The sequence below is a fragment of the Sphaerotilus mobilis genome (genome assembly GCF_004216565.1).
Classification (GTDB): Bacteria; Pseudomonadota; Gammaproteobacteria; order Burkholderiales; family Burkholderiaceae_C; genus Sphaerotilus; species Sphaerotilus mobilis.
In genome coordinates this window covers 515412-898672 of the sequence record NZ_SGWV01000008.1, presented here as the reverse complement: position 1 = coordinate 898672, position 383261 = coordinate 515412, and the positions used below count along the sequence as shown (strand labels likewise).

Genomic DNA, 383261 nt, shown 5'->3' with positions numbered 1-383261 from the left:
GAGGGAGACGTAGTACTCCTTCTTGATGTCCGCGCCTTCTTCGATGTAGAGGCGACGCACCTTCTGGCCTTCCGGGCCGGTCTGGTGCGTGACCAACTGCATGCCCAGGATCTGGCCGGCCAGCGTCTGCAGGTCGTCCATCGAGCGGGCCAGCTTGACGCCGCCGCCCTTGCCACGGCCACCGGCGTGGATCTGGGCCTTGACCACCCACACCGGGCCGCCGAGCTTCTGCGCGGCCTCGGCCGCCTCCTGAACCGTGAACGCCGGATAGCCGCGCGGCACCGGCACGTCGAACTGGCGCAGGATTTCCTTGCCTTGGTACTCGTGGATCTTCACTGGGATCGCTCCTCTTGGGGGATGGGGAAGGCTGGCAGGACGGTCGGACCGCTTCGGTCCGGACGTCCGGTGCTGGCGTGGCGGGCGGAACTGTGCGGGGTCAAACTGACCTCAAGCTGAGAGCCGGCTGCATCGACAGCGTCGTGGGAACTCGTGGGGCGCGTCGCGCCGGGCTCAGGCCGCCGCAGCGGCCAGGCCGTTGTTGAAATGGGCCTGCATCAGGCGGCGCACCGCCTCGGCGTCGCGCGTTTCGAAGGCCCGCATGATGGCGCGGTGTTCGTCGAGCGACTCGCTCAGGCGGCCCTCCTTGAACAAGGAATGGTGGCGGTTGAGCTTCATGACCTTGCGAAGGTCGCTGATCATCTGCTGCTGCCAGCGGTTGCCCGCCAGCGCCAGGATCTGCATGTGGAAGGCCTCGTTGGTGGCGAAGAAGAACTCGCGCTGATGCACCTCGCGCTCGAGCTGCTCGTGCAGCGTGCGCAGGCTGCCCATCTGGGCCTCGGTGGCGTGGGCCGCGACCCAGGCCGCCGCGTCGCTCTCCAGCAGCGCGAGCAGGTGGTAGATCTGGCGCACGTCCTCGGTCGACATCTCGGTGACATAGGCACCGCGCCGCACCTTCATCGTCACCAGACCTTCGACGGCCAGCACCTTCAGGGCCTCGCGCAGGGGCGTGCGGCTGATGCCGTAGTCGGCCGCGAGCTTCTGCTCGTCGATCCAGCTGCCGGGCTCGAGTTCGCGGTTGAAGATCTGCTGGCGCAGCCGCTCGGCGACGTCCTGGTAGAGGGCGCGCGGGGACAGCTGGGACTCGGCGAGGGGTAGGGCCACGGGGTGGGGCGCTGACGACGTCAGGCGTGCTGAGAACTTGAATTCATAATTATGCATCATGTATCATGCTTGGCAACGCCGCCGGACCCCGGTCCGGACCGCACAGACCTTGCCAGGAAGCCCTCGCCCCATGTCCTCCTCCAACGAGTTCAAGCCCGCCACCCTTGACCAGTGGGCCAAGGCCGCCGCCAAGTCGGCGCCCGGCGGCGACCTGTCGTCGCTGGACTGGGTCACGCCCGAGGGCATCACCGTCAAGCCGCTCTACACGGCGGCCGACACCGCCGACCTGCCGCACACCGACACGCTGCCGGGCTTCGAGCCCTTCATCCGCGGCCCGCAGGCGACGATGTATGCGGTGCGGCCCTGGACCATCCGCCAGTACGCCGGTTTCTCGACCGCCGAGGAATCGAACGCCTTCTACCGCAAGGCGCTGGCCGCTGGCGGGCAGGGCGTGTCGGTTGCCTTCGACCTCGCCACGCATCGGGGCTATGACAGCGACCATCCGCGCGTGACCGGCGACGTCGGCAAGGCGGGCGTGGCCATCGACTCGGTCGAGGACATGAAGATCCTGTTCGATGCGATCCCGCTGGACAAGGTCTCGGTGTCGATGACGATGAACGGCGCGGTGCTGCCGGTGCTGGCCGGCTACGTCGTCGCGGCCGAGGAACAAGGCGTTGCCCAGGAACTGCTGAGCGGGACCATCCAGAACGACATCCTCAAGGAGTTCATGGTCCGCAACACCTACATCTATCCGCCCGAGCCGTCGATGAAGATCATCGGCGACATCATCGAGTACACGGCCCAGAAGATGCCGAAGTTCAACTCGATCTCGATCAGCGGCTATCACATGCAGGAAGCGGGCGCCAACCAGGCGCTGGAACTGGCCTTCACGCTGGCCGACGGCAAGGAGTACGTCAAGACCGCGCTGGCCAAGGGCCTCGATGTCGACGCCTTCGCCGGCCGGCTGAGCTTCTTCTGGGCCATCGGCATGAACTTCTATCTGGAGATCGCCAAGATGCGGGCCGCGCGCCTGCTGTGGTGCCGGATCATGAAGGGCTTCGACGCCAAGAACCCGAAGAGCCTGATGCTGCGCACGCACTGCCAGACCTCGGGCTGGTCGTTGACCGAGCAGGACCCGTACAACAACGTCGTGCGCACCACCGTCGAGGCCATGGCCGCTGTCTTCGGCGGCACCCAGAGCCTGCACACGAACAGCTTCGACGAGGCCATCGCGCTGCCCACCGAGTTCAGCGCCCGCATCGCCCGCAACACCCAGCTGATCATCCAGGAAGAGACCCACATCACGAACGTGGTGGACCCGTGGGCGGGCTCCTACATGATGGAGAAGCTCACGCAGGACATGGCCGACCAGGCCTGGGCCATCATCGAGGAGGTCGAGGCGATGGGCGGCATGACCCGCGCGGTCGACAGCGGCTGGGCCAAGCTCAAGATCGAGGCCAGCGCGGCCGAGAAGCAGGCCCGCATCGACTCCGGTCGCGACGTCATCGTCGGCGTCAACAAGTACAAGCTCAAGCAGCAGGACGCCATCGACATCCTCGAGGTCGACAACGTCAAGGTGCGCGAGGGCCAGATCGCCCGCCTGCAGCAGATCCGTGCCACGCGTGACGGCGCGGCGGTCCAGACCGCGTTGACGGCGCTGACGGATGCCGCCCGCAGCGGCCAGGGCAACCTGCTGGAGCTGGCCATCCAGGCGATGCGCCTGCGTGCCACGGTCGGCGAGATCAGCGATGCGCTGGAGGTGGTCTACGGCCGCCACCGCGCCGACATCCAGAAGGTCACCGGCGTCTATGCCGCCGCCTACGACTCGGCCGAAGGCTGGGCCCAGCTGCAGACCGAGATCGCCGCCTTCGCCGAGGACCAGGGCCGTCGGCCCCGCGTGATGATCGCCAAGCTCGGCCAGGACGGCCATGACCGCGGTGCCAAGGTGGTGGCCACGGCCTATGCCGACCTGGGCTTCGACGTCGACATGGGCCCGCTGTTCCAGACCCCCGAGGAATGCGCCCGCCAGGCGATCGAGAACGACGTGCATGCCGTCGGCGTGTCGACGCTGGCCGCCGGCCACAAGACGCTGGTGCCGGCCATCATCCAGGCGCTCAAGGACCAGGGCGCGGACGACATCATCGTCTTCGTCGGCGGCGTGATCCCGCAACAGGACTACGGCTACCTCTACGACGCCGGCGTCAAGGGCATCTTCGGCCCCGGCACGCCGATCCCGGCGTCGGCCAAGACGGTGCTGGAGCAGATCCGCGCCGCCGTCGGCCGCGCAGCCGCCTGAACACGCGGTGCAGCACGCCACGGCGTCAGCGCTGACGCACACTCGCCGGGTCGCGACTTCCGCCGTCCCTGCCATGTCCAGCGCACCGACCTACCCGACCGCCCGGCTGACCCTGATGCCTGCTGGCGAAGGAGACTTCGAAGGCCTGCTGGCGCTGCGCATGGCCGCCATGCGCGAGAGCCTGGACCGGGTCGGCCGCTTCGACCCGCAGCGTGCCCGCGAACGCCTGAGCCGCGGCTACAACCCCGCGCACACCCGCCACATCCTGCGCGACGGCGAACTGGTCGGCTTCGTGGTCGTGATCCCGCGCGAGCAGGACCTGCTGCTGGACCACCTCTACATCCACCCAAGCGCCCAGCGCGAGGGCATCGGTGCCTGGGTGATGCGACAGGTGCTGGCCGAGGCCGATGCTGCGTCCAGCCCGGTCAGCGTGACCGCCCTGAAGCACAGCGACGCGACCCGCTTCTACGAGCGCCACGGCTTCGTGCTGCAGGCCGAGGGCGAGTGGGACCTCTACTTCCGCCGACCGGCTCGTCCGGCCAGCGACGACCCGATCAACTGATGTCCGGTGACACCCACAGCGCGGCGAGCTCCAGCGCCGACCAGAGCCTGGCCGATGCCCTGCTGCACGGCGCCGAAGTGCCGCGCCGGCGTGCGCTGGCCAAGGCGATCACGCTGCTGGAATCGACTCGCCCGGACCATCGCGTCCGCGGCGACGCCTTGCTCAACACGCTGCTGCCGCACAGCGGGCGGTCGTTCCGGCTGGGCATCTCGGGCGTGCCGGGTGTCGGCAAGAGCACCTTCATCGAGGCGCTCGGCCTGCACCTGATCGGCCTGGGCCACCGCGTCGCGGTGCTGGCGGTGGACCCGTCGTCGACCGTCTCGGGCGGCTCCATCCTCGGCGACAAGACCCGCATGGAGCAGCTGTCGGTGCACCCGCAGGCCTACATCCGGCCCAGCCCGTCCAGCGGCACGCTGGGCGGCGTGGCCGAGAAGACGCGCGAGTCCATGCTGCTGGCCGAAGCGGCCGGCCACGACATCGTCATCGTCGAGACCGTCGGCGTCGGCCAGAGCGAGACCGCCGTGTCGGCCATGACCGACATGTTCGTGCTGCTGCAACTGCCCAATGCCGGCGACGACCTGCAGGCGATCAAGAAGGGCGTCATGGAGCTGGCCGATCTGGTGGTCATCAACAAGGCCGACATCGACGAACACGCCGCCACGCGGGCCCGCGCACAGATCACGTCGGCGCTGCGCTTGCTGGGGATGCATGGGCATCCGGACCATGCCCATCACGACCGACAGATCTGGCACCCGGAAGTCATTCAGTTGAGTGCGCTCAAACAGCAAGGCCTGGCGACCTTCTGGGACTGCGTCTCGCGTTTCCGCGCGCTGCAGACGGCCAACGGCCAGCTTGCGCAGCGCCGCCAGCAGCAGTCGCTGGCGTGGATGTGGGAGCGCATCGAGGCCGGTCTGCGTGCGCGCTTCAAGGCCCATGCCGCCGTGCAGGCGCAACTGCCCGACAGCATCGAGGCGGTCCGTGACGGCCGGCTTGCCGCCTCGGTCGCGGCACGCCGGCTGCTCGACCTGCTGGTCTGAGGGCCGGCACGTCGTCCTGCTTTTCCTTCCCCGTTCTCGAACGATTCAAACCACCTCCCGACGAGGAGCAAACCACATGCACGACATCCAGCAGATGCTCGAAGAAAAGCGCGCCAAGGCCCGTCTGGGCGGTGGCCAGAAGCGCATCGACGCCCAGCATGCCAAGGGCAAGCTGACCGCCCGCGAGCGCCTTGAACTGCTGCTCGACGAGGGCACGTTCGAGGAATGGGACATGTTCGTCGAGCACCGCTGCGTCGAGTTCGGCATGGCCGACCAGAAGATCCCCGGCGACGGCGTCGTGACCGGCTACGGGATGATCAATGGCCGCCTGGTCTTCGTCTACAGCCAAGACTTCACCGTCTTCGGCGGCGCGCTCAGCGAGTCGCATGCCGAGAAGATCTGCAAGGTGATGGACCAGGCCATGAAGGTCGGCGCGCCGGTGATCGGCCTGAACGACTCGGGCGGCGCGCGCATCCAGGAAGGCGTGGCTTCGCTGGGCGGTTATGCCGAGGTCTTCCAGCGCAACGCGATGGCTTCGGGCGTGATCCCGCAGATCAGCATGATCATGGGCCCGAGCGCGGGCGGCGCGGTGTACTCGCCGGCCATGACCGACTTCATCTTCATGGTGAAGGACTCGTCCTACATGTTCGTCACCGGCCCGGAGGTCGTGAAGACCGTGACGCACGAGGAGGTCAGCGCCGAGGAGCTGGGCGGTGCCTCGACCCACACCACCAAGAGCGGCGTGGCCGACCTGGCCTTCGAGAACGACGTCGAAGCGCTGCTGATGCTGCGCCGCTTCTTCAACTACCTGCCGCTGAACAACCGCGAGCGCGCGCCGCACCGCCCGAATGGCGATCCGGCCGCGCGGCTGGACCATTCGCTCGACACGCTGGTGCCGGACAACCCGAACAAGCCCTATGACATCAAGGAGCTGATCGGCAAGGTGGTCGACGATGGCGACTTCTTCGAGCTGCAGCCCGACTACGCCGCCAACATCGTCATCGGCATGGCGCGCATGGAAGGCCAGACGGTCGGCATCGTCGCCAACAACCCGCTGGTGCTGGCCGGCTGCCTGGACATCAAGAGCAGCATCAAGGCGGCGCGTTTCGTGCGCTTCTGCGATGCCTTCAACATCCCGGTCATCACCTTCGTCGACGTGCCCGGCTTCATGCCCGGCACCTCGCAGGAGTACGGCGGCATCATCAAACACGGCGCCAAGCTGCTCTATGCCTATGCCGAGTGCACGGTGCCCAAGGTCACGGTGATCACCCGCAAGGCCTATGGCGGTGCCTACGACGTGATGGCCTCCAAGCACCTGCGTGGCGACGTCAACTTCGCCTGGCCGAATGCCGAGATCGCGGTGATGGGCGCCAAGGGCGCGGTGGAGATCATCTTCCGCGAGGACAAGGGCGATCCGGCCAAGCTCGCGGCCAAGGAAGCCGAATACAAGGCCCGCTTCGCTAACCCCTTCGTGGCCGGCAGCCGCGGCTTCATCGACGACGTGATCCAGCCGCACGAGACGCGCAAGCGCATCTGCCGTTCGCTCACGATGCTCAAGGACAAGAAGGTGGAAAACCCGTGGCGCAAGCACGGGAACATCCCTCTGTGAGTCCCCACGCTCCCTGTCGGTCGCTGCCCCCCCGAGCGGGCTCATGCAGCGGCCCGGCGGAGCCGGATCCGCGCATGCGGCTTGAATGAACTCTCGGTTGTCGGCTTTGCCAACAACCTTTGATCCGAGAGAGAGACAGACATGTTTACCAAGATCCTGATCGCGAACCGGGGCGAGATCGCCTGCCGCGTCATCCAGACCGCCCGCAAGATGGGCATCGCCACCGTCGCCGTCTATTCCGAGGCCGACAAGGATGCCCGCCACGTCGAGCTGGCCGACGAGTCCGTGCTGCTGGGACCGGCGCCCTCGCGCGAGTCCTACCTCGTGGCCGACAAGATCATCGCGGCCTGCAAGCAGACCGGCGCGCAAGCGGTGCACCCGGGCTATGGCTTCCTGTCCGAGAACGAGGACTTCGCCCGTCGCTGCGAGGAAGAAGGCATCACCTTCATCGGCCCGAAGCACTACTCGATCGCGGCCATGGGCGACAAGATCGCCTCGAAGAAGCTCGCCAACGAGGCCCGCGTCAACACCATCCCCGGCTGGAACGATGCGATCGAATCGGCCGAGCGTGCGGTCGAGATCGCCCAGGGCATCGGCTACCCGGTGATGATCAAGGCCTCGGCCGGTGGCGGCGGCAAGGGCCTGCGCGTGGCCTACAACGACAAGGAAGCCTTCGAGGGCTTCTCGTCCTGCCGCAACGAGGCCCGCAACAGCTTCGGCGATGACCGCGTGTTCATCGAGAAATACGTGCTCGAGCCGCGCCACATCGAGATCCAGGTCCTTGGCGACAGCCACGGCAACGTGGTCTACCTGCACGAGCGCGAGTGCTCGATCCAGCGCCGTCACCAGAAGGTGATCGAAGAAGCGCCCAGCCCCTTCATCAGCGACGCCACCCGCCAGGCCATGGGCGAACAGGCCGTGGCGCTGGCCAAGGCGGTCAAGTACCAGAGCGCCGGCACGGTCGAGTTCGTGGTCGGCAAGGACCAGGACTTCTACTTCCTGGAGATGAACACCCGGCTGCAGGTCGAGCACCCGGTCACCGAGTGCATCACCGGGCTGGACCTGGTCGAGCAGATGATCCGCGTGGCAGCCGGCGAGAAGCTTGGCTTCGGTCAGGCCGACATCCCGCGCCAGGGCTGGGCCATCGAGTGCCGCATCAATGCCGAAGACCCGTTCCGCAACTTCCTGCCGTCGACCGGCCGGCTGGTGCGCTACCAGCCGCCGCAGGCCGATCTGGTGCAGGGCAGCGAGACGCTGCAAGGCCCTGCCTATGCAGGCGGCAAGTTCGGTGGCGTGCGCGTGGACACCGGTGTCTACGAGGGCGGCGAGATCCCGATGTTCTACGACTCGATGATCGCCAAGCTCATCGTGCACGGGCGTGACCGCAACGACGCGATCGCCAAGATGCGCGAGGCCCTCAATGGCTTCGTCATCCGCGGCATCAGCAGCAACATCCCCTTCCAGGCCGCGCTGCTGGCGCATCCGAAGTTCGTCACCGGCGAGTTCAACACCGGCTTCATCGCCGAGCACTACGCCCGCGGCTTCAAGGCCGAGGACGTGCCGCATGACGATCCGCTGTTCCTGGTCGCCCTCGCCGCCTTTGTGCGTCGCAAGGCCCGCCAGCGCGCTGCGGGCATCTCTGGCCAACTGCCCGGCCATGGCGTGACCATCGCGCCGGACTTCGTCGTCGCCGTCTTGGGCGCCGAAGGCCAGCATGTCTACCACCCGGTCAATGTCAGCGCCTACGACGCCGTGGCCTGCAGCGCCAACGTGGTGGTCGGCGAGGGCGAGTCGGCCCGCACCTACGCCATCCGCAGCCACACCAAGCTGGGCGACCTGTTGATGACCGGCGCGGTCAATGGCAAGCCGTTCTCCGCCCAGGTTGAACAAGGCTCATCCAAGCGCCCGCTGGCCATCCGCGTGGCCCACAACGGCACGCAGATCGACGCCCTGGTGCTGGCGCCCCGCGCGGCCGAGCTGATGAAGCTGATGCCCTACAAGGCACCGCCCGACACCAGCAAGTTCCTGCTCTCGCCGATGCCCGGCCTGCTTGCCGACGTCGCCGTCCAGGCCGGCCAGAAGGTCATTGCCGGCGAGAAGCTGGCGGTGATCGAGGCGATGAAGATGGAGAACATCCTCGTCGCCCAGCAGGACGGCGTGGTCAAGGCTGTGCTCGCCAACAAGGGCGAGAGCCTGACGGTGGACCAGCCGATCCTGGCGTTCGAGTGAGGCCCGAGATGAGCAACAGCAAGCCCTTCAAGATCCTCGGCATCCAGCAGATCGCCATCGGCGGCCCGAGCAAGGACAAGCTCAAGTCGCTGTGGGTCGACATGCTCGGCCTGACCGTCAAGAGCACCTTCGTCAGCGAGCGCGAGAACGTCGACGAGGACATCTGCGCGCTCGGCAGCGGCCCGACCGCGGTCGAGGTCGACCTGATGCAGCCGCTCGACGCCGAGCGGAAACCTGCGGTCCACGCCACACCGCTCAACCACGTCGGCCTGTGGGTCGATGACTTGCCCCAGGCGGTCGAATGGATGACGGCGAACGGCGTGCGCTTTGCACCGGGCGGCATCCGCAAGGGCGCGGCCGGTCACGACATCACCTTCATCCACCCCAAGGGCAACGACGAGTTCCCGCTCGGTGGCGAGGGCGTCCTGATCGAACTGGTGCAGGCCCCGCCGGACGTGATCGCGGCGCTGGGCTGAGGGCGGTCGCCTCAGCTGGCGGCGGGGCCGGCTGACGGTTCGATGCGGTCCTGCAAAAAGGCCCGGCTCAGGTCGAAATCAACCTCCTCATAGACCTGGTCCAGCGTGAGCGACAAGCCCACGCTCGCCATGTCGAGGACCGCGCCCGGCCCGGCCGGGTGCAGCACCCACAGCCCCTCAGCGTTGCGGCGAAACAGGTCCACATGGGGCCTGTCGGCTTCGACCAGCACGTATTCCTTCAGGCTCGGCAATTGCTGGTACAGCTCGAACTTGCGACCGCGGTCGTAAGCAGCAGTGGCGGGCGACAGGACCTCGACCACCAGCGTGGGCGATGTCTTGTGCGTGTCGCGTTCGGGGGTCAGGTCGACGGGATCGCAGGTCACGAAGACATACGGATAAAGCACGCTGTCGGCAGCCTGGATGTGCACCTTCACGCCCTCGATGTGCGTACGGCAGGGAGTCCCTCGCAAGCCTTGGCGCAACGCCATGTAGAGGTTGCCTGCGATCGTGTTGTGGGTCGACGTGGCCCCGCTCATCGCGTACACCTCACCGTCAACGAACTCATGCCGACCCGGCTGATGTTCCTCCCAGGCGAGGAAGGCGGTCGGGTCCATCCTGGACGAAGGCTGGAGGACGGCGGACATGGCGGCTCCCGGGTCTGGCTGTGGCCTGCATCGTAGCGCCCGGGGTCAGGCGCGATCAGCGGCGATCGATGCCCGCCCGACAGCACACTGTCAGCCGCAAGCCTTGTAATTATGAATTCTGGGACGTGCACACCGACCGTCCCCGCCGATCAGGAGACGACCCATGAGCGCTGCCCCCCAAGATTTCGCCGCCTTTCACCGCCGCTCGATCGAGGACCGTGACGGTTTCTGGGCCGAGCAGGCCGAGCTGATCGACTGGCACCGGCCCTATGACCAGGTTTGCGACTACACCAACCCGCCGTTCGCGCGCTGGTTCGCCGGTGGCCAGACCAATCTGTGCCACAACGCGGTCGACCGTCACCTGCAAGACCGCGCCGATCAGAACGCGCTGATCTTCGTGTCGACCGAGACCGATACCGAGACCGTCTACAGCTACCGCGAGCTGCATGCCGAGGTGCAGCGCATGGCCGCGATCTACCGCGCGATGGGTGTCAAGAAGGGCGACCGCGTGCTGATCTACATGCCGATGATTGCCGAGGCCGCCTTCGCGATGCTGGCGGCGGTGCGCATCGGCGCGATCCATTCGGTGGTGTTCGGTGGCTTTGCCAGCCACTCGCTGGCCAGCCGCATCGACGATGCCCAGCCGACCCTGATCGTCAGCGCCGACGCCGGCATGCGCGGCGGCAAGTCGGTGCCCTACAAGCACCTGCTGGATGAGGCCATCAACCTGTCGACCCACAAGCCGGCCAAGGTGGTGATGGTCGACCGCGGCCTGGCGCCCTACGCCCGGGTTGACGGCCGTGACGTCGACTATGCCGAGCAGCGTGCGCTGCAGATGGACACCGTCGTGCCCTGCGAGTGGGTCGAGTCGACCCACCCGAGCTACATCCTCTACACCTCGGGCACGACCGGCAAGCCCAAGGGCGTGCAACGCGACACCGCCGGCTACACCGTCGCGCTGGCCGCGTCGATGAAACACATCTACATGGGCAACCCGGGCGAGACCTACTTCAGCACCAGCGACATCGGCTGGGTGGTGGGTCACAGCTACATCATCTACGGCCCGCTGATCAACGGCATGGCGACCATCATGTACGAGGGCCTGCCGATCCGACCGGACGCTGGCATCTGGTGGAGCCTGGTCGAGAAGTACAAGGTCACGGTGATGTTCAGCGCCCCGACCGCCGCGCGCGTGCTCAAGAAGCAGGACCCGGCGTATCTGAAGAAGTACGACCTTTCCTCGCTGAAGGCGCTGTTCCTGGCCGGCGAGCCGCTGGACGAGCCGACCGCCACCTGGATCGGCGGCGAGCTGAACAAGCCCATCATCGACAACTACTGGCAGACCGAGACCGGCTGGCCGATCATGGCCATCTGCAACGGTGTCGAGCCGGCACCGACCAAGTTCGGCTCGCCCGGCAAGGCGGTCTACGGCTACGACGTCAAGCTGATCGACGAGGCCAGCGGCGAGGAGATCACCGAGCCGAACAAGAAGGGCGTCATCGCCGTCGAAGGCCCGCTGCCGCCGGGCTGCCTGCAGACCGTCTGGGGCGATGACAAGCGCTACGTCAGCACCTACTGGTCGAGCATCCACGGCAAGGTCATGTATTCGACCTTCGACTGGGGCGTGAAGGACGCCGACGGCTACTTCTTCATCCTGGGCCGCACCGATGACGTCATCAACGTGGCCGGTCACCGCCTGGGCACGCGTGAGATCGAGGAAAGCATCTCCAGCCACGCCAACGTCGCCGAGGTGGCCGTGGTCGGCGTCGCCGATCAGCTCAAGGGCCAGGTCGCGGTCGCCTTCGCGGTCCTGAAGGACGTCAGCAAGGCCGCGACCCCCGAGGGCGCCAAGGCGCTGGAGGCCGAGATCATGAAGGTGGTCGACGGCCAGCTCGGTGCGGTGGCACGTCCGGCGATGGTCAAGTTCGTCACCGTGCTGCCCAAGACCCGCTCGGGCAAGGTGCTGCGCCGCGCCATCCAGGCGGTCTGCGAAGGCCGCGATGCCGGTGACCTGACGACCATGGAAGACCCGGCCGCGCTGGCGCAGATCAAGGATCTGGTCCACCCGGGCTGAGCCGCCAGCAGCGCGCCTGCCCGGGCGTGCGGGCGCACCGGCGCCTGAACCGGTGATCCGTCACACGACACCCGGCGACCGGGCTCGGGTCGGGTGCGTTTTCAGCCGATCTTTCGCGATGCATGGCGGTCCCTTTGCGGGCCCGCCATTTCTGTCCCGAACGATGCACCGAGCTGACGATGCCACCCTCGATCCAGATGTCCCCGTTGCCCCTGTTGCGCCCGTTGCGCCCCTTGCCCCCGTTGCGCCAGTCCACAGCCGCCAGCCGCCTCTTGGCCCTCGTCGCCGCGATCGGCCTGGCTTGGGGGCTGGCAGGTGGGCTTGCGCTGCTGCCCGCATCGGCCCAGGCCGCCGACCGCTGGGTCTCGCAGGACAAGGCGACCGGGCAGGGCGTCTTCCTGTGGGACTCGGGCCAGCGCTACGAGGGCGGCGTGGAGCAGAACCGCCGGCAGGGCCGGGGCGTCATGACCTGGCCCGACGGCCGGCGCTTCGAGGGCATCTTCATCAACGACGAGATGTTCGAGGGCCGGCTGCAGTACGGCTCGGGTGACGTCTACACCGGAGGTTTCGTCAAGGGCCAGCGTTCGGGCAAGGGCGTCTACCTCTGGAAGGCCGGTCACCGGGTCGAGGGTGACTGGCTGCTCGACCAGTTGCACGGCCGCGCGGTGCATGTCGATGCCGATGGCGGCGGCTACGAGGGCGGCTACGTGGCCGGCAAGCGCGAGGGCGAGGGCGTGCAGCGCGCGGCCGGTGGCACCCGCTGGGAAGGCCGATTCGAGGCCGGCAGCTTCCGCCACGGCGTGATCCGCCATGCCGGCGGCCAGGTCTACGAGGGCGGGCTCGATGCCAACGGCAAGCGCGCCGGGCCGGGTGTGTTCCGCTTCCCGAGCGGCGCGGTCTACGAAGGCTCGTTCGCCAACAACGACTACGAAGGCCAGGGCCGCTACCGCTACGCCGACGGGCGGGTCTACGAAGGGCTCTACAAGGCCGACCAGGCCGTGCTGGGCACCTTGCGGCATCCGGATGGGCGTGTGGTCGCGGTCGACACGCTGTGCGCGGCCGAGAAGCGCACCGGGCGCTGTGTCATGACCCTGCTGGACGGCCACCGCTACGAGGGCGAGGTGGTCGACGGCAAGCGCCATGGCGAAGGCGTCCTGATGCTGGCCGACGGCGACCGCTACGAGGGCCGTTTCATCGACGACCGCCGCCTGACCGGCGTGCTCGTGATGACCAGCGGCCAGCGTCACGAGGGCGGCTACGACGAGAAGGGTCTGCGCAGCGGCCCGGGCGTTTACACCTGGCCCAGCGGCCAGCGCTACGAGGGCGACTTCGTGGCCGGCCAGTTCGCCGGCAAGGGCCGCCTGAAGCTGGCCAATGGCACGGTCTACGAGGGCGAGTTCTTCCGTGGCAAGTACAACGGCCGTGGCGTCATGAGCTATGTCGGCGGTGCGCGCTACGAGGGCGACTGGGTCGACGACCAGCGCAGCGGCCAGGGCGTGATGGTCGAGGCCGATGGCGCGCGCTACGAAGGCGGTTTTCTGGCCGACCAGCGCGCCGGCCTGGGCCGCGAGGTCTACGCCAGCGGCCAGCGCTACGAGGGTGGCTATGTCGCCGGCCAGCGCAACGGCTGGGGTGTGCACCAGTGGCCCGATGGCGTGCGCTACGAGGGCGAGCAGGTCAACGGCGTGCTGCATGGCCCGGGCACCATGACCTGGCCCGACGGTGACCGCTATGCCGGCACCTTCACCGACGGCAAGCGCGGCGGCCCGACCGAGATGGCGGCGGCCAGCAGCCGGCGCCAGCAGGCCGAAGCCTCCAGCGACAGCAGCGGCAGCAGCGGCAAATGGATCGCCGGCCTGATCGGCGCGGCGGTGATCGGCAGCGCGCCCGGCCTCAGCTCGGCTGAGAAGGCGCGCATGGTCAGCGGCTTCGTCTCGGACGTGGCCACCGATGGTGGCGGTCGCGGCATCCAGGCCGCCGCCGCCGACGTGCAGGCCGGCCGCAACCAGAGCGCGGCCGTGCAGCAGGCCATCGTCGAGCAGCAGCGCCGCGCTGCCGAGGCCCAGCAGGCACGGGCCAAGGCCGAGCAGGAACGCCGCGCCGCCGAGCAGGCGCAGCAACAGGCCGCACAGGCGCAGCAGAACCAGCGTGTGGCCCAGGCACAGGCGCAGCAGCTGGCCCAGTTGCACGTCCAGCAGCAGGCCCAGCAACAAGCGCAACAACAAGCGCAACAACAAGCCCAGCAGGCCCAGCTGAAGGCACAGCAGGAAGCGGCGGCACGCCAGGCCGAACGCGAGGCGCAGATCAAGGCCCAGCAAGAGGCCGCCGCGCGGCAGGCCGAGCGTGAGGCCGCCCAGCGCGAGCGTGAGCGTCAGAAGGCCGAGGCCGCAGCGGCGGCGGCCCAGGCCAAGGCCGACTTCCTCGGCCAGCTGCGCAGCGGCACGACGCTGGCCGCGCGCACCTGCCCGGACGGCGAGGGCAAGTACTACGTGGTCGGCAAGCGCCCGCGCATCAAGCCCGAGGTCGTCGCCTGCGTCGACGTGCATTACGAGGCACTGTGCCCCGGCCAGGTGCGCGGCAACGGCGTCAGCGGCGTGGGCCGCAACTTCATCGGCATCGCCACCGACTGCTTCATGGGCGACACCTACACGCTCGACCCCAAGCCGGCCTGTCCGGTCAAGGAGGTCCGGGTCGAGGTGCGCGACATCCGGCCCTGCAACGAGTGAGTCCCGGCGGGCAGACCGCCGGGAACGTCACCCGATCCGTCAGGTGCCGATGATGCCGCCGTCATCCTTGGTGATGACGACCACCGAGGAGCGCGGGCGCCCGGCCGGCAGCGGGGTCACGCCGTCCGAGCGCAGCGTGAACTGGTTCTGCGGCCAGTTCGAGAACTGCGTCGGGTTGGCCGAGGTGGCGTCCTCGCCCGGATGCTGGATGCCGACAAACAGCGTGCGGCCGTCCGGCGTCATCGTGATGCCGGTGACCTCGCAGCGGTTCGGCGCTGTCATGAAGCGGCGCGTCACCCCGGTGGCCGGATCGGCGCAGACCATCATGTTGCCGCCGATGTTGACGAAGTCGCCCGTGCCGTCGCCGACCTGGTCGGTCTGCACCCACAGGCGGCCGAACGGGTCGAACCACAGGCCGTCCGGCGCACCGTAGTCGGCGCTGCCATCGGGCGCGTCGACGATGTTGCCGGTGTACTGCGCGGCCGGCGTCTTCGTCGTCAGCGTGTCGCCGGCCTGGGCGAACAGGTCCCAGGTGAAGGTCGTGGCCGTGACCGAGCGGTCCGCTTCGCGCCAGCGGATGATGTGGCCGTAGAGGTTGTTGGCACGCGGGTTGGCGGCATCGACCGCCGGGCGGGCTGAGCCGGCCGCCGTGCTGCCATCGGCGGCATTGGCGCTGGCCACGGCGGCACTGCCACGGCGGTTGTTGTTGGTCAGCGTGCAGTAGACCTCGACCTCGTCGAAGCCATGCAGGCGCGGTCGCACGCCGGTCCATTCGGGCCGGTCCATCATCGTGGCGCCGACGGCATCGGCGGCCATGCGGGTCTTGACCAGGATGCGCGCCTGCACCTGCGCATCGTCACCGCCGGCAAAGTTCGGGTGGTCGCGCAGCGCCACGCCGTCCAGGCCCACGGTGGCCGGCGTCAGGGCGATCCAGCGGCCCGTCAGATCGGCGTCGAAGCGGGCCACGTACAGCGTGCCGTGGTCGAGCATGTCGCGGTTGCGGCGCGGCTCGTCGCGGTCGAGGCGGCGCGCGCAGACGAACTTGTAGATGTACTCGTTGCGCTCGTCGTCGCCCATGTAGAAGGCCACGCGCTGGTCCTTGTCGACGACGACCTGGGCGCTCTCGTGCTTGAAGCGGCCCATCGCGGTGCGCTTGACCGGCACGGACTTCGGGTCATAGGGATCGATCTCGACGACCCAGCCGAAGTGATGCGGCTCGTTCGGGTTGGTGCTGACGTCCCAGCGCGGATCGGTGGTGTGCCAGCGGTAGCCGAAGCCGCCGGCGGTGACGCCATAGCGGCGGTTGAGGCGGCCGATCTCGGTGGCGGTGCTGGTGTCGACCGCGCCGGTGCCGCCGAAGTTGCCGTTCCAGTTTTCCTCGCAGGTCAGGTAGGTGCCCCAGGGCGTGTAGCCGTGGGCGCAGTTGTTGACCGTGCCGTGGCCGCTGCGGCCGTCGGTGGTCGCGCCGGTGGCGATCGAGCCGCTGTCGGTGATCAGGAACTCGCGCGTCTGCATCAGGGCATGGCCTGCGGCCGGGCCGGCGATGCGCACCGGCGTGTTCGCGGTGATGCGGCGACCCAGGCGCGAATCGGCCTTGGCGGTCCATGCGCCGTGGCGACCGCCCTTGCGGCGGGCCTCGACGATCGACACGCCATGGGCGGCCTGCGACTTGCGGGTCTTCTCGATCGTGTAGCCGGCGCCGACCTGGCCGTCCGGGAACAGGATTTCCTCGTGTGTGTACTCGTTGTTGACACACAGCAGGCCGTGGCGGCTGGAGGCCTTGCGGCCGTCGTCGTCCGACTCGTGGCGCTCGTCGTCACCCTTGGCGTAGGGGAAGAAGTGCATGCCGTCGTTGTGCGCGCCGAACTGGCGGGCCTGGTCGGCGGCCGACTCGCCGGCGTTGCCGATGAAGGGGCGGCCACCGGACATGATCGGGTCGCCCCAGGCGACGAAGAGCTGGGCGGTGTAGCCCTTGGGCACGGTGACGGCATCGAGCACCGGGGCGCGGCTGGCGGGCACGCTCTCGAAGCTGATCGGCGCGGCCAGGCCGCTGCGTCCGGTGGAGGCCGAGACGGTCTGCGCCAGACCACCCAGCGTCAGGCCACCGGCGCTGGCCAGGGCGGCGGCGCTGACGCCGCCTTGCAGGAAGCGCCGCCGGCCGGGCGAGACCTCGGCGATGACGTCGTGGATCGAAGCGTTGCCGGACGGGTTCAGCGTCTCGTCATTGGTCGGATGGGAAAGGCCCTTCATGTGCACTCCTCGGTCGTTCGCGGGTGGGTCGAAGCGACAAATGTCCCGAGGGGCGATGACGGCAGCGTGAAATCGGACACCACCCCGGTGCCCGCGCGGGTTCCTGACCGCTCGGTCGCCGGTGTCAGCCGGCCAGACGCAGCCAGGACAGCAGCCAGCCCGCCAGTCCCGAGGCCAGCACGACCGCGATCACGCCGACCTTGAAGCGGATCAGCGCCACGCCCGCGACCACGCCGATGACGGCGGCCTGCCAGGCAAAGGGGCCGTCCAGCCCGCGCGGCCACAGCACGTGCAGCGCAAAGAACAGCGCCAGGTTGACGATCACCCCGACGACGGCGGCGGTGATGCCGCTCAGCGGCGCGGTGTAGCCGAGCTTGCCGTGGGTGGTCTCGATGAAGGGGCCGCCCGCGAAGATGAAGAAGAACGAGGGCAGGAAGGTGAAGAAGGTCACCAGCGCGGACGCCACCACGCCGGCCAGCAGCTGGGCCTCGGGGCCGAACAGCGCTTGGGTCCAGCCGCCGACGAAGCCGACGAAGGACACCACCATGATCAGCGGGCCGGGCGTGGTCTCGCCCAGCGCCAGGCCGTCGATCATCTGGGCCGGCGTGAGCCACTGGAAGTGCGCCACCGCCCCCTGGTAGACATAGGGCAGCACGGCATAGGCGCCGCCAAAGGTCAGCAAGGCGGCCTTGGTGAAGAACCACGCCATCTGGGTCAGCACCGCATCCATCCCCAGCAGCCCGATGAGCGCCGCCATCGCCGCGAGCCACAGGCCGATGCAGACGGCCGCGACCCGTGCCAGCCGGCCCCAGCTGAAGCGGGCATGGTCGGGCGTGGGCGTGTCGTCGTCGATGACGGCCGGACCGGCGCTGGCCACCGCCTTGCCGTGTCCGCCGCCGAGCGAGAACTGCTGCGGCCGCCAGCGCCCGCCGAGGTGCCCGGCCAGGCCCGCCAGCAGCACGATCAGGGGGAAGGGCAGCCCAAGCGCAAAGATCGCCACGAAGGCCGCCACGGCGATCGCCCACAGCCAGCGGTTCCTGAGCGCCCGACCGCCGATGCGCACGGCGGCAGCCACCACGATGGCCGTCACCGCTGGCTTGATGCCATCGAGCACGCCAGCCACCGCCGGCAGGTGACCCCAGCTCAGGTAGAGCCAGCTCAGGGCGATCAGGATCAGCCACGAGGGCAGCACGAACAGGGTGCCGGCGACGATGCCACCCCAGGTCCGGTGCATCAGCCAGCCGATGTAGGTCGCCAGTTGCTGGGCCTCCGGACCGGGCAGCACCATGCAGTAGTTCAAGGCGTGCAGGTAGCGCCGCTCGGAGATCCAGCGCCGCCGCTCGACCAGGTCCTCATGCATCAAGGCGATCTGCCCGGCCGGGCCGCCAAAGCTGATGCAGCCCAGACGCAGCCAGTAGGCGAAGGCCCGCCAGAAGGTGGGGGGTGCCGTCGGGGCCGTTGTGGCGGTCGGCGCGGTTGTGGCGGTTGTGGCGTTCGGGGTGGTCCGGGCAGGGTCGGCGTTCAAGGGGTGATTCCGGGCGGGCGGGGCAGGGATGATGCCGCCCCGGCGCGACCGGTTGGCGGCGCCGGGGCCGACACATGCCGACGTTCTTCAAACCCCGGACAATCGCGCACTCCGATGACACCCGACGCCTCGATGCCCACCGCCGATCCCCATGCCGCCGTTCCTGCCACCGACGCCACCGACGCCACCAGCGCCTGCGTGCGGGTCGGCCCGAGCGTGCGCATGCCGACCTCGCACGGCATCTTCCAGCTCGCGTCCTTCATCGAGAACCGCACCGGCGTCGAGCACCTCGCCATCCACGGCGGCGATCTGGCGGCGGCCGGTGATCGGGGCGTGCTGGTGCGGGTGCATTCCGAATGCTTCACCGGCGACATCCTCGGCTCGCTGCGCTGTGACTGCGGGCCGCAGCTGCACAAGGCGCTGGACCGCATCGCCGCCGAGGGCTGCGGCGTGGTCATCTACATGCGCGGACACGAGGGCCGGGGCATCGGCCTGATCGAGAAGCTGCGTGCCTATGCGCTGCAGGACCAGGGCCTGGACACGGTCGACGCCAACCTGGCGCTGGGCCACCCGGTCGATGCGCGCCGCTACGAGGCGGCGGCGGCCATCCTGCAGCACCTGGGCGTGTCGGCGGTCCGGCTGATGAGCAACAACCCGCTCAAGCTGCTGGCGCTGCAGGAACAGGGCCTGCGCGTCGTCTCGCGCGAGCCGCACGAGGCGGGCGAACACCCGGAGAACGCCGCCTACCTCGGCACCAAGCGCGACCGCCTGGGCCACCTGCTGGGCCATCCGACCTCGGGCTGATCCTTCAGCTCGACCCGTTCAAGGACAGCTGGTCTTCGCCGTAGCTGCTGGGCACCAGCGACGGCCGGCCGACGATCAGCGGGTCGACCGGGCCGATCGCGGCGAGGTCCTTGCGGGCATAGGGCAGGCGCTGCAGTACGTAGCGCATCGCGTTCAGGCGTGCGCGCTTCTTGCAATCGCTCTTGATCACCGTCCACGGCGCATCGGACGTGTCGCAGTGCAGGAACATGGCCTCCTTGGCGCGGGTGTAGTCGTCCCACTTGTCCAGCGAGGCCGTGTCGATCGGGCTGAGCTTCCACTGCTTGAGCGGGTGCAGCTTGCGTTCCTTGAAGCGGCGACGCTGCTCCGCCCGGCTGACCGAGAACCAGAACTTGAACAGGTGCACGCCCGAGCGCACCAGTTGGCGTTCGAACTCCGGTGCCTGGCGCAGGAACTCGTCGTATTCATGGCCGCTGCAAAAGCCCATGACCCGCTCGACGCCGGCGCGGTTGTACCAACTGCGGTCGAACAGCACGATCTCGCCGCGTGTGGGCAGGTGCGAGATGTAGCGCTGGAAATACCACTGGCCGCGTTCGACCTCGCTGGGCTTTTCCAGCGCGACGACGCGGGCGCCGCGCGGGTTGAGGTGCTCCATGAAGCGCTTGATCGCACCGCCCTTGCCGGCCGCATCGCGACCCTCGAACAGGATCACCACCCGCGCGCCGGTCTCCTTGACCCAGGCCTGCAGCTTGAGCAGCTCGACCTGCAGGCGGTACTTCTGGCGCTCGTAGGTCTTGCGCGAGAGCAGGTGGCGATAGGGGTAGGCGCCCTCGCGCCAGCCGGCCGACAGCAGCAGGTCCGGGTCCGGGCCGATGGCCTGCGGCTGGCGGGGCGCGGCCAGCGAGCGCCGCAGCGCGGCGATGTCGTCGGGCGCTGCGCCGTCCAGCAGCGCGCGCACCTGTCGCAGCAGGTCGGCCCGTGCGGCCGGCGGTGCGGCCGGGCGTGAGCCTTGATCGATCAGTCCTTGCACGACCTCGGCCTGCACGATCTGTGCGGCGTCGATGGCCGACTGGACGGCGTAGCGCTCGCGCCCGGCCGCTGCCGAGCGATCGCGCGGCGGCCTGGTGGGGGCGGCGGGAGGCGCTGCGGCCGGGGTTCGTCTGCGGGTCGCCATCGTCAGCTTCCTTGCGTCGTCATCGAACGGACATCTTAGGAGCGGCGCTCGGGTCGGTGTGGCCAGACGGCGGGCGGAACTTGCGTTGCATCAGGCCAGCGCGGGCCAGAGATGCGCCCGCTTTCCCCTTGAACTGCGGCGATCGACGCGTCGGCAGGCTCGAACAATCGGAGCTCGTGCCATGGTTATTCGGGCGCGGCCTTGATGCAGATCAGTGCAAGGCCGTCCCCGGTCCCGGCCCCCGGTTCCGTCATCTCGCAGCCGGCAACCTCAGGGAGTGTTCGATGAAATTGCGTACCCAGATCTTGTTGCTCGGCTGCGCCGGCGCACTGTCCGCCGCGCTGGCCGGTGGGATCGGCCTGTTCGGCACCCAGCGTGTCAGCGTCACGGTCGGTCACGCCATCGAGTCGGGCTCGGCGCTGCAGGCCAGCCAGCTCGCGGACATGATGCATGACGCCATTCGCGGCGACGGCCAGCTCGCGCTGATCGGTGCGCTGGAAAACGACCCGGCCCGCATCGACGCCGCCGCCAAGGGCCTGGACGAGCATCAGAAGGTACTGCAAGAGGCGCTGGCCAAGATCGACGAGATCCCCATTGGCGCCGAGTCGTCGGCCGCGCTGCAGGCGGCCCGCCCGGTCGTCGAGCGCTACATCGAATCGGCCAAGACCGTCATCGCCAGTGCGGGCAAGGACGTCGAGGCGGCCCGCCAGGCCAGCGTGTCGCTGCAGAAGTCCTTCGAGGAGCTTGAGATCGGTCTGGGCTCGCTCAGCGAACTGATCGAGACCGACGCATCCCGCGCTGCCGAGGAAGCCTCTGCCGCCACCGCCATGGCGGCTTGGGTGACGCTGGCCGGTCTGGTGGCTTCGGTGCTGGCCATCGTGGTCGGCGCCTTGCTGCTGGCCCGCCGCATGACCGAACCGATGGACCATGCCGTCGACGTCGCGGTGCAGATTGCCCAGGGCGACCTGGGCGTGACGGTTCGCTCGACCGGCAACGAAGAGACCCGCCGCTTGCTCGACGCGCTCGCGACGATGCAAAGCAGCTTTGGCGGCATCGTGCAGGAGGTCAAGCACAACGCCGAGGAAGTGGCCACCGCCAGCACCCAGATCGCCCAGGGCAACAACGACCTGAGCCAGCGCACGGAGCAGCAGGCCAGCGCGCTGCAGCAGACCGCCGCGACGATGGAGGAGCTGAGCGCCACCGTGCGCAACAACACAGACAACGCCCGTCAGGCCAACCAGCTCGCGCTGGGCGCCTCGCACGTGGCCACGCAGGGTGGCGAGGTGGTCGGTCAGGTGGTCTCGACGATGCGCGGCATCAACGACAGCAGCAAGAAGATCGCCGACATCATCTCGGTCATCGACGGCATCGCCTTCCAGACCAACATCCTGGCGCTCAATGCGGCCGTGGAGGCTGCGCGTGCCGGCGAACAGGGCCGCGGCTTCGCGGTCGTCGCCAGCGAGGTCCGCAACCTGGCCCAGCGCAGCGCCGAGGCGGCGCGCGAGATCAAGCGCCTGATCACCGCCAGCGTCGAACAGGTCGAACAGGGCACCCGCCTGGTCGACAGCGCCGGCCAGACCATGGACGAGATCGTCGCGGCCATCCGCCGCGTCAGCGACATCGTCGGCGAGATCACCGAGGCCAGCATCGAGCAGAGCGGCGGCATCACCCAGGTCGGCGAGGCGGTCACGCACATGGACCACGCCACCCAGCAGAACGCCGCCCTGGTCGAACAGAGCGCCGCCGCCGCCCAGACCCTGCAGCAGCAGGCCCAGCGGCTGGTGGAGACGGTGGCGGTGTTCCGGGTGGCCGCGTTCAGCTGAACGCCGCGCGGCCTCAGGCCGTTGCCGCCTCAGGTCTCAGGCCTCGGGCCTCGGGCAAGGCGTCAGCGGTCCTGCATCAGGGCGCGGCCGACGATCACCTGCTGGATCTGCGTCGTGCCTTCGTAGAGACGCAGCAGGCGCACGTCGCGGTAGAAGCGTTCGACCGGGTAGTCGTTGATGTAGCCCGCGCCACCATGCACCTGCACCCCGCGGTCGGCGACGCGGCCGGCCATCTCGGTGCAGAACAGCTTGGCGCAGGACACGCGCATCGACACGTTCGGGTCCGACGCGTCGGCAGGCTTGCGGTCGAAGTGCTGCGCCACCTCGCGCACAAGCGCCCAGCCCGCCATCAGCTCGGCCTGGCTGTCGGCCAACATGGCCTGCACCAGCTGGAACTCGCCGATGGGCTGGCCGAACTGGCGGCGCTCGCGGGCATAGCGGGTCGACTCGTCGAGCACCCGCTGCGCCATGCCGCAGGCCACCGCCGAGATGTTCAGGCGACCGCGGTCGAGCACCTTCATCGCCGTGCGGAAACCTCGACCGGGCACGCCGCCGATGATGTGGCTGGCCGGCACGCGCACGTTCTCGAGGACCACGTCGCAGGTCATCGTGCCGCGCTGGCCCATCTTGCGGTCCTTCCTGCCCAGCGTGATGCCCGGCAGGTCGGCCGGCACGATGAAGGCCGACACACCCGCCGCGCCCGGCCCGCCCGTGCGCGCCATCAAGGTGAAGGCGCCCGCGCGAGGCGCGTTGGTGATGTAGCGCTTGGTGCCGTTGAGCAGGTAGTGATCGCCGTCCGGCGCGTGGATCAGCTCGGCGCGGGTCTTCAGCGAGCCGGCATCCGAACCCGCGTCCGGCTCGGTCAGCGCGAAGGACATCACCAGCTCGCCGCTGGCCACGCGCGGCAGGTATTGGGCCTTCTGCTCGGGCGTGCCGTCCATCAGGATGCCCTGCGAGCCGATGCCGGTGTTGGTGCCGAAGACCGAACGGAAGGCCGGCGCCGTGCGGCCCAGCTCGAAGTTGACCTGCACCTCCTGGCTGACCGACAGGCCGATGCCGCCGTAGGCCTCGGGCACCGTCAGGCCGAACAGACCCATCTCCTTCATCGCCGCGACCAGCTCAGGCGGCACCTCGTCGTGTTCTTCCAGGTGGTTCTCGGCCGGGACCAGGCGCTCCTGCACGAAGCGCTGCACGGTGCTCAGCAGGAGGCCGAAGGATTCGTCGTCAAGGGCCATGGAGTCGCCTGGCGTGGGTCGGGGACGTTGTCGATGGTTCGGCGCTCAGCAGGGTTGCGCGCGCCTCAGGCCGGCTCGTAGCCGGCCTCCTTCAGGGCTTGCGCCAGCTGCGCCTGGCTGGCGCCGGTGTCGACCCGGACCTGATGGGTCGGCAGGTCGATCACGACCTGTGCCTGCTTGTCGACGGTCTGGATCGCGGCGGTGACGGCCTTGACGCAATGGCCGCAGGTCATGGTGGGGAGCTCGAAGGCGATCGTGGACATGGGCGTTTTCCTCAGGGGTGGTGAATGTCGATCAGCTTGAAGCTTGCCACGAGGGCAAGGTCAAGCGGGTGGGGCGCGACCCTTGCGGCTGCGCTGGATCAGGGCCGGACGGCTTGACCCTGACATGATGGCAAGGTTGAGACTGCGCCGCATCGGTCCTGGTCCTTCCTCGCTGCCGATCGCCTGTCTGGAGAGCTGTCATGAACACCACCGTTGTCCCTGTTCCCGCCTTGGCGCCCGATGACGCCCACTGGTCGATCGCCATCGAGGGCATGACCTGCGCGTCCTGCGTGGCGCGGGTGGAGAAGGCCTTGCGCCAGGTCGAGGGTGTGGCCGATGCCAGCGTCAACCTCGCCACCGAGACCGCCAGCATCGCCGCCGCGCCGGCGGTGACGCTGGCGTCGCTGACGGCCGCCGTCACCCGCGCCGGCTATGACGTGCCGGTGCGGACATGGCGCCTGCAGATCGAGGGCATGACCTGCGCGAGCTGCGTCGCCCGGGTCGAGCGGGCGCTGACACGCATCCCCGGCGTGCGTTCGGCCGAGGTCAACCTGGCCACCGAGGTGGCGACCGTCATGGCCTTGCCGGCCATGGTCGACAGCGCTGCCTTGCTGGCCGCCGTGCGCAAGGCCGGCTATGACGGGCAGGTGCCCGACGACGGCGCGGCGTCTGCCGGGCCAGCGGGCACACCGCAAGGGCCGCCGCTGTGGCCGGTGCTGACGGCCACCGCCTTGTCGCTGCCGCTGGCCTTGCCGATGGTGGCGATGCTGTGGGGCGAGCACTGGATGCTGCCCGGCTGGCTGCAGTGGCTGCTGGCCACCCCCGTGCAGTTCTGGCTGGGCGCACGCTTCTACCGCGCCGGCTGGTCGGCCCTGCGGGCGGGCAGCGGCAACATGGATCTGCTCGTGGCGATCGGCACCTCGGCCGGCTATGGCCTGAGCCTGTGGACGCTGTTGAGCCAGCCCGATGCGGCGATGCCCGAGCTGTACTTCGAGGGCTCGGCGGTGGTCATCACGCTGGTGCTGCTGGGCAAGTGGCTGGAGGCGCGGGCGCGGCGCCAGACCGGCGAGGCGATCCGGGCCCTGAACCGGCTGCGGCCCGAGGTCGCGCGGCTGCGTCTGGCCGATGGGACCGAGGTCGAGCGGCCGATCGCCGAGGTCCGGCCCGGCGACGTCGTGGTGGTCCGCCCGGGTGAACGCATCGCCGTCGACGGCCTCGTGAGCGAGGGCGCCAGCCATGTCGACGAGGCCATGCTGACCGGCGAGAGCCTGCCGGTGGCCAAGCAGGTGGGCGACGGCGTGATCGGCGGTTCGGTCAATGGCGAAGGCCTGCTGCTGCTGTGCACGACGAAGGTGGGCGCCGAATCGACGCTGGCGCGCATCGTCCGCCTGGTCGAGAGCGCGCAGGCCCGCAAGGCGCCGATCCAGAAGCTGGTCGACCGCATCAGCGCGGTCTTTGTGCCGGTGGTGATGGGCCTGGCGCTGCTGACGCTGCTGGGCTGGGGTTTCGGCACGGGGCAGTGGGAGCCGGCCATCCTGCATGCGGTGGCGGTCCTGGTGATCGCCTGTCCGTGTGCGCTGGGCCTGGCCACGCCGGCCGCGATCATGGCGGGCACCGGCGTCGCGGCGCGCCATGGCGTGCTGATCAAGGATGCCGAGGTGCTCGAACTCGCGCACCGCATCGACGTCGTCGCCTTCGACAAGACCGGCACGTTGACACAAGGTCGGCCGACGCTGCAGGCCTGCGTGGCTGTTGACGGCGATCACCGCGCCTTGCTGCAAGCCGCCGCCGCGTTGCAGGCCGGCAGCGAACACCCGCTGGCTCGCGCGGTGAGCCAGTCCGCCGTCGAGGCCGGCCTGGCGCTGGCGACCGCGCCAGCGGACCTGCAGGCCGTGGCCGGACGCGGCGTGGCCGGCACGGTCGACGGCGTGCGTCTGCAGCTCGGCAGCGGCCGCTGGGCCGAGGAACTGGGCGCGGACCTGGCGCCGCTGAAGGCGCAGGCCGAGGCCGAGCAGGCGCAGGGTCGCACGGTGTCGTGGCTGCTGGCAAGCACCGCCGTGGCCGGGCAGGGTGGCGTCACCGTGCGGGGTCTTCTGAGCTTCGGCGACAGCCTCAAGCCCGGCGCAGCCGGCGCCGTGCGCGAGCTGCAGGCGCTGGGCGTGCGCACCGTCATGCTCAGCGGTGACAACCGGGGGGCGGCTGCGGCGGTGGCGGCGCAGCTGGGCATCGTCGATGTGCGTGCCGAGGTGCTGCCCGAGGACAAGGCCCGCATCGTCGCTGAGCTGCGCGCCGCCGGCGCGACCGTGGCGATGGTTGGTGACGGCATCAACGACGCACCCGCGCTGGCCGCCGCGCAGGTCGGCATCGCCATGGGCACCGGCACGGACGTGGCCATGCACGCAGCGGGCATCACGCTGATGCATGGCGACCCGGCACTGGTGCCGGCGGCCATCGACATCGCCCGCCGCACGCAGGCCAAGATCCGCCAGAACCTGTTCTGGGCCTTTGCCTACAACGTGGTCGGCATCCCGTTGGCAGCGGCCGGCCTGCTCAACCCGGTGCTGGCCGGCGCGGCCATGGCCTTCAGCAGCCTGAGCGTTGTCAGCAACGCGCTGCTGCTGCGGCGCTGGCGGCGTGAGGCGACGCCACGTTCCCGCTGAAACCGGACAGGAGGCTTGCCATGTCCCACGCTCCCCACCTGACCATCGGCGAGGCCGCCGCCCGCGCGGGCGTGTCGGCCAAGATGGTCCGTCACTACGAGTCGCTCGGCCTGCTGCCGCCGGTGCCACGCACCGACGCGGGCTATCGCCTCTACGGCGATGCGGCGGTGCACACGCTGCGCTTCATCCGGCGCTCGCGCGACCTCGGTTTCTCGATGGCCGAGATCACCGAGCTGGTCGCCCTGTGGCAGGACCGCGACCGCGCCAGCGCCGAGGTCAAGCGCATCGCCCAGGCCCATGTCGCCGACCTGGACCGGCGCCTGGCCGACATGGCCGCGATGCGCGAAACGCTGGTCCACCTGGTGCAGGGCTGCCATGGCGACGAGCGGCCGGATTGCCCGATCTTGGACGGGCTGGCGAACGGGTTGGCGAACGGGAAAGGCGAAGGCATCGTGGCCAGCCGGGCCTGCTGCCATGAGCCGTTCAGCGGCGCTTCCTAGAATCCGCGTCGTCACCGGGGAGTAGCCGCCCTGCAACCCCGCAGGGGTCGTGCGTCAACACACTGGATCGCCCACCGATCCTGGCGCCGACAGCCCCCCGCCTGGCCAGACCGTTGACCTTGTCCACCTGTCGCGCGGGCCGCAGGTGTCCGAGGTCACATGCGTTCTTCGGCCCCGGAACCCACATCCCACATCCCACATGGAAGCCTTCCTGATCTCCACCGGTGTCGTCGCCCTGGGCGAAATGGGCGACAAGACGCAGCTGCTGGCCTTCATGCTCGCGGCACGTTTCAAGAAGCCCGTGCCCATCGTGCTGGGCATCCTGGTGGCCACGCTGGCCAACCACGCCATGGCCGGCGCGGTGGGCAACGCGGTCGCCGCCTTCCTGGGCCCGACCGTTCTGCGCTGGGGCCTGGGCCTGTCCTTCCTCGCGATGGCGGTCTGGATGCTGATCCCTGACCAGGCCGATGACGAGGCGCTCGACGGCAAGGTCTCGCGCCTGGGCGTGTTCGGCACCACCGTGGTCGCCTTCTTCCTGGCCGAGATGGGCGACAAGACGCAGATCGCCACCGTCGCGCTGGCGGCCCGCTATGACGCGCTGGTTGGCGTGGTCATGGGGACGACCCTGGGCATGATGCTGGCCAATGTGCCGGCGGTGTACCTGGGGGACCGGGTCACACGCGCGGTGCCCATGAAGCTGGTGCACGGCGTGTCGGCGGCGATCTTTGCGGTCCTGGGCGTGCTGGCCCTGCTCAACGTCGGGTCGCTGTTCTGAGCCGGTGATCGCGTGCGTCGCGATGGGACAATTTCCGCATGACGACCGACCTGCTCACCGATGCCGCCCCGCTGGCCGATGCCTCCCACCGCGAGGTGCAGCGCTGGCGTGCCGGCGAGGCCCGCACCGCCACCGACGTGCTGGCCGAGGAGGTGCCCGTGGCGCTGGTCTACAACGGCATCTCGCACGCGGTGATGCTGGCCAGCCCGGCCGATCTGGAGGACTTCGCGCTCGGCTTCTCGCTCAGCGAAGGGATCATCGACGACGTCGATGACCTGCTCGACTGCGAGGCCCATGTCAGCGACCTGTCTGGCGCGGCCGTGATGCAGGCCGAGGGCGAAGCCGCGCCCGGCGTGCTGGCCGACGGCACGATCACGGCGGCCCATGGCCTGACGCTGGAACTGCGCGTCACGCTGCGCTGCTTCATGCGCTTGAAGGAACGGCGTCGCACGCTGGCCGGCCGCACTGGCTGCGGCCTGTGTGGCACCGAAAGCCTGGCCGAGGCCGTGCGCCCGGTGCGCCGTGCGCCCGCCGAGGTCCGCATCCACCAGTCGGCCCTGGGCCGCGCGATGGCCGGACTGTCCGAGGGCCAGGGCCTGCAGCAACGCACCGGCGCGACCCATGCCGCGGCCTGGTGCAAGCTCGACGGCCAGGTGCTGCTGGTGCGCGAGGACGTGGGCCGCCACAACGCGCTCGACAAGCTGACCGGCCGGATGGCCCGCGAAGGCATCGACCCGTCACAGGGCTTCATCGCGGTGACCAGCCGGGCCAGCTACGAGATGGTCTACAAGACCGCCAGTGCCGGCGTGGGCCTGCTGGCCGCGATCTCCGCCCCGACCGCACTGGCCGCCCGCACGGCGCAGGCTGCGGGCCTCGTGCTCGCGGGCTTCACCCGGGGCGACCGGGCGTCGGTCTATGCCCACGCCGACCGGGTGCTGGCGGGCTGAAGGGCGGACTGGATGGCGGACTGAAGGGCGGACTCGTCGGCCGCCCTCAATCCGGCAAGGCCACCGCTACCTTGCCGAACTGCCGCGATGCATCGAGGTGGTCGAGCGCCGCGTGCAGCTCGGCCAGCGGGTAGGTCTGATCGATCACCGGTTGCAGCTTGTGCTGGGCGACAAAGGTCAGCAGGTCGCGGAACTCGTTGAGGCTGCCGGCGGTCGAGCCGATGACCTGCAACTGGCGGATGAACAGCCGGCGGATGTCGGCGCCGGGCTGATCGCCCGAGGTGGCGCCGCAGGTGACGAGGCGGCCGCCGCGCACCAGGGACTTCAACGCGGCGCTCCAGACCGCCGTGCCGATGTTCTCGATCACCACGTCGACGCCGCGTCCGCCGGTGAGCTTCAGGACCTGTTTCGCGATCTCGTCGCCAGCGCCCAGCACGACCTCGTCGGCGCCATGGGCCCGTGCGCGTTCGAGCTTGCCGGCGTCGCGCGAGGTCACGATGGCCTTGGCGCCGATCGCCTTGACCAGCTGCAGGGCCGCCAGGCTGACGCCGCCGCCGATGCCAAAGATCAACACGGTCTCCCAGGGCTGCACACGGGCCTTGGTGAACAGCATGCGCCAGGCCGTCAGGTGGTTGACGCCGAGGGCGGCGCCTTGTGCGAAGTCCAGGCCCTCGGGCAGGGCAAAGACGTTGCGCGCTGGCAGGCTCACGAACTGAGCCAGCGTGCCGTGGCGGTGCTCGCCGAGGTAGCTGGCGCTGGTGCACAGCGGCGTGTCGCCACGCTCGCAGAACTCGCAGCGCCCGCAGCTGACGATGGGCTGCAGGACGACCCGTTGGCCGACCTGCCAGCGGGTCTCTTCCGGGCCGACGTCCTCGACCACGCCGGCACCGTCCACGCCCATCACCAGCGGCAGCGGGTGGGTGATGCCCGCGCCGCTGTCGCGCATGTAGAGGTCGACCCGGTTGAGCGTCGCGGCCTTCATGCGCACGAGGACCTCGCCCGCTGCGCGTACCGGCCGCTCACGCGTGCCGATCTGCACCACCTCGTTGCCACCGTGGCCGGTGAGCCAGGCGGCCTGCATCGTTGTCGTCATGGTTGCTCCTCCAGTTGCTGACGTGCCAGCCATGATCCTGACATGAGCGGCGCGAACCTAGAATCGTCATCCCCTGAGAGAGGCCGACGATGAGCATCAAGAGCGACAAGTGGATCCGCCGCATGGCCGAGCAGCACGGCATGATCGAGCCGTTCGAGCCGGGCCAGGTGCGGCAGTCGGCCGATGGCCAGAAGATCGTCAGCTACGGCACCAGCAGCTACGGCTACGACATCCGCTGCGCACCCGAATTCAAGGTCTTCACCAACATCTACAGCACGGTGGTGGACCCGAAGAACTTCGATGAGCGCAGCTTCGTGGACATCGAGTCCGACGTCTGCATCATCCCGCCCAACAGCTTCGCGCTGGCCCGCACGGTCGAGTACTTCCGCATCCCGCGCAACGTCCTGACCATTTGCCTCGGCAAGAGCACGTACGCACGCTGCGGAATCATCGTCAACGTGACGCCGTTCGAGCCGGAATGGGAAGGCTATGTGACGCTGGAGTTCAGCAACACCACGCCGCTGCCGGCCAAGATCTATGCCGGCGAGGGCTGTGCCCAGGTGCTGTTCTTCGAGAGCGATGAGGTCTGCGAGACCAGCTATGCCGATCGGGGCGGCAAGTACCAGGGCCAGCGTGGCGTGACGCTGCCCAAGACCTGATCCACAGCTGATCAGCCGATCAGCTGACCGCCGCCGGCGCTGGCGCCGCTCCAGCCGCGGCTGCCGTAGAGATTGGCCGCATCGCGCGGCATCAGGGCATCCATCGCGCGGTCCAGCGCGACGGTGGCGCGCACCAGGGTCTCGCGCTGGGCGGCGACCTGGCCGCTGGCCCGCACCAGGCGGTGACGCAGCGGTGCCGGCAGACCACCTTGTCGGGCCGCACGCTGGCAGCCTTGCACGGCGCGTTCGAGCGACTGGTGCAGGCGCTGGGCATGGCCCTCGATCGCGTCCGCGTCGCGCAGCCTGAGTGCCTGCCCGAGGGCGGCCAGCGATGTCTCCAGCTGCTCGACCAGGCCTTCCAGTTCGGCTGGCGCCGGACCTGCCATGACGGCAGGGCGGCGGTTCAACTCGGGGGCGAGGGAGCGGGTCTGCGGATGCATGCGGTGGCCTGTGCCGTGGCGGCGGCGTGTGGAGCGGGACGGCGGGACGGGTCCGATGGGCTCAGTGCCCGGTCGGACCGACCTTGCCGAGCACTTCGCGGGCGTTGGCGATCAGCTTGTCGGCGATCGCGTCGGCGTTGATCTTGTAGGTGCCGTCGGAAATCGACTGGCGAACCTGTTCGACCTTGTGGGCGTCGAAACTCCCGTCGGCTGCTTCCATGAGGGCTCGTGCGGTGCTGGACAACTCGACCGTCGCACTGCCGTCGGCCTTGTTGGCCGATGCCGTGCCTTGAACGGCGCCGCCTTCACCGGCCGGGCGGCTCGAGGTCGTGGCCGCGCCCGTCGGGTTGATGCCTGCGGGCGCAGAGGTGTTGCCGATCTTCATGACGTTCTCCTGTGGCGCCGGCCGGGGTCCCGGATGGACCCTGCCAGCCTCGGTGCGTGACGCGTCATTGTGAGCCCGGTTGCGGTCATCCCGCAGCGGCGGGACGACAGGCCGGCCCCGCTGTCGCGAGACGTACCCAACGGTCGGCCGGACTTCCTTGTCCGGCCTGCCCCCGGTTTATCGGCGTCGCCCGTTCGGGCTTGAGGACCTTGTTCAGGTTCTGTCGAGGAGGGCGTGTTCCGTTCCCCGGGGCTGATGTGTGTTTCGGCAGCCGCCCATGCGGACTTGAGGGCGGCGAGGCGCGTGACGGCCGTCACGCCCCGTGAACGTGGGGGATGCAGGTCTGCCAGGCGCGCCGGAAGCGGCTCGGGGGCGGGTCCTGAGCGGTGTTCTTTCACAAGCGGATCTCCGCGCGTCGCTCGCCGACTGGCCAGGCCGACAGCAGCTTGCCGCTGGCCGCGCGCAGCCGCACGGGCTGGCCTTCGACGCCGGGGCTCAGCGCCTCGGCCTCGCCGCTGATGCGAAAACCGTTGCCGACCGAGTCGACCTGGACCAGATCGCCCGCGCCGAACCAGATCCGCGCGCGCAGGGTGTCGGCGCGCAGCGTCGCGCCGGCGGCCTGGGCGCGGCTCAGGCGGCGGCCGATCAGCTCGTCGCTGCGGCTGTACACGGGGCTGTTCGACTCGGCGATGTCGACCACCGCCAGCTGCAGGTGCTCGGCCGCCAGCGGCGTGTCGGCCGCCACCGGCACGGCGGTGACGATGGCCGGCGCCCAGACCTTGACGGTGACGGGCAGGAAGACGTTCCAGGCGACCGCACCGCGGGTGCAGCGCAGGCCGACGCGGGTCTTGCCCCAGGGGCGGGCACCGGGCGGCAGGTAGGGCTGGATCTGCTCGCAGGGCGCGAGGCGCAGGCGCGGATCGAGCTGGCCGGGGATGACGTCGACGCGGGCACCGAGCGGTGCGCCGGCACCGTCGCGGGCCAGGCCAAGGATCTGTTCCAGCGGGATCGGGCTGCCCGGCTGGGCGGGTGCCTGTGACGGGGCCTGTGAGACGGTTTGAGCACGGGCTTGCTGCGGCAGGCCCAGCAAGGTCAGCAGCAGCGCGGCGGCGAGCGTCGCGAGCAGGGTGCCCATGCAGTCGCCGACCACGCGCAGCGGCAACGCGGCGACACGGCCCGACAGGGGGCGGGCCGGTGCGGCGTGGGCGGTGGCTGGCGGGCGATCTGAGGACATGGTGAGCCGCACTTTAGGTCTGCGCTGTGGTCCGCCAGGCGCGGAGATGACGGCCAACTGCCCCGCTATTCCCGCTCATGTTTGGCGAGGTGCCGCCCAACAATCGGTTCAAGCGCCGGCCATCTGTCGGGGCGACGCAGGAGCGCACACCATGATCACCAACCGCCTCACCGACACGCTGGACTTCCAGTCCCAGGCGCTCGTGCTGCGTTCGGAGCGTCAGCGCCTGATCGCCAGCAACATCGCCAACGCCGAGACGCCCGGCTATGTGGCCCGCGACATCGACTTCGCCAGCGCCCTCAAGCAAGCCACCGGCGCCGCGCCGGCCCCAGGCAGCCCGGGCGGGCCGCTGCTGACGACCCACGGCGCCCACTTCCCCGTCGGCGCGGGCGGACGCGAGGCCAGCACCTTGCAGTTCGCCACCCAGGCCCAGAGCAACCTCGACAACAACACCGTCGACATGGACCGCGAGCGGGCCAGCTTCGCCGACAACGCCGTCAAGTACGAGGCCTCGCTGCGCTTCGTCAACGGCCAGGTGTCGACGCTGATGTCGGCCATCAAGGGCCAGTGACGTGGCCACCGTCCGCCTGACCTGAACCGACGCAAGGAGCGCACGCGCCATGTCCATGATGAAGATCTTCAACGTCGCTGGCAGCGCCGTCAGCGCGCAGAGCCAGCGGCTCAACACGGTGGCGACCAACCTCGCCAACGCCGACACGGTGGCCGGCCCGGACGGCCAGAGCTTCAAGGCCCGTCAGGTGATGTTCCAGACCGTCGCGATGGGCGAGCAGGGCGCCGCCGGCGTCAAGGTCTCGCAGGTCATCGAGGACCAGACCCCCGGGCGCAAGGTACACGACCCGAAGCACCCGCAGGCCGATGCCGACGGCTACGTCACCTACAGCAACGTCAATGCGGTCGAGGAGATGGTCAACATGATGGCCGCCTCGCGCTCCTACCAGAACAACGTCGAGGTCATGAACACGGCCAAGACCCTGCTGCTCAAGACGCTGCAGATGGGCTCGGGCTCCTGAGCCCGGCCGTCGTCGAACCCCTACCCCAAGGCTGAACGTCCATGACCACGATCACCGGCACCTCCTCATCGGCCAGCTCGTCGGCGCTCTACCAGCAGCTCAACGGCAGCGCGGGCAGCCAGACGGCGACCGAGGCCTCGGCCGACCGCTTCCTCAAGCTGCTGGTCGCGCAGATGCAGAACCAGGACCCGTTGAGCCCGATGGACAACGCGCAGGTCACCAGCCAGATGGCGCAGATCAACACCGTCTCGGGCATCGAGAAGGTCAACGAGAGCATCCAGTCGATGTCGACCCAGTTCACCCAGATGCAGGCCATGCAAGGCGCGCAGCTGGTCGGGCAGGGCGTGCTGGTCAACGGCAACAAGCTGGCCTTGGGCAGCGATGGCCGCGCGCGCGCCAGCTTCGACCTCGCCGGTGCGGCCGATTCGACCAAGGTCGAGGTGCTGTCGGCTTCCGGCCGGGTGGTCGACACCATCGACCTGGGCGCGGAGACCACCGGCCGCCACAGCGTCGACTGGACACCCCCGGTGCCGGCCGAGGGCCAGACCGCGATCGACACCAGCAACCTGACCTTCCGCGTCGTCGCCACCAGCGGCGCCGCCCAGGTCGGTGCGACGACCCTGATGCGCGACGAGATCGTCGCCGTCAGCACCGCCAACGGCAGCCTCAGCCTGGACCTGGCCAGCGGCAAGCGCCTGGCCTATGCCGACGTCAAGGCCTTTGCCCAGTGACGCCTGAGACGAACCCCGACACACCACCCCCCGCGAGGACACGACCATGAGCTTCCAGCAAGGCCTCTCCGGCTTGAACGCCACCAGCAAGAACCTCGAGGTGATCGGCAACAACGTTGCCAACGCCAACACCTATGGCGCCAAGGCCTCGCGGGCCGAGTTCGCCGACATGTACGCCAGCAACCTCGCCAGCACCGGCACCAGCAACATCGGCATCGGCGTGCGGCTGGCCACCGTGGCGCAGCAGTTCACACAGGGCAGCATCAGCGCGACCGAGAACCCGCTGGACGTGGCGATCAACGGCAACGGCTTCTTCCAGATGCACGACACGACCGGCGCGGTGGTCTACAGCCGCAACGGCCAGTTCAAGCTCGACAGCGAAGGCTACATCGTCAACAACGGCGGCCAGAAGCTGATGGGCTACCAGGCCGACGACCAGGGCGTGGTGATCCCGCGTGCGGCCAGCGACCTGCGCCTGCCGACCGCCGGCATCGACCCGCAGGCGACCGACGAGATCACGATGGAGATGAACCTCGACTCGCGCAACCAGCCGACCCTGCCGGCCGCCGGGGGCATCAACTTCGACGACCCGAGCACCTACAACAAGGCAACCTCGCTGACGGCCTACGACGTCAAGGGCCAGCCGGTGGCGATGACCTACTACTTCCAGAAGACCGGCGCGGACACCTGGGACGTCTACGCCACCGCCAACGGCACCTCGGTGGTCGATGACGGCGCGGGCAATGCCGCGCCGCTGACGACGCTGCAGTTCCCGACCACCGGCGCGGCGCCCGTGGCGCCCGCCGCGCCCTTCACCTTCGACATCCCGGCGACCACGCTGGCCGATGGCTCGACCACCGAGCCCATCACCGCCGTCAGCATGGACTTCACCCAGGCGACGCAGTACGGCGCGCTGTTCAGCGTCACCGACGTGGCCCAGACCGGCTATGCGCCGGGCCAGATCACCAGCCTGAACATCGAGAGCAACGGGATCATCACCGCGCGCTACTCGAACGGCCTGACCAAGGCGGCCGGCCAGCTGGAGCTGGCGAGCTTCCGCAACCCGCAGGGCCTGCAGGCCATGGGCGGCAACGCCTGGACCTCGACCTTCGCCTCGGGCGGCCCGATCGTGGGCACCGCCGGCAGCGGCAATATGGGCCAGCTGCAATCGGGCGCGCTGGAGGAGTCCAACGTCGACCTGACCTCCGAGCTGGTCAACATGATGACGGCGCAGCGGGTCTACCAGGCCAATGCGCAGACCATCAAGACCGAAGACTCGATCATGCAGACGCTGGTCAACCTGCGCTGATCCCGCGCCACCGATCACGACCTGAGCAGGAGCCGACATGGACCGTCGCATCTACCTCAGCATGGGCGGCGCCAAGGCCACCATGCAGCGCCAGGAGACGCTCGCCAACAACCTGGCGAACGTGTCCACCGTGGGCTTTCGCGCCGAGCTGCAGGCCTTCCGGGCCGTGCCGGTGCGCGGCGACGGCGCGACCACGCGGGCCTATGCGCTGGAGACCACCACCGGCTACAACCCCAACCAGGGTCCGATGACCACGACCGGGCGCAACCTCGACGTGGCCTTGCAGGGCAATGGCTGGCTGGCCGTGCAGGCGCTCGATGGCACCGAGGCCTACACGCGGGCCGGCTCGCTGCAGGTCAGCAACGAAGGCGTGCTGGTCGGCCACAACGGACTGCCGGTGCTCGGCGATGGTGGCCCGATCACGCTGCCGGCCAATGCCGAGGTGACGGTCGGCCAGGACGGCACGATCAGCGCCCGCTCGGCCACCGGCGGCAACACCCCCGTGGGCAAGCTCAAGCTCGTGACGCCGCAGGACAAGCTCCAGCGCGGCGATGACGGCTTGTTCCGCGCCACCGGCGGCGACCTGCCGGCCGACCCGAACGCGCGCCTGCAGTCGGGCGCGCTGGAAGGCTCGAACGTCAGCGCGATCGAGACCATGGTCTCGATGATCTCGGCGGCCCGCCAGTTCGAGGCCCAGATGAAGTCGATGCAGACCGCCGAGCAGGACGAACGCGCCGCCGCGCAGCTGCTGTCGCTGGGCTGATCGGCCCGGTCCTGAACCCCCCGTCCTACCCGAAGGAACACCGCCATGATGCGCGCCCTGTGGATCTCCAAGACCGGCATGGAAGCCCAGCAGACCCAGCTGGACGTGGTCTCCAACAACCTCGCCAACGTCGCCACCAACGGCTACAAGAAGTCGCATGCGGTGTTCGAGGACCTGATGTACCAGACGCTGCGCCAGCCCGGCGCCAGCAGCTCCGAGCAGACCCAGCTGCCCACCGGCCTGCAGGTCGGTCTGGGCGTGCGTTCGGTGGCGACCTCGCGCCAGTTCACGCAGGGCAACCTGCAGCAGACCGGCAACTCGCTGGATCTGGCGATCAAGGGCGGCGGCTTCTTCCAGATCCAGATGCCCGATGGCAGCACCGGCTACACCCGCGACGGTGCCTTCCAGGTCAGCGCCACCGGCCAGATCGTCACCAACGCCGGCTATGCCGTGCAGCCGGGCATCACCATCCCCGCGCAGGCCCAGACCGTGACCATCGCGCCGGACGGCACCGTCAGCGTGGCGCTGCCCGGCCAGGTGGCGCCGCAGACGCTGGGCCAGATCCCGGTGGCCAACTTCATCAACCCGGCCGGCCTCGAAGCGCTGGGCGGCAACCTGTTCGGCGAAACCGCCGCCTCGGGCGCGCCCAACAGCGGCGTGCCGGGCAGCGGGGGTCTGGGCCAGCTCAGCCAGGGCTTCGTCGAGACCTCCAACGTCAACGTGGTCGAGGAGCTGGTCACGATGATCCAGACCCAGCGTGCCTACGAGCTGAACTCCAAGGCCATCTCGACCTCGGACCAGATGCTGCAGAAGCTCGGCCAGCTCTGAGCAAGGCCGTGACCCGCGCCCCGACCCCACGCCGAAGGACCTCGTCCATGACCCGCCCGCTGCGCGCCTTCGCGCTCCTCGCCGTGACCGCCACGCTGGCGGCCTGCGGCACCGTCTCCCTGCCCAGTTCGCCCAAGGTCGACGTGGCCGAGCCGACCCAGGCCCGGCCCGCGCCGGTGATCGTGCCGGTGGTTGCCAACGGCTCGATCTTCCAGGCCGCGCAATACCGCCCGCTGTTCGAGGACCACCGCGCCCGCCTGGTCGGCGACACGCTGACGGTGCAGATCGTCGAGAAGGTCAGCGCGACCGCCTCGTCGACCAGCACGATCGAGAAGAAGGGCTCGGTCGAATCCGCCATCACCGCCTTGCCCTACCAGGGCGTGGCCGCGCTGGGCAAGCTCGGCGTCGGTGGCAGCAGCGCCAACACCTTCTCGGGCAAGGGCGGCACCGAGAACACCAACGAGTTCGCCGGCACCATCACCGCCACCGTCATCGACGTACTGCCCAATGGTCACCTGCTGATCGCCGGCGAGAAGCAGATCGGCGTGAACGACAACGCCGACGTGCTGCGCTTCTCCGGCCAGGTCGACCCGCGCTCGATCCAGCCGGGCAATTCGGTCGCCTCGGCCCAGATCGCCAACGTGCGGGTCGAGCAGCGCGGCCGTGGCGGCCAGGCCGATGCGCAGAAGATAGGCTGGCTCAGCCGCTTCTTTTTGAACCTTCTGCCCATCTAGGTCCGCCACAGAATGGGTTCGACCACCAAAAGGATCGGACCCGCGGATGAACGCGCTGCCTGCCTGGCTTGATGCCACCCAAGACCCCCAACTGATCGATCGCCACGAGGCGGCCATCGAGGCCGTACACGATGCGATCGAGACCGCGCAAGCCTCGGGCTGGCCCGATCGGCTGGAACGCCTGGCCGTCGCGCTGGCCGAACGGCTGGTGCGTGCGGCGATGCTGCTGGCCGCACTGGCGGCCAGTGCCGCCCTCTGGTGGCCCGGGCCGGCCGAGGCGGGACAGCGCATCAAGGAAGTCGCCAGCATCCAGGGCGTGCGCAGCAACCAGCTGGTCGGCTACGGCCTGATCGTCGGCCTGGACGGCACCGGCGACCAGACCACCCAAACCCCCTTCACCGCGCAGAGCCTGCAGGCGATGCTGCAGCAGCTCGGCGTGACCGTGCCGGCCGGCGTCAGCATGCAGCTGCGCAACGTCGCGGCGGTGATGGTGACCGCGACCCTGCCGCCGTTTGCACAGCCCGGTCAGGCCATCGACATCACCGTGTCCTCGCTGGGCAACTCCAAGAGCCTGCGCGGCGGCACGCTGGTGGCCACGCCGCTGCGCGGTGCCGACGGCAACATCTATGCGCTGGCGCAGGGCAATGTGATCGTCGGCGGTGCCGGCGCCTCGGCCGGTGGCAGCAAGGTCCAGGTCAACCACCTGTCGGCCGGCCGCATCCCCGAGGGCGCCACCGTCGAACGGGCCGTGCCCACGCCGCTCAACCAGGGCGACTCGCTGCAGCTGGACCTGCGTTCGTCGGACTTCAGCATGGCCCGCGAGGTCAGCCGCGTCATCAACGCCAAGTACGGCAGCGGCACCGCGCAGGCGCTCGATGCCCGCGCGGTCAAGGTGCGCATGCCGGCCTCTCCGGACGAACGGGTCGGCTTCCTGGCCGATCTCGAAGAACTGCCGCTGACGCTGGCCGCGCCGGCCGCCAAGGTCATCGTGAACGCCCGCACCGGCTCGATCGTGATGAACCAGACCGTCACCCTCAAGCCTTGCGCGGTGGCACACGGCAACCTGTCGGTGACCATCACCTCGACCCCGCAGGTCAGCCAGCCCGCGCCCTTCTCGAACGGCCAGACAACCGTCACCGAGAAGACCGACATCAAGATCAACCAGGAGCCCGGCTCGCTGATCCAGCTGCCGGCCGGCACCCAGCTGACCGATGTGGTCAAGGCCCTCAACTCGCTGGGCGCGACGCCGGGCGACCTCCTGGCGATCCTGCAGGCCATCAAGGCCGCCGGTGCCCTTGAGGCCGAGTTGGAAGTCATCTGATGCCCGCACGCGCACGTCGTTCGTGGCTCCCCGAGGGGGCTCAGGCCGCCCTGGGGTCGACCCGGCCGGAGTCCTGACATGACCACGCCCTCCATGCCGGCCAAGACCCAGCCCGACTGGCGCGCCAGCCGCTCGACCACCTCGGTGGCGAGCCAGCGCCTGGCGGCCGGCGGCGGCCAGCTCGACGGCCTGCGCGCCGCCGCCAAGAGCGATCCGAAGGGCGCGATCCAGGAAGTGGCCAAGCAGTTCGAGGCCCTGTTCATGCAGGAGATCATGAAGAGCATGCGCGCGGCCACCCAGTCCAGCGGCATGCTCGACAACAACGGCACCGAGATGGCCACCGGCCTGCTCGACCAGCAGTACGCAACCGAGATGACCGGCCGTCCCGGCGGCTTGGCCGAGGCGATCGCACGCCAGCTCGAACGGCAGACCGGCTTGTCCAACGGCGCGAGCGGCGCCAACCCGGCCGGCGGCTTCCAACTGCCTGTGCGTCCGGCCGCGATCCAGAACCTGCAGAGCCTGCAGAACGTTCAGAACGGCCAGAACGGGCTGAGCGGCCAGAACGTGCAGGGCCTGAAGTCGGCGGCGCGCTATGCGCAGCTCGACCCGGCCGCACGCGTGGACACGCCGGCCGAGTTTGTGCAGGTCCACAGCGACGCGGCCGCAGCGGTTGCGGCCGACAGCGGCATCCCCGCCCAGTTCATGCTCGCCCAGGCCGCCCACGAGACCGGCTGGGGCCGCAAGCAGATCGTCGGCCAGGACGGCACGGTCTCGAACAACCTGTTCGGCATCAAGGCCGGCCCGGGCTGGAACGGCCCGAGCGTGGTCGCCACCACCACCGAGGTCATCAACGGCCAGCCGCAGAAGGTGCAGGCGCGTTTCCGGGCCTATGCCTCGGCCGAGGAGAGCTTCCGCGACTACGCCCGGCTGATCGGCAACAGCCCGCGCTACCGGGACGTGATGCAGGGCGTCGTCAACAGCGCCAAGGCCGGCGATGGCGCATCGCCGCAGACGGCGGCCGCCTTCGCGCAGGGCCTGCAGCGCGCCGGCTATGCCACCGACCCCCAGTACGCCGCCAAGCTTGGCCGCGTCATCGAGACCACCGCGCGGGTGCAACGCCAGCTCGACGCCAGCCCGCAGGCCCGCGTCGACACGTTGGCACCGCGCGTGAACACGTCGGCCTGACCAGGAACAGCACATGAGCACGACCAGCTTGATGAACGTCGGCACGCGGGCCATGTTCGCGGCCCAGGCGCAGCTGCAGACCACCGGCCACAACATCTCCAACGCCAACGTCGCGGGCTACTCGCGCCAGGACACGGTGCTGACCACGGCGCCGGGCTCCTACACCGGCGCGGGCTACTTCGGCCGTGGCGTGACGGTGCAGACCGTGACCCGCGCGGTCGACGGTTTCCTGACCGACCAGGTCGCGCAGACCCGCGCCCAGGCCAGTGCCGACAGCACCCGGCTGGACCTGCTCAATCGCCTTGAAGGCAGCTTCGGCAATGGCGAGTCCGGGCTGGGCTATGCCGCCACACAGGTCTTCAACGCCTTCAGCGACGTCGCCAATTCGCCCGCCGATCCGAGCGCCCGTCAGGTCGTGCTGGCGCGCTCGGAGGAACTCGCGTCGCGCTTCCGCTCCAGCGCCGAGCAGATCGAGTCGCTGCAGGCGGCCACCGTGCTGGACGTGCGCAACACCGTCGACACCGTCAACAGCCTGGCCACCCAGATCGCCGCGCTGAACGACCAGATCGCCGGCATGCGCGGCAACGGCCAGGCGCCCAACGACCTGCTCGACCAGCGCGACCAGTTCATCAGCGAGCTCAGCTCGCACGTCCAGGTCACGCGGCTGGAACAGGACGACGGCACGCTCAACCTCTTCATCGGCGGGGGTCAGAGCCTGGTCCTGGGCAATGGCGCCTACCAGCTGATCGCGCAGGCCGATGAATACGACCCGTCGCGCGTGCGGGTCGGCATCCAGATCGGCGGCATCGAACGCCAGCTCGACGAGGACCTGCTCGGCGGCGGCAGCCTCGCCGGCCTGATCCGTTTCCAGAACGACGACCTGAGCCATGCCCGCGACCAGCTGGGCCTGCTGGCCGGCACGCTGGCGCGCGAGGTGAACCGCCAGCAGTCCTTCGGCCTGGGTCTGGACGGCCAGCCCGGCAACGCGCTGTTCCAGATGGGCGAGGCCAACGCCATCCCGGCACGCAGCAACGCGGTCGATGGCGCTGGCAACCACGTCGGCGCGATCACGCTGGCCGTCACCGACAGCCGCGCGCTGCAAGCGAGCGAGTACGAGCTCAAGGTCAACGACGACGGCAGCTTCAACGTGCTGCGTCGTTCGGACGGCGCGACCTTCGCCAACCTGGCCGATGGGGCCACGCTCGACGGCTTCACCATCACCGGCGGCGGGGTGCCCGGTGACCGCTTCTTGCTGCAACCCGTCAGCACGGCCGCCCAAGGCATGGGCGTGGCGCTGGCCGATCCGCGCGGCATCGCGGCGGCCAACCCGGTCAACGCGGTGGCGACATCGGGCAACACCGGCACCGGCACCATCAGCGCGTTGACCATCGAGAGCAGCCCGCCCGGCGCCTACGGCACCTTCCAGATCACCTTCGGTGCCCAGAACGCCCAGGGCGGCCGCGACTACGTGCTCGACGACGGCAGCGGCAACTTCATCACCAGCGGCAGCTGGAGCGCGGGCACCCCCATCCGCCACGACGGCATCGCCATCAAACTTGACGGCGTGCCGGCGTCAGGCGATGCCTTCCGGATCAGCCCGACCCTGCAGGCCTCGTCCAGCAACGGCAACGCGCTGGCGCTGGAGGGCCTGGCCAACGTCGCCATGTCGATGGGCCTGAGCTTCACCAACCAGTACGCCCAGGCCCTGTCGGGCATCGGCGTGCGGGTGCAGGGCGCGCAGGCCGCATCCGACGTCTCCTCGGCCGCCGCCGACGAGGCCGCCAACCAGCTCGGCGCGCGCACCGGCGTCAACCTCGACGAGGAAGCCGCCCGCCTGATGCAGTACCAGCAGAGCTACCAGGCGGCGGCCAAGGTGCTGCAGGTGGCGCAGAAGGTGTTCGACACCATCCTGTCCATCAACGCCTGAGCGCGGCACGACCTTCGGAGCACCCCATGAGAATCTCGACCGCCCAGACCTACGAGAACTCGGTCAACACGATGCAGCGGCGCCAGCAGGAGCTGTCGCGCGCGCAGTCGCAGATGACCAGCGGCAAGCGCATCGACCGCGCCAGCGACGACCCGACCGCCGCCGCGCGGGCCGAACGTGCGCTGATCGAGCAGGCCCGCGGCGAGACCACGCTGCGTGTGGCCGATGCCAGCCGCAACGCGATGCTGCTGTCGGAATCGGCCCTCGGCGACGCGACCAACCTGCTGCAGTCGGCCCGCGAGACCCTCGTGGCCGCCGGCAACGCGACCTACCAGCCGGCCGAACGGCGCGCACTGGCCCAGCAGCTGCGCGAGGTCCGCTCGCAGTTGCTCAACGTCGCCAACCAGCAGGACGGCAACGGCGGCTTCCTGTTCGGCGGCCAGGGCGTGCAGGCGCCGCCCTTCATCGACGCGGTCGGCGGCGTGGCCTTTGCCTCGACCGGTGGCCAGATCGAGGGCTCGACCAGCGAACGCCTGCCCCTGTCGATGGACGGCGAACAGGTCTGGCTGCATGCCCGCAGCGGCAACGGCGTGTTCGAGACCGCCGCGACCGCCGGCAACACCGGCAACGCCTGGATCAACGCCGGCCAGGTCACCAGCCCGGCCGACCTGCCGGGCGGCAATGTCGCGCTGCAGTTCGGCACCGACGCGACCGGCGCGACCACCTACAGCGTGGTCGACCCCGACAGCGGCGCGGTGCTCAACGATGCCGCCGGCACGCCCATGGCCGGTCTGCCCTACAACAGCGGGCGCGCGATCTCGGCCTTCGGCATGAGCGTGACCGTGACCGGCCAGCCGGCTGCGGGCGACCAGTTCACGATCACCCCGTCGAACGCCAACCTGAGCGTGTTCGACGCGCTCGACCGCGCCTTGGCGGTGCTGGAGAACCCGCTGGCCAACAACGGCTCGGTCACCCAGGCGGTCAACAGCGGGCTGCGCGATGTCGACCAGGCGCTCGGCAATTTCCAGTCGGCCCGCTCGTCGGCGGGCGAGACGCTCAACCGCATCGACGGGCTGTCGGATCGCACGGATGCCCGCATTCTTTCGGCTCAGACCACCCGCTCGGACGCCGAAGATCTCGACATGGTCCAGGCGGTCTCGGACTTCACCAACAAGCAGACCAGCTACCAGGCTGCGCTGCAGTCCTACTCGATGGTGCAGAAGCTCTCGCTGTTCAACTACATCGGCAACTGAACGCTCGAAACCCGAACCTCACAGACGTCCTCCATGAACCTCTCCATCCTGGGCCAGGTGGCCCTGAGCTACTGCCCGATCATCGACCGGCAGCGCAACGTGATGGCCACCCGCCTGACCGTCACACCGCTGCGTCCGGGCAGCACGCCGCCGGTGGCCGAACTGCTCGACGCGGTGGGGCAGGTCTGGCCGGCGGACGGGCCCAGCGTGGCGTTGTCGGTGCGCAGCGAGACCTTGCTGGCCGACCTGTTGGCGGTCCAGCCGACCACCAACGTGATGGTCGAAATCCCCAAGTTCATGGCCGGGGACCCGCTGCACCGCGAGGCCATCCAGACGCTGGCGGCCAACGGCAATGTGCTGCTGCTGTCGGGCCGGCCCGACCAGCCCCTGCCGCGCGAGCTGCTGGGCTGCTTCAAGTACGCCATCGTCGACACGGCCGATGAGCGCCGCCTCGACGGCCAGCCGGTGCCAGCCGGCATCAGCCGCAACATCGGCTTTTTCCAGGACGGCGTGCGCACGCTGGCCGAGATGGACTCGGCCTTCCAGCGCAATGCCATCGCGGTGCTCGGCTGGCCGATCGACGACGTCGCCAAGCCCAAGCCCGGCCGCTCGCCGGCCAACACGCGGCCGGACCTGCAGGCCATCGTCGAGCTGATCAACCAGGTCGACGCCGAACTGCCGCTGGCGCAGCTGGAGACCACCCTCAAGCGCGACCCGACGCTGGCCTACAAGCTGATGCGCTACATCAACTCGCCGGTGTTCGGGCTGAGCGTGGAGATCTCGTCCTTCAGCCACGCCATCATGCTGCTGGGCTACCAGCGCCTGAAGCGCTGGCTGGCGCTGCTGCTGGTGACCGCCAGCAGCGACGTCAACCTGCGACCGGTGATGTTCGCGGCCGTGCGCCGCGGCCTGCTGATGGAGGCCCTTGCACCCGAAGGCACGGCGGCCGACACCCGCAGCGAGATGTTCATCTGCGGCGTCTTCTCGCTGCTCGACCGCATGTTCCAGCTGCCCTTCGCCGAACTGCTCAAGACCATCCCGGTGCCCGATCAGGTCTATCAGGCGCTGGTCGACGGCAAGGGCCCCTACGAATACGCCATCGGTCTGGTGCGCTGTCTCGAAGGCGGCACCGCCCACGACATCACCGACATGGCCGACAAGGCCATGCTCGACATGCGCGAGGTCAACCGCGCCTTGCTGAAGGCGCTGGCGGGGGCGATCCAGCTGGTGTGAGGGTTCTCACACCGAGCCGGTTCTCTTGCTCTCAAGGGTCACGCCGCAGGCCCAGGGTGCTTGGCATTCGGGGCTCGCGCTGTGTCACGCGTCGGGTGCGTGCCTACACTGCCACCACGATGATCCCAAGCCAGCTGCATCCCCCGGTTCCTGAGATCTCCCCACGACGGCCGACCGGGTGCACCGGGCCGGCCGTCGTGACGTGTGCGGGGTCACGCTGATGCTGCCCGAGGCCTTGTTCGACGCGCTGGTCGAGCCGGTTCTGGTGTTCGACGACGCGACCTCGCTGCGCTATGCCAACCCGGCCGCGCTGCGGGCCCTGCCGGTCGAGGCCGGCATGCGGCTGGCAGACCTGCGTGAGGTGCTGGACGGGCCGGTCTGGCATGCGGTCAGCCTGGCCATCAGCGGCGGGCGCAATGTCGTGCTGCCGACCCCGCCGACCCCGCCGACCCCAACAACCACCGGCGCGGCGACATCCTCGCCCGCGCCGGGCCCGATGCCGACGCGGGCCCGTGCGGTGGTCAACCGGATCGCCGACCGGCTCTGGGCCCTGTGCCTGCCGGCCGACACGGCCCGGCCGCGCGAGCCGCAGCGTGATGCCACGCCGGTGCCGGTGCTGGAGATCGCCGACGGCCCGCTGCGCCACGTCCACACCATGCTGTGGGGCTCGCCCTTCCCGGCGATGCTGCAGGACGAGGCCTTCCGCATCCTCGATGTCAACCCGGCCTTCGTGGCGCTGACCGGGGCCAGCCGCGATCAGCTGCTGGGCCGCGACCCGATCGAGCTGCAGCCCGAGGCCGAGCGGGCCCAGGTGCTGACCGATCGCGAACGCCTGATGCAGGACCCCTTCCACGTCGACGTCCCCGCGCTGGTCGAACAGCGGCTGCTCGACACCCACGGCAGCTCGCGCTGGTTCCGGGCGGCACGCTATGTCACGCTGACGCAGGACCGGCGGCGGCTGCTGCTGACGCTGATGCAGGAGTCGACCGCCGAACACGTCGCCCGTGACCAGGCCGAGCGCTACTCGCGCGAGCTGGACCAGTGGTTCGACCGCTCGCCACTCGGCATGGCGCTGTTCGACCCGAGCGGGCTGGTGCTGCGTGCCAACCCGGTGTTCGAGCAGTTGGTCGGTGGCTCGCTGGTCGACCTGCGCGAGGCCAGCGCCGAGGTCCAGTCGTTGCTGGGCTGGACCGACCGCTGGGAACGCAGCTGGCCGCCGTCACCGACTCCCGAAGGCGCCGATGACGGCGCCGGCTGGCGTGCCCGCGATGGCAGCGTCACGCTGGCCGACGGCCGCTCGCGCTGGGTCCGGGCGCTGCTGCGCGGCTTCGAAACCCACGAGCTTCGTGGCGCAGCCGCAGCGCGCGAAGGCGGCGCGGCGCCGCGTCCGCCAGCCCGCATCATGTGCATGCTGGAGGACCGCACCGCCGAGGAAGAACGCGATCTGGCGCGGCTGCAGCTCGGCACGCTGGTGCACACCGCTGGCGCGGGCCTCACCACCTTGGGGGTCACCGGGTCGGCGGGGCAGGTCGCTGGACCGGTTGCAGGGCCGGTTGCAGGACCGGTTGCAGGGCCGATGACGGCCGCCAACGACGCCGCGCCGACGCGCCGCGCGCTCAACGTCACGCCGGCCCTGGCGGCCACCGCTGCGCCCGCTACTCCCGTTGCGCCCGTTGCGCCCGTTGCGGCAAGCGCCGCCCATGCCGGCCTGTTCGTGCAGGGCGTGCGGCGTGACTGGGTGCTGCCGGCGTCGCTGCCCGAGTTCGAGCGCCTGCAGCAGGCGCTGCTGCGGGGCGAGCGCATCGAGGCACGCTACGCCATCGAGCACCCCGAACTGGGCCTGCGCTGGCTGGTGACGCGGGTGGAGCCGGGGCGCACGGCCTCCGGCCGGGTCAGCACGCCGGTGGTCACGCTCGACATCACCGAACAGCAAAGCGCACGCGAGCGGGCCGGGCAGCTGCTGGCCGAGCTGACCAACATCCTGGAAAGTTCGCCGGCCGGCATCGCGTCGATGCGCGGCTACACGCTGGTGCACTGCAATCGCCGGTTCGAGCGCATGTTGCGCCTGCCGCAGGGCTCGGCGGTCGGCTCGGACATCCGCGCGCTGCTGGCCAGCCATGCGCAGACGCCCTTGCCCGATCAGCTCGACCCGGGTCTGCTCTACGAGGCCGAGCTGGAGGTGCAGGCCGACGACGGCAGCAGCCACTGGTATGCGCTGAGCATCCGCCGCACCGGCCCGGCCGCGCCGGGCGACGTGCCGCAGGTCACGCAGGCCATTGCGGTGGTCTCCGAGATCACCCGCCTGAAAGCCCAGCAGGTCGAGCTGGAGCGGCTGGCCGTCGAACGGGCCCAGCTGGCTCATGTGCTGGGCCAGCAGGCCGACCGCACGCGGGCGGTGCTGGACTCGGTGCTGGTGGGCATCGTCACGGTCAATGAGCAGGGGGCCATCTCGTGGCTCAACCGTTCGGCCCGTCGCATGTTCGGGGGCGACCTGGGCGACTTCCTCGGCCAGTCCATCGGGTCGGTCGCGGCCGATGACACGATGCACCCGTTTCGCCGCACGCTGGAGATGGTCGGCTCGCTGCGCGACGGCGAGGCGGTGATGTTCGAGTGCCGCGTGCATGGCCGCGATGGCCGCACCTTCTGGGTCGTTGGCAATGCCGTCAACACGCTGGGCCAGCAGGGCCAGCGCGAGCTGACCTTCGCGCTGATGGACATCGAGCAGCGCCGCCAGGCCGAAGCGCGCATCGCCGAGGCCCGCGCCTCGCTGCAGCAGATCATCGAGGCCGCGCCGATGGCGATCACGCTGTGTGACGCCGGCACGCTGGCGGTGCGCCAGCTCAACCGGGTCGCTGCCCAGCTTTGCCGCGTCGGTGCCGAGGACGCGGTGGGCTTGCAGCCCGAGCAGCTGTTCTCGCCCGAGACCGCCGCCAGCCTGCGCGCGGACATGCGCACCGCGCTGGCCGATCCGACCTCGGTGACGCAGCGTGAATACCGCTGGCTGCGGCGTGGCGAGGGCATGCAGGCCGAGCAGGTCTGGGATGCCCGGTTCCTGCCGCTGGCACGGCCCGGTGGCCAGCCCGGCGAGGCCGGCCAGGTCGACCAGATCCTGATGGTCGCCAGCGACGTCAGTGCCCAGCGGGCGGCGCAGAAGGCGGAGCTGGAAGCCGCCATCGCGCAGCGTGAGATGCTGGTGCAGGAGGTCCACCACCGCATCAAGAACAACCTGCAGGGCGTTGCCGGCCTGATGCAGCAGATCGCGGTGCGGCGGCCCGAGATGCAGCCCTTCATCGCCGAGGTGGTTGGCCAGGTGCAGGCCATTGCACACGTCTACGGTCTGCAGGTCGGCAACCTGGGCGCGCTGCGCTTGCGACATGTCATGCAAGCCATTGCGCAGTCGGTGCAGCGCACTTTCGGCCGCGAGATCGAGCTCAAGGTCGAGGAGGACGACACCAACGCGGGCGCCGACTGGGCGCTGCCGGAGTCGGAGTCCATCCCGATCGCGCTGACGGTCAACGAGCTGCTGACCAACGCCATCAAGCACAGCCCCGCCGGGAGCACGGTGCAGTGCCGCTTGGTGTGCGAGCGCGCCGGTGTGCGCATCGAGATCGGCAACGTCGGCCGCCTGCCCGAGGGGCTGCGCATCGACCACCGGCCGTCGACCGTGTCCGGGCTGGGCCTGGTGCGCTCGCTGCTGCCGCGCCGCAACGCCTCGTTTGCGCTGGAACAGCGCGCCGACCGGGTCGTGGCCACCGTCGCGCTGGCCGGTCCGGTGCTGCGACGCATCGATGCCGACACCGGCGCCGTCATCCTCGCCGCCCCGCCGGTGGGCGCGACCTAAACTCCGGCGGCCGCCCGCCCAGCGCCCACGCCCTTTGCCCATCAAGGCCACCGTGACATCGACCGAGACCCTCGCAGCGCCCAGCGCCCACCCGCCCGCCAAGGGCCGCATCCTGGTCGTCGACGACGACCGGCTGGTCCTGGCCACGCTGGTGCATGGTCTGGCGCAGGCCGGCTTCGACGTCGTCGATGCCGACAACGGCGACGACGCCATCTTGCTGGCGCGTCAGCACAAGCCCGATCTCGCCTTGCTCGACATCCGCATGGACGGCATGAGCGGCTTCGACGTCGCCGCCTACCTGCGCGAGCACCTGCGCATCCCCTTCATGTTCCTGTCGGCCTTCTCCGACGAGGCGACCGTCAACCAGATCAAGGCACTCGGCGCGCTGGCCTATCTGGTCAAGCCGCTGGACGTGGCGCAGATCGTGCCCGCCGTCGAGGCCGCCTTTGCCCAGGCGCGAGAGCGGGCCGGGCTGGTGGCGCCGTCACCGGCCGCCGCGCCTGCACCGGTCGCGCCGCTCAACCCGCTTGAACAGCATGTGCCCATGGCCGTGGGCATCCTGATGCACCGCTACTCGCTCAGTCCCGACGCCGCGCTGCAGCGCCTGCGCAAGCTGGCCGAGCGGGAAGGGCGGGCGATCGAGGCGAGCGCGAAGGCGATGGTGCAGGCGCTCGAGCAGCTGGCCGCACCGGGCGATCTTTGAACGCGTAGCCAGCCGGCCGCCGGCTCAGTTCAGGGTGAAGAAGAAACACGCCCCCTGATCGACCGCAGCCTGGGCCCAGATCTCGCCGCCGTGGCGCAGCACGATGCGGCGCACCGAGGCGAGGCCAACGCCACTGCCGGCGAACTCGCTGGCGCTGTGCAGGCGCTGGAAGGGCTTGAACAGGCGTTCGGCGAAACGCAGGTCGAAGCCGGCGCCGTTGTCGCGCACGTAGTAGACCGGCCGGTCCTGTGCATCGCTCAGTTCGGGCCGCAAGGCCTTCAGCCGGGTGCTGCCGAACTCGATGCTCGCCACCGCACGCTTGCCGCTGTACTTCCAGGCATTGCCCAGCAGGTTGTCGAGCACGGTGCGCAGCAGGTTGGCGTCGCCCTGGGCGACCAGACCGGCGCCGATGTCGAGGCGAACCTCGCGCTGCGGGTCCTGGGCCCGCAGTTCCTCGAAGATGGTCGCGGCCATCGCCGACAGATCGACCGGCGCACGCACCAGCGGCGCGCTGCTCAGCCGTGACAGGGCCAGCAGCGCCTCGATCATGCCCTTCATGCGGTCGACGGCACCGAGCACGCGGTCGAGGTGGTCGTTGCCGATGCGGTCGAGCAGGTGGCCGTAGTCCTCGCGCACGATGCGGGTGAAGCCCTCGATGACGCGGATCGGCGCCTTCAGGTCATGCGTGACGGTGTAGACCAGCGACTCGCGGTCGCGGTCCTGCGTCGACGGGTTCGTGTCGTCGACCCCCACGCTGGCCGCCGGCGCGCTCGGGGGTGTCGGCCGCAGCCACAGCACGTGGCGGTCGATGCCCAGCGGCAGGGCCGACCAGGCCGTGTCCATCGCCAGGCTCTCGTCATCGGCGCCCTGAAGGGTGGCGACCACATCGGCAGGCCGGACCTCCGGGTGGCGTGCCAGCCAGTGGCTGAGCAGCTCGGGCCGAGGCGCGGCTGGCTCGGTCGATGAGCCTGGGCTGCCTTCGTCGTGCATGGCCAGCACCAGCCAGTCGGTGAGCGGTCCGTCGACCACCCGCTGCAGCAGCAGCGACCGTCCGGGCAGACGCCGCAGCAGCTGGCGTTCATGAGGGGCCGATGACGTGGCTGTCAACGCCGCGACCGTGGGCGAGGCAGGGGTGGTGCCGGGGGTGGGGCCGGGGGGGTGGCCGGGGGTGGGTCCAGGTGTGGTTTGGACCGGCAACCGCGGGGCGACAAACGTATCGCCCTGTAACCCGTTCCAGGACCTCACGGCCACGGCCAGGGCGATCACACCGGCCAGCGCGCTGAGCGCGGCGACGGGCCAGGACGGGCCGACAGCCAGGCCGATCAGCACGGCGGCGAGGGTGATCAGCAGCAGGCCCAGCATGCCGGCCAGTGCGGTGCGCCAGGCGCTACCAGATCGGTTCGTGGCGCTCAAACTCGAAGTCCCTTCGTGACGGCCGGTTGTGACCGTCTTGCGCGGTGTCGCTCTTGGTGTCGGGACAATTGTAGGGAGCGACCGGCGGACGCGGATGGCCCCTGCGGGTCGACCGAATCAGCCGTGGCCGCGGATGTGGAATTTGCGCGTTTGGGCGGTTCTCGGCCGTGTCGGGGCGCGGCCCTGCGCCTATGCTCGGGTGCAGGCCGCGAGACGTGCGCGGCAGGACGAGGCCGTCGATGCCGGCCACGGTGGCGGGGCGGTCGTTCGTGAGGAAGCAGGGAAGTTGGCGGGTTGATACGGGATGATGGTCTTGAACAGCCGGGTGCGCAGCGGCAGGGCGCTGCGGGAGGAACTCGCGTGCGATTGATCCGTCGGGTCGAGGAGACGCTCGACAGCCTCGATGCCGATCTGCTGCTGCGGCTGGGTCAGGCCATCGCGGGCAGCGATCGGCTGATCGATGCGCTGGCGATCGCCGTGCCGCGTCTGGCCCGCGCGCTGGGCGCGCAAGGCATCGGCGTGCTGCAGGTGCTGCAGTGGCAGCCGTCGTCGATCGTGGTCCAGCCCTGGGCCACACCGGACCTGCGCGACGACGTGATCGACCTGGACCAGCTCAGCGTGATCGGCGCCGATGGCGGGCCGCTGGGCCGGGCCTTGCGCGGCGGTGCGGTCGAGCAAGGCGCGGCCGAGCCGGCCGACCTGAGCCGCAGCTGGGGCTGGCGCGCCGACGGCGTGCGACAGGTGCTGGTGCTGCCGGTGCCGGGCTGGATCGCCGGGGCGGCCGAGCTGACCTTGCCGATGGGCGCCCAAGGGTCCGGCGACACGCCGGTGCCTACGTTGGCGGCGATCGAGTTCCATGACGCCGTGCCGCTCGATGCCACGCGCCGCAGCCTGCTGGGCCTGGTCGGCCTGCAGCTGTCGGCCATCGCCACGCGGGAGCGCGAACACACGCTGGCACGCCAGCGCGACGCCCAGCTGGCCCAGGTCGCCACGCTGGCGGTACGGGCCGGCCGGGCCACCGTGATCACCGATGCGCTGGGCGTGGTCGAGTGGGTCCACCCCGGCTTTGCCGAGGTCACCGGCCATGGCGTGGACAGCGTGCTCGGCCAGCCGCTGTGGGCGGTGCTGACACGCGAGCTCGCGCCCGGCGACGAGGCCCTGCAGCTGCAGCAGCGCTTTGGCGCGCAGGGCAGCTTCCGCCATGAACTCTCGGCCCGGCTCGGGCCCGAATCGGCCACGCCGGGGCAGGGCTACTGGCTGGAGATCGACGTGGTCCAGGTGCTCGACGAAAGCACGGGCCGCCTGCAGCGGGTCTGCCAGTGCAGCGACGTCTCGGCCCGCAAGGCGCGTGAATCCGATGTCGACGAACAGCGCGAGCTGCTCGGCGCCCTGACCGAGAACCTGCCGATCAGCCTGCTGGTGGTCGATGTGGCGACGATGGAGCTGCTGTCCTTCAACCGCCATGCGCAGCTGGAGTTCGGCATCTCGCCGGCCTCGGGCCGACCGACGCTGGGTGAGGCGATGGGGCGCGGCCTGAGCGCGCTGATGCTGCCGCAACTGCGCGAGGTGATGAAGCGGCCCAGCGCGGTCGAACATGAGTTCGTCTGGGAGACCGCCGACGGCCAGCGCCTGATCCGGGCCCGCCACGTCGCCGTGCGTGGCCGCCACGGGCCGCGCCGGCTGGTCATCTCGCAACTGCGCGACGTGACCCGACAACGGCGCGACGAACAGCGCCTGCGCGAGTCCGAGACGCGCTACCGCGAGCTGGTCGAGACCATCGACGAGGGCGTGTTCATCAGCAACCCGACACGCGATGCCTGGTATTACATCGGGCCGCGCATCTACGAGATGCTGGGCCTGAACCCGGCCGACCGGCGCGACCATCCGGACATCCTGCGTGCGCTGGTCCTGCCCGAGGACGCCCCGCTGCTGGACCGCCAGCGTGAACACGAGGAAGCGCTCGAAGCCACCGACGTGACCTTGCGCATCCAGCATCCGACACGCGGGCTGCGCTGGTTGCGCCAGCGCACCCGCACCCGCGCACTGCCAGCCGGCGAGGCCCGTGTCTACGGCCTGCTCGATGACGTCTCCAACGAGCGCGAGCGGGCCCTGCAGCTGCAGTCGGCACGCGACGTGGCCGAGGCCGCCAGCCAGGCCAAGAGCCAGTTCATGGCCAGCATGAGCCACGAGATCCGCACGCCGATGAACGGCATCCTGGGCATGACCGAGCTGCTGCTGGGCACGCCACTGGACGAGCGCCAGCGGCGCTTCGCGCAGGCGGTCTACCGCTCGGGCGAGAACCTGCTGGAGATCATCAACGACGTGCTCGACTTCTCGAAGATCGAGGCCGGTCGGCTGGAACTGGCGCCGACCGACTTCCACCTGCGCACCTTGATCGAGGACACGCTGGACCTGCTGGCGCCCAGGGCCCACGAGAAGGGCCTGGAGCTGAGCCTGCGCGAGACCGGTCCGACCCCCACCAGCATCGTGGCCGACCCGCTGCGGCTGCGTCAGGTGCTGACCAATCTGGTGGCCAACGCGATCAAGTTCACCGAACACGGCGAGGTCACGGTCGACGTCAAGGCCAGGGCCGGCGGTCCGGGCGAGGCGCCGCTGATGCTGGAGTTCCGGGTCCGCGACACGGGCATCGGCATCGAGCCGGCGCTGCAGCCCAAGCTCTTCCAGGCCTTCACGCAGGCCCACGGCGGCATGGCGCGGCGCTATGGCGGCACGGGCCTGGGGCTGGCGATCTCGCGCCAGCTGGTCGAGCTGATGGGCGGGCGCATCGACGTCACCAGCCAGGCCGGCGTGGGCTCGGAGTTCCGCTTCACGCTGGCGGTCGAGGCCGGCAGTGCCAGCGAACACCAGGCCGGCGATCTGGCCGCCCTGCCGCAGCTGCGTGTGCTGGTGGTCGACGACAGCGCCACCAACCGCACGGTGCTGGAGAACCTGCTGGGCGCCTGGGGCATGACGGTGGTGACCAGCGACGACGGCGAGCACGCGCTGGCCCTGTTGCGCGACCTGCCGGCCGATGCGCCGGGCTTCGACGTGGCGCTGGTCGACTGGCGCATGCCGGTGCTCGATGGCATCGGCTTCGCGCGGGCCTTGCGCGAGCAGGGCCTCGCCCCGCGCATGAAGCTGATCATGCTGTCGTCGGCCAGTGCGCCCGACGACGTCAAGGTGGCACAGGTGGCCGGCTTCGACCGCTTTGTGCACAAGCCGGTGCGCAAGGCCGAGCTGCGCCAGGCGCTGCTGGGCGTGAGCCAGAGCGGCGTCGGCGAGGTGAGTTCGGCACCGCTGGGCGCGCAGGTCCTCGTGGTCGAGGACAACCCCGTCAACCAGGAGGTCATGGCGCAGATGCTGACCCGGCTGGGCTGCGGCGTGCGCGTGGCGGCCAATGCGCTGGACGGGCTGCGCTCGCTGTGCGACCAGTCGGTCGACATCGTGCTGATGGACATCCAGATGCCGGGCATGGACGGCATCGAGGCGCTGACCTGGATCCGGCGCGGCCGCACGCCACGCTTTGCGCTGCTGACGCCGGCCGACGTGCCGGTGGTGGCCGTGACGGCCAATGCGCTGGATGGCGACGAGGAGCGGTTCCTCTACCTCGGCTTCGATGCCTACCTGCCCAAGCCTTACCGGCAGGCCCAGTTGCTGGCGACCTTGCAACGGCTGCTGCCGGCGCTGGTCGGCCAGACCACCGAGGTCGACACCTCCCTGGACGCGGTCGGCTTCGAGGCCTTGCTGCCGGCCTCGGTGGTCGGCAAGAAGGCCCCGTGGGTGGGCGAGCCGCGCTTCGTGCGCACCCGACCCGATGGCGGCACCGACCTCGTGCCCGCCGATCGCCGCGACAGCGTGTTCGCCCCGATCGCCGCCGCTGGCGAGGGCGGCCCGCGCGGCGTGGCGTCCACGCTCGATCCGCAGGCCCTGTCGCGCTTGCGCGAGCTTGATCCGGGTGGCCAGAACCGGCTGGTCGAGCGGGTGCTCAAGGCCTTCGACCAGTCGATCGGCCGGATGCTCACGCAACTGGCCGAAGGCCAGACGGCGCACGACCTCGCGCAGGTGCGGCAGGTCTTGCACACCCTCAAGTCCTCGTCGCACAGCGTGGGTGCCCTGGTGCTGGCGCAGATGTGCGTCGACTGCGAGTTGCAGCTGCGCCAAGGCGCTGACCTTGGCCAGATCGGCACCCGCCTGAACCAGCTGCAGCTGGAGATGTTGCGGGTCCAGCAGGGCCTGATCCCCTATCTGGAGCCGAGCCCGGCTGCGATGAGCTGAACGCACATGTTCTTCAACAACCATTTCTCGTCGTCTGCCATTGCTGAGGTCCGTCAGCCGCGCATCCTGCTGGTCGACGACGACGAGGTCAGCCTGATGCTGACCGCAGCGGCGTTGCGGGAACGCGGCTTCGCGGTCACCGAGGCCAACCACGGTGACCGGGCCTTGCGGCTGCTGGGCGACTGGACGCCGGACCTGATCGTGCTGGACGCGCTGATGCCCGGCCGCGACGGCTTCGACACCTGCATCGAGCTGCGCGGCCTGCCCGGGTTCGAGCTGATGCCGGTGCTGATGTTGACCGGCTTGGACGACGACGCCTCGATCGAACGTGCCTACGAGGCCGGCGCGACCGACTTCTTCGTCAAGAGCACGCAATGGAGCCTGCTGGCCGGGCGCTTGCGCTACCTGCTGCGCACCTCGCGCATCCATCTGGAACTGTTGCGCAGCCGGGCCAAGCTGGCGCGCGCCCAGGACCTCGCTCGCATGGGCAGCTTCGAGTGGCATGGCAACGCCACCGGTCTGGTGCTGGAGGCCGAGGCCCTGCGCGTGTTCGGCCGCGGCCCTCAAGAAACGCTGAGCCTGGGCCAGCTGCTGCGAGCCCTGGTCGGCGAGGAACGCGCCGGCTTCTGCGCCCTGCTGCGCGAGGTGGTGCGCCACAGCACCGTGATCGACACCGACGTGCGCATCGTCATGCCCGACCATCGCCAGCGGGTGGTTCACATCGAGGCCGAGCCCGAGTTCGACGAGCAGGGCAATCTGGTGGGCTACACCGGCGTGGTCCAGGACGTGACCGACCGCCGCATGATCGAGGACCGGATCCGTCACCTCGCCAACTTCGATCCGCTGACCGGCATGCCCAACCGCCGCCAGCTGATCCTGCGGGCTGAACGCATGCTCGAACATGCCCGCCGGCAAGGCCATGACAGCGCCCTGCTGCTGATCGACCTGGACCGTTTCAAGAACATCAACGACACGCTCGGCCACGGCAGTGGCGACGAGCTGCTGGTGGCGATGTCGCGCCGCCTGCGTCGCTGCGTCGACTACCACGACAAGCTCAGCGACACCGACGTGGATGCGGGCATGCAGCGCTCCCACCTCGGCCTGGAGACGGTCGGCCGGCACGGTGGCGACGAGTTCGTCGTGCTGCTGCCCGAGGTGCCCCACGAGGCGGCCGCACTGGCGGTCGGTCAGAAGGTGCTGGACGCCCTGCGCCAGCCGGTGCTGCTGGGCGGACGCGAGTACTTCGTCACCGGCAGCGTGGGGCTGGCGATGTTCCCGCGTGACGGCATCAGCGTGGTCGACCTGATGCGCCATGCCGACCTGGCGATGTATTCGGTCAAGGGCAGCGGACGCAACGCCATGGCCGTCTACCAGGCCCAGATGGGCGGACGCAACCGCGAGAAGCTCGAACTCGAAAGCGCCCTGCACAAGGCGCTGGAGCGTGGCGAGCTGGTGCTGCACTACCAGCCCAAGGTGGAAGTTGGCCGCGACGCCGAGGGCCGCAGCGTCGTCATCCGCGTGATCGGCGTGGAGGCCCTGATGCGTTGGCAACGCGCCGGTGTGCTGGTGCCGCCGGCCGAGTTCATCCCGCTGGCCGAGGAAACCGGCCTGATCGTGCCGATGAGCGACTGGGCGCTGCGCGAGGCGGCGCGCCAGATCCGCCGCTGGCGCGACCACGACGGCCTGGCGCTCACCGTGGCCGTCAACCTGCCCAGCCGCAGCTTCGAGCGCGGCGACGTGCTGGACCTGATCCACAGCGCGGCGGCGGCGCATGACGTGCCGCTCAGCTCGCTGGTGCTGGAGATCACCGAGACCGGTCTGATGAAGGGCATCGACGAGGTCACGCCGATGCTGCACCGCCTCAACCAGCACGGCGTCGGGCTGTCGATCGATGACTTCGGCACCGGCTACTCGTCGCTGAGCTACCTGACCCAGTTGCCGATCAGCGAGCTCAAGATCGACCGCTCCTTTGTGCATCGGCTGGACCAATCCGGTGGAAATTCCGCAGTTGTCACGGCCATCGTCGCGCTCGCCGGTGGCCTGGGCCTCAAGTTGGTCGCCGAGGGGGTCGAAAACGAAGCACAGCGCGATGTGTTGTTGCGCCTGGGCTGTCACACCATGCAGGGCTTTCTGTATGCCCTGCCGATGCCGGCCGATGAAGTGGTCAACTGGGTCCGCCAGCAGCGGCTCTGAGCAAGGCCTGGCATCGGCGACCTGGTGGGCAGCCCACAACTGTCAGGTGAGCGATGCAGCAGACGACGACCTCCAGGGATGTGAACGAACCTGCCCAGCTGGCCAAGGCCGCCTTGCGGCGTCTGGCGCTGTCCAAGCGCGAGCCCACGCCGGGCAACTACGCCCGCGCCTGGCGCGAGGAGGGCGGGCCGATCGAGGCCGAGGCGCCGGCCGCCGAATCCGGCCCGGCCATCCAGGCCATCGTCAAGCGCCTGCTGCCGGCGGGCGACGGCCGTGACGCGCTGGTCAAGGCGCTGGTCGCCGGCCGCTGGGAAGAGGCCGGCCGGCTGGTCGAGGCCGATGTGCCCGCCCCCGATGAGCAGGCCCGCAGCTGGGCCGGCCTGATCGACCGCAGCGTGCGCGGCGTCGGCCGGGCCAGCAAGGGCTGGCCGATCGGCCGGCGGCGCGACAGCCTGGCCCACGTGCTGGAGTCCAGCCGCAGCGACCCCTTCCGGCTGCAGCAGCGGCTGGGCAACCTGCTGGCGAGCTGGGATGGCGAGGCCGGCGAGGGGGTCGACGAGGGCGACGCTGCGGCTGTGGCTCCACTGACTGCCGCGGTCACTGCCGCGGTCACTGCCCCGGTCGTGGCCCCAGCCCTGGACCGTCCGACCGAGCCGGTGCCGCTGGAGATGCTGCCCAACTCCGCCACCGTGACCGAGGGCGCGCGGCTGCATGCGATGGTGCTGCAAGCCACGCCGTCCGAGGCCGATGCAGCGAGCGAGTCCCATACGCACTGGCCGCGCGCCGTGCAGCTGCTGGAGGCGACGCTGCAATCGGCCCTGCCGCCGGGCGAACCGCGGGCCGGCGAGGTGGGTGGCCGGCTGGCAGAGGTGGCCGGCGCGCTGCGCGCCGAGGTCCGTGCCGACGCGCAGCTGGTCGATGCCCTGCACCTGGCCTGCGACGAGGTCCGCCTGGTGCTGCAGCACCGGCATCACCTGGTCGACCAGATCGGCGGCCTGGTGCGCGAGCTGACCGACGGCCTGGGCGACCTGGCCGAGGACGATTCCTGGGTCGAGGGCCAGTGTCTGGCCATGCGCGAACACATCGGCATGGGCCTGAGCAGCCGTGGCGTCAGCGCCGTCAGCCAGTTGCTGGCGGGCACCCGGGCGCGCCAGACCCAGCTGCGGCTGGAGCGCCGCCAGGCCCGCGATGCGCTCAAGGAAATGATCCACCGCATGCTGCAGGACATCGGCGAGCTGGGCGTGCAGACCGGCCGCTTCAACGACAACGTGGGCCGCTATGCCAGCGTGATCGGACAGGCTGAGTCGCTCGAAAGCCTGGCCGGCATCGTGCGCGAGATGGTCGACGAGACCCGCACCGTGCACCAGGTCGTCAGCCAGACCACCCAGCGCCTGCACGACGAACATGCCCGCGCTGCCGAGATGGCCGAACGCGTGCGCCAGCTCGAGGACGAGCTGCGCCAGCTCTCGCAGGAAGTCGGCACCGACCAGCTCACCCAGATCGCCAACCGGCGCGGCTTGCTGCGCCAGTTCGAGGTCGAACAGTCCCGCATCGACCGCGACGGCATCGTGCTGGCGGTGGGCCTGCTCGACATCGACAACTTCAAGCGCCTCAACGACACGCTGGGTCACCAAACCGGTGACGAGGCGCTGAAGTTCCTGGCCCGCCGGGTCGGCGAGATGCTGCGCCCGACCGACACCCTGGCGCGCTACGGCGGCGAGGAATTTGTCGTGCTGCTGCCCGCCACCGAAGTGGCCGAAGCGCAGACCGTGCTGACGCGGGTCCAGCGCCTGATGTCGGCCGAGCTGTTCATGCACGAGAACAAGCAGACCTTCGTGACCTTCTCGGCCGGCGTGACGCTGTTCCGGCGCGGCGAGTCGCTCGAAGCCGCGCTGCAGCGTGCCGACGAGGCGCTCTACGAGGCCAAGCGCACCGGCAAGAACAGGACCTGCGCCGCCTGAGTCCGAGCGGCCTGACACGGCTGCGCGCTTCGCGCCTTGTCGGAGCGTGAATACCTGCAACTGCGGGGCGCGACAACCTTCACGCGCGGGGGGAGGACATGCCGTCGGTCTGAGGCTGTCGCGCGGAGAATGCGGCCAGAGCCGGTGAGAACGTTTCCGTTTGCAAATGCGTGTGCAAGTCGTGTGGGTCGCGACCGCCACGTGGTGGCAAGGCGAGGATGGATGACGCGAACCGGCGACAAGACCGATCCCCGTCTGGAGAGCCCTGCATGAGCCCGTTGCGTCACCTGTTCCCGATGAACGTTCTGGCCCGTGCGGCCGCCATGGGCGCGGCCGGCGTCTTGCTGGTCCTGCCCGCGACGCCTGTGCTGGCACAGGCCTCGCCCTATTACCTGGGCGCCTCGCTGGGTGTGACACACGACAGCAACCTCGACCGCGCCAAGGCCGGCGTGTCCGGCCAGCCGGTGCTGAGCGACACCTACATCTCCACCGGTGTGCGCCTGGGCCTGGACCAGCCGATCGGCCGTCAGCGCCTGCAGGGCCGCTTCGACGCCAACCACAACCGCTACAACAGCCACGGCCAGTACGACCACAACGACTACCTGTTGAATGGCCGGCTGGACTGGAGCAGCGCCGACCTGCTGTCGGGCAATGTGCTGGTCGAGACCCGTCAGGCGCTGGACCGCGCCGATGTCACGACCACCAGCACCTTCGCCGGCCGCAACCTGGTCAAGACCGACGTGCTTGGCGCCGGTGTGCGCCTGGGCGGCCCGACCCGCTACACCTTCGATGCCGGCCTGACCGGCACGCGGGTCAGCTACGACAACCTGACGTCGCGCAATGTCCGCCAGCTGACCGGCAACGGCGGCGTGACCATGCGCCCGGGCAGCGGCCTGCAGGTCCGCCTGGGAGCCCGTCACACCCGCGCCGACTACCCGAACTTCAATGCCGGCGCCGGTGACGACGTGCGCCGCAATGACCTGGACCTCAGCAGCACCATCGAGCTGAGCGGGGCCAGCACCGTCAACGCCCGCATCAGCCGCACGCGCGAGACCCACAGCGCCCAGCAGGCCCGCACCTACTCCGCCTGGACCGGCAGCACCGGCTGGACCTGGAAGCCCAGCCCGAAGCTGTCCTTCGAGACCTCGCTGACCCGCGACAGCAACATCGGCAACACCGCCTTCGACAGCACGCTGTTCTCCTTCGACACCAGCGACACCCGCCTGCGCACCAGCCTGGCCATGCGTGCGAGCTGGGAGCTGACGGGCAAGATCCTGCTGGGTGGTGGCGCATCCCTGAGCCGTCGCACGCTGGACAACGCGCTGGTCACCAGCACCACGGCTTCCAGCACCTCGGCCTCGGACCGCACCGTGGCCTGGGACCTGAGCGTGCGCTACCTGCCGCTGCGCAACGTCGAAGTCGGCTGCGGCCTGCGCCGCGAGGACCGCAGCGTCAGCGACCCGAACGTCACCATCACCTACGCCTACGACGTCACCATCGTGACCTGCAGCGGGCAGGTCTACTGGCGCTGATCCGTCGCCGAAGGGCGTCCCGCCGGTCCTGCGCATCCCCCTCACGGGCGGGGCGCCTGGCCGGCCCATCGGGCAAGATGCGCGCCCATGAACCGCACCGCAGCCGACGTCGCCCCGACCTTCTTCTGGCACGACTACGAGACCTTCGGCAAGTCCCCGCGCCGTGACCGTCCGGCCCAGTTCGCCGGCATCCGCACCGACCTTGACCTGCACGAGGTCGACGAGCCGGTGATGCTGCATTGCCAGCCCGCGCCGGACTACCTGCCCGATCCCGAAGCCTGTCTGCTGACCGGCATCCTGCCGCAGCACTGCCTGGCCCAAGGCGTGCCCGAGCACGACTTCGCCCGTGCCATCGAGGCCCAGCTCGCCCGGCCCGGCACCATCGGCGTGGGCTACAACAGCATCCGCTTCGACGACGAGGTCACGCGCTTCCTGTTCTGGCGTAACCTGATCGAGCCCTATGCCCGCGAATACAAGGACCAGTGCGGGCGCTGGGACCTGCTCGACGTGCTGCGCTGCTGCCACGCCCTGCGGCCCGACGGCATCACCTGGCCGACCCACCGGGAAGGGCCCATGGCCGGTCGGCCGTCGTTCAAGCTCGAACACCTGACCGCCGCCAACGGCCTGAGCCACGAGGCGGCGCACGATGCCTTGTCCGACGTGCGCGCCACGCTGGCACTGGCCCGGCTGGTGCGTTCGGCCCAGCCCCGGCTGTGGGACTTCTGCCTGAAGCTGCGCAAGAAGGACGCGGTGCTGCAGGAGATCGGCATCGGACGGCCCTTCCTGCACATCAGTGGCATGTACGGCACCGAGCGTGGTGGCATCGCCATCGTCTGGCCGCTGGCGCCACACCCAACCAACAAGAACGAGCTGATCGTCTGGGACCTCTCGCACGACCCGAGCGAGCTGTTCACGCTCGACGCAGCGACCATCCGCCTGCGCCTCTACACCAAGGCCGACGACTTGCCCGAGGGCGTCACCCGGCTGCCGCTCAAGACCATCCACCTCAACAAGTCGCCCGTGGTGATCGGCAACCTCAAGGTCCTGAGCCCGGACATGGCGCAGCGCTGGGGCATCGATGTGGCGCGATGCTTGATCCATGCCGAGATCGCCGCGAAGCAGGGTGTGACCATGGCCGGCATCTGGCCGGACGTCTACGCCCGACCCGCCGCGCAGGCCGGCCAGGTCACCGACGTCGACGAAGACCTCTATGGTGGCTTTCTATCCAACGACGACCGCCGCACGCTGGAACGGCTGCGGCTCCTGAGCCCGGACCAGCTCGCCGGTAAGCGCCCGGCCTTTCAGGACGAGCGGCTTGACGAACTGGTCTTCCGCTGGCGTGCGCGCAACTTCCCGGCCACGCTGGACGGCGACGACGAGGCCCGCTGGCAGGCCCTGCGCCAGACCCGTCTGATCGAAGGCGCGGGCGGCGTGCTGACCATCGAACAGTTCCACGAACGCATCGACACCCTGGGCGAGTCGCTGGCCGACGACGACGAGCGTGGCCAGGACATCCTCGGCGCGCTCTACGACTACGCCGAACAGATCGCGCCCTGAGCCGCGCATCCCTCTTCGGCGGGAGACGTCCCTCGCCAGAGGGAGACGCTGGCGTCCGATGACTGGCTACCTTGGCGGCTTCCCCCGCCTGCCGAGGACACCATGACCCGACCCGCCTTCCCTGCACGCACCACGCCCACCGGCGCCGCCCAGCCTGAACGCCGTCGCTGGCTCATCCGCCATGTCTTGCTGGCGCTGGGCGGCTGGTCATCCGCCGGCCCGACCGGGGCCGGCACGCCCGAGAGCCGCGTGGCGCCCATCCCGATCGAACTGGCGGGCGACCTGTCCCCGGACCTGCTGGCGACCGTGGACCTGTCCCGTCACCTCGTCAGCGAGAAGCTCGACGGCGTGCGCGCCCTCTGGACCGGAACACGCTGGCTGACCCGCAGCGGTCGCCCGATCGCCGCACCGGCGCACTGGCTGGCGGCGCTGCCGGCGGGTGTCGCGCTGGACGGTGAACTGTGGCTCGGCCGGGGCCGCTTCGAGGCCCTGTCGGGCCTGCTGCACCGCGCCGACGCGCCCGCCGACCCGCTGTGGTCGTCCGTTCGCTATGCCATCTTCGACCTACCCGGTGCCCCAGGTTCCTTCCTGCAACGCCAATTGCGCCTGCGGGCCATCCTGGCCGGGCTGCACAGCGGTGGCGCGGCGGTCCACATCGACGCCGTCGAACAACGCCGCGTGGCCGATGCCGACACCCTGCAGCGCTGGCTGGACGAGGTCGTCTCCCAGGGCGGCGAAGGACTCATGCTTCACGCGGCGGACGCCGACTTCCGGCCCGGCCGCAGCAACGGCCACCTGCTCAAGCTCAAGCCCTTGTCCGACGCCGAAGCGGTGGTGATCGCCCACCTACCCGGCAAAGGCCGCCACGCCGGCCGCCTGGGCGCCCTGCAGGTCCGCGACGACAGCGGCCGCCGCTTCGCCATCGGCAGCGGCCTGAGCGACGCCCAGCGCGACTCGCCACCCGCGATCGGCCAGCGCATCAGCTACCGCCACCGCGGCCTGACGCGCACCGGTCGGCCGAGGTTCGCGACGTTCTGGCGGGTGGTGGTGGGCGATGGCGTCTGACGCGCCGGTGTCGGCTCACCCATGAAAAAGGCCCGCCGAAGCGGGCCCCCGTCATCTCACCCGCAGGTGGGATATCAGACCGTCACGCCCTTGGCGGTGTCGGCGTATTCCTCGATCTGGTCGAAGTTCAGGTACTTGTAGATCGACGCGCCGTCCTTGTTCACCACGCCCATTGCGGCGTGGTATTCCTCGACGGTCGGGATCTTGCCGAGCTTGGAGGCGATCGCGGCGAGTTCGGCCGAGCCCAGGAACACGTTGGTGTTCTTGCCCAGGCGGTTCGGGAAGTTGCGGGTCGAGGTCGAGATCACCGTCGCGCCTTCACGCACCTGCGCCTGGTTGCCCATGCACAGCGAGCAGCCCGGCATCTCGGTGCGCGCACCGGCGGTGCCGAAGGCGGCGTAGTGGCCTTCCTTGATCAGCTCGCTCTGGTCCATCTTGGTCGGCGGGGCGACCCACAGCTTGACGGGGATGTCGCGCTGGCCGCCCAGCAGCTTGGCGGCGGCACGGAAGTGACCGATGTTGGTCATGCACGAGCCGATGAAGGCTTCGTCGATCTTGGTGCCGGCCACTTCGGACATGAACTTGGCGTCGTCCGGATCGTTCGGGCAGCAGACGATCGGCTCCTTGATGTCGGCCAGATCGATCTCGATGACGGCGGCGTATTCGGCGTCCCGGTCGGCTTCGAGCAGTTGCGGGTTGGCCAGCCATTCCTCGACCTTGCGGATGCGGCGCTCCAGCGTGCGAGCGTCGGCATAGCCGTCGGCGATCATGTTCTTCATCAGCACGATGTTGCTGGTGAGGTACTCCTTGATCGGCGCCGGGTTCAGCTTGATCGTGCAACCAGCGGCCGAGCGTTCGGCCGAGGCGTCCGACAGCTCGAAGGCCTGTTCGACCTTGAGGTCCGGCAGACCTTCGATCTCGAGGATGCGGCCCGAGAAGATGTTCTTCTTGCCAGCCTTGGCGACGGTCAGCAGACCGGCCTTGATCGCGTACAGCGGGATGGCGTGCACGAGGTCGCGCAGCGTCACGCCGGGCTGCATCTGGCCCTTGTAGCGCACCAGCACCGACTCGGGCATGTCCAGCGGCATCACGCCAGTGGCGGCACCGAAGGCGACCAGGCCGGAGCCGGCCGGGAAGCTGATGCCGATCGGGAAGCGGGTGTGGCTGTCGCCGCCGGTGCCGACGGTGTCGGGCAGAAGCAGGCGGTTGAGCCAGCTGTGGATCACGCCGTCACCCGGGCGCAGGGCCACGCCGCCACGGCTGCTGATGAAGGCGGGCAGTTCGCGGTGGGTCTTGACGTCAACCGGCTTCGGGTAGGCGGCGGTGTGGCAGAAGGACTGCATCACCAGGTCGGCCGAGAAGCCCAGGCAGGCCAGATCCTTGAGCTCGTCGCGGGTCATCGGGCCGGTGGTGTCCTGGCTGCCGACCGTCGTCATCTTCGGTTCGCAGTAGGTTCCCGGGCGCACGCCCTGGCCTTCGGGCAGGCCGACGGCGCGGCCAACCATCTTCTGCGCCAGCGTGAAGCCGGCCTTCGATGCGGCCGGCGGCTGCGGCAGGCGGAACAGGGTGGAAGCGCCCAGGCCCAGGAACTCGCGCGCCTTGGCGGTCAGCGAGCGGCCGATGATCAGGTTGATGCGGCCGCCGGCACGCACCTCGTCGAACAGCACGTCGCTCTTGAGCTTGAACTCGGCCACGGTCTGGCCGTTCTTGACCAGCTTGCCGTCATAGGGCTGGACCTCGATGACGTCGCCCATCTCCAGCGCGCCGACCTCGACCTCGATCGGCAGCGAGCCGGAGTCTTCTTGCGTGTTGAAGAAGATCGGGGCGATCTTGCCGCCCAGCGTGACGCCGCCGAAGCGCTTGTTCGGCACGAAGGGGATGTCCTGGCCGGTGGCCCAGATCACGCTGTTGGTGGCCGACTTGCGGCTCGAACCGGTGCCGACCACGTCACCGACGTAGGCGACCAGGTGGCCCTTCTTCTTCAGGTCCTCGATGAACTGCATCGGGCCGCGCTTGCCGTCTTCCTCGGGCTTGAACGCCGCGCCGTCGCGGGTGTTCTTGAGCATCGCGAGGTAGTGCAGCGGGATGTCCGGGCGGCTCCAGGCGTCCGGGGCCGGCGACAGGTCATCGGTGTTGGTCTCGCCGGGCACCTTGAAGACGGTCACGGTGATGCTGCGCGGCACTTCCGGGCGGCTGGTGAACCACTCGGCATCGGCCCAGCTCTGCATCACGTCCTTGGCCTGCGTGTTGCCCGCCTTCGCCTTCTCGGCCACGTCGTGGAAGAAGTCGAACATCAGCAGGGTCTTCTTCAGACCGGCGGCGGCGACGCTGGCGACCTCGGCGTCGTCAAGCAGGTCGATCAGCGGCTTGACGTTGTAGCCACCGACCATGGTGCCCAGCAGTTCGGTCGCCTTGGCGCGCGAGACCAGACCCACGGCGAAGTCACCATGCGCCACAGCGGCCAGGAAGCTGGCCTTGACCTTGGCGGCATCGTCCACGCCCGGGGGCACGCGGTGCGTCAGCAGGTCCAGCAGGGAGGCCTCTTCGCCAGCCGGCGGGTTCTTGATCAGCTCGATCAGCTCGGCCACCTGCTTGGCGTCGAGCGGCAGCGGCGGGATGCCGAGCGCGGCGCGCTCTGCAACGTGTTGGCGATAGGCTTGCAGCATGAAGGGAACTCCGTGCGGGGTGACGAGAGAGAGTGGGGCGGGACGAGAACCTTGTCACAGCGTCGGGACACTGCTCCTGGGGTTTGCCCGACATTTTATGTCTTATATAAGACTTGCCAAGCCTTCCCTGATGCGCGAAGGGGCTGACGTGCCTCAAAAAGACAGACGGCCGCCCGGTGGGCGGCCGTGTCGGCGGGGTCGAGCACGTTCCGGGCCCGACGCAGGTCGGGCGTGACCGGGGTGCCGGCCGCGCTCAGGTCTTCTGGGTCGGATGCACGCAGTTGTCGACCATGCGGCGACCGATCTTGGCGTTCATCAGCATCGACTTGTTGGCGATCTGCAGCCAGACCAGGCCGTTCTTCTTGTCCTCCAGGCGGACCGCGCCGGTGGTGGTCGGCTCCGGCGCCATCACCCAGGACTTGCCCTTGTAGCCAACCTTGAAATAGCCGGCCTTGTCCTTGACCGCGTCGACGCTGACCGACTGATCGAACTCGCAGGCGCTGGCGCCGGTCAGCACGCGCTCGGCGTTGGCGAGCTGTTCGGGGCTCAGGTCGGGCAGGGCCGGTGCCTTGGCAGCCTTCTTCTTGACCGGCGCGGCGGCGGGCGCATCGGCAGCGGCGGCCGGCAGGCTGGTCAACACGGCGGCGCCGATGAGGGCCATGGACAGGGCGGCCGACAGGGCCAGGGCGGGGAACGAGCGCGAGGTATTCATTGTGGTGACTCCGGATCTCGGGGTGCGACGGGATGCAACAACCGAGGATTCTTGGCTAAGCCAAGCGAGCCAACGTCACCAAATGCAGCGGGGAAAAGTATCAGTTCCGGCGATCCCGCCGGCGCGCAGGATGCGTCTGGTCACACAACTGAGCGCAGCCAGCCGGCGTTCAGGCCGCGAAGAAGGCCTGCCGGACCTCGCCGGGCAGTTGTTCGCCACCGGCCACCGAGGTGCGGTGGGCCCGTTCGAGCACATGCCAGAAGTAGCGGTAGCTGGCCCGGTCGTGCAGCGTGTCCTGGCCGGCGTGCAGGTGGCGGATCGGGGCCCAGTCCGCAGCCTGGGCGGCCAGCAGGATCTCGATGGCGTGATCGACCTCGGCGACGGTTGGCGAGAAGGCCTCGACGATCGGCCGGATCTGGTCCGGGTGGATGCTCCACATGCGCGTGTAACCCAACTCGCGGCAGGCCCGGGTGGCGGCGGCTTCCAGCGCCGAGCGGTGCTTGAACTCCGTCACGACGCAGTGCGACGGCGTCTTGCCAAAACCGTGACAGGCCGCCGCGATCTCGAGCTTGGCGCGCACCACCAGCGGGTGTTCGAACTGGCCCTTGACGCCCATGGCGCCCTGCGGAATCGCGCCGCGGTGTTCAGAGACGAAATCCATCAGCCCGAAGGACAGTGACTCGATGCGCGGGTGTGCAGCCAGCGCCTGCACCTCGCGCAGCGCGCCGTGCGTCTCGACCAGCGCATGCACAGGGATCGTGCGGCCGATGCCATGTCGCAGGGCGGCCGCGTCGATCGCCTCGATGCCGCGCTGCAGGTCCGCCAGGCCGCGCGGCTTGGGCAGCATCACGTAGGCCACGCGCTGGCCGGCGTCGCGCACCAGTGCGTCGACCATGGCGTCGAACATCGGATGGTCGACCGCCTGGACCCGTGCGCCGACACGGCCGTGGCGGTTTTCGGCCGAGTTGAGAAGCTCGGCCATCAGCGCGATGTGGTCGAGCTCGCCGCCGACGGGCGCGCCGTCCTCGGCATCCAGCGTGATGTCAAAGCAGGGGCCCAGCTCGCCCTGCAGGGCCAGGCTCTTGCGCATGCGCGCCTCGACACCGCAGTAGTGGTCACACGCCGGCAGGCTGGGGGCGACCTCGCCGGCGCCGAACAGGGCGTCGCGCGGGTGCACGCGATTCGTGGAAGCGGGGCGGGTCACAGCGGTCATGGGGCGTCTCGGCGAAAGTGAAAAAGCCGGTCACAAGGACCGGCTTTCATTGTGAGCGTCTGCCTGACGCCGTGGGGCGTTGGGCGGCTCAGGCAGTCGTGTCGACTGGTGTCACAGCAGGTGCTTGACGCCGTCCTGCTCGCCCTGCAGCTCGGCCAGGGTCTTGTTGATGCATTCCTGCGAGAAGGCGTCGATGGGCAGGCCCTCGACCAGCTTGTACTCGCCGCCCTCGCAGGTCACCGGGTAGCCAAACATGACGTCCTTCGGAATGCCGTATTCGCCGTTGGACGGCACGCCCATCGTGACCCACTTGCCGTTGGTGCCCAGGGCCCAATCGCGCATGTGGTCGATGGCGGCGTTGGCGGCCGAGGCGGCCGACGACAGACCGCGTGCGGCGATGATGGCCGCACCGCGCTTGCCGACGGTCGGCAAGAAGGTGTTGGCGTTCCAGTCGTGGTCGTTGATGCTGTCCTTGACCGACTGGCCGTTGACGGTGGCGAAGCGGTAGTCGGCGTACATGGTGGGCGAGTGGTTGCCCCAGACGGCCAGCTTCTCGATGTCACCCACGGCCACGCCCATCTTGGCGGCGATCTGGCTGGCGGCGCGGTTGTGGTCCAGGCGCAGCATGGCGGTGAAGTTCTTGCGCGGCAGGTCCGGCGCGCTCTTCATCGCGATGTAGGCGTTGGTGTTGGCGGGGTTGCCGACCACCAGGACACGCACATTGCGCGAGGCGACCGCGTTCAGGGCCTTGCCCTGGGCGGTGAAGATCTGGGCGTTGGCGGCCAGCAGGTCGGCGCGCTCCATGCCGGGGCCACGCGGACGGGCGCCGACCAGCAGGGCGTAGTCGGTGTCCTTGAAGGCGGTCATCGGGTCGCTGTGGGCCTCGACGCCGGCCAGCAGCGGGAAGGCGCAGTCTTCCAGTTCCATGATCACGCCCTTGAGCGCGTTCTGGGCCTTCTCGTCGGGGATCTCGAGCAGTTGCAGGATGACCGGCTGGTCCTTGCCGAGCATCTCGCCGGAGGCGATGCGGAACAGCAGGGCATAACCGATCTGGCCGGCTGCACCGGTGACGGCGACACGGACGGGACTCTTGCTCATGGCGGGGCTCCTGGGACTGAGGCTGGGGATGGAACGGGAATCCGGAGGCAGGCCGGGGGGCGTCGTGCGCGGCTTCGGGGGCTGCGGCTGGGAGGTTGACGGGTCCGGCGGGCGTGGAGTATCTCGCAGTCTAGGGGTAGACCCTGGGCACGTCAACGATCTTATGTCTTATATAAGACATCTGTTGACATTTGGTTGCGCGGGCCTTGTGGCTTGTGCTGGAATCTCGACCATGTCGCAGACCGCGTCCTTGCCCGTGCCTCCTTCCGCACCCAACGGTGGGGAGGTGGCGCCGGCGTTCAGCCCCCTCTATCAGCAGATCAAGGCGCTCATCATGCGCGGCCTGCAGGGCGGCGAATGGAAGCCCGGCGAGGCCATCCCCAGCGAGCTGGAGCTGGCGGCGCGCTTCAAGGTCAGCCAGGGCACCGTGCGCAAGGCCATCGACGAGCTGGCGGCCGAGAACCTGCTGGTGCGCCGGCAGGGCAAGGGCACCTACGTCGCGACCCACAACGAAGAGAAGATCCAGTACCGCTTCCTGCGCCTGCAGCCCGAAGAGGGCGCGCCGCAGCCGATGCAGCGCGAGTTCCTCGACTGCCGACGCCTGCGCGCGCCGGCCGACATCGTGCGTTCGCTCGACCTGCGCAGCGGCGACATGGTGGTGCAACTGCGGCGCACGCTGTCGCAGGCTGGCCGGCCGGTGGTGCTCGATGACATCTGGCTCCCGGGCAGCCTGTTCAAGGGATTGACCGCCGAGCGCCTGACCGAGTACCGCGGCCCGCTCTACAGCCTGTTCGAGTCCGAGTTCGGCGTGCGCATGATCCGCGCCGAGGAAAAGATCCGCGCCATCTGCGCCGACCGCAGCGTCGCCGCGCTGCTCGGTGTGGACGAGGGCGCACCGCTGCTGAGCGTCGAGCGCCTGTCGCTGACCTATGGCGATCGGCCGGTCGAACTGCGGCGCGGCTTGTACAACACCACGCAACATCATTACCGCAATGAATTGAGTTGAAGCTGACAGCACAGTGCATTGCCGGAGTAAGGCAGGCTCGTGCTGCATTGCAATAAACTTCATCGGTTTCTTTGTCATTACAAACAGGCTCACCATGGCTGACACCTCCAAGAAGCGCCCGGTCCACCGCAACATCCATGTGTCCGACATCGTCAGCTACCGGCTCCCGCCGGCGGGCATCGTGTCCATCCTGCACCGCATCAGTGGCGCGGTGATGTTCCTGCTGATGCCGCTGTTCGTCTGGCTGTTCGACACCAGCGTCAGCTCCGAGGTGTCCTACGAATCCTTCACGGCCGCGTTCACCGGCGGCATCGGCTTCGTCCCGGGCCTGCTGGTCAAGGTCGTGGTGCTGGGCCTGATCTGGGCCTATCTGGTTCACTTCATCGCCGGCGTGCGCCACCTCTGGATGGACGCCACCCACAGCGTCACAAAGGAACAGGGCAAGAGCTCGGCGGTGCTGACGCTCGGACTGAGCTCCTTGCTGACCGTGTTGCTGGGCGCCAAGCTGTTCGGTCTGTTCTGAGTTTTCCCGCGCCCTGAGGGCGGCGGCTCGCGCTCGCCAGCCCCCTGGACGCTCCGCCTGTCCCCCCCCGTCCCCGCAGAACATCAACAAGGACACTGCCCCCATGTCCCAGAACTTTGGATCCAAGCGCATCGTCGTCGGTGCGCACTACGGCTTGCGCGACTGGCTTTCGCAGCGCGTGACCGCCGTGCTGATGGCGCTCTTCACCGTGGTCCTGCTGCTGCAGGTGCTGTTCGGCGGCCCGCTGGGCTACGAACGCTGGGCTGGCATCTTTGCCCAGCAGTGGATGAAGTTCCTGACCTTCACCGTGATCGTCGCCCTGCTCGTGCACGCCTGGGTCGGCGTGCGCGACATCTGGATGGACTACATCAAGCCGGTTGGGCTGCGTCTGGCCCTGCAGGTGTTCTCGATCGTGTGGCTCGTCGGCTGTGCCGGCTGGGCGATCCAAGTTCTCTGGAGACTCTGATGGCATCGGTCAACAACCTGCCGCGTCGCAAGTTCGACGTGGTCATCGTCGGCGCGGGCGGCTCGGGCATGCGCGCTTCCCTGCAACTGGCCCGCGCAGGCCTCAACGTGGCCGTGCTGTCCAAGGTCTTCCCGACCCGCTCGCACACCGTCGCGGCGCAAGGCGGCATCGGTGCCTCGCTCGGCAACATGAGCGAGGACAACTGGCACTACCACTTCTACGACACCGTCAAGGGCTCCGACTGGCTCGGCGACCAGGACGCGATCGAGTTCATGTGCCGCGAGGCGCCCAAGGTCGTCTACGAGCTCGAACATTTCGGCATGCCGTTCGACCGCAACCCCGACGGCACGATCTACCAGCGTCCGTTCGGCGGCCACACCGCCAACTACGGCGAGAAGCCGGTCCAGCGCGCCTGCGCCGCTGCCGACCGCACCGGCCACGCGATGCTGCACACGCTCTACCAGCAGAACGTGAAGTCGCGCACCCAGTTCTTCGTCGAATGGATGGCGCTGGACATCATCCGTGACGCCGAGGGCGACGTGCTCGGCGTGACCGCGCTGGAGATGGAGACCGGCGACGTCTACATCCTCGAAGGCAAGTGCACGCTGTTTGCGACCGGCGGTGCCGGGCGCATCTACGCCGCCTCGACCAACGCCTTCATCAACACCGGCGACGGCCTGGGCATGGCCGCCCGCGCCAACATTCCCCTGCAGGACATGGAGTTCTGGCAGTTCCACCCGACCGGCGTGGCCGGCGCGGGCGTGCTGCTGACCGAAGGCTGCCGCGGCGAGGGCGCGATCCTGCGCAACAGCAATGGCGAGCGCTTCATGGAGCGCTACGCCCCGACGCTGAAGGACCTCGCACCGCGCGACTTCGTCTCGCGCTGCATGGACCAGGAGATCAAGGAAGGTCGCGGCTGCGGTCCCAACAAGGATCACGTCGTACTCGACATGACCCACCTGGGCGGCGAGACCATCCTCAAGCGCCTGCCCTCGGTCTACGAGATCGGCCACAACTTCGCCAACGTCGACATCACCAAGGAGCCGATCCCGGTGGTGCCGACCATCCACTACCAGATGGGTGGCATCCCCACCAACATCAACGGCCAGGTCGTGGTGCCCAAGGGCGACGACCACAAGAGCGTGGTCAATGGCCTGTACGCGGTCGGTGAATGCTCCTGCGTGTCGGTGCACGGCGCCAACCGCCTGGGCACCAACTCGCTGCTGGACCTGCTGGTGTTCGGCCGTGCGGCCGGCAACCACATCGTCGACGCGATCAAGGGCTCGCCCAAGTCGCACAAGGAACTGCCCAAGGACGCGGCGGACTTCTCGCTGGCCCGGTTGGCTCGCCTGGACGGCAGCGACCAGGGCGAATACGCGCAGGACGTCGCCAACGACATCCGTGCGGCCATGCAGCAGCATGCCGGCGTGTTCCGCACCCAGGCCACGATGGACGAGGGCGTCGCCAAGATCAACGCGATCCGCGAGCGGGTCAAGGCGATCACGCTCAAGGACAAGTCCAAGGTCTTCAACACCGCGCGCATCGAGGCGCTGGAAGTCGACAACCTGATCGAGGCTGCACAGGCCACGATGACGTCGGCGGCGGCCCGCCAGGAATGCCGTGGCGCGCACACCGTCAAGGACTACGAGCGTGGTGCCGACGATGCCGAGTTCCCGCTCGGTCGCAACGACAAGGTCTGGATGAAGCACACCCTGTGGGACAGCGCCACCAATGGCCTGTCGTACAAGCCGGTCAACCTGACGCCGCTGACGGTCGAGTCGGTGCCCCCGAAGGTTCGCACCTTCTAAGCGTCACGCAGGAGAAACAACATGGCAGCACAGAAGCGCACCTTCCAGATCTACCGCTACGACCCTGACAAGGACGCCAAGCCCTACATGCAGTCCATCGAGGTCGAACTCGACGGCAACGAACGCATGCTGCTGGACGCCCTGATCAAGCTCAAGGCGGTCGACCCAACGCTCAGCTTCCGCCGCTCCTGCCGCGAAGGCGTGTGCGGTTCGGACGCGATGAACATCAACGGCAAGAACGGTCTGGCCTGCCTGACGAACATGCGCGACCTGCCCGGCGTGGTGGTCCTCAAGCCGCTGCCCGGCCTGCCGGTCATCCGCGACCTGATCGTGGACATGACGCAGTTCTTCAAGCAGTACAACTCGATCAAGCCCTATCTCGTCAACGACACCATCGCGCCCGACAAGGAACGCCTGCAGTCGCCCGAGGAGCGCGACGAGCTCAACGGCCTGTACGAGTGCATCCTGTGCGCGAGCTGCTCGACCAGCTGCCCGAGCTTCTGGTGGAACCCGGACAAGTTCGTCGGCCCGGCCGGCCTGCTGCAGGCCTATCGCTTCATCGCCGACAGCCGCGACCAGGACACCGCCGGCCGCCTCGACAACCTCGAGGACCCGTACCGCCTGTTCCGCTGCCACACCATCATGAACTGCGTCGACGTCTGCCCCAAGGGCCTGAACCCGACGAAGGCCATCGGCAAGATCAAGGAGCTGATGGTCCGCCGTGCCGTCTGAGGCTGGTCAGACCGCAGCAAGTCGCCCGATGGACACTCTTGCCAACGACCTGCTGGACGAACGGTCCCTGAGCAAGCTGCGCTGGCGTTGCCGACGTGGACTGCTCGAGAACGACCTGTTCATCGAGCGCTTCTTCGGGCGTCACGAGGCCACCCTGACCGTGCGGCAAGCCGCCGGTCTGGAGGCCCTGATGGATCTGGCGGACAACGATCTGCTGGACCTGCTGCTGCGCCGTCGCGACCCCGACGGCGACCTGGCGAGGCCTGAGGTGAACGAGGTCCTGGCCCAGCTGCGCGAGCCACCCGCCCCGAGGTGAGCCGAGCGGTGATGCCGAACGTGTGTGTCCGTCCCGACAAGATTGCCCCCTCGAGCTTGAGCTTTTGAAACCCTGAGGATTTAGCCATGATGACTCCCTCCGACGTGAAGGCGACGCTATCGTTCTCCGACGGCAGCGCCGCGATGGACCTGCCGATCTACAAAGGCACGATCGGCCCGGATGTCATCGACATCCGCAAGCTCTACGCGCAGACCGGCAAGTTCACCTACGACCCCGGCTTCCTGAGCACGGCCTCGTGCAACTCGACGATCACCTACATCGACGGTGACAAGGGCGAGCTGCTCTACCGCGGCTACCCGATCGAGCAGCTGGCCGAGAACTGCGACTTCCTCGAAACCTGCCACCTGCTGCTCTACGGCGATCTGCCCAACGTGGCGCAGAAGGCCGACTTCGTCAGCCGTGTGACCAACCACACGATGGTCAACGAGCAGATGCAGTTCTTCCTGCGTGGCTTCCGTCGTGACGCGCACCCGATGGCGGTGATGACCGGCCTGGTGGGCGCCCTGTCGGCCTTCTATCACGACAGCACGGACATCAATAACCCGCAGCACCGCGAGATCGCGGCGATCCGCCTGATCGCCAAGATGCCCACGCTGGTGGCGATGGCCTACAAGTATTCGGCTGGCCAGCCCTACATGTACCCGAAGAACAAGCTGAGCTACACCGCGAACTTCATGCACATGATGTTCGCGACGCCCTGCGAGGACTACGAGCCCAACGATGTGCTGGTGCGTGCGCTGGACCGCATCTTCATCCTGCACGCCGACCACGAGCAGAACGCGTCGACCTCGACCGTGCGCCTGTGCGGCTCGTCGGGTACCAACCCGTTCGCAGCCATCGCGGCTGGCGTGGCCTGCCTGTGGGGCCCCGCCCACGGCGGTGCCAACGAGGCCTGCTTGAACATGCTTGGCGAGATCCAGCAGATGGGCGGCGTCGAGAAGATCGGCGAGTTCATCCGCCAGGTGAAGGACAAGAACAGCGGCGTCAAGCTGATGGGCTTCGGACACCGCGTCTACAAGAACTACGACCCGCGTGCCAAGCTGATGCGCGAGACCTGCCATGAAGTCCTCGGTGCCCTGGGCCTCGAGAACGACCCGCTGTTCAAGCTGGCCATGGCGCTCGAGAAGATCGCGCTGGAAGACGAGTATTTCGTCGCCCGCAAGCTCTACCCGAACGTCGATTTCTACTCGGGCATCGTGCAGCGCGCCATCGGCATCCCCGTGAGCCTGTTCACCGCGATCTTCGCGTTGGCCCGCACGGTCGGCTGGATCGCCCAGCTCAACGAGATGATCGGCGACCCCGAGTACAAGATCGGCCGTCCGCGCCAGCTCTTCGCCGGCTCGGCCCGTCGCGACGTGACGCCGCTCGCTGCGCGCTGATCGCTGATCGCTGATCGCTGATCGCTGATCGCTGATCAACACACGCTGTTCGCACCTCCGGCGGGCCGCATGCCCACCCCCCTCGAAGGGCCGCCTTGTGCGGCCCTTCTGCATGGTGGTCCGCCTTGGCATGAAGTCTGGCCGTGCCAGCGGCTAACCTATCGACCTGGACACCCGAACCGATGACCGAGGAGCAGCCCCCCATGCATGACAGCGCCGACCGCGAAGACCTGGGCGAGTGGCCCAACCCGCTGGGCATGGAAGGCATCGAGTTCATCGAATACGCCACCACTCGACCGCAGGCGCTGGGTCAGGTGCTGGAGATGATGGGCTTCCGTCCGATCGCGCGGCACCGCTCGCGCGAGGTGCTGCTCTACCGCCAGGGCCGCATGAACGTCGTCATCAACGCCCACACCAGCAGCATGCCGCGTTCGGTCCAGCCGACCGAGACGCCGGTGATCGCCGCCGTCGCGCTGCGGGTGCGCGATGCCGCTGCGGCCTACCGCCGGGCGCTCGACCGTGGTGCCTGGGCCGTGCCCACGCATGTCGAGGTGATGGAGCTGAACATCCCGGCCATTCACGGTGTGGGCACCAGCCGGATCTACTTCGTCGACCGCTTCCGCGAGTTCTCGATCTGGGATGTCGACTTCGTGCCCATCCCGACCGTCGACAAGCAGCCGCCGGCCGTCGCCGGGTTGCACTGGTTCGGCCTGGTCCAGTACATCGGCATCGACCGCATGGCCGACTGGTGCGAGTTCTACCGCGAGCTGTTCGGCTTCGCCGAGCTGCCCGACGAGCAGCGCTTCGGCATCCTGCCCAAGGGCCGCATCCTGCGCAGCCCCTGCGGCACCTTCTACCTGCAGCTGATCGAGCCGGAGCCCGGCATCGTCGACATCGAGGGCAGTGAATCGCTGCAGCGCCTCGGCCTGGGCACGCCGGATGTGCCCGCCGCCGTCGCGGCTCTGGCCGCGCGGGGCGTCGAGTTCGTCGCCAGCCGCCAGGTCCATGCCGACGAGCGCGGCGCGCTCACACGCAGTTGGCTGGGCGACGTGATGTTCGAGCTGGTCCACCACGATGTGCCGGCCGATGCCGGCGCGTCGGCCTGAGCCGGCGGAGCGCGACGATGACCCAGCGCCACGGCTACATCGACGATTTCGGGATGGACACCATCTCGCTGGCCGGGCCGCTTGAGGCCAAGCTGCAGGCCATCCGCGCGGCCGGCTTCACCCAGGTCATGCTCAAGGCCAACGACATCGTGGGCCACCCACAGGGCATCGACGCCGCTGTGCAGCTGGTCAAGGACAGCGGCCTGCGCGTCACCGGCTTCCAGGTGCTGCGCGACTTTGAGGGCCTAGCCGGGCACCTGCACGACTACAAGGTCGACATCGCCAAGGCCATGCTGGAAATGGCGCATGCACTGGGCGCACCGGTGCTGCTGGCCTGCTCGTCGACCAGCCAGCACGCCAGCCAGGACATCGATGCGCTGGCCCGCGACCTGCGCAAGCTGGCCATGCTGGCGGTGCCGCTGGGCATCAAGGTGGCCTATGAAGGCCTGTCCTGGGGCCGCACCGTCAGCGAGTTCACGACCGCCTGGGAGGTGGTCTGCCGCGCCGACGCGCCCAACCTCGGTCTGGGCATCGACTCCTTCCACATCCTCGCCACCGACACCTCGCTCGACGAGATCGACCAGCTCGATGCCGACCGCATCTTCCTGGTCCAGCTGGCCGACTTCATGTGGCAGGAGATCCGCTCGGTGGAGGAGCGCATGTCGACCGCGCGCCACTTCCGCGTCTTCCCGGGCGAGGGCGTGCACAGCGCCCAGGTGGCCGACCTGGTCTCGCGCCTGGACGCCATCGGCTACCGCGGCGACTACAGCTTCGAGGTCTTCAACGACGACTACCAGCAGCTCCCGCTGCCCCTGGTCGCCCAGCGCGCCCACCGCTCGGCCCAGTGGCTGGGCGAGGAGGTGCTGCGTCGCTCGGTGCCGCTGCCCGGGCGGATGACGCTGCGCCGGCCGCGTTAGCCGTCCCGCAGGACGCGCGCCGGCCGAGCGGCTCAAACGACCGGCCGCAAGGCCTGCGCGCATTCCTGCAGCAAGGGCAGGATGCGCGCCACCATCGCCTCCCGACCCTCGTTCTGCATCGGCATGGTCGAGCCGATCGCGCCCCGGCAGATGCCCTTGCGGTCCTTGATCGCCACGGCGATGCCGCGCAGACCGGGTTCGAGCTGCTGCTCGGTGACCCAGAAGTTCAGCCGCCGCGCCGACAGCACCGCGTCGCGGAACAGCGCCGCGTCGGTCTGGGTCTGCGGGCCGAAGGCGGTGAATTCATGGGCCGCGATCCACTCGGCCAGCGCCTCGTCGGTGTAGGTCGCCAGGATGGGCATGGTCGGCGTCACCACATGGGCCGGCACCCGCGCGCCGGGCTGGAAGCCGATCGAGATCACCCGCGGGCTGTTGCTGCGCGCCAGGTAGACGATCTCGTGGCCGTCCAGCACGCTGAAGTTGAAGGTCTCGCCGGTGGCCTGCGACAGGCGCTGGATGAAGGGCTGGACCAGTCGGGGCAAACGTGCCGCGCCGAGGTAGCTCTGACCCAGCCGCAGCACCTTGGGCAGCAGCCAGAAGTGCTTGCCGTCGCCGTCGGCATAGCCAAAGTGCACGAGGCTCAACAGGTAGCGCCGGGCGGCCGTGCGGGTCAGGCCGGACAGCGCCGCCGCCTCGCTGGGCGTCAGGCGGGGGTGGTCATCGTCAAAGGCCTCGATGACCCGCAAGCCCTTGCCGAGGCCGTCGATGATGTCCTTGCGGTCGATGGGCGTGTCCATCCGGTGTCCTTCACAGGGGCTCGGGACTAACCCGAGAAGTGCACGATGATCGCGCCAGGTGCGCGATTGTCGCGCACACGAGGTGAAACCAGCTTGTGACCGACCGGCGCGCTGCCTATCGTTCGCGCACTTTGCAGCGACCGTCCATGCACATCTCCGGCACCACCCGCGTCTTCCTCATCCTGGGCGATCCCGTGGCCCAGGTGCGTGCGCCCGAGGTCTTCAACCCGCTGTTCGCCCAGGCCGGCGTCGACGCGGTGCTGGTGCCGATGCAGGTGCCGGCCGGTCAGCTCGACGCTTTTGTGCGGGGTGTCTTTCAAGCCCGCAACGTCGACGGTCTGTGGGTCACGATCCCCCACAAGACCGCGCTGCCCGGCCTGCTCGACCACTGCGACCTGAGCGGCAGCACGGCCGAAGCGGTCAACGCCGTGCGCCGCAACGTCGACGGCACGATCGAGGGGGCGCTGTTCGACGGCATCGGCTTCGTCAAGGCGCTCGACCACTTCGGCATCGCCTGCACCGGCGCGCGGGTGCTGGTCGTCGGTGCCGGTGGCGCCGGCATCGCGATCGGTTGTGCGCTGGTCCAGCGCGCGCTGGCCGAACTCTCCATCCACGACGTCGACGCGGGCCGCGCCGCTGCCGCCGCCGACCGCCTGCGCAGCATCAGCTCGGTCCAGGTCAGCACGCCGGCCAGCGCCGACCCGGCTGGTTACGACCTCGTCATCAATGCCACCCCGCTGGGCCTGCGCGACAGCGACCCGATGCCCTTCGACGTGCGCCGCCTCGACGGCAGCGCCGCCGTGGTCGACATCCTGATGAAGGACGCCAGCACGCCGCTGCTGCGGGCGTGCGCGGCGCGCGGCATCACCGCCCATCCGGGTCACGAGATGCTGATCCAGCAGGTGCCCGAGTACCTGCGCTTCTTCGGCTTCGAGGCCTTGGCCCGGGCCACCCAGGCCGATCTCGAACCGGTGCGTGCGCTGATGCGCAGCGAGCCGGCGAGCGCGGCGAGCGCGACGATTTCCGCGCTGCCGTGCGCCGCCTGACGCGCCGCCTGACGCGCTGCTTCCACCTTCTTGTTGCCATTCCCGTTCCCATTCCCATTCCAACCCGCCGGCGCTTGACGCCATTTCTTGTCCCCAGGAGACCACCCATGAGCTTCAACCGCCGCCACCTCATCGCCGCCGCCGCCCTGTCCGCCCTGTGCGCCAGCGGTCTGGCACAGGCCCAGAACACCATCAAGATCGCCGGCCTTTACGAGCTGTCGGGTGCGGGCGCCAGCGCTGGCACGATGTTCAAGAACGGCGTCGACCTGGCCGTCAAGGAAATCAACGCCGCCGGCGGCATCCTGGGCAAGAAGATCGAGCACAGCTCGGCCGACACCCAGAGCAACCCGGGCGTGGCCAAGGGCCTGGCGTCCAAGGCCGTCGATGACGACGTGTTCGCGGTCTTCGGCCCGGTCTTCTCCGGCTCGATCATGGTCAGCATGGCCGAGACCCAGCGCGCCGAGGTGATCAACTTCACCGGCGGCGAGGCTGCGGCGATCACCCAGAAGGGCAACCCCTACATCTTCCGCACCAGCTTCACCCAGTCGACCGCGATGCCCAAGGTGGCGCGCTACATCGCCAAGAACCTGAAGGCCAAGACGATCGCCGTCATGTTCGTGAACAACGACTTCGGCAAGGGTGGCCGTGACGCCATCACCAAGGCGCTGGAAGCCAATGGCGTGAAGGTTGTGGCCGACATCTCGACCGACAGCGGCCAGGTCGACTTCTCGGCACCGGTGCTCAAGGCCAAGCAATCCAACGCCGATGCGCTGTTCGTCTACACCAACGAAGAGGAATCGGCCCGTGCGCTGCGCGAACTGCGCAAGCAAGGCTATGACAAGCCCATCGTCGGCGAGACCACGCTGACCGGCCAGAAGGTGATCGAGCTGGCCGGCAATGCCGCCAACGGTGCGACCGCCCACGTCGGCCTGACGGTCGATGCGCCCAACCCGCAGATGATCAAGTTCAAGGGCAATTTCTTCGCCGCCACCAACACCATCTCGGACCACAACGGCATCAAGGGCTACACCGGCGTGTACATCCTGAAGGCCGCCATCGAGAAGGTCGGCAAGGTTGACCGCAAGGCCGTTGCCGCCGCGCTGCACGGCCTGAGCATCAAGGCCGCCAAGAACCCCGGCGTGCTCTATGACGTCTCGATCGACGCCAACGGCGACCTGGACCGCGAGAGCTTCCTGGTCGAGGTCAAGGACGGCCGCCAGGTCGTCAAGGAAATCCTGCCCGCCCTGGGCGCTGCCAAGTAAGGCACAGCCCTGGCCACGCCTGCGCCCGCAGGCGTGCCCGCCGGCATGAGGACGTTTGCCACCGACGGCCGACCGGCGTTTGCCAGCTCGGCGCGGGCTTGCCTCATGCCCGGCCGCACAGGCTCACGCGTTGAGCCTGTCCAACCTCCGGTGCTCGCATGACCGACTTCTTCCAGCTTTTCTTCTCCGGCCTCGCCACCGGCAGCGTCTACGCGCTGGCGGCGCTGGGCTTCACACTGCTCTGGCAGGCCAGCGGCACGATCAACTTCGCCCAGGGCGAGTTCGTCATGCTGCCCGCCTTCATGATGCTGGGCTTTCAGGCCGCTGGACTGTCGCTGCTGCCGGCCTTTGTCGCGACCTGCCTGCTGGCGGTGTTCGTGCTCGGCTGGGCCTTCAAGCGCGGCATCGCCGACCCGCTGCTGCGCTTCGGCATGATGCCCATCGTGGTGGCCACCATCGGCCTGTCGATCGCCATGCGCAACGGCGTGCGGGCCGGCTACAGCGCCGAGGCGCATCCCTTCCCCAGCCTGTTCGCCGACAAGCTGTTCAACATCGCTGGCGTGACGATCACGCTGGCCGACATCGGCACACTGGTCTTCGCGCTGGCGCTGGTGCTGGTCACGCAGGCCTTCCTGAGCAAGACGGTCACCGGCCGCGCGATGCAGGCCGTGGCGCAGAACACCGAGAGCGCGACCGTGCTGGGCATCAACGTGCCCCGCATGATCTTCTACACCTTCGCCATCAACGCGCTGCTGGCCTGTGCCGCCGCGCTGCTGGTTGCGCCGGTCTACCTTGCCAAGTTCGACATGGGCGAGGGCTTGGGCACCAAGGCCTTCTTCGCGGCCATCATCGGCGGCTTCAACAACAGCCGCGGTGCGTTGCTGGGCGGCGTGATCGTGGGCGTGGCCGAGAACCTGGCGGCGGCCTACATCTCGCCGTCCTACAAGGACGCGGTGGCGCTGGTGCTCTTCATGATCGTCATCTTGTTCAAGCCGCAAGGGCTGCTGGGCAAGAAGGAAATGCGCAAGGTTTGAGGAGCACACGACCATGAAACCGCTGCACAAGTTCGGCCTGCTGCTCATCATCCTGGTGATGCTCGCGGTGCCCCCGATGCTGAAGAACTACGGCATCTACCTGTTCACCTACTGGCTGGTCTTCATCGTCGCGACGATGGGCCTGAACCTGACCATCGGCTACGCCGGCCAGAAGTCGCTCGGCCATGCGGCGTTCTTCGGCATCGGCGCCTACACGGTGGCGATCCTGCTGCAGCACGGCATCAGCTTCTGGATCGGCCTGCCGCTGGCGATGCTGGGCTGCTTCGGCATCGGCCTGCTGGTCGGCTTCCCGGCCCTGCGGGTGCAGACCATCTATCTGGCCTTCGCCACGCTGGGCTTCAACACCGCCGTCTGGCTGGTGATGCGCAACGAGGAATGGCTGACCGGTGGCACCTTCGGCATCAACGGCATCACCCGGCCGGGCCTGTTCGGCATCAGCCTGGACAGCAACCTCAGCTACTACTACTTCGTGCTGGGCGTGACCCTGATCCTCGGTGCCCTGCTGTTCGCGCTGCTGCGTTCGCCCTGGGGCAAGGCCTTCACCGCCCTGCGCGACAACCCGATCCGGGCCGAGAGCCTGGGTGTCAGCGTGCAGGCCTACACCCTGCTGGCCTTCGCCATCGGCGCGGTCTATGCGGGCGTGGCCGGTGCGCTGTTTGCCAGCCTGGTCGGCTTCATCGAGCCGGCGCCGTTCACGGTGGGCTCGTCGATCATGATGTACCTGATGGTCGTGCTGGGAGGCTCGGGCTACTTCTTCGGCCCGGTGCTGGGTGCGGCGGTCGGCGTGCTGCTGCCGGAGTGGCTGCGCTTCGCACAGGCCTGGTACCTGTTCGTGTTCGGCACCGCCGTCATCTTGCTGATGCTGTGGCTGCCCGACGGCCTGCTGAGCATCCCGGACCGCCTGCGTGCCCGTCGCCTGTCGCGTGAGGCCTCGGCCGCACGTGCCGCGTCCGCCGCAGCGGCTGAATCGGCCGAAGCCGCCGAAGCTGTTCAAGGAGCGCAGTCATGAGTCCCGTACAAGGACCGGCCCTGCTGAAGGTCAGCGGCCTGAAGAAGTCGTATGGCGCGATCCGCGCGGTCAATGGCGTCGAGTTCGAGGTCCGCCCCGGCGAGATCTTCGGTGTCATCGGCCCGAACGGCTCGGGCAAGACGACCATGTTCAACAGCGTGCTCGGCCAGATCACGCCGGACGCCGGCCGCATCGAGCTCAAGGGCCAGGACATCACCAACCTGAGTCCGCTGGAACTCAATCGGCGCGGCGTCGGTCGCACCTTCCAGACCCTGCAGGTGTTCGGCAAGATGACCGTGCGCGACAACCTGATCGTGGCGGCGCAGGAACACCGTGGCAGCCTGTTCAGCCGCATGTTCGCGCCCACCGATTCGGGCCTGGGCGGCAAGGCCGATGAACTGATCGACCTGTTCCGCATCCGTCATGTTGCCGACAAGAAGGCTGGCGAGCTGAGCTACGGCCAGCAGAAGCTGGTCGACATCGCCATGGCCTTCATGAGCGAGCCGGACCTGGTGCTGCTCGACGAGCCCTGCGCCGGCGTCAACCCCAGCCTGGTGGGCGGCATCAGCACGCTGCTCAAGCAGCTCAACCAGAAGCAAAAGGGGAGCTTCGTGGTGATCGAGCACAACATGGACTTCGTGATGGACCTGTGCCACCGCATCATGGTGATGGTCGAAGGCGAGGTCATGGCCATCGGCACGCCCGCCGAGATCCGTGGCAACAAGCAAGTCCTCGACGCTTACCTGGGCAGCTGATCATGGTGCCCCCGCGCTCATTTCATACGCAGCCCCCGTTGGGGGCGCAGGCCTCCTCAGGGGCGGCCCGGCAGGAGTCCCGACATGTCTGATCACGCCATCGAGTTCGACAAGGTCGTCGCCGGCTACGGCGATTTCATGATCCTCAACAACCTGACGTTCAAGGCCCGACGCGGCGCGATCACGTTGCTGATCGGCCCGAACGGCGCGGGCAAGTCGACGGTGCTCAAGACGCTGTTCGGCCTGCTCAAGGTGCGCTCGGGTCACATCAAGCTGGACGGTCAGGACATCACCGGCGCCAATGCCAAGGACCTGCTGGTCCAGCACGGCATCGCCTTCGTGCCGCAGGGCCGCAACCTGTTCGGCCAGCTCAGCGTCTACGAGAACCTGGAGCTCGGCGGCATCACGCTGGGCATGAAGACCACGCGCGAGCGCATCCCCGAGGTGCTGGACCGCTTCCCGCGCGTCAAGGAGCGCATCAACAGCCCAGCGGCCGCGCTGTCCGGTGGCGAGCAAAAGCAGCTCGAAGTCGGACGTGCGCTGCTGCTGCGCCCCAAGGTGCTGCTGATCGACGAGCCGTCGATCGGCCTGAGCCCGCTGGTCGTGCAGGACGTCTTCAAGCTGCTGCGCCAACTGGCCGACCAGGGCACCACCGTGCTGATGGTCGAACAGAACGTCAAGAGCGCGCTGAAGATCTCCGACGAGGCGATCGCGCTGGAGTCCGGCCGCCGCGTGCTGCAAAAGCCCGCCGACGAGTTGTTGAACGACCCGCACATCGAGCGCCTGTTCCTGGGCGGCGCGCATGCCGCTGCGCCCGCACCGGCGGCGTCGAGCTGAGGCCCTGAACACCCTTCGGGCTTCACCGCTTCAGGCCGTCGTGTTCAGGCCTCCTCGTCCCCGCCGCCGTCTCCGCCACCGTCTCCGCCACCGTCTCCGCCACCGTTCTGCCGGTCGATCTGCTCCATGCGGTCGAGCATCTTGAGCAGGTAGTGCAGGGCGTGGCTCATGTCGTTGACCGAGAAGTCGCCCAGCACCTGCTCGTAGTAGGCGTGGATCTTGGGCAAGGCGTGCTGCTGCCAGACGATGCGGCCGGACTCGCTCATGCGCACCCGGCGCGCGCGGCGGTCGCGGTCATCGGGGGCGCTGACGAGGTGGCCGTCGCGTTCCATGCGGCCAATCAGGCCCGACAGGTTCTGGCGGCTGACCATCAGGTAGCGGGCCAGTTCACCGACCCCCATGCCGTCTTCGACCTGCGGCCGCGACAGCGCGCCGAGCACCGCCCATTGCTGCGTCGTCAGGCCCTCGGCCTCGACTGCGCGGGTGCCGGTCTTGTGCAACATGTTGGCGCATTGGTAGAGCCGGAAGAACAGCCGGTTGGCCAGGTCGATGCGGGTGATCTGGGTGGTATCCGTGGTGGGCATTGGGGCATCATGAGGAAAAGGCCGGTCTGCACCCGGCGGCGCATCGGGCTTGCCGCCGATGTTAGGCAACATCGTGACGAGCACCAGGCCCGGCGCGCCGCTTCGACAGTGCCGCGCGAGCTGCTGTTCCAGCCCCGCCAAAGGCGAAGGATCGTCCAATAGTGGAATATCATTCCATTATTGGAATTCATTCCGGTCTTGCCTCGACCGCCCGCCATGTCGCTGCTGCAAACGCTCCCGTCGCTGCCCTCGGACGCGGCCTACGACCTCGTCGTGATCGGTGCGGGCGGGGCCGGGCTGTCGGCGGCGCTGCATGCGGCCATCGACGGCGCGAAGGTGCTGGTGGTCGAACGCACCGCCCACGTGGGCGGCACGACCGCCTGGTCGGCCGGCACGACCTGGATCCCGTGCACCCGCCATGCAAAAGGGGTGGCGGATGAGGACAGCCTCGAACGGGCCGCCCGCTACCTCGACCGCGTCGTCGGTGACCACGCCGATGCGGCGTTGCGGCGGGCCTTCCTGGCCCATGGCGCCGAGGCGGTCGAACGTTTCGAGCAGCACAGCGACGTGCACTACCGGCCCTATGCGCTGCACCCGGACTACGAGTCCGATGTCGACGGTTCGACTCTGCGCGGCCGGGCGCTGGAGCCGCTGCCCTTTGACGGCCGCCAGCTCGGCGCGCTGTTCGGTCTGCTGCGCCCGCCCATCCCCGAGTTCACCGTGCTGGGCGGGATGATGGTCGACCGCACCGACATCAACCACCTGCTGTCCATGGGTCGCTCGTGGCCGTCGCTGCGCCATGCCGTGAAGATCGTCGCCCGACATGCCCACGATCGGCTCCGCCATCCGCGCGGCACCCGGCTGGTGATGGGCAACGCGCTGGTCGCCCGCCTGCTGCACTCGCTGGCACAGCGTCCCCGGGTGACCTTGCTGATGGACACGCAGATGCGCGAGATCCACGTGTCGGACGGGCATCCCGGCCCGGGGCGGTCGATCGAGGCCGTCACCCTCGAATCGGCCGGCACGTCGCGCCGCATCGCCGTGCGCGGCGGCCTGGCGCTCGCCAGCGGCGGCATCAACCGCGACCCAGTCTGGCGCGAACGCCACCTGCCCGGCATCCCGATGGACTGGTGCCCAGGCGCGCCCGGCCACACCGGTCAGGCGCAGGCGTTGGCCCTGCAGATCGGCGCCCGTCATGGGCAAGGGGCGGCCAGCCCGACCTTCTGGGCGCCGGTGTCGCGCCGCCAGCGGGCCGACGGCAGCACGGCGGTCTTTCCGCACTTTGTGATGGACCGCGCCAAGCCCGGCATGTTGACTGTCAACCAGGCCGGCCGGCGCTACCTCAACGAGAGCATGTCCTACCACCGCTACGGCCTGGCCATGCAGGCCGAACAGTGCCGCAGCGAGGCGGGCGAGCCGGGTGCGGCGGCGGCACTTCCGTCGTGGATCGTCTGCGACGCGGCAGCGCTGAAGCGCCACGGCCTCGGCATGGTCCGCCCGGGCGGCGGCGGCCTGGCGCCCTTCATCGCCGACGGCTACCTGCGCCACGGCGCGACCCTGGCCGATCTGGCCCATCAACTCGGCATGGACGCGGCCACGCTGGAGGCCACCGTCGCCACCCACAACCGCCACGCCGAGGCCGGCCACGATCCCGACTTCCAACGCGGTGTCACCGCCTACCAGCGCAACATCGGCGACGCCACCTGGCCGGGCCGCAACCCCAACCTGGGCGCGTTGACCGCCGGCCCGTACTACGCCGTCCAGGTCGTGCCCGGCGACATCGGCGCGGCGGTCGGCCTGCAGACCGACGACCAGGCCCGCGTGCTTGACGCCCAGGGCATGCCGATCGGCGGCCTCTACGCGGTCGGCAACGATGCCCAGTCCATCATGGGTGGCACCTATCCGGGACCCGGCATCACCATCGGACCGGGCATGGTCTTCGGTTTCCTGGCCGCAAGGGATGCCTGGCGCCGCTGCCGGTCGGCATGAGCGGGCCGGCGCTGTCCGGCCCGGCTGCCCGTCAATGCACCTGCTGGCCCGCAGCCGGCCCGTCCGGCAAGACGGTGACCTGAACGTCCTGTGCCGAGTCGATCCGCCAGCCAGCATGGAGCTGCAGCTTGTCCAGCAGCTCGACCCAGCCGCGCAGCACCGCCTCGCTGATCTGAAGCTGGACCTCGTGACCCGACTCGGTCGTCAGGCGCACCGTCACCTGTTCGCCGGACTGGGTGATCGTCACGCCAGTGACCAGTTGCGCCGCTTCGCCCAGTGGCAGGTTGTCCTGGTTCTCGAAGGCGCGCGTGAAGTCGGCCTGCAACACGGCGCTCTGCTGCCGAAACTCGTGCAAGGCCTGCGCCACCGCCGGCGGATGCTCCCGCGCCAGCACCTGCACCGCCACGCTGCGCGCCCCGGTCATCAGTCCCGCAACGATGTGACGGGTCAGCCAGAAGCGGAACTCCTGACCGTCACCGGCGTTGATGCGCAAGCGGATGCGGTCTTCGCGGGTGATCCATTCGGCGGTGTATTGGTGGAGGGGCATGGGCGGGTCGAGGGTCAGTCTCAAACGTGGAAGGAGGCCGATCAGCGCGTGTTCTGCACGAAGCGGATGTTCGCGTCGCAGCCTGTCTTCAGAACCTGCGTCATCGTGACCGGGCCTGTGTCATCGGTGGACAACTGTGCGGTGAAACGGTCCATGCGCACCGCCGTCGAGTTCGAGAAGGTCCAGTCGATCTGCGCGTCCAGCACGTGTGTCGAGGGTTCGTAGCTGCCATGCAGGTGGTAGGCGAGTGCCGAACCGCTGTAGTCGATGGCCTCGCCCGTGACATTGACCAGGCTGGCGCCATCAACGTCCAGATCGATGTTCCGGCTGATGTTGTGATCGCGTCCCACGCATCCGAGCTGCATGGTCCAGGCGGCCTGATCGGGGGGAAGGGTCGAGACGCACACCGGCTCGCTGGGGGGCGACACGTTGCCCATGGCGTCGAAGGCTTCGATCACCAAGCAATGGTTCGTCTCAGGTGTGAGCTTTCCGATGTCCATCGATGTGTCAGCCAGGCTGCGCAGACGCTTGCCGTTGGCGCTGACGACATAGCCGATCACGCCGACGTCATCCGAGTTTGCTTGCCAGCTCAAGTGGATCGCGGTTGTGGACGTCGCCGTCGCCGTGACCTGGGCTGGAACGGTGGGTGCAGTCCGGTCGGTCGCCGATGTGCGCGCACATGCGCGGGTGCTGGGCAGGGATTGATTGCCGGACAGGTCGACGGCAATGATTCGATAGCAGTGTTCGTGACCTGCTTGCAATGACGCATCCACGTGCTTCCCTTCCCTCGCGAGGGCCACGACGACCCCGTCGCGTTCGACCTGATGGCCTCGCAGGCCGCCTTCGTCGGTGGATGGCGTCCAGCTCAGTTCGATCGTGCGGGACCCGGTTGCCACGGCGTTCAATCCCTCAGGAGACAAGGGGGGCGTGGTGTCGTTGCAGCTTGACGATTGTGTGTCCACGAGGTTCTTCACGACCTTGTCGATCAGGCTCAGTTCGAGCTTCGATTCATACCAGCTCAAGACCTTGAAGCTGCCTCCGACCTTGGCGGCGATGCCGAGGTCAGCGCGGAACTTCTTGCACAGGCCCGTCTCGCTGGCGGTGTTCAATTCCCCAGTCGCTCGCAGATACGGACCGACCTGGATGAAGGGTCCGATGACGTTGTAGACCGCCATTGCCATGTAGACGCCAACACCCAGCTCGCCTTCGATCTTGACAGCACCCACCGGCGTGAAGTTGCCGTCAAGTTGCGTGCTGAACACCCCGTCCCATCCCGATCCTTTGCGGTAGTGAGCGCCATAGCTGCCCTGCAGGGAATAGCCACTTGCGAAGTTCACCTGAACGCCGCCCTTGGCCGACACCTTGGCATACCCCTTCACGGTTGGAACCACCACCACGGGGACGAAGCCGACCTGGATCGTGAACGGTGTCAACTCGAATACGCCGAGGTCGAACAGGACTTCCTTCTCGATGTCCTCTGGTCCCTTGACGAAGGACAGATCGGGTCGCACGGTCGGGTTGACCAGCAGCTCGGCCTCCTTCAGGCCACTTCCCAGCCGGAAGTCGACGGCGAACTCCGGATTCCACTCGACATTGATCTTCCCGGTGATCTTCGACGTCTCTTCGGCGTTGAGCGGAACGTCGACATTGAACTCGCTGGACGCGCCCAAGGGGCGAGCGCGATTGGCCAGCGTCACGCCCTGTCCCAGACTCAGGACTCGGGCGATGCCTTCGGTCCCTGAACCTGCTGTCGCATAGCCGCCGATCAGCGTTCCGTCCTCGATGATGTCGCTCAAGCTGACCGGGAGGGTGTCCAGCAGGAAGTTGCCTTGCGGCAGGACGATCTTCTTGAGGATCCTTCTGGCAAAGCCGGCTCCACGCCCGGAGATGATCACGGCGCCTTCGCGCAGGTCGTCCAGTTGTCTCGCACCTGCCTTGAAGGTGAGAACCTGTTGGGTGTCACTCACCAGCTCATCCAGCGTGGCGTCGGACAGCACGACGACATCGGCATGAATCTGCGGCGCAGCGGATCGTGCGAAGAATGGCTGGACCGTCCGTGCTTCGGCCACCGTGACCGACACGTGTCCGCGGAAACGCTGTCGCACCCCGTCCAGTGATCCAGCGTCCATCCCTCGTCCGGCATGGCCTTCAGGTCCACGCTGGTGCCGGCCTGGACAGCGGCACTGCACCGACCGTCGGAACAGCTCAGGTTGGCCGAAGTGCTGGTCACGGTGCCAGCTCCGAAGGTGCTGATGTTCAACGCGACCTCGACACTGGACGTGTCGGTTCCGGAAGGGTTGAGGTCGCTCGTTTCCTGGCCGGCGCTGCATCCAGCAAGGGCAAGGATGGCGCTGAGGATGATCGTGATGCAGGGGCGCATGTGCGGGCCTCCAGGGTGTCTGTTTCAACGGCGCCGCAGCCGTCCGCTGCGGCGCCCTGCGTGTCGTCAGAACCTGTACTGCGCCCCCACCGTCGTCGTGCTGCCATAGCCCAGCAGACCCAGGCGGGCTTCGACCTTCAGGCGAGGGATGACCTCGTACTGCACGCCCACGCCGCCGATCAGTTCGGTGGTGGAGGCCGAGCCCTTGGACGTGATGCCGCCGAAGGAGAACGAGACGTCGCTCTTGAGCATGCCCAGGCCGGCGTAGGCGATCGCGGAGAAGACCGGCGAGATGGGGTAGTTGGCGACGGCGACGCCTTCGAAGGACGTGGCCTTGAGGTCCAAGCCATAGGACGAATCGCTGGCCGATGCGTAGCGGCCTTCGACGCTCAGGTCGCCCGGAACGTTGAGCTTGAACAGGCTGCTGAGCGTGCCCAGCTTGGCGCCGCCGCCGAGGTAGAGGCCGCCGCTGAAGCCTTCGAAGCTGGCGTAGCCGGCGGTGACATAGGGCTGCGAGAGGGCGACTTGTGCGGATGCTTCGGTGCTGGTCAGGGCGGTCAGGCCGAGCAGCGCGGCGGCGATCAGGCGGATGTCGGCGCGGGACTTGCGGGAAGCGCTGGATGCGCGGGACTGGTGTTGCATGGCATTTCTCCGTGGAGGGTTGGGATCGAGACACGCCGGACATCGGCGTGACCGATCGATTGGAAGAAGGCCCGCTCCAGGATGTTTTTTCAGTCTTTACAGGGGATGCCCAGGCGATCCAGCCAGTCGCCGTAGCCCTCGCGGCGCAGGCGCTGGGGCAGGTCCGCTTCGGCCTTGACGGCTTTGATGAGCGCGAGCCGGATCGGCAGTTCGTCGTGCGGCGGCAGGTGCTGTCGGGCATGTCGCCAGCAGCACAACCAGGCGAGTGCGATCTGGCGCGCGTCGCCGCTGGCCTGGACCCGCTGGACCATGGCGACGTGGTAGGCCGCGTCGCGCGGGTGCAGGTTGCCGATGACCGGCATCCAGCCCTTGTGGGCCGGGTCATGGTCGAGCGCGCCCAGCTCGTCCTCGTGATCCAGCCAGAACTGGGCGAGGAAGATGGTTTCCCAGGCGTTGTCGCCACCCACCCCCAGCTTGTCCATGCAGACCAGCACCAGCTCATGCCAGGCCATGACCTGCCGAGCGGTCGACCAGCCGGCTGGCAGCACCGACGTCAGGTGCAGCGCCAGGTTGGCGGCGTAGGCGAGCAGGCCTTCGTTGTCGCGCTGCATCAGGGCGTGGTGAAAGGCGCTTTCGAGGTGACGCAGGGCGAGGATGTGCAGGACAGGGTCGGCGTGGCCGGCGGCCTCCGAGCGCCGCCGGCACAACAGCGCGCGCAGGTTGTGCCACTGGGCCAGCAGGTGGCGGTCTGGCAGTTGGACGCGTGTGGGCGCGGCGCAGGACGCCCACAGGCGGGTGTGCTGGCCGCCGGGATCGGCGTCGTAGTCGATGCGGTCGAACAGGAACTGCACCGAGGCCAGGGCGCTGCGGTCGCTCACGTCGGGCAGGTGGGCAAGCGCGCGCAGCAGCTGGCGGGCGTCCTCGAAGCGCCCGATGCGTTTGAGGCACAGCGCGTCGCGCAGGCCGATCAGCACGCGCCCGTTGGCGCTCAGCGGCAGCTCGCGGCAGGACTGCAGCACCTCGTGCGACGAGGCGTGATCGCCGATGGCGTGGAAGGCGTCGCTGGAGATCAGGCTCAGCAACAGGGCATGCAGCCGGTCGATCTGGCCGGGCGGGCCGTCGAACAGGGCGGTGAAGAGGTCGGCGGGCGGGTCGATCGAGTCGGCCTGGTCCGCACCCGGCTCACCGTCGATGACGATTGCCAGCGGCAGACGCCAGCGCAGCCGCCAGGGCCCGAGGCTGGCCTTGCGCGGCGGATGTTCGAGGATGAGCGGGCGTTCTGGCAGACCGTCGAGGAAGGTCTGCAAGGTCTCCAGCAGGCGCAGGATGCTGACCGCTGCCAGCCGGGCCGACTGACCGCGCCGGGCCAGGTGGGTGTCGAGCATGGCGTGGTCGACGGCCAGGTCGTGCCGGCCTTGCTGCACCAGCAGCGCCAGGAACTCGCCCGTCCAGCGGCGTTGCCAGACCACCCGCTGGCCGTCTGGCAGGACGGCCAGGTTGCGCGACGGGTCGATCCGCAAGGCTAGCGGGGGTGCCGCCGTCACCAGCCGGCCTCCACGGTCAGGCGCCACTGCCGCACCGGCCCCTGGTAGACCTCGTCCACGCTGGAGACCGAGGCGACGTGGTCGCGGTCGGCGACGTTGCGCACGACCAGCGTGCTCAGCCAGCGTCCCCATCTGCCTTGCCAGCCCAGGTCGGCGATCGCCGTGCCCTGGATGCGCCGCAGGTTGGCGCTGTCCGCGTACAGGCTGCTGCGAGCCTGCCAGAGCAGCCATACACGCGGGCCCTGCCAGGTCGGCCCGTCCTCGAAGCGGCGTTCGAGGCGCAGGCTCGCCGTGCGGGACGGTGTGTTGACCGCTCGTTCACCGACGCTGGCGCTGGTCGCTTGCAACCAGCGCGGGCGCAGGGCATGGAACTGGCTGGACACCGTCCAGCCGCCGTGCTGCCGGCGCGCGCTGAATGCCAGCCCGGTGACCTGACGTGCCGCATCGGCGATGGCGAAGTTGCGGTCGACCGGGTCGGCGCGGGTCAGACCATCAAGCCGGGTGCGGTAGAGCGCCAGTTGCCAGGTCGGCGAGGCCGCTGCTATCGGCCTGTGTCGCAAGCCCATCTCGACCGTTGCGCTGCGCTGGGGCGGCAACCAGTCGCCAAGGCGCGTCTGCCCGGTGTTGGGCTCGACGCCATCTGCCCAGGCCAGCGTGCCAAGCCAGTCGTCTGACCAAGGGCGTTCGAGGCTGACGTCGTGCACGCGGTGCTGCATCTCGTGCACGGTGGCCATGGCCGCGCCCGCCTTGGCTTGGCCTTCGCGGAAATCGACCTGCCGCAGACCGGTCGACACGGCCCAGGCGCCGGGCCAGTCGATGCGGTGGCGCAGGCTGCGACCGGACTCGTCGAATCGTTGATGCTTGTAGCGGGGTGTCAGTGCCAACTGACCGGGATCGATGGCCGCATGGTCCGGCGCGTCCGCATCGATCACGAAGCCGCGCAGGTTCTGCACGCCGGTGAACAGCCACTGCCGATGCAGCCGGTCCAGGCCGATGCGGGTGTCGTGGCGGCGCGTGTCGGTGTCGATCTGCCAGCGGGCTTCCAGGCGGGCCGAGGACTGGCGGTGCTCGTCCGCGAGGTGTGTGTAGTAGCCGTTGAGGTCGCCGTCGCTGCGCTGGTCCCATGAGCCGATCAAGGTCTCGTCGCGTCGGCCTTCGGCGCGGGCGACGTCGGCGCGCAGGCTCATGCGCTGATCCACGTCGGGCTGCCAGGCTTGCCAGCCGTGCAGGGCCAGCTGTGAGACGCCGCGCCATGAGCGTTGATGCGGAGAGGCGTAGAGCTGGTCGTAGCGGATCGAGCCGGTCGGCGTCAGCACCGTGCCGAAGGCATAGGGCCGGCGGTCGATCTGGCGCTCGGCGACCAGTCTCAGCCCGCCATCGGCCGGCGTCCGACGGGGCACCCAGCTCAGCGTGCCCAGCACATGGTCACGTTGCTGGGTGAGCCCGCCCGGGTCGCTGCGGCCGTCCTGGCTGGCGATGACCATGCGGCTGCGCCAGTCCTTGCCCAGTGGCTGGTCCAGGTCGACCACGCTGCGGCGCCAGTCCGTGCTGCCAGCCTGCAAGGTGATGCGGCGTGCAGCCGTGGCCGACGGCAGGGGTGTCGACAGCGCCAGCATCCCACCAGGGCTGCCGATGCCCTGATCCACGCCGGAGGCGCCATGCTGAACCTCGATCCGGCGCACGGTGGCGGGGTCGCGCACGTAGAGGCGCAGGACATCGGGCAGGCCGTCCAGCAGCGTGCGCGTCAGGCCGAAGCCACGCAGCGTGTAGCTGCTGGACAGGCCGCCGTCACCGACCCGCACGAACAGCCCAGGGACCTCGGCCGCCAGCCCTTGCCAGTCGTTCGCGCCGGCCCAGTCGGGCGAGGACAGGTCCGGTGTCGTGACGCTGCGACCGGGCGCGGGGGGCGCGTCCTGAGGCGCGGGGTGGATCTCGACCCGCGGCAGCGCGCTCGGGGTGTCGTCGCACTGTCCCGGCAACGCCGAGACGGCGAGGGCGGCCAGCGCGGCCGCCCTGCAGAACCGCCCGCTCACAACACCGAGGTCGTCACCGCCGTCGCGACCAGGACCTGGTAGGCCTGACCGTTCAGGTCGGACCCGTTCCAGACCCGCAACTCACCATAGGGCGAGCTGGTCACGCGGTCCGCCTCGACCCAGGTCTGGCCGACGTCCACGGGCACCAGCAGGTCCTCACCCACGCGCCGGACGATGACCGGATCCGCCGGGGCGTCGTCGGCCAGCGGGTCCTGCACGGCGCGCATCTTTCGGCCGGAGACCGGCCGTGCATCACCCTCGTCTCGCTCGACGCGGTGGTGCTGCCCGGCCTGCGCATCGAGCTTGAGCACCCGGGTGCCAGAGCGCGGCACGGTGAGGTGGACGGTGGCAGCGGACGTGACCGTGGCGGTCGAAGGCGAGGTGGACATGCGGGCTCCCTGTCGTTGAGGCGGTGCGGTTCGAAAACCGTCGCACAGACTAGGGGGCGTGTACCGACTCAGGGACTACCGAAATCTGTCAAAAAACGGGCAAGCCATTGCGTGAACTTGGGGGCGTTGACCTCACGCTCAGAGCCAGCCCGCCTTCTTGAACCGCCGGTACAGCACGCCGCAGACGACCACGATCAGGCCGATGGCGGCGGGGTAGCCGTATTGCCATTTCAGCTCAGGCATGTGTTCGAAGTTCATGCCCCAGACGCCGACGAAGGCGGTGGCGACGGCAAAGATGCCGGCCCAGGCGGCCAGGCGCTTGCTGACATCGGTGTCCTCGATGGTCACCATCGAGAGGTTGACCTGGATCGCCGTGCCGATGGTTTCGCGCAGCGCGTCCAGGGTCGAGTTGATGCGGGTGAGGTGGTCGTAGACGTCGCGGAAGTAGGCCTCGCTGGGCACGCAGACGCCCGGCACCCGGCCGCCGTGCAGCTTGGCGGTGGCGTCCATCAGCGGTGCGACGGCGTGGCGCACGACGGTCAGGCGGCGCTTGAGGCCGTAGAGCATCTGGATGTTCTCGCGCGCCGCGCCGCGTTCGAAGATCTGGTCCTCGATGTGTTCGAGCTCGCTCTCGAGCGCATCGACGATCGGGAAGTAGCGGTCGACCACCGCGTCCATCAGCGCGTACAGCACGAAGCCGGCGCCTTGGCGCAGGTGCTGCGGTTCGCGTTCGCAGCGGGCCCGCACGCCCAGGAAGCCCTGGGTGCTGCGGTTGCGCACCGAGACGATGAAGTCCTGCCCGACGAAGACGGCGACCTCGCCGACGTTGAGCTCGTCGGTCGGCGACATCTCGACCAGGTGCATGACGGCGAACAGCGTGTCGTCGTACTCCTCGATCTTGGGCCGCTGATGGCCGTGGCGGGCGTCTTCCACCGCCAGGTCGTGCAGCTGGAAGACCCGCTGCAGCTCGTGCAGCTCGTCGTCGCCGGCATCGCGCAGGGCCACCCAGACAAAGGTGCCGGGCTGGCCCAGGTAGCCGCCGATGCGGTCGAGCGGGATGTCGGCCAGCTTGTGGCCGTCGCGGTAGGCGACGCAGTTGATGAGCATGGTGCGGGGCGGTTGCGGGGGCGGCGGATCTTCCCATGCAGGGCCCGGCGGACGACCCGGGACCTGCACCGGCCTTGCCTATGATGAAGGCCATGAACATCATCATCCTCGGCGCCGGGCGTGTGGGCGAGAGCGTCGCCGAGAACCTGGTCTCCGAGCGCAACGACATCACCGTGATCGACACCGACCCGGTCAGGCTGCGCGATCTTCAGGATCGGCTGGACCTTCGCGGCGTGGCCGGCAACGGCATCCAGCCGTCCGTGCTCGAGGCGGCCGGTGCCCGCGATGCCGACATGCTGATCGCCTGCGCGCCTGCCGATGAGACCAATCTGGTGGCCTGCAAGGTGGCCCATGACGTCTTCAGCATCCCCACCCGCATCGCCCGGCTGCGATCGCCGGAGTTCGTCGACGGCGGGCCCTTGCTGGGCGATGCGGGCTTCGCGGTCAACGAGGTGATCTGCCCGGAGCAGACGGTGACCGCCACCATTCGCAAGCTCATCGAACATCCCGAGGCCCTGCAGGTGCTGGCGTTTGCTGGTGGCGTGGTCAGCCTCGTGGCGGTGCGGGCGGTCAGCGACGGTCCGCTGGTGCGCCACACGATCTCGGAATTGCCACGCCTGCTGCCCACGGTGCCGATGCGCTTTGTGTCGATCTACCGTCGCCATGAGGACCAGACCGACCAGCGCATCAGCTGTCAGGGCGACACCCGCATCGAGCCGGGCGACGAGGTCTTCGTGCTGGCCGCCACGCGCGACATTCCGGCCGTGCTGGGTGCCTTGCGCCGCCGCGAAGAGCCGGTGCGGCGGCTGATGATCGCCGGCGGCGGGCGGGTCGGGCTGCGGCTGGCGCGCGAGGTCCAGGGCAGTTGCCGGCTCAAGCTGATCGAGACGTCGCAGGAGCGTTGCGAGTACCTCAGCGGCGAGCTCGACGATGACGTGCTCGTGCTGCATGGCGACAGCACCGACGCCGACCTGCTGGAGCGCGAACAGGTCGACCAGACCGACCTGTTCGTGGCGCTGACCAGCGACGACGAGGACAACATCATGGCCTGCCTGCTGGCCAAGCGCATGGGCGCGCGGCGGGTGCTGGCGCTGATCAACCGGCGGGCCTATGCGGACCTGGTCCAGGGCACCCAGATCGACATCGCGCTGTCGCCGGCGCAGACCGTCATCGGCGAGCTGCTGGCGCATGTGCGGCGCGGCGATGTCGAGGCGGTGCACAGCCTGCGGCGCGGCGCGGCCGAGGCGATCGAGGCGGTGGCTCGGGGCGATCGGCGCACCTCGAAGGTGGTCGGTCGCCGCATCGATGAGCTCAAGCTGCCGCGCGGGGCCGAGATCGGCGCCATCGTGCGGGGCGACGCGGCCGAGCCCGAGCGGCGCGAACTGATCCTGCCGCACCACGACACGGTGATCGAACTGGACGACCACCTGATCGTCTTCCTGCCGCGCAAGCACATGGTGCGCGAGGTCGAGGAGCTGTTCCAGGTCGGCGCGACCTTCCTGTTCTGATGCCTCCTGCCGAACGAAGGACCTCGATGCGCAGCATCCGTGCGGTGATGCCGGTGGTGGGCCTGCTGCTCATGATCCTGGCCTTGATGATGGTCGTGCCGCTCGCCTTCGCGCGCATCCAGCGCGACGCGGGTGAACCGGCCTTCGTGGTCGGGCTGGTCGTGACCCTGCTCGCCGGACTGGGCCTGCGTCTGGCCAGCCGCGAACAGCGCCGCGAGCTGCAGCCGCGTGACGGCTTTGTGCTGGTCGGCCTGACCTGGTCGTTGTTGCCGGCCTTCGCGGCCTTGCCGCTGTGGCTGGGCATCCCGGGGATGAGCGTGACCGATGCCTACTTCGAGGCGGTCTCGGGCCTGACGGCCACGGGTGGCACCGTGCTGACGGGGCTGGATGCCCTGCCACTGAGCCTGAACGTCTGGCGCTGCTTCATGATGCTGATCGGCGGCCTGGGCATCATCGTGCTGGCGGTCGCGGTGCTGCCCTTGCTTGGCGTGGGTGGCGCGCAGCTGTTCAAGGCCGAAGCCGCAGGGCCGCTCAAGGACACCAAGCTGACGCCTCGCATGGCCGAGACTGCACGGGGTCTGTGGACGGTGTATGCGGTGTTCTCGGTCGCCTGCTTCCTCGCCTACCGCTGGGCCGGCATGAGCTGGTCGGATGCCTTCATGCACATGTGCTCGACCATGGGCCTGGGCGGCTTCTCCTCGCACGACCTGAGCTTTGGCTACTGGAATTCGCCGCTGATCGAGGCGGTGGCCATCGTCTTCATGATGCTGGCCGGCGTGAACTTCGCGCTCTACTTCGTGGCCTGGCGACAGCGCTCCTGGCGTGCCCTGCTGGGCCATGTCGAGCTGCAGGCCTTCTTCGTCGTGGTGCTCGCCACGATCGCGCTGATCACGCTCTTCCTGGCGGCCCACCGGGTCTACCCGACCGTGACCGAGGCCCTGCGGCACACCGCCTTCCACGTCGTCTCGCTGGCCACCACCACCGGTTATGCGGCCTACGACTACGCCACCTGGCCGATCTTTGCGCCGCTGCTGATGATCCTGCTGGGCTGCTTTGCGACCTGTGCCGGCTCGACCGGCGGTGGCATCAAGATGGTCCGCATGGTGCTGCTGATCAAGCAGAGCCAGCGCGAACTGGTGCGCATCGTGCATCCCGATGCCGTCAACCCGGTGCAGTTCGCCGGCCGGGTGGTCTCGCCGCGTGTCATGCAGAGCGTGATCGCCTACATGATGATCTACGGCGCCTCGCTGATGGTGCTGACCTTCTTGCTGCTGTTCACCGGCCTGGACGTGGTCACCGCCTTCACCGCCGTGATCGCCTGCGTCAACAACATCGGCCCCGGCCTTGGCGAGGTCGGCCCGGCCGTCAACTTCGGCGGCCTGAGCGACCTGCAGACCTGGATCTGCACCTTCGGCATGTTGCTCGGGCGGCTGGAACTGCTCAGCGTTCTGGTGCTGTTCACGCCCCAGTTCTGGCGCGACTGAACGCAGGGGCGCCTAGCGGATCGACAAGGCCCGTGCCGCGTCGCTCAGGTGCTGTCGGGTCAGGGTGATGTCGGCGCCGGGATGGCGGTCGATCCGGCGGATGAAGGGGCAGGTCAGCACCGCGATGGCGTGGCCATCGGGGCCGAGCACCGGCATCGACAGGTCGGTGATGCCGAAGGTCTGCTGGCTCTCTCCCTGCCAGCCGCCGTCGGCACGGACCTGGGCCAGGGCCGCCGCGAGGTCGGATTCGGACATCGGCACCTCGCCGTCCAGCGCCTCGTGCGCGGCGAGCATCTGGGCGCGTTGCTCGTCGCCCTGGTAGGCCAGCAGGACATGGCCGGAGCCGGTGTCGAGCAGGCTGATCCTCGCGCCCAGCCGCAGCGAGAAACCGAGCTTGTGGGGGCTGCTGACCTGTGCGACAACGGTCAGGTTGCCGCGGTCGTAGACGCCGAGGTGGCAGCTCTGCTCGACCGCCTGCGCGAAGGTCTCCATCACCGGCACCGCCCGCGCCGCCAGCCGGTTGACCGGTGGGTGGCGATGGGCCAGCACGAACAGCTTGAGGCTCAGCGCATAGCGGTCGCCCTCGGGGGAGCGGCTGACGTAGTCGCGCGCCACCAGGCGTTCGAGCATGCGGTAGATCTCGCTCGGGCTGCGCCCCATGGCCTTGACGATCTCGCCGCGTGTCAGGCCGGCGGGCTGCTCGCTGAGCAGTTCCAGGATGTCTAGGCCCTTGTCGAGGGCGGGCGCGCGGTAGCGGTCCGCTTCGGCAGGGTCCGGGGGGCGGGTAAGTCCTGAGGTGGTTGCGGGATTCATCGCATGGCAAATCGGTTCATTGATGGATATTCTGTTCGCAGATGAATTGATGGCGCCACGACTTCCGACTCCTGACTTACCCCGACATGACCGCCGCCACCCCCGCCACCGCAGCCACTGCCACCGCCGTCCTGCCCGCCCCGCCGGCCCGCATCGATGCGCACCAGCACCTCTGGCGGCTGGCCCGTGGCGACTACCGCTGGCTGCGTGCCGATGTGCCGGCGCTGGCGCGCATCCACCGCGATTTCGAGCCCGACGACCTGTTGCCGCTGCTGCAGGCTCACGGCGTGAGCCAGACCGTGCTGGTGCAAGCGGCCGACAGCGTGGCCGAGACCGACTACATGCTGCAACTGGCCACGCTCAACGACTGGATCGGTGGCGTGGTCGGCTGGGTCGACGTCAGCCTGCCGGCGTCGGTGTCGACGCTGAAGACCTGGGCCAGACATCCCAAGTTCAAGGCCGTGCGGCCGATGCTGCAGGACCTGCCCGAGGCCGACTGGATCGCGCGCCAGCCGCATCCCGAGGTGATGGCCTGCCTGCAGGACCTGGGCCTGCGCTTCGATGCGCTGGTGCAGCCCTGGCACCTCGAACACCTGCTGCGCTTCCTGGACCGTCACCCTGACCTGCCGGTCGTGGTCGACCATGCCGCCAAGCCACAGCTGGCAACGCTCGATGCGGCCGGTGGCTGGCAGGCCGATTGGGCCCAGCCCTGGCGCGACGGCATGACCGAGCTGGCGCAACGCCCGGGCGTGCACTGCAAGGTGTCCGGCCTGTTGACCGAATGTGGCGGTGCCGCCCGCGCAGGCGGTGATGCCGGCAGGGCCGCCTTGCAGCCGGTCTGGGACCAGCTGGTCTCGACCTTCGGTGCGCAGCGCCTGATCTGGGGCAGTGACTGGCCGGTGTTGAACCTCGCGGCCGACTACGCCGCCTGGATCGCGCTGAGCGACGCGCTGATGCAAGGCCTGTCCGCCGAAGACCAGCGAGCCATCCGGCACGACAACGCGGTGACCTTCTACGGGCTGACCCTGTAGGCGATTAAATCAAGGCATTGGATGATTTCCCGGACATGAGCACCGCCGCCCCCGCCACGCCGAACCAGCCCGCCATCTCAGCCACCTCCGCCATGCCCGCCACGTCCACTGCGCCCCTCGTCCAGATCACGGACCTGTGCAAGGCCTTTTCCGGCGTCAAGGCGCTGGACCGCGGCCAGTTCGAGCTGCTCAGCGGCGAGGTCCACGCGCTGATGGGCGAGAACGGCGCGGGCAAGTCCACGCTGATGAAGGTGCTGGCTGGCGTGTACCAGAAGGATTCCGGCGAGGTGAAGATCGACGGCCGGGCCGTTGAGATCGCCGACCCGCGCGCCGCCCAGGCACTCGGCATTGGCATCGTGCATCAGGAACTCAACCTGATGAACCACCTGAGCGCGGCCCACAACATCTTCGTCGGCCGCGAGCCGATGAAGCACTTCGGCCTGGTGCTCGACGAGGACGCGATCAACGCCCAGGCCGCCGCGATCTTCGCGCGCATGCACTTGCACCTGGACCCGCGCACCGTCGTCGGCGAGCTGACGGTGGCCAAGCAGCAGATGGTCGAGATCGCCAAGGCGCTGAGCTTCGACTCGCGCGTGCTGATCATGGACGAGCCGACGGCCGCGCTGAACGACGCCGAGATCGCCGAGCTGTTCCGCATCATCCGCGGCCTCAAGGCGCAGGGCGTGGGCATCGTCTACATCTCGCACAAGATGGACGAGCTCAAGCAGATCTCCGATCGCGTCACCGTCATGCGCGATGGCCAGTACATCGGCACGGTGCCCACCGCCAGCACGCCGATGGAGACCATCATCTCGATGATGGTGGGTCGCACGCTCGATGCCTCCGACCGGGTGGTGCCCGACACCTCGGCCAACGAGGTGCTGCTGGACGTGCGCGGCATCAGCCGCGGTCAGGCCATCAAGAACGCCAGCTTCACGCTGCGGCGCGGCGAGATCCTGGGCCTGGCCGGCCTGATGGGCGCTGGCCGCACCGAGCTGGCGCGTGCGGTGTTCGGCGCCGACCCGGTCGACGCCGGCGAGGTCCATGTGCGTGGCACGAAGGTGCAGATCCGTTCGCCGCAGGACGCCGTGGCGCACGGCATCGGCTACCTGTCTGAGGACCGCAAGCGCTTTGGCCTGGCCACCGGCCTGAACGTCGAGACCAATGTCGTGCTGGCCACGCTGGACCGCTTCAGCAGCGGCGGCTTCTGGCTCGACCAGAACGCCATCCACGCCACCGCTCGCGACTATGTGCAGCGTCTGGCGATCAAGACACCGTCGGTCGAACAGCAGGTGCGGCTGTTGTCGGGTGGCAACCAGCAGAAGATCGTCATCGCCAAGTGGCTGCTGCGCGACTGCGACATCCTGTTCTTCGATGAGCCCACGCGCGGCATCGATGTCGGCGCCAAGAGCGAGATCTACAAGCTGCTCGATGCGCTGGCCGCACAGGGCAAGGCGATCGTGATGATCAGCAGCGAACTGCCCGAGATCCTGCGCATGAGCCACCGCGTGCTGGTGATGTGCGAAGGCCGCATCACCGGCGAACTCAGCGCGGCCGAGGCCACGCAGGAATCGATCATGCACCTCGCCACCTTGCGGCCCTCTGCGGTCGATGTGGTCGATACGGTCGAGCCCGTGCTTGCCTGACGCTGCCCTTTTGCTGTCTGTAGTCGCCTGAGCCGCATGTAGCCGCTTGTAGCCGCCTGACGTTCCCGGAACCCCGACATGACCACGCCCCAGACGATGACCACTCCTGCCGCCACCGACGCCGCCCCGGGCCTGCGGGCGCGCCTGTTCAACCCGGCGGCGCGCCAGAAGCTGCTGGCCTTCGCCAGCCTGATCGCGCTGATCGCGGTGTTCTGCGTGCTCAGGCCCGAGTCCTTCATGACGACCGACAACTTCATCGGCATCCTGCAGGCGACCAATGTGATCGGCGTGCTGGCGGTCGCCTGCACCTTCGTCATCATCACCTCCGGCATCGACCTGTCGGTGGGCGTGCTGATGACCTTCACAGCCGTGATGGCCGGTGTGTTCATGACCAACTGGGGCTGGCCGATGTACATCGGTGTGCCCGCCACCATCGTGATGGGTGCGCTGGTCGGTGCCACCTCAGGCCTGATCATCACCAAGCTCAAGGTCACGCCCTTCATCGCCACGCTGGGCATGATGATGCTGCTCAAGGGCGCCTCGCTGCTGATCACCGAGGCCCGGCCGATCTACTTCAGCGACGTCGAAGGCTTCGACGCGATCTCGCTGGGCTCGGTCGTCGAGAAGGTGCTGCCCTTCCTGCCCATCCCCAACGGCGCGCTGATCTTCCTGGCCGTGTGCATCATCAGCGTGATCATCCTCAACAAGACCAAGCTCGGCCGCTACACCTTCGCGCTGGGCAGCAACGAGGAAGCGGTGCGCCTGTCGGGCGTCAACGCGGACCGTTGGAAGGTCATCATCTACACGCTCAGCGGCGCGATCTGCAGCATCTCCGGCCTGCTGGTTGCGTCGCGGCTGAACTCGGCCCAGCCCGCGCTGGGCCAGGGCTACGAGCTTGATGCGATCGCCGCCGTGGTGATCGGCGGCACCTCGCTGGCCGGTGGCACCGGCACCATCCTGGGCACCGTGATCGGGGCGTTCATCATGAGCGTGCTCATCAACGGCCTGCGCATCATGTCGGTGGCGCAAGAGTGGCAGATGGTGCTGACCGGTCTGATCATCATCGTCGCGGTCTACACCGACAACCTGCGCAACAAGCGCAAGTGAGCGATTGACTTCCAGGCGCATCGATCGTCCCGGCGCGCGTGCACCGGGACCACGGTCGCCACGTTCAAGTGTCCGGGGTTCTACACGCGGCTCGCCCCTTCCCACCCAAGCAGCCCGACCACAGGAGACATCCATGATCTGCAAGCGCAAACTTCTTGCCCTGACCGCCGCGCTGAGCCTCGCCGGCTTCGGCTCGGTCGCCCAGGCCCAGACCCAGGAGGTCTACATCCCCCTGATCTCCAAGGGCTTCCAGCACCAGTTCTGGCAAGCCGTGCGTGCCGGCGCCGAGCAGGCCGCCAAGGACTTCAAGGTGAAGATCACCTACGAAGGCCCGGAGACCGAGCAGATGGTCGACAAGCAGATGGACATGCTCTCGGCCGCCCTGGCCAAGAAGCCCGCTGCCATCGGCTTTGCCGCCACCGACTCCAAGGCCGCCATTCCGCTGATGAAGAAGGCCAAGGAGATGAAGATCCCCGTGGTCGCCTTTGACTCGGGCGTGGACAGCGACGTGCCGGTGACCACCGCCGCGACCGACTCCAAGGCCTCGGCCGCGCTGGCCGCCGACAAGGTCGCCGCCATGATCGGCAGCGACGGCGAAGTCGCCCTGATCGCCCACGACCAGGTCTCCAGCACCGGCAAGGATCGCCGTGACGGCTTCGTCAACCAGATCAAGGCCAAGTACCCGAAGATCAAGATCGTTGACATCCAGTACGGCGGCGACCAGCTCAAGGCCAACGACATCTTCAAGACCATGGTCAAGGCCCATCCGAAGGTCAAGGCCATCTTCGCGACCAACGAAGGTGCCGCCATCGGTGCCGGCACGGCCAAGAAGGAAATCAAGTCCAGCGTGATCCTGGTGGGCTATGACTCGGGCAAGGGCCAGAAGGACATGATCATGGACGGCACCATCGCCGGCTCGATCACCCAGAACCCCGTGGGCATCGGCTACAAGGTCGTCGAATACGGCCTGAAGGCCGCCAAGGGCGAGAAGGTGCCGGCCCGCATCGACACCGGCTTCTACTGGTACGACAAGTCCAACATCGCCGACCCGAAGATCGCTGCGGTCCTGTACGACTGATCGATCCTGACCGAGTGGGGTCCTGTCCTGCATGCAGTACCGCCGGCTGACCACCGCGTGGATGCAGGTTCGGGGACCGGGTGGGGGGCGGCGGGCTGAAGGGGCCTGCCGCCCAGCCTCCTTGGCCTTGTTGCGGGCGGTCGCCGCAGCCTTGAACCACCTGGCACAGACATGGACCTTCATCTCGCCGGCAAGCCGGTCATCGTGACCGGCGGCGGCGCCGGCATCGGCGCGGCTATTTCTCGGGCGCTGGCACAGGAAGGCGCCGTTCCGGTCATCTTCGGCCGCGCGCCGCTGGCCCCGGACTTCGACGCCGAGCTGCGCGCGCTGCAGCCAGACTTTTCCTTTCATCAGGTCGAGTTGACCGACGAGGCCGCTTGCACACGGGCCGTGGCCGATGCGGTGGCCCGCCATGGCGGCATCTCAGGCCTGGTCAACAACGCCGGGGTCAACGACCACGTCGGCCTCGAAGCCGGTCGTGAGGCCTTCCTGGGCTCGATCGACCGCAACCTGACCCATGTCTACGTGATGGCCCACCTGTGCCTGCCGCATCTGCGGGCCAGCCACGGCGCCATCGTCAACATCGGCTCCAAGACCTCGCTGACCGGCCAGGGCGACACCAGCGGCTACACCGCCTCCAAGGGCGCGATGCTGGGCCTGACGCGCGAATGGGCCGTGGCACTGCGCGGTGACGCCATCCGCGTCAACGCGGTGGTCGTCGCCGAGGTGCTCACGCCGATGTACGAGCGAGAACTCGCCAAGATGCCCGATCCGCAGGCCACGCGCCAGGCGATCGAGCGCCGCATCCCGCTGGGCCAGCGTTTCACGACCGCACAGGAGATCGCCGACACCGTCGTCTTCCTGCTGTCGGACCGCGCCTCGCACACCACCGGCCAGTGGCTGCTGGTCGACGGCGGCTACACCCACCTGGACCGGGCGCTCGACGGTCCGGCCCAACGCACCTGAGCCTTCAAGGCCCGATCCCTCTTTCCGACTTCCGCAGGAGTTTCGACATGACTGGACGACTGGCCGGCAAGACCGCGCTGCTCACCGCCGCCGGGCAAGGCATCGGCCGAGCCACCGCGCTGGCCTTTGCCCGCGAGGGCGCGCAGGTGATCGCCACCGACATCAACGCCGGCCTGCTGGAGCGGCTCGCCGCCGACGCCGCAGGCTTGGGCGCTCCGGTTCGCACGCAGGTGCTGGACGTGCGCAACGCCGATGCGATCAGCGCGCTGGCCGCGCAGGTCGGCGCCGTCGACGTGCTCTTCAACGCCGCCGGCTATGTGCACGCCGGGAGCATCCTCGATTGCGACGAGGCGGCCTTCGACTTCTCCTTCGACCTCAACGTGCGCGCCATGTACCGCATGATGCGGGCGCATGTGCCGGCCATGCTGGCGCAGGGCAGGGGCTCGATCATCAACGTGGCCTCGGTCGCATCAAGCATCAAGGGCGCGCCGGGCCGCTTCGTCTACGGCGCGACCAAGGCAGCGGTGATCGGCATGACCAAGGCCGTCGCGGCCGACTACGTGGGCAAGGGCGTGCGCTGCAACGCGATCTGCCCGGGCACGGTCGAGTCGCCGTCGCTGCGCGAGCGCATCCAGAGCCAGGCCGCGGCCAGCGGCAAGTCCGAGGCCGAGGTCGAGGCGATGTTCGTCTCGCGCCAGCCCATGGGCCGGCTCGGCACCGCCGAGGAGATCGCCCTGCTGGCGGTCTACCTCGCCAGCGACGAGGCCGCCTTCACCACTGGCACCGTGCACGTCATCGACGGCGGCTGGTCCAACTGATTCCTTCACTTTCCCGTTCCGAAAGAACCGCGCCATGAAGCTGTTGCGCCTGGGCCCCAAGGGCCATGAGAAGCCCGCCATCCTCGACGCCGCCGGCCGGCCGCGTGACCTGTCCGGCCTGCTGGGCGACATCACGGCCCGCACGCTGACGCCCGAAGGCCAGGCCGCCTTGCGGGCGGTCGACCCCGAGCGTTTGCCGCTGCTGGACGCGAACCAGCGCATCGGCCTGCCGTGGACCGGCTGCGGCAAGTTCCTGTGCGTCGGCCTGAACTACGCCGACCACGCCGCCGAATCCGGCGTTGCGGTGCCGGCCGAGCCGGTGCTGTTCACCAAGCACACCTGCACGATGGTCGGTGCGTACGACCCGGTCGTGCTGCCGCAGGGCTCGGTCAAGTCCGACTGGGAGGTCGAACTCGGCGTGGTGATCGGCAAGACCGCCCGCTACGTCAGCCAGGACGACGCGCTGTCCCATGTCGCCGGCTACTGCGTCGTCAACGACGTGTCCGAGCGCGAATACCAGCTCGAACGCAGCGGCACCTGGGACAAGGGCAAGGGCTGCGACACCTTCGGCCCGGTCGGCCCCTGGCTGGTCACGGCCGACGAGATCGCCGACCCGCAGCAGCTCGACATGTGGCTGGACGTCAGCGGCGTGCGGCGCCAGACCGGCAACACGCGGACCATGGTCTTCGGGGTGGCTCATCTGGTGAGCTACATCAGCCGCTTCATGACGCTTTACCCGGGCGACCTGATCACCACCGGCACACCGCCCGGCGTGGGCATGGGCATCAAGCCGAGCGCCGTGTACCTGCAGCCGGGCGACACCATGCGCCTGGGCATCGCAGGCCTGGGCGAGCAGCAGCAGACGGTGCATGCCTGGAACCCGGCGCTGATTGACGGTTGATCCACGATCCGGCGACAAGCAGACAGGAGCACGTTCCATGCGTCACGACCCGAGCCAGACCGATCCGGCCATCCGCATCCATCCCGCCGATGACGTCGCCATTGCGCGCCGCCAGCTGCTGTCCGGCACCCGGCTGGAGAGCCTGGGCGTGACCGTGGTCGGCCTGGTCCCGCCCGGCCACAAGATCGCATTGCGCGACCTGAGCGAGGGCACACCGGTGCGGCGCTACAACCAGGTCATCGGCCACACCAGCGCGGCCGTGGCGGCCGGCCAGCATGTGCACAGCCACAACCTGCGCTATGCCGAATTTGCTCGCAGCCACGAGGTCGGCGTCGATGCGCGTCACCCGGCCGCACCGGCCGAGCCGGCCACCTTCGAGGGCATCGTGCGGGCCGATGGCCGCGTGGCGACGCGCAACTACATCGGCATCCTGACGTCGGTGAACTGTTCAGCCACCGCCGCCCGCGCGATCGCCGACCACTTCCGGCGCGACGTGCATCCCGAGGCGCTGGCGCCCTATCCCAACGTCGACGGCGTGGTCGCCCTGACCCATGGCGCTGGCTGCGCCACGGCCAGTGAAGGCGAGCCCATCACGGTGCTGCGGCGCACGCTGGGCGGTTATGCGCGCCATGCCAACTTCGCGGCCGTGCTGATCGTCGGCCTGGGATGCGAGACCAACCAGATCCAGGGTCTGGTGGCGCAGGAGGCGCTGGAGGAGGGCACCCGGCTGGTCACCTTCACGATCCAGGACAGCGGCGGCACGGCCAAGACGGTGGCGCGCGGCATCGAGGCGGTGCAGCGCCTACTGGTCGAGGCCAACCGCGTGCAGCGCCAGACGGTGTCGGCCCGCCACCTCGTGGTCGGCTTGCAATGTGGCGGCTCGGACGGCTATTCCGGCATCAGCGCCAACCCGGCGCTGGGCGCGGCGGTCGACCGGCTGGTCGCGCACGGCGGCAGCGCCATCCTGTCGGAGACGCCCGAGATCTACGGTGGCGAGCACCTGCTGCTGCGCCGCGCGGTCTCGCAAGGCGTGGCCGACAAGCTGATCGCTCGCATCCGCTGGTGGGAGGACTACACCGCGCGCAACCAGATGCAGATGGACAACAACCCGTCGTCGGGCAACAAGGCTGGCGGGCTGACGACCATCCTGGAGAAGTCGCTCGGTGCCATCGCCAAGAGCGGCACGACCGCGCTGGTCGATGTGCTCGAGTACGCCGAGCCGGTGCCAGCCGGCACGCACGGCCTGCTCTACATGGACACGCCCGGCTACGACCCGGTCTCCGCGACCGGCCAGGTGGCGGGCGGCGCCAACCTGATCTGCTTCACCACCGGTCGTGGCTCGGCCTACGGCTGTGCGCCGTCACCGTCGCTGAAGCTGTCGACTAACACGGCGCTGTGGCAACGCCAGCAGGAAGACATCGACCTCGACTGCGGCCCGATCGTCGACGGCCTCGCCACCATCGACGAGATCGGCGAACAGATCTTCCGCCAGATGCTGCGCACCGCCTCGGGCGAGCGCACGGCCAGCGAGCGGCATGGCTACGGGCAGAACGAGTTCGTGCCGTGGCAGCTTGGGGCGGTCATGTGAGGTCGGTGCTCGCCGACAGGATGGCGGCGATGTCCTGCCGGTCCCCGAGCAGGCGCACGACGTCCAGATGGTCCGTGGCCTCGAAGTAGAACCACTGGACAGGGAAATCGCTCACGCGCCACGAACGCATGTCGGGGATGTCGCACAGCTGCCCGAGCCGGGGCGACCCCATGGCCGGCATGCGCTCGATCGCTTCGAGCGCGGCCACGGCGGCGTCGAACACGCGCTCCCCCAAGGCGATGCCGCCTTCTCGCGCGTAGTGCCTCGCCAGCTCCACCAGATCCTCCTCGGCGCGTGGCCGCAGCAAGGCTCGCTTCAACGCAGGTCGCCCAGGGCACGCTTTTTCAGGTCGGCGGCCCGTTCGGATGTGAGAGCGGCACCTGGGCCGGACTCGAGGCCTTCGGTGATCAGTTCGCGCAGCCGTTTCCGGGCCTGGTCCTCCTGATCGCGGCGGATCAGTTCGCGCAGGTATTCGCTGGTGTTGCCGTACTGCCCGGAGCGCACCCGCTGATCGACATAGCTGCGCATGGCCTCTGGGAGGGCAAAGCTCATGGTGTTGGTGCTCATGGCTGGATCTTCCTGCGGGCTATCAATGGTTGTCAATGAGTGTGCTGACTCGGCAGGCCTGGTTGGCTTCCTACAATCCCGCCCGTCCCTGACCCTCACCCGGCGCCGGCCAGCGCCCATCTCCACCATGCAACTCATCCCCTCCGCCTTCAAGGCCTACGACATTCGCGGCATCGTGGGCCAGGCCCTCGACGAGAACTTTGCCGAACACCTTGGGCGGGCCTTTGGCAGTGCAGCGGTGCTGGCGGGGGAGAAGGCCGTGGCCGTCGGGCGGGACGGGCGCGTGTCGGGGCCCGCGCTGTCGGCGGCGCTGATGCGCGGGCTGGCGTCGACCGGGCTGGACGTGGTGGACCTGGGCGCCGTCACCACGCCGATGCTGTATTACGTGGCCGCGACACGCGGGGCGCACGGCTGCCGCAGCGGCATCCAGGTCACCGGCAGCCACAACCCGAAGGACTGGAACGGCTTCAAGATGGTGCTGGCGGGCGTGGCGATCCACGGCGAGACCATCCAGGACCTGCGCCTGCGCATGGAGGCCGAGGACTATGTGCAGGCCCCGGGCGGCCGGATCGCCGCCATGGACATCGTGCCGGAGTACACCCACCGCATCACCGGCGACTGCCGGCTGGCGCGGCCGATGAAGATCGTCGTCGACTCGGGCAATGGCATCCCGGGGGCGACGTCGCCGGCCATCTTGCGGGCGCTCGGCTGCGAGGTGATCGATCTCTACAGCCGCGTCGACGGCAACTTTCCCAACCACCATCCGGACCCATCCAAGCTGGAGAACCTCGCCGATCTGGTCAAGGTTGTGCACGCGACCGAGGCCGAGCTGGGTCTGGCCTTCGACGGCGACGGCGACCGGCTCGGGCTGGTCACGCGGGACGGCGAGGTGATCTACCCGGATCGCCAGATGCTGCTGTTCGCCCGCGACATCCTGGCGCGCCAGCCGGGCGCCACCATCCTGTTCGACGTCAAGTGCTCGCAGCGCCTGCCGGCCGGCATCCTCGAAGCCGGCGGCGTGCCGATGATGTGGAAGACCGGCCATTCGCTGGTCAAGGCCAAGCTGCGCGAGACCGGTGCACCGCTGGCCGGCGAGATGAGTGGCCACATCTTCTTCGGCGAGCGCTGGTACGGCTTCGACGACGCGATGTACACCGCCGGCCGCCTGCTGGAGATCCTGTCACGCGTGGACGATCCCAGCGCCGTCCTCAAGGCCTTGCCGACCAGCTTCAGCACGCCGGAGCTGAACGTCGCGGTGCCGGGTGGCAACCAGCACGAGATCGTCGCCCAGCTGGTTGCGCAAGCCGATTTCCCGGGCGCGACGATCGGCACCATCGACGGCCTGCGCGGCGATTACCCGGACGGCTTTGGCCTGATCCGCGCGTCCAACACCACGCCGGTGCTGGTGCTGCGCTTCGAGGGCCACACCGAGGGGGCGCTGCACCGCATCCAGGCCGATTTCATGGCCGCGCTGCGCCGCGTCATGCCCGGCGCCGAGGTCCAGCAGGCGGCGCATTGACGGTGGCTCATTCCGTGAGCCCCCTGCGTGCCGCCCTGGCGCGCGGGGCCTACGCCACGCTGATGCGCCTGCTGACGCCGCTGCTGATCGGCCGGCTCTGGCTGCGTGCACGACGTGAACCGCTGTACGGCCATGCGGTGGCCGAACGCCTGGGCCTGGGTGCGGCGACGCCGCCCGGCGCGCTGTGGCTGCACGCCGTGTCGCTGGGCGAAACCCGCGCGGCCGAGCCCCTGATCCAGGCCCTGCGTGCCGCGCATCCGGGCCTGCGCCTGCTGCTGACCAGCGGCACGGCCACGGGCCGCGAGACGGCCACCGGCTTGCTGCGCGACGGCGATGCGCAGCGCTGGCTGCCCATCGACACACCGGGCGCCGTGCGGCGCTTCCTGCAGCGTCACCGGCCGGCCATCGGCGTGCTGATGGAGACCGAGGTCTGGCCGGTGCTGCAGCACGAGGCCGCACGAGCCGGCGTGCCGATGGTGATTGCCAATGCCCGTCTGTCCGAACGCAGCTTGCAGAAGGCCCATCGGCTGGATGCGCTGATGCGCCCGGCGGTCGCGACGCTTGCCGTCGCGCTGGCGCAGACCGAGGCCGACGCGCAGCGCCTGCGCGTGGCGGGCGCGCCGCAGGTGCAGGTCAGCGGCAACCTGAAGTTCGATCTGGTGCCGGAGCCGGCCTTGCTGGCCCGCGGCCACGGTTGGCGAGGGGCTTCGGCCGGTCGGCCAGTCGTGCTGGCCGCGAGCTGGCGCGAAGGCGAGGACGAGCCGCTGCTGTCGGCCTGGGTCGCGGCCATGGCACGTTGGCAGGGCGATGCGGCGCGCCGTCCGCGCCTGCTGCTGGTGCCGCGTCACCCGCAACGCTTCGACGAGGTCGCGGCGATGGTGCAGGCTCACGGGCTGAGCCTGTCACGCCGCAGCGGCTGGGGTGAAGAACTGGCATCGCCAGCGGATCCGGGTGCGGCAGGCGCCGACGTCTGGCTGGGCGACTCGATGCGCGAGATGCCGGCCTACTACGCGCTGGCCGACGTGGCCCTGCTGGGCGGCAGCTTTGCGCCGTTGGGCGGGCAGAACCTGATCGAGGCGGCGGCCTGCGGCTGTCCGGTGGTGATGGGGCCGCACACCTTCAACTTCGCCGAGGCCGCCGCGCTGGCCGAGCAGGCGCTGGCGGCGCAGCGGGTCACGGATCTTGTCGAGGCTGTGCAGGCGGCCGTCGCGCTGGTCGATGACAGCAGGCGCCGCACGGAGATGGTGACGGCGTCGAAGGCCTATGCGGCCCTGCATCAGGGCGCTGCCCGGCGCATGGCAGAGGCCGTGATGCAGGTGCTGGCATCGACCCGGTTGGGGTGACCGACGGACGCTGGTCCCGCCGCCTTACTTCTTGAGCAAGGCGTTGACGGCGTCGAGGTCAGGCACGGCCAGCACGCCAGCCGCCTGGCGCAGGCGAAGGCCGTTGACCAGCACGTCGTAGCGCGCCTTGGCGAGGTCACGCTGGGTGGAGAAGAGCTGCGTCTGCGCGTTCAGCACGTCGAGGTTGACGCGCACGCCGACGCGGTAGCCCGTCTGCGTCGCCTCCAGCGCCAGCTTGGACGAGGACTCCGCCGCTTCGAGCGCCTTGACCTGGGCCTGGCCGGACTGCACGCCGAAGTAGACCTGGCGGGTTGCCTGGGCCACGGCACGGCGGGCGTTGTCGAGGTCGTTGCGCGACTTCTCTTCGAGCGCCACGGCCTCCTTGACCTGGTTGTCGACCGCGCCGCCGGTGTAGAGCGGCATCTTGAAGGTCAGGCCGACCTTGGCGTTCTTGGTGAAGCCGGTGCCGCCCGACGAGGTCGCAGCGACGCCCGAGTTGTGCGACAGCCCTGCGCTGCCTTCGAGGTCCAGCGTGGGACGGTCGCCGGCATCCGTGCGCCGCGTCTCCAGCTTGGCGATCTCGTAGGCGGTGCGCGCCTTGCGCACGTTCGGTGCCTCGGCCGCCTTGCCGACCCAGGACTCGACCTCGTCGGCCGGCAAGCTGGGCAGGGCCACCGGCTGCTCCAGCGGGGCCGGCTCGGTGCCGGGCTTGCCGATCAGCTGATCGAGCGCGATCTTCTTGCTGCGCAGATCGTTGTCGGCGGCGATCTCCTGCGCGGTCGACAGGTCGAAGCGGGCCTGGGCCTCGCGGGTGTCGGTGATGGTGGCGTTGCCGACTTCGAAGTTGCGGCGAGCCGATGCCAGCTGCTCGCTGATTGCCTTCTTGCCGGCCTGTGCGGTCGCCAGCGCGTCCTGTGCGGCCAGCACATCGAAGTAGGCCTGGGTGACACGCACGATCAGGTCCTGTTCGGCGGTGGCCAGGTCGGCATCGATCAGCTCCAGCGACTTGCGGGCCTTGTCCACCGCCGCCGAGCTGGCGTGGTTCCACAGCGGCTGCACCGCGCTGACGCCGACGTTGGCATTGTTCAGGCCGCGCATGCCGCCCAGCGGCGTGTCGGTCTGCGTGCGCGAGACGCCGCTGACCAGGCCGACGGTGGGTCGCAGCAGCGCCTCGGCCTGCTCGGCCCGCGCCCGACTGGCCTCGGCCTGCGACAGGGCGGCCAAGTAGCCGGCGTCGTAGCCGCGCGCGATGTCGTAAAGCTCGCGCAGGCTCTGCGCGCTGGCCGGCGTGGCGATCAGGCCGAAGCCCAGCGCCTGCATGGCCACCAGGGCCAGCAGGGCGGGGCGGGGCAAACGCGGCAGACCGAACGGACGGGACAGGCGGGACTGGAGCAGGCGGCGGGGCATGACGGTCATCGGGGATCCTCGGATGTGCCGGAGGTGGGCCTCAAGCAGGGCGGACGGCAGGGCGGATGGCAGGACAAGGTGCAAGCCGTGTCGCGCTCAGTAGCGCGGCACGGATGGATCGACCAGGTGGGACCAGGCATCGATGCCACCCATGATGTTATACACATGGGGGTACCCTTGCCGGTCCAGGAACATCGCCACCTGCAGGCTGCGCATGCCGTGATGGCAGAGCGCCAGGATGGGCTCGTCGCGGGGCAGTTCGGCCAGGCGCGACGGGATCTCCTGCATGGGAATGGCCAGCGTCGCCAGGCTGGGCTCGTTCAGGCTGGCGGTGGCGCATTCCCAGGGTTCGCGCACGTCCAGCAGGACGGGCTGGCGGCCTTCGGCGCGCCATTGCGCCAGCTGGGGGCCGATCTGCGCGACGGTCAGTTGCTGCATCGAGGGTTCCGCTGCGGGTTCAGAAGCTGAAGCGGGTCGGCTCGCCGAAACCGTCCAGGCGCGGCGCGACCACGTCGAACAGCGTCTCGGTGCGCCAGGCGGCGTCTGCGCTGCGCACGATGCGCACGGCCCGCATCATCGGCAGCTGGCCGACGATGGCGATGAGCCGGCCGCCGACCTTGAGCTGCTGGAGCAGGGTCTGCGGCACCTCGGCGACCGAGCCCGACAGCAGGATCGCGTCCCAGGGGCCGGCCACGGCGGTGACGTCGCTGCCATCGGCGTGGCGAACCTCGACGTTCATGATCTTGGCGTTGCGCAGGTTCTCGCGGGCCATCGCCACCAGCTCGGGGCGGGTTTCCAGGCTGACGACCTGCTGGGCCTTGTGCGACAGCAGTGCGGCCATGAAGCCGCTGCCCGCGCCGACCTCGAGCACCTTCTCGTGGCGGTGCGGCGCGAGGTCCTGCAGCAGGCGGGCCTCGACGCGCGGGGCCAGCATCACCTGGCCGGCCGGCAGCGGCACTTCCAGGTCCATGAAGGCGACGCTGCGGTGGGCGGCGGGCAGGAAGTCCTCGCGCTTGACCACGGCCAGCAGCGACAGCACCGAGCTGTCCAGCACGTCCCAGGGACGGATCTGCTGCTCGATCATGTTGAAGCGGGCTTGTTCGACGTTCATGGTGTTCTGGCCTTCCGGTGGCGGACGCGGCGATCGATCAAGGATCGCGCGGTGGGGTTGAGGGTCAACCCGCGATTCTAGGTTTGGGCCTTCGACGCGGCTGACGTCACGGAGGCAACGTCGCCAGCCTGTTGCAGGCCGCGCAGCAACAACGCGAAGTGGGCCCGGATGAAGTCGATTGGCTGACCCATGTCGCTGACCGCCTCGCAGGCGCCGAGCGAGTGCCGGTGCACACACAGCATGATCATCGGCAGCAGCAGCGAGTGCACGGCAGCGGGCACGTCGACGGCACGGAACTCGCCAGAGGCGATGCCGCGCCGGATCACCTGGTCCATCAGCCGGTGACCAGGCTCGACCACCTCGCGGTTGTAGAACTGGGCGATGTCGGGGAAGTTGCGGACCTCGGTGATGATCAGCTTGAACACGCCCGAGGCATCGCTGCCGATGACCTGGGCCCACCAGGGCGCGATCACCTCCGTCAGCAGCTCGGACGTGTTGCCGCTGTGGGCGGCGACGGTCTCGAAGGCCTCGGCGATCGGCGTGGACAGGCGGCTGCGGATGACTTCCTTGAGCAGCTCTTCCTTGCTGGCGTAGTACAGGTAGAGCGTGCCCTTGGAGACCCCGGCGCGGCGCGCGACCTCGTCGATGCGGGTGGCGGCATAGCCCTTCTCGACGAACAGCGACAGCGCGGCATCGAGCAACTCGTCGGGCCGTTCGGCCTTGCGACGCTGGTGCGCGGGGGCCGCAGCGTCGGCGGGATCGGCCGGGTCGGCGGTGGCGTTCAGGGGTGGGGTCACGGGCGTGGCAGGCGAGACGGACCAAGAGCGGTCGCGTGAGTTAATGACTGACTGGTCAGTAATGTAGGAAAACAAACCGAAGCGGTCAAGCCGGGCGCCTTAGCGCACGCCGCGCCGACGGGCCATTTCTTCGCCCATGGCATGCAGCGCGGTGGCATCGAGCATCGGCTGGGTCAGCGGGTAGGCGTGTGCTTCTTCGGCGACGATGTGGGCGCGGTAGAGGGCGCAGTAGCCCTCGACATCCGGCAGGCCGGCCGCTGGCGCATGGCCCTCGGTCACGGCAACCAGCAGCGGACGCAGGTCACGCCACAGCTGGTCCATGCGCCGATGCTCGCCGCGCAGGCGTTCAGCCAGCGCGGCATGGCCGCTGGCGACCAGGCGGGGCAAGACGTGGCGTTCCTCGTCCTCGTGGTGATGCGGTGCGGCCAGGTCGAAGTAGCGCAGCAGGTCGCCTGCAGCGGAACGGGCGTTGGTGTCGGCGCCGTGGCGGGCGACATGCGCGCTCAGGCGTTCGAGCAGGCCGAGCATGCGCTCGACCCGCTCGTGGCAGCTGGTCAGCATCTCGAAGGGGCTGTCATAGCCAGCGGCGGGACTGGCATGCAGGCTGGCGGGCACGGTGCTCATCGGCGGTCTCCAAGCGGGCGAGCGGCCCGGGCGCGAGAGTCGCTGGGCGCTTCTGGGGTCCAGGCTCTCGGGGCCCGGATCAGGGTGCACGGTACCCCGTCTTCAGCCGGCGGCCCGCAGCCTGTTCAACGGTCGGGCGCCCACCGGGGTGGACGCGATCGGCGCGCTGAACGTGTCCGGTGCGTGACCGATGACACCGCGCAGCCAGCCCGCCGGGTCATGGCGTCGCGCGATGCTGAACATCGTCACCAGCACGGCCAGCGCCGCCAGCCCGCAGATCGCCTTGCCCAGCCAGCTGCGCGCGCGCCGGAGTGCGAAGGTGCCCAGCACGATGTAGGCGACCAGCAGCAAGAGCTTGACGCCGAGCCAGTGCTGCACCAGCGGGTTCAGGCCCAGGCCGACCCACAGCGTTGCGCCGGCCGTCAGCAACAGGGTGTCGATCACCATGCTGGTGTGGCGCCAGTGGTTGGCCATCGGCCAGCGCGCGCCAGCCAGGGTGGCCAGCCAGCGCACGCTGAACACGCCGACGCTGGCGTAGACCAGGCCGATGTGGGCCTGCCGGAGGCCGGGGTAGACGACGCCGAACAGGCTGTCGAGGCTCGCCATCGGGCTCACTCGATCGGCGTCAGCTTGGCGACCGACAGGGCCAGCCACTTGGCGCCGTGGCGGCCGAAGTTGACCTGCGCGCGGGCATCGGTGCCGCTGCCTTCAAGGGTCAGGATCACGCCCTCGCCGAACTTGTTGTGGAAAACGCTCTGGCCCTGACGCAGGCCGTGGCCGTTGTCCTTGGCTGCGGCTTGTCGCATCGCGGCTGGCACCGGCGCCGCCCACGAGGGTGGCGGGGCCGGTGGCGGGCTCCAGCCGGCGTGGCGGCCGGCGCCGACCATCGAGCCCATTCCGCTGCCGCGTTGCCAGGCTTGCTGGTAGCTGGTCTCGAAGCCCGAGCCGAAGCCCTGGTTCTTCGGGCTGATCCACTTCAGCGCGGTCTCGGGCAGTTCCTCGATGAAGCGGCTCTTGATGTGGTAGCGCGTCTGGCCATGCAGCATGCGGGTCTGGCTGAAGCTCAGGTAGAGGCGCTGGCGGGCCCGCGTGATGGCCACATACATCAGCCGACGTTCCTCCTCCAGCCCGTCGGCCCCTTGCGCGCTGACGCTGGTCAGCGAGTTCTCATGCGGGAACAGGCCTTCCTCCAGCCCGGTGATGAAGACGGCGTCGAACTCCAGGCCCTTGGCCGCGTGGACCGTCATCAGCTGGACCGCGTCCTGGCCGGCCTGGGCCTGGTTGTCGCCCGCCTCCAGCGCGGCATGGGTCAGGAAGGCGGCCAGTGGCGACAGGATCTCGCCGGTTTCGGCGTCCGGCAGCAGGTCGACCCGGGCGACGGCCTCGGGCTCGCCCGGCAATGGCGCGGCGATGGTGCCCGGCGCGGTCTCGTCGACCGGCAGGGCGATGACGTCCTTGCCGAAGCCTTCCTGGGTCACGAAGGCCTCGGCGGCCGTGACCAGTTCCTCCAGGTTCTCGATCCGGTCCTGGCCTTCCTTCTCGGTGCGGTAGAAGGTAACGAGGCCGCTGGCGTCGAGCATGCGTTCGATGATCTCGCGCAGCGTCGCGCCCCGGGTGCGCTCGCGCAGATCGTCGATCAGGCGCTGGAAGCTGGCCAGCTTGGCCCCTGCCGCGCCGCCGACCGCGCCGACGCTCTGGTTCAGGCTGCGGCCGCTGCTGCGCGCCGCGTCCTGCAGCTGTTCGACGCTGCGCGCGCCGATGCCACGGGCCGGGAAGTTGACGACGCGCAGGAAGCTGGTGTCGTCGTTGGGGTTCTCGATCAGGCGCAGGTAGGCCAGCGCATGCTTGATCTCGGCCCGTTCAAAAAAGCGCAAGCCGCCGTAGACGCGGTAGGGCACGCCGGCATTGAACAGCGCCGACTCGATCACCCGCGACTGCGCATTGCTGCGGTAGAGCACCGCGACCTCGCTGCGGGCGGTGCCGCTGCGGTGCAGCTGCTGTGCCTCGTCGAGCAGCCACTGCGCCTCGGCGTAGTCGCTGGTGGCCTCATAGACACGGATCGGCTCGCCGGGGCCTGCCTCGGTGTGCAGGTTCTTGCCCAGCCGGCGGCTGTTATGGGCGATCAGCGCATTGGCCGAATCGAGGATGTTGCCGAAGCTGCGGTAGTTGCGTTCGAGCTTGATCAGGTGGCGCACGCGGTACTCGCGCTCGAAGTCGCTCATGTTGCCGACCTGGGCGCCGCGGAAGGCGTAGATGCTCTGGTCGTCGTCGCCGACCGCGAACAGTGCCGCGCTGTGTGCGCCGTCGGGCGGGCCGGCCAGCATCTTCAGCCACAGGTACTGCAGCCGGTTGGTGTCCTGGAACTCGTCGACGAGGATGTGCTGGAAGCGGCGCTGGTAGTGCTCGCGAATCTCCGGGTGATCACGCAGCAGCTCGTAGCTGCGCAGCATCAGCTCGGCGAAATCGACCACGCCCTCGCGCTGGCACTGGTCCTCATAGGCCTGGTAGATCTCCACCAGCGTGCGGGCCTGGCCGTCGTGCTGGGGCAGGTCGTGCGGCCGTTTGCCCTCTTCCTTGGCGCCGGCGATCGCCCAGGTCATCTGCTTGGGAACGAAGCGTTCCTCGTCCAGCTTGAGGGCCTTGATGACGCGCTTGACGGCCGACAGCGTGTCGCCGCTGTCCAGGATCTGGAAGGTCTGCGGCAGGTTGGCGATCTTCCAGTGGGCCCGCAGGAAGCGGTTGCACAGGCCGTGGAAGGTCCCGATCCACATGCCGCGCACGTTGTAGGGCAGCATGGTCGACAGGCGCGTGACCATCTCCTTGGCGGCCTTGTTGGTGAAGGTCACCGCCATCAGCCCGCCCGGGCCGACCTGGCCGGTTTGAAGCAGCCACGCGATGCGGGTGGTCAGCACCCGGGTCTTGCCCGAGCCGGCACCGGCCAGGATCAGCGCCGGTTCGGGAGGCAGCGTCACCGCCGCCAGTTGCTCCGGGTTGAGGTTGGCGAGCAGGCTCGGAGGGACGGCGGGGTAGGACGGCTGACCATTCATCCGGGCATTCTATTTTTGTGGCCATACTGCACTGCAGCATCGCGCCCATCCTGGGCGCAGGAAGGTGCCGATGAACGGTTTCCGCAAGCCAGTCCGACTGAGCCTGGCCCTGCAGGGCGGCGGCGCCCACGGGGCCTACACCTGGGGCGTGCTGGATGCCCTGTTGGCCGATGGGCGCTGGGCCTTCGACGCCGTCAGCGGCAGCAGCGCGGGGGCGCTCAACGCCATCGTGCTCGCCGACGGGCTGGCGCGTGGCGGTGGCGACCCGGACGTTGCCCGCGCCGCGCTGGCCGCGTTCTGGGCCGAGGTCGGCACGGTCCTGCCCTTCGAGTGGTTTGCCGGTGGTGACCCGGACCAGCCGGGCCTCGCGCCGATGGCCCGCGTCGCCCTGCAGTGGACCCAGCTGCTGTCGCCCTACCAGCTCAACCCGCTGGGCCTGAACCCGCTGCGCGAGCTGCTGCTGCGCTGTGTCGACTTCGAGCGCCTGCGCGCGGCCAGCCCGCTGCGCCTGCACATCGCGGCGACCTCGGCACGCACCGGCGCCTTGCGGCTGTTCCGCGAACATGAGCTGACGGTCGACATGGCCATGGCCTCGGCCTGCCTGCCGACGCTGCACCACGCGGTCGAGGTCGACGGCGAGGCCTGGTGGGACGGCGGCTACAGCGCCAACCCGGCGTTGTCGCCACTGGTCGAGCCGTCGCCGGACGGCCGTCCGCAGGCCGATGACCTGTTGATCGTCATGCTCAGCCCGCTGGCCTATGCCGCACCAGGGGCCAAGGCGCCGACCAGCGTGGCCGAGATCCGCGCCCGCGCTGCCGAGATCGCTTTCAACGCAACCTTCCGTTGCGAGGCCGCCCAGCTGGGCGCGGCCTGCGATGCCGCCGCGGCCGAAAGCTGGCTGGCGGCCCGTCTGGCCGGGCCTCGCCAGCGTCGTCTGTGCCGGCTGCGCTGGCACCTGATCGATGCCCAGGACGCGCTCGCTCCGCTGGCCAGCGAAACCAAGTTGCTGGCGCACCGCCCGTTTCTGGAAAAACTTCACGGCCTTGGCCATGCGCGTGCTCAGCTGTGGCAAGAGGGCGACGCGGCCCGAGTCGGCAAATCATCGACGGTTCACCTGCCCACCTGGTTCGCCTGAATCGGGGATAGGTCGGCGACGGCCTGCTGGCTATTCTGGTTTCGCGTCCTTCTCGCCAGCTTCAGGGGACGCCAGCGCCCGCTGTCCGGCGCGACCCGACCCGTCCCAGCGCTCATGACGTCCACGACTTCCGCTCCCGTTGCCGCCACGCCCGACATCACCGCCACGGTGATTCAGCCCGATCAGGCGCTGCTGCTCAAGGCCTGGCAGGCGCTGCGCGCGCCGGGTCAACCGGTCGACCCTTCCGCCTTCGAAGGCCACCGCTGGTCGGCCATGGCCGGCCACTGGCTGCTGTTGCGCCGCGAAGGCTCGACCGACCTGCGCGTGCGCCGCCAGGGCCTTGTGCATCTGGCCCAGACCGAACAGGAACTGGCCGGCAAGCTGCTGTCGAGCTGGCAGGGCGCCGAGGCCTTGCTGACGGCCTCGCTGGAGGTGCTCGACAGCCGCCGGCCGCGTTGCCGCATCGAATGGGCCCAGCCCGGTCAGGCGGTCCTGAGCTGGCGCGAGCTGCTGCTGCCCTTGCGGGACGCGCAAGGCCGCGAATGGCTGCTGATCGACCGGCGGGTCCATGAGTGGCGTCACCAGCATGTCGATCATGTGCTGCAAGCCAGCCCGGTGGCGATGCTCGGTTTGCGGGCCCTGCTGGACGAACGCCAGGTCGTGCGCGACTGGCGCATCACGCTGGCCAACCCGGCCCTGGGCCGACTGCTCGACATCGACGTGTCGACGCTGCCGGGCCGCACCGTGGCCAGCGCCTTGCCGCAGTGGGCCAAGCTCGATCTGGCGGCCGAATGTGTCGCCACCCTGCACGGCGGCTCGACGCGTGAACTGCAACGCCTGCTGGGTGACGACCGTGCGGCGCTGCGCCCGCTGGCCATCCACGTCTCGCCCTTGTCCGACGGCGTGGTGCTGAGCCTGTCCGACCCGACCCTGGCACGCGCCCCCACCACCGGCGTGCAACGCCTGGGCGGCACCGATGCCACCACCGGCCTGTCCGACCGCCAGGGCTTCGACGAGCGCCTGCGCGCCGAGGCCCTGTGTGCCCGCCGCGCCGGGGACAACCTCAGCCTGGTGCTGGCCGAGATCGACCACTTCCCGGCCTATATGCAGGCCAAGGGCAGCCGCGCCAGCGAGACCGCTGTGCGGCGCATCGCCCGCCTGCTGGCCGGCGCCTGCGAGCGCGAGAACGACCTGGTCGCGCGCATCGGCATCCAGTCCTACGCGATGTTGCTGCCCTCGACCGACCTGCGCGGTGCCAGCGAGGTGCTGGCCCGGCTGCGCCGCGCGCTCCAGCGCGCCGCCGCGACGGCCGGTGACGAGGCCGGCGGCCTGACGCTCAGCCTGGGTCTGGCCGGCTTTCGGCGCAACTTCGACGAGATCGACCTGGTCGACCGTGCCGAGCAAGCGCTGATCGAGGCCCGCCTTTCCGGTGGCGACCAGTTGGTGGTCGACGTCAGCTCGCACCCCGGCGCGTCGCTCGACGCCGAAGGCCAGGAAGAGGCCGGCGAGTCGACCTCGCTGTCGGGCATGGAGACGCATCACATGGAATGGACCGACTCCACCATGAGCGATCTCGGCACGCTGGGCACCGAGGTGATGTCGCGTTTCGACATGTCCGACCTGATGGATGCCCATCCGGCCACGATTCCCGACGGCCTGCATGAGCTGCGTCATCCCGATCGCAACGAGCCATCGCCCGGGGCCCTCAAGGGACAGATCGCCGGCCCGCTGACCGGTCAGCGCCGCGACCTGCCGCTGGACCTGTCGATGGACCTGCCACGCAACAGCGGCTGGGCCGGCCTGCAGGCGCCGCGCTCACGCCCCCGCCATCACTGAGGTCGCCGCACCGGTCGTCGTCGAACCGTCGACCGGTGCGTAAAATCAATCACCGGGCCCAAATTCTGAGCCCGGTTCTTCTTGCCCCCCACCGCCCTTGCTGGCGGCCCTCGGAGGGCGAGGACCGGTCCCAGGTCAAGCGCTCGCAGCCTTGCGGCGGCACTGCAACAACGCCGCTGCGAATCCACGCTGCGCCCCATGCGCGATGACGACGCTCATCGCGCCATCCCGGTGCGGCGTGACCTGACGAGAGCCTTTTGCCATGGAAATCTTCGACTACGACAACGTCCTGCTGCTGCCACGCCAATGCCGCGTGGAAAGCCGCAGCGAGTGCGATCCCTCGATCGAGTTCGGCGGCCGCCGCTTCAAGCTGCCGGTCGTGCCGGCCAACATGAAGACCGTGCTGGACGAGCGCATCGCGCGCTGGCTGGCCGACAACGGCTACTTCTACGTGATGCACCGCTTCGACCTCGATGCCGTCGCCTTTGCCCGCGACATGCGCGAGGCTGGCCTGTTCGTCTCGATCAGCTCGGGCGTCAAGGAGGCTGACTACGCGGTGATCGACCGCCTGGCCACCAGCGGCGTCGGCGCCGACTACATCACCATCGACATCGCCCACGGCCATGCCGAGAGCGTGCGCCGCATGATCGGCCACATCAAGACGCGTCTGCCGGATGCCTTCGTGATCGCCGGCAACGTGGGCACGCCTGAGGCCGTCATCGACCTTGAGGCCTGGGGCGCCGACGCGACCAAGGTCGGTATCGGCCCGGGCAAGGTCTGCATCACCCGCCTCAAGACCGGCTTCGGGACCGGCGGCTGGCAGCTCAGCGCGCTGAAGTGGTGTGCCCGCGTGGCCACCAAGCCCATCATTGCCGACGGCGGCATCCGCCACCACGGCGACATCGCCAAGAGCGTGCGTTTTGGCGCCGCGATGGTGATGGTCGGCTCGCTGTTCGCCGGCCACGAGGAATCGCCCGGTGCCACCGTCGAGGTCGACGGCAAGCTCTACAAGGAGTACTACGGCTCGGCCAGCGACTTCAACAAGGGCGAGTACAAACACGTCGAAGGCAAGCGCATCCTCGAACCCGTCAAGGGCAAGCTCGCCGACACGCTGCGCGAGATGCAAGAAGACCTGCAAAGCTCGATCAGCTACGCCGGTGGCAAGGTGCTCGGCGACCTGCGCCGCGTCAACTACGTGATCCTCGGCGGCGAAAACGCCGGTGAGCATCTGCTGATGTGACCCCTTGCTGCGCCCGATAGAGCCGCTCAGCCTCGATCAGCGCATGCCAGCCGGCGCCGGGCCGCCCCAAGGCGGCTGGCACCCCCTCGGGGGGTGGTTCCGATCCGCCTGAGCCTGCCCCTTGCCGCGCCCGATTGAGTCGCGCGACCTCGATCAGCGCATGCCAGCCGGCGCCGGGCCGCCCCAAGGCGGCTGGCACCCCCCCGGGGGGTGGTTCCGGTACACCGGAACCGGGGGCTCACTCAATATGCGTTGCGGTCGAAGAAGGCCAGAAACGCCGTCCTCACGATGATCCGCAGGTCCAGCGCGAGGCTCCAGTTGCGCAGGTACTCCAGGTCCAGGCGAACCCGTTCGGCCATCTTGTCGGTCGTGTCGGTCTCGCCCCGGCTGCCGTTGACCTGGGCCCAGCCGGTGATGCCCGGGCGGACCTTGTGGCGGACCATGTAGGACTTGATCAGCTCGCGGTACTGCTGGTTGTGGGCCAGCGCATGCGGGCGCGGGCCGACGATGCTCATGCGGCCCTGCAGCACGTTGATGAACTGCGGCAACTCGTCCAGCGAGGTGCGACGCAGGAAGCGTCCGAAGGGCGTGATGCGCGCGTCGTTGCGGGTGGCCTGACGCACCACCGCGCCGTTGTCCATCGTCGTCATCGAGCGGAACTTGTAGATCACGATCTCGCGCCCATCCAGGCCGTGCCGGCGCTGCTTGAAGATCACCGGGCCGGGTGAACTGAGCTTGATGCCGAGCGCGACGCTCAGCATGATCGGCGCGATCAGCAGCAGGATCAGCGCCGACAGCACGATGTCGCTGGCGCGCTTGAGCAAGGCATTGGTGCCGATGAAGGGGCTCTCCAGCAGGCCCACCACCGGCACGCCGTCGATGTTGCGCACGCGCCCTTGGATGACCTGCACGCGCATCACGTCCGGCACGAAGTAGACCGTGCAGGCGGCGTCCTGCAGCGCGCTGACCAGCTGCGTGATGCGCGGCTGCGCGCCCAGAGGCAGCGTGATGTAGGCATCGCGCACGCCATGGCGGGTGATGACTTCGCGGATCTCCGCGAGCTTGCCCTTGATCTCGCTGGCGCGGGCGCCGGGCACCCGGTCCAAGTCGCGGTCCTCGATGAAGCCGACGAAGTCGTAGCCCACCGCCGCCCGTTCACGCAGCACCTCGGCCATGCGCTGGCCGATGTCGCCAGCGCCGATCACCAGCGCCGCGCGCCGCAGGGCGGGGTTGCGGGCCATGTGGCGCAACAGGGCATGGCCGGTCAAGGCCAGGCCGAAATGCAGCAGCGGCGCGGCGACCAGCCAGGCGGCCAGCACCTCGGGCGTGTAGAACTTGATCGAGTCGGTGGCGAAGCCCACCAGCGCGAGCACGCTGCAGACCACCAGCCAGGACGACACGATGCCGCTCAGCGCGACCCAGGGCGTGGCATGAAAGCGGTTGGTGCCGGGAAAGGTCAGCACCAGCACGCCCAGGCTGAGGAGTTGCGTGGCGCGGTCGATCGGCTCGTCGACCAGCGTGGTGATGAGCAACAGCGCCAGCACCGACAGCAGCGGTTCGGCGATGCCGGCGACGAAGCTGGTGATGGACTGCGGCGGCGTCGGCGCGAAGCCGTAGGGGCTGCGCGTGATCTGACCGGTTTGACGGGGCGGCGGCATCTGCACCACCTGCGCGCCGCCCGAGTCGCCGGCAGGCGTCGCCATCGCATCGGCGGTGTCGGCGGAAGCGGTCATGTCAGGGGAGTCCCTCATGGACAGGGCGGATGGAGAGGCGGTTTCGCCAGAAGGCATAAGCAGGATTCTGTCGGCTCGGTGGCCGCATTCGGTCGACGGGGGCGCAGTTTGCCGACCTTAAGGAGAAAACTGCACGAAGGACGCCGCTGGCTGACCACCCCTTTGCGGGACCGAATCAACGAAAAGTCGACGATCACCGCACAAACTGAACGTCGACTTGATGGAATTCGTCCTCGCCACCGCAGGCGCCCCGTGCCGCTGCGGCGTCAGATCACACGCCCGAACCAGGCCACGCTCAGGCCGCAGGCCAGCAGCACCAGCAGGCCGGCCAGACCGGCAACCAGGGCGGTCACCTCGGTCTCCTTGCGCTCAAAGACCAGCCGGCTGCTGAGCGTGTCGTAGACCTTCTTCAGGTCGGTGGCACTGCCGGCGTAGAAGTACTCGGCCTGGGTCAGGTTGGCGACGTTCTTGAGCGTGGCCTCGTCCAGCCGCACCCGCATGCTCCAGCCCTCGAAGCCGATGATCTCGCCGCTGGTGGTGCCGAATCCGACCGTGTAGACCTTGACGCCGCGGTCGGCCGCCAGCTTGGCCGCGTCCATCGGGTCCATGCCGGTGGTGCGCTGCCCGTCGGTCAGCAAGATGACCGCCGCCGAGCTGTAGCTGCCCGGGGCAACCGGCTTGAAGTCGTCCTGCTTCTCGCGTTCGGTGCCCAGCGGCTTGGGCATGCGGCGCTCGCCGGTGACGTCCGACAGGTCAATGCCGGCCTCGGGGAACAAGGTCGCCAGGCTCAGCACGATGCCGCTGCCGATGGCGGTGCCGCGCTGCAGCTGGAAGCGGTCGATCGCGGCGATCACGTCTTCGCGGCTGTGTGTTGGCGCCTGCACCACGGCGGCGGTGCCGGCGAAGCTGACGACGCCCACGCGGACATGGCGTGGCAGGTCCTGCACAAACGCCTTGGCCGCGTTCTGCGAGGCCACCAGCCGGTTCGGCTCAACATCGGTGGCGCGCATGCTGCCCGACACATCCATCGCCAGCAGCAGGGTCTGGTCGCGCAGCGGCAGCGTCAGCACCGCCACCGGCCGGGCCATGCCGATCAGCAAGAGCAGCAGTGCCAAGCCGATCAGGATCGGCGGCACGTGGCGCCGCCAGGCCCCGCCGTGGCCGACCGCCTGCCGGATCAGGCCCAGGCTGGCGACCCGCACGACCTGACGCTTGCGTCGGCGCAGCAGCCACACATAGGCCAGCGCGATCAGCGGCCACAGCAGCAGCAGCCACAACTGGCTGGGCCACAGGAAGCTCACCGGGGCTTGCTGGAACAGGGAGGCGAGGGTCTCGTTCATCGGGGCCTCGGTGCGGCAGGGGAGGGCGGTGTGCTGAGGGGCGACGGCCGTGTGCCGCCTGCCGCCAGCGAGGAGCCTGCCGCGCCCTGACGCTGGCGCACCCGGCGCAGGTCGAGGAAGCGGCGCAAGGTCTCCAGCAGCGGCTCGGCGGTGTCGAGTTCGAGGGTGTCAACGCCCGCCGCCGTCAGGCCCTGCCGCAGCCGGGCCTCGCGTTCGGCGGCCAGTGCGGCGTGGCGCGCGCGCAGGGCCGGGTCGTCGGTGTCGATCAGCAACTCGTCGCCGCTCTCCGCGTCGCGCAGCAGCACCAGGCCCATGGCCGGCAACGTGTGCTCGGACGGATCGCCCAGGCGCACCGCGACGACATCGTGGCGCAGCGCAAGGCGGCCCAACGGGGCCTGCCAGCCGGGCTGGCTGATGAAGTCGGACACGACCACGACGGTGGTGCGGCGGCGCAGCCGATGTTCGGCGGCGCTCAGCAGGTCGGCGAGGCGGGTGGATTCGGCATCGTCGGCCGGGCGGTTGGTCATTTGCGGCCGGGCACGACGGAACCAAGAAACGCCAGGCGCGGGCGTGGTGACGCGCGGGCCCGCCGACCCCGTCGCCCGCGCCATGCGCGAGATGAGTTGCAGCACCTGGGTGCGACCGCCGCGGGCGGGCAATTCCTCGGCGCGCTGGTCGGCCTGACGGTAGATCTGTGCGCCAACGCGATGGCCGGCGCGGGTGTAGAGCCGCGCCAGCAGGGCGACCAGCTCGGTGGCCATCTGCTGCTTGGTGCGGACCTCGCCGTCCTGCCCGGCCGCGCCGGCCCGCAGCACCGAACCCCAGTCGACCGAGGCGCTCAGGTCGAGCAGGAAGACCGCCGTCATGTCGCGGTCCTCCTGGAACTGGCGCACATGGGGTTGGTCGATGCGCGCGGTGACGTTCCAGTCGATGTGGCGCACGTCGTCGTGTGGCTGGTACTCGCGCAGGTCGGCGAGGTCCAGGCCGGCGCCGCGCATCAGCGTGCGGCAATCGCCTTGCAGCAGGCCGTCGAGGCGACGCAGCACCGTCCATTCCAGCCGCCGCAACAGGGCGTCGGCCGGGCCCAGGGCGATCGCGGTGGCGCTGCCGGGCAGGGGCGTGGACGCCGCAGGGGCCGGGGCGTCAGGTGTGTCGGCCGCCGCCTTGCGACGCGGCCAGACCAGGCTCAGCAGGCGTTGACGGATGGCGCCGCGCGTGGCCGTGTTCATGCGCCCTCGGCGTGGGCCATCGGCTTGGCGGGTGCCGGGATGTGGTCGAGCATGCGGCGGATCAGCGCATCTGCGTCCAGGCCTTCGGCCAGCGCCTCATAGCTCAGCACCAGGCGGTGGCGCAACACGTCGGGCACCAGGTCGATCAGGTCCTCGGGCAGCGCATAGCTGCGTCCGCGCAGCATGGCCATGGCGCGAGCGCCTTCAACCAGGCCGATGGTGGCGCGCGGGCTGGCCCCGAAGGCCAGCAGCGGCGCCAGCTCGGGCAGGCCGCCCCGGGCAGGATCGCGGCCGAGCGCGACCAGCTTGACGGCGTACTGCACCAGCGAGGGGTCGACGTAGACGGCCCGGCAAGCCTTCTGCAGCGCGGCCAGTTGGCGGGTGTCGGCCACGGCGGCCACCGCGATCGACGCGCCGGTGACCCGCTGGACGATCACGAACTCCTCTTCCTCGCTGGGGTAGCCGACCAGCACCTTCATCATGAAGCGGTCGACCTGGGCCTCGGGCAGCGGGTAGGTGCCTTCGGTCTCGATCGGGTTCTGCGTGGCCATCACCAGGAAGGGTTCCGGCACCTTGTGGCTGACGCCGGCGATCGTCACCTGGCGTTCCTGCATCACCTCCAGCAAGGCGCTCTGCACCTTGGCCGGCGCGCGGTTGATCTCGTCGGCCAGCAGCAGGTTGGTGAAGACCGGGCCCAGCGAGGTGCTGAACTCGCCGCTCTTCTGGCTGTAGATGCGCGTGCCGACCAGGTCGGCCGGCACCAGGTCGGGCGTGAACTGGATGCGCTTGAACTGGCCGTGCACCGCCTGCGCCAGCGTCTTGACCGTCAGCGTCTTGGCCAGCCCGGGCACGCCCTCGACCAGCAGATGACCCTGCGCCAGCATCGCCACCATCACACGTTCAAGGAACTTGTCCTGGCCGACGACGACCCGCTTGACCTCGTAGAGGATGCGCTCCATCAGCGCGGCAGGGTCGTCCGGCGGCGCGGCGGGCATGTCAGCGGGCGTGTCCTGCGGGCGATCGGTCATGGGCGTCCTCGTGTCCTGTCGGGTCTGGGATGGTTGGGCGTGGCTGCGTCAGAAGGGCGGGAAGCCGACCGCGCCGGCCGCGCTCTCGATCGGCACCGCGAAGCCGATGCCGATGAAGGTCCTTGCCGGCGTCGGGTTGAGGATGGCGGTGACGATGCCGACCACCTCCCCCTGCGCGTTGACCAGCGGCCCGCCCGAGTTGCCCGGGTTGGCGGCGGCATCGAACTGGATCAGCTTGGTGAGCGTCTGCCGGCCTTCGGGCGAGCGGAACTCGCGGTCCAGTCCGGAGACCACGCCCGAGGACACGCTCGGGCCGATGCCGAAGGGGTAGCCCACCGCCACCACCGTGTCGCCCAGGCCCAGGTCGCCGGTGCCGCGCAGCGTGGCGGGCTGCAGGTCGTCGGGCAGCTTGACCGCCTTGAGCACCGCCAGGTCCTGGTGCGGCTGCACGCTGACGATGCGGGCCTCGGACTCCATGCCGTTCCAGAAGGTCACGGTGACCCGATCGGCGCCTTCGATGACGTGGTAGTTCGTCAGGATGATGCCGCTCTCGACGATCACCACGCCGGTGCCGACGCCCCGGCGCGGGTGGTCGCTGTCGGCATCTTCCTCGTCGTCACCCGCGGTGGGCTTGGCGGCCTTGCCGGCCGGACGGGCCTTGCCACCCGCACCCGGCTTCTGGCGCGGCGCGCCAGAAGCCTGGCTCGACGGGGTGTCCTCGCGCGCGTCCGACTGGGCGACGACCCGCACGACCGAGGGCAGGATCTTGTCGGCCGCGCGGCGCGTGGCGGCGGTGATGGGCTGGGTCTCCAGCGTTTCCAGCACGGCGCGGTCGATGTCCTGCTGGGTGATGAGGGGCGGCGCATGGCGCAACTGCCACTGCCAGCCCGCCAGCATGATCAGCGCCAGCAGGGCCCAGGCGCTCCAGAGGGCTCGCGGGGACACCAGCCAGGCCTGCAGGCGCTGGCGCCGACCCGGCCGGGCGGCGACCGAGGGCTGTGGCCCGCCGTCGACAGATGCGACAGAGGCAGATGAGGCAGAAGCCGGCGGCAGCGCCGCCTTCTCGGCGGCCATCGATCCCGCCGTGCGGCTGTACCTGGGTTTGCGTGTCATCGGCACCCCTGCGCCCGCCGCCATGGCTGGCATGGCTGCAAGTTAGCACGCCTCGCTTGGGCTTGCCAGCCTCAGGCGTACCCCCGCTTCGGCGGCATCATGTTGGCATGTCGCTTGCCGTTCGCGGTCCGCTCTGGATCGACACCCACTGCCACCTCGATGCCGACGAGTTCAGCCCTGATCGCGACGCCGTCTCGGCCCGTGCGCGGGCGGCCGGCGTGGCCCGGCTGGTGATCCCGGCGGTGGCCTCGTCCAACCTGGACGCGGTGCGCGCACTGGCCCACCGCCACGGCGACGTCTATGCGCTGGGCCTGCATCCGCTGTATGTGGGCGACGAGGCGCATGACGCCCTGGATCGTCTGGCCATCGCCTTGCGTGCGGCCATCGACGACCCGCAGCTGGTGGCCGTGGGCGAGATCGGCATCGACGCCTTCGTGCCCGGCCTGGACATGGCCTTGCAGGCGCACTTCTATGCCGCCCAGCTCGATCTGGCGCTGGCCTTCGACCTGCCGGTGATCCTGCATGTGCGGCGTTCGGCGGACCTGTTGCTGCAGCAGCTGCGCCGCCGGCCCCGGCTGCGAGGCGGCATCGCCCATGCCTTCAATGGCAGCGAGCAGCAGGCGCAGGCCTTCGTCGACCGGGGCTTCAAGCTGGGTTTTGGCGGCGCCTTGACCTTCGAGCGGGCGCTGCAGATCCGCCGCCTGGCCGCCAGCCTGCCGGCCGAGGCGCTGGTGCTGGAGACCGATGCGCCCGACATCCCGCCCCACTGGCTCTACCGCACCGCCGCCGAACGGGCGGCCGGCGCGATCGCCCGCAACGAACCCGCCGAACTGCCACGCATCGGTGCCGAGCTGGCGGCGCTGCGTGACCTGACCCCCGAGGCCGTCGCCGCCCTGACGACCGCCAACGCCCGCGCCGCCCTGCCGCGTCTGGCAGCCTGGCTGGATCGCCATGGCTGACGCTCGCACGCCGACCGGGTCGCCGCGCCTGCTGGGCCTCGCGCCCGTGGTCGATGCCGACACCCGGCTGCTGGTGCTGGGCAGCTTCCCCGGCGCGGCGTCCTTGCGGGCCCAGCAGTACTACGCCCATCCACGCAACCAGTTCTGGCCCATCCTCGGTGCCGTCTGGGGCGTCGACATCGCCGGGCTGGACTACCCGCAGCGGCTGGCGCTGGCCCGCTCGCACGGCCTGGGCATCTGGGACGTGCATGCCGCCTGCCAGCGTGAAGGCAGCCTGGACAGCGCCATCGAGGCGGCCGAGCCCAATGACCTGATCGGTCTGGCGCGCCGCCTGCCCCGCCTCGAAGCGCTGGCGCACAACGGCGGCGAGTCGGCTCGCTCGATGCGCGTCACCCGCACGCTGGGCCTGCCGGTGCACCGCCTGCCGTCGACCAGTCCGGCGCACGCCAGCTGGTCCTTCGACCGCAAGCTGGTGGCCTGGGCCGAGGTGCTGGCCCGCCACGTCGCCCCTTACGATGTGCGCTGAACCACCGACAAGGCCCCTGTGAGCGAACCCCTCGAACCCCGTCCGCGGTCCCGCCGCGCCAGCAAGCCGCCCGAGGCCTCGGTCTCCGAGTTCGACGGTGTGCGCTACCTGCACCTGGGTCACACGCCCTGGGTCCAGGGCGCCCTGCGGGTGCGCAAGCCCAAGGTGATCGAGCTGGAGTACGTGCGCCGCATGATGGCCTGGCTGCTGCTGCATGACCCGCAGCGCTGGGACGCCGACACCGCCGAGCTGCACACCGCTCAGCTGGGCCTGGGCGCGGCCACCCTGACGCGCTACTGCCATGGCGAGCTGGGGCTGCGCACGACGGCGGTCGAGCTGAATCCGCAGGTCATCGCCGCGTGCCGCCAGTGGTTCCGCCTGCCGGCCAACGACGACCGCCTGACCGTCGTCTACGGCGATGCCGGCGACTGGGTGCGCGACCCCGCCAACGCTGGCACGGTCGATGCGCTGTGCGTCGACCTCTATGACCACCAGGCTGCCGCGCCGGTGCTCGACGACCTCGACTTCTACGCCGCCTGCCACGCCTGCCTCGCGCCGGGGGGCGTGCTCAGCGTCAACCTGTTCGGCCGCAGCTCGAAGTTCGCCCGCAGCGCGCGCCGCATCGAGGCCGTCTTCGCCGAAGCCGGCGGCAGCGCCCGCGTGGTCGCCGCGACCGAAGAGGGCAACACCATCGTGCTGGCGCTGCAGGGGGCCGAATGGCCCGATGCGGCCGTGCTGGCCGACCGCGCCCGCGTCATCGAGGCCCGCACCGGCCTGGACGCGCCGCTGTGGACGCGCCTGCTGCGGCGCGTGCCGGCCGAGCGAGCTGCGCGGGCCAAGGCGGCCGACACGCGGGTAGACGCCGACGCTGTTGCCGATGCTGGTGCCCGAGCTGGTGCCGATGCTGGTGCCCCCTGATCCTCGACCCGACCCGCCAGGAACACGCGATGCCCGATCCCCATGAAGGCCCTGCGGCCGCCCCGCCGGCCCCGCCGACGGCCGCCGCCGGCACCTTGACCTGGCGCCAGCTGGTCGCCTGGTTGCGCGACGATGGCTTGGTCAGCGCAGCCGAGGCCGGCACGCTGGCCCAGCGCCTGGTGGGCAACAGCAGCCTGCACCCGCTGGTGCGGCTGGCCGGTGCCGGCCTGCGCCATCCACGCGGCGGCGAGCCCCTCGACGTCGAAGCCCTGACCCGCTGGCTGGCTCATCGCATGAGCTTGCCCTACCTGCGCATCGACCCGCTCAAGGTCGATGTGGCCCGCGTCACCGAGGTCATGTCGGTGGGCTATGCCGAGAAGCGCCGCATCCTGCCGGTCCAGGTCGGGCCGCTGGAGGTGACGGTGGCGACCTGCGAGCCGCTGCAGCTCGACTGGGTCCCGGAGATCGCCGCGCACACCCGCAAGACGGTGCGTCTGGTGCTGGCCAACCCGGCCGACATCACCCGCTACACCAGCGACTTCTACAGCGTCGCGCGCTCGGTGCGCAATGCGCAGAAGAGCGGCGAGTCCAGCAACGTCACCAACTTCGAGCAGCTGGTCGACATGGGCTCGGCCAAGCCGCTCGATGCGAACGACCAGGGTGTCGTGCAACTGGTCGACTGGCTCTGGAACTACGCCTTCGAGCAGCGCGCCTCGGACATCCACGTCGAACCGCGGCGCGACCAGGGTGTCATCCGCCTGCGCATCGACGGCGTGCTGCACACCGTCTACCAGCTGCCACCCACCGTGATGTCGGCGGTGACCGCGCGCATCAAGCTGCTCGGCCGCATGGACGTGGTCGAACGCCGCCGCGCCCAGGACGGCCGCATCAAGACCCGCAGCCCGCGCGGCGAGGAAATCGAGATGCGCCTGTCGACCTTGCCGACGGCCTTCGGCGAGAAGCTGGTCATGCGCATCTTCGACCCGGAGACCGCCGTGCAGCCGGTCCAGCAACTGGGCTTCAGCGCGCAGGACGCGCAACGCTGGCAGCAACTGGTCGCTCAGCCGCACGGCATCATCCTCGTGACCGGCCCGACCGGCAGCGGCAAGACCACGACGCTCTATGCCACCCTCAAGGGCCTGGCCACGGAGGCGGTCAATGTCTGCACGGTGGAGGACCCGATCGAGATGATCGAGCCGTCCTTCAACCAGACCCAGGTGCAGCCGGCGCTGGACCTCGACTTCGCCGCCTGCGTGCGCACGCTGATGCGGCAGGACCCGGACATCATCATGGTTGGCGAGATCCGCGACCTCGAGACCGCCGAAATGGCGGTGCAGGCCGCCCTGACCGGCCACCTCGTTTTCAGCACCCTGCACACCAACGACGCGGCCAGTGCCATCACCCGGCTGCTCGACCTGGGCGTGCCGGCCTACCTGCTCAATGCCACTGTCATCGGCGTGCTGGCCCAGCGCCTGGTGCGCCAGCTCTGCATCGCCTGCCGGCAGAGCGACACGGCGGTCACTCCCTCGCTGCTGCAGGCCGCCATGCCCGGTCTGACGGTGGGCGAGGAGGGTGCGCCCTTCCGGCCGCAGAAGCCTGTGGGTTGCGAGGCTTGTCGCCAGACCGGTTTCCGCGGCCGACGCGGCCTGTTCGAGCTGATGCTGCTGTCGCCCGAGCTGCGTCAGGTGGTGCAGGAACAACCGGATCTGGCGCGCATCCGGCGCCAGTCGCTGCGCGAGGGCCTGCTGCCGCTGCGCCTGGCCGGGCTGCGCCAGGTGGCGGCCGGCCACACCACCGTCGACGAGGTGCTGCGCGCCACGCCGGGCTGGGACGCCTGAGCCGTCCTGCCCTGTTCCGGCCCGTCGCGGGCAACGATCTGCTAAGTGGAATCCACACCGAGGGCCGAGGGGGCGCTTCCTAGAATCGCGCCGCAGTCGGATACCACCGTGAGGAGACACGTTCATGCAGATCAAGAGCCAGAAAGACTTCTGGTCGGGGTTGATGTTCATTGTCGTGGGCGTCGCGTTCGCCTGGGGCTCCTTGAACTACAGCTTCGGCAGTTCGGCCCGACCCGGGCCCGCCTACTTCCCCTTCGGCCTGGGCGTGCTCATGGCCATCCTCGGCGCCTTCGTGCTGTTTGGCGCGATGACCGTCGAGACCGAGGACGGCGACCGCATCGGTGCCTGGTCCTGGCGTCCGCTGATCATCGTCATCGCCTCGCTGGTCGGCTTCGGCCTGGGCCTGCCGCGCCTGGGCCTGCTGATCACGCTGCCGCTGTTGGTCTTTGTCGTCTCGCTGGCCGGTGACGAGTTCCACTGGAAGGACGCGCTGCTCAACGCCGCGATCCTGACGGGCATGTCCTGGGCCATCTTCGTCAAGGGCCTGAGCCTGACGCTGCCGGTCTGGCCGACCATCTTTGCCGCCGCTGCCGCGACCGGCGCCTGAGGACGAACGCACCATGGAACTGCTCAACAACCTGGCGCTCGGCTTCGGCGTCGCCTTCACGTGGATCAACCTGGCCTACGCCTTCGGTGGCGCGATGCTGGGCACCCTGATCGGCGTGCTGCCCGGTCTTGGCCCCGTCGCGACGATCGCGATGCTGCTGCCGTCGATCTACTCGCTGGACGCGACGCCCGCGCTGATCATGCTGGCCGGCATCTACTACGGCGCCCAGTACGGTGGCTCGACCACCGCCATCCTGATCAACGTGCCGGGCGAGGCCTCCTCGGTCGTTACCGCGCTGGACGGCTACCAGATGGCCCGCAAGGGCCGCGCCGGTGCGGCGCTGGCCGCAGCGGGTCTGGGCTCCTTCTTCGCCGGCTGCGTTGGCACCGTCATCATCGCGGCCTTCGCGCCGCCGCTGACCGAGCTGGCCTTCAAGTTTGGCCCGGCCGAGTACTTCAGCCTGATGGTGCTGGGCCTGATCGGCGCCGTCGTGCTGGCCTCGGGCTCGCTGCTCAAGGCGATCTCGATGATCATCCTCGGCTTGCTGCTGGGCCAGATCAACACCGACGTGATCTCGGGCGTGCCGCGCTTCAGCTTCGATATTCCCGAGCTGACCGACGGCATCGGCTTCGTCACCATCGCGATGGGCGTGTTCGGCTTCGGCGAGATCATCGCCAACCTCGGCCGCCCGGCCGAGCACCGCGAGGTCTTCACCAAGCATGTGACGGGTCTGTGGCCGACCAAGCAGGACTTCAAGGACGCCGCGCCCGCCGTGCTGCGCGGCACCGCGCTGGGTTCGGTGCTGGGCGTGCTGCCCGGTGGTGGCGCGCTGCTGGCCGCCTTCGCCGCCTACACGCTGGAGAAGAAGTCCAAGGGTCGACCCGGCGAGGTGCCGTTTGGCCAGGGCAACATCCGCGGCGTGGCCGGTCCCGAGTCGGCCAACAACGCCGGTGCGCAGACCAGCTTCATCCCGATGCTGACCCTGGGCATCCCGCCCAATGCGGTGATGGCGCTGATGGTGGGTGCGATGACCATCAAGGGCATCCAGCCCGGCCCGCAGGTCATGACCAGCAACCCGGAACTGTTCTGGGGCCTGATCGCCTCGATGTGGGTCGGCAACGCGATGCTGGTGATCCTCAACCTGCCGCTGATCGGCATCTGGATCAAGCTGCTGACGGTGCCCTACCGCTTCCTGTTCCCGGCCATCGTCGTGTTCTGCTCGATCGGCCTCTACACGCTCAACAACAACAACTTCGACGTCTTCATGGGCGCGATGTTCGCGCTGGTCGGCTACACCTTCTACAAGCTGGGTTGCGAGCCGGCACCGCTGCTGCTGGGCTTCATCCTCGGCCCGATGATGGAAGAGAACCTGCGCCGTGCGCTGTTGCTGTCGCGGGGTGACTGGAGCACCTTCATGACCCGACCGCTGTCGGCCGGGCTGCTGCTGGCGGCGCTGCTGATGGTGGTCATCGTGATGCTGCCGTCGATCCGTGCCAAGCGCGAGGAAGCCTTCCACGACGAGGAATGAGGCGGACCGGCAGAATCGCCTGAACGCTCAGGGCCTCACCGCTGGTGAGGCCCTTGTTCATGGGACGCATCGACCACGGAAGCCCGTCTGATGACCGACACGACCGCCGCCCCGAGCTGGCTGGATCGCCTGCCGCCGACCTTGCAGGCCCTGCGTCTGCCGGTCTTCCGCATGTTGTGGCTGGCCTGGCTGGCCGCCAACCTGACGATGTGGATGAACGACGTCGCGGCCGCCTGGCTGATGACGCAGCTCACCGACAGCGCCGTGATGGTCGCCCTGGTCTCGGCCGCCTCGACCCTGCCGGTCTTCCTGCTGGGTCTGCCCAGTGGGGCGCTGGCCGACATCGTTGACCGGCGCCGCTGGTTTGCGGCCACCCAGCTGTGGGTGGCCAGCGTGGCGGTGCTGCTGGCCATCCTCAGCATGGCCGACGGGCTGGACGCCCACCTGCTGCTGGCGCTGACCTTCGCCAACGGCATCGGCCTGGCGATGCGCTGGCCGGTGTTCGCGGCCATCGTGCCGGAGATCGTGCCGCGCGATCGCCTGTCGCCGGCCCTGGCGCTGCAGGCGCTGGCGATGAACATCTCGCGCGTCATCGGACCGGTGTTCGCCGGTGCGCTGCTGGCGGCCTCGGGCAGCACCTCGGTGTTCGTGCTGAACGCGCTGTTGTCCCTGGCGGCCTTTGTGCAGGTCCTGCGCTGGCGCAGCCCGCCACGGGTCAGCACCTTGCCGGGCGAGCGCTTCGTCGGCGCCATGCGGGTCGGCCTGCAACACGTCCTGCAAAGCCCGCGCATGAAGGCGGTGCTGGTGCGTGTCTTCCTGTTCTTCCTGCAAAGCACGGCGCTGACAGCGCTGCTGCCGCTGGTTGCCAAGCAGCTGGGTGGCGATGCCGGTTCGTTCACGCTGCTGGTCTCGTCGATGGGCGTGGGCGCGGTGGTGGCCGCGTTGACGGTGCCGCAGCTGCGTGAACGCATCAGCCACGACACCATCGCGCAGGCCGGCACGCTGGTGGTCGTTGCCGCCACCGTGGTGGTGGCCTGGGCGCCGGTCCTGTGGGTGGCGGCGCTGGCGCTGGTGGTCGCCGGCATGGCCTGGATCAGCACGGCCAACACCATGACCATGTCGGCCCAGATGGCCTTGCCGAACTGGGTCCGGGCGCGCGGCATGGCGGTGTACCAGATGGGGCTGATGGGCGGCTCGGCCGCCGGCGCAGCGCTGTGGGGTCAGGTCGCTGGTCGATTCGACATCCGCACGGCGCTGATGACCGCTTCGGCGGCGGGCCTGATCGCCTTGCTGGCGACCCGGCGGCTGCGGCTGCAGCCTGACGGTGCCCACGGCGAGGACCTCAGCCCTGCGCCGGCTCGGCCGGTGCCCACACCGGCGATCGACTTCGAGCCCGAGCAGGGGCCTGTGATGGTGACGGTCGAGTACCTGGTCGACCCGGCCCGCGCGCAGGACTTCAATGCCGTCATGGACCTGACCCGGCTGGCCCGCTTGCGCCAGGGCGCGTTGTCCTGGGGGCTGTTCCGCGACACCGCGCAGCCGGGTCGCTACATCGAATACTTCGTCGACGAGAACTGGACCGAGCACCTGCGCCGCATGGAGCGCTTCACCGCCGCCGACATCGGCCTGCGCGAGCAGCGGCTGGCCTTCCACACCGGACCGGCGCAGCCTCGCGTGACGCGCTATCTGGCCGAGGACCTGGGCCGCGACGCCGCCGGACGAGGCTGACGTCGGGCGCGACGGCCGGCTCTGATAATCCGCGCCCAGGAGAGTCACCCATGCACACGATGCACCCGTGGCGCGAGGCGCTGCACAACGAAGTCCATGCACGGCCCCAGGAACGCCTGCATGCGCCGCTGGCCTTGACCCACATCGGCTGGGTCGGCCACGAGATCAGCCAGGCGCGTGAGCACCTCAACGAGCTGCTGCGCCGTCGCCACCTGCCGCAGGTCGGTGCCGATGCCAGCCACCTCAGCGCCGAGTTGGGTCCGCTGCGCTTGCGCTGGGAGCGCCACACCGAGTTCCACACCGCCACCTTCATCAAGCCGCTGAGCGAGATGCCGGCTGGCTTTGACCGCATTGCGCTGGCCGAGGTGCCGCACGACTGGCTGCATGCACTGCCGGGCCAATGGCTGATCGGCATGCATGTGCTGGTGCTGCCTCGGGCTGGCCTGGTCATCAACGACGACGGCGTGCCGGCTCTGGTGCGCGCCAGCCTGGCTGACGACACGCTGGTCGCCAGCCGGGTGATGGACGGGCAGGCCGAGATCTACACCGACTTCCACCTGCATGCCGACGGCTTTGCGCGCTGGCTGGTGGTGGTCGACAGCATGAACCCGCGCCGGCTTGGCCGGGCGGTGCAGCGCGCCATCGAGATCGAGACCTACCGGATGATGGCCTTGCTGGGTCTGCCGGCGGCGCGCGAGGTCGGTGCCACGCTGACCAGCGCCGAGCGAGAACTGGCCGAGATCGCCGAGGCCATCCGCACGGCCGATCGCACCGAGGAGCCCGAGCTGCTGCGCCGCCTGAGCGAACAGGCCGCCAAGGTCGAGGGCCTGTACGCGCGCACCCATTCGCGCTTCGCCGCGACGACCGCCTACTGGGACCTGGTCCAGCGACGGATCGGCGAATTGCGCGAGCAGCGCCTGTCGGGCCTGCAGACCCTGGGCGAGTTCATGGACCGGCGCCTGTTGCCAGCCATGCAGACCTGCGCGGCGGCGGCGCGCCGGCTGCAGGCGCTGTCCGAACGCATCTCGCGCGCCAGCAACCTGCTGCGCACCCGCGTCGAGGTCGAGCAGCAGCGCAGCAGCCAGGCCTTGCTGGACGCGATGAACCGCCGCCAGGAAGCGCAGCTGCTGTTGCAGAGTGCGGTCGAGGGCCTGTCGGTCGCGGCCATCACCTACTACGGCGCCGGCCTGGTCGGCTACCTCGCCAAGGGCGCCAAGGCCGCCGGCCTGGACGTGTCGCCCGACGTGCTGACCGCAGCGGCCGTGCCGGTGATCGCGCTGGCGGTCTGGTGGGGCGTGCGCCAGGTGCACCACCGGATCATGGCCTCGGTCGCAGCCCGGCGCGCCCATTGAAGGCCGCGATGAATCGTACAAACGAAGGCTCGGTCGACGGACGGCCGGACCCGGCGCCTCGCCTGTATGCCGTCGTCCCTTGTGCCGGAACCGGCAGCCGGGCAGGCCTGGACGGGCCCAAGCAATACCACCGGGTCGCCGGACGACCGGTCGTGGCGCACACCTTGGCGGCGCTCGCTGCGGTGAGGCGACTCGGCGGCGTGATGGTGGTGCTCTCGCCCGATGACACGCAGTTCGAGTCGTTCGTGCCTTCGCACCGGCCGGACTGGGTCGTGCGCACCGGTGGGGCGAGCCGCGCCGACAGCGTCGCCGCTGGCCTGCAGGCACTGGCCGCCCGAGGCGCCTCGCCCGAAGACTGGGTGCTGGTGCATGACGCGGCCCGTTGCCTGATCCAGCCCGCCTGGGTGGATGGCCTGATCGACGCCTGTCTGGCCGACCCGGTCGGTGGCCTGCTGGCCCTGCCGCTGGCCGACACGCTCAAGCAGGCCGAGGCGGGCCGGGCGGTTGCCACCGTCGACCGCCAAGGCAAGTGGGCGGCGCAGACGCCGCAGATGTTCCGGCTCGGTCGCCTCGCCGATGCCCTGCGCCATGCCGGGCCGGGTGTCACCGACGAGGCCAGTGCCATCGAGGCGAGGGGCCTCGCACCGCGATTGGTGGCCGGCCACTTCTGCAACTTCAAGGTGACCTGGCCGGGCGACTTCGCGCTGGCCGAGCAGTTGCTGCCGGGTCTTGTTGGCCCTGCTGGTGATGGGTCAACCCCCTGAATGCAGGTGGCGCAAGCGAGGGGTCGGCCTAAAGTAGGGGCTCCTGAACTGTCAGATTCGTCACGTTTGGCCGCGTCCTGAACCGCAGATTTTGGCTTGCCGATCATCCCTGCCGCCGGACGGGTGCCCGAGTGGGCTTCGAACTGGTTGAATTGCCCCACCGGCTCTGGCAGAAGTGACATCGAGACTTGCAATTGATGCCTTTTTTCGTTTTGTTTTTCACGATCAGTGCCCGTGCGTTGGGCGATGATCTTCCTTAAATGGGATCGTTCGCCATTTCCTGTTCAGGCCTGCGTGTCCATAATGCAGGCATGTCGAACCGGGTCCGCGTCGTCGTGCTGCCTGCTGGACGCACACCCAAGTCCCCGCCATCCATGTGCCGGGTCGATCGACACGTCAAGGGGTTTTCGTGAAGGTCCTGATCACTGGGGTAGCCGGCTTCATCGGCATGCACGTCGCCAGTGCCTTGCTGGCGCGTGGCGATGAAGTCGTCGGCGTCGACGCCCTCGATGACCCGTTCGACGTGGCCCTGACCTATGCCCGGCTGGCTCGCATCCAGTCGCATCCCCGCTTCCGCTTTTCCCGTCTGGACATCGCCGACCGCCCGGCCGTCGACAACTGTTTCCAGTCCGGTGGATTCGACGTCGTCGTCCACCTGGCGACGCAGCAGGGCGGTGCAGCGCGTGACGGCCGGGTGCCTGTGCGCGTGCACCTCTCGGGCTTCGTCAACGTGCTGGAGGGCTGCCGCCAGCATGGCGTGCCGCACCTGGTGTACGCCAGCAGCTCGGACGTCAACTGCGAGCGGCGCTCCCGCGCGTCGTCGGGAACCTGCCAGGATGACGATCGGGCCGACAAGCGACCGGGCGAGACCCTGGCCCGGGCCTACAGCCGCCTGCATGGGGTAGCGACCACCGGCTTGCGCTTCTTCACCGTCTATGGCCCCTGGGGCCGTCCGGACATCGGCTACCACGAACTGACCCGAGGGCTGATGACCGGCGATCCGCTGCCGGTCTACCCACGCGAGGGCGAGATCGGGCACGGCCTGACCTATGTCGACGACATCGTCGCGGGCATCGAGCGGGCACTGCGCCGGCCGGAGCCGCGCGATGCCGGCCTGTTGCCGGGGGAGGCGCCGGCACGGGTCCTCAACATCGGCAGCCACGACCCCGTGCGCCTGCTGGACTTCATCGCCGCGCTGGAACTGGCGCTGGGTCGTCCGGGCGACCTGAAGGTCATGCCCGTCGCTGGTGCGGAGACTGGCTCGGAAGGCAGCGAAGCCGGCAGCGACCTGAGCACGATCGACCCATCGGTGCAGGGCGGGAACTTCCTGGGTGAGCGCCGCATGACCATGCCGCTTGCCGAGGGCGTGCAGCGCTTCGTGCACTGGTATCTGGCCTATCACGGCATGGACCCGGCCCGCAGCACCTCGGCGCTGCGCCGCGCGGCGGTGTTCGAGGATCCGATGGCGGTCCAGTGGCTACCACCCCGACAGCCGCTGGCCCAGCCGGTCCGTTCGGTCGAGGCGTCCGGTCTGCGCGTGCTCTGAACCTGCACGGCGGGGCCGACAATCGCGGCCATGACGAACCTTCCGATGATCCGCGTGGGCGAGGGCTGGGACACCCATGCCCTGGTGCCCGGTCGTGCCCTCTGGCTGGGCGGTGTGCACATCCCGCACGATCGCGGCCTGCTGGGTCATTCCGACGCGGATGCGCTGCTCCACGCGATCACCGATGCCGTCTTGGGCGCTGCGGGCCTGGGTGACATCGGCAAGCACTTCCCCGACACGGACCCGCGGCTGGCGGGCGCCGATTCCCACCGGCTGCTGTCCGAGGCGATGGCGGCCGTGCGTTCGGCCGGCTGGGACCTTGTCAACGTCGACAGCACCATCGTCGCCCAGTCGCCCCGCATGGCGCCGCACATCGGCGCGATGCGCGAGCGCATCGCGCAGGCGCTGGGGATTGATGCGCAACGGGTCAACGTCAAGGCCAAGACCGCCGAGCGCATGGGCCCGGTCGGCCGTGGCGAGGCCATCGAGGCCCGTGCCGTCTGCCTGCTTTTGGGGCGGGCTCAGCCGCCGATGTAACTCATCTCGACCCGGCGGCGCGGCGTGTCGCCGGTTTGCGCGGGCAGCAGCGCGCGCAACTCCGAGTAGCGATCACGGCGACCTTGCCAGAGCGCACCGACCGAGTCGGCCAGCACATCATCGTCCAGCCCGGCCGGATCGCGCAGCAGGCTGCGCAGGTCGTGCCCCTGGCCGGCGAACAGGCACAGGTAGAGCTGGCCTTCGGTCGACAGTCGCAGCCTGTTGCAGTCGCCACAGAAGGCCTGGGTGACGCTGGAGATGAAGCCGATCTCGCCTCGCCCGTCTTGGTAGCCCCAGCGCTCGGCGGTTTCGCCGGGCTGGGCTGCCGACAAGGCGTGCAAGGGAAAGACCGCCGTAATCCGGTCCCGCAGTTCGGCCGACGACACCACCTCGTCCATGCGCCAGCCATTGGTGGCGCCGACGTCCATGAACTCGATGAAGCGCAGCACCACGCGGCCGCCGTGGTGCTCACGGAAATGACGCGCCATGGGCAGTGCCTCGTGGTCATTGGTGCCGCGCTTGACCACCATGTTGACCTTGATCGGCCCGAGCCCGACCGTCTCGGCCGCAGCGATGCCCTCCAGCACATCGGCCACCGGGAAGTCGACGTCGTTCATGCGGCGGAAGATGGCGTCATCCATCGCGTCCAGGCTGACCGTCACGCGCTGCAGGCCGGCGTCGCGCAGGCTGCGCGCCTTGCGAGCCAGCAGCGAGCCGTTGGTGGTCAGCGTCAGGTCGACCGGGCCGCCTTCGGGCGTGCGCAGCGCGGCCAGCATCTCCACGAGGCGCTCCAGGTTCTTGCGCAGCAGCGGCTCGCCGCCGGTCAGGCGGATCTTCTGCACGCCGTGCGCGACCAGGATGCGGGCCACCCGCGTCATCTCCTCGAAGCTCAGCAGTTGGCTGTGCGGCAGGAAGGCGTAGTTCTTGTCGAACACTTCCTTGGGCATGCAGTAGCTGCAGCGGAAATTGCAGCGGTCGGTCACCGAGATGCGCAGGTCACGCAGCGGTCGACCCAGGCCGTCCAACCAGGCGCCCTGCGATGTCGCCGGTCGCGCCGCGGGCCTTGGCATCCGCAACCCCGAGCTGGGCGTGGCGGCGATGGGTGTGATGGCGATGATGTTGCGCTCGGACATGCACGGATTGTGAGCTTGGAGCGCCGCCGTCCAGCAAGTCGGGGCAAGTGCGGAGCCGGGAGGGCACCGGCTTCGGCCGGTGTCGCCCGTTGATCCTTATTGGAGCTTGTCGCCCGGGATCTCGGCGCGCAGGGAGGGCGCCACGTTGCCGTCGGCCAGCGCAGCAGCGGCCGCGTTGCCCGAACCCGGCGCGCGGCGTGCGCCGTTGAAGCGCTTGGTCCAGTAGGCCTCGCGCATGTCTTCGACGCGGACCTTGCTGCCCGTGCGGGGCGCGTGGATGAACTTGCCGTCGCCGACGTAAATGCCAACGTGCGAGAAGGCACTGCGCATGGTGTTGAAGAACACCAGGTCGCCGGGCCGCAACTCGTCCTTTCGGATCGGCAGCAGGCTCGGACTCTGAGCCTGGTCGCGCGAGCGTCGCGGCAGGATCAGTCCCAGGCTGTTCTCGAACACATGGCGGGTGAAGCCGCTGCAGTCGAAGCCGTTGATGGTCGTGCCGCCACGCTTGTAGGGCACGCCCAGGAACTGCATGGCCGAGACGACCAGGTCGCTGGCCACGCCGCGCATCTGATCCATCAGCTGGCCGCCGCCTTCGCTGCCGGCCAGTACGCCGGAATCCTGCAGGAAGCGGGCGACCGAATCAGCCCCCTGGGTGGCGATCTGTCCGATCGGTCCGGTGATCGGCGAGGTCAGGGCGCCGATCGCCAGGCTGGACACGGGCGTCACCGGGACGGTGTTCGTTCCGCTGTCGGCGGGCGCCGACCACGCGACCACGGTGCAGCCGGCCAGAAGGCCAGTCACCAGGATGCGAGAGATGTTGCGGGTTTGAAACACTGGGTTGTTCGTGAAATAAGCAGTCTGAGCATAGGTACCGCGTGGTTCACTGTCAACCGTTTGGGGGGGATGGATGGGTACTTCCTTGACAGGGTGTGCCGTCCTGTGCTGGGTGTGTCTCGGCCTATTTGAAACCAACGCGGTCAAGGATCTGCTGCACCTTGGCGCTGTTCTGGCCGACCACCGAGATCGGGATCAGCTCCTGCTTGAAGCTGCCCAACGCGGTCAACGCCGGATTGGCGGTCTTGACGCCGCTCACTGCGGGGTACTCGTTGTTGCCGTCGGCGAAGTAGCGCTGGGCCTCGTCGCTGGCCAGGTACTCCAGGAACTTGACCGCCGCGTCGCGGTTGCGCGCGTGCCGGGCGACCGCGCCTCCAGCCACGTTGACGTGCGCGCCCCAGGTCTTCTGGTTCGGGAAGATGACGCCCACCTGCTCCATGACCTTGCGATCGTCCGGATTGTTCGAGCGCATCAGCCGTGCGACGTAGTAGGTGTTGGTCAGGGCCACACCACATTCGCCGCTGGCGACCGCCTTGATCTGGTCGGTGTCGCCCCCCTTCGGATCGCGCGCCTGGTTGGCAACGATGCCCTTGAGCCAGGCCTCGGCCTTCGCGTCACCCAGGTGTTCCAGATAGGCACCGAAGAGCGACAGGTTGTAGGGATGCGAGCCCGAGCGCGAGCAGAAGCGGCCCTTGTTGACCGGATCGGCGAGCTTCTCGTAGGTGTCGACGTTCTCGGCCTTCACGTCGGCCTTGCTGTAGACGATCACGCGCGCGCGGGTCGAGAAGCCGAACCACTGCGAGCCGTCACCGCTGTCCTTGCCACGCAGCTGGGCGGGGATGCGCTGGTCCAGCACGGCCGACTTGACCGGCGAGAACAGGCCATCGGCTTCGGCGCGCCACAGCCGTGCCGCGTCCACCAGCAGGATCATATCGGCCGGGCTGGCCGAGCCTTCGGTCTTCAGGCGCTGCAGCAGCGCCGCATCGTCGGTGTCGACCCGGTTGATGCGGATGCCGGTGGCCTTGGTGAAGTTGGCGTAGAGCGCCTCGTCGGTCTGGTAGTGACGCGCCGAGTACAGGTTCAGGACCTTCTCCTGTGCCTGCACGGCCGGAGCGGCCAGACCGAGGGCAGTCGTCGCGCTCAGCGCGGCAAGGACCTGTTTCGCAAGGGAAGTGACGTTCATGGCGGGATGCGGTTGGGTGGCACGGCGCCGGACGGGGCCGGCTCATGCAGCGCATCCTAACAGTGAACGAGAACGATTCGCAATTGCAAGTCGATCGTTCCGAAGGTCTCTTCAGGCCGACGGCGGCACGAAGCCGGCCGGCTGGTCAGCGCCTTCGCCGAAGAAATAGCGTTCCATCTGGCGCGCGAGGTACTGGCGGGCGCGTGCATCGGCCAGGTTCAGGCGGTTCTCGTTGACCAGCATGGTCTGGTGCTTGAGCCACTGTTGCCAGGCTTCTTTGCTGACGCTCTCCCAGATGCGCTTGCCCAGTTCGCCGGGGTAGGGCGCGAAGTCGAGGCCGTCGGCCTCCTTCTTCAGCAGGACACATTGAACGGTACGGGCCATGGTGTTTCCTTTCGGGATGCGGATGACGTGTTCGGTTTGGCCTCAGGCCAGCTTCTTGACCAGGACCTGCGAGCGCCGGTCCCAGTTGTACTTGCGCTTGCGGGCCTCGGGCAGCCAGTCGGGGTCGACCTGCACGAAGCCACGCTTGATGAACCAGTGCATCGTGCGGGTGGTCAGCACGAAGATGCTGTCCAGACCCTGGGTGCGGGCACGCTGCTCGACCCGCTTGAGGATGCGTTCGCCGTCGCCCTGACCCTGCACCTGCGGCGAGATGGTCAGCGCGGCCATCTCGGCGGTGCGTGCCTCGGGGTAGGGATAAAGCGCGGCGCAGCCGAAGATGATGCCGTCGTGTTCGATGACGGTGTAGAGCTGGATGTCGCGCTCGATCTCGGTGCGGCTGCGCTTGACCAGCGTGCCGTCGCGCTCGAAGGGTTCGATCAGCTGCAGCACGCCGCCGACGTCGTCGGACGTCGCCTCGCGCAGGCTTTCGAGCTTCTCGTCGACCACCATCGTGCCGATGCCGTCGTGCGTGAAGACCTCGCGCAGCAGCGCGCCATCGACCGCGAAGGGCAGGATGTGCGAGCGCTCGACGCCGCCTTCGCAGGCGCGGATGCAGTGCTGCAAATAGAAGGCGGTGTCGGTCGGCTGGGTCGGCGTGGGCAGGGCGGCCAGCATGCGCTTGGCGTCGGCCAGCGCGAGTTCGGTGTCGATCGGGCTTTCCGGGTCGTCGCGGTCCTCGTGGATGCCGGGAACCTCGGTGATGAACAGCAGCTTGTCGGCCTGCAGCGCGATCGCGGTCTGCGTGGCGACGTCTTCCATCGTCAGGTTGAAGGCCTCGCCGGTGGGTGAGAAGCCGAAGGGCGAGAGCAGCACCAGCGCACCGATGTCGATGGCGCGGCGAATGGTCGGACTGTCGACCTTGCGGACCACGCCGCTGTGCATGAAGTCCACGCCGTCGACGATGCCGACCGGCCGTGCGGTCAGGAAGTTGCCCGAGACCACCCGCACGGTCGCGTTGGCCATCGGCGTGTTGGGCAGGCCCTGCGAGAAGGCGGCCTCGATCTCGAAGCGCAGCTGGCCGGCGGCCTCCTGGGCGCAGTCCAGCGCGACCGGATCGGTGATGCGCTTGCCGTGGCTGAAGCGCGAGGGGTGGCCCTTGGCGTTGAGCTGCTCGGTCACCTGCGGCCGGAAGCCATGCACCAGCACCAGCTTGATGCCCATCGCATGCAGGATCGACAGGTCCTGGGCGAAGGCGCTGAGCTTGCCCGCGGCGATCAGCTCACCGGCCATGCCGATCACGAAGGTCTTGCCGTGGTAGGCGTGGATGTAGGGCGCGACCGAGCGGAACCACGGAACGAAGGTGTGCGGGAAGACGAGGCTCATGGTCGGCAGGGCAGGCGGCAGGGCAGGCGGAAAGGCTGGCGGTCAGGCTGGTCTTGAGAACTCGGGCAAGGCGTCGTCCACGACGGCGAACGATTGTGCCGCAGCCCCTCTGGCACAGGCTTGACGCCTGCAGGTGGCCCGCGCAGCATCGGCCCGAACCCGACTTGAGGAGAACCCGATGGACCCGATGAAGACCCACGGCGCATTCAGCTGGTGCGAGCTGATGACCCCGAACACCAAGGCCGCCGCCGACTTCTACCACCAGCTGTTTGGCTGGAACCTGCAGACCTTGGACATGCCCGGCGGGCCGTATCACGTTGTGAAGATCGGCGAGGCCGCCATCGCCGGCATCATGTCGATGCCGGCCGATGCGGCGCCGAAGATGCCGCCGCACTGGGGCTGCTACATCACCGTCGACAACGCCGACGAGAGCGCCGCCGAGGCCCAGGCGCTGGGCGCCAAGGTCATCGTCGCGCCCACCGACGTACCCGGCGTCGGTCGCTTCGCGGTGCTGCAGGACCCGCAGGGCGCCGTCTTCAGCATCATCGACTACCTGGATGACTGAGCCGGTCGGACCGGGGCGCACATGGATAATCCGCGCCCCGTGAACCGACCACCTCCCGATGGGGCCGCAGCCCCCGCACGCACGACCGACCGCCGCCCGCCCCGGGGCGAGCCGCGTGTCCCGCAACGCCGTCCTGCGACGCCCGTCCCGCCGATCACCTTCCCCGAGGCCTTGCCGGTCTCGGCCCGGCGCGAGGCCATCGAAGAGGCGCTGCGCGAGCACCAGGTCGTCATCGTCTGTGGCGAGACCGGCTCGGGCAAGACCACGCAGCTGCCCAAGATCGCGCTGGCGATGGGGCGCGGGCTGGGCGCCGGAGGCAACGGCCTGATCGGCCACACGCAGCCGCGCCGCATTGCCGCGAGTTCGGTGGCCAAGCGCATCGCCGACGAGTTGAAGAGCCCGCTGGGCGAGGTGGTCGGCTACAAGGTCCGCTTCCAGGACCGGCTGCAGCCCGGTGCCAGCGTCAAGCTGATGACCGACGGCATCTTGCTGGCCGAGACGCAGACCGATCCGCTGCTGCGGGCCTACGACACGCTCATCATCGACGAGGCCCACGAGCGCAGCCTCAACATCGACTTCCTGCTCGGCTACCTGCGCCAGATCCTGCCGCGCCGGCCCGACCTGAAGGTGATCGTGACCTCGGCGACCATCGACGCGGACCGCTTCGCCAACCACTTCGCCAGCAGCCGCAAGGCCGCCGACGGCACGCTGGAGACCTTGCCCGCGCCGGTGCTGCTGGTCAGCGGCCGGACCTTCCCGGTCGAGCAGCGCTGGCGGCCCTTCGAGGACAGCAAGGACTTCGACATCAACGACGCGATCGCCGATGGCGTCGATGAACTCTGGCGCGAGGGCTCGGGCGACATCCTCGTCTTCCTGCCCGGCGAACGCGAGATCCGCGAGGCCGCCGACCACCTGCGCAAGCACCTGAGCCACCAGCCGCTGCACCGCAACGCCGACATCCTGCCGCTGTTTGCGCGGCTGTCGCAGGCCGAGCAGGACCGTGTCTTCGAGACCGGCGGCGGACGTCGCATCGTGCTGGCCACCAACGTGGCCGAGACCTCGTTGACGGTGCCGGGCATCCGCTACGTCATCGACACCGGACACGCCCGCGTCAAGCGCTACAGCTACCGCAACAAGGTCGAGCAGCTGCAGGTCGAACCGATCAGCCAGGCGGCAGCCAACCAGCGCGCCGGCCGCTGCGGCCGGGTGGCCAACGGCATCTGCATCCGGCTCTACGACGAGAAGGAGTTCACCGGCCGGCCGCGCTTCACCGATCCGGAGATCCTGCGCAGCTCGCTGGCCGGGGTGATCCTGCGCATGAAGGCGCTGAACCTCGGTCTGGTCGAGGACTTCCCCTTCCTCGAAGCCCCGCCGCGCAAGGCCATCGCCGACGGCTATGCGCTGCTCGGTGAACTCGGTGCGGTCGACGACGCCAACGAGCTGACCGCCATCGGCCGCGAGTTGTCGCGCCTGCCGCTGGACCCGCGCGTGGGCCGCATGATCCTGGAGGCGCGTGACCGACAGGCCCTGCACGAGGTGCTGATCATCGCCAGCGCCCTGAGCGTGCAGGACGTGCGCGACCGGCCGATGGAGGCGCAGCAGGCGGCCGACGAGAAGCACAAGAAGTTCGATGACGAGAAGTCCGAATTCATGGGCTACCTCAAGCTCTGGCACTGGATCGAGGAAGGACGTGGCCAGCACGGCCACGCCGGCCAGGCGCAGGCCCAGGTCGACAGCCACAAGCTCAGCAACCGGCAGCAGGAACAGCGCCTGCGCGACAGCTTCGTCAGCCCGCGCCGGGTGCGCGAATGGCGCGACATCCACAGCCAGCTGCACACCGTGGTGGCCGAACACGGCTGGCGCCTCAACGGCACGGCGGCGACCTATGAGCAGGTCCACCTGTCGATGCTGGCCGGCCTGCTCGGCAACATCGGCCTGAAGGCGGAGGACGACGACTGGTACCTGGGCGCGCGCGGCATCAAGTTCTGGCGCCATCCCGGCGCCCACCTGAGCAAGAAGCCCGGCCGCTGGCTGGTGGCGGCCGAACTGGTCGACACGACGCGGCTGTTCGGACGCGGTCTGGCGGCCATCGAGCCGCAGTGGATACCCGGCATCGCCGGTCACCTGCTCAAGACCCAACTGCTCGAACCCCACTGGGAAAAGAAGGCCGCCGAGGTGATCGCGCTGGAGCGCGCCACGCTCTACGGCATCGTCGTCTACAGCAACCGGCGGGTGAACTACGGCAACGTGGACGCGCCGGCCGCGCGGCAGATCTTCATCCGCGAGGCCCTGGTCAATGGCGAGTGGGACTGCAACCTGCCCTTCCTCGCCCACAACCAGAAGATGATCCGGCAGGTCGAGGAGCTGGAACACAAGTCACGCCGCCAGGACGTGCTGGTCGACGACGAGCTGATCCACGCCTACTACGACGAACACCTGCCGGCGGAGGTCTGCAGCGGCGCCAGCTTCGAGCGCTGGTATCGGCAGGCGAGCAAGGCCAACCCCAAGCTGCTGCACCTCAGCCGTGACGAGCTGATGCGCCACGAGGCCGCCGGCATCACGACCGAGTCCTTCCCGCGTGCCGTGCGCCTGGGCGGCATCGACTGCGCCGCGAGCTACCTGCACCAGCCGGGTGACGCCAAGGACGGCATCACCGTGACGGTGCCGATCTACGCGCTCAACCAGGTCAGCGAGGACCGCTGCGACTGGCTGGTGCCCGGCATGCTGGAGGCCAAGGTGCTGGCGCTGGTCAAGAGCCTGCACCAACGCCCGCGCAGCCGGCTGATGCCGCTGCCGGAGTTCGTCGCCGAGTTCTGCGCCAGCCACACCTTTGGCGACGGCCGGCTGCTGGACCTGCTGCTGGCCGCCGTGCGCGAGCGCAGCCAGATCGCGGTGCAGCGCAACGATTTCAAGCTGGACATGGTGGCGCCCCACCTGTTCATGAACTTCCGCATCGTCGATGAACACGGCCGCCAGCTTGGTGCCGGCCGCCACCTGGCCACGCTCAAGGCCGAGCTTGGCACGCAGGCACGATCGGCCTTCCAGGCGCTGGCGACCCTGAAGCTGGCGTCGCAGACCGGCGCGGCGTCAACCCCCGCGCCGTCTACAAACGTCACGAACGCCACGACCAACGCGCCCGCCACCCGGGCTGCGGCCAGCCCGCAATCGCCGAGGCCGACGGGCGCGACCGCCGCCGCGTCGTCGCCCGCCGTGCAGGCCAGCGCCACCTACACCGCCTGGACCTTCGGCGAGTTGCCCGAGCTGATGGAGATCCGCAAGGCCGGCCAGACCCTGGTCGGCTTCCCGGCCCTGATCGACCGCGGCACACATGTCGAGATCGAGGTCTTCGACGAGCCCGATGCGGCCCTCGCGAAACACCGCGCCGGCCTGCGCCGGCTGATCGCGCTGGCGATCAAGGAGCCGCTGAAGTACCTGGAAAAGAACATCCCCGACCTGCAGAAGATGGCGGTGGCCTACATGCCGCTGGGCACGCAGGAGGATCTGCGCGCCCAGATCATCGACGTCGCGCTGGACCGCGCCTTTCTGGCCGACCCGCTGCCGACCGATGCGCAGGCCTTTGCCCGCCGCATCGAGGAAGGCCGCTCGCGCCTGAACCTGATCGCCCAGGAGGTGGCCCGCCAAGCCGCTGTCGTGCTGGTCGAATACGCCGCCGCGCTGCGCAAGCTGAAGGACGCGCGCGCGCCCAAGGACGTCGCCGATGACATCACCGCGCAGCTGCAGCGCCTGATGCCCAAGCGCTTCGTCGCCAGCACGCCCTGGGCCCAGCTGCAGCACCTGCCGCGCTACCTCAAGGCCATCACGCTGCGGCTGGACAAGCAGCGCGCCGACGCGGTCCGCGACGCCCAGCGCCTGGCCGAGCTGCGGCCGCTGGAGCTGCGCTACACCCGCCGCCTGGCCGAGCTCAAGGGCAGCACCGACACCCGCATGGACGAGTACCGCTGGCTGATCGAAGAGCTGCGCGTGAGCTTCTTCGCCCAGGAACTGCGCACGCCGCAGCCGGTCAGCGTCAAGCGGCTGGACAAGGTCTGGAGCCAGATCGCCGCTTGACGGTCAGAACCCCATGGCCGCCAGCAGGTCGTCGACATCGTCTTGCTGCATCGCCTTGTCGGGCACCTGCGGGCCGGCCAGTTCGGCGCTGCTGGCGTGGCCTTCTTGCGCCTGGGCACCTTGCACCAGCAGATCGACCAGCTGGCGCTCGGTGCGGCTGATGATCTCGATGACCTTGCCGATCACCTGGCCCGAGAGGTCCTGGAAGTCCTGCGTCAGCATGATGTCGGTCAGCGTCGATCGCTGGGTCTCGGCAAACGAGCTGGTGCGCTGCGTGAACGCGGCGCAGGCCTGCAGCACCGGCGCATGCGGATCGGCGCCGGCCCCGCCCAGCAGGCGGTCAAGCTGTTCGTTCAGGCCCCGGGCCTGTGCGGCGATCTCGTCGCAAGCCGGCGCGGCAGCGTCGACCAGGTTGAGCACCTTGTTGGCGGCGGCCTCGGTCATGCCGCCGACATAGGCCAGCCGGTCGCGGGCGTCGGGGATCTCGGTGGCGATCTGCCGGATCGTCTGGTCATAGCCCAGGGACTGCATCGCGTCGTGCAACTGGCGGACGATGGCGCCGAGTTGTCGCTGGGTGTCTGACGCACGTTCGGTGGCCGTGGGCATCGTGTCCTCCTGAGTCGGGTTCATGGTGTCGGGTTGCCGTCCGGCGTGTCGGCCGGGGCTGGCGATCCGCTGGCTGTGGGCGCTGTCGCGCCGGTGGGGTCGAGCGGCAGGAACAGGCTGAAGGTCGTGCCCACGCCCACGCGGCTGTCGACCTCGATGACGCCCGCGTGGCTGCTGACGATGCCGTGCACCGCCGACAGGCCCAGGCCGGTGCCTTCACCGACCGGCTTGGTGGTGAAGAAGGGCTCGAAGATCTTGTCCAGCAGGTCAGGCAGAATGCCCGAGCCGGTGTCGCTGATGCGCAGCCGCAGGTGGGTGGCGCCGGCATGCGCGCCCGTGGGGCGAGCGGCGCCACCGGGCTCGGCATGGTCGGCGGTGATGCGCACCTGGCCGGCCGCGTCGCCCATGGCCTGGGCGGCGTTGCGCACCAGGTTCAGAAGCACCTGCTCCATCTGCACCGGATCGATCTGGACCCTGCCGCCGGCCAGCACCTCGACCGTCAGACCTTGTTCACGCGGCATGGCCGCGCGCAGCAGCGGCTCGGCCTGGCCGAGCCAGTCGGCCAGCTCGATCGGCTGCAGCGCGGGCGGCGTCTGGCGCGAGAAATCGAGCATCTGCCGCACCAGGGCGGCGGCCTTGGCACCGGCCTGCTGGATGCGCCCGAGGTTGCGCGCCTGGCGCGAGCCCGGCACGGCTTCCAGTTCGCACAGTTCGGTCAGGCCGATGATCGAACCGAGCAGGTTGTTGAAGTCGTGCGCGATGCCGCCGGCCAGCGTGGCGACGGCGCGCAGCTTGTCGTTCTCGCGCAGGCTGTCCTCGATCTTCTGCTGGCGGTCGACGTCGCGGCCGATGCAGACGTGGCTCAGCAGCTCGCCGCGCCGGCCCAGGATCGGCGAGATCGACCAGTCCACCAGGAGGCTGCTGCCGTCGCGCCGCCGCTGCTCGGTGCGTCGACGCTGGGCCTGCGTGCCCTGCGGCGGCTCGGCCCAGGCGCCGGCACCTTCGACCGCCTCGCGCCGCGTCCAACCGGTCGAGCGGCAGAAGGCCGGGTTGACGTCGTCGCACTGGCCGTCGACATCGAGCACCGCGATCAGGTCGGCGGTCTGCTCGAACATCGTCACCAGCGTCTCATGTTCGCGGCGCCAGCGCCGTTCGTGGTGGGCCAACGTGGCCAGCTCGTGCGGCAGCTGCAGCGCCAGCATCAGGGGCAGCGCCTCGCCGCGCGCCAGCAGCTCGCGGCCCCGATGGGGCGCGCTGCCCTCGGGCGCGTCACGCCAGCGCTGCGCCAGCTCGGCCTGGGCGCGCCCGTGGACCTCGTGCATCTGGTCTATGGCCGGGCCATCCTCGAGCCCGCTCTTGCCCAGTTCGGTGGCCTCGATCAGCGCGCCCTCGCGCTCGAACGCATCGGGCGACATCGCATAGCGGCTCAGCAGCGCCGTGTAGGCCGGCAGCAGGCGTTCGACCCGGTCCATCAGGCAAGCGCTCCGATCTGCACCACCATCACGCCGGCGTCGTCGCGGCCAGCGCGGGCGTGCTGCATCAGGTGCTGGCACAGCGTGGCCGGGTCGCGCTGCCACTCGGGCAGGCGCAGCGGCAGGCGCACGCGCTCGTCCAGGCCATCGGTGAACAGCAGCAGCCAGTCGCCCGCCTGCAGCGGGTGCTCGGTCTCGACCACCGGGCTCGGCAGGCCGCCACCGACGATGCCGTTCTGCGAGACCAGCCGCACCAGGCCCTGGGCGCGCCAGTGCAGCAGCCGGGTGTTGCCCACGCCCGCGTGCAGCAGGCGCTGGCCGTCGATGCGCAACAGGCCGATGGCCGCACCACGGGTGGCGAACAAGGCCCGGTCAAGCCGGGCGAACAGCTCGGACAGCGGCCGTTCCGGCGCGGCCCCGAGGGTCTGCAGCGCGACCTGTGCTGCTTGCGCGGCCTCGGGGCCGTGGCCCAGGCCGTCGATCACGGCGAGCAGGCCGTCGGCGCCGTGCGACTCGTCAGCCAGCCAGCAGCCCACGGCGTCGCCGCACGGTTGATCCGCCTCGATGGCCTGCAGCAGGTGGGCGCGCCGGATGCTCAGACCCGGCGAGCCGGTGCTCAGCGTCGGCGCAGCCATTTGTGCGCGAGCACGTGGGTGCCGCTGCCGGGCTCGGAGCGGATGTCGAAGTCGTCCATCAGCCGTTCGACGCCGGGCAGGCCGCAGCCCATGCCGCCGCCGGTGCTGTAGCCCTCGGTCATCGCCAGCGCCAGGTCCGGGATGCCGGGGCCGCGGTCATCGGCGCGCAGCTCGACGCCACGGCGCTTGCCCGAGTCGAGCCAGTGCAGCCGGATCTCGCCGCCGTCGGGCGTGTGCATCCACAGGTTGTTGGCCAGCTCGGAAGCGGCTGTGGCGACGTGGGCGGCGAACACGCCGTCGTGGGCGTGCTCGTTGCAAAAGCGCATGACGCTGGCGATCACATGCGCCACGTCGCCTTCATGGCCGACCCGCAGCGTCAGCGCATCGAGCATCGTGTGCGTGGCCGTCATGCGACCCGGCCCGGGTTGCGCCTCGGTCGGACGATCTGCACGGTGACCACCGTGCCGGCCGGGCTGGACTCGATCTCGAAGATGTCGACCAGGCGTTGCGTGCCCGGCAGACCGGCGCCCATGCTGCCGCCGGTGGAGTAGCCGTCCTGCAGGGCCAGCGCGAGGTCGGAGATGCCCGGGCCGCTGTCGCGCACGCAGGCCTGCAGCCGCACCGCGCGGGCGTCGGACTGGTCGCTCAGCTCGCAGCGCCCCTGCACCGCATAGCGGACCGCGTTGCGGCCCAGTTCGGACACCGCCGTGGCGAAGCGGGTCTGGTCCATCACGCCCAGGCCGGCGGCGCGCGCCATGTCACGCGCCGCCAGGCGCGCTCGCACGATGTCGTCGCTGGCCTGGAGTTCAAGCATCGCGCGCCGCCTGGTCCATGCGCTGAGACAGGCGCCGCAGCGCGCCTTCCAGCGTGAACGAGGTGCTCACGTCGACCAGCTTGCTGCCCATCTCGACCAGGGTCATGGCGACCGCTGGCTGGACGCCGCAGACCACCACCTCGGCACCGAGCAGGCGCAGCATGCGCGCGATGTCGTTGAGCACGCGCGCCATGAAGGAATCGATCACATCGAGGGCCGAGACGTCGATCACCAGGCCACGCGCCTGCATCGCGGCAGCGCGTTCGCCGAGCTCGGTCTGGAAGTCCATCACGTCCTCGTCGCTGATGTCGGCGGCCAGCGCCACGATCAGGACCTCGGCATTGAGTCGAAGGATGGGCACGCGCATGTCAGCTCGATGCGACGGCGGTGATGCGCCGGCCCGTCATCGTCAGCGCCAGCGCCATGCCGGCTTTCAGCGAGCCACGGGTCGGCACGTTCGACAGGTCGATCGCGAGCTTGACCATGGTCTGCGCCGTGCTGGGGCTGATGCCGGTGAGGATCACGCGGGTGCCGAGCATTTCGGCCGCCGCGACGGTCTTGAGGATGTGCCGCGCCACGCTGGTGTCCATCACCGGCACGCCGGTCACGTCGATCAGCGTGACCTCGGCCTCGCTGGCGCCGATGGCCTCCAGCAGGCGCTCGGAGATCTGCTGCGCCCGCACCGAATCGACCACGCCGACCAGCGGCAGCAGCAGGATCGAGTCCCACAGCGTGATGACCGGCGTCGAGACCTCGCGCAGCGACTCGGTCTGGCGCTGGATGACGTCCTCGCGTGCGGCCATGAAGGCGTTGGCCAGCACCAGCACGCAGCGGTCCATCAGGCCTTCGAGGCGCAGCGTCGCGGCCAGCAGCGACTCGCGCAACGGCGCGTGGCCGTGCAGGGTGTCGATCAGCGCTTCCTTGCAGGTCTGCACGAACAGCAGCGATTCCTCGGGCGTGGAGCCGCGTGCGGCGCGCACCTGGCTGGCGGTGCGCAGGGCGGCGGCCAGCGGGTGGCCGGTGTCGCTGCCGAAGCGGTCGTCGGGGTTGTCGAGCGCGGCGTCCAGGCCGCTGAGCAAGGCCGCCATCTCGGCGTTCAGCTCGGTCTCGGGGGTCAGGCTGTGCAGATGCTTGCCTGTGGCCTTGCGCAGGCGATCGTGCCAGTTGCGGCTGATGTCGGCGGCGGCGCCGCGCAGCATCGCTGCGAGCTGGGCGTCGATCGTGGGCATGTTCATGTGGGCGCGCACTCCAGGGCCACCGCCACAGCCGCTTGCAGCGCCTGGCGGGTGAAGGGTTTGGCGAGCTGGCAGACAGCGCCCGCCAGCGCGGCGGTCTCGAGGTTGAACTGCGGCGACAGCACGCGGCGTCCGCCCGAGATGGCGATGATAGGCAGCCTCGGGTGGCTGCGGCGCAGTTCGACGATGACGCGCGTGCCGTCCATGCCGGGCATCAACACATCGGTGATCACCAGGTCAAAGCCACGCCCGCTGCGGCCGGCGACCAGTCGCAGCGCGGTCTGGCCGTCGGGCGCCTCGGTGACCTCGTGGCGGTCGAGTTGCAGCATCTGCAGCACGGTGTCGCGCAGCAGTTCGTCGTCATCGATGAGCAGGATGTGGGCCATGGCCAGCTTGTCTTTCGGCGCGGTCAGAAGAGCTCGATGCGCGGACCGGTTTCGGCGGCTCCGGCGTGAGCGGGGTCGTCGGGGTCGCGGTGGTCGGCCTCACCGGCCAGATAGTTGCTTGCCAGCTCGCGGGCACGGGCGTCGACCTCGGCGGTGTCGCGGGCACCGCTGCGCAGCCGGGTGATCAGGTCGGTCAGCACCTCGTGGCGGCTCTCCAGCGCAGGCTCGACGCGGTCGATGATCTGCTTGAACACGTCCTGGTACTGGCCGGCGTTGAGCATCAGGCCGATGCCCTCGTCCAGCTCGGTGTTGTGCTGCGTCACGGCGGTCACCAGCATCTCGTAGAACTGGCGCATGTCGACGTAGCTCTCATCGAGCTGGCGCGTCAGGTTGCCCAGGCGTTCAGCCTCGGCCTCGTTGTGGCGGGTGCGGGCGTTGAAGTCGCCGCTGAAGCCGATCTCGACCGTCTTCACCAGCCGCGTGATGTCGGTGTTGATGCGGGCGGCCGACTCGTTGGACTGGGTGGCGAGGCGGCGCACCTCGCCGGCCAGCACCGCGAAGCCGCGCCCGGCCTCGCCAGCGCGGGCCGCCTCGATCGCGGCATTGATCGCCAGGATCTCGGTCTGGCGTGCGATGGCGCGGATCGCGTCGGTCATGTCCGACAGGCCCTTGACCTCGATGACCAGCTGGTGGAAGTGCTTGCGCTCCTGCGCGATCTGCGCCGGCAGGGTCTGCACGAAGGACGCCAGCTCCTGGATGATGTGGCTGTTGCCTTCCATGCTGGCCTGCATCGCCTGGCTCTGCAGGTGGGCGGTCTCGAGGTACTGCACCAGCTTGTGCGAGAGGTTGTGCAGCTCGGCCAGACGGCCCACGAAGTCGACCGTGGCGGTTTCCGACAGCCCGACGGCACGGCCAAGCTGGGTCATCACCTGGCGATCGAGCTCGCGCATGCCGGCCACCGCCTCGCACGCGGCCGATACACGCGGCTGGGGCGAGATCCAGTCGGCCAGCCGCTTGCGGGCATCCCAGAGCCAACCCCGCAGGGATGCCTTCGCGGTCGGGCGCGTGGCCATCTCAGGCTCCCGGCAGCACTTGCTTGATCACCTTGAGCAGATCGGTCCCGCCGATCGGCTTGACCAACCAGCCCGAGGCGCCGAGCTTCTTGGCCTCGTCGCGCTTGGCCTGCTGGCTCTCGGTGGTCAGCGTCAGGATCGGCGTGAAACGCAGGATCTTGCGGGCATGGCGGATGAACTCGATGCCGTCCATCTTCGGCATGTTGATGTCGGTGATGATCAGGTCGGGCTTGAGGCCCTTGTTGATCTTGCCCATCGCCTGCTCGCCGTCGGCGGCGGTCTCGACCTTGAACCCCGAGATCTCGAGGGTGGTCTTGACGCTCATCACCATCGTGGCCGAATCGTCAATCAGAAAGATGGTCTTCATGCGGGTTCCAGTCGGCCAGCGGTGGGCCGGGTTGAGACAGGGTCGGTACCGGCACGGCTGCGCGCTGGCACCGGTCCTCTGTTCGTGTCATCGGTCGGATGCCGACAAACCTGAGGACGTCTTGCTGGCGGGTTTGCGCCGGGTCGTCGCCGGCCGGGCGGGCGCCAATTCCGATGCACCGCCCAACGCACCAGTCGGCACGCCAGTCAGCACGCCAGTCAGCACGCCGGCCAGCATTGCGTCCGCTGGCGGCTTCACCAGGCGCGGACGCAGGGCCAGCAGCACCTGCAGCACGGCGCCATGCACATGCTCGCAGCGGCCCAGGTGCACCGCGGGGCTGGGCTGCTTGAGCAGCCACTGCGCCAGCGCCTCGGCATCGTCGACCGCGATGTGGCCCTCCAGCGCGGCGTGTTTCTTCAGGTAGCGGATCGTCATGGCAGCAGCTCCTTCGGGTTCAGCACCATCAGCACGCCCCCATCGCCCATCAGCGCGGTGCCGGCAAAGCCGGTCAGCCCGGCCAGCACGCCCTCAAGCGGCTTGAGGATGATGTCGCTGGCGCCATGGAACTGGTCGACCAGCAAGCCGACCGTCTCGGTGCCCAGGCGCAGCACCAGCACCGTGTACTCGCCGTCGTCGTTGAGGCGGGCCGGGACGTCCAGCGCAAGCAACTCGTTGAGCGCGCGCAGCGGCACGATGCGCCCGCGCAGCACCGTGGTGCGGGCCTGTTTGAACGTGTGGATGTCGTCGCCGTGTACCCGCACGGTCTCGACGATCAGGTCCATCGGCACGCCAAAGCGGCGTCCGGCGCTCTCGATCACCATCACGTTGGTGACGGCCATCGACAGCGGCAGCGCCAGCCGGATCGTCGTGCCCTGGCCGAACACGCTGTGCAGCTCGACCGAGCCGTTGATGCGCTCGACCGCGTTGCGCACCACATCCATGCCCACGCCGCGGCCCGACAGGTCGGAGATCGCATCGGCGGTCGAAAAGCCGGGCAGGAAGATCAGCTGCACCGAGTCGGCATCGGACAAGGAGCCAGCCCGGTCGGCCGGGATCAGGCCGCGTTCGACCGCCTTGGCGCGCACGCGGGCCGGGTCGACACCGGCGCCGTCGTCGCTGATCTCGATCATCACGCGGTCGCCTTCCTGGTGGGCGCGGATGCGGATCGTGCCCACCACCGGCTTGCCGGCGGCGCGGCGCACCTCGGGACGCTCGATGCCGTGGTCCAGGCTGTTGCGCAGGATGTGGATCAGCGGGTCGGCCAGCGGCTCGATGACGTTCTTGTCGGCCTCGGTGTCCTCGCCCTCGATCACCAGGTTGACGTCCTTGCCGAGCTTCTTGGAGATGTCGCGGATCAGCCGGCCGAAGCGCTGGAACACCACGCCCACCGGCAGCATGCGCACCTGCATGATGGCGTGCTGCATGTCCTCGGCGATGCGGTTGATGACCGCGTACTGGGCCTTGATCTCGCGTGCCAGCTCGCGCTGGCCAAAGGCCTGTTCGGCGCGCTGGGCCAGGTAGGGCAGGCTGTTCTTGGCCACCACCATCTCGCCGATCAGGTCCATCAGCCGGTCGACCTTCTCCTGCGTGACCTTGAGCACGCGTGGCGCCGGGGCACCGTTCGGGTCCTCGCCGCGACGCAGCGGATCGACCGCTGGGGCATCGACCAGGCCGGCCTCGGCCAGGCCGTCGTCGTGGTCGCGCCATGCGGCGGAGGCGGAGGCGGCGGCGTTGGTTGCGGCGGTGGCGGCAGTGGTGGTGTTCTGGGCGGCCGGGGCATGGTCTGCCGCCAGGCCGAGCGGCTGCTGGCGGGCCCAGGCCTGCAGACCGGCGGCCGAGACCGCGCCGGGCAGGGCGGCCAGGTCGTCACGGGCGCGCCGGGCTTCGGGCTCATCGAGGCTGTCGAGCAGGTGGCTCAGCACCTGCCGCGCCGACGCCACGCTGCCCGCGCTCAGGCCGTTGCGGCCGAGCAGCGCGATCTGGTCGTCCCAGATCGCCCGGGCGCGGCGGCGCAGGGTCTGTTCGGCGCGCGGGCTTGGGGCCGCATCGACCGGTTCGGCCGCGGCCTCGGCGGCAGCGGCCGGCGCTGCGATCGTGACCATCGCGACCTGTTCGGGCACGCAGCGGAAGTGTTCTTCCAGGTAGGCCGGCGGCGCGCTGCTGAGCAGCACGATGTCGAGGTTGCACTGGTAGCAGTCCCAGCGCACCTGCTCGTCGCCGCTCGGCCAGGGCTGCTGGCCGGCCACGTCCACCGCCAGCAGGCCGGGGGCGGTGGCGGCCAGGCGCCACGGGTCCTCGCCCTTGAAGAAGCACTCGGGCTCGGGCCGGTAGCGCAGCGCGGTGGCGCCGGGGTGGGCCTGTCGCATGGCAGGGTCCAGGCGCGCCAGCCAGTCGGGCTCGGCGTGGGTGGGCGAGGTGGCACCGGTGGTGGCGCCAGTGGTGGCGCCGGTGGTTGGCCCGGTGGGGGACGTGACGGCCGCCCGGTCATCGGCCTTGACGGCCGGCGCTGGGGCCGCCGCTGCATCGGTCACGGCTGCGGATTCGAGCAGCGCACGCAGCGCGGCGGCATGGCGTTGCGAGCGGGCTTCGGCGCCATCGGCGATGTGGCCGGTGCGTTCGATCTCGTCGATCAGCTCGGCGCTGAAGTCCATCGCATCGAGCAGCGCATCGGCGATCGCGCTGCTGTGCGCCAGGCTGCGGTTGCGGATGCGGTCGAGCAGGTCTTCGCCGGCATGGACCACACGTTCGAGCGGCTTGAACTCGAACAGCCCACAGTTGCCCTTGAGCGTGTGGACGGAGCGGAACAGGTCGTTGAGCAGGTCGGTGTTGCCCGGGTCGCGCTCGACCTCCAGCAGGCGGTTGCCGATGGCTTCGAGGCAGTCGCGCGCCTCAAGCACGAACTGTTCGAGCAGGTCGGTCTGGTTCATGCGCTGGCTCCTTCGGCGGCGATCAGCGCGGCCGGGCGGTCGCCCAGCAACAGCGCGGCCGACAGCACCAGTTCGGCCGGGCGGGCGGGCTTGATCAGGTAGCAGTTGGCACCGGCGTCGAAGGCGCTGCTGGCGTCCTGGCTGCGTGCCTCGGTGGAGACCATCATCACCGGCGCCTGGTGGCGCGGTTCGAGCTTGCGCAGTTCGCGCACGAAGCTGTAGCCGTCCATGCGCGGCATGTTGATGTCGACGACGTAGAGGTCGAAGGCCTGGGTGACGTCCTGCAGGTGCACGCGCTCCAGCGCCTCGACGCCGTTGATGGCCTCGTCGGTGTGCCAGCCGGCGTCGCCGAGGATCTTGCGGTGGTACATGCGCACCGTCGCGGCGTCGTCGACCACCAGGATGCGACGCGGTTTCGGGGTCAGGCTCATGGTCAGGCCTCCAGCGGTTTTTGGTAGACCATCGCGTCGGCGAAGCGGCGCACGGTGTAGAGGGATGACATGCGGCTCATCGACTCGGAATGACCCAGGCAGATGAAGCCACCCGGACTCAGCGCGTCGTAGAGCGCCTCGGCGGCGACGCGCCGCGACAGGTCGTCGAAATAGATCAGCAGGTTGCGGCAGAAGACGACGTCGATGTCGCGGAAGCGCCGCGTGTCGGCGGGCTCGGACAGGTTGACGCGGCTGAACTCGACCGAGTCGACCAGGTCGCGCGTGATGCGCCACTCGTGCGGGCCGTGCGGGGTGAAGTACTTGCGCAGATAGGCCTGCGGCAGCTGTCCGACCGAGCGGGCCGAATAGCAGCCGCGCTGCGCCGAGGCGAGCACCTCGGTGTCGATGTCCGAGGACAGGATCTCGACCTCGTAGTCGTCGATCAGGGCCCAGCGTTCGAGCAGGTAGATCGCGATCGAGTAGGGCTCCTCGCCGGTCGACGAGGGGATGGACCAGATGCGGATGCGCGAGCCCGGCCGCTTGCGCCGGGCCACTTCGTTGAGGATGTCGTTGACCAGGCAGTCGAACTGGTAGGCCTCGCGGAAGAAGTAGGTCTCGTTGACCGTCATCGCGTTGATCAGGTGCTGCATCTCGGCCCCGTCGGCCTCGAAGCGCAGGCCGACGAAGTAGGCGCGGAAGTTCTCGGCGCCGGTGGCCTCGATGCGCTCGACCAGGCGCTTGTCCACGAAGTAGCGCTTGCCGTCGTCGAAGTGGATGCCGGTCTTGCGGTAGAAGAACTCGGCGAACTTCTGGAAGTCGGCGTCGGTGATGGTGTGCCGTGCGGCCAGGCCTGAGGCTCTCATGTCGACTCGATCCGTTCGATCGCGAGGTCGACCGAAAAGGTGATGTAGGCGTCGGCGGCAAAGCGCGTGCGCGCCGCGCGCAGCGCCGGCAGGGTCCGGGCCGTGCCGACCTCGGCGGCGACCTCGAGCGCGGCGCCGACGACGTTGACCGCCTCATCGTTGAGCAGCACCTGCGCCAGCCATTCCGGCACGTTCGGGTGGCGCAGGTCGCCCAGCAGGTTGACGCTGAAGATGCGCACATCGCTGTCGGGGTCATGCAGCAGCGCGTCGACCTGCGGCGCGACCGCGTCCGGCAAGCCGGCCAGCACCTCGATCGCGCCGTTGCGCAGGCCGGCGTCCTCGCTGCGCAGCAGCCTGACCATGCCCTGCACGATGGCCGCGCCGCCGATCTGGGTGGCGCTGTTGAACAGGGCCACCCGCACGCTGGCGTCGCTCTCTTCGGCCAGCCGGGCGCACATGGCGGCGGCGGCACGCGGCTGGCTGGCCAGGTCGCGCGCGGCCCAGCGGCGCACGCTGGGCTCGGGGTCACGCAGCTGGGCGAGCAGGCCGTCGACATCGCGCCCGTAGTCGCGGGTCTCGACCTGGTGCAGTTCGGTCGCGGCGCCAGATTTCTTCAAGGCCATCGGGGGATCCTCGGGGTGCGCGGTTGGAGGGAAGGCAAGCGATTCATGGCAGCCACAGGCGCAGCTGCGAGGCGATGCTGGTGCAGGGCAGCACGAGGGTGGCGGCACGGCGTTCGATCAGCTCCTGCGGCATGCCGAAGACCACGGCGGTGTCGGCCGATTCGGCGATCGTGCGACCGCCGCTGGCATGCAGCCGGGCCATCGCGCTGGCGCCGTCGTTGCCCATGCCGGTCAGCATCACGCCGATGAGCTTGTGTGCCGGCAGGTGCTGCATGGCGCTGTCCACCAGGATCTCGACCGAGGGGTGCCAGAGCACGCCCGGTGTCTCGGGGCGCGGCGCGGCGTGCAGCACGCCGACGCGGTCGGTGACCGTCAGGTCGGTGCCGCCTCGGCCGATGTAGACATGGCCGGGCGACAGCGCCATCGGCGTGTTGACCTCGACCACGTTCAGCGCGCAGAGGCTGTCCATGCGCCGGGCGAAGGTGTCGGTGAAGTTGGCCGGCATGTGCTGGGCCACCAGCACCGGCCACGGAAAGTTCGCCGGCAGACGGGGCAGGATGTCCTCCAGCGTGCGCGGCCCGCCGGTGGACACACCCACCAGCACCAGGCCGGGGACCTGACCCGCCCGGGGCGACGGCGGCGACGCGGCGCTGCCACGGGAGCGCGGGCTGGCCTCGACGGCCTTGCCCATCGCTGGCGCAGCGGCTGGCCGGCCGGCTGTGGTCGATGCGGCCGCCGGGTTTCCAACCGGACGTGCGACCGGGCGTGCGATCGAACTCGCCATCGGACGAGCAGCGGCACGCGGACCGAGCCGCGCGCGGGCGGCCGAGGCCACCTTGTCGAGCAGCATCGCGCGGATGTCGTCGACGTGCAGCGAGATCGTGCCGCCGGGCTTGGGGATGAAGTCGACTGCGCCGAGGGCCAGCGCCTCGAAGGTCGCGAGCGCGCCGCGCTCGGTCAGCGAGGACACCATCACCACCGGCGTGGGCCGGGCGGCCATGATCAGCGACAGCGCGGTCAGGCCGTCCATCTCGGGCATGTTGATGTCCAGCGTGATGACATCGGGCGTCCAGCGCACCACCTCCTCGACCGCCTCGGTGCCGTTGCGGGCGCTGCGCACCTCGTAGCCACCTTCGACGAGCACGCCGCTCAGCAGCTTGCGCATCAGCGCCGAGTCGTCGACGACCAGGACTTTCTTCATGTCGGTTCGCGCGGATCAGGCGGCTCGGGCGTAGGCGCGGGTGTCGTCGCTGCGGGCGGCGGACGACGCTGATGCCGACGCTGACGAGGACAGTGCTGCGGACGGCGCGGCCAGCTGCTGCGCCATCGCCTGCATCTCGTTGCCGTGCAGCAGGTGCGCGGGCTCGATCAGCATGACCAGGCGCTTGCTGCCTTCGAGGTTGGCCACGCGGCCGATCAGCTGGCTCTGTTCGGTCGACAGGGTCGGCGCCGGCACGATCTGGCCGCGCGGGATGCGCAGCACCTCGGCCACCGAGTCGACGATGAAGCCGGTGCGCATGCCGCCGATCAGGTAGACCATGATGCGTTGCTGGTCGTTGCGATCGATGGTCGGCAGACCGAGGCGGCTGCGCTGGTCGATCACCGGCAGCACGGTGCCGCGCAGGTTGATCACGCCTTCGACGAAGGCCGGTGTGCGGGGCACGCGGGTCAGGGCTTCGGGCACGCGCACGATCTCCTGCACGCTCATGATCGGCACGCCGAACTCCTCGGCACCGAGGCGGAAGATCACCACCTGGGTGTCGTCATCGGTGCTGTCGGCCCGGTCGTCGGCATCGTCTTGACGGTTGCGGTCTTGGCGCATGGCGCTGCTTTCTTCGCTCAGAAGTTGGTGGCTGGCATCGAGTGCCCGCTCGATCGCGGGCATGCGCAACAGGCGGTCGGTGGCGATGATCGACACCAGGCGCTTGCCGCCGTCGAGACGGCAGATCGACGAGAACTCGTCGAGGTCCTGCTGGGCCGACAACATGCCCGGCATCGGCTCGGCCTGGGCGCGCGGCACGCTCAGCACCTCCTTGACCGAATCGGTCACCAGACCGACGCTGAGGCCGCCGGGCAGCGAGGTCACCACGATGCGGTGCTGTTCGGCATGGTCCAGTGGCGGCAGGCCGAACAGCGTGCGCAAGCTGACCAGCGGCAGCAGCCGCTCACGCAGCGAGATCACGCCCAGCACGTGGTGCGGCGTGTTGGGCAGGGCGTTGATGCGCTCGGGCAGTTGCACGATCTCCTGCACCTCGGCGATGTCGAGCGCGTACTCCTGGTTGGCGACCGAGAACGAGACCAGGCGCAGCTCGTCGCTGGCGACATCGTCGTCCTGCAGGTCCGCCTCGGACTGGCCTGCCAGGGCGCTGTTGCCATGGCTGTTGCCATGGCTGTTGCCGTTCCCGTTGCTGTGGCTGTTGCTGTTGCCCGTGCCACCGCGCTCAGCCCCGCGCAGCGCGCCGATGCCGCTGAACTGGCCATCGATCAGGCGTTCGAAGTCGATCGACAGCAGCATGTCGTGGCCGCCATCGGACCGGGCGCGCTTGATCACGCCGGTCAGGTAGTCGGCGCTGACGATGCTCTGGATCGCGTCGGCCGACTCGATCTCGCCGGCCTCGATCGTGACGACGCTGGCGACCCGGTCGACCACGAAGCCCAGCGGCTGGCCCAGGTTGATGACCAGGGCGCGGGTGGCATCGTCGTTCGCGCGCTCGTCGCAGCCGAACAGGCGCCGCAGGTTGATGATGGGCAGCACCCGGCCACGCAGATTGGCCAGGCCGTCAAGCGTGCGCGGCGCCAGCGGCAGGTGGGCGACGGCGGGCACGCGGATGATTTCCTGCACCGGTGCCATCGGCACCGCGAACATCTCGCCGGCCACCGAGAAGGTCACGAACTGGCGGTTCTGGCTGGCGCCATCGTTGCTGTCGTCAAGGTCGTCGTGTTCGTCGCGGTTCTCGGCGATCGCGCGGGCCTGCGCCTCGAGGTCACCGGGGGCGAGGTTGCCGCGCAGGGCGGCATCGGCGTGATCGTCACGCAGGGCAAGGGCTGTGCTCATCGCACACCTCCTGGGTAGGCAGACAAGGGGGCGGAGACGGGCGGCGCTCAGGCGCTCTGCAGCTCGTCGGCGAGCGAGGCGATTTCCTCGATCGCGGCCGACAGTTCCTCGGCACCCTGCGACTGCTGCTTGGCGGCAGCAGCGGCCTGTTCGGCCGCCTTCTCGGCCTGGGCAGCGGCGGCCGAGACCTGCTCGACGCCGACCTTCACCTGGGTCACCGCCGTGGCGATTTCCTGGGCGGCGCTCACGGCCTCCTGGTTGCCCTTCTGGATCTCGGCCACGTCGCCCTCGATCTTGTTCAGGCTGATGGTGATGACCTTGGCCTTCTCAACCTCGGACAGCGCGGCGTTGACGATGCCGTTGAGGTCACGCCCGACCAGGCCGATCTGGTCCTGGATCGACTTGACCATGTCCTTGATGCGGTCAGCGTTCTCGGCCGAGTCGTGCGCGAGGTTGCGGATGTCGGTGGCGACCACGACGAAGCCCTTGCCGTACTCGCCCGCACGGGCCGCCTCGATGCTGCCGTTGACGGCCAGCATGTTGGTCTGGATCGAGACCTGGGTGATCGCGTCAACGATCTTGTCGATCTTGCGCGAGACCAGCTCCAGGTCCTTGACCTGGGCGATGCTGCTCTCGGTCGTGCCGACGTTGTTCGAGATGCCGCTGATCAGGCTGTCGATGTTCCGCTTGTTGTCGCCCAGCAGCGTGCGGATCGCGCCGGCCCGCTCGTTGGCCGTGCTGGCGCGCGTCTCGGCGATCTGCGCGCCCTTCTCGATCTGGGTCACCGCAGCGGCCGACTCGGCGCTGGCGGCGGCCTGGGTCTGCGCACCTTTGCGGATCTGGTCGAGCGCCACCATGATCTGCGCGGCCGAGCGGTTGATCTCCTGCACCGCGCTGGAGAGTTCCTCGGCGGCGCTGGCGACCTCTTCGGCGCTCTTGGCGATGTCGGTCGAGTTCTTCAGCTCGTCGGCGATCTCCGACAGGCCGGCGGCCGTCTGCTCGCACTGCGACAGCGCGGTGGTCTGCTCGGTCACGGTCTTGTTGGCTTCCTCGCAGGCCGAGGACTGCTCGTTGGCAGCCGAGGCGATCTGCTCGGCGCCCTTGAGCGCCTGCTGCGCGGCGACGTTGCTCTGGCTGGCGGCGGTGGCGATCTCGCCCGCACCGGCGGCGATCTCGGCGGCGTCCTGGCGGATCTGTTCGAGCTGCTTGAGGATGACCGAGCTTTTCTCGACCTCGCTGCGGACCGCCTCGGCGCCCAGGTTGATGCCTTCGGCGATGGTCTTGACCTCGCCCTGGATCTGGCCGACCAGGTCCTGGATCTGCTTGGCGCTCTTCTCGCTGGTCTCGGCCAGCGTGCGCACCTCGTCGGCGACCACGGCAAAGCCCTTGCCATGCTTGCCCGCGCGGGCCGCCTCGATGGCGGCATTCAGGGCCAGGAGGTTGGTCTGGTCGGCGATGCGTGCGACCGCCTTGACGATCTCGCCAATGTTGGCCGCCTGACGCTCCAGCTCGGCAACCATCTTGACCGACTCGGCCTGGCGCTGGGCGGCGGTGGCGACGTTGTTGACGGTCGACTCGACCTGGCCGTTGATCTCGGCGGCCAGCGTCTGCATGCCTTGGGCGGTGCGCTGCGCCTGGGTCACGGCGGCCATCTGGCGCGTGATCGAGGCCGACACCTGGGTGATGGCGGCCAGCGACTCCTGGGCCGCGCCGGAGGCCTCTTCGGCGCCGGTGGCGATCTGGGTGGCGGCGCGCTTGAGTTCCTCGGCCGCCGAAGCCGCCTCGTTGATGCCCGCGGCCAGCTGGCTCGATGCCGAGGCGACGCGCTCGGAGGCCTGCTGCTGCTTGGCCAGCGTGCGGGCGCGCTTGCGCTGGGCGTCCGCGTCACGGGCCACGGACTTGGGAATGCCAGCCGCGATCGCGTGCAGGGCGGAATCGGGTGCCTTGGACGCGAAGCTGGACTTGCGGACGAGGGACATGGGCGGGCTCCAGAAGGGCGGTGTGGGGTGTCGACGGCCGGCCACCACCGTGGCAACCGGTCCACCTCCGTGACCGAACCAGGCCCGGTCACCAGCCCGGTGACCCATCGCCCGTCCATGCACACACGGCCGCTGGCCTGCTGTCAGGCGTTGCGGTTCGTCTCAGAGAGTGGATGGATTCCACACCCCCATACCCCGCAGGGATATCTGGAATAAGCCGTGCCGAACTGCCCAATTCATCGCCCGTCGAACGTCGTCGGGCGACGTCCGTCCCGGTTCGGGTGCGATGCGCGCGGGCTTGATGTGCATCAGCCCGCGCGGCAGGCTCAGGTGCTGGCGCCGCTGGCGCGGGTCTTCAGGAAGACTTCCGGATCGGGCGCGAAGGCCGCGTACAGCGGCAGCAGGGCGCCGCCCATCGCGCGGGCGTCCGAGCCGATCGTGCCGGCGCGCACGCTGGGTCGGCTGATGCCTTCCCAGTTGTGCATGTCCAGCGCCTCTTCGAGGTGGGCGATCAGGCGCGACAGCAGCTCGCGGCCGAACACGCCGTCGACCACCACGTCGTCGAGGTCGAGCAGGCAGGTCGCGTTGACCGTCGCCAGCGCCATCGCCTGGGCCGCGTTGCGCAGCCAGACGCGGGTGTGGCTGGCCCAGGGCGGCTCCAGCGCGCGGCCGTCGATGGCGGCTTGCGGGTCCAGCCCGGCAGCCTCGTAGAGCTGCTGCAGGTTGAACAGCGAGGCGGCGCTCAGCACCTGCGGCGGCACGCCGGCAGGTCCGCCGGCTGCGTGCAGCGGCATCGAGCCCACCGCACCGGCATTGCCACGCGCGCCGTTGTAGAGGTGGCTGTCGATCACCAGCCCGCCGCCGACGAAGGTGTCGACGAAGAGGTAGAGAAAGCTGTGCATCGAGCGCCCGCGGCCCGAGACCAGCTCGGCCACACAGGCCGCCGAGGTGTCCTTGATGACTTGCACCGGCAGCGTCGTCATCTCGCCGACGCGCTGGGCCAGGTCGATCTCGTCCCAGCGGCTGGCCTGGGCATCGGCCACGCCCAGCAGGGCCTGCCAGCTGCCCAGCGACAGCGGCGTCGCGATGCCGATGCCGGCCAGCCGTTCGGCGCCCGCGCCCAGGCTGGTCACCGAGCGATCCAGCAGGCGCTGCAGGTCGTCGAACAAGGTCAGCGGGTTGGGGAAGTCGTAGCTGACGCTGGAGCGTTCGCGCACCGCGCCGGTGAAGTCGATGACCAGCACATCCATGCTGCGCCGGCCGATCTTCACGCCGATGGCATAGGCCCCGTCCGGGTTCAGCGCGATCGGCACCGAGGGCTGGCCGATGCGTCCGCGCAGCGGCTCGCGCTTGACCAGCAGACCGTCCGCCAGCAGCGCATTGACGATCAGCGAGACCGTCTGCGTGCTCAGGTGCGTCAGCCGCGCCAGGTCGGCCTTGGGCAGGTCGCCGTGCAGGCGGATGGCCTGCAGCACCACCCGTTCGTTGTACTGCCGCATGCCGGCGTGGTTCGAGCCACGCGGGCGCAGTTGCGAGGTCGGCTCAGCCCCGCGGGCATCGCTGCCGCGTGACGGGGGGACCGATCCGGTCGGGCCGGGGCTGGGGGCGATGGGTTCGTAGGCCACGGCGGCAGGGCAGGGGAGCGTGGTCCGTGAGGACGGTTGGAGGATCAGGGCGTCATGCCTCGAGCGCCTCGCCGATCACGCCCTTCTTCAGGATCACGTTGCCATAGGGCTGCAGGTCGCTGGTCAGCACGATCGCATAGGCGGTGCGCACGCGATCATAGAAAGCGAAACGTTCGATCGCCTGACATTGTCCCGGCCGGGTGTGACCGTTCTGCTCCAGCCACTGCACGACATCACGTTGCAGCCGGCTGCGGTAGCCCTCGGGCTGGCCGCTGACGTGCATGTAGGCGACCGGCTGCTCGACCGCCACATCCAGCGGCAGCAGGCCCATGACGGCCTGCACGGTGCGCAGGATGCCCGCGCCCGGCAGGTGCACCAGCGGCTTGCGCACGCCGTCCGGGCCGATCGCCAGGCTGGCGGCGGTGAAGTTGGCGTCGGCGATGACGATCTCGTCGCCATGGCCCATGTCGGCCAGGACCTTGAGCAGGTCGGGGCTGATCAGCGGATCGATGCCCTTGAGCATGTGGGACTCCTGTGGACGGGCAAGCCCCTGCCGTTGCGGGTCAGGGGCTTGCCGGGTGGTGGCGAGCGGGACGGCTCGACAGATGGGCGATCAGTGCGCCAGGCACTCGGCCGGGATCTGATCGGGCGGCATCGCACCCGTCATCACCGCGACCGTGTCGCTCATGCTGATTTTCTTCGGGTTCAGGACGGCGGCACGGCGACCCAGGCGGGCGACGTGGATGCGGTCGGCGATCTCGAAGACGTGCGGCATGTTGTGCGAGATCAGGATCACCGGCAGGCCCTTGTCGCGGACCCGGCGGATCAGCTCCAGCACCATGTTGCCTTCCTTGACGCCCAGCGCCGCGGTCGGCTCGTCGAGGATGACCACGTGCTCGGCGAAGGCCGCCGCACGCGCCACCGCGACACACTGCCGCTGGCCGCCGGACAAGGTCTCGACCGCCTGCGTCATCGAGCGGATGCCGACCTTCAGGTCGTTCATGCGGGCGATGCTCTGCTCCAGCATCTTCTTCTTGTCGATCATGCGCAGCACGCTGCCGGCAAAGCCGGCGCGGCGGATCTCGCGACCGAGGAAGAGGTTCTCGGCGATCGTCATGGCCGGGGCCACCGCGAGGTCCTGGTAGACCGTCTCGATGCCGACGCGGCGGGCGTCGATGGGGCTCTTGAAGTGGATGGTCTTGCCGTCCAGCTCGATCGAGCCTTCATCGGGAATCGTCGCGCCCGACAGGCACTTGATCAGCGAGGACTTGCCCGCGCCGTTGTCGCCGATGACCGCGAGGATCTCGCCGGCCCGCAGCTCGAAGTCGGCGCCGTCCAGGGCCGTGACCTGGCCGTAGCGCTTGATCAGGCCGGTGGCCTTCATGACGATCTGCGGCGTCGTCGTTTGCAGTTGTGCGCTCATCTCAGCGACCTCCCTTGCGAGACATCTGATCCGTGGCCACGGCCAGGATCACCAGGATGCCGGTCACCAGGATCTGGTAGACCGACGACACGCCCATCAGGGTCAGGCCGTTGCGGAACACGCCGACGATCAGCGCGCCGACCAGGGTGCCCAGCAGGATGCCGCGACCACCGAACAGGCTGGTGCCGCCCAGCACCACGGCGGTGATGGCGTCGAGGTTTTCGGTCTGGCCGGCGTTCGGGTCACCGGCGCCGGTGCGGGCCACCGCCAGCATCGAGGCGATGCCGTAGAACACGCCCGCCAGGGCATAGACGGTCAGCAACACACGTTCGGTCGGGATGCCGGTCAGGCGCGTGGCCTCGGGGTTGTTGCCCACGGCATAGACGTGGCGGCCGGGCGCGGTCTCGCGCAGCCACAGCCACATCACCAGGTAGAGCCCGAGCATCAGCACCGTGCCGTAGGCGACGCGGGCGCCGCCCAGGCCGAAGGTCTCGCCCAGCAGGTTCATGCCGTCGGGGATGTTGGTGACGGTCTGGGCACGCGAGTAGAGCTGCGTCACCGCGAAGGCGATGTTCAGCGTGCCCAGCGTGACGATGAAGGGTGGCAGCTTGATGCGGGTGACCAGCAGGCCGTTGATCAGGCCGAACAGCGTGGTCACGGCAATGCCGCAGAGGATGGCGACCGGTGCGCTCAGGCCGTAGTCGGCGGCGACCTTGGTCATCACGATGGAGCCCAGCGCCATGACCATGCCGCAGGACAGGTCGATGCCGGCGGTCAGGATGATCAGCGTCTGGCCGATGGCGATGGTGCCCACCACCATCACCTGCTGCAGGATCAGCGAGAAGTTCTGCAGCGTGAGGAAACGCTCGTGCTGGAACGAGAAGAAGGCACAGGCCAGGATCAGCGCGATGGCCGGGCCCAGTGTCCCGATCGGAGGGAGCTTGGCTTTGAGCGAATTCATGGAATGGGCTCGCTGGTGGTGTGCCTCGAACAAGCGGACGCGCCGTCGTCATGCACAGTGAGAAAGAAAAGCCCCGTGTTCACGGGGCTTTCAGGTCAGTCGCGCGTCACCGGCAAGCCGGCGACGCGCGCTGCATGGGCCGGATCCTGACGGGTCAGGACCGCAGGCTCATCAGTCGCCCCAGCACTGGCCGCGAGCGGTCTTGGTGTCGATGCTCTTGACGCCGGCGACAGCCTTGGCAGCGACCAGGTCCACACCGGTGTCGGTGTAGCCGGTCTGGCGCTTGCCGTCCTTGGCGTACTTGACGCCAGCGGCCACGCCCATCGTTGCCATCTTCAGCGGGTACTGCATCGACGTCGCGGCGATCACGCCCTTCTCGACGTTGCCCACACCGTTCGAGCACATGCCGTCCACGCCCAGGATCACGACGTCCTTTTCCTTGCCAGCGGCCTTCAGCGCCTTGTAGGCACCGGCGGCGGCGGGTTCGTTGATCGCGTAGACGACGTTGATGTTGCTGTTCTTCTGCAGGCAGTTTTCCATGCCGGTCTGGCCCTTGGCGGCGTCGCCGAAGGAGTCGGCCATGCAAGCCACATCAGCCGGCTGGGCCAGCTCGTTGCTCTCGGCGGGCAGGGTCTTCAGGCCCATGCCGGCCAGGAAGCCGTTGTGGCGCTGCGCGCCGACCGGGTGGCCGGGGAACAGGTCCAGCGTGGCGATGACGGGCTTCTTGCCGCCCAGCGTGGCCTTGGCGTAGGCGCCGATCAGCTCGCCGGCCTTGTAGTTGTTGGTGGCGAACAGGGCGTCCGCTTCCGGCACGGGGCTGTCCAGGGCGATGACTTGCACGCCTTGGGCCTTGATCTTCTTGATGGTCGGGACGATGGCGTCGCCCGACGACGTGATCAGGATGGTCTTGGCGCCAGCGGCAACCATGTTCTCCATCGCGGTGATCTGGCCGGCGGTGTCGCCGTCTTGCTTGCCGGCAGCCGACAGCAGCTTGGCGCCCAGCTTCTTGGCTTCGGCTTCAGCGCCTTCCTTCATCTTGACGAAGAAGGGGTTGGTCTCGGTCTTGGTGATCAGGCCGATGACCGGCTGGTTCTGGGCCGAAGCGGTGCCGGCGACGAGGACGGCGGCGGCAAGGATGGAAAGACGCTTCATGTTGTCTCCTGAGACGGGTTCGAAGGGGTAGGGACCGGGTGGGCATCTGGAGCGACCGTGCTCCAGAACGCAGAACGAATCTTAGTCGGCTCGTTTCTTAAATCAAGGCGTTTGATTTAGTGGTTTCCCTGAGTACGACAAGGCCCGCACAGTGCGACGATCGGCGGCCACTCGGGTTCTCCCCGGGTTCGGCTGGCGTGTTTCTTGTTTAGCGCCGCCCTAAATCATTCTTGTTGATCATTAGCAAAGAGGTTGCCCACCATGTCTGACCGTCTGCCCATCGTCGTCGTCGGCGAGTCGCTGCTGGATGTCTTCGACGACGGTGCCACGCCCACCGGCCTGCATCTGGACGCCGTCGTCGGGGGCTCGCCGCTGAACGTGGCCATGGGCGTGGCGCGCATGGCGCAGCCGGTGTCCTTCTTCGGCGCGATCTCCAGCGACTTCCTCGGCGCGCGCATCGAGCGCACGATCCGCGAGGAACAGATCGGCATGGACACCCTGATGCGCTGCGATGCCCCGACCACGCTGAGCCTGGTTGGCGTCGACAGCGAGGGCGTGCCGAGCTACCGCTTCTACGGCCATGGCGGCGCCGACCGGCAACTTTTGCCCGAACACTTCGACCGCCTGCCGGCGCAGGCGGCGGCCTACCACACCGGCTCCTACGGTTGCGCCGTCGAGCCCATCGGCAGCACCATCCGCGCTCTCTACGAGCAGCGCCGCCACGCCAGCGTCATGTCCTATGACCCCAACGTGCGCCTGAACGTGCAGCCCGATGTCGCCGCCTGGCAGGAACTGGTCGAGTGGATGTCGCGTCGCGTCCACCTGCTCAAGCTCAGCGACGAGGACTTCGAGCGCCTCTACCCGCACCAGGACCCGGCCGCGCTGGTCCGTGGCTGGCTGGCCGGCGGCGTCAGCCTGGTCATGATGACCCGTGGCGGCGAAGGCGCCCTGGCCTGGACCCGCGACGGCGAGGTCTCGGTGGCCGCGCCCAAGGTCAAGGTGCAGGACACCGTCGGCGCTGGCGACACCTTCCAGGCCGCCACGCTCGTGGCCCTGTCTGAGATCGGCCGCCTGACGCCCGCCGGCCTGGCCGCCATCACCCTCGACGAGGTCCGCCGCGTCGCCGATTTCGCCGCCCAGGCCGCCGCCATCACCTGCACCCGCCGCGGCCCCGACCTGCCCCGCCGCAACGAACTTCGCGCCGCCGTCTGACGCATACCCGAAAGCCCCTCGCCGCCGGGCTACACTAGCCGGCTTCGGGGCGTGGCGCAGCTTGGTAGCGCGGCTGGTTTGGGACCAGTAGGTCGCACGTTCGAATCGTGTCGCCCCGACCATCTAAGTAGGCCTCAGCACTGGAGTTCTCCGGGCTGGGGCCTTGTCGTTTGGGGAAGCGTTCCCCTAACGGAACGCGACGCACCTAACGGCGTCGCTACTTCGTCGCCCTGATCGTCCGCCCCTTGCGCTGCCGCACATAGTCGGCCGTCTGCGCTTCGGTGCTGTGTGCGCCCATCGTCCGGGCGGCCTGCATGCCGCTGGTGGCCTCGGTGTCGGTCAAGGCCTTGGCCCGCAGGTCGTGGAAGTGGGCGTCGACCAGGCCAGCGCGCTTGCAGGCGCGCTTCCACATCGACGCGGCGGCGCTGGTGGTGAGGCGGGAACCCCTGACCGTCATCGTTCGGATGGCCGCGACTGGTGTTGACGCCGACCCCATCCACCCGGCCCACGGCCACCGCGCCATCGCGGCGGCAGCCCTGCTGGCCACGGCAGGCCTGGGCCTGCTCACACCCCACGCCCAGGCGGAGAAGCGCCCCTACCGGCTGCAGCGCACCGACTGCGTGATCACGTCCGATTCCAGCTGCGTCGGGCCGAATGCGAAGGCGACGATGGTGTTGCCGAAGCAGCAGACGGGGCCGATTGCGAAGGTGGGTCCCGATGGGCAGCCTTCGGGCCTACCCGCCGGCTTGGCGGCGGCTCACCGGGCATGTGCACCGACAGCCGCACTTTCGATGTTGTTGTGACCCAGAAGTGCAATGGCGCGTTCCAGAACAAGGTCTACACCTGGAGCATTGTTGACATGGTGACGCCACCGGGCAGTGACACCGCTCAGCCTGTGGTCACTTCTGCTGGCCATTGGACCTGCGCACCTGAGAACTCCGAGTTCGCCTTCCTCTTGAGGGACAGCACTGCGGCATCGACGACAAACAGGGAGTTGTCTGCCGAGGAAGTGAGCGCCTATGCGGCGAGGACCGCTACTGATGCCGTGTCGGCGGACCAGGCGAGTGCCACCCAGCTGTGCAAGGAGTACGGAGCCTCGGGCGTCCACACCGCCAGCGCATGCACGGCACGCACGCCATCCAGAAACGGGATGAGGCCCCGGTGAGGCCTCATCGTGGCGGCGTGCGTGCCTATTGCTGGTTCGTCACGTCCTCAGAAGCTCACTGTGAAGATGTAGTCCTTCAGCCAGGCATGTCCGTCCACGGTGCCTGCCGCGACAACTCGGTAACTCTGACCGACGGTCAGCGCACTGGTCGGAACTGCGAAGAACTCGTGCTTGCCAAGCATCCTCGCCGGGTCAGTGGCTGCCGTCAGATTGCGCGTGGCAATCGTGGTCCCGTCGCTGACCTGGATGAGCGCGAGGCTGGTGACGGTCAATGTCGAGGTGTAGTCGACCTTGAAGTAGATCGGTGTTCCGTAGTTGATGGTGTTGCTTGTGATCTCAGGAAAAGGATTCGGGCGCTCCCACGCTGGTTGGAAGTTGCCTTGAACCTGTTGCGCAGCGGCGCAAGGGTAGGTCGCGACCACGTTGGTTCCAAGCCTTTGCAGGTCGGCACCATTGAGCGACATAACTTGAGTGCCGTAGCGGTAGACCTCGAAATCAGAAGCTGGCGACGTGATGTCGGTGTCTCGCAAGTGGCTGTAGCCGATGCCGGCCAGCTTGCCTTCAACCATTGCACCTTTGAGGTGATAGACGGTTGTCATGAGCTCGCGAATGTTCGATGCACCCCGGTTCGAGTCCAAGACTATTTGATCTGGAGCGCCCTTGGAGGGAGAGGCGTAGCTCCCAGTCAGGATCTCCATGCCCCACGCCAGTGCTGGCAAGCCGACGTGATGGATGCGATCTCCAACGTTGACACCTGTGAAGTAGGCAGAAGCTACGTCGCCTGCAGTCTCGTAGTAACCAGTCCAACTCTGCCCTGTCGCAAGACTCTTGTGCGTCAGGTACTCCTGATGGTTCGTGTTCGCCGCATCCAGCCGCACATCCTGCTTGATGGCCCCGAAGCCGCACGCCACGCGCTCGCCCTGCATGACATCCCACGCGCCGCGTTGAACGGTGCCTGCTGGGTAGTTGGCCGGGCCGACATCGGTCAAGGTCTGAAGGGCCGACTTGCTGGTGGCCTGACTGGTCGCCGGTGCGGGTGCGGGAGCCGCCGGTGGATCGGCGCTGGTGTCTTCTCCGCCACCACATGCTGCGAGGCTGCCCACCAAGGCAAAGCCGAGTGCCAGGTTCGCGAGTCGCTCGCGCTGTGCGCGCTTTGCGCAACGGTCCATTGATTCCACCGCCATATTGATCACCTCCTTGATGCCTCACGTCACGCGCGACGTTGTCGACGCGTCGACCATCGGTGAGCCTATCGGTGGGGGTGTCGCTCGTCGCCTCGGGTTGACGAGTGGCTTGTTTCAGTCGTTGGCTGCGTGTCGCAGAAGCGGGGGGCAAACATGAATGGAAATTATGTCGCGGGCGATCGAGTCAAGGTCGAGATTGGGGCAGTGATGACCTCGGCACGAACTGTCCGACTTCTTCAGCCAGTTGACGAGGCGGCAGGCCAACTTGCGTCTCGTGAGTCAACACCAGGCAACGCTTCCGACGAGCGTCTCGCCGTCGTGGTCGACCTCCCGGAAATGTCGCCGGCCGAGCTGGCCGAGTTGATGCGGCGGGAGGGCGTGTGAACGTCAACAGCCCGTCAGCCGATCAGGGTCTGCGTGTGGGGGAGGGCACGCGTCATGGCGGCGCGTCGCCTTCAGCCGCCCTTCGCCATCACCTGCCCCGCCGGCTGTGCCAGGAAGCCGCTGCGGGTGGCGCCGTGGGCATCGGCGTCGATCTGCTCGACCAGGTTGGCCGGCAGGTGGATCAAGTAGCTGGCGGCGCCATCGCCGCCAGCGCAGCGGCGGCCCGTGTCTGCCAGCCTTTGCCACTGGCTCGCCAGCGCGCCAGCGTCTGCGCGTCCAGGCGCAGCGTCACGGGTTCACGGGGATTCGCGGCTGGGGGCCGCCCCCGGCGGGCCTTCTTCAAGGCGGCCATCCCTTCCGGCTGCGTCAGCACACGCTCGCCGACGCGCCATTGGCCTTTGGACAAGTCGGCCTCGCTCAGGTCTGGTGCGTCATCAGGGTCAATCCAGGGGGCTGAAACGCGCTTGCTCTCGGTCATTGGCTTTCCTCATGCTGATGATGCGGCGCACCTCGCCGCGAGGGGTCCAGGCAACGACCACCATCCGGCCGTCAAGCAGCCCCACGGTGTTCAAGCGCGGCTCGCCATAGTCGATGCGCTCGTCGCTGAACGTCACATGCACCTCGGCGAACACCTCGCCAGCGCGAGCGAAGTCAAGGCCGCGTTCGGCCAGGGTCTTCTCGCGCTTGCTGCTGTCGAACTCGATGAGTATGAATTTATTGTACATCGATTAAATAAGGGTGTACGCATCGGGCATCACGTGGCAAACGTCACCCGTTCTTGCTCATCAGGGATCGGGATTTGCAGCGAGGGCGTCGGTTGTAGCAAACCGCACTCCTTTGAGGCCCGTCATGGCCGACTCTCTCGTTTCCGTCGCCTTCCACGGCGCGACGCTGCTGGCCGTTCTGGTCAATGGCATTCCCCACGTTTCGGTCCGATCGCTTTGTGAGGCTCTCGGCTTGGACGCCCAGGCGCAGACCCGGCGCCTGATGCGTCATCCGGTCTTGGCTTCGACCGTAGCCATTCCGGCTACCCCTTCCGCCGGCGGCGACCAGCAGACCCTCTGTCTCCCCCTCGACTACCTCAACGGCTGGCTGTTCGGCATCAGCGCCGCCCGCGTGCGGCCTGAACTGCGCGAGCACTTGATCGCGTACCAGCGCGAGTTTTTTGCCGCGCTGGCGGCCCACTTCAACGCGTCCGGTCCGAGCCATGTATCAAGCCAACTTGGCGCCAGCTTGCAGCAACGCGCACTGGCCACGGCCAAACGGGCGGAGATCGAGGCCAATGCGGCCCACCACCGACGCGAAGACACGGCGCGGGCGATGCACGACGTGTTCATGTGCACATCCATGATCGCCAAGGAGCTGATGGAGGAATACCTCGCCGACGGCATCTCACCGAAGGATGGGCGCAGCGCTTGGAAGTGGTACGTCAGCATGGACGACACGAACGGCTACACCGTGCGTCGCCTCAAGAACGACGTGGTGTGCGTGTCGCCGGCCGAGCTGGCCGAGTTGATGCGGCGGGAGGGCGTGTGAACGACCTCAGTCTGAACATGGGTCCAGGCAGGCCCGCGTGGCAGGCGGTCGCCTTGTGCTGGGTGCTTGCCCTGGTGATGCCGGCGGTGGCAGTCGCACGCGACCTGCCCGGAACGTCGCGGCCTGCAGGCACCACGGCATCGGACGTGGCCGTCGCCTTCAGCCCGAATGGCCAGGCCGATGCGCTGTTGAAGGCCCACAAGCGCGACGTCCGCGTGCGTCTGGTCGCGGACCGGCGCAACAACCTGGTCGACGACGGGTCCGGCAAGGCCCGTGCGGCCCTGCAGGCCGTGGCCCATGCGGGCGTGGATGTGCGGACGAGCGATGCCTACGCGATCGGCCACGACCAGGCGATCGTGGCCGATCGCCGCCACGTGCAGACCGGCAGCTTCCACGACTCGGCGGCCGCGCAGTCACGCAAGGCCGAGAACCTCCTGGTGCTGTTGGGTCGGCCGGATGCGGCCAAGCAGTACCTGTGGCACGTGGTGCGCAACCATCAGGGCGTGCAGGCGCTGGTAGGGAGGTACTGAGCGATGCGCAGATCGACGGTTGTGACCTGCGAGGTGTTGGGGTCAGTGTGCGGTCGGCCGGCGAGCCGCCTGCACGCGCACGAAGGTGCGAAGGGCTTCTCGAAAGAGCTCGGACTTGTCCATCGCCGGGTCTGCGAGGTCCAGAGCCTGCCGGTACAGGTCGACACCCAGGGTCGCATCGGCTTCATCGTTGGACTGAGCAGTGATGGCTCACCCCCCCATCGCCTGCCTCGCCGCCTGCGCCAGGAAGCCGCTGCGGGTGGCGCCGTGGGCGCGGGCGTAGGCGTCGAACTGCTCGACCAGGTTGGCCGGCAGGCTGATGTTCAGGCGCACCGGGCTGGTGTCGATGCGGCCCAGGTCCACATCGGCCAGCAGCCACGCGCCGCCCTGGTACTGCGCATCGGTGGGGAGCGTCTCCAGTGCCGACGGCGGCGGCACGGCCTGCGCGCCTTCGCCGTGGAAGTGCGCCTGAACCACCTCTTGAATCGCGGCCGGAAGGCCGGCCCAGTCGTCGGCCGCCGCGAAGCAGCCGGGGAAATCGGGGAAGGTGACGCCGTGGGCGTGCTGGTCGTCACCGGTGTGCACATACGGGGTAGAGCAGCGTCGTCACTCCTGGGGTGGTGATCGGCCCTCACAGGCCGGCTTGCATGAGGATGCTGCGCACCGTGGCCAGCAGCAGATCCTTCTTGGGGTGCGGAACCGTCACCTTGCCGGGCTTGGTCGGGTACTTGAACGGGTGGTGCGAGCCCACCGTGTGCACCAGGAACCTGACCGGGCGCTTTGGCAGCGAGTCCTATGCCCGCGAGGAACTCCGTGCCCAGATGGCCAGCCTGTTCATGTCGGCCGAGCTGGGTGTGCCGTTCAACCCGGATCGCCACGCGGCCTACCAGGCGTCCTGGGTCAAGGCCCTGCAGGACGACAAGCACGAGATCTTCCGCGCCGCTCGCGATGCGGAGGCGATGGCGAGCTACGTGATCGGCCTGGCGCAGTCGCCCACCAAGGACGCGGCCGCGCCCCAGGTCGAACCGCCACAGGACGCATCGGCGATGATCTCGGCACCCGTGGTCACGGCCGACGCCGCTGCTGCGCCCGCCGTATCCGGCGGCATCAGCAGCGAGCGCGCCGAGCAGCTGGTGGCGCAGTTCCTGGCTGAGTACAAGGGCTTCGGCGCCGACGGGCGCTTCCCGCTCAAGATCGCAGTTCTCCACACGGAAAGGGACTTCCATGAGCTCTACGGACCCCACGCAGACGCCGTCATCCAAGCCTTCGCAGACCCCGCTCGAAAAGCTTGCGTCCACCCTTCCCGGGGGCTACTTGTCCTTCACGCCGGGCACCATCGTGACGAAGAGGATTTCAATCGATCTCTCGCCCACGAAGGAAATGGACATTCCGGACTTCCTACTTTCACCCCAGAGCAAAAGCGGGCCGTCCTCGACGCGCTGATCGGCGCGCGAGGCAGCCGTGGACTGATCGGGGAGTGGTGGCGATCGGTCGACCAGAGCGAGGAATACGGGTCCAAGTCTCTGGAACAGCGAGCCTCGCTCGACGCCTTGCACACATGGCCGGGGGACGTTCTTCGAGGCTGCCGCACCATAATGGCCACAGATCAAACCGCGTTCAGCCGCTCGATCGGCTGACCAGAACGGTGCAGGGAGATGAACACCACGCGCAGCAACTTCGGGTTTCTGGCCGAGCATGGCGCCATGCTGGCCGACCTCGGCGCGACCGCTGAGCGGCTCTATCCCTTCGATCCTTCGAGCTGCGTGCTCAAGCTGCGCCTGCTGGCCGAAGCGCTGACGCAGGAGATCGCGGCGCGCACTGGCGTTGCGCTGCTGCGGCCGACGCAGGCAGAGTTGCTGCGGGCGGTCGACAGCCGGCTCAACCTCGACCCGCAGGTGCGGCAACTCTTCCACCTGCTGCGCCGCAGCGGCAACCAGGCTGCGCACGAGATCGAGCACGGCATCGGCTACCGCGAGGGCCTGCAGGCGCTCAAGGTGGCGCGTGAACTGGCGGTGTGGTTCCACCGCACCTTCGGTCATGAGCCGGATTTCAAGCCCGGTCCCTTCGTCTTGCCGGACGACCCCAGTCAGCGGCTCGCGGACCTGCAGCAGCAGTTGGCCAGCCTCAGCAGCCAATTGCAGGACGCCCAGGCCAGCCAGGTGCAGCAGGCTGAGATGGCGCGGTTGCATGCCGCGCAGGCCGATCAGGAACGTGAGCTTGCCCGCATCGCCGCCGAAGAGAAGGCCGTCTACGAACAACTGGCCGACGAGGCCGGCCAGCGCAGCGCCGAGTTGCAGCGTCAGTTCGAGGCCCAGCTCGAAGCCGCGCGCCAGGCCGCCGCCGCTGCGCCCGCCGTCGAACTGCAGCGCTTTGCGCAGCGCGCCAGTGCGGCCGCCGGCCAGGTGCTGCTCGATGAGGCTGCCACGCGCCAGATCATCGACCAGCAACTCGTCGAAGCTGGCTGGATGGCGGACACCGTCAAGCTCACCCATGCCCGCCAGGCGCGGCCTGTGCGCGGTCAGAACCTTGCGATCGCGGAGTGGCCGGTCCCCGGCAAGCAGGCCGCCGACTACGTGCTCTTCGCCGGCCTGGTGCCCATCGCCACCGTTGAGGCCAAGCGCCGCAATGTCAACGTGCCCGGCAAGATCGGCCAGGCCGAACGCTATGCAAGGGGCTATGCGCTCAGCGACGACCAGCAGCCCGCGTGGCCACTGGCCGGACGCGATGCGCCATGGCCGGACGGGCAGGGCGGCCATTTCACGGTGCCCTTCGTCTATTCCAGCAACGGTCGGGCCCAGGTCAAGCAATTGCCCGAGGCCAGCGGCACCTGGTTCCGCGACGTGCGTGACCCGTCCCACATCGCCCGGTCACTGGCCGGCTTCCACTCGCCGCAAGGCCTGCTCGATCTGCTGGGTCGAAGCCGCGCGGCGGCCGAGGCCAGCCTGGCGACCGAGCCCTATGGCTACCTGCGCCTGCACGACTACCAGCAGCGCGCCATCGCGGCGGTGGAATCCGCGCTGGCCGAGGGCCGGTCGACCTGCCTGTTGGCCATGGCCACCGGCACCGGCAAGACGCGCACCGCGCTCGGGCTGATCTACCGCTTCCTCAAGGCCGAACGCTTCCGCCGCATCCTCTTTCTGGTCGACCGCACCGCGCTGGGCGACCAGGCGCTCGGCGCCTTCAAGGAGGTGCGCATCGAGCAGAACCAGACCCTGGCTCAGCACTACGTCATCGCCGAACTGGGCGACATGACCGCGCAGGCCGAGACCCGCGTGCAGGTGGCGACCGTGCAGGCGATGGTCAAGCGCCTGTACGCCAGCGACGATCCGCCGCCGGTCGACGCCTACGACTGCATCGTGGTCGACGAGGCCCATCGTGGCTACACGCTCGACCAGGAGATGACCGAGGGCGAGCTGGCCGTACGCGACCCGGCGCAATACCTCTCCAGCTACCGCCGCGCGATCGAACACTTCGATGCCGTGTGCATCGGCCTGACCGCCACGCCGGCGCGGCACACCACCGACATCTTCGGCAAACCGGTCTTCACCTACACCTACCGCGAGGCCGTCGCCGAAGACCGCCTGATCGACCACGAGCCGCCCATCCGCTACGAGACCTTGCTCAGCAAGAAGGGCATCCACTTCGACAAGGGCGAGCGGGTCGAAGCCCTGAACCTGGCCACCGGCGAGATCGAGACCAGCGAGCTCGACGACGAGCTGCACTTCGAGATAGAGGGCTTCAACCGCCAGGTCATCAACGAGAACTTCAACCGCGTGATCTGCGAGCAGCTGGCGCAAGAGCTCGACCCCTTCGGCGAAGAGAAGACGCTGATCTTCTGCGCCACGGACGCCCATGCCGACACGGTCAAGCGCTTGCTCGACGAGGCCTTCGCGGCGCAATACGAAGAGCGCTACAACGAGGCGGCGGTGCGCAAGATCACCGGCGCGAGCGACAAGGTCGACGCCCTGATCCGGCAGTACAAGAACGAGCGACTGCCCAACATCGCCATCACCGTCGACCTGCTGACCACCGGCATCGACGTGCCGGCCATCTGCCACCTGGTGTTCCTGCGGCGGGTCAAGAGCCGCATCCTCTACGAGCAGATGATCGGCCGGGCCACGCGGCGCTGCGACGAGATCGGCAAGACCGTCTTCCGCATCCATGATCCGGTGGACCTGTACGCCTCGCTGCAGGCGGTCAACACCATGCAGCCGCTGGTCAAGGACCCCCAGGTCACGCTGGAACAGCTGATCGACGAACTGAACAACCCCGCCAGCGCCCAGGCACCCGGCAGCGGCGAGGGCCGCAGCCACGCGCACGACGTGCTGGACCAGCTCAACCAGAAGCTCATGCGGGTGCTGCGCAGTGCCGCCCACCAAGCCGAGAAGCCCGGCGGCACCGGCCCCAAGGTCAAGGCCCGGCTGGACGAGCTGGCGCAGCAGTGGGGCGTTCAGCCCAGCCAGTTGCACCAGCATCTGCATGCACTCGGGCCGCAGGGCGCGGCCGACTTCCTCAACCGGAACACCCGCCTGGTGCTGCAGCTGGCCGAGGTCCGGGAGCTGATGGGCACCGCTTACATGCCCATCCTGTCCGGGCACGCCGACGTGCTGCTGACCCGCGAACAGAGCTGGGGCCGCTATGCCCGGCCGGAGGACTACCTCGACAGCTTCGGCCACTTCGTGCGCGAGCAGCTCAACCAGTCGGCCGCGCTCGGCGTGGTCGTCAACCGGCCCCGCGACCTGACCCGCGAGCAGCTGCGCGAGGTCCGCCTGCTGCTCGACGCCCACGGCTACAGCGAGGCCAACCTGAAAGCCGCCTGGCGCCACCGCAGCAACCTCGAGATCGCCGCCAGCATCGTCGGCTACATCCGCCAGGCCGCCCTGGGCGAGGCCTTGATGTCCTTCGAGCAGCGCGTCGCGCAGGCCATGCAGGCGGTCTACGCCCAACGTGCCTGGACGCCGCTGCAGCGCAAGTGGCTGGACCGGCTGGCCAAGCAGCTCACGCACGAGGTCGTCATCGACGCCGGCTTCGTCAACCAGGCCTTCGCGAGCGATGGCGGCGTTCGCCAGCTCGACAAGCTGCTCGGCGGGCAGCTGGAGCCGGTGATGGGCGCGCTGGCCGTGAACCTCTGGCCGCAAGCGGCTTGATCCGCTGCACGAACTCGCAAGAACGAACCCCATGTCCCAGCAGAAACCACCCCTTCAGAACCGCGTCGACCCCTGGGGCGTCCTCCATGCCGTTCAGGCGCGCGGCACCCTCATGGGCAACCGCGGCATCCTGCACGACGACCAGAACCGCATCGTTCGCCATTGGGCTGGCAAGGCCTGGCTGAGCTGCGTGTTGAATCCGCCCTTCGAGCAGAAGCGCTCGCCGTTTTCTCAGGGCACCTACTCGGAGCTCTTCTTCCTCGACGAGGCGACAGCCTTCGCAGCGGGCCACCGGCCCTGCCGCAGTTGCCAGCGTGGGCGCTATGACGCCTTCAAGGCTGGCTGGGCGGCGGCCCATGCCGCATCCAACCCATCGGCCGATGCGCCGACCTGGCTGCCCATCGCGGCGATCGATGCCGTGCTGCATGCGGAACGGATCGGTCCTGACCGCCGCAAGCGGACCCATCCATCGGCGCTGGCCGGCCTGCCCGATGGCACCTTCTACGCCGCTGAGGGCGAGGCCTGGCTGGTGTGGCGTGGCCAGTCGCTGCGCTGGACCTTCGACGGCTACCAGCGGGCCGACGCACCGCCGGCCGGTGACGAGGTGGCGGTGCTCACCCCGCCGTCCATCGTCACGCTCTTGCGCAGCGGTTTCCGGCCCTCCGTGCACCCGACGGCCAACTTGTACAATTGAAACGTACAACTCCAGGAGCCCGTCGATGGACAGCATCCCCTACAGCGAGGTCCGCGCCCGCCTGGCCGAGACGCTCAAGCAGTTGGAGGTCCGCGACGAGCCGATCTTCATCAGTCGGCGCGGCCAGCCGGCGGGCGTGTTGATGTCGGTGGCGCAGTACCAGCGGCTGCAAGGTGGTCCGAGCGGCTTTGGCGAGGCCCTTCTGGCTTGGCGCGCGCGACATGCGGAAGAACTGGCGACCGAGGCGGACGACGGCAGCTGGGAAGACCCGTTTGCGGACGTCCGTGACCGCCGCATCGACGGCGGACGGCCGCCGATCGACTTCACCGAGCTGCTCGGTGACGAGCCTGAGGGCGCCGCGTCTTCCGAGCCGTCCGGTGGGCCGGCTCAGCCTGGTCGTCGCAAGCGTCCGTGACCATGGCCACCACGAACTGGCCGCTGCGCTGGCTGCTGGACACCAACATCATTTCCGAGCCCGTCCGCCCGCGTCCCGATGCTCGGGTCCAGCAGCTGTTGCTGGCTCATCGCGACGAGGTTGCATTGCCCGTCACTGTCCTGCAGGAGCTGCACCACGGCTGGCAGCTGATGCCCGAGGGGCGGCAGAAGCAGCATGTCGGCGACTACCTGCACAACATCGTGGCGTTCATCCCGATCGTGCCGCTCGACGCGATCGGCGCCCGGCTGCAGGCGGACCTGCGCTCGAAGGCTCACCGGGCCGGTCGCCCGATGTCCTATCCCGACAGCGAGATCGCGGCGATCGCGATGGCCCACGGACTGACCTTGGTGACCCGCAACACCCGTGACTTCGCCGATCGCCCTGGTCTTCAACTGGCCAACTGGTTCAGCGACTGAATGCGCTGGAAACCGACGCCCTTTCCACTCGGATCCCCATGACTCAGAACGACATCGTCCAGAAGCTCTGGAACCTCTGCGACGTGCTGCGCGACGACGGCATCAACTACAGCGACTACGTCACCGAGCTGGTGCTGCTGCTCTTCATCAAGATGGAGCACGAGAACACCGCCAGCGGCCTGCTCAGCGGCCACAGGCTGCCGGACCACGCCCGCTGGACGACGCTGTCGGCGCTCAGCGGCGTCAACCTGCTGAACCACTACCGCGAGACCCTGCTCAAGCTCAGCCGCAGCGACGACCCGTTGATCGCTGCCATCTACGCCGACGCGCAGACCCGCCTGACCGAGGCGCGCCACCTGGAGCAAGTGATCCGCAGCCTCGACGCCATCGACTGGTTCAGCGCGGCCAAGGACGGCCTGGGCGACCTCTACGAAGGCCTGCTGGAGAAGAACGCCAGCGAGACCAAGAGCGGCGCCGGCCAGTACTTCACCCCGCGCCCGCTGATCGACAGCATCGTCGCCCTGATCCAGCCGCAGCCCGGCGAGACCATCCAGGACCCGGCCGCCGGCACGGCCGGCTTCCTGATCGCGGCCGACGCCTTCATCCGCCAGCACACCGACGACCTCTACGACCTGAGCGAGGCGCAGCGCCGCTTCCAGCGCAACCGCGCCTTCATGGGCATGGAACTGGTCAGCGGCACCCGCCGCCTGGCGCTGATGAACTGCCTGCTGCACGGCATGGAAGGCGACGACGAGGGCGTCGTCCACCTCGGCAACACGCTGGGCAGCGCCGGCAGCACCCTGCCGCGCAGCGACATCATCCTGAGCAACCCGCCCTTCGGCACCGCCAAGGGGGGTGGCGGGCCGACCCGTGACGACCTGACCTACGCCACCAGCAACAAGCAGCTGGCCTTCCTGCAGCACATCGTCCGCCACCTGAAGGACGAGGGCCGAGCGGCGGTGGTCCTGCCCGACAACGTCCTGTTCGAGGCCGGCGTGGGCGCCGATGTGCGCCGCGACCTGATGGACAAGTGCCGCCTGCACACCATCCTGCGCCTGCCCACGGGCATCTTCTACGCCCAGGGCGTCAAGACCAATGTGCTGTTCTTCCAGAAGATCAGCCAGGCGGCGACCGGCAGCACCGACGAGGTCTGGATCTACGACCTGCGCGCCAACGCCCCCAAGTTCGGCAAGCGCACCCCGCTGACACGCGCCCACTTCGCCGACTTCGAAACCGCCTTCGGCGAGGACTGCAACGGCATGAGCCAGCGCACCGACCAGGGCGAAACCGGCCGCTGGCGTTGCTTCACCCGCGACGACATCCGCGCCCGAGCCGACAGCCTGGACATCAGCTGGCTGAAGGACGACAGCGCCGAAGACGCAGCGGACCTGCCAGAGCCGGCGGTGTTGGCGAGGGAGATTGCGGAGGAGTTGAATGGGGCGTTGGAGGAGTTGGAGGGGTTGTTGGGGGAGCTGGCTGAATGAATCAATTGCCAAACGGTTGGTGCTTTGCCGAGCTTGGGCAGTTAATTCGCGGAATCGAGGCCGGGCTCAACGTCAAATGCGAAGAACGGACTCCTCGTATCGGTGAGCGAGGTTTGGTGAAGATCAGTTCGGTCACGTGGGGCAAGTTCGACGAAATGCAAAGCAAGACTTTGCATTCGGATGAAAAGGTTGATGAACGAAACCGAATCAAGCCCGGCGACCTTCTATTTTCTAGGGCGAACACCATCGAATTGGTCGGTGCGGCTGTGATCGTGGATGACGTCAAGCGCGATCTCTACCTGAGTGACAAGGTCTTGAGATTGCTCGTGCTTGATGCATCAAAACGATGGGTGAACTATGCGCTTAAATCTGCAAGCGTGCGAAAGGCAATACAAGAGGCTTCATCTGGCAATCAACTGTCGATGCGCAACATCTCGCAAGACAAGCTTCGCCGTCTTGTCATTCCTCTTGCGCCAGCAAACGAACAAACCCGCGTTGCCGACAAAATCGACTCCACTCTCGCCCGCGTCGACACTTGCCGCGAACGGCTGGATCGCGTGGCGCCCTTGATCAAGCGCTTTCGGCAGGCGGTGTTGGCGGCGGCGACTTCGGGGAGGTTGACGGAGGGGTGGCGGGATGACATCGATGCTCTGACCGCATGGCGTGAATCAACCTTGGGTTCCGTGCTGCTTGAGATGCGAAATGGGCTTTCAGCCAAGCCGGATGAAAATGTTCTCGGCACGAAGATTCTTCGAATAAGTGCGGTCAGATCGGGTGCCGTCAACTTCGAGGATTATCGGTATCTCGAAGTTGATTTGCCAACGAGAGATCAGTACTCACTGCGAAAGGATGATTTACTTTTCACGCGTTACAACGGAAGCCTTGAGTTTGTGGGTGTTTGCGCAGTTGTTCGTTGCGATCAGCCGGGCATTGTGTATCCGGACAAGCTTATTCGGGCGCGGGTTGACTCGATAGTTGTGTTGCCTGGGTATGTTGAGATTGTTTTTGGCGCACCGCAAACACGACATCAGGTAGAAAACTTCGTCAAGTCAAGCGCTGGGCAAAAAGGCATCTCCGGGACTGACCTCAAGTCAACTAAATTCTTGCTGCCCTCCTTGAAAGAACAAACCGAAATCGTCCGCCGCGTCGAATCCCTGTTCGCCTACGCCGACCGCCTCGAAGCCCGCTTGAAGTCCGCCCAGGCCGCCGCCGAGCGTTTGACGCCGGCCTTGTTGGCGAAGGCGTTCCGGGGGGAACTGGTGCCGCAGGACCCGGCGGATGAGCCGGCGGGGGAGTTGTTGAAGAGGTTGGCGGCGGGGCGTGAGGGGCAAGGAAAGCCGAAGAAGCGGTCCACTTCCGCAGCGTGAGGTCCTCAAGACACCGACCTCGACATGAAACTCCCCGCGCCCACCTTGCAAGGCATCGCCGCATCCCTCGTGGTCGATGCCGCGACGCTGCTGGAGCAATCGCACGCTCTGACCGGTGAGGCATCCACCTGGCCGGCCGGCGGCGACCGTGCCTGGGGCCGATTGATCCACCAGGCCCTGAAGCTGGCGGCAACCGGCCAGATCGCCATCGGCGTGCCCTTGCCGGCGTCCCTCACGACGGACGAACAAGATGCAGCTGCGCGGCTGGTGCAGGCGCTGCAGACGCGCTTGCCGGAGGCGAAGCGGCGAGCGACGCATGTCCTGATCGACTACGAGAACGTCCAGCCCACCCTCGGCGAGATCCAGGCGACCGCGCCAGGCGCCGACCACGTCTGGGTCTTCCATGGACCACACCAGAAACAGGCGGTGCAGGCCTATCCGGCCTTCGGAGATCGGGCGACGGCCGTCCCGATCAGCCAGCCCGGCAAGAACGCGCTCGATTTCCATTTGAGCTACTACCTCGGCTACATCGCCAGCCGGAACGAACGCGCCGAGATCGTCGTGATCGCCAACGACACCGGCTACGACCCCATGCTGCGACATGCCCGCGAGATGGGGGTCGACGTGCGTCGGCAGCCGGTCGTTCGGCCGGCCAAGAAGGTGGCGGTGGCACCGATGGCGACCTCGACGCCAGCAGCGGCGGCACCAGCCTCGTCGACGGTGCCTGCGCCGGTCGCCAAGAAAGCTGCGGCGAAGAAGGTGCCGACCAAGAAGGCTGCGGCCAAAAAAGTGGTCACGAAGAAAGTGGTCGCGAAGAAGGTGGCAGCGAAGCAGGCTGCGGTGAAGAAGGCCGCGGTGCAGACGTCGCCCGCCAAGAAGGCGGCAGCCAAAAACGCGACAACCAAGAAGGTCGCCACGAAGAAGTCGCCCGCCAAGAAGTTGGCCGCCACGCCGGCAGTGTTGCCCAAACCGGCCGCATCGCCGGGTGTGGAGCCGTCGACGCCGCAGGTCATGCACGCGATCGAGAGCCTGAAGAAGATGGGCGACAAGCGTCCCGTCAGGATGTCTGGCCTGCGCGGCGCCCTGAAGTCGCTGCTGGCGGATGCCGGCCATCCCGCCGGGATCGATCAGGCCGTCCAGCGGCTGGTCGCACTGGGCATCGTTGATGTGTCGGCGTCGCCGGCGGTGCGGTTTCCGGGGTTTGCGGTGGCGGGCAAGAAGGGCTGAAGGCTGCCGATCGGCGGCTCAACACCGCAACTGAAACTGTCGATCCCGCACCTGCCGCTTGTGGGCGGTCAACCGGTCCTGCATGCCCGGTTGCAGCGGCTGCCGTTGCTGGGACTCAATCTGCGTGATGGTCGCGGCCAGCGCCTGGCATTCATGGGCGTAGCGTTTGCCGTTGACGGTGTAGCTGCTCGTGGACGTCGAATGACTCGATGTCGGTGGCGGCGCGCTCAGGCGGGCCGCCTCAGCTCGGGACTGTTCGCCGAGTTGCACCTGCTGGTCGAAGGGCAGCCCGTCCGGCACGCTGGCGATGCGCTCGATCAGGGCCTGGTGCTGGTTGCAGTGTTCCTGCGACCAGAACATGCCGCCGCTGTAGGCCTTGCAGAGGTAAATCGTGCCGGCCTGGGCGGCCAGGGGCGAGAGCAGGGTCAGCATCAACAGCTTGCGCAACACGGTTCGTGGTCCTGGTCCGGATGGGTCGAGCAGGCATCGTAGGGATCCGATCCCTCGTTCGAGCGGATCTGGGTGTCGCCACCCTGACGCAACCGGCGTTGTGGTGACGTTCTTGGCGAAGACGCTCGCTAGGTTCGGCGCGTCGGTCGCCATGCACGCGTCTGGAGGGCTGGCGCCCTGCGAACGTCCCGGACCCAGGCTCATCTCCTGAGCCCGCCTTCAGCCAGCATGGTTGCCTGGACTGTATGAATACACAGTCTCATCCCGAACTTGGAGAGGTGACCGATGGATCCGAACGTATGGCGGCTGCGCTGCTCAGCCAGGCTGCACGCCCAGTGGCCTAGCCTGACCCGCGAGCTGCGCGACGAGGTGGCGGGCGAGCTGTGGGAAGAACCGCGATGGCGGCAACTTGAACCCGAGACCGCCGTGGTCGAGTGGCTGCGCCCCGGCCTGCCCGATCGAGGCCGGCAGGCACATGCTGGCTGACGTCCGCCGCATGCGTCGCGACGGCCGGCCCCTGCCGCGCGACGAGATCATGGCCAGCAATCCGCAGCGCGGCGACCTGATGATCTTCCGCCGCCCAGGCGACCGAGAAGCCCTGCCAATCGCGGCCCTGCTGGGCGAGGACCTCATGACCTACCAACTGCCACCGCTCGACCAAGCGCGCGTGCTGCGCTGGCGCGGGCGGCAGCTGGTGCTGGTCGGGCTGGAAGAGGTGGGGAGCAGGAAGGCGCCGAGGGTGGTGGTGCAGGCGTGGTGGGTGCAGGTTGTGGATGTGATTGAGTTCCAGCCTCAATCGCTGGCACGCCCTGACTCGGTTCATCGACGCTGGTGACCTGCCCGCCGACAACAACCCGGCAGAGAACCGCAGCCGGCCGTTCACTGTCGGGCGGAAGCAATTCCCGTACGCCGGAAGCTGGCGCGAAGGCGAGCGGGCTGCGGCGTTGATGAGCCTGATCCACCCAGCGAAGCTCAAAGACCACGAACGTTGCGCCAAGCTGCGCGACTTCCTGGAGCGCTCGCCTGTCCAGCCTACAAGCCAAAGCGACCGGTTGTGTCCCCAACACTGGCGGCCGGTGATCCTCACGACCTGATCAACCCCGACATCGTCAAGATGCGTCCGCCGGATGCTTGCCGCAAGGCTCCGCTGCGAGCTGAAGCCGTAGCAAGGCTACGGCGCCGCTGCTGCGACTTGCATCGTGCATTCGAGCTGACTGCGCGCCTTGACCCGTCGCAATACCCACCGGACGTCCGACAGCATCCGGAGAACTTCGCCGACGAGCAGCTCATGTGCACCGCAGCTACCTCCCGATCGGATGGGATATGTCGTAGCTGCATGCCAGTTCAGTGCAAGAAGAGCCCCCACAAGTTATACAAGCTGGGGTGGAGGTCGCCAATCGGACCGCTCGCGCTTGGCAAGGTTGCGTACCGATTGCTTGTGACCAAAATGGCTTTCCCTGTGTTCGACACATCCATCACTGTCGGAAAGGATCCAGCAATTCGGGTTCTCGTGCCAAGAACGTAATCTTGCGGCTGAACACCGGCCAGGTTGGCTGGCATCGTGTGCGTCATGCTGTTGGTGGATTGGTTGTAGGAGACCCAGCCGCCATCGTATCCACTTGCATTCACGCCCACGTAGTCTCCCTTTTGATTAAAAACGAAGAGTGCGTTATCCGACAAGTGCAAGCCGCATAGGCTGGGCAGGTTCTTCTTGGGAATGACGGCTCCTGCTTTCCACTGAGTCAGTGTGCATCTGTCATATATCAAGACATGCCCGGCTGAATCGTCTGTGACACGCAATGCCCATTTGCTGGTACTGAACAACGACAAGCTATTGGCAGTGGTCAACGCGCCTGACGAGAGGTACTGCGTCAAGTCGATGGGAACTGCGGAAGGGGTCCATGATTGAGTCGTCGGTGAGAAGACCGACAACAACACGGATCCGGCAGTGGTTGCGGTATCTTGGAGCCACAAGGTTGCGATATACCCGCTGCTCCCAGTATGCACGGCAAAAAGAGACGCTGTTGCAGCACGACTCTCCAGTTCCGCGGCGACCTGAACTGAGCCGAATCCGGAAGCCACGCTGCCACGGTAGGAGACGATGTCTGTGCCGCGCTGGCCGGTCACATTCACGTGGCCTGTTTCGTCCAGCCCCAAGATGACCAGGCGGTGCAGTTCCGGCCCCGTTGCAAAACCGTAGGCGATGGGCCAGTCGTTCAGGACCTCGACGCGAAAGGCCGACTCTGTTGCGGTACGCAGCGCGACGCCGGGTCGGTCGATCCGGGCGGTCGTCTCTGTGGGCTCCGCATGAGCAAACAAGATTGCAACGTCTCCGCGGTCATTGATCTTGACGCGGTGTGGTCCCCATACCCCATAGGGTGAGTCCGATACCCTAATTGGCGCTTCCCAATTTGATTCGCCTGCCAGGCGTCGTGAGGCATAAACGAAGGAACATGGGTCTGCTGGATTCTTGAGGTAACTGCCTGTGCCGCAGTCGGTCAAGTGGGCCCATGCAACAACAGCATTTCCGTTGGGGGATACTGCAACGTCAGGTCTGGATACACTGCCGCTGAAAGGATAATCTCCAACGTCAATCGGGGCAGCAGCGTCGATCACTGTCGGTTCACTCCAGTTGGTATCTGAATTACCCCGGGTGACTTGTAGTGCACGACGTCCGGTAGCGTCTGCCTGTATGAATGCGACCGTTGCATCGCCACTGTCCGAGATGCCTAGCCAATAACGTGGCACATTTGAAAATAGCTCAACTTGGCTGTTGCTTGTTTCAAGCAGCAGCGGCGTGGTCCAGCGGGGTTGCTGTGTGGACGACACGCCAGGTCCGGTGGTCGGCGTCGTGCCGGGCGTGGTGATGGGGTTGCTGATTGGTGTTGTGCTGGACGAGGTACCGGTTTCTTCTCCGCCGCCGCAAGCCGTCAATAGCACGCTGATGAGCAGAGTTCCAGCACTTTTCAGGATGGATGGGATCTTGGCACTCATGATGTTAGTTTCTACATTAATGCGCCCAAGGACGCAGGTCGGCCAGTTGTGAGGGGAAACAGAGCCCCTGGGTACTGAATGATGGCTGTTCTTTTGCATCGAACTGGCGGTTCATTCAAGTTCCAGAACTGTTTAATGCGCTTCGGGGTGGAACAGCTCAACAAAGTAATCCTTGTTCTGGGCGCTGTGTTGTCTGATATATCTGAGATTTAGCGTTGATAGCAAAATCCACTTTCGATGCTGATCGATGATGTCTTCTTTGGAGAGTTTTTCATGACTTGTCTAAAGCCCTCTCCCGCGAGAATCTGAAGTCGTTTGTCGACATTGCAGGATGTGTCGGTGGTCGTGATTGAAACTGTCCTGACGACCTCGCCCTTGTGCGTGAAGTCCACGCGGAGCGTTGTGGATTGGTATTGACGCGGCACGTCTCGAGTGCCAACTCGAACCCGGTTCATGATGGGCGTGTTGGTGCAAGATGTGCCTAGAAACGTCTCAAAGCAATGACTCTGCCAGCTTCCAGTATCCCGTTCTTCGTAGATTGGCTCTTGGGCTGTAAAGAAGTTTGTGGTTGAATCGAATGTGGCATGAATCAGATAGTAAGGTTCGGCTCTCTGATTTGGCCCGATGTTTGAATAGCCCAGCCAATCCAGGCTGCGATTCAAGCCGGCATCAACATCAAGACGGCGTCGATCGTCTTTCGGGTCAGCGGCTGGGACAGTTAGTGACGACAGTAATGCGCCTGCATCTTTGTAGTCCACTCTGGTTGAATTGACCGCGACATTGGCGATCTTGAAGCTTTCACGGTCCTTTGGCTTGCTGTTTGTATGGTTTGTCACAATACCCTCGGCTCGGTAAGGTACCGACGAGCAGCCACTCACCAGTATCATGGCAATCATGATGATTACGTGGTGCATTTTGCTCTTCTTACCTTGCGAACTCATAGTAGATGCCGAAATGGCGACCGTTGATGGGTGGGATTCCGGGAGCGTTAAACTTCTCGATCGTGTATCGAGCCATGATCGAACTCGCTTGGCCGAAGCCGAATCGAATGCCGCCAAAATATCCTATATCGGAGCTGAGCTTCGGCTCGTATTGTTGCTCGCTTGCTGGCATTTTGACGGAAGGGCTCAGTGATTTGCGCACTCCGCCAATGATTCCGATGCCATCAAGCAGTTCAGTTGAAATCTGAAGTTCGACGGGGATTCGAGCGAATTCATAGCGGCGCTGCCCCTTGTTCTGCAGGACGCCGCCTTGAAACCCGATGGTTGCACTGATGCCATAACTCGAGCTGGGGAGATATTCGGCGCCAATGTAGGCGTGGACCAAGCCACTCACTCGGGCAGGTTGATATCTGTTTCCGCCGGGGACTGAAGGGCTGAATTGGTCGCCGCCGCCGTTGAGGCCGACTGCAGCGATGGGGCGAAGAATGGTTTGTGTATGGGCCGTGGAGCAGATCGTTGCGATGCTGATCAACGCAGCGAAATGAAAGAAGAAGGGCTTTTTCATGGAGTGTCCTTGTTTCATACTCTTTCTCTGCTGTTTAGATAATGATGAGGTTGCCCGAGCCGCCATATGCCATGACGGGCGTCTGCTGGGGGTGCATCGAGCAAGATCGAGATTTTTCGCAGATCGTCTTTGATTCCTTGATGACCGTGGGTCGAACATGTATCGAGAATAATTCGGACAAGGGCTTCATACCCTTGTTGTCCTTTAGGGCGTTCAACAAACGGGTCGTGAACAGTCCGCCTTCTCCGGTTTCCCAGGAAATCTCCCTGGCGCCAGCGGCTGTCAGGATCGCAAATGACTGTCCCTGTGCCGTTGCTCTGGCGACTGATAAGGCGTCAGGGCCTCGAACCTCCTTGACGGTTGAAATCTCCTGACCTCCGATGACCACGCTTGAGATGTTGGTTGCCGCACCACCTGAGTGACAGGTGTCGCTGATCCAAACCACTTGACCCTGTAGGTTTCGTGTCAGGCTCTGCAATTCCCAAAAGTCCAGCGAATTCGGGTCGTTGGGGCGGAAATCCGCCAAGATCGGCATACCGAAGCCGGATGCACTGAAATCCTTGTCTGCACCATGGGCTGAGATATAGACCATCACCAGATCGTCTGCCGCTACAAGGCCAGCCAAGCGCTTGAGTGCACTGCGGAGAGCCCCGCTGGTGGCATCTGCGTCCTTTAGGGTGGTCACGTCCCGCATGTCGAAGCCGAGTTCTGGAAGCGTGGCTCTGATTTGCTGGATGTCTTTGGAGACACCTGGCAGATCCTTGATGCCAGGAACTCCAGCGGTTCGAACAGACGAGTAGTTCGACATTCCGACCAAGATGGCCCACTTTCTCTTTGGTGTGGGCAATCTGGCGTTGCCGGAACCTTCAGTCGGTTGGACGGTTGTTGTCTCGGACAGCATGGACGTCGACGCTGGAGAAGTGTCGGGCAGTCCGACCAGTTCGGCATCTGTGCGCAGTCCCTCGTCAGGTCCCAGCAGGTCAGCCAAGCGCTCGGTGGTCATGGCTTTTAGGATCTGGAAAGTCTTGTCTGCGAGTTCGCTTGCCGCTTTCTCCGTTGCCAGTTCAAAGGCGCGTCTGGCACCGAACTCCTGTAGGCCAGCATCCGTGCGTGTGAACATTTGTCCGCGAGAAGATTCAGCTGACAGGACATGCCGACCAACGATGGTGCGGGACTCGAGTCGCACTTCGGCAATGGCGCCTTCTTGCTGAGGAACCGGACGAAGATTCCGGTAGATCGAGAAAACCAGCGAATAGCCAGCATCGGATGCGAAGGTCACCACGACGCCGTCGCCCTGAGCCATCAACCGATAGAGTTGCGCAGACGGCTGCTGTACTTTCAAACCTCTCGCGATGAACTCCCGTTCCAATTGCCGGACGGATGACTGCACGATTGGATCGTGTGGTGACGGCGCATCCTTGCCAAGCGGCCGGTACAGGATCGTCACTTGGTCAGTTCTCAGCGTGCGCCCTTCAACCGATGACGCCGCTGATGTCGGCAGGGCGGTCAGCAAGGGCGTCCAAACAGGCGTGCTCAGGAACGTCAGAAACGCGCGGCGTTGAAACTGTGGCCTTGAAACCCTTTTCGCGAGTTTCATGTCACATCCCCTGGCGCAAGGTCGATGCGGAATGGTCTGTCAGGATGACGAAGTCGCCCTCCTTGAAGTTGAACTGTGTGTTGCGTCGGACGACATCGCACTGACTGGTTTCCTGCCCGACAGCGCTGCAGCGCACGGCTGCGAGCGGTCGCATGTTGATGAAAGATTGCGCCTCTCCAATGGTGGTCAGGCCTGCACTGAAGATGACCATTTCGTCGCCGCTCTGCAGACCATTGCGCTGGCCACCGATGATCGAGATGCCATCTCCTTCGACGCCGACGACCTTGCCCATCGGGCGCAAGTCGGAATCGATGCGGGCCGCGAGACGATCGAAGGCCCTCTGCATGGCCCTTTCATAGTCGATGCCCAGGCGACGTTGCACATCTGCTTGCTCTAGGCTCTCGCCAGGTTGAACGACCATGCGATCGCTGCTGCTCAATCCAGTCACGCCGACGGCCTCGACGGGTGCTGCCCATACTGGACGACCGGAGTAGCGGTCGATCAGGTTGGCGTTGAGCTGCACCCGTGTGACAGCAACCCGCAAGCCGCCTTCGAGCGTCCGCAGTTCCTGAGACGACCCCACAAACTGCGCGTCGACAACAAAGTCAGATGCTTCAGCGGTGACTGACGTGCTGGTGTCGTAGACCTCATAACGTTTGGTCTTGCCGACCGTGTCCATGAAACGGCGTTGAATCTGGGTGGCCGTCACGCCGATGGCTGCGGCCACATCGGCGCGAAAGAGCAGTTTCTCGTTGGACGGATCACCCATGCCCCGCACCTGCGTATAGATGCGGGGCTTGATTCCCTTCTCCGCGAGTTGCACCAGGCGATAGCTTGCGCCAGCTGGCATGAGGATGGCGCCGCGTGTTTCCCGTATTTCGGGCTTGGCGTTCGGATCCACGATCGGCTTGTTCTGGCACCCGGCAAGTGCCAGCAGAACAGCGGGCACCATCAGAATGTTTGTCACACGTACCATGTCGATCTCCTCTATGGCATTCGATGGATTCAAGACTTGCGTGAATTCTGCGCCGGTTGTCGACGTTGAGGCTTTGGTGGCTGGTTCGGCTCACTTGGCGCGATGACAGGTACAGACTGCTGACGGCAGGCGTCGGCCAGCGACTCATAGGCGAACAGGGATTGCATCGACGGGACAGGGCGGACGGTCACGCCATTGAATTCCATCGCTGCGTACTTGGCCGCATTGGCATCGCGGTTCGCGAAGACAAGTCTGAGAACCTGCTCGTTGTTCCACTTGAGATAACCTGGCCCGGGTTCGGCCGTAGCGGCCGCAGCGGTCGTCGCGGGTAGGCCAGACGGGCCTGCAACGACCTGCTGGACGCGAGCCATCGCAGGATTTCGGTCGTTCAGGCGCGGACGATGGTCCTTGCCGAGCAGTTCAGGCACGATGTCTGCCTTGATGGTCTCAACATTGACGAAGGAGAACTGGGAAGGATTCTCCAGCGCCATTTCCTTCGCGAATTCAGCCTGCCCTTGAGACGGGACAGCCGCGTCCACCATTTGGATCGCTGCCTTGGCGTCGCAGAAATGGACGCGCTGCAACACACCAAAGCCGTCGTCGCGAAAGAGTGCGGACTGAAACTCGGGCGTTGCGCCGTTCAGCTTGATCAATTCAAAGACTTCGGACGCACCTGCGACTTCGACCGTCTTGTCGAGCGTTGTGACCTTGAAATGCTTGTGAGATTTCAGAAGGACACCTGCTCCCTCTGTGGCCACCTGATAGGCCGACTGAAAGACCGGCGGCACCTCCGAAATGAATGCAGCTGCCAGCGGGCCAAGCGCCAGAATTTCGGCCACCGACTTCTGCTTGCCAATCTTCACGAACTCGCTCGAGAAGTTCGTCAGCAGACCTCCGAAGGCGACAACGCCTGCCACCGTGCGCATGGCTGCTGCTTGGCGTTTGGTCAAGCCATCGGATTGAGCCTTGTAGTCCTCATATGTTTTTGGGTCTGTCGCCGCGACAAGCCGCAGAGCCATGGTCTGTGCGCCCATGTCCTTCACAAAACCGGCGACGCCTTCACTTGCAGACAGGCGGCGAAGATGATTGAGATCTGCCTCGACGAAGGCATGGGCCGCATTTGCTGGGATGCCCGTCGCCAGCGTCTGCTGCAGCAATGCTGCCGCGCGCTCGCGCCTGTCGATCAGGGTTTGATATTCTTGCTCCAGGCCCTTGAGATCCTTGGTTGCCTGATTCAGCATCCTGGCGCTCAGGCGGGTAGCGACGACGATGGCTGCCATCGTCACGGAGCGCTGCTTCTGTTCTGCTGTCAGGTTATCGCCGGACGGCAGGGTGATGGTTTCTGACTGAAGCGCCTTGGAATCCCCGATGAGAAAATCAAGGTGCCCCTGCAGTTCCGACACCGCTGTGCTCATGACCGTGGCTTTCAGGGTCGACTCGAGCTTTCCCACCGCCAACTGCATTGATGCCCCTGCAAGACCTGACTTTAGGTCCGAGGACATCAACTGCCCCAGAAAGCCACCCGATTCCGGGGCGCTTTCTGAGTTTCCCAAGAGGTCAGCGATGGGTATGGCCTTGCCATCGCCAGATAAACGCTTGAAGGCGCGCAACTCTGGCAACAGGTCGGCTCCGGTGACCGTACCTTTGGCAAAAAGTGCCTTGATGCTGGCGTCTTCTCGTGTGAGCAAGGGCACAGGTTTCTGGCGCGGCGTGCCTCGCGATTGGGCTTGCGGTGTCGCACGCAGTGGTGCGGATGCCTGATTCGACGAGCCGGGCGACGTGTTCATGACTTGGTTCGCGGCTTGTTGAATCTGGTTTGACATCGTGGCAGTACACCCACCTATCATCAGCATGGGCGGCAGCAGATAGCAGGCGAAGCGTGGACGAGGGGCAAAGCGATGCATGGGTCTCTTCCTTGGTCAATGAACGACACGTTGAATACGACACTGGTAGACGCGAACCGACGTGCTTCGTCGGAAATGAGTTGATGTAGACGCAGGCCAATACATTCCGTCGGAGGCACGCTGACGCGCTCCTCGGTACGGCGGGAGACATGAGGCGAAATCAGGGAAATGGCGCTGGCGGTCGACGACGTTTGTCGTGACCCACCTAATGTCCGGGTACTGCGCAGACTGCTGTCGTTGAAGACCCACACGCAGGAGCGATCAGGACACGTGGTCTGCTGCGACGGGAACGTCGCGTCTTGGAAGCCCGCGTCAACGCTGACCCATACCCAAGATGACACGAGCCATTGCCAGATCTCCTGGCAATGCGCAACGAGAGTCCAAGCTGGTCCACGAGCCTCACCCTTTCGCAGGCTTGTTGGCGGCCTGCGTCACCTGCGAAGGAAGACCGGTTCTGAAGATCCGTGTCAACTAAGCTTTGCTTAACCCAAGCGCAGAATGCCAGAATGTTGTTATCAGATCGAGATCTTCTTTGTGACAACGATGGACGTTGGCTGTTTGCGACATCGATGTCGCTGACGATGCATCCTTACCGGTCCAGTTCGCGGTTCTGCGGTCAGCTGGCGCGTCGCATGACAAATTCATGACAGGTTCGAACGACATTCTTGAAGGGTCGTCGGTCGATCTGTGGAACTGGCTTCCCTGACGTTCTCCGCCGTCATGCGTCTGCAAGGAAGGCTGGTGCAGTCAGGTCCTTGCGTTCACATGCGCGTGAGCCATGGCCTGCGCTTTTGGCCTTTGCCAGGCAGCCATCACGACGAACACTTCAACGACGGAGCGAGGTGACCAAGCGATGACACGAACGAAGATGCCCGCCAGCTTGTTGCTGGCACTGCTCTTGCTGCAAGCGAGTGCGGTGGCCAAGCCGGTCCACGAATCACCGGATCAGCCAGTCGAATCTGCCCAGGCCTCGAGAAGTGGCTCGGCCGATATGCAAGCAGCGGAGCCAGCTGCAGAGAAGCTGTCACCGTTGCTGGCCCTGATTCTTCAGCCGCTGGCTGAAATGGCCGCAGAACGGGCCCTTGATGCCGTCGGCACGCTGTTCCAGCAATGGCAGGGTCGCCGCAACCCGTCTTCCGGGCCGAACGGTGTCGCCGCAGCGGGCAACCGCCCCGCCGATGCGCGGATCGTGCCGGCGCTGGCCTACGAGGTACAGCATCTGGATCCGACGACGTTTGCGATGAAGAGATCGCTGCCGATGGACAAGATGCCTCAGCGCCTTCGCACGGACGAGGTCATTGCCCTGCGCTTTGCCACCAATCTGCCTGGTCAGATCCGCGTCGAGAGCGTGGATGGTGCGGGCTTGGTCAGTGAACTGGGTGTCTACACGGTCATGCCAGGCGAGGACAACCGAGTGCCGAGGACCAAGGGGATCCAACTGCACGGTACGCCTGGTGAAGAAACATTCAGGCTGTATTTCATGCCTTGTCTGCCGCCAGTCAACGCGGAGCAGCCGGCCTGGGCGGCCTTCAAGAACGGGTTGCCCCTCTGCACGCCAGCATCGCAGGCTGCATTGTTGGCTGCCCGAGGTGCGGGAGGGCGCAGCAAGTTGGCCATCGGACTGACCTCCTCGGGCAGCGACTCGAACATCACGCTCACTGCGCTCGACAGCTTTCAGCCCGACGACATGCTCTTCAGCCAGTTCGTTCTGGCGCACGAACGCTGAGGACCTGTGTTCCTCGGCGCTCATGCCGGTGGCGATCTACCGATCTCGGAGTCATTCCATGTCGCTCGACAACCATTCCGCCGCATGGCCCGTCGCGCGAGAGCCTGTGCGATGGCGGGCGACCCACGGTCTTTGGATCTTCACCTGGGTCCTTTTGCTGGGTCTGATGGTTCCACAGGCGGGGGCTCAGGCCATGGCCACTGGAAAGCGAGTCGCACTGGTGATCGGCAATGCTGCCTATCGCGAGGGGAGGCTGGCCAATCCGGTCAACGATGCCCGCTTGATGGAAGCAACACTCAAGACCTTGGGCTTTGATGTTGAACGTGTGGAGAACGCCGACTTTCGGCGTCTGCACCGTGCTGTGCGCGAGTTCGGTGATCGTGCCCAGGGCGCCGATGTGGCCCTGGTCTACTACGCTGGCCATGGCATGCAACTGGGCAATGAAAACTGGCTGGTGCCCGTGGACGCGGACATCGGTAAACAGGCCGATGTCGCCGGCGAAGCGATCGCTGCCAGCACGCTGCTCCAACAGATCGAGGCTGCAAGTCCGAGGATTGCACTTGTCGTGCTGGATGCCTGCCGCAACAACCCTTTCTTCAGCCGCTTGCGCAGTCTTTCTCGGGGCCTGGCTCGCATGGATGTGCCCACTGGCAGCATCGTGGCCTATTCAGCTCAGCCTGGCGCTGTGGCTGACGATGGCGAAGGCAACAACGGGCTTTACACCAAGCACCTTGCCCGATTCCTGGTTCAAAGACGGCTGGACATCCGGCAGGTCTTTGAGGAAACGGCCCTGGCGGTGGAGAAGGAGTCCGGCGGCAAGCAGCGTCCGCGTGAGGATATTGGCCTGCGTGGGGCTCACTACCTGGCAGGGCCACCTTCGCAGGTCGCGGTGCAGACGTCAGCACCGTCTGTCGCGACAGCGGTGCCGACGGCCAACTTGAACCTGGCCCCCGATGTGGCACTGCGGGTGGGCGTGTCGTTCGAGGATCGTATCGGTGGTCACGCGCTGCGCCTGGCGCAGGTGGTTCTCCAGACGCTAGAACAAAGAGGTCGGCTCGATGTCACTCGCGTGGATGACCAGCCGGGCGGCAGTGCTGCGAGGCCCGATTGGATCCGAGCCAGGGCCCAGGGCTACAGTCATCTCGTGTTGGGCGACGTGGCAGTTCTGGACGATGGCCGTCTTGAGGTGCGCATGCGCGTCTGGCAAGTGGCTTCCGCGCGGGAGGTCCTCGCCAAGGCGTCGAGCGCTGCCGTGGTGGACCTGCGCAGAGTCGCTTTTCAGGTTTCGGATCTCGTCTTTGAAGCCGTGACCCAGCGCCGCAGTGACTTCCAGCGCCGGGTCGCTCGGGTGTCTGTCTTTGACATGCGCCATGCCTTGTCGGTCAGTGACATCGACGGCGGTGGAAGCCGACTCGCGGTTGTCAGTGCCAAGCCGCTGATGTTGCCCACCTGGTCACGACCTGATGCCACCGATGAGCGCAACGCCATGCTGGCCTACGTGTCGTTCGAGACGGGCAGCCCCTTGGTCTACGTGCAAAGTCTCTCGACCGGACAACGACGCATCAGCAGCCGGTCTGCGCCCGTCACCTCGGCATGCGCCAGTGAGATCGAACGTGGTCAGCTTGGCGAGGATGAAATGCTCAATGACCAGTGGTCTCGCATGAGTTCAACGGCATGTCGACATGCGATTCAGTCCGTGTTTGACGGGGACTCGATGAACATGCCAGTCAACGGCGCAGGTCGATGAGTCGCGTGATCTGACTCTGAACGTGCAGAGCTTGTCGGATTTGCCGCACGCCTCACGGCTGCCTGACCACACGGAAGCCCACGATGGGAAAAGCCTCGGTCGAGACATACTTGTTGCGATCGGCTGTGCGCAGTGAACGCATGTTGCTTCCCCATGAGCCTCCTCGCACGACCCGTTCGGTGGGACTTCCGTCTTTGAGCCATGCGCTGCCATCGACAGGCGCTCCGTGGTAGTTGTCGTGCCAGACATCTTGGACCCACTGCCAAAGGTTGCCGCTCATGTCGTGCAGACCCCAGGCGTTGGCAGGAAAGTGTCCCACCGGCGACGTGAACTCCCATTCGTCCGCGCCCGCAGCCAGCGGGCCGCAACAGGTGTCCCTGCCGTAATTGGCCATGGCTCGATCGGCCAGCTGGCCCCAGGGATAGGTTGTGCGAGTCCCGGCACGGGCGGCGTATTCCCACTCCGCCTCGCTCGGCAGGCGCCAGCCCTTCAAGGCGCTGCGGGCGTTCAGCCACAAGGTGTACTGCACCGCGTCATGCCAGCTCACGCACGTCACCGGATGGTCGTTCGTCTGGGCGAACATCAGTGACCGCCAGGACTGTCCCGTGTTGGTCTGCCAGCGACCTTCCAGGAAGTAGCGGCATCCGCCGCCAAGCTCGGCGTCTGTTCTGTGGCCGGTCGCATTCACGAATTCGGCAAATTCGCCTCGGGTCACCAGGTTTTTGCTGACCGCCAGGGGTTGCGCAAACGTCACGGTGCGCAACGGGCCTTCGTCACCTGATCGACCTTCCTCGTCGGATGTCGAGCCCATCTGGAAGCTGCCGGCGGGAATCACCACCATGGCTGGACAGCCTTGACAGGTCGCGTCAGCTCGAACGACCGGGATCGATGTTGCCGGGACAGCCATCGCTGTTGCGGGCGCGGGCGCCGCTGCATGGCGGCTTCCTGGTCCAACGTCCGGTGATGTCCCAATGGCCTGTGTCGTGCCTGCCAGAAAAACGCGGTCGGTGATCGACCACTCGCTCACACGAGGTTCCTGGCGGCCACCGGTCTCTCGCTTGACGACCGCGGTGGTGTTCCGAAGGGCATCGAACAGCTCCTGGCCCGGCTTGCGCAGTTCCGCCGCCAGCACGCGGGCAAACAGGCCGCTGTCGGCCGCCGTCGTGTTGGGTGCCGTGGCGAAGGCAATTGCGGTGCCGGTGGGCGCATCCATGCGCCCCAGGCCTTTGGTACCGCTGCGCGTCACTGAGGCCAGTGGATTGTCCCGGCAGGCATCCAGCACGAGCAGGGTCACATCCGGACGGGCGCCGGCGATCTGGCGCAGGGCGCTGCTGACCGAGACGGCTTCGACGTCGTAGTCCGATTCCTTGTCGATGCTGGCGCGCAAGGGAATCAGGTAGTTCTCACCGCCGGACTGGATGCCGTGCCCGCTGTAGTAGAACAAGGCGACGGCCGCGCCCTTGGCGTCGTTCCCGAAGTCGCGGATCGCACGCTTGAGCTGGTTCTGGTCGGTGTCCATCACCTTGCGAACCTGAAAGCCCAGCGACAGCAGCGAGGCTTCCATCTCACGCACATCGTTTGCCGGGTTGCGCAAGGGACCCACGGCGTAGTTGCTGTTGCCGATGAGCAGCGCCACGCGCTTGCCCTCAGGTGCGGCATGAACCGGCAGCATGGCCAGCAGCAGGCACGCCAGCGTCAGCCATGCCAGAGCCCGATGTGATCGCCAATGCCTCAGGGCAGCCCCTTCACCTGCAGAGGTGCCTCGGCCGGATGGATGCATGGGGTTCTCCTGCTTGACCGGGCGATCTCTGAGCCCGATGTCGATTTGATGGTAGGGGGGCAATGGCATGCGTAAGGGCCTGGCGCACCCCCCGTTCGTGTGGTCTGACGCGCGGCTTGCCGTGCCGTTTTCGGCGGTGAAGCGGTCTTGCAATGCGAGACGGATGTCGCCCGAGATCGTCGGGCGATGCAACGATGGATACCGTCCGTGTTGGAGAAGGTCCACCGCCCCCGCCTTGGTGTCGACCGACACGGCGGGGGCGGTCCTATTCATGAAGCGGCGCTCGGTGGTGGCCGACCTTCGACACTGACCTCAATTGACCAGGCGCCAGGACGATTCTTCACAGACGTTCATCGTCCAGGTCCAGGTGCGGTTCTTCTCACCCACCGCCTTGATGTCCTGCCGGCAGCTGTTGCGGGCGTCGGTCACGTCGAAGTCGACCAGGGCCGAGCGGCCCGGCAGGATCGCGACGATGTCCTGTTCGTCGAGCAGGTCCGTGCGACCGTAGTGCGACGTGCCCGCCTTGCTGGTGTAGAGGAAATAGATCGTGGCGCTGGAATCGTTGCGGATGCGGACCTCGGCGTTTGCGGCCTGGGCGGACATCGAGGCCATGATGCCGGTAGCCAGGGCCAGCGTGGTCACGGTGAGGCGAAAGATGCTGTGCATGGTGAACTCCTGATCGGATCGACGGTGATGTTTGCCCCGCTGCCGGGGCCTGGGTTGAACGCTGTTGTGCAGCGTGTGCTCCAGGGGACGCAGACCGCGTCAAAACGTCAGGGATGAACCTCTTGAAGGCTCGGGTCAGGGGCACGCTCGATGCCGCGACGTCGCGTCGTCGCGGAGCACCCGACAAGGACGGAACTGGCCGCTCGGCGACGCTGTTCAGCCGTGCCAGATCTGCAATTGCTGCTGGCGCGCCGCGCTGCCGTCGGATGGTGTCAAGTGCAGCTCCAACTGTTCCAGGCCACGGTGTCCCTCGAGCCGCAGCATGGGCGAGAACTGCGTCTGGCCTGCGCTGACCGACAGCGACCACAGATCCGTGTGGCGACCGTCGGGCGAGATGGCCCGCAGACGCAGCAGACCGTCTGCACTGGGTGTCACCTTCAGTCGCAGCCGGCTGCCATGCGGCAAGGCGAGCGGTCCGGTCTGCGCTGGCACAAGGGCATGGCCCAGGGCGATCCAGACCTGGCCCGGAGCCAGGATCTGTCGGGTCGGTGCATGACCCGTCGACACCGCATCGGTCGGGTCGACCGACGTGGGTGTCAGCAACGCGCCGTGATCAGTGCTGCTTGTCCAGGTCCATGCCGTGCGGGCCAATGCCCCGGCGGACAGGCCGACAAGCAAGGCGATGCCGTAGAAGAAGGTGATGCGCAACAGGTTCATGAGCGTGCTCCTTGGGGGTGGGGTCGCCCGCTGGCTGGCGCCTGCGGGGTCTGCCCGTTAGGACGCCCGACAGCGCCAGACGTCAGGCCCGCGTCTCGGATGAACCCGCGCGGCGATGTGCTCAGCGCTTGCTGGGGTCGCTCACCTTGCCCACGAACAGCGGCAGCCCCGTGGGCTTGTGCACGAGGCTGAAGACAAAGGCCCGGTTGACCGCGCAGCTCGGCGCGCCCAGGGTGATGGACTTGGCCGACACGGTGGCGCCGGTGGCCGCCGCCGCTTCACCCCCCTGCTCATCGATGGTGATGCCGGCGCTCTGGAACACGTCGTCGACCTGGACGCCCTTGCCCGCCTTGCCCAGCAGCGGCCCGAGATCGGCCGCCGAGCTGAAGACCTGGCGCACTCCCAGGCCGACCAGCGCTGCCTTGAGCGATCGGGCCGTCGGCGCGATGCTGAAGCGGGGCAGCGTCACGGTGCAGCGCAACGGGCGCAGCTGGCTGCTCCAGGAGGCCATGTCCAGACCTTCCAGCTCGGTTTCCAGCGCCTGCAGCGTGTGTCCAGCCGGCGGCATGGCCACGATCAAGGCGTAGTCCCCGTCAAAGGGCAGTTCGATCACGTTGAGGTTGTCGACCGTGCCGGCCCGCACCATGCGTTCGCCGCTCATCGTCGGCACACGAACGCTGCGTCCGGGCGCGGCCTCGAAGGTTTGGGTCGACGTCGCTGCGGGGTCGAAGGCCTGGCTCCATCGGCCCTTGAAGTGCATCGCGCTGGTCAGCACGACACGCGAGTTGCCCTTGATGGCGCCCTCGGGCAGGAGATCGGGGATGCGTCGCGCCGTTGCTTGCGACACCCAGGCGTTGATCGTCTGGCGTGCGCCGCGCGGGTCACTGGCCAGCGGCAGCACGATGCCATCGGCCTGGTAGCGCTGCGAGACGGCGGCGGCATAGCTGGCTGGCACGGCGCGCACGACGCTCTTGTCGAGCCAGACGCGGTTGGCCATCGTCAAGGGACTGCCGGCCCGGCTGCTGTCCAGGGCCCGGGCCAACTGGGCTGGCAGCCGGGTCGTGAGCAGTCGCGTGCCGGACGCGGTGCCCCCCACGGCACGCGCCAGTTCATCGGCACCGGCACTGGCCGTTCCGGCATGCAAGAGGCCCAGGCTCACGGCCAGGGACAAGGGTGACGTCACCGCATTGGCTTGGCCTTGGCCGCCCTTGGCACTGAGGTCACGAAGCAGGGCAAGGCCCAGGTCGTCGAGTGCGGCGGCCAGCGCGCCATCGTGCAGGGGCGTGCTCAGCAGCGTCGCGCTGGCCGATGTGGCTGCGGGGCGGCTCGCGGCGGCGGGGTCCGCAGGTGCGCGGTCGACCGTCACGTCCTTGACGGCGGAAGCGGCAGTCGAAGCAGCGGTTGAAGCAGCAGTTGAAGCAGCCGTTGAAGCAACAGCCGAAGCAGCGTGGCCCGAAGCGGCGGGCGATGTGCTGGCAGAGCCTGCATCGAGGGCCGGAGCAGGCCCCTCAGCAGCCGCCGGCAGGCACAAGGCAGCGCTCAGGCCGAGGGCCAGGACGGCGGCATTCAAAGGGCGCAGGCGTGGCAGGGGGCCGACGCCGTGGCGACAAGGGACAGCAAACATGGAATCTCCTGGGGGCGACCGGAAGGACCGGTCTGTCGCACCGATGCGGGCCACGTGCGCGTGCGGCATGCACACGGGCGCCGCCCGACTGGCGTCAATTCGATTCGCGGATCGCCACCACCGCGCTGGCGCCAAAGCGTGCGCCGGCGCCGGCTGCGCCCGTGGTCTCGATGACCAGGTTCTTGGCGCTGTCGGTCGTGGCATTGCTTTGGGGGAAGACGCTGCCCAGGTCCATGTCCTTGTTGAAGTTGCGTTGAACCGGAGAGACGACCGCCATCAGATAGCTGGTGCCAGCCGGGCCGCTGGCCTTGATGCGCCAGCTCGGGCGCGGGAAGCTGTGGTTGCCGGCGGCGACGTAGTTGTTGCTGTCCTGCTTGTTCGGGAACAGCAGGTCAAAGGTCTTGCCGTCGCTGCCCACGTGCAGCACATAGAGGTAGCCGGGCTGGGTCGTGGTGATGCTGAAGTCCAGCGGGTCCTGGCCGATCTTGAGCGTGCCACGCACCGGACTCAGCGTGACGGCATGCGCCGGGTCGGCCGTCGCGCGCAGGTCTTCCAGCGCACGGGCCGCATTGACGGGGGCGTTGCCGCTGCCTGCGGGCGTGTTGCTCACGAAGGTCAGCGGCAGCTTGGTGTTGCCCGCCAGGGTGATGTGCTGGTCGAACTTGCCGCGATCGAGCCACTGCTGCGCGCAGGCGCGCAGCTCCTCGGCGTCGACCGCACCGCTGCGGTTGCTGTCGGCACTGCCGATGCATGACAGCCACGCCAGCGTGCCGGCGCTGCCCTTGGTCGTGGCAAAGGACACCTCGTTGGCTGCAGAGGCGGCCACGTAGAGCACCTGGGGCGCACGCGGCGCGGCGGCCACCACCTCGAGGTTGCGCGACATCTTGTTGACCTGTTCGCCGCAGGTGTAGTCGTCGTTGACGCCCGTGCCTTGCGGCAGCGGGCCGCTGTAGAACTTCGGCACCGGGGCGTCGGACGGGCCAGTGAGGTCACGCGAGGCCTTGGTGGCCGCGCCGCCCGAGAAGCAGGAGTCGTTGAACATCACCACCTGGCTGGCCTTGTTGCCAAGGTCGGTGAGGACCTGCTGCAGCTGGACGTCCGTGTAGATGTCGATCTCATGGGTGACCATGCCCTCGGTGCACTTGGCACCCCCCAAGCCCTTGACCTGTGCGCCGTGGCCGGAGTAGTAGATGAAGACCTTGTCGTCCTTGGCGATGCGCGTGGTCAGGTTGCGCAGCTCGTTGCCCATGCTGGTCTTGGCCAGTGCGGCATTGCTGAGCTCACGGATGTTCTTGTCGGGCACACCCATCGCACGGGCGAGCTGGCGGGCCATCGCCGCGTCCTTGTCGATGCCGGGCAGGTTGGCGCTGGGCTGCGCGTAGTTGCCGATCCACAGGATCAGGGCATGGTTCTCCGCATGGGCGCTGACCGTGAGGCCCAGGCCAACCAAGGCGAGTGCCGTGACCGCGAAACGGTGCAAGGCATGAGAGGTCGCCGTGCGGACGCGGCGGGAGGAATGCGGGCGAGTGCTCATGCGGGTCTCCGGGGCGGGTTGAAGGTCAAGGCTGGCTGGACAGGGGTTGAAGGTGAAGACGCTGTTCGGCGTCAAACGTCGGAGGAGGACACCGAAATAAATTCGCGAGCAGGGGCTGCGCCCCTGCACCCGCGCCAATGCCCGCAGCGTCGTTCGTGGAAGGCATGGGCAGTGGGACCAAGGGTTAAAGGGGGGTAGAACCTAAAAATCGGTCCTGGCCACACGGAAACCGACCGTCTCGCTGCGGTCGTCTGGGGCGTCAAAGAAGCGGCTAGCGGAGCGCAACCTATGCGGGGTGCTGCTCCAGGACCCGCCACGCAGAACACGCCGGGACTGATCACCCCCATTCATCCACGCGCTGCCATCGCTAGGCGCACCGCTGTAGTTGTCATGCCAAGCGTCCTGCACCCATTCCCAGACATTGCCATGCATGTCGTGCAAGCCGAAGATATTGGCTCCGAAACTTCCCACCGTTACGGTCTTGCTCCGGTATTCGCCCTTCGGACCGCCGTTGTACGTGTAATTACCGTCGAAGTTCGCTTGCGCCGCCGTGATCGTCTGCCCCGTGCTGAACGGTGTTGTCGTGCCCGCCCTTGCCGCGTACTCCCATTCCGCCTCACTCGCCAGCCGGTACGCCTTCCCGCTCTTCGCGTTCAGCCTCTTGAGGTATTCCTGAACCTCGTTCCAGCTCACCTCCTCCACCGGACAACGGTCTCCGCAGTCCTTGAACCCGCTCGGGTTGCTTCCCATCACCGCCTTCCATTCCCCCTGCGTTACCTCGTACTTGCCCAGCAAGAACCCCTTCACCGCCACCGCACGCTGCGGACGTTCATCTGAGGCTCGGCCCGTTTCACTCGCCGACAAGCCCATCACAAAACTGCCCCCCGGTATCACCACAAGCTCTGGACACACGTCGCAGTCCTTCACCACCTGGCCCGCCGCAACCGTCGACACCGTGGGTGGCGAAGGGCGTTGGGGGGCTGGCTGCGTTTCCCGAAGTTCACGCAGCCTCGTGCGGGCCAGCGGCAGGTAGCGGCCTTGTGGATAGGCACTGAGGTAGTCTTCACACGCCACGGCACTGCCGCTCGCGCTGCGGCACAGGGCCCAGGCTTCGTCCTCGATGGACACGCGGTTGTCCGGTGTGACCGGCGCGAACGGACTGCCCAGCCAGGCGGTGGCACGCAGGTTGCCGTCGCGGGTCGGCTTCTGGCCGGGGACTTCCTTCTCGACCTCGTCGGCGACCCAGTCGAGTTGCTGCAGCAAAGGCTCGGGCCGCTGCAGGGCGAGTGCCAGCGCGCGGGCGTAGGGGCTGTTCGTGCCGGAGCCGTCGGCGGCGACCTGGTCTTCCTCGGTGGCGTAGGCCACCAGCAGCTGGTTGCTGCCGCCCATGCGAGCGAGACCCTTGTCGCCGCTCTTGCTGCCCACCGGCCCGTTGCGGCAGGCGTCAAGGATCAGCAGGGTGACACGAGCGCCCAGGGACTTCAGGCGGTCGCGCAAGCGCTGCGCATCCACGGCCTGACGCTCCACATCCAGAGAGCCCGGTCGGCCCACCGAGGCATCCACCGGCAGCAGGAAGTTGCGCCGATCGTCGGCCGCACGCTTCATGCCATGGCCGGAGTAGTAGAAGACCACCGAATCGGCGCCTCTGGCGAGCTGGATGAAGTCGTCGATCACGCGGTCCATGGCGGCGATGCCCAGGTTGCGTTCGATCCTCACGTCGGAGAACCTGAGCTTGTCCTTGAGCACGCCGGCAAGCAGTTCGGCATCGCGGACGGGGTTGCGCAGCTTGTTCTCGGTCTGGTAGTCGGCGTTGCCGATCAGCAGGGCGACACGTTTGGGCGCTGCTGTCTGGGCCTGGGCGGCGCTGACACCCAGCAGGGCGCAGATCAGGGTGCACAGCGCGAGCAGGAATGTGCGCATCAGGTGGGCGAGATGGCTCATGGCTTGCGTTCCGCCGGACGGGGGTGGGTGCGCAGCTCGGTGCTGGCATGGCTGAAGGCGCCGTGCATCTGTTGCAGCGTGCGTTCGAGCGCCGCGAGTCGGGCGTCGTCGGGTGCGAGCCCTTGCGCGTTCACCAACCGGTCCAGGCCCGCTGGCGGGCTGTCGAAGGCGAACAGGTGCTGCACGTCCATGCCGTAGGGCGCCTGCACCTTCAGGGCCTGGGTCGGACCTTCGCCGGGAATCCGGCGTAAATCGCCAGCGGCGAGCGGCTGCATCTCGCCGGCATGGGCGGGGTAGAGCACGCTGACGCGGCCCGTGGCATCGATGTTGAGCAGCAGCAAGGTGGCCGCGCGGTCGGGTCGCAGCGCGAAGCGCAATGACTGCCCGTCGACGAAGTTGCCGCCGAACGTGGCCGGCTCGATCTCGGCGGGCAGCACCGCACGGCGATGGGCCTGAGCCCATGCATGCAGGCGCTTGGCGTAACTCAGCTGGAGCAGCGTGCCGCGAAGGTCTGCCAGACCATCGGGCTCGGCCACGGCCAGCACGTCACCGGATCGGGCGCTGAGCACCACCTTGCCCCCAAGCGCGGGGCGCAGGACCAGATCGGCCTCGGTCGGCGGCACGCCCATCTGCAGGTCGGGCACGCCGCCCAGTTCGGACTGTCGCGGCTTGAGTGAGGGCCAAAGATGCACGCGCAGCGGCTGACGTGCCGCATTCGCCCGTACCGGGGCTGCCATGCCGCGTTGTGTCAGCACGGCGCGCTGGCCGAGGGCACGGCGGTCGTCGACCACGGCCGGCAGGCGTTGCGGGCTGTGACCGTAGGCGCGCTGGCTCATGAAGTCGGAGACGCCGCGATGGACCTCGGCCAGACTGAGCAGGCCGTCGCCGTCGGCATCGGCCGGCAGCTCGCCTTCGAGCACACGCAGCAATGCATCGGTGAGGGCGCCATGCGGCTTGCCGTCGCGTGTGGGCATCTGATGCAGGGCCTTGGCCGGGATGTCACGGGCGGTTTCGCCCTCGGCCGATGCGGCCAGGTAGGCCACCGACTGGTAGGGATAGGGCTCCGGCGTTTGGGCATCCGCGCCGAGCTTCTGTGCCTGATCGAGCTCCTGCAGGGCTTGGCCCGCCAGCAAGGGAACCATCCGGGCAGGCAGTGCCGTTGATTCCGTCGCGACGGAACGGACCTGCTGACCCGCGTAGCAGGAGTCGGAAATCACCCAGACCTTCCGCCCGCCGTCGTCAAGCGCCTGCAGCGCCGGTCGCAGATGGGTGCGCCCGATCAGCAGACCCATGTCGCCGCCCCGTGTGGGGTCGAGGTCGGCGGGCATGAAGGCACCGCTGCCATGCGGCACCGGCAGTTGGTTCTGGGTGTCGAGTGCGCTGGTGCCGTGGCCGGAGAAGTAGATCAGCACCTCGTCGCCGGGCTGGCTGCGCTGCTGCAGCGCCGCGAGTTCGCGCAGGATCGCGGCGCGGCTGGCTTGCCGGTCAACCAGCGTGACCACGTCGGCCGGCGCGTAGCCCCAGCGTCGCTGCAGGACGTCGCGCAGCGCGGCGACGTCGTGCACCGGCCCTTCGAGGCGGGACTGCGGCAGCTTGTCGTAGTGCGACACGCCCACCAGCAGCGCCAGTCGCTTGGCCATGGCGGTTTGCGGCAGCAGGCCGCAGGTCCCCAGCACCAGCAGGCTGGCCAGGCCCAGGCCCGCCAGCCTGTTGCGCCGTGGTGCGGCCTGTGAGGATGTCAACGGCACGGCCGATCGGTGGGCAGGTCTCGAGGTCATGGTCTGAGCTCGTCGGTTGACGGAAAGACGGTTGTGGCTGGTCGATCGGACGGCTTCAGGGTCGCGGCAACAGGCGCACCACAGCCTGACCATCGTCAGGCAGGGAGATCCCTTCCGGGCCCAGCACAGCACGGGCAGCCGGGACCGATGCGGCGGGCACGCGCAGCACGATCAGCGTCGCCGGGCCGTCTTGCATGACCTGCGCAGCGGCGCCGGTGGCGGCCAGCGCCTGCAGCAGTCGCACGGCTTCAGCCTTCGGATCGGCGACGCGCAGAACCGTCTCGGCCGATGGCGCCGGCAGCCGCTCTCGGCGCAGCGTGATCGCGTCTTTCTCGGTCGCCTTTCCTTTCTCGGTGGGCAAGACCTGAACCGGCGCGTCCTTGATCACCGGCGCTTGCTTGACCACCGGTGCATCGGGCTCCGCAGGTTCTGAATCGGGCTGCAGCAGGAATGGTCCAACCGTCACGGCCATGGCCACGGCCGCCACGGCAGCCCAGCGCCCGCCGTGTCCCTGGCCCGGCGGCAGCAGCAGGTCACGCAGACGCTGCCAGAGGCTGACCGGTGCGTTCGCTGGGCCGGTGGCCGTTGCCGCGACCTTGGCTTCGGCACTTGCCAGCCGAGCGGCAACCAGGTTGGCCACGCGGCGTTTCGCGGCCTCGTCAGGCTGGGGCTGGTGGGATGCCTGCAGGTGGAAGTAGTCGCGCAGTTGCGCCGCCTGACGGGTGTCGCTGTCGTCGGCCTCGCGTTGACCGGACAGCACCTCGAGCCAGCGGTCATCGTCTCGTCCTGGCGGGCCAGCTTTCGGATCGGAAGGGGGATGGGGGAAGTTCATCGTGTCACTCCTTGCACGGGGCGAACATCTCGCGTGCGATCAGCACCGCGCGGTAGATGCGGTCGCGTGCGGCGGCCTTGTGCTTGTCGGTCACGGCATCCGCAGGCGCGCCGAAGTGCACGGCCACCTCCTCGGCGCTCCAGCCTTCGCAGGCCATGCGCAGGACCTCGGCATGGCGCGGTTCGGTGCGCTGCATCTCGGCGGCGGCCAGGTGCACGCATCGGCGCACCCAGGCCGGCATCTCGCTGTGGCCGTGACCCGTGTCGAGCAGTTCCAGCAGATCGTCCTCGTCGAGCGCCTGCTCGGCCTTGCCGCCGCCCCGCTTGGCAGCGTTCTTCTCGCGGGCATGGTCGATCAGCTTGTTGCGGGCGATGGTCATCAGCCAGACGTCGGCCGGGCAGTCGCGCGGCTGCGGCTTGAGCACGAAATCCGTGATGCTCTCGGCGGCCAGGTCTTCGGCGGTGGCCTCGGCCACCCGGCCGTGGTAGGCCAGGTAGGCGATCAGCCGGCGCAACCAGGTATCGAGCAGCAGGGCGGCGGCACGGTTGCGACCGGCAGCGCCCTGCTGGGCCCATTCGGCGGCCTGCTGGGCATCGGCCTGCCCGGGGCGTGATTTGGAGGGGTTTTCAGCCACGGCGAACGCTCGTCGTCGAAGGACCGTCGATCGATGCGCCGCTGCAGGCAGCGGCGCGGCGAAGACCGGCCCGAGGGGCCAGTCGTGGGAAAGGGTGTTGCATGACATGCACCAGGGGACGAAACCCAGAGCGGCGCGTCAGATGACTTGCGCTCCCGCCGTCCGCACCGGCCCGGCAGGGCTCGCCAGCAACGCCAACGCCGCGCGTGTCCGGGACACGTGCGGCGGAGCCGTTGCATCGGCATCGGCGGCGTTCAGGCGGTGGCTTGGGCATCAGTCGGCGCGGCGGATTTCCACCCGCCGGTTGCGCGCCGAGGCGCCGCCACCCGGGTCCAGGGGCTTGTCGCGACCGAAGCCGTACGGCCAGATCGCGCCTTCTGGAACGCCCTCGCGCAACAGCTGCCGATGGACCGCCAGTGCGCGGGCGCAGGACAGCCTCAGGTTGAGGTCCGTCGAGCCGGTGGCATCGGTGTGTCCCGCCACCGCGAATCGCGCACCGCCGGTCGCGGTGCTGGCCAGCACCTTGGCCAGACGGGTCAGCAGCGGGCGGCTGGCAGGCTTGATCTTGTCCGAGCCCGTGTCGAACTCGATCGCGAGGTTCACGCTTGCGCCCTCGTCGGCGGCGTAGGGTACGACCACCAGATTGCGTGAGGCACTGCCGGTTGCCGCGCCGGCCCCTGACACCGTCGTCGGCAGACAGGACCCATCGGTGCTGGAGGGCCGCGGCGCGAGGCTGAAGCTGCGGGCGACGGGCGGCGGGTCGAGCAAGTGCAGCAGTTCGTCCTCGCTCGGGTCGGTGAGCACGCCGGTGGCAGCGTGCACCGTGCCAAGGCAACCCGCCAACAGTGCCAGCGTGATCCTCACCGTCAGTGCCATCCGCCCCATCAGCGCCTTCAGCAGCTTGACCAGCCCGTGGCGCAGCTGCGCGCTGGTTCTCGCTCGCCTCACGGCGCCACCTCGCGCAGGGCTGCCAGACCGGCGCCATAGGCTCCGGCGATCTCGAGCTTGCCGGATTGGACCTGGGCTTGCAGGGCCAGCAGGTCGAGCGGCTGGTCGGTCACCACAGCCAGCATGTAGCCCAACCCGGCCGGTCCGCGTGCGGTCATGCGCCAGGTTTCGCGCGGCAGGACCAGCGTCGTGTCCGGGGCCAGGTGATTGGCACCGTCCACGGCGTTCGGGAAGACCATCGACAGCGTCTTGCCATCGGTGCCCAGCTGGAACAGGTAGGCATGGCCACCGCGCGTCGCCCGCAGCTGCACACCCAGCGTGTCGCCCGTGCGGACCTGGTTCGTCGACAACTGGAGGGACACCGGGCGGTTGCTGGCCGCACCACGCAGCACGGTGTCGAGCTGTTGCACGGAGGCAGTGGCGACGTTGGCGGCAGGCGCGGCGCTTGACGTTGCCGCACAACCGGTCAGCAAGCTGCACAGGCCGGCCAGCGTGAGCAGGCCCACGGTGAAGAGGGGACGCAAGGCGGGGAAGTTCATCGTTGTTCCTTGGCGGTTGGGGTCGCGGTGCATGGACGGCTCATCGGGGCGTGGGCACCAGCCGCCCACCGGTCTCCGGCGCGGCTGGCTGGGCAGGCGGCAAGGCGATGCGGCGCACCTCGACCCGGCGGTTGATGGCGGCATTGGGTAGCTGCGCATCGATCGGGCGGGCATAGCCGTAGCCCAGCGTCTGCAGCCGCTGGGCATCGATGCGATGGGCTTCGACCAGGTAGGCCTTGACGGATTCGGCCCGCGCCAGGCTGAGTTGCACGTTGTAGTCGGCGGCGCCGACCCGGTCCGTGTGGCCCGCCAGCAGGAAGCCCCACCGTGCGAGGGCACGGTCGCCCAATGCCATGGCCAGTTCGTCGAGTTGGCGCTTGCCTTGGGGCAGCAGTTCGGCCGAGTCGAAGGTGAAGCGCACCTGCAGATGCACCGCAGGATCGCGCCGGCCCGCCGCGCGCGGCGTGGCGCCTGGACGAACGCCCGCACCCGCGGTGTCGAGCACGATGTCCTTGCCTCGCAGGGCTTCGAGGATCTGACCGGACTTGAGGATGGGTGTCTCGGTTTCGGTGGTGTCGGCTGCCTGTGCGGCGAAGACCGTGGCGAGGCCGAGCAGGGCGGCGCAGAAGCGGCGGCGCAGGCCTTGTGAGGGGGGGTATCGCATGGGTCGTGACCTGTCGATCGTGGGTGGGGGCGACGCCTCAGCGTGCCAGCATGAGTTGCTGCTCGATCACCGGATGGCTGCCGGAGGGCACCAGCTGCAGATAGGTGCTGCCGTTGCGTCCGTCTTGCCGATAGGCGGGCTGAGCACTTCGCGCGCTGCCGATGGCCTTCGGATGTCGCACGGAGAGCACCAGGCGCTGGTCGGCGGCACGGCCCATCACGAAGTACGCCTGAGCACCCAGCGGCAGGTCCACCGTCTCGCCGGCCTTCATCGACACCGACATCCCCTTCTTCGGGTAGACCTGACCGACGCGCTGGCCATACCAGGCGTCGCCCACGACCTGATCGACCTCGGCCACGGCATCAAAGGTTGCGGTGATCCGCAGCTTGAATCGCGCACCGGCCGGCATGCCGGCGGACAGCGGGCGCAGCTGGTGTTGTGTGCCCTTGCCGTCGAGCACCAGTTGGCGCAGTGCCAGGCCCTGGTAGTTGAAGCCGGCGCTCCAGGCGCTGTCCGTGCGGCCGGCGCCGGCGCCGATCAGCGGCAGCTCGGGCAGGCCGAGGATCACTGGCAGGGGCTGGTAGGTCTCGGCCTGCGGCGCACCCGCGAGGCTGAGCGGGATCGTCTGCACGCGGGTCAGCGGTGCATCGATCGCGCCGGTGACGCGGCCCGACACCCAGCGCTCCAGCGCGGGAAAGGCGGGCACATGCTCGACGGCCACCGACTTGTCGGCATCGTTGGCCACGGCCACGCCGCTGAGGACCACAGTGGCGCCGAGCACCAGACCTTGCAGGAAGGCCGTGGCACGGATGGGCGGGAAAAAGGAGGTACGGGATGGCATGGGGGGCTCCGGTGCTGGCGTTCAGCGTGCGGTGTGGACGATGCGGATCGTGGCCACCAGCCCGCGACCGCCGTGGTTCACCAGGTAGCTGGCGGTCTCGGTGTTCTGCACGTCGAGCTGGATGTCCTTGTTGGCGCTGCCCGGTCGGCCGTCCTTGAAGTTGTCCAGCCAGTTGCCCAGCCACGCGAACACGCCGCCCGATGTTTGCGGCTCCATCAGCACATGCAGTTGGTCGACACCAGAGCTGCCAGTCAGCGCCAGGCGGGGACTGATGGTGTCCTGACCCACCTTGACCACGCCTTCCCAGAGTGGCTTGCTGCCGGTCTCACCGCGCGGATTGGTGTTGTAGAGCGAGACCTTGGCGTCACGCGACGCCACCAGCTTCACGCGGAAACGGTCACCGGTCTGGAAGAGCTTGTCGGTGCCGCGCGGACTCAGCGTGCCATCGGGCGATTCGAGCAGCACGCTCACCACCATCGCGTCCTCGGCCGCCGCCACCACGCCGGCTGGCGCAAGGGCGGGTTGCAGCACGCGGTCGACGACCACGTCCTTGGCGGTGCCGGCGGCCACCGCAGCGCAACAGGCCAGCGCAAGGACGGTGGCTGACAGGGTGCGCGACGCGCGTCGGGAGTTGGGCAAAGAAGGCTTGGGCATCAGTGGCTCCAGAAGACGGGCCCGGGGCGGGCGGGTAGGGACATGAGCATCGGTTCCTCAAGGGACGGGCTCGGGCCGCAAACGTCGGATCGGGTGGACCGGCGGGACCGCTTCACACCTGCGCCACGCAAACCCGGTCGCAGGCGTCGACGACGTGCCACGGGTGGGCAGGGCCGCGCAGCACGCTGGACCTAGGGGGATCACCGCGCGGACGACGCCGTGGTCGTTCGCCGCGTGCGAACGAGGCGGGAAGCAAGGCTCGCCAACGTCGTCACGACGTCACGCCACCATCGTCCTGTGGGCATGCGGATCTCCCTGTGAAGTCTGATCTGGGTCAGATCCCAAGCATGCTAGCCGCAAGCCCCTGCGAGGCTGTGTCAACGCATCTGCATGGTGTTGCATGAGGTTGTGACAATTTGCACAGCCACGGCCAGGGTCAGGTCGACCTGGCGACCCGGCGACCCCTCGACGCGTTCAGGGCATCGGGCTCGGGCTGGACGTGCGAGCGGTGTGCTTCGCGAGCCCAGGGCGGACCTCAATCAGCAGGGCGGGCAGCCGCTCTCCCGTGATCGGATGCAGCACGCCGGACGGATCGTTGACCACCACCATGACCGGTGCATCCATCAGCAGAAGCTCCTCCGGCAGGGGCTCGAACCCCGGGTGCAAACGGTAGAGGGGCACACGGCCTGACTCCGAACGGGGTGACTTCAGGACGATGCGACCCTGCGCGTTGCGCAGCACTTGCAGCGGTTGCTTCTGGCTGGCAACGGCCAGCAGCGCCGGCTTGTGCAGGGCCGGCATCGTGGCGCTGAGCAGTTCCCGGTCGATGCGCATCGGCAAGATGCGCGACGGCAGAGGCACCGGATGCTCGAAGCGGCCGTCGAGCGTGCCGACCCAGGTGAGCTGCACGTCGGGAGTGGCGTCGCCACGCCCGGCAGGCAAGGCCGTGCTCAGGTCCAGCGCCGGGCGTTTGCTGGGCTCGGACCGGGGCACCGACGTGGCAGTCAAGCCTGTCGCCAGGGGCTCACGAGACGGCTTCAGCGTCACGATCAGATCGGCGGCGTCCACAAGAAAGGTGCCGCCATGGTTCGCGATGGCGCGGCTGTCCAGTTCGACGGTGAGCGGGTCCGGGACGTGGCAGCCATCCTGGACGAGCCAGCGGGACATCGCTTGCGACGTGGCCAGGCTCTCGCCAGTGAAGTAGGGGCGCAAGGCCTGCGCCAGGGCCGCGTCCCGGACCTTCGCCACCAGATGTCGGACCACCGGACGACTGTTGGGCAGGCTCGATTCCGGCGTCAGGTCGAGCGCGGCGCGTTGGACCGCTGCACGCAGCAGCCGGACGGCCTCGCCGGAAGATGCTGGCGCTGGCGCTGTCGCGTCAGCGTCCGTTGCCAGGTTCAGTCGCTCGCGGCTCGGTCGACGTGACCAGAGCGTGCGCCACCAAGCTGCTGCGTTGGTTGGCGCTCCTTCCGGGCGGTGGTGCGACGTCATCGGCGCGAACGTGCCGTCTTCTTCCAGCCAGTGCAGCCGCAGCAGGTGGTCGCCAGTGGCCTGGTCCAGCGGCAGACGGTGCGGACGGATCGCCAGTTCGACATCGCGCCAGCCGTGCTCGCGAACCATCTCGACGATGGCCCTCTGGACCGCTGGCGGATCGATGCGCGTGTCCGACCGATCCGCGTAGTGCAACTCGATCCGCCGGGGCGTGTGTTGGGCCAACTGGTGGCTGATGTCCCGGATCAAGGTCCGGGTGCTGGTTCGACGACCATCGAAGGTCACGTCAAGCGAGGGCATGTGGTCTCTCCGCAGTGGCGGCCATCTCTGACCAGGTAGGGCCCGGCGCACCGGCCGGTGACAGGGAGGACGCATGGACAGTGCAACCATCAGGACGGTGACGCCAGCGGCGCTTGCAGAGAACGAACCAGGCCGAGTGCGGCCTCGGCCGCCGCCGAGCTCTTGAGTTCGAGGGTGTCCGATCCGGCCTCGCGGGCGCGCAGGGACATCGCGGACACCACATAGCGTCGACCATCTGACCCGGTGAACACGGCAGCAAACAACTTGGCCGGCCATTGCTGACCCGCCTTGACGTGGGGACTGTCCTCGGCCTGCAGGAAGTCCGCGCTGCCGGTCTTGCCCGACAGCGTGGCCACGCCTTGGGGGTCGCAATGCCCAAACACGCGCCGACAACTGCCTTGGGCGGTCCCTTGCCAATGGCTGGCCGTGACGCCAGAAGTGGCTGCCAGTACACGTCGGGCGGCGTCAGCGCTGAAGGCCCTCAGGTCGGTCTGGTGCACGGTTTCGGTCGCAGCGCCCAGACCGGCGATCAGGTGCGCTTTGGGTGCGTCATCGTGTCCCCGAGCGCGCAGGTCCACAGCCCGCCAGACTTCCATCAGCCCCCAGGCCGAGACGCTGGCGTCCGCTGCGCCCAGCGCCGTGTCGGCCAGCCGCCGCGCGTCCAGGTAGGCGCGCACCTGGCTGGCCGGATGAAGGCGGTCGAGGTCCTTGCCCTGCGCCTTCTCTTGCCGCATGGCTTCGACCTGTTCGAAGTCGAGGGTGCTGGGTCGCAGGCCCGCGAGCCCATCGGCGTTCGTGATCCACCATCCGTCAGACCGGCCGCCTGCGATCAGTTCGGCGCGCGGTGGCAGCAGCCGCTCGATCAGCGGCAGATAACGTTTGGCGCTGGACAGCGCCAGTGACTGAACCGGTGCGCGAAGGCGGCTTTCGGCCAGGATGTGCTTCCAGCGTTCGTCATCGGTGCGTGGCACCTGACCGGACTCGATGCCCGAGAGCAAGGCCAGCGGCTTGATCGCGCTGCCTGGTGGCACCGCCCAGGTGGCGGGGTGATGACCCAGCACCCAGGCGTTGCGGCGATCCGGTCGCTGGGCGCAATCTTCTGCGCTGCGCAACGCCAGATCGTCCGTGGCCATGCGCTGCAGGTTGGCGCGCGTGCAGGTCGATACCGCACCGGCCATGGCGAGCACACGGCCACTGTCGACCTCTGCCAGCAGCAGGCCCATCGCCCCTGCGCGCAGCCGCTGATCGGATCGCGGCGCGGTCGGTGCGGCGGGCCGTCCGCGTTCGTCGACTGGGCAGGTGGACAAGTGCCCGGTGAGGCAGCGCACCCAGCGCTCGGCTTGCGACTGGAGCACGGCATCCAGCGTGACCATGACCGCACGACCCTGACGGACCGGATGGTGGTTCACCACAGAACTTCCGGCCGGTTCTTGCAGCAGTCGCTCGATGCCTGGACGGGCCGAAGCCAGCAGCCAGGGGTCGAGGGACTTGGCATAGGACAGTTCGCCGAGGGCATGCCGTGCCTCCTCGTCACAGTCCAGCACCGGGAGCCCTCGACCCACAGCAACGGCGGCCGAAGGGAACCGGTCGGGCGGTGACTCCAGCAGACAACCTGGGCGAGCCCACCAGACATCGCGCGTGCCGACCTGGCGCGCCAGGACCACCAGCATCGCGCCTGAGGTCGCGGCGCTGTGGCGGTCGCGTTCCAGCGCCAGGCCAAGGCGCCGCGCGCTGCTGCGGCAATCGGGCGTCTGTTCGGTCGCGAGTTCCCGCCACAGGGTCCCGGCGTCGATGTGTCGTGCATGGCCGGCTTGTTCGAGCAGTCGGTTCCAGTCGGCCACAACCCGGTACAAGGGCGGGCAGGCTGCGACATCCGACGTTGCCACATCGGTACCGACGCGGGTCAGGCTCGTTGCCAGTGCCTGGCGCAGGCGAACGTCGAATTGCGGCAGGTGGCGCGTGGGCCTGTCGGTGCGGTCGCCTTCGCGCGCCCAGTGCTGGATGCACCACAGCAGGCCTGCGCCGATCAGCAGGCCCAACAGATAGGACAGCGCCGCCATGCGACGCCGCACATGGCCCACCGAAGCCGGTCCAGTCCCCTGACGCCAGACACCTTTGGCGCGTGTGCCGGCCTGTGTGTGGCGGTCCGGCGTGCCCAGCGCCAGGAAAAGGTAGAAAGCGGCCGCCGCATTGGCCACCGGGCCGTAGCCCAACAAGGCAACCGGCAAGCCCGTCAGCGGAAGGAGTCCCGCGACGCCCGACGTGGACAAGACGATCTTCGTCGCCACAGCGGCACAACCCAGTCCACCCCAGGCCGCCAGGGCCCGGTGTGCGGTCCGCCGTCCAGGCGCCAGCGCGACCCGCAGCCCCCGGACGGCGGCGGCGCAGAACAGCAGCAGAGCCAGGCCGATCAGTCCGAGTCCGATGCTCGGGCCCCACAGCGCGATCCACAGGGCCGGCACATAGTCGCTGGGCCCCTGCAAGGGCAGGCCGGCCTCGTTCGCCCCGGGCTGCAGACCTTGCCAGGGTACGTAGCCTGCACCCCAACCGGCAGGACCTGCGCTCGCCATCAGCCATTGCACGCGGGCCAGGTCGGACGTCGCCGCACCGAAGGGGTCCTGCATGGCTTCGAACCGTTCCTGCACATGGGCTGGCAGCAGGTGCGTGCCGGTGTGCAGGAGGTCGACAGGGGATGCGTCCTGGGCCGTCCAGAGCAGTGCCGCAAGCAGACTCGCGGTGATGAGACCGGCTGTCGCGCTGGCCAGCCATGGCCGGAACATCCATGCCCAGAGCCCCAGCAGCACGACGGCAATCGCGGCGTGACCGTGGTCGTTGCGCAGCATGGCCGTCAGCATCGCGCCACCTGCCAAGGCAGCGACCAGCAACGTGTGCCGCCAGGATGGAGGGATGCCCGCATTGGCCTGCGCGGCGGTCGACGCGACAGCCAGCGCCAGGCCGAGACAGGCCAGCCCGATCAGCAGTTCGCTCAGGGCTGCGGCGCGGTTGAAGGTCAGCATGAGCACGCACAACAACACGGCTGGAAGCACGCCCAGCGCCAGCGCTGGCACCGGTCGTTCCAGCACGGCGAGGCGCTTGCGCATCGGGTCGGACGTCCGCGCCAAGCCCGATGGTTGGCGGTGCATCAAGCAGAGCAGCGGGCCGGGCAGCACCAAGGGCCACCACAACGAGACGCCACCTGGCAATGCCAGCACCAGGTCCACGCCGGCGGCATCCAGGAACTGGCGGGCGGCCAGATGGCGCAGGGCGGGCGAGCCGGTCAGCGACAGATCCGTCAGCAGCAAGGCGCCCAGTGCCGGCAGCAAGGTGGCTGCGCCCCAACAGAGGACGGCGCCCGCACGTGGCTGGCGCCACGCCACGACCGCCAGCAGCAGCAGGCTTCCCAGAGCCATGGCAAGTGGCAGTTCCCTGAGGCCGGACAGGGGATCGCCCTCGTGCCAACGCTGGGCGTGGGCCTGGGCCCGTCGCTGCCGTTCCAACAGGTCAGCCAGGCTGGACCGGTCGCTCACCAGGTGAGCCCGAGGCTGTGGTTCGCCATGGTCCACCAGCAGTGTCCAGCCGCTGGCCCGCAGGGCCCGGGCCCGCCAGCGCACCCCTGCCAGCGCGGGCGGGCCGCTGTCGTCGACGGTGGTGTCACCCGCCGCCAGGGCCGCCCAGGCCTCGCGGTCCAGGCGCGCTTGATCCAGGCGCTGAGCGAGACCTGCCGACAGCCTGCTTGGCGTGAGTTCCGGTCCCATCGGTGTCCGAGTGCTCACCGGCGTACCGGCATCTGGCAGGAACCGGCGCCAGCCTTGCTCGGGCGGTTCAATGAGGGAGCGCAAGCGGTCGCGCAGCCGAACCTGTCGGTCCGGACCCCGTCGACGTTCGGTGTCCTGCCACGCTTGTGCGGCCAGGATCTGCTCGTCCAGCAGCGTCAGGGCGGCTGGTGCCAGCACGCGCCAGTGCACCTGAGAGTCCAACCGGGTGGGTTCATTCAGGCAAGCGGCCAGTTCCTTGCGCTTGGACGCCGGCAGCAGGCGTGCGATCCAGGACAAGTCCTCACCGCATGCCGATTCGAGCAGGGCCAGCCCTGGCCGTTCGGGAATCACCAGCCCGAGGCCGTCCCCTGCGTATCGGTCAGCTGCCGTGACGGGCAGACGCTGCCAGAGGCGCTCGTGCTGACCCAGCAGGCTCAGCCAGGCGAAGGTCAACGTCAGCAAGGCCATGCCCAGCCGCATCCCCGGCCGGGAAAAGCACTGGGCCAGGGCCGAAAGCGTCACAGGCCGAGGCAGGTGCCAGGTTAATCGCAAGTGCATGGACGGTGCCGGTTCGTGGTGTTGTCCTTCTTGGACGTGCTCGCAAGGAGGACGTCGGATCCGCCGCTGCGCCTGTGGCGATCCGACGGTCCGCCGGGCGCTGCGTCCCTTGGCGGCGTCACCCGGTCAATGGACGTCCCCATGTCACCTGAAAGCACCGCAGAACCATGGCCACAGACGGTCGATGAGCCGCGCTGGTTCGATGCCAGTCGGCGTCTGGTCGGCGGGCGCCCGGACAGCCGCTACGGCTGGCTGGACACCGCACACGGTCCCTGCATCGTCAAGGCGCTCGACACGGGCCTGACCGCCTATGCGGCCACCTTGCTGTCCCATGAGCGGCGCATGCTGGCCCGGCTGGCTGCCCTCGGTGCGCCCGTTCCGTCAGAACGCGCCATGGGTCGCCCTGATTGGCTGGTCACCGACTTTGCCGGTTTGACGCTGGAGCGCCTCGCTCAGCCGGCGCCGGGCGAGCGCGACCCGCTGTTGTCGACCCAGGAGCGATTGGCCGTTTGGGTGCACCTGTTGCGACAGCTGGCACCGCTCGCGGCGGCCGGCGTGCTGGTGATCGACCTGCATGCAGGCAACGTCGTGGTGCCCCTGACCGAGGTCATCCGGGGCCAGGCGCGTTTGCACACCCCCAGGCTGATCGACCATGCGCACACGGTCGAAGCCGGGTTCGACCTGAGGCGGCCCGTCTGGATCGATCCCCACCAGGCCCGTGTCGCCCCTGAACTGCGCGCGGTGCTGCTGCGCGACCAGGCGCACCTGAAACGCGTCTTCGAGCAGGCAGGTGCCGAGCTGCCCGGCCGTACCCGGCTGCCAGGACCTCGCGACGACCACGATCGCTATTGCTGGGCCAGCTATGACGAAGCCCAGCACCTGCAGGCCCTGCTCGATGGCGGTTCGCTCGACGCCGCAGCCGCGATGCAGCATGCGGTCGGTGTGGCCCTCCTGACGCTGATCGACGCGTCCGACACGCTTGGGACATGCCAGGCCAAGGTCGACGCGGTCGTACGCCGCATGTGTGCCACCGCGCCCGCCGATCGCTGGCCAGGTCTGTTGGCGGCCGCCGATGCACTCGCCTCGGCAATGTCGCAAAGGGGCGATCCATTGCCGCTGGTCGGACAGGCCCGTCTGCCTGCGATCGGACCTGAGTGGCTGGTCGCCGCGCCGGCGTTCGACGTGCACACAGCAGCAGTTGACAAACCCGGATCGGATGCCCAAGCGCCCCCGCAGTCCGGCGGCATGCTGGCCACGGCGGCGATGCCCGGCACCCTGCTGATCGAGGCTCGCCTGCCTCGGCAGGTCGTCGACCCACCGGCCGCGCAGGTCCCGGGTGCCTCTGGGCAGGGCAAGGTGCTGCGTGAGCGGAGCACCCCCCAACGCTGGGGACTGGCGCTGGCGCTGGCCATCGGTGCCTTGGTGGGCTATGTGCTTGTCTGACGCGGCAGGTCCGCTGCAGGCGTGCAGCACTTCGCGCAAAGCACGCGGCCGGGTGGCGGTCTGCCGATGGCGGCGAAGGGTCAGGCCGATACAGTTCTGGCATCCCAACCGTCGACGCCTTCCAACACCGCCATGTCCTCGATCCTTGCGTCGCACCGGCTCCTGGTTGGCCTTGGCCTGCTTCTTTTGCTGCAGGCGCTGCCTGCGCAGGCAGCACGGCTCGCTTTGGTCATCGGCAATGCGGCATATGCCGACAGCCCGCTTCGCAATCCCGTCAACGACGCCCGTGCCGTGGAAGCCAAATTGCAGCAGCTCGGCTTCACCGTGCACAAGGTCGAGAACCTGAAACGGGCGCAGATCGGTCGCACCGTCAGCGGGTTTGCCAGCCGGATCCGGCCTGGCGATGACGTGGTGGTCTTCTATGCAGGCCACGGCCTGCAGGTGCGCGGGGTGAACTATCTGCCTGCGGTCGATGCCGAGATCCAGAACGAGGACGATGTCCCTCTCAACAGCTTGAACGTCGGGTCCTTGCTCGAACGACTCGACGAGGCCAAGGCCGGCGTGAAGCTGCTGATCCTTGACGCTTGCCGCAACAACCCCTATGCCCGAGGGTTTCGCAGCGCCAGCCGGGGTCTGGCGCGAGTGGCTGACGCACCGGGCGGCACGTTGATGCACTTCGCCACGCGTCCGGGCAGCGTGGCTGCTGACGGCTCCGGTGCCAACGGCCTGTACACCACCGAACTGCTCAAGGCGATCGACCTGCCCGGTGTTCCCGTCGAGCTGATGCTCAAGCGCGTCGCGGCCGCCGTGGAGCGTGTCAGCCAGGGGCAGCAGGAGCCGTGGGGGGAGGGCAGCCTGAAGGGCGATTTCTACTTCCGACCGCCTTCTTCCGCGACCGCGCCAGCGCTCGTGCCGCCGACCGCGTCGACCGGCATCAGCCTCGAAGACCTGCAGCGCGAGGAGGCCAGCCGACAAGCCTGGAACGGCTGGCAGCAGCGCATGAAGGCGGACTTCGACAAGACCACTGGCTTTTCCGGGAGCAGCGACCTCCAGGCCATGGCCTGGGACCGCTTTCTCGGACTTTGGACCGAAGACAACCCGATCAGCCGCGAGGATGACGACTTGCGCCAGCAGGCCCGCCAGCGGCTCGACGCTGCGCGCCGACTGGCGGCACCCAGCGGTCCATCGAGCCAGGTCGCGATGATCACGCCCCCCGTTGGGTCCTTGTCGACGGGCAAGACACTGGTGCGCATCGGACATGTCGGCCCCACGTCCGGCGCCATTGCTCACCTCGGGCTCGACAACGAGAACGGCGCACGTCTGGCGATCGAGGAGGCCAATGCTGCTGGCGTGCGCATCGGCGGACGTGAGCTTCGGTTCGAACTGGTCACGGACGACGATGGCGCGGATCCGAAATCAGGTGTCGAGGCCGCCCGCCGGGTGGTTGCCCAGGGGGTGGTGGGCGTGGTGGGTCATCTCAACTCTGGCACCAGCATTCCTGCCTCTGCGGTCTATCAGCAAGCCGGCATTGCGCAGATCTCGCCGTCGGCGACCAATCCGAAGCTGACCCGCCAGGGTTTCCGGACCACCTTCCGCCTCATCACTGACGATCAGCACGCCAGCGAGGCCTTTGGCCGATATGCCGTCCAGCAACTGGGGGCGCGCAAGATTGCATTGATCGACGACCGCACGGCCTATGGCGTCGGCGTCGTCGACGCCTTCGAGCGTGCCGTGAAGGCTGCTGGTGCCGAGGTGGTCGGGCGTGAGTTCACCAACGATCCGGCCACCGATCACACCGCGATCCTGACCAGTCTCAAGGCCCGGCGGCCCGATGTCGTCTTCTTCGGTGGCATGGACAGCGTGGCGGGTCCGCTGCTGCGGCAGATGCGGCAGATGGGCATCGACGCCCGTCTGCTGGGTGGTGACGGCATCTGCAGCGGCGAACTGGTCAAGCTGGCCGGCGGAGCCGATCCCGTTGACGGGCGCGTCCTGTGTTACGAGTCCGGCGGTGTCGATGGCGAGTTCACCGCCCCGATGGTTGACTTCAAGCGTCGCTACAAGGCCCGCTTCGGCATGGACGTGCAGATCTACGCGCCCTACACCTACGACGCCGTCCGCGTGCTGATCGACGCCATGCGTCGGGCTGATTCCATCGAGCCTGCGCGCGTGTTGCAGGCGCTGGCCCGGACCACCGGCTACAAGGGCGTGACCGGTCCGATCGCCTTCGACGACAAGGGCGACCTCGTTCGTGCCTCGTTGACCCTCTACGGATTCCGCCGGGGTGGCGAGCGCCAGGCCCAGGCGGTTCTGCATTGACATCTCTGCACCGACATCTCTGCACTGACAGCTCTGCACGGACCCTTCACGTCATCCCACGCCCTTGTCCGCTGCCCCCAGGGTGCCGTCCTGCAGGCGTGCCATCGCCCGATCAGCCGCCGCGCAAGCGGGCTTCCAGTTCCTTGGCGGCCGTGATGTCGATCAGTGTGATGACGACGCCTTGGATCAGGTTGGCGAGGGTGCGGTAGGGCTTGATGCGCACCTGGTACCACTGGCCGCTCTGGGTGCTGACCTGCTTCTCGATGAAGTGGAGGCTGCGCAGGGTCTCGCGGGCGTCGTCTTCGAGTTCGGGGTAGACGAGCGTGGTGGCCAGGTCCGACAGAGGGCGACCGATGTCGCCCGGACGCAGGTGGATGAGGCGGGTGATCTGCTCGGTGTAGCGGCGCACGTTCAGTTCGCCGTCGAGGAAGAGCGTGGCAATGTCCGTGCTGTTGAGCAGGTTCTGCATGTCGCTCTGGGCCAGGGCCAGATCGTCGAGCTTGGACTGCAGCTCGGTGTTGAGCGTCTGCAGTTCCTCGTTCATCGATTGCGCCTCTTCCTTGGAGGTGGTCAGCTCCTCGTTGGCGGATTGCAGTTCCTCGTTGGTGGCCTGCAGTTCCTCGTTGGTGGCTTGCAGCTCTTCGGCCGAGGCCACCATCTCCTGGCGCAAGGCGTGCACCTCGTCTTGCAGGCGGGCCAATTCGGCGGCGCTGGCACCGTCGGCTAGCAGGCCAGCGCTGCGTCGCTTGCGTGTGACCGGCTGGTCCTGAAAGACCACCAAGGCCAGACCCTGGGGCACCGTGGCGGTCTTGACGCGCTGGATGCGCAGGACCACCGCTTGCGTGTCGTCCTCCTTCAGCCGCAGAGCCGGCGTGGTCACCGGCTGACCGTCCACAAAGACCTGGCGAAGCGCGGTGGCGAGTTGGGCGCGCAGACCTGGGCGCGCCATGACATGCAGGTTCCAGTTGGCCTTGCCAGACGCCGGCTCCAGATAGCGGCCGGTGCTGCCGCTGATGAAGAGGATGTCGCCCTGGGCGTTGACCAGCACGGCCGGCGGCGAAAACCCGTCGAGCAGCAGCTGGCTGACGAGGGCCTCCAAGGGAGCGTCGAGGGAGGGGTTGAGCAAGGTTTTCTCCGGGTAGGCTGGACCCGAGGGGGTCCGCTTGAGTGTCGGGAATTCGATGGCTGACCCCAACACCGACTGCGTGCTGCGCCAGAACAGCCTCGATCGGGCGCTCGCGGGCTCGAACAGGCGGCTGGCACTGCCCACGGTCTCGGAGCTGCCCAGCATGAGCGCGCCACCCGGGCGCAGGCTGTAGGCAAACAGCGGCAGCAAACGGCGCTGCAAGCGGGCGTCGAAGTAGATCAACAGGTTGCGGCAGCTGATCAGGTCCAGTCGGGTGAAAGGCGGGTCAAGGATCACGTCGTGCTGAGCGAACAACACCATCTCTCGGATCGCCTTGTCGATGACGACTTCGTGGCCTTCCGGCGCGAAGAAACGTTCGCGCCGCTCGGGCGACAGCTCTGCCACTGCGGCCGCTGGGTAACGTCCGCGGCGGGCCACGGCGATGGCCTCGGCGTTGACATCGCTGGCGAAGATCTGAAGTGCGCGGGCCTGACCAGCGGGCTGCGCGGCGACTGCTTCGCAGAAGGCCATGGCGAGGCTGTAGGCCTCTTCGCCGGTCGAGCAGCCCGCCACCCAGGCTCGCACCGGGCCTGGGTGAGCAGACTGGGTCAGAAGCACCGGCAGCACGGTGTCCAACAGCTCTTGCCAGACCGTCGGGTCGCGAAAGAAGCTGGTCACCCCGATCAGCATTTCCTGGAACAGCAGCGCCAGTTCCTGCGGGTTGTGGCGAACGAAGGTGGCGTACGCAGGCAGGTCGGCCAGGTCATGCACGGCCAGGCGTCTGGCCACGCGGCGGTTCAAGGTGCTGAGCTTGTACTGGCTCAGATCGCGCCCGCAGTGTTGGCGCAGCAGGTCCAACACCTCGTCGAGCGCCGCCACATCGCGCACGCTCGGTTCGCCGCTGGCGGGGACTTCGCGCAGATCCCACAGCCGCTGGCCCATCGCCTCGGGCGGGCAGACGATGTCCGCCGCACCGGCCGCGATGGCGCTGCGCGGCATGGCATCGAAGGCGGCCGTCTCGGGTTGCTGCACCAGCGTCAGACCGCCCTGCAACTTGATGGCCTGCAAGCCCAAGGTGCCGTCGTTGCCCATGCCGGACAGGACGATGCCTGCTGCGCACACGCCAGAATCTCTGGCCAGCGAGGACAACATGATGTCGATGCTCAGGCCCAGGCCACGCGGCTGGCTGGGCGCAGACAACTGGAGCTTGCCCTGTGCAAAGGTCAGCTCCCGGTTGGGCGGCGCCACGTAGACCACATCGGGCTGCACGGGCATGTCCTGCGTGGCTTCGCGCACCGGCATCTGCGTGGCGCCCTGAAGCAGCTCCACCAGCATCGCCTTGCGCGTGGGGTCCAGGTGCTGGACGATCACAAACGACAGGCCCGATTGCGGGGGGACGCCTTGCAACAAGGCCTTGAGCGCCGCCAGACCGCCTGCAGAGGCCCCCACGCCCACCACCCGGTGAGTCCGTTGACGTGGGGCAAAAGTTGGGTGCATGGGCGCTTTTGTCGGGCAGGACGGGGGCGCCAGCGTAGCGTGCTTCTGGCAGACTCAAACCGTTGAAACCATCGCAGACGCTCGTTGGTATGTGTAGCTGCCAGTTCAAGGTCAGGACATGAACCCGCTCAGGGCCGCCACGTTGCGCAGCCTGGCCGAGCACCGGATGGCTGCACGGCCCCCGCGCAAGCTGGCCAACGACGAGGCGATGGCCTTGCTGCACGAGCTTGATGTGCACCAGATCGAGCTGGAGCTTCAAAACGAAGCGCTCGTCGCCGCCGAGGGTGAGTTGCAGCTGGCGGCGGCCGTCTTCAAGCACACGGCCGACGGGCTCTTCTTCTGCGACAGCCGCGGCCTGATCGTTGACGTCAACCCCGCCTTTTCTCGCATCACCGGGCTGGCGCGCGAGGCCGTGCTGGGCAAGGCCCCCGGCAGTCTGTCGGCCCTGGGCATCCACAAGGGCGAGTTCGCCCAACACCTCGAACACGCGCGATGGCATGGCCACTGGCAAGGTGAGGTCCAGGGCATCAAGGCCGATGGCCAAGTGCACACGCTGAGGCTCTCGCTCGCGGTGGTGCACGACCTGACGGGCCAGATCCAGCATGGCGTCGGGGCCTTCTCGGACATCAGCCACCTGTCCGCCCATGCGGCCGAGCTGGACCGCATGGCCCACTTCGATGACCTGACGGGCTTGCCCAACCGCCGACGGTTTGTTGACCGGCTCAACCAGGCCATGGCACGTGCCCGTCGGCAAGGGCACCTGCTGGCCGTGTGCTACCTCGATCTGGACGGCTTCAAGGACATCAACGACCGGTTCGGCCATGCCATGGGCGATTTGGCCCTGTTGGGCGTCACCCGTCACCTCTGCACCGTGCTGCGTGCCGAAGACACCCTGGCGCGCATCGGCGGAGACGAGTTCGTGCTGCTGCTCGACCTCGCCGACCCGGACGACTGCGATGCCGCATTGGCCCGTGTGATGGCCAGCCTGGCGCGACCCATCAAACTCGGCAAACACTCGCTCAGCGTGGCCGCCAGCATGGGTGTGACCCTGTTCCCCGGCGACGACGCCGACGCCGACACCTTGATGCGCCACGCGGATCAGGCCATGTATTCGGCCAAGGAGCAGGGCAAGAATCGGGTGTTGCACTTTGATGTGCAACTGGCGCGCCGAGCGCAGATGCACCGTGAGCAGCAAGCGCGGCTGAGGCTGGCGCTGGTCCAGGGCGAGTTCCGCGTGCACTTTCAGCCCAAGATCGACCTTGGCGACGGCCGCGTGGTCGGGGTGGAGGCGCTGGTGCGTTGGCAGCATCCGGAACAGGGCTTGCTGCCGCCCCTTTCCTTTCTGGCCAATCTGCAACACACCGAGCTGGATCACCTGTTGGGCGAGTGGGTGCTGACGCAGACACTGGGCCAGATCGAGCGCTGGTGCTCGCAGGGACTTGATCTGGTGGCGAGCGTCAACATCAGCCCCGACCACCTCCTGCAGCCGGAATTTGCCGACAGGCTTGCGGCGCTGCTGGCGGCGCACCCGGGTGTGCGGCCCGCGTTGCTGGAGCTGGAGATCCTCGAATCGGCCACGGTGACCGACCTGAATCAGGCGGCCGCCACCGTCAGCCGCTGTCGCGAGCTGGGGGTCAAGGTGTCGCTCGACGACTTTGGCACGGGGCACTCCTCGCTGGCGCTCCTGCGCTACCTGCCGGTCGATGGGCTGAAGATCGACCAGACCTTTGTGCGCGACCTGAGCACCGACCGCAACGACCACGCCCTGGTCAACGCCGTGATCTCGCTGGGCGCGGCTTTTGGCTGTGAGGTCACCGCCGAAGGCGTCGAAACCCTGGACGACGCAGCCGAACTGCACTGCCTGGGCTGCCGCTATGCACAGGGTTTTGGCATCGCCCGGCCGATGCCGGTCGATCGCTTGGATGACTGGCTCGACGTCTGGCGCGCCCATCCGGCCTGGCAGGGTCAGCCTGGCTGAACCACCGGGCTGGGCACCGCCGACAATGCGGCGATGAAAACACCGGCCCGCCTGCAAGTGCTCCTCGACGAAGGCCTGATCGATGGCGTACTGCGGCAACTCAAGAGCGGCAAGGAAGCCGAGGTGTTCGTGGTGCGCTGTGGCGATGACACCCGTGCCGCCAAGGTCTACAAGGCCGCCACCGACCGCAGCTTTCGGCAGGCGGTGGACTACACCGAAAACCGCAAGGTCAAGAACAGCCGGCAGGCGCGTGCCATGGCCAAGGGCACCCGGTACGGGCGCGAGCAGCAGGAAGCCGCCTGGCAGAGTGCCGAGGTGGACGCCCTGTACCGTCTGGCTGATGCCGGTGTGCGCGTGCCCCAGCCCTTCCACTTCTTTGAAGGTGTGCTGCTGATGGAGCTGGTGGCGGACGCCGACGGCCTGGCCGCCCCGCGCCTCAACGATGTGCCCTACACGCCCGAGGCCGCACGCGAGCACCACGCGCTGCTGCTGCGCGAGGTGGTGCGCATGCTGTGCGCGGGCGTCGTGCACGGCGACCTGTCGGAGTTCAACATCCTGCTGGCCCAGGACGGCCCCGTCATCATCGACCTGCCGCAGGCGGTGGACGCCGCCGGCAACAACCACGCCGCTCGCATGTTGATGCGCGACGTGAACAACCTGCGCAACTTCTTCGGCCAGCACGCGCCAGAGCTGCTCGACACGCACCACGGCCCGGAGATCTGGGACCTCTACGCCGCCGGCCGGCTGAGCCCGGAGACCCCGCTGACGGGTCGCTACGAACCCCGGCCGGGCGCCGTGGACCTGAGCGCTGTGCTGCGCGAGATTGAAGACGCCCGGCTGGAAGCCGCCGAGCGCGACCTGCGCAGAGGAGCCGCGTCTTGAACACCACGCCGCCCCCGACCGCCTTGCCGGAAGATGTCAAGCCGGAAGACGCCATGCCGGAAGACACGACGGCCACGGCCACGCCGGCACGCCGCACCCCGCTCAGCCCGAAGAAGCTTCTGCTCAGCAAATGGACGGCGGTGCAGCCGGTCAACCGCGAGAAGCATTTCGTCGTGGTGCGGGTGATCCAAGCCGAGCCGCCCGCTGTGCGCATCGAACAGATCGAGCTGGAGGCCGTGCACTCCCGGCGCGTGCTGCAACTGCACTGGCGCGACCTGACGGACGCCCGGGTGTGGCGGCAAGGCTGGGTCTGAAGCGCTGTGCAGCGCGGTTGGCAAAGGGCTTGCCCGAGTCCACCAGAACGCGGTTGTGCGGCCCGTGGTCTTGTGTGGGACGGCGACATCGCCCAGACCTCCGAACCTAGAATCGCGCCCTCCGGAACCCACCTGCCGACACCGTGTCGGCATCGAGAGCCCGAGTGATGCGTCACTGGGGCTCTTTCACGTTCTGGAGCACAACTTGCCACGTCAGGAGCACGCGATGGGCGCAGCCGCCAGATCCACCCTCACGCCCGCCGATGTCTGGGCTGACCTGCAGGCCGTGCGCGCGCGCGGGCCGCTGGTCCACAGCATCACCAACTTCGTGGTGATGAACCTCAATGCCAATGTGCTGTTGGCGCTGGGTGCATCGCCCGTGATGGCCCATGCCCACGAGGAAGTGGCCGACATGGCCAGCATCGCGCAGGCGCTGGTGCTCAACATCGGCACGCTCGATGCGGCCTGGATCGAGTCCATGCGCATCGCCCAGGCCCGTGCCCACGCACGCGGCATCCCCGTCGTGCTGGACCCCGTCGGCGCCGGTGCCACGCCTTATCGCAACCTCGCGCTGGCCAGCCTGATCGACACCCACGCACCCAGCATCTTGCGTGGCAATGGCTCGGAGGTCATGAGCGTGGCCGGCCTGGCCGCTGCCACGCGGGGTGTCGACAGCGCCGCCTCATCGGACGACGCCGTCGCGGCGGCGCGGACCTTCGCGGCGCGCACCGGGGCGGTGGTCTGTGTCAGCGGGGCGATCGACCATGTGGTCGATGCCGACGGGCGCTGGGTCCGGCTGGCCAACGGTCATCCGTGGATGACGCGCATCACCGGCGTGGGCTGCTCGGCCACCGCGATGATCGGCGCCTTCGCGGCCGTGCAGGGCGACGCCTGGCGCGCCACCGCGTCCGCCATGGCGGTCATGGGTGTGGCCGGCGAATGGGCGGCCGAGCGGGCGCAGGCGGCCGGTGGCGGTGTCGGCCGGATGCAGGGCGAACTGCTCGATGCCTTGCACCTTCTTGACGAGGCGACCCTGCTGGCGCGGCTGCGCGTGCTGGGTCCGCAGGCCAAGCCGGCATGAGCCGCTGGCGTCCGGCCCATGCGCTGTGCCTGGTGACCGATGCGGCGCTGTGCGGGCCGCGTGGCGTGCTGGCGGTGGTTGATGCGGCTGTGCGCGGTGGCGTCGGCATGGTTCAGCTGCGCGAGAAGACGCAAGACAGCCGCGACTTCGTCGAACGCGCCCGCGCGCTGAAGGCCTTGCTGGCCGGGCGTGGCGTGCCGCTGGTGATCAACGACCGGCTCGACATCGCCTTGCTGTGCGGGGCGGACGGCGTGCATGTCGGTCAGCGTGACGTGTCGGTCGACGATGTGCGGCGTTGGCTGCCGGACGCCATCGTGGGGCTGTCGATCGAGTCGCCGATGCAGCTGGCCCGCGTGCCCGCTGGCGTCGACTACCTGGGCGCCAGTCCCGTCTTCGCCACCGCCACCAAGGCCGACGCCGCGCCTGCACTGGGCCTTGCGGGCCTGGCCGCGCTGAAGGCGGCGACCGACCTTCCGCTGATCGCCATCGGCGGCATCCACGCGGGCAATGCGGCCGAGGTGCTGCGCCATGGCGCCGACGGCCTGGCCGTCGTCAGCGCGATCTGCGCGGCCGAAGACCCGCTAACCGCTGCTGCGTCGCTGTCCGCATGCCTGGCAGCGCAGCGACAACTCTCACGTCCCGATCGACGAGAAGACCGATGAACACGAGCGCAACCTCCCAACCGCCCCTTCAACGTTATGCCCGCGTGCTCAGCATCGCCGGCTCCGACAGCGGGGGCGGCGCGGGCATCCAGGCCGACCTGAAGACCATCGCGGCGCTGGGCGGCTACGGCATGACGGCGATCACCGCGATCACCGCGCAGAACACGCGCGGCGTGCGCGCGATACACGCGCTGCCGCCGGAGATCCTGGCCGCGCAGATCGATGCGGTGGTCGAGGACATCGGCGTCGACGCGGTCAAGATCGGCATGCTGCATGACCCGGCCGTCGTGCGCGTGGTGGCCGATGCCATCCGCCGACATGGCCTGACGCGGGTGGTGCTGGACCCGGTGATGGTGGCGACCAGCGGCGACCGCCTGATCGCCGAGGCGACCGTCGAGGTGCTGGTGCGCGAGCTGTTCCCGCTGGTCACGGTGATCACGCCCAATCTGGACGAGGCCGAACTCCTGCTGGGCCGTCGCATCGCTGGCATCGACGCGCTGGAAGACGCCGCCCGCGCGCTGGTCGGCCTGGGCGCGCCAGCGGCGCTGCTCAAGGGCGGGCATCTGCCCGGTGACGTGGTCGAGGACCTGCTGCTGTGTGGTCCCGATGATGCGCAGCCGCTGCGTCTGCGCAGCGCTCGCATCGCCAGCCGCAATGTGCACGGCACCGGCTGCACGCTGTCCAGCGCGATCGCCTGCCATCTGGCGCTGGGCCTGGCCTTGCCGCAGGCGGTGCAGGCGGCGCGCCAGTACATCCTCGCCGCCATCGCCGCCGGTGCGGACGTGGTCACCGGTGGCGGCCATGGCCCGCTCAACCATGGCCATGCGCCGCTGGCGACGGTTGTGGTTCGACCGGCCTGACCGGCCTGACGCGCCTGACAGGCAGACCCAGCGCGGGTCTGCGCGCCGGTCTCAGGCCTGACCGGCTGGCTCGACCGACTTGCCCGTTCCCGCCTGCAGACGCAGCAGGCTGCCCAGCGCCAGGGTCAGCACCAGCGCGGGTATGGCTGCGCCAAATTCCGGCAAGACCTTGGGGCTGAGGTGGAAGGTCGCGATGCCGGCGACCCAGACCAGGGCCGGGCCCCAGGCAATGGCCGTGTCGTGGCCGGTGGTGCGGCCGGTCAGCTGCGAGATCACCACGCCGAACAGCGGCACGAAGATCGAGCTGAGCATCAGCAAGAAGGGCTCGAGCGCGTGCATGGGCAGCACCATGGCCGCGCCGGTCGAGGCCAGCGCCATCACCATGCCCCAGCCGGCCAGGCTGCGGCGCGGCGACAGGAAGTTCAGCGAGACGGCGCCGGAGTGCACGTCGCCATAGGCGTTGTCCATCTCGTCGATCAGGATCAGGCCCAGCGCGATCAGGCCGCCCTGGGCCAGCAACAGCGTCGTCACCAGGTCCGCGCCCGGCTGCGACACGCTCACCACCAGCACGCCCAGGCCATAACACCAGGTGTTGGCCAGCGCATAGCCCAGCCAGGTGCCGCGCCGCGTGCTGCTGCCCGAGGTGCCGTGGCGGGCGTAGTCGGCCACCAGCGGCAGCCAGGAGATGGGCATGGCCATGACCAGGTCGACCGCCGCGATGGTGCTCATGCCGCCGCTGCCCGGGCGGTTCCAGAAGGCCTCGAAGCCCTGCGTCTGGGCCACGCCGATGAACTGCCAGCTCAGCCACAGCAGCGAGGCGATCACCAGCGGCAGGCCGTAACGGCCGATGAAGCGGCGCACCAGCGTGAGCATCGAGCCGCGCGCCAGGGCCAGTAGCACGCCGCCCCACAGCAGCGTGGCGGCATAGGGCACCCAGGCGGCCTCGAAGCCGCTGAGCTGCTTGACGATCGCCGCACTGCCGTCGCGCATGACGACCAGCTCGAAGGCGGTCCAGCCCAGCAGCTGCACGATGTTGAGCACCACCGGCAGGCGGGCGAAATGGCGGCCCAGTGTGATCGACATCAGGCCGGCGCTGGACAGCCCGCGCTCGCAGGCGATCTGGGCCGTCCAGGCCAGCAGACCGGCACCGACGATGCTGCCGACCACGATGGCCAGCAAGGCCGCCTGCGTGCCCATGGCGGGCACCAGGTAGGCGCCGACCTGCATCACCAGCAGGCCCACGCCGAGGCTGAACCAGAGGGCCGCGTGGTCACGCAGCGAGAAGACGCGCGGCAGCGTGCCGGCGGTCGAGGCGGAAGAAGAATCGGTTTGTTGGTCGGCCATCGTGTTCACCCGTGAGCGAGTGTTGGTTGAGCGATGGCAGGTCAGCGGCAACAGGGTCCGGCCGCGCCGCAAGGGCAGGGCATCTTGACCCTGTTCCATGCTTCCCTGCGCGAGGATTACCTCGTGACCCGGACGGGTCCTGACACCGCGGTGTCATCAGGTTCAAAGGGACTTTCTCAGCCGCCACCGACCACGAAGGTCGGGGGCAGCACCCCCAGCAAAGAACGAGGGCGCGACTGTAGCCGAAGCGTCATGCGCGCATGAAAAAAGCCGCCCGGCGGGTGCCGGGCGGCTGGGAGGTCTTCAGGGCCCTTGACCGTTGCCGGTCTAGGGCCTGGACCAGATCAGGGCGCGACGCGGTTGACGCTGATCGGGCTGAAGGCGCCGACTAGGCTGGAGCCCTTGACGCCCACCGTGCGCAGACGGTAGCGGTAGGTCGTGCCCGAGGTCAGGCCGGTGTCGATGAAGCCCGCAGTGGCGCGGCCGTCGACCGTACCGTCGCTGTTGACGACCGTGCCGGGCACCTTGGCGAAGTTCGTGCACGTCGCACCGGCGCAGCGCTGCAGCTCATAGCCACTGACGTGGGCTTGACCCGTCACCGGCCAGGTGATGCTGAGGCTACCCGCGCCATTGGCTGTCGCCACCGGGCGGCTGGCGGTGGGCAGGGCGCTGGTGATGGCGTAGCGGCTGGCAGACGCACCCACCGTCGTCCCGTCCATGGCCATCACTTCGTAGCCCACCAGCTGCTGCGTCGGCAGGGTGTTGGCGACCGTCTCGCGGTAGGTCGTCAGGTTGGCCGTCGGGATGTTGAACGTGGTCGCGGCGCCTGCGGTGACGAGGCCGGTGGCGGCGTCGACGGTCTGGGCACGGCGGATGACGCGATAGCCGGTCTCGCCCGACGAGTTGTCAACCCAGTTCAGGGTCGGACGGGTGCCGGTCGTCGCCGTCAGGTTGGTCGGCGCGTTCAGCACCGGAGGACCTGCCAACACCGACGCCGAGACGGGCGATTGCACCGCGCCCGCCCAGTTGCTCACGTCCACACGGTACTGGAACACGCCTGCCGGCACCGCAGCGTCGGTGAAGCTCATCGCGTTGGCGGCGGTGGTTCCGCCACCGGCCTTGGCGCTCAGGATGCCGCTGACGGCCACGAAGTTGCCCGCCGGCGTGGTGCCGGTCGCCGCCGTGCGGCGATAGACCTGGTAGCCGGTCTCGTTGGTGGCCCGGTCATTCCAGTTCACCGTGACCGACGTGACGCCATTGACGGTCGACACCGCGAGGGCCGGGGTGCGGAGGGTCGGCGAGGTCGGTGCAGTCACCGTGGTGAAGGCAGCCGTCTGGGTCGGTGCGCTGGCATCGGTGACGCCGGCGATGTTGCGCAGGGCCACGATCTGGTAGGCGTAGTTCGTGTTGGCAGCGCGGCCCAGGTCAGCGTAGTTCGTGCTGGCCGTGGTGGTCACGAGGGTGAACGCACCGGTCGCGCCGGTGCGGCGGTAGACCTGGTACTCGGTGGCGTCGGCCACGGCCGACCAGATCACGTCCAGAACGTTCTGGGCGGTCGTCGAAGGCGCGAAGCTCGCGGTCGCCGGAGCAGCAGGCAGGGCCAGGGTGGTGCCCGTGACCGTCTCCGAGCTGGCGGTGCCGACGCTGTTGAAGGCTTCGACCACGAAGGTGTAGCTCGTGCTGACAGCCAGACCGGACACGGTGGCGGACGTCGCGTTGACGCCGGCCGAGCCAACTTGGGTGCGAACGCCGACGGCATCGACCGTGTAGATGCGGAAACCGCTCTCGTTGTTGCCTTCGTGGGTCCAGGTCAGGGTCACGGTGCGGGCCGTCGCGGTGCCCACCTGCGGCGCGCTCGGCGCGGTCGGTGCCACGGCGGCGATCACACGCACCTGGGCCGTGGCGCTGCCACCAGCGGCCGAGTCCACGTGCACGATCGCCGGCGGTGCTTCGGTCGTCAGGGTGAACTGCGACGTGGCCGGGTCAATGGCGCCCAGACCGCGCACGGTCAGCAGCGGGTTGTCGCGCTTGTCGCCAGACGTCGCCGACACGCTCAGCGTGTTGCTGGCGGGGTCGAAGTCGGCCGTGGCGATGTCGACGAAGTCGACCAGCTGAAGGTTCAGCGCGGTCGGGTCGAACATCTGCGCACCGGTGGCCGAGACCGACGCGGTGTCGGAGGCGGTGACGGTCACGATGGGCGGCAGGGCCGATGCATCGGTGACGCCGACGGCGGTCGAGTTGATGCCGATGGCAGCGGTGGCACCGGCGGGGCTGACGACGCTGTGGTCCAGTGCGACAGCGGTCGGGATCCGGCCAGCGCCGAGCGGCACGGTCGGACCGTCGATCACGGTCACGCCCGCTGCGGTGGTCGATGCGGCGAAGGCCTCGACCTGACCAGCGCCCGTCGCCGAACGCGAGTAGGTGGTGCGGGTTGCGTTGATCGGGGTCTGCACACGGCCGTCGTAGACATGACCCTGAATCACGAACAGGTCGGTGGTCAGCGCGGTCTGGCCACCGCCGAAGTCGATCGGGGTGACGCCGTCCGTTCCCACGCCCGTCAGGGTGACGGTGTGGAAGCCGTCGGGACCGACGAAGCAGGGACCGCCGCTGGCACGGATCTGCAGGGCGCCGACGTCACCGCCGTTGCCCATGAAGCCGTTCTGCGGGTAGCCCTCGCCGATCAGGAAGGGGCCCACGCCACCGATCGTGGTGGAGTTGGCCGTCAGGCCGCGGTCGTAGGTGACGAAGATGTCGCGGTTGCCGGTGGCGCCGACGACATCGAACTTCTCCGTGCCGTACGGGTAGGTCAGGGTGTAGGTGCCATCGGCCGGCGCGTCGAAGACGTAGCGCAGGCGCAGGAACGGGAACTGCGTGCCGTCGATCAGCTTGCCATCGGGCGTCTCGCCCAGGAAGGCGGCTTCTGCGGCCATGCCGAGGCGGAACACGACGCGACCAGCTTGGTCAGCCAGGAAGACGTCCGAGGCCCACCAGAACGACTCGCCGCCGGACTGGATTTGCAGCGACAGCGGATCGTCCGGGTTGACCGGGTCAAAGAAGCAAAGATTCGGGTCCAGGCAGCGTTGCAGCGTGAGGCCTGTGGAGTCGGTGACGTACTCCGGGAAACCCGTGGCCGGGTTCATGGGGCCGGAGGTGACGGGCGTGGCATTGCTGGCGGACTTGGAGGTGCCGACGATCTCGCAGGAGCCAACCTGGGCGGTGGCCGCTGCTGCGTAGAGTTCCAGGGCCGTGGCGACCAGGGTGACGATGAGTTTGCGCTTCATGATGTTCTGGCTCCGGATCACTGGTTGACGATGGTCACGGGCTTGCTTGCCTGACCGCCGAAGGAGGAGCGGACGGTGACCGTCGCGGGAACGGCCGGCGACGCGGTGGTGACGCTGCCATTGACCAGGGGGGAGTTGTCATTCACCAGCGTGAGGCCAGGTGTGCCAGCGGGGCCAGTGCCGTCGTCGCTCGACGCGGCATTGACAGCCAGCGTGCACGTGCGTTGCAGGCCGGTGCCGGAACAGGTGGCCGTGGCGCTGTTGATCGTGACCAGGTCGGTGACGGCCAGGTTGGCCTGGACGTTCGGCTCGGACGGCACGACCGTGTCGATGCCCGTCACCACGATGGTGGCCGGAACGTTGGTGACGGGGGTCGATGCGAAGAAACGTGCGCCATCGCGCTTCAGCGTGGCCACGGCACCATCGATGGTGGCCGAGACGACCGCCGTGGTGCTGGTGCTGCCGACGACCATGGTGTTGACCTTGGCCTCGCCAGCCTGACGGGTGTAGTACACCGCGTCGACCGACATCGGGACGGCCGCACGGGGTGCGAGCTTGCCGAACACCGTGAACTGCGTGTTGGTCAGGATGTTCGAGCCACCGTTGATGTCCAGCGGGGTGATGCCGTCCGGTGCGAATGCGGTGACGCGCACGAAGTTGGCGTCGCACGGGCTGCCGGTCACGGTGGTCGGGGTCAGGCCGTCACCGATGTAGACCGCCGGGTCCACGTTGCCGCGGTTGTCAGCGATCAGGAAGGGCGTGACCATGCCAGCGTTGCTGCCGGGCGCGAACGTGATGTCGATCGGCTCGCTGATCTCCGAACGGTTCTGACCGTTGCCCGGGTCGAGCAGCGTGGTGACCGTGTAGGTCTTGCGGCTCCACGGCGTCTCGACGTGGTAAACGCCACGCTTGGCGACGTCGATGCGGGTGCGCAGGCGCTGGAACTGGGTCTCGAAGCCAGGGGCTGGCGGATCGCTCAGGAAGGCCGATTCGACGCCCATCACGATGACGGCGCGCAGGGCGGGGGCACCCGCTGCGTCGACGGTGTCGAACACGCTGTCGGCCAGGAACCAGAATGCCTCGCCGCCGCGGTTCAGGGCCGACGTGTAGGCATTGGCCGGGTTGACCGGGTCATAGAAGCAGGGCGGCGGGTTGCCGTCGGCCGTGACGCTGTCGGTGCAGATCTGCAGACCGACGCCGTTCGAGTCCACGACCCATTCCGAAAACGGTCCGCTCCAGGTGCCGGTCGCGGGTTGTTGCACGATGGGGCCGGCCGTGAACGGCTTGGCCATGTTCGCCGAGCACGCCATGCTCCAAGGCGTGACCAGCACGCTGGTGGCGAGGAAGGCTACCTGGGCCAGGATTTGACGCTTCATCATCTTCATCTTTTCCCCCGTGAGGGTTGGTTTGCGGGTGAGTGCCGGGCCGTGAGACCGGGCACATCTCTCTCCTGTCGAAACGGCTGTCAGAGCCATCGCCGCGTCGGCGTGGGCTACAGGAGCCCGGCCACCCATTTCGGGGAGGCCGCCGACGCCACGGTGGACTGGCATCGCTAGAGATGTCGCAAGACCTAAGCCATACTTCCTGAACAGAACACAACAACACATCGGGATGCAATGTTGTGAAGAATTGCTCGACGACAACGTGTTGCCCCATGTTGACGACAACAAGGGGCAAGGACATGAATCGGTCAAACAGTGGGAAGGAGACCCGTCTATTTGGGGATTTGCTCCACAAACCATGGTGGATATGCCCCAGATTCCCATGCGCCCGACCACTCGTTTGGGTGTTTGAACCGGCCGGGTTGCGAGCGGTTTGATACAGGTCTCTTTCAGTAGTCGCACATCAAGTTCGTGCTTGTATCTGCTGCATTAAGAGTTGCTAATGACGTTTGGCCGATGCCCGTCACACGGCCCCCGCCAGCCGGCCGCTCCGGCCGCTGCCAGCCCCCATGCCATAATTTTTGGCCCGACCCGGCCCCAGGCCGCGCGTCGGCACCCAGCCGGTTTTGCCTTCAGGCTGCCCGTAGCTCAACTGGATAGAGCAGCTGCCTTCTAAGCAGCAGGTCGGGGGTTCGAGTCCCTCCGGGCAGGCCACAACATCGACGGCTCCCGCTTCATGGAGCGCCGCGTGCGCGTGGAAGGCATGGACCCGTCGTGTACCTCCTGACCAGGAACCGTGTCGCGCTGCGGCGCTGGCTGTTTTATTTGGCCGGGGTGTCGATGCTGCCGGTCCTGGTGTTCTCGGCCCACGTCGTGCTCGAATACCAGCGGTCGTCGCGCGAGGCCATCCTGGCCGACCTGGTGGATCGCACGCGGTCCCGGGCCGTGGAGGTGGAGCGGGTGCTGCAGGCCACGACCCAGTCGCTGGCCGCGCTGGCCGAGAGTGGCGCGGCGCAGGCTGGCGACTGGCGCGAACTGCACGCCCATGCCCGGCGCTTCATCGACCGTGAGCGGTCACTGCAGGCGGTGACACTGGTGGACCGCGAAGGCCGGCTGGTGTTCTTTTCGGGCGCGCCTTACGGTGCTGGCGCTTTTGCCGTTGGCGACACGCCATCGGTCGACGTGGTGTTCCAGACCGGCCGACCGCACGTCTCGACCGCCTTCCACCGGCCCGTCTGCCCGACGCCGGTGGTGGCCGTCTCGGTCCCGTTGCGCGTCGATGGCGAGGCCCGCTACGTGCTGCGCGGCATCCTTCGCACCGCGACCTTCGACGCCCTGCTGTCCGCCAAGTCGGTGCCAGAGGGCTGGGTCGTCGGACTCGCCGACAGCCAGGGCGTGCTGATCTCGCGCTCCCTCAACCCGGAGTCGTTTGTCGGGCGCTCGGTCGCACCGGTGTTCCTCGAATCGATGCGCCGGGGTGACGGTCGGCCGTCGGCCGGGCAGACGCTCGATGGCGTCGCATCCACAAGCGTCGTTCTGCCGGTCTTCGGCGGCAACTGGTACCTCGGCGTCGGCGTGGCCGACACGGTTCTGAACGCGCCGCTGGCCGCGTCGATCCGCCACATCGCCTTGCTGGCCGCCGTGTGGCTGGCGCTGGCCATGGCCTTGGCGCACCGCCATTCGAACTTCTTGATCCGGCAGGTCCGGCTGCTGGTCGCGTTTGCGACCACCGACGTTGCCGTGTCCCGTCCCAAAGAGGGCTTGCGCATCCAGGAGTTCGAGACGGTGCTCGACGGCATCGAGCACACCCGCCACCGCACCCGTCAGGCCCTGACCGAGAAGGCCGATGCGATCGAGCAGCGCGAGCAGGTCTTCGACCTGTACGAACGTGCGCCCTGCGGCTACCACTCGCTCGACCGACAAGGCCATGTGCTGCGCATGAACGAGACCCAGCTGCGCTGGCTGGGCTACCGCCTGGAAGAACTGGTCGGTCACCCCTACACCGACCTGCTGACCGACGCGAGCCGGGCCCGCTTCGCCGCGGCCTTCCCGGTCTTCCTCGTCAAGGGCCACGTCGACAACCTTGAGTTCGAGCTGGTGTGCCAGAACGGCAGCCTGCTGCCGGTGGCGGTCAGCGGCTCGGCCATCTACGACGCCGAGGGCAACATGGTGGCCACGCGTTCGACGGTGTTCGACCTGTCCGAGCGCAAGCGCCTGGAGGCCCAGCTCGAACAGCTGGCCCGCACCGACCCGTTGACCGGGCTCGGCAACCGGCGCGACTTCGAGGAGCGTGCCCTGCATGAGCTGCAACGCGCGCGCCGCCTGGACCGGCCGCTGGCGGTGCTGATGCTGGACGTCGACCGCTTCAAGCAGGTCAACGACCTCCACGGCCATGCGGTGGGCGATCAGGTGCTGCAGGGCGTCGCTCAAGCGTGCCGGGCCCAGCTGCGTGACATCGACCTGCTGGCGCGGCTGGGTGGCGAGGAATTTGCGGTCCTGTTGCCGGAGACCTGGCAGACCGAAGCCGTCGACGTCGCCGAACGACTGCGGGCGTCGATCGCCACGCAGGCGGTGACCTTGCCGTCCGGCCTGATGGTGCCCTGCACGGTGTCGATCGGCGTGGCCTCGCGCGAAACGGCCGACGACGTGGTGGCGACGATCCTCTCCCGTGCCGACCAGGCCCTCTACGCGGCCAAGCGGGCAGGGCGCAACCGGGTGATGGTCTTTGAGCCGGCGGACATCGTCGGCTGAGCGAACGGCTGTCGCGGGGCGTCGGACGCGCCCGGACCGGCCCTCAAGCGCCGCCGGTGCGCAGCCAGGCCGTCAGGCCGGTGATGGTCACGAACGACAGGGCGGTCGACAGCAGGATGGCGCTGGCCACCCGGTCGACGTTGCCGCCGTGTCGCTCGACGAAGATGAAGGCGGTGCCGGCCGCTGGCAGGGCGGCGGTGACGGTGACCACGGCCAGCGTGTCGTGATCGAGTTGCAGGACCCAGGCGCCGACCAGCCACATCAGCAGCGGGTGGACCAGCAGCTTGACCGCGATCAGCCAGGCGCTGGCGGCATCGGCGCGCAGGGGGCCCGGTCGGTAGACGAACACGCCGATGGCAAACAGGGCGACCGGTCCGGCCGATGAGGCGAGCAACCGCAGGAACTCGTCGATCGCCCCGGGGATCCTCACGTGCAGCAGGGACAGGGCCAGGCCGCTGAGGATGGCGATGAACAGCGGATTGTGGGCAACGGCCTTCAGTCCGGCGGCCAGCGCTCCGGCGCCGCCGGCGGCGTGCTGGCGTGAGGCCACCAGCAAGGCCAGCGGCATCAGCACCAGCAGGTCCATGATGCCGGCGGCGATCATGGTGGCGAGCGCCCGCTCGCCGAACAGCGCGGGCATCAGCCCGAAACCCATGTAGCCCCAGTTCGGCCAGGCGGCCGCGAGGGCCCCGTAGGCGGTGTCGATCCATGTGCCACCGGCACGCAGCCGCAGCAGCAGCGCGGCCAGCGCGTAGGCGGCCAGTCCGCAGGCGGCGTAGCCCAGGGCGATGCGCAGGTCCACGACCGTGTCGACCGGCGTGCGAGCCACGAAGCGGAACAGCATCGCCGGCAGCGCGAACCAGAGCACGTAGCCGTTGAGGGATGCCACCGAATTCGCGGGCAGCCGGCGCGTGCGTGCCGCGATCCAGCCGCACAGGACGAGCGCGAAGAAGGGGAGGGTGGTGAGCGCGATGTCGAACATGGTCACCATGATCCCATGGGGTTTTCAGGGTGGGCTGGCGGCGGTGCGCGACGACGTCGCACAGCCGCGCCCTCTGACGCGGCGTGATCTCGGCCGCGCCAGCGTCGGGGTGACGATCAACGATCAACGATCAACGATCAACGGCGCACGGTCGTCGAACAGAATCGCGGCTGTCGCACCGCCTGGAGATCGCCGATGACCCGCCCCCGTCCCGACCCGCGCCGCCGCCAGCTTCTGGGCGCCGTGCCCGCCCTGGGCGCCATCGGCCTCTGGGCCATGCCCTTGGCGGGCGCCGCCCAGGCCGTCTTCCCGCAGCGACCCATCACGCTGGTGGTGCCCTTCGGCCCCGGGGGTGTCGCCGACATCACCGCGCGCACGGTCGGGCAGGCCATGGCGGCGTCGTTGGGACAGTCGGTCGTCATCGACAACAAGCCCGGTGCGGGCGGCATCGTGGCCACGCAGGCTGTGCTGTCGGCGCCAGCCGACGGTCACACCCTGCTGATGATGAGCAATGCCACGGCGGTGAGCGTGCACCTGGTGAAGAAACTGCCGTTCGACGTGGTCAAGGACCTCGCGCCGATCAGCACGCTCGGCACCTTTGAACTGGGTCTGGCGGTGGCCCAGGACTCGCGCTTCAAGACGCTGCAAGACGTGTTGGCGCATGCCCGCGCCAATCCGGGCAAGCTCACCATCGGCACGATCGCGGTGGGCAGCACCCAGCACCTCAGCGCCGAGCTGTTCAAGTCGCGAGCCGGCATCGATGCTGTGGTGGTGCCCTACAAGGGCTCGCCGGCCGTCATCAACGCCCTGCGCACCGGCGAGATCGACCTGGCCTTCGAGATCCTGAGTCCGCTGCTGCCGCAGATCAGCGCCCGGACGATCCGCGCCCTGGCCGTCACCGGCCCCCAGCGCTTCAGTCTGCTGCCCGAGGTGCCCACGGTGGTCGAACAGGGCATCGCCCACTACACGGTCGACAGCTGGAACGCACTGGCCGCGCCAGCCGGCACGCCGCCCGCCGTGATCGAACGCATCCGCCGCGCCGCCCAGGAGGCCTTGTCACAACCGGCCGTGCGCGACAAGCTGCGCGACCTCGGCGTGAAGGCCCAGGCCAGCACGCCGGCCGAACAGGCGGCCTTGCTGGCCCGCGAGATCCGGCACTGGGGCGAGGTGGTGAAGGCCGCCAAGATCGAGGCGGAGTGAGCGCGGCGGCCGTCGCCTCAGACGCGGCGTCTCCTCTTGTCCATCGTGAGCGTCTGATGCAGGCGCATGCCTGGAGGTCGTTCGTCATGAAGCCCGATCCCGTCTTCCTGAGGCGCCGAGGCGCGACCCGTTGCGTGGGTTTTCTGCTGGTCGCCGCGCTGTCCGTCCCACACGCCCATGCCGTCTTGGCCAACGGGGTGCGCGAGAGCCCGGATCCGTCCTTGGATGCGCATCAGGCAGCCAACCCGAGGCTGGCGCTCGCGGCCCTTGAAGCGGACGAAGACTGGACGGAATGCCCGCGGGTGTTCGACCCCGTGCCATGGACACCCGGCAAGGGCTACGCGCAAGGGGTGCGTCAAGCGCTGTCGATCGAGACCCGCCTGCCTGTTGATCCAGCGAGCGGCGCATGGGAGTCGTTCACGCTCCTGCGCAGGGCCGTCCTGGAGATCGACCGCACGAGGCTGGCGACGCTGCCCCTGTCGAACACACCGGAGATCGCTGACTGGCGCCTCACACTGGGCGCGGCCGAGATCCACGCTCCGGAACCATCCCGCAAGACACTTTCCATCGATGACAGGCTGCTGCTGAATCTCTTGCGCCAGTTGGAACAGCCATCGCTGACCGTTCACTTCCAGGTCAGGACCGACACCGGAGAGGTCGCTCTCGAGAACGCGGAGGACATCCGGGCCGCCACCCGTGTGCGGGTCGATCAACTGCTCGCCCTCGTTCGCAAAGGGGCCTTGTTTTCCGAGGCGGAGCAGGAACGGCTGCGCAAAGCCTTGTCCCGTCAGGTGATCGAGCGTGACCCGAACATCGAAGCGTCGACCCTCCTGATCTCGGCGATCCTTCGCCCGCACCACCTGTCGTTCCACCGATCGACCGAGATCCTCACGCAGGACCAGATCGCTTGGCCGGGTCCTGGAGGCAGCCAGACGATCCGCGCCCATCGGAGTTCCGTTCTGTCCCGATATTCCGAGCAGGCCGATTGCGCGGAGATCCGCTACGCGACGGTGCTTGACCGGGACGACCTCCTCCGTGCGCGGGGTGGCGAGCCACGTCCGGCTCACCAGAAGCCGGACTTGAGCAAGGTGGCCGTCGAGGAGTCCACGGTGCTCCAGCGCATCGAACTGTCGTCCGGCAGGACCTGGCTGATCGACATCCGCTTCTACGCTGGAACCGTGCGTGAGAAGTCGCAGACCCGCACGACGATCCGGTTTCTCGACGATCTCGCACCTGCTTCGAAATAGCACGCTGGTTGTGCCCGACCGGGGGGGGCTCGCCCGCGTTTGCTGGCCGCTTGCTCGCCGCTTTTTGAGCCTCTGAACCCGCTTCAGCGCTGACCCGCCCGCGCCCCCTCGGCGTGGATCCAGGCCAGGAAGTCCTCCACCGGACGGCGCTTGGCGTGGCGGGCGGGGTAGACCGCGAAGTGGGCCTTGACGCGGATCGCGCGGTCGAGGCCGAAGATGGGGATCAGCTTGCCGTCGTCGATGTGGCGGCGCGCCAGCACCGCGCTTTCCAACGCGATGCCCAGGCCGAGGATGGCCGCTTCCATGGCCATCTGCGCCCGGTCAAAGCGCAGCGCGTAGCGTTCGGGCGGGCGCTGGTCGGCATAGGCCGCGAACCAGTCGGTCCACTGCACGACGTTGACATTGCTCTGGATCAGCGGCGCCTCGCGCAACTGCTCGACCTGCGCCAGGCCGTGCGCGGCCACGAAGGCCGGGCTGGCCAGCGGCAGGATGGGCTCCTCGAACAGCGGCTCGACCACCAGATCCGGCCAGCGTGGCACGCCGTAGCGGATGTCCAGGTCGGCCGAACCGAGCGCGAAGTCGCTGTGGATATGGGCCGCCGACAGGTTCAGCGCCACGTCCGGGTAGGCCTGCGCGAAGGCCGGCAGGCGTGGCATCAGCCAGAGCGAGGCCAGGCTGGGCGAGCTGTGCACGTAGAGGCTGTTGGCAACGCCCTGACGGACGTCGTCGGAGGCCGATCCGATGGCGGCCAGCGCGCCCGAGACGCGTGCGAGGTAGTGCTCGCCCACGGTGCTCAGCCGCACGCCATGGGCGCTGCGTTCGAGCAGGCGCACGCCCAGGTGAGCTTCCAGCCGCGCGACCTGGTGGCTGATGGCCGAGGCGGTCAGGTGCAGCTCGGCTGCGGCCAGCGCAAAGCTGCGCCTTCGGGCCACGGCCTCGAAGGCCTGCAGGTTGGTGATGGGGGGGAGAACCGACATGGTGGCAACCCGGCGGTTGAGTGACGATTCGTCATCTTAGGCTGAAGAACAATCGCTTGTCGTCAGCCTCACGGTTTCCGAAGATGCAGGCATTCCACCCCGACGCACAGGAGTTCGTCACATGCTGCTCAAGGACAAGGTTGCGGTCATCACCGGCGGAGCCGGGCTGAACGGATTGGGCTACGCCACCGCCCGGATGATGGCCAGCCAGGGCGCCCGCGTGGTGATCCTGGATCTGGCGCGGGCCGAGCCGGCTGCCGCCGCTGCCGCGCTGGGCGAGGGTCATCTCGGCCTGGTCGCCGACGTGACCGACAAGGCCTCCTGCGATCAGGCCGCCGCGCAGGTCCTGCAGGCGCTGGGTCGCATCGACATCCTGGTCAACAACGCCGGCATCACCCAGCCGCGCAAGACCCTGGACATCACCTCGGCCGACTACGACGCGGTCCTCGACGTCAGCCTGCGCGGCACGCTGTTCATGTCGCAGGCGGTGCTGCCGGCGATGCGCGAGCAGCGCGCCGGCGCGATCGTCTGCATCTCCTCGGTCAGTGCGCAGCGCGGCGGGGGCATCCTGGGTGGTCCGCACTACTCGGCCGCCAAGGCCGGCGTGCTGGGCCTGGCGCGGGCGATGGCGCGCGAATACGGCAACGACAACGTGCGCATCAACTGCGTCACGCCGGGCCTGATCGCCACCGACATCAACAAGGGCCTGATCCCGGCTGACCGCATGAAGGGCATCCTCGAAGGCATCCCGCTGAACCGCATCGGCGAGCCCGACGACGTGGCCGGCTGCGTCGTCTTCCTCGCCAGCGACCTGGCCAAGTACCTCACCGGCGTGACGCTCGACGTCAACGGCGGGATGCTGATTCACTGACCCGCCCCAGAGGTCGACGACCTTCACGACGCCCACGTTCCGCCGACGCACCGCCCCACAGGAGACAAGAACCATGCAACGCAAGACCTTCTTCCGCACGTTGATCGCCGCCGCCGCCGCGGTCTGCACGCTGATGCCGCTGGCCTCGCAGGCCCAGGCCACCAAGCTCACGCTGGGCCATGGCGCGGCGCCGGGCAACCCGCGCCATGAGGCCTCGGTCAAGTTCGCCGAGGTGCTCAAGTCCAAGACGGCCGGTCGCATCGAGGTGCAGGTGGCCCCGTCCGCCCAGCTCGGCGACGACGCCGCCATGGTGACCGCCCTGCGCACCGGCGCGATCGACATGAGCGCCAACTCGCAAGGCGCGCTTGCCAACGCGGTGCCGGAATACGCCGCCTTCGGCATGCCCTTCCTGTTCAGCAGCCTGCCGCAGGCCTGGAAGGTGCTCGACGGCCCGCTGGGCAAGGAACTGGCCGAGCGCAGCGCCGAGAAGGGCATGGTCGTGCTGGGCTACTGGGACAACGGCATCCGCCACATGAGCAACAGCCGCAAGCCGCTGCTCAAGCCCGAGGACCTGAAGGGCCTGAAGATGCGCACGCCGCCCGATGCGGTGACCGTGGACATCATGCAGTCGCTCGGCGCCGAGGCGCAGCAGATCAAGTTCGCCGAGCTTTACGTGGCGCTGCAGCAGGGCGTGGTCGACGGGCAGGAGAACCCGCTGATGAACATCCACGCCAGCAAGCTCTACGAGGTCCAGAAGTTCATCTCGCTGACCGGCCACAAGTACGAGATGACGCCCTTCCTGATGAGCAAGCGCACCTGGGACCGCCTGTCCGAGGCCGACCGCAAGGCGGTGCAGGAGGCGGCCGCTGAAGCCACCGCGCTGCAGCGCCGGCTGTCGCAGGAGTCCGACGACAAGCTGATCGCCGACCTGAAGGCCAAGGGCATCCGCGTCGACACGGTCGACAAGGCCGCCTTCGAGAAGGGCACCGGCGCGGTCGACGACAAGTGGATGGCCAGCCCGATCGGACCCTTCGTCAAGAAGGTCATCGCCGCCGCGCGCGGCCAGTGAGCCCGACATGCAAGCTGCCCAGCCCGGCTGGATCGAACGTGCCATCGGCGGCTTCTGCCGCCTGGTGCTGTGGTTGTCCACCGCCGTGATCTTCGTGATCCTGGTGGGCAACACCGTGCTGCGTTATGCCGGCGGCGGCAGCCTGCAATGGGGCAACGAGGTCCCCGAGCTGCTGTTCCCCTGGCTGGTGATGGCCGGCGTGGTGCTGGCCGCCCAGCAGGGCGCGCACATCGCCACCACCTTCCTGATGGACGCCTTGCCGCCTGCCGCGCGGCGCATCGTCGCGTGTGGCAGCTGGGCGATGGTGGCCGGCCTCTACGGCACCCTGACGGTGGCGACATGGCGCATGCTGGAACTGGTCCACGACGAGAAGTCGCCGATCCTGGGCGTGCCCGGCTCGGTCACCTATGCCTGCGTGATGGTCGGCATGGCGTTGCTGGCGCTGTTGGCGGCGCAATCGGCCTGGCGCGTCTGGCGGCTCCCGCCGGTCGAGGCGCCGCAGGGTGAAGACGGCGCGCCGCCGGTGCCCGTGGCGCACTGGTGAAGGTCGTCCGAAGGTAGTCCGAAGGTCGTAGGGCCCGGCATGACCGGGTCGACGTGATGCCCCTGGTTCGAAGGACCCCCCGATGAGTGCCCTGATCCTGCTGGTCTTCATGGCCGCCGCCACGGCGGCGATGCCGATCGCCCATGCGCTGCTGGTGGCCGCGATGGCCGCTGCAGCCAGCTCCGAGCGTGTGCCGCTGGATCTGCTGGTGCAGCAGATGGTGGCCCAGGTGCAGAGTTTTCCGCTGATCGCCATACCGTTCTTCATGCTGACCGGCACGCTGATGATGGGCGGCCGGCTCGGCGAGGCACTGGTGGGCGTGCTGTCGGCGCTGATCGGCCGCTTCCACGGCGGTCCGGCCCAGGTCGGCGTGTTGTCGTCGACGCTGTTCGGCGGCGTCTCCGGCTCGGCCGTGGCCGACGCCTCGGCGATCGGCTCGCTGCTGATCCCGTGGCACAAGCGGCTGGGCTATCCGGCCGCGTTCTCTGCGGCGACGCTGGCGGCGGCGGCCACCATCGACATCCTGATCCCGCCGTCGATCCCGATGATCTTGTTTGCGCTGACCTCCGGCGCCTCGATCGCCGCGCTGTTCGTGGCCGGCGTGCTGCCGGGCCTGCTGATGTGCGGCGGCTTCATGGCGGCCTGCTGGTGGGTCGGCAAGCGCCGCAACCTGCCGCGCGAGACGGCACCGTTCGACGCGCCGGCCTTCTGGCGCCACCTGGCCTATGCCTCGCCGGCGGTGGTGCTGCCGGTGCTGATCATCGTCTTCCTGCGCTTTGGCATCGCCACGCCGACCGAGGTGGCGGTGCTGTCGACGCTCTATGCCGGTCTGGTCTCGGCGGTCATCTACCGCGACCTCGGCTGGCGCCGCTTGAACGACGCCATCGTGCATGCCGGTCTGGCCACCGGGGTGGTGCTGCTGGTGATCATGGCGTCCGCAGCCATCGGTTGGCTGCTGACCTTCGACCAGATGCCGCAGGGTGTCGCGCAGTGGGTGCAGGAGCATGTGCATGCCCGCTGGCTGGTGATCTTCCTGATGAACCTGCTGATGCTCTTCCTGGGCATGTTCATCGACCTGCCGGCTGCCGTGCTGCTGCTGACCCCGGTGTTCGTGCCGCTGGCCCAGAGCATCGGCATGGACATGACCCAGCTCGGAATCATGATGGTCGTGAACCTTGCCATCGGCCTGTACACGCCGCCGGTGGGCACGACGCTGTTCATCACCAGCGCGCTGGCCAAGGTCAAGGTGGGCCAGACCGTGCGCGAGCTCGGGCCCTTCTACCTGGTCGCCTTCGGCGTGCTGGCGCTGGTGTCCTACGTGCCGGCCAGCATCCTGCGCTGAGCCCCTTCGCTGGCCCGGCCGGTCCGGGCCTACCCACGCTTGTCCATCCCTTTCGAGGATTCCACGATGACCGACTCCGCTGCCGCGCTGCCGGCGCTGGCCCGGGCCGCCTGGCGCATCCGCCGTCTGGCCCTGCGCATGGGCGAGGTCCAGGGCCAGGGCTACATCGGCCAGGCGCTGGGCTGGGCCGACGTGCTCGCCGTCGCCTACCGCCATGCCCTGCAGATGCGACCCGAGGACCCGCAATGGGCCGGCCGCGACCGCTTCCTGCTGTCCCATGGCCACTATGCGATCGCCCACTACGCCGCCCTGATCGAGGCCGGTGTCATCCCCGAGAGTGAACTCGAGACCTACGGCAGCGACGACAGCCGCCTGCCGATGTCGGGCATGGCCACCTACACGCCCGGCATGGAGATGTCCGGCGGCTCGCTGGGCCAGGGTCTGGCCATCGGCGTGGGCATGGCACTGGGTCTGCGCCAGCAGGGCCACGGGGCCTGGGTCTACAACTCGATGTCCGATGGCGAGCTCGATGAGGGCGCGACCTGGGAAGCCGCCATGGGCGCGGCCCACCATGGCCTCGATCGCCTGATCTGCCTGGTCGACATCAACAACCAGCAGGCCGACGGCCCGTCCAGCCAGGTGATGGGCTTCGAGCCGCTGCACGACAAGTGGTCGGCCTTTGGCTGGTTCGTGCAGCGCGTGGACGGCAACGACCTTGCCGCCGTGCTGCAGGCCTTCGACGCGGCACGTGCCCACACGGGCCGGCAGCCACGCGTCATCTTGTTCGACACCTTGATGGGCAAGGGCGTGCCGTTCCTGGAGACGCGCGAGAAGAACCATTTCATCCGCGTCGATCCGCCGGAATGGCGGCTCGCCCTCGACATCCTCGATGCGTCCGAACCCACCGGAGGGATCCCGTCATGAGCGGCACCGCTGCGGGCGCCAAGCCCCGTCTCACCACCTCGGCCATGATCGCGTCGATCGCCTCGGAAGGGCAGCGCGTGCGGGCCGCGCCCTTTGGCAAGGCCCTGGTCGCGCTGGCGGCCGAACAGCCGCAGATCGTCGGCCTGAGCGCCGATCTGGCCAAGTACACCGACCTGCACCTGTTCGCCCAGGCCCACCCCGAGCGCTACTTCCAGATGGGCATGGCCGAGCAGCTGCTGATGGCCGCCGCCGGTGGCATGGCCAAGGTCGGCCTGGTGCCCTTTGCCACCACCTACGCGGTGTTCGGCACCCGGCGCGCCTATGACTTCATCCATCAGGTGATCGCCGAGGAGAACCTCAACGTCAAGATCTGCTGCGCCTTGCCCGGCCTGACCACCGGCTACGGCCCCAGCCACCAGGCCACCGACGACCTCGCCATGATGCGGGCGGTGCCCGGCCTGACCATCGTCGACCCGTGCGACGCGATCGACATCGAGCAGGCCGTGCCGCAGATCGCCGCCCACCCGGGCCCCGTCTACATGCGCTTGCTGCGCGGCCAGGTGCCGGTGGTGCTCGACGAGATCGAGGGCTACCGCTTCGAGCTGGGCAAGGCCAAGGTGCTGCGCGAAGGCGCAGACGTGCTGATCATCAGCAGCGGCATCCTGACCATGCGCGCGCTGGAGGTCGCGCAGGATCTGGCCGCCGACCACATCGGCGTGGCGGTGCTGCACTGTCCGACCATCAAGCCGCTGGACGAGGCCGCCATCGTCGCGGCGGTGCAGGCCCGGCCGCGCCTGGTGGTCGTGGCCGAGAACCATTCGGTGATCGGCGGCCTGGGCGAGGCGGTCGCGGCCGTGCTGCTGCGCCACCGCGTCCAGCCAGCCGGATTCCAGTTGGCCGGTCTGCCGGACGCCTTCCTGGACGCCGGTGCATTGCCCACGCTGCATGACCGCTACGGCATCAGCCGCAGCGTGCTGGGTGCGCGTGTGAAGGCGTGGCTGGGATGAAGACGCCCGCACCCGGGGCGCTGGCCCATGCGATCCGCTTTCTGGCGATCGATGCCATCGTGCGGGCCGGCGAAGGGCATCAGGGCGTGCCGCTGGGCATGGCCGAGATCGCCACCGCGCTCTACACCCGTCACCTGAAGTTCGACGCCGCCGACCCGACCTGGCCGGACCGCGACCGGGTCGTGCTGTCCAACGGTCACGGCTCGATGCTGCTGTATGCCGTGCTGCACCTGACCGGTCATGCGCGCATGGGCATCGAGCAGCTGCGCACCTTCCGCGACTTCGGCTCGGCCTGCGAAGGCCACCCCGAACGCGATGTCAGCGCCGGCATCGAGGTCACCACCGGCCCGCTCGGCCAGGGCATCGCCAACGCCTTCGGCATGGCCGTGGCCGAGGCCTTCCTGAACGCCCGTTTTGGCCCTGGACTGGTCGACCACCGCACCTATGCCTTTGTCGGCGATGGCTGCCTGCAAGAAGGTGTCGGCCAGGAAATGATCGCGCTGGCCGGCCACCTGCAGCTGGGCAAGCTGACGCTGCTGTGGGACGACAACCGCATCACCGACGACGGCGCCACCGACCTGTCCATCAGCGAGGACGTGGCCGAACGCTGCCGCGTCGCCGGCTGGCATGTCGTCGAGCTGGACGGGCATGACCTGGAGGCGGTCTCGGCCGCGCTGGACGCCGCCCGAGGCGACCCGCGGCCGTCGATGCTGGCCTGCCGCACCGTGATCGCGCGCGGCGTGGCGCGGCTGGAAGGCCAGCGTGGTGGGCACAGCGGCAAGCTCTTCCCGGCCGATGCGCAGGCCGCCCGTGTGCAACTGGGCTGGTCGCATCCGCCCTTCGAGCTGCCGGCCGACGTGCAGCAAGCCTGGCGGGCCGCTGGCCGTCGCGGCGCGGCCGAGCGCGCGGCCTGGTTGCGTCGCACGTCGGCGCTGCCGGCGGCGCAACGCGCCGAGTTCGAACGTGTGCTGGCTGGCGAACTGCCCGAGGGCTGGCGCGACGTGCTGGCTGCCCACAAGCGTCAGGCGCCCCAACGCGCCCCCTTGCCCAGCGGCATCTTCGAATCGGCCGAGATCAACGACGCGCTGGTCGACCTGCTGCCCGAGCGCATGGTGGCCTGCGCCGACCTGGAGGCGCCGACCAACCACAAGCGCCGCCTCACGGCCCACACCGCCAGCGACCGCAGCGGTGCCTATGTGCACTGCGGCGTGCGCGAGCACGTCATGGGCGCGATGGCCAATGGCATGGCCGCCCATGGCGGCGTGCTGCCGCTGGCGGTGACCTATCTCGCCTTCGCCGACTACGAACGCCCGGCGATGCGCATGGCCGCGCTGATGGGCCTGCCGGTGCGCTTTGTCTTCAGCCACGATTCCATCGGCATCGGCCGCAACGGGCCGACCCATCAGCCGGTCGAGATCCTGGCCTCGCTGCGCGCCATGCCGAACATGCGCGTGTTGCGGCCGGCCGATGCCGTCGAGGCGGCCGAGTGCTGGGAGATCGCCTACGAACACCGCAGCGGCCCTTGCACGCTGGTGTTCGCGCGCCAGTGCCTGCCGCATGTGCGCAGCGCCGAGAGTGCGGCCAGCGCGGTCAACCTGTCGCGTCGCGGCGCCTATGTGCTGTCTGGCCATGACGAGCGCCTCGGCCCGCGCAAGGTCACGCTGCTGGCGACCGGGTCGGAGGTGGCGCTGGCGCTGGCCGCGCAGGCCATGCTGCAAGGTCAAGGCGTGTCGACCGCCGTGGTCTCGATGCCCTGCTGGGAGTTGTTCGAGGAACAGGACGCCAGCTACCGCGCCGAGGTGCTGGGCCGCAGCACCGTGCGGGTCGGCTGCGAAGCGGCGATGCGCTTTGGCTGGGACCGCTGGCTGGGCGAACGGGGAGGGTTCATCGGCATGACGGGCTTTGGCGCCTGCGGCACCGCCGAGGAGCTGTACCGCCACTTCGGCATCACCGCCGAGGCGATCGTGGCCGAGGCGAGCCGGCTGCTGGCGTTGACGACGGCGTGAACACGGCCGCTTGACCATGGCCGATCGACCACAGACGCCTGACGCCGCCGCCGGGCTGCCCGATGCGATCGGGCAGCCTGCGCCGGTCCTGTCGGACCTTGCGCGTCAGGCGGACTTGGTCAGCTTGCCGGCGATCTGTTCAGACAACCAGCCGAAGGCGGTGCCCAGTGCGATCGAGACGATGGTCGGCACGATCGCATCCATTGGCGCGGTGCCCTTGAGCAGGATCAGGCCGGCGACGCTGGCAAAGCCATAGACGCACGACGGGATGGTCGACAGCTGCGGCACGTGTGCGGCCAGCACGATCACCGCCGCGCCGATGCCCACGGCCACCGGGGCGGCCAGGGCGCCCAGGCCACCGAGGTGTCCCGCCAGCATCACCGAGGCCATGCCGACCACGGCGCCGAAGGACATGCAGATGACGGTCTTCAGGGCACCGTCGGTCTTGCCGCCGTTGTGGAAAAAGCTGGCCCAGGCGATGAAGGCCTGCCAGATCTGGACGTTCAGGGCGGCCAGGGGGCCGAGGAAGAGGAAGGTCGCGACGACGGCCAGCAGGCCGATCGAGATCGCCAAGGCAATCAGCAAGGTCATGAGGTGTCTCCAGTGGATGTGAGGGCGAGCACGGCTGCCGGCCGGCCAGTGGCCAGCGGCGTTGCAGGGCGACGCAGGGGCACGGGTGCGTGCGTTCGTCGACCGGCCGACTGCAGGCGACCAGGCGGGCGCGGGCGAGGGGTGTGGCCCGTGTGCGTGGTTGCACAACCCGGGACGTGACGGTCTACAGCACGGGGCAAGGCCTTGCCCGGCGTCCGTCGTCCGGTTGTGCGGCAGGCATCGCAAGTTGCGGACCGTCAGGCACAAAAACCGTGCGCCACGGCTGCAAAAGCCCCGCTTTCTGCACCCTTCAAGGGAAGACCCTGTCCAAGACGGGTCCGCAGTCGCCCCGGAGTCACGCCAAAGGCGTGCCGTTGTCCCACGCTGGGGCGCGCCCGGTCAGGCTGGCCTGCCCAGGGGTGACACAGTGTCCACTGACCCGCGGGCGGGGTGATCGGCCCGGCGGCCTCAGAGATCGACCACCAGGCGCGCCGAACGGGCCCGTGAGCAGCACGGCAGGAACTGGTCGTTGGCGGCCTGCTCGTTGGGTTCGAGGTACTGGTCCCGGTGGTCGGGGATGCCCGAGAGCACCGGCGTCAGGCAGGTGCCGCAGATGCCTTGTTCGCAGGAACTGGGCAGTTCGCAGCCGGCCGCGTGCAGGGCCTGCAGGGCGGTCTGGTCGGGGGCGACCAGGATGACGCGGCCGGAGCGGGCCAGTTCCAGCTCGAAGCTGCCGGCCGGGGCGCCGTCCCGTCCGGCCTCCGGCGCCGCAGCGCCGAAGGATTCGACATGGACGTGGCTCGCTGGCCACTGCGCCGCAGACGCCGCAGCGCGAGCGGCGGCCAGCATCCCGGCCGGGCCGCAGAGGTAGAGGTGATCGTCCGGCCGCCGGTCAGCCAGCAGCGCGGCGAGGTCCAGGCGCTGCGGCTCGGGGCCGTCGTCCAGGTGCAGGCTGACACGGCCGGACCACGGCGCGGTGGCCAGCTCGTCGCGGAAGGCCAGGCGCGCTGCGCTGCGTGCGGCCACATGCAGCATGAAGTCCGCGCCCGCCCGGTGCAGCGCCTGCGCCATCGCCAGCAGGGGCGTGAGGCCGATGCCGCCGGCCAGCAGAAGGTGCCGGCCCTTGTTCAAGGGCTCGGCCAGGGCAAACAGGTTGCGCGGCCGGCTGATCGACAAGGTGTCGCCAAGCGCCAGCCTGTCGTGCACCGCCGCCGAGCCGCCGCGCGAGGCGGGCTCGCGCAGCACGCCCAGGCGGTAGCGGTGGGTCTCGGCCGGGTCGTTGCACAGCGAGTACGGCCGCACCAGGCCGGGCCCGAGGTGCAGGTCGACATGGGCACCGGCGCTGAAGGCGGGCAGGGCACCGCCATCGTCCGCCACCAGTTCCAGGCCACAGATGCCTTCGGCGAGCGGTGCCTTGGCGGCCACGCGCACGCGCAGCAGGGCAGGGTCTGACGTCGCCATGGGTTCAGGCCCCGCCGGTCTGGCTGGCGGCGCCTGCAAGGGCTGCTGCCGCCGCACGTTCCTCGGCCACGTGCCGGGCGATGACCTTGCGGGCGTGCACGCCGCCGGCATCGATGTTCAGGCGCAGCAGCTCGCGTTCGGGCCACTTCAGCAGGTTGGCCTGCTGGCGTTCGAGCATCTCCAGGTCCTCGCCGAAGATCTTGCGCTGGCCTTCGCGGATCTGCGTCGTCAACGCCTCGTCATCGGGCCGGAAGTTGCGGGCCATGCCCCAGAAGTACCAGATGCTGGTCTCGGTCTCGGGCGTGATGAAGTCGACCACGATGGCCGAGGTGCGGGCCTCGCGCGGGGCCGCGCGGCCACCGCGTCCGGCCAGGGCCACGCCGACCTCGATCATCACGTGGCTGGGCGGGCTGTAGTGGCAGACCTGCCAGCGGTCGACCGGCTGGCTGTCGTCCAAACCGTGGGCGCGCATGGCCATGCGCCAGAAGGGCGGCGCCTGAATGCCATCCATGAAGCGGGCGGTCGTGGCGGTGTCGCCGTCGACCGTCGTCTTGCAGGGCGTCTCGTCGATCTCGGGCTGGCCGATGCTGCCCTGGTGCACATAGGTCTCGTGCGTCAGGTCCATCAGGTTGTCGATCATCAGACGGTGGTCGCAGGCGACGTGGTACATGCCGCCGCCGAAGCGCCACTCGGGGTCGCTGGCCCAGGTCAGGTCAGGGATCAGGCTGGCATCGGCCTGGCCCGCGTCGCCCGGCCAGACCCAGATGAAGCCGTGCCGCTCGATCACCGGGAAGGCACGGATCGGCGCGAAGCCACGCACCCGCTGGCCCGGCATCGCGACGGTGCGGCCATCGCAGCCCATCGTCAGTCCGTGGTAGCCGCACACCAGCTGGCCGTCGACGACGCGGCCCAGCGACAGCGGCGCGCCGCGGTGTGGGCACCAGTCCTCCAGCGCGACGGCCTGACCCTGCTGGCCCCGGTGGAAGACCATGCGCTCGCCGCAGATCATCCGGCCGAGCGGCTTGGGGTCGATCTCGACCGGGCTGGCCGCCACGTACCAGGCGTTCTTGATGTGCATGCGTGTCTCCGAGTTGGGGGCGTGTTGGGTGGCTTATTGGATCCAATCGTGTTTGAATTAAACCGTTGAGGAGTGGAAATGTCAAAGTCCGACGAAGAAATGGATCCATTGATGGCTGAAGGCTCGCCCGCCGACACGCCGACCGTGGTGGCGACGCTGCGCCGCAAGATCATCAGCGGCGACTTTCCGCCCGGTCTGCGGGTGGCAGAGATCGCGGTCGCGCAGGCGCTGGGTGTTTCGCGCACGCCGGTGCGGCTGGCTTTCCGCACGCTGGAGCAGGAAGGCCTGCTGGAGAAGGCCGGCGCGCGTGGCTATGCGGTCAGGGCGATCTCGGAAGCCGATGTGCGCTGCGCCATCGAGGTCCGAGGCGTGCTCGAAGGCCTGGCCGCCCGCCACCTGGCCGAACGTGGCCCGAGCGCCGACGAGCTGGCCGTCCTGCAAGGCTGTCTCGACGAGGGCGAGGCGGTGCTGGCCAAGGGCCGGCTGGATCCCGAGGACATCGGTCGCTGGGCTGCGCTCAACGAGCGATTCCACCGCACCCTGGTCGGCTCCGACACCAGCCGCGTCATCGCCGACGCGATCGCCCGCAACAACCACCTGCCGTTCGCCTCGGCCGATTCCATCGTCATCGACCCGCAGGCGCTGGACCGCGAACTCCGCAAGCTGCAGCAGGCCCAGCTGCAGCACGCGCTGGTGGTGGAGGCGCTGACGCTGCGCGAATCGGCCCGCGTCGAGGCGCTGATGCGCGAACACGCCTGGGTCGGTTTCCGCTACGGCCGGCACTTCGGGCTGGCGGGCGGACCGCTGCTGGGGACGCGGGTGACGCGCCAGCCCGGCCACGCGGCTGGCGCTTGACGGCGCCTGCCGGTCCGCCCGTCCTGCTCAGCCCAGCGTCCGCCCGAAGAAGCGCAGCGTGCGGTCCCAGGCGATCTGGGCCCAGGCCGGGTCGTACTGGACCTGCGGGATGCGGCGCGGGCCGACGGCGGTCTCGTTGGCGAAGCCGTGCTGGGCCAGGTAGTGGTGGAACTCGTAGGCCACGCCAGCCTCGCGCAGCTTGGCCTCGAAGGGCGGCAGCGTGTCGGGCGCGAAGAACTGGTCCTGCGTGGCCCAGTGGCCGAGCACCGGCACCTTGATCTTCGTGGCGTCGATGTATTCGAGCGGCGGCTGGCCGTACCAGATCGCGCCAGCGTCGATCTCCGGCACAAAGCACAGCGACAGCACGGTCAGCGCGCCGCCCATGCAGAAGCCGGTGACGCCGACCTTGCGCCCGCTGGCCTTGAGGTATTGCACGGCACCCCGCACGTCCTGCGCGGCGGCGTCGCCGAAGTTCAGGCCGTCCATCAGGTGGTGCGCCTCTTCGGCCTCGACGGTGGACTTGCCACGGTAGAGATCCGGCACCAGCGCGACATAGCCGGCCGCAGCCAGGCGGTCGGCCACGCCGCGGATCTGGTCGTTCAGGCCCCACCACTCCTGGATCACGACGACGGCGGGTGTGCCGGCGCTGACGTTGGCGGGTTCGGCGAGGTAGCCCGAGACGGTCTGGCCGTCCGGACGTGCGTAGCTGATGGTCTGTCCCATGAACAACTCCTGTGGCATGCGGGTGGGGAAGGGATCGCCCGGTTTGTAGCGCAAGGCCATCGCCGCCGTATTCGGGCTTTCCGTCAACCCAGGCGACGCCTTGTCGCGCTGCGTCTACGATGCGCGATTGCCCGCGGCCAGGCCCGGTCCGGGCCCTTCGGAGCTTTCCCTTGTTCGCCTATTTCGAGCGCCTGGTCGATCCCTACCCGGACACCCGACCCGCCACGCCCCCCACGTCCTTCCTCGGTTTCATCTGGGCCTGCAGCGAGGGCACGCGTCCCTTTGTGCTGGCGATGACCGTCTGCACCGCCTTGATCGGCGCTTTCGAGGCCCTGCTGTTCGGCATGCTCGGCCGGGTGGTCGACTGGCTGGGCGCGGTCCAGCCGGCCCAGCTCTGGACCGAGGCGCGCGGCGAACTGCTGATGCTGCTGGCGGTGATCGTCGCCAGCCCCTTGGTGGTCGGCCTGCAGACCCTGCTCAAGCACCAGGCGCTGGCCGGCAACTTCCCGATGCGGCTGCGCTGGAACTTCCATCGCCTGATGCTGGGCCAGAGCATGGCCTTCTACTCGGACGAGTTTGCCGGCCGGGTCGCCGCCAAGGTGATGCAGTCCTCGCTGGCGGTGCGCGACGTGGTCTTCATCGTCACCGACATCCTGGTCTTCGTGACCATCTACTTCGTGACGATGGCCTTCCTGGTCGGCGGCTTCCACCCGGTCATGCTGCTGCCCTTCGCCGGCTGGCTGGTGAGCTATGGCCTGGCAGTGCGCTTCTTCGTGCCGCGCCTGGCGGGTGTGGCCAAGAACCAGGCCGATGCACGTTCGTTGATGACCGGGCGCATCACCGACGCTTACACCAACATCACGACCGTCAAGCTGTTCTCGCACGCCCAGCGCGAGGCCGGCTATGCCCGCTCGGCGATGCAGGAGTTCATGCAGACGGTGCATGCGCAGATGCGTCTGGTCAGCGGCTTCGAGGTCGGCATCCACAGCCTGAGCATGATGTTCATCCTGTCGACCACCGCCGCCGCGCTGTGGCTGTGGACCCAGGGTCTGGTCGGCATCGGCGCGGTCGCGGCCGCCACCGCGATGGCGCTGCGCCTGAACGGCATGTCGCACTGGGTGATGTGGGAGGTGGCCTCGCTGTTCGAGCACATCGGCACGGTGCAGGACGGGCTGGCCACCTTGACCAAGCCCAATGCCGTGCTGGACCGCGCCGATGCCCAGCCGCTGGCCGTGCCGCGTGGCGAGATCCGCTTCGAGGCGGTCGACTTCGGCTACGGCCGCTCGCCGTCGCTGCTGCAAGGCCTGGACCTGCACATCCGGCCGGGCGAGAAGATCGGCCTGGTGGGTCGTTCGGGCGCGGGCAAGTCGACCATCGTCAACCTGCTGCTGCGCTTCCATGACCTGCGCGGCGGTCGCATCCTGATCGACGGCCAGGACATCGCGGGCGTAACCCAGGACAGCCTGCGCGCCCACATCGGCATGGTCACGCAGGACACCTCGCTGCTGCACCGCTCGGTGCGCGACAACATCCTCTACGGCCGACCCGATGCGGGCGACGCCGACATGGTCTCGGCCGCCCAACGGGCCCAGGCCGACGAGTTCATTGCCACGCTGGCCGACCCCAAGGGCCGCAGCGGCTACGACGCCCACGTGGGCGAGCGCGGGGTCAAGCTCTCGGGCGGACAGCGCCAGCGCATCGCCATTGCCCGGGTCATGCTCAAGGACGCGCCCATCCTGCTGCTCGACGAGGCCACCAGCGCGCTGGACTCCGAGGTCGAGGCGGCCATCCAGGCCACGCTCTACCAGCTGATGGAGGGCAAGACGGTGGTGGCGATCGCGCACCGGCTGTCGACCATCGCCGCGATGGACCGGCTGATCGTGCTCGACAAGGGACAGATCGTGGAGGAGGGCAGCCACCACGAGCTGCTCGCCCGTGGCGGCATCTACGCCCGCCTATGGGCACACCAGAGCGGCGGCTTCCTCGCGCCGGACGTGGACGACGACAAGGACGCCATCGACGCCGCAGCCGCCACGCCCGCCGCACTCGCTGCGCTGCACGTGGCGCCCACCGCATCGGCCTGAACGGCTCGTACAGGCTTCGGGCTTGATCCGGGTCAGGTCCGGGCAAAGCGTCACGGACCGCGTCGACCTTGCCGGATTGAGGTCGGACCACCCCTCGTTTCCGGGTTTTGCGCCACGCCGGGCGGCGGCACGATGGGTCATACGCATCCCATTCATGTCGCCCGTCCAGCCCGCTTTTCCGGAGGTCCGCACCATGAGTCACCCGTCCCACGATGCCGCTGCCGTCACCGCCACGCACTACGAGATCCGCTTCCAGTCGCTCTACGACAGCGGCCGCGGCCTGAGCTTTCCCTGCGATGCGCAGGGCCGCGTCGGCGAGGAACACCTGAGCGAACGTGCCCGGCTGGCCTACCGCCGGGCCCAGTCGCTGGTCGGCCGCGAGTACGCGACGCCGGCTGTGCAACTCAGCGATCTGCACTGATCCAACCCGGTCGACGTGCCGGGCGATGTCCCGCCCGAGGCGAGGGACAAGGCCCGACGGTGGCCGGCCCTTGCGGCTGCGGGGACAATCGCGGGTTGCCCCCAGCCTGATCGACGCCCGTGACCGACCTTGCCCTTCCGACCGCCATCCCCCGCGCCCCGTCCGGCCCCGCCGCGATGCCGGTGGCCAAGCCGCTGACGGCCTGGCGTCCCTACTGGGCCAAACGTTTTGGCGTCGCACGTTTCCTGCCCATGAACCGGGCCGAGATGGACGCGCTGGGCTGGGACTCCTGCGACGTCATCGTCGTCACCGGCGATGCCTATGTCGACCACCCGAGCTTCGGCATGGCCGTGATCGGCCGGGTGCTGGAGGCTCAGGGCTTTCGCGTCGGCATCATTGCCCAGCCCGACTGGCAGAGCGCCGACCCCTTCAAGGCGCTGGGCAAGCCCAACCTGTTCTGGGGCGTCACGGCCGGCAACATGGATTCGATGATCAACCGGTACACGGCCGACCGGAAGATCCGCAGCGACGACGCCTACACGCCCGGCAACGTCGGCGGCAAGCGGCCTGACCGGGCCTCGCTGGTCTACGCGCAGCGCTGCAAGGAAGCCTATCCCGAGGTGCCGATCGTCATGGGCGGCATCGAGGCCAGCCTGCGCCGCATCGCCCACTACGACTACTGGCAGGACAAGGTGCGCCGCTCGATGGTGGTCGACGCCAAGTGCGACCTGCTGCTCTACGGCAATGCCGAGCGCGCCATCGTCGAGATCGCCCACCGCCTGGCGGCCGGCGAGCCGGTGCGCCGCATCACCGACGTGCGCGGCACCGCCTTCGTGCGCCGCAGCGACGACCCGGACGCCGCCGGCTGGTTCGAAATCGACTCGACCGAGGTCGACCAGCCCGGCCGCATCGACAGCCACATCAACCCCTACCAGACCACTGCCGAGCAGGCTGCTGCGCAAGGCAGCACCTGTGCCAAGGACGAGGGCACTGCGGGCGAGGCGGGCGAGGCCGGTGACGATCCGGCTGCTGGCACCGCTGGTACCGCTCGCACCGCTGGCTCGCCCCAAGGCGATGTCCGCCCCATCACCTTCATCCCCGGTCCGCGCGCCGCCGCGAAGCTGTCCGGCCGCATCCAGATGCCGCCGCGTGAGCGCAGCGTGATCCGCCTGCCGGCCTACGAGCAGGTCAAGAGCGACCCGGTGCTCTATGCCCACGCCAACCGCGTGCTGCACCTGGAGACCAACCCCGGCAACGCCCGCGCGCTGGTGCAGCGCCACGGCTTCGGGCCGACCGCCCGCGACGTCTGGATCAACCCGCCGCCCATCCCGCTGTCGACCGCCGAGATGGACTGGGTCTTCGGCCTGACCTATGCCCGCAGCCCGCACCCGGCTTATGCCGACGAGCAGGGCGGCCATGACGGCGCGACCAAGATCCCGGCCTGGGAAATGATCCGCTTCAGCGTGAACATCATGCGCGGCTGCTTCGGTGGCTGCACCTTCTGCTCGATCACCGAGCATGAGGGCCGCATCATCCAGAGCCGCAGCGAGGACTCGGTGATCCGCGAGATCGAGGAGATCCGCGACAAGGTCAAGGGCTACACCGGCGTCATCTCCGACCTTGGCGGGCCCACCGCCAACATGTACCGCATCGGCTGCAAGAGCCCGGCCATCGAGGCCGCCTGCCGCAAGCCCAGTTGTGTCTACCCGGGCATCTGTCCCAACCTCAACACCGACCACGGCCCGCTGGTGCAGATGTACCGCCGCGCCCGGGCGCTGCGTGGGGTCAAGAAGATCCTGATCGGCTCGGGCCTGCGCTACGACCTGGCGGTGCGCTCGCCCGAATACATCAAGGAGCTGGTCCAGCACCACGTCGGCGGCTACCTGAAGATCGCCCCGGAGCACACCGAGGACGGCCCGCTGTCCAAGATGATGAAGCCGGGCATCGGCAGCTACGACCGCTTCAAGCAGCTGTTCGACAAGTACAGCGCCGAGGCCGGCAAGCAGCAGTTCCTGATCCCCTACTTCATCGCCGCCCACCCGGGCACGACGGACGAGGACATGATGAACCTCGCGCTCTGGCTCAAGAAGAACGGCTTCCGTGCTGACCAGGTGCAGACCTTCTACCCGAGCCCCATGGCCACGGCGACGACGATGTACCACTCGGGCCTCAACCCGCTCAAGGGCATCAGCCGGGTGGCCGGCAAGGCCGAGAAGGTCGACGTGGTGCGCGGCGAACGGCGCCGTCGCCTGCACAAGGCCTTCCTGCGCTACCACGACGCCAACAACTGGCCGCTGCTGCGCGAGGCGTTGCAGGAAATGGGCCGCGCCGACCTGATCGGCAACGGCAAGCATCACCTGATTCCGACCTGGCAGCCGGCCACCGGTGGCGGCTACCAGAGCCCGCGTCGCAAGAACTCGACCCCGCCGGGTGCCCACGCGGGCGCTGGATCGGGCAAGGTCATCGTGCCCCAGGCCGCAGGCAAGCCCAGTGGCCCCAAGGCCGGTCCGGTGCGCGGTCGCCTGCTGACCCAGCACACGGGCCTGCCCCCGCGCGAGACCGGCGCGCCGAAGGGAAAGAAGGGTCGTTGAACGGCGCTGGCGCGTCCGGCGCGGGCTGCGTCTGAACGACGACTTTTTCCAGCCGTAACGTCACCGACGCCGCCCGCGTGGCACTGTGCGCGGCCGGGCCGTCGGCGATGACCACACGCGCGGATCGGGGCTGACGGCCCCGGTCCGGCATGGGCACACTGAGGGTCGCCTGATCCCTTGCGCCGATGTTTGACACCATGTCCCCCGTCTCCTCACACCTTGCCTCCGCCCGGGAGGTGCTCGATTTCTGGTTCGGCGCGCCCGGCTCGCCCCAGCAGGGTCGGACCCGGGCCGAGTGGTTCCGCAAGGACCCGGTCTTCGACGCCCAGATCGCCGACCGCTTCGGCCCGCTGGTGCTGGCCGCGCTGGCCGGGGGTCTGCTGGATTGGGAGCCCGGCCACGAAGACGGCGCCGCTGCGGGCGACGGTGGGAACGGTGGCGACGCCGGAGCGCCGTCTCGCCAGGCGCTGGCCTTGTTGATCGTGCTGGACCAGTTCCCGCGCAACCTCTACCGGGGCGATGCCCGGGCCTTCGACGGCGATGCCCGCGCGCTCGACATCGCCAGCCGCCTGGTTGCCGCCGGCCTCGACCGGGACCTGCTGGGCGTCGAACGGCAGTTCGTCTACCTGCCCTTCGAACACGCCGAATCGCTGGTTGCCCAGCGCTGCGCAATGGCGCTGTTCACCCAGCTCGCGCGCGATGAACCAGCGCTGTCCGGCCTGGTCGACTGGGCCCGCCGCCACCACGACATCGTCGCGCGCTTTGGCCGCTTCCCGCACCGCAACGCGGTGCTGGGGCGGCAGAGCACGGCCGAGGAGATCGAGTTCCTGAAGCAGCCGGGTTCGGGCTTCTGAGCGCAGGGGCGGTGCCCCGGCGCGCTTGCTGATCGCTGAGGGTTGAACGCCCCTCAGGGCGTGCGCACCGGCTCCGCCTGCAGCGAGGCGATGAGGTTCTTGACCTGGAAGCCCAGCTGCACCTGGCCATTGCCGAGCACAAAGGTCGGCGTGCCGATGGCGCGGCGATGTTCGAACTCGGCGCGGCAGGCGGCGTCGGTCTCGATGGTGCACATCTCGAAGGGGATGCGGTGTTCGGTCAGCCAGGCGTGCGCGAACTCGCAGTTGGTGCAGGTGTTGCTCGACAGCATGCGCAGCGAGGCGGGCGTGGCGACCAGGGCGCGCAGGGTGTCGGCGCGCTGGACTTCCATCACCTGGCGGGCGGCCTGGGCTGCACCCCAGGACAGGCCGGCGACCAGCGCGACGGCGATCAGCGGGTGGCGGCGCAGCCAGCCGGTCAGGCGGCCCATGCGCGACGGGGACGAAGAAGACGAAGAAGACGAAGGGGAGGACGTGCTGCTCATGTCGGGTTCAACGTTCAAGGTGCTGCTTTCAACGCTTGCGACCGTGGCCGCGATCTTTGTGGTGGCCCGCGCTGTGACCGTGTGAGGCCGTGGCGGCCGGCGCGGCCGGTGAGGACTTCTGGCCCAGCTTGCTTTCGGTGCCGGCCATCAGCTTGCCGATGTTGGCCCGGTGACGCCAGACCAGCAGCGCGCTCATCAGCGTGATCGCCAGCGTGGCGCCCGACGGGCCCCAGCCCACAATGTGCACGATCGGCGCGGCGATCGAGGCGATCAGCGCCGCCAGCGACGAGTAGCGCGTGGCAAATGCCACGGCGATCCAGATGGCCAGCACCGCCAGGCCCAGGCCGGCGTGCAGGCCCAGCAGCACACCGGCGGCGGTGGCCACGCCCTTGCCGCCCTGGAAACGGAAGAAGACCGGCCAGAGGTGGCCCAGGAAAGCCGCCAGACCGACCAGCGCGGCGGTGTTGCCGCGCAGGTTCCAGGGCTCGCCGAACTGCAGCACCAGCACCACCGGGATCAGGCCCTTGAGCAGGTCGAAGACCAGCGTGAGCACGGCCGCCTTCTTGTTGCCCGAGCGCAGCACATTGGTGGCCCCGGGGTTGCCCGAGCCGTAGCTGCGCGGGTCGTGCAGGCCCATCACGCGGCTGACGATGACGGCAAAGGACAGCGAGCCGATCAGGTAGGCCGCGACGGTGACGGCAAGGGTGAGCAGGGCGGTGGTCATGGGCGAGGTGTCTCGTTCTTGTGGGTCAGGGAAGGGAATACGGATGAGGCTCAGGCCGCCGACGAGGGGTCGATGGCCTCGACCGCGCGGGCGGCCAGCAACGTGGTCAGCACCTGCGGGGCGATGCCGACGAGGTAGCCGCGCCGGCCGCCGTTGATGTAGATCGCCGGCAGTTCGAGGATGCCGGCTTCGACGTAGACCGGCACCGCCTTGCGCAAGCCAAAGGGGCTGGTGCCACCGACCTGGTAGCCGCTGTGGCGCTGGGCCACCTCGGGCGTGCAGGGCTCGACCTTCTTGGCGCCGATCTGGCGCGCCAGGTTCTTGGTGCTGACCTGCCGGTCGCCGTGCATCAGCACGATCAGCGGGCGGGCGTCTTGGTCCTGCATCACCAGCGTCTTGACGACGGCATGTTCGTCGACGCCGAGCTGGCGGGCCGACTCGGCCGTGCCGCCGCGGTCAACGTAGTCGTAGGGGTGTTCGGTGAAGTCGACGCCGGCCTTGCGCAGCATCTGCGTCGCGGGCGTCTCGCTGACGTGTTGGCCCTTCTTCGCCACCGCCTCAGCCCTCCAGCCCCAGCGTGGCCAGGTCGCCGCGACCGGCGCGCACCAGCACCGGGTCGCTGCCGCAGAGGTCGACCACGGTGGTCGGCTCGGCCGGGCAGGGGCCGGCCGCAACGATCACCTGGACCAGTCGCTCGTAGCGTTCGCGGATCTCGTCGCAGTCGTTGAGCGGCTCGCTCTCGCCGGGCGGGATCAGCGTGGTGCCGAGCAGCGGCTGGCCCAGCAGGTCCAGCAGGTCATGGGTGACGCGGTGGTCGGGCACGCGCAGTCCGATGGTGCGGCGCGAGGGGTGCGAGACCCGCCGCGGCACTTCCTTGGTCGCTTCCAGCAAGAAGGTGTAGGGACCGGGCGTGGCGGTCTTGAGCAGGCGGAACTGGCGGTTGTCGACCTTGGCGTAGCTGGCCAGCTCCGACAGGTCGCGGCACAGCAGCGTCAGGTGGTGCTTGTCGTCGACGCCCCGGATGCGCCGCAGGTTGTCGGCCGCTGCCTTGTCATCGAGGTGGCAGACCAGCGCATAGCTGGAGTCGGTCGGGATGGCCGCGATGCCGCCGGCCGCAATGATGGCGACGGCCTGCTTGAGCAGGCGCGGCTGCGGGTTGTCGGGGTGGACGTCGAAGAACTGGGCCATGGCGCGATTGTCGCGCCGGGGTTGCGGCGGGGCGTTGCGCCCGCGCTTCAGTCGTCTACCGGGTCGTCGTTGAGCGCCGACTGTGGGCCCGTGCGATGACGGGTGTTGAGCCAGGCGGTGGTGCCGCCGCAGATGGCGATCACGGCCATGCCGATCCAGCCCCAGTGGTCGGGCAGGTCGCCGAACAGCAGCCAGCCGAACAACGCGGCGCAGGCGATCTGGACGTAGAGGAAGGGCACCAGGCGCGAGGCCGGCGCGCAGCCCAGCGCCAGGATCAGCAGCAGGTGGCCGGCGGTGCCCAGCAGGCCGATCAGGCCGATCAGCAGCCAGGTCAGCGGCGTGGCGTGCAGCAGCAGGCCGTCGACGTCGATCGGACTGGCCAGCACGACCGGCAACAGCAGCACCGCGCCGACCAGGCCGGTGTAGAAGTGGGTCGTGTACGGGTTCTCCAGTGCGGCCAGCTTGCTGGTCAGCAGCTGGAAACTGGCATAGGTGCAGGCGCCACACAGTGGCAGCAGCACGACCCAGCCGAACAGGCCACTGCCGGGACGCATGACGATCAAGGCGCCGGAGAAGGCGCCCAGCACCAGGGCCCAGCGCAGCCAGCCGATGTGTTCCTTGAGCAACCAGACCGACAGCAGCGTCACCAGCACCGGCGTGAGCATGTTGATCGCGGTGAACTCGGCCACCGGCATGTGCTGGACCGCTGTGAAGCTCAGCGCCGAGGTCGCCAGCAGCAGCAGGCCGCGCAGGCTCTGGAAGCGCGGATGCTCGGTGCGCAGACCCTGCCGGCCCTGACGCATCAACCAGAGCGCCATCACGCCGGCCTGGGTCGCGTAGCGCAGCCACAGGATCAGCAGCACCGGCAGGAAGCGGCCGGTGTGGCGCACCGCGTTGTCCAGTCCGGCAAAGCAGACCGTGGCGGCCAGCAGCAGGCCGATGCCCAGCCAGGGGCGCTGGCCGGGCACGGTGTGGGCGCTCAGACCGCCTCCGGCCGGACGATGCGCGCGTCCAGCGCCTCCCAGACCGGCGACAGCTTGCCGGGCAGGAAAGGCAGCTTGCCGAGATCGGTGCGGCTTTCGGTGGGCGAGTGGAAGTCACTGCCGCGCGAGGCGACCAGGTCCAGCTCGATCGCCAGGTCGGCGTACTTCTGGTATTCGGCCGTGGTGTGGCTGCCGGTCACGACCTCGACGCCCTGACCGCCGTGGCCGGTGAACTCGGTGAACAGCGCGTACTCCTCGGTCGGGCTAAAGCGGTAGCGGCCCGGGTGGGCGACCACCGCGATGCCGCCCGCGTCGCGGATCCAGCGCACCGCCTCGCCGAGTCCGGCCCAGCGATGCGGCACAAAACCCGGTTTGCCCTGGGTCAGGAAGCGGCGGAAGACCTCGGGCGTGTCGTGACAGACACCGATCTCGACCAGGTAGCGGGCGAAATGGGTGCGCGAGATCAGGTCCGGGTTGCCGACGTAGGTCAGCGCGCCCTCGAAGGCGCCGTGGATGCCGACCTGGGCGAGGCTGGCGGCCATGTCGCGGGCACGGGCCTCGCGCCCGCCGCGCGTCTGGCCCAGTCCGGCGACCAGTTGGGGATCTTCGGGGTCGAAGCCCAGGCCCACGATGTGCACCGTCTCGCCGCAGAAGCTGACCGAGACCTCGACGCCGCTGAGCCAGGCGATGCCGGCGGCGCGGGCGGCGTCTCGGGCACGTGCCTGACCGCCGATCTCGTCATGGTCCGTCAGCGCCCACAACTCGACGCCGTTGGCGGCTGCTCGCTGGGCCAGGGCCTCGGGGCTGAGGGTGCCGTCCGAGACGGTGGAATGGCAGTGCAGGTCGGCGTTGAGGATGCTCACGCAGTCATTGTAGGAAGCGGTCACTCGGCCCGTGCGGGTTCACCCTCAGAGTCGGCCTTGAGCGAGGGTGCTTCGGCCAGCCGGGGCAGCCAGGCGCGGGCCTCTGAGGCGGGTCTGGGCTTGCTGAACAGGTAGCCCTGGGCCGACTCGCAACCCAGCTCGTGCAGGTAGTCCAGCTGGGCCTCGGTCTCGACACCTTCGGCAACCACCGAGATGCCGAGGTTGCGGCCCATCGAGATCATGGTCTGGACCAGCTGGGCGTCGCTGACGTCGCCGGGCAGGTCGCGCACGAAGCCGCGGTCGATCTTGAGCTTGGAGACCGGGAAGCGCTTGAGGTAGGCCAGCGACGAGTAGCCGGTGCCGAAGTCGTCGATGGCCAGCTGCACGCCGATCGAGCGCAGGTTGTGCAGGAAGGCCTCGGCGCGCTCGCCCTGTTCCATCAGGCCGGACTCGGTGATCTCCAGCTCCAGCCGATCGGCCGGCAGGCCGCTGGCTTGCAGCGCGGCGCGGACACGCTCGTCGGTCTGGCCGCGCCGGACCTCCTGCGGCGACAGGTTGATCGCGATGCGGCCGAAGTCCAGGCCCTCGTCGAGCCATGCGCGGCCCTGCCGGCAGGCTTCCTGCGTGACCCAGGCGCCCAGCGCGGTGATCTGGCCGTTCTCTTCCAGCACGGGGATGAAGTCGGCCGGACCGACCGGCGGCAGGCCGGGCTGGTTGAGCCGCACCAAGGCTTCCAGGCCGATCAGGCGGCGGTCGGCGATGCGGTAGAGCGGCTGGTAGTACAGCTCGAACTCGCGCTGCTCCAGCGCGCGGCGCAGCCGTGTGTCCAGCGTCAGCTTGTTCTGGGCGGCGGCGGTGAGGGCTTCGGTGTAGTAGCGGTAGGTGCCGCGGCCGGCGCGCTTGGCCTGGTACATCGCGGCATCGGCGTCGCGCACCAGCTCGCCAGCCTCGCGGGCATCTTCCGGATAGATGCTGATGCCGATGCTGGACTGCACGTAGACATCCTGCCCGGCGATGTGGAAGGGCGCCTCCAGCAGCGTCAGCAGTTCCTGCGCAACCTGGGCAGCCTCGGGCGACTCGCGCACCTGTTCGAGGATCAGGATGAACTCGTCGCCGCCCAGCCGGCCCAGTGTGTCCTCGCGCCGCGCGCGGGTCAGCAGGCGCTGCGCGACCGCTTCGAGCAGCCGGTCGCCAGCGGCATGGCCCAGGCTGTCGTTGACGGTCTTGAAGTTGTCCAGGTCGATGAACAGCACCGCCACCCGGCGCTGAGCCCGGTCGGCTGCCGCGATCGCGTGGTCCAGGCGGTTGAGCACCAGCAGGCGGTTGGGCAGCTGCGTCAGCGGGTCGAAGTGGGCCAGATGCTGCAGCTGGGCCTCGGCCTGCTTCTGCGCCGTGATGTCGGTGAAGACGGTGACGTAGTGGGTCGGCTCGCCAGCGTCGTTGCGCACCGTGCTGATCGACGTCCACTGGGTGTAGAGCTCGCCGTTCTTGCGCCGGTTCTGGATCTCGCCCTGCCAGCGGCCATGGGTGAGCAGGCTCTCCCACAGCGCGGTGAAGAAGGTCGGGTCGTGGCGACCGGAGGTCAGCAGCTTGGGCGACTGGCCGGCCACGTCGGCCTCGGTGTAGCCGGTGATCTCGGAGTAGGCGCGGTTGACCGAGACGATGCGCGGGCGCAGGTCCGTCACCATCACGCCGTCTTGCGTGCTCTCCAGGGCGGCCGCGTGCAGGCGCACCCGCGCCAGCGATTCCTGCATCCGGGCATCGCGGCTCAGGCGGGCCAGGGCATGCGACAGGTCCATGCCCAGCTCGCGCACCACCTCATGCTGGTCGGGATCGTCCGGGTCCAGGCGGGGACCGACCAGCATCAGCACTGCCACGACCGCCTCGGCGTTGCGCACCGGCAGGGCCAGCAGGTCGAGCGGCTCGCCGCTCGACGAGCGCACGCAGCCGGGACGCCATTGCGTCAGGCCACTGAGCTGGGCCTGGGCCAGCGCGGCGGCATGGCTGTGGGTGGCCGGTGGCAGGGAGGCGGCGCACAGCTCCATCAGCGCGGGTTCGCCGTGCTGGCTGCGCAGCCGGGGCGCGCGACCCTGACCGCCGGACTCCACCAGCCAGGCGAGCTGCAGGCCGGCCTCGCTGATCGCCACGCGGGTGACGCGGTCGAACAGCTCATGCGCCGAACGGGCCCATACGATGGCCTGGTCGACATGGCTCTTGAAGCGGTGCAGGCGGCTGCGGTCCTGCTCGCGCTGGCCGGCGGCTTGGCCGGCGCTGACGTCGCGCGACTGCCATACCACCAGCGTCGTGCCGGGCATGGCCTGCACCCGAGCCTCGTACCAGCGCGGGCCCTGATCGGTGTCGAGGCGGTAGGGCAGGCTCTGGACCCGGCCACTCGACAGCGCCGAGCGCACGGTCGCGACCATGCGTTCGCGCAGCGGCGGTTCGGCCAGGTCCAGCGGCAGGTCGCGCAGCGGTCCGGCCATGCGCTGGCCTTCGCCGTCGACCACCCAGTAGGGGTCGGGCATGGCCCGGGCGGCCCGGATTGTTAGGTCGGTGATCGCCGGGTCGCCGTCCGCGCGGTCGACATCGGACCCGTCGTCCAGGTCCGAGCGCTCATCGGCCAGCAGACCGGTGGACAACCCGACCCGCGGGTCGGTGCCGGCCCAATCACCGCTCAGGCGCGCATCGCGGTACGCGCTGCGGCGCCGGCTCAGGCGCCAGACCAGGGCCCCGGTCGACAAGGCGTTCAGCAGCAGCGCCAGGCTGGCCTGCTGGCGCTGCGCTTGGCTCATGTGTTCGAGCAGCAGGTGCTCGACCCGTTCCAGCTCCATGGCCATCGTCGCGGTCTCGCGCCGGTTGGCCAGCGACTGCGGGCCCAGCACCCAGTCGGCCGGACCTTGCGTGAGCTGTTGGTGCAGTTGCCGGATGACGTCGCGGAACCGCCGGGCAGCGGCCGTGACGCGGCGGGCGGTCTCGGCATCCGGGCTGCTGGCTTCGGCCAGGCGCTGCCAGTTGTCGAGCAAGGACAGGGCGGTCTGCAGTTCGGCGGCTTGCAGCACGCGCACCGGCGAGATCGCGCCGTCGCTGGCGCCGGTCGGGTCGGCCACACCGCCCAAGGCGGGATCGGCGATCGGATCGACATCGCTGGCCGCCGTCGAAAAAGAAGAGGAAGACGAAGAAGGCGCGGGTGCCGCCGGCACGGTCGGTCGCACCGTCGGGCGTGCGGCGGCGCCGATCTCACGAACGTCACGAAGGTCGCGTGAGGTGATCTGCTCGCGCGCCAGACCCTGGGCCTGCTCGACGTGGCGCAAGGTCTCGCCCAGCGCGTCTTCCAGGGCATGGGCGCGCTCGAAGTGGGCGGCCCAGGTCTGGTGGGTCCATGCGATGCCACCCAAGGCGGTTGTCGCGCAGGCCAGCACCAGCACCCACAGGGGGGGATGCAGGCGCGCCAGCGCACGGCGCCAGCCGGCGGGTCGTCGAGGGCTGCGCACGGCGGACGTCACGGCTGACCCTCCTCCAGGCCGTCGCCCGGTCCGGTCAGCGCCGAGGCCGCCGCGCTGGCCGCGCCCGGGACGTCGCGCCCGAGGGCCACGGCGCGCCGTGCGGCGTCGACGTGGCGACGGGCCTGCGAGACCTCGGCGGGCGTGAAGCCGAGCGGACGCACCTTCTGCAGGTGCGCCGGGCTGCCCAGGTACTGGCCCAGTGCGGCATCGAAGGCAGGCAGCCGGGGGTCGCCCCGGCGCCAGGCATACGCCGGCAGGCCCAGGTCTCGGTCGGGATCGAGGTCTGGCAACTCGATCACCTCCAGGTCGGTCTCGCGGCTGGCGAGGCGCCGCAGCGAGGGCGCCGACAGCGCGAAGGCCGCCACCTCGCCCCGGCGCAGCAGCGCCAGCGCCTCGTCGATCTCGGCAACGCCAACGGTGGCCCGCGTGGGGATGCCGTGGCCACGCGCCAGGCGGGCTTCGACAGCGCCGTCGAGCACCGCCAGCCTGAGGTCGTTGTCGCTGGTGAAGTCCGACAGGTGGCGCACACGATCAGGGTTGCCCCGTCGCACCAGCAGCGCAGCACCGACCGCCAAGGTGGGGCGGCTGAAGTCGACCCGTCGGCTGCGTTCGGGCGTGATGAACAAGCCGGCGGCGATGACGTCGATGCGGTCCATCTCCAGCTGGTGGATCAGGCGAAAGAAAGGCACCGGCACCCAGACCGGTTCCGGTTCACCGAGCGCCCGCAAGGTTGCTCGCAGCACCTCGGCCGACTCGCCGCCAACGCGTCCATGTTCGTCCAGCTCGATGTAGGGCGGCTCGACGGCATACCCCACCCGCAGCGGCATACCGCCAGCGCGCACCTGCGGGTCGGGTTGGCCGTGCCAGACCAGCATCAACGCCAGCAGGGTGCCTGCGAGCAGCGTCAGCAACAGCCATGTGACAGGCCTGTTCAACATCCTGGAATCCATCCCTGCGGCAGGTCCTCAGCCGTCGTGTTCATGTTGTGTGCAGAAGATTGTGGTCCATGGGCACGACAAGTCCCGGACACCGGTCGCCGCGAACGTGGATATTGCTCAGGGTCCTGCGGCACGTCAGGCGCCATGACCGTTACTTCGGGCTTTACCTCGGGCGTTGCATGACGGACGCCGGAGCCGCCGGGCTTGTGACGGGGTTCCGGCGGCGTTCTAACGGGGTTCCGGCGGGACTGTATATTCATACAGCTCTGTTGCCGAAAGACCTGCCATGCCACCGATCGACGAAGACCCTGGCCCACCCGAGCAACTGCCGCGCCAGGCTACGGCCTTGCGGGGACGCGGCACCGGCTGGCGCATCGCCCACCGCTTCGAGCGCGAACAGCGCGCCGACACCGACGACGGCTGGCCCGGCGAGGACGAGGCCACGGCCGCTGACGAGGCCGGCGCTGGTTCGCCGCCACCACGCGGGCCGCGCACCGTGGTCCGGATCGAGCAGGCCGGCCGCATCCTCAGCCGCAACGACTCGCCGGACGTGCCCTTCGAATCGGCCGTCAACCCCTACCGGGGCTGCGAACACGGCTGCATCTACTGCTATGCCCGGCCGACCCACAGCTACCTCAACCTGTCGCCCGGGCTGGACTTCGAGACCCAGCTGGTGGCCAAGGCCAATGCGGCCGAACGGCTGCGCGCCGAGCTGGCGCGGCCGGGCTACCGGCCCAGCCCGATCAACATCGGGTCGGCCACCGATGCCTACCAGCCGATCGAACGCACGCACCGCCTGACCCGCGCGCTGCTGGAGGTGCTCGACGAGACCTGCCATCCGGCCACCGTCGTCACCAAGTCCGGCGGCATCGTGCGCGACCTGAACCTGCTCGCACGCATGGCCGCGCGCCAGCAGCTGATCGTGTTCGTCAGCGTGACCTCGCTGGACGCGCGTCTGTCGGCCCGGCTGGAGCCGCGCGCCGCAGCACCGGCGCGGCGGCTGGCCACCATCCGCGCGCTGGCCGATGCGGGGGTCTGGGTCGGCGTGAACGTCGCGCCCATCATCCCTTTCGTCAACGAGCCGGAGATCGAGCACATCCTCGAAGCCGCTGCCGAGGCCGGCGCGCGCAGCGCCCACTGGACCGTCGTGCGGCTGCCCTGGGAGGTCGCGCCGCTGTTCCGCGACTGGCTGCAGATTCACGTCCCCGACCGCGCCGACCGGGTCATGGCCCGGATCCGCGAGATGCGTGGCGGGCAGGACTACAACGCCGATTTCGCCAGCCGCATGAAGGGCCAGGGCACCTGGGCGACGCTGTTGCGCCAGCGGGTCGAGAAGGGCGCGGCGCGGGTCGGACTGGTCCGGCAGACGCCCGTGCTCGACGTCAGCGCCTTCGTGCCGCCCAGCCGTCCGGGTCCTGCCAGGCCTGTGGATCTGCAACATGATCTGTTCTGAACACGGCGCCCGGGCAGATCATCCGGCCGCCAAGGCGGGCGCCGTGCCGATGGCATCGACCTTGACGACCCGGTCCAGCCGCAAGGCCAGCCCGCCGGGGCTGCGGCCGTTCTCGTTCAGGTTGATGCGGGTGCCCTTGGCGCAGTGCTGCTTGAGCATGCCGTCGACCTGCCCGCGCAGCGCCTGGTGATCCTCGATCCGGCTTTCATAGCGCTGCAGCACCTTGGCGGCCAGCTCCAGCAGCTTGGCATTGAGCGACTTGCGGGCCTGGCCGATGAGGGTGCGCACGGCGGCATCCGGTGCGCCCTTGATGCTGTGGTTCATGGCCTGCTCGGCCGCCGCCGAGATGGACTGGTAGGCCCCGACGATCAGGCCCCGGTAGACCTCATGGCTGCGCGTGGCGGCCGACAGCAGGTCGACGGCCGCCTTGGAGACGCAAAAGCGCAGGGCGATGTCGCGGATCCATTCCTCGGCCTGCGCCAGTTGCACCTCGGTGCGCCCGAGCAGCGCCAGCAACGCGATCAGGTTGCTGGCGGCCTCGAAATCGAAGTCCTCGTCGCGGATGCCGCCGGCCAGATCGCGGATGCGCTCAATCACCACGGCGATGCGGCGTTCGCCCAGGGCGCGCAACACGTCGACCATGTCGCGCATGCGATCGAGGCGGGTGCTGCCGGGGTTCTTCTCGACCAGGTGATCGAGGTTGCCGGCCACACGCTGGAAGGCCCGCGGGTCGGACGAATCGAAGCGCATCAAGGCCAGCAGCAGCAGCGACTCGGCGTCGAACATCTTGCTGGACATGCCGGTGACCATCGCCCGCTCCAGCGCCTTCATCGCCTCGGGCCAGTCGCCGACGTAAAAGCCCAGCGTGCCGAACTTCTGCAGCCGCGTGATGCTGGCCGGCGTGATCTCGCAGGCGCGCCGGTAGGTTGCCAGCGCCTCGACCAGGTCGCCCTGTTCGACCTGCACGCGGCCCATCACGTCGTAGGCATCGGCAAAGCCGGTGTTGTTGCTGATCAGGTTCTCGAGCGTGCGCCGAGCCTGCTGCGGCGTGCCGCCCTCCATCTCGGCCCGGGCTATGCCCAGGCGCGCCCAGGGCAGGGCGCGGGTGGCGCGGATGGCCTCGAAGACCGCGCGGGCCTCGTCGTGGCGATCCAGCCGCAGCAGCAGTTCCGCGCCGATGCGGGCGGCGTAGAGCCAGAACTCGCCACGGGTGTCGAAGCGGGCCATGCAGTGCCCGGCGGCTTCGTCCAGCCGGCCCTGCTCGATGGCATCGAAGATGGGCTTGAGCACGCGCTTGCGGTGGCGCGCCTGGCGCACCCGCTCGCGCAGTGTCTCGGCGTTGTGGGGCTTGAGCAGGTAGCTGTCCAACGCCGACTCGGCCGCCTCGGCCACCTTGGCGTAGGTGGCCTCGCCGGTGACCATCACGAAGACGGTGGAGAAGGGCAGCAGCTGGGCCCGGCGCAGCTCGTCGAGCAGTTCCTGGCCGTTCATGGCCTGCTGGTCGAAGTACTGCTCGCAGACCACCACGTCGTACTGCCGGTGCTCCAGCAGGCGGCGGGCGTCGACCGTGCGACCACACTGGTTGACCACGCCAACGCCCATCTCCCGCAACATGCCGACCAGGGTGCTGCGTGAGGTGACGTTGCCGTCGATCACCAGGGCTCGGCAGGTCTGCAGGTCGGGGTCGGCTCTTGTCATGTCTCGCGTACGGCTGGGGGTTCGGGCGGGCCGGTCCGCTGGGGCGGACGGCCTTGGTGCCCTTGCGAGATCGGCAGCGAAACTTTCAACTTGAGTCTGCCCCGGCCTGTTCGGGCGCCGGACATGAAAAAGGCCGCACGAGGCGGCCTTGATTCATCTGGCGGTCAGGAACCGGCGGGCGGAACGGTTCACTTGAACAGGTCCTTGACCCGGTCAGTCCAGCTCTTCGCATTGGGCGAATGTTTGTCGCCGCCCTTGCGGAAGGATTCGTCGAGCTCCTTGAGCAGTTTGCGCTGGTGCTCGGTCAGCTTGACCGGCGTCTCCACCGAGATGTGGCAGTACAGGTCGCCCGGGTAGCTCGACCGGATGCCCTTGATGCCCTTGCCGCGCAGCCGGAAGGTCTTGCCGTGCTGGGTGCCCTCGGGCAGCTCGATCTCGGCGGAGCCGTTGAGCGTCGGCACCTCGATGCTGCCGCCCAGCGCGACGGTGGTCAGCGGGACAGGCACGGTGCAGTGCAGGTCGTCGCCGTCGCGCTCGAAGATGTCGTGCTGCTTGATGCGGATCTCGACATACAGGTCGCCCGCAGGACCGCCGTGCGTGCCGGGCTCGCCGTGGCCGCGCAGGGCGATGCGCTGGCCTTCGTTGATGCCCGCCGGGATCTTCACCTCCAGCGTCTTCTGCTTCTTGAGCTTGCCCGCGCCGTTGCAGGTCGTGCAGGGGTCGGGGATGACCTTGCCACTGCCGTGGCAGTGCGGGCAGGTCTGCTGGATGCTGAAGAAGCCCTGGCGCATGTGCACCGTGCCCGAGCCGTGGCAGGTCGTGCAGGTCTTGGCGCTGGTGCCGGGCTTGGCGCCGCTGCCGTGGCAGGTGTCGCACTCTTCCCAGGTGGGGATGCGGATCTGGCTTTCCTTGCCGTGCGCTGCTTCCTCCAGCGTGATCTCCATCGCGTAGGACAGGTCCGCGCCACGGTAGACCTGCTGGCCACCGCGACGACCGCCGCCACCGCCGCCTTGCTGGCCGAAGATGTCGCCAAAGATGTCCCCGAAGGCCTCGGCGAAGCCGCCATAGCCTTCCGCGCCCGGGCGGAAGCCGGCACCGCCCGCGTTCGGGTCGACGCCGGCATGGCCGAACTGGTCGTAGGCCTGGCGCTTCTGCGCGTCCGAGAGCATCTCGTAGGCCTCCTTGACCTCCTTGAACTTCTCCTCGGCTTCCTTGGCCCCGTCGCCCTGGTTGCGGTCGGGGTGGAACTTCATGGCCAGCTTGCGGTAGGCCTTCTTGATCTCGTCCTCGGGGGCGTTCTTCGCCAGTCCGAGGACTTCGTAGTAGTCGCGCTTTGCCATGGGCGTGCTGCCTGCTGGTCGCCACGGGCCGGAGGCCGGCGCCGAGCTTGTCTTGGGGTTGGAGGGGGGGTCTTGGATGCGGGAACGCCGCGCCGGGTCGCAGAGAGGTCTGCAGCCCTGGCGCGGCGTGGTCCAGGACCGGGGCGACCTCGCGGCCGCACCGGACCTGCCGGGCATCAACCCTTCTTGACTTCCTTGAACTCGGCGTCGACCACGTCGGCGTCGTCGGCCTTGGCCGAGGCACCGGCTGCACCGGCCGCCTGGCCTTCAGCCGCGCCGCCGGCCGCCGCCTGCTGCGCCTGCATGTCGGCGTAGACCTTCTCGCCGAGCTTCTGGCTGGCCGCCATCAGGTCATTGGTCTTGGCCTCGATGGCGTCCTTGTCCTCGCCCTTGAGGACTTCTTCGAGTTCCTTCACGGCCAGCTCGATCTTGTCCTTCTCGCCCGCGTCGAGCTTGTCGCCGTATTCGGTCAGCGACTTGCGCACCGAGTGCACCATCGCATCGCCCTGGTTGCGCGCCTGGATCACTTCCAGCTTCTTCTTGTCCTCGGCCGCATTGGCCTCGGCGTCGCGCACCATCTTCTGGATCTCGTCTTCCGACAGGCCCGAGTTCGCCTTGATGGTGATCTTGTTTTCCTTGCCGGTGGCCTTGTCCTTGGCGCCCACGTGCAGGATGCCGTTGGCGTCGATGTCGAAGGTCACCTCGATCTGCGGCGTGCCACGCGCGGCCGGTGGGATGCCCTCGAGGTTGAACTCGCCCAGGCTCTTGTTGCCGGCGGCCATTTCGCGCTCGCCCTGGTAGACCTTGATCGTCACGGCCGGCTGGTTGTCGTCGGCGGTCGAGAAGGTCTGCGAGAACTTGGTCGGGATGGTCGTGTTCTTGGCGATCATCTTGGTCATCACGCCGCCCAGGGTCTCGATGCCCAGGCTCAGCGGGGTGACGTCGAGCAGCAGCACGTCCTTGCGCTCGCCGCCCAGGACCTGGCCCTGGATGGCGGCACCGACGGCCACGGCCTCATCGGGGTTGACGTCCTTGCGCGGCTCCTTGCCGAAGAACTCCTTGACCTTGTCCTGCACCTTGGGCATGCGGGTCATGCCGCCGACGAGGATGATGTCGTCGATCTGCGCGGCGCTCACGCCGGCATCCTTCATCGCGGTGCGGCAGGGCGCGATCGTGCGCTCGATCAGCTCGTCGACCAGGCTCTCCAGCTTGGCGCGGTTGAGCTTGACGTTGAGGTGCTTCGGACCGGTCGCATCGGCCGTGATGTAGGGCAGGTTGACGTCCGTCGCGGTCGACGAGGACAGCTCGATCTTGGCCTTCTCGGCGGCTTCCTTCAGGCGCTGCAGGGCCAGCACGTCCTTGGTCAGGTCGACGCCCTGGTCCTTCTTGAACTCGCTGATGATGAAGTCGATGATGCGCTGGTCGAAGTCCTCGCCGCCCAGGAAGGTGTCGCCGTTGGTCGACAGCACCTCGAACTGCATCTCGCCGTCGACGTCCGCGATCTCGATGATCGAGATGTCGAACGTGCCACCGCCCAGGTCATAGACGGCGATCTTGCGATCACCCTTGCCGTGCTTGTCCAGGCCGAAGGCCAGGGCCGCAGCGGTCGGCTCGTTGATGATGCGCTTGACGTCCAGGCCGGCGATGCGGCCGGCGTCCTTGGTGGCCTGGCGCTGGCTGTCGTTGAAGTAGGCCGGCACGGTGATGACGGCCTCGGTCACTTCCTCGCCCAGGTAGTCCTCGGCGGTCTTCTTCATCTTGCGCAGGACTTCGGCGCTGATCTGCGGCGGCGCGAGCTTCTTGCCGCGCACCTCGATCCAGGCGTCGCCGTTGTCGGCCGCCGAGATCTTGTAGGGCATCAGGTCGATGTCCTTCTGCACTTCCTTCTCGGTGAACTTGCGGCCGATCAGGCGCTTGGCGGCGTAGACCGTGTTCTTCGGGTTGGTGACTGCCTGGCGCTTGGCCGAGGCGCCGACCAGGATCTCGCCGTCTTCTTGGTACGCAATGATCGAAGGCGTCGTGCGCGCGCCTTCACTGTTCTCGATCACCTTGGTGCTGTTGCCTTCCATGATGGCGACGCAGCTGTTGGTGGTGCCGAGGTCGATGCCGATGATCTTGCCCATGTGTGTTCTCCGGGAATGCAGTGTGTTGTCGTGGATCTGTGGCTCGCGCCGGGTCTTTCAAGAGGCCGCTGCGGGCCTTGCCTTGCGATGGCTCACTTCGGAGCGGCCACCGTGACCAGTGCCGGGCGCAGCACGCGCTCGGCAATCGTGTAGCCCTTTTGCAGGACGGCCACGACAGTGTTGGCGTCCTGATCGGCCGGCACCATGCTGATCGCCTGATGCTGGTGCGGATCGAACTTGGTGCCGGCGGGCGGATTGACCTCCAGGACCTTGTTGCGCTCCAGCGCCTGGCCGAGCTGGCGCAGCGTCGCGTGCACGCCTTCGAGCATCTGCTCGGGCGTGCCCTGACCGCTCAGGTGGGTGGCAATCGCCGCCTCCAGGCTGTCCTTGACCGGCAGCAGGCTGTCGGCGAAGGATTCCAGCGCGAACTTGCGCGACTTGGCGATCTCGTCATCGGCGCGGCGGCGGGTGTTGTCGGCCTCGGCCTTGGCCCGCAGGTAGGCGTCGGCCAGCTCGGCGTTCTTGGCTTCAAGCTCGGCGATGCGGGCCAGCGGATCGTCCAGGTTCTCCTGGCTCAGGCCCTGGGCTTCGACGGCCTGGGCGTTGGGATCTTCTGCGTGCATGGGGTTCAGGGTGGCTGCAGGGAAGGGAAGGCCTCGCGGAACAGCATCCGGCTTGGCGGTTCGTCGGCAACTGGCGGCCAAGTCCTTGAATTCAAGAGGGCCGAAATCCCCGATTCATGCAGGCGTTGGCGTTACATTGCGAGGCGGCACGGATGGGAAAAAATCGCTACACTACTGGGAAAATATCCCATAGCGAAACCCGCATCGGACGCCCCAGCCTTTGATGCCCTTCGTCGAGCCGAGCCGCAGTCTATGAGCGAACTTCCCGGAGTTGACCCCGGCCAAGCCGTCGGTCACGACCCTCGGGCCCAACAGGCCCTGGACGGCGCCGCCGTGGTGTTGCGACCGGTCGTGCGCTGGCTGCTGCGCCGCGGCGTCCACTATGGTGCATTGACCCAGCTGCTCAAGCAGGTCTTCCTGGCCGAGGCGCGCAACGAGTTGCAGCGCAAGGGCACCAAGGTCACCGACTCTGCCCTCAGCGTGTTGTCGGGCGTGCACCGCAAGGATGTGCGTGCGCTGTCCAACGAGGCCCTGCCGACGGCACCGCTGGTGCCGACCCCGGCATCGGTGCTTTTCACCCGCTGGGTGACGGACACCCGTTTTCGCGACCCCGTCACCCACAAGGTGGTGACCTGTCTGCCTCGCCACGGCGAGGCGCCCAGCTTCGAGTCGCTGGCGCGCGAAACGTCCAGCGACGTGCACCCGCGCACGCTGCTGGAAGAACTCCAACGCCTGGGCGTGGTGACGGTCGAGGGCGAGCAGGTCTGCCTGAGCACCGAACGCTTCGTCAGCCGCCCGGAAGACGAGAGCGCGGCGCAGACCCTGGCCGTCAATGCGGCGGACCATCTGGCCGCTGCGGTGCATAACCTCGCGGTCGGCCAGCAGGGCTTCAAGTTCCTGGAACAGAGTGTCTACGCCAATGGCCTCAGCGAGGACTCTGGCCTGAAGCTGGCGGCGGTTGCCCGGGACCTCTGGGCCCCCGCATTCGACGGGATGGTGGCCGCCGCAACCGAGTGCGTGCGCGCCGACAATGCCCGCGAAGACACGCCCTACCGCATGCGCTTCGGCGTGTACTACTACCACGAGCCAGTGCCGCCGAAGGGCGCACCAGGCAAGCCGGACGGTTCATCCAAGCTGGTCTGAGTGCTTGTTCGCTCGACTTCGTCTGCCCAGGTCCCACGGAGCCACCCATGTCTGACCGTCACGGTCCGGAATCCCTCGCAGGCGTCACGTCGCCCTCCCGCCAACGCAGCCTGAGCCTGCAACGAGTCTGGCAACTGGGCCTCGCGGCGCTGGCGCTGGCCGTGGTGGCCGCGTGCGGCGGTGGGGGCGACGGTGTCGGCTCCAACGGCACGGGGGTGTCCAGCGGCACCGTCTATGGCTTTGGCAGCGTGATCGTGGATGGCATCACGTTCGACGACAGCGATGCCAAGGTCGAGGTGGTCGAAGGTGCCGAGGCAGAGTTTCGAATCTTGACCGAGGTGAAGCTCGGGCACCGCACCCTTGTTGAGGCCAGCGGGACTGTGAGCAACGATGCCGGCAAGGCGGCGCGCATCGAGGTCGAGCCGACACTGATCGGCGTGGTGGAGGCCGGTGGCATCGGCAGCGACGGTCGATTCAAGGTGCTGGGTCAGACCGTTCAGATCGTGCCGGCATCGACGGAACAAGCCGCCACGCTGATGATCGACACGCCGGCGGAGGGCGATCTGGTCGAGGTCCACGCGACCCGCAGCGGCACCGGCACCAGCCTGGTCCATCTGGCCACCCGCATCGAGCGCCGCGTGGCGCCGGCGCGCACCGGGTTCCTGCGACTGACCGGCATCACCGAGGCCGCCACGGCGACGTCTTTCCGGATCGGCGCGACCACCGTGAACTACACCGGTACGGCGGTCGGCACTGGCCAGCTGGTCACTGTCTTCGCCGGCACCGGCGACTACAGCACCACATCTGCCACGACCGGCGCTCTGACGGCTCGAGCGGTGCGCGTGCGGGCATTGGCCAGTACGAGCGGCCGCGAGGACTACGAAGGAGGCGTGATTGGCAGCGTCAGCGGCAATGTGCTGGTGATCGACGGCGTACAGGTGAACATCGCCGCTGCAGCCAAGAACCCGAGCGAATACATCCCGGTTGCTGGCGACTACGTCCGCGTGCGCGGCAGTTTCCGGTCGGGTGTGTTCTTCGCCACCGAGCTGAAACGCAGGCGTGGTGACGACGTCGATCTCTCGGAGATCAAGGGCAGTCTTTCCAGCCTTCAATTGGCGGGCAGCACCGTCACCGGCTTCAAGGTCCGCGACACCGCCGTGACCGTGCCCGGCTCCGTGACGGTGGACGGCATCTGTGACAACGGCACCTTCGTGGAGGTCAAGGGCGTCATCACGGCCACCGGCATCCTGGCCACGCGGGTCGAGTGCAAGGCTGTTGAGGTGCTGGGCGCTGTCGTTGAGCGCAAGGGCTATGTGAAGAACCTGGATCGGACGACGAGCACCTTCGATCTGGTTCAGACGGTGCGTGGCACGGACACGATTGCACGTGTGCAGTACCAGCCCGACACCACCTTTTTCCGCCTGATCGATCGCCTCGATCCGACGTCTTGGACGAACGACATCCTGGTCGAAGTCGAAGGCCCGCTCGCGTCTGATCCGACCGCTGCGGTCGCATCGTTCGAGAAGACGATGAAGATCAAGCTGGAAAGCGGGCTGCCCTGACCGCTTGATGTTGCTGGGAAGCGGGTCGGTTCACTGGCCTGGCTCAGCACAGAACTCATTGCGGTGCATCGTCATCCAGCGACACGCTCCACCGCTGCCACTCGACCAGCTTGCGCCGGTCCGACTTGGTCGGCCGGCCTTGTTCGATGCTTTGCGCGGGGTCGGCCTGGTAGGGGCGAGCGGCCGTCCAAGCCGCGATGGCGCAGCGGCTTTCCTCGGTTTCCTCGTACAGCAGCTGCGCCACGGGTGCAGGCCCGCGGGTGTCTGACACGCCCTTGACGAGGATGCGTCGCGCCAGCGGGCAATCGCCCTGGCGCACCGCCAGCATGTCGCCCACCCGCACCGTGCGGCTGGCCTTGGCGAGCTGCTCGTTGACCATCACACGGCCTTTTTCGATCGCCTCGCCCGCCACGCTGCGGGTCTTGTAGAAGCGCGCGGCCCAGAGCCATTTGTCGAGCCGCACGCCTGCACTTTCCTGTGCCTTGGCGGACTCGGCGGCGCGCTGGGCGGTGGCGTGGTGCGTCTTCATGGTCGTTCCCGCGTCAGCCTTGCCAGGCTCAGGCCTGGGCGCCGAGCGCCAGGGCGCGCAGGCGCTGCGATTCCAGGTCAGCCGGGCGCGGCTGGTCCTCGCGCGTGGTCGGCCAGCCGGCCGTGTGGCGCTGGACGATGTCGACCAGCGCGCGGATCCAGGCCGGGTGGTCGTTCAGGCAGGGGATGTGCTCGTAGCGCTGGCCACCGGCTTGCAGGAAGTCGTGGCGTCCCTCAATGGCGATCTCCTCGAGCGTCTCCAGGCAATCGGCCGGGAAGCCTGGGCAAAAGACCTGCAGGTGCTTGATGCCACGCTTGGCGAGCGCCTTCAAGGTCGCCTCGGTGTAGGGCTCCAGCCACTTGGCCTTGCCGAAGCGGCTCTGGAAACTCAGGCTCATCTGATCGGCCGTCAGGCCCAGCCGCTCGCGCAGCAAGCGGCCGGTCTTGAGGCATTGGCAGTGGTAGGGGTCGCCCAGGTGCAGCGTGCGCTCGGGCACGCCGTGGAAGCTCAGCAGCAGGTGGTCGCCACGGCCCTCGCGTTGCCAGAAGTCCTGCACCCGCTCGGCCAGCGCGTCGATGTAGGCCGGTTCGTCGTGGTGCTGGCGCACGAAGCGGATCTCGGGCAGGTTGCGCTGCGTGGCGCACCAGGCGCTCAGGCCGTCCCAGACGCTGGCTGTGGTCGTGCCCGAGTACTGCGGGTACATCGGCAGCACGAGGATGCGGTCGCAGCCCTGCGCCTTGAGCTGGTCCAGCGCCGCAGCCATGCTGGGCTGGCCGTAACGCATCGCCCAGGACACCACGACCTGCTCGCCACGTTCGCCCAGATAGCCCTGCAGCAGGGTGGCTTGCTTGCGCGTCCAGACGGCCAGCGGTGAGCCTTCCTGGGTCCAGACGCTGGCGTACTTGGCGGCCGACTTCGCGGGTCGCACGCGCAGGATGATCCCGTGCAGGATGGGCAGCCAGATCGCTCGTGGGATCTCGACCACGCGCGGGTCGGACAGGAATTCGGCCAGGTAGCGGCGTACCGCGTCGGTCTGCGGGGCATCGGGTGTGCCGAGGTTGACGAGCAGCACGCCGACGCGGGGTGCGTGGCCGTGGCGGTGGGCGGGTTCGGTGGCATAGCGCATGGGCGCGGATTCTCGCCGAGCGGCTGATCCGCCAAGGCCATGAACGGCATGCCGCCCACGGCGCGCGCGGACAATCCGCGCATGACGATCCGTGCGCTGACCCTCGACCTCGACGACACCCTCTGGCCACTGCTGCCCACGCTGCTGCGGGCCGAGCGAGCCATGCACGACTGGCTGGCTGAACATGCGCCGGCCACCGCGCGGATGCATGGCATCGACGCCATGCGCGAGCTGCGCGCCGAGGTCGGTCGACGACACCCGGGACTGGCTCATGACCTGAGCCAGCTGCGGCGCGTCTCGCTGCTGGAGGCCTTGAGGGCCGCTGGTGACGACCCGGCGCTGGCCGAACCGGCCTTCGATGCTTTCTTCGATGCCCGCCAGCAGGTCGTGTTCTATGACGAGGTGGCCGATGCGCTGGATCGGCTGGCCTCGCGCCATCGCCTGCTGGCCGTCAGCAACGGCAACGCGGACCTGGCAGCCACCGGCCTGTCGCGCTGGTTTGCGGGCTCAGTGAGCGCGCGGCAGGCGGGCGTGGCCAAGCCCGATCCGCGCATCTTCCATCAGGCCTGTGCCGCGCTCGATTGCGCGCCGGATGCCGTCATGCACGTGGGTGACGACCATGCCGCCGACATCGTCGGTGCCCGTGCGGCCGGCTTGCACAGCGCATGGCTGCGACGCGAGCCGGAGCGCGTCGGACGGATCGAGATCGATCCTTGCGCGCCCTCAGGTCACCACTGGGTGATTGGCGACCTGACCGTGCTGGCCGACCGCCTGCTGGCCGACTGAGTCGGCCGACACGGCCTCAGAGCAGCGGCTGCGGATCGGTGTCGTCGAAGCGCAGGACCTCGAAGCCGATGGTCGGCGCGTTCAGCACGTTCGGGCTCACGCCCATGCAGATGACGCCACGGCCATGCAAGGTGCAGGCACCGCGTCGCAGCGTGATGATTTCCGACTGGCGACCGAAGCGCACATAGGTGCCGTTGGAGCTCAGGTCGGTCAGCTGGAAGGTGCCGCCATGCCACTCGATGCGGCAATGTGAGCGCGACACCCGGCTGTCGTCGACACAGTAGTTGGCCTCGTGGCTGCGGCCGACGATGACGGGCAGGTTGCGCACGCTGTGGATGCGCGACACGCCTTCGCAGGTCAGGCGGATGCCTTCGGGCGCGCTGGCCGGCGCGGAGTCGCCGAACATCGTCGAGGCCGCGTCTTGCAGCCGGCGAGGCTCCAGCCGCCAGACCTCGACCGGTTCGAGGCGGCCGCGCAGGTGCAGCTTCTCCAGACGCCGGAAGCGGTCGCGCATGTCGACCGGCAGGGCCTCGATGGTCTGGGTGGTGAGCAGCGTCTCGTTGTCGCCGGCGGCATCCAGCAGTCGGGCCGAGACGTTGACCGCGTCGCCGAAGCAGTCGCCGGCCACTTCGATCATCTCGCCATGCACCATGGCGATCTGCACCCGCATGGCCGGGCTGCGTGCGGGCCTGGATGAGCCGGTGATGCGTTCGATGGATTCGTGGACTTCCTCGGCCGATCGAACGGCAGGCAGGGGATTGGGGAAGACGGCCATCAGGCCGTCACCCAGGGTCTTGATGACGCGGCCGCCCTGGCCTTCGATGATCCTCCCGACCACAGACACGCTGTGGGTGACCACCGAGGCCGCTTCGGCATTGCCGAGGCTCTCGTAGAGCGAGGTGCTGCCGCGCAGATCGGCGAAGAGAACGGTGCAGGAGACAGTCTGCGACATGCGCCAAAGTTTAGCTTGGCACCGCGTGACGCATCGCACGACCTGCATGCCGGAAACGAAAAAGGCCCGCGTTTGCGGGCCTTTCGAGAAGCAGAAGTTGCGCCGGCTCCACGCCGGCTGGTCCACCGTTCAGAGGTTGTCGAGGTAGGTGCGCAGCTTGTCCGAACGGCTCGGGTGCTTGAGCTTGCGGATCGCCTTGGCCTCGATCTGGCGGATGCGTTCGCGGGTCACGTCGAACTGCTTGCCGACTTCTTCCAGCGTGTGGTCCGTGCTCATCTCGATGCCAAAGCGCATGCGCAGCACCTTGGCTTCGCGCGGGGTCAGGCTGTCGAGGATGTCGCGCACGACCTCGCGCAAGCCGGCCTGCATCGCGGCCTCGATCGGCGCGGTGTTGTTGGTGTCCTCGATGAAATCGCCCAGGTGCGAGTCGTCGTCGTCGCCGATCGGCGTCTCCATGGAGATCGGCTCCTTGGCGATCTTCATGATCTTGCGGATCTTGTCCTCGGGCATCTCCATCTTCTCGGCCAGCGACGGGGCATCCGGCTCGTAGCCGAACTCCTGCAGGTGCTGGCGCGAGATCCGGTTCATCTTGTTGATCGTCTCGATCATGTGAACCGGGATGCGGATGGTGCGGGCCTGGTCGGCGATCGAGCGGGTGATGGCCTGGCGGATCCACCACGTCGCGTAGGTCGAGAACTTGTAGCCGCGGCGGTATTCGAACTTGTCGACCGCCTTCATCAGGCCGATGTTGCCTTCCTGGATCAGGTCGAGGAACTGCAGGCCGCGGTTGGTGTACTTCTTGGCGATCGAGATGACCAGGCGCAGGTTGGCCTCGATCATTTCGCGCTTGGCCTCGCGCGAGCTGGCCTCGCCCTCGTTCATGCGCTTGTTGATCTCCTTGAGATCGTCGATCGGCACGACGGCCTTGGCCTGCAGGTCGATCAGCTTCTGCTGCAGTTCCTGCACGGCCGGCAGGTTGCGGCCCATGATGGCGCTGTAGTGCTTGCCCGACGCGACCTCGCCCTCGGCCCAGGCCAGGTTGAGCATGTTGGGCGGGAAGACCTTGATGAAGTACTCCTGCGGCATGCCGCAGCGGTCGACCAGGATCTTGCGCAGCTCACGCTCGTAGCGGCGCACGTCATCGACCTGCGAGCGCAGCAGGTCGCACAGCTTCTCGATGGTCTTGACGGTGAAGCGGATGGTCATCAGCTGCGTGCTGATCGCTTCCTGGGCCTTGTTGTACGGGGCCGACTTGTAGCCGTCCTTCTCGTAGGCACGACGCATCTTCTCGAAATCGATCTCCAGCGCACCGAACTTCACCAGGGCCTGGTTCTTCAACTCCTCGAGCTTCTTGGTCAGCGCCTTGGAGCCACCGTTGCCGTCGTCGTCGTCCTCTTCGTCGAACTCGTCGAAGTCTTCCTCGGCGACGTAGTCATCGGCCTCGTCGGCGGCGACGAAGCCGTCGACCACGGTGGAGATCTGGTCATCACCGGAGCGGATGCGAGCGGCCAGCGAAAGGATCTCCGCGATGGTCGCGGGCGATGCGGAGATCGCCAGCATCATGGCCTGCAGGCCGCCTTCGATGCGCTTGGCGATCTCGATCTCGCCCTCGCGCGTCAGCAGCTCGACGGTGCCCATCTCGCGCATATACATGCGCACCGGGTCGGTCGTGCGGCCGAACTCGGAATCGACCGTGGACAGCGCGGCCTCGGCCTCTTCCTCGGCTTCTTCCTCGGTCGCGGTGCTGGTGTTGTTGCCGGAGATCAGCAGCGTGGCGGCATCGGGCGCCTGTTCGTAAACCGCGATGCCCATGTCGTTGAGCATCGACACGATGGCCTCGAGGATCTCGGCCTCGACCAGCTTCTCGGGCAGGTGGTCGTTGATTTCCTGGTGCGTGAGGTAGCCACGCGTCTTGCCCATCTTGATGAGGGTCTTCAGCTCCGAACGGCGCTTGTTGACTTCCTCTTCGGTGAGCGTGGTCTCGTCCAGCCCGAACTCGCGCATCAGCGCGCGTTCCTTGGCCCGGCTGACCTTCATGCGCAGCGGCTTGGCCTTGGGCTTGTCCTCGCCGACTTCCTCGACGGCAACGGCCTCGACCTCGGCTTCGACCTCCACCTCGGCCTCGACCTCCAGTTCCGCCTCGATGTCGGTGAAGTCTTCCTCGGCTTCGAGGGTCGGCTTGGCGTCGGTCTTCTTCGGATCGACCTTCTTGGTGTCGGTCTTCTTGGCAGCCGGCTCGGTGGTGCCCGCAGCCTTGGGCTTGCGACCGCGCTTGGCGCCGGTTGCTGCCGGTGCCGCGTCGTCGCCAGCAGGGGCATCAGCGGCGTCGGTGCCTTCGGCGCTCGCCTTGGCCGCCTTCGGGGCCTTGGCGGCACGTGCGGGCTTGGCCGGTGCGGCCTCAGCGGCAGGGGTGGCGTTCAGGCTGTCGTCGGCTTCAGTGGCAGGGGCGGGGGCGCGCTTTTTCGCGGTCATGCGATTCCTCGGCTGGGTACTCGGCGGTGGGCGGCCGTGGCGGCGGGGCCAGGCTGTCGGGGTCCGTGCGGCGACAGCGTCTGTCTGCAGCGTGCGAAAAATATTTGTCGAAACGTCGATCGCAACAATGCAAACAGCCGACCCTCCGTGACCTGAGAACAGGGCGGGGGGCCGGGCTGTGGCGCTGGCAAGCTCGCGTGACCTTGGTTGTTGCAGCGTTGGCGGGGAAGGTGGCCTGAGGGGTGCCCGTTTCGCGGGTGGCCGGGGCCGGCAGACGCTGCAGTCACTCTTGCCGAGTCGGAACAAGCTTTCGATTATCGACGAAGCTCGAAGGTTCCGTCAAAGAGGCTGCGGATTTCCACCCATGTTGGGGGCGGCGCACCTGCCAGGGTCTCAGCGTCGGCGGGCCGGTTTGATGCTGTGGGCGCCGTCGTCGACCGCCACCGGAGGCGCCTTCAGGGCGGCGCGCTGGGCCATCAGGGTGTTGCGGCGCTCGGTCGCGGCCTCGGACAGGTCACCGGACTCCAGCAGCAGCGTGATCTCCTCATCGACCGCCTGCAGGTGCAGTGCCTTGAGCACCGCCGCCAGTTCCTCGCGGGCGTTGGCATCCTCGCCGACCTCGTGAAAGGCCTGGATGCGGCCGATCAACAGGGTGCGCGAGCTGTCCTCTTCGGCGCCGTCCTGGCGCGACAGGTCTTCCAGCAACGTCGCCATCGGCAGCACGCCCTGGTCGTGCAGCAGGCGTTCGAGCGCGGCGAAAAAATCGCCGTAGGGCGCCGGTTGCTGGACCAGGCGCTCGTGTTCGTCGGGCGGCAGGTCCAGCCAGAGCTGGGCCTCGCGCACCATCAGCCAGGCTGCGCGGTCCAGCAGCGTCGCTGTGCGCGGCGGCACGCGGCGGTACTGGCTGGACGTGGCGCCGGCCTGCGCGGCCCGGTCGCGCCAGCTGCTGCCGCTGCGGTTGCCGAAGCGAGGGCCAGACGAGGATTCGCCGTCGCGCTCCTTCCATCGTCGCTTGCCGCCGTCGCCGTCGCCCCAGCTGCGACGCCGTGGCGGGCCCGGTGGTTGCGACGGGTCGTCGACCCAGTCCGGCGGGGCGGCCTGGCGGGTCCAATCCTCTGCTGACGCATCGCCGCGCAGCGGGCGGCCATCACCGGCCGGACGTTTGCCCGGCACCGGGCGCTGCCAGTGGCCGGCCAGCACCTCGACCGACAGGCCCCCGCGTTGCGCCAGCTCGTTGAGCATCTGGGCCTGCAGCAGGCCGTCGGGCAATTGTTCGAACAGCGGCCGGGCCTGCGCCAGCATGCGCGAGCGGCCTTCGGGCGTGGCGAGGTCGCAGTCGGCTGCGGCGACCGCCATCAGCTGGGCCGACAGCGGGATCGCCTCGGCGATGCAGCGCTCGAAGGCCTCTCGGCCTTCAGCGCGGATGAACGAGTCCGGGTCGTGCTCCGGCGGCAGGAAGAGGAAGCGGAAGCTGCGCGTGTCGCTGGCGTGTGGCAGCACCGCTTCCAGTGCGCGGCTGGCGGCGCGGCGCCCGGCGGTGTCGCCGTCGAAGCTGAAGACGACCGCGTCGGTGAAGCGCATCAGCTTGGCGATGTGGTCGGCCGTGCAGGCCGTGCCCAGCGTGGCGACCGCGTTGGGCACGCCAAGCTGCGCCAGCGCGACGACGTCCATGTAGCCCTCGGTCACGAGCACGTGGCCGCGCTCGCGCATCGCCTGGCGGGCCTCGTACAGGCCATAGAGCTCGCGGCCCTTGACGAACACCGGCGTCTCCGGCGAGTTCAGGTACTTGGGCTCGCCGCTGTCGAGGATGCGCCCGCCGAAGCCGATCACCTCGCCCTTGGGGTTGCGGATCGGGAACATGATCCGGTCACGGAAGCGGTCGTAGCGGCGCTCTTCCTCGCCGGTCTCCTGCTTGTGGATGACCAGGCCCGCCTCGACCAGCTGCGGGTCGTCGTAGCGGGCATAGGCGCTGGCCAGCGCGTGGCTGCCAGGCGGTGCATAGCCCAGGCCGAAACGGGCGGCGATGGTGCCGGTCAGGCCGCGCTTCTTCAGGTAGGCGATGGCGCGGTCGCTGCGCTTGAGCTGATCGCGGTAGTGACCCATCGCCTTGGCCAGCACGTCGGTCAGGCTCAGGCGCTGCTCGCGCGCCTTGGCCGCGCGCTCGCGCTCCTCGGCGGTGGTGTCGTCGTCGGGCACCTGAAGGCCCATGCCGTCGGCCAGTTCACGCACCGACTCGACAAAGCCCAGGCCGCTGTGCTCCATCAGGAAGCCGACCGCGTTGCCGTGCACGCCGCAGCCGAAGCAGTGGTAGGTCTGGCGGCTCGGGCTGACGATGAAGCTGGGCGACTTCTCGCCGTGGAAGGGGCACAGGCCCTTGAAGTTGATGCCCGCCTTCTTGAGCGTGACATGGCGGCCGACCACCTCGACGATGTCGGCGCGGGCGAGCAGGTCCTGGATGAAGCCTTGGGGAATCACGGCGCGCAGTCTATCGAAGCACGCCGTGTGATCGATGTTGGCTCAGTCGCCCAGCACGATCCCTTCACGGCGCGGGTCGGCGCCGCCGAACCAGCCATCGGGCGTGCGCTGAATGGCCTGCAGGCCGCTGGTCATCGGCAGCTCGCGGACCTCGTGACCACGGGCCTTGAGCGCCTCGACCGTCGCGGCCGGGAAGCGCTGCGCCTCCAGCAAGGTCGGGCCATTGAGGGTGCCGAAATTCGGCAGCGAGATCGCCTGCTGCGCGTTCATTCCCCAGGACAACGTGCCCAGCAGCGTCTTGGCGGTGTAGTGGATGATCAAGGCGCCACCGGGCGAGCCGGCGCTCATCTGCAGCGCACCGCTGCTGCGGTCGAACACCAGCGTCGGGCTCATGCTGGAGCGCGGCCGCTTGCCGGGCTGGACCCGGTTGGCGATCGGCTGGCCCTGTGCGTCGGCGGGCGCGAAGGAAAAGTCGGTCAGTTCGTTGTTGAGCAGAAAGCCGCCCGCCAGGCCGGTGCCACCGTCGCTCAGTTGGCGGGCGCCGAACTGGTCCTCGATGGTCGACGTCATCGCCACCGCATGGCCCTGCGCGTCGACGATCGACAGGTGCGAGGTGCCGTATTCCGGCTGGTCGGGCTGCGGTGCCCAGGCCAGCGGTCGCGCCCCTGGCGGCAGACCGGGCTTGGCGGTCTTCATCGATTGCTCGCCGATCAGTTTGGCGCGCTCGCGCAGGTAGGCCGCGTCCAGCAGGCTGGTCCAGCGCCCGCCTGGGGCGTCGACGTAGTCGGGGTCGGCGACGTAGAACGCCCGGTCGGCGAAGGCCAGCCGGGCAGACTCGGTGTAGCGGTGCAAGGTCTCGACGCCCGGCAGGCCGTCGACCAGGGGCGGCTGCGGACTGCCGCCGGCCGCGTCCAGGATGCCCAGGGTCTGCGCGATCGCCAGGTGGCCGGATGACGGCGGCGGAAAGCCGCACAGCCGCCAAGCCTGCCAGTCGCTGCACAGGGCCTCGCGCACCCGCGGCCGGTAGGTCGCCAGGTCGGACTCGGACAGCTTGCCGGGGTTGCTCGGGTGGCCGGTCACCTTGGCGACGATGCTGCGCGCGATGCTGCCCTGGTAGAAGGCATCCGGGCCTTCTTGGGCGACCCGACGCAGCACGGCGGCCAGGGCCGGGTTGCGCAAGGTCTGGCCAGCCTTCAGGGGCTCGCCGCCGGGGTAGTAGAAGGCTGCAGCGGCGGGGTCCTTGCGCAGATGTTGTTCGCCGGCCAGCAGGGTGGCCAGACGCGGGCTGACCTTGAAGCCTTGTTCGGCCAGCAAGATGGCCGGCGCGAACAACTGGGCCCAGGCCAGCTTGCCGTGCTCCCGGTGTGCGCGTTCGAGCAGCCTCAGCGTGCCGGGCACGCCGACCGAGCGGCCGCCGACCACCGCGTCGATGAAGGCCATGGGCTGACCGTCGGCCTTGAGGAACAGCTTCTCGTCGACGCCTGCAGGAGCGGTCTCGCGGCCGTCATAGGCCCGCACCTGTCGCCCGTCGAAGTGCATCAGGAAGGCACCGCCGCCGATGCCGCTGGACTGCGGCTCGACAAGGGCCAGCACCAGCTGAACGGCGATCGCAGCATCGACCGCCGTGCCGCCGGCGCGCAGCACCTGCAGGCCGGCATCGGTCGCCAGCGGGTTGGCGGCGGCCACGGCGGTGGACCGGGTGGCCCAGCCGGGCTTGGCGACCAGGCCGGACGCGGCTTCGGGCTGGTCGGGTGGCGGCTGGTAGCGCAGCTGGGGCGCCTGCGCGCAACTGGTCAGCAGCAGGGCAGCGGCGAGGCTGGCAAGTCGCCAGGAGGTCGGGCGACGCAGCACGGCGGCGAGGGCGTTGGACATGGGCAGATCTCCGGGTGATGGTTGCCCGGAGTCTTGCCGACGCGGCCCGCCGCCGCAAGGCGGGTCAGCGCGGAGCCAGCCGGATCGCGCCGTCCAAGCGGATCACCTCGCCATTGAGCATCTCGTTGGTGACGATCTGGTGCACCAACTTGGCGTAGTCCTGCGGCGTGCCCAGGCGGCTGGGGAAGGGCACGCCAGCGGCCAGCGCGTCCTGCACCTCCTGTGGCATGCCAAACAGCATGGGCGTCCCGAAGATGCCTGGGGCGATCGTCATGCAGCGGATGCCGTTGCGCGCCAGGTCGCGCGCGATCGGCAAGGTCATGCCGACCACGCCACCCTTGCTGGCGGCGTAGGCGGCCTGGCCGATCTGGCCGTCGTAGGCGGCCACGCTGGCGGTGTTGATCAGCACGCCGCGTTCGCCGGTCGGCTCAGGCTCGTTGCGGCACATGGCCTCGGCGGCCAGGCGGATCATGTTGAAGCTGCCGATCAGGTTGACCGTGATGGTCTTGCTGAACAAGGCCAGTGCATGGGCGCCATCCTTGCCGACGGTCTTGGCGGCCGGCGCGATGCCGGCGCAGTTCACCAGGCCCATCAGCTTGCCCATCGAGACGGCTTGCGTGACGACCGCACGGCCGTCGTCCTCGCTGGACACGTCGCAGCGCAGGTAGGCGCCACCGATCTCGGCGGCGACGGCGCGGCCGCGCTCTTCTTGCAGGTCGGCGATGACAACCCGGCCGCCGGCGCCAGCCAGCATGCGTGCCGTGCCTTCGCCCAGGCCGGAGGCGGCGCCGGTGACGATGAAGACCTTGTCCTGGATGTCCATGTGTGCTCCTCGGTGCGATGGGTGGGTGAGCGGGGCCGGATACTGACCAGCGATGATGTTGACGTTGCTGTTGACGTTGACGTTAACGTCAATCGAGGGCCATCAAAAAACCGCCCGCAGGCGGTTTCCCGGGCGGGCGGCTCGTATCAGCCCAGCGCAAGCATCGCGCGGCTGGTGATTTCGTCGACCGTGCCCATGCCGCTGATCTTGCGATATTGCGGTGCGCCGGCCGCATCGGCGGCGGCCCAGTCGGAGTAGTAGCCGACCAGCGGACGGGTCAGGCTCTGGTAGACCTCCAGGCGCTTGCGCACGGTCTCTTCCTTGTCGTCGTCACGCTGGATCAGGTCCTCGCCGGTGACGTCGTCGTGGCCTGCGACCTTGGGCGGGTTGTAGACCACGTGGTAGGTGCGGCCCGAAGCCGGGTGGACGCGACGGCCGCTCATGCGTTCGATGATGGCGCTGTCGGGCACGTCGATCTCCAGCACGAAGTCCAGCTTGACGCCGGCAACCTTCATGGCCTCGGCCTGCGGGATCGTGCGGGGGAAGCCATCGAACAGGAAGCCGTTGGCGCAATCGGCTTGCGAGATGCGCTCCTTGACCAGGCCGATGATGATGTCGTCGCTGACCAGACCGCCGGCGTCCATCACCTTCTTGGCCGCCAAGCCCATCTCGGTGCCGGCCTTGACGGCCGCACGCAGCATGTCGCCGGTGGAGATCTGAGGAATGCCGTACTTCTGGCAGATGAACGCGGCCTGGGTGCCTTTGCCAGCGCCAGGGGCGCCCAACAGGATCAGTCTCATGGATCTCCTCGGATGTCGATGCGGTGTCGATAGAAATCATTTGCCTCAAAAAGAGGCATTCTGTTTTCGAGAATAGCACGCGCCCCCTGTGACGAAACTGACGCTTCGGGGGGTGCAGAGGCTGGTATTTGCCCTCAAAACAGCCTGAACAGACCGAAAAGATTCGATTCCGGAATCCCCGGATTCGCGCCGTGAACCTCAGCCGGCAAACAGCTGGCGCACCCGTTCGAGGTCCTCGGGCGTGTCGATCCCCGGGCCGGGGCGCTGCGCGCTGACGTGAACCGCGATGCGCTCGCCGTGCCACAGCACGCGCAACTGTTCCAGCGACTCGATCTGTTCCAGCGGGCTGACGGGCAGACTCGGAAAGCGCCGCAGGAAGCCCGCGCTGTAGCCATAGATGCCGATGTGGCGCAGTGGCGCCGGTTGCGGCAGGGCGAGCGTTCCGGACGCACTGCCATCGCGCCACCAGGGCAGCGGCGCGCGGGAGAAGTACAGCGCCCGGCCGGCGGCATCGGTCACGACCTTGACGACATTCGGATTGCCGTATTCGGCGATGTCGTCGATCTCGTGGGCGGCGGTGCTCATGACGCAGTCGCCGCGGTCGGCCAGCAGGCGCGCACAGGCGTCGATCAGGGCGGTGTCGATCAGCGGCTCGTCGCCCTGCACGTTGACGACGATGTCGCGGCCGTCCAAGCCCAGCTGCTCGCAGGCCTCGGCCAGCCGGTCACTGCCGGTCGGGTGGTCGGCGCGGGTCATCAGCACCCGCACACCATGGGACTGGCAGGCTTGCCGGACCTCGTCGCTGTCCGTGGCGACGACCACCTGGCTGGCGCGACTCCGCAGGCAGCGTTGTGCCACGCGCACCACCATCGGCAAACCGGCGATGTCGGCCAGCGGCTTGCGGGGCAGGCGGGTCGACGCGAGGCGCGCCGGGACCAGCACGGTGTAGGCCGGGATCGGGGTGTTCATGCCGGCCTCATGACGCGTTCGTGGCGTCGGCAGACGGCGGTGTGGCGTCCAGGCTGCGGGCCTCCGACTCCAGCATCACGGCGATGCCGTCGCGGATCGGAAAGGCCAGCCGGTCGGCGGCGCAGACCAGTTCATGGGTGGCATGGTCGTGGCCCAGGGGGCCCTTGCAGAGGGGGCAGACCAGCAGGTCCATCAGTCGGGTGTCCATGGCTCGGATGCTAGCGTGAGGTGTTGGAGCTCTCGGCCTTCTTCAGGTCGACGAGCAGGGCTTGGATGAAGCCGTCGGGCAGCGTGAAGACCAGCGGCGCGACCCAGACCTGCAGGTCCGGACGCTCGCGGCGCAGCCGTTCGGCCGGCAGCTTGACGGCGTCCTTCTCGGTCACGACGACGTGGTGGACGCCGGCCGGCCAAGGCAGTGTCGCGTGGTCGTGGTGGTCGCTCAAGGCGATCGGCTCGATGCGCAGACCCAGGCCGCGCAGGGCCTCGAAGAATCGCGCCGGCTGGCCGATGCCGGCGCTGGCATGCAGCACCAGGCCGCGTTGCGTCTGGTCATGGCGCAACTGGTCCAGCGTGTCCGGGCGGACCGGTTCACCGGCCCACCAGGCGTCGAGCGCGACCAGTCCGGCAAGCTGGCGTCGGGCGCAGGCGCCGGGCAGGGCGGTGCTCGCATGCCTTGCGTTGTAGAGCACATGCTGGGCGACCTCCGACGGCGTCGAGATCGGCTCGCGCAGCGGCCCGGCCGGCAGCAGCCAGCCATTGCCGGCGCCGCGCTCGTCGAACACGACGATCTCGACATCGCGCCGCAAGCGCAGGTGCTGCAGCCCGTCGTCACAGACCAGCACATCGACCTCGGGATGGGCGGCGCACAGGCCTTGCGCAGCGGCGATGCGGTCGTGGCCGACCCAGACCGGCACGCCCGCACGGCGCTGCATCAGCAGGGGTTCGTCGCCAACCTCACGGGCGGTGGAGGTGGCCAGGACCGGGCGGGCTTCGGTGCGCTCAGAACCATGGCCGCGCGAGACGATGCCCGGCCGATGCCCGGTCGCGCGCAAGGCGTCGACCAGGGCCAGCGTCGTGGGTGTCTTGCCTGCCCCGCCGACCAGGCGGTTGCCGACCACGATGACCGGCACCGGTGCGGCAGCACGGCGCAGCAGGCCGACGCGGTAGAGCGTGCGCCGCAGCGTCACGAGCCCCAGGTGCAGCAGCCCGAGAGGGCGCAAGGCCCACTGCAGCGGGCCGCCGGTCTGCCAGCTGCGCTCGATGCGCGCGGCCAGGCCGGACGTGCCGGCCCCGGCTGCGTCCAAGGTCAAGGCCGGCCGCCGCGACCGTTCTGGGCCGCAAAGGTCAGTTGGGTCAGGCCGACGCGGCGGGCCGCGTCCATCACCAAGATCACGCTCTGATGGGCCGCAGCGGCATCGGCCGAGACGATCAAGGGGCGCTTGACGTCGCCCTGCGCGGCCTGCGTCATCGCGAAGATCAGGCCCTCGAGGTTGCCGGCCTCGACCGGCTGGCGGTTGACGCTGTAGCGGCCCTCGGCCGACACCGCCACGACGATCTCGCGCGGCGGTGCATCGAGCCGGTTGGCGTCGGCCACCGGCAAGGTCACCTTCAGCTCGGTGTACTTTGCATAGGTGGTCGACAGCATCAGGAAGATCAGCACCACCAGCAGCACGTCGATGAAGGGGATCAGGTTGATCTCCGGCTCCTCCGGGCGACGCGGGCGGAAGTTCATGCGGCGTGCCTCAGGAGATTGGGCAGCAGGCGTTCGGCGGCCATTTCCAGCTGCAGCACGAACTCGTCGACGCGACCGCGGAAGTAGCGGTAGAACATCAGCGAGGGGATCGCGATGATCAGCCCGAAGGCGGTGTTGTAGAGCGCCACCGAGATGCCGTGCGCGAGCTGCTCCGGGTTGGTGCCCGACGTTGGCGACTGGGCGCCGAAGATCTCGATCATGCCGACCACCGTGCCGAACAGGCCCAGCAGCGGCGCGGCCGAGGCGATCGTGCCGAGCGCGTTGAGGTAGCGCTCCAGTCGATGCACGGCGACACGGCCGGCCGTCTCGAAGCTCTGGCGCAGCTGGGTCTCGTCACGCACATGGTCCTGCGAGGCCGCCCGGATGCCGGCGGCCAGAACCGACCCGAGCACCGAGTTGTCGGCCAGCTTGCGGATCACCTCCTCGTTGGGCAGGCTCTGGCGCGTGATCGTCAGCACCTCGTCGAGCAAGGTGGCCGGTGCGACCCGCACGGGCCGCAGGCTCGACAAGCGCTCGATGATGAGCGCCAGCGCGGCGATGGAACACAGGATCAGCGGCCAGATCGGCCAGCCCGCGGCTTGTATGATCGAAATCAATGGGTTCCCCGGTGTGGATCGACGTCCTGGATCGCCCGGCGGGCGATGCCAAATCGGTCGGGATTATGGCGGCAGGCGCTGTCCCGGAAACCCACCGAAGCGCAGGCATTCAGGCTGGCGAACCCACCGAATCCACGCCCGATCGGCTGGCCTCCAGCGTGTCGCGGCTGGTGTCGGGTTATCTGTCGCAATCGGTTCCGATACCTTCCGAGGCGGCTTTCGGGTGCGCGCAGCGATCCGGTTGGAAGGTCGCCCGGCCCGTCGCCACATCGGCCTGTGGACATCCCCAGTTTCTGTGGATAACTTTGTGGGCAAACAGGTCTGGATCGCGCTAAATCGCTGTCGCCACGTGGGTTTGTCTGGATTGCCTCTTCGTGAGGCACTAAAAAAATCATATGAATCAAGGACTTGCACGGATGTTAAAGGGCTGTGACAGGGTTTCGTGTGATCTCTCACAGGTCAGCCGCTCTGTGGATGACCTGCCTCAGACGCACCGCTTCGGGGCCTGTTGAAACCATGTCCAGGCCACCCTTTTCTCAAGAATCGAACGCCCGCACGCTGGTCTGGGACGTCGCCGCACTGGTCCAGGCGGTGGGTGACGCCTTGCAGACCCGATTTGGTGCCGTCGCCGTGCGTGGCGAACTCGCCGGATTCAGCCGGGCGGCCAGCGGCCACTGCTACTTCAACCTCAAATCGGGCGACGGCCAGGCCGGCCTGCGCTGCGCGATGTTCCGGCGTGCGGCCTCGATGCTGGACTTCGCCCCGCGCGACGGCCTGCAGGTCGAACTGCGCGGCAAGCTCGCGGTCTACGAAGCCCGCGGCGAGCTGCAACTGATCGTCGAGGCGATGCGCCCGGCCGGCGCCGGCGCCTTGATGGAGCAGTTCCTGCGACTCAAGGCGAAGCTGGAAGCCGAAGGCCTGTTCGACGCCGCCCGCAAGCGCGAGGTGGCGCGCCATCCTCGTGCGCTGGGCGTGGTCACCTCGCTGGCGGCAGCGGCCCTGCGCGACGTAGTGACGGCGCTGCGGCGTCGTTCGCCGCATGTCGCCTTGCGCATCTACCCGGCCAGCGTGCAAGGCGTCGAGGCACCCGCGCAACTGGTCCAGGCGATCCAGGTGGCCGGCCAGCGCGGGGAGGTCGACACCCTGCTGGTCGTGCGCGGCGGGGGCTCGCTGGAGGACCTCTGGGCCTTCAACGACGAACAGGTGGTGCGCGCGATCGCGGCCTCGCCCATCCCCGTCATCAGCGGCGTCGGGCACGAGAGCGACTTCACGCTGGCCGACTTTGTCGCCGACCTGCGTGCGCCCACGCCGACCGCCGCCGCCGAACTGGCGGCGCCGCTGCGCGACGAGGCGCTTGCGGCTCTGGCTGACCTGGCTCGTTGGATGAGCCACCGCATCGGCCAGCGGCTGGACCGCGACGCGCAGCGGCTCGACCACCTCGCCCTGCGGCTGGCCCGTCCGGCCGATGTCGTGCATCGACACCGCCAGCGGCTGGGCCTGCTGGCGCAGCGCCACGAGCAGTCGCTGCAACGTGCCGCGACGCTGCATGCCCATCGGCTCGAACGCCTGCAAGGGCGACTTCTGGATGCAGGCCGGCAGACGCTGCGGCGACAGCACGAACGGCTGGCCCTGCTTGCGGCCCGACATGCCGCGCTGGACCCGACCCGTGTGCTGCAACGTGGCTACGCCTGGCTCAGCGACGAACAGGGCCGCGCGCTGACCAGCGTCAACCAGCTCGCGCCGGGACAGCGCATCGATGCGGTGCTGGCCGACGGCCGCATCCAGGCCAGCGTCGACCACATCGAGCGGACCGAGCCCCGGCCCTGACACGGCAGGGCCGGGAGCCCTTGCCTACAATGATTTTTGTTGCGGTGCGGCGACCTGCCCGGGTCTGTCGACGACCCTGATCCCGCACCAGCGACCCGGTTTCCACCAACACCTCCAGAGGACTCGACCATGCAACACACGCTGCCCGCCCTGCCGTTCGCGATCGACGCGCTCGCGCCCCACCTGTCGAAGGAAACCTTCGAATACCACCACGGCAAGCACCATCAGGCCTACGTCACCAACCTGAACAACCTGATCCCGGGCACCGAGTTCGAGGCCCTGTCGCTCGAAGACATCGTGCGCAAGTCCAGCGGCGGCATCTACAACAACTCGGCCCAGATCTGGAACCACACCTTCTTCTGGAACTGCCTGAAGCCCAACGGCGGTGGCGAGCCGAGCGGCGCGCTGGCAGCGGCGATCAACGCCAAGTGGGGCAGCTACGCGGCCTTCAAGGAAGCCTTCACCAAGAGCGCGGTCGGCAACTTCGGCTCGGGCTGGACCTGGCTGGTCAAGAAGGCCGACGGCAGCGTCGACATCGTCAACATGGGCGCCGCCGGCACCCCGCTGACGACGGCCGACAAGGCCCTGCTGACCATCGACGTGTGGGAACACGCCTACTACATCGACTACCGCAATGCGCGCCCGAAGTTCGTCGAGACCTTCCTGAACAACCTCGTCAACTGGTCGTTCGCCGAAGCCAACTTCGCCTGATCGACACGCCCGAGCCGGCCGCCATCGCGGCCGGTCGATGCGCAACATGAAGCCGGCCTTGTGCCGGCTTTGTCGTTGATGGGATGCGTTCGTCTGCCCGTTCAGGGCCGATCAGCCCACCACCGCCGCCAAGCCCGATCGCACCGCGCCTTCCAGCGTGGCGGGGTAGGGGCCGTCGATGTGGTCGCCGGCGGCGGTCAGGGCGGGAGCGATGTGTGTGGGTGGGCGTTGCAGGCCGGGCAGGCAGAGGAAGGTGGCGCGCTTTTCGGCCACGAGCTTGATCAGGCGAACCTGCTCGGGTGCGACATCGCGCAGCGATGCGCGGGCCTGGGCGAGGGCGGCGGCGGCGGTGGTATCCAGGCCGCGTTCGACCCAGGTGGCGGCGCCGCTGATGACGTAGGCGAAGCGGCCCGGTTGGGCGCCCAGCGCGCCGTGGTCGAAGGCGAACTGGGCCGGTGCCATCGGCCCTTCCGGCAGGGCGACCATCGGTGCGGCCAGGCGGGCGCCGTCGGCCTGGATGTAGGCGGTGATGATCGGTTCGTAGCCGAAGGCGGCGGCGCGCTGCGACCAGTCCGGGGCGATCGTCGCGGTCAAGCGGGCGGCCTCGCTGGCGCTGCAGGCCAGCACCACCTGGTCGAAAGGTTCGTCATCGAGCGACCAGCCAGCGCGGCCATCGGGCCGGTGGCTCAGGGACTGAGCCCGTCGACCCAGCCGCAGGTCTGCGCCGTTTGCCTTCAGCCAGGCGGCGGCTGGCTCAGGCAGCAACTCGGCCAGCGGGCGACGGGGCACCAGCAGGTCGCTGGAGCCCGGGCCGGCGAACAAGGCGTCGCGCAGCACGCGCAAGAAGACCGCCGCGCTGGCGTCGCGGGCGGGAGTGTTGAGGGCGGCCACGCAGAGCGGGTCGATGAACTCGCGGCGCACGCGCTCGGGCAGGGACTGCGTCAGCAGGGCGACCGTCCAGCGGTCGTCGCAGCGGAAGCCCTTGAGCAGCCAGCCGAGCGCGGCGTTGGACAGCGCCAGCCGTTCGCGCCAGCGCCAGTGGCCCATGGCCCAGACGGCGCGGGTGAAGGCCAGCAGCACAGGGCCACGGCCGAGCCGCAGACCTTGGCCGCTGGCGTCGACCAGCGTGAGCGGCATGCGCAGCAAGACGGTGTCCGGATCGACCCCGACGCGGCGCATCAGTGCCAGCGTGGCGACGTAGGCGCCGATCAGGATGTGCTGGCCGTTGTCGAGCCGTGCGTGGCCCGCTTCGGCAGCCAGGCTGCGGGCGCGGCCGCCCAGTTGCGGGGCCATCTCGATCAGCGTGACGGCATGGCCCCGGGATGTCGCTTCGACCGCCGCAGCCAGCCCCGCCCAGCCACCGCCGACGACGGCGATGCGGCGCGGCGAACCCATGCCCTGCGCAGGCTCAGCGGCCACGCCAGTTGGTCCGCGCCGCGATCCAGAGCTTGCGCACCGGCGTCAGCGAGATGCGCTGGTGCAGCACCTGGAAGCCGCCGGCCTCGATCTCGGTCAGCAGCGTGCGGTAGATGTTGGCCATCATCAGGCCGGGCTTCTGGCTGCGCCGGTCGACCTCGGGCAGCAGCGCCAGGGCCTCGTCGTAGCAGCGCTGGGCGCGTTCGGCCTGGAAGCGCATCAGGGCGGTGAAGCGTTCGCTGTAGACGCGCTTGAGCACCTCATGGGCCTTGACGTCGAACTGCTGCAGTTCGGACACCGGCAGGTAGATCCGGCCCCGGCGGGCGTCGTCACCGACGTCGCGGATGATGTTGGTGAGCTGGAAGGCCAGCCCGAGCCGGTGGGCGTACTCGATGGTCACGGCCTGGCTGCGCCCGAAGATGCCCGAGGCGACCTCGCCGACCACGCCCGCGACCAGGTGGCAGTAGCGCTGCAGGCCGGCGTAGTCGAGGTAGCGCGACTGCTGCAGGTCCATCTCGCAGCCGTCGATGACGGCCAGCAGATGCTCTGCCCGGATGTCGTAGGCGGCCACATGCGGCATCAGCGCCTTCATCGCCGGGTGGTGCGGCTGACCGTTGTAGGCCTGCGCGACTTCCTGGCGCCACCAGGCGAGCTTCTGGGCCGCGACGCCGAGGTCCTGGACCTCGTCGACCACGTCGTCGACCTCGCGGCAGAAGGCGTAGAAGGCGGTGATGGCCGCGCGGCGTGGCGGCGGCAGGAAGAGGAAGGCGTAGTAGAAGCTCGAGCCGCTCGCGGCGGCCTTCTCCTGCACGTACTGTTCGGGCGTCATGGGGCGGGATTGTCGTGGTGCCGGTGCGGTTTTTCAGACCCGGACACGCAGCGGTCTCACATCCGCCACGCTCGCCACAGGATGCGTGGGGCGTGCCAGGGTCGCAGCCGGGGCCGCGTCCACAGGACCTGCGGGCCGAGCGCCTCGACCTGGTCAAGCACACACAGGCCGCCTTGCACCACCAGCCGCAGTTCCCAGCCGACCCGGCCGGGCAGGCGATGGACGAGCGGCGCGCCTTCTTGCATCAGGCCGCGGGTCCAATCGATCAAGCTGCTGAGCAGCGCGGCGGCGCTGGCCTGTGCGCCGGGTTCGTGCCAAACGGCGGGCGCAGCGTCCGGGTCAAAGCCGAGGGCGGCGCATTCGTCCAACGGCAAGTAGCGCCGGCCACGTGGCAGGTCGGTGCGCAAGTCCTGCCAGAAGTTGATCAGTTGCAGGGCACTGCAGACCGCGTCGGACTGGCGCAGCGCAGCCGGGTCGTTGACGCCGTACAGATGCAGCAGCAATCGGCCGATCGGGTTGGCGGAGTTGGCGCAGTACGCCAGCAGCGAAGCGCGGCTGGCGTGACGCGGCTCGCGCACATCGTGCTCGAAGGCATCGAGCAGGGCTTCAAGCAGGCCTTGCGGCAGGGCGTGCTGGCGGATCTGTGCGGCCAGCGGCGTCCAGACCTGCGGCCAGCGTGCATCGGCCGGCGCAGCACCGGTGGCATAGGTGATGCGCAACTCGGCGCGGAAGGCCGCCAGATCGGCCAGGCGCTGCGCCGCTGTCGCCTCGCCCTCGTCGGCCAGGTCGTCTGCCGTGCGGGCGACCTGGTAGATCGCCACGATGGGCGGGCGCAAGGCCGGCGGGCAGAGCCAGGAGGCGACGGGGAAGTTTTCGTAGTGCTGGACCTGACGGTCCTGCGTGACGGCGATCGGGCTCAGGCTCATGGCGGCGCGGATTATGCGAGGGCGTCGGCGGTGCGCGGATGCGACGCTTGGGCCCTTCTGCCGTGTGGTTTGACACGAACCCAAGCGCGACCGTAGGATACTGACCGGTCAGTCAGTAACGAACACGCCAACCAGCGACTCAGAGGTTTCCATGCGCGCACGTCCAGCCACCCTGTTTCTGCCGTCGATCCGGCGGATTTCCCTGATCGCCGGTGCCGGCGCGATCCTCCTGTCGGCCGGGCTGGCAGGCTGTTCGAAGCAGGAGGCCGCACCCGAGCCGCTGCGCGCGGTGCGCACGATGGTGGTCGGGCGCGACGTGGCCGGCGGCGAGGCCGTCTATGCAGCCGAGATCCGCGCCCGGACCGAGTCGCGGCTGGGCTTCCGGGTCGCCGGCAAGCTGACGAGCCGGCCGGTCGAACTGGGCCAGGCGGTCCGCAAGGGGCAGTTGCTGGCCGAACTGGACGTTGCCGACCTGGGCCTGGGCGCCGAAGCCGCTCAAGCGGCGGTGCGCGCTGCACAGGTCAACGCCGAACAGGCGGCGTCCGACGTCAAGCGCTTCGAGGACCTGCACGCGCAGGGCTACATCAGCACCGCCGAGCTGGAACGGCGCCAGAACACGGTGCGCGCTGCGCAGGCCACGCTGGAACAGGCCCGCGCGCAAGCGGCGGTGCAGGGCAACCAGGCCCGCTACAGCAAGCTGCTGGCCGATGTGTCGGGCGTGGTGACCGCTGTCGAAGCCGAGCCCGGCGCCGTGCTTGGGGCCGGCACGCCGGTCGTTCGCTTGGCGCAGGATGGTCCGCGCGACGTCGCCTTCCAGGTCCCGGAAGACCAGATCGGTGCCTTGCGCGGCCTGCTCGGCAAGGCGGGCGCCTTGCGCGTCACCCTGTGGGGCGCCGAAGGCCAGGCGCTGTCGGCCACGCTGCGTGAAGTGGCCGCAGCCGCCGACCCGGTTGGCCGCACCTTTCTGGCCAAGGCCAGCCTGGGCAAGGATGCCAGCGAGGTCCGCCTGGGCCAAACCGCCACCGTCAGCCTGGGTCGCCCGGCGCGCGAGGACGTGCGTCGGCTGCCGCTGAGCGCGGTGGCCGAGCAGGGCGGCCGCAGCGTCGTCTGGGTGCTGGACGCGGCGGCCATGTCGGTCCAGCCGGTGCCGGTCGTCACCGGCACGCCCGATGGCAACCACGTCGTGGTGACCGAGGGCCTGCAGGCGGGCCAGGAGATCGTCACCGCCGGCCTGCATGTGCTGACGCCGGGCCAGAAGGTGGTGCGCTACATCGATCCGAAGCGCCCCGGCGCGCCGGCCGCAGCCTTGCCCGTGTCGGCCACGGCTTCGGCCGCCCGTTGAGCCATCGACCCGATCCGGAGCGACGACCCCATGCACACGCCCCATCCCGGCCACGACGCCGACATCGCCCCGCCGACCGCTGCCAGCGGCGACCGCGCGGGCGGCTTCAACATCTCGCGCTGGGCCCTCGAGCACCCGGCACTGACGCGCTACCTGCTGATCGTGCTGACGGTGCTGGGCTTCAACGCCTACTTCCTGCTCGGCCAGGACGAGGACCCGCCGTTCACCTTCCGCGCCATGGTCGTGCAGGCCTTCTGGCCCGGTGCGACCGCGCAGCAAATGGCCGAACAGGTCACCGACAAGATCGAGAAGACGCTGCAGGAGGCGCCTTACCCAGACATCATCCGCAGCTACACCAAGCCGGGCGAGTCGCTGACCATCGTCCAGATCAAGGACAACTCGGCGCCCTCGGAGGTGCCGCAGGTCTGGTACCAGGTCCGCAAGCGCATCGGCGACATGCGCGCCACCTTGCCGGCGGGGGTCATCGGACCGGTCTTCAACGACGACTTCGGCGATGTCTACGGCACGATCTTCGCGTTGTCGGCCGACGGCTTCTCGAACGAGGAGCTGCGCGAGTTCGCCGACCGGGTCCGCAGTGACCTGCTGCGTGTGCCCTATGTCGCCAAGGTCGAGCTGTTCGGCGTGCAGCCCGAGAAGCTGTTCGTCGAGTTGTCCGGGCGCCGACTGGCGCAACTCGGGCTGGACCTCAACCAGGTGATCGCCCAGATCGGCGCGCAGAACGCGGTCGAGGGCGCCGGCGTGCTGAATGCGGGCAGCGAGAACGTGCAGCTGCGCGTGGGCGGGCAGTTCAACTCGGTCGACGACCTGTCGCGGCTGGCGATCCGGGCCGTCAACCCGGTCACCGGCGTGGCCAGCACGCTCAAGCTGGGCGACGTCGCGACCATCCGTCGCGGCACCAGCGACCCGCCGGCCGTCAAGGTACGGCACCAGGGCCGCGAGGTCATCGCCATCGGCGTGTCGATGGGCAAGGGCGGCGACATCATCGCGCTGGGCAAGTCGCTGCAGGCCAAGGCCACCGAGATCCGCCACACGCTGCCGGCGGGCATCGAGCTGTCACAGATCCAGAACCAGCCGGACGCCGTGCAGCGCTCGGTCGGCGAGTTCGTCAAGGTGCTGATCGAGGCGGTGGTGGTGGTGCTGGCGGTGAGCTTCATCAGCCTGGGTCTGCACACCCGGCCGCTGCGCATCGACATCTGGCCGGGCATGGTGGTGGGCATCACCATCCCCGTGGTGCTGGCCATCACCTTCGTGACCATGTACTACTGGGGCGTGGGGCTGCACAAGATCTCGCTGGGCTCGCTGATCATCGCGCTGGGCCTGCTGGTCGACGACGCCATCATTGCGGTCGAGATGATGGTGCGCAAGCTCGAAGAGGGCTACGACCGCGTCTACGCCGCCACCTACGCCTACGACGCGACCGCCAAGCCGATGCTGACGGGCACGCTGATCACGGCGGCCGGCTTCTTGCCGATCGGACTGGCCCAGTCGACCGTCGGCGAATACACCTTCGCGATCTTCGCGGTGACGTCGGCGGCGCTGCTGATCTCGTGGATCGTGTCGGTCTACTTCGTGCCCTACCTGGGCGCCCGCTTGCTCAAGGTCAAGCCGCATGCCAACCCGGACCAGCCGCATGAGCTGTTCGACACGCCGTTCTATGCGCGTTTTCGCGCCACGGTGAACTGGTGCGTGCAGCACCGTTGGATCACGATCGGCCTGACGATTGCCGTCTTCGTCGCCGGTCTGGCCGGCATGGGCCGGGTGCAGCAGCAGTTCTTCCCGGACTCGAGCCGGCCGGAGATCCTGGTCGACCTGTGGCTGCCCGAAGGTTCCACGATCCAGCAGAGCGACGCGCTGGCGCGCCGCTTCGAGGCACGCATGTCAGAAGAGGCTGGCGTGACCAGCGTCTCGACCTGGATCGGCAGCGGCGTGCCGCGGTTCTACCTGCCGCTGGACCAGGTCTTCCCGCAGACCAACGTCAGCCAGGCCATCGTGCTGCCCAAGGATCTGGCCGAGCGCGAGACCCTGCGCCAGCGCCTTCCGGCCATCCTCGCGGCCGAGTTCCCCGAGGCGCGTGGCCGCGTCAAGCTGCTGCCCAACGGGCCTCCCGTGCCCTACCCGGTGCAGTTCCGCGTCTCCGGCCCGGACATCGCCGTGTTGCGCCACTGGGCCGATCAGGCCAAGGCGGTGCTGCGTGCCCATCCGGACATGCGTGGTGTCAACGACAACTGGAATGAGTCCATCCGCACGGTGCGGCTGGAGATCGATCAGGACAAGGCCCGCGCGCTGGGCGTGACCAGCCAGGCCATCGCCCAGGCGACCCGCATGCTGCTGAGCGGCACGACCGTTGGCCAGTACCGCGAGGGCGACAAGCTGATCGACGTGGTGATGCGCCAGCCGCAGGCCGAGCGCGATGCGTTGACCGACCTCGAATCGGCCTACGTGCCGACGAGCAGCGGACGCGCCATCCCCTTGACACAGATCGCCCGCCTGCAGCCGGCGTGGGAGCCGGGCGTGATCTGGCGCGAAGGCCGCCAGTACGCCATCACCGTGCAGGGCGACGTGGTCGAAGGCGTGCAGGGGCCGACCGTCTCCAGCGCGATCTGGCCTGAGTTGATGAGGCTCAAGGCACAGATGCCGCCGGGCTACGACATCGCGCTGGCCGGTGCGGCCGAGGAAAGCAGCAAGGGCCAGGGCTCGATCGCCACCGGCGTGCCGATCATGCTGTTCATCATCTTCACGCTGCTGATGCTGCAGTTGCAGAGCTTCTCCCGGTCACTGCTGGTCTTCCTGACCGGACCGATGGGCATCGCCGGCGTGGCCGCCGCGCTGCTGCTGCTGGGCCGGCCGTTTGGCTTCGTCGCGCTGCTCGGCGTGATCGCGCTGATGGGCATGATCATGCGCAACTCGGTCATCCTGATCGACCAGATCGAGTCCGACCGGGCCCGGGGCGTGCCGGCCTGGGATGCGGTGGTCGAGTCGGCCGTGCGACGTTTCCGCCCGATCGTGCTGACGGCCGCGGCTGCCGTGCTGGCCATGATTCCGCTGTCACGCAGCGTGTTCTGGGGGCCGATGGCCGTCGCCATCATGGGCGGCTTGATCGTGGCGACCGCCTTGACGCTGCTGGCCTTGCCCGCGATGTATGCGGCATGGTTCCGGGTCCGGCGCGAGCCTGGCCAGGGTGGCGTGGGCGCGGCCGGCTAGAATCGCGGGTTCACGGTTTGCCGTGGGGCGCACCTCGCGGCGCCCGGATCGCCCCGCCCGCGACAGCGCCCGCGCCTGTCGAAGCCCCGGAGGCCCCGGGCGCGGCAGCAGGCCACTCGCCCCCCGGCAGCCCGATCAGGACACGCGCGGGTGGCGAAATTGGTAGACGCACCAGGTTTAGGTCCTGACGCCTTCACGGGCGTGCCGGTTCGAGTCCGGCTCCGCGCACCAGGTTTTCCGACGAACAAGCAACCGAAAGAGCAGCAAGACATGGCCGTTACCGTGGAGACCCTCGACAAGCTCGAGCGCCGCATCACCCTGACCCTGTCCGCCGAGGACCTTGGCAAGGAAGTCGATGCCCGACTCAAGAAGCTGGCCCGCACCGTCAAGGCCGACGGCTTCCGTCCCGGCAAGGTGCCGATGAACGTCGTGGCCCAGCGCTACGGCTACTCTGTCCAGTACGAGGTCATGAACGACAAGGTCGGTCAGGCCTTCGCCAGCGCCGCCAGCGAGGCGCAGCTGCGTGTCGCCGGCACGCCGCGCATCACCGAGAAGGAGGGCGCGGCCGACGGCCAGGTCTCCTTCGACGCGACCTTCGAGGTCTATCCGGAAGTGGTCCTGAGTGACCTGTCGGCCCTCGAGATCGAGCGCGTCACGACCGAGGTCGCCGACGTCGCCATCGACCGCACGCTGGAAATCCTGCGCAAGCAGCGTCGCACCTTCGCACAGCGCGCGCTGGGCGAAGCGGCTGCCGACGACGATCGCGTCACCATCGACTTCGCCGGCAAGATCGACGGCGAGGCCTTCGAGGGCGGCAAGGCCGACGGCTTCCAGTTCATCCTGGGTGAAGGCCGCATGCTCGAAGCCTTCGAGAAGGCCGTGCGCGGCATGAAGACCGGCGAGTCCAAGACCTTCCCGCTGGCCTTCCCCGAGGACTATCACGGCAAGGACGTGGCCGGCAAGGAAGCTGACTTCCTGGTCACGCTGACCAAGATCGAGTCGCAGAAGCTGCCCGAGGTCGATGCCGCCTTCGCCGAATCGCTGGGCATCGCCGACGCCACCGTCGACGGCCTGCGTGCCGACATCAAGAAGAACCTCGAGCGCGAGGTCAAGTTCCGCGTCGCTGCCCGCAACAAGCAGGCCGTGATGGCTGCGCTGGAGAAGGCCGGCTCCTTCGACCTGCCCAAGGCACTCGTCGACAACGAACTCGCCCGCCTGGTCGAGAACGCCCGCAACGACCTGAAGCAGCGTGGGATCAAGGACGCCGACAAGGCGCCGATCCCGACCGAGATGTTCCAGCCGCAGGCCGAGCGCCGCGTCCGCCTGGGCCTGACGATCGCCGAGGTCGTGCGCGCCAACGGCCTGTCGGCCACGATGGAGCAGATCAAGGCCCACGTCGACGAGATGGCCCAGAGCTACGAGCGCCCCGAGGAAGTGGTGCGCTGGTACTTCGGTGACCAGCAGCGCCTCGGCGAGGTCGAGGCCGTCGTGATCGAGGCCAACGTGACCGAGTTCGTCCTGGGCAAGGCCAAGGTCAGCGACGTGACGCTGCCCTTCGACGAACTGATGGGCGCCGCCGGCTGAGCCCTGGCCGTCCGCTGACCTGCACAAGGGGCGCGAACAGCGCCCCTTGTCACGTCCGGGCCGCTTGGCTTCGCCCAAGGGCTGTTTCAGGCAATCGCATAATGCCCCTCCACCCGGGATCAGGGACCCCGGGCGACATGCCCGCGCCGTTCACGCGGACATGCCGTGCCTCCCCTTCATTCAATCCGGCGGCAAGCGTCGCCTCAGGGTCAGAAACATGAGCGCACTCGATACGAACAATCTGGGCCTGGTCCCCATCGTCGTTGAACAGTCGGGCCGCGGCGAGCGGTCCTACGACATCTATTCGCGCCTGCTGCGCGAGCGCGTGATCTTCCTGGTCGGCCCGGTCAACGACCAGACCGCCAACCTGGTCGTCGCGCAATTGCTGTTCCTGGAGAGCGAGAACCCGGACAAGGACATCTCGCTCTACATCAATTCGCCGGGCGGCAGCGTCAGCGCCGGCATGTCGATCTACGACACGATGCAGTTCATCAAGCCGCAGGTCTCCACCCTGTGCATGGGCCTCGCGGCGAGCATGGGCGCCTTCCTGCTGACCGCCGGTGCCAAGGGCAAGCGCTTCTCCTTGCCGAACTCGAAGATCATGATCCACCAGCCGCTGGGCGGCGCCCAGGGTCAGGCCACCGACATCGAGATCCACGCCCGCGAAATCCTCAAGACGCGCGAGCAGCTCAACAAGATCCTGGCCGAGCGCAGCGGTCAATCGCTGGAAAAGATCCAGAACGATACCGAGCGTGACTACTTCATGTCGGCCGACGAGGCGCAGACTTACGGCCTGATCGATCAGGTCATCAACAAGCGCGCCTGAGTGCGGGGCGGCGGTGCCGGGCGGGTCCCGGCGCCGGGCCGTCCAGGCCTTCATGGCCTTGTCTTATCATCAATTCGCACTTCACTAGGCAGTCCTCCATGCCCGACAAAAAAGGCCCCTCCGGCGACAAGATCCTGTACTGCTCGTTCTGCGGGAAGAGCCAGCATGAGGTCAAGAAGCTGATCGCCGGTCCGTCGGTCTTCATCTGCGACGAGTGCATCGAGCTGTGCAACGAGATCATCCGCGACGAGGTTCCGCCGACCGAGGCCGGTGCGAAGGCCGCCCGGGGTGAACTGCCGGCGCCCAGCGAGATCAAGGACCTGCTCGACCAGTACGTGATCGGCCAGGCATCGGCCAAACGATCGCTGTCGGTGGCCGTCTACAACCACTACAAGCGCCTCAAGCACATGGGCGAGAAGCCCAAGGATGATGTCGAGCTCGCCAAGAGCAACATCCTGCTGATCGGCCCGACCGGCTCGGGCAAGACCCTGCTGGCGCAGACGCTGGCGCGCATGCTCAACGTTCCCTTCGTGATCGCCGACGCGACCACGTTGACCGAAGCCGGCTACGTCGGCGAGGACGTCGAAAACATCATCCAGAAGCTGCTGCAGAACTGCAACTACGAGGTTGAGCGGGCCCAGCGCGGCATCGTCTACATCGACGAGATCGACAAGATCTCGCGCAAGGCCGACAACCCGTCGATCACCCGCGACGTGTCCGGTGAAGGCGTCCAGCAGGCCCTGCTCAAGCTGGTCGAGGGCACCATGGCCAGCGTGCCGCCGCAGGGCGGTCGCAAGCACCCGAACCAGGACTTCCTGCAGATCGATACGACCAATATCCTGTTCATCTGCGGTGGCGCCTTCGACGGGCTGGAGAAGGTCATCGCCAATCGCTCGGAGAAGTCCGGGATCGGCTTTGGCGCCTCGGTGAAGAGCAAGTCCGAGCGCAGCGTCTCGGAGATCTTCCGCGAGATCGAGCCGGAGGACCTGGTCAAGTTCGGCATCATCCCCGAGCTGGTTGGCCGCCTGCCGGTCATCGCCACGCTGGGCGAACTGACCGAAGATGCGCTGGTTCAGATCCTCACCGAGCCCAAGAATGCGCTGCTCAAGCAGTACCAGCGCCTGTTCCTGATGGACGGCGTCGAGCTCGAGATCCGCCCGTCGGCCTTGGCCGCGATCGCGGCCAAGGCACTCAAGCGCAAGACCGGCGCGCGCGGCCTGCGCTCGATCCTTGAGCAGGCCCTGCTCGACACGATGTTCGAGTTGCCTGCGCTGGATGGCGTGGCCAAGGTCGTGGTCGACGAAGGCACGATCCTGGACAACGCCAAGCCGCTGCTGGTCTATCGCGAACAAAAGGCCAGCGCCTGAACGGAACAGACAGCCCGATGGGCTGAACGGTGCAACGTCCGGGCGGTCCTGCCGTCCGGGCGTCGCCCTTGCAAATGATGTCTGCGTGCCCACATGGAAACGCAGAAAGAGAGGTTCTGATGTCAGGTCACCCCATCCTCCCCGCCGACCCCATCAAGCTCCCGCTGCTGCCGCTGCGTGACGTGGTCGTGTTCCCGCACATGGTCATCCCGCTGTTCGTGGGTCGGCCCAAGTCGATCAAGGCTCTCGAAGCAGCGATGGAAGCGGGCCGTCAGATCATGCTGGTTGCGCAGAAGGCCGCCGGCAAGGACGAGCCCAAGCCCGAGGACATGTTCGAGACCGGCTGCGTCTCCAACATCCTGCAGATGCTCAAGCTGCCCGATGGCACCGTGAAAGTGCTGGTCGAGGGCCTGCAGCGCGCCAACACCACCGCGATCGACGACGCCGGCGAGTTCTTCACCGCCGATCTCGTCCCGGTGCCTCTGCCCGACCAAGGCTCGCCCGAGATCGAGGCGCTGCGCCGCGCCGTGACGCAGCAGTTCGACCAGTACGTCAAGCTCAACAAGAAGATCCCGCCGGAGATCCTGACCTCCATCGCGGGCATCGACGACGCTGGTCGTCTGGCCGACACCATCGCGGCTCACTTGCCGCTCAAGCTCGAAAGCAAGCAGTCCATCCTCGATCTGGTCGAGGTCTCCAAGCGGCTTGAGAAGCTGCTGGAACTGCTGGAGCATGAGGTCGACATCCTGCAGGTCGAAAAGCGCATCCGTGGGCGCGTCAAGCGCCAGATGGAGAAGAGCCAGCGCGAGTACTACCTCAACGAGCAGGTCAAGGCGATCCAGAAGGAATTGGGCGAAGGCGAGGAAGGGGCCGATCTCGACGAGCTCGAGAAGAAGGTCATCTCCGCCCGCATGCCCAAGGAAGCGCGCAAGAAGGCCGATGCCGAGCTGAAGAAGCTCAAGCTGATGTCTCCGATGTCGGCCGAGGCCACCGTCGTGCGCAACTACATCGACACGCTGGTCAGCCTGCCGTGGGCCAAGAAGAGCAAGGTCAAGCACGACCTGCCGCTGGCCGAAGAGGTGCTAAACGAAGATCACTTCGGTCTGGAGAAGGTCAAGGAACGCATCCTCGAGTACCTCGCCGTGCAGCAGCGTGTCGACAAGGTCAAGGCGCCGATCCTTTGCCTGGTCGGGCCTCCGGGCGTGGGCAAGACCTCGCTGGGCCAGAGCGTGGCGCGCGCGACCGGCCGCAAGTTCGTTCGCATGGCGCTGGGCGGCGTGCGCGACGAGGCCGAGATCCGCGGCCACCGCCGCACCTACATCGGCTCGATGCCGGGCAAGGTGCTGCAGAGCCTGGGCAAGGTCGGTGTGCGCAACCCGCTGTTCCTGCTCGACGAAATCGACAAGCTCGGCATGGACTTCCGGGGTGATCCGTCGTCGGCGCTGCTGGAAGTGCTCGACCCTGAGCAGAACCACACGTTCGCCGACCACTATGTGGAGGTCGACTTCGACCTGTCGGACGTGATGTTCGTGGCGACGTCCAACTCGTTGAACATCCCGCCGGCCCTGCTGGACCGGATGGAAGTCATCCGCCTGTCGGGTTACACGGAGGACGAGAAGGTGTCGATCGCGCAGCGTTACCTGCTGCCCAAGCAGCGGACGAACAACGGTGTGACCGATGCCGAACTCGACGTCACCGAAGACGCGGTGCGGGCCATCATCCGCTACTACACCCGCGAAGCGGGTGTGCGTTCGCTTGAGCGCGAGATCTCCAAGATCTGCCGCAAGGTGGTCAAGGGCTTGTCGCTGAAGAAGTACGAGGGCACCGTGCAGGTGACCGGCGACAACATCGGCGACTTCTTGGGCGTGCGTCGCTACAGCTTCGGCCAGGCCGAGAAGCAGGACCAGGTTGGCCAGGTCAACGGGCTGGCATGGACGGAAGTGGGAGGCGACCTGCTGACCATTGAGGCCACCGTCATGCCGGGCAAGGGCGGGATCATCCGCACCGGCTCGCTGGGCGACGTCATGAAGGAATCGGTCGAGGCGGCCCGCACGGTGGTGCGCAGTCGGGCCCAGCGGCTGGGCATCAAGGACGAGATGTTCGAGAAGCGCGACATCCACATCCACGTGCCCGACGGCGCGACGCCCAAGGACGGCCCGAGCGCGGGGGCCGCGATGACGACGGCCTTCGTGTCGGCGCTGACCGGCATCCCGGTGCGAGCGGACGTCGCGATGACCGGCGAGATCACGCTGCGGGGGGAAGTCACCGAGATCGGCGGCTTGAAGGAAAAGCTGCTCGCGGCCCACCGCGGTGGCATCAAGACGGTTCTGATCCCCGAGGAAAACGCCAAGGACTTGGCGGAGATCCCTGACAACGTGAAGAGCCAGTTGGAGATCGTGCCGGTCAAGTGGATCGACAAGGTCCTCGAGATCGCGTTGGTCCGCGCGCCGGTGGCGCTGCCCGAAGAAGAGGTCAAGGTCGAAGAGGCCAAGCCAGCAGCAGCGGACGGCGCCGCGCCCGTCATCGCCGACGCCACCAAGCACTGACGGCAAAAAAGTTCGGCGCAGGGGCTTGCGCCCCTCGCCGATTTCCTTCTATACTTTCAGTCTCGCTGCAGAACAGCTAAACGACATACTCGTGAAGCTGGACGGTAGTAAGAATCAAGATACGCGGGAATAGCTCAGTTGGTAGAGCGCAACCTTGCCAAGGTTGAGGTCGCGAGTTCGAGTCTCGTTTCCCGCTCCAGTTTCGGTCGTATTCGACGAATGGTTGGCTCACAAGGCTTCCGGTTTCGTTGAGATGCGGCAAAGTCGAGCCCGCGGCGCGGTAGCAAAGCGGTTATGCAGCGGATTGCAAATCCGTCCAGGGTGGTTCGACTCCACTCCGCGCCTCCAGAATAGGGTGGCAGGGGCTCGGCGAATGGTTGTGATCAGTTCATGCGGGAATAGCTCAGTTGGTAGAGCGCAACCTTGCCAAGGTTGAGGTCGCGAGTTCGAGTCTCGTTTCCCGCTCCAGATGAAACGCAGAAGGCCGTCCGTGAGACGGCTTTCTGCGTTTTGGATTTGATTCCTCTTGTGCTGGAGAACTTGGGCATCGAGCCAGCCCAGCCCAGCCCGACTGCGTTGAGATACTCCACGGCATAGGCTGCCGCCCGGGTGGTGAAATCGGTAGACACAGCGGACTTAAAATCCGCCGCTCCTCACAGGGCGTACGGGTTCGAGTCCCGTCCTGGGCACCACAAGGGGTATCTGCAAGGCCCCGTCGATGCACCGCTGCCGCGTGGTCTGTGGCGCGGGTGGTGCGTCAGCACTCAGCCAATGCCGGACATCGGCACCGTCGGTGGCAGTTCGAGGGCTTGCACGTGAACGCCGAGCCAGCGCTGGCAGGCCTTGGTCAGCAGAGCAGTATCGCCAGTGCTCCACAGTTCAAGCCGATCGGAGATTGGTGCGTCGAGCGCCGGGCCACGCGGGATCAGGTCCAGTGTGCGGCGTGCGATGGCCTCGGAGGTGTCGACCAGCGACACAGCCGGCGCGAACTGCCGCGCGATCACGTCGGCGACCAGCGGATAGTGCGTGCAGCCGAGCACCACCGTGTCCACGCCAGCGTCCCGCAGGGGGGTGCAGCAGCGCTCGACGGCCCGTCTGACCTCGTCGCCGTCCAGCGGATGGGCCTCGATCGCATCGGCCAGACCCACCCCCGCCTGCAAGGTCAGTTCGACGCGGTCGGCGTGCGCTTGTGCCAGCAACTGGAAGCGGTCGCTGCGCAAGGTGGCCGTGGTCGCCAGCACACCGATCTTGCCGTTGCGGCTGCGTTGCACGGCGGGCTTGATGCCAGGTTCGACACCGACGATGGGCAAGGTCGGGTGAGCCAGGCGCAGGGCCTGTACGGCCGCTGCGGTGGCGGTGTTGCACGCGACAACCAGCAGGTCCATGCCTTGCTGCGCCAGGAAATCGGCGATGTGCAAGGAGCGTGCGACGATGGTTTCGACCGGCTTGTCGCCGTAGGGTGCATGACCCGAATCTGCGACATAGACAAAGCGGGCGTCGTCTCGCAATTCGCACAGGCTGTGCATCACCGACAACCCACCCAGGCCGGAGTCAAACACGCCGATGCGCGGTGGATGGGGCGATGGGATGTTCATTCAGGCATGTGGTTGGGGAGGGCGGCGGGCAGTCTATCAACCGATGTGCTGACGGCGCGCCGACGCCGCGTCGCCTCACGACCCTTGCGGTTCGCTTGGGTTGCTATCTAAAATAGCACGATCGTTCGTTTATGTTTCACGGATGCGACAACACGTTGACGTGAGCCCATAGAATGCCGGCCGTGATTCACCACAGGCCATTGGAGAGAGACCGATGAAAGCACTCGTCCCCGTCAAGCGGGTGGTCGACTACAACGTCAAGGTGCGCGTCAAGAGCGACGGCACGGGCGTGGACATCGCCAACGTCAAGATGAGCATGAATCCCTTCGACGAGATCGCGATCGAGGAAGCGGTCCGGCTCAAGGAGAAGGGCGTCGTCACCGAGGTGATCGCTGTGTCCTGCGGCGTCACGCAGTGCCAGGAAACGCTGCGCACCGCCATGGCGATTGGCGCCGACCGCGCCATCCATGTCGAGACCGATGCCGAATTGCAGCCGCTGGCCGTCGCCAAGCTGCTCAAGGCGCTGGTCGACAAGGAGCAGCCCGGCCTGATCATCCTGGGCAAGCAGGCCATCGACGACGACTGCAACCAGACAGGCCAGATGCTCGCGGCCCTCGCCAACCTCCCGCAAGCCACCTTCGCCTCAAAGGTCGAGATCGCCGACGGCAAGGCCACGGTCACCCGCGAGATCGACGGCGGCCTGGAGACGCTGAGCCTGACGCTGCCGGCCGTCATCACGACCGATCTGCGCCTGAACGAGCCGCGCTACGTCACGCTGCCCAACATCATGAAGGCCAAGAAGAAGCCGCTGGACAAGGTCACGCCGGCTGATCTGGGCGTGGACGTCGCGCCGCGCCTCAAGACCCTGAAGGTGGCCGAGCCCGCCGGTCGCAAGGCGGGCATCAAGGTGGCCGATGTGGCCGCTCTGGTCGACAAGCTGAAGAACGAAGCGAAGGTGATCTGAGATGGCTGTCCTCGTCATTGCCGAACACGACAACAACACGCTTAAGCCCGCGACGCTGAATGTCGTCAGCGCCGCGTCGAAGCTGGGCGACGTCCACATCCTGGTGGCTGGCCAGAACGCGGCCGGGGTGGCTCAACAGGCGAGCCAGGTCGCCGGTGTTGCCAAGGTGATCCATGCCGACGGTGCCAGCCTCGCGCATGGTCTGGCCGAGTCACTGGCCCCGCAGATCGTGGCGCTTGCCGGCAGCTACAGCCACATCCTGTTCCCGGCGACCGCTGGCGGCAAGAACACCGCGCCGCGTGTCGCGGCCTTGCTTGACGTCGCCCAGATCAGCGACATCACGGCCGTCGTCAGCGCCGACACCTTCGAGCGACCGATCTACGCGGGCAATGCGATCGCCACGGTGCAGAGCGCCGATGCGGTCAAGGTGATCACCGTGCGTGGCACCGCCTTTGATGCGGCTGCGTCGACCGGCGGCAGCGCCGCTGTCGAGACCGTGGCCGCTGCGGCCGACTCGTCCAGCAGCAGCTATGTCGGCAGCGAGATTGCCAAGAACGACCGCCCCGAACTGACCGCCGCCAAGATCATCGTCAGCGGTGGCCGTGCGCTGGGCAGCAGCGACAAGTTCAACGAGGTGTTGACGCCGCTGGCCGACAAGCTCGGCGCCGCACTCGGAGCCAGCCGCGCCGCGGTGGACGCCGGCTACGCGCCCAACGACTGGCAGGTCGGCCAGACCGGCAAGATCGTCGCGCCGCAGCTTTACATCGCCGCCGGCATCTCGGGCGCGATCCAGCATCTGGCCGGCATGAAGGATTCCAAGGTGATCGTCGCGATCAACAAGGACCCGGAGGCGCCGATCTTCAGCGTGGCCGACTACGGCCTGGAAGCGGATCTGTTCGCGGCCGTGCCCGAGCTGGTCAAGTCGCTGTGATCGCCGCTTGCTGATCGACGTGGCCTGAGCCAGCCGATCCAGGGGCGCCCAACGGCAACGTTGCGGCGCCCCTGTCTTGTCCACCACCTGACCCACCGTTCCCACAACACGCACCCGGAGACCGTGCCATGACCTACCGCGCCCCCGTCAAGGATTTCATGTTTGGCCTGAAGGAGCTGGCCGGACTCGATCAGCTGACCCAGATCCCGGCGTTCGAGGAGGCCGGCCTGGAGACGGCCGCCGCCGTGCTGGAGGAGTGCGCCCGCCTCAACGAGAACGTTGTCGCGCCGCTGAACTGGGATGGCGACCAGAAGCCGTCGTTCTGGAAGGCCGGTCAGGTCATCACCACGCCCGGTTTCAAGGACGCCTTCAAGCAGTTCGTCGACGGCGGCTGGCAGGGCCTGCAGCACCCGCCTGAGTTCGGCGGGCAGGGCCTGCCCAAGGCGATCGGCGCCGCCTGCATCGAGATGCTCAACAGCGCCAACCTGAGCTTTGCGCTGTGCCCGCTGCTGACCGATGGTGCGATCGAGGCGCTGCTCACGGCCGGCTCGGACGAACAGAAGGCGACCTACATCCCGCCGATGATCGAAGGTCGTTGGACTGGCACGATGAACCTCACCGAGCCGCAGGCCGGCTCTGACCTGGCGGCTGTGCGCACACGCGCCGAACCGCAGGCCGATGGCACCTACAAGATCTTCGGCACCAAGATCTTCATCACCTACGGCGAACACGACATGGCCGAGAACATCGTCCACCTCGTGCTGGCGCGGGTGGTCGGCGCGCCCGAGGGCGTCAAGGGCATCAGCCTGTTCATCGTGCCCAAGTTCATGGTGAACGCGGATGGCAGCCTGGGCGAGCGCAACGATGTGCACTGCGTCTCGATCGAGCACAAGCTGGGCATCAAGGCCAGCCCGACCGCCGTGCTGCAGTACGGCGACCACGGCGGTGCCGTCGGCACCCTGATCGGCCAGGAGAACCGTGGCCTGGAGTACATGTTCATCATGATGAACGCGGCCCGCTTCGCGGTCGGCATTCAGGGCATCGCGGTGGCCGACCGGGCCTACCAGAAGGCCGTGCAGTACGCGCGCGACCGTGTGCAGTCCCGTCCGGTCGACGGCTCGCTGCCGACGGCCGGCGCGATCATCCACCACCCCGATGTGCGGCGCATGCTGATGACGATGCGCTCGCTCAGCGAAGGCTGTCGCGCACTGGCGCTGGTCGCCGGTGCCGCCTACGACGCCGCCCATCACCACCCGGATGCCGACACGCGCCGTGTCAACCAGGCCTTCTATGAATTCATGGTGCCGCTGGTCAAGGGCTACAGCACCGAGATGAGTCTGGAGGTCACCAGCCTGGGCGTGCAGGTGCATGGCGGCATGGGCTTCATCGAGGAGACCGGCGCGGCGCAGTACTACCGCGACGCCAAGATCCTGACGATCTACGAGGGCACGACCGCCATCCAGGCCAATGACCTGATCGGTCGCAAGACCGCCCGCGACGGTGGCCAGACGGCCAAGGCGATCGCCGGCCAGATCGAAGTCACCGAGGCCGCGCTGGCCGCCCATTCGAGCGTGGCTGCGCAGACCTATGCACGCCGGTTGAAGGCCGCAAGACTGGCCTTCATCGAGGTGGTCGACTTCGTGGCCGGGCGCACCAAGGCGCATCCCAACGAGGTCTTCGCCGGTTCGGTCAACTACCTGATGCTGGCCGGCAACCTGATGGCCGGCTGGCAGATGGGCCGCGCGCTGCTGGCCGCCGAGGACGCCATCAACGAAGGCGACGACGTGCCCTTCATGACGGCCAAGATCGCCACTGCCCGCTTCTACGGCGACCACATCCTGACGCGGGTGCCGGGCTTGCGCGACAGCGTGATCGACGGCGGAGAGTCGGTTTGCGCGCTGGCGCTGGAGGCCTTCTGATGTCGCTCCCACCCCTGTTCGACACCTTGCGCCTGCCGGTCATCGGCTCGCCCTTGTTCATCATCAGCAACCCGCAGCTGGTGATCGCGCAATGCCAAGCCGGCATCATCGGCTCGATGCCGGCACTGAACGCCCGGCCGGCCTCGCAGCTCGATGACTGGCTGGCCGAGATCACCGAGACGCTGGCGGCCTGGGATGCCGCACATCCGGACCAGCCGGCCGCGCCCTACGCGATCAACCAGATCGTGCACAAGAGCAATGACCGTCTGGAGCACGACCTCGAGGTCTGCGCCCGCTACAAGGTGCCGCTGGTGATCACCAGCCTGGGCGCGCGCGAGGACGTCAACCATGCCGTCCACGCCTGGGGCGGGCTGGTGATGCACGACATCATCAACAACGCCTTCGCCCACAAGGCCATCGACAAGGGGGCGGATGGCCTGATCGCGGTGGCGGCGGGCGCTGGCGGGCATGCCGGCGTCAAGAGCCCGTTCGCGCTGATCCAGGAGATCCGTCAGTGGTTCGACGGCCCGCTGGCGCTGTCGGGATCGATCGCCAGCGGCGGTGCGGTGCTGGCCGCACAGGCGATGGGGGCGGACCTGGCCTACATCGGCTCGGCCTTCATCGCCACGCATGAGGCGCGCGCCAGCGAGGCCTACAAGCAGTGCATCGTCGACTCGAACAGCGACGACATCGTCTACAGCAACCTGTTCACCGGCGTGCACGGCAACTACCTCAAGCCGTCGATCCGGGCTGCGGGCATGGACCCGGACGCCTTGCCCGATGCCGATCCGAGCAAGATGAACTTTGGCGGTGCTGACGGCAACGAGGCGAAGAAGGCCTGGAAGGACATCTGGGGCTGCGGCCAGGGCATCGGCGCGATCGACAGGATCGCGCCGGCCGGCGAGCTGGTGCAGCGTCTGGCCAATGAGTACGAGACGGCGCGGCGACGTCTCTGCCTGGGGCCCGCAGCCTGAAGCGGCGCCGCTGGCGAGCGCGGCCGGCTCAGCGCCGGTCGCCGCTGCCCGGCTTGGTGTCGTCCAGGCTGTCGCCGGCATCCCGGTAGGCCTGCCACTGGCCCAGCGCGCTGCGCATCAGCCGGACCTGCCGGGTGAAGGCCGGGCAGGCCTTGCAGATCCACAGGTGTACCCGCACGCCCACCCGCTCACCGAGGGACAGGGTGCGTTCTTCGCCTTCGAGGACGAGGCGGGTGACATCTCGGCAGCTGAGCATCGGTCGCATGGCGGTCACAGGCCGGGCCTGGGGGAAGAGAACCAGTGGGTTTGCAGGCATTCGCGCAGACGGAGCTTGGCGCGGTGCAGCAGCACGAACAGGTTGGTCGAGCTGATGCCCAATTGCTGACAGACTTCTTCGGTTTCCAGGCCAAGCCATTCACGCATCATGAAGACTTGGCCCTGCTGGCCTGGAAGGTGCTCCACGCAGGCATCGAGCACGGTGATGAACTGACGCTGTCCGAGGCTGGCCTCCGGGTTGCCCCATTCGGCCGGCGCTTCGCGCCAATGGCCATCGGGATGGAAGAGCAGGTCGTCGATGTCGTCCTCGTCCTCGCGGGTGCTGGAGATCTCGCGCCCGTGTCGCCGGATCTGGTCGATCAGCTTGTGCTTGAGGATGCCGATCAGCCAGGTCTTGAGCTGGCTCTGCCCGCCGAAGGACTGCGGTTTCTCCAGCGCCACCATCATCGTTTCGGACACCGCGTCCTCGGCCCAGGCCTCGTTGCGCAGTTGCTTGCGGGCATAGCGCATCAGGGGTTCGCGCAGGTCTTGCAGCAGGTGGGCGAGGTCGTTCATGTCGGAGCATGGTGGGGCGGCGGGCGGAGTGTACGAAGTCCGGCCCCAGGCCCGAAAAGAAACGAAACACGCCGATACCGCGCTGCAAGGACGCCACGCAAGCCCGCCGGCAACATCCCTTCCATCGATCCACACCGCAGCCGCTGCGAGGCAGCGCCGGGCGGATCGCCTCGGATCTCAACCCGTCCCGAAAGGATGTTCCCCATGAAGACCTGGAAGCAACGCAGCCTGATCGTTCTCGCCACCACCGCCGTGTCCTTCGGCCTGCTGGGCGCCGTTGGCGCCGTCGCCGCGCCGATGGGCGGTGACGCGATGATGGGCATGATGGGCCACGGCGGCGGCCATGGCCGTCACGGCCAGATGTCGGACGCCGACCACCAGAAGATGCGCGATCGCATGGTCGAGCGCGCCACCCGCGAGCTCAAGCTGGACGACGCGCAGAAGCAGCGCCTGGGCAAGCTGATGGACACGCTGCAGGCGCAGCGTCAGGCCATGCACGCGGCTGGATCGGCAGCCGGCGCCGCCCCGAAGGCGGGTGACACCGCCAAGCCGGCCGGCCCGCGTCAAGACCTGCAGGCGCTGATCGCAGGCAACCGCTTCGACAAGGCCAAGGCCCAGCAGCTGGCCGACGCCAAGGCGCAGGCCATCCAGAAGGCCGGGCCTGAGCTCATCACCGCCGCTGCCGACTTCTTCGACAGCCTCAAGCCCGAGCAGCAGGAGCAGGTCCGCCAGTTCATGGCCCGCGGTCCCGGCCGAGGTGGTCATGACGGCCATGGCGGCAAGCACGGTGATCGGGGTGAGCGCGGCTGAAGCCTGATGCTTGAAGCCTGAGCCCTGAAAGCCCCTGGCTTCCCGCCTGACATGGCCCGAGCACGTCACCACACGTGTTCGGGCCTTTTTCGTGGCCGTGCATCTGGGATCATTCCGTCATGCATCGACTGCTCCTGATCGACGATGACCAGCATCTGGCCGCGCCGCTGACCACCTATCTGCAACGCTACGACCTGGCGCTGGACCATGCCGACCGGCCCAGTGCCGGCTTGGCGCGACTGGCCGCAGGTCACTATGACGCGGTGATCCTCGACGTCATGCTGCCCGAAATGGACGGCTTCGCGGTCTGCCGCGAAATCCGCAAGACCAGCGACATCCCCATCCTGATGCTGACCGCGCGCGGCGACGTGATGGACCGCGTCATCGGCCTGGAGCTGGGCGCAGACGACTACCTGCCCAAGCCCTTCGAGCCGCGCGAACTGGCCGCCCGGCTGCAGACCATCCTGCGCCGGCAACGCGCCGATCGCCACGAGGCCGCCGGCCCGTCGCAGCTGGTGTTCGACGGCCTGACGATCGACTTCGAACGCCGCCAGGTCCATGTGCAAGGCCATGAGGTCGAACTGACCGGCACCGAGTTCGAGTTGCTGGGCCTGCTGGCGCGCGAACCGCAGAAGGTCTTCAGCCGCGACGACATCCTGACCCGGCTGCGCGGTCAGGAGGCTGAGCTCTACACCCGTGCGGTCGACATCCTGGTCAGCCGCATGCGCAAGAAGCTCGAACCGCTGGACTGCATCAAGACCGTTCGCAACGCCGGCTACGCCTTCGCGGCCGCGCGGATGGCCGACTGAACCATGGGCACGCCTCTTGACGATCACGGCTGGCTGAACCGGCCGGTTGCTCGCCACCGCCGGCTCGGCATGCGGCTGGTGCTGCTGTTCGTGGTGCTGGCGCTGGTCATGGGCCTGACCTTCATGGCCGGCATGCAGCGTGCGTTGGGCGGCGGCTGGCGCGCGCTGGTGCGACCGCTGGTGGCCGACTATGTGGACCGGCTGGCGGCGGACATTGGCAGCCCGCCCGATGTCGCCCGGGCCGAGGCCATGGCCGAGCGCCTGCCGCTGGCCATCCAGATCGAAGGGCCGATCGTCAACTGGCGCTCGCACCCCGATGGTCTGCCGCGCCACCCGATGCCCTTGCCGATGCGGCCACGTGATCGCGACGGCGTCCGCATGGGCGAGCGTGGCCGTGACGACATGCCACCACCGTGGCGGCGCGACCTGGCCGCGTCCGAGGACGAACCCCGCCGTGGCCCGCCGCGCTGGCGCCGCGACGACACCGACGACGCCCGCGACGAGCCGCCCGGCTCGCGCGGGGTTGTCGCGCTCAGCCGTCTGACGCCCGACGGCCATCGCATCACCTTTGCGCTCGGCGAGGTCCCGCTGGCGCACCAGCCGCGCGTGATCGGCTGGCTGACGCTGGCCGCGCTGCTGCTGGTCACCGCCATCGCTTACCTCGTGATGCGCCGGATGCTGCGTCCGCTCGACGACATCGGCGCGGGGGCCTTGCGCTATGGGCAAGGCGATTTCGCGCAGGCCATCCCGATCCGTCGTCCGGATGAGCTCGGTCGACTGGCCGGCCAGATCAATGCCATGGCCGAGGGCCTGCGCGAGCGTCTGGAGGCCAAGCGCGCCTTGCTGCTGGCGATCAGCCACGAGCTGCGCTCGCCGCTGACGCGGGCCAGGCTCAACGCCGAACTGGTCGACGAAGGCCCGTCGCGCGATGCCTTGCTGCGCGATCTGGAGGAGATGCGCTCGCTCATCAATGACCTGCTTGAAGGCGAGCGCCTGAGCGCGGGCCATGCCGCGCTGCAGACCGAGCCGACCGATCTGGTCGCACTGGTCCGCCACGTCGCCGATGAGCGCTTGCGCCACTGGCAGGACAGCGCCCCGTCCGGCACGCCCTTGCCGCAGATCCGGTGGGACATCGCGCCCGAGGTGGCTCGCTTGCTGAGCCAGGTGGCGATCGATCCGATGCGCTGGCGTTTGCTGGTGCGCAACCTGGTCGACAACGCCTTGCGGCATGGCCGACCGACCGATGTGGCGGGGGCTGACCTTGAACTGTCGATCCGGCCCGAGCCTGACGGCGGCCATTGGCTGATGAGCCTGCGCGACCACGGACCCGGCGTCGCGCCGGACCACCTCGCACGTCTGGCCGAGGCCTTCTACCGCACCGATGCCGCCCGCACCCGCCACAGCGGCGGGGTGGGGCTGGGCCTGTATCTGTGCCGGCTTGTGGCGCAGGCGCACGGTGGCCAGTTGACCTTCGAAGCCGCACAGCCCGGCCTGAAGGTGCGGGTGCGCTGGCCTCGCACCTCGATCTGACGCCACCAAAGAACAAGGGCCACCCGAAGGTGGCCCTTGTCTGAATCGTGCGAGGTGTCCGGCTCTGCGGCCGGATCAACCGGTTCGATCAGTCAGTTCGATCCGTCGGGTCGATCAACGATCGCCGCGACGGCCTTGCGGGGCCGGGCGGAAACCGCGGTTCGGGCCGCCGGGGCCACGGGCCGGGGCGGCACCGCGCCATTCGCCGCCGGCGGGACGCGGGGCATGGCCGTGCGGGCGATCGCCATGCGGGCGATCAAACACGCGGGCTTCCGGCGCGTGGCCGAAGCCAGGCGCGTGGCCGGCGTGGGCCGGGCGGTCACCGTTGTGACCTGCATGGGCCGGACGACCGCCGCGGTCGTTGTTCCAGCCACCGGCGCGCGGGCCACCGCGCTCGTCGTGGCGGCGCGGGGCGCCACCCGGACGGCGGTCGAAGGCCGGACGGGCCGGACGCGAGGCCAGATCAGGACCCGGACGGGTCGGCTCCAGGCCGACCACGGTCTCGATCGGGATGATCTGGGTCGTGAACTGCATGATGCGGCGGATCATGCCGGCGTCACGGCGTTCAGCCAGCGTGATCGCCAGGCCCGAGCGACCGGCGCGGCCAGTGCGGCCGATGCGGTGCACGTAGTCCTCGGCCTTCATCGGCAGGCCGAAGTTGATGACGTGGCTGATCGTCGGCACGTCGATGCCGCGGGCGGCAACGTCGGTGGCGACCAGCACCTTCAGCTCGCCGCTGCGCAGCGCCATCAGCGTGCGAGTGCGACGGCCTTGCGGCATGCCACCGTGCAGCGGCGCGACCGCGTGGCCGATGTCGTAGAGGTGGGCGGCCAGCTCGTCGGCATCACGCTGCGTGCTGGTGAAGACCACGGCTTGCTGGACCTCGCGGTCGGTCAGCAGGTGCTCCAGCAGCGCGGCCTTGTGCTCGACGCTGTCGGCCCAGTACAGCTTCTGGGTGATGTTCTCGTGACTGTCGGTGTGGTTGGCGATCTCGATGCGCTGGGCGTCAGGCTTCAGGATCTGGTCGGCCAGACGGCCAACCTGTCCGGCGAAGGTGGCGCTGACCATGACGGTCTGGCGCGACGCGGGCAGCGATTCGGCGATGCGCTCGATGTCCTCAATGAAGCCCATGTCGAGCATGCGATCGGCTTCGTCGAGCACCAGCATCTCGACCGAGGCCAGGATGGCCTTGCCGCTGTCGAGGTGGTCAATCAGGCGGCCGGGGGTCGCGATCAGCAGGTCCAGCGGCTTGCGCAGGGCAGCCAGCTGGGCGCCATAGGGCACGCCGCCGACGACGGTGGCGACCTTCAGGCCGGGGATGTGACGGCCGTAGTTGGACGCCGCCTTGGCGACCTGCAGGGCCAGTTCACGGGTGGGGGCGAGGACCAGCACGCGCGGGCCACTGACTTCGCCACGCGGGCGGCGCTGGTTCGGGTCCTGGCGGGCGGCCAGCACGCGGTGCAGTGCGGGGATCACGAAGGCGGCGGTCTTGCCGCTGCCGGTGTTCGAGCACACACGCAGGTCGCAGCCGGTCAGGGCGGCGGGGATGGTCTGAGCCTGCACGTCGGTCGGCTCGGTGTAGCCGGCGTCGGTCAGGGCGGCCATGATGGCCGGGTTCAGGTCGAGGTCTGCAAAACTCATGATGACTTCAGTCTTTCTGACGCGCGGAGGGATCGCCGCCGGACGTCTCGGTCGCCGCATCACCGGTTGGTGAACGGTCTTGGGCAGGCAAAAGCACAGCCCGCGCGGCATCCAACAACGCGCGGTAGCGGTACAAAAGCTCAGAGGAGGGGAAGGAGCCCGCCCGGGTCGAACAGCATCGCCGCCGACCGCGCCTGCAGCCCCGCGGACCTGACCGTGAAGGTCGACCGCTGGAGGATGAGGGGAAAGAGGAAGGTCAGAGGGGATGAACGAAACAGCATCGCCCCAACGGGTGGGGCGAGCGGCGCGAAGTGTAGCCCAAGGTTGACGCTTGTGCTGCATTGCACCAAGAAAGAAGCCGCCCGGGCGGGCGGCTTCGTCGGGATGTCACGGCCACCGTGGCGGCCGTGAACGGGTCGGTCACATCACTGCGCCTGCTGGATGCCGGCGATGCGCCAGACCTGCGGTGCCGATGCCTCGCGCACCAGGTGCCAGATTTCGTCGAAGGCGGTGGCGGCCGCATCGGCCTCTTCCCGGATGAGGCCGTGGAAGCGCACGCTGACGACGTCGCGGTTGCTCTCGCGGTCGAAGTCGATCACCTGCGCGGCGACCTGTTCGACGTCGGTCTGCTGCGTCTTGCCGCCCCGGTCCTGCAGGTCCAGGCGGATGCTGGCGAACAGCTCGGCCGTCGTGAACTGGCGCAGGTCATCGAGGTCGCCGCGGTCGTTGGCGGTCTGCATGCGGATGAAGATCATCCGGGCGATGCGCTCGAAGGCCGCCGCGTCGAAGTCGGCCGGCAACACCGGCGCCGCGAAGTTGGCAGCGACCGGTGCCAGCGAGGCGCCGGCGGGCGAGCCGCCGTCCATGCGGAAGCTGTCCGCCGCGCTGCCCGGCAGGGCCTCGCGTTGCAGGGCGGGGGCCGATGCAACTGGGCTGACCGCATCGGTGCTGGCGGGCGACGTCCCGGCACCGGCGTAGGCATAGGCCGGCTGGCCCTTGCCCGCTGCCTGCGCCTTGCCGGCACCGAAGCGGCGCACCAGCCAGGTCACCAGGAAGACGGCTGCGACGGCCAGCAGCGCCATCATCAGGAAGTTGGCCACCGCCTCACCCATGCCGAAGTGGCTCAGCAGCGCGGCGATGCCCAGGCCGGCGGCAAGGCCGGCGATCGGGCCCATCCAGTTGCGCTTGGCCGGTGCGGCAGCGGCGCCCGCCGCACCTGCCACGCCGGGCTGGGCTTGCTGGGCCGGTGCGGCCTGCTGGTTCTGCATCGGCTTGGCCGGTGCGCTGTTGATGTCAGCCGGTTGCGAGCGCGCCGGCAGGCTGCGCTGCATGCCGGCCGAACCGCCACCACCCAGACGCTTGGCGGCGTCCGCGTCGACGGTCCAGGTGCCCATTGCCACGGCCACCGCCAGGGCAGCCATCCAGCCTTGTTTCATCGTGTCTTCCTCGGTTTGAAATCGGAGTCTTGTGGAGGTGAGGCCATCGGCCTTGCGCACAAGGGGCCGCCGGGTCGACCGGCCGCAACGCCCTCGTGTCGCCTCAGAGGACGCCAGCTGGCGGAAGTTCCCGCCGGGCGGCCCCTGCTTGCGGGTCGATCAGGCTGGCGTGTCACCCGGCTCCGCGACGATGCGGATGCACTCGCCGCCGAACCGCACCTCGGCGCCCGGGCGCAGCTTGCGGGTCTTGCGATGTTCGACCTCGCCGTCGACGATGACCTCGCCCGCGCCGATCGCGGCCTTGGCCGCGCCGCCGCTGGGCACCAGGCCGCAGACCTTGAGCAACGCGTCCAGCGTGATGTGGTCGCCGCGCACGGCGAAATCGGTGGTGGGGACAGGGGCGTTCATCGCGGTCCGATCAGCGCGTCGCGCGTCAGCAGCAGCACCTGGTCGACGCCGGCGCTGGTCTCAAGCCAGATCGCCGGCAGGCGCGGGAAGGCGGCCTCGAAATAAGGTCGCTCGTGGCCGACCTCGATCACCAGCACGCCGATCTCGCTGAGCTTGCCCGGCGCGTCGCGCAGCAACTGGCGGATGAAGTCCATGCCGTCGACGCCGCCGGCCAGTGCCAGTTCGGGCTCGGCGCGGAACTCCGGCGGCAGCGCCGCCATCGAGCGCGCGTTGACATAGGGCGGGTTGCACAGGATCAGGTCATACGGGCCGCGCACGTCGGCCAGGCCGTCGCTGGCCATCAGCGTGATGCGCTCGGCCAGGTGGTGGCGGTTGACGTTGATGCGGGCGACGTCGAGCGCGCTGGTCGACAGGTCCGAGGCATCGACATGCACGTCCGGAAAGGCCATCGCGGCCAGTACGGCCAGGCTGCCGTTGCCGGTGCACAGGTCCAGCACCTGCTGGGTTCGGTCACTCAGCCAGGTGTCCAGCGCGTGGCCGTAGTCCGGGTTGCCCAGCAGCTCGGCGATGTAGGAACGCGGCACGATGCAGCGCTCGTCGACGAAGAAGGGCACGCCTTGCAGCCAGGCTTCCTTGGTCAGGTAGGCGGCCGGCTTGCGGCTGGCGATGCGTTCGTCGATGACGGCGGCGACGTCGATGACCTGTTCGGCCGAGACGGGTCCGGCCGCCAGTTCGTCGTAGCCGTCCAGCGGCAGGCCGAGTCGCCACATCGTCAGCCAGATCGCCTCGTCGCGGGCGTTGTGGGTGCCGTGGCCGAAGACGACGCCCGCCGCGGTCATGCGGATGGCCATCTGTTCGACCACCTGGGCCAGGGTCGGGCGGTCGCTGGGAACGGGGCTGTTCATCGTGGGATCGGTCTCGGGACGTGTGTGGCTGGCTTGCTGCGGTTCACGCCGCCGGCAGCAGGGTCGCCAGCGTGCGGCGGTAGATCTCGGCCAGCGGCTCGAGGTCGGCCACCGCGCCGTGCTCATCGACCTGGTGGATGGTCGCGTTGATCGGACCGAACTCGACCACCTGCGGGCAGAGGCGGGCGATGAAGCGGCCATCGGAGGTGCCGCCGGTGGTCGACAGCTCGGTCGTGATGCCGGTGACGTCTCGGATCGCGTCCGAGATCGCGGCGATCAGCGCCCCCGGCCGCGTCAGGAAGGGCCGGCCGCCCAGCGTCCAGTCGATGCGGTGTGGCACGCCGTGGCGCTCCAGCACCGCCTGGACCCGCTGCTGCAGCGCCTCGGGCGTCGACTCGGTCGAATAGCGGAAGTTGAAGTCCACCACCAGTTCGCCCGGGATGACGTTGGTCGCGCCGGTGCCGGCGTGGATGTTGGACATCTGCCAGCTGGTCGGCGGGAAGTGGTCATTGCCGGCGTCCCAGTCGGTCGCCGCCAGTTCGGCCAGCGCTGGTGCGGCCAGATGGATCGGGTTGCGGGCCAGGTGCGGGTAGGCGATGTGGCCTTGCAGGCCGGTCACGGTCAGGCGGCCGGAGAGCGAACCACGGCGACCGTTCTTGATCATGTCCCCCAGCGATTTGACAGAGGTCGGCTCGCCAACGATGCAGGCGTCCAGGCGCTCACCACGCGCTTCCAGCCATTCGCAGACCTTGACGGTGCCGTCGACCGACGGGCCTTCCTCGTCGCTGGTGAGCAAGAAGGCGATGCGGCCGACATGCTGCGGGCGTTCGGCCACGAAGGCCTCGGTGGCGACGACCATCGCGGCCAGCGAGGCCTTCATGTCGGCCGCGCCACGGCCGTAGATCTGGCCATCGCGGTGGGTCGGCACGAAGGGGTCGCTGTGCCACATTGCCAGCGGGCCGGTGGGCACCACGTCGGTGTGGCCGGCGAAGACCAGCGTGGGACCGGGCAGGCCGCCGTCGCGCACGGCCCAGAGGTTGTCGACGCGGCCATCGGCCGGGCCGAAGGGCAGGGCGTGCAGCGTGAAGCCGAGCGCCGCCAGGCGATCGCCGATCAGCGTCTGGCAGCCCGCATCGTCGGGCGTGATCGAGCGGCGCGCGATCAACGCCTCCAGCAGCGTGAGGGTGTTCAAGGACATGGCGGATGGGATCGGTGTGGCGGCGCGGCGGGCCGCGCGGCCTGGGTCACTCAAGATTCACGCAGGGATCAGCTCGACGACAGGCCGCCGGACTTGGTCTGGACCGGGCGCAAGGCCGGGTTGCGCCGACCCTTGTTGGCCTGCTGCGCATGCACGTCCAGCGTGATTTCGGTGAAGGACGGCCCTGGCTCGGCCTCGGCCTCGACCTCGGTCGCCTTCTTGCCGCTCGTCTGACCGTTCTGCAGGCGCCAGAGCAGGTTGGTCGGCGAGTCGGCGTTGGTCAGGGCCTCTTCGCGGGTGACCAGGCCTTCGGACAGCAGGCGTGCCAGGTCTTCTTCGAAGGTCTGCGAGCCTTCGGCGATCGAGCGCTCCATCGCATCCTTGATGCCGGCGAAGTTGCCCTGGTCGATCAGCTCGGCGATCAGCTGCGTGTTGAGCAGCACCTCGCAGGCCGGCACCCGGCCGCCGACGACCGCCTTGAGCAGGCGCTGCGAGACGATCGCCTTCAGGCCTGAGGCGAGGTCCGACAGCAGGGCCGGGCGCGACTCGGGCGTGTAGAAACTCATGATGCGGTTGAGCGCATGCTGGCTGTTGTTGGCATGCAGCGTCGACAGCACCAGGTGGCCCGACAGCGCATAGGACAGTGCCGCGCTCATGGTCTCGCGGTCGCGGATCTCGCCGATGAAGATGCAGTCCGGCGCCTGCCGCATGCCGTTCTTCAGGCCGATCTGCAGCGACTGCACGTCGCGGCCGACCTCGCGCTGGTTGACCAGCGATTTCTGGTTGGTGAAGAGGAACTCGATCGGGTCCTCGATCGTCAGGATGTGGCCGGTGACCGTGCGGTTGCGCTGTTGCAGCATCGACGCCAGGGTCGTGCTCTTGCCGCTGCCGGTGGCGCCCACGATCAGCACCAGACCACGCTTGGCGAGTGCCAGCGAGGGCAGGATCTCCGGCAGTTTCAGGCCGTCAAGCTCGGGGATGTCGGTGGGGATGCAGCGGAACACCGCCGCGATCGTGCCGCGCTGCTTGAAGGCCGACAGCCGGTAGCTGGCCACGCCCGGCACGGCCACGGCGCAGTTGAGCTCGCCGGTGTCATCGAGCTCTTCGAGCTGCGTGGCCGTCAGCACCTCGGACAGCAGCTGGCGCGGCTGGACCGGGGTGAGCTGCTCCTGCGTGAGCTGCAGCATCTGCCCATGGATCTTGATCAGCACCGGCATGTTGGCCGAGAGAAACACGTCCGATGCGCGCTTCTCGGCCATCAGCCGCAGGATGCGTTCCATGTTGCGGTTCATGCCGCTGCTCGGGGAGGTGGCCATGCCGGTGTCGATCAGCCGCGAAGCAGGTCGTTGATGCTGGTCTTGGCGCGGGTCTGGGCGTCCACGCGCTTGACGATCACCGCGCAGTACAGGCTGTACTTGCCGTCCGACGAGGGCAGGTTGCCGCTGACGACGACCGAGCCGGAGGGGATGCGGCCGTAGCTCACCTCGCCGGTGGCGCGGTCATAGATCTTGGTGCTCTGGCCGATGTAGACGCCCATCGAGATGACCGAGTTCTCCTCGACGATCACGCCTTCGACGACCTCCGAGCGGGCGCCGATGAAGCAGTTGTCCTCGATGATGGTCGGGTTGGCCTGCAGCGGTTCGAGCACGCCGCCGATGCCGACGCCGCCCGACAGGTGGACGTTCTTGCCGATCTGCGCGCAGGAGCCGACGGTGGCCCACGTGTCGACCATCGTGCCCGAGTCGACATAGGCGCCGATGTTCACGTAGGACGGCATCAGGATCGCGCCCGGAGCGACGAAGCTGCCGCGGCGCGCGACGGCCGGCGGCACCACGCGCACGCCGGTGGCGCGCAGCTCGGCATCGGTCAGGCCGGCGTACTTGGTCGGCACCTTGTCGAAGAAGGTCAAGTCGCCGCTGCCCATGGGCATGTTGTCGTTCAGGCGGAAGCTCAGCAGCACGGCCTTCTTGAGCCACTGGTTGACTTGCCACTGGCCGACACCCTGGCGCTCGGCCACGCGCAGGCGGCCGGCGTCCAGCTCGGCGATGGCGTGGTTGACGGCGTCGCGGACCTCGGCCGGCGCTGCCGCCACGGACAGGTTGGCGCGGTCTTCCCACGCGGCTTCGATGACGGCTTGGAGCTGGCTGGACATGGTGGTGTGGCTCTTGGAGTGGCTGTGGAAATCAGGGCAGGCCCGGCCGCTCAGGACCAGGGCCGGACGCGTCTGGGAGGAGCGGCTTCAGCCCCGTTGTTCGCGGATGAACCGGGCGATGCGCCGGGCAGCTTCGAGGCACTCATCGACCTCGGCGACCAGCGCCATGCGGATGCGGCCGGCGCCAGGGTTCAGGCCGTGCGCCTCGCGTGCCAGGTAGCTGCCGGGCAGAACCGCCACATTGTATTGACGCAGCAGTTCGCGGGCGAAGTCGGTGTCCGAGCCGCCGAAGACCTGGTCGGGCACCTTGGCCCACAGGTAGAAGCCCGCATCGGGCAGGGCCACGTCCATCACCTCGGCCAGCAGCGGCGTGACCTGGGCGAACTTGGCGCGGTACTGCGCCCGGTTGTCGACCACATGGGCCTCGTCGTGCCAGGCGGCGATGCTGGCCTGCTGCACCGGCGTGCTCATGGCGCTGCCGTGGTAGGTGCGGTAGAGCAGGAAGTTCTTGAGGATCTCGGCATCACCGGCCACAAAGCCCGAGCGCAGGCCCGGCACGTTCGAGCGCTTGGACAGGCTGGTCAGCACGACCAGCCGGCGCCAGTCCGTCCGGCCCAGCGCCTGGGCCGCCTGCAGCGCGCCGAGTGGTGGCTCGTCGCGGAAGTAGATCTCGGAGTAGCACTCGTCCGAGGCGATCACGAAGCCGTGCCGGTCGGACAGCTCGAACAGCTCGCGCCACTCATCGAGCGGCACCACCGCGCCGGCCGGGTTGCCGGGCGAGCAGACGTAGAGCAGCTGGGTGCGGGCCCAAGTGGCCGCGTCGATCTGTTTCCAGTCGGCGGCGAAGTTGCGCGCCGGGTCGCTGTTGGCGAACACCGGCGTGGCGCCGCCCAGCAGGGCCGCGCCCTCGTAGATTTGATAGAACGGGTTGGGGCAGACGACCACCGGGCCACCCGCATCGGCATGGGCAGCGGGGTCAAGCACCGTCTGCGCCAGCGAGAACAGCGCCTCGCGTGAGCCGTTGACCGGCAGCACCTCGGTGGCCGGGTTGACCGTCACGCCGTAGCGGCGCCGGACCCAGTCGGCGCAGGCCTCGCGCATCTCCGGCAGGCCGGCGGTGGCGGGGTAGGCCGACAGGCCCGCCAGCGACGTGGCCAGCGTGTCGGTCAGCAGCGTGGGCGCGGCATGGCGCGGTTCGCCGATGCCCAGGCTGATCGGCCGCAGGGCCGGGTTGGGCGTGATGTCCTTGACGAGGGCGCGCAGCCGCTCGAAGGGGTAGGGCTGCAGGCGCTGGAGGAGCGGATTCATGGGGCGGCATTATCGACACGACCCAAGCGGGTCGCGCGCCCGGCGCCGAAGCATGTCGTCACCGGATCGCCGCCATCCCCCCCTGCCAGGCGGTCGGCGCCACAGGGGCCACCGCTATCATCCGGGCCGCTTCCGACTGCCCCATGCGACTGCATTCCATCAAGCTTTCCGGCTTCAAATCCTTCGCCGATCCGACCCATTTCCAGCTGCCCGGTCAGCTCGTGGGCGTGGTCGGCCCCAACGGCTGCGGCAAGTCCAACATCATGGATGCCGTGCGCTGGGTGCTCGGCGAGAGCAAGGCGAGCGAGCTGCGCGGCGAGTCCATGCAGGACGTCATCTTCAACGGCAGCGGCAACCGCAAGCCGGCCGGCCGGGCCAGCGTCGAGCTGGTGTTTGACAACACCGATGCCCGCGCCGGGGGACAGTGGAACCAGTTCAGCGAGATCGCCGTCAAGCGCGTGCTGACGCGCGACGGCACCTCCAGCTACTTCATCAACAACCAGCCGGTTCGTCGCCGCGACGTGCAGGACGTGTTCCTCGGCACCGGCCTGGGGCCGCGCGCCTACGCCATCATCGGCCAGGGCACGATCAGCCGGATCATCGAGTCGCGCCCCGAGGAACTGCGCCTGTTCCTCGAAGAAGCCGCCGGTGTCTCGAAGTACAAGGAGCGCCGCCGCGAGACCGAGAACCGGCTCAAGGACACGCGCGAGAACCTCACCCGCGTCGACGACATCCTGCGCGAGCTGAACAACAACCTGGAGCGGCTCGAAGGCCAGGCCGAGGTCGCCACCCGCTACAAGGGTCTGCAGGACAGCGGCACGCGCAAGCTGCACCAGCTCTGGTTCCTCAAGCACCGCGACGCCAGCACCGAGCAGCAGCGCACCCATGAGGCCGTGCTGACGGCGGGCAACGCGCTGGAGTCGCGCATGGCCGAGCTGCGCCACGTCGAGGCCGAGCTCGAAGACGTGCGCCAGCAGCACTACGCCGCCAACGACGAGCTGCACGCCGCCCAAGGCGCGCTGGCCGAGGCCGCGATGGAGGTCAGCCGGCTGGAAGAGCGCATCCGCCACGTCGTCGAAGGCCGCGCCCGGGCCCAGCAGCGGCTGGCCGATCTGGAGACCCAGGACGCGCAGTGGACCGAACGCGCCGCGTCGGCGGGCGACGAGCTGGAGCAGCTGGCCGGGCAGATCGCCGCCGCCGACGAGCAGGGCGAGATCCTGTCGGCCCAGGCCGAGGACCAGGCCGCCGAGCTGCCGCGCTGGGAAGACGCCGTGCGCGAGGCTCAGCAGCGCGCCAACCTGCAGCGGGGCAAGGCGGCCGAGGTGCAGCAGCAGATCCAGCTGTTGGCCGCGCAGTCGCGCAACCTCGATGAGCGCCGCCGCGAGCTCAACCAGCGCCGTGACCGGCTGGCTGGCGAGCGCCGCAACCTGGTCGCCCCCGACGCCGATCACCTCGCCGACCTGCGTGAGCAACTGGCCGAGGCCGAGGCCCTGCGCGACGAGGCCGACGCCCAGCTGCAGGACCTTGCCGCCGAGGTGCCGGCCCTTGAAGATGAACGCCGAGCGAAGCAGGACGCCGTCAACGCCGAGACTGCCCGCGCCGCCCAGATCAAGGCCCGGCTGGAGGCCTTGCGGGCCTTGCAGGACAAGGTCCAGACCGAGGGCAAGCTCAAGCCCTGGCTGGCCAAACACGGTCTGGACGGCCTGGCCGGCCTGTGGACCCGCGTGCACATCGAGGCCGGCTGGGAGACGGCCCTGGAGGCCGCCTTGCGCGAGCGCCTGGGTGCCCTCGCGGTCGGCCGCATCGAGACCGTGCGTGCCTTCGAGACCGATGCGCCACCGGCCCGTCTGGCCTTCTACACGCCGCCGCAAGGCGCCATCGCCAACACCCACGAGACCCTGTCGCGCCTGAGCGAGCTGCTGCGGCTGGGCGATGCTGGCCTGAAGGCGCTGCTCAACGACTGGCTCGAAGGCGTCTACACCGCCGCCCACCTGGACGAGGCACTGGCCAATCGCCACAAGCTGACCCATGGCGAGGTCATCATGACCCCGGCCGGCCATGCGGTCAGCCAGCATGCGGTGGCCTTCTACGCGCCCGATTCCGAACAGGCCGGCATGCTGGCGCGGGCCCAGGAGATCGAGAACCTCGACCGCCAGGGCCGTGCCCAGGCCCTGCTGGCCGACGAGACCCGCGCTGCCCAGGTCCGTGCCGAGGCGGCCTACACCGACGCCAGCCAGCGCCTGTCGCGCTTGCGCCGTGAGGCCCAGGAGTCCCAGACCCGCGCCCACCAGCTGCAGGTCGAGGTGCTGCGGCTGGGCCAGCAGGCCGAACAGGCCGGACAGCGCCGCAGCCAGCTCGATGGCGAAGTTGCCGAGATCGACGCCCAGCTTGAAGAGATCGAGGAACGCCGCATGACCGGCGAGGCCCGCTTCGAGGAGCTGGACCAGGCTCTGGCGACCGAGCAGGAAGCCCATGCCGAGCTGGAAGAGGCCGTGATCGCCGCCGAGCGCCGGGCGGCCGATGCCCGCGAGCAGCTGCGCCGCACCGAGCGCGAGGCCCAGGAGGCGCAGTTCTCGGTCCGCGCCATGGCCGCGCGGCGTGGCGAGCTGCAACGCAGCATTGAGACCGCCGAGCAGCAGCGCGCCGCCAATGCCCGAAACGCCGAACAGCTGCGCGAGGAACTCGCCCGTTTTGACGATGCCGCCGCCGAAGGTGGCCTGCAGGAAGCGCTGGCCCTGCGCATCGAACGCGAACAGGCGCTCGGCAGCGCCCGCAGCCGTTATGACGACCTGTCCGCGCAGCTGCGCCGGGCCGATGAGCAGCGCATGGGCTTCGAGCGCAGCCTGCAGCCGCTGCGCGACGAGATCACCCGCCTGCAGCTGGAAGAGCAGGCTGCCCAGCTGGGCGGTGCGCAGTTCATGGAACAGCTGCTGGCCGCCGAGGTCGACCTCGCCGCGCTGGCCACGCAGATCGAGGCCGACGCGGTCAAGCTGCATGGCCTGCAGACCGAGATCGACCGCATCAACCGCGAGATCGCCGCGCTCGGTGCGGTCAACCTCGCCGCCCTCGACGAGCTGGCCGCCGCGCGCGAACGCAAGGGCTTCCTGGATGCCCAGAACGAGGACCTGACCCGCGCCATGACCACGCTGGAAGACGCCATCCGCAAGATCGACGCCGAGACGCGCGACCTGCTCAAGGGCACCTTCGACCAGGTCAACGAAGGCTTCGGCCAGATGTTCCCCAGCCTGTTCGGTGGCGGCCAGGCCCGGCTGGTGATGACCGGCGACGAGATCCTCGACGCGGGCGTGCAGGTCATGGCCCAGCCACCGGGCAAGAAGAACAGCACCATCCACCTGCTGTCGGGCGGCGAGAAGGCCCTGACCGCGATCGCGCTGGTGTTTGCCATCTTCTTGCTCAATCCGGCGCCGTTCTGCCTGCTCGACGAGGTCGACGCGCCGCTGGATGACGCCAACACCGAACGCTACGCCCGGCTGGTCAAGCAGATGTCCTCGGGCACGCAGTTCCTCTTCATCTCCCACAACAAGATCGCGATGGAAATGGCCGAACAGCTGGTGGGCGTGACGATGCAGGAACAGGGTGTCTCGCGCATCGTCGCGGTCGACATGGAATCCGCGCTCGCCATGGCGGAGGCCTGAGGCGATGAACACCTTGCAGTTCTGGCTGGGCATCGTCGGCGCGGCCGTGCTCGTGGTGCTGGTTGGCCACTACATCTGGCAGGCACGCCGTGCCGCCGCGATGTCGCCGCGCTCGCCCGAGTCCCGGCTGGCGCCCGCACCGCAGGCGCGCACTGCGCAGGAACCGACCTTCGGCGCAGCGCCCGCCCCACGCGGCCCGGCGATGGAGCCGCGCTTCGACGACGTGCCGCTCCGCGAGGCCGACCTGCCGGTGCTCGACGACGAGATCGCCGTACCGGCCGACGCCCTGCCGGCGCGACCGGCGCCCAGTGCCGTGCGCGTCGACCCTGAGATCGGCCTGCCGCCGCTGCGCCGCCATGCCTACGTGCCGCGCATCGACGCGCTGATCGACGGCATCGCCAGCCTCGGCTTCGAGGGCCGGATCTCCGGCGAGACGCTGTTGCAGCACCTGCCGACCACCCGCCGTGCCGGTGGCAAGCCCTTCCTGATCGAGGCCCGCGACGTCGTCAGCGGCGACTGGGAGGCACCCCAGCCCAACGCCTGGTACGACGAGGTCCAGGCCGGTGTGCAGCTGGCCAACCGGGTCGGCCCGATCAATGAGATCGAGTACTCCGAGTTCGTCCAGAAGATCCAGGCCTTTGCGGACGCCATCGGCGCCATGCCCGACTTCCCCGACATGCTCGACGTGGTCGCGCGCGGCCGCGAGCTCGACGCCTTCGCCAGCGGCCACGACGCCCAGCTCGCGATGCGCCTGCGCGCCCGCAAGGCCGCCTGGCCGATCGGCTGGGTGGCCCAGCATGCGGCTCGGCATGGCTTCATCCCCGGCGCCACCGCCGGCCGGCTGGTGCTGCCCTCGTCCGAGGAAGGCGCCCCGCCGATGCTGGCGCTGCAGTTCGACGCCCAGGCCGCCATGGCCGACAACGCCCGCGACGCCCAGGTCGCCGAGATCACGCTGATGTTCGACGTGCCCCAGACGCCGGCCAGCGACGAGCCCTACAACGCCTGGTGCGCGGCCGGCCAGGCGCTGGCCATCGCGCTGGATGCCCAGGTCTCCGACGACCAGGATCAGCCGCTCAAGCCCGCTGCCTTCCCGCAGATCGGCGAGGACCTGGCGCAGCTCTATGCCGAGCTGTCCGAACGCGACCTCGCCGCTGGCTCGCTGGCGGCGCGGCGGCTGTTCAGCTGAGGTGCCCGGCGCTGCGCCGGCATCGGTCGTCGCGGTGACGTCGTGGTGCTGTCGGGTGACTGTCGTGGTGCTGTCGTGGCCGCAACGACAGGGTTCGGGAATGCTGCGAGCCTCGACAACGAACCCCACGCGACAGGTCCACGGTCATGAACCACTCGATCCAGAAGATGCGGCTGCAACGCGGCTGGTCCCAGCAGCAACTGGCCGACGCGGCCGGGCTGAGCGCCCGCACCATCCAGCGCATCGAGGCCGGCGCCAGCGCCAGCACCGAGACCCTGAAATCCATCGCGGCGGTGTTCGAGGTCGATTTCTCGACCCTCGAACCGGAGCCTGCCATGTCTGCCACCCCCATCGACCCCCGCCAGCGCGAGGAAGCCGACGCCTTTGCCCACGTCCGCCGCCTGCGCGGCTTCTACGCCCACGCCGCCAAATACGTGCTGGTCATCAGCATCCTGGTGGTCGTCAACCTGGTCACCCGACCGCAGCACCTCTGGGTGCTGTGGGTGATCGGCGGCTGGGGCATTGGCCTGCTGTCGCACGCGCTGGCGGTGTTCCGGCCGGTGCGCTGGTTCGGGCCCGAATGGGAACGCGCCCAGGTCGAGAAGCGGCTTGGCCGACCCTTGTAGCGCGCCCTGTCTCAGTCCGGCTCGGCGGTCTGCGAGCGCACCTCGTCGAAGCGCGCCCGGAACTCCTGCCGCAGCTGGCGCCGCAGCTCGGCGGCGGCGTGGCGGCGGCGCTCATCGGGCGAGAACGGCCGCAGCGGCGGCACCTCGATCGGCTTGCGCTCGTCATCGACCGCCACCATCGTGAAGAAGCAGCTGTTCACATGGCGCTTCTCCTGCGTGCGGATGTTCTCGGCGATCACCTTGATGCCGATCTCCATCGACGTGCGCCCGGTGTGGTTGACGCTGGCGAGGAAGCTCACCAGATCGCCCACATGCACCGGCTGGCGGAACATCACCTGGTCGACGCTGAGCGTGACGACGTAGCGCCCGGCGTAGCGGCTGGCGCAGGCGTAGGCGACCTGGTCGAGCAGCTTGAGGATGGTGCCGCCGTGCACGTTGCCGGCGAAGTTGGCGGTGTCGGGCGTCATCAGCACCGTCATCGTGAGCTGGTGGGCAGGCAGGTCCATGGTCGGGCAGGGCTCCGGGGGCGTCGCGAGGCGCGCAGTCTAGGTGCCGGGCCGTCATGCAGGCCTTGTGCCAAGTACGTATCCGCAGCGGGGAGCCGCCGTTGAACGCCGACCGACCTGCGCCGGGCAACATCGACACCGGCGAGGGCCCGCTGCATGTGCTCGCCGTGCGTGCCTTGTGCGAACTGGTGGCCCGACGCGGTGACCTGGACCTGCGCAACACGCCCGCGCCGACCGCGCAACAGGGCCAGGACGGCCATGCGCTGATCGCCCGTCGGCGCGGGGCGCAGCGCCTGAGCGAGGTCGCCCTGAGCGCCCGCCACGGCGACCTGCTGGTGCGTGGCCGCGCCGATGGCTGGGACCCGGGCGCGCGCCGGCTCGAAGAGGTCAAGACCCACCGCGGCAAGCTGGCGCGCCAGAACCCCGGCCAGCGCGCGCTGCACTGGGCCCAGGCCCAGGTCTACGGCTGGATGCTGTGCCAGACCGAAGGGCTGGATGCGATCGAGCTGGCGCTGGTCTACCTTGACGTCGACCACGGCAGCGAGACCGTGCTGGTCGAGGCCCACACCGCCGAGGCCTTGCGCATCCACTTCGAGACGCTGTGCGAGCGCGCGCTGGCCTGGGTCCGCGCCGAGGCTGCGCACCGCACCGCCCGCGATGCGGCGATGGCCACGCTGGCCTTCCCGCATGCCGACTTCCGACCCGGCCAGCGCGCCCTTGCCGAGGCCGTCTACAAGGGCGCCAAGGGCGGCAGGACCTTACTGGCGCAGGCGCCCACCGGCATCGGCAAGACGGTCGGCACGCTGTTTCCGCTGCTCAAGGCCTTGCCGGCGGCCAAGCTGGACCGGGTCTTCTTCCTGACCGCCAAGACCTCCGGCCGGGCGCTGGCGCTGCACGCCCTGACAACGCTGCGCAGCCACGCCGCAGGCGCGGAGCCCACGCCGCTGCGGGTGCTCGAACTGGTCGCCCGCGACAAGGCCTGTGAACACCCGGACAAGGCCTGCCACGGCGAATCCTGTCCGCTGGCACGCGGCTTCCATGACCGCCTGCCCGGCGCCCGCGAGACCGCCTGCCACTTGCCCGACTGGTCGCGCGAAACGCTGCGCGCCCACGCGGCCGCGCACCAGGTCTGCCCCTACTACCTGGCCCAGGAACTGGCCCGCTGGGCCGATGTGACGGTCGGCGACTACAACCACTACTTCGACAGCAGCGCGCTCCTGCACGCGTTGACGCAGCAGGAGGACTGGCGCGTCGCGCTGCTGGTTGACGAGGCCCACAACCTGATCGAGCGAGCCCGCGCGATGTACAGCGCCAGCCTGTCGGGCGAACAGATCCGCCGCACCCGGCTGAACGCGGCCGGCGAGGTCCGCAAGGCGCTCGACAAGGTCCAGCGGCGCTGGAAGGCCCTGCTGGTCGCCCACGGTCTGGCGGCCGCCAAGGCCAAGGCCGGTGTCGACGCGCCCGCGCTGACGACCGAGGACTACCTCCTGCTCGACCAGCCGCCCGAGGAACTGGTCGAAGCTCTGCAGGCCGCCGCCACCGCCGTCATCGACCGCCTGGTCGACGCGCCCGATTCGGTCGACCCCGGCCTGCTGCAGTTCGGCTTCGACGCCTTGCAATGGGTCCGGCTGGCCGAGGTCTTCGGCACGCACACGCTGATCGATCTGGAGCGGGTGAAGGGACGCCGCGCCGAGCCCGACGACATCCGCCTGACCCTGCGCAACGTCGTGCCCGCGCCGCACCTGCGGCCCCGCCTGGCCGCCGCCCACAGCCTGACGCTGTTCTCGGCCACGCTGCAGCCGCCGGCCCATCACCAGACCCTGCTGGGCCTGGACGCGGACAGCGGCTGGCTCGACGTCGCCGCGCCGTTCTCGGCCGACCAGCTGGCGGTGCATGTCGCCGCCGACGTGTCGACCCGCTGGCAGCACCGCGAACGGTCCTTGCCCCGCGTGGTGGCCCGCATCGCCGCCCAGTACCGGGCGCGCCCGGGCCATTACCTGGCCTTCTTCAGCAGCTTCGACTACCTCGCCCAGGTCCACGAGGCCCTCTCCCGCGACCACCCCGACCTGCCGCTGCGGGCCCAGCGTCGCGGCATGAGCGAGCCCGAACAGGCCGCCTTCCTGGCCGGCTTCGACGCCGGCGGACGTGGCATCGCGCTGGCCGTGCTGGGCGGCTCCTTCGCCGAAGGCATCGATCTGCCCGGCGACCGCCTGATTGGCGCCTTCATCGCCACGCTGGGCCTGCCGCAGGTCAACCCGGTCAACGAACAGATGCGCGAGCGCCTCGACGCCCTGGTCGGCGACGGCTGGGACGCGACCTACCTCTACCCCGGCCTGCAAAAGGTCGTCCAGGCAGCCGGCCGCGTCATCCGCACGACCCAGGATCAGGGCGTGCTGCACCTGCTGGACGACCGCTACGGTCGCGCCGAGGTGAGGGCGCTGCTGCCGGCGTGGTGGCGGGTGGAGGGGTGAGCGGTCGGCATCGCTGGGTGTGGGCGGCCCATCGGCACCAGCCCGTCGGACACCCAGGTGTCCGACCTACCGGGCCAGCGTCGCCGGAGGGCGGCGTGTCATCACGCCTGTCCGAGCGCAGGCGGCGACCAAGGTCTCCGGTAGGTCGGACACCCCGTGTCCGACGGGCTGGTGCCCACAGCCACCGATCCAGAACGTTGACCACCGCGCCAACACCGGCCGGGTAGGACAACCCAGCGCGTTCGACACGGTTGCAGGTTGGAGGCCCATCGGCATCAGCCCGTCGGACACCCTGTGTCCGACGGGCTGATGCCAACGGCCTCCGAACCCCAACCGTGCCGACCGCTCCCGACCGCAGGGCAAGGGCCTGCCCCCCGGGAAAGACCATGGGCCGTGAGCCCGTCGCCATCGGCGAACATTCCCCGCAACCCCACAACCACCGGAGCCCGCCCGATGCATGACCCGATCCCCGTCCGCTATGGCCTGATCGGCAGCGGCATGATGGGCCAGGAGCACCTGCGCAACATCGCCCTGCTGCCGGGTGTTTCGGTGAGCCGGATCTTCGAGCCGGACGACGGCATGGCGCGGGCCAGTCTGGCGCTGGCGCCGGGGGCGCGGCGGGCGGACAGCCTCGCCGAGGTCGTGGGCGCGGACGACGTGGATTGCCTGCTGGTGGCCAGCCCGAACTTTCGCCATGCGGAGCAGCTGCGCGAGATCGCCGCGCTGCGGCCCTTGCCGGTGCTGCTGGAGAAGCCGGCCTGCACCTCGCTGGACGATGTGCGTGCGCTGGCCGCCTTGCAGCGCGGCTACCCGGCGCCCCTCTGGGTGGCGATGGAGTACCGCTACATGCCACCGGTGGCGCGGCTGATCGAGGTGGTGCATGGGCAGCAGGACCTCGGCGCGATGGTGATGCTGGCGATCCGCGAGCACCGCTTTCCCTTCCTGGTCAAGGTCGGCGACTGGAACCGATTCAATCGCTACACCGGCGGCACGCTGGTCGAGAAGTGCTGCCACTTCTTCGACCTGATGCGCCTGTTGATGCGCTGCGAGCCGGTGCGCATCTACGCCTCGGCGTCGGTGGCGCACAACCACCGCGACGAGCGCTACCCGGACGGCGTGCCCGACATCCTCGACAACGCCTTCGTGACGGTTGATTTCGCCGGCGGTCAGCGTGCCGTGCTGGACCTGTGCATGTTTGCCGAAGGCTCGCGCTACCAGGAAGAGATCTCGGCCGTTGGCCCGCGCGGCAAGGTCGAATGTTTTGTGCCCGGACCGGGCCGCTTCTGGCCACCGCAGCTCGGGACCGCGCCCTTGCCCCGACTGGTGCTGAGCCCGCGCGAGCCCAAGGGCCCGCATGAGATCGTCGTGCCGGTCGACCCAGTGGCGCTGGCCGCCGGCGACCACAACGGCTCGACGCTGGACCAGCACCAGCGCTTTGTCGCGGCGGTGCGTGGGCAGGGGCCGGTGGAGGTCAGCTTGCGTGACGGCTTGGCAGCGGTGGTCATGGGACTGGCGGCACAGGCTTCGGCACGGACCGGTCAGGCGATCGACCTGACGCATGGCGAGCACGCGCTGGCGGACCTGCTGGACGGGCCGGAGCCGGCATCTGGCCGGACCTGAAGTCCTTCATCATTCGTGTAAACCAGCGGGTCCGATCGCCGGCCGGGCACCTACATTTTTGGCGAGCCTGGCGCAGGGTTCTGGCGGCCTGCCATCGCACCGCGCCACAGACCGGTTCGAACACCGACCGAACACCGACCGAACACCGACAACACCCGGAGACATCGATGCACGCAGCACACCTCAAGACCCTCGCACTGGCCGCTGGCCTGGCGCTGACCTCGGGCCTGGCCGTGGCCGGCGAGGTCCGTGTCATGTGCTACCAGGACGGCATCGAATGCGATGTCACCAATGAACTGGCGCGCCGCTTCGAGGCCCGCACGCCGGGCACCAAGGTGATCGTCGACGTGGTGCCCTACAAGACCATCGTCGAGCAACTGCCGGTGCAGCTGGCCGCAGGGCAGGGACCGGACATTGCCCGCGTCACCGACCTGGGCGGCCTGGCCAAGTTCTACCTCGACATCTCCGCCGACCTGAAGGACCGCAAGTACTGGGACGCCAACTTCGGCGCCACCGCCGGCTGGCTGCGGCCGTCGGCCACGGACAAGGGCATCTACGGCTTCATGTCGCAGCTGACGATGACCGGGCCCTATGTCAACAAGACCCTGTTCGAGCAGGCCAAGGTGGCGCTGCCCGGCCCTAAGGCGACCTGGGATGACTGGATGGCGGCCGCCCGCAATGTCGCCCGCGCGACCGAGACCAAGGCGGCCATCGCCTGGGACCGCTCCGGCCACCGCTTCGCCGGCCCGGCCATCAGCCAGGGCGCACGCCTGTTCGACGCCCAGGGCAACCCGGTGATCGACGAGGGCTACAAGGCCACCGTGCAGAAGTTCGTCGCCTCGCACAAGGACGGCACCATGCTGCGCGAGGTCTGGGCCGGCTCGGGCGGTTCGACCTATGCCGACTCGATCGGCGAGTTCATCAACGGCAACGTGGTGATGGTGTTGTCGGGCAGTTGGCAGATCAACCGCCTGCAGCGCGATGTCGGCAACAAGTTCGACTGGGTCGCCGTGCCCAATCCCTGCGGTCCGGCCGCGTGTTCGGGCATCCCGGGTGGTGCCGCCTGGGTGGCGCTGAAGACCTCGAAGTCGCCCAAGGAGACGGCGGCCTTCCTGGAGTTCATGGCCTCGGAGGCGTCCTACCAGGAGTTCACCAGCCGCACCAGCAACATCCCCGCTCATGCCGGTCTGGCCGGCAAGGTGAGCTATCCGGCGGCGCAGCCCGCCGCCCGCGCGGCGTTGGGCGTGTTCGGCTCGGGCGTGTCCAGCCTGTCGCCGGTGGCCTACCAGTTCCAGGGCTACAAGTACAACCGGGCCATCATGCTGCCCACGGTGGCCCGGGTGACCCAGGCCATCGTCGGCGAGATGAGCGTCGACGAGGCGGTCGGCAAGATCAGCTCGGACATGCAGGACGCGATCAAGCAGGCGCAGAAGTGAGGCGCATGAACGCGCCCTTGCCGATGCCCTCGTTGCGACCCCTCTGACACGCCGTGCGTGCCCTGGCCTGGCTGGCCTCGCTGTTCTTCGACCTGTTCGAGCCGGTCTTCCGGCTCGGTCAGCGCTGGCTGGGCCTGTCGCGGCTGGGCTGGTTGTTCGTTGCGCCCAACCTGCTGGTGTTCGGGCTGTTCACCTTCCTGCCCATCCTGATCAACGGGGTGTATGCGGTGACGGGTGGCGTCAACCTGCAACCGCTGCAGCGGCCGTGGACGGGCGGCGAGAACTTCCAGATCCTGTTCGAGTGCGGCAACTACCTCGACCTGTCGACCTGCCGCAAGGACGTGTTCTGGCGCGCCATCGGCAACACGCTCAAGTTCAGCTTGCTGCAGGTCGTGCTGATGGTGCTGCTGTCGCTGGCCACCGCGCTGGTGCTCAACCGCAAGATCATCGGCCGCGGCTTCTGGCGGGGCGTGTTCTTCTATCCGGTGCTGCTCTCGCCGGTGGTCGTCGCGCTGATCTGGAAGTGGCTGCTGCAGAGCCAGGGCGTGTTCAACGCGGTGCTGGTGTCGGCCGGCATGTCCCCGGTGGGCTGGCTGACGGAAGCCGGCTGGGCCTTCTTCTGGACCGTGTTTGTGTCCATCTGGGCGCACATGGGCTTCTACACGCTGATCCTGCTGGCTGGCCTGCAGGCCATTCCGCGTGACCTCTATGAGGCCGCCGAGATGGATCGCGCCAGCCCGTGGCGCGTGCTCACCCGCATCACGCTGCCGCTGCTGACACCCAACCTGATCGTGGTGCTGGTGCTGGCGGCGATCCGCGCGGTGCAGGTCTTTGACGAGGTCTTCGTGCTGACCGGCGGCGGCCCGGGTTCGGCCACCACCTTCATCGTGCAGTTCATCTATCAGACCGGCTTTGCCGAGCAGATCCACCTGTACGGACTGGCGGCGGCAGCGTCGCTGGCGCTGGCCGCCTTCCTGATGCTGCTGACGCTCGCCCAGCTGCGCCTGACGCGGGCGGCCGAGGCCGGGCGCAAGGAGCCACGGGCATGAGCGGGGTGCAGAACGTGCGTCAGAACGCGCTGCAGAACGGGCTGCAGAACGCCCTCGGCTTCGTGCTGCGCACACGCGGCCGGCGCCGCCTGCACTGGACCGACGTGGCGACCTATGCCTACCTGATGGTCGGCCTGTTCACCTTGTTCGCGCCGGTGCTGTGGCTGGTGCTGTCTTCGTTCAAGACCGAATCGGCGATCGGCCAGTTCCCGCCGACGCTCCTGCCCTACAGCCAGAAGACCGCCCTCGTGGCCGGCCATGACCAGCCGCTGCCGCTCTACCGCGTCACCACGCCCAGTGGCGAGACCCGCGAGATGGCGCAGGTGAGCCGCATCGGCATCATGGCCACGATGGTCGACCCGGCCCGGCCGGAGGACACGCTCAAGGTCAACATCCGCCAGCGCGTGCCGGTGCAGGAACTGACCTTCGCCTGGACCAACTACAGCGACCTGTTCGGCAAGTTCACCTTCGGCACCTACCTTTGGAACAGCGTGTTCATCACGGTGGTGGCCACGCTGCTGACGCTGCTGTTCAACTCGATGGCGGCGTTTGCGCTGTCCAAGTACCGCTTCACCGGGCAGAAGGCCGTCTACCTGCTGATCATCGGCACCTTGATGATCCCGCCGACCATCATCCTGGTGCCGGTCTTTCTGGTCATCAACCAGGTCGGGCTGCTCAACAACCTGTGGGGCGTGATCCTGCCGGCGGTGGCCACGCCCACTGGCGTCTTCCTGCTGCGGCAGTACATGCTGACGATTCCCGATGAGCTGATCGAGGCCGCGCGCATGGACCACGCCAGCGAATGGCGCATCTACTGGCGCATCGTGCTGCCGCTGTCCGCACCGGCGCTGGCGGTGCTGGCGATCTTCTCGGTCATGTGGCGCTGGAACGATTTCCTGCTGCCGCTGATCGTCCTGTCGCGTAACGAGCAGTTCACGCTGCAACTCGCGCTCAATGCCTTCCAGGGCGAGCTCAACACCCAGTGGCACTACCTGCTGGCGATGACCGTCATCACGCTGTTGCCGGTGACGCTGGTGTTTGCCTTCCTGCAGCGCCACATCACCACCGGCATCGCGAGCGCCGGGGTGAAGTGAGCCCGGCGTCCCTCTCGTCTTCTCCCAGGTCTTACACGTGTCCACCCTCGAACTGCATGCCATCGCCAAGACCTTCGACGCCGTGCAGGTCCTTCACCAGGTCGACCTGGCGGTCGAGACCGGCGAGTTCGTCGTGTTTGTCGGTCCTTCGGGCTGTGGCAAGTCCACGCTGCTGCGCCTGATCGCCGGGCTGGACCTGCCCAGCGGCGGCGAGATCCGCATCGACGGCCAGCGGGTCAACGAGATCGGCGCGGCCGACCGTGGCTGCGCGATGGTGTTCCAGTCCTATGCGCTCTACCCGCACATGACGGTCTACGCCAACATGGCCTTCGGGCTGGAGAACGTGGGCACGCCGCGTGAGCAGATCGAGCAGAAGGTGCGCGCCGCCGCTGCGCTGCTGCAGCTCGATGCCCTGCTGCAGCGCAAGCCGACGCAGTTGTCGGGCGGACAGCGCCAGCGCGTGGCGATCGGCCGCGCCATCGTGCGCGACCCGAAAATCTTCCTGTTCGACGAGCCGCTGTCCAACCTTGATGCCGAGTTGCGCGTGTCGATGCGTGCCGAGCTGCGCGCGCTGCACCAGCGCCTGGGCGCGACGATGGTCTACGTCACCCACGACCAGGTCGAGGCCATGACGCTGGCCGACCGCATCGTCGTGCTTCGCGCCGGCCGCATCGAGCAGGTCGGCACGCCGCAGCAGCTCTACGACCGGCCCGACAACGTCTTCGTGGCCGGCTTCATCGGCAGCCCGCGCATGAACTTCGTGCCGGCCGCGCAGGCCCGCCAGGACCCCACGCTGCGCGATGCCTTGGCGGCCGACGCCGTCCAGGTCGGTGTGCGACCCGAACACTGGCAGCTCGTGCCACTCGGCGAAGGCCTGTCGATGACGGTCACGACCAGCGAATACCTCGGTGCCCAGCGCCTCGTGCTGGGCCGGCTGGATGACGGCAGCGTCGTGCAGCTGCTGCTTGACGGCACGCTCGCGCCGCAGGCCGGCGAGCGCCTGGGCATCCGCCCGCAGGCCGGGCGCTGGCATGCCTTCGATGCGGCCGAACGCCGGCGGGTCACGACCGTGGCGGGAGACGCCCGATGACCCCGCTGATCACGGCCGGCTGGCAGGTCCACCCGGGCGCCGAACAGGCCGATGCGATCGCCCGCCTGGTCGACGGCGGCCAGCTGCGCGTGGTCTTCCTGTCGCCGACGATGGCGCGCTTCACCTGGCTGCCGGCCGGCGGTTTCCGCGAGCCGCGCACCTGGGCGATCGCGCCCCTGCCGCTGGCCGACATGCCGGTGCAGGGCCGTGACCGCTTCAGCCTGGCCGGCTTCGATCGCCCGCCGGTGGCGTCTCAGACCGATGCCGACGGCCGGCCGGTGCTGGCCACCGGGAAGTTGTCCGTGACCTTGCACGGCGGCCTGGGTCAGCCGCTGCGTCTGGTCTGGCAGGAGCCGGCCAGCGGCCGCGTCTTCCAGTCCGACCGCACGACCAGCGCCTACCTGCATGAACGCCGCACGGGCCTTGTCCGCCATTGCCTCGAACGTGACCCACGTGACCGTTATTACGGCCTGGGCGACAAGACCGGCCCGCTCGACCTGCACGGCCGGCGTCTGCGAGGCCTGGGGCAGGACTCGATCGGTTACGACCCGGAACGCGGCGACCCGCTCTACAAGCACTGGCCCTTTGTGCTGACCCGCACGCCCGACGGCCTGTGGACGGGGCTCTACCACGACACCCTGTCGGCCTGCACCCATGACCTGGGCTGCGAGCACGACAACTACCACGGCCTGTTCCGCACCGTGGAGATCGACGACGGCGACATCGACGGCTACCTGATGGTCGGACACAGCCCGGCCGAGGTCGTGGCCCAGTTTGTCGCGCTGATCGGCGGCACGCACCAGCCGCCGCGCTGGAGCCTGGGTTACGCCCAGACCGCCATGGGCCTGGCCGATGCGCCCGATGCGCAGGCGCAGCTCGAAGGCTTCATCGACGCCTGCCAGTCGCACGGCGTGCCGATCTCGGCCTTTCACTACGGCTCGGGCTATTCGAGCCGGGGCCGGCAGCGCTACGTCTTCACCTGGAACCGCAGCAAGTTCCCCGACCCCGAGGGCATCAACGCCCGCTTCCAGGCCGCCGGCATGCGGCTGGTGGCCAACCTCAAGCCCTGCCTGCTGGACGACCACCCGGCCTATGCCGCGCTGCGCGAGGCCCATGCCTTCATCGAGGATGGCCGCAGCGGCGAGCCGGTGGTCGAACCCTATTGGGACGGCCAGGGTTCGCACCTCGACTTCACCCGGCCGCAGGCGGTGGCGTGGTGGCAGCAGCAGCTGCGCGAGCAGATCCTCGACAAGGGCATCGACGTCGGCTGGAACGACAACAACGAATACGCCATCCAGGCCGAAGAGGCCTACAGCCAGGGCGGCGACCAGCCCCTGCCGATGCATCGCAGCCGGCCGCTGCACGCGCTGCTGATGACACGCGCCACCTTCGAGGCCCAGCAGGCCTGGGCGGCCGAACAGGGCCGCGACGAGGCCGTCTACACCGTCACCCGCGCGGGCCCGCCGGGCATCCAGCGCCACGCGCAGACCTGGTCAGGCGACAACACCACCAGCTGGGCGACGCTGAAATGGAACATCCGCACCGGCCTGCAAATGAGCCTGTCCGGCCTGTTCAACATCGGCCATGACGTCGGCGGCTTCTACGGCCCCTTGCCCGGCCCGGAACTGTTCCTGCGCTGGGTGCAGGCCTGCGCGCTCAACCCACGCATGGTGATGAACTCGTGGAAGGCCGGCAACGTCAGCAACCTGCCGTGGATGCACCCGGAGGTGACGCCGCAGGTGCTGGCGGCGATCCGCTTGCGCTACCGCCTGATGCCCTACCTGTGGGCCTGTGTGACGCGCTCATGCGAGCAGCACCTGCCCATCATCCGCCCGACCTTCTTCAACTGGCCCGAGGACCCGCAGTGCCTGCAGGACTGTGACGAGTTCATGCTCGGCGAGCACCTGCTGGTCGCCCCGGTCGTCCACGAGGGCGAACGGCGCCGCCGCGTTTACCTGCCGCAGCTGCCCGACGGGCGCGACTGGATCGGCTTCCACGACCACGCACGCTTCCCGGCGGGGCAATGGCACGAGGTTGACGCGCCGCTGGACCGCCTGCCGCTGTTCGTGGTCGAAGGCGCGGAGCTGCCACTCGCGTCGCCGGTCGGGCAAGCCTTGCCCCGGCATGACGACCCAGTGAGCGAGGTGGTGCGGTACTGACTCAGCGCCGCACGCCGCTGCCCAGCGGCGTTGCCGGCACCCCTGGCGGCACGCGTCCGTAGGCGTGGGGCAGGGACACCGTCTTCAGCTGCGGCAGCACCTTGGTGCCGAAGACCTCGCACTCGTCCAGATGCGGGTAGCCCGAGAAGATGAAGGCCCGCATGCCCATGGCCATGTAGTCGTGGATGCGGCTGAGCACCTGGTCGACGCTGCCGACCAGGGCGGCGCCGCAGCCGCTGCGGGCGCGGCCCACGCCGGTCCAGAGCAGGTCCTCGACGAAGCCGTCGTCATCGGCCCGGTCGCGGTTGGCACGTTGCAGCGCGACGCCCAGGCTGCCGGCATCGAGCGCACGGGCTCGGATCGCGCGGCCCTGGTCGTCGTCCAGCCGCGAGACCAGCTCTCGGGCGTATTCCCGCGCCTCGGCCTCGGTGTCGCGCACGATCATGTGCACGCGCAGGCCGTAGTCCAGCAGCCTGCCATGCTGCTGCGCGTGGGCATGCACCTCCCGCATGCGCTGGGCCAGCAGGTCCATCGGCTCGGGCCACATCAGATAGGTGTCGCAGTGCTCGCCGCACAGGGCCAGAGCATCGGGGCTGTAGCCGCCGAAATAGAGCAGCGGTCCGCCGTTGACCTGATACGGCCGGGCCGGGTCGGTCGACAGGCCCTTGAGCTGGTAGATCTCGCCGTCGTGGTCGATGGTGTCTTGTGTCCAGGCCTGCTTGAGGATCTGCACCACCTCCCGCGAGCGGCGGTAGCGCAGCTCGCTGCTTTCCTGCTGGCCGGGGAAGTCCGAGGAGATCACGTTGAGCGTCAGCCGGCCTTGCAGCAGGTGGTCCAGCGTGGCGACGGTGCGGGCCAGCATCACCGGGTGCATCTCGCCGCAGCGGATCGCCGCCAGCAGGTTCATGCGCGAGCTCAGCGGGGCCATCGCGGCGACGAAGCTCAGCGTGTCCTGACCGACCTGGTAGGACGAGGGGCAGAGGATGTTGCGAAAGCCCAGCGCCTCGGCCCGCAGCGCGATGTCGCGGGTGTGCGCCCAGCTGCTGCGCAGGCTGCCGTCGGGCACGCCCAGGTGGCGGTAGTCGTCCGAACACAGCGGCGCGAACCAGGACACCTCGGCGCCGTCGATGTCGGCACCACGGACAGGGACGATGCTCATCGCCAGCTCCTTGAAGACATGAATCAATCGTAGAGGACTTGATCCCTGGCCGACGCCCCCGGGCGGGTAAGTCCCGAGGCCCGCCTTTGACATACTGGCCCGATGCCCAGCATCAGGAGCTCCGCCAACGCCCAGGCCTTGCCGGTCTACCGCCAGGTCGCCGAATTGCTGGCGCGGCAGATCCGCGCCGGCTACTGGCACGAGGGCGAGCGCCTGCCGCCGGAGGCCGAACTGGCCGTCACGCTCGGTGTGGCCGTGGGCACCTTGCGCAAGGCACTGGCGATGCTGGCCGAGCAGGAACTGCTCGAACGGGTGCAGGGCTCGGGCACCTATGTGAAGCGGCTGTCCCGTCGACGTCGCCAGTACGAGCTGCTGCGGCTGGAACTGCGCCACACCGGGCCGGGCCTGCCGACCGCGCAGATCCTCGACGTGTGTCGCCTGCCGCATCCGCCCGAGGTGCCGGTCTTCGGTGCGCCCGGCGATGCGGCGTGGCGGGTGCGCCGGCTGCGTCGCCTGAGTGGCGAGCCGGTGGCGCTGGAGGAGATCTGGTTCGGCGCGGCCGGCTGCCATGAGCTCAGCGCCGAAGCGCTCGGCGACTCGATGTACCTGTTCTACCAGCAGCGTTTCCAGCGCTGGATCGCCCGTGTCGAAGACCGCCTGGGTGCCGCGCCGGTGCCGACCTGGGCGGTGCCGCCCTTCGGTCTGGCTGCGGGCGCGAGCGCCGGCCACATCGAACGCATCGCCTGGACCGCCGGCAACGCGGTGGCCGAGTTCTCGCAGACCTGGTTCGACCCGCAGCGCTGCTGCTACACGTCGCGGCTCAGCCAGTGAGGCATGGACGGGCGCGCGGGTTTCCTACACTCGCCGCCATGCGCCCGACGTCCCTCATCGCCGACCTTGAACAGCCCCTGATCGACCTCGGCGCCAAGCCCGTGCATGTGCGCCGCCTGCTGCGCACCTGGCTCAACGCGCTGCCCGAGGACGCCGGACGCAGCAAGCCCGAACACTTCCTGCCGCAGGCCGTGCGCGAGGCCTTGCCCGGCTGGCGCACGATGCTCGACGGGCTGGCCCGGCTGCATTCCCAGCACCCCGGCGAGGACGGCTCGGCCCGCCTGCTGGTCGATCTGGCCGACGGCCAGCAGGTCGAAAGCGTGCTGCTGCAGCGTGACGGTCTGTGCGTGTCGACCCAGGTGGGCTGCGCGGTCGGCTGCGTGTTCTGCATGACCGGGCGCGAGGGCCTGATCCGCCAGGTCGGCAGCGCCGAGATCGTCGCCCAGGTTGCTCTCGCGCGGCGGCTGCGGCGGGTCCGCAAGGTGGTCTTCATGGGCATGGGCGAGCCGGCCCACAACCTCGACAACGTGATGGCCGCGATCGAGCTGCTGGGCACGGTGGGCGGCATCGGCCACAAGGAGCTGGTTTTCTCCACCGTTGGCGACGAGCGGGTCTTCGAGCGCCTGCCGCAAGGCCCCGTCAAGCCGGCGCTGGCGCTGTCGCTGCACACCACCAAGGCCGACCTGCGCGCCCGTCTGCTGCCGCGCGCACCCCGCTACGAACCGGCCGAACTGCTGGCCCGCGGCGAGGCCTATGCCCGCGCCACCGGCTACCCGATGCAGGTCCAGTGGACGCTGCTGCGCGGCGTCAACGACGGTGCCGACGAGCTGGACGCGCTGGTCGAGCTGATGCGCGGCAAGTACGCCGTGCTCAACATGATTCCCTACAACAGCGTGCCGGACCTGCCCTTCGAGCGCCCCGACTGGGACGAAGCCGCCGCCATCGCCCGCCACCTGCACCGTCGCGGCGTGCTGACCAAGCTGCGCCAGTCGGCCGGTCAGGACGTCGACGGCGGCTGCGGCCAGCTGCGCGCCCGGGCGGCAGGCGAGCGGCCGGTGAAGGTGTTGCGCCAGGCGGTGCCCGGCCGCATCGGTGCCCTCTGAATCTGTGCGCTCAGGGAACCCCTTTTCTGAATCCTGCGTCCTGCTTCCTGGGTGCCCAGTCGACACACGCATCGACCACGACGCGTGACCTTTCGCGCCCTCGCAGTGCCATGGCGGTCAAGTCGTCGCGCGATTCGGCCCTGCGTTTGATCTCATTCAAACGCTGAACGGCCATACCGCCTCGGTTGGCGGGTCTTTGGCGCACAAGCGCATCTGATGCGTCACCCGCATCGGCCTGAGTCCATGGCTTCAGCCAATCAGGCCCGCCGTGCGCCCAGTCGCGATATCCCCCCACAACGCCACCGTGATCTGCTTCGCCCGTCCGAGGTGCGCCCTACTTATTCTTGCTATCAAAAACCATTATTTTGAGTGGCTGCCAGTCGCTGTTGAATTCATGGAAATGAAACATAGCGGCGTGATGATTCATTTCGAGGTTCGGCGGGTTCTGGCTCGAATGGTTGATCTTCGGGTGCAGCGGTTTGATTCGCCCGTCCAAATGTCATGTCGGACTTGACCATCTGACGGGTGTGAGGCGGGTGCCTGTTGCGGCCATCCAATTGAGGGAGATACAAAATGGCATGGGTCTATTATCTTTACGGTGACGACGAGTATCTGCATTGGACTGCTGGTGACTGGACCGACATCAACTATTACGGTCGGGGCACCATTGACGTAGGGGCAAGTTGGTACCAGTCGAGCAACGTCAAGCTGTTCACGGCTGAGCATGTCAGAAGACTGAGGTTTGACTTCGATGCCTGGGGCGTCAGCGTGATTGGCACAGCAGATGACGCCTACATCAACGCAAAAGGTCTCGATTGGACGTACATCAGCCTCTGGGGCTCGAATGGCAACAGTGTCATGCATGTATCAAGTCCTGGTACCAATGACATCTGGGCGAGCCGCGGCAATGACGTCATCAACGTTTGGGTCGGCGGCCGCTGGACCGGGGTCCACCTCGATTCGGGCAATGACGAGCTGCGGATTCATTCGGGAATCAATGCCGACATCACCCTGGGGAGTGGCGACAAACTGATCGCCACGAACTACCTGGCGGGCTCTGTCAACATCTACGAAACTGCTTGGTGGAGCCAGCGGGACATCAACGTTTCGGCCTGGTATGGCTATGTCCAGGTGGGCAATGGCAACGACACGATTGGGGTGCACGGACTGTCGCAGGCGATCGTCGAAGATGCTGGGGGCAACAACACGGTTTCGCTGGGTGGCGGTGGTTATCTCAAGGCTGTTCTGGGATGGGGCAGCGTCAAGAATGGCAGCGACACGGTCCATCTTTACGCGGGATGGAATGCGGACATCGTCAAGAGCGGTGGTTCTCTGTATGTGTACAACCACTCCTATCGTGGTGGCAACACGTCCATCTGGACCAGCGATGGGCATTGGAACAACAGTCTGGACAACCTCGGGTACTACGATGCTTCGGCTTGGTCAAACAATATTGACGTGCGCGTCAACAAGCATGCGGACATCAACGCGCACGGACTGGGCTGGAACTACATCAACCTCTGGGGTTCGGACGGCAGCAGCCGCATGGACATCACTTCGCCTGGCACCAACGAGATTTGGGCGACCCGCGGCAACGATGAGATCAATGTGTGGGAAGGTGGCCGATGGACCGATGTTCATCTGGATCACGGCGACGATTGGCTGCGCATCCACTCTGGCTTGAGTGCCAAGGTATCCCTGGGCAATGGCAACAAGCGCATCAACACCAACCACTTGGCCGGTGACGTCAGCATCTACGAATGTGCATGGGGGACATCGGGTTCCCGCAACATGGACATCAGTGCCGGCAATGTCGACGTCAAGACGAGTTTCGGCGATGACACCCTCAAGGTCTTCGGAGTCTGGACCGCCAAGATTGATGATGCCGGTGGCAACAACACCATCGATGCGCGCGGCGCGGGTGTTGAAGTCAAGACCGGGCATGGCAACGACACCATTTATGTCAGTGGCGTCTCGGCCAAAGTATCCAGCGGCAATGGCAATGACAGCATCACGCTGGACGGACTGGACGCGCGGCTGAACGACGACGACGCATGGGGTAACAAGCAAGTCCTTGCGCGTGCCGGTGGTGCCTATATTTACACAGGCCATGGCCATGATGCGGTGGAGTTTTATGGTTTGGGTTCGCATATCCAGACAGGTGCAGGCAATGACAGCGTGACGGTGCGGGGTGTCGGCGCTCATGTCGACACGGGCGATGGCAACGACACAGTGGACGTGCGCACCGCTGGCGCATCGGTCAGCACCGGCAGTGGCAACGACTCCGTTTGGAGCCTTGGCGTCGGCGGGCAGAAGATTGATCTCGGCGATGGCGATGACAAGCTGGAGGCTTATGGTGGAGCCAACATCATTTATGCCGGACGCAACGGCAAGAAGTCGGTCAAGGTCGGTGGTGCCCTCAATGTCGTCCAAGTGGGACATGGCGACAGCACCGTAGAAGCCTACGGCGGCATGAATGTTGTTCTGACCGGCCACGGCAACAATGCCGTCCATGCCTATGGTGGCGGCAACTTTCTGCTCAATGGCAATGGACGTTACACAGCGGATGCCTATGGTGGCTTGAACGTCATCTTGTCCGGCCTGGGCCAAGCTGAAATCAACGCATTTGGCGGCACCAACATCGTGATGGCGGGTGACAAGGGCAACACCATACGCGCCTATGGGGTGGGCTATCTCACGGGTATTGGAAATCTGGTGATTTCTGGAGCGGGTGATGACCGCATCAAGGTGGGTGGCCTGCTGGCGGCGGTGACCACGAGTTTTGGTGATTCCAGCGACGAATTTGCTTTTGATCGCATCGTGGTGATCGGCAAGGATGCGGGCGACACCATTGGCAAGACCGCATTGAATGTTTTGAGCCTCACGCTCAATACAGCCTTCAATGCTGGAAATGTCGTCATCGCAGGCGACGGCAACAACAAGGTCAAGGCCTACGGTGGCTATAACTTTGTGCAGACTGGCTCGGGCGACGATGAGGTGTCCATGGTGGGCGCCCTCAATGCAGCAGTCGTCGGCAATGGTCGCAACCGCATCTTTGCGATCGGTGGCAACAACATAGCGGTCGCCGGCTCGGGCCATGACGAGATGCAGGCCATCGGCGGGGCCAATGTCTTCTTCGCCAATGCGGGCAACAACCGCATGACGGCCATCGGCAGCGGCAACCTTTTCATGGCCGCCGATGGCAACGACGACATGTTGGCGATGGGCGGCAGCAACATCGCCATCATGGGCGGCGGCAATAACACCGCGCTGTTGGCCGGTGGTTTTGGCAATCTGGTGCAAGGCGGTTCAGGTGATGACCGCGTGATCGCCCTGAGTCAATGGAATGTGATGATCTTGGGCGACGGCAACAACACCGTCGGCGCTTTGGGCGGCGGCGGCAACCTCGTGTGGACCGGCAGCGGCAACGACACCGTGATTTCACTGGGGCTCTACGCCGGCAATATTCTGTTGCTGGGCGACGGCAACAACTTCGCCATCTCTGGTGGACGCGCCAACATTGTGATTGCAGGCAGTGGCCGCGACAGCGTGCTGTCGGTCGGGCAGTACAACCTGGTGAGCACGGCCAACGGCATCGACAACGTGATCAGCATCGGCGAGTACAACCTGGTTCACACGGGTGGTGATGACGACCTTGCCGCTGTGATCGGGAAGATCAATTTAGTCGACACCGGCTGGGGCCATGACGTGGCCTTGGTCATCGGCAAAACCAACATCGTGTTGACCGAGGCGGGTGATGACACCGGACTGGTCATCGGACAAAACAACTATGTGTTCAGCGGCAGCGGCAACGACATGGTGGCCGTCTTTGGCCAGACCAATTACGTGCTGACTGGCAGCGGCCATGATCTGGTGGCGGTGTTCGGCAAGAAGAATTTCGTCGCCACAGACAACGAGATCGTCTTCAACGACGATGACCTGATCAAGGAGATGAAGGAGTCTGAAAAGGTCAAAGGCTGGAACGGCAAAGGAAAGGATTGGTCAGAGAAGACCGGCCTGGAAGTGTCGACGCAGGCCGAGCTCAAGCTGTCCGCCGATTTGGCGATTTATTTTCCGGACATTGAGTTTTCCACCGCGCAGTCGGCCGATTGGAAGTACCCGACACTGACCTTGCCATCCTACAGTTACCAGATCCCGTCCACGCCTGCTTTGCGTTCGGCACCGGACTATGCCTATGGAAAGCTCGGTGACTATGGCTTGCCCAGCCTGAGCTTCCCGATGCTGAGCAGCCCGCAGCTGCAACTGCCGGGGATAACCATTCCTTCCTTCAGCATTCCCAGCATTCCCGACATAGGGGTGAAGGTTGATCAACTGAAGCCGAACTTCTTCTATGATTTCAATGTCGGGTCTGACTGGTTTGGTGGGTTGTCATCGAGCTTCCAATCCTTGACGGGTCTGCCATCGTCAGCCTCCGGTTCGAGCAGCACCTTGCTTGGCGGTCGCGTGTCCTTCCAACCCAAACTCAGCGGCGATGTCGGCTTTCATGGCACAGACCTGACTGGCAAGGTGTCGGCCAGCAGTCAAGCCAACGCCAACGCGGTCGTGGCCTCAGCAGCCACCAACGCCGATGGCCAGATCAATGCCTCCACCAGTGGCGCCGCCTCTGCTTCCGGTGGTGTGTTTGGAGCGGGAAATCTGTTCAACGAACAAGGTGCCGACGGCATCAGCGGCAGTACTTCCACCGGCAACAAGGACAAATTCCTGATGGTCGATGGCTCGACAAATGGTGGCGATGCGTTCTGGAAACAGAGCGTTCCAATGGTCGCAGGCGCGGACTACACCTTCAGCTTCTGGGCCGCTTCGGGTTGCGACCCACAGCCACAGCTTCAACTGTCGCTGGATGGCGCGCCCATCGGTTCAGTGCAAACCTTGAGCCAATCCAGCGGCTGGACACAGTACAGCGTTGCCTTCAAGGCCAACAGCAGTGGCACTCAAACCCTCGCGCTGACAGATCTGACCGCCCGCGCCGACGGCAACGATTTCGGCATCGACAGCCTGCGCCTGACCAGCGCTGACAACTTCATCACCAATGGGGACTTCTCCGAGGGCACCAGCGGTTTTACCTCTGACTACGCCCTTCAAGCGCAAGCGATGGGTGCCAAGACGGCTGGCGTGGTCGACACCCCGCCGGATTGGGGCCTGGGAGTGAGTACGGGACTGGGCAATGGCCAATTGAGCACCAGCAGCACGGCAGGCAGCGTCGAATATGCATTGCCGACACTCTCGTTCGGCGACATCAAACTGCCCGATCTGCAGCTCAATGGTTTCGACTTCAGTGGCTACTCCAAGCTCTTCACCACATTGTTTTCAGGGCGCGACCTCTACGGCGCGACCTTGCCCGACTTCACCTTGCCGGAGTTCAAGGTGGACAACGTCAATCTGTCGGACTACGTGGGTGGCACGCAGGCCTTGACGATCAAGGGCATGAGTTACACCCTGCCCAGTCTCTACCTGCCCAAGATTGCCGGCATCGACTATCAATCTCGCCTACCGAGCCTCAAGACGCACTATCAATTTCATCAAGGCGATGGCGATGTGGCCGTTGTCGGTGGCGAGGACAACCGTGTCATGACCGGACATGGGGACGACCTGTCCTTGGTGATGGGCAAGACCAACGCCTTGTTCATGGGCGATGGCAACGATGCAGGCCTGATGGTGGGCGAAACGAATGCGTGGCGAGGTGGGGCTGGCAACGACTTCATCCTGGCTGCGGGCAAGGAAAACGCTGCCAAGGGCAACGAAGGCCAGGACATCCTTTTTGTCGTTGGGGCGACGAACAAGGTTGAAGGGGGATCGGGCGACGACGTGGCCGTGGTGCTTGGCAGGATCAACAGTGCCGATGGTGGCGAGGGCAAGGACCTGATGCTGATCGTTGGCCAGAAGAACAACGTCAATATGAAGCTGGACGACAGCACCGGCGACGGCAATGACACGATTCTGGTGCTGGGTCAGGAAAACAACGTCAAGGGCGGACGCGGCGACGATTGGCTGATCGCCTGTGGCGCCACCAACGCGATGGATGGCGGACAAGGCAGCGATGTTGTGGTTGCTGCGGGGTGGAAGAACGTGCTCCACGGTGACTTCGTCGGTGCGGAGAACGGTGACGACGTGCTGGTTTTCCTGGGTGGGGCCAACGAAGTTCACGGAAATGGTGGCAAGGACTTGATCCTGGGCGCGGGTCTGGCCAACCAAGTTCAGGGCAATGCCGGTGATGACATCGCGATCACCGCAGGGCTGACCCAGAACGTCGACCTGGGAGATGGCCATGACAAGGCTGTCACCTTGGGCGCGTTCAACAACGTGTCGGCGGGCGCCGGCCAGGACGTTCTCTACGTGGCAGGGGCTGGCAACAACGTGTTCGCCGGTTCCGGCAACGATGTGTTGTTCGCGCTGGGCGCCGGCAATCTCCTCTGGGGGCAGGACGGGGATGACGTCTTCCTCGCGTCAGGCGTCGGCAGCCGTCAACTGTCGGAGGCTGGCAAGTTGTCCTGCGCGTTGGGTGCCATCGACGTGGCCCTGGACATGCTCAACAAGCTGGGGAGCAGCATCGGCGACGAAGCCGTCCCAAGCTCGCTGAATGACTACCAGCGACGCGACAACACCTACACATACGCTGACGGCGCAGAGGGCTCGGACACCTTCTATTCCGGTTATCAATGCCTGCTGGCCGATGGCGGTGCCGGCAGCGATCGCTATGTCTACTTCCTGGGCGACGGGGGCATGACGGTGCGCGACAGCAGCGGAGATGCCGACACGCTGGTGATCCAGGCCGGCCATGTCCGCAGCCTGGGGGCCGACGTTGATCTGGCGGTCTCGGATCTCTACTACGACCCTGCCAACGGCTTGCTGTCGATCATCAAGGCGGGCAAGTCCTACGGCGAGATCGCCCTGGACGGATTCGGTGGCGGTTCGGACACGATCACGCTGCAAGGTGTCGGCGGCTGCAGCAGTGTCAGCCTGTCTTCACTGCCGGCCTACTCCGGGGCGGCGACGCAGACATGGTCGCCGGTCGTTCCTGGGGCGATGGCGCCCTCGTGGGGCTCGACCGACGTCAACCATCTCTATGGCTTCCTGGACAAGCAATTGGCGATCAACTCGGCGGTGCTGTCTTGAGGTCGGTGCGACCGGCCCGTTTCCTAGGCATCGGTTGTTGGGCCGAGTGTCCGGGACAGTCGTCTGTCCTGGGTACTGGCCGTGAAGGTCCGATCACAGTTGCATCGGTACCGTGAACTGCAAGCCCGCCTTCCGCTGACGTAATTTGATGGCGACCTGCGTGCCGTCTTGCAGGCGCCAGCGCAGCATCGACCCCAGGTTGCTGCGGTTCAGGCTGCGTGCCTCGGGGGCCAGGCTGGCAGTGCCCCTTTCGACCGTGATGCCGCCGTCGACCTGACGCAGCACCCGGCGCACCGGCAGCGGCAGGCGGTCCTGCAGGTCGACGTAGGCATAGAGGCGTTCATGGCCGGTTTCGGCGTGGAGCAGGGTGCCGACCTCGATGCTGCGGCGGCTGAGCGGGCCGAGGTGCAGGCGCAGGCTGACGTTCAGGTCGGTGGCGTCGGCAGATCGCTCGATGCCGCTGTCGGCCCGCGCTGCGGGGCTGGACAGCATCGCCGCACCGAGCAGCAGGGTCAGCGCGCAGCGCTGGATCGCGGGCGTGTGGAGGGCAGGGTGCTGGGCCATGCGGTTGATCCGGTCGCGGGCTGTGTTGATCGGTTTTCGGCCGCGCGCGGCGGCGGCTGGAGGGCGCGCCTGTAAACCGATGCGCATGTTCGTAAGCAGCGGTTTCCGGATCGCCCGAGGTGGCGCTGGCTAGACTTCCGGGATGCCTGAGATGACCGACCTGATCCCCCCCGCGCCGGCCCCCGATGCACCCGCCGCCGAGCACGCCGCCTGGCTGCGCGCCACCTTGGCGCAGCACGCGCACCGCTACTACGTGCTGGACGCGCCGTCCTTGCCGGACGCCGAATACGACCGCCTCTTCCAGGCCCTGCAGGCGATCGAGGCCGAACACCCCGAACTGCGCACCGCCGACTCGCCGACCCAGCGCGTGATCGGTCAGGTGCTGGACGGCCTGGCGCCGGTGCGGCATGCGGTGCCGATGTTGTCGATCGAGACCGAGACCGACACCACCGCGCAAGGTGCGCTGGCCTTCGACGAGCGGGTCCGTTCGGCCCTGAAGCTGACCGAGGCCGACCCGCCAGTGCGCTACGCCGCCGAGCTGAAGTTCGACGGCCTGGCGATCAATCTGCGTTACGAGGCCGGCGTGCTGGTGCAGGCCGCCACGCGTGGCGATGGCGAAACCGGTGAGGACGTCACCCAGAACATCCGCACCATCTCGCAAATACCTCTCAGGTTGATGTGGGCCCCCATGCTTCCCGCCGAAGGCGGGTCGCTGCCCCCCGAGGGGGCGCGTTCCGCCTTGGGGCGGCCCGGCGGCGGAACGGCCCCCACGCTTCCCGCCGTTCCCGCTGTGATCGAGATCCGGGGCGAGGTCTACATGCGCCGGGACGACTTCGAGCGGCTCAATGAGTCACAGCGCGAGAAGGGCGAGAAGACCTATGTCAACCCGCGCAACACCGCCGCTGGTGCGGTGCGGCAGCTCGATCCTGCGGTCACGGCCCAGCGGCCGCTGAGCTTCTATGCCTACGGCGTGGGTGAGGTGCAGGGCTGGGACCTGCCGCCGAGCCATGCCGGTCTGCTGGATGCGTTCGTGGCGATGGGCCTGCCGGTCTGCGCCGATCGGGTCGTGGCCGAGGGCGCGCAGGGACTGGTCGACTTCCATGCCGCGATGGGTGCCAAGCGCGACGCCCTGCCGTTCGACATCGACGGGGTGGTCTACAAGGTCGACGACCGGGCGCTGCAACAGCAACTCGGCTTCAAGACCCGCGAGCCGCGCTGGGCGGTGGCCCACAAATACCCGGCGCAGGAGCAGCTGACGCGCTTGCTGGCCATCGACATCCAGGTCGGTCGCACCGGCAAGATGACCCCGGTGGCCAAGCTGGAGCCGGTCTTCGTCGGCGGCACCACCGTCAGCAACGCGACGCTGCACAACGAGGACGAAGCCCGCCGCAAGGATGTGCGGGTGGGCGACACGGTGATCGTGCGGCGGGCCGGTGACGTCATCCCCGAGGTGGTCGGCGTGGTGCTGGAACGCCGGCCGGACGATGTCGGCGAGCCCTTCGACCTGTATGCCCGGCTGGGCGGGCGCTGTCCGGTCTGCGCCAGCCCGATCGCGCGTGAGGACGGCGAGGTCGACTGGCGCTGCACCGGCGGGCTGACCTGCCCGGCGCAGCGCAAGCAGGCGCTGCTGCACTGGGCCGGGCGACGCATGATGGACATCGAGGGCCTGGGCGACAAGGTGGTCGAGCAACTCGTCGACAGTGGCCTGATCCGCACCCTGCCCGAGCTCTACAAGCTCGGTGTGGCCAAGCTGGTCGAGCTCGAACGTTATGGCGAGAAGAGCGCGCAGAACCTGGTGGCCGCACTCGATGCCAGCAAGCGCACGACGCTCGCGCGCTTTGTCTACGCGCTGGGCATCCGACACGTCGGCGAGGCCACGGCCAAGGACCTGGCGCGCCACTTCGGTGCGATGGACAGGATCATGGACGCCACCGAGGAACAGCTGCAGGCCGTGCGCGACGTGGGCCCGGTCGTGGCCCGCAGCCTGCGTGCCTTCTTCGACCAGCCGCACCACCGCGAGGTGGTCGAACAACTGCGTGCCGCCGGCATCGTCTGGGACGAACACGACGGCAGCGCAGAGATGGATGCCTCGATGCTGCCGCTGGCCGGCAAGACGCTGGTGCTGACCGGCACCCTGCCCACGCTGGGCCGCGACGCCGCCCGCGACCTGGTCGAAGCGGCCGGCGGCAAGGTGGCGGGATCGGTGTCGAAGAAGACGAGCTACGTGATCGCCGGTGCCGAGGCCGGCAGCAAGCTCGACAAGGCCCGCGAACTCGGCATCCCGGTGCTGGACGAGGACGGCCTGCGGGCCCTGTTGGGCGGTCAGACGCCACGGGTCTGAGGCTTTCACTGCTCAGGTTTTTTCAGGACCGGCCGTTATTCTCAGGACCATGTACGCGTCCTTCTTCGGCCTCCAGCACGAACCCTTCTCGATCGCTCCGGATCCCCGCTTTCTCTACATGAGCGAGCGGCACCGCGAGGCGCTGGCGCACCTGATGTATGGCATCCGCGGCAACGGCGGCTTTGTGCTTCTGACCGGCGAGATCGGCGCGGGCAAGACCACCGTCTGCCGCGCCTTCCTGGAGCAGGTGCCGGCCGACTGCGAGGTCGCCTACATCTTCAACCCCAAGCTGACGGTGCACGAGCTGCTCAAGGCCGTGTGCGACGAGTTCGGCGTCGCCGCGCCGGCCGCCGGCACGCCGGGCGTGACGGTGCAGGACTATGTCGAGCCGCTCAACCGCCACCTGCTGGCCACCCATGCGGCCGGGCGCAAGAGCATCCTCATCATCGACGAGGCACAGAACCTCGAGCCCGAGGTGCTGGAGCAGCTGCGCCTGCTGACCAACCTCGAGACCGCCGAACGCAAGCTGCTGCAGATCATGCTGATCGGCCAGCCCGAGCTGCGCGACATGGTCGCCCGGCCCGAGCTGGAACAGCTGGCCCAGCGCATCGTGGCGCGTTGCCACCTCGGCCCGCTGAGTGCCGCAGAGACCGCCCAATACGTGTTGCACCGGATGAGGGTGGCCGGCCTGGGCGCCGCATCACCGTTCACCGCGCGTCAGCTCTTGCAGATCCACAAGCTGACCGGCGGGGTGCCGCGGCGCATCAACCTGCTGTGCGATCGCTCGCTGCTGGGAGCGTATTCGCGTGGCCAGGCGCAGGTCGACGCGCAAGGTGTGCGCAGCGCGGCCAACGAGGTCTTCGACAAGCGACGCGTGCGCATGGTGAGCGAACGGCGCGAATTCCGTCGCCAGCTGGCCTGGGGCGTGGGCATCGCGACCGTGGCGGTGGCCGTCGGTTTTGGCTTGTCGGTCTGGCATGCCGGCACCCAGGGCGGTGGCGTGGTCGGGGCGGACGCGGGGCCGGATCTGGCGCGCAGCGCGACCGACCGCGTGTCGAACCCGAACGTGGCGGTAAATCTGGCGTCGACCGCCGTGGCGGACCTGGCCGCCACCGCGCCTTCCGAGCGGCCCAGCCCAACCGCCGACAACAGCCGCGACGGCCTTGCGGCGCGACCGCTGGGTCCTTCGGACCCGATCATCGGCTGGGGTGACGAGGCCAGCGCCCTGCGCGTGCTGGCGCGGCAATGGGGCATCGACCTGCTGGCGGGCGAAGGCTGTGACGCGACCCGGCGGGTCGGCGTGGCCTGTTACCGGACCCAGGCCAGCGTGGTGCTCGCCCGCCAGCTGGATCGTCCGGCGCTGATCCGCTTGGCCGGCACGCCCACCGGTGCCGGCCAGCACGCCCTGTTGCTCGGCATCGATGGCCAGCAGGCCGTGATGGAACTGCCGCAAGGCCGTGTCAGCCTGCCGCTGGCGGGGCTCGCGGTCCATTGGCGCGGCGACTACGTGACGCTCTGGCGCTCGCCCGAAGGCCTGCTCGGACCGAACCCCACCCCAGCCGGCAAGGCCTGGCTGGACGAGACCCTGCAACGCTTGCCGGACCTCGCCGGCGTGGCTCTGGGTGCCTCGCAAGAGGCCCGTCTGCAGGCACGCCTGCAGGCCTTCCAGCTGACGCAGGGTCTGCAGCCGGACGGCAAGGTCGGTCCGGTGACGCTGATGCGCCTGAACCAGGCGGCCGGCGTGCCCGAACCGCGACTCGAACATGCCGCGACGGCAGGAGCGAACTGAGCATGTCCATCGTCCTGGATGCCCTGCGCAAGGCCGAGGCCGAACGTGCCCGTGGCGAGGTGCCCGGCCTGCACAGCGGCCTGGGCCCGGCCACCGTCCCCTTGCCGGCCTCGCGCGCCACGTCGCTGCCCTGGGCTTGGGTGGCAGCCGGTGCCGGCGGCCTGTTGCTGCTGATCGCGCTGGTGGTCGGCGCGGGGGTCTGGTGGCGTTGGGTCCGTGCGGACCTGACGCCGGCCGTGCCGGTCGTGGCGTCGCCGCCAGTGCCAGTCACAACGCCAGTGCCAGCGCCTGCGCCAGCGCCCACCGCTGCCGTGGCGGCGCCGGCCGTGACGGCGGCCGTGGCGCCGGCCGTTCCACCTGCTGCGGCGCCCCCTGTGGCGCTCCCTCCGAAGCGAGAGGCCCCGCTCGTCGCCGCGCCGACCGCTGCCGCGGTGCCCGCCCCGCCGGCCGCGCCAGCGCCTTCGCCGAAGGTGGCCGCCAGCGCCGTGGCCGCCCCGGCGACAGGCGTCGTGGTCGCGCCTGCCACGCCCGTCACGCCCCCTGTCGCGCCGGCCATGTTGCCGCCCGCCGATGGCCGGCCGGTCGCCTTGGCCGAGCTGCCCGAGGAGGTCCGGCGCGAGCTGCCCGCGCTCAGCGTCGGCGGCCTGATCCAGATGGACGACCCGCCGCGCCGCAGCCTGATCATCAACGGCGCGATCGTGATGGAGGGCGAGGCCATCCAGCCCGGCCTGCTGCTCGAACGCATCGGCAACGCCCAGGCGACGCTGCGCTACAAGGGCTGGCGGATCCTGCTGGGCATCTGACGGGCTGCGGCGCGCACATCAACCCGCACGCAAGCCCGCACGCCGCGAGGCCGTCCGTGCGGTTTTCCCTCCTTCTTTCAGGGTAGGACCGCTGCGGCCGTGTTGACGCTGCCACGCACGCGGGGCGACAGTCCCCGAGCCGACCGGCCAGCGTGGCCGGCGTCTCGCAGGAGCAAGACAAGATGCCCAAGACCCTGGTGTTCTGTGCCGATGGCACCTGGAACGGACCCGACGACGACGACGCGCCCCGACCGCTGGTCCAGCCGGACGACCTGACGAGCCCCGTCCCGGAAGGTCCTGACGAGAAGGAACGCAAGCAGGACGGCATCACCAACGTGCTCAAGCTCTACCAGGCCCTCGACGGCGTGCCGGTCGGCCGCGACGAGCCGGAAGCCGACGAGCAGGAGAAGGTCCTGACGGTCGACGGCGTGGAGCTCCAGCGCGCCCGCTACATCCACGGTGTGGGCGACGCTGGCGGGCCGATCAGCACGCTGTTCGGCGGCACCTTTGGCGCGGGGATCATCAAGCGCATCGTGCGTGGCTACACCTTCCTGTCGCGCCACTACGAGCCCGGCGACGCCATCGTCATCATCGGCTTCAGCCGTGGGGCCTACACCGCCCGTGCCCTGGCCGGGTTGGTGGCCGGCCAAGGCCTGTTGCGCAAGGGCTTGACGCAGCCGAAGGAGGCCGCCTACCAGGCAGGGGCCAAAGCCTGGTACCGGCATCGCCAGAACCGCAGCCAGGACGTCGACTGGCGCGCCCGGCTGGCGGAGTCGCTGGCACACATCGGCGCCTTCTTCGACCGGGATGCGCTGACGGACAAGGACTTCGTGCCGGTGCCGTCGATCCGTGCCGTGGCGGTCTGGGACACCGTGGGCTCGCTGGGCCTGCCCGACTACCAGGGCCAAATCCGCCGCGACCGCTACCAGTTCGCCGACAACGCGCTCAGCCCCAAGGTCGAGCACGGCTTGCATGCGGTGGCGCGGGGCGAGCGGCGGGTGGACTTCACGCCCACGCTGTGGGATGCCTCGCACCCGAACATCCGACAGCTGCAGTTTGCCGGCGCCCATGCGGACGTCGGTGGCGGTTATCCGGCCGGCGAGGAGAGCGGGCTGTCCAACATCGCCCTGAACTGGATGGCCGGTGAGCTGCGCGCGCTGGGGGTGTCCATCGCCGACGACCTGGCGCAGTGCCATCCCGGCAACCCACTGGGCCCGGCGCACCAGCCTTGGAAGGCGCCGATGTTCCGTTTCTCCAGCAAGGCCGATCGCCCGCTCGATGCCGTCGGCGTCGCGCGCCACCCGTCGGTCGAGGCGCGCCACGTCGCGCTGGCCGGTCAGCCCGAACCGCTGGCCTGAAGGGGACGCGCGGTCAGCCGGCCTGCAGGCGCGCGAGCTGCTGTTTCAGCGCGGCGTTCTCGGCCTCCAGCTCGGCGATGCGCGCGCGCAGCACCTCGACCGAATCGGGCGCATGGACCGCTGCGTCGACGCTGTCGCTGGCGTCGTCCTTTGGCTTGCGACGGGCCTCGCGGGCACGCTTGGCGGCCTGCTTGAGCTCGTCCTTGCCACCGCTGGCGGCGGCCACCTGTTCCTCGGCCGGCAACGTCGCCACGGCTGCGGCGGCGCTGATCGACAGGTCGCCCGCGCGCACGGCGGCGACGACTTCCGGCGCGGCCTGCTGGTGGATCTTCTCGATCATCGCGACCTGGGCAGGGCTCAGGCGGGCGGCGCGGGCGAGTTCCTCGCGGCTCTTGAGCGCGGACGGGGCGATCGGTGCGCCGGTCGCTGCGGCGGCGCCGGCCTCGGCCGAGGGCGGCGGGGCGCCGTCGACGTCCCAGGGCGCGGCATCGTCTGTGGCGCCGCTGGTGGCCGTCGTGGCGGCCATCGAGGCGGCCTCCTGCAACTGCTTTTCACGCCGCGCCGCGACGATCTGGCGCTGGCGCAGGGCCAGTTCCCCGCGCTGGAAGTCGGTCAGGCTGCGACGGCCCAGGTGCTGCTCGATCATCCAGAGCTTGACGTCCTCGACCGAGCGGAAGCGCGTGTTCTGCACCGTCTGGAAGGGCAGGCCGTGCTTCTGGCAGATGCCGTAGCGGTTGTGGCCGTCGACCAGCAGTTCGCCCCAGAGCACCAGCGCATCGCGGCAGCCCTCGGTGACGAGGCTACGCTCCAGCGCATCGTGCTCGTCGGGCGTCAGCGGGTCGATGTAGGCCTGGATCTCGGGGTCGATGACGATGCGGGGGGCGACGGATTCGGACATGTGGACAGCACCGGGAACGGGAGGGGCGCGGATTCTAGGGGGGCGCCGAGCGGCGATGATGCGGCCCCGCCGCCGAGCGTCTGACCGACCGTCCGCCACAAGACCCGACCCATGCGATCGCCCATCACCATCGTCGACGTCGACCGCCCGATCACCTGGACCCGCTACCGCCGCGGCCTGTGCGACGACTGCGCCGCCAACTGCTGCACGATGCCGGTGGAGGTCCGCCTGCCCGATCTGGTCCGGCTCGGGCTGGTCGACCCCTTCGAGGCCGAACACGAGGCGCCCCGGCTGATCGCCCGGCGGCTGGAGAAGGCCCGCGTGGTCGAGCGTTACCACGACCGCTCGGGCATCTTCACGCTGGCCCGGCGGGCCGATGGCGACTGCCGCTACCTCGATGCCACCAGCCGACGCTGTACGGTCTATGCGCAGCGGCCCGACACCTGCCGCAAGCACCCGGAGGTCGGACCCCGCCCCGGCCACTGCCCCTACGGCCGCCGGATCTGATCCACGTCAAGCTCGTCACGACTGGACGCACCTTGCCGGTGGGGCCCGCGAAAAGTTCAGTCTGCCTTCACCTTGGGCCCGGAATCTCGGCGTCTTCCCGAAACCGGAGCGTGACCCATGCGGTCGCTGCAGTGACGATGACATCCAGATTCCTCCGTTCCACACGACGGGCACTGTTCGGTGCCAGCCTGGCCGCCCTGCTGGGCGGCTGCGCGCAGTCGGGCATCACCTGGGGCGTCGAACCCTGGGAGCGTGACCTGCTCGCCAAGCCCGAGATGCAGCCCGGCAACGACGCGCTGCAGGCCGCCTACGACGACCACATCTACTTCAGCAAAGAAGCGGCCACCGGCGGTCGCGGCTTTGGTGGCGGGGGCTGTGGATGCAACTGACCTCACACCCGAACCCGAGCCCGACGACCGCAGCTTCGGCCGCCCGTCCCGCCCTGCGGCTGGCGCTGGGCACGGCCGTCGCGGCCCTGCTGGCGCCGGTCGCACCGCTGGCCCAGGCGGCAGCGGACGCACCCGCCAGCCCCACCGCCCGCGTGCCCTGGCAGGTCGACAGCGCCGTGCTGCTCTATGCCGAAAACGGCGGCCGGGTGAAGGCCGTCGAGCCGGTCATCGCGCTGCGCCGCACCGATGCCGACGACCACACGCTGTCGCTCAAGCTGACCGTTGACACGCTGACCGGCGCCTCGCCCAACGGCGCGGTGGCACAACCGGGCGCGCAGACCTTCACCTCGCCGTCCGGCAACCAGAGCTACACGACCGCCGCCGGCAGCACGCCGCTGGACCCGAGTTTCAAGGACACCCGCGGTGCCCTGTCGGTGGGCTATGAACGCCCGCTCGGACGCATGACCCGGCTGTCGGTCGGTGGCAATTTCTCGCAGGAATACGACTTCACCTCGCTGGGCACCAGCCTGGCCGTCGCCCATGACCTCGACGGCCGCAACACCACGCTGAGCCTGGGCCTGGCGCTCGAAGCCAACCAGATGCGCCCGGTCGGCGGCACGCCGGTGGGCCTGAGCGTGGCCTCGGCCAACGGCCCGCGCCTGGGCAATGGCAGCCGCAACGTGGCCGATGTGCTGCTGGGCCTCACGCAGGTGATGAACCGGCGCTGGCTGATGCAGGTGAACCTGGGCCTCGGCCGGGGCAGCGGCGAACACAGCGATCCCTACAAGATCCTGTCGGTGGTCGACGGCAGCACCGGCCTGCTGGCGGGCGATCGCTATGTGCATGAAAGCCGGCCGGACTCGCGCAGCCGCACCTCGCTGTACTGGGGCCACAAGGTCCATCTGGCGCGCGACGTGCTCGACCTGTCTTGGCGCGGCTACCGCGACGACTGGGGCGTGCGCTCGCACACCCTGGACGCACGCTGGCGCGTCAACTTGGGCGGCGGTCGCTACCTCGAGCCGCGCTGGCGCCATCACCGCCAGAGCGCGGCCGACTTCTGGCGCGGCTGGCTGGTCGACGGCCAGGACTGGGACAGCACCGGTCACAGCACCACGCTGTCGGCCGCTTCCGCCGATCCGCGGCTGGCCAAGTTCAGCGGCAACACGCTGGGCCTGACCTGGGGCCAGCCGCTGTCCTGGGGCGGCGAGCTGACGCTGCGGGGCGAGGTCTACCGCCAGGTCCAGGCCACGCCCGCCAACGCACCGGGCGTGCTGCAGGGCCTGCCGATCGCCCCCGGCCTGACGGCGACGATGCTGACCGCCGGCTACCGCTTCAACTGGTGAGCCTCGCTGCCGTGGCCGAACCCGTCCAGCCGTTCGATCTGACGGCGCCGCCCGAGCTTCCCGAGCCGCCCGAGCCGCAGGCCGTGCCCGGCGGCTGGCGGGGGCGCTTCCAGGCCATGACCAGCCCGTGCGAGGTGCTGCTCGAAGGCGTCACGCAGGCGCAGGCCCGCGCGCTGCTGCAGACCGCGCAGGCCGAAGCCCGCCGCATCGAGCAGAAGTTCAGCCGCTACCGGGCCGACAGCGTGGTCTCGCGCTGGCAGGCCCAAGCCGATGTCTGGCACACGCTGGACGAGGAAAGCGCCCTGTTGATCGACTTCGCCGCCCAGTGCCATGCCCTGAGCGGTGGCCTGTTCGACATCAGCAGCGGCGTGTTGCGGCGGGCCTGGACCTTCGACGGCAGCGACCGCCTGCCCGAACCCGGCGCGGTCGAGGCCTTGCGAGCCCACGTCGGCTGGCACCGCATCGACTGGCAGCGGCCACGTCTGCGCGTGCCGGCCGGCATGGAGCTGGACCTGGGCGGCATCGGCAAGGAATACGCGGTCGACCGCGTGCTCGGCCTGCTGCTGCAGCAAGCCGGGCAGTTGGGCTGCGTGGCCCCTGCGCTGCTCGTGAACTTCGGTGGCGATCTGGCGGCCAGCGGACCGCGTCAGGACGGCAGCGCCTGGCGGGTCGGCATCGAGCGGCCGGATGCGCCCCAGCCCGCCGATGGCGCGGCGGCACACAGCGCCGGCCTGCTCGACCTGCGGGTCGGCGGCCTGGCCACCAGCGGCGATGCGCGCCGTTTCATCCACCGTGAGGGCGTGCGCTACGGCCACATCCTCGACCCCCGCACCGGCTGGCCGGTAATCGGCGCGCCGCGTTCGGTCACCGTGGCCGCCCCGACCTGCAGCGAGGCGGGCGTGCTGTCGACGCTGGCCATGCTGCAAGGCCCCCATGCCGAAGATTGGCTGGCAGCCCAGGGCGTGCCGCACTGGGTGCAGCGCGAGCCGGGCGGCCCAAATCCTCAAGGAAGCACCCCATGAATCTGAGCCTGAACCAGAGCCTGAACCTGAGCTTGAACCTGTCCACCGACCGGTCCGTGACCGAGCCGACCCTCAACCGCCGCGCGCTGCTGCGCCAGTCCTGCGGGGGCGCTGTCGCACTCGCCGGCCTGCCGTTCCTGACCGGCACCGCGCAGGCCGCCACCGTCGGCAGCCCGGCCCCGGCGCTGTCCCTGCCCAGCCTGGACGGCACCTTGGACCTGGCCAGCTCGCCGGCCCTGAAGGGCCGGGTCGTGTTGGTCGACTTCTGGGCCTCCTGGTGCGGACCTTGCCGCCAGAGCTTCCCGTGGATGAACCTGATGCAGCAGCGCCACGGGCCGCGCGGCCTGCAAATCGTCGCGGTCAACGTCGACCGCGAACGGGCCGACGCCGACGCTTTCTTGCGCCAGTTCCCACCCAGCTTCCGCATCGCCTTCGACGCCAGCGGCGACACCCCGCGCCGCTGGGGCGCCCGCGCCATGCCCACCAGCGTATTGGTGGGGGCCGACGGCCGGGTGCTGCTGCAACACGAGGGCTTCCGCCCGGCCGATCAGTCTGTGCTGGAGTCGGCCATCGTGCAGGCGACCGAACGCGGCGCGCGCGGCTGAGGCCGGTCTCGGCCCGAACGGCCTGGAACGTTCAGGAACGGGAAGGCCTGGCAGGAATTGACAGAACGCAGGCTGTTTTTTCACGTCCGACGTGTACGCAGGCTGCGCACCGCCGCGGTGCGGGGAGGCGGCTGGAAAGGCTCATGCTAGATTCCCAAGCAGTCTTTCTTGACTTGACGCATGATTTCCGACCCCGACGACCTGATCCCCCTGCACAACGATGACGCGCCGCAGCGGCCCCAGCCGTTCTGGCACGTTCTGGTCGTCGACGATGACCCGGAGGTCCATTCGGCGACCCGCTTCGTGCTGCGTGGTCAGCAGTTGCTGGGCCGGCAGGTCAGCCTGCACAGCGCCTACAGCGCGGCCCAGGCTCGGGACATGCTGTCGCAGGCAGACACCGACTTCGCAGTGGTGCTGCTCGATGTCGTCATGGAGCAGTCCGACGCCGGCCTGAACCTGATCCACACGATCCGCCGTGAGCTTGGCCTGCAAGGGGTGCGCATCATCCTGAGAACCGGCCAGCCCGGCTATGCGCCCGAGCTGGAGGTCATCTCGCGCTATGACATCAACGACTACCGAACCAAGAGCGAGCTGACGCAGACGCGTCTGGTCACCTCTCTCATCAGCGCCTTGCGCAGCTTCGAGCAGATCCGCCGCATCGAGGCCAGCCAGCGCGGACTGTCCCAGATCATCCAGGCCACGCGTGACCTGCTCAGCAGCGACGGCCTACAACGCTTCGCCGGTGGCGTGCTGACCCAGCTCGGCGCATTCCTGTCTCTGGGCGAACAACGCGGCCTGGTGGTCATCAGTCCGACCGCGCTGGGGCGACCGACCTCGCATCCGGCGACGGACCTGCAGGTGGTCGCCGCCAGCGGCCACTACCAAGGACTGCTCAATGGCTCGATCGATGCGATCGAGCCGGCCCAGGTCCGCGACCAGCTGGTTCAAGCCCTCAGAGAGGGCCGCAACATATACGGGCCGCTTGGTTGTGCGCTGCATTGCCGCAGCCAACGGCACCAGCTGGCGGTGTTCATGGACACCGCCGACGAGGTGGACGCCAGCCTGCGCGAACTGCTGGAGATCTTCACCGAGAACGTCGCGCTGTGCTCGGACAACCTGAGCATGCTCGAACAACTGCAGCGCACCGCCTTCGTGGACGCGCTGACCGGCCTGCCCAGCCGCTTGCGGCTGCTGCAGCGCATGGGCGAGGCACCGTTTCCGGACGACGACAGCGCGCTCTTGCTGATCGACATCGACGACTTCAACACCCACGTCGAAACGCTCGGACCGACGGGCAGCGACCTGCTGCTGCGCAGCGTGGCCCAGCGGCTGCTGAGCCTGCCGGACGTTCAGCCGATGACGGTGGTGCGGTTTGGCGGCGATGTGTTCGCCCTGCACGGCCCGGCCGAGCAGTTGGGGCAAGGTCTGCTGCAGACCCTGTGCGACGCCGAGTTCGACGTTGACGGCCTGCCGATCCGCCTGTCGATGTGTGGCGGTCTGGCCCGCCGTGCCGACCTGAGCGGCGCCGCGCCGGCGACCTTGCTGGCGGCGGCCTTCACCGCCCTGAAGAGCGCCAAGCGCGAGCGGCGCCCGGGGTATGTCCGGTATCACCCCGAGATGGGCCGGGCGGCCCTGCGCCGGGCGTCGTTGTCGCGGGCCCTGCATGCCGGCTTGCAGCAACAGGCCTTCCGGCTGGTCCTGCAGCCTCAGATCCGCCTGAGTGACGGCGAGGTGCTGGGTGTCGAGGCCTTGCTGCGCTGGGGTGACGAGTCTGGCGTGTCACCCGCTGAGTTCATTCCGGTGGCCGAGAGCACCGGCCTGATCCTGCCGCTGGGCACCTGGGTCATCGACGAGGCCTGTGCGCAGTTGGCGCAACTCCAGCGTCGCACCGGTCTGCCGCTGCGGATGGCGATCAATGTGTCGCTGGCGCAGTGGCGTGACAACGCCTTGCTGGGACACTTGGACGCGGCGGCGCGGCGCCATGGACTGCAGCCGCAGCAGGTCGAGATCGAGCTGACCGAATCGCTGGCGATGCAGGAGGTCGACCAATTGCTGCCGCGCCTGCATGCGCTGCGTGAACGCGGCATGCGTGTGGCGCTTGACGACTTCGGCACCGGCTTCTCGTCGCTGGCCTACCTTCAGCACATGCCGGTGGACCTGCTCAAGATCGACCGCAGCTTTGTCCATGAGATCGGTTGCAGCCGACGGGGCGAGGACATCGTCCGCACCATCGTGTCACTCGGTCGCCTGATCGGGCTGGAGGTGCTGGCCGAAGGCGTCGAGACGCTGCAGCAGGAAGACTTCCTGCGTGGCTTGGGCTGCGACGCGACCCAGGGCTATCTGCGGGCTCGTCCGATGGGCCTGGACGCCCTGTGCGACTGGCTGGCTCGGCGCCGCGTCGACGGCGTCGCTGACGCCTGAGGCGCAGCGATGCCCCAATCGCTGAACGCGCCGCCGCTGTGGCGTTCCTTGCGCCTGCGTCTGGGTGCGGGCGCGTTTGTGTTCCTCAGCACGATCTTTGCGCTGGTGAGCGTCAACACCCGGCGGGTGCTGGAGGAGGTCGCGCTGGAGAGCAGCCGGCTGGCCGCTGCTCAGGTCGCACAGACGCTCAACCTGGCGCTGGCACCTCACACCGAGTCGTCGCAGACGCTGGCGCGCATCCAGCCCTACTTGCAGGAGTTGGTCACGCCGCAAGGTGGCGGCGTGCTCTACCTCGTGCTGCTGGACGAACGCGGCCGCGAGCTGGCCCGCACCGACGCGGTCCCGGCTGTGCTGCCGCCGGTCGACCATGATCTCGCGGGCGCGTGGACGCGCGGGCTGCTGCACCTGGAACAGGACATCTTGCTGGGCGGCCAACAGGTCGGCCGGCTGCGCTACGGCCTGTCGTCGACCTTGCTGCGCGATGCCTCGGACCGCCTCAAGCGCCAGAACCTGATCACCTATGGCCTGCTGGCGCTGGCGCTGGTGCTGGTGCTGGCCTTGTTGTTGCGCCGGCTCGGCCAGCGCCTGAATCGCCTGACCGATGCCGGCACGCGCATGGCCAAGGGCGACTACGAACAGTCGGTGCGCGAGGAGGGTCATGACGAGCTGACGCTGCTGGCCCGGGTCTTCAACCGCATGGCCGCCGCCGCACGCAGTCGCATCCGTGAGCTCGAGTCCAGCCAGGCTGCGGTGCGTGAACTCAATGAAGCGCTGGAGGCCCGTGTCGAGCAACGCACCGCCGAGCTCCTCACCGCCAACCACCACCTCGAACAGACGCTGGCCGACCTGCGCCGCTTGCAGGCCAGCCTGGTGCAGTCGGAGAAGCTCGCCAGCCTGGGCTCGCTGGTCGCGGCGGTGGCCCATGAACTGAACACGCCGATCGGCAATGCGCTGACGGTGGCGACCGGCTATGCCCACAAGGCCCGGGTGTTCGACGAGCAGGCCCGCGCGCGACTGCAGCGTCAGACGCTCGAACAGTTCCTGACCGACAGCGCCGAGGCGGCCGAACTGCTGCTGCGCAACCTGCTCAAGGCCAGCGAGCTGATTACCAGCTTCAAGCATGTGGCGATCGACCAGACCAGCTCGAAGCGTCGCCACCATGATCTGGCCCGCACGCTGCAGGACATCCTGACGACGCTGGCCCCGGCGCTCAAGCACCGGCCGATCCAGGTCGAGACCGACCTCGAACCGGATGTCCGGATGAACGGCTATCCCGGTCCGCTCGGGCAGGTGATCAACAACCTCTACAACAACGCCTTGCTGCATGCCTTCGATGCCGATCAGCCGGGCGTGATGCACATCAGCGCCCACCGGATCGATGAGCAGCGGGTCCGACTGACCTTCACGGACGACGGTCACGGCATGGACGAGGCCACGCTGCACCGCATCTTCGACCCCTTCTTCACGACCCGGCTGGGTCGGGGCGGCAGCGGCCTGGGCATGCACATCGTTCACAACATCGTTGTCGGGCTGCTGCAGGGTCAGATCGAGGTGCGCAGCCAACCGGGCCTGGGCACGCAGGTCGAGATCGTGCTGCCAATCGACGTGGGCACGCACGCCAGCGCCAGCAGCGATCTGGGCGATCCGTCATGAGGATGAGCCCCGCGTCGCTGTCTGCTGTCGCCCTCCTGGCTGCAGGGCTGGCGGTGGGCTGCGCCACGGCGGTTCCGCTGACGCGGCCGGAGGGCAATCCGGTCGATGCGGGCGAGTTGCAGGTCAACACCTTCGGCACGCTCGGGCTGGCGCGGAGCCATCTCGAAGGCACCAGCTGGCGCGCTGACAGCGTCGCCAGCGCAGGCATCGGGCGGCGCTGGACCGGCGCGGTCGACAGCCGCCTCGGGGCGCAGCTCGGCATGCGTCTGAGTGAGCGCCTGGACCTGACCTGGCAGGGCGTCGTGCGAGAGCAGGACAACGGCCGCGTCTGGCTCCGTACGAACTGGGCCCATGTCGGCTGGCAACAGGCGCCCAACTGGGACCTGAAGATCGGCCGCTACATGTCGCCGCTCTACCTGGCCTCCGACCAGCGACAGGCCGGCCTGTCTCAGCCCTGGGTGCGGGCTCCCCACGAGGTCTACGGTCTGCTGGGGCAGGTCGATTCCCTCGACGGCTTGTGGCTGCGTCACGGTGTGCCGCTGGGTGAACAGACGCTGTCGGTGAGCGGCTACCTGGCGCGACATGTCGACCGCCGAAGCGGCCTGGCCGTCAGCCATCGGCAGATCGGCGGCCTTGGTCTGCGCCTGCAGGACGAGCGCTGGACCTGGCAGGCGATGGTGGCCCGCTCGCGCTCGACCATCCAGCTGGATGCGATCGAGCCTTTTCTGGCGATCGTGGGCGATCCGGGCCTCGGAGGCGATGCCTCGGCGGTGGCCGACTACGACCTGCGGCGGCTCGATCCGATCTGGTTCTTCAGCCTGGGCGCGCGCCATGAGGACAGCGTTTGGCTCTTGATGGCCGAACTGGCCCACGGCCGTTCGCGCCTGAAGTCCCTGCCGGGCAGCACTGCCGGCTACCTGACGCTGGGTCGCACCTGGGGGGCCTGGACACCTTACGCCACGGCGGCCTGGTTGCGCGGGCGTGATCCGGGCAGTGAGAACCGGCTGCTACCCGGCTCGCCCGCAGCGGCGACGGCGGAGCTGTTTCTCGCGCCGGCGCGCGAGGCCGGCCAGACCACGCTCGGCGTCGGGCTGCGCCACGACCTCGCGCCGGGCCTCGCATGGAAGGCCCAGCTCGACCGCCTGCGCCCACGCCGCGAAGGCCGTGGCGGTCTGACGGTGGTCGACAGCGGTGCGGGTGCAGGTGTGGCGGTGCTGCCCGAGGGGCAACGTGATCTCTGGTTGATCAGCATGGTGATCGAATGGGCCTACTGACGACTCGCGCCATCGTCGGGCGGCGTCGGGCTTTGCGGGCCCTGTCGATGTTGTCCCTCTTGCCTGCGTCAGGACTGCGGGCTCAGGGCTTTGCGGAACGCGGCTTGCTGGTGCTGGCGCGTGCCGATCTGCGGGTGGCCAGCCTGGGCCGCGGCGAGGTCGGCGCGCTGTTCTTGCGCACCCGCTCGACGCTGGATGACGGCACGCCCGTCACCGTCATCGACGCGCTGGACGACGCGCTCCGGGACGCCTTCTACCTGCAGGTGCTCGGCCGCAGTCCGGTGCAGATGCATGCCTACTGGTCGCGCATGGTGTTCAGCGGCGGTGGGCGACCGCCCGCGCGGCTGGACCTGGCGTCGGCGCTGGGTCGGCTGCGCGAGTCCGCAACGGCCCATCTTGCCTACATCCCGGCCGCCGACGCGGGCCGCCTGGACCTGCGTGGCCTGCGTGTCGTGTACAGCTCGGGAGACACGCGATGAGATGCGCAAGCCGGTTTCGCTGGGCCCTGCTGGCCGCCTGCCTGAGCGGCAGCCTGCTGTCGGTACAGGCCAGTGAGGATGCGGTGGAGCCAGTGCCGCCGACGCTGCAGACGGACAACACCGCCGCGTCGCCGGTCTGGCGCATCAACACCTTCGGCACCCTGGCTATGGCCCGGCTGAATGCGGCCGGCCTGCAGCTGCGCCAGGAGAACACCGCGCCGTCGGGCATCGGTGCGAACTGGACCGGCTCCTACGACAGCCGGCTGGGCGTCCAGATCAGCTACGAGGCGCGGCCTGGGCTGGACCTGACCCTGCAGCCCGTGTGGCGCCGGCAGACCAGCACCGACCGCATGGGCGCCGAAGTCGACTGGGCCTACGTCGATTGGAAGCCGGCGCCGGATTGGGCATTCAAGGTCGGCCGGTTCGGCTCACCCTTGTTCCTCGGCTCGGAGCAGCGCAGTCTGGGCCTCAGCCAACCCTGGGTGCGACCGCCGGCCGAGGTCTACGGCCAGCTCGGCCAAGTGCCGTCGCTCGATGGCGTCTGGCTGCGCCGTAGCCTGTCGCAGGTCGACCGCACCGTGCAGGTCGATGCCTACCTTGCCCGCCATCGCGAGCGACGGGGCGATCAGGCCGTCGAGCACCACCCGATCGGCGGCCTGCGCCTGCAACTGCTGGGCACCGACTGGACCTGGCAGGCCATGGCCGCGCAGGCCCACACCCGTCTGCGCCTGAGTCCGCAATCGCCCGTCCTGCAGGCACTGGCCCTGCTGGGCGCGCCTGCGGTGGGAGGCGATCCCGTCGCGGCGCTCGAGTACGACGTGCGTGACATCCGGCGGCTGCGTTTCCTGTCCCTGGGCGTTCGCCATGATGGCCGTCCCTGGTTGCTGCAAGCCGAAGTCGCCCGCATCAGCTCGGACAACCGGGCCCTGCCTGGCAGCGTGGGTGCCTACGTGACCGTTGGTCGACAGTGGCAAGACTGGCTGCTGCACCTGAGCTGGTCCGGCTTGCGCGGCATCGATCCGCGCGAAGAGAGCCGTTTCAGCGGCGTGGCGGCCCAGCTCGTCTCGGACCTGCAAGCCTCGCAGAGACGCGATGGCCAGCATCGGCTGGCACTCGGTCTGCGCCATGACCTGCAGCCGGGGCTGGCGCTGAAAGCCCAGATCGATCGCATCCGACCACGCAGCACCAGCCCGGCCGGGATGTTTTTGGAGCCGCAACTGCCACCCGGCCAGCGCACCGTGCTGCTCTACAGCCTGGCGGTCGACTGGGCCTATTGAATGTGGTCACGTTGCTCGCGCACCGCCCGGCGCGGCTCAGCCCGACACCACCCGGATGCCGGCCAGCTGACCCGTCGCAGCCTGGGCGC

At 68.4% G+C, this 383261-nt stretch carries 318 protein-coding genes, 7 tRNA genes, 2 pseudogenes and 1 riboswitch (1 of these 328 only partly in view); of the genes and pseudogenes, 173 read left to right on the top strand and 154 right to left on the bottom strand.

All coding sequences use genetic code 11. The features are described from left to right. Positions 1–336: ATP-grasp domain-containing protein (locus EV685_RS09240; protein ID WP_338054441.1), on the bottom strand; the 336-nt coding region annotated here is incomplete at its 3' end. Between the two features lie 174 nt (positions 337–510). Continuing rightward, positions 511–1221 carry a GntR family transcriptional regulator gene (locus tag EV685_RS09235; RefSeq protein WP_130481676.1) on the bottom strand — a complete coding sequence of 237 codons (711 nt, stop codon included), beginning with the start codon at positions 1219–1221 and terminating at the stop codon, positions 511–513. A 70-nt stretch (positions 1222–1291) separates the two neighbouring features. On the opposite strand from EV685_RS09235, the gene scpA reads away from it, so the two are divergent. The 6 genes from scpA (at position 1292) to EV685_RS09205 (ending at position 9370) form a co-directional block, all read left to right on the top strand. After that, positions 1292–3457, top strand: a complete 2166-nt coding sequence (gene scpA / locus EV685_RS09230; RefSeq protein WP_130481675.1) for a methylmalonyl-CoA mutase — start codon at positions 1292–1294, stop codon at positions 3455–3457. Positions 3458–3530: 73 nt separating this feature from the next. Beyond that, positions 3531–4019, top strand: coding sequence for a GNAT family N-acetyltransferase (locus EV685_RS09225; protein WP_130481674.1), 489 nt, complete (start codon positions 3531–3533; stop codon positions 4017–4019). Then, complete coding sequence (meaB, locus tag EV685_RS09220; protein WP_130481673.1) at positions 4019–5056, top strand: methylmalonyl Co-A mutase-associated GTPase MeaB; 1038 nt, start codon at positions 4019–4021, stop codon at positions 5054–5056. The genes EV685_RS09225 and meaB overlap by 1 nt, the downstream gene beginning before the upstream one ends. A 76-nt stretch (positions 5057–5132) precedes the next feature. After that, positions 5133–6665 carry an acyl-CoA carboxylase subunit beta gene (locus tag EV685_RS09215; protein ID WP_130481672.1) on the top strand — a complete coding sequence of 511 codons (1533 nt, stop codon included), beginning with the start codon at positions 5133–5135 and terminating at the stop codon, positions 6663–6665. 141 nt (positions 6666–6806) lie between these two features. Further along, a complete protein-coding gene (locus tag EV685_RS09210) occupies positions 6807–8894 on the top strand; it encodes an acetyl-CoA carboxylase biotin carboxylase subunit (protein WP_130481671.1) in 2088 nt (695 codons plus the stop codon). Positions 8895–8902: 8 nt separating this feature from the next. After that, entirely contained in the window at positions 8903–9370 is a 468-nt protein-coding gene (locus EV685_RS09205) for a VOC family protein (protein WP_130481670.1), read from the top strand. An 11-nt stretch (positions 9371–9381) separates the two neighbouring features. Here EV685_RS09205 and EV685_RS09200 read toward each other — a convergent pair whose 3' ends face one another. Then, positions 9382–9984 carry a Uma2 family endonuclease gene (locus EV685_RS09200; RefSeq protein WP_130481669.1) on the bottom strand — a complete coding sequence of 201 codons (603 nt, stop codon included), beginning with the start codon at positions 9982–9984 and terminating at the stop codon, positions 9382–9384. A gap of 193 nt (positions 9985–10177) precedes the next feature. On the opposite strand from EV685_RS09200, the gene EV685_RS09195 reads away from it, so the two are divergent. Beyond that, on the top strand, positions 10178–12088 hold the full coding sequence (locus EV685_RS09195) for a propionate--CoA ligase (protein WP_130481668.1): 1911 nt from the start codon (positions 10178–10180) through the stop codon (positions 12086–12088). A gap of 242 nt (positions 12089–12330) precedes the next feature. Next, a complete protein-coding gene (locus EV685_RS09190; protein ID WP_207224788.1) occupies positions 12331–14814 on the top strand; it encodes an MORN repeat-containing protein in 2484 nt (827 codons plus the stop codon). Between the two features lie 39 nt (positions 14815–14853). On the opposite strand, the gene EV685_RS09185 is transcribed toward EV685_RS09190, so the two are convergent. Both EV685_RS09185 and chrA read right to left on the bottom strand, forming a co-directional pair. Next, entirely contained in the window at positions 14854–17064 is a 2211-nt protein-coding gene (locus EV685_RS09185) for a PhoX family protein (RefSeq protein ID WP_130481666.1), read from the bottom strand. A 124-nt stretch (positions 17065–17188) separates the two neighbouring features. Then, the gene (chrA, locus tag EV685_RS09180) at positions 17189–18589 is read right to left on the bottom strand and encodes a chromate efflux transporter (RefSeq protein WP_130481665.1); all 1401 of its coding nucleotides are present in this window, start codon (positions 18587–18589) and stop codon (positions 17189–17191) included. A 132-nt stretch (positions 18590–18721) separates the two neighbouring features. Between chrA and ribA the strand changes: the two genes are divergently transcribed. After that, positions 18722–19393, top strand: a complete 672-nt coding sequence (ribA, locus tag EV685_RS09175) for a GTP cyclohydrolase II (protein ID WP_130481745.1) — start codon at positions 18722–18724, stop codon at positions 19391–19393. A gap of 4 nt (positions 19394–19397) precedes the next feature. Here the strand turns inward: ribA and ppk2 are convergent, their stop codons facing one another. Beyond that, complete coding sequence (ppk2, locus tag EV685_RS09170; RefSeq protein WP_130481664.1) at positions 19398–20546, bottom strand: polyphosphate kinase 2; 1149 nt, start codon at positions 20544–20546, stop codon at positions 19398–19400. A gap of 284 nt (positions 20547–20830) precedes the next feature. Here ppk2 and EV685_RS21190 point away from each other — a divergent pair, with 284 nt between their 5' ends. Then, complete coding sequence (locus tag EV685_RS21190) at positions 20831–22369, top strand: methyl-accepting chemotaxis protein (RefSeq protein WP_130481663.1); 1539 nt, start codon at positions 20831–20833, stop codon at positions 22367–22369. Positions 22370–22431: 62 nt separating this feature from the next. Here EV685_RS21190 and EV685_RS09160 read toward each other — a convergent pair whose 3' ends face one another. Both EV685_RS09160 and EV685_RS09155 read right to left on the bottom strand, forming a co-directional pair. Next, the gene (locus EV685_RS09160; RefSeq protein WP_130481662.1) at positions 22432–23604 is read right to left on the bottom strand and encodes an acyl-CoA dehydrogenase family protein; all 1173 of its coding nucleotides are present in this window, start codon (positions 23602–23604) and stop codon (positions 22432–22434) included. A gap of 65 nt (positions 23605–23669) precedes the next feature. Next, the gene (locus EV685_RS09155; RefSeq protein ID WP_130481661.1) at positions 23670–23867 is read right to left on the bottom strand and encodes a heavy-metal-associated domain-containing protein; all 198 of its coding nucleotides are present in this window, start codon (positions 23865–23867) and stop codon (positions 23670–23672) included. Between the two features lie 200 nt (positions 23868–24067). Between EV685_RS09155 and EV685_RS09150 the strand changes: the two genes are divergently transcribed. The 4 genes from EV685_RS09150 to fdhD all read left to right on the top strand — a co-directional run bounded on the left by EV685_RS09150 (position 24068) and on the right by fdhD (position 28749). Beyond that, complete coding sequence (locus EV685_RS09150) at positions 24068–26527, top strand: heavy metal translocating P-type ATPase (RefSeq protein ID WP_130481660.1); 2460 nt, start codon at positions 24068–24070, stop codon at positions 26525–26527. A 20-nt stretch (positions 26528–26547) separates the two neighbouring features. Further along, positions 26548–27027, top strand: a complete 480-nt coding sequence (gene cueR / locus EV685_RS09145) for a Cu(I)-responsive transcriptional regulator (protein WP_165396759.1) — start codon at positions 26548–26550, stop codon at positions 27025–27027. After that, positions 27024–27205: riboswitch (yybP-ykoY riboswitch) on the top strand. It overlaps the preceding gene by 4 nt. A gap of 21 nt (positions 27206–27226) precedes the next feature. Next, positions 27227–27802 carry a TMEM165/GDT1 family protein gene (locus EV685_RS09140; RefSeq protein ID WP_130481659.1) on the top strand — a complete coding sequence of 192 codons (576 nt, stop codon included), beginning with the start codon at positions 27227–27229 and terminating at the stop codon, positions 27800–27802. 38 nt (positions 27803–27840) lie between these two features. Next, positions 27841–28749, top strand: coding sequence for a formate dehydrogenase accessory sulfurtransferase FdhD (fdhD, locus tag EV685_RS09135; protein WP_130481658.1), 909 nt, complete (start codon positions 27841–27843; stop codon positions 28747–28749). 46 nt (positions 28750–28795) lie between these two features. On the opposite strand, the gene EV685_RS09130 is transcribed toward fdhD, so the two are convergent. Continuing rightward, complete coding sequence (locus tag EV685_RS09130) at positions 28796–29842, bottom strand: zinc-binding dehydrogenase (protein ID WP_242615498.1); 1047 nt, start codon at positions 29840–29842, stop codon at positions 28796–28798. Between the two features lie 89 nt (positions 29843–29931). On the opposite strand from EV685_RS09130, the gene dcd reads away from it, so the two are divergent. After that, positions 29932–30501, top strand: coding sequence for a dCTP deaminase (dcd, locus tag EV685_RS09125; protein WP_130481657.1), 570 nt, complete (start codon positions 29932–29934; stop codon positions 30499–30501). Between the two features lie 11 nt (positions 30502–30512). Here dcd and EV685_RS09120 read toward each other — a convergent pair whose 3' ends face one another. The 3 genes from EV685_RS09120 to flgA form a co-directional block, all read right to left on the bottom strand. Then, a complete protein-coding gene (locus EV685_RS09120; protein ID WP_242615497.1) occupies positions 30513–30908 on the bottom strand; it encodes a hypothetical protein in 396 nt (131 codons plus the stop codon). A 94-nt stretch (positions 30909–31002) separates the two neighbouring features. After that, a complete protein-coding gene (flgM, locus tag EV685_RS09115; protein ID WP_130481656.1) occupies positions 31003–31326 on the bottom strand; it encodes a flagellar biosynthesis anti-sigma factor FlgM in 324 nt (107 codons plus the stop codon). A gap of 394 nt (positions 31327–31720) precedes the next feature. Beyond that, entirely contained in the window at positions 31721–32560 is an 840-nt protein-coding gene (gene flgA / locus EV685_RS09110) for a flagellar basal body P-ring formation chaperone FlgA (protein ID WP_242615496.1), read from the bottom strand. A 154-nt stretch (positions 32561–32714) separates the two neighbouring features. Between flgA and flgB the strand changes: the two genes are divergently transcribed. The 14 genes from flgB (at position 32715) to EV685_RS09040 (ending at position 49419) form a co-directional block, all read left to right on the top strand. Continuing rightward, positions 32715–33131 carry a flagellar basal body rod protein FlgB gene (gene flgB, locus EV685_RS09105; protein ID WP_130481740.1) on the top strand — a complete coding sequence of 139 codons (417 nt, stop codon included), beginning with the start codon at positions 32715–32717 and terminating at the stop codon, positions 33129–33131. A gap of 49 nt (positions 33132–33180) precedes the next feature. Next, positions 33181–33591: a flagellar basal body rod protein FlgC gene (gene flgC, locus EV685_RS09100; RefSeq protein WP_130481655.1), complete on the top strand. Its 411-nt coding sequence runs from the start codon at positions 33181–33183 to the stop codon at positions 33589–33591. 41 nt (positions 33592–33632) lie between these two features. Beyond that, positions 33633–34322 carry a flagellar hook assembly protein FlgD gene (locus EV685_RS09095; protein WP_130481654.1) on the top strand — a complete coding sequence of 230 codons (690 nt, stop codon included), beginning with the start codon at positions 33633–33635 and terminating at the stop codon, positions 34320–34322. A 46-nt stretch (positions 34323–34368) separates the two neighbouring features. After that, positions 34369–35631, top strand: a complete 1263-nt coding sequence (gene flgE, locus EV685_RS09090; protein ID WP_130481653.1) for a flagellar hook protein FlgE — start codon at positions 34369–34371, stop codon at positions 35629–35631. A gap of 37 nt (positions 35632–35668) precedes the next feature. Beyond that, the gene (gene flgF / locus EV685_RS09085) at positions 35669–36394 is read left to right on the top strand and encodes a flagellar basal-body rod protein FlgF (protein ID WP_130481652.1); all 726 of its coding nucleotides are present in this window, start codon (positions 35669–35671) and stop codon (positions 36392–36394) included. Positions 36395–36439: 45 nt separating this feature from the next. Next, the gene (gene flgG, locus EV685_RS09080) at positions 36440–37222 is read left to right on the top strand and encodes a flagellar basal-body rod protein FlgG (RefSeq protein ID WP_130481651.1); all 783 of its coding nucleotides are present in this window, start codon (positions 36440–36442) and stop codon (positions 37220–37222) included. Positions 37223–37269: 47 nt separating this feature from the next. Next, entirely contained in the window at positions 37270–37956 is a 687-nt protein-coding gene (locus EV685_RS09075; RefSeq protein ID WP_130481650.1) for a flagellar basal body L-ring protein FlgH, read from the top strand. A 220-nt stretch (positions 37957–38176) separates the two neighbouring features. Continuing rightward, a complete protein-coding gene (locus tag EV685_RS09070; RefSeq protein ID WP_130481739.1) occupies positions 38177–39277 on the top strand; it encodes a flagellar basal body P-ring protein FlgI in 1101 nt (366 codons plus the stop codon). A gap of 78 nt (positions 39278–39355) precedes the next feature. After that, positions 39356–40462 (top strand): flagellar assembly peptidoglycan hydrolase FlgJ, encoded by a 1107-nt coding sequence (gene flgJ, locus EV685_RS09065; RefSeq protein WP_242615495.1) that lies wholly within the window; start codon positions 39356–39358, stop codon positions 40460–40462. A gap of 13 nt (positions 40463–40475) precedes the next feature. Beyond that, positions 40476–42389 (top strand): flagellar hook-associated protein FlgK, encoded by a 1914-nt coding sequence (gene flgK / locus EV685_RS09060; protein ID WP_130481649.1) that lies wholly within the window; start codon positions 40476–40478, stop codon positions 42387–42389. A 26-nt stretch (positions 42390–42415) separates the two neighbouring features. After that, a complete protein-coding gene (gene flgL, locus EV685_RS09055; RefSeq protein WP_130481648.1) occupies positions 42416–43642 on the top strand; it encodes a flagellar hook-associated protein FlgL in 1227 nt (408 codons plus the stop codon). 33 nt (positions 43643–43675) lie between these two features. Further along, positions 43676–44875: an EAL and HDOD domain-containing protein gene (locus EV685_RS09050; RefSeq protein WP_130481647.1), complete on the top strand. Its 1200-nt coding sequence runs from the start codon at positions 43676–43678 to the stop codon at positions 44873–44875. A gap of 202 nt (positions 44876–45077) precedes the next feature. Continuing rightward, the gene (locus EV685_RS09045) at positions 45078–48716 is read left to right on the top strand and encodes a PAS domain S-box protein (RefSeq protein ID WP_165396758.1); all 3639 of its coding nucleotides are present in this window, start codon (positions 45078–45080) and stop codon (positions 48714–48716) included. 34 nt (positions 48717–48750) lie between these two features. After that, a complete protein-coding gene (locus EV685_RS09040; protein ID WP_242615494.1) occupies positions 48751–49419 on the top strand; it encodes an ANTAR domain-containing response regulator in 669 nt (222 codons plus the stop codon). Between the two features lie 24 nt (positions 49420–49443). Here EV685_RS09040 and EV685_RS09035 read toward each other — a convergent pair whose 3' ends face one another. Beyond that, positions 49444–50832: a sensor histidine kinase gene (locus tag EV685_RS09035; protein ID WP_130481644.1), complete on the bottom strand. Its 1389-nt coding sequence runs from the start codon at positions 50830–50832 to the stop codon at positions 49444–49446. A 360-nt stretch (positions 50833–51192) separates the two neighbouring features. Between EV685_RS09035 and EV685_RS09030 the strand changes: the two genes are divergently transcribed. The 6 genes from EV685_RS09030 (at position 51193) to EV685_RS09005 (ending at position 63415) form a co-directional block, all read left to right on the top strand. Beyond that, positions 51193–55107 carry a response regulator gene (locus tag EV685_RS09030; protein ID WP_130481643.1) on the top strand — a complete coding sequence of 1305 codons (3915 nt, stop codon included), beginning with the start codon at positions 51193–51195 and terminating at the stop codon, positions 55105–55107. 6 nt (positions 55108–55113) lie between these two features. After that, a complete protein-coding gene (locus EV685_RS09025; protein ID WP_130481642.1) occupies positions 55114–57300 on the top strand; it encodes a putative bifunctional diguanylate cyclase/phosphodiesterase in 2187 nt (728 codons plus the stop codon). 80 nt (positions 57301–57380) lie between these two features. Then, the gene (locus tag EV685_RS09020; protein WP_242615493.1) at positions 57381–59261 is read left to right on the top strand and encodes a GGDEF domain-containing protein; all 1881 of its coding nucleotides are present in this window, start codon (positions 57381–57383) and stop codon (positions 59259–59261) included. Positions 59262–59530: 269 nt separating this feature from the next. Beyond that, on the top strand, positions 59531–60793 hold the full coding sequence (locus EV685_RS09015) for a porin family protein (protein ID WP_130481640.1): 1263 nt from the start codon (positions 59531–59533) through the stop codon (positions 60791–60793). An 87-nt stretch (positions 60794–60880) separates the two neighbouring features. Next, on the top strand, positions 60881–62350 hold the full coding sequence (gene sbcB, locus EV685_RS09010) for an exodeoxyribonuclease I (RefSeq protein ID WP_130481639.1): 1470 nt from the start codon (positions 60881–60883) through the stop codon (positions 62348–62350). 102 nt (positions 62351–62452) lie between these two features. Beyond that, entirely contained in the window at positions 62453–63415 is a 963-nt protein-coding gene (locus EV685_RS09005; protein WP_130481638.1) for a DNA ligase, read from the top strand. Positions 63416–63489: 74 nt separating this feature from the next. Here EV685_RS09005 and acnB read toward each other — a convergent pair whose 3' ends face one another. The 4 genes from acnB to EV685_RS08985 all read right to left on the bottom strand — a co-directional run bounded on the left by acnB (position 63490) and on the right by EV685_RS08985 (position 69104). Then, entirely contained in the window at positions 63490–66081 is a 2592-nt protein-coding gene (gene acnB, locus EV685_RS09000; protein ID WP_130481637.1) for a bifunctional aconitate hydratase 2/2-methylisocitrate dehydratase, read from the bottom strand. 253 nt (positions 66082–66334) lie between these two features. Continuing rightward, positions 66335–66793, bottom strand: coding sequence for a hypothetical protein (locus EV685_RS08995; RefSeq protein ID WP_130481636.1), 459 nt, complete (start codon positions 66791–66793; stop codon positions 66335–66337). A gap of 169 nt (positions 66794–66962) precedes the next feature. After that, the gene (locus tag EV685_RS08990) at positions 66963–68006 is read right to left on the bottom strand and encodes an HpcH/HpaI aldolase/citrate lyase family protein (protein ID WP_130481635.1); all 1044 of its coding nucleotides are present in this window, start codon (positions 68004–68006) and stop codon (positions 66963–66965) included. A gap of 111 nt (positions 68007–68117) precedes the next feature. Continuing rightward, complete coding sequence (locus EV685_RS08985; protein WP_130481634.1) at positions 68118–69104, bottom strand: malate dehydrogenase; 987 nt, start codon at positions 69102–69104, stop codon at positions 68118–68120. 232 nt (positions 69105–69336) lie between these two features. Between EV685_RS08985 and EV685_RS08980 the strand changes: the two genes are divergently transcribed. The 9 genes from EV685_RS08980 (at position 69337) to EV685_RS08940 (ending at position 77378) form a co-directional block, all read left to right on the top strand. Continuing rightward, positions 69337–70110, top strand: coding sequence for a GntR family transcriptional regulator (locus EV685_RS08980; RefSeq protein WP_242615492.1), 774 nt, complete (start codon positions 69337–69339; stop codon positions 70108–70110). 94 nt (positions 70111–70204) lie between these two features. Further along, complete coding sequence (gene sdhC, locus EV685_RS08975) at positions 70205–70633, top strand: succinate dehydrogenase, cytochrome b556 subunit (protein ID WP_130481633.1); 429 nt, start codon at positions 70205–70207, stop codon at positions 70631–70633. A gap of 103 nt (positions 70634–70736) precedes the next feature. Next, a complete protein-coding gene (sdhD, locus tag EV685_RS08970) occupies positions 70737–71099 on the top strand; it encodes a succinate dehydrogenase, hydrophobic membrane anchor protein (protein ID WP_130481632.1) in 363 nt (120 codons plus the stop codon). After that, complete coding sequence (sdhA, locus tag EV685_RS08965) at positions 71099–72907, top strand: succinate dehydrogenase flavoprotein subunit (RefSeq protein WP_130481631.1); 1809 nt, start codon at positions 71099–71101, stop codon at positions 72905–72907. The genes sdhD and sdhA overlap by 1 nt, the downstream gene beginning before the upstream one ends. Positions 72908–72928: 21 nt before the next feature. Beyond that, on the top strand, positions 72929–73639 hold the full coding sequence (locus EV685_RS08960) for a succinate dehydrogenase iron-sulfur subunit (protein ID WP_130481630.1): 711 nt from the start codon (positions 72929–72931) through the stop codon (positions 73637–73639). Between the two features lie 28 nt (positions 73640–73667). Then, on the top strand, positions 73668–73955 hold the full coding sequence (locus EV685_RS08955) for an FAD assembly factor SdhE (protein WP_130481629.1): 288 nt from the start codon (positions 73668–73670) through the stop codon (positions 73953–73955). An 89-nt stretch (positions 73956–74044) separates the two neighbouring features. Then, the gene (gene gltA / locus EV685_RS08950) at positions 74045–75355 is read left to right on the top strand and encodes a citrate synthase (protein ID WP_130481736.1); all 1311 of its coding nucleotides are present in this window, start codon (positions 74045–74047) and stop codon (positions 75353–75355) included. Between the two features lie 203 nt (positions 75356–75558). After that, the gene (locus EV685_RS08945; protein WP_130481628.1) at positions 75559–76461 is read left to right on the top strand and encodes a VOC family protein; all 903 of its coding nucleotides are present in this window, start codon (positions 75559–75561) and stop codon (positions 76459–76461) included. 17 nt (positions 76462–76478) lie between these two features. Then, positions 76479–77378, top strand: coding sequence for a sugar phosphate isomerase/epimerase family protein (locus tag EV685_RS08940; RefSeq protein ID WP_130481627.1), 900 nt, complete (start codon positions 76479–76481; stop codon positions 77376–77378). 32 nt (positions 77379–77410) lie between these two features. Here the strand turns inward: EV685_RS08940 and EV685_RS08935 are convergent, their stop codons facing one another. Further along, on the bottom strand, positions 77411–78175 hold the full coding sequence (locus EV685_RS08935; protein ID WP_130481626.1) for an IclR family transcriptional regulator domain-containing protein: 765 nt from the start codon (positions 78173–78175) through the stop codon (positions 77411–77413). A 146-nt stretch (positions 78176–78321) separates the two neighbouring features. Between EV685_RS08935 and EV685_RS08930 the strand changes: the two genes are divergently transcribed. From EV685_RS08930 to EV685_RS08905, 6 genes are all read left to right on the top strand, one after another. After that, the gene (locus EV685_RS08930; RefSeq protein WP_130481625.1) at positions 78322–79221 is read left to right on the top strand and encodes a shikimate dehydrogenase family protein; all 900 of its coding nucleotides are present in this window, start codon (positions 78322–78324) and stop codon (positions 79219–79221) included. A gap of 107 nt (positions 79222–79328) precedes the next feature. Beyond that, positions 79329–80483 (top strand): ABC transporter substrate-binding protein, encoded by a 1155-nt coding sequence (locus tag EV685_RS08925; RefSeq protein WP_130481624.1) that lies wholly within the window; start codon positions 79329–79331, stop codon positions 80481–80483. 158 nt (positions 80484–80641) lie between these two features. Beyond that, positions 80642–81517, top strand: a complete 876-nt coding sequence (locus EV685_RS08920; RefSeq protein WP_130481623.1) for a branched-chain amino acid ABC transporter permease — start codon at positions 80642–80644, stop codon at positions 81515–81517. A gap of 13 nt (positions 81518–81530) precedes the next feature. Next, positions 81531–82547: a branched-chain amino acid ABC transporter permease gene (locus EV685_RS08915; protein WP_130481622.1), complete on the top strand. Its 1017-nt coding sequence runs from the start codon at positions 81531–81533 to the stop codon at positions 82545–82547. Then, positions 82544–83302, top strand: coding sequence for an ABC transporter ATP-binding protein (locus tag EV685_RS08910; RefSeq protein WP_130481621.1), 759 nt, complete (start codon positions 82544–82546; stop codon positions 83300–83302). The genes EV685_RS08915 and EV685_RS08910 overlap by 4 nt, the downstream gene beginning before the upstream one ends. Positions 83303–83386: 84 nt before the next feature. Beyond that, a complete protein-coding gene (locus EV685_RS08905) occupies positions 83387–84139 on the top strand; it encodes an ABC transporter ATP-binding protein (RefSeq protein ID WP_130481620.1) in 753 nt (250 codons plus the stop codon). 44 nt (positions 84140–84183) lie between these two features. On the opposite strand, the gene EV685_RS08900 is transcribed toward EV685_RS08905, so the two are convergent. Further along, positions 84184–84723, bottom strand: a complete 540-nt coding sequence (locus tag EV685_RS08900; RefSeq protein ID WP_130481619.1) for a MarR family winged helix-turn-helix transcriptional regulator — start codon at positions 84721–84723, stop codon at positions 84184–84186. A 216-nt stretch (positions 84724–84939) separates the two neighbouring features. Between EV685_RS08900 and EV685_RS08895 the strand changes: the two genes are divergently transcribed. After that, complete coding sequence (locus EV685_RS08895; RefSeq protein WP_207224787.1) at positions 84940–86712, top strand: FAD-dependent oxidoreductase; 1773 nt, start codon at positions 84940–84942, stop codon at positions 86710–86712. A gap of 31 nt (positions 86713–86743) precedes the next feature. On the opposite strand, the gene EV685_RS08890 is transcribed toward EV685_RS08895, so the two are convergent. The 8 genes and pseudogenes from EV685_RS08890 to corA form a co-directional block, all read right to left on the bottom strand. Further along, positions 86744–87259, bottom strand: coding sequence for a hypothetical protein (locus EV685_RS08890; RefSeq protein WP_130481618.1), 516 nt, complete (start codon positions 87257–87259; stop codon positions 86744–86746). A 41-nt stretch (positions 87260–87300) separates the two neighbouring features. After that, on the bottom strand, positions 87301–89364 hold the full coding sequence (locus EV685_RS08885) for a fibronectin type III domain-containing protein (protein WP_130481617.1): 2064 nt from the start codon (positions 89362–89364) through the stop codon (positions 87301–87303). A gap of 23 nt (positions 89365–89387) precedes the next feature. After that, a pseudogene (locus EV685_RS21310) lies at positions 89388–89639 on the bottom strand (hypothetical protein); the annotation flags it as partial. 66 nt (positions 89640–89705) lie between these two features. Continuing rightward, positions 89706–90281, bottom strand: a complete 576-nt coding sequence (locus EV685_RS08880; RefSeq protein ID WP_130481616.1) for an outer membrane beta-barrel protein — start codon at positions 90279–90281, stop codon at positions 89706–89708. 89 nt (positions 90282–90370) lie between these two features. Then, on the bottom strand, positions 90371–91825 hold the full coding sequence (locus tag EV685_RS08875) for a hypothetical protein (RefSeq protein ID WP_130481615.1): 1455 nt from the start codon (positions 91823–91825) through the stop codon (positions 90371–90373). After that, entirely contained in the window at positions 91822–93858 is a 2037-nt protein-coding gene (locus EV685_RS08870; protein WP_130481614.1) for a TonB-dependent siderophore receptor, read from the bottom strand. The genes EV685_RS08875 and EV685_RS08870 overlap by 4 nt, the downstream gene beginning before the upstream one ends. After that, entirely contained in the window at positions 93855–94247 is a 393-nt protein-coding gene (locus EV685_RS08865) for a hypothetical protein (RefSeq protein WP_130481613.1), read from the bottom strand. The genes EV685_RS08870 and EV685_RS08865 overlap by 4 nt, the downstream gene beginning before the upstream one ends. A gap of 138 nt (positions 94248–94385) precedes the next feature. After that, the gene (gene corA, locus EV685_RS08860; RefSeq protein WP_130481612.1) at positions 94386–95354 is read right to left on the bottom strand and encodes a magnesium/cobalt transporter CorA; all 969 of its coding nucleotides are present in this window, start codon (positions 95352–95354) and stop codon (positions 94386–94388) included. A gap of 92 nt (positions 95355–95446) precedes the next feature. Between corA and trkA the strand changes: the two genes are divergently transcribed. Both trkA and EV685_RS08850 read left to right on the top strand, forming a co-directional pair. Continuing rightward, the gene (trkA, locus tag EV685_RS08855; RefSeq protein WP_130481611.1) at positions 95447–96862 is read left to right on the top strand and encodes a Trk system potassium transporter TrkA; all 1416 of its coding nucleotides are present in this window, start codon (positions 95447–95449) and stop codon (positions 96860–96862) included. Positions 96863–96888: 26 nt separating this feature from the next. Continuing rightward, the gene (locus EV685_RS08850) at positions 96889–98346 is read left to right on the top strand and encodes a TrkH family potassium uptake protein (RefSeq protein WP_130481610.1); all 1458 of its coding nucleotides are present in this window, start codon (positions 96889–96891) and stop codon (positions 98344–98346) included. A gap of 12 nt (positions 98347–98358) precedes the next feature. Here EV685_RS08850 and EV685_RS08845 read toward each other — a convergent pair whose 3' ends face one another. Continuing rightward, a complete protein-coding gene (locus EV685_RS08845; protein WP_130481609.1) occupies positions 98359–99159 on the bottom strand; it encodes an IclR family transcriptional regulator in 801 nt (266 codons plus the stop codon). 86 nt (positions 99160–99245) lie between these two features. On the opposite strand from EV685_RS08845, the gene EV685_RS08840 reads away from it, so the two are divergent. The 8 genes from EV685_RS08840 to EV685_RS08805 all read left to right on the top strand — a co-directional run bounded on the left by EV685_RS08840 (position 99246) and on the right by EV685_RS08805 (position 108294). Then, positions 99246–100190, top strand: coding sequence for an amidohydrolase family protein (locus EV685_RS08840; RefSeq protein ID WP_130481608.1), 945 nt, complete (start codon positions 99246–99248; stop codon positions 100188–100190). A gap of 92 nt (positions 100191–100282) precedes the next feature. Further along, positions 100283–101836, top strand: a complete 1554-nt coding sequence (locus EV685_RS08835; protein WP_130481734.1) for a sugar ABC transporter ATP-binding protein — start codon at positions 100283–100285, stop codon at positions 101834–101836. Positions 101837–101914: 78 nt separating this feature from the next. Further along, entirely contained in the window at positions 101915–102943 is a 1029-nt protein-coding gene (locus EV685_RS08830; RefSeq protein WP_242615491.1) for an ABC transporter permease, read from the top strand. Between the two features lie 136 nt (positions 102944–103079). Then, the gene (locus EV685_RS08825; protein ID WP_420820821.1) at positions 103080–104021 is read left to right on the top strand and encodes an ABC transporter substrate-binding protein; all 942 of its coding nucleotides are present in this window, start codon (positions 103080–103082) and stop codon (positions 104019–104021) included. Between the two features lie 171 nt (positions 104022–104192). After that, on the top strand, positions 104193–104987 hold the full coding sequence (locus EV685_RS08820; protein WP_130481606.1) for an SDR family oxidoreductase: 795 nt from the start codon (positions 104193–104195) through the stop codon (positions 104985–104987). A 47-nt stretch (positions 104988–105034) separates the two neighbouring features. Beyond that, positions 105035–105805 carry an SDR family oxidoreductase gene (locus EV685_RS08815; RefSeq protein WP_130481605.1) on the top strand — a complete coding sequence of 257 codons (771 nt, stop codon included), beginning with the start codon at positions 105035–105037 and terminating at the stop codon, positions 105803–105805. A gap of 34 nt (positions 105806–105839) precedes the next feature. Next, entirely contained in the window at positions 105840–106706 is an 867-nt protein-coding gene (locus tag EV685_RS08810) for a fumarylacetoacetate hydrolase family protein (protein WP_130481604.1), read from the top strand. Between the two features lie 37 nt (positions 106707–106743). Then, positions 106744–108294, top strand: a complete 1551-nt coding sequence (locus tag EV685_RS08805) for a UxaA family hydrolase (protein WP_130481603.1) — start codon at positions 106744–106746, stop codon at positions 108292–108294. Here the strand turns inward: EV685_RS08805 and EV685_RS08800 are convergent. Continuing rightward, positions 108287–108601, bottom strand: coding sequence for a type II toxin-antitoxin system RelE/ParE family toxin (locus tag EV685_RS08800; protein ID WP_242615490.1), 315 nt, complete (start codon positions 108599–108601; stop codon positions 108287–108289). The genes EV685_RS08805 and EV685_RS08800 overlap by 8 nt on opposite strands. 8 nt (positions 108602–108609) lie before the next feature. Continuing rightward, positions 108610–108861, bottom strand: a complete 252-nt coding sequence (locus EV685_RS08795) for a type II toxin-antitoxin system ParD family antitoxin (RefSeq protein ID WP_130481602.1) — start codon at positions 108859–108861, stop codon at positions 108610–108612. A 127-nt stretch (positions 108862–108988) separates the two neighbouring features. On the opposite strand from EV685_RS08795, the gene EV685_RS08790 reads away from it, so the two are divergent. Together EV685_RS08790 and EV685_RS08785 are read left to right on the top strand one after the other, a co-directional pair. Beyond that, on the top strand, positions 108989–110380 hold the full coding sequence (locus EV685_RS08790; RefSeq protein WP_130481601.1) for a phosphomannomutase/phosphoglucomutase: 1392 nt from the start codon (positions 108989–108991) through the stop codon (positions 110378–110380). Positions 110381–110442: 62 nt separating this feature from the next. Further along, positions 110443–111723 (top strand): 3-deoxy-D-manno-octulosonic acid transferase, encoded by a 1281-nt coding sequence (locus EV685_RS08785; protein ID WP_130481731.1) that lies wholly within the window; start codon positions 110443–110445, stop codon positions 111721–111723. A gap of 24 nt (positions 111724–111747) precedes the next feature. Here EV685_RS08785 and EV685_RS08780 read toward each other — a convergent pair whose 3' ends face one another. From EV685_RS08780 to EV685_RS08750, 7 genes are all read right to left on the bottom strand, one after another. Beyond that, positions 111748–113139: a TolC family outer membrane protein gene (locus tag EV685_RS08780; protein ID WP_338054439.1), complete on the bottom strand. Its 1392-nt coding sequence runs from the start codon at positions 113137–113139 to the stop codon at positions 111748–111750. A gap of 87 nt (positions 113140–113226) precedes the next feature. Then, positions 113227–113568, bottom strand: a complete 342-nt coding sequence (locus EV685_RS08775) for a rhodanese-like domain-containing protein (RefSeq protein ID WP_130481600.1) — start codon at positions 113566–113568, stop codon at positions 113227–113229. A gap of 19 nt (positions 113569–113587) precedes the next feature. After that, entirely contained in the window at positions 113588–114241 is a 654-nt protein-coding gene (locus tag EV685_RS08770) for a protein-L-isoaspartate O-methyltransferase family protein (RefSeq protein ID WP_130481599.1), read from the bottom strand. 77 nt (positions 114242–114318) lie between these two features. Beyond that, positions 114319–115038, bottom strand: a complete 720-nt coding sequence (locus EV685_RS08765; protein WP_242615488.1) for a TetR/AcrR family transcriptional regulator — start codon at positions 115036–115038, stop codon at positions 114319–114321. 99 nt (positions 115039–115137) lie between these two features. Continuing rightward, positions 115138–115662, bottom strand: a complete 525-nt coding sequence (locus EV685_RS08760) for a hemerythrin domain-containing protein (protein ID WP_130481598.1) — start codon at positions 115660–115662, stop codon at positions 115138–115140. A gap of 102 nt (positions 115663–115764) precedes the next feature. Continuing rightward, positions 115765–116268, bottom strand: a complete 504-nt coding sequence (locus tag EV685_RS08755) for a SirB2 family protein (protein ID WP_130481597.1) — start codon at positions 116266–116268, stop codon at positions 115765–115767. 5 nt (positions 116269–116273) lie between these two features. Further along, complete coding sequence (locus EV685_RS08750; RefSeq protein WP_130481596.1) at positions 116274–118709, bottom strand: UvrD-helicase domain-containing protein; 2436 nt, start codon at positions 118707–118709, stop codon at positions 116274–116276. 70 nt (positions 118710–118779) lie between these two features. Here EV685_RS08750 and EV685_RS08745 point away from each other — a divergent pair, with 70 nt between their 5' ends. From EV685_RS08745 to EV685_RS08735, 3 genes are all read left to right on the top strand, one after another. Continuing rightward, positions 118780–119844 carry a patatin-like phospholipase family protein gene (locus EV685_RS08745; protein WP_130481595.1) on the top strand — a complete coding sequence of 355 codons (1065 nt, stop codon included), beginning with the start codon at positions 118780–118782 and terminating at the stop codon, positions 119842–119844. A 114-nt stretch (positions 119845–119958) separates the two neighbouring features. Beyond that, positions 119959–121680 carry a diguanylate cyclase domain-containing protein gene (locus EV685_RS08740; protein WP_130481594.1) on the top strand — a complete coding sequence of 574 codons (1722 nt, stop codon included), beginning with the start codon at positions 119959–119961 and terminating at the stop codon, positions 121678–121680. Positions 121681–121942: 262 nt separating this feature from the next. Further along, entirely contained in the window at positions 121943–122920 is a 978-nt protein-coding gene (locus tag EV685_RS08735; protein ID WP_130481593.1) for a GMP reductase, read from the top strand. A 242-nt stretch (positions 122921–123162) separates the two neighbouring features. Here EV685_RS08735 and EV685_RS08730 read toward each other — a convergent pair whose 3' ends face one another. From EV685_RS08730 to EV685_RS08710, 5 genes are all read right to left on the bottom strand, one after another. Beyond that, positions 123163–124653 (bottom strand): undecaprenyl-phosphate glucose phosphotransferase, encoded by a 1491-nt coding sequence (locus tag EV685_RS08730; protein ID WP_130481592.1) that lies wholly within the window; start codon positions 124651–124653, stop codon positions 123163–123165. A 266-nt stretch (positions 124654–124919) separates the two neighbouring features. Further along, entirely contained in the window at positions 124920–125993 is a 1074-nt protein-coding gene (locus tag EV685_RS08725; RefSeq protein WP_242615487.1) for a VWA domain-containing protein, read from the bottom strand. After that, positions 125990–127222, bottom strand: a complete 1233-nt coding sequence (locus tag EV685_RS08720) for a DUF58 domain-containing protein (protein ID WP_130481591.1) — start codon at positions 127220–127222, stop codon at positions 125990–125992. Before EV685_RS08720 ends, EV685_RS08725 begins: the two co-directional genes overlap by 4 nt. Then, complete coding sequence (locus tag EV685_RS08715; RefSeq protein WP_420820818.1) at positions 127219–128250, bottom strand: AAA family ATPase; 1032 nt, start codon at positions 128248–128250, stop codon at positions 127219–127221. Before EV685_RS08715 ends, EV685_RS08720 begins: the two co-directional genes overlap by 4 nt. Before the next feature lie 48 nt (positions 128251–128298). Beyond that, on the bottom strand, positions 128299–129324 hold the full coding sequence (locus EV685_RS08710) for a S1C family serine protease (protein ID WP_420820817.1): 1026 nt from the start codon (positions 129322–129324) through the stop codon (positions 128299–128301). A 146-nt stretch (positions 129325–129470) separates the two neighbouring features. Between EV685_RS08710 and EV685_RS08705 the strand changes: the two genes are divergently transcribed. The 11 genes from EV685_RS08705 (at position 129471) to ispF (ending at position 141666) form a co-directional block, all read left to right on the top strand. Then, on the top strand, positions 129471–130322 hold the full coding sequence (locus EV685_RS08705; RefSeq protein ID WP_130481589.1) for a TatD family hydrolase: 852 nt from the start codon (positions 129471–129473) through the stop codon (positions 130320–130322). Then, on the top strand, positions 130315–130848 hold the full coding sequence (locus EV685_RS08700; RefSeq protein WP_130481588.1) for a DNA-deoxyinosine glycosylase: 534 nt from the start codon (positions 130315–130317) through the stop codon (positions 130846–130848). The genes EV685_RS08705 and EV685_RS08700 overlap by 8 nt, the downstream gene beginning before the upstream one ends. An 18-nt stretch (positions 130849–130866) precedes the next feature. Further along, the gene (locus EV685_RS08695) at positions 130867–131766 is read left to right on the top strand and encodes a spermine/spermidine synthase domain-containing protein (RefSeq protein ID WP_130481587.1); all 900 of its coding nucleotides are present in this window, start codon (positions 130867–130869) and stop codon (positions 131764–131766) included. Positions 131767–131795: 29 nt separating this feature from the next. Beyond that, complete coding sequence (locus EV685_RS08690) at positions 131796–133604, top strand: GspE/PulE family protein (protein ID WP_130481586.1); 1809 nt, start codon at positions 131796–131798, stop codon at positions 133602–133604. Positions 133605–133728: 124 nt separating this feature from the next. Next, complete coding sequence (locus tag EV685_RS08685; protein WP_130481585.1) at positions 133729–134211, top strand: tripartite tricarboxylate transporter TctB family protein; 483 nt, start codon at positions 133729–133731, stop codon at positions 134209–134211. Between the two features lie 13 nt (positions 134212–134224). Next, complete coding sequence (locus tag EV685_RS08680; protein ID WP_130481584.1) at positions 134225–135739, top strand: tripartite tricarboxylate transporter permease; 1515 nt, start codon at positions 134225–134227, stop codon at positions 135737–135739. A gap of 90 nt (positions 135740–135829) precedes the next feature. Beyond that, the gene (locus tag EV685_RS08675; RefSeq protein WP_130481583.1) at positions 135830–137467 is read left to right on the top strand and encodes an MFS transporter; all 1638 of its coding nucleotides are present in this window, start codon (positions 135830–135832) and stop codon (positions 137465–137467) included. A 50-nt stretch (positions 137468–137517) separates the two neighbouring features. Beyond that, positions 137518–138819, top strand: coding sequence for a DUF3422 family protein (locus EV685_RS08670; protein ID WP_130481582.1), 1302 nt, complete (start codon positions 137518–137520; stop codon positions 138817–138819). 8 nt (positions 138820–138827) lie between these two features. Beyond that, the gene (gene ispD, locus EV685_RS08665; RefSeq protein WP_130481581.1) at positions 138828–139583 is read left to right on the top strand and encodes a 2-C-methyl-D-erythritol 4-phosphate cytidylyltransferase; all 756 of its coding nucleotides are present in this window, start codon (positions 138828–138830) and stop codon (positions 139581–139583) included. 409 nt (positions 139584–139992) lie between these two features. After that, positions 139993–141129 (top strand): NAD-dependent epimerase/dehydratase family protein, encoded by a 1137-nt coding sequence (locus tag EV685_RS08660; protein ID WP_130481580.1) that lies wholly within the window; start codon positions 139993–139995, stop codon positions 141127–141129. Positions 141130–141159: 30 nt separating this feature from the next. After that, the gene (ispF, locus tag EV685_RS08655; RefSeq protein ID WP_275938340.1) at positions 141160–141666 is read left to right on the top strand and encodes a 2-C-methyl-D-erythritol 2,4-cyclodiphosphate synthase; all 507 of its coding nucleotides are present in this window, start codon (positions 141160–141162) and stop codon (positions 141664–141666) included. Here ispF and moaA read toward each other — a convergent pair. The 5 genes from moaA to argA all read right to left on the bottom strand — a co-directional run bounded on the left by moaA (position 141651) and on the right by argA (position 146583). Continuing rightward, on the bottom strand, positions 141651–142799 hold the full coding sequence (moaA, locus tag EV685_RS08650) for a GTP 3',8-cyclase MoaA (protein WP_130481579.1): 1149 nt from the start codon (positions 142797–142799) through the stop codon (positions 141651–141653). The two genes, ispF and moaA, sit on opposite strands and share 16 nt — an antisense overlap. A gap of 96 nt (positions 142800–142895) precedes the next feature. Beyond that, positions 142896–143600, bottom strand: coding sequence for a C40 family peptidase (locus EV685_RS08645; protein WP_420820816.1), 705 nt, complete (start codon positions 143598–143600; stop codon positions 142896–142898). 157 nt (positions 143601–143757) lie between these two features. Further along, positions 143758–144816 (bottom strand): extracellular solute-binding protein, encoded by a 1059-nt coding sequence (locus EV685_RS08640; protein ID WP_130481578.1) that lies wholly within the window; start codon positions 144814–144816, stop codon positions 143758–143760. 111 nt (positions 144817–144927) lie between these two features. Then, entirely contained in the window at positions 144928–145200 is a 273-nt protein-coding gene (locus tag EV685_RS08635) for an oxidative damage protection protein (RefSeq protein ID WP_130481577.1), read from the bottom strand. A 42-nt stretch (positions 145201–145242) separates the two neighbouring features. Continuing rightward, complete coding sequence (gene argA, locus EV685_RS08630) at positions 145243–146583, bottom strand: amino-acid N-acetyltransferase (protein WP_130481576.1); 1341 nt, start codon at positions 146581–146583, stop codon at positions 145243–145245. Positions 146584–146761: 178 nt separating this feature from the next. Here argA and EV685_RS08625 point away from each other — a divergent pair, with 178 nt between their 5' ends. Further along, entirely contained in the window at positions 146762–147148 is a 387-nt protein-coding gene (locus EV685_RS08625; protein WP_130481575.1) for a VOC family protein, read from the top strand. A 21-nt stretch (positions 147149–147169) separates the two neighbouring features. Then, positions 147170–151216: an ATP-dependent RNA helicase HrpA gene (hrpA, locus tag EV685_RS08620; RefSeq protein ID WP_130481574.1), complete on the top strand. Its 4047-nt coding sequence runs from the start codon at positions 147170–147172 to the stop codon at positions 151214–151216. Positions 151217–151219: 3 nt separating this feature from the next. Here hrpA and EV685_RS08615 read toward each other — a convergent pair whose 3' ends face one another. The 23 genes from EV685_RS08615 to EV685_RS08505 form a co-directional block, all read right to left on the bottom strand. Further along, a complete protein-coding gene (locus tag EV685_RS08615) occupies positions 151220–151822 on the bottom strand; it encodes a protein phosphatase CheZ (RefSeq protein WP_207224786.1) in 603 nt (200 codons plus the stop codon). Positions 151823–151842: 20 nt separating this feature from the next. Further along, a complete protein-coding gene (locus EV685_RS08610; protein WP_130481572.1) occupies positions 151843–153294 on the bottom strand; it encodes a two-component system sensor histidine kinase NtrB in 1452 nt (483 codons plus the stop codon). Continuing rightward, positions 153294–153929 (bottom strand): SpoIIE family protein phosphatase, encoded by a 636-nt coding sequence (locus tag EV685_RS08605; protein WP_130481571.1) that lies wholly within the window; start codon positions 153927–153929, stop codon positions 153294–153296. Before EV685_RS08605 ends, EV685_RS08610 begins: the two co-directional genes overlap by 1 nt. Beyond that, entirely contained in the window at positions 153911–154339 is a 429-nt protein-coding gene (locus EV685_RS08600) for an ATP-binding protein (RefSeq protein ID WP_130481570.1), read from the bottom strand. Before EV685_RS08600 ends, EV685_RS08605 begins: the two co-directional genes overlap by 19 nt. After that, positions 154336–154743, bottom strand: coding sequence for an anti-sigma regulatory factor (locus tag EV685_RS08595; RefSeq protein WP_130481569.1), 408 nt, complete (start codon positions 154741–154743; stop codon positions 154336–154338). The genes EV685_RS08600 and EV685_RS08595 overlap by 4 nt, the downstream gene beginning before the upstream one ends. Further along, positions 154736–155110, bottom strand: coding sequence for an STAS domain-containing protein (locus tag EV685_RS08590; RefSeq protein WP_130481568.1), 375 nt, complete (start codon positions 155108–155110; stop codon positions 154736–154738). Before EV685_RS08590 ends, EV685_RS08595 begins: the two co-directional genes overlap by 8 nt. A gap of 1 nt (position 155111) precedes the next feature. After that, a complete protein-coding gene (locus tag EV685_RS08585) occupies positions 155112–155978 on the bottom strand; it encodes an STAS domain-containing protein (protein WP_130481567.1) in 867 nt (288 codons plus the stop codon). Further along, the gene (locus tag EV685_RS08580; RefSeq protein ID WP_130481566.1) at positions 155975–156364 is read right to left on the bottom strand and encodes a response regulator; all 390 of its coding nucleotides are present in this window, start codon (positions 156362–156364) and stop codon (positions 155975–155977) included. The genes EV685_RS08585 and EV685_RS08580 overlap by 4 nt, the downstream gene beginning before the upstream one ends. Positions 156365–156387: 23 nt before the next feature. Continuing rightward, on the bottom strand, positions 156388–157437 hold the full coding sequence (locus EV685_RS21185; protein WP_130481565.1) for a methyl-accepting chemotaxis protein: 1050 nt from the start codon (positions 157435–157437) through the stop codon (positions 156388–156390). 1 nt (position 157438) lies between these two features. Beyond that, the gene (locus tag EV685_RS08570; protein ID WP_130481564.1) at positions 157439–157804 is read right to left on the bottom strand and encodes a response regulator; all 366 of its coding nucleotides are present in this window, start codon (positions 157802–157804) and stop codon (positions 157439–157441) included. Positions 157805–157891: 87 nt separating this feature from the next. Further along, entirely contained in the window at positions 157892–158239 is a 348-nt protein-coding gene (locus EV685_RS08565) for a hypothetical protein (RefSeq protein WP_130481563.1), read from the bottom strand. Further along, complete coding sequence (locus EV685_RS21180; RefSeq protein WP_130481562.1) at positions 158236–160731, bottom strand: chemotaxis protein CheA; 2496 nt, start codon at positions 160729–160731, stop codon at positions 158236–158238. The genes EV685_RS08565 and EV685_RS21180 overlap by 4 nt, the downstream gene beginning before the upstream one ends. Next, on the bottom strand, positions 160728–161162 hold the full coding sequence (locus EV685_RS08555) for a response regulator (RefSeq protein ID WP_130481561.1): 435 nt from the start codon (positions 161160–161162) through the stop codon (positions 160728–160730). Before EV685_RS08555 ends, EV685_RS21180 begins: the two co-directional genes overlap by 4 nt. Positions 161163–161164: 2 nt before the next feature. After that, positions 161165–162025 (bottom strand): CheR family methyltransferase, encoded by an 861-nt coding sequence (locus EV685_RS08550; protein WP_130481560.1) that lies wholly within the window; start codon positions 162023–162025, stop codon positions 161165–161167. Further along, the gene (locus tag EV685_RS08545; RefSeq protein WP_242615485.1) at positions 162022–162648 is read right to left on the bottom strand and encodes a HEAT repeat domain-containing protein; all 627 of its coding nucleotides are present in this window, start codon (positions 162646–162648) and stop codon (positions 162022–162024) included. Before EV685_RS08545 ends, EV685_RS08550 begins: the two co-directional genes overlap by 4 nt. A 43-nt stretch (positions 162649–162691) precedes the next feature. Further along, the gene (gene cheB, locus EV685_RS08540) at positions 162692–163849 is read right to left on the bottom strand and encodes a chemotaxis-specific protein-glutamate methyltransferase CheB (RefSeq protein ID WP_130481559.1); all 1158 of its coding nucleotides are present in this window, start codon (positions 163847–163849) and stop codon (positions 162692–162694) included. Positions 163850–163864: 15 nt separating this feature from the next. Continuing rightward, complete coding sequence (locus EV685_RS08535) at positions 163865–165703, bottom strand: chemotaxis protein CheW (protein WP_130481558.1); 1839 nt, start codon at positions 165701–165703, stop codon at positions 163865–163867. Between the two features lie 47 nt (positions 165704–165750). Beyond that, positions 165751–167682: a methyl-accepting chemotaxis protein gene (locus EV685_RS08530; RefSeq protein WP_130481557.1), complete on the bottom strand. Its 1932-nt coding sequence runs from the start codon at positions 167680–167682 to the stop codon at positions 165751–165753. A gap of 326 nt (positions 167683–168008) precedes the next feature. Then, positions 168009–169181 carry an ROK family transcriptional regulator gene (locus EV685_RS08525; protein WP_130481723.1) on the bottom strand — a complete coding sequence of 391 codons (1173 nt, stop codon included), beginning with the start codon at positions 169179–169181 and terminating at the stop codon, positions 168009–168011. Positions 169182–169359: 178 nt separating this feature from the next. Then, positions 169360–169830 (bottom strand): RbsD/FucU family protein, encoded by a 471-nt coding sequence (locus EV685_RS08520; RefSeq protein ID WP_130481556.1) that lies wholly within the window; start codon positions 169828–169830, stop codon positions 169360–169362. 90 nt (positions 169831–169920) lie between these two features. Then, on the bottom strand, positions 169921–170730 hold the full coding sequence (locus EV685_RS08515; protein ID WP_130481555.1) for an ATP-binding cassette domain-containing protein: 810 nt from the start codon (positions 170728–170730) through the stop codon (positions 169921–169923). 1 nt (position 170731) lies between these two features. Next, positions 170732–171691 carry an ABC transporter permease gene (locus EV685_RS08510; RefSeq protein WP_130481554.1) on the bottom strand — a complete coding sequence of 320 codons (960 nt, stop codon included), beginning with the start codon at positions 171689–171691 and terminating at the stop codon, positions 170732–170734. A 171-nt stretch (positions 171692–171862) separates the two neighbouring features. Continuing rightward, positions 171863–172843, bottom strand: a complete 981-nt coding sequence (locus EV685_RS08505) for a substrate-binding domain-containing protein (protein ID WP_130481553.1) — start codon at positions 172841–172843, stop codon at positions 171863–171865. Positions 172844–173104: 261 nt separating this feature from the next. Between EV685_RS08505 and EV685_RS08500 the strand changes: the two genes are divergently transcribed. Together EV685_RS08500 and EV685_RS08495 are read left to right on the top strand one after the other, a co-directional pair. Continuing rightward, the gene (locus EV685_RS08500) at positions 173105–174055 is read left to right on the top strand and encodes a carbohydrate kinase family protein (RefSeq protein ID WP_130481552.1); all 951 of its coding nucleotides are present in this window, start codon (positions 173105–173107) and stop codon (positions 174053–174055) included. Positions 174056–174100: 45 nt separating this feature from the next. Further along, a tRNA-Pro gene (locus EV685_RS08495) sits at positions 174101–174177 on the top strand. Positions 174178–174272: 95 nt separating this feature from the next. Here the strand turns inward: EV685_RS08495 and EV685_RS08490 are convergent. After that, the gene (locus EV685_RS08490; protein ID WP_242615484.1) at positions 174273–174467 is read right to left on the bottom strand and encodes a site-specific integrase; all 195 of its coding nucleotides are present in this window, start codon (positions 174465–174467) and stop codon (positions 174273–174275) included. Here EV685_RS08490 and EV685_RS20610 point away from each other — a divergent pair. After that, positions 174448–174858, top strand: coding sequence for a hypothetical protein (locus EV685_RS20610; RefSeq protein WP_165396724.1), 411 nt, complete (start codon positions 174448–174450; stop codon positions 174856–174858). The two genes, EV685_RS08490 and EV685_RS20610, sit on opposite strands and share 20 nt — an antisense overlap. 409 nt (positions 174859–175267) lie before the next feature. Here EV685_RS20610 and EV685_RS08485 read toward each other — a convergent pair whose 3' ends face one another. The 3 genes from EV685_RS08485 to EV685_RS08475 form a co-directional block, all read right to left on the bottom strand. Then, entirely contained in the window at positions 175268–176413 is a 1146-nt protein-coding gene (locus EV685_RS08485; protein ID WP_130481550.1) for a hypothetical protein, read from the bottom strand. A 556-nt stretch (positions 176414–176969) separates the two neighbouring features. After that, on the bottom strand, positions 176970–177266 hold the full coding sequence (locus EV685_RS08480; protein ID WP_130481549.1) for a BrnA antitoxin family protein: 297 nt from the start codon (positions 177264–177266) through the stop codon (positions 176970–176972). Continuing rightward, positions 177229–177513 (bottom strand): BrnT family toxin, encoded by a 285-nt coding sequence (locus EV685_RS08475; protein ID WP_420820815.1) that lies wholly within the window; start codon positions 177511–177513, stop codon positions 177229–177231. The genes EV685_RS08480 and EV685_RS08475 overlap by 38 nt, the downstream gene beginning before the upstream one ends. 124 nt (positions 177514–177637) lie before the next feature. Between EV685_RS08475 and EV685_RS08470 the strand changes: the two genes are divergently transcribed. Beyond that, a complete protein-coding gene (locus EV685_RS08470; protein WP_130481548.1) occupies positions 177638–178324 on the top strand; it encodes a phage antirepressor N-terminal domain-containing protein in 687 nt (228 codons plus the stop codon). 86 nt (positions 178325–178410) lie between these two features. Beyond that, positions 178411–178854 carry a phospholipase D-like domain-containing protein gene (locus tag EV685_RS08465; RefSeq protein ID WP_207224785.1) on the top strand — a complete coding sequence of 148 codons (444 nt, stop codon included), beginning with the start codon at positions 178411–178413 and terminating at the stop codon, positions 178852–178854. A 48-nt stretch (positions 178855–178902) separates the two neighbouring features. On the opposite strand, the pseudogene EV685_RS21305 reads toward EV685_RS08465, so the two are convergent. From EV685_RS21305 to EV685_RS08455, 3 genes and pseudogenes are all read right to left on the bottom strand, one after another. Next, positions 178903–179025: pseudogene (locus tag EV685_RS21305) on the bottom strand (type II toxin-antitoxin system VapB family antitoxin); the annotation flags it as partial. Positions 179026–179064: 39 nt separating this feature from the next. After that, complete coding sequence (locus tag EV685_RS08460; RefSeq protein WP_130481546.1) at positions 179065–179439, bottom strand: type II toxin-antitoxin system HicB family antitoxin; 375 nt, start codon at positions 179437–179439, stop codon at positions 179065–179067. A 46-nt stretch (positions 179440–179485) separates the two neighbouring features. Then, entirely contained in the window at positions 179486–179641 is a 156-nt protein-coding gene (locus EV685_RS08455; RefSeq protein WP_130481545.1) for a type II toxin-antitoxin system HicA family toxin, read from the bottom strand. On the opposite strand from EV685_RS08455, the gene EV685_RS08450 reads away from it, so the two are divergent. The 8 genes from EV685_RS08450 to EV685_RS20600 are packed head-to-tail and all read left to right on the top strand — an operon-like array spanning position 179607 to position 189625. Continuing rightward, the gene (locus EV685_RS08450) at positions 179607–180491 is read left to right on the top strand and encodes a zincin-like metallopeptidase domain-containing protein (protein WP_242615481.1); all 885 of its coding nucleotides are present in this window, start codon (positions 179607–179609) and stop codon (positions 180489–180491) included. The genes EV685_RS08455 and EV685_RS08450 overlap by 35 nt on opposite strands. Positions 180492–180509: 18 nt before the next feature. After that, entirely contained in the window at positions 180510–184001 is a 3492-nt protein-coding gene (gene hsdR / locus EV685_RS08445; protein ID WP_130481543.1) for a type I restriction-modification system endonuclease, read from the top strand. 31 nt (positions 184002–184032) lie between these two features. Beyond that, positions 184033–184695 (top strand): hypothetical protein, encoded by a 663-nt coding sequence (locus EV685_RS08440; RefSeq protein WP_130481542.1) that lies wholly within the window; start codon positions 184033–184035, stop codon positions 184693–184695. A gap of 25 nt (positions 184696–184720) precedes the next feature. Beyond that, entirely contained in the window at positions 184721–185110 is a 390-nt protein-coding gene (locus EV685_RS08435) for a type II toxin-antitoxin system Phd/YefM family antitoxin (RefSeq protein ID WP_130481541.1), read from the top strand. Between the two features lie 2 nt (positions 185111–185112). Continuing rightward, positions 185113–185547, top strand: a complete 435-nt coding sequence (locus EV685_RS08430; RefSeq protein ID WP_130481540.1) for a type II toxin-antitoxin system VapC family toxin — start codon at positions 185113–185115, stop codon at positions 185545–185547. A 38-nt stretch (positions 185548–185585) separates the two neighbouring features. Beyond that, positions 185586–187031, top strand: a complete 1446-nt coding sequence (locus EV685_RS08425) for a class I SAM-dependent DNA methyltransferase (protein ID WP_130481539.1) — start codon at positions 185586–185588, stop codon at positions 187029–187031. Then, positions 187028–188398 (top strand): restriction endonuclease subunit S, encoded by a 1371-nt coding sequence (locus tag EV685_RS20940; protein WP_130481538.1) that lies wholly within the window; start codon positions 187028–187030, stop codon positions 188396–188398. The genes EV685_RS08425 and EV685_RS20940 overlap by 4 nt, the downstream gene beginning before the upstream one ends. A 24-nt stretch (positions 188399–188422) precedes the next feature. Continuing rightward, a complete protein-coding gene (locus EV685_RS20600; RefSeq protein WP_165396754.1) occupies positions 188423–189625 on the top strand; it encodes a PIN domain-containing protein in 1203 nt (400 codons plus the stop codon). Positions 189626–189643: 18 nt separating this feature from the next. On the opposite strand, the gene EV685_RS08410 is transcribed toward EV685_RS20600, so the two are convergent. Further along, on the bottom strand, positions 189644–190075 hold the full coding sequence (locus EV685_RS08410) for a hypothetical protein (RefSeq protein ID WP_130481537.1): 432 nt from the start codon (positions 190073–190075) through the stop codon (positions 189644–189646). A gap of 285 nt (positions 190076–190360) precedes the next feature. On the opposite strand from EV685_RS08410, the gene EV685_RS08405 reads away from it, so the two are divergent. The 3 genes from EV685_RS08405 to EV685_RS08395 are packed head-to-tail and all read left to right on the top strand — an operon-like array spanning position 190361 to position 191169. After that, positions 190361–190561 carry a hypothetical protein gene (locus tag EV685_RS08405; RefSeq protein ID WP_130481536.1) on the top strand — a complete coding sequence of 67 codons (201 nt, stop codon included), beginning with the start codon at positions 190361–190363 and terminating at the stop codon, positions 190559–190561. Then, positions 190551–190910, top strand: a complete 360-nt coding sequence (locus tag EV685_RS08400) for a hypothetical protein (RefSeq protein WP_130481535.1) — start codon at positions 190551–190553, stop codon at positions 190908–190910. Before EV685_RS08405 ends, EV685_RS08400 begins: the two co-directional genes overlap by 11 nt. Beyond that, entirely contained in the window at positions 190855–191169 is a 315-nt protein-coding gene (locus EV685_RS08395) for an IS66 family transposase (protein WP_130481534.1), read from the top strand. Before EV685_RS08400 ends, EV685_RS08395 begins: the two co-directional genes overlap by 56 nt. A 250-nt stretch (positions 191170–191419) precedes the next feature. Here the strand turns inward: EV685_RS08395 and EV685_RS08390 are convergent, their stop codons facing one another. The 6 genes from EV685_RS08390 to EV685_RS08365 form a co-directional block, all read right to left on the bottom strand. Next, positions 191420–193069 (bottom strand): hypothetical protein, encoded by a 1650-nt coding sequence (locus EV685_RS08390; protein ID WP_130481533.1) that lies wholly within the window; start codon positions 193067–193069, stop codon positions 191420–191422. Positions 193070–193278: 209 nt separating this feature from the next. Continuing rightward, positions 193279–193983 (bottom strand): hypothetical protein, encoded by a 705-nt coding sequence (locus EV685_RS08385; protein ID WP_130481532.1) that lies wholly within the window; start codon positions 193981–193983, stop codon positions 193279–193281. A 10-nt stretch (positions 193984–193993) separates the two neighbouring features. Next, positions 193994–194575 carry a hypothetical protein gene (locus tag EV685_RS08380; RefSeq protein WP_130481531.1) on the bottom strand — a complete coding sequence of 194 codons (582 nt, stop codon included), beginning with the start codon at positions 194573–194575 and terminating at the stop codon, positions 193994–193996. A gap of 34 nt (positions 194576–194609) precedes the next feature. Next, positions 194610–196172: a caspase family protein gene (locus EV685_RS08375; protein WP_130481530.1), complete on the bottom strand. Its 1563-nt coding sequence runs from the start codon at positions 196170–196172 to the stop codon at positions 194610–194612. Between the two features lies 1 nt (position 196173). After that, positions 196174–197148, bottom strand: coding sequence for a hypothetical protein (locus EV685_RS08370; RefSeq protein ID WP_130481529.1), 975 nt, complete (start codon positions 197146–197148; stop codon positions 196174–196176). 29 nt (positions 197149–197177) lie between these two features. Beyond that, positions 197178–199052 carry a hypothetical protein gene (locus tag EV685_RS08365; protein WP_130481528.1) on the bottom strand — a complete coding sequence of 625 codons (1875 nt, stop codon included), beginning with the start codon at positions 199050–199052 and terminating at the stop codon, positions 197178–197180. An 853-nt stretch (positions 199053–199905) separates the two neighbouring features. On the opposite strand from EV685_RS08365, the gene EV685_RS08360 reads away from it, so the two are divergent. Next, on the top strand, positions 199906–200778 hold the full coding sequence (locus tag EV685_RS08360; RefSeq protein ID WP_130481527.1) for a hypothetical protein: 873 nt from the start codon (positions 199906–199908) through the stop codon (positions 200776–200778). A 58-nt stretch (positions 200779–200836) separates the two neighbouring features. Next, entirely contained in the window at positions 200837–202525 is a 1689-nt protein-coding gene (locus EV685_RS08355) for a caspase family protein (RefSeq protein WP_165396753.1), read from the top strand. Between the two features lie 52 nt (positions 202526–202577). On the opposite strand, the gene EV685_RS08350 is transcribed toward EV685_RS08355, so the two are convergent. From EV685_RS08350 to EV685_RS20595, 16 genes are all read right to left on the bottom strand, one after another. After that, entirely contained in the window at positions 202578–204557 is a 1980-nt protein-coding gene (locus tag EV685_RS08350; RefSeq protein WP_165396752.1) for an SUMF1/EgtB/PvdO family nonheme iron enzyme, read from the bottom strand. 60 nt (positions 204558–204617) lie between these two features. After that, a complete protein-coding gene (locus EV685_RS08345) occupies positions 204618–204971 on the bottom strand; it encodes a hypothetical protein (RefSeq protein WP_130481524.1) in 354 nt (117 codons plus the stop codon). Positions 204972–205187: 216 nt separating this feature from the next. Further along, positions 205188–205688 carry a hypothetical protein gene (locus EV685_RS08340; RefSeq protein ID WP_130481523.1) on the bottom strand — a complete coding sequence of 167 codons (501 nt, stop codon included), beginning with the start codon at positions 205686–205688 and terminating at the stop codon, positions 205188–205190. Between the two features lie 121 nt (positions 205689–205809). Further along, the gene (locus EV685_RS08335; RefSeq protein ID WP_165396751.1) at positions 205810–207054 is read right to left on the bottom strand and encodes a serpin family protein; all 1245 of its coding nucleotides are present in this window, start codon (positions 207052–207054) and stop codon (positions 205810–205812) included. 352 nt (positions 207055–207406) lie between these two features. Then, positions 207407–208846 carry a DUF4384 domain-containing protein gene (locus tag EV685_RS08330; protein WP_130481521.1) on the bottom strand — a complete coding sequence of 480 codons (1440 nt, stop codon included), beginning with the start codon at positions 208844–208846 and terminating at the stop codon, positions 207407–207409. Positions 208847–209047: 201 nt separating this feature from the next. After that, entirely contained in the window at positions 209048–210787 is a 1740-nt protein-coding gene (locus EV685_RS08325; RefSeq protein WP_130481520.1) for an SUMF1/EgtB/PvdO family nonheme iron enzyme, read from the bottom strand. Next, on the bottom strand, positions 210784–212565 hold the full coding sequence (locus EV685_RS08320) for a caspase family protein (protein ID WP_165396750.1): 1782 nt from the start codon (positions 212563–212565) through the stop codon (positions 210784–210786). Before EV685_RS08320 ends, EV685_RS08325 begins: the two co-directional genes overlap by 4 nt. Positions 212566–212620: 55 nt before the next feature. Beyond that, on the bottom strand, positions 212621–213397 hold the full coding sequence (locus EV685_RS08315; protein ID WP_130481518.1) for a hypothetical protein: 777 nt from the start codon (positions 213395–213397) through the stop codon (positions 212621–212623). A gap of 4 nt (positions 213398–213401) precedes the next feature. Beyond that, complete coding sequence (locus EV685_RS08310) at positions 213402–214031, bottom strand: ECF-type sigma factor (RefSeq protein WP_165396749.1); 630 nt, start codon at positions 214029–214031, stop codon at positions 213402–213404. 273 nt (positions 214032–214304) lie between these two features. Further along, a complete protein-coding gene (locus EV685_RS08305; RefSeq protein WP_165396748.1) occupies positions 214305–214907 on the bottom strand; it encodes an OmpA family protein in 603 nt (200 codons plus the stop codon). Positions 214908–214975: 68 nt separating this feature from the next. After that, entirely contained in the window at positions 214976–215518 is a 543-nt protein-coding gene (locus tag EV685_RS08300; protein WP_165396747.1) for a DUF4384 domain-containing protein, read from the bottom strand. Positions 215519–215558: 40 nt separating this feature from the next. Continuing rightward, positions 215559–216182, bottom strand: a complete 624-nt coding sequence (locus EV685_RS08295) for an OmpA family protein (protein ID WP_130481514.1) — start codon at positions 216180–216182, stop codon at positions 215559–215561. 37 nt (positions 216183–216219) lie between these two features. Continuing rightward, the gene (locus EV685_RS08290; protein WP_130481513.1) at positions 216220–217023 is read right to left on the bottom strand and encodes a hypothetical protein; all 804 of its coding nucleotides are present in this window, start codon (positions 217021–217023) and stop codon (positions 216220–216222) included. Between the two features lie 21 nt (positions 217024–217044). Beyond that, positions 217045–217677, bottom strand: a complete 633-nt coding sequence (locus EV685_RS08285; protein ID WP_130481512.1) for a hypothetical protein — start codon at positions 217675–217677, stop codon at positions 217045–217047. A gap of 474 nt (positions 217678–218151) precedes the next feature. Further along, positions 218152–219453, bottom strand: coding sequence for a hypothetical protein (locus EV685_RS08280; RefSeq protein ID WP_207224784.1), 1302 nt, complete (start codon positions 219451–219453; stop codon positions 218152–218154). A gap of 104 nt (positions 219454–219557) precedes the next feature. Beyond that, positions 219558–223691, bottom strand: a complete 4134-nt coding sequence (locus EV685_RS20595; protein WP_165396746.1) for a hypothetical protein — start codon at positions 223689–223691, stop codon at positions 219558–219560. 231 nt (positions 223692–223922) lie between these two features. On the opposite strand from EV685_RS20595, the gene EV685_RS08270 reads away from it, so the two are divergent. Together EV685_RS08270 and EV685_RS08265 are read left to right on the top strand one after the other, a co-directional pair. Then, positions 223923–225224 (top strand): BUD32 family EKC/KEOPS complex subunit, encoded by a 1302-nt coding sequence (locus EV685_RS08270; protein WP_130481510.1) that lies wholly within the window; start codon positions 223923–223925, stop codon positions 225222–225224. A 21-nt stretch (positions 225225–225245) separates the two neighbouring features. After that, on the top strand, positions 225246–227540 hold the full coding sequence (locus EV685_RS08265; protein ID WP_130481509.1) for an ABC transporter substrate-binding protein: 2295 nt from the start codon (positions 225246–225248) through the stop codon (positions 227538–227540). A gap of 112 nt (positions 227541–227652) precedes the next feature. Here EV685_RS08265 and EV685_RS08260 read toward each other — a convergent pair whose 3' ends face one another. Further along, positions 227653–230115 carry a chemotaxis protein CheB gene (locus EV685_RS08260; protein WP_242615480.1) on the bottom strand — a complete coding sequence of 821 codons (2463 nt, stop codon included), beginning with the start codon at positions 230113–230115 and terminating at the stop codon, positions 227653–227655. Between the two features lie 166 nt (positions 230116–230281). On the opposite strand from EV685_RS08260, the gene EV685_RS08255 reads away from it, so the two are divergent. The 6 genes from EV685_RS08255 (at position 230282) to thiD (ending at position 235940) form a co-directional block, all read left to right on the top strand. Next, the gene (locus tag EV685_RS08255; RefSeq protein ID WP_130481507.1) at positions 230282–232141 is read left to right on the top strand and encodes a putative bifunctional diguanylate cyclase/phosphodiesterase; all 1860 of its coding nucleotides are present in this window, start codon (positions 230282–230284) and stop codon (positions 232139–232141) included. 33 nt (positions 232142–232174) lie between these two features. Then, positions 232175–233023 (top strand): PA4780 family RIO1-like protein kinase, encoded by an 849-nt coding sequence (locus EV685_RS08250; protein WP_130481506.1) that lies wholly within the window; start codon positions 232175–232177, stop codon positions 233021–233023. Then, the gene (locus tag EV685_RS08245; RefSeq protein WP_338054438.1) at positions 233020–233337 is read left to right on the top strand and encodes a TIGR02450 family Trp-rich protein; all 318 of its coding nucleotides are present in this window, start codon (positions 233020–233022) and stop codon (positions 233335–233337) included. Before EV685_RS08250 ends, EV685_RS08245 begins: the two co-directional genes overlap by 4 nt. A 226-nt stretch (positions 233338–233563) precedes the next feature. Then, on the top strand, positions 233564–234418 hold the full coding sequence (gene thiM, locus EV685_RS08240; RefSeq protein WP_130481505.1) for a hydroxyethylthiazole kinase: 855 nt from the start codon (positions 233564–233566) through the stop codon (positions 234416–234418). After that, entirely contained in the window at positions 234415–235080 is a 666-nt protein-coding gene (gene thiE / locus EV685_RS08235; RefSeq protein ID WP_130481504.1) for a thiamine phosphate synthase, read from the top strand. The genes thiM and thiE overlap by 4 nt, the downstream gene beginning before the upstream one ends. Continuing rightward, positions 235077–235940: a bifunctional hydroxymethylpyrimidine kinase/phosphomethylpyrimidine kinase gene (thiD, locus tag EV685_RS08230; RefSeq protein ID WP_130481503.1), complete on the top strand. Its 864-nt coding sequence runs from the start codon at positions 235077–235079 to the stop codon at positions 235938–235940. Before thiE ends, thiD begins: the two co-directional genes overlap by 4 nt. 51 nt (positions 235941–235991) lie before the next feature. Here thiD and EV685_RS08225 read toward each other — a convergent pair whose 3' ends face one another. The 3 genes from EV685_RS08225 to EV685_RS08215 form a co-directional block, all read right to left on the bottom strand. Then, positions 235992–237284 carry a purine-cytosine permease family protein gene (locus EV685_RS08225; protein WP_207224783.1) on the bottom strand — a complete coding sequence of 431 codons (1293 nt, stop codon included), beginning with the start codon at positions 237282–237284 and terminating at the stop codon, positions 235992–235994. 344 nt (positions 237285–237628) lie between these two features. After that, positions 237629–240565, bottom strand: coding sequence for a fibronectin type III domain-containing protein (locus tag EV685_RS08220; protein ID WP_130481501.1), 2937 nt, complete (start codon positions 240563–240565; stop codon positions 237629–237631). A gap of 17 nt (positions 240566–240582) precedes the next feature. Continuing rightward, positions 240583–241941: a hypothetical protein gene (locus EV685_RS08215; RefSeq protein WP_130481500.1), complete on the bottom strand. Its 1359-nt coding sequence runs from the start codon at positions 241939–241941 to the stop codon at positions 240583–240585. 643 nt (positions 241942–242584) lie between these two features. Between EV685_RS08215 and EV685_RS08210 the strand changes: the two genes are divergently transcribed. Continuing rightward, a tRNA-Arg gene (locus tag EV685_RS08210) sits at positions 242585–242661 on the top strand. Positions 242662–242721: 60 nt separating this feature from the next. Continuing rightward, positions 242722–244698, top strand: coding sequence for a sensor domain-containing diguanylate cyclase (locus EV685_RS08205; protein WP_130481499.1), 1977 nt, complete (start codon positions 242722–242724; stop codon positions 244696–244698). Between the two features lie 43 nt (positions 244699–244741). On the opposite strand, the gene EV685_RS08200 is transcribed toward EV685_RS08205, so the two are convergent. After that, complete coding sequence (locus tag EV685_RS08200; protein ID WP_165396745.1) at positions 244742–245680, bottom strand: AEC family transporter; 939 nt, start codon at positions 245678–245680, stop codon at positions 244742–244744. On the opposite strand from EV685_RS08200, the gene EV685_RS20590 reads away from it, so the two are divergent. The 3 genes from EV685_RS20590 to EV685_RS08190 all read left to right on the top strand — a co-directional run bounded on the left by EV685_RS20590 (position 245670) and on the right by EV685_RS08190 (position 248127). Next, positions 245670–245879 (top strand): hypothetical protein, encoded by a 210-nt coding sequence (locus EV685_RS20590; protein ID WP_165396744.1) that lies wholly within the window; start codon positions 245670–245672, stop codon positions 245877–245879. The two genes, EV685_RS08200 and EV685_RS20590, sit on opposite strands and share 11 nt — an antisense overlap. Continuing rightward, on the top strand, positions 245876–246880 hold the full coding sequence (locus EV685_RS08195; protein WP_130481497.1) for a Bug family tripartite tricarboxylate transporter substrate binding protein: 1005 nt from the start codon (positions 245876–245878) through the stop codon (positions 246878–246880). Before EV685_RS20590 ends, EV685_RS08195 begins: the two co-directional genes overlap by 4 nt. Positions 246881–246966: 86 nt before the next feature. Continuing rightward, positions 246967–248127 carry a hypothetical protein gene (locus tag EV685_RS08190; protein WP_130481496.1) on the top strand — a complete coding sequence of 387 codons (1161 nt, stop codon included), beginning with the start codon at positions 246967–246969 and terminating at the stop codon, positions 248125–248127. Between the two features lie 83 nt (positions 248128–248210). Here the strand turns inward: EV685_RS08190 and EV685_RS08185 are convergent, their stop codons facing one another. Next, on the bottom strand, positions 248211–249104 hold the full coding sequence (locus EV685_RS08185; RefSeq protein ID WP_130481495.1) for a LysR substrate-binding domain-containing protein: 894 nt from the start codon (positions 249102–249104) through the stop codon (positions 248211–248213). Between the two features lie 121 nt (positions 249105–249225). On the opposite strand from EV685_RS08185, the gene EV685_RS08180 reads away from it, so the two are divergent. The 7 genes from EV685_RS08180 to EV685_RS08150 all read left to right on the top strand — a co-directional run bounded on the left by EV685_RS08180 (position 249226) and on the right by EV685_RS08150 (position 256867). Further along, positions 249226–249975 carry an SDR family NAD(P)-dependent oxidoreductase gene (locus EV685_RS08180; protein ID WP_130481494.1) on the top strand — a complete coding sequence of 250 codons (750 nt, stop codon included), beginning with the start codon at positions 249226–249228 and terminating at the stop codon, positions 249973–249975. Positions 249976–250048: 73 nt separating this feature from the next. Continuing rightward, a complete protein-coding gene (locus tag EV685_RS08175; RefSeq protein ID WP_130481493.1) occupies positions 250049–251044 on the top strand; it encodes a TRAP transporter substrate-binding protein in 996 nt (331 codons plus the stop codon). Between the two features lie 7 nt (positions 251045–251051). After that, a complete protein-coding gene (locus EV685_RS08170) occupies positions 251052–251588 on the top strand; it encodes a TRAP transporter small permease (protein WP_130481492.1) in 537 nt (178 codons plus the stop codon). An 82-nt stretch (positions 251589–251670) separates the two neighbouring features. After that, positions 251671–252930 (top strand): TRAP transporter large permease, encoded by a 1260-nt coding sequence (locus tag EV685_RS08165; RefSeq protein ID WP_130481491.1) that lies wholly within the window; start codon positions 251671–251673, stop codon positions 252928–252930. A gap of 66 nt (positions 252931–252996) precedes the next feature. Then, the gene (locus EV685_RS08160; RefSeq protein WP_130481490.1) at positions 252997–253854 is read left to right on the top strand and encodes a transketolase; all 858 of its coding nucleotides are present in this window, start codon (positions 252997–252999) and stop codon (positions 253852–253854) included. Then, positions 253851–254861 carry a transketolase family protein gene (locus tag EV685_RS08155; RefSeq protein ID WP_242615479.1) on the top strand — a complete coding sequence of 337 codons (1011 nt, stop codon included), beginning with the start codon at positions 253851–253853 and terminating at the stop codon, positions 254859–254861. The genes EV685_RS08160 and EV685_RS08155 overlap by 4 nt, the downstream gene beginning before the upstream one ends. Continuing rightward, the gene (locus EV685_RS08150) at positions 254858–256867 is read left to right on the top strand and encodes a transketolase family protein (protein WP_130481488.1); all 2010 of its coding nucleotides are present in this window, start codon (positions 254858–254860) and stop codon (positions 256865–256867) included. The genes EV685_RS08155 and EV685_RS08150 overlap by 4 nt, the downstream gene beginning before the upstream one ends. Positions 256868–256972: 105 nt before the next feature. Here the strand turns inward: EV685_RS08150 and EV685_RS08145 are convergent, their stop codons facing one another. The 3 genes from EV685_RS08145 to EV685_RS08135 form a co-directional block, all read right to left on the bottom strand. After that, positions 256973–257458 (bottom strand): DUF1097 domain-containing protein, encoded by a 486-nt coding sequence (locus EV685_RS08145; protein ID WP_130481487.1) that lies wholly within the window; start codon positions 257456–257458, stop codon positions 256973–256975. 468 nt (positions 257459–257926) lie between these two features. Continuing rightward, complete coding sequence (locus EV685_RS08140) at positions 257927–258919, bottom strand: PDR/VanB family oxidoreductase (protein ID WP_130481486.1); 993 nt, start codon at positions 258917–258919, stop codon at positions 257927–257929. Between the two features lie 4 nt (positions 258920–258923). Further along, complete coding sequence (locus EV685_RS08135; protein ID WP_130481485.1) at positions 258924–259997, bottom strand: aromatic ring-hydroxylating oxygenase subunit alpha; 1074 nt, start codon at positions 259995–259997, stop codon at positions 258924–258926. A 78-nt stretch (positions 259998–260075) separates the two neighbouring features. On the opposite strand from EV685_RS08135, the gene EV685_RS08130 reads away from it, so the two are divergent. Next, positions 260076–260852: a GntR family transcriptional regulator gene (locus EV685_RS08130; protein WP_242615478.1), complete on the top strand. Its 777-nt coding sequence runs from the start codon at positions 260076–260078 to the stop codon at positions 260850–260852. Positions 260853–260879: 27 nt separating this feature from the next. Here EV685_RS08130 and EV685_RS08125 read toward each other — a convergent pair whose 3' ends face one another. Continuing rightward, on the bottom strand, positions 260880–261575 hold the full coding sequence (locus EV685_RS08125; RefSeq protein ID WP_130481484.1) for a dienelactone hydrolase family protein: 696 nt from the start codon (positions 261573–261575) through the stop codon (positions 260880–260882). 170 nt (positions 261576–261745) lie between these two features. On the opposite strand from EV685_RS08125, the gene EV685_RS08120 reads away from it, so the two are divergent. The 4 genes from EV685_RS08120 to EV685_RS08105 all read left to right on the top strand — a co-directional run bounded on the left by EV685_RS08120 (position 261746) and on the right by EV685_RS08105 (position 267525). After that, positions 261746–263659 carry an ABC transporter ATP-binding protein gene (locus tag EV685_RS08120; protein WP_207224782.1) on the top strand — a complete coding sequence of 638 codons (1914 nt, stop codon included), beginning with the start codon at positions 261746–261748 and terminating at the stop codon, positions 263657–263659. A gap of 193 nt (positions 263660–263852) precedes the next feature. Continuing rightward, positions 263853–264080, top strand: coding sequence for a hypothetical protein (locus EV685_RS08115; protein WP_130481482.1), 228 nt, complete (start codon positions 263853–263855; stop codon positions 264078–264080). 176 nt (positions 264081–264256) lie between these two features. After that, the gene (locus EV685_RS08110) at positions 264257–266671 is read left to right on the top strand and encodes a YgiQ family radical SAM protein (protein WP_130481719.1); all 2415 of its coding nucleotides are present in this window, start codon (positions 264257–264259) and stop codon (positions 266669–266671) included. Between the two features lie 197 nt (positions 266672–266868). After that, the gene (locus tag EV685_RS08105; RefSeq protein WP_165396743.1) at positions 266869–267525 is read left to right on the top strand and encodes a DUF924 family protein; all 657 of its coding nucleotides are present in this window, start codon (positions 266869–266871) and stop codon (positions 267523–267525) included. Positions 267526–267578: 53 nt separating this feature from the next. Here the strand turns inward: EV685_RS08105 and EV685_RS08100 are convergent, their stop codons facing one another. The 8 genes from EV685_RS08100 to EV685_RS08065 form a co-directional block, all read right to left on the bottom strand. Further along, the gene (locus tag EV685_RS08100; protein ID WP_130481480.1) at positions 267579–267974 is read right to left on the bottom strand and encodes a glutaredoxin family protein; all 396 of its coding nucleotides are present in this window, start codon (positions 267972–267974) and stop codon (positions 267579–267581) included. Between the two features lie 82 nt (positions 267975–268056). After that, entirely contained in the window at positions 268057–268752 is a 696-nt protein-coding gene (gene plsY / locus EV685_RS08095; RefSeq protein WP_130481479.1) for a glycerol-3-phosphate 1-O-acyltransferase PlsY, read from the bottom strand. A gap of 50 nt (positions 268753–268802) precedes the next feature. Beyond that, positions 268803–269306: a Cys-tRNA(Pro) deacylase gene (gene ybaK, locus EV685_RS08090; protein WP_275938339.1), complete on the bottom strand. Its 504-nt coding sequence runs from the start codon at positions 269304–269306 to the stop codon at positions 268803–268805. Positions 269307–269310: 4 nt separating this feature from the next. Then, entirely contained in the window at positions 269311–269940 is a 630-nt protein-coding gene (locus tag EV685_RS08085; RefSeq protein WP_130481478.1) for an L-threonylcarbamoyladenylate synthase, read from the bottom strand. 47 nt (positions 269941–269987) lie between these two features. Then, complete coding sequence (locus EV685_RS08080; RefSeq protein ID WP_130481477.1) at positions 269988–270908, bottom strand: DMT family transporter; 921 nt, start codon at positions 270906–270908, stop codon at positions 269988–269990. Positions 270909–270919: 11 nt separating this feature from the next. Next, positions 270920–271786, bottom strand: coding sequence for a 3',5'-nucleoside bisphosphate phosphatase (locus EV685_RS08075; RefSeq protein WP_130481476.1), 867 nt, complete (start codon positions 271784–271786; stop codon positions 270920–270922). 20 nt (positions 271787–271806) lie between these two features. Continuing rightward, positions 271807–275289 (bottom strand): putative bifunctional diguanylate cyclase/phosphodiesterase, encoded by a 3483-nt coding sequence (locus EV685_RS08070; RefSeq protein ID WP_130481475.1) that lies wholly within the window; start codon positions 275287–275289, stop codon positions 271807–271809. After that, positions 275286–276227, bottom strand: a complete 942-nt coding sequence (locus tag EV685_RS08065; RefSeq protein WP_165396742.1) for a transporter substrate-binding domain-containing protein — start codon at positions 276225–276227, stop codon at positions 275286–275288. The genes EV685_RS08070 and EV685_RS08065 overlap by 4 nt, the downstream gene beginning before the upstream one ends. Before the next feature lie 286 nt (positions 276228–276513). Between EV685_RS08065 and EV685_RS08060 the strand changes: the two genes are divergently transcribed. Continuing rightward, positions 276514–277680 carry a PA0069 family radical SAM protein gene (locus tag EV685_RS08060; RefSeq protein WP_130481473.1) on the top strand — a complete coding sequence of 389 codons (1167 nt, stop codon included), beginning with the start codon at positions 276514–276516 and terminating at the stop codon, positions 277678–277680. Between the two features lie 18 nt (positions 277681–277698). Here the strand turns inward: EV685_RS08060 and EV685_RS08055 are convergent, their stop codons facing one another. From EV685_RS08055 to grpE, 4 genes are all read right to left on the bottom strand, one after another. Then, entirely contained in the window at positions 277699–279378 is a 1680-nt protein-coding gene (locus EV685_RS08055; protein WP_130481472.1) for a response regulator, read from the bottom strand. Positions 279379–279566: 188 nt separating this feature from the next. Further along, positions 279567–280718 (bottom strand): molecular chaperone DnaJ, encoded by a 1152-nt coding sequence (gene dnaJ, locus EV685_RS08050; RefSeq protein ID WP_130481471.1) that lies wholly within the window; start codon positions 280716–280718, stop codon positions 279567–279569. Positions 280719–280894: 176 nt separating this feature from the next. Then, complete coding sequence (gene dnaK / locus EV685_RS08045; protein ID WP_275938344.1) at positions 280895–282862, bottom strand: molecular chaperone DnaK; 1968 nt, start codon at positions 282860–282862, stop codon at positions 280895–280897. 71 nt (positions 282863–282933) lie between these two features. Further along, the gene (gene grpE / locus EV685_RS08040) at positions 282934–283464 is read right to left on the bottom strand and encodes a nucleotide exchange factor GrpE (RefSeq protein ID WP_130481469.1); all 531 of its coding nucleotides are present in this window, start codon (positions 283462–283464) and stop codon (positions 282934–282936) included. A gap of 252 nt (positions 283465–283716) precedes the next feature. Between grpE and EV685_RS08035 the strand changes: the two genes are divergently transcribed. Together EV685_RS08035 and EV685_RS08030 are read left to right on the top strand one after the other, a co-directional pair. Beyond that, positions 283717–284607 (top strand): DUF6502 family protein, encoded by an 891-nt coding sequence (locus tag EV685_RS08035; protein WP_130481468.1) that lies wholly within the window; start codon positions 283717–283719, stop codon positions 284605–284607. A 47-nt stretch (positions 284608–284654) separates the two neighbouring features. Next, complete coding sequence (locus EV685_RS08030; RefSeq protein WP_130481467.1) at positions 284655–286169, top strand: DUF5666 domain-containing protein; 1515 nt, start codon at positions 284655–284657, stop codon at positions 286167–286169. Positions 286170–286224: 55 nt separating this feature from the next. Here the strand turns inward: EV685_RS08030 and EV685_RS08025 are convergent, their stop codons facing one another. Beyond that, positions 286225–286698, bottom strand: a complete 474-nt coding sequence (locus EV685_RS08025; RefSeq protein WP_130481466.1) for an RNA-binding S4 domain-containing protein — start codon at positions 286696–286698, stop codon at positions 286225–286227. Between the two features lie 28 nt (positions 286699–286726). Then, complete coding sequence (gene hemH / locus EV685_RS08020) at positions 286727–287824, bottom strand: ferrochelatase (RefSeq protein ID WP_130481465.1); 1098 nt, start codon at positions 287822–287824, stop codon at positions 286727–286729. An 81-nt stretch (positions 287825–287905) separates the two neighbouring features. On the opposite strand from hemH, the gene EV685_RS08015 reads away from it, so the two are divergent. After that, positions 287906–288610 carry an HAD family hydrolase gene (locus EV685_RS08015; RefSeq protein ID WP_130481464.1) on the top strand — a complete coding sequence of 235 codons (705 nt, stop codon included), beginning with the start codon at positions 287906–287908 and terminating at the stop codon, positions 288608–288610. A 16-nt stretch (positions 288611–288626) separates the two neighbouring features. Here EV685_RS08015 and EV685_RS08010 read toward each other — a convergent pair whose 3' ends face one another. The 11 genes from EV685_RS08010 to EV685_RS07960 form a co-directional block, all read right to left on the bottom strand. Further along, on the bottom strand, positions 288627–289562 hold the full coding sequence (locus EV685_RS08010) for an adenylate/guanylate cyclase domain-containing protein (protein WP_130481463.1): 936 nt from the start codon (positions 289560–289562) through the stop codon (positions 288627–288629). Between the two features lie 129 nt (positions 289563–289691). Then, positions 289692–292034 carry an RNA polymerase sigma factor RpoD gene (rpoD, locus tag EV685_RS08005; protein ID WP_130481462.1) on the bottom strand — a complete coding sequence of 781 codons (2343 nt, stop codon included), beginning with the start codon at positions 292032–292034 and terminating at the stop codon, positions 289692–289694. A gap of 393 nt (positions 292035–292427) precedes the next feature. Beyond that, entirely contained in the window at positions 292428–294509 is a 2082-nt protein-coding gene (dnaG, locus tag EV685_RS08000; RefSeq protein WP_130481461.1) for a DNA primase, read from the bottom strand. Between the two features lie 42 nt (positions 294510–294551). Further along, a complete protein-coding gene (gene ggt / locus EV685_RS07995) occupies positions 294552–296381 on the bottom strand; it encodes a gamma-glutamyltransferase (RefSeq protein WP_130481460.1) in 1830 nt (609 codons plus the stop codon). A 64-nt stretch (positions 296382–296445) separates the two neighbouring features. Next, complete coding sequence (locus tag EV685_RS07990; protein ID WP_130481459.1) at positions 296446–297204, bottom strand: 3-hydroxyacyl-CoA dehydrogenase; 759 nt, start codon at positions 297202–297204, stop codon at positions 296446–296448. 146 nt (positions 297205–297350) lie between these two features. Then, positions 297351–298004 carry an adenylate kinase gene (adk, locus tag EV685_RS07985; protein ID WP_130481458.1) on the bottom strand — a complete coding sequence of 218 codons (654 nt, stop codon included), beginning with the start codon at positions 298002–298004 and terminating at the stop codon, positions 297351–297353. A 198-nt stretch (positions 298005–298202) separates the two neighbouring features. After that, positions 298203–298973: a 3-deoxy-manno-octulosonate cytidylyltransferase gene (kdsB, locus tag EV685_RS07980; RefSeq protein ID WP_130481457.1), complete on the bottom strand. Its 771-nt coding sequence runs from the start codon at positions 298971–298973 to the stop codon at positions 298203–298205. 7 nt (positions 298974–298980) lie between these two features. Next, positions 298981–299181, bottom strand: coding sequence for a Trm112 family protein (locus tag EV685_RS07975; protein WP_130481456.1), 201 nt, complete (start codon positions 299179–299181; stop codon positions 298981–298983). A gap of 10 nt (positions 299182–299191) precedes the next feature. Beyond that, complete coding sequence (gene lpxK, locus EV685_RS07970) at positions 299192–300283, bottom strand: tetraacyldisaccharide 4'-kinase (RefSeq protein ID WP_242615477.1); 1092 nt, start codon at positions 300281–300283, stop codon at positions 299192–299194. Next, the gene (locus EV685_RS07965) at positions 300280–300705 is read right to left on the bottom strand and encodes an ExbD/TolR family protein (RefSeq protein ID WP_130481455.1); all 426 of its coding nucleotides are present in this window, start codon (positions 300703–300705) and stop codon (positions 300280–300282) included. The genes lpxK and EV685_RS07965 overlap by 4 nt, the downstream gene beginning before the upstream one ends. Further along, on the bottom strand, positions 300702–301322 hold the full coding sequence (locus tag EV685_RS07960) for a MotA/TolQ/ExbB proton channel family protein (RefSeq protein WP_130481454.1): 621 nt from the start codon (positions 301320–301322) through the stop codon (positions 300702–300704). Before EV685_RS07960 ends, EV685_RS07965 begins: the two co-directional genes overlap by 4 nt. A gap of 516 nt (positions 301323–301838) precedes the next feature. On the opposite strand from EV685_RS07960, the gene xseA reads away from it, so the two are divergent. Together xseA and EV685_RS20930 are read left to right on the top strand one after the other, a co-directional pair. Beyond that, positions 301839–303149 (top strand): exodeoxyribonuclease VII large subunit, encoded by a 1311-nt coding sequence (gene xseA / locus EV685_RS20935; protein WP_242615476.1) that lies wholly within the window; start codon positions 301839–301841, stop codon positions 303147–303149. A 129-nt stretch (positions 303150–303278) separates the two neighbouring features. Next, positions 303279–303860, top strand: coding sequence for a superoxide dismutase (locus EV685_RS20930; protein WP_242615475.1), 582 nt, complete (start codon positions 303279–303281; stop codon positions 303858–303860). 111 nt (positions 303861–303971) lie between these two features. On the opposite strand, the gene hpnE is transcribed toward EV685_RS20930, so the two are convergent. From hpnE to hpnC, 3 genes are read right to left on the bottom strand one after another with little or no spacing between them, the layout of a single operon-like run. Next, entirely contained in the window at positions 303972–305255 is a 1284-nt protein-coding gene (hpnE, locus tag EV685_RS07950; protein ID WP_130481716.1) for a hydroxysqualene dehydroxylase HpnE, read from the bottom strand. A gap of 13 nt (positions 305256–305268) precedes the next feature. Then, positions 305269–306105 carry a presqualene diphosphate synthase HpnD gene (gene hpnD / locus EV685_RS07945; protein WP_130481453.1) on the bottom strand — a complete coding sequence of 279 codons (837 nt, stop codon included), beginning with the start codon at positions 306103–306105 and terminating at the stop codon, positions 305269–305271. Between the two features lie 56 nt (positions 306106–306161). Continuing rightward, positions 306162–307031, bottom strand: a complete 870-nt coding sequence (gene hpnC / locus EV685_RS07940) for a squalene synthase HpnC (RefSeq protein ID WP_130481452.1) — start codon at positions 307029–307031, stop codon at positions 306162–306164. 151 nt (positions 307032–307182) lie between these two features. On the opposite strand from hpnC, the gene EV685_RS07935 reads away from it, so the two are divergent. The 11 genes from EV685_RS07935 to EV685_RS07885 all read left to right on the top strand — a co-directional run bounded on the left by EV685_RS07935 (position 307183) and on the right by EV685_RS07885 (position 318610). Continuing rightward, on the top strand, positions 307183–308373 hold the full coding sequence (locus EV685_RS07935; protein ID WP_130481451.1) for an efflux RND transporter periplasmic adaptor subunit: 1191 nt from the start codon (positions 307183–307185) through the stop codon (positions 308371–308373). A 30-nt stretch (positions 308374–308403) separates the two neighbouring features. Continuing rightward, positions 308404–311595, top strand: coding sequence for an efflux RND transporter permease subunit (locus EV685_RS07930; RefSeq protein WP_130481450.1), 3192 nt, complete (start codon positions 308404–308406; stop codon positions 311593–311595). 144 nt (positions 311596–311739) lie between these two features. Beyond that, positions 311740–311826, top strand: a tRNA-Leu gene (locus EV685_RS07925). Between the two features lie 39 nt (positions 311827–311865). Continuing rightward, positions 311866–313179, top strand: coding sequence for a trigger factor (tig, locus tag EV685_RS07920; protein WP_130481449.1), 1314 nt, complete (start codon positions 311866–311868; stop codon positions 313177–313179). Between the two features lie 217 nt (positions 313180–313396). Continuing rightward, positions 313397–314005, top strand: a complete 609-nt coding sequence (gene clpP / locus EV685_RS07915; RefSeq protein WP_130481448.1) for an ATP-dependent Clp endopeptidase proteolytic subunit ClpP — start codon at positions 313397–313399, stop codon at positions 314003–314005. Between the two features lie 98 nt (positions 314006–314103). Continuing rightward, positions 314104–315372 carry an ATP-dependent Clp protease ATP-binding subunit ClpX gene (clpX, locus tag EV685_RS07910; RefSeq protein ID WP_130481447.1) on the top strand — a complete coding sequence of 423 codons (1269 nt, stop codon included), beginning with the start codon at positions 314104–314106 and terminating at the stop codon, positions 315370–315372. 119 nt (positions 315373–315491) lie between these two features. Then, positions 315492–317918, top strand: coding sequence for an endopeptidase La (lon, locus tag EV685_RS07905; protein WP_130481446.1), 2427 nt, complete (start codon positions 315492–315494; stop codon positions 317916–317918). Between the two features lie 123 nt (positions 317919–318041). Continuing rightward, positions 318042–318117, top strand: a tRNA-Gly gene (locus EV685_RS07900). Between the two features lie 75 nt (positions 318118–318192). Further along, positions 318193–318266 (top strand) — tRNA-Cys (locus EV685_RS07895). Positions 318267–318310: 44 nt separating this feature from the next. Beyond that, positions 318311–318386: transfer RNA gene (locus EV685_RS07890), tRNA-Gly, on the top strand. A 135-nt stretch (positions 318387–318521) separates the two neighbouring features. Beyond that, positions 318522–318610: transfer RNA gene (locus tag EV685_RS07885), tRNA-Leu, on the top strand. A gap of 72 nt (positions 318611–318682) precedes the next feature. Here EV685_RS07885 and murI read toward each other — a convergent pair. Further along, positions 318683–319513: a glutamate racemase gene (gene murI, locus EV685_RS07880; RefSeq protein ID WP_130481445.1), complete on the bottom strand. Its 831-nt coding sequence runs from the start codon at positions 319511–319513 to the stop codon at positions 318683–318685. Positions 319514–319727: 214 nt separating this feature from the next. Between murI and EV685_RS07875 the strand changes: the two genes are divergently transcribed. The 4 genes from EV685_RS07875 to EV685_RS07860 all read left to right on the top strand — a co-directional run bounded on the left by EV685_RS07875 (position 319728) and on the right by EV685_RS07860 (position 324301). Continuing rightward, entirely contained in the window at positions 319728–320477 is a 750-nt protein-coding gene (locus EV685_RS07875) for an electron transfer flavoprotein subunit beta/FixA family protein (RefSeq protein WP_130481444.1), read from the top strand. 1 nt (position 320478) lies between these two features. Beyond that, complete coding sequence (locus EV685_RS07870; protein ID WP_130481443.1) at positions 320479–321408, top strand: electron transfer flavoprotein subunit alpha/FixB family protein; 930 nt, start codon at positions 320479–320481, stop codon at positions 321406–321408. Between the two features lie 128 nt (positions 321409–321536). Next, positions 321537–323327, top strand: coding sequence for an acyl-CoA dehydrogenase (locus EV685_RS07865; protein WP_130481442.1), 1791 nt, complete (start codon positions 321537–321539; stop codon positions 323325–323327). Then, complete coding sequence (locus EV685_RS07860; protein WP_420820820.1) at positions 323324–324301, top strand: NAD(P)H-dependent flavin oxidoreductase; 978 nt, start codon at positions 323324–323326, stop codon at positions 324299–324301. Before EV685_RS07865 ends, EV685_RS07860 begins: the two co-directional genes overlap by 4 nt. A gap of 28 nt (positions 324302–324329) precedes the next feature. Here EV685_RS07860 and EV685_RS07855 read toward each other — a convergent pair whose 3' ends face one another. Further along, the gene (locus EV685_RS07855) at positions 324330–324566 is read right to left on the bottom strand and encodes an anti-sigma factor family protein (RefSeq protein WP_130481440.1); all 237 of its coding nucleotides are present in this window, start codon (positions 324564–324566) and stop codon (positions 324330–324332) included. Positions 324567–324571: 5 nt separating this feature from the next. Then, positions 324572–325132 carry a sigma-70 family RNA polymerase sigma factor gene (locus tag EV685_RS07850; RefSeq protein WP_130481439.1) on the bottom strand — a complete coding sequence of 187 codons (561 nt, stop codon included), beginning with the start codon at positions 325130–325132 and terminating at the stop codon, positions 324572–324574. Between the two features lie 204 nt (positions 325133–325336). Here EV685_RS07850 and EV685_RS07845 point away from each other — a divergent pair, with 204 nt between their 5' ends. The 3 genes from EV685_RS07845 (at position 325337) to EV685_RS07835 (ending at position 328281) form a co-directional block, all read left to right on the top strand. Beyond that, entirely contained in the window at positions 325337–325942 is a 606-nt protein-coding gene (locus tag EV685_RS07845) for a Spy/CpxP family protein refolding chaperone (protein ID WP_165396741.1), read from the top strand. A 119-nt stretch (positions 325943–326061) separates the two neighbouring features. Continuing rightward, complete coding sequence (locus EV685_RS07840; protein WP_130481437.1) at positions 326062–326751, top strand: response regulator transcription factor; 690 nt, start codon at positions 326062–326064, stop codon at positions 326749–326751. A 3-nt stretch (positions 326752–326754) separates the two neighbouring features. Continuing rightward, positions 326755–328281 (top strand): sensor histidine kinase, encoded by a 1527-nt coding sequence (locus tag EV685_RS07835; RefSeq protein ID WP_130481436.1) that lies wholly within the window; start codon positions 326755–326757, stop codon positions 328279–328281. A gap of 114 nt (positions 328282–328395) precedes the next feature. Here EV685_RS07835 and EV685_RS07830 read toward each other — a convergent pair whose 3' ends face one another. The 8 genes from EV685_RS07830 to dapC all read right to left on the bottom strand — a co-directional run bounded on the left by EV685_RS07830 (position 328396) and on the right by dapC (position 337329). Next, a complete protein-coding gene (locus EV685_RS07830; protein WP_130481435.1) occupies positions 328396–329922 on the bottom strand; it encodes a DEAD/DEAH box helicase in 1527 nt (508 codons plus the stop codon). 425 nt (positions 329923–330347) lie between these two features. Then, positions 330348–331358: a Tim44 domain-containing protein gene (locus EV685_RS07825; RefSeq protein WP_130481434.1), complete on the bottom strand. Its 1011-nt coding sequence runs from the start codon at positions 331356–331358 to the stop codon at positions 330348–330350. A gap of 159 nt (positions 331359–331517) precedes the next feature. Beyond that, positions 331518–331766, bottom strand: a complete 249-nt coding sequence (locus EV685_RS07820) for an RNA-binding S4 domain-containing protein (protein WP_130481433.1) — start codon at positions 331764–331766, stop codon at positions 331518–331520. Then, a complete protein-coding gene (prmB, locus tag EV685_RS07815; protein ID WP_130481432.1) occupies positions 331763–332671 on the bottom strand; it encodes a 50S ribosomal protein L3 N(5)-glutamine methyltransferase in 909 nt (302 codons plus the stop codon). The genes EV685_RS07820 and prmB overlap by 4 nt, the downstream gene beginning before the upstream one ends. A 43-nt stretch (positions 332672–332714) precedes the next feature. After that, entirely contained in the window at positions 332715–333869 is a 1155-nt protein-coding gene (dapE, locus tag EV685_RS07810) for a succinyl-diaminopimelate desuccinylase (RefSeq protein ID WP_130481431.1), read from the bottom strand. A 68-nt stretch (positions 333870–333937) separates the two neighbouring features. Continuing rightward, entirely contained in the window at positions 333938–335161 is a 1224-nt protein-coding gene (locus EV685_RS07805) for a PilT/PilU family type 4a pilus ATPase (RefSeq protein ID WP_130481715.1), read from the bottom strand. A 35-nt stretch (positions 335162–335196) separates the two neighbouring features. Beyond that, complete coding sequence (dapD, locus tag EV685_RS07800; protein WP_130481430.1) at positions 335197–336021, bottom strand: 2,3,4,5-tetrahydropyridine-2,6-dicarboxylate N-succinyltransferase; 825 nt, start codon at positions 336019–336021, stop codon at positions 335197–335199. An 87-nt stretch (positions 336022–336108) separates the two neighbouring features. Next, positions 336109–337329, bottom strand: a complete 1221-nt coding sequence (gene dapC / locus EV685_RS07795; protein WP_130481429.1) for a succinyldiaminopimelate transaminase — start codon at positions 337327–337329, stop codon at positions 336109–336111. A gap of 143 nt (positions 337330–337472) precedes the next feature. On the opposite strand from dapC, the gene smc reads away from it, so the two are divergent. From smc to EV685_RS07780, 3 genes are all read left to right on the top strand, one after another. Beyond that, positions 337473–340985 carry a chromosome segregation protein SMC gene (gene smc / locus EV685_RS07790; RefSeq protein WP_130481428.1) on the top strand — a complete coding sequence of 1171 codons (3513 nt, stop codon included), beginning with the start codon at positions 337473–337475 and terminating at the stop codon, positions 340983–340985. A gap of 4 nt (positions 340986–340989) precedes the next feature. Then, positions 340990–342171 (top strand): cell division protein ZipA C-terminal FtsZ-binding domain-containing protein, encoded by a 1182-nt coding sequence (locus EV685_RS07785; RefSeq protein WP_130481427.1) that lies wholly within the window; start codon positions 340990–340992, stop codon positions 342169–342171. Between the two features lie 146 nt (positions 342172–342317). Next, positions 342318–342797, top strand: coding sequence for a helix-turn-helix domain-containing protein (locus EV685_RS07780; RefSeq protein ID WP_130481426.1), 480 nt, complete (start codon positions 342318–342320; stop codon positions 342795–342797). A gap of 11 nt (positions 342798–342808) precedes the next feature. Here EV685_RS07780 and EV685_RS07775 read toward each other — a convergent pair whose 3' ends face one another. Further along, the gene (locus EV685_RS07775; protein ID WP_130481425.1) at positions 342809–343303 is read right to left on the bottom strand and encodes an acyl-CoA thioesterase; all 495 of its coding nucleotides are present in this window, start codon (positions 343301–343303) and stop codon (positions 342809–342811) included. Positions 343304–343404: 101 nt separating this feature from the next. On the opposite strand from EV685_RS07775, the gene EV685_RS07770 reads away from it, so the two are divergent. From EV685_RS07770 to EV685_RS07740, 7 genes are all read left to right on the top strand, one after another. Next, positions 343405–345774, top strand: a complete 2370-nt coding sequence (locus tag EV685_RS07770) for an ATP-dependent DNA helicase (RefSeq protein ID WP_242615474.1) — start codon at positions 343405–343407, stop codon at positions 345772–345774. Between the two features lie 453 nt (positions 345775–346227). Then, positions 346228–347394: a Gfo/Idh/MocA family protein gene (locus EV685_RS07765; RefSeq protein ID WP_130481423.1), complete on the top strand. Its 1167-nt coding sequence runs from the start codon at positions 346228–346230 to the stop codon at positions 347392–347394. Between the two features lie 167 nt (positions 347395–347561). Beyond that, positions 347562–348830, top strand: coding sequence for an ABC transporter substrate-binding protein (locus EV685_RS07760; protein WP_130481422.1), 1269 nt, complete (start codon positions 347562–347564; stop codon positions 348828–348830). Between the two features lie 53 nt (positions 348831–348883). After that, positions 348884–349879, top strand: a complete 996-nt coding sequence (locus EV685_RS07755) for a carbohydrate ABC transporter permease (protein ID WP_242615473.1) — start codon at positions 348884–348886, stop codon at positions 349877–349879. Then, complete coding sequence (locus EV685_RS07750; RefSeq protein ID WP_130481421.1) at positions 349876–350973, top strand: carbohydrate ABC transporter permease; 1098 nt, start codon at positions 349876–349878, stop codon at positions 350971–350973. The genes EV685_RS07755 and EV685_RS07750 overlap by 4 nt, the downstream gene beginning before the upstream one ends. A 37-nt stretch (positions 350974–351010) precedes the next feature. Continuing rightward, a complete protein-coding gene (locus EV685_RS07745) occupies positions 351011–352063 on the top strand; it encodes an ABC transporter ATP-binding protein (protein WP_130481420.1) in 1053 nt (350 codons plus the stop codon). After that, on the top strand, positions 352060–354222 hold the full coding sequence (locus EV685_RS07740; protein WP_130481419.1) for a glycoside hydrolase family 31 protein: 2163 nt from the start codon (positions 352060–352062) through the stop codon (positions 354220–354222). Before EV685_RS07745 ends, EV685_RS07740 begins: the two co-directional genes overlap by 4 nt. Before the next feature lies 1 nt (position 354223). Here the strand turns inward: EV685_RS07740 and EV685_RS07735 are convergent, their stop codons facing one another. Beyond that, the gene (locus EV685_RS07735; RefSeq protein WP_130481418.1) at positions 354224–355381 is read right to left on the bottom strand and encodes an LLM class flavin-dependent oxidoreductase; all 1158 of its coding nucleotides are present in this window, start codon (positions 355379–355381) and stop codon (positions 354224–354226) included. A 102-nt stretch (positions 355382–355483) separates the two neighbouring features. Between EV685_RS07735 and EV685_RS07730 the strand changes: the two genes are divergently transcribed. The 3 genes from EV685_RS07730 to EV685_RS07720 all read left to right on the top strand — a co-directional run bounded on the left by EV685_RS07730 (position 355484) and on the right by EV685_RS07720 (position 364449). Then, positions 355484–356212: a GntR family transcriptional regulator gene (locus EV685_RS07730; RefSeq protein WP_130481417.1), complete on the top strand. Its 729-nt coding sequence runs from the start codon at positions 355484–355486 to the stop codon at positions 356210–356212. 38 nt (positions 356213–356250) lie between these two features. Then, positions 356251–357315: an RNA methyltransferase gene (locus tag EV685_RS07725; RefSeq protein WP_130481416.1), complete on the top strand. Its 1065-nt coding sequence runs from the start codon at positions 356251–356253 to the stop codon at positions 357313–357315. A gap of 573 nt (positions 357316–357888) precedes the next feature. After that, positions 357889–364449 carry a DUF642 domain-containing protein gene (locus EV685_RS07720; protein ID WP_130481415.1) on the top strand — a complete coding sequence of 2187 codons (6561 nt, stop codon included), beginning with the start codon at positions 357889–357891 and terminating at the stop codon, positions 364447–364449. A gap of 93 nt (positions 364450–364542) precedes the next feature. On the opposite strand, the gene EV685_RS07715 is transcribed toward EV685_RS07720, so the two are convergent. Continuing rightward, positions 364543–365013: a hypothetical protein gene (locus tag EV685_RS07715; RefSeq protein ID WP_130481414.1), complete on the bottom strand. Its 471-nt coding sequence runs from the start codon at positions 365011–365013 to the stop codon at positions 364543–364545. Between the two features lie 142 nt (positions 365014–365155). Between EV685_RS07715 and ligA the strand changes: the two genes are divergently transcribed. The 4 genes from ligA to EV685_RS07695 all read left to right on the top strand — a co-directional run bounded on the left by ligA (position 365156) and on the right by EV685_RS07695 (position 371304). Next, entirely contained in the window at positions 365156–367354 is a 2199-nt protein-coding gene (gene ligA, locus EV685_RS07710) for an NAD-dependent DNA ligase LigA (RefSeq protein WP_207224781.1), read from the top strand. Between the two features lie 49 nt (positions 367355–367403). After that, positions 367404–369143 (top strand): ExeA family protein, encoded by a 1740-nt coding sequence (locus tag EV685_RS07705; RefSeq protein ID WP_130481412.1) that lies wholly within the window; start codon positions 367404–367406, stop codon positions 369141–369143. A gap of 2 nt (positions 369144–369145) precedes the next feature. Further along, the gene (locus EV685_RS07700) at positions 369146–369946 is read left to right on the top strand and encodes a general secretion pathway protein GspB (protein WP_130481411.1); all 801 of its coding nucleotides are present in this window, start codon (positions 369146–369148) and stop codon (positions 369944–369946) included. Between the two features lie 182 nt (positions 369947–370128). Beyond that, positions 370129–371304, top strand: coding sequence for a DUF2235 domain-containing protein (locus EV685_RS07695; RefSeq protein ID WP_130481410.1), 1176 nt, complete (start codon positions 370129–370131; stop codon positions 371302–371304). A 13-nt stretch (positions 371305–371317) separates the two neighbouring features. Here the strand turns inward: EV685_RS07695 and EV685_RS07690 are convergent, their stop codons facing one another. Then, a complete protein-coding gene (locus EV685_RS07690) occupies positions 371318–372202 on the bottom strand; it encodes a plasmid replication/partition related protein (protein ID WP_130481409.1) in 885 nt (294 codons plus the stop codon). 111 nt (positions 372203–372313) lie between these two features. Between EV685_RS07690 and EV685_RS07685 the strand changes: the two genes are divergently transcribed. The 10 genes from EV685_RS07685 (at position 372314) to EV685_RS07640 (ending at position 383172) form a co-directional block, all read left to right on the top strand. Next, positions 372314–372709: a YkgJ family cysteine cluster protein gene (locus tag EV685_RS07685; protein WP_130481408.1), complete on the top strand. Its 396-nt coding sequence runs from the start codon at positions 372314–372316 to the stop codon at positions 372707–372709. 137 nt (positions 372710–372846) lie between these two features. Continuing rightward, positions 372847–373098 (top strand): DUF4266 domain-containing protein, encoded by a 252-nt coding sequence (locus EV685_RS07680; protein ID WP_130481407.1) that lies wholly within the window; start codon positions 372847–372849, stop codon positions 373096–373098. Next, complete coding sequence (locus EV685_RS07675; RefSeq protein ID WP_130481406.1) at positions 373089–374441, top strand: DUF3570 domain-containing protein; 1353 nt, start codon at positions 373089–373091, stop codon at positions 374439–374441. The genes EV685_RS07680 and EV685_RS07675 overlap by 10 nt, the downstream gene beginning before the upstream one ends. Before the next feature lie 11 nt (positions 374442–374452). Continuing rightward, positions 374453–375463 carry an FAD:protein FMN transferase gene (locus tag EV685_RS07670; protein WP_242615472.1) on the top strand — a complete coding sequence of 337 codons (1011 nt, stop codon included), beginning with the start codon at positions 374453–374455 and terminating at the stop codon, positions 375461–375463. Then, on the top strand, positions 375460–376068 hold the full coding sequence (locus tag EV685_RS07665) for a TlpA family protein disulfide reductase (protein ID WP_130481405.1): 609 nt from the start codon (positions 375460–375462) through the stop codon (positions 376066–376068). Before EV685_RS07670 ends, EV685_RS07665 begins: the two co-directional genes overlap by 4 nt. 180 nt (positions 376069–376248) lie before the next feature. Then, positions 376249–378489, top strand: coding sequence for a putative bifunctional diguanylate cyclase/phosphodiesterase (locus tag EV685_RS07660; protein ID WP_130481404.1), 2241 nt, complete (start codon positions 376249–376251; stop codon positions 378487–378489). 9 nt (positions 378490–378498) lie between these two features. Continuing rightward, the gene (locus EV685_RS07655; RefSeq protein WP_130481403.1) at positions 378499–380142 is read left to right on the top strand and encodes a sensor histidine kinase; all 1644 of its coding nucleotides are present in this window, start codon (positions 378499–378501) and stop codon (positions 380140–380142) included. Beyond that, positions 380139–381416: a hypothetical protein gene (locus EV685_RS07650; protein WP_130481402.1), complete on the top strand. Its 1278-nt coding sequence runs from the start codon at positions 380139–380141 to the stop codon at positions 381414–381416. Before EV685_RS07655 ends, EV685_RS07650 begins: the two co-directional genes overlap by 4 nt. A gap of 47 nt (positions 381417–381463) precedes the next feature. Beyond that, a complete protein-coding gene (locus EV685_RS07645) occupies positions 381464–381895 on the top strand; it encodes a hypothetical protein (protein ID WP_130481401.1) in 432 nt (143 codons plus the stop codon). Then, positions 381892–383172: a hypothetical protein gene (locus tag EV685_RS07640; RefSeq protein WP_130481400.1), complete on the top strand. Its 1281-nt coding sequence runs from the start codon at positions 381892–381894 to the stop codon at positions 383170–383172. Before EV685_RS07645 ends, EV685_RS07640 begins: the two co-directional genes overlap by 4 nt. Positions 383173–383208: 36 nt before the next feature. Here EV685_RS07640 and EV685_RS07635 read toward each other — a convergent pair whose 3' ends face one another. Further along, positions 383209–383261: the end of an indolepyruvate ferredoxin oxidoreductase family protein gene (locus EV685_RS07635; protein ID WP_130481399.1), read on the bottom strand. 3694 nt of this gene lie beyond the right edge of the window; 53 of the gene's 3747 nt are visible here — the last part of the coding sequence; the start codon falls outside the window, past its right edge — the gene reads right to left on this strand; its stop codon occupies positions 383209–383211.

What these genes read in the sequence shown, in the direction of transcription:
- EV685_RS09235 (WP_130481676.1), bottom strand. Translation starts at nt 1,221, where the DNA reads ATGATGCATAATTATGAATTCAAGTTCTCAGCACGCCTGACGTCGTCA.
- scpA (WP_130481675.1), top strand. Translation starts at nt 1,292, where the DNA reads ATGTCCTCCTCCAACGAGTTCAAGCCCGCCACCCTTGACCAGTGGGCC.
- EV685_RS09225 (WP_130481674.1), top strand. Translation starts at nt 3,531, where the DNA reads ATGTCCAGCGCACCGACCTACCCGACCGCCCGGCTGACCCTGATGCCT.
- meaB (WP_130481673.1), top strand. Translation starts at nt 4,019, where the DNA reads ATGTCCGGTGACACCCACAGCGCGGCGAGCTCCAGCGCCGACCAGAGC.
- EV685_RS09215 (WP_130481672.1), top strand. Translation starts at nt 5,133, where the DNA reads ATGCACGACATCCAGCAGATGCTCGAAGAAAAGCGCGCCAAGGCCCGT.
- EV685_RS09210 (WP_130481671.1), top strand. Translation starts at nt 6,807, where the DNA reads ATGTTTACCAAGATCCTGATCGCGAACCGGGGCGAGATCGCCTGCCGC.
- EV685_RS09205 (WP_130481670.1), top strand. Translation starts at nt 8,903, where the DNA reads ATGAGCAACAGCAAGCCCTTCAAGATCCTCGGCATCCAGCAGATCGCC.
- EV685_RS09200 (WP_130481669.1), bottom strand. Translation starts at nt 9,984, where the DNA reads ATGGACCCGACCGCCTTCCTCGCCTGGGAGGAACATCAGCCGGGTCGG.
- EV685_RS09195 (WP_130481668.1), top strand. Translation starts at nt 10,178, where the DNA reads ATGAGCGCTGCCCCCCAAGATTTCGCCGCCTTTCACCGCCGCTCGATC.
- EV685_RS09185 (WP_130481666.1), bottom strand. Translation starts at nt 17,064, where the DNA reads ATGAAGGGCCTTTCCCATCCGACCAATGACGAGACGCTGAACCCGTCC.
- ribA (WP_130481745.1), top strand. Translation starts at nt 18,722, where the DNA reads ATGCCCACCGCCGATCCCCATGCCGCCGTTCCTGCCACCGACGCCACC.
- ppk2 (WP_130481664.1), bottom strand. Translation starts at nt 20,546, where the DNA reads ATGGCGACCCGCAGACGAACCCCGGCCGCAGCGCCTCCCGCCGCCCCC.
- EV685_RS21190 (WP_130481663.1), top strand. Translation starts at nt 20,831, where the DNA reads ATGAAATTGCGTACCCAGATCTTGTTGCTCGGCTGCGCCGGCGCACTG.
- EV685_RS09160 (WP_130481662.1), bottom strand. Translation starts at nt 23,604, where the DNA reads ATGGCCCTTGACGACGAATCCTTCGGCCTCCTGCTGAGCACCGTGCAG.
- EV685_RS09155 (WP_130481661.1), bottom strand. Translation starts at nt 23,867, where the DNA reads ATGTCCACGATCGCCTTCGAGCTCCCCACCATGACCTGCGGCCATTGC.
- EV685_RS09150 (WP_130481660.1), top strand. Translation starts at nt 24,068, where the DNA reads ATGAACACCACCGTTGTCCCTGTTCCCGCCTTGGCGCCCGATGACGCC.
- cueR (WP_165396759.1), top strand. Translation starts at nt 26,548, where the DNA reads ATGTCCCACGCTCCCCACCTGACCATCGGCGAGGCCGCCGCCCGCGCG.
- EV685_RS09140 (WP_130481659.1), top strand. Translation starts at nt 27,227, where the DNA reads ATGGAAGCCTTCCTGATCTCCACCGGTGTCGTCGCCCTGGGCGAAATG.
- fdhD (WP_130481658.1), top strand. Translation starts at nt 27,841, where the DNA reads ATGACGACCGACCTGCTCACCGATGCCGCCCCGCTGGCCGATGCCTCC.
- EV685_RS09130 (WP_242615498.1), bottom strand. Translation starts at nt 29,842, where the DNA reads ATGACGACAACGATGCAGGCCGCCTGGCTCACCGGCCACGGTGGCAAC.
- dcd (WP_130481657.1), top strand. Translation starts at nt 29,932, where the DNA reads ATGAGCATCAAGAGCGACAAGTGGATCCGCCGCATGGCCGAGCAGCAC.
- flgM (WP_130481656.1), bottom strand. Translation starts at nt 31,326, where the DNA reads ATGAAGATCGGCAACACCTCTGCGCCCGCAGGCATCAACCCGACGGGC.
- flgA (WP_242615496.1), bottom strand. Translation starts at nt 32,560, where the DNA reads ATGTCCTCAGATCGCCCGCCAGCCACCGCCCACGCCGCACCGGCCCGC.
- flgC (WP_130481655.1), top strand. Translation starts at nt 33,181, where the DNA reads ATGTCCATGATGAAGATCTTCAACGTCGCTGGCAGCGCCGTCAGCGCG.
- EV685_RS09095 (WP_130481654.1), top strand. Translation starts at nt 33,633, where the DNA reads ATGACCACGATCACCGGCACCTCCTCATCGGCCAGCTCGTCGGCGCTC.
- flgE (WP_130481653.1), top strand. Translation starts at nt 34,369, where the DNA reads ATGAGCTTCCAGCAAGGCCTCTCCGGCTTGAACGCCACCAGCAAGAAC.
- flgF (WP_130481652.1), top strand. Translation starts at nt 35,669, where the DNA reads ATGGACCGTCGCATCTACCTCAGCATGGGCGGCGCCAAGGCCACCATG.
- flgG (WP_130481651.1), top strand. Translation starts at nt 36,440, where the DNA reads ATGATGCGCGCCCTGTGGATCTCCAAGACCGGCATGGAAGCCCAGCAG.
- EV685_RS09075 (WP_130481650.1), top strand. Translation starts at nt 37,270, where the DNA reads ATGACCCGCCCGCTGCGCGCCTTCGCGCTCCTCGCCGTGACCGCCACG.
- EV685_RS09070 (WP_130481739.1), top strand. Translation starts at nt 38,177, where the DNA reads ATGCTGCTGGCCGCACTGGCGGCCAGTGCCGCCCTCTGGTGGCCCGGG.
- flgJ (WP_242615495.1), top strand. Translation starts at nt 39,356, where the DNA reads ATGACCACGCCCTCCATGCCGGCCAAGACCCAGCCCGACTGGCGCGCC.
- flgK (WP_130481649.1), top strand. Translation starts at nt 40,476, where the DNA reads ATGAGCACGACCAGCTTGATGAACGTCGGCACGCGGGCCATGTTCGCG.
- flgL (WP_130481648.1), top strand. Translation starts at nt 42,416, where the DNA reads ATGAGAATCTCGACCGCCCAGACCTACGAGAACTCGGTCAACACGATG.
- EV685_RS09050 (WP_130481647.1), top strand. Translation starts at nt 43,676, where the DNA reads ATGAACCTCTCCATCCTGGGCCAGGTGGCCCTGAGCTACTGCCCGATC.
- EV685_RS09025 (WP_130481642.1), top strand. Translation starts at nt 55,114, where the DNA reads ATGTTCTTCAACAACCATTTCTCGTCGTCTGCCATTGCTGAGGTCCGT.
- EV685_RS09015 (WP_130481640.1), top strand. Translation starts at nt 59,531, where the DNA reads ATGAGCCCGTTGCGTCACCTGTTCCCGATGAACGTTCTGGCCCGTGCG.
- sbcB (WP_130481639.1), top strand. Translation starts at nt 60,881, where the DNA reads ATGAACCGCACCGCAGCCGACGTCGCCCCGACCTTCTTCTGGCACGAC.
- EV685_RS09005 (WP_130481638.1), top strand. Translation starts at nt 62,453, where the DNA reads ATGACCCGACCCGCCTTCCCTGCACGCACCACGCCCACCGGCGCCGCC.
- acnB (WP_130481637.1), bottom strand. Translation starts at nt 66,081, where the DNA reads ATGCTGCAAGCCTATCGCCAACACGTTGCAGAGCGCGCCGCGCTCGGC.
- EV685_RS08995 (WP_130481636.1), bottom strand. Translation starts at nt 66,793, where the DNA reads ATGAATACCTCGCGCTCGTTCCCCGCCCTGGCCCTGTCGGCCGCCCTG.
- EV685_RS08990 (WP_130481635.1), bottom strand. Translation starts at nt 68,006, where the DNA reads ATGACCGCTGTGACCCGCCCCGCTTCCACGAATCGCGTGCACCCGCGC.
- EV685_RS08985 (WP_130481634.1), bottom strand. Translation starts at nt 69,104, where the DNA reads ATGAGCAAGAGTCCCGTCCGTGTCGCCGTCACCGGTGCAGCCGGCCAG.
- EV685_RS08980 (WP_242615492.1), top strand. Translation starts at nt 69,337, where the DNA reads ATGTCGCAGACCGCGTCCTTGCCCGTGCCTCCTTCCGCACCCAACGGT.
- sdhC (WP_130481633.1), top strand. Translation starts at nt 70,205, where the DNA reads ATGGCTGACACCTCCAAGAAGCGCCCGGTCCACCGCAACATCCATGTG.
- sdhD (WP_130481632.1), top strand. Translation starts at nt 70,737, where the DNA reads ATGTCCCAGAACTTTGGATCCAAGCGCATCGTCGTCGGTGCGCACTAC.
- sdhA (WP_130481631.1), top strand. Translation starts at nt 71,099, where the DNA reads ATGGCATCGGTCAACAACCTGCCGCGTCGCAAGTTCGACGTGGTCATC.
- EV685_RS08960 (WP_130481630.1), top strand. Translation starts at nt 72,929, where the DNA reads ATGGCAGCACAGAAGCGCACCTTCCAGATCTACCGCTACGACCCTGAC.
- EV685_RS08955 (WP_130481629.1), top strand. Translation starts at nt 73,668, where the DNA reads ATGGACACTCTTGCCAACGACCTGCTGGACGAACGGTCCCTGAGCAAG.
- gltA (WP_130481736.1), top strand. Translation starts at nt 74,045, where the DNA reads ATGACTCCCTCCGACGTGAAGGCGACGCTATCGTTCTCCGACGGCAGC.
- EV685_RS08945 (WP_130481628.1), top strand. Translation starts at nt 75,559, where the DNA reads ATGCATGACAGCGCCGACCGCGAAGACCTGGGCGAGTGGCCCAACCCG.
- EV685_RS08940 (WP_130481627.1), top strand. Translation starts at nt 76,479, where the DNA reads ATGACCCAGCGCCACGGCTACATCGACGATTTCGGGATGGACACCATC.
- EV685_RS08935 (WP_130481626.1), bottom strand. Translation starts at nt 78,175, where the DNA reads ATGGACACGCCCATCGACCGCAAGGACATCATCGACGGCCTCGGCAAG.
- EV685_RS08930 (WP_130481625.1), top strand. Translation starts at nt 78,322, where the DNA reads ATGCACATCTCCGGCACCACCCGCGTCTTCCTCATCCTGGGCGATCCC.
- EV685_RS08925 (WP_130481624.1), top strand. Translation starts at nt 79,329, where the DNA reads ATGAGCTTCAACCGCCGCCACCTCATCGCCGCCGCCGCCCTGTCCGCC.
- EV685_RS08920 (WP_130481623.1), top strand. Translation starts at nt 80,642, where the DNA reads ATGACCGACTTCTTCCAGCTTTTCTTCTCCGGCCTCGCCACCGGCAGC.
- EV685_RS08915 (WP_130481622.1), top strand. Translation starts at nt 81,531, where the DNA reads ATGAAACCGCTGCACAAGTTCGGCCTGCTGCTCATCATCCTGGTGATG.
- EV685_RS08910 (WP_130481621.1), top strand. Translation starts at nt 82,544, where the DNA reads ATGAGTCCCGTACAAGGACCGGCCCTGCTGAAGGTCAGCGGCCTGAAG.
- EV685_RS08905 (WP_130481620.1), top strand. Translation starts at nt 83,387, where the DNA reads ATGTCTGATCACGCCATCGAGTTCGACAAGGTCGTCGCCGGCTACGGC.
- EV685_RS08900 (WP_130481619.1), bottom strand. Translation starts at nt 84,723, where the DNA reads ATGCCCACCACGGATACCACCCAGATCACCCGCATCGACCTGGCCAAC.
- EV685_RS08895 (WP_207224787.1), top strand. Translation starts at nt 84,940, where the DNA reads ATGTCGCTGCTGCAAACGCTCCCGTCGCTGCCCTCGGACGCGGCCTAC.
- EV685_RS08890 (WP_130481618.1), bottom strand. Translation starts at nt 87,259, where the DNA reads ATGCCCCTCCACCAATACACCGCCGAATGGATCACCCGCGAAGACCGC.
- EV685_RS08880 (WP_130481616.1), bottom strand. Translation starts at nt 90,281, where the DNA reads ATGCAACACCAGTCCCGCGCATCCAGCGCTTCCCGCAAGTCCCGCGCC.
- EV685_RS08865 (WP_130481613.1), bottom strand. Translation starts at nt 94,247, where the DNA reads ATGTCCACCTCGCCTTCGACCGCCACGGTCACGTCCGCTGCCACCGTC.
- corA (WP_130481612.1), bottom strand. Translation starts at nt 95,354, where the DNA reads ATGCTCATCAACTGCGTCGCCTACCGCGACGGCCACAAGCTGGCCGAC.
- trkA (WP_130481611.1), top strand. Translation starts at nt 95,447, where the DNA reads ATGAACATCATCATCCTCGGCGCCGGGCGTGTGGGCGAGAGCGTCGCC.
- EV685_RS08850 (WP_130481610.1), top strand. Translation starts at nt 96,889, where the DNA reads ATGCGCAGCATCCGTGCGGTGATGCCGGTGGTGGGCCTGCTGCTCATG.
- EV685_RS08845 (WP_130481609.1), bottom strand. Translation starts at nt 99,159, where the DNA reads ATGAATCCCGCAACCACCTCAGGACTTACCCGCCCCCCGGACCCTGCC.
- EV685_RS08840 (WP_130481608.1), top strand. Translation starts at nt 99,246, where the DNA reads ATGACCGCCGCCACCCCCGCCACCGCAGCCACTGCCACCGCCGTCCTG.
- EV685_RS08835 (WP_130481734.1), top strand. Translation starts at nt 100,283, where the DNA reads ATGCCCGCCACGTCCACTGCGCCCCTCGTCCAGATCACGGACCTGTGC.
- EV685_RS08830 (WP_242615491.1), top strand. Translation starts at nt 101,915, where the DNA reads ATGACCACGCCCCAGACGATGACCACTCCTGCCGCCACCGACGCCGCC.
- EV685_RS08820 (WP_130481606.1), top strand. Translation starts at nt 104,193, where the DNA reads ATGGACCTTCATCTCGCCGGCAAGCCGGTCATCGTGACCGGCGGCGGC.
- EV685_RS08815 (WP_130481605.1), top strand. Translation starts at nt 105,035, where the DNA reads ATGACTGGACGACTGGCCGGCAAGACCGCGCTGCTCACCGCCGCCGGG.
- EV685_RS08810 (WP_130481604.1), top strand. Translation starts at nt 105,840, where the DNA reads ATGAAGCTGTTGCGCCTGGGCCCCAAGGGCCATGAGAAGCCCGCCATC.
- EV685_RS08805 (WP_130481603.1), top strand. Translation starts at nt 106,744, where the DNA reads ATGCGTCACGACCCGAGCCAGACCGATCCGGCCATCCGCATCCATCCC.
- EV685_RS08795 (WP_130481602.1), bottom strand. Translation starts at nt 108,861, where the DNA reads ATGAGCACCAACACCATGAGCTTTGCCCTCCCAGAGGCCATGCGCAGC.
- EV685_RS08790 (WP_130481601.1), top strand. Translation starts at nt 108,989, where the DNA reads ATGCAACTCATCCCCTCCGCCTTCAAGGCCTACGACATTCGCGGCATC.
- EV685_RS08785 (WP_130481731.1), top strand. Translation starts at nt 110,443, where the DNA reads ATGCGCCTGCTGACGCCGCTGCTGATCGGCCGGCTCTGGCTGCGTGCA.
- EV685_RS08780 (WP_338054439.1), bottom strand. Translation starts at nt 113,139, where the DNA reads ATGACCGTCATGCCCCGCCGCCTGCTCCAGTCCCGCCTGTCCCGTCCG.
- EV685_RS08775 (WP_130481600.1), bottom strand. Translation starts at nt 113,568, where the DNA reads ATGCAGCAACTGACCGTCGCGCAGATCGGCCCCCAGCTGGCGCAATGG.
- EV685_RS08770 (WP_130481599.1), bottom strand. Translation starts at nt 114,241, where the DNA reads ATGAACGTCGAACAAGCCCGCTTCAACATGATCGAGCAGCAGATCCGT.
- EV685_RS08760 (WP_130481598.1), bottom strand. Translation starts at nt 115,662, where the DNA reads ATGAGCACCGTGCCCGCCAGCCTGCATGCCAGTCCCGCCGCTGGCTAT.
- EV685_RS08755 (WP_130481597.1), bottom strand. Translation starts at nt 116,268, where the DNA reads ATGGCGAGCCTCGACAGCCTGTTCGGCGTCGTCTACCCCGGCCTCCGG.
- EV685_RS08750 (WP_130481596.1), bottom strand. Translation starts at nt 118,709, where the DNA reads ATGAATGGTCAGCCGTCCTACCCCGCCGTCCCTCCGAGCCTGCTCGCC.
- EV685_RS08745 (WP_130481595.1), top strand. Translation starts at nt 118,780, where the DNA reads ATGAACGGTTTCCGCAAGCCAGTCCGACTGAGCCTGGCCCTGCAGGGC.
- EV685_RS08740 (WP_130481594.1), top strand. Translation starts at nt 119,959, where the DNA reads ATGACGTCCACGACTTCCGCTCCCGTTGCCGCCACGCCCGACATCACC.
- EV685_RS08735 (WP_130481593.1), top strand. Translation starts at nt 121,943, where the DNA reads ATGGAAATCTTCGACTACGACAACGTCCTGCTGCTGCCACGCCAATGC.
- EV685_RS08730 (WP_130481592.1), bottom strand. Translation starts at nt 124,653, where the DNA reads ATGACCGCTTCCGCCGACACCGCCGATGCGATGGCGACGCCTGCCGGC.
- EV685_RS08725 (WP_242615487.1), bottom strand. Translation starts at nt 125,993, where the DNA reads ATGAACGAGACCCTCGCCTCCCTGTTCCAGCAAGCCCCGGTGAGCTTC.
- EV685_RS08720 (WP_130481591.1), bottom strand. Translation starts at nt 127,222, where the DNA reads ATGAACACGGCCACGCGCGGCGCCATCCGTCAACGCCTGCTGAGCCTG.
- EV685_RS08715 (WP_420820818.1), bottom strand. Translation starts at nt 128,250, where the DNA reads ATGACCGATCGCCCGCAGGACACGCCCGCTGACATGCCCGCCGCGCCG.
- EV685_RS08710 (WP_420820817.1), bottom strand. Translation starts at nt 129,324, where the DNA reads ATGGCCGCCGAGAAGGCGGCGCTGCCGCCGGCTTCTGCCTCATCTGCC.
- EV685_RS08705 (WP_130481589.1), top strand. Translation starts at nt 129,471, where the DNA reads ATGTCGCTTGCCGTTCGCGGTCCGCTCTGGATCGACACCCACTGCCAC.
- EV685_RS08700 (WP_130481588.1), top strand. Translation starts at nt 130,315, where the DNA reads ATGGCTGACGCTCGCACGCCGACCGGGTCGCCGCGCCTGCTGGGCCTC.
- EV685_RS08690 (WP_130481586.1), top strand. Translation starts at nt 131,796, where the DNA reads ATGCCCGATCCCCATGAAGGCCCTGCGGCCGCCCCGCCGGCCCCGCCG.
- EV685_RS08685 (WP_130481585.1), top strand. Translation starts at nt 133,729, where the DNA reads ATGCAGATCAAGAGCCAGAAAGACTTCTGGTCGGGGTTGATGTTCATT.
- EV685_RS08680 (WP_130481584.1), top strand. Translation starts at nt 134,225, where the DNA reads ATGGAACTGCTCAACAACCTGGCGCTCGGCTTCGGCGTCGCCTTCACG.
- EV685_RS08675 (WP_130481583.1), top strand. Translation starts at nt 135,830, where the DNA reads ATGACCGACACGACCGCCGCCCCGAGCTGGCTGGATCGCCTGCCGCCG.
- EV685_RS08670 (WP_130481582.1), top strand. Translation starts at nt 137,518, where the DNA reads ATGCACACGATGCACCCGTGGCGCGAGGCGCTGCACAACGAAGTCCAT.
- ispD (WP_130481581.1), top strand. Translation starts at nt 138,828, where the DNA reads ATGAATCGTACAAACGAAGGCTCGGTCGACGGACGGCCGGACCCGGCG.
- ispF (WP_275938340.1), top strand. Translation starts at nt 141,160, where the DNA reads ATGACGAACCTTCCGATGATCCGCGTGGGCGAGGGCTGGGACACCCAT.
- moaA (WP_130481579.1), bottom strand. Translation starts at nt 142,799, where the DNA reads ATGTCCGAGCGCAACATCATCGCCATCACACCCATCGCCGCCACGCCC.
- EV685_RS08640 (WP_130481578.1), bottom strand. Translation starts at nt 144,816, where the DNA reads ATGAACGTCACTTCCCTTGCGAAACAGGTCCTTGCCGCGCTGAGCGCG.
- EV685_RS08635 (WP_130481577.1), bottom strand. Translation starts at nt 145,200, where the DNA reads ATGGCCCGTACCGTTCAATGTGTCCTGCTGAAGAAGGAGGCCGACGGC.
- argA (WP_130481576.1), bottom strand. Translation starts at nt 146,583, where the DNA reads ATGAGCCTCGTCTTCCCGCACACCTTCGTTCCGTGGTTCCGCTCGGTC.
- EV685_RS08625 (WP_130481575.1), top strand. Translation starts at nt 146,762, where the DNA reads ATGGACCCGATGAAGACCCACGGCGCATTCAGCTGGTGCGAGCTGATG.
- hrpA (WP_130481574.1), top strand. Translation starts at nt 147,170, where the DNA reads ATGGATAATCCGCGCCCCGTGAACCGACCACCTCCCGATGGGGCCGCA.
- EV685_RS08615 (WP_207224786.1), bottom strand. Translation starts at nt 151,822, where the DNA reads ATGCCCACGGCCACCGAACGTGCGTCAGACACCCAGCGACAACTCGGC.
- EV685_RS08610 (WP_130481572.1), bottom strand. Translation starts at nt 153,294, where the DNA reads ATGGACCGGGTCGAACGCCTGCTGCCGGCCTACACGGCGCTGCTGAGC.
- EV685_RS08605 (WP_130481571.1), bottom strand. Translation starts at nt 153,929, where the DNA reads ATGGCTGCGCCGACGCTGAGCACCGGCTCGCCGGGTCTGAGCATCCGG.
- EV685_RS08600 (WP_130481570.1), bottom strand. Translation starts at nt 154,339, where the DNA reads ATGACGGCCACGCACACGATGCTCGATGCGCTGACGCTGCGGGTCGGC.
- EV685_RS08595 (WP_130481569.1), bottom strand. Translation starts at nt 154,743, where the DNA reads ATGCTTGAACTCCAGGCCAGCGACGACATCGTGCGAGCGCGCCTGGCG.
- EV685_RS08590 (WP_130481568.1), bottom strand. Translation starts at nt 155,110, where the DNA reads ATGCGCGTGCCCATCCTTCGACTCAATGCCGAGGTCCTGATCGTGGCG.
- EV685_RS08585 (WP_130481567.1), bottom strand. Translation starts at nt 155,978, where the DNA reads ATGAACATGCCCACGATCGACGCCCAGCTCGCAGCGATGCTGCGCGGC.
- EV685_RS08580 (WP_130481566.1), bottom strand. Translation starts at nt 156,364, where the DNA reads ATGGCCCACATCCTGCTCATCGATGACGACGAACTGCTGCGCGACACC.
- EV685_RS21185 (WP_130481565.1), bottom strand. Translation starts at nt 157,437, where the DNA reads ATGGCCACGCGCCCGACCGCGAAGGCATCCCTGCGGGGTTGGCTCTGG.
- EV685_RS08570 (WP_130481564.1), bottom strand. Translation starts at nt 157,804, where the DNA reads ATGAAGACCATCTTTCTGATTGACGATTCGGCCACGATGGTGATGAGC.
- EV685_RS08565 (WP_130481563.1), bottom strand. Translation starts at nt 158,239, where the DNA reads ATGACGATCCGCTACCTGAAGAAACACGCCGCGCTGGAGGGCCACATC.
- EV685_RS21180 (WP_130481562.1), bottom strand. Translation starts at nt 160,731, where the DNA reads ATGAACCAGACCGACCTGCTCGAACAGTTCGTGCTTGAGGCGCGCGAC.
- EV685_RS08555 (WP_130481561.1), bottom strand. Translation starts at nt 161,162, where the DNA reads ATGAGCCTGACCCCGAAACCGCGTCGCATCCTGGTGGTCGACGACGCC.
- EV685_RS08550 (WP_130481560.1), bottom strand. Translation starts at nt 162,025, where the DNA reads ATGAGAGCCTCAGGCCTGGCCGCACGGCACACCATCACCGACGCCGAC.
- EV685_RS08545 (WP_242615485.1), bottom strand. Translation starts at nt 162,648, where the DNA reads ATGGCCTTGAAGAAATCTGGCGCCGCGACCGAACTGCACCAGGTCGAG.
- cheB (WP_130481559.1), bottom strand. Translation starts at nt 163,849, where the DNA reads ATGAAGAAAGTCCTGGTCGTCGACGACTCGGCGCTGATGCGCAAGCTG.
- EV685_RS08535 (WP_130481558.1), bottom strand. Translation starts at nt 165,703, where the DNA reads ATGAGCACAGCCCTTGCCCTGCGTGACGATCACGCCGATGCCGCCCTG.
- EV685_RS08530 (WP_130481557.1), bottom strand. Translation starts at nt 167,682, where the DNA reads ATGTCCCTCGTCCGCAAGTCCAGCTTCGCGTCCAAGGCACCCGATTCC.
- EV685_RS08525 (WP_130481723.1), bottom strand. Translation starts at nt 169,181, where the DNA reads ATGCGGCAGTACAACGAACGGGTGGTGCTGCAGGCCATCCGCCTGCAC.
- EV685_RS08520 (WP_130481556.1), bottom strand. Translation starts at nt 169,830, where the DNA reads ATGCTCAAGGGCATCGATCCGCTGATCAGCCCCGACCTGCTCAAGGTC.
- EV685_RS08515 (WP_130481555.1), bottom strand. Translation starts at nt 170,730, where the DNA reads ATGAGCGCACAACTGCAAACGACGACGCCGCAGATCGTCATGAAGGCC.
- EV685_RS08510 (WP_130481554.1), bottom strand. Translation starts at nt 171,691, where the DNA reads ATGAATTCGCTCAAAGCCAAGCTCCCTCCGATCGGGACACTGGGCCCG.
- EV685_RS08505 (WP_130481553.1), bottom strand. Translation starts at nt 172,843, where the DNA reads ATGAAGCGTCTTTCCATCCTTGCCGCCGCCGTCCTCGTCGCCGGCACC.
- EV685_RS08500 (WP_130481552.1), top strand. Translation starts at nt 173,105, where the DNA reads ATGTCTGACCGTCTGCCCATCGTCGTCGTCGGCGAGTCGCTGCTGGAT.
- EV685_RS08490 (WP_242615484.1), bottom strand. Translation starts at nt 174,467, where the DNA reads ATGTGGAAGCGCGCCTGCAAGCGCGCTGGCCTGGTCGACGCCCACTTC.
- EV685_RS08480 (WP_130481549.1), bottom strand. Translation starts at nt 177,266, where the DNA reads ATGACCGAGAGCAAGCGCGTTTCAGCCCCCTGGATTGACCCTGATGAC.
- EV685_RS08475 (WP_420820815.1), bottom strand. Translation starts at nt 177,513, where the DNA reads ATGTACAATAAATTCATACTCATCGAGTTCGACAGCAGCAAGCGCGAG.
- EV685_RS08470 (WP_130481548.1), top strand. Translation starts at nt 177,638, where the DNA reads ATGGCCGACTCTCTCGTTTCCGTCGCCTTCCACGGCGCGACGCTGCTG.
- hsdR (WP_130481543.1), top strand. Translation starts at nt 180,510, where the DNA reads ATGAACACCACGCGCAGCAACTTCGGGTTTCTGGCCGAGCATGGCGCC.
- EV685_RS08440 (WP_130481542.1), top strand. Translation starts at nt 184,033, where the DNA reads ATGTCCCAGCAGAAACCACCCCTTCAGAACCGCGTCGACCCCTGGGGC.
- EV685_RS08435 (WP_130481541.1), top strand. Translation starts at nt 184,721, where the DNA reads ATGGACAGCATCCCCTACAGCGAGGTCCGCGCCCGCCTGGCCGAGACG.
- EV685_RS08430 (WP_130481540.1), top strand. Translation starts at nt 185,113, where the DNA reads ATGGCCACCACGAACTGGCCGCTGCGCTGGCTGCTGGACACCAACATC.
- EV685_RS08425 (WP_130481539.1), top strand. Translation starts at nt 185,586, where the DNA reads ATGACTCAGAACGACATCGTCCAGAAGCTCTGGAACCTCTGCGACGTG.
- EV685_RS20940 (WP_130481538.1), top strand. Translation starts at nt 187,028, where the DNA reads ATGAATCAATTGCCAAACGGTTGGTGCTTTGCCGAGCTTGGGCAGTTA.
- EV685_RS20600 (WP_165396754.1), top strand. Translation starts at nt 188,423, where the DNA reads ATGAAACTCCCCGCGCCCACCTTGCAAGGCATCGCCGCATCCCTCGTG.
- EV685_RS08405 (WP_130481536.1), top strand. Translation starts at nt 190,361, where the DNA reads ATGGATCCGAACGTATGGCGGCTGCGCTGCTCAGCCAGGCTGCACGCC.
- EV685_RS08400 (WP_130481535.1), top strand. Translation starts at nt 190,551, where the DNA reads ATGCTGGCTGACGTCCGCCGCATGCGTCGCGACGGCCGGCCCCTGCCG.
- EV685_RS08390 (WP_130481533.1), bottom strand. Translation starts at nt 193,069, where the DNA reads ATGAGTGCCAAGATCCCATCCATCCTGAAAAGTGCTGGAACTCTGCTC.
- EV685_RS08385 (WP_130481532.1), bottom strand. Translation starts at nt 193,983, where the DNA reads ATGCACCACGTAATCATCATGATTGCCATGATACTGGTGAGTGGCTGC.
- EV685_RS08380 (WP_130481531.1), bottom strand. Translation starts at nt 194,575, where the DNA reads ATGAAAAAGCCCTTCTTCTTTCATTTCGCTGCGTTGATCAGCATCGCA.
- EV685_RS08375 (WP_130481530.1), bottom strand. Translation starts at nt 196,172, where the DNA reads ATGAAACTCGCGAAAAGGGTTTCAAGGCCACAGTTTCAACGCCGCGCG.
- EV685_RS08370 (WP_130481529.1), bottom strand. Translation starts at nt 197,148, where the DNA reads ATGGTACGTGTGACAAACATTCTGATGGTGCCCGCTGTTCTGCTGGCA.
- EV685_RS08365 (WP_130481528.1), bottom strand. Translation starts at nt 199,052, where the DNA reads ATGCATCGCTTTGCCCCTCGTCCACGCTTCGCCTGCTATCTGCTGCCG.
- EV685_RS08360 (WP_130481527.1), top strand. Translation starts at nt 199,906, where the DNA reads ATGACACGAACGAAGATGCCCGCCAGCTTGTTGCTGGCACTGCTCTTG.
- EV685_RS08355 (WP_165396753.1), top strand. Translation starts at nt 200,837, where the DNA reads ATGTCGCTCGACAACCATTCCGCCGCATGGCCCGTCGCGCGAGAGCCT.
- EV685_RS08345 (WP_130481524.1), bottom strand. Translation starts at nt 204,971, where the DNA reads ATGCACAGCATCTTTCGCCTCACCGTGACCACGCTGGCCCTGGCTACC.
- EV685_RS08340 (WP_130481523.1), bottom strand. Translation starts at nt 205,688, where the DNA reads ATGAACCTGTTGCGCATCACCTTCTTCTACGGCATCGCCTTGCTTGTC.
- EV685_RS08330 (WP_130481521.1), bottom strand. Translation starts at nt 208,846, where the DNA reads ATGAGCACTCGCCCGCATTCCTCCCGCCGCGTCCGCACGGCGACCTCT.
- EV685_RS08325 (WP_130481520.1), bottom strand. Translation starts at nt 210,787, where the DNA reads ATGAGCCATCTCGCCCACCTGATGCGCACATTCCTGCTCGCGCTGTGC.
- EV685_RS08320 (WP_165396750.1), bottom strand. Translation starts at nt 212,565, where the DNA reads ATGACCTCGAGACCTGCCCACCGATCGGCCGTGCCGTTGACATCCTCA.
- EV685_RS08315 (WP_130481518.1), bottom strand. Translation starts at nt 213,397, where the DNA reads ATGAACTTCCCCCATCCCCCTTCCGATCCGAAAGCTGGCCCGCCAGGA.
- EV685_RS08305 (WP_165396748.1), bottom strand. Translation starts at nt 214,907, where the DNA reads ATGGCACTGACGGTGAGGATCACGCTGGCACTGTTGGCGGGTTGCCTT.
- EV685_RS08300 (WP_165396747.1), bottom strand. Translation starts at nt 215,518, where the DNA reads ATGAACTTCCCCGCCTTGCGTCCCCTCTTCACCGTGGGCCTGCTCACG.
- EV685_RS08295 (WP_130481514.1), bottom strand. Translation starts at nt 216,182, where the DNA reads ATGCGATACCCCCCCTCACAAGGCCTGCGCCGCCGCTTCTGCGCCGCC.
- EV685_RS08290 (WP_130481513.1), bottom strand. Translation starts at nt 217,023, where the DNA reads ATGCCATCCCGTACCTCCTTTTTCCCGCCCATCCGTGCCACGGCCTTC.
- EV685_RS08285 (WP_130481512.1), bottom strand. Translation starts at nt 217,677, where the DNA reads ATGCCCAAGCCTTCTTTGCCCAACTCCCGACGCGCGTCGCGCACCCTG.
- EV685_RS20595 (WP_165396746.1), bottom strand. Translation starts at nt 223,691, where the DNA reads ATGGCCTTGCTGACGTTGACCTTCGCCTGGCTGAGCCTGCTGGGTCAG.
- EV685_RS08270 (WP_130481510.1), top strand. Translation starts at nt 223,923, where the DNA reads ATGTCACCTGAAAGCACCGCAGAACCATGGCCACAGACGGTCGATGAG.
- EV685_RS08255 (WP_130481507.1), top strand. Translation starts at nt 230,282, where the DNA reads ATGAACCCGCTCAGGGCCGCCACGTTGCGCAGCCTGGCCGAGCACCGG.
- EV685_RS08250 (WP_130481506.1), top strand. Translation starts at nt 232,175, where the DNA reads ATGAAAACACCGGCCCGCCTGCAAGTGCTCCTCGACGAAGGCCTGATC.
- thiM (WP_130481505.1), top strand. Translation starts at nt 233,564, where the DNA reads ATGGGCGCAGCCGCCAGATCCACCCTCACGCCCGCCGATGTCTGGGCT.
- thiE (WP_130481504.1), top strand. Translation starts at nt 234,415, where the DNA reads ATGAGCCGCTGGCGTCCGGCCCATGCGCTGTGCCTGGTGACCGATGCG.
- thiD (WP_130481503.1), top strand. Translation starts at nt 235,077, where the DNA reads ATGAACACGAGCGCAACCTCCCAACCGCCCCTTCAACGTTATGCCCGC.
- EV685_RS08225 (WP_207224783.1), bottom strand. Translation starts at nt 237,284, where the DNA reads ATGGCCGACCAACAAACCGATTCTTCTTCCGCCTCGACCGCCGGCACG.
- EV685_RS08220 (WP_130481501.1), bottom strand. Translation starts at nt 240,565, where the DNA reads ATGAAGCGCAAACTCATCGTCACCCTGGTCGCCACGGCCCTGGAACTC.
- EV685_RS08215 (WP_130481500.1), bottom strand. Translation starts at nt 241,941, where the DNA reads ATGAAGCGTCAAATCCTGGCCCAGGTAGCCTTCCTCGCCACCAGCGTG.
- EV685_RS20590 (WP_165396744.1), top strand. Translation starts at nt 245,670, where the DNA reads ATGTCGAACATGGTCACCATGATCCCATGGGGTTTTCAGGGTGGGCTG.
- EV685_RS08200 (WP_165396745.1), bottom strand. Translation starts at nt 245,680, where the DNA reads ATGTTCGACATCGCGCTCACCACCCTCCCCTTCTTCGCGCTCGTCCTG.
- EV685_RS08195 (WP_130481497.1), top strand. Translation starts at nt 245,876, where the DNA reads ATGACCCGCCCCCGTCCCGACCCGCGCCGCCGCCAGCTTCTGGGCGCC.
- EV685_RS08190 (WP_130481496.1), top strand. Translation starts at nt 246,967, where the DNA reads ATGAAGCCCGATCCCGTCTTCCTGAGGCGCCGAGGCGCGACCCGTTGC.
- EV685_RS08185 (WP_130481495.1), bottom strand. Translation starts at nt 249,104, where the DNA reads ATGTCGGTTCTCCCCCCCATCACCAACCTGCAGGCCTTCGAGGCCGTG.
- EV685_RS08180 (WP_130481494.1), top strand. Translation starts at nt 249,226, where the DNA reads ATGCTGCTCAAGGACAAGGTTGCGGTCATCACCGGCGGAGCCGGGCTG.
- EV685_RS08175 (WP_130481493.1), top strand. Translation starts at nt 250,049, where the DNA reads ATGCAACGCAAGACCTTCTTCCGCACGTTGATCGCCGCCGCCGCCGCG.
- EV685_RS08170 (WP_130481492.1), top strand. Translation starts at nt 251,052, where the DNA reads ATGCAAGCTGCCCAGCCCGGCTGGATCGAACGTGCCATCGGCGGCTTC.
- EV685_RS08165 (WP_130481491.1), top strand. Translation starts at nt 251,671, where the DNA reads ATGAGTGCCCTGATCCTGCTGGTCTTCATGGCCGCCGCCACGGCGGCG.
- EV685_RS08160 (WP_130481490.1), top strand. Translation starts at nt 252,997, where the DNA reads ATGACCGACTCCGCTGCCGCGCTGCCGGCGCTGGCCCGGGCCGCCTGG.
- EV685_RS08155 (WP_242615479.1), top strand. Translation starts at nt 253,851, where the DNA reads ATGAGCGGCACCGCTGCGGGCGCCAAGCCCCGTCTCACCACCTCGGCC.
- EV685_RS08150 (WP_130481488.1), top strand. Translation starts at nt 254,858, where the DNA reads ATGAAGACGCCCGCACCCGGGGCGCTGGCCCATGCGATCCGCTTTCTG.
- EV685_RS08145 (WP_130481487.1), bottom strand. Translation starts at nt 257,458, where the DNA reads ATGACCTTGCTGATTGCCTTGGCGATCTCGATCGGCCTGCTGGCCGTC.
- EV685_RS08140 (WP_130481486.1), bottom strand. Translation starts at nt 258,919, where the DNA reads ATGGCGACGTCAGACCCTGCCCTGCTGCGCGTGCGCGTGGCCGCCAAG.
- EV685_RS08135 (WP_130481485.1), bottom strand. Translation starts at nt 259,997, where the DNA reads ATGCACATCAAGAACGCCTGGTACGTGGCGGCCAGCCCGGTCGAGATC.
- EV685_RS08130 (WP_242615478.1), top strand. Translation starts at nt 260,076, where the DNA reads ATGTCAAAGTCCGACGAAGAAATGGATCCATTGATGGCTGAAGGCTCG.
- EV685_RS08125 (WP_130481484.1), bottom strand. Translation starts at nt 261,575, where the DNA reads ATGGGACAGACCATCAGCTACGCACGTCCGGACGGCCAGACCGTCTCG.
- EV685_RS08115 (WP_130481482.1), top strand. Translation starts at nt 263,853, where the DNA reads ATGAGTCACCCGTCCCACGATGCCGCTGCCGTCACCGCCACGCACTAC.
- EV685_RS08110 (WP_130481719.1), top strand. Translation starts at nt 264,257, where the DNA reads ATGCCGGTGGCCAAGCCGCTGACGGCCTGGCGTCCCTACTGGGCCAAA.
- EV685_RS08105 (WP_165396743.1), top strand. Translation starts at nt 266,869, where the DNA reads ATGTCCCCCGTCTCCTCACACCTTGCCTCCGCCCGGGAGGTGCTCGAT.
- EV685_RS08100 (WP_130481480.1), bottom strand. Translation starts at nt 267,974, where the DNA reads ATGGGCCGCCTGACCGGCTGGCTGCGCCGCCACCCGCTGATCGCCGTC.
- plsY (WP_130481479.1), bottom strand. Translation starts at nt 268,752, where the DNA reads ATGACCACCGCCCTGCTCACCCTTGCCGTCACCGTCGCGGCCTACCTG.
- EV685_RS08085 (WP_130481478.1), bottom strand. Translation starts at nt 269,940, where the DNA reads ATGGCCCAGTTCTTCGACGTCCACCCCGACAACCCGCAGCCGCGCCTG.
- EV685_RS08065 (WP_165396742.1), bottom strand. Translation starts at nt 276,227, where the DNA reads ATGTTGAACAGGCCTGTCACATGGCTGTTGCTGACGCTGCTCGCAGGC.
- EV685_RS08060 (WP_130481473.1), top strand. Translation starts at nt 276,514, where the DNA reads ATGCCACCGATCGACGAAGACCCTGGCCCACCCGAGCAACTGCCGCGC.
- EV685_RS08055 (WP_130481472.1), bottom strand. Translation starts at nt 279,378, where the DNA reads ATGACAAGAGCCGACCCCGACCTGCAGACCTGCCGAGCCCTGGTGATC.
- dnaJ (WP_130481471.1), bottom strand. Translation starts at nt 280,718, where the DNA reads ATGGCAAAGCGCGACTACTACGAAGTCCTCGGACTGGCGAAGAACGCC.
- grpE (WP_130481469.1), bottom strand. Translation starts at nt 283,464, where the DNA reads ATGCACGCAGAAGATCCCAACGCCCAGGCCGTCGAAGCCCAGGGCCTG.
- EV685_RS08035 (WP_130481468.1), top strand. Translation starts at nt 283,717, where the DNA reads ATGAGCGAACTTCCCGGAGTTGACCCCGGCCAAGCCGTCGGTCACGAC.
- EV685_RS08030 (WP_130481467.1), top strand. Translation starts at nt 284,655, where the DNA reads ATGTCTGACCGTCACGGTCCGGAATCCCTCGCAGGCGTCACGTCGCCC.
- EV685_RS08025 (WP_130481466.1), bottom strand. Translation starts at nt 286,698, where the DNA reads ATGAAGACGCACCACGCCACCGCCCAGCGCGCCGCCGAGTCCGCCAAG.
- hemH (WP_130481465.1), bottom strand. Translation starts at nt 287,824, where the DNA reads ATGCGCTATGCCACCGAACCCGCCCACCGCCACGGCCACGCACCCCGC.
- EV685_RS08015 (WP_130481464.1), top strand. Translation starts at nt 287,906, where the DNA reads ATGACGATCCGTGCGCTGACCCTCGACCTCGACGACACCCTCTGGCCA.
- EV685_RS08010 (WP_130481463.1), bottom strand. Translation starts at nt 289,562, where the DNA reads ATGTCGCAGACTGTCTCCTGCACCGTTCTCTTCGCCGATCTGCGCGGC.
- rpoD (WP_130481462.1), bottom strand. Translation starts at nt 292,034, where the DNA reads ATGACCGCGAAAAAGCGCGCCCCCGCCCCTGCCACTGAAGCCGACGAC.
- ggt (WP_130481460.1), bottom strand. Translation starts at nt 296,381, where the DNA reads ATGTCCAACGCCCTCGCCGCCGTGCTGCGTCGCCCGACCTCCTGGCGA.
- EV685_RS07990 (WP_130481459.1), bottom strand. Translation starts at nt 297,204, where the DNA reads ATGGACATCCAGGACAAGGTCTTCATCGTCACCGGCGCCGCCTCCGGC.
- adk (WP_130481458.1), bottom strand. Translation starts at nt 298,004, where the DNA reads ATGAGACTGATCCTGTTGGGCGCCCCTGGCGCTGGCAAAGGCACCCAG.
- kdsB (WP_130481457.1), bottom strand. Translation starts at nt 298,973, where the DNA reads ATGAACACCCCGATCCCGGCCTACACCGTGCTGGTCCCGGCGCGCCTC.
- EV685_RS07975 (WP_130481456.1), bottom strand. Translation starts at nt 299,181, where the DNA reads ATGGACACCCGACTGATGGACCTGCTGGTCTGCCCCCTCTGCAAGGGC.
- EV685_RS07965 (WP_130481455.1), bottom strand. Translation starts at nt 300,705, where the DNA reads ATGAACTTCCGCCCGCGTCGCCCGGAGGAGCCGGAGATCAACCTGATC.
- xseA (WP_242615476.1), top strand. Translation starts at nt 301,839, where the DNA reads ATGTCCAGGCCACCCTTTTCTCAAGAATCGAACGCCCGCACGCTGGTC.
- EV685_RS20930 (WP_242615475.1), top strand. Translation starts at nt 303,279, where the DNA reads ATGCAACACACGCTGCCCGCCCTGCCGTTCGCGATCGACGCGCTCGCG.
- hpnE (WP_130481716.1), bottom strand. Translation starts at nt 305,255, where the DNA reads ATGGGTTCGCCGCGCCGCATCGCCGTCGTCGGCGGTGGCTGGGCGGGG.
- hpnD (WP_130481453.1), bottom strand. Translation starts at nt 306,105, where the DNA reads ATGACGCCCGAACAGTACGTGCAGGAGAAGGCCGCCGCGAGCGGCTCG.
- hpnC (WP_130481452.1), bottom strand. Translation starts at nt 307,031, where the DNA reads ATGAGCCTGAGCCCGATCGCCGTCACGCAGGACCGTCAGGTCCAGCAC.
- EV685_RS07935 (WP_130481451.1), top strand. Translation starts at nt 307,183, where the DNA reads ATGCGCGCACGTCCAGCCACCCTGTTTCTGCCGTCGATCCGGCGGATT.
- EV685_RS07930 (WP_130481450.1), top strand. Translation starts at nt 308,404, where the DNA reads ATGCACACGCCCCATCCCGGCCACGACGCCGACATCGCCCCGCCGACC.
- tig (WP_130481449.1), top strand. Translation starts at nt 311,866, where the DNA reads ATGGCCGTTACCGTGGAGACCCTCGACAAGCTCGAGCGCCGCATCACC.
- clpP (WP_130481448.1), top strand. Translation starts at nt 313,397, where the DNA reads ATGAGCGCACTCGATACGAACAATCTGGGCCTGGTCCCCATCGTCGTT.
- clpX (WP_130481447.1), top strand. Translation starts at nt 314,104, where the DNA reads ATGCCCGACAAAAAAGGCCCCTCCGGCGACAAGATCCTGTACTGCTCG.
- lon (WP_130481446.1), top strand. Translation starts at nt 315,492, where the DNA reads ATGTCAGGTCACCCCATCCTCCCCGCCGACCCCATCAAGCTCCCGCTG.
- murI (WP_130481445.1), bottom strand. Translation starts at nt 319,513, where the DNA reads ATGAACATCCCATCGCCCCATCCACCGCGCATCGGCGTGTTTGACTCC.
- EV685_RS07875 (WP_130481444.1), top strand. Translation starts at nt 319,728, where the DNA reads ATGAAAGCACTCGTCCCCGTCAAGCGGGTGGTCGACTACAACGTCAAG.
- EV685_RS07870 (WP_130481443.1), top strand. Translation starts at nt 320,479, where the DNA reads ATGGCTGTCCTCGTCATTGCCGAACACGACAACAACACGCTTAAGCCC.
- EV685_RS07865 (WP_130481442.1), top strand. Translation starts at nt 321,537, where the DNA reads ATGACCTACCGCGCCCCCGTCAAGGATTTCATGTTTGGCCTGAAGGAG.
- EV685_RS07855 (WP_130481440.1), bottom strand. Translation starts at nt 324,566, where the DNA reads ATGCGACCGATGCTCAGCTGCCGAGATGTCACCCGCCTCGTCCTCGAA.
- EV685_RS07850 (WP_130481439.1), bottom strand. Translation starts at nt 325,132, where the DNA reads ATGAACGACCTCGCCCACCTGCTGCAAGACCTGCGCGAACCCCTGATG.
- EV685_RS07845 (WP_165396741.1), top strand. Translation starts at nt 325,337, where the DNA reads ATGAAGACCTGGAAGCAACGCAGCCTGATCGTTCTCGCCACCACCGCC.
- EV685_RS07840 (WP_130481437.1), top strand. Translation starts at nt 326,062, where the DNA reads ATGCATCGACTGCTCCTGATCGACGATGACCAGCATCTGGCCGCGCCG.
- EV685_RS07835 (WP_130481436.1), top strand. Translation starts at nt 326,755, where the DNA reads ATGGGCACGCCTCTTGACGATCACGGCTGGCTGAACCGGCCGGTTGCT.
- EV685_RS07830 (WP_130481435.1), bottom strand. Translation starts at nt 329,922, where the DNA reads ATGAGTTTTGCAGACCTCGACCTGAACCCGGCCATCATGGCCGCCCTG.
- EV685_RS07825 (WP_130481434.1), bottom strand. Translation starts at nt 331,358, where the DNA reads ATGAAACAAGGCTGGATGGCTGCCCTGGCGGTGGCCGTGGCAATGGGC.
- EV685_RS07820 (WP_130481433.1), bottom strand. Translation starts at nt 331,766, where the DNA reads ATGAACGCCCCTGTCCCCACCACCGATTTCGCCGTGCGCGGCGACCAC.
- prmB (WP_130481432.1), bottom strand. Translation starts at nt 332,671, where the DNA reads ATGAACAGCCCCGTTCCCAGCGACCGCCCGACCCTGGCCCAGGTGGTC.
- dapE (WP_130481431.1), bottom strand. Translation starts at nt 333,869, where the DNA reads ATGTCCTTGAACACCCTCACGCTGCTGGAGGCGTTGATCGCGCGCCGC.
- EV685_RS07805 (WP_130481715.1), bottom strand. Translation starts at nt 335,161, where the DNA reads ATGAACCGCAACATGGAACGCATCCTGCGGCTGATGGCCGAGAAGCGC.
- dapD (WP_130481430.1), bottom strand. Translation starts at nt 336,021, where the DNA reads ATGTCCAGCCAGCTCCAAGCCGTCATCGAAGCCGCGTGGGAAGACCGC.
- dapC (WP_130481429.1), bottom strand. Translation starts at nt 337,329, where the DNA reads ATGAATCCGCTCCTCCAGCGCCTGCAGCCCTACCCCTTCGAGCGGCTG.
- smc (WP_130481428.1), top strand. Translation starts at nt 337,473, where the DNA reads ATGCGACTGCATTCCATCAAGCTTTCCGGCTTCAAATCCTTCGCCGAT.
- EV685_RS07785 (WP_130481427.1), top strand. Translation starts at nt 340,990, where the DNA reads ATGAACACCTTGCAGTTCTGGCTGGGCATCGTCGGCGCGGCCGTGCTC.
- EV685_RS07780 (WP_130481426.1), top strand. Translation starts at nt 342,318, where the DNA reads ATGAACCACTCGATCCAGAAGATGCGGCTGCAACGCGGCTGGTCCCAG.
- EV685_RS07775 (WP_130481425.1), bottom strand. Translation starts at nt 343,303, where the DNA reads ATGGACCTGCCTGCCCACCAGCTCACGATGACGGTGCTGATGACGCCC.
- EV685_RS07765 (WP_130481423.1), top strand. Translation starts at nt 346,228, where the DNA reads ATGCATGACCCGATCCCCGTCCGCTATGGCCTGATCGGCAGCGGCATG.
- EV685_RS07760 (WP_130481422.1), top strand. Translation starts at nt 347,562, where the DNA reads ATGCACGCAGCACACCTCAAGACCCTCGCACTGGCCGCTGGCCTGGCG.
- EV685_RS07750 (WP_130481421.1), top strand. Translation starts at nt 349,876, where the DNA reads ATGAGCGGGGTGCAGAACGTGCGTCAGAACGCGCTGCAGAACGGGCTG.
- EV685_RS07740 (WP_130481419.1), top strand. Translation starts at nt 352,060, where the DNA reads ATGACCCCGCTGATCACGGCCGGCTGGCAGGTCCACCCGGGCGCCGAA.
- EV685_RS07735 (WP_130481418.1), bottom strand. Translation starts at nt 355,381, where the DNA reads ATGAGCATCGTCCCTGTCCGTGGTGCCGACATCGACGGCGCCGAGGTG.
- EV685_RS07730 (WP_130481417.1), top strand. Translation starts at nt 355,484, where the DNA reads ATGCCCAGCATCAGGAGCTCCGCCAACGCCCAGGCCTTGCCGGTCTAC.
- EV685_RS07725 (WP_130481416.1), top strand. Translation starts at nt 356,251, where the DNA reads ATGCGCCCGACGTCCCTCATCGCCGACCTTGAACAGCCCCTGATCGAC.
- EV685_RS07720 (WP_130481415.1), top strand. Translation starts at nt 357,889, where the DNA reads ATGGCATGGGTCTATTATCTTTACGGTGACGACGAGTATCTGCATTGG.
- EV685_RS07715 (WP_130481414.1), bottom strand. Translation starts at nt 365,013, where the DNA reads ATGGCCCAGCACCCTGCCCTCCACACGCCCGCGATCCAGCGCTGCGCG.
- ligA (WP_207224781.1), top strand. Translation starts at nt 365,156, where the DNA reads ATGCCTGAGATGACCGACCTGATCCCCCCCGCGCCGGCCCCCGATGCA.
- EV685_RS07705 (WP_130481412.1), top strand. Translation starts at nt 367,404, where the DNA reads ATGTACGCGTCCTTCTTCGGCCTCCAGCACGAACCCTTCTCGATCGCT.
- EV685_RS07700 (WP_130481411.1), top strand. Translation starts at nt 369,146, where the DNA reads ATGTCCATCGTCCTGGATGCCCTGCGCAAGGCCGAGGCCGAACGTGCC.
- EV685_RS07695 (WP_130481410.1), top strand. Translation starts at nt 370,129, where the DNA reads ATGCCCAAGACCCTGGTGTTCTGTGCCGATGGCACCTGGAACGGACCC.
- EV685_RS07690 (WP_130481409.1), bottom strand. Translation starts at nt 372,202, where the DNA reads ATGTCCGAATCCGTCGCCCCCCGCATCGTCATCGACCCCGAGATCCAG.
- EV685_RS07685 (WP_130481408.1), top strand. Translation starts at nt 372,314, where the DNA reads ATGCGATCGCCCATCACCATCGTCGACGTCGACCGCCCGATCACCTGG.
- EV685_RS07680 (WP_130481407.1), top strand. Translation starts at nt 372,847, where the DNA reads ATGACATCCAGATTCCTCCGTTCCACACGACGGGCACTGTTCGGTGCC.
- EV685_RS07675 (WP_130481406.1), top strand. Translation starts at nt 373,089, where the DNA reads ATGCAACTGACCTCACACCCGAACCCGAGCCCGACGACCGCAGCTTCG.
- EV685_RS07665 (WP_130481405.1), top strand. Translation starts at nt 375,460, where the DNA reads ATGAATCTGAGCCTGAACCAGAGCCTGAACCTGAGCTTGAACCTGTCC.
- EV685_RS07660 (WP_130481404.1), top strand. Translation starts at nt 376,249, where the DNA reads ATGATTTCCGACCCCGACGACCTGATCCCCCTGCACAACGATGACGCG.
- EV685_RS07655 (WP_130481403.1), top strand. Translation starts at nt 378,499, where the DNA reads ATGCCCCAATCGCTGAACGCGCCGCCGCTGTGGCGTTCCTTGCGCCTG.
- EV685_RS07650 (WP_130481402.1), top strand. Translation starts at nt 380,139, where the DNA reads ATGAGGATGAGCCCCGCGTCGCTGTCTGCTGTCGCCCTCCTGGCTGCA.
- EV685_RS07645 (WP_130481401.1), top strand. Translation starts at nt 381,464, where the DNA reads ATGTTGTCCCTCTTGCCTGCGTCAGGACTGCGGGCTCAGGGCTTTGCG.
- EV685_RS07640 (WP_130481400.1), top strand. Translation starts at nt 381,892, where the DNA reads ATGAGATGCGCAAGCCGGTTTCGCTGGGCCCTGCTGGCCGCCTGCCTG.